Source organism: Roseateles oligotrophus, from assembly GCF_014204525.1.
In the GTDB taxonomy this organism is placed as follows: domain Bacteria; phylum Pseudomonadota; class Gammaproteobacteria; order Burkholderiales; family Burkholderiaceae_C; genus Paucibacter_A; species Paucibacter_A oligotrophus_A.
The window spans coordinates 1-450,797 of record NZ_JACHLP010000004.1 but is presented as its reverse complement, the minus strand read 5'-3'; the positions used below and the strand labels follow the sequence as shown (position 1 = coordinate 450,797).

At 66.2% G+C, this 450,797-nt stretch carries 409 protein-coding genes, 12 tRNA genes, 1 other RNA gene, 2 pseudogenes and 2 riboswitches (1 of these 426 running past the window's edge); of the genes and pseudogenes, 177 read left to right on the top strand and 247 right to left on the bottom strand.

Going from position 1 to position 450,797, the window contains the following annotated elements; genetic code table 11:
- On the bottom strand, positions 1 to 68 hold the 5' portion of the coding sequence (locus tag HNP55_RS12205) for a BMP family protein (RefSeq protein ID WP_184299599.1). The gene continues 922 nt to the left of window position 1, outside the view; only the first 68 of its 990 coding nucleotides appear in the window; its start codon is at positions 66 to 68; its stop codon lies beyond the left edge, outside the window.
- Between the two features lie 323 nt (positions 69 to 391).
- Here HNP55_RS12205 and HNP55_RS12200 point away from each other — a divergent pair, with 323 nt between their 5' ends.
- From HNP55_RS12200 to HNP55_RS12175, 6 genes are all read left to right on the top strand, one after another.
- Positions 392 to 673: a ferrous iron transport protein A gene (locus HNP55_RS12200; RefSeq protein WP_184299597.1), complete on the top strand. Its 282-nt coding sequence runs from the start codon at positions 392 to 394 to the stop codon at positions 671 to 673.
- A complete protein-coding gene (locus tag HNP55_RS12195) occupies positions 666 to 2,540 on the top strand; it encodes a ferrous iron transporter B (RefSeq protein WP_184299595.1) in 1,875 nt (624 codons plus the stop codon). Before HNP55_RS12200 ends, HNP55_RS12195 begins: the two co-directional genes overlap by 8 nt.
- 124 nt (positions 2,541 to 2,664) lie before the next feature.
- A complete protein-coding gene (locus HNP55_RS12190; protein WP_184299594.1) occupies positions 2,665 to 3,081 on the top strand; it encodes a hypothetical protein in 417 nt (138 codons plus the stop codon).
- Between the two features lie 88 nt (positions 3,082 to 3,169).
- Positions 3,170 to 4,987 carry a cyclic nucleotide-binding and patatin-like phospholipase domain-containing protein gene (locus HNP55_RS12185; protein ID WP_184299592.1) on the top strand — a complete coding sequence of 606 codons (1,818 nt, stop codon included), beginning with the start codon at positions 3,170 to 3,172 and terminating at the stop codon, positions 4,985 to 4,987.
- Positions 4,978 to 9,150, top strand: a complete 4,173-nt coding sequence (locus HNP55_RS12180; RefSeq protein WP_184299590.1) for a non-ribosomal peptide synthetase — start codon at positions 4,978 to 4,980, stop codon at positions 9,148 to 9,150. Before HNP55_RS12185 ends, HNP55_RS12180 begins: the two co-directional genes overlap by 10 nt.
- A 2-nt stretch (positions 9,151 to 9,152) precedes the next feature.
- Positions 9,153 to 9,860, top strand: coding sequence for a TVP38/TMEM64 family protein (locus HNP55_RS12175; protein ID WP_184299588.1), 708 nt, complete (start codon positions 9,153 to 9,155; stop codon positions 9,858 to 9,860).
- Here HNP55_RS12175 and HNP55_RS12170 read toward each other — a convergent pair.
- Entirely contained in the window at positions 9,839 to 10,471 is a 633-nt protein-coding gene (locus HNP55_RS12170) for a helix-turn-helix transcriptional regulator (RefSeq protein ID WP_184299587.1), read from the bottom strand. The genes HNP55_RS12175 and HNP55_RS12170 overlap by 22 nt on opposite strands.
- Positions 10,468 to 11,700, bottom strand: coding sequence for an MFS transporter (locus tag HNP55_RS12165; protein ID WP_184299585.1), 1,233 nt, complete (start codon positions 11,698 to 11,700; stop codon positions 10,468 to 10,470). The genes HNP55_RS12170 and HNP55_RS12165 overlap by 4 nt, the downstream gene beginning before the upstream one ends.
- Before the next feature lie 341 nt (positions 11,701 to 12,041).
- Here HNP55_RS12165 and HNP55_RS12160 point away from each other — a divergent pair, with 341 nt between their 5' ends.
- The 5 genes from HNP55_RS12160 (at position 12,042) to HNP55_RS12140 (ending at position 15,617) form a co-directional block, all read left to right on the top strand.
- On the top strand, positions 12,042 to 12,524 hold the full coding sequence (locus HNP55_RS12160; protein WP_184299583.1) for a tyrosine-protein phosphatase: 483 nt from the start codon (positions 12,042 to 12,044) through the stop codon (positions 12,522 to 12,524).
- The gene (locus HNP55_RS12155; protein WP_184299581.1) at positions 12,525 to 13,169 is read left to right on the top strand and encodes an RluA family pseudouridine synthase; all 645 of its coding nucleotides are present in this window, start codon (positions 12,525 to 12,527) and stop codon (positions 13,167 to 13,169) included.
- 3 nt (positions 13,170 to 13,172) lie between these two features.
- Positions 13,173 to 13,811: a DUF938 domain-containing protein gene (locus HNP55_RS12150; protein ID WP_184299579.1), complete on the top strand. Its 639-nt coding sequence runs from the start codon at positions 13,173 to 13,175 to the stop codon at positions 13,809 to 13,811.
- A complete protein-coding gene (locus HNP55_RS12145) occupies positions 13,808 to 14,578 on the top strand; it encodes an SDR family NAD(P)-dependent oxidoreductase (RefSeq protein ID WP_184299577.1) in 771 nt (256 codons plus the stop codon). The genes HNP55_RS12150 and HNP55_RS12145 overlap by 4 nt, the downstream gene beginning before the upstream one ends.
- Before the next feature lie 109 nt (positions 14,579 to 14,687).
- On the top strand, positions 14,688 to 15,617 hold the full coding sequence (locus tag HNP55_RS12140; protein ID WP_246448387.1) for a Tim44 domain-containing protein: 930 nt from the start codon (positions 14,688 to 14,690) through the stop codon (positions 15,615 to 15,617).
- Positions 15,618 to 15,702: 85 nt separating this feature from the next.
- On the opposite strand, the gene HNP55_RS12135 is transcribed toward HNP55_RS12140, so the two are convergent.
- The 7 genes from HNP55_RS12135 to rpsP all read right to left on the bottom strand — a co-directional run bounded on the left by HNP55_RS12135 (position 15,703) and on the right by rpsP (position 20,372).
- The gene (locus tag HNP55_RS12135) at positions 15,703 to 16,107 is read right to left on the bottom strand and encodes a hypothetical protein (protein WP_184299573.1); all 405 of its coding nucleotides are present in this window, start codon (positions 16,105 to 16,107) and stop codon (positions 15,703 to 15,705) included.
- A 196-nt stretch (positions 16,108 to 16,303) separates the two neighbouring features.
- Positions 16,304 to 17,293 carry a CobD/CbiB family protein gene (locus tag HNP55_RS12130; protein ID WP_184299571.1) on the bottom strand — a complete coding sequence of 330 codons (990 nt, stop codon included), beginning with the start codon at positions 17,291 to 17,293 and terminating at the stop codon, positions 16,304 to 16,306.
- A gap of 28 nt (positions 17,294 to 17,321) precedes the next feature.
- Positions 17,322 to 18,029: an NUDIX hydrolase gene (locus tag HNP55_RS12125; RefSeq protein WP_184299569.1), complete on the bottom strand. Its 708-nt coding sequence runs from the start codon at positions 18,027 to 18,029 to the stop codon at positions 17,322 to 17,324.
- A 107-nt stretch (positions 18,030 to 18,136) separates the two neighbouring features.
- Entirely contained in the window at positions 18,137 to 18,490 is a 354-nt protein-coding gene (gene rplS / locus HNP55_RS12120; RefSeq protein WP_184299567.1) for a 50S ribosomal protein L19, read from the bottom strand.
- A gap of 170 nt (positions 18,491 to 18,660) precedes the next feature.
- Complete coding sequence (gene trmD, locus HNP55_RS12115; RefSeq protein ID WP_184299564.1) at positions 18,661 to 19,458, bottom strand: tRNA (guanosine(37)-N1)-methyltransferase TrmD; 798 nt, start codon at positions 19,456 to 19,458, stop codon at positions 18,661 to 18,663.
- Between the two features lie 16 nt (positions 19,459 to 19,474).
- Positions 19,475 to 20,104: a ribosome maturation factor RimM gene (gene rimM / locus HNP55_RS12110; RefSeq protein WP_184299562.1), complete on the bottom strand. Its 630-nt coding sequence runs from the start codon at positions 20,102 to 20,104 to the stop codon at positions 19,475 to 19,477.
- A gap of 10 nt (positions 20,105 to 20,114) precedes the next feature.
- Positions 20,115 to 20,372, bottom strand: a complete 258-nt coding sequence (rpsP, locus tag HNP55_RS12105; protein WP_124447902.1) for a 30S ribosomal protein S16 — start codon at positions 20,370 to 20,372, stop codon at positions 20,115 to 20,117.
- 306 nt (positions 20,373 to 20,678) lie between these two features.
- On the opposite strand from rpsP, the gene HNP55_RS12100 reads away from it, so the two are divergent.
- Complete coding sequence (locus HNP55_RS12100; RefSeq protein ID WP_184299560.1) at positions 20,679 to 21,263, top strand: GNAT family N-acetyltransferase; 585 nt, start codon at positions 20,679 to 20,681, stop codon at positions 21,261 to 21,263.
- On the top strand, positions 21,260 to 21,724 hold the full coding sequence (locus HNP55_RS12095; protein WP_184299558.1) for a hypothetical protein: 465 nt from the start codon (positions 21,260 to 21,262) through the stop codon (positions 21,722 to 21,724). Before HNP55_RS12100 ends, HNP55_RS12095 begins: the two co-directional genes overlap by 4 nt.
- Positions 21,725 to 21,815: 91 nt before the next feature.
- Here HNP55_RS12095 and HNP55_RS12090 read toward each other — a convergent pair whose 3' ends face one another.
- The 9 genes from HNP55_RS12090 to murJ form a co-directional block, all read right to left on the bottom strand.
- Entirely contained in the window at positions 21,816 to 22,826 is a 1,011-nt protein-coding gene (locus tag HNP55_RS12090) for an inorganic phosphate transporter (protein WP_184299556.1), read from the bottom strand.
- A gap of 10 nt (positions 22,827 to 22,836) precedes the next feature.
- The gene (locus tag HNP55_RS12085; RefSeq protein WP_184299554.1) at positions 22,837 to 23,484 is read right to left on the bottom strand and encodes a DUF47 family protein; all 648 of its coding nucleotides are present in this window, start codon (positions 23,482 to 23,484) and stop codon (positions 22,837 to 22,839) included.
- 230 nt (positions 23,485 to 23,714) lie between these two features.
- Positions 23,715 to 24,071: a DMT family protein gene (locus HNP55_RS12080; RefSeq protein ID WP_184299552.1), complete on the bottom strand. Its 357-nt coding sequence runs from the start codon at positions 24,069 to 24,071 to the stop codon at positions 23,715 to 23,717.
- 33 nt (positions 24,072 to 24,104) lie between these two features.
- A complete protein-coding gene (gene folK, locus HNP55_RS12075; protein WP_184299550.1) occupies positions 24,105 to 24,623 on the bottom strand; it encodes a 2-amino-4-hydroxy-6-hydroxymethyldihydropteridine diphosphokinase in 519 nt (172 codons plus the stop codon).
- 2 nt (positions 24,624 to 24,625) lie between these two features.
- Positions 24,626 to 26,266, bottom strand: coding sequence for a polynucleotide adenylyltransferase PcnB (gene pcnB, locus HNP55_RS12070; protein WP_184299547.1), 1,641 nt, complete (start codon positions 26,264 to 26,266; stop codon positions 24,626 to 24,628).
- Complete coding sequence (locus HNP55_RS12065; RefSeq protein ID WP_184299545.1) at positions 26,263 to 26,931, bottom strand: HAD family hydrolase; 669 nt, start codon at positions 26,929 to 26,931, stop codon at positions 26,263 to 26,265. The genes pcnB and HNP55_RS12065 overlap by 4 nt, the downstream gene beginning before the upstream one ends.
- Positions 26,928 to 27,620 (bottom strand): HdaA/DnaA family protein, encoded by a 693-nt coding sequence (locus HNP55_RS12060; protein ID WP_184299543.1) that lies wholly within the window; start codon positions 27,618 to 27,620, stop codon positions 26,928 to 26,930. Before HNP55_RS12060 ends, HNP55_RS12065 begins: the two co-directional genes overlap by 4 nt.
- A 197-nt stretch (positions 27,621 to 27,817) precedes the next feature.
- Complete coding sequence (locus HNP55_RS12055; RefSeq protein WP_184299541.1) at positions 27,818 to 28,687, bottom strand: SirB1 family protein; 870 nt, start codon at positions 28,685 to 28,687, stop codon at positions 27,818 to 27,820.
- 53 nt (positions 28,688 to 28,740) lie between these two features.
- A complete protein-coding gene (murJ, locus tag HNP55_RS12050) occupies positions 28,741 to 30,303 on the bottom strand; it encodes a murein biosynthesis integral membrane protein MurJ (protein ID WP_184299539.1) in 1,563 nt (520 codons plus the stop codon).
- 254 nt (positions 30,304 to 30,557) lie between these two features.
- Between murJ and rpsT the strand changes: the two genes are divergently transcribed.
- A complete protein-coding gene (gene rpsT / locus HNP55_RS12045; protein WP_058720014.1) occupies positions 30,558 to 30,851 on the top strand; it encodes a 30S ribosomal protein S20 in 294 nt (97 codons plus the stop codon).
- 131 nt (positions 30,852 to 30,982) lie between these two features.
- Here the strand turns inward: rpsT and HNP55_RS12040 are convergent, their stop codons facing one another.
- Positions 30,983 to 31,804, bottom strand: a complete 822-nt coding sequence (locus HNP55_RS12040) for an alpha/beta hydrolase (RefSeq protein WP_348648696.1) — start codon at positions 31,802 to 31,804, stop codon at positions 30,983 to 30,985.
- A 35-nt stretch (positions 31,805 to 31,839) separates the two neighbouring features.
- Positions 31,840 to 32,874, bottom strand: coding sequence for a M14 family zinc carboxypeptidase (locus HNP55_RS12035; RefSeq protein ID WP_184299537.1), 1,035 nt, complete (start codon positions 32,872 to 32,874; stop codon positions 31,840 to 31,842).
- Positions 32,875 to 33,079: 205 nt separating this feature from the next.
- On the opposite strand from HNP55_RS12035, the gene HNP55_RS24665 reads away from it, so the two are divergent.
- The gene (locus HNP55_RS24665) at positions 33,080 to 33,211 is read left to right on the top strand and encodes a hypothetical protein (protein ID WP_281385250.1); all 132 of its coding nucleotides are present in this window, start codon (positions 33,080 to 33,082) and stop codon (positions 33,209 to 33,211) included.
- 3 nt (positions 33,212 to 33,214) lie between these two features.
- On the opposite strand, the gene HNP55_RS12030 is transcribed toward HNP55_RS24665, so the two are convergent.
- Positions 33,215 to 33,568, bottom strand: coding sequence for a DUF3579 domain-containing protein (locus HNP55_RS12030; protein WP_184299535.1), 354 nt, complete (start codon positions 33,566 to 33,568; stop codon positions 33,215 to 33,217).
- A gap of 297 nt (positions 33,569 to 33,865) precedes the next feature.
- Here HNP55_RS12030 and HNP55_RS12025 point away from each other — a divergent pair, with 297 nt between their 5' ends.
- From HNP55_RS12025 to HNP55_RS11995, 7 genes are all read left to right on the top strand, one after another.
- Complete coding sequence (locus tag HNP55_RS12025) at positions 33,866 to 35,083, top strand: aspartate aminotransferase family protein (RefSeq protein WP_246448360.1); 1,218 nt, start codon at positions 33,866 to 33,868, stop codon at positions 35,081 to 35,083.
- Positions 35,080 to 36,042: an ornithine carbamoyltransferase gene (gene argF / locus HNP55_RS12020; RefSeq protein ID WP_184299533.1), complete on the top strand. Its 963-nt coding sequence runs from the start codon at positions 35,080 to 35,082 to the stop codon at positions 36,040 to 36,042. Before HNP55_RS12025 ends, argF begins: the two co-directional genes overlap by 4 nt.
- Positions 36,043 to 36,141: 99 nt before the next feature.
- Positions 36,142 to 36,885, top strand: a complete 744-nt coding sequence (locus HNP55_RS12015; RefSeq protein ID WP_184299531.1) for a metallophosphoesterase family protein — start codon at positions 36,142 to 36,144, stop codon at positions 36,883 to 36,885.
- Positions 36,882 to 38,330 carry a serine/threonine protein kinase gene (locus tag HNP55_RS12010; protein ID WP_184299529.1) on the top strand — a complete coding sequence of 483 codons (1,449 nt, stop codon included), beginning with the start codon at positions 36,882 to 36,884 and terminating at the stop codon, positions 38,328 to 38,330. Before HNP55_RS12015 ends, HNP55_RS12010 begins: the two co-directional genes overlap by 4 nt.
- Positions 38,331 to 38,529: 199 nt before the next feature.
- Positions 38,530 to 41,100 carry a hypothetical protein gene (locus tag HNP55_RS12005; protein ID WP_184299527.1) on the top strand — a complete coding sequence of 857 codons (2,571 nt, stop codon included), beginning with the start codon at positions 38,530 to 38,532 and terminating at the stop codon, positions 41,098 to 41,100.
- Between the two features lie 29 nt (positions 41,101 to 41,129).
- On the top strand, positions 41,130 to 41,891 hold the full coding sequence (locus HNP55_RS12000) for an OmpA family protein (protein ID WP_184299525.1): 762 nt from the start codon (positions 41,130 to 41,132) through the stop codon (positions 41,889 to 41,891).
- 33 nt (positions 41,892 to 41,924) lie between these two features.
- Positions 41,925 to 42,263, top strand: a complete 339-nt coding sequence (locus HNP55_RS11995) for a YkgJ family cysteine cluster protein (RefSeq protein WP_184299524.1) — start codon at positions 41,925 to 41,927, stop codon at positions 42,261 to 42,263.
- Positions 42,264 to 42,278: 15 nt separating this feature from the next.
- Here the strand turns inward: HNP55_RS11995 and HNP55_RS11990 are convergent, their stop codons facing one another.
- From HNP55_RS11990 to HNP55_RS11980, 3 genes are all read right to left on the bottom strand, one after another.
- A complete protein-coding gene (locus HNP55_RS11990; RefSeq protein WP_184299522.1) occupies positions 42,279 to 43,478 on the bottom strand; it encodes a tetratricopeptide repeat protein in 1,200 nt (399 codons plus the stop codon).
- Positions 43,479 to 43,608: 130 nt separating this feature from the next.
- The gene (locus HNP55_RS11985; RefSeq protein WP_184299520.1) at positions 43,609 to 44,079 is read right to left on the bottom strand and encodes an ASCH domain-containing protein; all 471 of its coding nucleotides are present in this window, start codon (positions 44,077 to 44,079) and stop codon (positions 43,609 to 43,611) included.
- 135 nt (positions 44,080 to 44,214) lie between these two features.
- Positions 44,215 to 45,534, bottom strand: coding sequence for an MFS transporter (locus HNP55_RS11980; RefSeq protein WP_246448359.1), 1,320 nt, complete (start codon positions 45,532 to 45,534; stop codon positions 44,215 to 44,217).
- 299 nt (positions 45,535 to 45,833) lie between these two features.
- On the opposite strand from HNP55_RS11980, the gene cyoA reads away from it, so the two are divergent.
- From cyoA to HNP55_RS11940, 8 genes are all read left to right on the top strand, one after another.
- On the top strand, positions 45,834 to 46,811 hold the full coding sequence (cyoA, locus tag HNP55_RS11975; RefSeq protein WP_246448383.1) for a ubiquinol oxidase subunit II: 978 nt from the start codon (positions 45,834 to 45,836) through the stop codon (positions 46,809 to 46,811).
- 93 nt (positions 46,812 to 46,904) lie between these two features.
- Positions 46,905 to 48,905 carry a cytochrome o ubiquinol oxidase subunit I gene (gene cyoB, locus HNP55_RS11970; RefSeq protein ID WP_184299514.1) on the top strand — a complete coding sequence of 667 codons (2,001 nt, stop codon included), beginning with the start codon at positions 46,905 to 46,907 and terminating at the stop codon, positions 48,903 to 48,905.
- 24 nt (positions 48,906 to 48,929) lie between these two features.
- Positions 48,930 to 49,559, top strand: a complete 630-nt coding sequence (gene cyoC / locus HNP55_RS11965; protein WP_184299512.1) for a cytochrome o ubiquinol oxidase subunit III — start codon at positions 48,930 to 48,932, stop codon at positions 49,557 to 49,559.
- A complete protein-coding gene (cyoD, locus tag HNP55_RS11960) occupies positions 49,556 to 49,954 on the top strand; it encodes a cytochrome o ubiquinol oxidase subunit IV (RefSeq protein ID WP_184299510.1) in 399 nt (132 codons plus the stop codon). Before cyoC ends, cyoD begins: the two co-directional genes overlap by 4 nt.
- 465 nt (positions 49,955 to 50,419) lie before the next feature.
- On the top strand, positions 50,420 to 51,229 hold the full coding sequence (locus tag HNP55_RS11955; protein ID WP_184299508.1) for an SURF1 family protein: 810 nt from the start codon (positions 50,420 to 50,422) through the stop codon (positions 51,227 to 51,229).
- Positions 51,226 to 52,581: an ATP-binding protein gene (locus HNP55_RS11950; protein ID WP_184299507.1), complete on the top strand. Its 1,356-nt coding sequence runs from the start codon at positions 51,226 to 51,228 to the stop codon at positions 52,579 to 52,581. The genes HNP55_RS11955 and HNP55_RS11950 overlap by 4 nt, the downstream gene beginning before the upstream one ends.
- Positions 52,578 to 53,114, top strand: coding sequence for a response regulator transcription factor (locus HNP55_RS11945; RefSeq protein ID WP_184299505.1), 537 nt, complete (start codon positions 52,578 to 52,580; stop codon positions 53,112 to 53,114). Before HNP55_RS11950 ends, HNP55_RS11945 begins: the two co-directional genes overlap by 4 nt.
- A 123-nt stretch (positions 53,115 to 53,237) precedes the next feature.
- Positions 53,238 to 53,573 (top strand): hypothetical protein, encoded by a 336-nt coding sequence (locus tag HNP55_RS11940; RefSeq protein ID WP_221439552.1) that lies wholly within the window; start codon positions 53,238 to 53,240, stop codon positions 53,571 to 53,573.
- 4 nt (positions 53,574 to 53,577) lie between these two features.
- On the opposite strand, the gene HNP55_RS11935 is transcribed toward HNP55_RS11940, so the two are convergent.
- The 7 genes from HNP55_RS11935 to HNP55_RS11905 form a co-directional block, all read right to left on the bottom strand.
- The gene (locus HNP55_RS11935; RefSeq protein WP_184299501.1) at positions 53,578 to 54,108 is read right to left on the bottom strand and encodes a hypothetical protein; all 531 of its coding nucleotides are present in this window, start codon (positions 54,106 to 54,108) and stop codon (positions 53,578 to 53,580) included.
- Entirely contained in the window at positions 54,105 to 54,509 is a 405-nt protein-coding gene (locus HNP55_RS11930; protein ID WP_184299499.1) for a VOC family protein, read from the bottom strand. Before HNP55_RS11930 ends, HNP55_RS11935 begins: the two co-directional genes overlap by 4 nt.
- Before the next feature lie 114 nt (positions 54,510 to 54,623).
- Positions 54,624 to 55,433: a phosphonoacetaldehyde hydrolase gene (gene phnX, locus HNP55_RS11925; protein ID WP_184299497.1), complete on the bottom strand. Its 810-nt coding sequence runs from the start codon at positions 55,431 to 55,433 to the stop codon at positions 54,624 to 54,626.
- A gap of 20 nt (positions 55,434 to 55,453) precedes the next feature.
- Positions 55,454 to 56,572 carry a TIGR03364 family FAD-dependent oxidoreductase gene (locus tag HNP55_RS11920; RefSeq protein ID WP_409993740.1) on the bottom strand — a complete coding sequence of 373 codons (1,119 nt, stop codon included), beginning with the start codon at positions 56,570 to 56,572 and terminating at the stop codon, positions 55,454 to 55,456.
- A 30-nt stretch (positions 56,573 to 56,602) separates the two neighbouring features.
- On the bottom strand, positions 56,603 to 58,303 hold the full coding sequence (locus HNP55_RS11915; protein ID WP_246448358.1) for a putative 2-aminoethylphosphonate ABC transporter permease subunit: 1,701 nt from the start codon (positions 58,301 to 58,303) through the stop codon (positions 56,603 to 56,605).
- A gap of 8 nt (positions 58,304 to 58,311) precedes the next feature.
- Positions 58,312 to 59,454 (bottom strand): ABC transporter ATP-binding protein, encoded by a 1,143-nt coding sequence (locus HNP55_RS11910; protein ID WP_184299493.1) that lies wholly within the window; start codon positions 59,452 to 59,454, stop codon positions 58,312 to 58,314.
- Positions 59,455 to 59,462: 8 nt separating this feature from the next.
- Entirely contained in the window at positions 59,463 to 60,488 is a 1,026-nt protein-coding gene (locus tag HNP55_RS11905; RefSeq protein ID WP_409993741.1) for a putative 2-aminoethylphosphonate ABC transporter substrate-binding protein, read from the bottom strand.
- Positions 60,489 to 60,691: 203 nt separating this feature from the next.
- Between HNP55_RS11905 and HNP55_RS11900 the strand changes: the two genes are divergently transcribed.
- From HNP55_RS11900 to HNP55_RS11885, 4 genes are all read left to right on the top strand, one after another.
- Positions 60,692 to 61,552, top strand: coding sequence for a LysR substrate-binding domain-containing protein (locus tag HNP55_RS11900; RefSeq protein ID WP_184299491.1), 861 nt, complete (start codon positions 60,692 to 60,694; stop codon positions 61,550 to 61,552).
- Between the two features lie 126 nt (positions 61,553 to 61,678).
- Positions 61,679 to 62,233, top strand: a complete 555-nt coding sequence (locus HNP55_RS11895) for a GGDEF domain-containing protein (protein WP_184299489.1) — start codon at positions 61,679 to 61,681, stop codon at positions 62,231 to 62,233.
- Between the two features lie 113 nt (positions 62,234 to 62,346).
- The gene (locus tag HNP55_RS11890; RefSeq protein WP_184299487.1) at positions 62,347 to 63,012 is read left to right on the top strand and encodes a PEP-CTERM sorting domain-containing protein; all 666 of its coding nucleotides are present in this window, start codon (positions 62,347 to 62,349) and stop codon (positions 63,010 to 63,012) included.
- Between the two features lie 87 nt (positions 63,013 to 63,099).
- Positions 63,100 to 63,450, top strand: coding sequence for a DUF6172 family protein (locus HNP55_RS11885; RefSeq protein WP_184299485.1), 351 nt, complete (start codon positions 63,100 to 63,102; stop codon positions 63,448 to 63,450).
- An 82-nt stretch (positions 63,451 to 63,532) separates the two neighbouring features.
- Here HNP55_RS11885 and HNP55_RS11880 read toward each other — a convergent pair whose 3' ends face one another.
- The 3 genes from HNP55_RS11880 to HNP55_RS11870 form a co-directional block, all read right to left on the bottom strand.
- Complete coding sequence (locus tag HNP55_RS11880) at positions 63,533 to 64,171, bottom strand: phospholipase D family protein (RefSeq protein ID WP_348648695.1); 639 nt, start codon at positions 64,169 to 64,171, stop codon at positions 63,533 to 63,535.
- Positions 64,161 to 64,859: a hypothetical protein gene (locus HNP55_RS11875; protein ID WP_184299483.1), complete on the bottom strand. Its 699-nt coding sequence runs from the start codon at positions 64,857 to 64,859 to the stop codon at positions 64,161 to 64,163. Before HNP55_RS11875 ends, HNP55_RS11880 begins: the two co-directional genes overlap by 11 nt.
- Before the next feature lie 158 nt (positions 64,860 to 65,017).
- Positions 65,018 to 65,446 (bottom strand): hypothetical protein, encoded by a 429-nt coding sequence (locus HNP55_RS11870; RefSeq protein ID WP_184299480.1) that lies wholly within the window; start codon positions 65,444 to 65,446, stop codon positions 65,018 to 65,020.
- A gap of 121 nt (positions 65,447 to 65,567) precedes the next feature.
- On the opposite strand from HNP55_RS11870, the gene HNP55_RS23990 reads away from it, so the two are divergent.
- Positions 65,568 to 65,756 carry a type II toxin-antitoxin system VapC family toxin gene (locus HNP55_RS23990; protein WP_221439551.1) on the top strand — a complete coding sequence of 63 codons (189 nt, stop codon included), beginning with the start codon at positions 65,568 to 65,570 and terminating at the stop codon, positions 65,754 to 65,756.
- 9 nt (positions 65,757 to 65,765) lie between these two features.
- Here HNP55_RS23990 and HNP55_RS11865 read toward each other — a convergent pair whose 3' ends face one another.
- From HNP55_RS11865 to HNP55_RS11775, 19 genes are all read right to left on the bottom strand, one after another.
- A complete protein-coding gene (locus HNP55_RS11865) occupies positions 65,766 to 66,152 on the bottom strand; it encodes a DUF488 domain-containing protein (RefSeq protein WP_184299478.1) in 387 nt (128 codons plus the stop codon).
- 177 nt (positions 66,153 to 66,329) lie between these two features.
- The gene (locus HNP55_RS11860; RefSeq protein WP_184299475.1) at positions 66,330 to 66,962 is read right to left on the bottom strand and encodes a LysE family translocator; all 633 of its coding nucleotides are present in this window, start codon (positions 66,960 to 66,962) and stop codon (positions 66,330 to 66,332) included.
- 72 nt (positions 66,963 to 67,034) lie between these two features.
- A complete protein-coding gene (locus HNP55_RS11855; RefSeq protein WP_184299474.1) occupies positions 67,035 to 67,922 on the bottom strand; it encodes a peptidylprolyl isomerase in 888 nt (295 codons plus the stop codon).
- Between the two features lie 82 nt (positions 67,923 to 68,004).
- Positions 68,005 to 68,457, bottom strand: coding sequence for an ester cyclase (locus HNP55_RS11850; RefSeq protein ID WP_184299472.1), 453 nt, complete (start codon positions 68,455 to 68,457; stop codon positions 68,005 to 68,007).
- 278 nt (positions 68,458 to 68,735) lie between these two features.
- Positions 68,736 to 69,914, bottom strand: coding sequence for an acyl-CoA dehydrogenase (locus HNP55_RS11845; RefSeq protein ID WP_184299470.1), 1,179 nt, complete (start codon positions 69,912 to 69,914; stop codon positions 68,736 to 68,738).
- A gap of 38 nt (positions 69,915 to 69,952) precedes the next feature.
- Positions 69,953 to 70,390 carry a RidA family protein gene (locus HNP55_RS11840; protein WP_184299468.1) on the bottom strand — a complete coding sequence of 146 codons (438 nt, stop codon included), beginning with the start codon at positions 70,388 to 70,390 and terminating at the stop codon, positions 69,953 to 69,955.
- Positions 70,371 to 70,823 (bottom strand): acyl-CoA thioesterase, encoded by a 453-nt coding sequence (locus HNP55_RS11835; RefSeq protein ID WP_184299466.1) that lies wholly within the window; start codon positions 70,821 to 70,823, stop codon positions 70,371 to 70,373. The genes HNP55_RS11840 and HNP55_RS11835 overlap by 20 nt, the downstream gene beginning before the upstream one ends.
- Before the next feature lie 2 nt (positions 70,824 to 70,825).
- On the bottom strand, positions 70,826 to 71,536 hold the full coding sequence (locus tag HNP55_RS11830; protein WP_409993739.1) for an ABC transporter ATP-binding protein: 711 nt from the start codon (positions 71,534 to 71,536) through the stop codon (positions 70,826 to 70,828).
- Positions 71,533 to 72,309 carry an ABC transporter ATP-binding protein gene (locus tag HNP55_RS11825; RefSeq protein WP_184299464.1) on the bottom strand — a complete coding sequence of 259 codons (777 nt, stop codon included), beginning with the start codon at positions 72,307 to 72,309 and terminating at the stop codon, positions 71,533 to 71,535. The genes HNP55_RS11830 and HNP55_RS11825 overlap by 4 nt, the downstream gene beginning before the upstream one ends.
- A complete protein-coding gene (locus tag HNP55_RS11820) occupies positions 72,302 to 73,264 on the bottom strand; it encodes a branched-chain amino acid ABC transporter permease (RefSeq protein WP_184299462.1) in 963 nt (320 codons plus the stop codon). Before HNP55_RS11820 ends, HNP55_RS11825 begins: the two co-directional genes overlap by 8 nt.
- Before the next feature lie 5 nt (positions 73,265 to 73,269).
- Complete coding sequence (locus HNP55_RS11815; protein WP_184299460.1) at positions 73,270 to 74,190, bottom strand: branched-chain amino acid ABC transporter permease; 921 nt, start codon at positions 74,188 to 74,190, stop codon at positions 73,270 to 73,272.
- Entirely contained in the window at positions 74,187 to 75,383 is a 1,197-nt protein-coding gene (locus HNP55_RS11810; protein ID WP_184299458.1) for an ABC transporter substrate-binding protein, read from the bottom strand. The genes HNP55_RS11815 and HNP55_RS11810 overlap by 4 nt, the downstream gene beginning before the upstream one ends.
- Positions 75,384 to 75,419: 36 nt before the next feature.
- Positions 75,420 to 77,048 (bottom strand): AMP-binding protein, encoded by a 1,629-nt coding sequence (locus tag HNP55_RS11805; RefSeq protein ID WP_184299456.1) that lies wholly within the window; start codon positions 77,046 to 77,048, stop codon positions 75,420 to 75,422.
- Positions 77,049 to 77,751: 703 nt separating this feature from the next.
- Positions 77,752 to 78,906, bottom strand: coding sequence for an acyl-CoA dehydrogenase family protein (locus tag HNP55_RS11800; protein WP_184299454.1), 1,155 nt, complete (start codon positions 78,904 to 78,906; stop codon positions 77,752 to 77,754).
- Between the two features lie 3 nt (positions 78,907 to 78,909).
- Positions 78,910 to 79,773, bottom strand: coding sequence for an enoyl-CoA hydratase family protein (locus HNP55_RS11795; RefSeq protein ID WP_246448357.1), 864 nt, complete (start codon positions 79,771 to 79,773; stop codon positions 78,910 to 78,912).
- The gene (locus tag HNP55_RS11790; RefSeq protein ID WP_184299452.1) at positions 79,770 to 80,345 is read right to left on the bottom strand and encodes a MarR family winged helix-turn-helix transcriptional regulator; all 576 of its coding nucleotides are present in this window, start codon (positions 80,343 to 80,345) and stop codon (positions 79,770 to 79,772) included. The genes HNP55_RS11795 and HNP55_RS11790 overlap by 4 nt, the downstream gene beginning before the upstream one ends.
- Before the next feature lies 1 nt (position 80,346).
- Positions 80,347 to 80,517 carry a hypothetical protein gene (locus HNP55_RS11785; RefSeq protein ID WP_184299450.1) on the bottom strand — a complete coding sequence of 57 codons (171 nt, stop codon included), beginning with the start codon at positions 80,515 to 80,517 and terminating at the stop codon, positions 80,347 to 80,349.
- On the bottom strand, positions 80,517 to 81,287 hold the full coding sequence (locus tag HNP55_RS11780; RefSeq protein WP_409993738.1) for an SDR family NAD(P)-dependent oxidoreductase: 771 nt from the start codon (positions 81,285 to 81,287) through the stop codon (positions 80,517 to 80,519). The genes HNP55_RS11785 and HNP55_RS11780 overlap by 1 nt, the downstream gene beginning before the upstream one ends.
- Before the next feature lie 8 nt (positions 81,288 to 81,295).
- Entirely contained in the window at positions 81,296 to 83,650 is a 2,355-nt protein-coding gene (locus tag HNP55_RS11775; protein WP_184299446.1) for a bifunctional salicylyl-CoA 5-hydroxylase/oxidoreductase, read from the bottom strand.
- Between the two features lie 263 nt (positions 83,651 to 83,913).
- On the opposite strand from HNP55_RS11775, the gene kynB reads away from it, so the two are divergent.
- The 5 genes from kynB to HNP55_RS11750 all read left to right on the top strand — a co-directional run bounded on the left by kynB (position 83,914) and on the right by HNP55_RS11750 (position 91,270).
- Positions 83,914 to 84,564 (top strand): arylformamidase, encoded by a 651-nt coding sequence (kynB, locus tag HNP55_RS11770; RefSeq protein WP_184299444.1) that lies wholly within the window; start codon positions 83,914 to 83,916, stop codon positions 84,562 to 84,564.
- Positions 84,565 to 84,577: 13 nt separating this feature from the next.
- Positions 84,578 to 85,879, top strand: coding sequence for a kynureninase (gene kynU, locus HNP55_RS11765; RefSeq protein ID WP_184299442.1), 1,302 nt, complete (start codon positions 84,578 to 84,580; stop codon positions 85,877 to 85,879).
- The gene (gene kynA / locus HNP55_RS11760) at positions 85,876 to 86,724 is read left to right on the top strand and encodes a tryptophan 2,3-dioxygenase (RefSeq protein WP_184299440.1); all 849 of its coding nucleotides are present in this window, start codon (positions 85,876 to 85,878) and stop codon (positions 86,722 to 86,724) included. The genes kynU and kynA overlap by 4 nt, the downstream gene beginning before the upstream one ends.
- Positions 86,725 to 86,777: 53 nt before the next feature.
- Entirely contained in the window at positions 86,778 to 89,336 is a 2,559-nt protein-coding gene (locus HNP55_RS11755; protein WP_184299438.1) for an ATP-binding protein, read from the top strand.
- 125 nt (positions 89,337 to 89,461) lie between these two features.
- Positions 89,462 to 91,270, top strand: a complete 1,809-nt coding sequence (locus HNP55_RS11750; RefSeq protein ID WP_184299436.1) for an aminopeptidase P family protein — start codon at positions 89,462 to 89,464, stop codon at positions 91,268 to 91,270.
- A 9-nt stretch (positions 91,271 to 91,279) separates the two neighbouring features.
- Here HNP55_RS11750 and HNP55_RS11745 read toward each other — a convergent pair whose 3' ends face one another.
- Positions 91,280 to 92,182, bottom strand: coding sequence for a LysR substrate-binding domain-containing protein (locus HNP55_RS11745; RefSeq protein ID WP_184299434.1), 903 nt, complete (start codon positions 92,180 to 92,182; stop codon positions 91,280 to 91,282).
- A gap of 134 nt (positions 92,183 to 92,316) precedes the next feature.
- Between HNP55_RS11745 and HNP55_RS11740 the strand changes: the two genes are divergently transcribed.
- The gene (locus HNP55_RS11740; RefSeq protein WP_184299432.1) at positions 92,317 to 92,955 is read left to right on the top strand and encodes an FMN-dependent NADH-azoreductase; all 639 of its coding nucleotides are present in this window, start codon (positions 92,317 to 92,319) and stop codon (positions 92,953 to 92,955) included.
- A 16-nt stretch (positions 92,956 to 92,971) separates the two neighbouring features.
- Here HNP55_RS11740 and HNP55_RS11735 read toward each other — a convergent pair whose 3' ends face one another.
- The 19 genes and pseudogenes from HNP55_RS11735 to HNP55_RS11650 form a co-directional block, all read right to left on the bottom strand.
- A complete protein-coding gene (locus HNP55_RS11735) occupies positions 92,972 to 93,616 on the bottom strand; it encodes a hypothetical protein (RefSeq protein ID WP_184299430.1) in 645 nt (214 codons plus the stop codon).
- A gap of 179 nt (positions 93,617 to 93,795) precedes the next feature.
- Positions 93,796 to 94,623, bottom strand: coding sequence for a transporter (locus HNP55_RS11730; protein WP_184299428.1), 828 nt, complete (start codon positions 94,621 to 94,623; stop codon positions 93,796 to 93,798).
- A gap of 112 nt (positions 94,624 to 94,735) precedes the next feature.
- Positions 94,736 to 95,548, bottom strand: coding sequence for a LytR/AlgR family response regulator transcription factor (locus HNP55_RS11725; protein ID WP_184299426.1), 813 nt, complete (start codon positions 95,546 to 95,548; stop codon positions 94,736 to 94,738).
- A complete protein-coding gene (locus HNP55_RS11720; RefSeq protein WP_221439550.1) occupies positions 95,545 to 96,666 on the bottom strand; it encodes a sensor histidine kinase in 1,122 nt (373 codons plus the stop codon). Before HNP55_RS11720 ends, HNP55_RS11725 begins: the two co-directional genes overlap by 4 nt.
- 289 nt (positions 96,667 to 96,955) lie before the next feature.
- Entirely contained in the window at positions 96,956 to 97,204 is a 249-nt protein-coding gene (locus tag HNP55_RS11715) for a hypothetical protein (protein ID WP_184299424.1), read from the bottom strand.
- A 125-nt stretch (positions 97,205 to 97,329) separates the two neighbouring features.
- Positions 97,330 to 97,707, bottom strand: coding sequence for a (2Fe-2S) ferredoxin domain-containing protein (locus tag HNP55_RS11710; protein WP_184299422.1), 378 nt, complete (start codon positions 97,705 to 97,707; stop codon positions 97,330 to 97,332).
- Positions 97,700 to 99,289 (bottom strand): PepSY domain-containing protein, encoded by a 1,590-nt coding sequence (locus HNP55_RS11705; RefSeq protein ID WP_184299420.1) that lies wholly within the window; start codon positions 99,287 to 99,289, stop codon positions 97,700 to 97,702. The genes HNP55_RS11710 and HNP55_RS11705 overlap by 8 nt, the downstream gene beginning before the upstream one ends.
- 2 nt (positions 99,290 to 99,291) lie before the next feature.
- Positions 99,292 to 101,394 (bottom strand): TonB-dependent receptor, encoded by a 2,103-nt coding sequence (locus HNP55_RS11700; protein ID WP_184299418.1) that lies wholly within the window; start codon positions 101,392 to 101,394, stop codon positions 99,292 to 99,294.
- 31 nt (positions 101,395 to 101,425) lie between these two features.
- Positions 101,426 to 103,537 carry a TonB-dependent receptor gene (locus HNP55_RS11695; protein ID WP_184299416.1) on the bottom strand — a complete coding sequence of 704 codons (2,112 nt, stop codon included), beginning with the start codon at positions 103,535 to 103,537 and terminating at the stop codon, positions 101,426 to 101,428.
- A 120-nt stretch (positions 103,538 to 103,657) separates the two neighbouring features.
- Positions 103,658 to 103,866, bottom strand: a riboswitch (cobalamin riboswitch).
- Positions 103,867 to 103,870: 4 nt separating this feature from the next.
- On the bottom strand, positions 103,871 to 104,881 hold the full coding sequence (gene cobJ / locus HNP55_RS11690) for a precorrin-3B C(17)-methyltransferase (protein ID WP_246448379.1): 1,011 nt from the start codon (positions 104,879 to 104,881) through the stop codon (positions 103,871 to 103,873).
- 24 nt (positions 104,882 to 104,905) lie between these two features.
- Positions 104,906 to 105,277: pseudogene (locus HNP55_RS23985) on the bottom strand (cobalamin biosynthesis protein); the annotation flags it as partial.
- Entirely contained in the window at positions 105,274 to 106,035 is a 762-nt protein-coding gene (locus tag HNP55_RS11685; RefSeq protein WP_184299412.1) for a cobalamin biosynthesis central domain-containing protein, read from the bottom strand. The gene HNP55_RS11685 and the pseudogene HNP55_RS23985, both read right to left, overlap by 4 nt.
- The gene (gene cobI / locus HNP55_RS11680; protein ID WP_184299410.1) at positions 106,032 to 106,802 is read right to left on the bottom strand and encodes a precorrin-2 C(20)-methyltransferase; all 771 of its coding nucleotides are present in this window, start codon (positions 106,800 to 106,802) and stop codon (positions 106,032 to 106,034) included. Before cobI ends, HNP55_RS11685 begins: the two co-directional genes overlap by 4 nt.
- Positions 106,799 to 108,124 (bottom strand): precorrin-6y C5,15-methyltransferase (decarboxylating) subunit CbiE, encoded by a 1,326-nt coding sequence (cbiE, locus tag HNP55_RS11675; protein ID WP_184299408.1) that lies wholly within the window; start codon positions 108,122 to 108,124, stop codon positions 106,799 to 106,801. Before cbiE ends, cobI begins: the two co-directional genes overlap by 4 nt.
- Positions 108,121 to 109,224: a cobalt-precorrin-5B (C(1))-methyltransferase gene (locus HNP55_RS11670; RefSeq protein WP_184299406.1), complete on the bottom strand. Its 1,104-nt coding sequence runs from the start codon at positions 109,222 to 109,224 to the stop codon at positions 108,121 to 108,123. Before HNP55_RS11670 ends, cbiE begins: the two co-directional genes overlap by 4 nt.
- The gene (locus HNP55_RS11665) at positions 109,221 to 109,898 is read right to left on the bottom strand and encodes a precorrin-8X methylmutase (protein ID WP_184299404.1); all 678 of its coding nucleotides are present in this window, start codon (positions 109,896 to 109,898) and stop codon (positions 109,221 to 109,223) included. The genes HNP55_RS11670 and HNP55_RS11665 overlap by 4 nt, the downstream gene beginning before the upstream one ends.
- Positions 109,895 to 110,824 carry a sirohydrochlorin chelatase gene (locus tag HNP55_RS11660; RefSeq protein WP_184299402.1) on the bottom strand — a complete coding sequence of 310 codons (930 nt, stop codon included), beginning with the start codon at positions 110,822 to 110,824 and terminating at the stop codon, positions 109,895 to 109,897. The genes HNP55_RS11665 and HNP55_RS11660 overlap by 4 nt, the downstream gene beginning before the upstream one ends.
- 5 nt (positions 110,825 to 110,829) lie before the next feature.
- Positions 110,830 to 111,615, bottom strand: a complete 786-nt coding sequence (gene cobM, locus HNP55_RS11655; RefSeq protein WP_184299400.1) for a precorrin-4 C(11)-methyltransferase — start codon at positions 111,613 to 111,615, stop codon at positions 110,830 to 110,832.
- A complete protein-coding gene (locus HNP55_RS11650; protein WP_184299398.1) occupies positions 111,612 to 112,253 on the bottom strand; it encodes an energy-coupling factor ABC transporter permease in 642 nt (213 codons plus the stop codon). Before HNP55_RS11650 ends, cobM begins: the two co-directional genes overlap by 4 nt.
- A 253-nt stretch (positions 112,254 to 112,506) precedes the next feature.
- Positions 112,507 to 112,755, bottom strand: a riboswitch (cobalamin riboswitch).
- 240 nt (positions 112,756 to 112,995) lie between these two features.
- Between HNP55_RS11650 and HNP55_RS11645 the strand changes: the two genes are divergently transcribed.
- Positions 112,996 to 113,367, top strand: coding sequence for a CzcE family metal-binding protein (locus HNP55_RS11645; RefSeq protein WP_184299396.1), 372 nt, complete (start codon positions 112,996 to 112,998; stop codon positions 113,365 to 113,367).
- Between the two features lie 4 nt (positions 113,368 to 113,371).
- Here HNP55_RS11645 and HNP55_RS11640 read toward each other — a convergent pair whose 3' ends face one another.
- The 6 genes from HNP55_RS11640 to HNP55_RS11615 form a co-directional block, all read right to left on the bottom strand.
- Positions 113,372 to 114,721, bottom strand: a complete 1,350-nt coding sequence (locus tag HNP55_RS11640) for a heavy metal sensor histidine kinase (protein ID WP_184299394.1) — start codon at positions 114,719 to 114,721, stop codon at positions 113,372 to 113,374.
- Entirely contained in the window at positions 114,718 to 115,419 is a 702-nt protein-coding gene (locus tag HNP55_RS11635; RefSeq protein WP_184299392.1) for a heavy metal response regulator transcription factor, read from the bottom strand. Before HNP55_RS11635 ends, HNP55_RS11640 begins: the two co-directional genes overlap by 4 nt.
- 101 nt (positions 115,420 to 115,520) lie before the next feature.
- Positions 115,521 to 117,314 carry a GGDEF domain-containing protein gene (locus HNP55_RS11630; RefSeq protein WP_184299390.1) on the bottom strand — a complete coding sequence of 598 codons (1,794 nt, stop codon included), beginning with the start codon at positions 117,312 to 117,314 and terminating at the stop codon, positions 115,521 to 115,523.
- 150 nt (positions 117,315 to 117,464) lie between these two features.
- A complete protein-coding gene (locus HNP55_RS11625; protein WP_184299388.1) occupies positions 117,465 to 118,556 on the bottom strand; it encodes a chemotaxis response regulator protein-glutamate methylesterase in 1,092 nt (363 codons plus the stop codon).
- Between the two features lie 24 nt (positions 118,557 to 118,580).
- The gene (cheD, locus tag HNP55_RS11620; RefSeq protein ID WP_184299386.1) at positions 118,581 to 119,267 is read right to left on the bottom strand and encodes a chemoreceptor glutamine deamidase CheD; all 687 of its coding nucleotides are present in this window, start codon (positions 119,265 to 119,267) and stop codon (positions 118,581 to 118,583) included.
- A 54-nt stretch (positions 119,268 to 119,321) separates the two neighbouring features.
- Entirely contained in the window at positions 119,322 to 120,173 is an 852-nt protein-coding gene (locus HNP55_RS11615; RefSeq protein ID WP_184299384.1) for a CheR family methyltransferase, read from the bottom strand.
- A gap of 185 nt (positions 120,174 to 120,358) precedes the next feature.
- On the opposite strand from HNP55_RS11615, the gene HNP55_RS11610 reads away from it, so the two are divergent.
- From HNP55_RS11610 to HNP55_RS11600, 3 genes are read left to right on the top strand one after another with little or no spacing between them, the layout of a single operon-like run.
- Entirely contained in the window at positions 120,359 to 121,081 is a 723-nt protein-coding gene (locus tag HNP55_RS11610) for a GGDEF domain-containing protein (protein WP_409993737.1), read from the top strand.
- Positions 121,078 to 121,917 carry a MinD/ParA family protein gene (locus HNP55_RS11605; protein ID WP_184299382.1) on the top strand — a complete coding sequence of 280 codons (840 nt, stop codon included), beginning with the start codon at positions 121,078 to 121,080 and terminating at the stop codon, positions 121,915 to 121,917. Before HNP55_RS11610 ends, HNP55_RS11605 begins: the two co-directional genes overlap by 4 nt.
- Positions 121,914 to 122,321: a group II truncated hemoglobin gene (locus HNP55_RS11600; RefSeq protein ID WP_184299380.1), complete on the top strand. Its 408-nt coding sequence runs from the start codon at positions 121,914 to 121,916 to the stop codon at positions 122,319 to 122,321. The genes HNP55_RS11605 and HNP55_RS11600 overlap by 4 nt, the downstream gene beginning before the upstream one ends.
- Here the strand turns inward: HNP55_RS11600 and HNP55_RS11595 are convergent.
- Together HNP55_RS11595 and radC are read right to left on the bottom strand one after the other, a co-directional pair.
- On the bottom strand, positions 122,318 to 123,007 hold the full coding sequence (locus tag HNP55_RS11595; RefSeq protein WP_348648694.1) for a Smr/MutS family protein: 690 nt from the start codon (positions 123,005 to 123,007) through the stop codon (positions 122,318 to 122,320). The two genes, HNP55_RS11600 and HNP55_RS11595, sit on opposite strands and share 4 nt — an antisense overlap.
- Entirely contained in the window at positions 123,004 to 123,678 is a 675-nt protein-coding gene (gene radC, locus HNP55_RS11590) for a RadC family protein (protein ID WP_184299378.1), read from the bottom strand. Before radC ends, HNP55_RS11595 begins: the two co-directional genes overlap by 4 nt.
- An 83-nt stretch (positions 123,679 to 123,761) precedes the next feature.
- Here radC and HNP55_RS11585 point away from each other — a divergent pair, with 83 nt between their 5' ends.
- The 3 genes from HNP55_RS11585 (at position 123,762) to serS (ending at position 126,558) form a co-directional block, all read left to right on the top strand.
- Positions 123,762 to 124,205, top strand: coding sequence for a peptidylprolyl isomerase (locus HNP55_RS11585; protein WP_184299376.1), 444 nt, complete (start codon positions 123,762 to 123,764; stop codon positions 124,203 to 124,205).
- A 1-nt stretch (position 124,206) separates the two neighbouring features.
- On the top strand, positions 124,207 to 125,178 hold the full coding sequence (gene ispH / locus HNP55_RS11580; RefSeq protein ID WP_184299374.1) for a 4-hydroxy-3-methylbut-2-enyl diphosphate reductase: 972 nt from the start codon (positions 124,207 to 124,209) through the stop codon (positions 125,176 to 125,178).
- A gap of 84 nt (positions 125,179 to 125,262) precedes the next feature.
- Entirely contained in the window at positions 125,263 to 126,558 is a 1,296-nt protein-coding gene (gene serS, locus HNP55_RS11575) for a serine--tRNA ligase (RefSeq protein ID WP_184299372.1), read from the top strand.
- Between the two features lie 83 nt (positions 126,559 to 126,641).
- Here the strand turns inward: serS and HNP55_RS24660 are convergent, their stop codons facing one another.
- Positions 126,642 to 128,201 (bottom strand): methyl-accepting chemotaxis protein, encoded by a 1,560-nt coding sequence (locus HNP55_RS24660; RefSeq protein ID WP_184299370.1) that lies wholly within the window; start codon positions 128,199 to 128,201, stop codon positions 126,642 to 126,644.
- 207 nt (positions 128,202 to 128,408) lie between these two features.
- Here HNP55_RS24660 and HNP55_RS11565 point away from each other — a divergent pair.
- Positions 128,409 to 128,496, top strand: a tRNA-Ser gene (locus tag HNP55_RS11565).
- 142 nt (positions 128,497 to 128,638) lie between these two features.
- On the opposite strand, the gene hemW is transcribed toward HNP55_RS11565, so the two are convergent.
- From hemW to HNP55_RS11540, 5 genes are read right to left on the bottom strand one after another with little or no spacing between them, the layout of a single operon-like run.
- A complete protein-coding gene (hemW, locus tag HNP55_RS11560; protein ID WP_184299756.1) occupies positions 128,639 to 129,823 on the bottom strand; it encodes a radical SAM family heme chaperone HemW in 1,185 nt (394 codons plus the stop codon).
- Positions 129,824 to 129,836: 13 nt separating this feature from the next.
- Positions 129,837 to 130,454, bottom strand: coding sequence for an RdgB/HAM1 family non-canonical purine NTP pyrophosphatase (gene rdgB / locus HNP55_RS11555; protein WP_184299368.1), 618 nt, complete (start codon positions 130,452 to 130,454; stop codon positions 129,837 to 129,839).
- Positions 130,455 to 130,466: 12 nt separating this feature from the next.
- A complete protein-coding gene (gene rph, locus HNP55_RS11550; protein WP_184299366.1) occupies positions 130,467 to 131,216 on the bottom strand; it encodes a ribonuclease PH in 750 nt (249 codons plus the stop codon).
- A 13-nt stretch (positions 131,217 to 131,229) separates the two neighbouring features.
- On the bottom strand, positions 131,230 to 132,228 hold the full coding sequence (locus HNP55_RS11545; RefSeq protein ID WP_184299364.1) for a protein phosphatase 2C domain-containing protein: 999 nt from the start codon (positions 132,226 to 132,228) through the stop codon (positions 131,230 to 131,232).
- A complete protein-coding gene (locus HNP55_RS11540) occupies positions 132,225 to 133,193 on the bottom strand; it encodes a serine/threonine protein kinase (RefSeq protein WP_124452248.1) in 969 nt (322 codons plus the stop codon). The genes HNP55_RS11545 and HNP55_RS11540 overlap by 4 nt, the downstream gene beginning before the upstream one ends.
- A gap of 46 nt (positions 133,194 to 133,239) precedes the next feature.
- Here HNP55_RS11540 and HNP55_RS11535 point away from each other — a divergent pair, with 46 nt between their 5' ends.
- Together HNP55_RS11535 and HNP55_RS11530 are read left to right on the top strand one after the other, a co-directional pair.
- The gene (locus tag HNP55_RS11535; protein WP_348648693.1) at positions 133,240 to 134,139 is read left to right on the top strand and encodes a YicC/YloC family endoribonuclease; all 900 of its coding nucleotides are present in this window, start codon (positions 133,240 to 133,242) and stop codon (positions 134,137 to 134,139) included.
- A 27-nt stretch (positions 134,140 to 134,166) separates the two neighbouring features.
- The gene (locus HNP55_RS11530; protein ID WP_184299360.1) at positions 134,167 to 135,168 is read left to right on the top strand and encodes a lytic transglycosylase domain-containing protein; all 1,002 of its coding nucleotides are present in this window, start codon (positions 134,167 to 134,169) and stop codon (positions 135,166 to 135,168) included.
- Between the two features lie 33 nt (positions 135,169 to 135,201).
- On the opposite strand, the gene HNP55_RS11525 is transcribed toward HNP55_RS11530, so the two are convergent.
- Complete coding sequence (locus HNP55_RS11525) at positions 135,202 to 135,729, bottom strand: GNAT family N-acetyltransferase (protein ID WP_246448356.1); 528 nt, start codon at positions 135,727 to 135,729, stop codon at positions 135,202 to 135,204.
- A 33-nt stretch (positions 135,730 to 135,762) separates the two neighbouring features.
- Positions 135,763 to 136,701 carry a LysR family transcriptional regulator gene (locus HNP55_RS11520; protein WP_184299358.1) on the bottom strand — a complete coding sequence of 313 codons (939 nt, stop codon included), beginning with the start codon at positions 136,699 to 136,701 and terminating at the stop codon, positions 135,763 to 135,765.
- Positions 136,702 to 136,801: 100 nt separating this feature from the next.
- On the opposite strand from HNP55_RS11520, the gene HNP55_RS11515 reads away from it, so the two are divergent.
- The 9 genes from HNP55_RS11515 to HNP55_RS11475 all read left to right on the top strand — a co-directional run bounded on the left by HNP55_RS11515 (position 136,802) and on the right by HNP55_RS11475 (position 146,027).
- Positions 136,802 to 138,268, top strand: coding sequence for a form I ribulose bisphosphate carboxylase large subunit (locus tag HNP55_RS11515; RefSeq protein ID WP_184299356.1), 1,467 nt, complete (start codon positions 136,802 to 136,804; stop codon positions 138,266 to 138,268).
- Positions 138,269 to 138,290: 22 nt separating this feature from the next.
- Entirely contained in the window at positions 138,291 to 138,737 is a 447-nt protein-coding gene (locus HNP55_RS11510; RefSeq protein ID WP_184299354.1) for a ribulose bisphosphate carboxylase small subunit, read from the top strand.
- A gap of 14 nt (positions 138,738 to 138,751) precedes the next feature.
- Positions 138,752 to 139,732 carry a CbbX protein gene (gene cbbX / locus HNP55_RS11505; RefSeq protein ID WP_184299352.1) on the top strand — a complete coding sequence of 327 codons (981 nt, stop codon included), beginning with the start codon at positions 138,752 to 138,754 and terminating at the stop codon, positions 139,730 to 139,732.
- The gene (locus tag HNP55_RS11500) at positions 139,710 to 140,441 is read left to right on the top strand and encodes an HAD-IA family hydrolase (protein WP_246448355.1); all 732 of its coding nucleotides are present in this window, start codon (positions 139,710 to 139,712) and stop codon (positions 140,439 to 140,441) included. The genes cbbX and HNP55_RS11500 overlap by 23 nt, the downstream gene beginning before the upstream one ends.
- Before the next feature lie 69 nt (positions 140,442 to 140,510).
- Positions 140,511 to 141,596: a class 1 fructose-bisphosphatase gene (locus tag HNP55_RS11495; RefSeq protein WP_184299350.1), complete on the top strand. Its 1,086-nt coding sequence runs from the start codon at positions 140,511 to 140,513 to the stop codon at positions 141,594 to 141,596.
- Positions 141,597 to 141,616: 20 nt separating this feature from the next.
- On the top strand, positions 141,617 to 142,516 hold the full coding sequence (locus HNP55_RS11490; RefSeq protein ID WP_184299348.1) for a phosphoribulokinase: 900 nt from the start codon (positions 141,617 to 141,619) through the stop codon (positions 142,514 to 142,516).
- Positions 142,513 to 144,525, top strand: coding sequence for a transketolase (tkt, locus tag HNP55_RS11485; RefSeq protein WP_246448353.1), 2,013 nt, complete (start codon positions 142,513 to 142,515; stop codon positions 144,523 to 144,525). The genes HNP55_RS11490 and tkt overlap by 4 nt, the downstream gene beginning before the upstream one ends.
- A gap of 21 nt (positions 144,526 to 144,546) precedes the next feature.
- On the top strand, positions 144,547 to 145,584 hold the full coding sequence (gene fba / locus HNP55_RS11480; protein ID WP_184299346.1) for a class II fructose-bisphosphate aldolase: 1,038 nt from the start codon (positions 144,547 to 144,549) through the stop codon (positions 145,582 to 145,584).
- Between the two features lie 74 nt (positions 145,585 to 145,658).
- Positions 145,659 to 146,027: a DUF1428 domain-containing protein gene (locus HNP55_RS11475; protein ID WP_184299345.1), complete on the top strand. Its 369-nt coding sequence runs from the start codon at positions 145,659 to 145,661 to the stop codon at positions 146,025 to 146,027.
- A gap of 334 nt (positions 146,028 to 146,361) precedes the next feature.
- Here HNP55_RS11475 and HNP55_RS11470 read toward each other — a convergent pair whose 3' ends face one another.
- The 3 genes from HNP55_RS11470 to HNP55_RS11460 are packed head-to-tail and all read right to left on the bottom strand — an operon-like array spanning position 146,362 to position 148,801.
- Entirely contained in the window at positions 146,362 to 146,784 is a 423-nt protein-coding gene (locus HNP55_RS11470) for a hypothetical protein (protein WP_184299343.1), read from the bottom strand.
- Positions 146,785 to 146,811: 27 nt separating this feature from the next.
- Entirely contained in the window at positions 146,812 to 147,411 is a 600-nt protein-coding gene (locus HNP55_RS11465; RefSeq protein ID WP_184299341.1) for an ArsR family transcriptional regulator, read from the bottom strand.
- Between the two features lie 58 nt (positions 147,412 to 147,469).
- Positions 147,470 to 148,801 carry a sensor histidine kinase gene (locus HNP55_RS11460; RefSeq protein WP_184299747.1) on the bottom strand — a complete coding sequence of 444 codons (1,332 nt, stop codon included), beginning with the start codon at positions 148,799 to 148,801 and terminating at the stop codon, positions 147,470 to 147,472.
- A 314-nt stretch (positions 148,802 to 149,115) separates the two neighbouring features.
- On the opposite strand from HNP55_RS11460, the gene HNP55_RS11455 reads away from it, so the two are divergent.
- The 3 genes from HNP55_RS11455 to HNP55_RS11445 all read left to right on the top strand — a co-directional run bounded on the left by HNP55_RS11455 (position 149,116) and on the right by HNP55_RS11445 (position 154,659).
- Complete coding sequence (locus tag HNP55_RS11455) at positions 149,116 to 150,270, top strand: FIST signal transduction protein (protein WP_184299339.1); 1,155 nt, start codon at positions 149,116 to 149,118, stop codon at positions 150,268 to 150,270.
- Positions 150,271 to 150,331: 61 nt separating this feature from the next.
- A complete protein-coding gene (locus HNP55_RS11450) occupies positions 150,332 to 153,589 on the top strand; it encodes a response regulator (RefSeq protein WP_184299337.1) in 3,258 nt (1,085 codons plus the stop codon).
- Positions 153,586 to 154,659 (top strand): HD domain-containing phosphohydrolase, encoded by a 1,074-nt coding sequence (locus tag HNP55_RS11445; RefSeq protein ID WP_184299335.1) that lies wholly within the window; start codon positions 153,586 to 153,588, stop codon positions 154,657 to 154,659. The genes HNP55_RS11450 and HNP55_RS11445 overlap by 4 nt, the downstream gene beginning before the upstream one ends.
- Before the next feature lie 4 nt (positions 154,660 to 154,663).
- Here HNP55_RS11445 and HNP55_RS11440 read toward each other — a convergent pair whose 3' ends face one another.
- The 21 genes from HNP55_RS11440 to HNP55_RS11340 form a co-directional block, all read right to left on the bottom strand.
- Positions 154,664 to 156,142: a nickel-dependent hydrogenase large subunit gene (locus HNP55_RS11440; protein WP_184299333.1), complete on the bottom strand. Its 1,479-nt coding sequence runs from the start codon at positions 156,140 to 156,142 to the stop codon at positions 154,664 to 154,666.
- 13 nt (positions 156,143 to 156,155) lie between these two features.
- Positions 156,156 to 157,184: a HupU protein gene (locus HNP55_RS11435; RefSeq protein WP_184299331.1), complete on the bottom strand. Its 1,029-nt coding sequence runs from the start codon at positions 157,182 to 157,184 to the stop codon at positions 156,156 to 156,158.
- A 153-nt stretch (positions 157,185 to 157,337) separates the two neighbouring features.
- Entirely contained in the window at positions 157,338 to 158,810 is a 1,473-nt protein-coding gene (locus HNP55_RS11430; protein ID WP_184299329.1) for a sigma-54-dependent transcriptional regulator, read from the bottom strand.
- Between the two features lie 5 nt (positions 158,811 to 158,815).
- On the bottom strand, positions 158,816 to 160,600 hold the full coding sequence (locus tag HNP55_RS11425) for an enoyl-CoA hydratase-related protein (RefSeq protein WP_184299327.1): 1,785 nt from the start codon (positions 160,598 to 160,600) through the stop codon (positions 158,816 to 158,818).
- Positions 160,601 to 160,609: 9 nt separating this feature from the next.
- On the bottom strand, positions 160,610 to 161,674 hold the full coding sequence (gene hypE, locus HNP55_RS11420) for a hydrogenase expression/formation protein HypE (protein WP_184299325.1): 1,065 nt from the start codon (positions 161,672 to 161,674) through the stop codon (positions 160,610 to 160,612).
- Positions 161,671 to 162,810, bottom strand: a complete 1,140-nt coding sequence (gene hypD / locus HNP55_RS11415; protein WP_184299323.1) for a hydrogenase formation protein HypD — start codon at positions 162,808 to 162,810, stop codon at positions 161,671 to 161,673. Before hypD ends, hypE begins: the two co-directional genes overlap by 4 nt.
- Positions 162,807 to 163,037 carry a HypC/HybG/HupF family hydrogenase formation chaperone gene (locus HNP55_RS11410; protein ID WP_184299321.1) on the bottom strand — a complete coding sequence of 77 codons (231 nt, stop codon included), beginning with the start codon at positions 163,035 to 163,037 and terminating at the stop codon, positions 162,807 to 162,809. Before HNP55_RS11410 ends, hypD begins: the two co-directional genes overlap by 4 nt.
- Entirely contained in the window at positions 163,028 to 164,224 is a 1,197-nt protein-coding gene (locus tag HNP55_RS11405; RefSeq protein ID WP_184299319.1) for a carbamoyltransferase HypF, read from the bottom strand. Before HNP55_RS11405 ends, HNP55_RS11410 begins: the two co-directional genes overlap by 10 nt.
- Complete coding sequence (gene hypB, locus HNP55_RS11400) at positions 164,221 to 165,141, bottom strand: hydrogenase nickel incorporation protein HypB (protein ID WP_184299317.1); 921 nt, start codon at positions 165,139 to 165,141, stop codon at positions 164,221 to 164,223. The genes HNP55_RS11405 and hypB overlap by 4 nt, the downstream gene beginning before the upstream one ends.
- Positions 165,142 to 165,154: 13 nt before the next feature.
- Positions 165,155 to 165,499, bottom strand: a complete 345-nt coding sequence (locus HNP55_RS11395) for a hydrogenase maturation nickel metallochaperone HypA (RefSeq protein WP_184299315.1) — start codon at positions 165,497 to 165,499, stop codon at positions 165,155 to 165,157.
- Complete coding sequence (locus tag HNP55_RS11390; protein WP_184299313.1) at positions 165,492 to 166,709, bottom strand: hydrogenase formation protein; 1,218 nt, start codon at positions 166,707 to 166,709, stop codon at positions 165,492 to 165,494. Before HNP55_RS11390 ends, HNP55_RS11395 begins: the two co-directional genes overlap by 8 nt.
- The gene (gene hybE, locus HNP55_RS11385; RefSeq protein ID WP_184299311.1) at positions 166,706 to 167,263 is read right to left on the bottom strand and encodes a [NiFe]-hydrogenase assembly chaperone HybE; all 558 of its coding nucleotides are present in this window, start codon (positions 167,261 to 167,263) and stop codon (positions 166,706 to 166,708) included. Before hybE ends, HNP55_RS11390 begins: the two co-directional genes overlap by 4 nt.
- A 14-nt stretch (positions 167,264 to 167,277) precedes the next feature.
- On the bottom strand, positions 167,278 to 167,520 hold the full coding sequence (locus tag HNP55_RS11380) for a rubredoxin (RefSeq protein WP_184299309.1): 243 nt from the start codon (positions 167,518 to 167,520) through the stop codon (positions 167,278 to 167,280).
- Positions 167,520 to 168,422, bottom strand: coding sequence for a hydrogenase expression/formation protein (locus tag HNP55_RS11375; RefSeq protein WP_184299307.1), 903 nt, complete (start codon positions 168,420 to 168,422; stop codon positions 167,520 to 167,522). Before HNP55_RS11375 ends, HNP55_RS11380 begins: the two co-directional genes overlap by 1 nt.
- 7 nt (positions 168,423 to 168,429) lie before the next feature.
- Positions 168,430 to 168,936, bottom strand: coding sequence for a hydrogenase (locus HNP55_RS11370; protein WP_184299305.1), 507 nt, complete (start codon positions 168,934 to 168,936; stop codon positions 168,430 to 168,432).
- An 18-nt stretch (positions 168,937 to 168,954) separates the two neighbouring features.
- Complete coding sequence (locus HNP55_RS11365) at positions 168,955 to 169,290, bottom strand: HypC/HybG/HupF family hydrogenase formation chaperone (RefSeq protein ID WP_184299303.1); 336 nt, start codon at positions 169,288 to 169,290, stop codon at positions 168,955 to 168,957.
- A gap of 11 nt (positions 169,291 to 169,301) precedes the next feature.
- On the bottom strand, positions 169,302 to 169,919 hold the full coding sequence (locus HNP55_RS11360) for a HyaD/HybD family hydrogenase maturation endopeptidase (protein ID WP_184299301.1): 618 nt from the start codon (positions 169,917 to 169,919) through the stop codon (positions 169,302 to 169,304).
- A gap of 4 nt (positions 169,920 to 169,923) precedes the next feature.
- Positions 169,924 to 170,664 carry a Ni/Fe-hydrogenase, b-type cytochrome subunit gene (gene cybH / locus HNP55_RS11355; RefSeq protein WP_184299299.1) on the bottom strand — a complete coding sequence of 247 codons (741 nt, stop codon included), beginning with the start codon at positions 170,662 to 170,664 and terminating at the stop codon, positions 169,924 to 169,926.
- Positions 170,665 to 170,705: 41 nt separating this feature from the next.
- On the bottom strand, positions 170,706 to 171,323 hold the full coding sequence (locus HNP55_RS11350; protein WP_184299297.1) for a HupE/UreJ family protein: 618 nt from the start codon (positions 171,321 to 171,323) through the stop codon (positions 170,706 to 170,708).
- A gap of 29 nt (positions 171,324 to 171,352) precedes the next feature.
- Positions 171,353 to 173,209, bottom strand: a complete 1,857-nt coding sequence (locus tag HNP55_RS11345) for a nickel-dependent hydrogenase large subunit (protein ID WP_184299295.1) — start codon at positions 173,207 to 173,209, stop codon at positions 171,353 to 171,355.
- A 20-nt stretch (positions 173,210 to 173,229) separates the two neighbouring features.
- Positions 173,230 to 174,309 (bottom strand): hydrogenase small subunit, encoded by a 1,080-nt coding sequence (locus tag HNP55_RS11340; RefSeq protein WP_184299293.1) that lies wholly within the window; start codon positions 174,307 to 174,309, stop codon positions 173,230 to 173,232.
- 349 nt (positions 174,310 to 174,658) lie between these two features.
- Between HNP55_RS11340 and gmk the strand changes: the two genes are divergently transcribed.
- The 3 genes from gmk (at position 174,659) to HNP55_RS11325 (ending at position 177,976) form a co-directional block, all read left to right on the top strand.
- The gene (gene gmk / locus HNP55_RS11335; protein WP_184299291.1) at positions 174,659 to 175,279 is read left to right on the top strand and encodes a guanylate kinase; all 621 of its coding nucleotides are present in this window, start codon (positions 174,659 to 174,661) and stop codon (positions 175,277 to 175,279) included.
- A gap of 32 nt (positions 175,280 to 175,311) precedes the next feature.
- Complete coding sequence (gene rpoZ / locus HNP55_RS11330) at positions 175,312 to 175,515, top strand: DNA-directed RNA polymerase subunit omega (RefSeq protein WP_124452325.1); 204 nt, start codon at positions 175,312 to 175,314, stop codon at positions 175,513 to 175,515.
- 166 nt (positions 175,516 to 175,681) lie between these two features.
- Positions 175,682 to 177,976, top strand: a complete 2,295-nt coding sequence (locus HNP55_RS11325) for a RelA/SpoT family protein (protein ID WP_184299289.1) — start codon at positions 175,682 to 175,684, stop codon at positions 177,974 to 177,976.
- Here HNP55_RS11325 and greB read toward each other — a convergent pair.
- Positions 177,969 to 178,526 (bottom strand): transcription elongation factor GreB, encoded by a 558-nt coding sequence (greB, locus tag HNP55_RS11320; protein WP_184299287.1) that lies wholly within the window; start codon positions 178,524 to 178,526, stop codon positions 177,969 to 177,971. The genes HNP55_RS11325 and greB overlap by 8 nt on opposite strands.
- Before the next feature lie 42 nt (positions 178,527 to 178,568).
- Here greB and HNP55_RS11315 point away from each other — a divergent pair, with 42 nt between their 5' ends.
- Positions 178,569 to 179,717: a CaiB/BaiF CoA transferase family protein gene (locus HNP55_RS11315; protein WP_184299285.1), complete on the top strand. Its 1,149-nt coding sequence runs from the start codon at positions 178,569 to 178,571 to the stop codon at positions 179,715 to 179,717.
- 90 nt (positions 179,718 to 179,807) lie between these two features.
- Here the strand turns inward: HNP55_RS11315 and HNP55_RS11310 are convergent.
- The 6 genes from HNP55_RS11310 to hemC form a co-directional block, all read right to left on the bottom strand.
- Positions 179,808 to 179,884, bottom strand: a tRNA-Arg gene (locus HNP55_RS11310).
- 364 nt (positions 179,885 to 180,248) lie between these two features.
- Positions 180,249 to 180,325, bottom strand: a tRNA-Arg gene (locus HNP55_RS11305).
- 59 nt (positions 180,326 to 180,384) lie between these two features.
- On the bottom strand, positions 180,385 to 181,632 hold the full coding sequence (locus HNP55_RS11300; protein WP_184299283.1) for a heme biosynthesis HemY N-terminal domain-containing protein: 1,248 nt from the start codon (positions 181,630 to 181,632) through the stop codon (positions 180,385 to 180,387).
- 20 nt (positions 181,633 to 181,652) lie between these two features.
- Complete coding sequence (locus HNP55_RS11295; protein ID WP_348648692.1) at positions 181,653 to 182,828, bottom strand: uroporphyrinogen-III C-methyltransferase; 1,176 nt, start codon at positions 182,826 to 182,828, stop codon at positions 181,653 to 181,655.
- Positions 182,829 to 182,848: 20 nt separating this feature from the next.
- Positions 182,849 to 183,625: a uroporphyrinogen-III synthase gene (locus HNP55_RS11290; RefSeq protein WP_184299281.1), complete on the bottom strand. Its 777-nt coding sequence runs from the start codon at positions 183,623 to 183,625 to the stop codon at positions 182,849 to 182,851.
- Between the two features lie 11 nt (positions 183,626 to 183,636).
- Positions 183,637 to 184,581 carry a hydroxymethylbilane synthase gene (gene hemC, locus HNP55_RS11285; RefSeq protein ID WP_184299279.1) on the bottom strand — a complete coding sequence of 315 codons (945 nt, stop codon included), beginning with the start codon at positions 184,579 to 184,581 and terminating at the stop codon, positions 183,637 to 183,639.
- A gap of 164 nt (positions 184,582 to 184,745) precedes the next feature.
- Between hemC and ppc the strand changes: the two genes are divergently transcribed.
- The 4 genes from ppc (at position 184,746) to HNP55_RS11265 (ending at position 190,733) form a co-directional block, all read left to right on the top strand.
- Positions 184,746 to 187,601, top strand: coding sequence for a phosphoenolpyruvate carboxylase (gene ppc, locus HNP55_RS11280; RefSeq protein ID WP_184299277.1), 2,856 nt, complete (start codon positions 184,746 to 184,748; stop codon positions 187,599 to 187,601).
- Between the two features lie 51 nt (positions 187,602 to 187,652).
- A complete protein-coding gene (locus HNP55_RS11275) occupies positions 187,653 to 188,252 on the top strand; it encodes an ECF-type sigma factor (protein ID WP_184299275.1) in 600 nt (199 codons plus the stop codon).
- A 20-nt stretch (positions 188,253 to 188,272) separates the two neighbouring features.
- Complete coding sequence (locus tag HNP55_RS11270) at positions 188,273 to 190,459, top strand: serine/threonine-protein kinase (protein WP_184299273.1); 2,187 nt, start codon at positions 188,273 to 188,275, stop codon at positions 190,457 to 190,459.
- A 70-nt stretch (positions 190,460 to 190,529) separates the two neighbouring features.
- Complete coding sequence (locus HNP55_RS11265) at positions 190,530 to 190,733, top strand: putative motility protein (protein WP_184299271.1); 204 nt, start codon at positions 190,530 to 190,532, stop codon at positions 190,731 to 190,733.
- A gap of 9 nt (positions 190,734 to 190,742) precedes the next feature.
- On the opposite strand, the gene HNP55_RS11260 is transcribed toward HNP55_RS11265, so the two are convergent.
- From HNP55_RS11260 to HNP55_RS11240, 5 genes are all read right to left on the bottom strand, one after another.
- Complete coding sequence (locus HNP55_RS11260; RefSeq protein ID WP_184299269.1) at positions 190,743 to 192,041, bottom strand: AAA-associated domain-containing protein; 1,299 nt, start codon at positions 192,039 to 192,041, stop codon at positions 190,743 to 190,745.
- 15 nt (positions 192,042 to 192,056) lie between these two features.
- Positions 192,057 to 193,784, bottom strand: coding sequence for an ABC transporter permease (locus tag HNP55_RS11255; RefSeq protein WP_184299267.1), 1,728 nt, complete (start codon positions 193,782 to 193,784; stop codon positions 192,057 to 192,059).
- Between the two features lie 127 nt (positions 193,785 to 193,911).
- On the bottom strand, positions 193,912 to 195,159 hold the full coding sequence (locus tag HNP55_RS11250) for a hypothetical protein (RefSeq protein ID WP_184299266.1): 1,248 nt from the start codon (positions 195,157 to 195,159) through the stop codon (positions 193,912 to 193,914).
- Positions 195,160 to 195,239: 80 nt separating this feature from the next.
- On the bottom strand, positions 195,240 to 196,100 hold the full coding sequence (locus HNP55_RS11245) for a LytR/AlgR family response regulator transcription factor (protein WP_184299264.1): 861 nt from the start codon (positions 196,098 to 196,100) through the stop codon (positions 195,240 to 195,242).
- A gap of 6 nt (positions 196,101 to 196,106) precedes the next feature.
- A complete protein-coding gene (locus tag HNP55_RS11240; RefSeq protein ID WP_246448352.1) occupies positions 196,107 to 197,234 on the bottom strand; it encodes a sensor histidine kinase in 1,128 nt (375 codons plus the stop codon).
- A 120-nt stretch (positions 197,235 to 197,354) separates the two neighbouring features.
- Between HNP55_RS11240 and argH the strand changes: the two genes are divergently transcribed.
- The 3 genes from argH to HNP55_RS11225 all read left to right on the top strand — a co-directional run bounded on the left by argH (position 197,355) and on the right by HNP55_RS11225 (position 201,298).
- On the top strand, positions 197,355 to 198,782 hold the full coding sequence (gene argH / locus HNP55_RS11235) for an argininosuccinate lyase (RefSeq protein ID WP_184299262.1): 1,428 nt from the start codon (positions 197,355 to 197,357) through the stop codon (positions 198,780 to 198,782).
- Positions 198,783 to 198,938: 156 nt separating this feature from the next.
- Positions 198,939 to 200,570, top strand: a complete 1,632-nt coding sequence (locus HNP55_RS11230) for a sensor histidine kinase (RefSeq protein WP_184299260.1) — start codon at positions 198,939 to 198,941, stop codon at positions 200,568 to 200,570.
- A gap of 20 nt (positions 200,571 to 200,590) precedes the next feature.
- Positions 200,591 to 201,298: a response regulator transcription factor gene (locus tag HNP55_RS11225; RefSeq protein WP_184299258.1), complete on the top strand. Its 708-nt coding sequence runs from the start codon at positions 200,591 to 200,593 to the stop codon at positions 201,296 to 201,298.
- A gap of 341 nt (positions 201,299 to 201,639) precedes the next feature.
- Here the strand turns inward: HNP55_RS11225 and HNP55_RS11220 are convergent, their stop codons facing one another.
- The 3 genes and pseudogenes from HNP55_RS11220 to HNP55_RS11210 all read right to left on the bottom strand — a co-directional run.
- The gene (locus HNP55_RS11220) at positions 201,640 to 202,017 is read right to left on the bottom strand and encodes a hypothetical protein (RefSeq protein WP_184299255.1); all 378 of its coding nucleotides are present in this window, start codon (positions 202,015 to 202,017) and stop codon (positions 201,640 to 201,642) included.
- Positions 202,018 to 202,219: 202 nt separating this feature from the next.
- On the bottom strand, positions 202,220 to 203,074 hold the full coding sequence (locus tag HNP55_RS11215; RefSeq protein ID WP_184299253.1) for a hypothetical protein: 855 nt from the start codon (positions 203,072 to 203,074) through the stop codon (positions 202,220 to 202,222).
- A gap of 177 nt (positions 203,075 to 203,251) precedes the next feature.
- A pseudogene (locus tag HNP55_RS11210) lies at positions 203,252 to 203,449 on the bottom strand (IS256 family transposase); the annotation flags it as partial.
- Between the two features lie 281 nt (positions 203,450 to 203,730).
- Between HNP55_RS11210 and HNP55_RS11205 the strand changes: the two are divergent.
- Positions 203,731 to 205,461, top strand: coding sequence for a hypothetical protein (locus tag HNP55_RS11205; RefSeq protein WP_184299251.1), 1,731 nt, complete (start codon positions 203,731 to 203,733; stop codon positions 205,459 to 205,461).
- A 2-nt stretch (positions 205,462 to 205,463) separates the two neighbouring features.
- Positions 205,464 to 208,325 carry a type II secretion system protein GspD gene (locus tag HNP55_RS11200; protein ID WP_184299250.1) on the top strand — a complete coding sequence of 954 codons (2,862 nt, stop codon included), beginning with the start codon at positions 205,464 to 205,466 and terminating at the stop codon, positions 208,323 to 208,325.
- A gap of 45 nt (positions 208,326 to 208,370) precedes the next feature.
- On the opposite strand, the gene HNP55_RS11195 is transcribed toward HNP55_RS11200, so the two are convergent.
- Complete coding sequence (locus tag HNP55_RS11195) at positions 208,371 to 208,949, bottom strand: hypothetical protein (RefSeq protein WP_184299248.1); 579 nt, start codon at positions 208,947 to 208,949, stop codon at positions 208,371 to 208,373.
- A gap of 196 nt (positions 208,950 to 209,145) precedes the next feature.
- Positions 209,146 to 211,161 carry a methyl-accepting chemotaxis protein gene (locus HNP55_RS11190; protein WP_184299246.1) on the bottom strand — a complete coding sequence of 672 codons (2,016 nt, stop codon included), beginning with the start codon at positions 211,159 to 211,161 and terminating at the stop codon, positions 209,146 to 209,148.
- Positions 211,162 to 211,450: 289 nt separating this feature from the next.
- Between HNP55_RS11190 and HNP55_RS11185 the strand changes: the two genes are divergently transcribed.
- Positions 211,451 to 211,933 (top strand): hemerythrin domain-containing protein, encoded by a 483-nt coding sequence (locus HNP55_RS11185; protein WP_184299244.1) that lies wholly within the window; start codon positions 211,451 to 211,453, stop codon positions 211,931 to 211,933.
- Positions 211,934 to 212,057: 124 nt separating this feature from the next.
- Positions 212,058 to 213,443 carry an acyl-CoA thioesterase/bile acid-CoA:amino acid N-acyltransferase family protein gene (locus tag HNP55_RS11180; RefSeq protein ID WP_184299242.1) on the top strand — a complete coding sequence of 462 codons (1,386 nt, stop codon included), beginning with the start codon at positions 212,058 to 212,060 and terminating at the stop codon, positions 213,441 to 213,443.
- Between the two features lie 41 nt (positions 213,444 to 213,484).
- On the opposite strand, the gene HNP55_RS11175 is transcribed toward HNP55_RS11180, so the two are convergent.
- Positions 213,485 to 213,823 (bottom strand): hypothetical protein, encoded by a 339-nt coding sequence (locus HNP55_RS11175; RefSeq protein ID WP_184299240.1) that lies wholly within the window; start codon positions 213,821 to 213,823, stop codon positions 213,485 to 213,487.
- Positions 213,824 to 214,202: 379 nt separating this feature from the next.
- Here HNP55_RS11175 and HNP55_RS11170 point away from each other — a divergent pair, with 379 nt between their 5' ends.
- From HNP55_RS11170 to HNP55_RS11160, 3 genes are all read left to right on the top strand, one after another.
- Positions 214,203 to 215,465 carry a DNA polymerase IV gene (locus HNP55_RS11170; RefSeq protein ID WP_184299238.1) on the top strand — a complete coding sequence of 421 codons (1,263 nt, stop codon included), beginning with the start codon at positions 214,203 to 214,205 and terminating at the stop codon, positions 215,463 to 215,465.
- Between the two features lie 92 nt (positions 215,466 to 215,557).
- Positions 215,558 to 217,912: an ATP-binding protein gene (locus HNP55_RS11165; RefSeq protein ID WP_184299236.1), complete on the top strand. Its 2,355-nt coding sequence runs from the start codon at positions 215,558 to 215,560 to the stop codon at positions 217,910 to 217,912.
- A 30-nt stretch (positions 217,913 to 217,942) separates the two neighbouring features.
- Complete coding sequence (locus tag HNP55_RS11160; protein WP_184299234.1) at positions 217,943 to 219,094, top strand: alpha-hydroxy acid oxidase; 1,152 nt, start codon at positions 217,943 to 217,945, stop codon at positions 219,092 to 219,094.
- A 69-nt stretch (positions 219,095 to 219,163) separates the two neighbouring features.
- On the opposite strand, the gene HNP55_RS11155 is transcribed toward HNP55_RS11160, so the two are convergent.
- Entirely contained in the window at positions 219,164 to 221,332 is a 2,169-nt protein-coding gene (locus tag HNP55_RS11155; protein WP_184299232.1) for a S46 family peptidase, read from the bottom strand.
- A gap of 101 nt (positions 221,333 to 221,433) precedes the next feature.
- On the bottom strand, positions 221,434 to 222,696 hold the full coding sequence (locus HNP55_RS11150; RefSeq protein ID WP_246448351.1) for a glutamate carboxypeptidase: 1,263 nt from the start codon (positions 222,694 to 222,696) through the stop codon (positions 221,434 to 221,436).
- A 238-nt stretch (positions 222,697 to 222,934) separates the two neighbouring features.
- On the opposite strand from HNP55_RS11150, the gene HNP55_RS11145 reads away from it, so the two are divergent.
- Positions 222,935 to 223,198: a hypothetical protein gene (locus HNP55_RS11145; protein ID WP_184299741.1), complete on the top strand. Its 264-nt coding sequence runs from the start codon at positions 222,935 to 222,937 to the stop codon at positions 223,196 to 223,198.
- Here the strand turns inward: HNP55_RS11145 and HNP55_RS24655 are convergent.
- The 4 genes from HNP55_RS24655 to HNP55_RS11125 are packed head-to-tail and all read right to left on the bottom strand — an operon-like array spanning position 223,091 to position 227,301.
- Positions 223,091 to 223,942 (bottom strand): metal ABC transporter permease, encoded by an 852-nt coding sequence (locus tag HNP55_RS24655; protein WP_184299228.1) that lies wholly within the window; start codon positions 223,940 to 223,942, stop codon positions 223,091 to 223,093. The two genes, HNP55_RS11145 and HNP55_RS24655, sit on opposite strands and share 108 nt — an antisense overlap.
- Complete coding sequence (locus tag HNP55_RS11135; RefSeq protein WP_246448350.1) at positions 223,939 to 224,856, bottom strand: metal ABC transporter solute-binding protein, Zn/Mn family; 918 nt, start codon at positions 224,854 to 224,856, stop codon at positions 223,939 to 223,941. Before HNP55_RS11135 ends, HNP55_RS24655 begins: the two co-directional genes overlap by 4 nt.
- Positions 224,846 to 225,997, bottom strand: a complete 1,152-nt coding sequence (locus HNP55_RS11130) for a hypothetical protein (RefSeq protein ID WP_184299224.1) — start codon at positions 225,995 to 225,997, stop codon at positions 224,846 to 224,848. The genes HNP55_RS11135 and HNP55_RS11130 overlap by 11 nt, the downstream gene beginning before the upstream one ends.
- Entirely contained in the window at positions 225,994 to 227,301 is a 1,308-nt protein-coding gene (locus HNP55_RS11125) for a hypothetical protein (RefSeq protein ID WP_184299222.1), read from the bottom strand. Before HNP55_RS11125 ends, HNP55_RS11130 begins: the two co-directional genes overlap by 4 nt.
- Positions 227,302 to 227,472: 171 nt before the next feature.
- Between HNP55_RS11125 and HNP55_RS11120 the strand changes: the two genes are divergently transcribed.
- Positions 227,473 to 227,955 carry a Fur family transcriptional regulator gene (locus HNP55_RS11120; RefSeq protein WP_184299219.1) on the top strand — a complete coding sequence of 161 codons (483 nt, stop codon included), beginning with the start codon at positions 227,473 to 227,475 and terminating at the stop codon, positions 227,953 to 227,955.
- Positions 227,956 to 228,032: 77 nt separating this feature from the next.
- Here the strand turns inward: HNP55_RS11120 and HNP55_RS11115 are convergent, their stop codons facing one another.
- The 8 genes from HNP55_RS11115 to HNP55_RS11080 all read right to left on the bottom strand — a co-directional run bounded on the left by HNP55_RS11115 (position 228,033) and on the right by HNP55_RS11080 (position 237,663).
- The gene (locus tag HNP55_RS11115; RefSeq protein ID WP_184299217.1) at positions 228,033 to 228,413 is read right to left on the bottom strand and encodes a hypothetical protein; all 381 of its coding nucleotides are present in this window, start codon (positions 228,411 to 228,413) and stop codon (positions 228,033 to 228,035) included.
- 351 nt (positions 228,414 to 228,764) lie between these two features.
- The gene (gene dcd, locus HNP55_RS11110) at positions 228,765 to 229,334 is read right to left on the bottom strand and encodes a dCTP deaminase (protein WP_184299215.1); all 570 of its coding nucleotides are present in this window, start codon (positions 229,332 to 229,334) and stop codon (positions 228,765 to 228,767) included.
- Positions 229,335 to 229,404: 70 nt separating this feature from the next.
- Positions 229,405 to 230,271: a CPBP family intramembrane glutamic endopeptidase gene (locus HNP55_RS11105; RefSeq protein ID WP_184299213.1), complete on the bottom strand. Its 867-nt coding sequence runs from the start codon at positions 230,269 to 230,271 to the stop codon at positions 229,405 to 229,407.
- Between the two features lie 103 nt (positions 230,272 to 230,374).
- Positions 230,375 to 231,934, bottom strand: coding sequence for an ABC transporter substrate-binding protein (locus HNP55_RS11100; RefSeq protein WP_184299211.1), 1,560 nt, complete (start codon positions 231,932 to 231,934; stop codon positions 230,375 to 230,377).
- Positions 231,935 to 231,982: 48 nt separating this feature from the next.
- On the bottom strand, positions 231,983 to 235,060 hold the full coding sequence (locus HNP55_RS11095; protein ID WP_184299209.1) for an efflux RND transporter permease subunit: 3,078 nt from the start codon (positions 235,058 to 235,060) through the stop codon (positions 231,983 to 231,985).
- Positions 235,061 to 235,073: 13 nt separating this feature from the next.
- Positions 235,074 to 236,261 (bottom strand): efflux RND transporter periplasmic adaptor subunit, encoded by a 1,188-nt coding sequence (locus HNP55_RS11090; RefSeq protein WP_184299207.1) that lies wholly within the window; start codon positions 236,259 to 236,261, stop codon positions 235,074 to 235,076.
- A 118-nt stretch (positions 236,262 to 236,379) separates the two neighbouring features.
- Entirely contained in the window at positions 236,380 to 236,859 is a 480-nt protein-coding gene (gene rnhA / locus HNP55_RS11085; RefSeq protein ID WP_246448349.1) for a ribonuclease HI, read from the bottom strand.
- Between the two features lie 27 nt (positions 236,860 to 236,886).
- On the bottom strand, positions 236,887 to 237,663 hold the full coding sequence (locus tag HNP55_RS11080; RefSeq protein ID WP_184299205.1) for a class I SAM-dependent methyltransferase: 777 nt from the start codon (positions 237,661 to 237,663) through the stop codon (positions 236,887 to 236,889).
- Positions 237,664 to 237,698: 35 nt separating this feature from the next.
- Here HNP55_RS11080 and gloB point away from each other — a divergent pair, with 35 nt between their 5' ends.
- Both gloB and HNP55_RS11070 read left to right on the top strand, forming a co-directional pair.
- Complete coding sequence (gene gloB / locus HNP55_RS11075) at positions 237,699 to 238,502, top strand: hydroxyacylglutathione hydrolase (RefSeq protein ID WP_184299203.1); 804 nt, start codon at positions 237,699 to 237,701, stop codon at positions 238,500 to 238,502.
- Entirely contained in the window at positions 238,499 to 240,166 is a 1,668-nt protein-coding gene (locus HNP55_RS11070) for a transglycosylase SLT domain-containing protein (protein ID WP_184299201.1), read from the top strand. Before gloB ends, HNP55_RS11070 begins: the two co-directional genes overlap by 4 nt.
- Positions 240,167 to 240,175: 9 nt before the next feature.
- On the opposite strand, the gene HNP55_RS11065 is transcribed toward HNP55_RS11070, so the two are convergent.
- From HNP55_RS11065 to dnaX, 4 genes are all read right to left on the bottom strand, one after another.
- On the bottom strand, positions 240,176 to 240,571 hold the full coding sequence (locus HNP55_RS11065) for an MAPEG family protein (protein ID WP_184299199.1): 396 nt from the start codon (positions 240,569 to 240,571) through the stop codon (positions 240,176 to 240,178).
- 29 nt (positions 240,572 to 240,600) lie between these two features.
- Positions 240,601 to 241,191, bottom strand: a complete 591-nt coding sequence (recR, locus tag HNP55_RS11060; protein WP_409993736.1) for a recombination mediator RecR — start codon at positions 241,189 to 241,191, stop codon at positions 240,601 to 240,603.
- A 120-nt stretch (positions 241,192 to 241,311) separates the two neighbouring features.
- Positions 241,312 to 241,638 (bottom strand): YbaB/EbfC family nucleoid-associated protein, encoded by a 327-nt coding sequence (locus HNP55_RS11055; RefSeq protein WP_124452422.1) that lies wholly within the window; start codon positions 241,636 to 241,638, stop codon positions 241,312 to 241,314.
- 19 nt (positions 241,639 to 241,657) lie between these two features.
- Complete coding sequence (dnaX, locus tag HNP55_RS11050) at positions 241,658 to 243,865, bottom strand: DNA polymerase III subunit gamma/tau (RefSeq protein ID WP_184299195.1); 2,208 nt, start codon at positions 243,863 to 243,865, stop codon at positions 241,658 to 241,660.
- A gap of 104 nt (positions 243,866 to 243,969) precedes the next feature.
- Here dnaX and HNP55_RS11045 point away from each other — a divergent pair, with 104 nt between their 5' ends.
- From HNP55_RS11045 to HNP55_RS11025, 5 genes are all read left to right on the top strand, one after another.
- Positions 243,970 to 245,094 carry an AIR synthase-related protein gene (locus tag HNP55_RS11045; protein WP_184299193.1) on the top strand — a complete coding sequence of 375 codons (1,125 nt, stop codon included), beginning with the start codon at positions 243,970 to 243,972 and terminating at the stop codon, positions 245,092 to 245,094.
- A 100-nt stretch (positions 245,095 to 245,194) separates the two neighbouring features.
- An RNA gene (gene ffs, locus HNP55_RS11040) (signal recognition particle sRNA small type) lies at positions 245,195 to 245,291 on the top strand.
- A 354-nt stretch (positions 245,292 to 245,645) separates the two neighbouring features.
- On the top strand, positions 245,646 to 249,227 hold the full coding sequence (locus HNP55_RS11035) for a response regulator (protein ID WP_184299191.1): 3,582 nt from the start codon (positions 245,646 to 245,648) through the stop codon (positions 249,225 to 249,227).
- 110 nt (positions 249,228 to 249,337) lie between these two features.
- Positions 249,338 to 249,745, top strand: coding sequence for a two-component system response regulator (locus tag HNP55_RS11030; protein WP_184299189.1), 408 nt, complete (start codon positions 249,338 to 249,340; stop codon positions 249,743 to 249,745).
- A 121-nt stretch (positions 249,746 to 249,866) separates the two neighbouring features.
- A complete protein-coding gene (locus tag HNP55_RS11025) occupies positions 249,867 to 250,928 on the top strand; it encodes an alpha/beta hydrolase (RefSeq protein WP_184299187.1) in 1,062 nt (353 codons plus the stop codon).
- A 13-nt stretch (positions 250,929 to 250,941) separates the two neighbouring features.
- On the opposite strand, the gene HNP55_RS11020 is transcribed toward HNP55_RS11025, so the two are convergent.
- The 5 genes from HNP55_RS11020 to HNP55_RS11000 form a co-directional block, all read right to left on the bottom strand.
- Positions 250,942 to 252,384 carry a coniferyl aldehyde dehydrogenase gene (locus HNP55_RS11020; protein ID WP_184299185.1) on the bottom strand — a complete coding sequence of 481 codons (1,443 nt, stop codon included), beginning with the start codon at positions 252,382 to 252,384 and terminating at the stop codon, positions 250,942 to 250,944.
- 26 nt (positions 252,385 to 252,410) lie between these two features.
- Positions 252,411 to 253,874: a WS/DGAT/MGAT family O-acyltransferase gene (locus HNP55_RS11015; protein ID WP_184299183.1), complete on the bottom strand. Its 1,464-nt coding sequence runs from the start codon at positions 253,872 to 253,874 to the stop codon at positions 252,411 to 252,413.
- 24 nt (positions 253,875 to 253,898) lie between these two features.
- Positions 253,899 to 255,515, bottom strand: coding sequence for a wax ester/triacylglycerol synthase family O-acyltransferase (locus HNP55_RS11010; protein WP_184299181.1), 1,617 nt, complete (start codon positions 255,513 to 255,515; stop codon positions 253,899 to 253,901).
- Positions 255,516 to 255,543: 28 nt separating this feature from the next.
- Complete coding sequence (locus HNP55_RS11005) at positions 255,544 to 257,145, bottom strand: GMC family oxidoreductase (RefSeq protein WP_184299179.1); 1,602 nt, start codon at positions 257,143 to 257,145, stop codon at positions 255,544 to 255,546.
- A gap of 116 nt (positions 257,146 to 257,261) precedes the next feature.
- Positions 257,262 to 258,896: an AMP-binding protein gene (locus HNP55_RS11000; protein WP_184299177.1), complete on the bottom strand. Its 1,635-nt coding sequence runs from the start codon at positions 258,894 to 258,896 to the stop codon at positions 257,262 to 257,264.
- 205 nt (positions 258,897 to 259,101) lie between these two features.
- Here HNP55_RS11000 and HNP55_RS10995 point away from each other — a divergent pair, with 205 nt between their 5' ends.
- The 4 genes from HNP55_RS10995 to HNP55_RS10980 all read left to right on the top strand — a co-directional run bounded on the left by HNP55_RS10995 (position 259,102) and on the right by HNP55_RS10980 (position 266,771).
- Positions 259,102 to 260,229 (top strand): AraC family transcriptional regulator, encoded by a 1,128-nt coding sequence (locus tag HNP55_RS10995; RefSeq protein ID WP_184299175.1) that lies wholly within the window; start codon positions 259,102 to 259,104, stop codon positions 260,227 to 260,229.
- 195 nt (positions 260,230 to 260,424) lie between these two features.
- Positions 260,425 to 263,928, top strand: coding sequence for an indolepyruvate ferredoxin oxidoreductase family protein (locus HNP55_RS10990; RefSeq protein WP_184299173.1), 3,504 nt, complete (start codon positions 260,425 to 260,427; stop codon positions 263,926 to 263,928).
- Positions 263,929 to 263,965: 37 nt separating this feature from the next.
- Positions 263,966 to 265,123 (top strand): L-lactate dehydrogenase, encoded by a 1,158-nt coding sequence (locus tag HNP55_RS10985; protein ID WP_184299171.1) that lies wholly within the window; start codon positions 263,966 to 263,968, stop codon positions 265,121 to 265,123.
- Between the two features lie 37 nt (positions 265,124 to 265,160).
- On the top strand, positions 265,161 to 266,771 hold the full coding sequence (locus HNP55_RS10980; RefSeq protein ID WP_184299169.1) for an arylsulfatase: 1,611 nt from the start codon (positions 265,161 to 265,163) through the stop codon (positions 266,769 to 266,771).
- A gap of 117 nt (positions 266,772 to 266,888) precedes the next feature.
- Here HNP55_RS10980 and HNP55_RS10975 read toward each other — a convergent pair.
- The 7 genes from HNP55_RS10975 to tolB form a co-directional block, all read right to left on the bottom strand.
- Positions 266,889 to 266,964: transfer RNA gene (locus tag HNP55_RS10975), tRNA-Lys, on the bottom strand.
- Between the two features lie 50 nt (positions 266,965 to 267,014).
- A tRNA-Lys gene (locus HNP55_RS10970) sits at positions 267,015 to 267,090 on the bottom strand.
- 77 nt (positions 267,091 to 267,167) lie between these two features.
- A tRNA-Lys gene (locus tag HNP55_RS10965) sits at positions 267,168 to 267,243 on the bottom strand.
- 53 nt (positions 267,244 to 267,296) lie between these two features.
- Positions 267,297 to 268,124 (bottom strand): ThiF family adenylyltransferase, encoded by an 828-nt coding sequence (locus HNP55_RS10960; protein WP_184299167.1) that lies wholly within the window; start codon positions 268,122 to 268,124, stop codon positions 267,297 to 267,299.
- Positions 268,125 to 268,236: 112 nt separating this feature from the next.
- Complete coding sequence (gene ybgF / locus HNP55_RS10955) at positions 268,237 to 269,034, bottom strand: tol-pal system protein YbgF (RefSeq protein WP_184299165.1); 798 nt, start codon at positions 269,032 to 269,034, stop codon at positions 268,237 to 268,239.
- Between the two features lies 1 nt (position 269,035).
- Positions 269,036 to 269,569, bottom strand: coding sequence for a peptidoglycan-associated lipoprotein Pal (gene pal / locus HNP55_RS10950; RefSeq protein ID WP_184299163.1), 534 nt, complete (start codon positions 269,567 to 269,569; stop codon positions 269,036 to 269,038).
- 89 nt (positions 269,570 to 269,658) lie between these two features.
- The gene (gene tolB, locus HNP55_RS10945) at positions 269,659 to 270,957 is read right to left on the bottom strand and encodes a Tol-Pal system beta propeller repeat protein TolB (protein ID WP_184299161.1); all 1,299 of its coding nucleotides are present in this window, start codon (positions 270,955 to 270,957) and stop codon (positions 269,659 to 269,661) included.
- Positions 270,958 to 271,415: 458 nt separating this feature from the next.
- Here tolB and HNP55_RS10940 point away from each other — a divergent pair, with 458 nt between their 5' ends.
- Genes HNP55_RS10940 through HNP55_RS10930 form a run of 3 tightly spaced genes read left to right on the top strand, consistent with a single transcriptional unit; the run spans position 271,416 to position 273,787 of the window.
- Positions 271,416 to 271,787 (top strand): response regulator transcription factor, encoded by a 372-nt coding sequence (locus HNP55_RS10940; RefSeq protein WP_184299159.1) that lies wholly within the window; start codon positions 271,416 to 271,418, stop codon positions 271,785 to 271,787.
- Positions 271,784 to 272,431, top strand: coding sequence for a chemotaxis protein CheC (locus HNP55_RS10935; RefSeq protein WP_184299156.1), 648 nt, complete (start codon positions 271,784 to 271,786; stop codon positions 272,429 to 272,431). The genes HNP55_RS10940 and HNP55_RS10935 overlap by 4 nt, the downstream gene beginning before the upstream one ends.
- A 39-nt stretch (positions 272,432 to 272,470) precedes the next feature.
- Entirely contained in the window at positions 272,471 to 273,787 is a 1,317-nt protein-coding gene (locus HNP55_RS10930) for a GGDEF domain-containing protein (protein WP_184299154.1), read from the top strand.
- 1 nt (position 273,788) lies between these two features.
- Here HNP55_RS10930 and rng read toward each other — a convergent pair whose 3' ends face one another.
- The 9 genes from rng to HNP55_RS10885 all read right to left on the bottom strand — a co-directional run bounded on the left by rng (position 273,789) and on the right by HNP55_RS10885 (position 281,533).
- Positions 273,789 to 275,276 carry a ribonuclease G gene (gene rng / locus HNP55_RS10925; RefSeq protein ID WP_184299152.1) on the bottom strand — a complete coding sequence of 496 codons (1,488 nt, stop codon included), beginning with the start codon at positions 275,274 to 275,276 and terminating at the stop codon, positions 273,789 to 273,791.
- Positions 275,277 to 275,345: 69 nt separating this feature from the next.
- Positions 275,346 to 275,954, bottom strand: coding sequence for a Maf family protein (locus HNP55_RS10920; RefSeq protein WP_184299150.1), 609 nt, complete (start codon positions 275,952 to 275,954; stop codon positions 275,346 to 275,348).
- Between the two features lie 76 nt (positions 275,955 to 276,030).
- Positions 276,031 to 276,498, bottom strand: coding sequence for a 23S rRNA (pseudouridine(1915)-N(3))-methyltransferase RlmH (rlmH, locus tag HNP55_RS10915; protein ID WP_184299148.1), 468 nt, complete (start codon positions 276,496 to 276,498; stop codon positions 276,031 to 276,033).
- 31 nt (positions 276,499 to 276,529) lie between these two features.
- Entirely contained in the window at positions 276,530 to 277,309 is a 780-nt protein-coding gene (gene rsfS, locus HNP55_RS10910) for a ribosome silencing factor (RefSeq protein WP_184299146.1), read from the bottom strand.
- A 7-nt stretch (positions 277,310 to 277,316) separates the two neighbouring features.
- A complete protein-coding gene (gene nadD / locus HNP55_RS10905) occupies positions 277,317 to 277,949 on the bottom strand; it encodes a nicotinate-nucleotide adenylyltransferase (protein WP_184299144.1) in 633 nt (210 codons plus the stop codon).
- The gene (gene hemF / locus HNP55_RS10900) at positions 277,940 to 278,893 is read right to left on the bottom strand and encodes an oxygen-dependent coproporphyrinogen oxidase (protein ID WP_184299143.1); all 954 of its coding nucleotides are present in this window, start codon (positions 278,891 to 278,893) and stop codon (positions 277,940 to 277,942) included. The genes nadD and hemF overlap by 10 nt, the downstream gene beginning before the upstream one ends.
- Positions 278,890 to 279,534, bottom strand: a complete 645-nt coding sequence (locus tag HNP55_RS10895; RefSeq protein ID WP_184299141.1) for a 1-acyl-sn-glycerol-3-phosphate acyltransferase — start codon at positions 279,532 to 279,534, stop codon at positions 278,890 to 278,892. The genes hemF and HNP55_RS10895 overlap by 4 nt, the downstream gene beginning before the upstream one ends.
- Positions 279,531 to 280,811 carry a phosphoribosylamine--glycine ligase gene (gene purD / locus HNP55_RS10890; protein WP_184299139.1) on the bottom strand — a complete coding sequence of 427 codons (1,281 nt, stop codon included), beginning with the start codon at positions 280,809 to 280,811 and terminating at the stop codon, positions 279,531 to 279,533. The genes HNP55_RS10895 and purD overlap by 4 nt, the downstream gene beginning before the upstream one ends.
- Positions 280,808 to 281,533: a YebC/PmpR family DNA-binding transcriptional regulator gene (locus HNP55_RS10885; RefSeq protein WP_184299137.1), complete on the bottom strand. Its 726-nt coding sequence runs from the start codon at positions 281,531 to 281,533 to the stop codon at positions 280,808 to 280,810. The genes purD and HNP55_RS10885 overlap by 4 nt, the downstream gene beginning before the upstream one ends.
- A gap of 89 nt (positions 281,534 to 281,622) precedes the next feature.
- Between HNP55_RS10885 and HNP55_RS10880 the strand changes: the two genes are divergently transcribed.
- Genes HNP55_RS10880 through HNP55_RS10870 form a run of 3 tightly spaced genes read left to right on the top strand, consistent with a single transcriptional unit; the run spans position 281,623 to position 285,040 of the window.
- A complete protein-coding gene (locus tag HNP55_RS10880; RefSeq protein WP_184299135.1) occupies positions 281,623 to 283,140 on the top strand; it encodes a helicase HerA-like domain-containing protein in 1,518 nt (505 codons plus the stop codon).
- Entirely contained in the window at positions 283,137 to 284,234 is a 1,098-nt protein-coding gene (locus tag HNP55_RS10875; RefSeq protein WP_348648691.1) for a sensor histidine kinase, read from the top strand. The genes HNP55_RS10880 and HNP55_RS10875 overlap by 4 nt, the downstream gene beginning before the upstream one ends.
- A complete protein-coding gene (locus tag HNP55_RS10870) occupies positions 284,231 to 285,040 on the top strand; it encodes a LytR/AlgR family response regulator transcription factor (RefSeq protein ID WP_184299133.1) in 810 nt (269 codons plus the stop codon). The genes HNP55_RS10875 and HNP55_RS10870 overlap by 4 nt, the downstream gene beginning before the upstream one ends.
- Before the next feature lie 195 nt (positions 285,041 to 285,235).
- Here the strand turns inward: HNP55_RS10870 and HNP55_RS10865 are convergent, their stop codons facing one another.
- From HNP55_RS10865 to HNP55_RS10800, 14 genes are all read right to left on the bottom strand, one after another.
- Complete coding sequence (locus tag HNP55_RS10865) at positions 285,236 to 286,630, bottom strand: alpha-L-fucosidase (protein ID WP_221439549.1); 1,395 nt, start codon at positions 286,628 to 286,630, stop codon at positions 285,236 to 285,238.
- 41 nt (positions 286,631 to 286,671) lie between these two features.
- The gene (locus tag HNP55_RS10860) at positions 286,672 to 288,480 is read right to left on the bottom strand and encodes a beta-galactosidase (RefSeq protein ID WP_184299131.1); all 1,809 of its coding nucleotides are present in this window, start codon (positions 288,478 to 288,480) and stop codon (positions 286,672 to 286,674) included.
- Positions 288,481 to 288,508: 28 nt separating this feature from the next.
- Positions 288,509 to 290,593 (bottom strand): alpha-L-fucosidase, encoded by a 2,085-nt coding sequence (locus HNP55_RS10855; protein ID WP_184299128.1) that lies wholly within the window; start codon positions 290,591 to 290,593, stop codon positions 288,509 to 288,511.
- Positions 290,594 to 290,671: 78 nt separating this feature from the next.
- Positions 290,672 to 293,545, bottom strand: coding sequence for a TonB-dependent receptor (locus HNP55_RS10850; protein WP_184299126.1), 2,874 nt, complete (start codon positions 293,543 to 293,545; stop codon positions 290,672 to 290,674).
- Positions 293,546 to 293,773: 228 nt separating this feature from the next.
- Positions 293,774 to 296,719 (bottom strand): polysaccharide lyase family 8 super-sandwich domain-containing protein, encoded by a 2,946-nt coding sequence (locus tag HNP55_RS10845; protein WP_184299124.1) that lies wholly within the window; start codon positions 296,717 to 296,719, stop codon positions 293,774 to 293,776.
- 58 nt (positions 296,720 to 296,777) lie between these two features.
- Positions 296,778 to 297,956: a glycoside hydrolase family 88 protein gene (locus tag HNP55_RS10840; RefSeq protein WP_184299122.1), complete on the bottom strand. Its 1,179-nt coding sequence runs from the start codon at positions 297,954 to 297,956 to the stop codon at positions 296,778 to 296,780.
- 4 nt (positions 297,957 to 297,960) lie between these two features.
- Entirely contained in the window at positions 297,961 to 298,872 is a 912-nt protein-coding gene (locus tag HNP55_RS10835) for a sugar kinase (protein WP_184299120.1), read from the bottom strand.
- Positions 298,869 to 299,636: a 2-dehydro-3-deoxy-D-gluconate 5-dehydrogenase KduD gene (kduD, locus tag HNP55_RS10830; RefSeq protein ID WP_184299118.1), complete on the bottom strand. Its 768-nt coding sequence runs from the start codon at positions 299,634 to 299,636 to the stop codon at positions 298,869 to 298,871. The genes HNP55_RS10835 and kduD overlap by 4 nt, the downstream gene beginning before the upstream one ends.
- Positions 299,637 to 299,651: 15 nt before the next feature.
- The gene (locus HNP55_RS10825) at positions 299,652 to 300,455 is read right to left on the bottom strand and encodes a 5-deoxy-glucuronate isomerase (protein ID WP_184299116.1); all 804 of its coding nucleotides are present in this window, start codon (positions 300,453 to 300,455) and stop codon (positions 299,652 to 299,654) included.
- A 111-nt stretch (positions 300,456 to 300,566) separates the two neighbouring features.
- Positions 300,567 to 301,970, bottom strand: coding sequence for an MFS transporter (locus tag HNP55_RS10820; RefSeq protein WP_184299114.1), 1,404 nt, complete (start codon positions 301,968 to 301,970; stop codon positions 300,567 to 300,569).
- A gap of 18 nt (positions 301,971 to 301,988) precedes the next feature.
- Positions 301,989 to 303,083, bottom strand: a complete 1,095-nt coding sequence (locus HNP55_RS10815; protein ID WP_184299112.1) for a LacI family DNA-binding transcriptional regulator — start codon at positions 303,081 to 303,083, stop codon at positions 301,989 to 301,991.
- Between the two features lie 22 nt (positions 303,084 to 303,105).
- Positions 303,106 to 304,035: an SMP-30/gluconolactonase/LRE family protein gene (locus HNP55_RS10810; RefSeq protein ID WP_184299110.1), complete on the bottom strand. Its 930-nt coding sequence runs from the start codon at positions 304,033 to 304,035 to the stop codon at positions 303,106 to 303,108.
- A gap of 1 nt (position 304,036) precedes the next feature.
- Positions 304,037 to 304,807 carry an SDR family NAD(P)-dependent oxidoreductase gene (locus HNP55_RS10805; protein ID WP_184299108.1) on the bottom strand — a complete coding sequence of 257 codons (771 nt, stop codon included), beginning with the start codon at positions 304,805 to 304,807 and terminating at the stop codon, positions 304,037 to 304,039.
- Positions 304,807 to 306,546, bottom strand: a complete 1,740-nt coding sequence (locus tag HNP55_RS10800; protein ID WP_184299106.1) for an IlvD/Edd family dehydratase — start codon at positions 306,544 to 306,546, stop codon at positions 304,807 to 304,809. The genes HNP55_RS10805 and HNP55_RS10800 overlap by 1 nt, the downstream gene beginning before the upstream one ends.
- A 95-nt stretch (positions 306,547 to 306,641) precedes the next feature.
- On the opposite strand from HNP55_RS10800, the gene HNP55_RS10795 reads away from it, so the two are divergent.
- From HNP55_RS10795 to HNP55_RS10780, 4 genes are all read left to right on the top strand, one after another.
- Complete coding sequence (locus tag HNP55_RS10795) at positions 306,642 to 307,553, top strand: 2-dehydro-3-deoxygalactonokinase (RefSeq protein ID WP_184299104.1); 912 nt, start codon at positions 306,642 to 306,644, stop codon at positions 307,551 to 307,553.
- Positions 307,550 to 308,218, top strand: a complete 669-nt coding sequence (locus HNP55_RS10790; protein ID WP_184299102.1) for a 2-dehydro-3-deoxy-6-phosphogalactonate aldolase — start codon at positions 307,550 to 307,552, stop codon at positions 308,216 to 308,218. The genes HNP55_RS10795 and HNP55_RS10790 overlap by 4 nt, the downstream gene beginning before the upstream one ends.
- A 91-nt stretch (positions 308,219 to 308,309) precedes the next feature.
- Positions 308,310 to 309,107 (top strand): MipA/OmpV family protein, encoded by a 798-nt coding sequence (locus HNP55_RS10785; protein ID WP_184299100.1) that lies wholly within the window; start codon positions 308,310 to 308,312, stop codon positions 309,105 to 309,107.
- Positions 309,108 to 309,207: 100 nt separating this feature from the next.
- Positions 309,208 to 311,004 carry a glutamine--tRNA ligase/YqeY domain fusion protein gene (locus tag HNP55_RS10780; protein WP_184299098.1) on the top strand — a complete coding sequence of 599 codons (1,797 nt, stop codon included), beginning with the start codon at positions 309,208 to 309,210 and terminating at the stop codon, positions 311,002 to 311,004.
- Positions 311,005 to 311,065: 61 nt separating this feature from the next.
- Here the strand turns inward: HNP55_RS10780 and HNP55_RS10775 are convergent, their stop codons facing one another.
- From HNP55_RS10775 to HNP55_RS24650, 8 genes are all read right to left on the bottom strand, one after another.
- Positions 311,066 to 311,332 carry a hypothetical protein gene (locus HNP55_RS10775; protein ID WP_348648690.1) on the bottom strand — a complete coding sequence of 89 codons (267 nt, stop codon included), beginning with the start codon at positions 311,330 to 311,332 and terminating at the stop codon, positions 311,066 to 311,068.
- Between the two features lie 248 nt (positions 311,333 to 311,580).
- Complete coding sequence (dbpA, locus tag HNP55_RS10770; RefSeq protein ID WP_184299096.1) at positions 311,581 to 312,993, bottom strand: ATP-dependent RNA helicase DbpA; 1,413 nt, start codon at positions 312,991 to 312,993, stop codon at positions 311,581 to 311,583.
- A gap of 19 nt (positions 312,994 to 313,012) precedes the next feature.
- On the bottom strand, positions 313,013 to 313,393 hold the full coding sequence (locus HNP55_RS10765; protein WP_184299094.1) for a translation initiation factor Sui1: 381 nt from the start codon (positions 313,391 to 313,393) through the stop codon (positions 313,013 to 313,015).
- A 30-nt stretch (positions 313,394 to 313,423) separates the two neighbouring features.
- Positions 313,424 to 314,380, bottom strand: a complete 957-nt coding sequence (locus tag HNP55_RS10760; protein WP_184299731.1) for a tRNA dihydrouridine synthase — start codon at positions 314,378 to 314,380, stop codon at positions 313,424 to 313,426.
- A 14-nt stretch (positions 314,381 to 314,394) separates the two neighbouring features.
- The gene (locus tag HNP55_RS10755) at positions 314,395 to 314,904 is read right to left on the bottom strand and encodes a YgjP-like metallopeptidase domain-containing protein (protein WP_184299092.1); all 510 of its coding nucleotides are present in this window, start codon (positions 314,902 to 314,904) and stop codon (positions 314,395 to 314,397) included.
- Positions 314,901 to 316,796, bottom strand: a complete 1,896-nt coding sequence (locus HNP55_RS10750) for a M3 family metallopeptidase (RefSeq protein WP_184299090.1) — start codon at positions 316,794 to 316,796, stop codon at positions 314,901 to 314,903. The genes HNP55_RS10755 and HNP55_RS10750 overlap by 4 nt, the downstream gene beginning before the upstream one ends.
- Before the next feature lie 66 nt (positions 316,797 to 316,862).
- Positions 316,863 to 318,434 (bottom strand): methyl-accepting chemotaxis protein, encoded by a 1,572-nt coding sequence (locus HNP55_RS10745; RefSeq protein ID WP_184299089.1) that lies wholly within the window; start codon positions 318,432 to 318,434, stop codon positions 316,863 to 316,865.
- 329 nt (positions 318,435 to 318,763) lie between these two features.
- Positions 318,764 to 320,332 (bottom strand): methyl-accepting chemotaxis protein, encoded by a 1,569-nt coding sequence (locus HNP55_RS24650; protein WP_281385249.1) that lies wholly within the window; start codon positions 320,330 to 320,332, stop codon positions 318,764 to 318,766.
- Positions 320,333 to 320,497: 165 nt separating this feature from the next.
- Here HNP55_RS24650 and HNP55_RS24275 point away from each other — a divergent pair, with 165 nt between their 5' ends.
- The 4 genes from HNP55_RS24275 to HNP55_RS10720 all read left to right on the top strand — a co-directional run bounded on the left by HNP55_RS24275 (position 320,498) and on the right by HNP55_RS10720 (position 323,488).
- Complete coding sequence (locus HNP55_RS24275; RefSeq protein WP_184299087.1) at positions 320,498 to 320,836, top strand: 2Fe-2S iron-sulfur cluster-binding protein; 339 nt, start codon at positions 320,498 to 320,500, stop codon at positions 320,834 to 320,836.
- Between the two features lie 169 nt (positions 320,837 to 321,005).
- Positions 321,006 to 321,596 carry a 1-acyl-sn-glycerol-3-phosphate acyltransferase gene (locus tag HNP55_RS10730; protein ID WP_184299085.1) on the top strand — a complete coding sequence of 197 codons (591 nt, stop codon included), beginning with the start codon at positions 321,006 to 321,008 and terminating at the stop codon, positions 321,594 to 321,596.
- Positions 321,593 to 321,832, top strand: coding sequence for a VF530 family DNA-binding protein (locus tag HNP55_RS10725; RefSeq protein ID WP_184299083.1), 240 nt, complete (start codon positions 321,593 to 321,595; stop codon positions 321,830 to 321,832). The genes HNP55_RS10730 and HNP55_RS10725 overlap by 4 nt, the downstream gene beginning before the upstream one ends.
- Positions 321,833 to 321,970: 138 nt before the next feature.
- Positions 321,971 to 323,488, top strand: a complete 1,518-nt coding sequence (locus HNP55_RS10720) for a BCCT family transporter (RefSeq protein ID WP_184299081.1) — start codon at positions 321,971 to 321,973, stop codon at positions 323,486 to 323,488.
- A 15-nt stretch (positions 323,489 to 323,503) separates the two neighbouring features.
- Here HNP55_RS10720 and minE read toward each other — a convergent pair whose 3' ends face one another.
- From minE to minC, 3 genes are all read right to left on the bottom strand, one after another.
- Positions 323,504 to 323,764, bottom strand: a complete 261-nt coding sequence (minE, locus tag HNP55_RS10715; RefSeq protein WP_184299079.1) for a cell division topological specificity factor MinE — start codon at positions 323,762 to 323,764, stop codon at positions 323,504 to 323,506.
- 12 nt (positions 323,765 to 323,776) lie between these two features.
- On the bottom strand, positions 323,777 to 324,592 hold the full coding sequence (gene minD, locus HNP55_RS10710) for a septum site-determining protein MinD (protein WP_184299077.1): 816 nt from the start codon (positions 324,590 to 324,592) through the stop codon (positions 323,777 to 323,779).
- Positions 324,593 to 324,681: 89 nt separating this feature from the next.
- Positions 324,682 to 325,503 (bottom strand): septum site-determining protein MinC, encoded by an 822-nt coding sequence (minC, locus tag HNP55_RS10705; RefSeq protein WP_184299727.1) that lies wholly within the window; start codon positions 325,501 to 325,503, stop codon positions 324,682 to 324,684.
- A gap of 762 nt (positions 325,504 to 326,265) precedes the next feature.
- Here minC and HNP55_RS10700 point away from each other — a divergent pair.
- The 5 genes from HNP55_RS10700 (at position 326,266) to HNP55_RS10680 (ending at position 331,665) form a co-directional block, all read left to right on the top strand.
- The gene (locus HNP55_RS10700; protein WP_184299075.1) at positions 326,266 to 326,463 is read left to right on the top strand and encodes a hypothetical protein; all 198 of its coding nucleotides are present in this window, start codon (positions 326,266 to 326,268) and stop codon (positions 326,461 to 326,463) included.
- A 217-nt stretch (positions 326,464 to 326,680) separates the two neighbouring features.
- Positions 326,681 to 328,726 carry a methionine--tRNA ligase gene (gene metG / locus HNP55_RS10695; RefSeq protein WP_184299073.1) on the top strand — a complete coding sequence of 682 codons (2,046 nt, stop codon included), beginning with the start codon at positions 326,681 to 326,683 and terminating at the stop codon, positions 328,724 to 328,726.
- A 99-nt stretch (positions 328,727 to 328,825) separates the two neighbouring features.
- Positions 328,826 to 330,538 (top strand): SulP family inorganic anion transporter, encoded by a 1,713-nt coding sequence (locus HNP55_RS10690; RefSeq protein ID WP_184299071.1) that lies wholly within the window; start codon positions 328,826 to 328,828, stop codon positions 330,536 to 330,538.
- Between the two features lie 28 nt (positions 330,539 to 330,566).
- Positions 330,567 to 330,770, top strand: a complete 204-nt coding sequence (locus tag HNP55_RS10685) for a DUF3460 family protein (RefSeq protein ID WP_184299069.1) — start codon at positions 330,567 to 330,569, stop codon at positions 330,768 to 330,770.
- Between the two features lie 52 nt (positions 330,771 to 330,822).
- A complete protein-coding gene (locus HNP55_RS10680) occupies positions 330,823 to 331,665 on the top strand; it encodes a segregation and condensation protein A (RefSeq protein WP_221439561.1) in 843 nt (280 codons plus the stop codon).
- Between the two features lie 7 nt (positions 331,666 to 331,672).
- Here the strand turns inward: HNP55_RS10680 and HNP55_RS10675 are convergent, their stop codons facing one another.
- The 3 genes from HNP55_RS10675 to HNP55_RS10665 form a co-directional block, all read right to left on the bottom strand.
- Positions 331,673 to 332,425: a response regulator gene (locus HNP55_RS10675; protein ID WP_184299067.1), complete on the bottom strand. Its 753-nt coding sequence runs from the start codon at positions 332,423 to 332,425 to the stop codon at positions 331,673 to 331,675.
- A gap of 105 nt (positions 332,426 to 332,530) precedes the next feature.
- The gene (locus HNP55_RS10670; protein ID WP_184299065.1) at positions 332,531 to 332,983 is read right to left on the bottom strand and encodes a MaoC family dehydratase; all 453 of its coding nucleotides are present in this window, start codon (positions 332,981 to 332,983) and stop codon (positions 332,531 to 332,533) included.
- Positions 332,976 to 333,617: a ParA family protein gene (locus tag HNP55_RS10665; protein ID WP_184299063.1), complete on the bottom strand. Its 642-nt coding sequence runs from the start codon at positions 333,615 to 333,617 to the stop codon at positions 332,976 to 332,978. Before HNP55_RS10665 ends, HNP55_RS10670 begins: the two co-directional genes overlap by 8 nt.
- A 110-nt stretch (positions 333,618 to 333,727) precedes the next feature.
- Between HNP55_RS10665 and HNP55_RS10660 the strand changes: the two genes are divergently transcribed.
- Genes HNP55_RS10660 through HNP55_RS10650 form a run of 3 tightly spaced genes read left to right on the top strand, consistent with a single transcriptional unit; the run spans position 333,728 to position 336,638 of the window.
- Positions 333,728 to 334,372 (top strand): NAD(P)H-dependent oxidoreductase, encoded by a 645-nt coding sequence (locus HNP55_RS10660; protein ID WP_184299061.1) that lies wholly within the window; start codon positions 333,728 to 333,730, stop codon positions 334,370 to 334,372.
- Entirely contained in the window at positions 334,372 to 336,201 is a 1,830-nt protein-coding gene (gene kefC / locus HNP55_RS10655; protein WP_184299059.1) for a glutathione-regulated potassium-efflux system protein KefC, read from the top strand. The genes HNP55_RS10660 and kefC overlap by 1 nt, the downstream gene beginning before the upstream one ends.
- 5 nt (positions 336,202 to 336,206) lie before the next feature.
- Positions 336,207 to 336,638, top strand: coding sequence for a DUF1841 family protein (locus tag HNP55_RS10650; RefSeq protein WP_184299057.1), 432 nt, complete (start codon positions 336,207 to 336,209; stop codon positions 336,636 to 336,638).
- A gap of 52 nt (positions 336,639 to 336,690) precedes the next feature.
- On the opposite strand, the gene HNP55_RS10645 is transcribed toward HNP55_RS10650, so the two are convergent.
- From HNP55_RS10645 to flgA, 3 genes are all read right to left on the bottom strand, one after another.
- On the bottom strand, positions 336,691 to 337,092 hold the full coding sequence (locus HNP55_RS10645) for a hypothetical protein (RefSeq protein ID WP_184299055.1): 402 nt from the start codon (positions 337,090 to 337,092) through the stop codon (positions 336,691 to 336,693).
- A gap of 97 nt (positions 337,093 to 337,189) precedes the next feature.
- The gene (gene flgM, locus HNP55_RS10640) at positions 337,190 to 337,531 is read right to left on the bottom strand and encodes a flagellar biosynthesis anti-sigma factor FlgM (protein ID WP_246448348.1); all 342 of its coding nucleotides are present in this window, start codon (positions 337,529 to 337,531) and stop codon (positions 337,190 to 337,192) included.
- 165 nt (positions 337,532 to 337,696) lie between these two features.
- The gene (gene flgA, locus HNP55_RS10635) at positions 337,697 to 338,434 is read right to left on the bottom strand and encodes a flagellar basal body P-ring formation chaperone FlgA (RefSeq protein ID WP_184299053.1); all 738 of its coding nucleotides are present in this window, start codon (positions 338,432 to 338,434) and stop codon (positions 337,697 to 337,699) included.
- Positions 338,435 to 338,625: 191 nt separating this feature from the next.
- Between flgA and flgB the strand changes: the two genes are divergently transcribed.
- The 14 genes from flgB to HNP55_RS10565 all read left to right on the top strand — a co-directional run bounded on the left by flgB (position 338,626) and on the right by HNP55_RS10565 (position 354,707).
- Positions 338,626 to 339,039, top strand: a complete 414-nt coding sequence (gene flgB, locus HNP55_RS10630; protein WP_184299052.1) for a flagellar basal body rod protein FlgB — start codon at positions 338,626 to 338,628, stop codon at positions 339,037 to 339,039.
- 34 nt (positions 339,040 to 339,073) lie between these two features.
- Positions 339,074 to 339,490, top strand: coding sequence for a flagellar basal body rod protein FlgC (gene flgC, locus HNP55_RS10625; RefSeq protein WP_184299050.1), 417 nt, complete (start codon positions 339,074 to 339,076; stop codon positions 339,488 to 339,490).
- Between the two features lie 30 nt (positions 339,491 to 339,520).
- On the top strand, positions 339,521 to 340,177 hold the full coding sequence (locus HNP55_RS10620; RefSeq protein ID WP_184299048.1) for a flagellar hook assembly protein FlgD: 657 nt from the start codon (positions 339,521 to 339,523) through the stop codon (positions 340,175 to 340,177).
- 23 nt (positions 340,178 to 340,200) lie between these two features.
- Positions 340,201 to 341,511 (top strand): flagellar hook protein FlgE, encoded by a 1,311-nt coding sequence (flgE, locus tag HNP55_RS10615; protein ID WP_184299045.1) that lies wholly within the window; start codon positions 340,201 to 340,203, stop codon positions 341,509 to 341,511.
- Positions 341,512 to 341,691: 180 nt separating this feature from the next.
- A complete protein-coding gene (gene flgF / locus HNP55_RS10610) occupies positions 341,692 to 342,417 on the top strand; it encodes a flagellar basal-body rod protein FlgF (protein ID WP_184299043.1) in 726 nt (241 codons plus the stop codon).
- Between the two features lie 12 nt (positions 342,418 to 342,429).
- A complete protein-coding gene (gene flgG, locus HNP55_RS10605; RefSeq protein WP_184299041.1) occupies positions 342,430 to 343,212 on the top strand; it encodes a flagellar basal-body rod protein FlgG in 783 nt (260 codons plus the stop codon).
- Positions 343,213 to 343,220: 8 nt separating this feature from the next.
- Positions 343,221 to 343,895, top strand: coding sequence for a flagellar basal body L-ring protein FlgH (locus HNP55_RS10600; RefSeq protein WP_246448347.1), 675 nt, complete (start codon positions 343,221 to 343,223; stop codon positions 343,893 to 343,895).
- Between the two features lie 43 nt (positions 343,896 to 343,938).
- Positions 343,939 to 345,063 (top strand): flagellar basal body P-ring protein FlgI, encoded by a 1,125-nt coding sequence (locus tag HNP55_RS10595; protein WP_184299037.1) that lies wholly within the window; start codon positions 343,939 to 343,941, stop codon positions 345,061 to 345,063.
- Between the two features lies 1 nt (position 345,064).
- Complete coding sequence (flgJ, locus tag HNP55_RS10590; protein WP_184299035.1) at positions 345,065 to 345,934, top strand: flagellar assembly peptidoglycan hydrolase FlgJ; 870 nt, start codon at positions 345,065 to 345,067, stop codon at positions 345,932 to 345,934.
- A gap of 22 nt (positions 345,935 to 345,956) precedes the next feature.
- Positions 345,957 to 347,951, top strand: a complete 1,995-nt coding sequence (gene flgK, locus HNP55_RS10585) for a flagellar hook-associated protein FlgK (RefSeq protein WP_184299033.1) — start codon at positions 345,957 to 345,959, stop codon at positions 347,949 to 347,951.
- Between the two features lie 12 nt (positions 347,952 to 347,963).
- Entirely contained in the window at positions 347,964 to 349,181 is a 1,218-nt protein-coding gene (gene flgL, locus HNP55_RS10580; protein WP_184299031.1) for a flagellar hook-associated protein FlgL, read from the top strand.
- A gap of 19 nt (positions 349,182 to 349,200) precedes the next feature.
- A complete protein-coding gene (locus HNP55_RS10575; protein WP_184299029.1) occupies positions 349,201 to 350,388 on the top strand; it encodes an EAL and HDOD domain-containing protein in 1,188 nt (395 codons plus the stop codon).
- Positions 350,389 to 350,426: 38 nt separating this feature from the next.
- Positions 350,427 to 354,020, top strand: coding sequence for a PAS domain S-box protein (locus tag HNP55_RS10570; protein ID WP_184299027.1), 3,594 nt, complete (start codon positions 350,427 to 350,429; stop codon positions 354,018 to 354,020).
- Positions 354,021 to 354,131: 111 nt separating this feature from the next.
- Positions 354,132 to 354,707 (top strand): response regulator, encoded by a 576-nt coding sequence (locus tag HNP55_RS10565; RefSeq protein ID WP_409993735.1) that lies wholly within the window; start codon positions 354,132 to 354,134, stop codon positions 354,705 to 354,707.
- Here the strand turns inward: HNP55_RS10565 and HNP55_RS10560 are convergent.
- Entirely contained in the window at positions 354,686 to 356,437 is a 1,752-nt protein-coding gene (locus HNP55_RS10560) for a sensor histidine kinase (RefSeq protein WP_184299023.1), read from the bottom strand. The genes HNP55_RS10565 and HNP55_RS10560 overlap by 22 nt on opposite strands.
- Before the next feature lie 560 nt (positions 356,438 to 356,997).
- On the opposite strand from HNP55_RS10560, the gene HNP55_RS10555 reads away from it, so the two are divergent.
- The 6 genes from HNP55_RS10555 to HNP55_RS10530 all read left to right on the top strand — a co-directional run bounded on the left by HNP55_RS10555 (position 356,998) and on the right by HNP55_RS10530 (position 365,912).
- Entirely contained in the window at positions 356,998 to 357,405 is a 408-nt protein-coding gene (locus tag HNP55_RS10555) for an Hpt domain-containing protein (RefSeq protein WP_184299021.1), read from the top strand.
- Complete coding sequence (locus HNP55_RS10550; RefSeq protein WP_281385248.1) at positions 357,402 to 359,672, top strand: putative bifunctional diguanylate cyclase/phosphodiesterase; 2,271 nt, start codon at positions 357,402 to 357,404, stop codon at positions 359,670 to 359,672. Before HNP55_RS10555 ends, HNP55_RS10550 begins: the two co-directional genes overlap by 4 nt.
- A 27-nt stretch (positions 359,673 to 359,699) precedes the next feature.
- Complete coding sequence (locus tag HNP55_RS10545) at positions 359,700 to 361,583, top strand: sensor domain-containing diguanylate cyclase (RefSeq protein WP_184299019.1); 1,884 nt, start codon at positions 359,700 to 359,702, stop codon at positions 361,581 to 361,583.
- 165 nt (positions 361,584 to 361,748) lie between these two features.
- Entirely contained in the window at positions 361,749 to 362,267 is a 519-nt protein-coding gene (locus HNP55_RS10540; RefSeq protein ID WP_184299017.1) for a sigma-70 family RNA polymerase sigma factor, read from the top strand.
- Positions 362,264 to 363,283, top strand: coding sequence for a FecR family protein (locus tag HNP55_RS10535; RefSeq protein ID WP_184299015.1), 1,020 nt, complete (start codon positions 362,264 to 362,266; stop codon positions 363,281 to 363,283). Before HNP55_RS10540 ends, HNP55_RS10535 begins: the two co-directional genes overlap by 4 nt.
- Before the next feature lie 178 nt (positions 363,284 to 363,461).
- Positions 363,462 to 365,912: a TonB-dependent siderophore receptor gene (locus HNP55_RS10530; RefSeq protein ID WP_184299013.1), complete on the top strand. Its 2,451-nt coding sequence runs from the start codon at positions 363,462 to 363,464 to the stop codon at positions 365,910 to 365,912.
- Between the two features lie 58 nt (positions 365,913 to 365,970).
- Here HNP55_RS10530 and HNP55_RS10525 read toward each other — a convergent pair whose 3' ends face one another.
- From HNP55_RS10525 to flhB, 5 genes are read right to left on the bottom strand one after another with little or no spacing between them, the layout of a single operon-like run.
- Positions 365,971 to 366,684 carry an RNA polymerase sigma factor FliA gene (locus HNP55_RS10525; protein ID WP_184299010.1) on the bottom strand — a complete coding sequence of 238 codons (714 nt, stop codon included), beginning with the start codon at positions 366,682 to 366,684 and terminating at the stop codon, positions 365,971 to 365,973.
- 19 nt (positions 366,685 to 366,703) lie between these two features.
- Complete coding sequence (locus tag HNP55_RS10520; protein WP_184299008.1) at positions 366,704 to 367,537, bottom strand: MinD/ParA family protein; 834 nt, start codon at positions 367,535 to 367,537, stop codon at positions 366,704 to 366,706.
- A 33-nt stretch (positions 367,538 to 367,570) separates the two neighbouring features.
- The gene (gene flhF / locus HNP55_RS10515; protein WP_184299006.1) at positions 367,571 to 369,286 is read right to left on the bottom strand and encodes a flagellar biosynthesis protein FlhF; all 1,716 of its coding nucleotides are present in this window, start codon (positions 369,284 to 369,286) and stop codon (positions 367,571 to 367,573) included.
- On the bottom strand, positions 369,283 to 371,391 hold the full coding sequence (flhA, locus tag HNP55_RS10510; RefSeq protein ID WP_184299004.1) for a flagellar biosynthesis protein FlhA: 2,109 nt from the start codon (positions 371,389 to 371,391) through the stop codon (positions 369,283 to 369,285). The genes flhF and flhA overlap by 4 nt, the downstream gene beginning before the upstream one ends.
- The gene (gene flhB / locus HNP55_RS10505) at positions 371,388 to 372,575 is read right to left on the bottom strand and encodes a flagellar biosynthesis protein FlhB (RefSeq protein ID WP_184299002.1); all 1,188 of its coding nucleotides are present in this window, start codon (positions 372,573 to 372,575) and stop codon (positions 371,388 to 371,390) included. Before flhB ends, flhA begins: the two co-directional genes overlap by 4 nt.
- Positions 372,576 to 372,747: 172 nt before the next feature.
- On the opposite strand from flhB, the gene HNP55_RS10500 reads away from it, so the two are divergent.
- The gene (locus tag HNP55_RS10500) at positions 372,748 to 374,208 is read left to right on the top strand and encodes an alpha/beta fold hydrolase (RefSeq protein WP_184299000.1); all 1,461 of its coding nucleotides are present in this window, start codon (positions 372,748 to 372,750) and stop codon (positions 374,206 to 374,208) included.
- Positions 374,209 to 374,272: 64 nt separating this feature from the next.
- Here the strand turns inward: HNP55_RS10500 and HNP55_RS10495 are convergent, their stop codons facing one another.
- The 10 genes from HNP55_RS10495 to flhD (HNP55_RS10450) form a co-directional block, all read right to left on the bottom strand.
- Positions 374,273 to 374,908, bottom strand: a complete 636-nt coding sequence (locus HNP55_RS10495; RefSeq protein ID WP_184298998.1) for a protein phosphatase CheZ — start codon at positions 374,906 to 374,908, stop codon at positions 374,273 to 374,275.
- A 14-nt stretch (positions 374,909 to 374,922) separates the two neighbouring features.
- Positions 374,923 to 375,315: a chemotaxis response regulator CheY gene (gene cheY / locus HNP55_RS10490; RefSeq protein WP_184298996.1), complete on the bottom strand. Its 393-nt coding sequence runs from the start codon at positions 375,313 to 375,315 to the stop codon at positions 374,923 to 374,925.
- A gap of 28 nt (positions 375,316 to 375,343) precedes the next feature.
- The gene (gene motB, locus HNP55_RS10485; RefSeq protein ID WP_184298994.1) at positions 375,344 to 376,309 is read right to left on the bottom strand and encodes a flagellar motor protein MotB; all 966 of its coding nucleotides are present in this window, start codon (positions 376,307 to 376,309) and stop codon (positions 375,344 to 375,346) included.
- A gap of 52 nt (positions 376,310 to 376,361) precedes the next feature.
- On the bottom strand, positions 376,362 to 377,219 hold the full coding sequence (motA, locus tag HNP55_RS10480; RefSeq protein WP_184298992.1) for a flagellar motor stator protein MotA: 858 nt from the start codon (positions 377,217 to 377,219) through the stop codon (positions 376,362 to 376,364).
- A gap of 114 nt (positions 377,220 to 377,333) precedes the next feature.
- Entirely contained in the window at positions 377,334 to 378,077 is a 744-nt protein-coding gene (locus tag HNP55_RS10475) for a class I SAM-dependent methyltransferase (RefSeq protein ID WP_246448345.1), read from the bottom strand.
- A gap of 5 nt (positions 378,078 to 378,082) precedes the next feature.
- Positions 378,083 to 378,619: a flagellar transcriptional regulator FlhC gene (gene flhC / locus HNP55_RS10470; protein WP_184298986.1), complete on the bottom strand. Its 537-nt coding sequence runs from the start codon at positions 378,617 to 378,619 to the stop codon at positions 378,083 to 378,085.
- A gap of 118 nt (positions 378,620 to 378,737) precedes the next feature.
- Positions 378,738 to 379,061 (bottom strand): flagellar transcriptional regulator FlhD, encoded by a 324-nt coding sequence (flhD, locus tag HNP55_RS10465; RefSeq protein WP_184298984.1) that lies wholly within the window; start codon positions 379,059 to 379,061, stop codon positions 378,738 to 378,740.
- Between the two features lie 270 nt (positions 379,062 to 379,331).
- Positions 379,332 to 380,378, bottom strand: coding sequence for a glycosyltransferase (locus HNP55_RS10460; RefSeq protein ID WP_184298988.1), 1,047 nt, complete (start codon positions 380,376 to 380,378; stop codon positions 379,332 to 379,334).
- Between the two features lie 197 nt (positions 380,379 to 380,575).
- Positions 380,576 to 381,112 (bottom strand): flagellar transcriptional regulator FlhC, encoded by a 537-nt coding sequence (flhC, locus tag HNP55_RS10455; protein ID WP_184298986.1) that lies wholly within the window; start codon positions 381,110 to 381,112, stop codon positions 380,576 to 380,578.
- Positions 381,113 to 381,230: 118 nt separating this feature from the next.
- Complete coding sequence (gene flhD / locus HNP55_RS10450; RefSeq protein WP_184298984.1) at positions 381,231 to 381,554, bottom strand: flagellar transcriptional regulator FlhD; 324 nt, start codon at positions 381,552 to 381,554, stop codon at positions 381,231 to 381,233.
- Between the two features lie 373 nt (positions 381,555 to 381,927).
- Between flhD (HNP55_RS10450) and HNP55_RS24265 the strand changes: the two genes are divergently transcribed.
- Genes HNP55_RS24265 through HNP55_RS10440 form a run of 3 tightly spaced genes read left to right on the top strand, consistent with a single transcriptional unit; the run spans position 381,928 to position 384,767 of the window.
- Positions 381,928 to 382,569 carry a glycosyltransferase family 32 protein gene (locus HNP55_RS24265; RefSeq protein ID WP_348648689.1) on the top strand — a complete coding sequence of 214 codons (642 nt, stop codon included), beginning with the start codon at positions 381,928 to 381,930 and terminating at the stop codon, positions 382,567 to 382,569.
- On the top strand, positions 382,566 to 383,234 hold the full coding sequence (locus HNP55_RS24260; RefSeq protein ID WP_246448342.1) for a methyltransferase domain-containing protein: 669 nt from the start codon (positions 382,566 to 382,568) through the stop codon (positions 383,232 to 383,234). The genes HNP55_RS24265 and HNP55_RS24260 overlap by 4 nt, the downstream gene beginning before the upstream one ends.
- Before the next feature lie 6 nt (positions 383,235 to 383,240).
- Positions 383,241 to 384,767 (top strand): glycosyltransferase family 2 protein, encoded by a 1,527-nt coding sequence (locus HNP55_RS10440; protein ID WP_184298982.1) that lies wholly within the window; start codon positions 383,241 to 383,243, stop codon positions 384,765 to 384,767.
- Positions 384,768 to 384,853: 86 nt separating this feature from the next.
- Here the strand turns inward: HNP55_RS10440 and HNP55_RS10435 are convergent, their stop codons facing one another.
- Positions 384,854 to 385,360 carry a hypothetical protein gene (locus HNP55_RS10435; protein ID WP_221439548.1) on the bottom strand — a complete coding sequence of 169 codons (507 nt, stop codon included), beginning with the start codon at positions 385,358 to 385,360 and terminating at the stop codon, positions 384,854 to 384,856.
- Between the two features lie 736 nt (positions 385,361 to 386,096).
- Here HNP55_RS10435 and HNP55_RS10430 point away from each other — a divergent pair.
- The 8 genes from HNP55_RS10430 (at position 386,097) to HNP55_RS10395 (ending at position 393,289) form a co-directional block, all read left to right on the top strand.
- Positions 386,097 to 386,933, top strand: a complete 837-nt coding sequence (locus HNP55_RS10430) for a flagellin (RefSeq protein WP_184298978.1) — start codon at positions 386,097 to 386,099, stop codon at positions 386,931 to 386,933.
- 381 nt (positions 386,934 to 387,314) lie between these two features.
- Positions 387,315 to 388,154: a flagellin gene (locus HNP55_RS10425; RefSeq protein WP_184298976.1), complete on the top strand. Its 840-nt coding sequence runs from the start codon at positions 387,315 to 387,317 to the stop codon at positions 388,152 to 388,154.
- Between the two features lie 301 nt (positions 388,155 to 388,455).
- Positions 388,456 to 389,301 (top strand): flagellin, encoded by an 846-nt coding sequence (locus HNP55_RS10420; protein WP_184298974.1) that lies wholly within the window; start codon positions 388,456 to 388,458, stop codon positions 389,299 to 389,301.
- 284 nt (positions 389,302 to 389,585) lie between these two features.
- Positions 389,586 to 391,025 (top strand): flagellar filament capping protein FliD, encoded by a 1,440-nt coding sequence (gene fliD, locus HNP55_RS10415; protein ID WP_184298972.1) that lies wholly within the window; start codon positions 389,586 to 389,588, stop codon positions 391,023 to 391,025.
- 167 nt (positions 391,026 to 391,192) lie between these two features.
- Positions 391,193 to 391,624: a flagellar export chaperone FliS gene (gene fliS / locus HNP55_RS10410; RefSeq protein WP_184298970.1), complete on the top strand. Its 432-nt coding sequence runs from the start codon at positions 391,193 to 391,195 to the stop codon at positions 391,622 to 391,624.
- A gap of 49 nt (positions 391,625 to 391,673) precedes the next feature.
- Complete coding sequence (locus tag HNP55_RS10405) at positions 391,674 to 391,973, top strand: flagellar protein FliT (protein ID WP_184298968.1); 300 nt, start codon at positions 391,674 to 391,676, stop codon at positions 391,971 to 391,973.
- A 63-nt stretch (positions 391,974 to 392,036) separates the two neighbouring features.
- Entirely contained in the window at positions 392,037 to 392,813 is a 777-nt protein-coding gene (locus HNP55_RS10400; RefSeq protein WP_184298966.1) for a flagellar brake protein, read from the top strand.
- Positions 392,810 to 393,289, top strand: coding sequence for a Tfp pilus assembly protein FimT/FimU (locus HNP55_RS10395; RefSeq protein ID WP_184298964.1), 480 nt, complete (start codon positions 392,810 to 392,812; stop codon positions 393,287 to 393,289). Before HNP55_RS10400 ends, HNP55_RS10395 begins: the two co-directional genes overlap by 4 nt.
- Before the next feature lie 111 nt (positions 393,290 to 393,400).
- On the opposite strand, the gene HNP55_RS10390 is transcribed toward HNP55_RS10395, so the two are convergent.
- Both HNP55_RS10390 and HNP55_RS10385 read right to left on the bottom strand, forming a co-directional pair.
- Positions 393,401 to 393,646: a DUF2281 domain-containing protein gene (locus tag HNP55_RS10390; protein WP_184298962.1), complete on the bottom strand. Its 246-nt coding sequence runs from the start codon at positions 393,644 to 393,646 to the stop codon at positions 393,401 to 393,403.
- Positions 393,647 to 394,193: 547 nt separating this feature from the next.
- Positions 394,194 to 394,421 (bottom strand): hypothetical protein, encoded by a 228-nt coding sequence (locus HNP55_RS10385; protein WP_184298960.1) that lies wholly within the window; start codon positions 394,419 to 394,421, stop codon positions 394,194 to 394,196.
- Positions 394,422 to 394,953: 532 nt separating this feature from the next.
- Here HNP55_RS10385 and HNP55_RS10380 point away from each other — a divergent pair.
- Positions 394,954 to 395,508 carry an antitoxin Xre/MbcA/ParS toxin-binding domain-containing protein gene (locus tag HNP55_RS10380; RefSeq protein ID WP_221439547.1) on the top strand — a complete coding sequence of 185 codons (555 nt, stop codon included), beginning with the start codon at positions 394,954 to 394,956 and terminating at the stop codon, positions 395,506 to 395,508.
- Positions 395,505 to 395,981, top strand: coding sequence for an RES family NAD+ phosphorylase (locus tag HNP55_RS10375; protein ID WP_184298958.1), 477 nt, complete (start codon positions 395,505 to 395,507; stop codon positions 395,979 to 395,981). Before HNP55_RS10380 ends, HNP55_RS10375 begins: the two co-directional genes overlap by 4 nt.
- A gap of 139 nt (positions 395,982 to 396,120) precedes the next feature.
- On the opposite strand, the gene fliE is transcribed toward HNP55_RS10375, so the two are convergent.
- Positions 396,121 to 396,444 (bottom strand): flagellar hook-basal body complex protein FliE, encoded by a 324-nt coding sequence (fliE, locus tag HNP55_RS10370; protein ID WP_184298956.1) that lies wholly within the window; start codon positions 396,442 to 396,444, stop codon positions 396,121 to 396,123.
- Positions 396,445 to 396,690: 246 nt separating this feature from the next.
- Here fliE and fliF point away from each other — a divergent pair, with 246 nt between their 5' ends.
- The 13 genes from fliF to fliR all read left to right on the top strand — a co-directional run bounded on the left by fliF (position 396,691) and on the right by fliR (position 408,420).
- On the top strand, positions 396,691 to 398,391 hold the full coding sequence (gene fliF, locus HNP55_RS10365) for a flagellar basal-body MS-ring/collar protein FliF (protein WP_184298954.1): 1,701 nt from the start codon (positions 396,691 to 396,693) through the stop codon (positions 398,389 to 398,391).
- 47 nt (positions 398,392 to 398,438) lie between these two features.
- Positions 398,439 to 399,434, top strand: a complete 996-nt coding sequence (gene fliG / locus HNP55_RS10360) for a flagellar motor switch protein FliG (protein WP_184298952.1) — start codon at positions 398,439 to 398,441, stop codon at positions 399,432 to 399,434.
- A 15-nt stretch (positions 399,435 to 399,449) separates the two neighbouring features.
- Positions 399,450 to 400,247 (top strand): FliH/SctL family protein, encoded by a 798-nt coding sequence (locus HNP55_RS10355; RefSeq protein ID WP_184298950.1) that lies wholly within the window; start codon positions 399,450 to 399,452, stop codon positions 400,245 to 400,247.
- 288 nt (positions 400,248 to 400,535) lie between these two features.
- Positions 400,536 to 401,918 carry a flagellar protein export ATPase FliI gene (fliI, locus tag HNP55_RS10350; protein WP_184299717.1) on the top strand — a complete coding sequence of 461 codons (1,383 nt, stop codon included), beginning with the start codon at positions 400,536 to 400,538 and terminating at the stop codon, positions 401,916 to 401,918.
- 77 nt (positions 401,919 to 401,995) lie between these two features.
- A complete protein-coding gene (fliJ, locus tag HNP55_RS10345; protein WP_184298948.1) occupies positions 401,996 to 402,466 on the top strand; it encodes a flagellar export protein FliJ in 471 nt (156 codons plus the stop codon).
- Positions 402,467 to 402,490: 24 nt separating this feature from the next.
- Complete coding sequence (locus tag HNP55_RS10340; protein ID WP_184298946.1) at positions 402,491 to 403,954, top strand: flagellar hook-length control protein FliK; 1,464 nt, start codon at positions 402,491 to 402,493, stop codon at positions 403,952 to 403,954.
- A gap of 185 nt (positions 403,955 to 404,139) precedes the next feature.
- Complete coding sequence (locus HNP55_RS10335) at positions 404,140 to 404,730, top strand: flagellar basal body-associated FliL family protein (RefSeq protein ID WP_184298944.1); 591 nt, start codon at positions 404,140 to 404,142, stop codon at positions 404,728 to 404,730.
- 25 nt (positions 404,731 to 404,755) lie between these two features.
- Positions 404,756 to 405,760, top strand: a complete 1,005-nt coding sequence (gene fliM, locus HNP55_RS10330; protein ID WP_124452619.1) for a flagellar motor switch protein FliM — start codon at positions 404,756 to 404,758, stop codon at positions 405,758 to 405,760.
- The gene (gene fliN, locus HNP55_RS10325; RefSeq protein WP_184298942.1) at positions 405,750 to 406,187 is read left to right on the top strand and encodes a flagellar motor switch protein FliN; all 438 of its coding nucleotides are present in this window, start codon (positions 405,750 to 405,752) and stop codon (positions 406,185 to 406,187) included. The genes fliM and fliN overlap by 11 nt, the downstream gene beginning before the upstream one ends.
- 79 nt (positions 406,188 to 406,266) lie before the next feature.
- Positions 406,267 to 406,614: a flagellar biosynthetic protein FliO gene (gene fliO / locus HNP55_RS10320; RefSeq protein WP_184298940.1), complete on the top strand. Its 348-nt coding sequence runs from the start codon at positions 406,267 to 406,269 to the stop codon at positions 406,612 to 406,614.
- Complete coding sequence (gene fliP / locus HNP55_RS10315) at positions 406,604 to 407,365, top strand: flagellar type III secretion system pore protein FliP (RefSeq protein WP_184298937.1); 762 nt, start codon at positions 406,604 to 406,606, stop codon at positions 407,363 to 407,365. The genes fliO and fliP overlap by 11 nt, the downstream gene beginning before the upstream one ends.
- A 10-nt stretch (positions 407,366 to 407,375) precedes the next feature.
- Positions 407,376 to 407,645, top strand: a complete 270-nt coding sequence (fliQ, locus tag HNP55_RS10310; RefSeq protein WP_184298935.1) for a flagellar biosynthesis protein FliQ — start codon at positions 407,376 to 407,378, stop codon at positions 407,643 to 407,645.
- Positions 407,646 to 407,655: 10 nt separating this feature from the next.
- On the top strand, positions 407,656 to 408,420 hold the full coding sequence (fliR, locus tag HNP55_RS10305) for a flagellar biosynthetic protein FliR (RefSeq protein ID WP_184298933.1): 765 nt from the start codon (positions 407,656 to 407,658) through the stop codon (positions 408,418 to 408,420).
- 5 nt (positions 408,421 to 408,425) lie between these two features.
- Here the strand turns inward: fliR and HNP55_RS10300 are convergent, their stop codons facing one another.
- The 13 genes from HNP55_RS10300 to HNP55_RS10240 all read right to left on the bottom strand — a co-directional run bounded on the left by HNP55_RS10300 (position 408,426) and on the right by HNP55_RS10240 (position 420,105).
- The gene (locus HNP55_RS10300) at positions 408,426 to 408,620 is read right to left on the bottom strand and encodes a hypothetical protein (protein WP_184298932.1); all 195 of its coding nucleotides are present in this window, start codon (positions 408,618 to 408,620) and stop codon (positions 408,426 to 408,428) included.
- Positions 408,621 to 408,705: 85 nt separating this feature from the next.
- Positions 408,706 to 408,792 (bottom strand) — tRNA-Leu (locus HNP55_RS10295).
- An 86-nt stretch (positions 408,793 to 408,878) separates the two neighbouring features.
- Positions 408,879 to 408,954 (bottom strand) — tRNA-Gly (locus HNP55_RS10290).
- A gap of 52 nt (positions 408,955 to 409,006) precedes the next feature.
- Positions 409,007 to 409,082 (bottom strand) — tRNA-Gly (locus HNP55_RS10285).
- An 8-nt stretch (positions 409,083 to 409,090) separates the two neighbouring features.
- Positions 409,091 to 409,164 (bottom strand) — tRNA-Cys (locus HNP55_RS10280).
- Positions 409,165 to 409,243: 79 nt separating this feature from the next.
- Positions 409,244 to 409,319, bottom strand: a tRNA-Gly gene (locus tag HNP55_RS10275).
- 168 nt (positions 409,320 to 409,487) lie between these two features.
- Positions 409,488 to 411,896, bottom strand: a complete 2,409-nt coding sequence (lon, locus tag HNP55_RS10270) for an endopeptidase La (RefSeq protein WP_184298930.1) — start codon at positions 411,894 to 411,896, stop codon at positions 409,488 to 409,490.
- A 108-nt stretch (positions 411,897 to 412,004) separates the two neighbouring features.
- The gene (gene clpX, locus HNP55_RS10265; protein WP_184298927.1) at positions 412,005 to 413,273 is read right to left on the bottom strand and encodes an ATP-dependent Clp protease ATP-binding subunit ClpX; all 1,269 of its coding nucleotides are present in this window, start codon (positions 413,271 to 413,273) and stop codon (positions 412,005 to 412,007) included.
- Between the two features lie 128 nt (positions 413,274 to 413,401).
- The gene (clpP, locus tag HNP55_RS10260; protein ID WP_281385247.1) at positions 413,402 to 414,010 is read right to left on the bottom strand and encodes an ATP-dependent Clp endopeptidase proteolytic subunit ClpP; all 609 of its coding nucleotides are present in this window, start codon (positions 414,008 to 414,010) and stop codon (positions 413,402 to 413,404) included.
- Between the two features lie 142 nt (positions 414,011 to 414,152).
- Entirely contained in the window at positions 414,153 to 415,469 is a 1,317-nt protein-coding gene (gene tig, locus HNP55_RS10255) for a trigger factor (RefSeq protein WP_184298925.1), read from the bottom strand.
- A 23-nt stretch (positions 415,470 to 415,492) separates the two neighbouring features.
- A tRNA-Leu gene (locus HNP55_RS10250) sits at positions 415,493 to 415,579 on the bottom strand.
- A gap of 241 nt (positions 415,580 to 415,820) precedes the next feature.
- A complete protein-coding gene (locus tag HNP55_RS10245) occupies positions 415,821 to 418,964 on the bottom strand; it encodes an efflux RND transporter permease subunit (protein WP_184298923.1) in 3,144 nt (1,047 codons plus the stop codon).
- 13 nt (positions 418,965 to 418,977) lie between these two features.
- Positions 418,978 to 420,105 carry an efflux RND transporter periplasmic adaptor subunit gene (locus tag HNP55_RS10240; protein WP_184298921.1) on the bottom strand — a complete coding sequence of 376 codons (1,128 nt, stop codon included), beginning with the start codon at positions 420,103 to 420,105 and terminating at the stop codon, positions 418,978 to 418,980.
- 208 nt (positions 420,106 to 420,313) lie between these two features.
- Here HNP55_RS10240 and hpnC point away from each other — a divergent pair, with 208 nt between their 5' ends.
- Genes hpnC through hpnE form a run of 3 tightly spaced genes read left to right on the top strand, consistent with a single transcriptional unit; the run spans position 420,314 to position 423,311 of the window.
- Positions 420,314 to 421,168 carry a squalene synthase HpnC gene (gene hpnC / locus HNP55_RS10235; RefSeq protein ID WP_184298919.1) on the top strand — a complete coding sequence of 285 codons (855 nt, stop codon included), beginning with the start codon at positions 420,314 to 420,316 and terminating at the stop codon, positions 421,166 to 421,168.
- Positions 421,165 to 422,013, top strand: a complete 849-nt coding sequence (gene hpnD, locus HNP55_RS10230) for a presqualene diphosphate synthase HpnD (RefSeq protein ID WP_184298918.1) — start codon at positions 421,165 to 421,167, stop codon at positions 422,011 to 422,013. The genes hpnC and hpnD overlap by 4 nt, the downstream gene beginning before the upstream one ends.
- Positions 422,010 to 423,311, top strand: a complete 1,302-nt coding sequence (gene hpnE, locus HNP55_RS10225; RefSeq protein ID WP_246448341.1) for a hydroxysqualene dehydroxylase HpnE — start codon at positions 422,010 to 422,012, stop codon at positions 423,309 to 423,311. The genes hpnD and hpnE overlap by 4 nt, the downstream gene beginning before the upstream one ends.
- Here hpnE and HNP55_RS10220 read toward each other — a convergent pair.
- Positions 423,295 to 424,383: a TIGR03790 family protein gene (locus HNP55_RS10220; RefSeq protein WP_348648688.1), complete on the bottom strand. Its 1,089-nt coding sequence runs from the start codon at positions 424,381 to 424,383 to the stop codon at positions 423,295 to 423,297. The two genes, hpnE and HNP55_RS10220, sit on opposite strands and share 17 nt — an antisense overlap.
- 150 nt (positions 424,384 to 424,533) lie before the next feature.
- On the opposite strand from HNP55_RS10220, the gene HNP55_RS10215 reads away from it, so the two are divergent.
- Positions 424,534 to 425,304 (top strand): IclR family transcriptional regulator, encoded by a 771-nt coding sequence (locus tag HNP55_RS10215; RefSeq protein WP_184298914.1) that lies wholly within the window; start codon positions 424,534 to 424,536, stop codon positions 425,302 to 425,304.
- Between the two features lie 68 nt (positions 425,305 to 425,372).
- Here the strand turns inward: HNP55_RS10215 and pbpG are convergent, their stop codons facing one another.
- From pbpG to HNP55_RS10180, 7 genes are all read right to left on the bottom strand, one after another.
- Positions 425,373 to 426,431: a D-alanyl-D-alanine endopeptidase gene (gene pbpG, locus HNP55_RS10210; protein ID WP_246448340.1), complete on the bottom strand. Its 1,059-nt coding sequence runs from the start codon at positions 426,429 to 426,431 to the stop codon at positions 425,373 to 425,375.
- 211 nt (positions 426,432 to 426,642) lie between these two features.
- The gene (locus HNP55_RS10205) at positions 426,643 to 428,184 is read right to left on the bottom strand and encodes a 2-isopropylmalate synthase (protein WP_184298910.1); all 1,542 of its coding nucleotides are present in this window, start codon (positions 428,182 to 428,184) and stop codon (positions 426,643 to 426,645) included.
- A 50-nt stretch (positions 428,185 to 428,234) separates the two neighbouring features.
- On the bottom strand, positions 428,235 to 429,941 hold the full coding sequence (gene leuA / locus HNP55_RS10200; protein WP_184298908.1) for a 2-isopropylmalate synthase: 1,707 nt from the start codon (positions 429,939 to 429,941) through the stop codon (positions 428,235 to 428,237).
- A 203-nt stretch (positions 429,942 to 430,144) separates the two neighbouring features.
- A complete protein-coding gene (gene pssA, locus HNP55_RS10195; RefSeq protein WP_184298906.1) occupies positions 430,145 to 430,993 on the bottom strand; it encodes a CDP-diacylglycerol--serine O-phosphatidyltransferase in 849 nt (282 codons plus the stop codon).
- 85 nt (positions 430,994 to 431,078) lie between these two features.
- A complete protein-coding gene (ilvC, locus tag HNP55_RS10190; protein ID WP_184298904.1) occupies positions 431,079 to 432,095 on the bottom strand; it encodes a ketol-acid reductoisomerase in 1,017 nt (338 codons plus the stop codon).
- Between the two features lie 46 nt (positions 432,096 to 432,141).
- Entirely contained in the window at positions 432,142 to 432,633 is a 492-nt protein-coding gene (gene ilvN / locus HNP55_RS10185) for an acetolactate synthase small subunit (RefSeq protein ID WP_184298902.1), read from the bottom strand.
- Positions 432,634 to 432,799: 166 nt separating this feature from the next.
- Positions 432,800 to 434,590 carry an acetolactate synthase 3 catalytic subunit gene (locus HNP55_RS10180; protein WP_184298900.1) on the bottom strand — a complete coding sequence of 597 codons (1,791 nt, stop codon included), beginning with the start codon at positions 434,588 to 434,590 and terminating at the stop codon, positions 432,800 to 432,802.
- Positions 434,591 to 434,857: 267 nt separating this feature from the next.
- Between HNP55_RS10180 and HNP55_RS10175 the strand changes: the two genes are divergently transcribed.
- The 4 genes from HNP55_RS10175 to HNP55_RS10160 all read left to right on the top strand — a co-directional run bounded on the left by HNP55_RS10175 (position 434,858) and on the right by HNP55_RS10160 (position 437,324).
- Positions 434,858 to 435,424: an RNA polymerase sigma factor gene (locus tag HNP55_RS10175; protein ID WP_184298898.1), complete on the top strand. Its 567-nt coding sequence runs from the start codon at positions 434,858 to 434,860 to the stop codon at positions 435,422 to 435,424.
- Positions 435,421 to 435,900 carry a DUF3619 family protein gene (locus tag HNP55_RS10170; RefSeq protein WP_246448339.1) on the top strand — a complete coding sequence of 160 codons (480 nt, stop codon included), beginning with the start codon at positions 435,421 to 435,423 and terminating at the stop codon, positions 435,898 to 435,900. Before HNP55_RS10175 ends, HNP55_RS10170 begins: the two co-directional genes overlap by 4 nt.
- Positions 435,901 to 435,969: 69 nt before the next feature.
- On the top strand, positions 435,970 to 436,806 hold the full coding sequence (locus HNP55_RS10165) for a DUF3106 domain-containing protein (protein ID WP_184298896.1): 837 nt from the start codon (positions 435,970 to 435,972) through the stop codon (positions 436,804 to 436,806).
- A complete protein-coding gene (locus HNP55_RS10160) occupies positions 436,803 to 437,324 on the top strand; it encodes an RDD family protein (RefSeq protein ID WP_184298894.1) in 522 nt (173 codons plus the stop codon). Before HNP55_RS10165 ends, HNP55_RS10160 begins: the two co-directional genes overlap by 4 nt.
- 78 nt (positions 437,325 to 437,402) lie before the next feature.
- Here the strand turns inward: HNP55_RS10160 and HNP55_RS10155 are convergent, their stop codons facing one another.
- Positions 437,403 to 437,741, bottom strand: coding sequence for a P-II family nitrogen regulator (locus HNP55_RS10155; protein ID WP_124452671.1), 339 nt, complete (start codon positions 437,739 to 437,741; stop codon positions 437,403 to 437,405).
- A 39-nt stretch (positions 437,742 to 437,780) separates the two neighbouring features.
- Positions 437,781 to 439,493 (bottom strand): NAD+ synthase, encoded by a 1,713-nt coding sequence (locus tag HNP55_RS10150; protein ID WP_184298892.1) that lies wholly within the window; start codon positions 439,491 to 439,493, stop codon positions 437,781 to 437,783.
- On the opposite strand from HNP55_RS10150, the gene HNP55_RS10145 reads away from it, so the two are divergent.
- Complete coding sequence (locus HNP55_RS10145) at positions 439,492 to 440,676, top strand: GNAT family N-acetyltransferase (protein WP_184298891.1); 1,185 nt, start codon at positions 439,492 to 439,494, stop codon at positions 440,674 to 440,676. The two genes, HNP55_RS10150 and HNP55_RS10145, sit on opposite strands and share 2 nt — an antisense overlap.
- A gap of 59 nt (positions 440,677 to 440,735) precedes the next feature.
- Here HNP55_RS10145 and ppa read toward each other — a convergent pair whose 3' ends face one another.
- Positions 440,736 to 441,275, bottom strand: coding sequence for an inorganic diphosphatase (ppa, locus tag HNP55_RS10140; protein WP_184298889.1), 540 nt, complete (start codon positions 441,273 to 441,275; stop codon positions 440,736 to 440,738).
- Between the two features lie 281 nt (positions 441,276 to 441,556).
- Here ppa and HNP55_RS10135 point away from each other — a divergent pair, with 281 nt between their 5' ends.
- A complete protein-coding gene (locus HNP55_RS10135; RefSeq protein WP_184298887.1) occupies positions 441,557 to 443,701 on the top strand; it encodes a sodium-translocating pyrophosphatase in 2,145 nt (714 codons plus the stop codon).
- Between the two features lie 185 nt (positions 443,702 to 443,886).
- Positions 443,887 to 444,681 carry a J domain-containing protein gene (locus HNP55_RS10130; RefSeq protein ID WP_184298885.1) on the top strand — a complete coding sequence of 265 codons (795 nt, stop codon included), beginning with the start codon at positions 443,887 to 443,889 and terminating at the stop codon, positions 444,679 to 444,681.
- Positions 444,682 to 444,705: 24 nt separating this feature from the next.
- Here the strand turns inward: HNP55_RS10130 and HNP55_RS10125 are convergent, their stop codons facing one another.
- Positions 444,706 to 447,885: a hypothetical protein gene (locus HNP55_RS10125; protein WP_184298883.1), complete on the bottom strand. Its 3,180-nt coding sequence runs from the start codon at positions 447,883 to 447,885 to the stop codon at positions 444,706 to 444,708.
- Positions 447,886 to 448,314: 429 nt separating this feature from the next.
- On the opposite strand from HNP55_RS10125, the gene HNP55_RS10120 reads away from it, so the two are divergent.
- Genes HNP55_RS10120 through HNP55_RS10110 form a run of 3 tightly spaced genes read left to right on the top strand, consistent with a single transcriptional unit; the run spans position 448,315 to position 450,589 of the window.
- Positions 448,315 to 448,761 (top strand): YfiR family protein, encoded by a 447-nt coding sequence (locus HNP55_RS10120; RefSeq protein WP_184298881.1) that lies wholly within the window; start codon positions 448,315 to 448,317, stop codon positions 448,759 to 448,761.
- Positions 448,758 to 450,056, top strand: a complete 1,299-nt coding sequence (locus HNP55_RS10115) for a diguanylate cyclase (RefSeq protein ID WP_184298879.1) — start codon at positions 448,758 to 448,760, stop codon at positions 450,054 to 450,056. The genes HNP55_RS10120 and HNP55_RS10115 overlap by 4 nt, the downstream gene beginning before the upstream one ends.
- Positions 450,053 to 450,589 carry an OmpA family protein gene (locus HNP55_RS10110; protein WP_184298877.1) on the top strand — a complete coding sequence of 179 codons (537 nt, stop codon included), beginning with the start codon at positions 450,053 to 450,055 and terminating at the stop codon, positions 450,587 to 450,589. Before HNP55_RS10115 ends, HNP55_RS10110 begins: the two co-directional genes overlap by 4 nt.
- Positions 450,590 to 450,797 lie beyond the last annotated feature (208 nt).

Sequence of the window (450,797 nt, the reverse complement as noted above, 5' to 3'; positions counted from 1 at the left end):
GCGGAGCAGGCGGCGGCCGTCAGGGCAAGAGTCACTGCGGCACGTATCAACGAGGAGGAAGCAATCATGGCGGTGGCGGGGGCTGGCAGAGGATGAAAGACTGAGCAAAAGGCGAAATTGCGCCTCTTGCGGAAGGAATTCGTGATTCAAGCCGTATTCGGGCCGAACAGCGCGCTGCACATTGTAAGAAGCGCCAGTGTATCGACAGCGGAGTAGAAACACTAAAACGTTTGCGCGCCCGTGTTTGCCGACTTTTGCCACCGGCTTGCCCAAGCCCTTGTTCGATAGGCGTGACACAGCACCATGCAATCGCCCAGCCAAGGCATACAATGAGAATCATTCTTAATTGATTCACGGCCGCCATGCCCTGGCGGCCGCCCTGGCCCACTCCATGTCAGCTATCACTCCCGCCAGTCTTGCCCAGGCCGCCATTGGTGAGCCCTTGCTGGTGCAGGCCATTGCCGCACCTGCCCATGCCCCCGAATGGGCCGAATGGTTGGAGGAAATCGGCTTCTTGCCGGGTGAAGCGCTGCGGGTGATGGCGCGTGGCATGCCCGGCGCCGACCCGCTGGTGGTGCGCATCGGCCAGTCCACTTTTGCCCTGCGCCGGGCCGAGGCGGAATGCGTGCGCGTCTGCGCGCCCTCGGCCGGCGCGGGAGCCCGCCATGCATGAGGCCATCATCCATGTCCACAAGGCCGGCCCGCTGCTGGCCCTGGTGGGCAATCCGAACTGCGGCAAGACCGCCCTCTTCAACCGCCTGACCGGCAGCCATCAAAAAGTGGCCAACTACGCCGGCGTGACGGTGGAGCGCAAGGAAGGCCGCCTGATCAGCGCCGCCGGCAAGGTCTTGCGCCTGCTGGACCTGCCCGGCACCTACAGCCTGCATGCCCGCTCGCCCGATGAGCGCGTCACCTGCGATGTGCTGGCCGGCCAGGCCCGCGGCGAGAAGCGGCCCGACCTGGTGATCTGCGTGCTGGACGCCACCAATCTGCGCCGCAATCTGCGCCTGCTGCTGGCCGTCAAACGTCTGGGTCTGCCCTGCGTGGCGGTGCTGAATATGAATGACCTGGCCGCCAAGCGCGGCCTCAAGATTGACCCGGCCGCACTGTCTGAAGCCCTGGGCGTGCCGGTGGTGGCCACCGTGGCCACCCATGGCGAGGGCGTGGACGAGCTGAAGACCCTGCTGGACCGGACCGACATCTGGCAAGCCGCCCAGCCTGGCGCCACTCCCGAGCACAGCCCCGAGGTCGACCACGCCGTGGTGCGCGACATCCTGCAAACGCTGGGCCTGGACAGCCAACTGCCCGATCTGCCCGGCGACAAGGCCGACCGTGTGCTGCTGCATCCGGTGGCCGGGCCGCTGATCCTGACCCTGGTGCTATTCCTGCTCTTCCAGGCGGTGTTCTCCTGGGCCGAAACCCCCATGAACATGATCGAGTCCGGCATCGCCTGGCTCAGCGGCCATGTCGGCCAGTTGCTGCCGGCCGGCCATCTGCAAAGCCTGATCACCGACGGCGTGCTGGCCGGCGCGGGCGGCGTGCTGGTCTTTCTGCCGCAGATCCTGATCCTGTTCTTCTTCATCCTGATCCTGGAAGAGAGCGGCTATCTGCCGCGCGCCGCCTTCCTGCTGGACCGGCTGATGGGCGGCGTGGGCCTGTCGGGCCGCAGCTTCATCCCCCTGCTGTCCAGCTTTGCCTGCGCCATCCCCGGCATCATGGCCACCCGCTCCATCGCCAACCCGCGCGACCGCCTGGTCACCATCCTGATCGCCCCGCTGATGACTTGCTCGGCACGGCTGCCGGTCTACGCCTTGCTGATCGGCGCCTTCATCCCGCAGCGCGAGGTCTGGGGCGGGTTGGAGCTGCAGGGCCTGGTGCTGTTCGGCCTCTACCTGGCCGGCATCGTCGGCGCCATGGCCGTGGCCTGGTGTGCCAAGAAGTTCAGCACAGGCCGCCAGGTGCGCCCGCTGATGATGGAGCTACCCAGCTACCACTGGCCCAGCCCGCGCAATGTGCTGATCGGCCTGCAGCAGCGCGCCACCATCTTCATCAAGCGGGTGGGCGGCATCATCCTGAGCCTGACCATCATCCTCTGGTTCCTGTCCACCTTCCCGGCCCCGCCCCCAGGCGCCACCGGCAGCCCCATCGAGTACAGCTTTGCCGGCACGCTGGGCCGCGGCCTGGCCATGATCTTCGAGCCCATAGGTTTCAACTGGCAGATCAGCCTGGCCCTGGTGCCCGGCCTGGCCGCCCGCGAGGTGGTGATCAGCGCCCTGGGCACGGTCTACGCCCTATCGGCCAGCGGCACGGACGCGGCCCAGGCCCTGAGCCCCATCATCGCCCAGACCTGGTCCCTGCCCACGGCCCTGTCCCTGCTGGCCTGGTTTGTGTTTGCCCCCCAGTGCATGGCCACCCTGGCCGCCGCCCGGCGCGAGACCGGCGGCCTGCGCTGGCCCCTGGTGATGGCCGCCTATCTCTTCGGCCTGGCCTATCTGGCCTCCTTCATCACCTACCGCGTCGCCGGCTGGCTATTGGTCTAGGTATATACGCCGAGCAGGCGAGGCCAATTCCGCGGGTTCGCCTCCCTACAATCAATTTCAAGGCCGCTGCCCCTCGGCGGCGGCCCACGAGTTTTGTTTCAGCGATCCCAGGAAAGAGATTCCCATGCAAGCACCCCGTCTGTTCGCCGCCCTGCTCCTGAGCTGTGCCGGCCAAGCCTTCGCCGCCGCACCCGCCTATCTGGTGGTGGACCACTCGACCGAAATCCTGATGAACCAGGCCAAGGCCCAGACCCTGTGGGACGCCGATCTTTCGCCCAAGCTGGCCAAGCTCTACCCGGTGAAGAAATGGGGTTTTGTGACCGAAGTCGAAGGTGGCTTTGACAACGACAAGAACTGCGTCATCACCGCCCGCACCATGATGATGCCGCGCAATGGCAAGACCCTGAGCTTCAAGCCCGCCAAGACCGCCACCACCTATGGCGTGCAAAGCGCCTCCTCGCTGGAACAATGCCAGGCCCTGGCCAAGACCAAGCTGAGCGAGTCGATCTCGGCCGTCCGCTCGGCGCTGCTGAAGAACTGATCTGAGGGGCTTTTGAAGCCCGGATTGGCGCCGTTTTTGCACACTATTTAAGGCGGCCGCCCGCCATGCCCGAGACTAGACTCGGCGCATGGAGCATCCGCTGAGCTTTCGCGTTCGTGTGCTTGAGGTGCTGCGTTCCAGCACCGTCTTCGGCGCTTTGCGGGAAGAAATCCTGCAGGCGCTGGCCGATGTCATGGAGCCGCGCCTGGTCCACGGCGGCGAGGCCGTGCTGCATGAGGGCGAACCTTCCGACAGCATCGTCTTCGTGATCAGCGGCGGCCTGCGGGTCTCCCGCCACGACCGCGACGGCCAACTGCTGCTTTACAACCAGATCCAGCCCGGCCAGAGCATTGGCGAGCTGGGCATGATTCTGTGCCAGCCGCGCGCCCAGGACGTTAGCGCCCTGCGCGACTCGCGCCTGGCCCTGCTGAGCCGCAAGTCCTATGAAGCCTTGCTGCCGCGCTTCCCGCTGGAGCTCAGCCAAGCCTTTTTGCAGGCCGTCTACGAGCGCATGCGCTACAACAGCGAAGCCGGCACCGAGCATCAGCGCCTGGCCCAGACCTTTACCCTGCTGCCCTTGCATGCCGACGCGGCAGCCACCGGCCTGGCCCAGGACCTGAGCCTGAGCTTTGCCCATCTGGGCCGCAGCGCCCATCTCAGCCTGTCCCCCCAGGGCCAGCAACTGCTCAATGGCGAGCCCTGCAGCAATCTGGACATGACGCGGCTGGAGGAGGAACACGAGTTCATCCTGTTCGAGACCAGCCACGAAGACCTGGCCTGGACCCGCTTCGCGCTGCGCCAGGCCGATCAAGTGGTCTTCCTGGCCTCGGCCCAGGCCTCGCCCCGGCCCGGCCCGCTGGAGGCCAGCCTCGGCCAGGAGGCCGGCTTCTCCCTCAAGCGCCAGCATCTGGTGCTGATGCACGCCGCCGATGCCGCCCAACCCAGCGCCCCCGCCCCCTGGCTGGCGGGGCGCTCGCTGGAGCGCGTCTACCCCCTGCGCCAGGGCCGCCGTGCCGACGCCCATCGACTGGCCCGTTACCTGACCGGCAGCGCCGTCGGCCTGGTGCTGGGCGGAGGCGGCGCACGCGGCTTCGCCCATCTGGGCATTGTGCGGGCCTTGAACGAAGCGCATATCCCCATCGACCTGATAGGCGGCAACAGCATGGGCGCCCTGATCGGCGCGCAGCTGGCCTGCGACCGCAGCCTGGCGCAGATCCTGCACGACACCCGTGCCTTTGCCACCGGCGGCGAACGCCCCACCCTGCCGCTGATCTCCCTGGTGGGCGGGCGCCGGGTGGAGCGCGATCTGCGCCGCATGTTTGGCGAGCGCGGCATCGAGACGCTGTGGCGCCCATTTTTCGCCGCCGCCTGCAATCTCAGCCTGGGCAAGACCACGGTGCTGGACCAGGGCCTGCTGTGGCGGGCCGTGCTGGCCAGCAATTCGCCGGCCGGCCTGTTCCCGCCGGTGCTGCAGGACGGCCATCTGCTGGTGGACGGCGCCATCCTGGAGAACGTGCCGGTGCAGGCCATGCGCATGCGCCTGGGTACACCGTTAGAGCGACGGCGCGGCAATGGCAGCATCATCGCCATCGATGTGGATGTGCGGGAGAAGCTCAGCGCCGACCCTGGGCTGGAGCGCCTGACGCTCAAGAGCACCTTGCGCCGCATGCTCTCGGCCGCGGCGCCGGCCTCGCCGGGCATTGCCGACATCCTCTACACCGCCGGCCATGTCGGCGGGCAGAGCCAGCGCTTTCGCACCATCTCCCAGGCCGACCATTATCTGGAGCCGCCGGTCGGTGATTTTTCACTGATGGCCTATGCCAAAGCGGCCGATATTGCCGAGGTCGGCTACCGCTACGCCATGGAAAAAATCGCTCAATGGGAGCAGCGAAAAGAATGGCCCTGAACTCGACGCTGAATGCCCGTGAGATGCCCGCAACAGCGAGCAACGATGGGGCCGCGCATGCCAAGCCGGCTGCCCTGGCCTGGGACGAGCGCTCGCAGGTGATGCCGCTGTCGCTGAGCCAGCGCGAGGTCTGGCTGGACCAACGCGCCTGGCCGGGCAGCAGCCATCTCAATATCGGCGGCGGCGCGTTTTTGCAGGGGCGGCTGGATCTGGCCCGCTTCCAGCAAGCCCTGCGCCTGCTGGTCGCCCGGCACGAAGCCCTGCGACTGGCGCCGCTGGCCGACGGCACCCAGCGCCTGCTGCCCTATTTCGAACCGCAGCTGGAAATTGTCGAGATCGCCCCGCCCGGAGCGGGCGAAGTCGCCGCCAAGCAGGCCATGCGCGCCTGGTGGAACAGCCGCATGCGCGAACCCTTTGTGCTGAATGGCCAGCCGCCCTGGCGCTTTGCCCTGCTGCGCTTTGACGAGCAGTTGCACGGCCTGACGATCCAATTCCATCATCTGGTGATGGACGGCTGGGGCACGACCCAGGTGATGGGCGCCTGGGCCGAGCTCTACCAAGGCCTGGGCCAGAGCCCGCAGGAGCGAGGCCGGACGGCGGCCGCCGAGCAACTGGACCTGCACCACCTGCTCGGCAGCTTGGGCGCCCAAGCCGCGCAAGAGAGCAGTTACCAGGCTTTTGTGCAGGAGTCCCGCGCCTACCAGGGCTCGGCCGCCTTCGAGCGCGATGCGGCCTTCTGGGCGCAGCAGGTGGGCGACTTGCCCAAGCCCCTGATCCAGGCCCGTGGCCACGCTGCGCAAGAGCCCGCCGGCAGCAAGACCTTGCCCGCCGCCCAGCTGATCACCCAAGCCCTGGCGCGCAAGGACTACGCGGCCCTCAAAGAGGCGGCGGCGAGCCTGGGCGCCACCTCTTTCAGCTGCTTCCTGGCCGCGCTGGCGCTTTATTTCGCGCGCACGCAGGAGCGCGACTCGGTCCTGATCGGCGTGCCCAGCCTGAACCGCGGCGGCCGCCGCTACCGCCAGACGCCGGGCATGTTTGTCGGCATCCTGGCCCTGCGCATCCAGGTGGACCGCCAGGTCAGCGCCGCCGAGCTGCTGGCCCAGATCCAGCTGCAGATGCAGGGCGCCCTGCGCCACCCCCGCTACCCTTTGAGCGAGCTGAGCCACCGCCTGCAGCTGATGCGGGAAGGCCGCGACAGCCTGCTGGACGTGCTGCTGTCCTTCGAGCGCCAGGACTATCAGCTGAGCTTCGGCGAGGCCCAGTTGCGGGAATCGCGCCAGCTCTTCTCCGGCCTGGCGCGCTACCCCCTGGCCGTCAGCATCTGCGAGTTCGACAGCGAGGCCGACCCGGAGATGGTGCTGGAGTCCAGCCGCCTGTGCTTTGGCGAGGCCGAGACCGCCATGCTGGGGCGCCGGCTCTGGCATCTGGCCCAAAACCTGGTCCAGCAGCCCCGGACCCTGCTCAAGGACATCGACCTGCTGCCGGCCGCGGAGCGCTGGGCCTTGCTGGATGGCCTGCACCAAGACCTCGCCCAGCTGGAAACGCCGCAACCCTATATCGATCTGTTCGAGCACCAGGCCGCCCTGCGCCCCGAGGCCTGCGCCCTGGTCTGGGACGAGGGGCAGATGACTTACTCCGCCCTGGCCCGGCGCGTCGAGGCCCTGGCCGGCCGCCTGCGCCTGCTGGGCGCGGCGCGCAACAAGGTGGTGGCGCTGGCGGTGGAACGTTCACCCGAAATGGTGGTGGCCTTGCTGGCCATTGCCCGCGCGGGCGCTGCCTTTTTGCCGCTGGACCCGCAAATGCCCCAGGCCCGCCTGGCCGGCATCTTGTTCGACAGCGAGGCCGTGGCCCTGCTGGTGGACGCCAGCATGCCGGCCGAGCTGCCCGGCCTGCACCCCCGCTGCCTGCGCCTGCCCAGCGTGCGCGAGCCGGTCGAGACCTTCGCCGCCCTCAGCCCCAGCCCGCCCTTGCCGCCGGGCGCGGGCAGCGAGGCCGGCAGCTCCTCGCTCTGGACCTGGGCCAAGGCCAGGCCCGAGGATCTGGCCTATGTGCTCTTCACCTCCGGCTCCACCGGCCGCCCCAAGGGCGTGATGATTGAGCACGGCACCTTGTCGCGCCGCCTGGCATGGCTGTCACGCGCCTGGGCCATCCATGCCGATGACCGCTCGGCCCAGGGCACCCAGCTGGGCTTCGACCCCTCGCTGATCGAGCTGCTGCTGCCCCTGACCCAGGGCGCCAGCATCGCCCTGCCGCCGCCCGGCCGCCTCCACCCCCAGCGCCTGGCCGAATTCATGCTGCGCCACGGCGCCACCTTCAGCGCCTTTGTGCCCAGCACCTTGACCGGCCTGCTGGCCGCCTGGCGCGGCAAGCAAGGCCTGAAGCTGCGGGTGGCCTGCTGCGGCGGCGAGGTCTTGCCGCCCGAGCTGGCCCAGCGCTTCGTCAGCGAAACCGGCGTGCAGCTCTACAACGTCTACGGGCCGACCGAGACCGCCATCTTCGCCACCGCCTGGCCCTGCGCGCGCGCGGCGGAGCAGCCGGCCGAGGCCGCCCTCGCCGACGCCCGCAGCCTGGGCCTGAGCGAGGGGCAAGAGGGCTTGATCCGCGGGGAGCTGAGCCAGGACCTGCCGATAGGCCGGCCCATCGACGACACCCGCATCTATGTGCTGGGCGCCGATCTGCAGCCCCAGCCCTTTGGCGTGGTGGGCGATATCTTCATCGGCGGCGAGGCCGTGGCGCGCGGCTATCTGGGCCAGCCGGAGCTGAGCGCCCAGGTCTTTTTGCCCGATCCCTTTGTGCCCGGTGGCCGCATCTACCGCAGCGGCGACCGCGGCTGGCTGGACACCCTGGGGCATCTGCATTTCTCCGGCCGCGACGATCGCCAGATCAAGCTGCGCGGCTACCGCATCGAGCTCGGCGATGTCGAGGCCGCCTGCCTGGCCCTGCCCGGCGTGCAGCAGGCGGTAGTCAAAAAGATCGAGAGCCAGGGCCGTGCCCTGCTGCATGCCTGGCTGGCGGCGGACGCGGGCCTGAGCGTGCCCGAGGTCCAGGCCGGCCTGCGCGCCCGGCTGCCGGACTATATGCGGCCCACCAGCTTCACGCTGATGGCCCAGCTGCCGCTGAGCGCCAATGGCAAGCTGGACCACGCCGCCCTGCCCGCGCCCCAGGCCGTCAGCGTCAGGCTGGCGCAGCGCGAGGCCAGCAGCAACCTGGAGCGCGAGCTGCAAAAGCAATGGCAGCTGGCCCTGCAGACGCCCGGCGGCGCGGCCTTGCCGGCCGTCGGCATCCACGATAATTTTTTCGATCTGGGCGGCGATTCACTCGCGGCGCTGAGCATTCTGGACGCGCTGGAGCAGCAGCTGGGCCGCCGCCTGCCCCTGCAACTGCTCACCGAGCACCCCACCATCGCCCAGCTGGCCGAGGCGCTGGGCACCCCCCAGGCCAGGCCGGGCATTCTGCGCTCCATGGGCTATAGCGCGGGCGCCGCCCCGCTCTTCCTGGCCTCCTCGGGCCATGGCGATGTGATGCGCTTGCAAAACCTCGCCCGGGCGCTGAAGGGCGACGCCAATCTCTTCATGCTGCAGGCCCCGCTGGACCCGGCGCCGGCCAGCATGCCGGAGTTCGCCAAGCTCTATGCCGACTGCATAGCCGCCCAGGGGGCTGAGCCGGGCTGGCTGGCCGGCTTCTCGGTGGGTGGCGTCAGCGCCCTCGCCACTGCGCTGGAGCTGCAGGCCCGCGGCCGCCCGCCGCGCGGCCTGATCCTGCTGGACACCATCCACCCCGACGCCCTATTCGGCGGCACCGCCTCCTGGCGCACGCTGGGCTGGCTGGTGCAGAAGCTGCATGTGCAGGAGCTCAGCATGAACGGCCGCCGCCTGGGCGCCATGTTCAGCGACCCCGGCCTGGTCAGCCAGGTGCTGGCCCTGCGCGGCTTCCGCTGCCCCAGCTACGAAGGCCCGGTGCTGCTGGTCAAGTCCTCGGGCCTGGCCAGCTGGAATCGCCTGCTCTTCCAACCCTGGCAGCGCAGCATGCCCAAGACCTTGCAAACGCGTGAAATCAGCGGGTTGCATGGCTCCATCTTCGAGCCCCAGCATGTCGACGAGCTGGCCGCCTGCCTGCGCGAATTCCTGCAGCAGGGCGGTGGCCCGCCGGGCCTGCCCGCCTGAACATGCCGGCCGACGACGATCAGCGCCGCCGCCTGCGGCGCCGCTTGCTGGCCCTGGCCCTGTGCCTGGGCTTGCTGCTCGCCCTGGCCCTGGCCTGGAGCGGCACGCCGCTGCGCCAAAGCCTGAACCCCGAGCTGCTGCTGCCGCGCCTGCAGGCCCTGGGCCAGGCCACGGGCCCGGCCTGGGCCGTGCTGGCCTTGGGCCTGGCGCTCTGCCTGGCCATCCCCCTGACCCTGCTGAGCCTGCTGGTGATCGCCGCCTTTGGCCCCTTGACCGGCTTTTTCTGCGCCATGGGCGGGGCCCTGCTGGGCGCCGCCCTCAGCCATGGCCTGGGCCAGATACTGGGCCACGAGGCCTTGTGCCGCATCGGCGGCCCGCGCATCAACCAGATCAGCCAGAGCCTGGGCCAGCGCGGCCTGCTGGCCGTCATCGCCCTGCGCCTGGTCCCCATCGCACCCTTTGCCGTGGTCAATCTGGTGGCCGGCGCCACCCATATCCGCCTGTGGCAGATGTTGCTGGGCACGGCCCTGGGCATGCTGCCCTCCACCCTGGTGATGGCCTTCTTCCTGAACGATTTGCTGCAGGCCCTGCAGCAGGCCAGCCCCTGGCTGTACGCCTTGCTAGGCCTGGGGGCCGGTCTGATCGCCCTGGCCGGCTGGCTGGCGCGGCGCTGGCTGCGCCAGCTACGTCAAGACGCCCGGACCTCGTAGACACAGCGACGCGCACCGGCCAGCACATGCTCGCTGCGCCTCAGCGCCACCTGCGGGCCCAGGCAGCGCTGGAACAAGGCCAGCTCCGAGCGGCAAAAGCCCTGGCATTCGCGCGCGGCCGCGCAGATGGGGCAATGGTCCTCGATCAGCAGCAAGACCTGGTTTGCGCCGCGGCCCTGCACCTCGACCCGGGCCATATAGCCCTCCTCCGCGCGCGCGGCGGCCAGGGCCTGGAGGCGGGTGAGCAGGCTGCGCTTGCCGGCCATGCGGGCGAGGTAGGTGGCCTCGCTGGCTTGCTCGCGTGCGGCGATCAGCTGCTCCAGGGCAGCGGGGCCCAGCAGCTCGGCGGTATGCCGTATCAAGGCCAGGGCCAGATCGGCGTGGCGGTCGGGAAAGCGCGCATGGCCGGCCTCGCTCAGGCGCCAGACCCGGGTGGGCCGGCCCACGCCGCGCGCCTCGTCCTGGGCCTGCACCAGGCCTTGCAGGGCCAGCTCCTGCAGCTGCTTGTGGGCGCCCATGGGGGTGATGGCGCAAGCCGCCGCCAGGGTCGCGGCGGGCTGCGGGCCGCGGCTCTTGAGCTGGAACAGCAGCTGCTCGGCACGGCCCTTCATCGCTGGCCCTCCAGACGCGCCAGGCGCAGCAAGGCCAGGGCGGCCAGCACGCAGGTCAGGCCCCCCAGGCCCATGATCCAGCGGGTGGACAGGACCGCAATCGCGCCGCCGGCCAAGGCCACCAGCACATTGGCCATGCAGAACACGGTGGACAGCAAACCCATCACCCGGCCTTGACCGTAGGCGGCGAAACGCTCGGACACCCAGGCCGGCAGCACCGCGTTGTAGAGCGCCAGCGGCACACCCAGCGCCACGATGGCCAGCACGCCCTGGGCACCGGGCAGCCAGGCCAGCAGACTCAGGCCCAGGGCCGCGCACAGGGCCAGCAGCGCGGCCCGCCGCAGCGGCCGGGCGCTGGCCTTGAGCTTGCCGGCCACCACGCTGGCCAGGGTCATGGCCGCGCATTGCGCCGCCGTCACCCAGGCGATGCCGCGGCTGTCCAGGCCCAGGTTTTCCAGCATCCACAGCGGCGCAAACTCGTACAAGGCATTGATGCCTGCCGTGTAGGCCAGCTGCACCATGAAGAGCGCCAGCAAGGCCCGATCCTTGGCCAGCAGGCCCAGGGCCTGCTGCGACCACAAGGCTCGCCAGGACCAGGCCTGCCGCTCGCCCGGCCGCTGGCCCGGCACCCACAGCAGCAAGACCAGCAGGCAGGGCAGCATGGCCAGGCCCGCCAGCACAAAGGGCAGGGGCTCGCCCAGCGGCAGGGTCAGGCCGCCGACCAGGGGGCCTAGCAACCATCCCATGTACAAGCAGGCATTGAGCCAGGCGAAGCCACGGGTGCGGTCGATCTGCCCATGCATATCGGCCAGCAAGGCGCGGGCCACGGCCACATTGCTCTCGGTCAGGCCGGTGATGAAGCGGGCCAGCACAAAGAGCAGATAGGCCCGCTCCCCCAGGGCCAGCGCCGTGGCCAGATAGCCCAGCAAGGTGGCGCTGAGCGTCAGCGCCAGCACCGTGCGGCGGCCGTAGCGGTCCGACATCGGGCCGATGAACAGGCTGCCGATCAGAATGCCCAGGGGATTGGCCGCCAGCGCCACGCCCATCAAAAACTTGGGCTCCAGGCCGGCAAAGTGGGTGAAATCATCCACCGGCCCGCCCACAAAGATGGGCGCCAGGATGGGATAGGGCATGGCCACACCGGCCGTGCTCATCAAGGCCATGGCGCAGATGGCCAGCAAGACCCAGGTCGGGTGCTTGAGCTGCAAGGGGGTGGAACTGCCGTCCATGGGCTGCCTTCGCGTGATCGATGCGCGGCATGCTGCCACGGCCCGCCAAATAAACAAACTTTTTATTGATTAACTACGGGCGCCGCAGGTCTATTCACACCTCTTTATCCATGCCGCGTTCGCGGCACCCATGACGCATAAGAACAGGGTATTTCGGGCCGAGCGCCGGGCCGCTCCCAAGCCGGCCCGCCTGAGGCCGACAGCGGCTCAATGCCGCAGTCGGCCTCGTCCCCTCGGGGGACCGACCAGGCTCGCCCGCGTTCAGCAGGGCGAGACTGGGCGAGGGGCTCACCACCATCTCGGGGGCACAATGCGGGCCTGTCCAGCTGCCACCCCGCTCCATGCCATTCCGTCCTCTGCCCCTGCCCGCTGCCAGCAGCGCCACCGGCCGCCTGTGGCTGCAGTCCATGCCCGGCCGCCTGGAGTCCTGGGGCGCCTTTCTGGACGAGGCGCGGCTGCGCCAGCTGAGCCTGGTGGTCTGCCTCAACCCGCTGGAGGAGGTGGCCCAGCTCTCGCCCGGCTACCACAAGGCGATTGCCGAGGGCCGCCTGCCCTTTCGCTGGCAACACCTGCCCATGCGCGACTTCGGCCTGGGCGCCGACCCACAGGCCTTTCGCCAGGGCGTGGAGCAGATCTGCCACAGCCTGCAACTGGGCGACCAGGTCTTGCTGCACTGCGCCGCCGGCATAGGCCGCACCGGCACGGTGGCGGCCTGTGTGTTGAAGTCTCTGGGCCAGGACCGCGATGCCGCCCTGCAGGCCGTGCGGGCGGCCGGGGCCAGCCCGCAATCCGCCCTGCAGTCGGGCTGGGTGGACAGGTTCTGAATGCAAGGCCTGGCGCCGGTTTTCGTGGGCGACGACTTGCTGCTGGTCAACAAACCCGGCGGCCTCTTGTCGGTGCCCGGCCGCGGGCCGGACAAGCAGGATTGCGCCATCCACCGGGTGCAGCAGCACTACCCCGAGGCCTTGATCGTGCACCGCCTGGACCAGGCCACCTCGGGCCTGCTGCTGCTGGCGCGTGGCCCGGCCATGCAGCGCTGCTTGAGCCTCGCCTTTGCCGAGCGGCGGGTGCACAAAGGCTACGAAGCCCTGCTGCAAGGGCATTTGCCGATGAGCGGCGGCAGTGCCGAATGGCAGACGGTGGATCTACCCCTGCAGACCGACTGGCCCAATCGCCCGCGCCAGAAAATTGATTTTGAACATGGCAAGCCCTCGCAGACCCGCTACCGCCTGCTGGGCCACGAGGGCCCCAACAGCCGCGTGCTGCTGGAGCCGCTGACCGGCCGCACCCACCAGCTGCGCGTGCATATGCTGGCCCTGGGTCACCCCATCGTCGGCGACACGCTGTACAGCGGCCCGCAAGACCAGGCACCCGCCGCCGAGCTGCCGGGCCTGCGCATGTGCTTGCATGCCCGCAGCCTGCATTTGCCCGACTGGGGCCTGCAGATCGATTGCCCACCGGAGTTCTGAACCATGTCTGACGCAAGACCCGCCCATCCAGCGGCCCGCTTTTCACCCGCCGCCGAGCGCAACAAGCAGCCGATCGGCCAGGCCTTGCTGGGCCTGCTGCCGCCGCAAGGCCTGGCCCTGGAGATCGCCAGCGGCAGCGGCCAGCATGTGGCACATTTCGCCGCCCTGCTGCCGGGCTGGCAGTGGCTGGCCTCGGACCCGGAGGCCAGCGCCCTGGCCTCCATCCCCCACTGGTGGCCGCAAGGGCCCGCACCGCTGCAGTTGGACGTCAGCCAAGAGACCTGGCCTCTGCCGGCCAGCCATGCCCAGGTGGACGCCATCTTCTGCGCCAATATGCTGCATATCTCGGGGCCGGACAGCGCCCGCGGGCTGATGCGGGGCGCGGCCCGGCATGTGCGTGCTGGGGGCCACCTGCTCGTCTACGGCCCCTTCATCGTCGAGGGCCAGCCCACCGCGCCCAGCAATCTCGCTTTTGACGCCGATCTGCGTGCCCGCAACCCGGCCTGGGGCCTGCGCAGCCTGGGCCACATCGAATCCATTGCCGCCGAGCAAGACCTGCAGCTTGTGCAGCAGCTCGGCATGCCCGCCAACAATCTGCTGCTGGTGTTCCAGCGCCGCCCAGTTCCAGGAGCCCCCATATGAGCCCAGCCAAGCAACTCTTCATCATCACCGGCGCCTCGCGCGGCATGGGCGAGGCCATCGCCCGCCAGTTGCTGAACCCCGAGCATCTGGTGATAGGCATCTCGCGCCGGCGCAGCGCCGGCCTGGACGCCGCCGCCCAGGCCCTGGGCGCCGAGCTGCAGCAATGGGAGCTGGACCTGGCCGAGCCCCTGGCCGCCGCCCAGGCCCTGCAGCAATGGCTGGAGGCCCAGCCCCAGCCCCAGCACCGTTTCAGCCAGGCCTGCTTGATCAATAACGCCGGCGTGGTCACGGCCCCCGGCCCGGTGGAAGAAGCCTCGCTGGCCGAACTCTCCAACGCCTTGCGCGTGGGCTTGGAGGCCTGCTTGCTGCTCAGCAGCGCCTTTCTGCGCGGCACGGCCGGCCTGGGGCGGGCGCGGCGGGTGCTGAATATCTCCTCCGGCCTGGGCCGCCGCGCCATGGCCGGCGCCGCCCCCTACTGCGCGGCCAAGGCCGGCATGGACAATCTCTCCCGCGCCATGGCCCTGGACGAAGCGGCCAAGCCGGACGGTGCCGCCATCGTCTCCCTGGCGCCCGGCATCATCGACACCGAGATGCAGGTCCAGCTGCGCGGCGGCGACCCGGCCAAATTCCCCGACCAGGCCGTATTCGCCAACTTCAAGAACGCGGGCCTTCTCAGCAGCCCCGAGGACGCGGCGGCCAAGGTGCTCAAATTCCTGGCCCGGCCCGATTTCGGCAGCACCGTGCTGGCCGATGTGCGAGAGGCCTGAAGCACAGCGGCAGGGCGATGCGCGAACAAGCCCGACTTGAAATCGCTTACCCTGGCCCCACTTTTGCACCCAGGCCCTCGCGGCAATTCAGGAGATGTTTGTGAAACGTATGGTTCTGTCAGCTTTGATTGCCGTTTGCGCACTGGGCGTCGCCTCTTTCGATGCCCATGCCAAGCGCCTGGGCGGTGGCGGCTCCTCCGGCATGAAGCGGGCCACCCCGACGCAGCCGCACGAGGCCAGCAAGGGCGCGCCCGCCCAGCAGGCCGCGCCCCAGCAAGCCGCGCCCGCAGCCCCCATGGCCACCCCGCCCGCTGCCGCACCCAAGCGCAACTGGATGGGCCCGCTCGCCGGCCTGGCCGCCGGCTTGGGTATCGCCGCCCTGTTCAGCCACTTTGGCATGGGCGGCGCCCTGGCCAATATCGTGACCATGCTGTTGATCGGCTTCGCCGCCTTCATGCTGATCGGCTTCCTGATGCGCCGCTTTGCGGCCAACAAGGCCAAATCCCAAGGCATGCAGTTCGCCGGTGCCGGCGCACCCTTCCCGGCCAGCGGCCCGGCGCCCGCGCAGCCCCAGCCGGTGGCCGCCCCCAGCACGAATCTGTTCAACAGCCTGTCGCCCGCAGCAGCCGCGCCGCTGGCCGCGGGTAACGGCCCGGCCCTGCCTGTCAACGATGGCTTCGACACGGCCGGCTTTGAGCAACTGGCCAAGCGCGTTTTCATCCGCCTGCAAGCCGCCAACGATGCCGGTGACCAGAACGATCTGCGCCGCTTCACCACGCCCGAGATGTTCGGCGTCGTGCAGCAAGAACTGCTGGATCGCAAGGGTGCCGCGCAGCGCACCGATGTCTTGCAACTGGACGCACAAATCGTCGAGCGCGCGCAGGAAAACGGCCAACAGATCGTCAGCGTGCGCTTCTGGGGCCTGATCCGCGAGCAGAGCGAGGCGGCGGCCGAGAACTTCGACGAAGTCTGGCATCTGGTTCGCCCCCTGGACGAAAGCCGTGAATGGGCGATTGCCGGCATCCAAGCCCGCAGCTGAGACTAGCCGGGGATCCGCATCCCCGCGCACCAAAGCAAAGGCCCGCAATTGCGGGCCTTTTGTTTGGGGAAAAAGAAAGCCTGCGTCAGACGCTGCGGCCCGCACGGGCCACGGCCTCATAAGCCTTTACATCGGCCATGGCGCTGCGCGCCGGGGGTTGGTCGCCATCACGCTCCGGCTTGGGGATGGTGGGATGGGCGAAGTCGTAGGCCCGGGCCTCCAGCACGCTGACGCGGCCATCCTGGTTGGCATCGGCATCGGCATACTTCTTGACGCTGGTGGCAGCCGCCGGCTTGTCACTGGCCTGGCCAGACAGGCGCACGGCTTCCGAAGACAGCTGAACCACGGCGGAATCGCTGTCGCCGCTGCCCACGGGAGCCGATGCAGGGGCGGCACTGGCATCGCGCTTCTTGCTGAGATCCTCGGCCGTTGGACGCAGAGCAGCCAGGCCGGGGTCGGGAACTGATGAGGACGTCACTGATGAAATCATGGCAAACCTCCGCGAGGAAGACTTTGCAAGGCCGACTCAAGGCCAGCGCTGACGGTCGGCAGAGCTGACCCAGAGGTCGGATTGAGAGGGTTCTAAGCCCTCTATCGACCGGAACACCGCTAACTTTAGCCCTTAGCGCGCACGAATACCAAAGTCTGTGGCCTGCAAGCGCCTGCAGCAGGCCCGCAGCCGCAGCTCAACCCAGCAAATTGGCCAGGGTCAGCAAGGCCAGCAGCAACATCCACAGCACCACGGAGCGCCAAATCAGGCCCACCACGCTCTGCAAATGCCCTAGCTGAGGGGGCTGCCCCGGGGTGGAGCCATCGGCGCCGGTGGCGTCGGCATCCACGCCGGAATTGAAGGTCTTGCTGCGGTCGGGCGTCACGCCGGGCGCGGCCACCCCGCCCAGTTGCAGGCCCAGGGCACCGGCGGCCGAGGCCAGGATGATGCCCTCATTGGGATGCAGCCACAGCTTGGCGTCGCGCCGCCAGCCATTCACCGCTTCCTCGAAATTGCCCACGATGGTGAAGCCGGTGGCGGTCAGACGGGCGGGCAGATAGTCGATCCAGCCGAACAGACGGCGCGACAGCAGCATCAGGCGCTCATTGGTAGGCGCATCCAGGGTGCGGCTTTTGAAAGACCAGTAGCGGCTGGCGAACTCGGCCATGCGGTAGAGCACGGCGCCGGCCGGCCCCAGGCCCAGGGTCGACAAGACGATGAACCAGAAGAACACGCCGAACACATGGCGGTGGGCCGCCAGCAAAGAGTGCTCGATGGCATGGCGGACCAACTCGGTGCGCGGCAGCTCGCTGGCGTCCAGATGGCGCCACTCGGACAGCAGGCGGCGCGCCTCCAGATCATCGCCGCGCTCCAGCGCGTCGCGGATATCGGTGAAGTAATGGCTGAACTGGCGGAAGCCCAGGGTCAGATAGAGCACAGCCACATCCAGGATCAGGGCCAGGATGAGGCTGAAATGGCGCACGCTCAGATAGATCAGCGCCGTCAGCAGGGCCGGGCCCAGCACGGTGATGGCCCACACGACGGTGGAGTGATGTTCCCGTCCGGCGTCGAAGTTACGACCGGTCCAGCGGACCCAGCCGATCACGCTGCGATGAATGCCATTGCCATGGCGAAGAGGTTTCAGCTGCTCACACAGCAAGGCCAAAAGGACCGCGAAGAAGTTCATGGCCGGAGATGATAGCGGGCGCTGCGGCTCACGCCGAAAGGAAGCGGTAGAAGTTGCGCAATATCGCGGCCGTCGCGCCCCAAATAAAGTACTCCTGCAACGACGCTTGGCCTTGAGCAAGGCCTGCGGACGGCGCCCAGGGCATGGAAAGGAAGTGGCGCTCTCCGCCCTCGAAGACAAAGCGATGGCGCTGGTGATGCGCCGGGTCCATCAGAAAGGCCAGCGGCACTTCAAAGGCTTCGGCCACCTCGACGGCGTCCAGCCTCAGCTCAAAGCCGGGCCGCACCAGGGCCACCACCGGCGTGACCTGAAACGAGGTCACGGTGGCGTAGACCGGCAGCCGGCCTATCAGCTCGATATGCGAAGAAGCGAGGCCGATTTCCTCCACCGTTTCCCGCAGGGCCGCCGCCTCGGCCGAGCCGTCATCCGGCTCCACCCGCCCACCCGGAAAGCTGATCTGCCCCGCGTGCGAGCGCAGCTGAGCGCTGCGGCGGGTCAGCAGGACTTGCAAGCCCTGCTCGCGCATCACCAGCGGCATCAGCACGGCGGCATCGGCCGGCGAGCGATCGCTGAAACGACCACCGTCGCCTTGCAACTCTGGGGTCCAGATAGGTGGCGCGGCAAAACGCGCACGCAAGGCCTCGGGTGTCAGCGCCTGTGCGGGCACCTCGGGCAAGTGCGCGTCACGGCCCTGCACGGGCACGGCCTTGGGATCCAGAATGGGGACTCGAGACATCGGTGGAGGCTAAAAACGCGGGAGCCGCTTGAAATGAAAAAAACCGCCCGGAAGCCAAGCTTCGGGCGGTTTTTCTACAGGATGGATACGCGATCAAAAACCGCGGATCAACCCAATTTTTCCTTGATACGAGCCGACTTGCCCGAACGCTCACGCAGGTAGTACAGCTTGGCGCGGCGGACATCGCCACGGCGCTTGACTTCGATCGAAGCGATCAAAGGGCTGTACAGCTGGAAGGTACGTTCCACGCCTTCGCCGTTCGAAATCTTGCGAACGATGAAGCTGGAGTTCAGACCGCGATTGCGCTTGGCAATCACGACGCCTTCGAAAGCCTGCACGCGCTTGCGGGTGCCTTCGACGACGTTCACGCTCACGATGACGGTGTCACCAGGGGCGTAAGACGGGAATGTCTTGTTCAGACGAGCAATTTCTTCTTGCTCAAGGGTTTGGATCAAGTCCACAAAGTTCTCCTAGTGATCATGGTGGCGCCGAAACCTTGGGGCCCACATGAGAACCAAGGCGACAAAAAAATGGTTTTGAATCAAGCCCAAACCAGCAGCTTTTTCAAACCCGACTCGACCCACCAGAGGATCGGACAGCCCGCTAGTATAGCTTGACTTCCTGAATTCGCCTAGGCTTGCTTGGCTGCCGCCTGCAATTGCTGCAAAAAACGCTCATCGGCCTTGCTCAGCCGCCCTGCGGCGCGCGCCGCATGGATCAACTCGGGGCGGCGCTGCCAGGTGATTTCCAGCGAACGCTCGCGCCGCCAGCGGGCAATCTGGGCGTGATGGCCCGACATCAGCACCGCCGGCACGGGCAAGTCCTCGGTCTGGCCGGCCAAGCCACTCAGGATCTCGGGCCGGCTGTAGTGCGGGCAGTCCAGCAAGCCATCGGAGAAGCTGTCCTGCTGATGCGACTGGGCGTCGTTCAAGACGCCGTCCTGCAGGCGCGCCACCGCATCCAGCAAGGCCATGGCCGGCAATTCGCCGCCCGACAGCACAAAGTCGCCCAGGCTCAGCTCCAGCGTCACATGCCGGTCGAGAAAGCGCTGGTCCATGCCCTCGTAGCGGCCGCACAAGAGCACGGCACCCGGCCCTCGAGCCAGCTCCTGCATCAAGGCCTGGTCCATGCGGCGGCCGATGGGGCTGAAGTGGATAATGGCCGGCGGCGCATCGCCATCCGCCGCCGCAGCCAGGCGGGCCGTCTTGACGGCCGCCAGGGCGCGCTCCAGTGGCTCGACCAGCATCACCATGCCGGGGCCGCCGCCGAAGGGGCGGTCATCGACGCGGCGGTAGTTGTCGCTGGCGTAATCGCGCAGCTGCCACAGCCGCACATCGACCTGCCCGCTCTCGAAGGCACGGCGCGTAACGCCCTGGCTCAGCTGCGGGCCGAACAGTTCGGGGAATAAGGTGATGAGGTCGAAGCGCATGCGCGCTGGCCCGGGCTTAGAAGTCCAGGCCCCAGTCCACGGTGATCACGCGCTGCTCCAGATCCACATCGTCGACAAAGCGGGCAACGAAGGGAACGAGGCGCTCTTGATCGGGCTTCACCGGCGCCACCAGGCCCGGCGGGATGATGCGCAGCACGCTGTGCGGGCCCGCATCGATCAGGCCTTCGACCTGACCCAGGGTCTCGCCCTGGCGGTTGAGCACGGTCAGGCCGATCAGATCGACCCAGTAATACTCATCGGGATCCGCCGCCGGGAAGGCCGAGCGGGAGATGAAGATGCGGGCGCCGCGCAGGGCTTCGGCCGCATTGCGATCCGCGACATTCTGGGCATTGGCCACCAGGCCTTCGCCATGTTCGCGAATCGAGAGAATCTTCAGCAGGGCAGGCAGGGCCTTGCTGCCCTGAGGCAGGGCAGGCGCGGCCTGGCCGCCGATCTCGGGACGCTTGAGAAACCAGCGCCGCGAGGAAAACAGGGCCTGGGCATCGCTGGAATAGGCTTGCACCTTGAACCAGCCTTTGACGCCCCAGGCATCAAGAACACACCCCACCTCAATCGCATCTTCGGGCCAGGAGACCTCCTCGGAAGCCGAGGACGAAGGACGAGGATCAGCGGGGACTCTTGTCATTTGCGTTCAATCAAGCAGCGACAACGGCCTTCTTGGCCTGGGTCACCAGACGCTCGACGGTAGGCGACAGCTGAGCGCCGACACCCACCCAATAGTTGACGCGGTCAACAGCGACGCGCAGAGGCTCGGCAGCACCGGAAGCGACGGGGTTGTAGAAACCGACCTTCTCGATGAAGCGGCCGTCACGACGCTGCTGGCTGTTGGCCACGACGATGTTGTAGAAGGGGCGCTTCTTGGAGCCGCCGCGAGCCAGACGAATAACAACCATGATGAATCCTTAGATGAATTTTCTTGTCCACCGCACCAGGAGACACTCAGGGCGAGTAGATCGGGATGGCGACGGTTTTGATCGGTGCATCGGACCGCGCCCAAGCTCCTGCGGCGGTTTCCGCAAGACTTTTGGCATGATCCACCTGCGCCCCACTCAACCGAGCACCGTGGTTGGCCCTGTAGATACGCCGGACCGCACTGCCAAATCCAAATGGATCAAGTGAAACACTGGAATTCAGCAAGAACAATCTGACCAAGGCCAAAACCCAGCATTATAAACTCGGCTGAGCGGACCACAAAGAATATGAGCACACAAATTCCCAAGAATCTCCCCTCCCCGCCCTCCGTCCATGCTCAAGCCATCACGATCCGGCCCAGCACCGAGGCCGACTTGCCTGCCATCCAGGCCATTTACGCGGCGGCCGTGCTGCATGGCACCGGTACTTTTGAAACCGAGGCCCCCGAGCTGAGCGAAATGGCCCGCCGCCGCAAGGAGGTGCTGGACCGGCAATTGCCCTGGCTGGTAGCCGAAGTGGGCGGCCAGGTGCAGGGCTATGCCTATGCCAACTACTTCCGTCCGCGCCTGGCCTATCGCTTCTGCGTGGAAGACTCCATCTACCTGGCACCCGGCAACCAGGGCCGGGGCCTGGGCCGGCTGCTGCTGGCCGAGTTGATCGCCCGTTGCGAACAAGCCGGCGCACGCCAGATGCTGGCCGTCATCGGCGATTCGCAAAACCTGGGCTCGCTGGGCGTCCACAAGGCCCTGGGCTTCGAGCACAGCGGCGTGTTGAAGAGCGCGGGCTGGAAGTTTGGCCGCTGGCTGGACGTGGTGATGATGCAGCGCCCGCTGGGCCAGGGCGATCAGGCCACGCCGGAGCAAGGCGCATGAGCAGCAGCAGCGTCGCGAGCGCCCCGCTGAAGTCCAAGACCATCGCTACCTGGCTGGCCCTGAGCCTGGGTAGCCTGGGCCTGCACCGCCTCTACCTCTACGGTTTTTCGGACCGCCTGGCCTGGCTGCACCCCTGGCCGACCTTGCTGGGCCTGTACGGTGTGCAGCGCATGGGGGAGCTGGGGCAGGACGATAGAAGCGCCTGGCTGCTGATCCCTTTGCTAGGCCTGATGCTGGTCAACGCCATGATTTGCGGCATCGTCTACGGCCTGACTTCGGACGAGAAATGGGATGCCGTTCACAACGGCAGCCGCAGCTCCGGGCCCAGCGGCTGGGCCGCCATCATCGGCGTCGTGGCCTGCGTATTGATCGGCGGCACCTGCTTGATGAGCACCATCGCCTTCAGCGCCCAGCGCTATTTTGAAAGCCAGGTCGAGGCGGCGCAGGAGATCAGCCAGTAGCACCGCACCCGCCACCCGCGTCAGGCAAACAGCAAAAAGGGCAGCCTGCGCGGCTGCCCTTTTGTTTGCCCAAGACGCGGCGATACGCGACTCAGAACAAGACCAGGCTGAACCAGTAGAAAACACCCGCCACCAGGGCCGAGGCCGGGATGGTGAAGATCCAGGCCCAGACGATATTGCCCGCCACACCCCAGCGCACGGCCGAGGCGCGCTGCACCGAACCCACGCCGACGATGGCGCCGGTGATGGTGTGGGTGGTCGACACCGGAATGCCCAGGCCCGTGGCCAGGAACAAGGTGATGGCGCCGCCGGTTTCAGCGCAGAAGCCGCCCACCGGCTTGAGCTTGGTGATCTTCTGACCCATGGTGCGCACGATGCGCCAGCCACCGAACATGGTGCCCAGGCCGATGGCCAGGTAGCAGACCAGGATCACCCAGTCCGGCGGCGCGCTGGCCTGGGCCGAGAGATAGCCCGAGGCCACCAGCAGCATCCAGATCAGGCCTATGGTTTTTTGCGCGTCATTGCCGCCGTGACCCAGGCTGTAAAGGCCGGCCGAGACCAGTTGCAAGCGGCGGAACCAGTTGTCCACCCGGATGGGCGAGGCCCGCCGGCACAACCAAGCCACCACCACCATCATCAGCGAGCCCAGCAAAAAGCCCAGCAGCGGCGAGACGAAGATGAACAAAACCGTCTTCAGAATACCCGCCGCCTGCAGCGAACCAAAGCCGGCCTTGGCCACCACCGCGCCAACGATGCCGCCGATCAAGGCATGCGAAGAGCTGGACGGGATGCCATACCACCAGGTGATCACATTCCACACAATGGCGCCAATCAGGGCACCAAAAATCACATGGTGATCAACGATGCCCGGATCGACAATGCCCTTGCCAATGGTGGCCGCCACCTGCAGATGGAAGATGGCGATCGCCAGCACATTGAAGAAGGCGGCGAACAAAACCGCCTGCTGCGGCTTGAGCACGCCGGTGGAGACCACCGTGGCGATCGAGTTGGCCGCGTCGTGAAACCCATTCATGAAGTCGAAGCCCACGGCCAGAACGACCAGCAGGGCAACCACCCAAAACGCTATCTGCACCGATTCCATCGCGCAGAACTCAGGCGTTTTCGAGGACGATGCCCTCGATCAGATTGGCCACGTCTTCGCAACGGTCGGAGATGGACTCCAGCTGTTCGTAAATGGTCTTGAGCTTGATCAGCTCACGCACGTCTTCTTGCTCGCGGAACAGGCGCGACATGGCGGTACGCATGACGCGGTCGGCGTCGGACTCCAGGCGATCGATTTCCTCGCAGGTCTTGATCGCGGCCTCGCCCACTTCCGGGTTCTTCAGCTTGGGCAGCAGGGACACGGCATGCTGGACGCGCTCGCAGCAGCGCGCGCTCAACTCACCCAGGCTCAAGACCTCTTCGGGGATGGTGCGCACATCGTAGAGGGACAGGGTCTCGGTGGTGTCCTGCAGCAGGTCCAGGATGTCGTCCATCGCATTGATCAGGCCGTGGATCTGCTCGCGATCGATGGGCGTGATGAAGGTGCGGTGCAACATGCGATTGACCTCGGCGGTCACCCGGTCGGCCTGGTGCTCGGCCTTGTTGACCTCTTCCGCGTAACGCTCACGCAGCACCGGGTCGTTGTAGTTCTGGATCATCAGCATGAAGGCGCGCGCGCCTTCGGTGATCTGGGCACCATGCTCATTGAAGAGCTCGAAGAAATTGCCCTCACGGGGCAGCAATTTGGAAAAAAACACGCCGACTCCAATCGCGCGACTTACCGCACAAGCAGCAAGTTCGCATAAATATTCACACAAATTTCATCACTGTTTCATCAACAGCAGGCGCGCAAGTGTAGTGGGGCCGGCCATGCAAAGAAACTCAAACCCAGGGCAAAGCCCAGCCCAGCCCCTGAAATTGGCGCCTTCTTGAGGCAGGACACAACACTTGCCGGGTGGCGGCCGCCGCAGCGGCGCCGAAATCACGCTCAGCCCGAGCGGAAGATGAAGTAAACCGCCCCCATCAGGCACAGGCCGGCCCAGATGAAATCAGTCTTGAAGGGCTGGCCCATATAAAACATCGAGAAGGGCACGAACACCGCCAAGGTCAGCACCTCCTGGGTGATCTTGAGCTGAGCCAGGCTGATGCCGGCATTGAAGCCGATGCGGTTGGCCGGCACCTGCAGCAGGTACTCGAACAGGGCGATGCCCCAGCTCAGCAGCGCGGCGATCCACCAAGGCTTGGCGGCCAGATCCTTCAGATGGCTATACCAGGCCATGGTCATGAAGACATTGGACAGCAGCAAAAGCCCCACCGTCTGCCAGCCGGCCCAGCTACTGAACATGGTGTACCCCCTTCGCCATGGACGCAGCTCGCATCAGCCCGACGGCCACAAGGGCCCGAGGCGGCTGATGGCCTGGTCCTGCAAGGCGGGTAGATAGGCCGCCAAGCCGCCCAGGCCCGGCGCGCTCAGCCCGGGCTGCAATTCCAGCAAGGGCTGCAGCACAAAAGCGCGCCGATGCAGGCGTGGGTGCGGCAGGCTCAGGCGCGGCGTCTGCAGCGACAACTCGCCGAAAAGAAGCAGGTCCAGATCGAGGGTGCGGGGCGCATTGACATAGGGGCGCTCGCGCCCCTGCGCCAGCTCGATGGCTTGCAAGACATCCAGCAAGTCCAGCGGTGAGAGCTGGGTGCGCAACTGGGCCACGGCATTCAGAAAGTCCGGCCCGCCGGCATCCACCGGGGCGCTGCGGTAGGCGCTGGAGCAGGCCAGCAAATCCGTGCCCGGAAGAACCGCCAGCGCTTGCAAGGCCTGCTGCAGGCTTTGCCGCATATCGCCTAGATTGGCGCCCAGGCCGACAAAAGCGAGCGTGCCGCCCGCGGCTGACTCGGCCCGCATTCTCAGGATTCGGAAGGCGTACCCACCGGAGCTTCGGCCGCAGCAGCGCCCTTGCCTGCCGGCTTGCGGCGACGGCGGCGCTTCTTGGCGGGCGGCACGGTCTCCTCAGCCCAGGGCTGAGTCGAGCCGCCAGAGTCTTCTGAGTCCTCGGCCTCACCCTCAGCCTTGGCCGCCGGCTTGCGCGGCAGCTGATGCACCTTGCCACTGCTGCGGCGCTGCGATTTCTCGGCCTCGCGCACCTCATCGACCAGGGCGGCACGGTCCTCGTCCGAACCCAGGGCGAAGTCTTCCCACCAATCGGCCAGGGCCGGATCGATCTCGCCAGCGTCGGCACGCAGGCGCAGGAAGTCGAAGCCGGCACGGTAACGCGGCTGCTCCACCAAGGTGTAGACGCCGCTGCCCGTGCGGCGCTCGAAGCGCGGCTGCATCATCCAGATCTCGCGCATATCGGTGGCCAGCTTGCCGCGGCCGGAGATATCGCCGATGCGGGCATCGAACACAGCATCCACCGCCTGGCCCAGGGCCGGCACGGCCGGCTCGCCGGCATCGCGCAAACGGGTCCAGCGCTCCAGCACCTCGAACCACAGCATGCAGGCCAACATAAAGCTGGGCGAGACGCCGCGGCCTTCGGCGACGCGCAGATCGGTATCTTCAAAAGCCATGCGCACAAACTTGCCCCGCACGCCCTCGGCCAGCTCGCCCTTCTCGTTGAGCATGGCGTCCAGAATCGGGAACACGCCACGAGCCAGGCCTTGCTTGCGCAACTCCTCCAGGCTGGCCAGGGAATGGCCGGTCTGCAAGAGCTTGATCATCTCGTCGAACAGACGCGAGGCCGGCACATTGGCCAACAAAGGCGCGCAGGCCTTGATGGGCGCGCGCGTCTTGGGCTCCAGCTCGAAGCCCAGCTTGGCGGCAAAGCGCACGGCGCGCACGATGCGCACCGGGTCTTCGCGGTAGCGGGTATCGGGATCGCCAATCATGCGCAGCACGCGCTTCTTGGCATCGGCCAGGCCACCGTGATAGTCCACCACCAGCTGACGCTGCGGGTCGTAGTACAGGGCGTTGACGCTGAAGTCGCGGCGGGCGGCGTCTTCGATCTGGGGGCCCCAGACGTTGTCGCGCAGCACCCGGCCTTCGGCATCGACCACATGGCTCTTGCCGGCCAGTTCGGCCTTGGAGGTTTTCTCGTTACCGGCCACCTGCTCGGCACTCTCGTTCACCAGCAAGGCGCGGAAGGTGGACACCTCGATCACCTCGTGCTCGCGGCCACGGCCGTAAACCACGTGCACGATGCGGAAGCGCCGGCCGATGATGAAGGCGCGACGGAACAGGCTCTTGACCTCTTCCGGCGTGGCATTGGTGGCCACGTCAAAGTCCTTGGGCCGCATGCCCAGCAGCAGGTCACGCACCGCGCCGCCGACGATATAGGCCTCGAAGCCCGCATCGGCCAGCGTCTGCACCACGCGCACCGCGCGCTCGTCCAGCAGGCCGGGGTCGATGCCATGCTCGGCCACCTGCACCTCGACCCGCTTGCCCAGGGTGCTGGACGAGGTGGCTTTGGCCACGGCGCTGGGCTTGAAGGCCTTGACGACCTTGGCCGCCGAGGGCTTGCCCAGCAGCTTGTCTATGAATTTTTTGATCATGCGAACAATTTCAAGGTGGTCCAGCCGCGTGCCGACGCAATGTCGGCCAGGGCTGGCGTGGGATTGGTGGCCACGGGGTGGCTGACCAAGTCCAACAGAGGCAAATCATTCATGGAGTCGCTGTAGAAGTTCACGCGCTCGAATTCCTCCCATTGTCGCCCCAAGCCGGCCAGCCATTGCTGGACGCGCGTGATCTTGCCGGCCTGGTAGGACGGCACCCCCTCGATCGCCCCGGTATAGCCCCCCTGGGCATCGCGCTGCAGTTGGACGGCCAGCAAATGCTCGACCCCGAAAGCGGCGGCAATGGGCTCGGTCACGAACTCATTGGTGGCGGTCACGATGGCGACCAGATCGCCGGCCTGTTGGTGCCGCTCGACCAGGGCACGCGCCTGGGCCTGGATCTGCGGCAGCATCACCTCGGCCATGAAACGTTCGCGTGCGGCCAGCGCCTCGGCCAGGGGCCGGCTGCGCCACACCGAGGTGGCGAAGGCGATGTACTCGGCCAAGTCCAGGCGACCCGCCTGGTACTGGGCAAAGAAGTCGTCGTTGCGGGCGCGCCATTGCTCGCCGTCGGCCCAGCCTATGTCCACCATGAAGGCACCAAACGCATGATCCGAGTCATTCGGAATCAAGGTGCCGTCCAGGTCAAACAGGGTCAAATTCATGGATTCAGTCCTTCGTCGGCCAGCATCTGGCGCAGCAGGGGCACGGTGACCGCCCGCTTGGTTGACATGGCAAACTCGTCCAGCCTTGTGAGCAAAGCCATCAGGTGCTTGAGATCACGGGCGAAACGGGTCAGCAAATAATCGATCACATCATCGGCCACCAGAATGCCGCGGCGGCCGGCCTCCAGGCGCAGGGCCGAGCGCATATCCTGCTCGGACAGCGGCTGCAGCTCGAAGGTGATGCCCCAGCCCAGGCGGGTGCGCAGGTCCTCGCGTACCGGCAGGTCCACCGGCGGCGCGCTGCCGCTGGCCACAATCGTCAGGCCATCGCTGGCCGCCTCGACAAACAGGGCAAAGGCCGCATGCTGCTGGCCGGCGTCGAAACGCTCGCAGTCGTCCAGCAAGAGCAGGCTGGGTTGGGCGGGCAGATCCCAGGGCAAGGGCGTGTCGGCGCCATACCAGCCGACCTGCAGGCCCGCACCCTGCCAACTGCCGGCCAAGGCCTTGAGCACATGGGTCTTGCCGCTGCCGGACTGCCCCCACACAAAGATGGGTGGCACGGTCGCAGCAAAGGAAGCGCCCGGACGCAAGCTCCGCAACTCGGCCAGCACGGCCTCATTGGCGCCTGGCAGAAAGTTATCAAAGGTAAAGACCGGCTCGGGGCCGATGGCAAGCGGAATTTGCTTCAACTCAAAAAATCCTAAGCCGGCTAAAGGCTGCGAGGCGCTCGTTTTCGCGGGCTCGAAACTCAGCATTCCTGCTTGTTCAAATTCATCATCAAAAATATCAGAAAGCCAAGCGCGCGAAGCCTTGGCAGCGGCGGCGATTCTAGTGGGCAAAACCGGGCTGGACCGGGAAGGTCTGCAGCAAAGCACCGGTGTGAGCCTCAATGCAAGGGCGGCAGCCCTCTCTGGCGCAGCTGGGCCAGGCGCTGGCTCAAGCCCGCCTGATCGGGCGCCTGCGGCTGCTGACTCAGGTAGGCGCTGAGATCCTCGGCCGCAGCACGCCAATGCCCCAGAGCCTCCAGAACCAGGCCGCGGTCGCGCCGCTCGACCCAGGCCTCGGGCAGCAGCAACACCAATCGCTCCTGCACCGCCAGCAGACGCGGCCAATCCTCGTTGGAGCGGTAGATTTCCTTCAGATTGCGCAATATGCGCGCCAGGACTTCCCGCGCCGAGGCCGGCTGCAGGAACAAATCCACCGGCAGATCCACCTCCCCCAGCAGGCCCGAGCTCTGCCGGAAGGACTGCAAAAATTCATCCAATTTATTGCGCGAGAGCGACTCACAGGTGAAGGGATCCAGGATCACCTCGCCATTGCCCATCTGCAACTTGATCAGGAAGTGCCCGGGAAAGGCCAGGCCATGGGCGCGCAGACCCAGCTGCCCGGCAATCTCGATAAAGATCACCGCCAGGCTGACGGGGATGCCGCGACGGGTGGCCAGCACATGGTGGATGTAGCTATTGCCGCTCTCGTAGTAGTTGTTGACATTGCCCGCAAAGCCGAGTTCCTGATGGAAGTAGCGGGTCAACATCTGCAATTTGTGACGCGCCGAGGCATCGGGCGGCAGGCGCTCGCGCAGGCGCTGGGCCAGGCCATCCACCTCGGCCAGCACGGCCTGCACATCCAGCGCGGGGAATTCGTCCTGCGCGATGGAGGCCGCCGCTTCCAGCAGGTTCAGGCCGACGTCTTCGGCAACCAGATTGCCGAAATACTCCAGCGGCGTGGGCGGGTGCAGGCGCAGATGATTGGGCATGGTTTGAGTTTATTGAATCCGGCCAGGCCTGGCTTGCCGGCGCCAATTCAGTTTCAGCCGCGCCGCATGAACTGGCGCAGGCGCAGGCCAAACAGGGCCAGGACCGCAAAATAGACCAAGGCCGAAGCGCCCAGGCTGCCCGCCATGGCCAGGGCACGCCAGCCCTCATGTGCGCCCAGGGCAATCCAGTCCAGGCGCCAGGCCAGGTAGTACTGCAAACCGCCCATGGCCAAGCTGGCCACCAGCACCTTGAGCGCAAACAGCCACCACCCCGCCTCCGGCGTGTAACTGCCCAGCTTGCGCAGGCCGCGCAGCAGCCAGAAGGCGTTGACCAAGGCCCCCAGGCCGATGGACAGGGCCAGGCCCGCCACCCCGACCCAGGGTACCAGCACCAGATTGAAAAGCTGGGTCAGCAGCAGCACGCTGATGGCGATCTTCACCGGCGTGCGCGTGTCCTGCTTGGCATAAAAGCCCGGCGCGAGGACCTTGACGGCAAGCAGGCCGATCAGGCCCACACCCCAGCCCATCACGGCCTGTGCCGTGTGCGTTACATCCAGGGCCAAAAAGGCCTTGCGGTGATAGAGCACCGCCACCAGGGGCTCGGCAAACACCAGCAGGGCCACGGCGCAGGGCAGACCAAACATCATCACCATGCGCAGCCCCCAATCCAGCATGCCGGAGTACTGCTGCATATCGCCCTTGGCCTGCGCCGAAGACAGCTGTGGGGTCAGCACCGCGCCCAGGGCCACGCCCAGCAAGGCCATGGGGAATTCCATCAGGCGGTCGGCATAGTTCAGCCAGGAGGTGGCGCCCACGGCGATATGGCTGGAAATCTGCGTATTGATCACCAGGGACAGCTGGGCCACACCCACCCCCAACAAGGCCGGCCCCATCTTGCTGAGCACCGTACCCACCCCCGGATGGGCAAAAGCCACACGCAGCCGGGCAATGGACAGGCCGAACTTGGGCACCACGCCGATCCGCTTGAGAGCCGGCAACTGAATTCCCATCTGGAGCAGGCCGCCCAGCACCACGCCCAGCGCCATGGCATAAATGGCCGGATACCCCTGCTTGACCATCAGCGGCGACAACCAATACCCCGCGCCAATCACCGCCAAATTCAACAAGACCGGCGTGGCCGCGGGCACGAGAAAGCGCTGCCAGGTATTCAAGATACCGGCCGACAGCGCCACCAGGGACATGCAGCCAATATAGGGAAACAGCCAGCGCGTCATCACCACCGCAGCGTCACGCCCCTCGGCCGGCATGCCCGAACCCAGCAACCACACCAGCAAGGGCGCCCCCACCACCCCCAACACACAGGTGGCCAACAAGGCCCACAGCAGCACCGTGGCCACCGCGTCGATCAAGGCATGGGTGACCGCATCGCCCTCCTTCGCCCGGGTCGCCGCCAACAAGGGCACAAAGGCCTGCGAAAAAGCCCCCTCGGCAAACAGGCGGCGCAGCATATTGGGAATGCGGAAGGCCACCAAAAAGGCATCCGAATAGACGGAAGCGCCATACAAGGCGGCCACCATCTGCTCTCTTACCAAACCCGTGATGCGCGACGCCAGGGTCAACACGGAAATCAAGGACGCAGCGCGCAGCAGATTCATGGGCAGTATCGGATCGGCCACAAGCCGATATGAATGAATGGGGTGAATGCACAAACGCGAATTCGCTCGAATGGGAAGCCGAATTTCGCTGCCCGCCAAACCCTTGGGGAGAATATGCGCGGGGCGTCGCATTATGATGGCCGGACGAGTCACCGAAATGGGGTCGCTGGCGCTGCAATCAGCGCGTCACATTGAAACACCTCGAATTTGGTGCTACACTCGCGGTCTTTGCACCAACTGGGTAGAATCACAGCATGGCAACCTCTTCCAAAGTCAAGAAGACTGTCCGTTCGGCATCGGGCCTCAAGCGCGCTCGCCAGGACATCAAGCTCAACGCCGCCAACACGGCGCTGCGTTCTAAATTCCGCACGGTCATCAAGAACGTGCAAAAAGCCGTCGTCACCGGCGACAAGGCCAAGGCCGCTGAACTGTTCGTGATCGCTCAAAGCGTGATCGACTCGGTGGCCGACAAGGGCATCTTCCACAAGAACAAGGCAGCTCGCCACAAGAGCCGCCTGTCTGCGAAGATCAAGGCTCTGGCCGCCTAATAGCCCAGGTCTGGTGCAGAGACAAAAGGCCCGCTTCTGCGGGCCTTTTTCATGCCCCTGACCGAGTGCTTGAGCGGATCTTGCGGATTCGCTTCCTGGGCACCCTCCCCAAGCAGCAAGCCCCGAATTCTTCAGTGCAACTGGCCTGCCGACAGGCCGTGCATATCGCGCACCCGCAGCCACTCCCACACGGCCTGCGCCACCCAGGGCGGATCGTCCAGCGCCAGATCGTGCCCTGCCAGCGCATGCAGGCGCAGCGGCGCCCCCCAGGCCCGGCTGATGGCCTGCGAACAACGCCAATCCACCAGGCCATCGGCCTGGCTGCACAAAAGCAGGATAGGCACCGGCGGGCGCGCTTCGCTGGCCCGGTAACGCATGGCCGCCCACAGCTGGCGCGCCGTGTTGCGCAAGCCCACCGGATGGGCGCGCCGCAAATCCACCCAATGATCGAGCACCTCGGCCGGCCTTTGCTGCAGGCAGGTGGTCATCAGCAACACTTTTTGCTCGCGTTGGCGCGCACTCAGACGGCTCAGGCTGAGCAGGAAGAAGGTCAGGTAGTTGAGCGGCCGTAGGCGCCGGTAAAAAGGGCTGAAGGGCCTGAAGCTGGTATTGATCAAGACCCCGGCCACCACCTCGGACGGATAGCGCTGCACCCAATCGCTGGCCACCATGGCCCCCAAAGACATGGCGAGCAGATGCACCGACCCCTGCACGCCGCGCCGCCGCAACTCGTCGCGGCAAAATTCCACCATGCCGGAGACCTGCAGGGGGCTGGCCTTGCGGTGGAAGGTGCCGTTGCCCGGCAGATCCAGCAAGACCAGCTCGGCCCCCGGCTGTTGCTCGCGAATGCGCTGCAGCAGCACCTGGGGAAACACCCCCCAATGCCCGCTCTCGCGGGCCAGGCCGCGCAGCAAAACCCAAACAGCCTTGCCCCCAGCACTGGCAACCGGCACGGCTAATCCCTCGGCCTGAGCCACATCAGGCCCCGTCACGCCAAGGCCTCGGCCCGGTACCAGCGCGCCACGGCACGCCGCTCATGCTCGGCCCGCTGTGCCGGCGAGGGCAGCCAGCGAGGCATGGAAGCGGCGGCGCGCAGCACGAAGTCCAGCCAGGCCAAATGCCGGCGCAACACACGCTGCTGACGGTGGGCAATCAAGGGGTTGAACATGCCGTACCTGGAAAATATTTGCCTTGGATTCTTCTTGATCCACAACCAGGAGCCCATCTCCAAGGTCAGGGGCAGCAGCATTCTGCCCGGCTTGGCGCAGGCCTCGGCATAGAGGAAATCCCAGAGGTCGCCATGCGTTTGGTATTGCCGGCTTTGCGGCTCGAACACATAACGATGCTGGGCATGGGTCTGATCCAGGACTTCGCTAAAGGCATGCATCTCGGCCAGATGGGTGATGGGCTGCGCGGTGTGGGCAAAGGGAAACCAGATGCGGTCACGCAGGCCGAAGCCCGAGTGACAATCCACCGCCAAGGACAGCTGATGCGAGAGCAATTCCTCCCGCACGCAGTCGCACAAGGCCTGGCTTTCCTGCTCCATGGGCTCACCCGCCAGTCCGCGGAACCAGGGCAGGCGAGCGCTCAGCCTTTGCCCACCCAGCAAAAAAGGCACCGGGTGAGCCGACTCCACCGGCGCGTTGCGCATCAGATCCACGCCACGAGGATTGGCCCGGGTGCCTCGCCACAAGCCGCCCGGATTGACCAGGGGCATGAAGACGATGCGCACGGTCTCCAGCAGGCGGTGCAAGCTGCTGTCCCAGCGCAGGCGCGAAACCAGGCTGGCAAAAAATGCCTGCACCAGCTCCGCGCCGATGCGCTCAAGGCCATGAACTCCGCCGAAGAAGCCGACCGCCGGCAGCGCTGGATCCGGATTGCCCAGGGTCAGGGCCAGAACCGGAAACTCCACCTGACCGGCCCGCACATCACACAGATGGCGACGCTGCACATGGCTACCCGCCTGCTCGACCAGCAGGTCCAGGGATCGCAACTCGGGCAAAACGGCAGCATCTGATCCCACGTGCGGACCGCCTGGAGACGGATGAAGATTGAGTGGTCGCAAGCATAGCCAGCCCGCCCCCGTCTCACCAGCCCCGACATGGGTGGCATGGCCTCCGAATGAGGTGGCGAAGTCACAGCGTCACGGCATTGTCAAATCGGCGCGCTAGCCTGCAGCCTCCACGGTGCCGTGAGAACAGCGACGTCCACATTCAGCCGAGCCTGCCATGCACAAAAATCAAGCGCAAAGGGATGGGCGACCAAGCCGCCTCTGGACCGGCCTGGTCATTGCCTGGGCCTGGCTCGGCGGCCTGCGCGAGGCCTTGAATCTATGGCGGGCGGCGGCCCGGGAATCCTGAGGATCAGGCCGCGCCGCCCGGCTTGGGCCTCGCCTCGGGCAGCAAGCAAGCCTCGGCCACCTGCAGATTGTTGTCGCGCGCAAAGTTCATCACGAAGTCCCAGGCCATGGGCTCCAGCTTTTTCAGCTCTTCGTTGACGATGACGCATTTGACGCCGTTGATGACACGCGGCACGCACAGGGGCGAGTAGCCGATGTAGTCGCCGATGCCGCCGCGCACGCCACCGGGCCGGAAGCAGGACATGGCGCCAGCCAATCGTTCGGCCCAGTCGCTAGGGCGGAAGGTCCTGCCATCCGCGGTCACACCTTGGATGAAGACTTCGCGGGGTTTTTCAATCGGCTTCAGTGGCTGACTCATGGTGATGGCGGATGGGTTGCCGGTCCTGGCAAGAGACCCGGCCGCCGCAGGAAGAACTTTTGGGGACGACAGCCGTATTGTGCCTTGGATGTATCCCGCCCCCATCCACCTGGCGCCCAAAGCCCACGGACAAAAACCAAATCTTGTCACTTTGCCCCCGCAAAATCGCGCCAGCAGCGGCCAGGCCATGCCGCGCCTTAGAATCAAGTCGCATGGTCAGCCCTCCCCGGCGGCCATGCACAGGGCTTGATTCCCAAGCCCTGTTTTTTTTAGCCCTAACGCTTTGATGGAGAGTTGATGAACGCGCCTGTTGTCGCCGTGCCCGCACCGTCCGAACCGCATGTGATGCAAACCTATGGCCGCCTGCCCATTGCCCTGTCGCATGGCCAAGGCTGCTGGGTCTGGGACGTGAATGGCCGACGATACCTGGACGGCCTGGGCGGCATCGCCGTCAACACCCTGGGCCATGCCCACCCGCGCCTGGTGCCGGCCCTGCAAGAGCAGGTGGCCCAGCTGATCCACACCAGCAACTACTACCACGTGCCCCTGCAGGAAGCGCTGGCAGCCAAGCTGTGTGAGCTGTCGGGCCTGAGCGTGGCCTTCTTCTGCAATAGCGGGCTGGAGGCCAATGAGGCGGCGCTGAAGATCGCGCGCAAATTCGGCCACGACCGCGGCAACGCTAACCCCGAGTTGCTGGTGTTCGACGGGGCCTTCCACGGCCGCTCCATCGCCACCCTGTCGGCCACCGCCAATCCCAAGATCCACGCCGGTTTCGGCCCTCTGGTGCCGGGCTTTGTGCGCGTGCCGCTGAACGATATCGCTGCGGTCGAGGCGGCGCTGAAGGCGCACCCGAATATCACCGGCATCTTCCTGGAAACCATCCAGGGCGAAGGCGGCGTGAACCCGGCCCGCATCGAGTTTCTGCAAGCCCTGCGCCGCGTCTGTGATCAGCATGACATCTTGCTGATGCTGGACGAGGTGCAGTGCGGTATCGGCCGCACCGGCAAATGGTTTGCCCACCAATGGGCCGGCATCCAGCCCGATGTGATGCCGCTGGCCAAGGGCCTGGGCTCGGGCGTGCCCATAGGCGCCGTGGTCTGCGGCCCGCGCGCGGCCAAGGTCATGCAGCCGGGCAATCACGGCACCACCTTCGGCGGCAACCCGCTGGCCATGCGGGCCGGCGTGGAGACGCTGAAGATCATGCTTGAGGACGATTTGCTGAACAACGCAGCCCAGGTCGGCGCGGTGTTGAAAACGGCCTTGCAAGAAGGCCTGAACGGCGTGGCCGGCGTGGTCGAGATCCGTGGCCAGGGCCTGATGCTGGGCATTGAGCTGGACCGCCCCTGCGGCGCCCTGCTGCTGCGCGCGGCCGAGGCCGGCCTGATGATCAGCGTCACCGCCGACCGCGTCGTGCGCCTGGTGCCGCCGCTGATTCTGAGTGCCGATGAAGCCCGCCAGATCGCCGCCCTGCTGGTGCCGGTGATCAAGGCCTTTCTGTCGGAGCCCAAGCCATGAAGCCCGGACCCGCCCTGATGCGCCACTATCTGCAGTTCAAGGACTTCCGCGCCGAGGAGTATGCGCATCTGTTCGAGCGTGCCGCCATCATCAAGCGCCGCTTCAAGAACTACGAGCGCTACCAGCCCCTTGCCGACCGCAGCCTGGCCATGATCTTCGAGAAGGCCAGCACCCGCACCCGAGTCAGCTTCGAGGCCGGCATGTACCAGATGGGCGGCTCGGTCGTGCACCTGACCACCGGCGACAGCCAGCTGGGCCGCTCCGAACCCATCGAGGACAGCGCCCGCGTGATCAGCCGCATGGTGGACATCGTGATGATCCGCACCTTCGAGCAGACCAAGATCGAGCGCTTTGCCGCCCACTCGCGGGTGCCGGTGATCAACGGCCTGACCAATGAGTTCCACCCCTGCCAGATCCTGGCCGATCTGTTCACCTTCATCGAGGCCCGCGGCATGAACCGCCGCGGCATCGTCGATGTGGACTGCCTGAAAGGCCGCGTCGTGGCCTGGGTCGGCGACGGCAACAATATGGCCAACACCTGGCTGCAGGCGGCGGAGATCCTGGGCTTCACCGTCCATGTCAGCACGCCCAGCGGCTACGAGGTGGATCCGGCCGTTGCCGGCATCCAGAACCGGGACTGCTACAAGGTCTTCAAAAACCCCCTGGACGCCTGCCGCGATGCCGATCTGGTCACCACCGATGTGTGGACCAGCATGGGTTATGAGGCCGAAAACGACCAGCGCCGTGCCGCTTTTGCCGACTGGTGCGTGGATGCCGAGATGATGGGCGTGGCCAAGCCCGACGCCCTCTTCATGCACTGCCTGCCGGCGCACCGCGGCGAGGAGGTGACGGCCGAGGTCATCGACGGGCCGCAGTCGGTCGTCTGGGACGAGGCGGAGAATCGCATGCATGTGCAGAAGGCACTCATGGAGTACCTTTTGCTGGGCCGTATCGGCTGAAAGCCAAAAAGCCCGGGCGCCACAGCCCGGGCTTTTTTTCGCCCCGTCCTAGCGAAAACACTTCAGTCTGCAGTCAGCGATTCATGGCAAGCTGGCGCCATGAAGATTGCGCTGATTTCCGACCTGCACGCCAACCGCGAAGCCTTCAGCGCCGTGCTGGAGCATGCGCAAAACGCCCAGGTCGACGACTATGCCTTGCTGGGCGATTTCGTGGGCTATGGCGGCGACCCGAGCTGGGTGGTGGATCGGGTGCGCGAGCTGGTGGCCCAGGGTGCCGTGGCCGTGATGGGCAACCATGATCTGGCCACCGTCAAAGGCCAGGCGCCCAGCATGCGCGAGGAAGCCCGGGAAGCGGTGGCCTGGACCCATGGCCAGCTGCGCCCGGACCAGCTGGAATTCCTGGCCCAGCTGCCCCTGAGCGTCACCCAGCAAGACCGCTTGTTCGTGCATGCCAATGCCTTTGCCCCGGGGGGCTGGGAATACATCCAGGGGCGGCTGGAAGCCATGCGCAGCCTGCAAGCCACCGAATGCCGCTACACCTTTTGCGGCCATATGCATGAACCCATGCTCTACCACCTCTCGGGCACGGGCAAGGCCGGCGAGTTCACGCCCGCGGCGGGCACCGCCATCCCCTTGCTGCCGAATCGGCAATGGCTGGCGATCCCGGGCTCCTGCGGCCAGCCGCGCGACGGCAACCCCGCCGCCTGCTACGCCATCTTCGACAGCGAACGCAGCGAGCTGGCCTTTCAGCGCGTGCCCTACGACATCGAGAGCGCCGCCGCCCGCATCCGCGCCGCCGGCCTGCCCGAGCGCCTGGCCCAACGCCTGAGCGAGGGGCAATGAGCGCCGACAGCCAACTGCCCCCCATTCCCGCTCTGGAACCCGGCCTGGTGCTGGACGGCTTCCGCCTGATCGAGCGCCTGCACCAGGGCGGCATGGCCAATCTGTGGAGCGTGGTCCGGGTCGAGCCGCTGGCCGGCGAGGACTTCCCGCTGATGATGAAAGTGCCCCGCATCAAGGGCGGCGAGGACCCCGCCACCATCGTCGGCTTCGAGGTCGAGCAGATGCTGATGCCCGCCCTGAAAGGCCGCCATGTACCGCGCTTCGTGGCGCGCGGCGACTGGACCCGCCAGGCCTATATCGTGATGGAGCGCATCGAGGGCGAGTCCCTGCGCCCGCGCCTGGACGAGGCGCCGCTGCCATTGGACGAAGTCATCCAGATCGGCGTCCAGGTGGCCAATGCCTTGCAGGACCTGCATCGCCAGCATGTGGTGCATCTGGACATCAAGCCCAGCAACATCATGCTCAGACCTAAGGGCGAGGTGGTGCTGGTGGACTTCGGCCTGTCCCGCCACGACCACCTGCCCGATCTGCTGGAGGAAGAATTCTCCCTGCCCATGGGCACCGGCCCCTATATGTCGCCAGAGCAGGTGCAGTTTGTGCGCAAGGATCCGCGCAGCGACCTCTTCGCCCTGGGCGTGATGCTCTACCACCTGGCCACCGGCGAGCGCCCCTTCGGCCAACCCAACTCGGTGCGCGGCCTGCGCCGCCGCCTCTATATCGACCCGGTACCGCCGCGCGCCATCAAGCCAGACTTGCCACCCTGGTTCCAGGAAGTGGTGCTGCACTGCCTGGAGGTGAGCCCCGAACGCCGCTACCAAAGCGCCGCCCAACTGGCCCTGGACCTGCAACAGCCCGAGGGCGTGGTGCTGACCAAGCGGGCCGAACGCATGCACACCAGCAGCAGCATGAAGACGCTCAAGCGCTGGTTCTTCGCCCTGGGCGCCGAGCCCAGCATCCAGGCCAGCACCACCGTGCAGGTGGAGCGCAGCCCCATCATCATGGCCGCGGTGGACACCGAGAACGCCACCCCCGCCCTGCTGGAGCAACTGCGCGAGGTGGTGCGCCGCATCGTGCAGACCGAGCCCGGCGCCCGCCTGGCCTGCGTCAGCGTGATGAAGACGGCCCGCATCGGCATGGACGAGCTGACCGACAAGGAAGGCAAGAGCGTGCACGTCAAGCAGCTGATCGCCCTCAAGCACTGGGCCCGCCCCATCAGCAAGGCCTTGAATCTGGAGGACGGGCGGCTCACCTTCCATGTGCTGGAAGCCCCCGATGCGGCCAGCGCCCTCATCGACTTCGCCGCCAAGAACGGGGCCGACCACATCGTCATGGGCGCACGCGGCGCCTCGGCCCTGCGACGTTACCTGGGCAGCGTCTCGGCCCAGGTGGTGACGCAGTCGGAATGCAGCGTTACGGTGGTGCGGGAGTCGGCCGGCGCCAGCTAAAGCCCTCGCTCCGCCTTTCAAACTTCATTGCCCCCCTCAACCCGGGGGGATGGGCGATCCCAAGCCCTGACAGTCCTGCGCCCGGCCCGTCTGTAGCACTACAGACCGAGCCAACACCTCGCAGGTACAGCGTTGCCAGTGCTGCAACGAACTCCTGGTGGAAGCCGGCTTGGCCTTCCACGCTCAACAGGAGTCAACCATGAAGACTTGGATCTATTGCTGGCAACACTTGCTGCTGCCTATGCTGCTCGCACTCGTGATGAGCGGCTGCGGTGGTGGCGGCGAAGCCCCCCCTCTTGCAGCACCTCAAATCAATGCACAGCCAGCCGACCTGGAAGTATTGCCGGGCAGCCCTGCGCGCTTTGAAGTCACCGTGGCGCCGACGGAGGGCCTGCGCTACCAATGGGAACGCAGCACCGATTCCGGCGCCACATGGGTCGCCATCAACAGCGCCGAGAGCAACAGCCTCAGCCTGGCTTCTACGGACAGCGCCGACAACAGCAGCCTGTTTCGGGTCCGGGTTTCCAACGACGCCGGCCAATCGCTGAGCTCAGCCGCCAAGCTCACGGTCAAGCCACAACTGGTCTCACCCAGCATTGCCTCCCAGCCACAAGCCATGCGCGCCTTGCAGGGTCAAGCGGCCAGCTTTGCCATCACCGCCACCGGCACTGGCTTGAGCTATCGCTGGCAGTCCAGCCGCAACGGCAGCGATTGGAGCGATGTCGAGGGCGGCACAGGCCCTATCCTCGCCTTGAACTCTCTGAGTCTTGCGCAAGACCAGCTTCAGCTGCGCGTCATCGTGAGCAATGCGGCAGGTGCGGTGACCAGCGACGCCGCCTGGCTCACCGTACTGGCCCCGTCGGCACAAGCGCAGTTCATCCAGCAACCCGCCTCGACGGCGGTGGTGGCCCCCGCGCCGGCCAGCATGACGGTCAAAGTCAGCGGCAACCCGATGCCCAGCCTGCAATGGCAGCGCAGCAGCGACGGCGGCGCCAACTACAGCAATATCGACGGCGCCACGGAAGCCAGCTTCACCACCTCGGCCACCACGCTTGCCGACCACGGCACACGCTATCGCGTCATTGCCAGCAATACCGAGGGCATCAGCACCAGCGAGCCGGCCACGCTGACGGTCACGGCCGCGCTCAGTGCACCCAGCTGGACGCTGCAGCCGCAAGACCTCAACGCCACGGCGGGGCAGCAGATCACACTGCGCGCGGCCGCGGAGGGCAATCCAATACCAAGCCTGCAATGGCAGGTCAGCACCGACAACGGACTGAGCTTTGCCAACATCAATGGCGCCACCCAAAGCAGCTACAGCCTGAACGCCGGCGCCAACGATGACGGTCGACGCTTTCGCGTCACCGCCACGAATAGCTTGGGCAATAGCAACAGCCGTACCGCCCTGCTGCGAGTCAGTTCACCCACCAGCGCGCTGAGCGGCCGGGCCTGGACAGCGGGAAAAGCGCTGGACACGAGCAACTTGATGTTGACCGGTGTGGGCAGTGCGACGGCCATGGATGCGCAAGGGCGGGTGACGGTGCTCTATTCCAAGATGGTTCAGGACCGCATGGCACTGCATGCCCTTCGTTTGGAGCCAGGCAGCAAGGGCGGCGCGGCCATCTATGGCACCCCCGTGGTGCTGGACGCCGGCACACCCGGAGACTTCGCCACCAAGCTCCGGCTGGCTGTTTCGCCTGCCGGCAATGCCTTTGCAAGCTGGACGCACAAGGCCACCTGCAAGGACGCCAATGAAAAGCCGCCCTGTTTTGCAGTTAGCACCTCGCGCTTTCTGGTGAGCCGCGGGAACTGGGAAGCTGGGCAAATCGCCAACAACATCTCCGACATAGACGCACCCATGATCAATGACGCCGGCGACGTCGCGGCACGCATTGCGATCGTGGATCCCGCACAAGCCCTGGGGATGGGACTGGCCATTGGCTGGCGCGCCGCAGATCAGTCAAGCTTTAGCAGCAAGTCTTGGCCGATAGACATCAACGGCAGCTTCATCCCCATGGCCGTGACCCTGGACGCCGCGGGCCGCATCGCCGTCTTCGGCACACAGACTCAGCCGCTGAGCACAAACACAGACATCGCAGCCTTCCGGGGCAATGTTCGCAGCGGCCTTGGGGCCGTAGAGATCATCGATCAGCGCGGCGCCAAAGCCAGCTTCAACAAGGTTTGGTCCAATCCCAAAGGGCAAATTGTGCTGATGTGGAGCCAAGACAATGGCAGCCGCCCAAGCGTCTATCTCGCCAGCCTGGACAGTGCCGAGGGCAGTTGGACGGTGCATGACAGCGGGCAGACACCGCCCGCCACCGACGCCGTGATACCCGCATCTCTCAGCGACGACGGTGAGTTCAACTGGTACTTCTACGGCCGCTGTCAGGTACTGCGCCGAACCACCGCCGTCTGGGCTGAGCCCGCTGCCCTACCCGCTCAGATGTGCGGCAGCACCGGCATCCCAGGTTCCCCCGCACTCGCACCCAATGGTCACCTGCTCACACTGCATCCCACCGACGGCAGCTGGCTGAGCTACGACGCCCAACTCAGGCAGGTCATCAGCGCCAGACCCAGCGTCAGCACGGGACCCGGCTATTTGCTGGGCTTCCAAAAGCCCATGACGGTCTTGCCCGGCACCTTGCTGCTCTCCAACGCAGGCGTCGGTGCCTATGTCTCCATCAACACCTTTGACAGCCCTCCCAGCCAAAGCGCACCCAATGGCGATAGCCGAGGTGTCTTCTCCGCCTGGGCCTGGTATCTGCAATGAAGCTGCAAAGCAAGCAAAGAGGAAAGACCATGTCGAACCAAATCACGCCTTCATTTTCTAAACCATGCAATGCTCGCAGAGTCAGCCCAAGCCCACTCTTGATTGCCATAGCCATGGCTTTGAGCGCCTGCGTCAGCAACCCACCGGCGCCAAGTCAAAGCGCGACGCCCGCAACTGCGCCTTCTGCGGCACCGGGCCCGGCTGCTCGTGCCCTAGCCGTCGAACCTGCATGCGAACGGCTGCCGACGCTGTCCAACAAAGACCGTACCGAGCTCTGGGCCACGGTGGGCGCGGTGACTGGCGCGGTAATTGGCACCCAGTTTGCGGGGAATCACACCCACAACGCGGTGAAGGGTGCCTTGGGGGGCGCCCTGGTGGGTGCCCTGGCGGCCTCTGCGTTCAAGAACCAGATTGATGTCGAAGAGCAGGCCGATGGCTCGGTGCGCCTGAAAATTCCAGGCCAGCTGATGTTCAGCTCTGGCCAGGCGAATCTGAGTTCAGGCTTCCAATCCACCTTGAGTAGCGTCACCAGCACCCTCAAAAAGTATTGCGGGATCACGGTGCGGGTGGTTGGACACACCGACAGCGTAGGCACACTCAAGGCCAATCAGCTCTTGTCCGAGCAAAGGGCGCGGGCCGTCCAAACCTTCATGCAAGGTCAGGGCTACGAGTCAGGCCGCCTCAGCTTTGAGGGGCGCGGGCCGAATGAGCCCATTGCATCCAATGCCGATGAAATGGGGCGGCAGCAAAATCGGCGGGTAGAGATTTTTGCGCGCCCCCCTGCGGGTTGACCCATGAGCAGGCGGCAGCATTAGACTGCCGCCATGCCCGAACTCAAACGCAACCCCTGCATCAGCTGCGGCGCCTGCTGCGCCAGCTATACCGTGGACTTTGCCCGTCAGGAGCTGCAAAGCGAAGGCGGCTGCGTGCCCGACGGCCTGGCGGTGGAGCTGAACGACAGCCTGGCCCGCATGCGCGGCACCGACCACGCCCGCCCGCGCTGCGCCGCCCTGGTGGGGCGGGTCGGCGAACAGGCCTCCTGCGGCATTTACGAGTGGCGCCCGGCGCCCTGCCGGGAGTTCGGCCTGCGTGCCCCCATGGGCCTGGGCGACGAGGCCTGCAGCCGCGCGCGGGCCCGCCACGGCCTGCCACCCCTGAACTGACAAGCCAATACCGAGTCAACGCAGCCTGGAGCGCTGCTGGGCATTGAGCCAATCCAGCTTGGCCGAGTAAGTGGCGCGATCCTTATTGGTATTGCTATTGTCCAAAGCCAGCGCCATCTGCTTGCGGGCGCCGGCCAAGTCGCCCAGGCCGTAACTGGCCAGGGCCGCCCAGAAGTGGAACTCGGGCACATAGGCCGAGCGGGCGATCTCCTTGTCGAAGAAGTCCTTGGCCGCCTTGAAATCGGCCCCGTGCATGGCCAGGACGCCCAGGTCGAAATAGCGGTACGGCGGGTAAGGCTGCAGCTCCCTGAGCCTGGCCAGCATGGACTCGCTCTCGGCCGAGCGCCCCAGATCCTTGAGGATCAGGGCCAGATTGGAGATGGCTTGCACATTGGCCGGCTCCTGGGCCAGCACATAACGCAGCGGTGCCTCGGCCTCGGCCGCATGGCCGGCGCGGCGGTAGAGCACGGCCAGGGTGTTGTAGGCGGCCAGCAGCTTGGGCTCTTGCAGCAAGGCCTCGCGCGCCCACCAATAAGCCTCGTCCAGCTGGCCGGCCAGCAAGGTCTCGGCCGCGCGGTTGTTGAGGTACATGGCCAGGATGCTGCTCTCATCGATCACCCGGCTGCGCTGGAAGCGCCTGTCCTCGGGTGGCAGGAAGTCGACGGTCAGCAGCTCGGCCTCGCCGACCACATTGCGCTGATCCAACAGGCGCCGGCCCAGGCTCAGGTTCACATGGCCGCTGAGCACATACAAGCCCTCGCTACGGGTCCAGAACTCCTCGACATAAACGCTGTGGAAATTCAGCGGCAGCTCCAGATGCTTGGCAAATGCCGCCGTCATGATGACCAGGGACAGGCAATTGCCCTGGCGCGCCTCAAAGGCCTCGCTGGCATTGCGAGTCATGCTGGACTCGTACTCCAGGCGCAGCTCCTGCTTGTTGTAAAGCGCATCCAGCAAGCCCTGGCGCGCGCCCTTGCTGCGCAACTGGCCGAGGATGTCTTGCTCCACATACTTGAGCATCTGCGGGCTCAGGGCAAAGACCCGGCTCACATCGACCGGCTGCCTGGGCGGCTTGAACAAACCGTCATGCAGAAACGACTGCTGCACCGGCGCTTTCTGGGGCGGGGGCGCTGTGGCGCAGCCGGACAAAAGGCCCGCGCAAACACCGGCCAAGGCGAGCAAGAAAGAGGCAAGAAAAGCAGGCAAGGGTTTCATGGCCGCTCCTTGGAAATGCACTTGCAAACAAGCGCTTCGATCCTAGCCCAAACCCTTGTTTCCGACAGCATCGCGGCAGCCCTGCCGTTCAGTGCGCCACGAACATCCAGGCCCTGCGCGCAGGGCGCAATCAAGCCTCGCGATACACCAGCCGGAATCGCTCACAAGCCAGCAAAACATCTTCGCTGAAGGCCTGGCCGGTCTGCGCCGCCTCGCGTTCGAAATAGGCCGCATGCGCCGCGCGCCAATAGGCCAGGGAGCCATCGCCCTCGCCTTCCACGGCGGCAAACTCGGCATCCACATCGCCGAAGCGGCACACCTCCACCCGCAAGGTCTCGATGACGCACAACGGCTTGCCGCGCCCATCACAGACGATGCTCAAGTCCCCGGGCCGTGGCGGCCGCCCGCCGTCCATTTCATAGCCGGCGATGGAGCCCGCCGTGGCGCGCTTGATGCCGCGCAGCAGCAGATCGGCCAGCTCGTCGGCCAAGGCCTCGCTATCGCCAAAACTGAAGGCCTCGTAGAAGCGGGCCGGATCGTGTTCAGGACTCTGAGCCAGAAAACGCTGCCAGAACTCGGCAACAGGGGTTGGAAGCGCCATGCTTGTGCTCGCTGTTCAGCTTGAGGAAGATCCAAAAACAAGGGCCCGGTTTTAGCCGGGCCCTTGTTGATCCGCAAGCAATTACGAGCCATCAGCGGCTCAGGGCGGACGCTATGCGCCCGCCGCCACCGGCCCTCAGTCCTTCATCGCCAACACCCGGTTCGCCCGCAGAGCGATCAGGGTGCAGGCCGCGCCCGAAAGCAGGTAGAGGCTGACGGCACCCAGGCCGAAGCGGGCCGACAGGCCCAGGGCGACCAGGGGGGCGAAAGCCGCACCGATCAGCCAGGCCAGATCGGCCGTCAAGGCCGCCCCGGTGTAGCGCAAACGGGGCAGGAAGTTGGACGTAACGGCCCCGGCCGCCTGACCGTAGGACAGACCCAGCAGCACAAAGCCCAGCAGGATGAAGGTGTCCTGGCCCAGGGTGCCGCCATCCAGCAGCCAGGGCGCGCAGACGCTGAACAGGCCTATCAGCACGGCCAGGCTGCCCAGCAAGCGGCGGCGGCCGACACGGTCGGCCAGCAGGCCCGAGACCGGCATGGCGGCGGCGGCCAGCACGGCGCCGGCCATCTGCACGAGCAGGAACTGCCCAACCTCCTGCTGCGAATACAGCATGATCCAGGACAGGGGGAAGACCGTCACCAGATGGAAGAGCGCATAGCTGGCCAGGGCGGCAAAGGCACCGATGAAGATATTGCCCCCCTGGGTGCCGAGCAGCTCGCCGATATCGCAGGGCTCCAGCTCACGCGCCTCCAGCTCGCGCTCGTACTCATGCGTCAGCACCAGGCGCAGGCGGGCGAACAAGGCCACGACATTGATGGCGAAGGCGGCGAAGAAGGGGTAGCGCCAGGCCCAGGACAGGAAGTCGGCGCGCGAGACATCGCTCCAGAGGTAGGCAAACAGGCCGCTGGCGACCAGAAAGCCCAGCGGCGCGCCCAACTGACCCAGCATGGCGTACCAGCCGCGGCGATTCTCGGGCGCGTTCATGGCCAGCAGCGAGGGCAGGCCGTCCCAGGAGCCGCCCAGGGCCAGGCCCTGGCCGATGCGGCACAGGGCCAGCAGCGCGATGGCGCTGGCGCCGGCGCTGGCATAGCTGGGCAGCATGGCCATGCCGGCCGTCGAACTACCGAGTAAGAACAGCGCCAGGGTCAGCTTGGTGCTGCGGCCGAAACGCTTTTGCACCCACATGCCCAAGACCGTGCCCAGCGGCCGCACGACAAAGGCCAGGGCCAGCAGGGCGAAGGCGTAGAGCGTGCCCTGCAACTGGGAGGCGAAGGGGAAGAACACGGCCGGGAACACCAGCACGGAGGCAATGCCGAAGACGAAGAAGTCGAAGTACTCGGAAGCACGGCCGATGACGACGCCGACGGCGATATCGCCGGGCGCCACGGAGGGGTCTTCGTCGCGAAGGCTTGATCGGCCACCGGACGCAGAAAACGGGGCAGAAATGGAGTGCATCGCTGAGCTGTTCATGGCAATAAGTTGGTAGCTGAGATCCTGAGTTAGATCAAGGACTTAGGACAGGCCTTGGACAAAATGTCCAATCGTTGATCTGGGTCAATCAGGATACATTTCAGCCCGGCGCGCAACTGGCGTTTTCCCGCTAGTGCTGCAGCCCTGCCCTTCTGCTCCCTTCCTGGCGCGTATCGATGCATTCCATCTCCCCGCAAAAACAGCCCAACACACGCGAAAACCGCGCGCAAAGAGTCGCTCGACTCGGCTTGCTCGCCGCCACGCTCCCCCTGGCCGCCTGCAATATGGTGGTGATGAAACCCTCGGGTGATATCGCCCAGCAACAGGCTCAGCTCATCGTCACCTCCACGCTGCTGATGCTGCTGATCATCGTGCCGGTGATCTTCCTGACCTTCTTCTTCGCCTGGCGCTACCGCCAGGCCAATAAGTCGGCCACCTTCGCGCCCGAGTGGGACCACTCCACCAAGCTGGAGTTGCTGATCTGGGGCGCCCCGCTGATGATCATCATCGCCCTGGGTGCCATCACCTGGATCAGCACCCACAAGCTGGACCCCTATCGCCCGTTGGACCGCATCGCCGCCGGCAAGCCCATCCCCGAGGGCGTCAAGCCCCTGGTGGTGGAAGTGGTGGCGCTGGACTGGAAGTGGCTCTTCCTCTACCCCGAGCAAGGCATTGCGACGGTGAACGAGTTGGCCGCCCCGCTGGACCGCCCCATCCAGTTCAAGATCACGGCCTCCACGGTGATGAACTCCTTCTACATCCCCGCCCTGGCCGGCCAGATCTATGCCATGCCCGGCATGCAGACCGAGCTGAACGCGGTGATCAACAAGCCCGGCGTGTTTGACGGCTTCTCGGCCAACTACAGCGGCCATGGCTTCTCGCATATGCGCTTCAAGTTCCACGGCCTGAGCGACGCGGACTTCCAGGCCTGGGTGGCCAAGAACCAGGCCGGCGGCGCGGCCCTGAACCGCAGCGCCTATCTGCAGCTGGAGCAACCCAGCGAGCGCGTGCCGGTGCAGCGTTATGCCCAGGTAGACCCCGGCCTCTACCAGGCCATCCTGAACCGCTGCGTGGACAGCAACAAGATGTGCATGGGCCAGATGATGGCCATCGATGCGGCGGGCGGTCTGGGCAAGGGCAGCGTGGACGGCTTGTCCAAGCAGGCCTGGCGCGACGGCGAACGCAATGTGGTGGCCTCCATGTGCACCCCGCAGAACCTGGACCAGTACCTGCCCGCGGCCTCACGCACGGCACAGCGCTGAAGCCTTCAGACCCAAGCGAACACTGCACCAAAAGATTGAGCGGGCCGACAAACACTTGTCGGCCCGTCCGCATGTTTTACCGAGAGAAGCAAGATGCTTGACGCACCCGACCTCCAGAAGTTGATCTTTGGTCGCCTGAGCACGCAGGCGATCCCCCATGACCCCATCATTCTGGCGACCTTCGCCATGGTGGTGCTGGGCGGCCTCGCCCTGATGGGCGGCATGACCTATTACCGGGCCTGGGGCCCGCTGTGGCGCAACTGGCTGACCAGCATCGACCACAAAAAGATCGGCATCATGTACATCGTGCTGGCGCTGATCATGCTGCTGCGCGGCTTTGCCGACGCCATCATGATGCGCGCCCACCAGGCCATGGCCTTTGGCGACAACGCCGGCTTCCTGCCGCCGCACCACTACGACCAGATCTTCACCGCCCACGGCGTGATCATGATCTTCTTCGTGGCCATGCCTTTTGTGACCGGCTTCATGAACTATGTCGTGCCGCTGCAGATCGGCGCGCGCGATGTGGCCTTCCCCTTCCTGAACAACTTCAGCTTCTGGATGACGGCCAGCGGCGCCATCCTGATCATGGCCTCGCTCTTCATCGGTGAGTTCTCCACCACCGGCTGGCTGGCCTACCCGCCGCTGTCGGGCATTTTGCAAAGCCCGGGCGTGGGGGTGGACTACTACATCTGGGCCCTGCAGATCGCCGGGGTGGGCACGACGCTGTCGGGCATCAACCTGATCGCCACCATCGTCAAGATGCGCGCGCCCGGCATGACGCTGATGAAGATGCCCGTCTTCACCTGGACCTCGCTGTGCACCAATGTGCTGATCGTGGCCGCCTTCCCGGTGCTGACCGCCGTGCTGGTGCTGCTGTCGCTGGACCGCTATCTGGGCACCAACTTCTTCACCAATGATCTCGGCGGCAACGCCATGATGTATGTGAACCTGATCTGGATCTGGGGCCACCCCGAGGTCTACATCCTGATCCTGCCCGCCTTCGGCATCTTCTCGGAGGTGGTCTCCACCTTCAGCCGCAAGCGCCTGTTCGGCTACGCCTCCATGGTGTATGCGACGGTGGTCATCACCATCCTGTCCTACATCGTCTGGCTGCACCACTTCTTCACCATGGGCTCGGGCGCCAGCGTGAATGCCTTCTTCGGCATCACCACCATGATCATCTCCATCCCCACCGGGGCGAAGATCTTCAACTGGCTGTTCACCATGTACCGCGGCCGCATCAACTTCGATGTGCCCATGCTGTGGACCATGGGCTTTATGGTCACCTTCGTCATCGGTGGCATGACGGGCGTGCTGCTGGCCGTGCCGCCGGCCGACTTCGTGCTGCACAACAGCCTGTTCCTGATCGCCCACTTCCATAACGTCATCATCGGTGGTGTGGTGTTCGGCATGTTTGCCGGCATCACCTACTGGTTCCCCAAGGCCTTTGGCTACAAGCTGGACACCTTCTGGGGCAAGTGCTCGTTCTGGTTCTGGCTGATCGGCTTCTACCTGGCCTTCATGCCGCTGTACGCGCTGGGCCTGATGGGCGTGACCCGCCGCATGAGCCATTTCGATGACCCGTCCATCCAGATCTGGTTCCAGGTCGCGGCCCTGGGCGCCGGCCTGATCGGCATCGGCATCGCCTGCTTCCTGATCATGCTGGTGGTGAGCTTCCTGCGCCGCGAGCAGTTGCGCGACCACACGGGCGACCCCTGGGGTGGCCGCACGCTGGAGTGGTCGACCTCCTCGCCCCCGCCGGACTACAACTTCGCCTTCACCCCCGTGGTGCACGAGCTGGACGCCTGGCATGACATGAAGCAGCGCGGCGCCCAGCGCCCGACCAGCGGCTTCCTGTCCATCCACATGCCCAAGAACACCGCCGCCGGCGTGGTGCTGGCGGGCCTGAGCACGGTGGTCGGCTTCGCCCTGATCTGGCATATGTGGCTGATCGCCGGCCTGGCCTTCCTGGTGACCGTCATCGCCACCATCAAGCACAGCTTCAACTACAAGCGCGACTTCTACATCCCTGCGGACGAAGTCAAGCGCGTTGAAGACGCCCGCACCAAGGCCCTGGCGGCCCTGGCTTGAAGCGAGAGACAAAGAAGAGCAACGATGAACACTTCCTCTAGCACTCTTGGCGCCGGCAGCCCGCCGCGCTTTTTCGACACCGAGGGCAAGCACCACCCGCAGCAGGGCACGCTGCTGGGCTTCTGGCTCTATCTGATGAGCGACTGCCTCATCTTCGCCGTGCTGTTCGCCGTCTACGCGGTGCTGGGCCGCAGCTATGCGGCCGGCCCCTCGGGCGCCGATCTGTTCAGCCTGCCCCTGGTGGCGGCGGGCACGGCGGCGCTGCTGCTGTCCTCCATCACCTATGGCATGGCCATGATCGCCATGCAGCATGGCCGCCTGAAGGGCGTGCTGAGCTGGCTGGCCATCACCGGCCTGTTCGGCCTGGTCTTTCTGGGCCTGGAGCTGTATGAGTTCCATCACCTGATCCACGAGGGCGCGGGCCCGCAGCGCAGCGCCTTCCTATCGGCCTTCTTCGCTCTCGTCGGCACGCACGGTCTGCACGTTACTTTCGGCATCATCTGGCTGGTGGTGCTGATGGTGCAGGTCAAAAAGCTGGGCCTGACGCCCGAGAACAAGCGCCGCCTGATGTGCTTGTCGATGTTCTGGCACTTCCTGGACGTGGTCTGGATCGGTGTCTTCACCTTTGTTTATCTGATGGGAGTGCTGCCATGAGCGGGCACGCGCAAGACCTGGACCATGGCCACGACGGCCATGGTGAGCATGACGACAACGCCTACCACGCCACCGTGCGCGGTTATGTGATCGGCTTTCTGCTATCGCTGGTGCTGACGGCCATCCCCTTCTGGCTGGTGATGGACAAGGTGCTGCCTTCGTCGAGCAGCACGGCCCTGGTGATCCTGGGCTTTGCGGCCGTGCAGATCGTCGTGCACATGGTGTACTTCCTGCACATGAACACCAAGGTGGAAGGCGGCTGGTCCATGCTGGCCCTGATCTTCACCGTGGTCATGGTGGTGATCCTGCTGGCCGGTTCGATCTGGGTGATGTATCACCTGAACACCAATATGATGCCCAGCCACGACATGACGGAAGTGCGTACGGCGCCTTGAAGGCGAGGTGCTTATTCGCAAGTTCACCCTATGCCCAGGCCCAGCGGTGAGTTCACCCCGGCGCCTGCGGCGCTCTCGAGGCGACGCGCAGCGAGCCGAGTGGTTTTCGCATGTCCCGTTTTGCCTGGGCTGCGGCGCTTGGCTTTGGCGGGCGGCGCGAAGCGCCATCGTGAACTGACTCGCGCCCCTTGTCTGAACGGAGCGTAGCGCAGAGAGTTGGGCGCGGCCCGTCAAAGCCAAGTGCCGCAGCGGACCCCGCAGGGGCCAGGCATTCGGGTCGCCTTTTTTGCCTACTTTTTTGGCGAAGCAAAAAAGTAGGTCGCCCGCCGGGGCGAACTCCCGGCTGGGCCGTCGAACAAAGCATTAGGTAACGGTGCTAAGCGCCGGCGCGGCTGGCTGGCTCGCAAATTTGCTTGAATCTCACCGCATCAAGTTCAATCAAGTGCTTTAAAAGGTCCATGGAGCATGAAGCCCAACCCAGACACCACCGAGCCTAAGCACCAAGGGCCACGGTCCACCGCGCTGGTGGCCACCCTGCTCCTGCTGGCCGCGCTCTTGAGCGCCGGTCTGTGTGCCCTGGGCCTGTGGCAGCTGCAACGCCTGACCTGGAAAGAGGCCTTGATCGCCCACATCGCCCAAAGCCAGCAAGCCGCTCCCACCCCCCTGCCCGCCCGCAGCGCCTGGGCCGGCATCAGCAAAGAACAAGACGAATACCGCCGGGTGCAGCTGCGCGGCCAGTTCATCCACGAGAAACAAACCCTGGTGCGCGCCAGCACCGCGCTGGGCACCGGCTACTGGGTGATGACACCACTGCGCCTGGCCGATGGCGGCACGCTGCTGGTCAACCGCGGCTATGTAGGCAGCGGCCAGCTAACAGCCGAATCACGCGGCGAAGCGGCGCTGGGCCCGCCTGATCAGCTCGTCACCGGCCTCCTGCGCATCAGCGAGCCCGGCGGCAGCCTGCTGCAAAAGAACGAACCCGCCGCCCAACGCTGGTACTCGCGCGATGTGATCGCCATCGCCCAGGCCCAGGGCTTGCAGCAGCCGGTGGCGCCCTTCTTCATCGACGCCATCCAGCAGCCCGACTCGCCCCCCTGGCCGCGCGCCGGCCTGACCGTGCTGACGTTCAACAACAAGCATCTGGGCTATGCCCTGACCTGGTTCACCCTCGCCTTGATGGTGCTGGCGGCCGGCGCCTATCTGCTGTGGACCGAGCTGCGCTTGCGGCGGCAATTCCTGAGTTCCCAGCCAGGCGGCGACAATCCCGCTCCATGAGCGAATTGACCCACGGCCCCCTGCCCCTGCCGGAGGACGGCCCCCACGACAAGCCCGCCGAGCGCGGCTACACACCCGAAAACCTGGCCGGGCGGCGCAATCTGCAGCAGCTGATCCAGCTGCGCTGGCTGGCCGTGGCCGGCCAATTCGCCACCATCTTGACGACCGAGCTGGTACTGGACGTGCAGCTGCCCATGCGAGAGATGCTGGCCCTGCTGGCCGGCCTGGCCTTGTTCAATGCCGCCTGCCAGCTGCGCCTGCGCCAGACCCGCGGCGAGATCGGCAATGGCGAGCTCTTCGCCGGCCTGCTCGTCGATGTGGCCGTGCTGACGGCCCAGCTCTTCTTCAGCGGCGGCGCCGCCAACCCCTTCATCTTTCTCTACCTGCTGCAGATCGCGGTGGGCGCCGTGCTCTTGCGGCCCGGCTTCATCTGGGCCATGGTGACCCTGACCAGCTTGTGCTTCATCGCCCTGACGGTGTGGCAGCGTCCGCTCAATCTGCCTGCCATGGACGGCAGCCACCTCTCGGTCCACTACATCGGCGGGCTGCTGATCTGCTTCACCCTCAACGCGGCCTTGCTGGTGATCTTCATCCACCGCATCTCGGCCAATCTGCGCCAGCGCGACCACCGCCTGGCCGCGCTGCGCCAGCGCGCCGCCGAGGAAGAACACATCGTCCGCATGGGCCTGCTGGCCTCGGGCGCCGCCCATGAGCTGGGCACGCCGCTGGCCACGCTCTCGGTCATCCTGGGCGACTGGTCGCGCATGGCGCCCTTTGCCGCCGACCCCGAGCTGCGCGAGGAAATCGAGGAGATGCAGTTCCAGCTGCAGCGCTGCAAAACCATCGTCAGCGGCATCCTGATGTCGGCCGGCGAGTCGCGCGCCGAGGGTCTGACGCAGGTCTCCCTGCACCGCTTCCTGCACGAGCAGGTGAGGCATTGGCGGGCCAGCCGCAGCGGCCAGGTCCTCGACTACAGGCCGCAAGACGATTTGCCCGATCTGCCCATGGTCGCGGACACGGCCCTGCGCCAGATGCTGGACAATGTGCTGGACAACGCCGCCGAGGCCGCGCCCGAGAGCGCCATCACCCTGCATGCAAGCTGCGAAGACGAGCGCCTGATCCTGCGGGTGCAGGACAGCGGCCCCGGCTTCAGCCCCGAGATGCTGGCCAATTTCGGCAAGCCCTATCACTCCAGCAAGGGCCGGCCCGGCAGCGGCCTGGGCCTCTTTCTCTCGCTCAATGTGGCGCGCACCCTGGGCGGCCATATCGAGCCCGGCACGCGGCCGGAGGGCGGGGCCGAGGTCAAGATCAGCCTGCCGCTGGCGGCACTCAGCTGGAAAACCAAGCCATGAATGACGAACGCCTTTTGCTGGTCGTCGAAGACGACGACGCCTTTGCCCGCACCCTCACCCGCTCCTTCGAGCGGCGCGGCTACCGCGTGCTGCGCGCCGCCGATCTGGAACGCATGCAGGCCCTGCTGCGCGAGCACCGCCCCGGCTACGCCGTGGTGGACCTGAAGCTGGCCAGCGGCAGCTCGGGCCTGGCCTGCGTCGAGCAGCTGCATGCTTTTGACGCGCAGATGCTGATCGTCGTGCTAACCGGTTATGCCAGCATCGCCACCGCGGTGGAGGCCATCAAGCTGGGCGCCCGCCACTACCTGGCCAAGCCCGCCAATACCGACGACATCGAGGCCGCCTTCGCGCGCGCCCAGGGTGACGCCGAGGTCGAGCTGACCGAGCGCACCACCTCGATCAAGACCGTGGAGTGGGAACACATCCACGAAACCCTGGCCGCCACCGGCTTCAATATCTCCGAAGCCGCCCGCCGCCTGGGCCTGCACCGCCGCACGCTGGCGCGCAAGCTGGAGAAGCAGCGGGTCAAGTAGGCGGGCTGGCTGTCGCGCGGGTGGCAGACGCGCAAGGATGGCGGGCAATAATCGCCCACGAATCAGCGGCAACAAAGTCAGGCACTGCAAATGTTGGCGATCGCAAGCATTCTTCTCTTGCTCATGGGCATCGCGCATTCCTATCTGGGCGAGCGCTACCTCCTCATCAGGTTGTTCAAGCGGGACAATCTGCCCAAGCTGCTTGGAAGCAGGGCCTTCACCATCGGCACCTTGCGCTTTGTATGGCATTTGACGACCGTCGCCTGGGGCGCCTTGGCCTTGCTGATCCTCTCCGCCGGGCAGGGCAACATCGGCAAGGAGCAAGTCCTGACGGTCATCGGGTTTGCCGCCCTGGCGTCAGCCGCCTTCCCCCTCTACTTCACCCGCGGCAAGCATTTGTCCTGGCTCGTCTTCCTCGCTGTTGGCGCCCTCGTTCTCGCCTCCCGCAGCGGCCCATGATGAGTCACTCATATTTGCTGGCAAAGCAGCGCGTGGCAAACGGCGGCAAATGGCTCAAGGCCCGGCCGTAAAGATGCAGGTGGTAGCAGGACTCGCCCCGCACCCGCGTCGCATGGATGTCCTCGGCCTGCATCAGCAGGCAGGCCCCTGGCCCCACAGCCTCCTCTGCACCGACCTTGTGCAAGCGCCCGTCTGAATCACCTCTCAGGCGAAAGAGCTGGTTCAGCTCCACGCCACGCAGGCCCAGCAGCACGGCCCAGGTCTGATGGGTGTGTGGCGGGCTGCTGGTGCCGGCCCCGTCCGAGACCAGATAGAGCGAGGGCCCGCCGGCCGGGTCTACGGCCAGCTCGTACAGCAACTCCTGGCCGGCTTGGGCCGCAGGGTATCGAGAAGCCTCCAGCGCAAGCTGAGGCGCCGCAGTTCGCAGCAATTCAGCGACTTGCCCAAGCAGCGGCTTGCTCGGGGTCAGTTGGCCCTGCAGCAGGCCGGCAATCCCGCTCAGCAAAATCCCGGCCGCTGCTTGGCCGGAACTCAAACCAAGGGCTCCCGGCACTGCAGCACATTGCCCTCGGGGTCATGGCCATCGCAGGCGCGGAAGGCGCGCAGGCTGCCTTCGATCTGCCACTCCTTGCTGGCCGGCTTCAAGCCCCCACCCAGCGCGGCCGCAAGCCGGCGCGCGGTGGCGAGGCTGGCGACGCTGAAGAAGAGCTTGATGGCCTGCTCTTCCCGCAGGGTCGGCGGCACGCCGATGTGAATGGCCTCGGCATAAGGTTTGGGAATGGCGTGGATCACCAGCTGCAAATGCTCGGACTCCAACAGCACATGGCCAGGTGCGCGCTCCAGCTCCTGCAGGCCCAGCAGCTCTTGGTAGAAACGCGCCATGCAGGCCAGGTCTTTGGCAAAAATGACGGCGCCGGGTTTGAGGGCTGGGCTCATGGTCTGCTGAATCATTGCGATGGCTCATTCTGCCCGAGCTGGCGCCAGTACCTACCGGGCTTCAAACAACATCTGGCCTCCAGCCTGAGCGGCGTCAGCAAGCCTTGACAAGCCTTAGCCCGGCAGGCAGCCCGCCGCCATCAAGGCCTCGATCTGCGCCAGCGCGCCGGGCAACTGGGCCACGCCGTCCACAACGAAATGCGCTCCGCCGGCCAGCAGCTCGGCCCCGGCCTGCTCGCGCAGGCGCTGCTGCTCGGCCGCGGGCAGGGCCTGCCACTGGGCCTCGGACAGGCCCAGCATATTGCCCGTCACCGCCAGGCCCACCACCCAGCAGCCGATGGCGCGGCCTTCCTGCAGGCCGGGCACGGTGTCGTCCACCTTGACCACGCTGCTGGGCGGCCACACGCCCAGATCGCCCAAGGTCTTGACCATCATCAGCGGGCCAGGTCTTGCGCTGGCCATATCGCCGGCGCACACCAGGTTGTCGGGCACATAGCCCTGGGCCGCGGCCAGGGGCGCGAGCACCTCCATGATGGGCCGGTTATAGCCGGTGGTGGAGCCGATCTTGAGGCCACGCGCGCGCAAGGCCTGCACCACCTCCAGGGCGCCGGGGATCAGCGTCGCATGCTGCCGTACGCTCTCCCGGTTCATGGGGGTGAAGACCTCGTAGAGCTCGTCGCAATCGGCATCGCTGAAGACCCGGCCGTGTACCCGCGCCCATTCGGCGGCGATGCGGGCGTCCGTGCCCAGGGCATGGATGTGATCCCATTTGGCCAGGCCCATGGGCACGCGTGCCTCCTCGATGCTGATCGCCACGCCATAACGCGCAAAGAGTTGGACGAAGGCGCCCATGGGGGCCTGGCTGCCAAAGTCCAGCACGGTGCCGGCCCAGTCGAACACGACCGCTTGTAGTTGTTTGCTCATGCTTCTCTTGATCCAAAAAATTACCAGGCGGCGAACACTTCCTCGGCCAGGCCGAAGGCGGTGCTGGCGCCCGTGCCGCTGCTGACGGTCACGGCGCGGGTCTGGGCATCGGGGGCCTCCACCAGGCAGGGCTCGCTGGCCGAGGAGGGGTAGGTACCGACCCAGCGCTCTTCCACCCGCGCCTCGCGCAGCGGCAAGGCCTCGTGCAGATGGCGCAGGATCAGCTCGTCCACCGCCTCGGAAGCAAAGGGCGGCAGCACCGGGCCGTAGTGGTGCGAATCGCCCACCACCAGGGAGCCATCGGCGCTCTGCACCACGATCAGATGGATGCCATGGGCGAGGCTCTCGCCCTCCTCCGCCTGCAGGCGCTCGCGCAGGGCTTGCGCCTCGGGCAGCTCCGAGTAGCCCTCGTAGCGCACCAGGCTCAGCTCGCCCATCACCGAAGCCGGCAGCTTGAAGCCGGCCTGCGGCCGCACCCGCAGCATCTGCAGCTGGCACAGGCGCAGCTTGTGCGGCAGCCAGCGCTCGGCAAACAAGCCGTTCAGCTCGGCCCCGCCGCAGACCACCACCCGCTCGGCCTGGTAGCTGGCGCGCGAGCTCTGCACATGCGGGGCCTGCACCGCCAGCACGCTCTCGCCAAAGCGGAACTCCACCCCGTACCGCAGCGCCAGCCAGGTGGCCAGGCGCGGGATGGCGCTGCGCGACTCCACCCGCAGCTCATGCGGGCTGTAAAGCAGGGCACGCTGCGCCTCCAGGCGCAGGCTGGGGAAACGGGTCGCTGCCACCTCGGCGCTCAGCAGCTCGCAGCCCTGGCCCATCTCGCTGCGGGCAAAGGCGTCCACCACGGCCAGCGCCTCCTCGCGCCGCGCCGCCAGGCACAGGCCTTGGTGCAGGACCTCGATGCCGGCCTGCGGCGCCACGTCGGCCCAGACCTCGCGCGAGCGCCTGGCCCGCGCCCAGCTGGCGCCGGCTTTCTGGCCCGTCACCGTGACAAAGCCGAAGTTGCGGATGGAAGCGCCTATGCAGGCCGCGTCCCGCTCCAGCACCAGCACCTTCAAGCCTTGGCGGGCCGCCACCAGGGCATGGGCCAGGCCCACAATGCCCGCGCCCACCACCAATACATCGCATTTCATCGTCATCTCTTGGCTTCCACTCTCGTCCTACAAAATTCAGCGGGCCCGCCAGCGCTGGGTCTGCTTGATCAGCAAGCGCTCCAGCAGGGCCAGGACCAAACGCCCGCCGGCGGCGGTACCGAAGATCAACACCGCCATGGCGGCCGCGGGGCCGATATCGCCGGCGTCGTCCATGGCCAGCACGGCCACCGAGGCCAGGCTGGTCTCGGGTGAATACAGAAAGACCACGGCCGAAACGGTCGTCAGCGCATTGACGAAGAAATAACCCGCCACCTGCACCAACGTCGGCAGGCTGACCGGCAGATGCACCCGCAGCAAGGTCTTCCAAAAAGGCAGGCCCAGAGATTCGGCCACCAGCTCGTACTCGCGGTCCAGCTGGCGCAAGGCGCTCAGCTGGGTGATATGGGCCACCGAGAAGAAATGCGCCACCGTGCAGATCATCAACAAGCCCAGCGAGCCGTAGAGAAAGTGCAAGGGGTTCCAGGCCGCGTTGAAGAACAGGATGTAGCCCAGGCCCAGGGCCAGGCCCGGCACGGCCATGGGCAGGCTGGCCAGGGCATTGAGCACGCTGCGGGCGGCCGCCATCTGACGCGGCTTCTCGACCAGATAAGCCGTCAGAAAACTCAGGCCGGTGCCCAGCAGCGCCGTGCCCAGGGCCAGCTTGAGCGAGTTGTAATAACTGGCCCAACCCCCGCCGTCCATCAGATCGAACTGGTAGTTATTCAGGGACGGCGCCAGCTTGTAGGGCCAGAAGCTGGCCAGCGAGGCGAATACCGCCACGCCCAGCACCGCCAGCAGCAGAGTCGCGATCAGGCCGCAGTAGAGCAGCATGGCGCGGTCCAGCAGCGGGTAGGGCTGGGGCTGGTAGGGCACGGCACGCAGGCTCAGGCTGGCGCTCTGGGCGGCCCGCAGGCGCTGCTCCAGCCAGAAGGCCAGCAAGGCCGGCAGCAGCAGAAGCAGGGCCACGACGGCGCCCATCGGCAGCTTTTGTTGACCTATCACCTGCTTGTAGATATCGGTGGCCAGCACCTGCGTATTGCCGCCTATCACCTTGGGCACGCCAAAATCGGTGATCACCAGCACAAAGACCAGCACAAAGGAAATCACCAGACCGTAGCGGCTGGCCGGCAGGCTCACGCTGCGGAACACCCGCCAGCGGCTGGCGCCCAGGCTGGCGGCCGCCTCGTACAAGCGGCCATCGCTGGTGCCCAGGGCGGTCAGCAGAATCAGCAAGGCATGGGGAAAGGTCCAGAGCACCGAGCCGGTGACGATGCCGAAGGGCCCATAGACCGCCAGACCCGGCAGCCAGCTCTTCAACAAGCCCTGGTTGCCAAAGAGATAGATCAGGCTGATGGCCATCAGCAGCGAGGGCGCCAGCACCGGCACCAGGGCCACGGCGCGGAAAAAGCGCCGCCCCGGCATGCAGGTTTGGGTCAGGGCAAAGGCATAGCCATAGGCCAGGCCGACGCAGATCGCCGCGCTGAGCAGGGACAGCCACAGGCTGTTGAACAGCGAACGGCCCATATTGGGGCTGGCCAGATAAGCCCAGTGATTGGCCAGGCCGGAGAAATGCCCCTCGGCGTCCAGAAAACCCATGCCCAGCAAGGCCGCCACCGGCAGGGCGATGCCGATCAGCAAGGCCAGCAGGGCCAGGCCCAGCAGCAGGCCCAGCAAAGCCCGCTCGGCGGGCGGGCGCCTGGCGGGCAAGGCCGGGCGCGCAACAACAAGGGCAGGCATCACGGCGCTCATGCCGGGACCGCCTGGCTGAACACGGTGGCCGGTTCTGCCCGCATGGACAAGGGCTGGGCCAGCGCGTGCAAGGCCTCGCGCGGAATCTCCAGCAAGACCTGGGCCGGCCGCCCTGCCCCGCCCTGCAGCCAGGCCGGCAGCTGGGCGTCGCGCGCCGTGGGCAGTTCCGCCTCCAGCACATGCTCGGCGCCGAGGGCTTCGCAGCGCAGGCGGACCAGGGTGCAAGGCCCCAGGAACACCGTGTCCAGCACCTCGGCCGGCAAGCAATTGGGCTGCGCCTGGGCCGGGAAGGTGGAGGGCAGCGGCCGCAAGGCAATGGCCTCCGGCCGCAGGCCCAGCAGCACCGGGCTGCCGGTCTTGAAGCCATGCGTGTCGCAGGCCAGCTCCTGCGCGCCCACCCGCGCCCGCCCGCCGGCCACCACCAGGGCGGGCAGCAGATTCATCTTGCCGACAAAACCGGCCGCAAAAGGGCTGGCGGGCCGGGCGTACAGCGCTTGCGGGCTGCCCTGCTGCTCCACCTGGCCCTGGTGCATCAGCACGACCCGGTCCGACATGGACAAGGCCTCGTCCTGGTCATGCGTGACCATCAGCGTGGTGATGCCCAGCTGCTTTTGCAGGCGGCGGATCTCGCTGCGCAGGCCCGCCCGCACCTGGGCATCCAGGGCGGACAGGGGCTCGTCCAGCAGCAGCAGGCGCGGCCGCGGCGCCAGGGCCCGCGCCAGCGCCACGCGCTGCTGCTGGCCGCCGGACAGCTGGGCCGGGTATTTGTGCGCCTGCTCGGCCAGGCCGACCAGCGCCAACATCTCCAGCGCACGCGCCGCCCGCTCACGCCGGCCCAGGTCCTGCAGGCCATAGCTCACGTTCTGAGCCACCGTCAGATTGGGGAACAGGGCATAACTCTGGAACACCACGCCAAAACGGCGCTGCGAGGCCGGCTGGCGGGTGATGTCCTGGCCCTGCAGAAGGATGCTGCCGGTGTCCGGCGTCTCGATGCCGCAGAGTATGCGCAAGAGCGTGGTCTTGCCGCAGCCCGAGGGGCCCAGCAGGCTGATGAACTCGCCCGCTGCCACCGCCAGTTCGATGCCGCGCAGCACGGGCTGTGCGCCATAGCGCTTGCTGATGTGTTTGACCGACAGCATGATCTCACTCACTTCTTGGGCTCGGCCTTGCCTTCGTAACGACGCGCCCATTCGGTCAGGATGCGTTCGCGGTTGGCGGCGGCCCAGGCGAAGTCGTTCTTCACCAGCAGTTTTTCGATGTCGGCGGGCACGAATTCCAGGCGCTCCTGCACCTGCGGCAGGGCCAGCACGGCGAAGTTGCCGGCGTAGAGTTCATTGGCCTTGCGCGTCACGGCCCAGTCGGCCAGGGCGCGGGCGGCATCCTGCTTCTTGCTGGTCTTGAAGATGGCGGTCGCCTCCACATCCCAGCCCAGGCCTTCCTTGGGGAAGACGATGGCGATGGGCGCACCATCCTTCTTGGTCTTGTTGGCACGGTAGTCAAAGCTCAGGCCCACCGGGAACTCGCCCGCGCCGGCCTGGCGGCAGGGCTTGGAGCCGCTGTGGGTGTAGACGCCCATATTCTGGTGCAGGGCGTCCATAAAGGCCCAGCCCTTGGCCTCGCCCATGCCTTGCAGCCAGGCCGAAACCATCAGATAGCCGGTGCCACTGGACGCGGGGTGGGGCATGGTGATGGCGCCCTTGTAGGCCGGCAGGGTCAGGTCTTGCCAGGAGCTGGGCATGGGCAGCTTGCGCTTCTCGGCCTCCACCGTGTTGAAGCAGACGGCGGCGGACCACAGGTCCATGCCCACCCAGGTGGGCTGGGCGCGCGAGTCGCGCATATTGGCGCGCACCTGCTCCAGGCCCTTGGGTGCGTAGGGCTGCAACATGCCTTCCTTGTCCAGCAGCATCAGCGAGGTGGCGGCCAGGCCCCAGACGGCATCGGCCTGGGGATTGGCCTTCTCGGCCAGCAGGCGGGCGGTGATGATGCCGGTGCTGTCGCGCACGAACTTCAGCTCGATGGCGGGGTTGTCATGCTCGAAGGCGGCCTTGTAGGCCTTGATCTGATCGGCCTCCAGGGCCGAGTAGACCAGCAGCTCGGTCTTGCCCTGGGCCAGGGCGGCGCCGGCCAGCAGCGGCAGCAGGGTCGACAAGCCGACCAGGCGCAGGGATTGCAAGAGTTTCATCGTCATCGTCTTCACTCCGTTGGAGATGGGTTTTCGGGGCTTGGAGAATGGCGGCGAGGCCATTCGTGGGAGTACCTGGAAGTACCTGGAATAGGCGAAACTCTAGGGATGAGGGATGAAACGACCGCGTCAAATGACGCAAATTTGACAAAACAGGTATTGGGATCTTTCGGTCTCGCAGCCGGAGCCACACCATGCTGGTAACCCAGCTCAAATCCTTTTTCGTGGTGGCGCGCCTGGGCAGCGTGACCCTGGCGGCCAAACAGCTAGGCCTGAGCCAACCCACCGTCACCACCCAGATCCGCGCGCTGGAGGAGCTCTACGGGGTGGAGCTGTTCCACCGCAGCAGCGGCCGGCTCAATATCAGCGATGCGGGCGTGCGCCTGCTGCCCCTGGTGGACCAGTTGCTGCAGCAGGAGATCAATGTGGAGTTCGCCCTGCGCAATGCGGGCGAGCCGCAGCAGGGCAGCCTGCGCCTGGGGGCGACGGCGCCCTACTACATCCTGGACATCGTGCAGCGCTATCGCCAGCGCTTCCCGCTGGTGGACATCAGCATCGGCGCGGGCAACTCGCGCCAGATGATCGATGCCTTGCAGGAATACCGGGTCGACCTGGCCACCTCCTCGCATCTGGAGACCGACCCCCGCCTGCATCGCATCGAACTGGGCTCCGACCCCCTGGTGCTGGTGCTGCACCGCAACCACCCCCTGGCCCAGCAGGCGGCCGTGCCCCTGGCGGCCCTGGCCGAAGCCATGCTGCTGAGCCGCGAGCGCGGCTCCAAGACCCGCCAGCTGACCGAGGACATGCTGGCCGCCGCCGGCGTCCAGCCCCGCGCCAGCATGGAGATCGCCAGCCGCGAGGCCTTGCGCGAGGCGGTGATACGCCAGATGGGCGTCTGCGTCTTCGCCCGCAACGAGGTCAGCGAACACCCGGAGCTGCGCGCCCTGCCCTTTGTCGAGCCCACGCCGCTGGTGCCCGAGTATCTGTACTGCCTGAAGGACAGGCGGCGGGCCCGGCTGATCGAATCCTTTTTGGCCGAATGCCAGGTGAAATGAATCCGGGCCGGGCTTGCGCCACCTCAAAGGCCCGGGAAAAGCCGTAGAAAACGGCCGCCAGCGGGCCGGTTTTGAGCTGGGCTAAGCTGCATACTACGTGCACGCTAGCCCTCAAAGGAGACCTTGATGCCCAAGCTTGTTGCCGAGAAGATTGAACTGACCGGGCTGCTGGATCGCAGCGCCATGCTGAGCCTGCTGGAGCAGGCCGCGGCCGAAGCCATCCAGCGGGCCCAGCCCCTGGCCGTGCTGGCCCTGGATGTGGATCACTTCAAGGACTATCAAGACACCCAAGGCCTGCCCCAGGCCGAGGCCACCTTGCTCAAGCTGGCCACCCAATTGCAGGCCCAGCTGCCCGCTGGCGCCACCCTGGCCCATCTGGGCGCGGACGCCTTTGTGGTGCTGCTGCCGGGGCGCGATCTTGCCGCCGCGCTGGAACAAGCCGAGGCCCTGCGCCTGGCCGTGCAGGCCGACTTCGCGCCCCTGACCATCTCGCTGGGCGTTGCCGCCAGCCCCGAGGGCAGGAACTGGACGGCCCGTGCCCTGCTGGCCCTGGCCGACACCCGCATGACCTTCGCCAAAAAGCGCCTGCTGCCCCACCACAACCACAGCTGGGCCGGCACCCTGCCCTCGGACTGGTACGCCCGCCTGGACGTTCAACCAGGCTTCTGGCCCAGCATTTGAGCGGCTTGGCTGCAGGCCAGGGCCGGCCCCTGGCACTCAATTCTGGGGATGCCCTCCGGCAAAGCTTGGGGCTAGGCTGCCAAGCTCTTAGCCGCCACCCATGGAGTACCCAAATGCCACGATCCCTCCCCATCAAGCGCCTGACTCTTCTTGCTGCTGGCCTCGCGCTGGCTAGCCAGGCCGGCGCCGCCACGGTGCTGACCTTCCCCTCGGCCAATAGCTGCTCCGCGCAGATTGACGGCTATGGCGCCCTGCAAGCCTGCACCAACGGCTCGCACATCAACCAGGCGGTTGGCGACGCCGCCGGCATCGATGTGCAGTACACCGACGTCAACCAGAGCGCGCCCACCAGCCTGCTGTGGTGGGACGGCGGCTATAACCAGCTGCCCAGCGCCCTCTGGGCCAGCGGCGGCGACGCCTCATCCCATGCCCGCATCACTCTGCTGGCCCTGCCCGGCAGCAGCATCACCCTGGGCGGTTTCGACCTCGGCGCCTGGCCCAACACCAGCCGGGGCAGCAATCTGCATGTGTACGAAGTCGGCGGCCCGGACCTGTACAACGGCGCCGTCACCATAGGCCAGCAGCCCAGCAATTTGTCCACCCATTTCGGCTTTGCCGCGACCTCGAACAAGGGCTGGGTGATCGAATGGTGGAACTCCGCCTACAACGTGGGGCTGAACAATCTGAGCTACGAAGTCAGCGCCGTGCCCGAGCCGCAGAGCTGGTTGCTGCTGCTGGGCGGCCTGGGCCTGCTGGCGCGCCTGCGCCGGCGCGGCTGAGGGCCGTTCTGCCCATACACAGCAGCGAGCCGAAAAGCGGGGACAATCCCTCTTCCCCGCATTTTTCTCTCCTATTGAAGGCTCGCCTTGAAAAAGACTTATCAGCTGCGCGTCGAAGGCAAAAACCCCGACCGCCTCCTCGAAGCCATCAAGTTCGAGATCCGCAAATACATCAAGCGCGAACAAGGCAAGGCCCTGCCCAAGGGCTTTGACATCTGGGACTTTGACTGCCGCATCGGCGCCAGCGCGGCCGAGGCCCAGATCACCCACCCAGCCGAGATCAACCCCGCCATCGACGAGGTCCTCAAGACCGGCGCCACCGCCTTCTACATCGAACTGCTCGCCAAGCCCGCCCAGCGCAAGCCACGCCCTGCCCCCACCATCATCCCGCGCCATGGCAGCGCGGCCGACGATGCGGATGACGCGCTGGAAGACTGATCAATTCCTGGCTTGATTGATTGATTGATGGACCGGGGCGGCGGGAGCTGTCCGGCCGCCCCGTCCAATTCGGAGCATGAAATCAGCGCGCTGCATATGGGCTGCCCAGATCCCAGCGCGACTGCCAGTGCGCAAGGTAGCGACGCGAGACCTCCGGCATATCGCGGATCACCAGCACATTCTCTGAATTGACCGTCTCGGCCGATTCCGCGTAGTTGAACGAGCCCGTTTGGACCGTGGCGCCGTCCGCGATGATGGTCTTGTCGTGATGGATATGAAAGTGGCTATTGGTCCGAAGTTCCACCCCGTTGCGTGTGACGAAGTCCATCGCCGCTTTGCTGGCCTTGCCCTGGTTGCGCTTTTTGTCGACTACCACGCGCACAGTCACTCCGCGCTTCCGGGCCTCGACCAGGGCTTGCATGATGTCGGGCGCCTGGAAAGCATAGGCAAGCATCTGAATGCTCTGCTTCGCGCCGCCTATTGTTTCAAGCACCAACTCTTTCGCCGAGCCCTCAGGCGAGAACCCGACCTGCACCTTGGGTTCAGCAGAAAGGGCAAACGAAGCGCCGAGCAGGGCCGCCAGTACGGCCCATCGAATAAGTCTCACGTTTGAAGCCTTCTTGCGAGGATGGATGTGGGGCTCGCGCACCGTCTTCGACGGCGCGCCTAGCCAGGAACCTGCGCTGAGTTTTCTAAGCCTCTCGTTGGTCTCATTTGCCACCCCAGGTGCACTTTGTGAAACCGCTGACTTGAGTCATTCGTGCTTGCCGGGCGTAGGTACCGGCGGCCGATGTGTCTCCGATCAGAACAGAGAAGTCGGACAGTTCAGCGCTGGCATTTGCCTGCCAACAATCAGCCTTGGCAAGGCTCTGAGGTGGGGTGATCTTCACGGGCACCTGGGCTTCGTCCAACTTGATGCGACTGAAGTTCGCCTTGAAGAACTGCCCGGCTGTTTGAAGCACTTCTTTAGCTGGGCGGAACTCCAACTCGCCACCGTCGTTGGGCTCGAACCGGACGATGCCGGACGCTTGAAGCTTGCCAGTCACGCGCAAAGAGCCGTAGATGCTGGCTTGGTCCGCAGACACCGTGAAGGGAAGGCGACCAGCGGGGCGGCAGTCCAGCAGCGCCGCGTCGCCGCGGTTGGCAATCTTGGTATTGCCTCGGATCGACCGAATCTCAAAGCCCTGCGGAAGTGCCGCTGTCAGCCGAGAAGGTGTGACCTCGCAAGAGTCGCCCTGAGCACAGCTGATTCTGATGCAGTCTTGGGCGAGCGAAGCCTGCGCGGACGCCAGGAGGACGGCGGACGCGAGGAGATGCCGGTTCATGAGGCCTGACGAGGCTGGGCAATAACCCCTTTTTCGCATGGCATGCAGAACGAGTTGTTTGGCCGTGTGGCTAGTTTTTTCCATCGCAGAATTGACTTCGCCGTCTGTGTCTCGCGGTCCATTCTGACCGATTTTCGGCGTGATTTTGCGACGCCGGCCTCGGCATGAGCGTGCGCGAATTCCAGGGCTTCCTCGCCGATCAGCAGCGTCACCGACGCTGTGATGAACAAGGCCGCGGCCGACTACTCTGGCTCATACTTTGACTTCATTTCAAAGTACGCATGCTTGCAATGCTCATAGTAGGAGCGTTCATCGTTTGATCGCTCTTCGGCCTTCGTGCCGCTCTCGACAGGGTCGGCCTGATTCGTTTCCACGATCTCAAGCGTAAGTTTGTCGCCGAGCCGCAGAGAATTTTCCTCCAGCCAAACAAGGTGTTCGTCGTCGTTGCCTTTCTCTCGTGCAGTCAACCCACCTAGCCGAAACGTAAAGTCTGGTGGCTCGTCTTCGTCTCCTCTCAACGGGTGACTTGTCGGGCCGAGCTTTCCACACAGCGTGAGGATTGCAGAAAGAACGCTAAGGTCTGACGCACCGCCAGTAACTACCGGGCCGTCGTTGATTTGCACTCGCACCGCGTACATGCCGACTCTTGTCTCTGTAGTTCTATCGCTCATTGACTCAGCATAACGTTATATTTAAGCGCCCTATCGACTGCGCTCCTTTCATCGTGCGTGCTGCGTGGCACACGACGACCTGACCCCACCCCCTGCGAGCGTTTTCATGTGAGTACCCAGCTTGCTTGAAGGAGCAGAGGTCGAGGTCGAATCCTCGGTGGTCTTGGAACTCGTGCGGGACAGTGATTGCTCCGCATACGACTGCGAATTCATTGCGCTCGCGATGAAGCTCGACACCAAGCTGGTCACCACGGATAAAAAGCTCCTACGAGCATTTCCGAAGCGCGCTATTGCCCTTGCTGCGGGCTAGACAAGATGGCTAAACAATGCTGGCCCCGGCTTCGAGCAGGAGTTGCCTGAGAATTGAGCGGTGGCAACGCGCCTCAATTTCACAGTAACACCCGACTGAAAAATAAGAATTCTTTGACAGGGCGGCCAGCAACTCAATGGAGCGACTGGCATCGGGCGCCTTCATTTCGCGCCGAAAGCTTTTCTCAAATTCGCGCCACTGGGCATCTGTTTCAACCGCCTGGCCCAGCTTCATCGCTTCGACGCTTGAGGCCAGATTGGGATACCAAACGTCGTACCAATTGCCCGAGGCGAATTCGCTTTTTGCGACGCCGCGCGGGGGGCGACGAACCGTTCCAATGCGCGTGCCCTCGTCTGGCATGCGGCCGGAACCAAGTCTGACGATCCGTATAGCCATGCGTCTTCCTAATGAGCTAAGGAATGGAAAGGACTTCCCCACCCTGGGTCAGCCGCCTTGTGGCAAACGGCAACGGAGTGCCGCAACGGGCAGTAAGGCATCTCATCAACACACACGGAAGGGCTAGTCCGTGATGATTCGGATGTCGGCATCGATCTCGCCAAGAATTCTGTGCATTTATTGCTGACCGATCGATGCGGCCAGTTTGAGCCCCAAGGCCCCCATGATGCCCCCGGCAGCGCGATCAATCCATTTTTTGAACCGGAGATATGCGTTGCGTGGAGCTTCGGATGACAAGACGGTTGCAACGACGGCATACCAACCGGCCTCAACGAAAAACACCAGTGCGACAAGCAGCAGATTGAATTGAAGGCTCGGCGTGGCCGGCAGGAAGGCTGCAAATACGCTGGCATAGACGATGGCCGTTTTGGGGTTGCTGACTTGTGTTGCCAGGCCAAGCAATAAATAGCTTTTGCGTGGCTGAGCGCTTTCCGGCCCTGCCACGCTTGCTTCAAGCGAATGCGCCGCGCCACGCCAGATTCGCAAGCCCAGGTAGGCCAGGTAAAGACCGCCTGCGACCTTGAGCACGATATAGAGCGCCGGCACAGCCAGAAAGAGGGCATTTAAGCCGAGCAAGGAAGCGGCGGCAAAAAGCAATGCACCAAGCCCCATGCCCAGGGCCGCGCTCAAGCCCCTGCTCCTCCCGGACGATGCAGCGGTTCGGGCCACCATCACAAAGCTAGGCCCTGGGCTTGCTGCGCCGACACAGAGCGCGGCGCCGATGCCTATCAAGGCAGCAAATTCACTCATGGCTGACTCCCAAATTAGTGGGTGCTGGGTTGGTGATTAGGTCCATGGTGACTCCAAGCATGAGCGGTAGCGTCACCGCGCTGCGCACAGTGACGCGACGAGTTGTCCGTGAAAGCCGGCATCAGATGCAAGCTTGATTCGATCTACCGGCAGCGTGCGCGACTCTGCCAGCCTCCTTCCGACGGCGCCTCTTCCTTCGAACTCAGAACGTGAGCTTGGGGTCGCAGTCCTGGCATTGCAGTCCACAACATACTCTTGACGCGCCGAGCGGCGGCATGCCGCTGCGCTTGACGCAAGTACGGCGGCTAGGTACTCGGTGTGGACGACTGCCGTAGCCACACCTAGCTTCGCCTTCGAGGCGTATGTGCGAACGAACGCTAGGTTTCCGTTCCAATCCTTCAGCGGCTGGCTCCACTCGGAACCGATCAGAGCGAGAACGCGCGGAGCAAACTTCTCCGAGGGAATGCGCTCAGCCGCAACCGTCAGACCTGGCTTGTCCGCGGCGCTCGCGCTCTTGAGGGAGGTGGCCAAGCTGCTCGCGCAAATGTCCGCGACCTTGGACTCCTTGAAGTCGCTTGCGTAGATCAGATGCCAGCCATACTCTGATTTGACCGGTTCGGAGACTGTCTTTGGGGCAAGTGAGAACAGAGCCTGTTCGAACGACTTGACCATGGTCCCCTCTTGCACGGCTCCCAAGTCGCCGCCGGTAGTTGCCGAACCGGGATCTTTGCTCTCCGCTCTTGCGATCTTTTGGAACTGCTCGAAGAGCGCCGGACCGCTCAGTCCTGACAGACGTCGATGCACATCCTGGGCCGCCTGCTGCGAGCTGAACATGATGTGGTAAGTATGGGCCTCTCGCAGAGTGTCGTACTCATCCTTTTCACCCCAGGGCGTCATAGCCGAGACGTGACACATGGCGCTCGCGAGCAGCAGGGGAGTGAGGATGTGCTTGACGGACATGCTTGAATGGTGGCGGGCGCATCAAGTGACGCATAACGTGGAAATAACCGGCAACCGGGGTGCGGGGCACGGACGGAACCAACTAGCCATCGCTGCGCGGCCGCTTCGATTGGGGCGATTTATGAGAGAGGGACTTTCGTGCAAAGAGCAGTCGCTCAGCAAGGTCCGTAACGACCCATTCCTCAATGATGAGCGAGTTGCAGAAGCGGCTGACTACCATCTCGCGCCAGACGATCGGCAGACCTGTCGCCGGGAAGCCCTTGAACGCTCCCGTGTGTGTCGCATGCATAGTTCGCTGCCAACTCACGGTATCTGCTGACTCCATGAAGAACTGCACATCGACCGCCAAGTCAGGAAAGGCGCCGCGATACAGCTCGATGACTGATCGAATCAACTTCGATCCACCGCGCAAGTCTTGGTCCGTCGTGTGAACGACGTAGTCAGGGGCGAAGTACTTGCTGATCGCCTCGACTTGTCCGTCGCGGAAGAGCGCGGAAGTGGCGCTCAGGATCTGCTCTTTGGCAAGCTGATTCATGGCAGGTGGATGGCCTGTGATGCTTAGCGAGGCTGGACAATAACCCGTTTTCCGCATGGCACGCAGAACAAGTTGTTTGGCTTTGAACGCATGGCCGCGCTGCAAATCCTCGCGATCCCCCCGGGCATCGCTGTGGTTCGCGCCAAACCCAGGGGGTCTGGCCTTCGTCAAGCACAAAAGACCCTCAGGGTCTTTTGTATCCAGACTCAGCCGTGACAAGTCCGATTGACAGGCTTCTACGCGTCAACGGCTGAGGAAGCGCTGACCCGGCAGCGCCCTCAAAACGCCGCAATCCCCGTCATCGCCCGGCCCAGAATCAGCGCATGGATGTCGTGCGTGCCCTCGTAGGTGTTGACCACCTCCAGATTGACCAGATGGCGGGCGATGCCGAATTCGTCGCTGATGCCGTTGCCGCCCAGCATGTCGCGGGCCGTGCGGGCGATGTCCAGGCTCTTGCCGCAGCTATTGCGCTTCATGATGGAGGTGATCTCCACCGCGGCCGTGCCTTCGTCCTTCATGCGGCCCAGGCGCAGGCAGCCTTGCAGGCCCAGGGTGATTTCGGTCTGCATATCGGCCAGCTTTTTCTGCACCAATTGATTGGCGGCCAGGGGCTTGCCGAATTGCTTGCGGTCCAGCGTGTATTGGCGGGCGGTGTGCCAGCAGTCTTCGGCCGCACCCAAAGCGCCCCAGGCGATGCCGTAGCGAGCGCTGTTGAGGCAGGTGAAGGGACCCTTCAGGCCACGCACCTCGGGGAAGGCGTTTTCCTCGGGGCAGAAAACCTCGTCCATGACGATCTCGCCGGTGATGGAGGCGCGCAGGCCCACCTTGCCGTGGATGGCGGGGGCGCTCAGGCCCTTCCAGCCCTTCTCCAGCACAAAGCCGCGGATGGCGCCTTCGTCGTCCTTGGCCCAGACCACGAAGACATCGGCCACCGGGCTGTTGGTGATCCACATCTTGGCGCCGCTGAGGCTGTAACCGCCCGCCACCTTCTTGGCACGGGTGACCATGGAGCCGGGGTCGGAGCCGTGGTTGGGTTCGGTCAGGCCGAAGCAGCCTATCCACTCGCCCGTGGCCAGCTTGGGCAGATACTTTTGCTTGGTGGCTTCGTTGCCGAACTCGTTGATGGGCACCATCACCAGCGAGCTTTGCACGCTCATCATGGAGCGGTAGCCGGAGTCCACCCGCTCCACCTCACGGGCGATCAGGCCGTAGGCCACGTAGTTGAGGCCGGGGCCGCCGTACTCGGGGGCGATGGTGGGGCCCAGCAGGCCGATCTCGCCCATCTCGCGGAAGATGGCCAGGTCGGTGCGCTCGTGGCGGAAGGCCTCCAGCACACGCGGTGCCAGGCGCTCCTGGCAGTAGCTGGCGGCGGCGTCGCGCACCATGCGCTCATCGTCGCTGAGCTGCTCGTTCAAAAGCAGCGGATCGTCCCAATGGAAAGAAGCTTTATTGCTCATTTTTTGTCTCCTGATGGCTTTAGTAACTCAATGGTAATTCAGGCGGGGTCGGTCTCCGGCACGACGGCCGTGACCTCGATCTCCACCTTGGCGCGGTCCTCCATCAAGGCCAGAACCTGCACCGCCGTCATCGCGATCTGGTACTCGCTGCCCAGCACCTCGCGGTAGACGGCGCCCACCTCGCGGCCACGGGCCAGGTACTCGCGCTTGTCGGTCAGATACCAGGTCATGCGGGTCATGTGGCGGGGTTCGGCGCCGGCCTCGGCCAGCACGGCCTTGATATTGAGCAGGGTCTGGCGCACTTGGGCGATGAAGTCGTCGCTCTCGAACTGGCAGGCCGCGTTCCAGCCGATCTGGCCGGCCACAAACACATTGCGCCCGCTGGCCGCCACCCCGTTGGCATAGCCGCGCGGCGCGGCCCAGCCGGGGGGCTGCAGGATCTGTTTGGAAGAAGAGTTACTGTTGTTTGTTGTCATGGGCTTGCACTCCTGCGGCGCACTGCTCCAGCGCGGCGCGTAAATCATCGGGAAAGGCTTGGGGCTTGTGCGTCTCCAGCGAGGTGCAGACCAGCACCTGCTCAAAGGCCACGCGCTGGCCGTCCTCCCCTTCAAAGGAAATATTCAGGGCCAAAGATGTACGGCCCAGCCTGGAGATGGCGACGCGCTGGCGCAGCACATCGCCCATGCGGCTGATGCGCTTGAAGTCGGCCACCAGGCGCACGCTGGGCAGGCCCACGCGGCGCGGGCCCAGCAGCTGTGCGTAGTCCACGCCCAGGCCCTGGCTGATCCAGTCTTCCACCAGGGCATTGAGCATCTCGAAATAGCGCGGGTAGAAGACGATGCCCGCCGGGTCGCAATGCCCGAAGCGCACCAGCTCTTGCCGCTCGAATACAAAGTCAGCTGCTGTCATTTTTAAACACCGAGATAGCGGAGCCAGAGCGCGTGGTCGGCGTCCAGGGCGGCGGAATCACCGGCCCAGACCATCTGGCCCCGCTCCAGAATGTGATGGCGGTCGGCCAGGCGGATCAGGCGTTTGACGTATTTGTCCACCACCAGAATCGTCTGCCCCGACTCACGCAAGACCTTCAGGCAGCGCCAGATTTCCTCGCGGATCAACGGGGCCAGGCCCTCGCTGGCCTCGTCCAGAATCAGCAGACGCGGATTGGTCACCAGGGCCCGGCCTATGGCCAGCATCTGCTGCTCACCGCCCGAAAGTTGATTGCCCATGTTTCCAGCCCGCTCGCGCAGGCGCGGGAACAGATCAAACACCCGCTCCACACCCCAGGGCTGTGGCGCGCCGCAGCGATTGGCCGCAAAGGCCTGCAGATGTTCACGCACCGAAAGGTTAGGAAACACCTGCCGCCCCTCGGGCACGATGGCCAGCCCCAGGCGCGCGATGCGGTCGGCCGGCCAGCCATTGACCACCTCGCCGCAAAAGCGGATCTGCCCGGCCTTGGGCTTCATCCAGCCGCTCAGGCAGCGCAGCGTCGTGCTCTTGCCCATGCCATTGCGGCCCAGCAAGGTCACCACCTCGCCGGCCTGGATGCTGAAGTCCAGGCCGAACAACACCTGGCTGCTGCCGTAAGAGGCTTGGAGCCCGGTCACTTCCAACAGCGCGCTCACAGCGCTGCCTCCATCGCTTCCTCATCCCCCAGATAGGCTTTCTTCACCTCGGGGTGGGCGCGGATCTCGTCCGGCGTGCCGCTGGCGATCACCCGCCCGAACACCAGGGTGGAGATGCGGTCGGCCAGGCGGAACACCGCGTCCATATCGTGCTCCACCAGCAGCAGGGTCACATCCTGCCGCAGCGATTGCAGCAGCAGCACCATGCGCTCCGATTCGTCCGGCCCCATGCCGGCCATGGGCTCGTCCAGCAGCAGCAGGCGCGGCCTGGCGGCCAGGGCCAGGCCCAGCTCCAGCTGCCGCTGTTCGCCGTGAGCCAACGAGCCCGCCTGCCGCTGCGCATGGGCCGCCAGGCCGATGCGGGCTAGCAAGGCTTGTGCCTCGTCGCGCAGGGCCGCATCGGCGCCGGCCCGCCGCCACAAGCTGGGCCAACCGGGCCGGCGCGCCTGCACGGCCAGGCAGAGGTTGTCCAGCACGCTAAAGCTCTTGAAGATGCTGGTGATCTGGTAGGAGCGCACCAGCCCCGCCCTCACCCGCGCGGCCATGGGCTTGAGGCTCAGGTCTTGCCCGTCGAAGAGGATGCGTCCCGCGTCGGGCTTGAGGGCGCCGGAGATCTGGTGGATCAGCGTCGTCTTGCCCGCGCCATTGGGGCCGATCAGGGCGTGGACCTCGCCCGCCCTCACCTCGAAGCTGGCATGATCGGTCGCGGCCAGGGCGCCAAAGCGCTTGACCAGCGCTTCTATCTTCAACAAGGGCTGGGCCTGCTCACTCATGTTTCGCTCCCCGCTTGCGGGCCAGAAGCAGGCCCGCCAGACCCTTGGGCGCGAACAAGACCACGCACAAGAGCAAGACCCCCAGCACCATCTGCCAATGCAAGGTGTAGCCCGAGAGCACTTCCTCCAGCAGCAGCAAGACCGCCGCCCCCAAGACCCCGCCCCACAGCGCACCGGCCCCGCCGATGATCAGCATGATGAGCAACTGGCCCGACTGCGACCAATGCAGCATATGCGGCGTCACCAGGCCGTTCAGATTGGCCAGCAAGGCGCCCGCCAGCCCGGCCAGCGCAGCGGCCAGCACAAAAGCCTGCCACTGCAGCGCGAACACGGGGCTGCCGACGGCGCTCATGCGCTGCTCGTTCTCCTTGATGCCTTGCAGCAGCTGGCCAAAGGGTGAGTTGATCCAGCGCTGCAGCGCCGCCATCACCAGCGCCCCCAGGGCCAGGACCAGCCAGTAGAACTGGGCATCGTTCTGCAGGTCCAGGCCAGGCAGCAGTGAGCGCTGCGGCAGGGGCAGGCCGTCCTCACCGCCATAGGCCTTCAGCGACACCATCAGGTAATAAAACATCTGCGCGAAGGCCAGGGTGATCATGATGAAGTAGACGCCCCGGGTGCGCAGGCTGATGGCGCCTATCAAGGCCGCCGCCAGCGCGCTGACGAGCATGGCCAGGGGCCAGGCCACCCAGGCCTGCACCACGCCGGCCTCGGCCAGCATGCCCACGGTGTAGGCGCCCAGGCCCACAAAAGCGGCATGGCCGAAGCTGACCATGCCACCAAAGCCCAGGATCAGATTCAGGCTGGAGGCCGCGATGGCAAAGATCAGCACCCGGCTCATCACCCCCAGATAGAACTCCATCCCCAGGGCAGCCAGCAGGGGCGGCAAGGCGGCCAGCAGCAGCAAGAGGCCGCCGGCCCAGGCCCCCAGGCCGCGCTGCTGAAGCGATACAGGCATGGCGTTCATCCGCGTGCCGGGAACAGGCCCGCCGGTTTCCAGAACAAGACCGCCGCCATCAGCACATAGATCAGGATGGAGGCCAGGGCCGGGCCTAGATTGCTGGCCACCTCGGCGGAGGCCAGCTGGCGCAGCAGGGCCGGCAGCAAGGCGCGGCTGCAGGTGTCCACTAGGCCCACCAGCAAGGCGCCGACCAGGGCCCCGCGTATCGAACCTATGCCGCCGATGACGATGACCACAAAGGCCAGAATCAGAATGCTCTCACCCATGCCCACCTGCACCGCCAGCAAGGGCCCCAGCATGGAACCCGCCAGCGCACACAAGGCCGCGCCAAAGCCGAACACCAGGGTGAACAAGCGGCCCGTGTTGACGCCCATGGCCATGGCCATGGGTCGGTTGGAGGCCCCGGCCCGCACCCACATGCCGATGCGGGTGCGCGTTACCAGCAAATAAAGCAGGCCCGCCACGCCCAAGCCCACGGCGATGATGAGCAGGCGATAGGCCGGATAGAACAGCCCCGGCAGCAACTCCACCGGGCCGGACAGCGCGGCCGGTGTGTTCAGCATCATGGGTTGCTCGCCCCAGATCATGCGCACGCCCTCGTTGCAGATCAGGATCAGCGCAAAGGTGGCCAGCACCTGGGACAGATGATCACGCTGGTAGAGCCGCCGCAACAACGTCAGCTCCAGCAGCATGCCGAACAACGCCGTGCCGCCCAGGGCCGCCAGCACCGCAAGCGTGAAGGAGCCGGTGGCCTGGGCCGTGGCGGCGGCCAGATAGGCGCCCACCATGTAGAGCGAGCCATGGGCCAGATTGATCATGTCCATGATGCCGAAGACCAGGGTCAGGCCGGCCGCCAGCAGGAAGAGCATCAGGCCGAACTGCAGGCCGTTGAGGGCCTGCTCGGTGAGCAGGATCCAGTTCATTGCGCCGGCATCTTGCAAGCGGCCGCGTAGGCGTCCGCGTGCTGGCCGAAGATCTTGCCCAGGGTCTTGTTCGTGACCCGGCCCTGGCCGTCCTTGGTGATGACACGCAGATAGTAGTCCTGCACGGGGAACTGGTTATGGTTGAAGCGGAAGGCGCCGCGCACCGAGGCGAACTTGGCCGCCTTCAGCGCCTTGAGCAGGGCCGGCTTGTCCTCCACCCGGCCCTTGACTTCGCGCACGGCGGCGTCCATCAGCTGGGCCGCGTCATAGCCTTGCGAGGCGTAGAGCGAGGGCAGGCGGCCATACTCCTTCTGGAAGTCGGCGACGAATTTCTTGTTGGCGGCGTTGTCCAGGTCATGCGCCCATTGCGAGCTATTGAACATGCCCAGCATGGGCTCGCCCACGGCCTTGATCACGTCCTCGTCGGCCGAGAAGCCGGGGCCGAACAAGGTGATGTCCTTGGACAGGCCGGCACCCACAAACTGCTTGATGAAGTTGATGCCCATGCCGCCGGGCAAAAAGATATACATGCCGTCGGGCTTGGCGGCGCGGGCCTGGGCCAGCTCGGCCGCGTAGTCCAGCTGGCCCAGCTTGGTGAAGATCTCCTCCACCACCTGGCCCTGGTAGTAACGCTTGAAGCCAGCGGCGGCGTCCTTGCCGGCGGGGTAGTTGGGCGCCAGGATCACGACTTTCTTGAAGCCCTTGTCCGTCATGGTCTTGCCCACGGCCTCGTGCAGATTGTCGTTCTGCCAGGCCACATTGAAGAAGAAGGGGTTGCACTGCTCGCCCGCGTATTGCGAGGGGCCGGCATTGGCGCTGATGAAGGGCGTCTTGCTGGCAAACACGCCGGGGCCCACGGCCAGCATCAGATTGGAGAACACGATGCCGGTCATGAAGTCGACCTTGTCGCGCTTGAGCAGGCGGTCCGAGGTCTGCTTGGCGACCTCGGGGTTTTGCTGGTCGTCCGCCGTCAGCACCTCCACCGGCAGGCCGCCAAACTTGCCGCCGCTGTGCTTGAGCGCCAGGGCGAAGCCATCGCGTATATCCAGGCCCAGGCCGGCGCCGGGGCCCGACAAGGTGCTCAACATACCGACCTTGATCTTGTCGGCCGCCTGGGCCGGGGCGGCGCCCAGCGCGAGCGTCGTCAACACCAGGGCCAGGCCTTGCTTGTGCAAGCTAGCTGTCGTCTTCATCGCCATCTCCTTGAGGAATTTCAGGATTTCAGGATTTCAGGGTTTCGCCTTGAGCAGGTCGCTGCGCAGCCGGAAGCGCTGCAATTTACCCGTCTCGGTCCTGGGCAGCTGACTGCAGAACTCCACGGCACGCGGGTATTTATAGGGTGCCACCTGGGCCTTCACAAAATCCTGCAAAGCCTTGACCATGGCCGCATCGGCCACATGGCCGGGCCGCAGCACCACAAAGGCCTTGACGATCTGCCCGCGCGCTTCATCGGCCTGCCCCACCACGCCACATTCCGCCACGGCCGGGTGCAAGAGCAGGGCCGCTTCCACCTCCGGCCCGGCGATGTTGTAGCCGCCCGAGATGATCATGTCGTCGGTGCGCGCCTGGTAGACGAAGCAAGCCTCTTCGTCCATCAGATAAGCATCGCCCGTCAGGTTCCAGCCATTGAGCACATAGCCCTGCTGGCGCGGGTCGGCCAGGTAGCGGCAGCCGGTCGGGCCTTTGACGGCCAGGCGGCCGACCTGCCCGGGCGGCAAGACCTGACCCTCCTCGCCCAGAATGCAGGCCCGGTAGCCCGGCACCGGCCGGCCGGTGGCGCCGGGCTTGGCATGGGCTTCATCGTGCGAGATGAAGATGTGCAGCAGCTCGGTGGCACCGATGCCGTCGATCAGCTCGATGCCCGTGGCCTCCTTCCACAGGGCGCGGGTGGCCGCCGGCAAGGCCTCGCCGGCGCTGACGCATTTGCGCAGGCTGCTCAAATCAAATTGCCCCACCTGCGGCGCCATCACGCGGTAGGAGGTGGGTGCGGTGAAGCAGACGGTGGCGCGGTACTTGGCAATCGCGGGCAGCAGGGCCTCGGGCGAGGCTTTCTCCAGCAGCACGGTGGAGGCGCCCACCGTCATGGGGAAGAGCAGCAGGCCGCCTAAGCCAAAGGTGAAGGCCAGCGGCGGGCTGCCGATGAAAACGTCGTCCGCCTGCGGCTTCAGCAGATGCGGTGGCCAGCAGCGGCAGATGGCCAGCACATCGCGGTGAAAGTGCATGCAGCCCTTGGGCGCACCGGTGGTGCCGGAGGTGAAGGCGATCAGGCAGCAGTCGTCCGCGGCCGTGTCCACATTGCTGAAGTCGCCGGGCTTGGCGGCGGCACGGGCCTCCAGGCCATCGGGCGCGGCGCTGTGATAGAAGCAGAGCGACTTCAGCACCGGGCTCTGGGCTTGCGCCAGCAGCAGTTCCTCGCTCAAGCGTTCGTCGCACAGGGCGTGGCTGACCTGGGCCTTGTCGAGAATCTGGCCCAGCTCCTTGGCGCGCAGCAAGGGCATGGTGGCCACGGCGATGGCGCCGGCCTTTTGAATCGCAAACCAGCAGGCCGCCAGCTGCGGCGTGTTGGCGCCTCGCAGCAGCACCCGGTTGCCGGGCAGCAGGCCGAAGTCCTCGACCAGCACATGGGCGATGGCGTTAGCCTGGGCCTGCAGCTGCGCATAAGTCCAGCTCACATCGACACCCTGGATGCACAGGCGATCGCCCTGCCCGCTCGCCACCCAGGCGTCCAGCAGCTCGCTGGCGCAGTTCAGGCGCTCGGGGAATTGCAGCTCCGGCAGCTCGAAGATCAGCTCGGGCCACTGCTCGGGCGGTGGCAGGCTGTCGCGGGCGAAGGTGTCGAGATGGGCGGTGTAGGTCATGGCGCATGCCCCAGTCTTTGAATAGTTGGCTGACCAAAATGAGTTGGGATACCTTTGGCAGGCCCAGCCGGGAATTCGCCCCGGCGGGCGACCTCCTTTCTTGTGCGCACAAGAAAGGAGGCAAAGAAAGCGCCCCGAATGCCTGGCCCCTGCGGGGTCCGCTGCGGTACTCGAATTTGCCGGGCCGCGCCCAACTCGCTTCGTTCGCTTTGCTCACTTCGCTCAAACAAGGGGCGCGAAGTCAGTGCTGGAAGTCGCTTCGCGACGCCCGACAAATTCTGCGTTCCTCGCCCAGGCAACACGGGGAATTCGGTCACGGCTCGCTGCGCGTCGCCTCGATAGGTGTCAGCGCTTCGCGCTGAACGCCAGTTCGGCTGTTGACCGAGGCGACGCGCAGCGAGCCGTGACGGGGTTCGGTCCCATATGTCTGGGTGAGGAGCGGAAAATTCCAGGGCAGGCGCGTCAGCGCCCTCAACTTCTAGCTTCGCGCGGCTGTCTGAACGCAGCGAGCGCCAGCGAGCGAAGTGAGTTCTGCGCGAGCCCTGGAATTTGAGCACCGCAACGAACCCCGCAGGGGCCAGACATCTGGGTCGCCTTTCTTTGCTTACTTTCTTTGGCGAAGCAAAGAAAGTGAGGCGGCTGCCGGGCCGCAATCCCGGCATGGGCCTGGGCAAACGCACATCGTCAAATTCACAGACCGCACTCATCGCAACAAATCCCGCCCAATGATCAGCTGCTGCACCTCACTCGCCCCCTCATAAATCCGCAAAGCGCGGATCTCGCGGTACAGCGATTCCACGATCTCGCCGCTCTGCACGCCACGGCCGCCATGCAGTTGCAGGGCCGCATCGATGACCTGCTGCGCGCCCTCGGTGGCCATCAGCTTGGCCATGGCGGCCTCGCGGGTCACGTTCTGGCCCTGGTCGCGCTGCCAGGCGGCGCGGTAGACCAGCAGGGCCGAGGAATCCACCGTACACGCCATCTCGGCCAGCTTGGCCTGGGCCAGCGGCAGATCGGCCAGCGTGGCGCCGAACATGGCGCGGCGCTTGGCCTGACCCAAGCCCTCTTGCAGGGCGCGGCGCGCAAAGCCCAGGGCGGCGGCCGCCACCGAGGTGCGGAACACATCCAGCGTGCGCATGGCGATCTTGAAGCCCTCGCCGGCCACGCCAATCATTTGCGACTTGGGCACACGGCAGTCCCTGAACTTCAGGCGGGCCAGGGGATGGGGCGCGATCACCTGGATGCGCTCGGCGATCTCGAAGCCCGGCAGGCCCGCATCGACGATGAAGGCGCTGATGCCGCGCGAACCGGGCGCTTCCCCCGTGCGCGCGAACACGACGTAAAAGTCGGCGATGCCGCCGTTGGAGATCCAGGTCTTCTCGCCATTCAACAGATAAGCATCGCCGTCCTCGCTGGCGCTGCACTGCATGGCGGCGACATCGGAACCGGCCTGCGGCTCGGAGAGCGCAAACGCCGCCAAGGCCTCGCCGCGCGCCACCCGCGGCAGATAACGTTCACGCTGAGCGGCCGTGCCGGCCAGGGAAATCGCCCCCGAGCCCAGGCCCTGCATGGCGAAGGCGAAATCCGCCAGGCCGTGGTAGCGCGCCAGGGTCTCGCGCAGTATGCAGATGGAACGGGTGTCTATGGCCTCGGCCGCGCCGCCCAGGGCCTGGCCGGCAATGGCATGGCTGAGCCAGCCGCCTGCGCCCAGCTGCCGCACCAGCTCGACGCATTCGCCATCCACATCGGCGCCGTGGGCGGGGTGTTGCAGATGGGCTTGGCACCAGGCCTCAAGTTCTTGCGCCAGGACGCGGTGACGGTCCTCAAAAAACGGCCATTCCAGGTGTTTGAGATGCATCGCTCAATCTCCTTGGAACTCGGGCCGCTGCTTGGCCACAAAGGCGTGGTAGGCGCGGTGGAAGTCCTGGGTCATCATGCAGATGGCTTGCGCCTGGGCTTCGGACTCGATGGCCTCGTCCACCCCCATGGCCCATTCCTGATGCAGCATCTTCTTGGTCATGGCGTGGCCGAAGCTGGGGCCGGCGGCGATCTCCTGCGCCCATTGCACGCTGCTCTCCAGCACCGCCTCGGGCTCGACCAGGCGGTTCAGAAAACCCCAGGCCAGGGCCTCCTCGCCGCCCAGGCTGCGGCCGCTGTAAAGCAGATCGGAGGCGCGGCCCTGGCCGATGATGCGGGGCAAGATGGAGCAAGCCCCCATATCGCAGCCGGCCAGGCCGACGCGGGTGAACAAAAACGCCGTCTTGCTGCGGGCCGTGCCCACGCGCAGGTCCGAGGCCATGGCGATGATGGCGCCGGCACCGGCGCAGACGCCGTCGATGGAAGAAATTACCGGCTGCGGGCAGGCCCGTATCGCCTTGACCAGATCGCCCGTCATGCGGGTGAAGGCCAGCAGATCGGGCATGCTCATCTGGGTCAGGGGGCCGATGATCTCGTGCACATCGCCGCCGGAGCAGAAATTGCCGCCCGCGCCCTGCACGACGATGGCGCGCACCTCGTCCACCAGCCCAAGCGTGCGGAACAGATCGCGCAGCTCGGCATAGCTGTCGAAGGTCAGCGGGTTCTTGCGCTCGGGCCGGTTCAGCGTGATCAGGCCCACCGCGCCGCGCTGTTCCCAGGCGAAGTGCTGGGGGGCAAAGCCTTGCAGGCTGCGTTGATTGCCGCCGCTCAGATGGGCGTCCATGGGTCGGCCGCTGGGAGTATTCATGCTTGTTGCTTCCTTCTTGTCCGGGCTTTGGGCGCGGGCTTGAGTGACGGCTTGAACATCTGCTGCTCCTGCTGCGCCGCCTCCAAGGCCGCCAAATGCTGTTTCAGATCAGCCAGCAGGCCATGGACCTGCTCTTGCTGCTCGGCCGACCAGCCGCCCAGCAGCTCCAGCACCCACTGCTCATGCGTGCTGGCCATGCGTTTGAACTGGCGTCGGCCAAGAGGCGTGAGTTTGACCGAAAAACTGCGCCGGTCGCTGGGATGGAGGGCGCGCAAAACCAGGCCCTCGGCCTCCAGCTGATCGGTGATGCCGGTGATATTGCCGCCCGTCACCATCAGGCGTTTGGACAGCTCACGCATGGACAGGCCTTGCGGATGCCGCTCCAGCTGAGCCAGCAGGTCAAAGCGCGGCAAGGTGGTGGCGAAGTCCTGGGCCAGGCGCTTGCGTATCACCCCCTCCACCCGCGTCGTGCAGCTGAGCAGGCGCAGCCACAGCCTGAGCGCCTGATGCGCCTGCTGATCCTGGCCCTGCACGCGCGACTCCAGGTCGGGGCCCAACTCAAGCGTGTCCATCTCAGCAGCGATCCTTGAGGTATTGCGGGCCGAGCGCCGGGCCGTCCCAAGCCGGCCCGCACAGGCGACGCAGGCGGTTCGACGCCGCCAGCGGCGCCGTCCCCCCGGGGGACCGGCCAGGCTTGCCGGCGTTCAGCAAGGCAAGATTGGACGAGGGGCTGATGCTTTGCATCACATCAACTCCCCGCCGCAGACGGCGATGGCCTGGCCGTTCATGGCCGCGCTGCTTTTCTGCGCCAGCCACAGCACGGCGTTGGCCACCTCCTCGGGTTGCACCAGGCGGCCTTGCGGGTTGCTGGCGGCAAAACCCGCCAGGGCTTCATCGGCGCTACGGCCGGTCTTGCTCACCACCGTGTCCACGGCGCGGCTGATGATGTCGGTCTCGGTATAGCCGGGGCAGACGGCATTGACCGTCACGCCGCGCTTGGCCACCTCCAGGGCCATGGCCCGGCTCAGACCCAGCACCCCATGCTTGGCCGCGCAATAGGCGGCGACGTAGGCGTAACCCGTCAGCGCCGCGGTACTGGCCACATTGATGATGCGACCAAAACCGCGCTCCAGCATGGCGGGCAGGACCGCGCGGCTGCACAGAAAGGTGCCGCTCAGATTGACGGCCAGCATCTCGTTCCACAGCGCGAGACTGGTGCGCTGCAGCGGCGCCGTCTGCACCTGGCCGGCGTTGTTGACGAGGATGTCGACGGCGCCAAGCGCCGCGAAGGCCTGGCTCACCGAGGCCTCATCGCTCACATCCACTATTTGAATCGCCACCGGGCCCAGCTCGCGCAGCAGCTCGGCCTGGGCTTGCAGGCGCTCGGCATTGCGGCCCAGCAGGCTGACACGCGCCCCGGCCTGCAGCAGGCTGCGGGCGATGGCCGCACCGATGCCGCTGCCGCCGCCGGTGACGGCGGCATGCAGGCCGGCCAGGCTTTTGAACTCACTCACACAGTCGCTCATACACCCAGCGCCTTATTGGCTTGCTCCAGCGCGCTCGGGCCGCCGGCCTGGGCCTGGCTGGCGCGCTGGCGCTCGAACTCCCGCTCCATCTGCTGCTTGCCGGCATGGTATTGGCGCGGCCAGTCCAAACCTTGCGGCCCCGCATAGCCGATGCGCGCCGCCTCGCTGAGCGTCCAGGCCGGATTGGCCAGATGCGGGCGGGCGATGGCGCAGAGATCGGCGCGGCCGGCGGCGATGATGCTGTTGACATGGTCGGCCTCCGAGATCGCCCCCACCGCCATGGTGGCGATGCCGGCCCGATTGCGAATGCTTTCCGAGAACGGCGTCTGCCACATGCGGCCGTAGACCGGCTTTTCCAGCTTGCTGACCTGGCCGGAGGAGACATCGATCAGATCCGCCCCGGCCGCCTTGAAGGCTTGGGCGATCTGCACCGCATCCTCCGGCGTGGTGCCGCCCGCCACCCAGTCGTGGGCCGAGATGCGCACCGACATCGGCCGCTCGGCCGGCCACAGCGCACGCATGGCCACGAACACCTCCAGCGGATAACGCAGGCGGTTCGCCAGGCTGCCGCCGTACTCGTCCTCGCGCCGGTTCGTCAACGGCGAGATAAAGCTGGACAGCAGATAGCCGTGGGCGCAGTGCAGCTCCAGCCAGTCGAAACCGGCGGCCGCGGCGCGCTCGGTGGCCGCGCAGAAGTCGGCCCGCACGGCGTCCATATCGGCCCGCGTCATCGCCTTTGAGACCTGGCTGAGGCCCTCCAGATACTGCTGGCTGGAGGCCGAGATCAGCGGCCAGTTGCCGCTCTCCAGAGGCTGGTCTATGCCCTCCCAGCCCCGCCGGGTCGAGCCCTTGGCGCCGGAATGGCCCAGCTGCATGGCGATCTTGGCCGAGCTATGGCTGTGCACAAAGTCCACGATGCGGCGCCAGGCGGCGGCCTGGGCCTCGGTGTAGAGGCCGGGGCAGCCGGGGGTGATGCGGCCTTCGGGCGACGGCGCCGTCATCTCGGCAAACACCAGGCCGGCACCACCCAGGGCGCGGGCGCCCAGATGCGCCAGGTGATAGTCGCCGGCCAGGCCGTCCTCGCAGGAATACTGAGCCATGGGCGAGACCACGACGCGGTTCTTCAGGGCCAGGCCGCGCAGCTTGAAGGGGGTGAACATGGGCGGCACCGGCTTGGCCGCCGCCACCCCGCTCTGCGCCGCCAGCCATTGCTCGAAGGCCGCCACATAACTCGCATCCCGCAGGCGCAGGTTCTCGTGCGAGATGCGCTGGGAGCGGGTCAGCAGGGAGTAGGCGAATTGCTCGGGCGCCAGGCGGGCATGGCGCTCGACGTTCTCAAACCACTCGGTGGAGTTGCGCGCCGCGTTCTGGATGCGCAAGACCTCGATGGAGCGGGTAGCCTGGTAGTGATCCAGGGCCGCCTGCAGATCGCCGGGGTGGGTGGCCATGTCCTTGGCCAGGGCGATGGCATCCTCGAAGGCCAGCTTGGTGCCCGAGCCAATCGAGAAATGCGCCGTGTGGGCGGCGTCACCCATCAGCACCACCGGGGCCCGGCCGTTGTGGTGCACCCAGTTCTTGCAGACCACGCGCGGAAAGCGTATCCACTGCGCCGAACCGCGCAGATGCGCGGCATTGGACACCAGTTTGTGCCCGTCCAGCACCTTGGCAAAAAGCTTTTCGCAGAAGGCGATGCTGTCCTCCTTGCTCATGGCCTCCAGGCCCGCGGCCTGCCAGACGGCGTCGGGCGCCTCGACGATGAAGGTGGAGGTATGCGCGTCAAAGCGATAGGCATGGGCCTGAAACCAACCGAACTCGGTCCGCTGAAAATCGAAGGTAAAGGCCTCGAACAAACGAGACGTGCCCAGCCAGACAAAGCGGTTCTGGCGCAGATCGATATCGGGCTGGTAGCTGGCCGCGTACTTCTGGCGCAGACGGCTATTGAGGCCGTCGCAGGCGATGATGAGGTCGGCGTCCAGGCCTTCGTCGTCCTCCACATTGACTTCATAACGCAGATCCACACCCAGTTCCACGCAGCGGGCTTGCAGGATATTGAGCAGCTTCATGCGGCCTATGCCGCAAAAGCCATGGCCGCCGGAGCGCAGGCTGCGGCCCTGGATATGGACCTCGATATCGTCCCAATGGTTGAAGGCCGTGAGGATTTCATCCGCCGTCTTTGCATCGGCCTCGCGCATGGCGCTCAGGGTCTGGTCGGAGAAGACCACGCCCCAGCCAAAGGTGTCGCCCGGCTTGTTGCGCTCCAGCACGGTGATCTGGTGGGCCGGGTTCTGCTGCTTCATCAGCAGGGCGAAATACAGGCCGGCGGGGCCGCCGCCGATACAGGTGATGCGCATGGATCAATCTCCGTCAATCGCCGGGCGGCACAGGGGTTTTGTGTCGGCCTTGCGATGCACTTTAGGACTTGATAGTTTAGGCGTCAACTAAATTATCCAGACCTTGCGGTCGGGACTTTCCCGCACAACAATCGGTGCTAGCGGCTTTTTTGCGGCGGCCGATTCCCTGTTGGGATTAACCGACACCACGCCCCTCCAAGCCTTGCTAAGGTGCGCTCCGTTCGCGGCCCGGCCCCGGTACGCGAACGGTTTCAGGAGTATTTATGACGATTGCCGACAAGCCCCCCGGCCAGAGAATCTGGGACATCTCCCCGCTTGTTTCGCCCCAATCCCCCATCTTCCCCGGCGACGAGCCCTATGCCCTGCGCTGGACGGCCAGGCTCTCGCCCGCATGCCCCGTCAATCTGAGCGCCTTGACGATGTCGCCCCATGTGGGTGCCCATGCCGATGCGCCCCTGCATTACGCCGCCGACGGTGCCAGCGCGGCCGAGGTCGATCTGGACGCCTACCTCGGCCCCTGCCGCGTCATCCATGCCCTGGGTTGCGGGCCGCTGATCCAGATCGAGCATCTGCAACATGCGGTAGGCGCCGGCCTGCCGGCCCGTGTGCTGGTGCGCTGCAATGAGAAGGCCAAGGAGGTCTGGGATCCGGACTTCAGCGCCTACGCCCCCGCCACCGTGGCCTGGCTGGCGGCCCAGGGCGTGCGCCTGATCGGCCTGGACACGCCCTCGGTGGACCCGGCGGACAGCAAGAGCCTGGACAGCCATCAGCAGCTGCGAACGCTGGATCTGCGCGTGCTGGAAAACCTGGTGCTGGACGATGTGCCCGAGGGCGATTACGAGCTGATCGCCCTGCCCCTCAAACTGGCCGGCGCCTGCGCCTCCCCGGTGCGCGCCGTCTTGCGCAAACTTTAAGGAAAGACCCATCATGCCCATCACCCGCCAAGACTGCGAAGTGCGCGACCAGCAAGACCCGCTGCGCGAGCTGAAATCGCAATTCGATCTGCCGCCCGGCGTCATTTACCTGGACGGCAATTCCCTGGGCGTGCTGCCGCGCGCCACGCTGGGCCGCGTGCAGGAAGTGATACAGCGCGAGTGGGGGCAGGACCTGATCAAGAGCTGGAACACGGCCGGCTGGATCGACCTGCCCGGCCGCATCGGCGACAAGATCGCCCGCCTGGTCGGCGCCCGCCCGGGTGAGCTGATCGTGGCCGACTCCACCTCGCTCAATCTCTACAAGGTCCTGTCCACCGCCCTGAGCCTGCAACAGCAGGACGCGCCCCAGCGCAAGCTCATCGTCTCGGAGCGCAGCAATTTCCCCACCGACCTCTACATCGCCCAGAGCTTGGCCGAGCAGTTCGGCGCCCGCCTGCATCTGGTGGACCGTGTGGAGGACATCCCCGCCTGCCTGAACCAGGAGCTGGCGGTGCTGATGCTCACCGAGGTCAATTACCGCACGGGCTACAAGCACGAGATGGCCACCCTGACCCAGGCCGCCCATGCGGCCGGTGCCCTGGTGGTCTGGGACCTGGCCCATTCGGCCGGCGCGGTGCCGGTGGATCTGCATGCGGCCGAGGCCGACTTCGCCATCGGCTGCGGCTACAAATACCTGAACGGCGGCCCCGGCGCCCCGGCGTTTGCCTGGGTTCACCCCCGCCATGTGGCGCGGGCCAAACAGCCTTTGTCGGGCTGGCTGGGCCATGCCGCCCCCTTCCAGTTCACGACGGACTACCAGCCCGCCGCCGGCATCAAGCGCTATATCTGCGGCACGCCGGCCCTGCTGTCCCTGGCCGCGCTGGAATGCGGGGTGGACACCGTGCTGGCCGCTGAGCCCCAAGGCGGCATGGCCGCGCTGCGCACCAAGTCCATCGCGCTGACCGAACTCTTCATCGCACTGGCCGAGGCGCGCTGCGGCCATCTGGGCGTGCTCCTGGCCTCGCCCCGCGATGCGCGCCAGCGCGGCAGCCAGGTCTGCCTGAGCCTGCAGCCCGAGCTGCAGGAGGCCAGCTACGCCGTCGTCCAGGCCTTGATCGCACGCGGCGTGATCGGCGACTTCCGCGCCGGCAACCCGGCCGATCTGGCCGCCACCCCGCACATCCTGCGCTTTGGCTTCACCCCGCTCTACCTCGGCTTTGTCGATGTGTTCGATGCCGTCGAACATCTCTTCCAGGTGCTCCAGCGGGAGGAATGGAAAACCCCCCAATTCGCCCAGAAAGGCCAAGTGACATGAGCTGCCCCCATCACCCTGAAAACATCGTCCGGGAGGAAGGCGCCCAGCTCGACTTCTCCCGCGATATGAGCTACGGCGACTATCTGCACCTTGACCAGATCCTGAGCGCCCAGCACCCGCTCTCGCCCGAGCACAACGAGATGCTCTTCATCGTCCAGCACCAGACCTCGGAGCTGTGGATGAAGCTGATGCTGCACGAGCTGCAGGCCGCCGTCGCCAAGCTGGCGGCCGACCAATTGCCCGAGTCCTTCAAGATGCTGGCCCGGGTCTCCAGAATCATGGAGCAGCTGGTCCATGCCTGGGATGTGCTGGCGACGATGACGCCGCCCGAGTACAGCGCCATCCGGCCCTATCTATCGAATAGCAGCGGCTTCCAGAGCGCCCAGTACCGCCGCATCGAGTTCATGCTGGGCAATAAGAACGCGGCCATGCTCAAGCCCCATGCGCACCGGCCGGATCTGCTGGCCGAGGTGGAGGCCGCCTGGCGCGCGCCCTCGCTGTACGACGAAACCCTGAGGCTGATGGCCCGCCGCGGCATCACGGTGCCGGCCCAGGCCCTGGAGCGCGACTGGACCCAGCCGCGCCAGGCCGACGAGGGCGTCAAGCAGGCCTGGCTACAGGTCTACCGCCATCCTCAAGCGCATTGGGATCTGTACCAGATGGGCGAGGAGCTGGTGGATCTGGAGGACGCTTTCCGGCTCTGGCGCTTCCGCCATGTCACGACGGTGGAGCGGGTCATAGGCTTCAAGCGCGGCACCGGCGGCACCTCGGGCGTGGGCTATCTGCGCAAGATGCTGGACGTGGTGCTTTTCCCCGAACTGTGGGCGCTGCGCACCGAACTTTAAGCTTCTGCTATAAAGCCCATCACCAGGCCTAACTGAGCAAAGTGATGGTGCGCATGAGCAAGCCGGCCCAGCCACTGCGGAGCGAGACAGAGCCCAGCACCCGCCCGCCCCGGCACTTCTTCACGGCGGCCCGGCCCGCGACGGCGCCTGCCTACGGCCCGCCCTCGGCCCGGCGGCTGCCGTCCTGGATCAACGCAAGAGTGGCCGTCTGGGGCACGGCCTCGCTCAGCCTGCTGCTGCTGCTCTTGGTGCTGGGCATGTTGTGGCTCTCGCACCGCCAGGCTCAGGATGCGGCGCACGAGCAAACCCTGCTCTATGCCCGCACGCTGGAATGGCAGACCAACCAGACGGTGGCCACGGCCGAGCAGGCCCTGGCCGCCCTGGCCCGCCAGCTGGACCCCGAGCTGCCGGGCCGCGGTGGCCCGACCCTGTTCCCGGCCTGGCAAGACCATATGACCGAGCTGCTGCGCCAGCCCCTGGCCAGCCTGGCCTTTGTGCGTAGCTTTTCCCTGCTGGACGAGCGCGGCCTGGTCCTGGCCAGCAGCGAAAGCGCCAATCTGGGCCTGCGCCTGCCGCTGGAGCGGCTCAAGGCCTCGTCCAACACCTTGCTGGGCGGCCTGGGCCGTTTGCAAAACGGGCGCGACCTCGCCAATAGCGGGGCCGCTGAACACTACATCCCGCTGACCCAGACCCTGGGCGAAGGCGGCCGCCTGGGCTATCTGGTCGCCACGCTGGACCCCGGCTATTTCGCCCGGGTGCTGGAAGGCCAGCTGGGCGCCACCGAACTGCTTGGCGCCCTGCTCAGCCTGGACGGCCAGCTGATTGCCGGCAGCGCCGGGCTGAAGGCCGGCATGGGCCAGCACTTTGCGCAGCACCTGATCTTCAGCCAGCACCTGCCCAGCCAGGAAAGCGGCAGCTACCAGGCGCCCGGCCTGAGCGCGCAAGACAGCCTGGGCAGCTACCGCCTCACCGCCAACTACCCCTGGCTGATTGCGGTGGAGCTGCCGCAAGCCATGCTGTGGGTGCAGATGCGCGGCGTGGTGCAGGCGCTGAGCCTGGCCCTGCTCTGCGGCCTGGCCCTGATGCTGGCCCTGGGGGCTTTTGCCTGGCGCGCCCTCTCAGCCTACGACCATGCCCGCGGCGAGCTGGAGTCCGCCCACCGCGATCTGGCCACCAAGGAGCGGGAACAAAGCCTCTTGATCGAAAACGTGCAGGAGCTGATGTTCCGCACCGACACGGCCGGCGTGCTGCAATTCGTCAACCACAGCAGTTTTCTGGGCGGCAAGGACGGCCAACCGGTGCTGGGCCAGCACTTCGAATCCCTGATCGAGCCGCGCGACCATGCCAAGGCGCGCGGCCTTTTCCGCAGCGCCAGCGGCTTGCTGAACCTGCCCATCGCCCTACGCCTGGCCGGGCAGGGCAGCAGGCAAAGAGTGCTGGAGGTCAGCGTCACCGCCATCAAGGAGGCCGACGGCAGCCTGGGGGGTTATGTGGGCTTTGCCATCGACGTGACCGAACGCGAGGATGCCCGCGAACGCCTGCAGGCCCAGCTGGACTTCACCGCCCGCATGATCGACGTCTGCCCCATTCCCATCTTTGCCAAGGACACGGCGCTGCGCTTTGTGATGGTCAACCAGGCCTGGTCCGAGATGAGCGGGGTGGACAAGCACCTGGCCCTGGGCCGCAAGCTCAGCGAGGTCAAGCCGCCCGCCATCGCCGGCCCGGTGGAGGCGCTGGACCAGCGCCTGCTGGCCCATGGCGGCAGCGAGCGCCTGGAGGTGCATGAGCGCGAACGTTGCCTGCTGACGCACAAGACCGTGTTCTCCGACAGCCGCGGCCAGCCCGCCGGCGTGGTGGGCAGCGCCATCGACATCAGCCGTTTCGTCGAGGCCGAACAGCAGATCCGCGAAGCCCGCGATGCGGCCGAGCTGGCCAATAGCATCAAGACCGAGTTCGTCGCCAATATGAGCCACGAGCTGCGCACGCCGCTGCAAAGCATCATCGGCTTTGCCGAGATCGGCCTGGGCCGCAGCGAGGACACACCGCGCCTGCACGGCATGTTCAATCGCATCTTCGCCGCCGGCCACCGGATGCTGGAGCTGGTCAACAATCTGCTCGATCTGTCCCGCCTGGAGAGCCCGGTCGGCCATCTGAGCCTGATCAAGCAAAACCTCAAGCCCTTGATCGTCAATGTGGTGGGCGATCTGCAAGCCATGGCCAAGTCGCGCAAGGTGGAGCTCCGCCTGCACATCGAGGACGAGGGCTTGCAAGCCGCCGTCGACGCCGAGCGCCTGCAACAAGCCCTGCGCAATGTGCTGGACAACGCCTTGCGCTACGCCCCGCCCGAGAGCGCGATCGACATCCGCGCCCTCAAGGACGAGCAAGGTGTGGCCCTCAGCGTGCGCGACCAGGGCCCGGGCATTCCCGCCACCGAGCTGGAGAGCATCTTCACCCCCTTCGTCCAGGGCTCGCTGACCAAGGACGGCTCCGGTGGCACCGGCCTGGGCCTGGCCATCTGCCGCAAGATCATGAGCGCGCACGGCGGCAGCATCACCGCCCACAACCACAGCCAGGGTGGCGCCCTGTTCGAGCTGCGCCTGCCGCGCGGCTGAAGCGCCCCGCCACCTACAATCCGCGGGCAATCAAAACCCCGAGGCCCACCGGCCTCGGGCGCACAACCCAGGCCCCGGCCCAAGATGCCGGGCGCTGCCCAGGACCGACTTGACGGAGACACGCCATGGATTCCCGCACTTCCACCATCACCCTGCGTATCGAGAAGCTGCGCGACGCCATGAAGGCCGCGGGCGTCCACGCCGCCCTGGTGCCCTCCGCCGACCCCCATCTGTCCGAGTACCTGCCCGAGCGCTGGCAGGCCCGCCAGTGGCTGTCGGGCTTCAGCGGCTCGGTCGGCACCCTGGTCGTCACCCTGGACCGCGCCGCCGTCTTCGCCGACACCCGTTACTGGACGCAGGCCGAGGCCGAGCTGGCCGGCACCGGCATCGAGCTGCAAAAAATCCCCACCGGCGCCGCCACGCATTTCATCGAATGGATCGCCGGCCAGCTCAAGGCCGAGCAGACCCTGGCGGTGGACGGCCAGGTGCTGGGCCTGGCCCTGGCCCAGCAGCTGCGCCAGGCGATGAAGCAGGCCGGCATCGGCTTGCGCACCGACATCGATCTGGTCGAAGCCGTCTGGGACGGCCGCCCCGGCCTGCCCACGGCCCCGGTCTACGAGCATCTGCCGCCGCAGGCCACCGTCAGCCGCGCCGATAAATTGGCCCATGTGCGCGCCGCCTTTGCGGCCCAGGGCCAGACGCACCACTTCATCTCCAGCGTGGACGATGTGGCCTGGCTCTTCAATCTGCGCGGCGCCGATGTGGACTACAACCCCGTCTTCGTCGCCCACGCCTTGCTGAGCGCCACCGAAGCCACCCTCTTCCTCGCCGAGGGCAAGGTGGGCGCCGAGCTGCAGGCGCGGCTGCTGGCCGATGGCGTCAAACTGGCAGCCTACACGGCAGCCCCCGCCGCCCTGGCCGCCCTGCCCGCCGGCGCGCGCGTGCTGATGGACCCACGCCGCGTCACCCTGGGCCTGCGCGAGTCCGTCAACCCGCAGGCCAGCGTGCGCGAGGCCATCAACCCCAGCACCCTGGCCAAGAGCCGCAAGACCGCAGCCGAGGCCGAGTTCGTGCGCGAGGCCATGGCCCAGGACGGCGCGGCCATGTGCGAGTTCTATGCCTGGTTCGAGCAAGCCCTGGGCCAGGAGCGCATCACCGAGATCACCATCGACGAAAAGCTCAGCGCCGCCCGCGCCAAGCGGCCGGGCTTTGTCGGCCTGTCCTTCCCCACCATCGCCGGCTTCAATGCCAATGGCGCCATGCCGCATTACCGCGCCACGGCCGACTCGCATGCGGTGATCGAGGGCAACGGCCTCTTGCTGATCGACTCCGGCGCCCAATACCTGGGCGGCACGACCGACATCACCCGCGTCTGGCCCATAGGCCAGCCCAGCGCCGCGCAAAAGCGCGACTACACCCTGGTGCTCAAGGGCACGCTGAACCTGTCGCGCGCCGTCTTCCCGCAGGGCACGCTGGGCCCCATGCTGGACGCCCTGGCGCGCGCCCCGCTGTGGGCCTATGGCCTGGACTACGGCCATGGCACCGGCCATGGCGTGGGTTATTTCATGAATGTGCACGAGGGCCCGCAGAACATCTCCAAGGCCGTCCCCGACGCCCATATGGCCATGGAGGCCGGCATGATCACCTCCATCGAACCCGGTCTGTACCGGCCGGGTCAATGGGGGGTGCGGATCGAGAACCTGGTGCTCAATGTGGCCAAGCAGACGCCCGAGCACGGCGCCTTCGGCAGCATGCTGGCCTTCGAGACGCTGACGCTATGCCCCATCGACACACATTGCATTGAACTGAGCCTGCTGCAAGCCGATGAAATCGCCTGGCTGAACAACTACCACGCCGAGGTGCGCGCCCGCCTGACGCCCTTGCTCAGCGGTGCTGCGCTGGCCTGGTTGAACAAGCGGACCGAGGCCATCTGATATCAGCGCTCAAGCCCGCGGCAGCAGGCGCGCTTTGAGGAAGTCGACCAGCACCCGGACCCGGCCCGGCAGATGGGTCCGCGAGGCGTAGAGCAGCCAGACATGGGTGGGCGCCTCACCGCTGCTGACCTCGTGCTGGGGGAAGAGATCAACCAGCCGGCCGGCGGCCAGATCGGGCGCAAGCAGCCAATCCGATAGCAAAGCCGGCCCCAGGCCCTGCAGTGCCGCCGACTGCACGGCCTGGGCGGTGGACAGGCTCAGCCAGCCCTTCACCGCCACGGTCTCCGCCTCGCCCGCCCCCTGGCGGAAGACCCAGCGGCTGCGGAAGCCGGGCAGATCAAAACGCAGGCAGGCCTGGCGGGACAGCTCGCCCGGCCGGCCCGGTGCGCCGTGGCGCGCCAGCCAGGCCGGGCTGGCGACGACGCGGTAGCGCACCGGCGCCAGCGGCAGGCCCACCAGAGAAGCATCGACGCTGGGGCCCAGGCGCAGGGCCAGATCGACGCGCTCGGCCCGCAGGTCCAGCACCTCGTCGCACAGCAGCAAGTCCAGCTCCAGGCCCGGGTACAGGCGGTGCAGCTCGGGCAGCAGGGGCAGCAAGGCCGCCTGCCCGAAGGCGATCGAGCTGGTCAGCCTCACCTTGCCCCGCAACTCACCCGCGCTGGCGCGGGCCTCGTCATTGGCTTGCTGCAAATCCTCCAGGAGTTTTTGCACCCGCTCGTGGTAGGCCATGCCGGCCTCGGTCAGCGCCAGCCTGCGGGTGCTGCGCTGCATCAGCCGCACGCCCAGGGAGGCTTCCAGGGCCGAGATCGCCCGCGTCACCATCGAAGGCGCCATATCCAGTTCACGCGCGGCCGCAGCAAAGCTGCCGGCCCGCGCCACGGCGTCAAAAACCTTGAGCTGATGAAGATCCATGGGCAGGCACTGTAAACAGGTTCGGAGAGCCGGCTTGGTGCTGGCGCAGCACGACTGTCTTGCTGCGGCCTGGCTGTTCAGGCCGGCGCCGCCGCAGAACACTGGCGGCTCACTCCAACCCAAGCGGAAAGCCCATGAACGACAAGCACACACCCACCACGCCCACCCTGCTGCGCATAGACGCCAGCGCCCGCCACCAGGGCTCCGTCAGCCGCCAGCTGGCCGATCAGATCCAGGCGCGCTGGCATGCCCGCTGGCCCCAGGGCCGCTGCATCAGCCGCGACCTGGCCAAAGAGCCTGTTGCACAGATCGAGAACCTCACCATCGAGGCCTTTTACACGCCGACCGCGCAGCTGAGCCCCGCCCAGCGCGCGGCCACCGCCCGCTCGGACGAGTTGATCGCCGAACTCAAGGCCGCCCACACCTTGCTGATCGCCACCCCGATCTACAACTTCGCGGCCCCCGCCGCCCTGAAGGCCTGGATCGACCAGATCGTCCGCATGGGGCAGACCTTCAGCTATGAGAACGGCCAGTTCCAGGGCCTGGTGCTGCGGCCCCGCGCCGTGCTTGCGCTGAGCTATGGCGCCGCGGGCTATCAGGGCCCGCTGGCCCAGATGGATTTTCTGCGCCCCTATCTCAGCGCCTTGCTGGGCTTTCTCGGCATCACCGAGATTCAGGTCATCAGCGCGGAAGCGACCACGGCGGACGCCGCCATCGCCGCCGCGCAAAGGCGCGCCGCCGAGGCCGAGATCACCACGCTCTTCGCCGACTGAGGGCCGGCGAGCAGGCTCAAGACCGGGTACCGGATCGGCCCAGGCGGGCCAGCAAGCCCAGGCCGCCCAGCAGCAAGAGGGCGGTCTGAGGCTCGGGGGCGGGCGAAAGCGGCGCTTCCAGAGCCACCCAGTTGGAGGGCGTGGCCCCGGGCATGGAGATCACCCCGAAGGCCGGCGAGGGCTTGGCGGACGATGTGGCATAGACCATGAAATTCGCCAGGCTCACGCCCGCACCATTGAAAGACCAGGCCGTGAACGGGTCGGCGGTGTCGAATTTCTGGCTGCCGCTGCTCGGCCAGTGCATGGACACCATGGAGGTGACGCTATAGCTTGAATCGATATGGCCCGAACCCAGGGTGAAACTCGCATTGGGGCCCGCGCCGTCCACATAGCTGAGGGGGCCGCCCGAATAGGCAAACTGCAGTTGCGTCACCGAATGGGCGCTGCTGCTGCCCCAGTTCGGCGTCAGCAAGAAGTCGACACCCAGAGCTGTTTCGGTCAGCCGCAGGGTGGCCTGGGAGGTCGTCGGGGTGGCGCCGCCGGTAGAGGCGGTGTTGAAGCTGTAACTGAGGGAATCGCCCGGCGTTGCCTGGGTTACGGGGCTGACCAAGGCCACGAATATGGCGGCGAGCAGGGCCGGGAGTCGAACAAAGGGGCTCATGAGCTACTCCTGAATTCCACAATGGCTTTTGAAGACTCCGGCCTATCGGACGCGCCAGAGGCTGAGGCCAATATGCGCTCCTTGGGCTCGCCCCGCAAGGCCTCATTCCCGGCGGGCCGTCGCCTGCAAACAGGGCAAGCCGTGCGAAATTTCTCGGAAACCCCGCTTTCCCTGCCCAATCAGCTGCCCTTGGGGAAGAGAAAACTCAGCACCAGGCGAAAGCCATTGTCCAACTGCTCATTGGGTGCCTTGACGTAGTGCTTGTAGCCCAGGCTCAGGCTGATGGGCTGCTGGCCCAAGGTGCTGACCTTGGCGATAAGGAAGATCAGGGGCAGGGTCTCGCGCTGGCCCGAGGCCGCCTCCCAGTTGTAGCTGTACTCGGGCGCAAAGGTGGCCGACCAGCCCTGGCCCATGCGGTAGCTGACAAAAGGATTCAGAAACGTGGCCCGTACGCGGCTGCGCGCGCTATCCCCCCCGACCGAAACCAGATGGTTGGCCAGGCCGCCATAAGTCCAGGGCCCGCTCTGCACCAGCATCACGCCGGTCGGGCCCAGCGACCATTTGCCCGTACCCAGACGGTCCTTGCTGGCCGTGGGCAGCATGAAGACCGGGCCCAGGCCCCAGACCATGGCGCCGGAGTTGCGGGGCGAGAAAAACTGCGACGCCACCACATCGCCCAAGCCCCAGGCGTCGCCCTGGCCGGCCTGCAGCGCGGGTTGGCGCTGCAGGGGCAAGATGCTGCGGGTGATGAGATTCCAGTCCTCGCCCAGGCGCACCGGGATCACCGGCTGCACATTGAGGGTGTACTGGGTGCCGCCCTCGACGCCGATCTTGCGGTCCCAATTGCTCTGCAGCGGCAGGGAGACCAGATCGGCGATGGGATTGGCCGTGGCCTTGGCCAGATCATCGGCGCTCTGCGCCCGAGCCAGCGCCGGCAGCAACAGAAGCGGAAGCAGAGCGCGGGCGCCCCAGCGCAGGCCCATGGCCTTGGAAGAAGATGACAGCATGACAAGCCCCTTCAAACCCGGCTCAGGGTCCGAGCTTGAAGCATGGTAGGTTGGCTTGGGGCCTTGCCAACACCTAGTTTCTGGTTTCTGGTTTGCCCCGGGCCGGAGGCGCTCACATCTGCCGGAACAGATGCAGATAGCTGCGGCTCACCGGCAGCACCTCGCTGCGGCTGCGCAGATGCACATCGGCCGTCTCGTTAGGGCCGCGGGTCACATGGCTGATGGCGTGCAGATTGACGACCACCGAGCGGTGCACCTGCACGAATTTCTGCGGGTCCAGCTGCTCCATCAGCTCGCGGATGGGCGTGCGTATCAAGGCCTCGCCCTCATTCCAGACCACCAGGGTGTATTTCTCGTCGGAGCGCAGATAGATGATGTCCTCCACCGGGATCAGCTTCAGCGTGGCGCCGACCGAGGCGCGTATCCATTGCAGAAACACCTTGGGCGCCGCCGCCGGGGCGGCCGCGAGCCCCTCGCTGCCCCGCGCCAGCTGCTGCATCAAGCCCTCGATGCGGGCCTCCAGGCCGGCGGCCGGATCGGCCTTGGCCGCCAGCCGCTCCTGCAGGCGCTGCACCGTGTCGGCCAGGCGGGATTCGTCCACGGGTTTGACGAGGTAGTCCAGCGCCCCCTGCTCGAAGGCCTGCACGGCGTACTGATCGAAGGCCGTCACGAACACGATCTGCGCCCGGCGCGCCAGCTGACGCGCCGCCTCGACGCCATTCAGACCCGGCATATGCACGTCCAGAAAGACGATTTGCGGCCGCAGCTGCTCGAACAGCTCCAGCGCCTCGCGGCCATTGCGGGCCTGGGCCAGCACCTCCAGCTCCGGCCAGGCGGCCTTGAGGGCGCGTGCCAGGCTGTCGCGCAGCAGGGGTTCGTCGTCGGCGATCAGGGCCGTGGCTCGCAAGGGACTGCTTGGCTTCATGGTTGGAACTGGATCTCGGCCCGCAGGCCATGGGGCGAATTTTCACTCAGGTCCAGCCGGGCCGAAGCGCCGAAGAAGACCCGCAGGCGCTCACGCAGATTGCGCAAACCGGTGCCCGAGCCGCCGCTCTGGGTCAGGCCCACGCCGCTGTCGCTGACCCAGATGCGCAGCGGCCCCTCGGCCCCCTCCTGCACCGCGCCCAACAGCACCTCGCCGCCCTCCTCGCTGGGGTCGATGCCGTGACGGATGGCGTTCTCCACCAGAGTCAGCAAGGCCATGGGCGGGAAGCGCAGGCCGTGCAAATCTTCGGGCACCTGGATCTCGAAACGCAGACGATCCGGCATGCGCAGATGCATCAGCTCCAGATAGGCCCGCACCAGGGCCAGCTCATCGCCCAGGCTGGCGGCCTCGTTCTGCAGGCGCGGCATGGCGGCGCGCAGATAGGCGATCAGGCTGCGCAGCACCGGGCCGGCCTGGGGCGAGCCGGTCTCCACCAGGGCGCGCACATTGGCCAGGGTGTTGAAGAGGAAATGCGGCTCCACCTGGGCTTGCAAGAGGCGCAGCTGGGTGTCCAGGGTCTGGCGCTCCAGCTCGCTGCGTTCCAGATCGAAACGCAGGGCCTGGCTGCGCGCCTCGGCATCGCGCTGGCGATAGAGCGCACCCATGGCCAGCAAGGGCCCCACGACCAGGCCCGCACCCGAGATGAAGATGAAACCCATCACCTTGCCCTGGCTGTTCAGCAGGGAGCTCAGGTCGCCGCCCACCGACACCAGGTAGACGGCCAGCGTCGCCAGCGGCACGGCCAGCACCACCACCACCACCTGCAAGAGCCAACGGCCCAGCCATTTGGGCAGGCGGCGCGGCCACTGGCCGGCGGCCGAGAAGGCGATCAGGCCCAGCAGGCCCACAAACAAGGTGCGGCCCAGCAGCACCGGGAAGGGGGTGATGAAGATGGCGTCCAGGGCCATGGCGGCCAGCGTCCCCAGGCCCAGGGACAGACTGACCCGGCCCAGGGTCAGATAGGCAACAAAATTGGCCCAGGCCTGGGCATGGCTGGGCAGGGCTTCGGCGGGAGCGGAGGCAGCAGAAATGGAAGGCTTGAACGTCGGCATAGCCATAGCCTAAGGCCATGGCAGCGGCCCCGGCGCCAAATACCGGGGCAAAAGCGACGAAGCACGGTTTGACGGCCCTGGATGACCCGCGCTACAGGGAGCCTCCGTTGTCCATTCCGCATTCGCGGCAACCACGACGCATGAAGCCGGTATTCGGGCCGAGCGCCGGGCCGCCCCAAGCCGGCCCGCGCTGGCGAATGCTTGCGGCTCGATGCCGCAAGCATCGGCGTCCCCTTGGGGGACCGACCGGGCTCGCCCGCGTCCAGCAAGGCGAGACTGGGCGAGGGGCTTCACTTCAGGCCAGTGCGCCTATCCTGCACATCACCACATCGCGCCCGGCATTGATGGCGAAGCGCAGGGCCTCGGCGGGCGAGGCCCAGGCGAAACCGCCGGCCAGGTTCTCGTCCCGGAAGGCTTCCTGGCGCAGCGGCTCGCCGCGCACACGCACCACCACCACGGCCGCTATATAGCCGTAGCTGTTCTTGCGCTCCACGGCACCTGCATAAATCCGGAAATCACCGGCATCCACTTCATCGAACTGCATGATTCATCGCTCCCGCGCCAGGGGAACCCGGCGCATGGAGGGACTATCCGGCCACAGCCCGGCCGGAACCACACAATAAATGGGGGCCCCCGAAAGGGGGGTATTGGGGGGGTATGCCCCCCGGCTCACGCTTTTTCTGCGTCCGGCTGGGCCTCGTCCTCCAGCCCCGGCCCCTGGTGGAAGACCAGCTCCGCCACCGGCCGGCCATCGCGCAGATGCTCGGTGATGATGCGGTCCAGGTTCTCGCCGCGGGCGTTGTAATACCAGGTGCCGTCGGGCTGCACACACATCACCGGCCCGCCCTTGCAGGCGGCAAAGCAGCTGACCCGGCTGCGTTTGACGCGCATTTCGCCCTCGTGCAGGCCGGCGGCCTTGAACTTCTCGCCCAGGCTGTCGAAGATGGCTTGCGACTCGCCCTCCTGGGTGCAGCGCGGGCCGGTGCAGACCAGCAAGTGACGCTTGTAGCTGCCGATCTTGGGCTTGATGACTTCGGTTTCATTCATGCTGATGGTCTCCTTGATTTCGGGCCGAGCGCCGGGCCGCCCCAAGCCGGCCCGCGCTGGCGATGTGCCTGGCGGTCGAACCGCCAGGCATCGCCGCCCCCTCGGGGGGCGGACCAGCGTATGCGCTGGGCCGGGGGCTTGATTTCAGTCGCCGCCAGCCCAGCACGACGCCTGCTGATGCTACGCCGCTGCATAACAGCGTCAGCACGATGACCAGGGCGTCGCGCGGCAAGCCCAGGGCCGACAGCGGTGGGAAGTCCCAACGGTGCGCGGCGTTGAAAAGCCAGCGGTAATTGCGCGAGCTCTCGTCCACCCGCTGGGCCAGGCGGGCGCGCTGCGGATCGATGTAGAAAGCCGTGTGCTGCGCGTCATCAAAGATAACGCGGTAGACCGGCAGCGCGCGGCTGCTATGCCGGTGCGGGTAGTAGTGCAGATCGGGCTCGTGCAACCAGCCGGCCGAGGCGATGCGATGGGCCGGCTTGAGCTTGGACGCCAGGCTCAGCAACTCGGCCTCGCCCAGGCCCAGAGGCAAGACCTGGCCCCCGGCGTCCAGCAGCAAGACCCGCTGCGGGCTCCTGGCCAGCCAGTAGTCGCGCCCATCGAAGCGCAGAGCCTCCAGCTCCTTCCAGCCCGCCTCGGACGGCAAGCTGGGCAGGTTCAGCCGCGCGGGCTCCAGCGGCCCGCCGCTGAAGGCCTGCTGCTCGGCCTTCAAGCCGGCCGGGTCGGATTTGCCATCCAGCAGGCCGAAGGGCCGCATGGACAGCCAGCCGCTCAGCAGCCAGACCAGCAGCACGATGCCGGCGGCCAGGCCGCCCAGATGGTGCCAGCGCTGCCAGGCGTGGGTCTGGGCGCGGTAGGGCGTGATGCGGCCGCCGGCATAGCGGCGCCGCAGGCGCAGGCGCTGCACACCCAGCACCATGCCAAGCAAGACCATGGCCGCCGCCACGCCGCTGCTCCACACCACCACCTGGCCCCACAGCGCGCCCTGCTGGCGCAGCGGAGTGAAGTAAAGCCAGTGCAGCACGCTGCCTACCCAGTTCAGCGCACGCTCGGCGCCATCGGTGTCCAGCACCACCTCACCGCTGGCCTGGGCCACATAAATCTCCAAACCGGCGGCATCATCAAACTCGACGCGATAAAACGGGCGCTGGGCGTTGAAGCTGCCGTACACCGTCCACTGATCCAGGCTCAGGGCCTGCGCCCTGCCCTGGCGCAAGCCGGCATGTTCGCGCGCCTGGGCCAGGGCGAACTCGGCGCCGACGGGGCCGCGCGGCAGGCCGCTGCGCGCGTCCACGGCCCGCCATTGCTGGCCGAGCTGGAAGAGGTAGACCGGGCCCAGGGCCTGGTTCTGCAAGCGCAAGGCCTTGGGTGGCTCGCTCAGCCCCAGGCCGGCCCAGGCCTGGCCGGGACTCAGCAAGCCCTGGGTGGCGGGCAGCTCGTGCAAACCCTGCAGGCGCTCGTCCTCCTGCAGCTTGGGCCGGGCGACAAACAGCATCACCAGGCCCGAGACCAGCCAGGCCAGCACCAGCAAGCCCAGGGCGATGCCCAGCCAGCGGTGGATCAGGTGCAGCCAACGCAGCATGCTCAGAAACGCAGGTCCAACACCAAGTCGGCACGGCGCTCACGGCCCAGCATGGCTTGGGTGCTGCCATAGCTGCTGGTGGCGTAGAGCTCGTCCCTCAGATTGCGCAGCTGCAGGCGCAAGGTGGTGGCGCTGTTGAAATGCCAGCCCAGGCTGGCGTCCATCACTTGGTAACCCGGCAGGCTCTGACTATTGGCCTGGTTGATGAAGCGCTCGCCCACATGGCGCAGGCCCGCACCCAGCTCGAGCGGCCCTTGTACGTAGCCGAGCCACAGATTGCCGCTCAAGCGGGCCACATTGGGCGGGCGATTGCCGGCCAGGCTCAGGCCCTTGCTGTCAAAGAGTTGCAGGTACTCGGCCTGCACCCAGGCCGCGTTGGCATCCAAACGCCAGCCCGGCGCCGGCATCCAGGCCGCCGTCAGCTCCAGGCCGCGCGACTGCAGGCTGCCGCCCTGGATCTGGATACTCGGGGTCACGGGGTCGGGCGTGAGGATGTGGTCCTTGCGGATTTGGTACAGGGCCAGGCTCCACTCCAGCAGCTTGCCCGCCTGCTTGTAACCCAGCTCGACCTGCCGGCCCTCGGTCAGGCGCAGGTCCTTGCTGGCCTTTTGCAGCGTGGCGACGGTGCCCACCGGGTCGGTGCCGGAGCTGGTCTGGGCATAGAGGCTGGTCTGCGCGTCGAGCTGGTAGACCGCACCCAGACGCCAGCTCAGGGGCGAGAACTCGGCATCCCAGGCATCGGGCTTGGGCGACAAGGTTTGGCGGTCCATCTCGGTGCGCTCCTTGCGCAGGCCGGCGCTGAGCGACCATGCGGGGCTGAGCTGCCACAGGCCTTCGGCAAACAAGGCTTGCTGGCGGGTCTGGGTCTCCAGCCTGGGCAGCAGGCGCTCGGTCGGCAGCAGGTAGCGGCCGGGCGCGAAATCATGCAGACCCACCTTGCTGACGGTCGTGAAGTCGTAGAGGTCGTTGCTGTGGCGGAAGTCCATCTTCATCAACTCCACGCCGCTGGAGAGCTTGAGCTGGGCCAGCGGCGTGGCGATCAACTCGGCCCGCAAGCCTTGCTGGCGCAGCCGGTGCTGGATGGCCAGGTACTCGCTGCGATTCACCGTCAGCGCGTCGGCGCTGAGGGCGTATTTCTCCAGATTGCGCCACTGGCGATCGGCCTGGAAGCGGTAGGCCAGGACGCGGGCGCTGACGTTTTCATTCAGCGTCCAGTCCAGGCGCAGGCGGGCGCGCTCCTGGTCCATCTGCCACAGGCTGTCCTCGATGTTGTAGTTCTCGCCCTGCAGCTCGCGCCACAGCTTGCCGGCCTTCAGCGGCGTGCCGAAATAGGCGCCGGGCTGGTCGCGATGGATGTCCAGGCTGAAGTCCAAACGCAAATTCTCAGCGGCTTGCCAGCGCAGCGTGCTCATCAGCTTGCGGTTCTTGTACGCACTGCGCTCCACCAGGCCGGGGCCGCCCTTGGCCAGCGCGTCCAGGCGCAGACTGAAGCGCTCGGCCAGAGGCTGGGCCAGGCCCAGGCCCAGGCGATAGGCGCCGTCGGAACCCAGGCCGGCCGTGAGCTCCTGGCTGGCCTGGCGGCCGGGCTGCTTGCGCACCAGATTGATCAGGCCGCCGATGGCGCCATCGCCATACAGCACCGAGGCCGGGCCGCGCAGGATCTCGATGCTCTCAAAGCCGAAGCTGTCCGAGGGGCTGGACTGGGTGCCCGAGGCGGTGGGCATGCGCAGGCCGTCCTCGGCCTGGGCCACCGAGTCATTGCCGGTGAAGCCGCGGCTGCTGTAGGTGGAGCCCGAACCGGGCGAGCCCATGGCCTGCAGGCCGGTGGCGCGGCCCACCAGCTCGGCCACGCCCGTGTCGCCGCGGGCGCGCAGGGTCTCGACGTCCAGCACCTCGACGCTGGCAGGAGTTTCCAGCGCCGTCAGGCCCAGGCGCGAGGCCGTGCTTTGTGAGGCCTTGAGGCCCAGCTTGCCGCTGGCCTTGCCGTCGATCTGCACGGGCTGCAGGCGGGTGCTGGGCGTGGCATCGCCGACCTGGGCCTGGCTGCCCAAGGACAGGGTCAGCGAAAAGGTGGCGGAAGCAATCGCTTTGAATTGGAGTTTCATGGGAAACAGAAAAAATCGGAGGAGGCAAGGTTCAGAAGCTGGCGCGCAGGCCCAGGCGCAGGCTGCGCGGCTCCAGCGGGTGGATCAGGCGGCCGTCCAGGCCGCTGCCGGCCTCGCCGCCGCAGGCTGGGCCTTCGCGGCGGCTGCAGCTGGCGCCCCAGTACTCGATGTCATTGGCCTGGCGGTCAAACAGATTGAGCACATCCAGCCGCACTTGCAGCCAGTGCAGCGGCCGCCAGCCCAGCTGCAGATTGGCGGTCCAGAAGGCGCGGCTGCGCTGGGCGCCGCTTTCCTCCAGCGCGTACGCGCCCAGATAGCGCAGGCGCAGGCCGCCGCTCCAGGGGCCTTGCTCGTCCATCAACAGGGCGGCCGAGGCCGTCAGCGGGATGGCATTGGGCACGTGCTGGCCCGCCTCGCTGGCGGCGCGGAAGCGGGCCCGGCTCCAGGCAATGTCGGCGTCCAAGCGCCAGGGGCCGCCCAGGGCCAGGTCATTGGCCCATTCCAGGCCCAGGCGTCGGCTCGCACCGCGCGGCTCGGTGACGCCGGAATCGCCCACATAGATCAGCTCCGAGCCCAGGTCCATCTGCCACAGCGTCAGGCTGCTGTGCCAATTGCTCAGCGGCGTGGCACGCCAGCCCAGCTCGGCGCTGTCGGCGCGGGCCAGCACGGCCACGGGCTGCAGCGGGCTGCCGTCGGCCGGATTGTGGCGGCCGGTGGCGCCGCGCAAATCATTGCTGTGGAAGCCACGGCCCCAGTTCAGATAGAACTCGCTGCGCCCGGCCCAGGCCAGGGGCCCCAGCACCAGACCCAGCTTGGGGCTGAGCTGCTGGTCGGCCGCCGTGCCGCCGTTGGCACCGTTGTGTTCACCGGCCAGGGGCGTGACGCGGCCCTGCACCCGGTCCCAGCGCAGGGCCAGGCTGCTGCGCAGGCCGGGCAGCCACTGGCTTTGCAGCTCGGCGAACAGGCCCAGCTGGCGCTCGTCCACGCGGTCCTGCTTGACGACGCCATCGCGCTCGCGCAACACCGTGCTGTAAAGCCCCACATTGCTGATGCGCTCCTCGCGCCACTGCGCGCCCGCGCCCAGGCGGTGCGCACCCAGGGTCCAATCCTGCCGCCACTGGCCGCCCCAGCTCAGGCGCCGGTCTTCCTGCTCCTGCTGGTCGCCCTCGGGGCGGCCCACAAAGCCGCTGGGGTTGGCGTAGAGATTGAGGCCATAACTTGTCAGGTAGGCGGTGGCGCGACGGCTCTCGCCCGCCTCGCCACGCTGCGCCCATTCCAGCGAGAGGCTGTCGCGCCGGGTGCGCCCGCCATCGCTGGGCGAGAGGGCGCCAAAGCGGCCGAGCTCACCGCTCAGCACCGCCCGCTCGGGCACTTGGTCGGTGGCCGTCCAGTCGGCGCGATAGCTCAGCAGGCTGATCGCCAGACCTTGCCCGGCCGTGCCGCTGGACCAGCGCAGCACGGCATTGCGCTTGCGCAGGCGCTCGGCCTGTTCCCAGGGCCCGTCGTTGCGGCTCAGCTCCAGCGCAGCCAGCAGTTGGCCGCCCTGGCCCAGGGCCGTGCTGCCGGCCAGCAGCAGGCGCCGGTAGTCGTGGGGGCCCAGCTCGGCCGTCGCCAGCGAGCCCTCGTCCAGGCGGCGCAGATAGTCGATGCGGGCCGAGCCGGCGGTGGCGAAGTCGCCGTCCTCGGCGGCATACGGCCCTTTGCGGTAGGCAATGCTGGCGACCAACTCGGGGATCAAAAAGTTCAGGTCGGTATAGCCCTGGCCATGGGCGTGGCTCAGCTGATTGACGGGCATGCCCAGCAGCTGGGTGGAGAAGTCGCTGCCGTGGTCCAGATTGAAGCCGCGCAGAAAGTACTGGTTGGCCTTGCCGTCGCCCGAGTGCTGGGTGACGATCAGGCCGGGCACGGCCTCCAGCACCTCGGCCGGACGCAAGAGCGGGCGCAGGGCCAGTTGTGCGGCGTTGATGCGGCCCTCGCTGGCGCTCTGGGCCTCGCCCAGCAGGCCGCGGCTGAAGCTGAGCTGCACGGGCGGCAGCTGTTGAGGGGTGAGGGTCTCGGCGGCCTCTTGGGCCAGGGCCTGGCCGGCGGCCAGAGCGGCCCAGGCCAGCAAGGCCGGCCGCAAATTCTGCTTGTGATGGAACATGAGATGAGCTCAATACCCGCCCACATGGCCCGAATCCAGCCCTGCGCGCGTGTGCGCACAAGCCCGATTCCGTCCAACACCCCGTAGGCGGTTTTGCAAAATGCCACACGCACAAAGGCGGTGGCGGCTGGGCTGGCAGGCCGGTATCCGGACTCGCGAGTCTTGTGTCGTTCGCCTTCCCGAATCCGCGGATTCAGTGGCCGGTGCCAAACACCCTGAACTCACCACACTCGCCCACCGTTGCGGGGGCAGTCGGGGCTTTTCATCCCCGTTCCCGTTTAACCAAGCGCCCCAGAGGGCGCGCTGGCACCTGGCAGCTTGTAAAAAATTGATTTACTCGGTCGCCATCTCCTCTTCGCTGCTATCGGGCGCGGCCGCTTCCAGCGGCTCGCTCAGGGTGGCGCGGATGTAGTCCAGCGGCAGGCGGTATTCGGCCGCCAGATCCTCATAACTCGCACCTTCGGCGTGCGCGGCCTGCAGAGTCTCCAGCCAGCCCAGCAGGCCGGTGCTGAGCGAGCGCCCGGGCTTCTCGCCGCTGCGGGTGGCACCGCCCTCGTCCAGATGGTATTTATTGGCATAGCCGCGCGGCGTCACCATCAGGCCATGCTGAACGACGGTATTGCTATTACCGATCAGCACGGTGCTGAGCATGCCGATATCGGCCTCGCTCATGCGGTCCAGCGTGGTGAACTCGATGCGCTCGCGCCGGCGATAGGCGCTCTTGACAATGGCCACCGGCGTGTCGGGCCGGCGGTGGCGCAGGAACAGGCGCTGGGCCTCGACGATTTGCCGCGTGCGGCGGCCGCTCTTGGGGTTGTAGAGCGCCACCACAAAGTCGGCATAGGCGGCGGCATCCAGGCGGCGCGCGATCACCGGCCAGGGCGTCAGCAGGTCGGACAGCGAGATGGAGCAGAAATCATGCGTCAGCGGCGCACCGACGCGGGCCGCGCAGCTATTGATGGCCGAGGCGCCGGGAATGATCTCCAGCTGCACCGGGTGCTCGGGCGTCCAGCCGGCCTGGAACAAGACCTCGTAGGTCGGCCCCGCCATGCCGTAGACGCCGGCGTCGCCGCTGGAGATCAGCGCCACCTTTTTGCCGGCCTCGGCCGCCTCGAGCGCGCTGACGGCGCGATCCAGCTCCTCGGTCATGCTTTTGCGGATGATCTCCTTGCCTTCCAGCAGATCGGCCACCAGCTTGATATAGGTGACGTAACCAATCACCACATCGGCTTCGGCAATCGCCTGCCGGGCGCGCAGCGTCATATGGTCCACGCTGCCCGGGCCTATGCCCACCAGCATGATCTTGCCGGCCTGGGGCGCTGTGCTGTCTTGCTGCTCAGTCATTTCTTTCATCCTTGCTATCGATACGGTGGCGTTGCGGCCGTCCTCGGGGCCGCGCAGCTTGTGTTTTTCCAGCAGCAGCTGGCTCATGTCCACGCCCGCCGCCAGCAGGGCCGCGGCCTCGCTGACCGAGGGGCTGCCGGTGTATTTGCGCACCGTCTCCGAGGGGTTGGGCACGGGCACGGCGGCCAATTCGGCGGCGCTGTAAAAGCGGATCTGCCAGCCCTGCTGGGCGGCCAGGGCCAGCAGGCCGGTCTCGTCGGCCTTCAGGTCTATGCTGGCCACGGCCACCACATCCGCCCAGGCCAGGCCCAGGCTGTCCAGCGCCTGCGCCACGGCCCGCTCCAGCGTGGCCAGGGGCGTGCCGCGGTCGCAGCCCAGGCCCAGGGCAATCTTCATGCGCGCGGCGGGCGGTAGACCACCAGGCGCTCATGCAGAGCCTGCCATTGCGCCTCGGGCACCTCGGCATGGGTGATCCATAACACCGCCTTGAAGCGGGCCAGGTCCACCTCGGCCAGGCTGTCGAATAAATGGATATTGGCCGGCAGCGGCGTGGGCCGGGTCCACCACTGGCGGCTGCCGGCCTCCTGCACCACGGCCACCGGTTCTTCGTTGACCACGGCGGCCGAGACGCGGGTGATATTGATCTTGGGGCATTCCACCACCCAGCCCAGCTCGCGGCCCAGGATGTCGACGGGGATGGTCTTGCCCACATCGGAGGCCGTGGTCAGCACCGGCGTCGCCTGCAGCAAGAGCGCGATCTTCTCCGCCCAGGCATTGGCGCCGCCCACATGGCCGCTGAGCACGGGGATGACGAACTGGCCGGCATCGTCCACCACCAGCACGCCGGGATCCTCGTCCTTGCTCTTCAAAAACGGCGCAATCAGGCGCACGACGGCGCCCAGCGAGACGAAGAAGACGATCTGGTCATGGCGCTGGAACAGGCCGGCGATCTCGTCCTTGAAGGCGCCCGAGTAACTGTGTACCGGGTTGGGCAGGCCTTGCATCAAGTCGGCAAACTTGGCCGAGACGCAAATCTGCGCCTGCGGCAGTTGCGCAGCCAGCGCCGCCACCTGGGCCGCGCCATGCTTGGTGATGGCCACCAGCACCACGCGCACGGTCTGCGCAATCGCGGGGTCGGGTCTTGCTTCGCTCATGGGGACACTTTCTTTTTGCAGCCTTTGACGCGCTCACCGCGCAGGCGTTGATCGTTCTTGACCAGCAGCAGGGACAGGTAGTTGACCTTGGTCCCGCGCAGGCTCAGCAGCTCGGGGCCGCGCAGCACGCGCTCCTCGGGGGCGCCGGCTTTTTCGACAAAGCAGCTTTTATCCAGCAAGTCGCGGCGCTCCAGCAGATCGATCAGCTCATCGATCAGGGGCTTGACCTTCATCAGCACCAGGGTGTCGAAGTCATCCAGCATGCGTTCCACCATCTCCACGCCGTAGGCGGCGGGCACGATGGCGACGGTGTCATCCTGCTCCGAGAAGGGGATCTGCAATCGGGCGCAGGAGGCATGGAAGCTGGTGATGCCGGGGATGATCTCCACCTGCACGGCGGCGTCCAGGCCGCGCACGGTGCGCTCCAGATGGCCGAAGGTGGCGTAGGTGGAGGCATCGCCCTCGACCAGGAAGAGCACATCGCGCCCGCTCTGCAGCACCGGCAGCACCTGGGTGGCGGCGCGCAACCAGGCGCGCGAGAGCTTCTCGACGTCGTGCGTCATCGGGAACAGCAGGTGCTGGGCGTCCTCGGGCACGGCGACGCCGCTGCGCTGGGCTATGGCCAGGGCATAACTCTCCGTCTTCAGGGAGCGTACCGGGTAGGTCCACAAGGCTTCGCTGCGCTGTAGCTGGGCCCAGGCGCGGCGGGTGATCAGGTCGGCGTCGCCGGGGCCTAAGCTGACGCCAATCAATTTGCCCAAGCTCATACGCCCTGCCCCGCTTGTGCGCAGACGATCCAGACCGGGTTCTCGGCCGCCATGCGGTGCATATGCAGAATGGGCTTGCTGCGCGAGGCCTGCATCTGCAGCACGTCCCACTGCACGCCGGCGGCGTTCAAGACCTCGACGGCGGCGGCCAGGTTCTCTATCGTGACGAAGTTCATCACCAGCATGCCCTGGGGCTTGAGCCGGGCCAGGATCAGCGTGATCAGCTCGCCCAGCTCGCCACCCGAGCCGCCGATGAAGACGGCGTCCGGTGCCGGCCAGTCGGCCAGGCCCTGTGGCGCCTTGGCGTGGATCAGGCTGTAGTTGGACAGGCCGGCCGCACGGCGGTTGCGCAGGGCGATGGCGTGATCGTCGACATTCTTCTCGACCGCATAAACATGGCCCTCGGCGCACAGCTGCGCCGCCTCCAGGCCGACCGAGCCGCTGCCGGCGCCGATGTCCCAGACGATGCTGTCGGCGCGCAGCTGCATGCGCGCCAGCGAGACCGCGCGCACCTCCTGCTTGGTGATCAAGCCCTTCTCGGGTTGGCGCTGCTCGAAGCTGGCGTCAGGGCGCCCGAACAGGACCGGCCGCGCGCGCCGCTGGCCGCGCCACAGCAGCAGGACATTGAGCTCGGCAAACTCGCGCTGCGCCAGCTCGGCCAGGCTCAGCTCGGCGTGGATTTTTTCCTCCGCCTGGCAGAGGTTCTCGGCCACGGCCACCTGAAAGTCCTCGCCCAGACCCTCGGCCAGCAGCATGCGGGCGATGCGGCCCGGCGTGTTGAGCGGGCTGGTCAGCACGGCCAGGCGGTCATGCTGGCGGGCCGTTTGCAAGAGGGCATAGAGGCCGTGGCGGGCGTCGGCGCCCTCCTGCCATTCACCGGCATCGGCGCTGTGAACGGAGCAGAGCTTCATGTCCTGCCAGGGCATGCCCAAACGGGCGCAGGCGAGCTGGAGGGTGCTCAGATTGGGCATCACCTCCAGCGCGTCTATGCACAGGCGTGCGGCCAGATAACTCGCGATGCCAAAGCACAGCGGGTCGCCGGTGGCCAGCACCACGCAGGCCTGGCCGGCGGCCTGGCTCTCGCGCACCCATTCGGGCACCTTGGAGAGGGCGCCGGTCAAATCCAGCTGGCGCGCCGTGGCTGCGATCTCGCTGGCAAACAGGGCCAGGGTGCGGCTGCCGCCGATCACGCAATCGGCATGGCGCAGGGCATGCAGGGCGCGCGCGCTCAGGGAGGCCACGCCATCGTCCAGCACGCCGATCACCTGGCAGCGCTTGCCGCCGCTGAAGTAGCGGCCTTCGTAGGTCAAGTCTTCGCTCATAGGGAATTTGCCTCGGCCAGCTTGCGACCGTCAAAGTCGCAGACCAGCACGGTCAATTTGAATTTTTCGGGGTAGCGGCCCATCACGGTGCTCACCACCTTCTCGGCCAGGGCCTGGTGGAATGCCAGCACCAGGCCCAGGGCCTCGACGCGCTCGCTGGCATAACGCGCGGTCTCGGCCTTACGGATGTCGTCGCAGACCTCGGGCGGCACGCCGATGCCGGCGCACAAATCGGCCAGCAGGCCGGTGTCCACCTCGGCGCGGCCGGCGTGGGTGATGGTCTCGCCCTGGGCGATCTTGGTCAGCTTGCCCACCATGCCGCCGATGACCACATGGGCCAGCTTGGCCTTGACGGCCGCGTCCAGCGCATAGCGCAAGAAATCGCCCATCTGCACAAAGCAGGCTTGCGGCAGATCGGGCATCTCCTCCATCACAAACTTCTCGGTGCGCCCGCCGGTCGTCAGCGCCACCATGCCGGCACCCGTGGTACCGGCCACCTGCACGCCCTGCACCACGCTGGCCCGGTAGGCCGCGGTGGAGTAAGGCTTGACGATGCCGGTGGTGCCCAGGATGCTGATGCCGCCCAGGATGCCGAGGCGGGCATTGAGCGTCTTCTTGGCCATCTCCAGGCCTTGGGGCACCGAGATGCAGACCTCCAGCCCCACCTCGTCCAGCAGGGCCGCGCCGACCTCGCGCACGTTGTCCTCGATGTTTTGCCGCGGCACCGGGTTGATGGCCGGCCCGCCCACGGCCAGGCCCAGGCCCGGCATGGTGACCGTGCCCACGCCCTCGCCGCCGCTCAGCAAGACCTGACCCTGCAGATCGGCGCGCACGCGCACATCGGCGGTCAGATGGGCTTTGTCGGTGCAGTCGGGGTCGTCGCCGGCGTCCTTGATGACCATGGCGTGGGCCGTGCTGCCGTCGCAGCGGCCGTCGTTGACCGCGAACTTGACGCGCTGGCCATTGGGCAGCAAACACTCCACCTCGGCGGGCACCGCACCGTCCAGCAGGCCCAGCACGGCGGCACGCGCGGCGGCCGCCGAGCAAGCCCCCGTGGTGAAGCCGGTGCGCGTGCCGCGCTTGACGGTTTTTTCCATCATGGCCGGTTCAGCTCCTGCGCCTCGGCCAGGCCCAGCAAGGCATGGATGGCGGCCACGACCAGGGTGGAGCCGCCCTTGCGGCCGCGGATGACGATCCAGGGCGTGGCCGTTTCCTCGGCCATCAAATCCTTGCTCTCCAGTGCCGAGACAAAGCCCACCGGCATGCCCACCACCAGAGCGGGTCGCAGGCCTTCTTCGCGTATCAGCCTCACCACTTCGATCAAGGCCGTCGGCGCATTGCCGATGGCTATGATGGCGCCCTCCAGCAGGCCCTGGGCATGGGCCTTGCGCATGGCTTGCACGGCGCGCGTCGTGCCCTCCTGCTTGGCCCTGGCGATCACGTCCTCGTCGCTGATGAACTGGTGGGTGCTGATGCCGAAATGCGCCAGCCGGGGCTTGGACAGGCCCACGCAAATCATCTCCACATCGGCCACCACACGGGTGCTGCGGCCCAGCACGGCCTGCAGGCCCCGGGTCACGGCCTCGGGGTGGAAGTCGGTCAGGCCGTTGAAGTCGAAGTCGGCATTGGCGTGGATCATGCGCCGCACGATGGGCCATTGCTGGGCCGTGTAGGCATGGGACTCGACCTCGCGGTCGATCACCGCAAAAGAGTCATGCTCGATGGCCTGGCCGGCGGCGGTCAGCTGTTCGGTGACGGTATTGGGCGTGCTCATAGGCATTTGCTGCGCGCTGTGTGCTCGTGGCCGCAGCCATGGGCGTGATCGTGGGCATGCGCATGGTCGTGGTCATGCTCATGCGAATGATGGTGCGCATGACCGTGATCATGGCCATGGTGGTGCGACTCCCAGGCCGCCGCCTCCGCGGGGATGTGGACGGGGCTCTGGCCCCCATCCAGCAAGCCCTGCACGCGCTCGCTCAGCAGGCGGCCGATCTCGGGCTCGAAGCCGAAGTAGCGGCCGTGGGCAAAGCGGATCTGCGGGTACTGCTGGGCCAGATGTTGCATCTGGCGCTGGATGCGCTGCATCAGGGTGCCGGTGAACAGGTAGTAAGGCAGGACGATGATTTGCTTCATGCCCAAGGCCACCTGGCGCTGCACGGCCAGCTCCAGGCGCGGGTGGGTGATGCCGGTGAAGGCAATGTCCACCAGCTCATGCTCGCCCTCCTCCCAGATCCAGCGCGCCAGCTTGGCCACCTCGCCATTGGCCTGCCGGTCCGAAGAGCCCCGGCCCAGCAAGATAACGCCGGTGTTACGCGGGTCCGGCATGTCCAGGCTTTGCATGCAGGCGCGCAGCTGGCGCAGCAGGATTTGCAGCACCGGCTCGCAAGCGCCCAGATGCGGGGCGTAGTCGAACTGCACCTGCGGCCAGCGCAGACGGGCGCGGGCGATATGGCCGGGGATCTCGGTCCTGACATGGCCGGCGGCGTTCAGGATCAGCGGCGCCACGATGACGCGGCCAGCACCCTGGGCGGCCCGCTCCAGCCCCTCTTCCAGCTCGACCTCGGCGAATTCGATGAAGCAGAGCTCGATGCGCCAGGCCGGGTGCTGCTCGCGCCAATGGGCGGTGAAATGTTCGATCTCGTCATTGCCGGCGCGCTCGCGCGAGCCATGGCCGACCAGCAGGATGGTGGTGTCTGACATTTGATTTAAGCGGATGTAGTCGCGCGCCGGAAGCGGTGCGTGAACGTCGCGTCGTAGAGCTTGGACTTGGTCAACTCGGCCCAGCCGCGCGAGCCCAGGGTGGGGCTGGCGATGATCATGCTCTGGCTGACCAGGCCGGCCTCGCGGCACAGCTGCTTGATCGTCGCCAGCGTGCCGCGCACGATTTTCTGCTCGCCCGGCCAGCTGGCCTTGTGCACCACCAGCATGGGCGCGTCCTCGGCCCAGCCGGCCTCGCGCAGGCCCGCCTCCACCTTGTGCAGCAAGGTGATGGACAGATAGATGCACAGCGTGCAGTGGTGGGCCGCCAGCTCGGCCAGGCTCTCGCCGGCCGGCATGGGAGTGCGGCCCTCGACGCGGGTGAAGATCACCGTCTGCGTCACCTCGGGCAGGGTGAAGCTCTCCACCGCCGCCGCCGCCGAGGCCATGGCCGAGCTGACGCCCGGCACCACGGCCACCGGCACGCCGGCCGCGTCCAGGGGCTGCACCACCTCGATCAAGGTGCCGTACAGGGCCGGGTCGCCGGTCTGCAGCCGTATCACCACCTCGTGCTGGGCCGCTTGCGCGATCAACCAGGCGGCCATCTGCTCCAGCGTCATGTCCTTGCTGTCGGCGATCAGGCAGCCGGGCGGCGCCCAGCGCGTGGCGGCCTCGTTGACCAGGGAGCCGGCGAACAGGATGGCGCCGGCACGCTCAATCAAACCCCGTCCCTTGACGGTGATCAGGTCCGGATCACCCGGACCCGCGCCGACAAACCAGACCGTGCCCCTCATTGCGCCTGGGCAGGAGCCTGGAAGCAGAGCGCGCCCCAGCTCGTTTTGCGGGCCTTGTCGATCAGCCACAGCATGGCCAGCGTCACCAGGGGCTCGACCAGCAGCCAGGGCGCATAAGCCAGGGCGAAGGTGGCCCACTCGCCCAGGGCGGTGGCGGTTTCACCCAGGGTCAGCCAGAAGCCCACCATGGCGACCACGCCGGCGTAGTAGACGGCGTCCAGCTTGACGATTTGCTGCACCCGGCTCACGCCCTGGGCCACCAGCTTGCGACCCAGCGTGTAGTGCAGGGCCATCAAAGGAAGGATCAGGGTCAGGGAGTTGACGGCCAGGTTCTGCAGATCCTGAGGCTCGAAAACCAGGCCTTGCAGCAGCAGGCCCAGGGCGAAGCCGATCAGCGTGGGCACGAAGCCAAAGGCCAGATAGATGGGCATGGCGCCCAGGAAGTGCAGCTCCGAGGGGCCGGCCTTCATATGGAAGATCTGCATAAAGACCGAGAAGAACAGCGCCGCCAGCACGCTGTGCAGGAGCAGCAAGGGCTGCTTGACCAGGCGCGGCACATAACAGGCCAGCACGGCGGTAGCGGCGACGGCCGCGAAGGCGAGCTTGGGGGCGGCGATCAGGCCGGGTTCGATATGCATATTGAAAACTCCTTGCGCCGCTGGGGGCGATTGAGGCGGATGGGGCCGAACAAGACCCGCGCGGCCAGGCCATGCAGCGGCCCGACCCGCCAAAACGGATCCATCGAAGAAAAATGAGGAACAGCAGTGCACCAGCTCGGCCAAGGCCGACAAGCCGGGGTCAGAACAGCGGGGATGTGGACATGAGGGAGCTTGGGCCAAACGCGCCGACCCGCTTCCCCGCGGGTCATGCACCGGATGAGACCGCGCTTGCGCACGAACTCGCTGTGTTGGCCGGTATCCGGGCTCGTGGAAATCGGCCTGTGCCCTTCCCAGATGGCTGAACCATCCAGTGGGACTTCGACAGGCTTGAGGCGCCGCTTGCGCACGCTCTCTTCCACTTACCGTTGCGGGGGCAGCTTGACTTTGGATGGGCGCTCCCTGCGGAGACTCACCCTGCCAATTCCCGTTTAACTGCGCGCCTTGAGCGGGCGACGCGAGCACCAAACGGGGCAGATGGTAATGCATATCGCCGCCCGCACCAAGCACGGCGGCCGCCGCCAGCCCGATCTAGCCCCTCGCGGCGCGAAACATAACTCAATATTCGCAGACCAAAAAAACGCCGAGGCAGCGGCTTTCATGACGCATTTGTCATCCGCCGGACGGCTTGCGGTCGGGCGCGGATTCCTACATTGAAGGCCAGACGCAAAGCACCAAGGGCCGGATGTCCCGGCCCGGTGCCACGTCCTCAGGAGAAGCCATCATGAAACGCCCCAACCCCTTCCTCAAAACCTCCACCCTCACCCTCGCCCTGGCCTTGTCGGCCCTGGGCCTGGCCGGCGCCAGCCAGGCCGCCACCGGTGCGAATGGCGAACGGCTGATGAATGGCAAGTCCGTCTACGGCGTGCCGGCCGCGGCCAGCAGCGCGGTGAAGGAGATCAATGTCGATCAACTCAGCACCTTGAACGTCAATTGCGGCGACACCCTCAGCTTCCGCCGGGGCGAGCAGAGCTTCACCTGGAAGTTCGATGTGGTCGGCCATCGCATCGTGGACCTGCAAAAGATCGCGCCGGCGGGCTTTATCGACAAGCCACTGCTGGTCTATGTGGACCGCAATGAGTCCGAACGCAACTGAAAACTCAGGCCTGAACGGCCGGGTCCGTGCGCAGGCTGAAGCCCACCTCGGTCCGCCCCTGGGCCGTCTGGGCAAAGCCCTCGCCGCCGTGCAGGCGCGCGACGGCGGCCACGATGGACAGGCCCAGGCCGTGGTTGCGTTCGCCTTGGCCCCGGGCGCTGTCGGCCCGGTAGAAGCGGTCAAACCAGCGCGGCAGATCGGCCGGGTCCAGGCTCGCGCCTTGGTTGACCACGCTCAGCCTCAGCAGCCCTTGTGCATCGAGCTGGATGCACACTTGCACGGTGCTGCCCGGGCGGGCAAAGCGGCGCGCGTTGCCCAGCAGATTGGACAGCGCACGGCGCAGCAGGCCGCCGTCAAACAGGCCGCCGGCCTCGCCCAGCACCTCGGCGCTCAGACCGGCCTCCTCCAGCGCTGCCTCGTGGAACTCGATCACCTCGCGCGCCAGCCGGGCCAGGCTGGGCAGCGCTTGCCGGCGCGCCCCATGGCCGCGGTCGGCATGGGCGAGAAACAACATATCGCCCACCATGCCGGCCATGCGCCGCAGCTCCTCCAGATTGCTGCCCAGGACTTCGCGCAGCTCCTCCGCATCGCGGCGGCGGCGCAGGGCCAGCTCGCAGCTGCTGATCAAATTGGCCAGCGGCGTGTTGAGCTCATGCGCCACATCGGCGTTGAAGCCCTCCATCTGCCGGTAGCTGCACGCCAGGCGGTCGAGCAGATCATTGAACTGGGCGATCAGGGGCTGCAGCTCGGCCGGCTGGGCCGAACCGTCCAGGCGCGCCGCCATCTGCCTGGCATCCAGGGCACGGGTCTGTTCCACCAGCAGATGCAGCGGCCGCAGGCCCAGGCGAACCAAACGAAAGCCGCCCAGAGCGATCAACAATGTTCCGGCCAGGGCCGCTGCCACCAAGGTCTTGGCCAGGCGGTTCAAGAGCACATCGTCGGCCCGCACATCCAGGCTCAGCTCGGCCCTGGCCCAGTCGGCGCCGCCCGGCAAGCCCAGCTCGGGCGAGCCGATCTCGAACACACGCGACTTCCAGCGCGGCAGCGATGACGCCTCGCGGGAGCCGAGGTAGAGAACACGGCCGTCCGGCGCAAGCAACCGCAGCCGCAGATCGCTGTGCCCGGCATGGAAGTCATCCAGCTGATGCCGAATGCCGGCGGCCGCATGGCTGGCCCGCCCTTCGGCCAGCAGGTGCTGCAGGACGGCCTGCTTCTGGTCCAGCATTTCCTCCTGGCGCTGGGCCAGGGTCAGAGCGGTGACGAGGTAAACGCTGGCGCACACCAGGCTCAGGCCCAGCAAGGCCTGCCAGGCCAGCCACCAGGACAGGCGCTGGCCCAGACCCGCAGCGCTCATGACCCGACCTCACGGAACTCCAGCACATAACCCATGCCGCGAACGGTATGCAGCAGCGGCCGCTCGAAGGGCTGGTCCAGCTTGCTGCGCAGCCGCCGTATGGCCACCTCCACCACATTGGTCTCGCTGTCGAAATTCATGTCCCAGACCTGTTCGGCCAACTCGGTGCGCGACAAGACCTCGCCCTGCCGGCGCAGCAGAAGGCTCAGCAGATTGAACTCCTTGGCCGTCAGGTCCAGGCGCTGCTCGGCCCGCCTGGCCTTGCGCCGGATCAGGTCCAGCTCCAGATCCGCCAGGCGATAGACCGTGGGTTCCAGGGCGCCGGCCGTCGCCGCGCTGCGCCGCAGCAGGACCTGGATGCGGGCCAGCAACTCCGAGAAGGCAAAGGGTTTGACCAGATAGTCGTCCGCCCCACTCTGCAGGCCCCGCACCCGGTCCTCCACCTGGGCCCTTGCCGTCAGCATCAGCACCGGGGTCTGCGCCGTGCCGGCCGTCTTGCGCAGGGCGGCCAGCACGGCCAGGCCGTCGATGCCGGGCAGCATGCTGTCCAGCAAGATCAGATCAAAGCGGCCCTCGCTGGCTTGATGCAAGCCCTCGATGCCGTCATGCGCCAACTCGACGCCATAACCCTCTTCGCTCAAGCCCCGCCGCAGATATGCCGCCAGCTTGCGCTCGTCCTCGATCAGCAGAATCTTCATGGCCCGATTTTGCAGGCCGGCGGCCGGGCGGCAGATGACGTTTTTGTCATCTTCCCGATGCGCGGCAAGCCGCCGCACCCGCCGATGCACACCCGCGGCGCTCAGCTGGACATCACGTAGACGCTGAGCTGCTCGTGCTTGGCGTGGCGCTTGGCGGTGGCGGCGGCGGTGGCCACGTCCTCGGCCCGCTGCAAGCTGCCCGGGCGTATGCGCACCGCGCCTATGCTCAAGGTGGTGCAGGGGTGGAAGCGCAGATCGCCATGCCTGTCCTCGGCCATGATGCCGCCGGCCTCGAGCGCGGCGGCGTCGAATAGATTGCGGGCCAGGTCGTTGAAACGCTCGACGATCTGCTCGCAGCGGTGCTCCCAGTCGTCGCTCTGGAACAGCATGACGAAATCGTCCCCGCCCACATGACCCAGAAAGTCGCGCTGGCTGTCGCAATGGGCGCTGGCGACGCGGGCCACCAGGCGGATCATCTCGTCCCCGCGCCAATAACCATACTCATCGTTGAAGGGCTTGAAGTGGTTCAGGTCGGCATAGGCGGCGACGAACTCGCGCCCGCTGGAGATCAGCCGGCCGATGTGCTGGCTGATGGGGATGTTGCCGGGCAGAAAGGTCAGCGGATTGGCGTGGCGCGCCGCCTCGATGCGGGCCTCGGTGACCGAACGCACCAGCTGCTCGCCCGTGCCCAGGCCCAGGTAGCGGCCCGCGCGGGTGATGATGAAGCCCTCGCGCAGATAGCGCTGGTCGGCCGAGGTCAGGACCGTGGTCAGGGCCTCGATGCCGGTGTCGGCATCCACGATCAGGGGCGTGGGGTTGGCGAACAGGGTGCAGGCCCGGCGCCCGTAGAGATCGTTGAAGAAAGGCTTGGCCCAGCGGTTGATGAACTGGCTGCGGTCCACCAGGGCGACCGGCTGCTGCTGGGCATTGAGCACGGCCACCGCATGCAATTGCTCGTGTTCGTTGAAGAGGCGCAGCAGCTGCTCGTGCGTGGTCTCCTCGTCGACGCTGACGGCCTCCATCATCAATCGCTCGGCCGTCACCCCGTTGCTGGAGGCGCGCCTGAGCTCGGGCAGCACGGCGATGTCATTGCTGGCCAGCACATCGCGGGCGGCGGTCAGGATCTCGCGCTGGCCCTGGCGGCTGGGCCGGCCGAGGAACCAGCCCTGGCCATAGGCCACGCCCAGATCGCGCAGCACGCGCAGCTCCTCGGCGTTCTCTATGCCCTCGGCCACCAGCTGGGCGCCAAAGGTCTCGGCCAGCTGCAAGAGGGCGCGAAAGGTCTGCAGCTTCTCCGCATGGGCGGGCAGGTCGTGGGTGAAGTATTTGTCGATCTTGACCAGATCGGGCTGCAGCTCCGACCACAGGCGCAGCGAGGAGCGGCCGTCGCCGAAATCGTCCAGCGCGATGCTCACGCCCTGGCGGCGCAGATAGGAGATGGCGCAGCGCAGGCTGTCGATGTCGGCGACGCGCTCATGCTCGGTCAGCTCGATGACGATGTCGGTGGCGCGCAGGCCCAGGGTCTCGCACAGGCTCAGGCCGCCCTGCCCCTGGTCCTGGGCCACGACGCTGGCCAGGGCCGCGGCACTCATATTGATCAGCAGCTTGCCGGCCAGTTTTTGCCCGCGCCAGTCCTTCAGCGCCTGCAGGGCGCAGCGCATCTCCAGCTCCACCGTCAGGCCCTCGCGGCGGCCGGCTGCGAACAAGGCGTCGGGGTATTCCAGGGCACTGCCCACCGGGCCGCGCACCAGGGCCTCATAACCAAAGATCAGGCCGGAATCCAGCTGGACAACGGGCTGGAACATGGTGCTCAGCAGGTCTTCATTGATCAGGGTCTGCACCCGCAGCGGAGCGGGGCGGTCCAGCGTGCGACTGGGCGCGGTCAAAGTACTCATGGGCACATGCTCGTGCCCGAGGATGACAGGCTCACGAAAGCTGAAATGGTGGATGCAAAAAATGAAAACCGTGTGAGTAATAAGTCACTCACACGGCTACAAACAGCGCACCGGCCAAGCTCGGGCCGCAAGGCCCGGGCCGGCCGCGCCTCAGACGCGGTTGGAAACGCCGGCGCTGCGCAGGCGGTCGATCAAGCGGCCGGCGATCTGCTGCAGCGGCAGCACCTCGTCTGCCGCGCCGGCCGCGATGGCCTCGCGCGGCATGCCGAAGACCACGCAGCTGGCCTCGTCCTGCACCAGGTTGTAGGAGCCGGCGTCCTTCATCACCTTCATGGCCTTGGCGCCGTCGGCGCCCATGCCGGTCAGCATGATGCCCAGGGCATTGGGGCCCACCACGCGGGCGGCGGAGTGGAACAAGACCTCGACCGAGGGCTTGTGGCGGTTGACGGGCTCGCCGTCCTGCACCCGGGCGATGTAGTTGGCGCCGGAGCGCTCCACGCTCAGATGGAAGCCGCCGGGCGCGATATAGCCATGGCCGGGCAGGATGCGCTCGCCGTCCTGGGCCTCCTTGACGCGGATGCGGCACAGACCGTCCAGCCGGGCCGCATAGCTCCTGGTGAAGCCGGGCGGCATATGCTGGGTGATGACGACGGCCGGGCAGTCGGCCGGCAGATTGACCAGCACGTCCTTGGTCGCCTCGGTGCCACCGGTGGAGGCGCCGATGAAGATGATTTTCTCGGTCGAGAGGCGGCCCAGGCTGGCCATGGAGACCGGCTTGGGCGCGGCCACCGGCGGCGCGCCCGGTGCGGCTGCGGCGGGCGGGGCCGGCGCACGGCGGATATGCGCTTTGGCGGCGATACGGATCTTGTCGGTGATGTCGTCGGCCAGCTGGCGGATGCCGTCGGCCACACCGATCTTGGGCTTGGCGACGAAGTCCACCGCGCCCAGCTCCAACGCCTTCAGCGTCACCTCGGCGCCGCGTTCGGTCAGCGTGGACACCATCACCACCGGCATGGGCCGCAAGCGCATCAGGCGGGAGAGGAAGTCCAGCCCGTCCATACGGGGCATCTCGATGTCCAGCGTGATGACGTCGGGGTTGAGGGAGCGGATCATCTCCCGGGCCAGCAACGGATCGGCGGCGGCGCCTATGCACTCCATATCGCTTTGGCGATTGATGATCTCGCTCAGAATACTGCGCACCAGCGCGGAATCGTCGACCACCACTACTTTGATTTTTGGCATCTTTTTCTCCTGGCCGTGCAGGACTTAGAACAAATCGACGGAACCGCCCGTGCTGACCACCGGCTGCGCCTTCTGGGCGGCGGCCCGATCCTGCTGGATCAGGGCTTCGGTATTGGCCGGAGCCAGGCGTTTGACCATGGCCTTGCCGCTGTGCGGCAAGAAGCAAACCTTGCGGGGGTAAATGTCCAGCACATCCTTGGAGACAATAGGGATGCGCTCCGTCTTCAGATAGTCGATGACGAAGTTGGTATTGCGCTCACCCACATTGATGGTGTTCATGCCCGCGATGACGGCGCCGCCACCAAAGATCTTGGCTTCCATACGGCTTTTGGAAGCCCCTCGCTTCATCATCTCGTTGATCAGCAATTCCATCGCGAAGGAACCATAACGGCCGGAGTCGCCGGCGCCATCGGGCAGCATGAAGTGGTTCATGCCGCCGATCTGGGCGTGGCGGTCCCACAGGCAGGCGGCGATGCAGGAACCCAGGGTGGTCATCACCAGCAGGTCTTCGTTGTCGACGAAATACTCGCCGGGCAGGATCTTGACGGCGGCATTCTTGAAATGGGCGTCATAGAAGAAGAAGGAGGCTTCCCCGTTCTTGCGCTGCACGGACTTCAGCTGCGCCACGCGCGCTGCCCCGGCCCCGCTCAATGACATCGCGCCCGCGGCTGCGGCGGCACCGACTCCAGAATAGGCGGAGGGATTGCTCATGGGTTTGTATCGGCCTTGAGGCTGCTGTCTTTAGGGTGAGTCTGCGCGCTGGCGTCAGACGCGCTCGTAAATCGTTTTGCCGCGCAGGCGAAATAGATCACGCGACTCGGTGAAATTTTCCGAATGCCCAACGAATAACAGCCCATGCGGACGCATGACCCGGTGGATGCGCTCCAGCACCTTGCGCTGCGTGGGCGCATCGAAATAAATCATCACATTGCGGCAGAACACCATGTGGAAGGGATCGCCCAGCGACCACTGGTTGTCCATCAGATTGAGGGTGCGGAACTCGATCCAGCGCTGCAGCTCGGGCTTGACGCGAATGCGGCCGGCGTTGGCGCCGGTGCCGCGCATGAAGAAGTTGCGCAGCCGCCCCTGGTCGAGGCCACGCGCATCGGCGTTGTAGACGCCGCGCCGGCAGGCGTTCAGCACATTGGTATCGATATCGCTGGCCGTGATCGAGACCTGGGCATTGCTGCCCAGGGCCTCGCTGCAGGTGATGGCGATGGAATAAGGCTCCTCACCGGTGGAAGCGGCGCAGCACCAGATGCGCACCGGCTTGCCGGCCCAGGGCTTGAGGTCGTCGGCCAGGGCGTGGAAGTGATGCTCCTCGCGGAAAAAGGAGGTCAGATTGGTGGTCAGGCAGTTGACGAATTCCTGCCATTCCTGCGTCGCCTGGGCGCCGGTGGTGGACTCCAGCCACTGCAGATAGGCGGCAAAGGACTTGTGGCCGGTGTCGCGCAGACGCCTGGACAGGCGGCTGTAGACCATGGCGTGCTTGCCCTCATGCAGGCTGATGCCCGCGTGTTTATAGATGAGTTCGCGGACGCGATCAAAGTCCTGTTTGCTGAAACTGAATTCGTGGTCGATGACTTCGGCGCCGGAGGCGCTAGGGGCAGCAGACATGTGATGAGCTCGGTTGGTCTGTCAGGGCTTATGCGCAGGTCACGATTTGATTTTGCATCTTCATCCAGTGTGATGGGCGATTAGCGTTCTGCATAGTCCGAACAACATGGGCAACAGCCCTTTGTTTCAAAAGTGTCAAATTCCCACCCCCTGCTAGACTGCCGACGCAAACGCCTTGGACTATCTTGGACAAAAGCCCCATAACCGCACAAATTGACGCCAGCCGGCTGCGGCTGGACTTGGCCATGCAGCTCTTGCAGCAGGCCGGTGCCCTGCTGCCGGAGTCCGAACCTTACGGGGAAGAATGGCTGCAGGCGGTGATAGACGCCTTGTGCGATTTGTCCAGCAAGGATGCCTTGACCGGCCTGGTCAACCGCCGCAGCTTTGAGATGGCCCTGTCCCGTGAGGTTGACCGGGTGGCCCGCTCCGGCGAGCCGGCCCTGCTGCTGATGCTGGACATCGACCATTTCAAGGCGGTCAACGACAGCTACGGCCATGCGGCCGGCGATCTGGTCCTGAAGGCCGTGGCGGGAGCCTTGAATCAGGTGGTGCGCCCCATGGATACGGTGGCCCGCGTCGGTGGCGAGGAATTCGCCATCGTCCTGCCCAGCTGCGCGGCCAGTTATGGCCTGATGGTGGCCGAACGGATGCGCGAACGCGTGTCGGAGCTGCGCGTGGAAGTAGCACCCGGACAAATATTGGCAGTGACGGTCAGCCTGGGCGGAGCGTTTGCGCCGCAGTGGGTGCGCTCCTCGTCGCTGCTGTGGATGGAAAGAGCCGACCGCCAGCTTTATCGCGCCAAGGCTGAGGGTCGCAACCGTGCCTGCCTGGAGACGCAAGTCGAATCCCTGGTGAGCGCCGAGGAAAAGGGCATGTTGTTTGCAGTAACGCAACAGGAAATCGAATGAGTACCAGCACAGATCCTGCTGCACAGAATCCCGCCCACACGGCAATGGCCGAGACACGCGCTGCGACATCGGCCAAAGGGGGGGCGCGCACCCTGGCCGTGACCAGCGGCAAGGGGGGCGTGGGCAAGACTTTTGTGACCGCCAATCTGGCCGCCGCCCTGGCCGCCCGCGGCCAGCGCGTGCTGGTGCTGGACGCCGATCTGGGCCTGGCCAATCTGGACGTGGTGCTGAATCTGCACCCCAAGCTGACCCTGCACGATGTATTCACCGAGAAGGCCACGCTGGAGCAGGCCATCCTGCCCGCGCCCGGCGGCTTTCATGTCTTGCTGGCCGGCTCGGGCATGGTGGAGTATTCGCGCCTGACGCCGGAGGTGCGGGACAAGCTGCTGGCCATCGTCGACCTGGTCAGGCCCCGCTTTGACTGGGTGTTACTGGATACCGGTGCCGGCATTTCGGATGTGGTCTTGTTCGCCGTCTCGCTGGCCAGCCAGGTGCTGGTGGTGGCCACGCCCGAGCCGACTTCGCTGACCGACGCTTACGCCACCATCAAGGTGCTGGCCACCCAGCAGGACCGCCGCGAGGTCAGCCTGCTGGTCAATCAGGCCAACCGGGTGGGCGAAGGCAAGCTGATCTGCGGCCAGTTGCAGCAGGTCTTGCAGCGCTTTGTCGGCACCAAGCCGGGCCAGAGCTTCAAGCTGGACCTGTTGGGCGAGGTCAGGCAGGACACGACCGTGCGCCAGGCCGTGCTCAAGCGCCAGCTGGTGATGGAGCATTTCCCCGGCTCGGATGCGGCCCAGGGCATCAAAGCCCTGGCCTTGAAGTTGATGGAACGATGAGCGAGACCGAAGACAAAGCCGCCCAACAGCCGGCCACAGCGTTTGAATGGGTGGGCGGCGAGGCCGCGGTGCGCGGCCTGGTCGACCATTTTTACGACTTGATGGACCTGGAGCCCGGCTTTGCCGAGCTGCGCAGCCTGCATCCCAGCAATCTGGACGGCTCGCGCGACAAGCTGCACTGGTTTCTGTGCGGCTGGCTGGGGGGGCCGGACCACTACATCGAACGCTTCGGCCACCCGCGCCTGCGGGCCCGCCACCTGCCCTTCCGCATCGGCATCAAGGAGCGTGACCAGTGGATGGCCTGCATGATGCAGGCCATGAACGAGCGCCAGCTGGACCCGCTGCTGCAAACGCGCCTGAGCGAGTCCTTGATGGGCACGGCGGACTGGATGCGTAACGTCTAATCGCCACGGACGGCGGATGCAGGGCTTTTCTGCACCTGCTGCAGCAAGACCATCAGCGCGCCGCTGCCACCATCGCTGGCGCGGGCCTGCACAAAGGCCAGCACCTGCTGCTTTTGCACCAGCCAGCGCCTGACCTTGGCCTTGAGCACCGGCTCGCGGCCGGGTGAGCCATTGCCCTTGCCGTGCACCACCCGCACACAGCGCAGGCCGCGGCGGGCGCTTTCCTGCACAAAATCCCCCAGGGCTTCGCGGGCCTGATCGCGGCGCATGCCGTGCAGGTCCAGCTGCGCCTGCAAGGCCCAGTGGCCGCGGCGCAGCTTGCTGAGCGCCTCTTGCGGGATCTCCGGGCGGCGGAAGGACAGGCTCTCGTCGGTCTCCAGCAGGGAGTCCACATCAAAGTCGTCCGACAAAGCTTGCAGCAAGGCCTGGCGCTCGTCCGCCTCGCGCTGCAAGGGCAAGGGTTGCGGGCGGGGCAAGGCGTGCTGGGCCCTTTGGGCCTGCGGCAGCGCCGTCACCGGCCCCACGCTCAGCTCGAACAGGCGCCGCTCCTGCTCGGCCAGGCGTGCCGCCGCGGCGGCACGTTCGCGCGCCTCTTCCGCCAGGCGGCGCTGCAAGGCCAGTTCGCGCTGCAGCAGCTTCAAATCCTGCAGGCTGTGCAGGGCGGGCAGTTTGGGGGCACGGCTCACAGCAGGCCTCGCTCGGCGAATGAGATCACCTCACCGCTGCCCACCACCAGGTGATCCAGCACCCGCATGTCCACCAGGGCCAGAGCGGTCTTCAGGGCCTGGGTCAGCAGCTCGTCCGAGCGCGAAGGTTCGGCCACACCGGAAGGGTGGTTATGGGCCAGGATGACGGCGGCACAGCCCAGGTCCAGGCCGCGCTTGATGATTTCCCGCGGGTAGACCGAGGTTTGGGTGAGCGTGCCGCGAAACATTTCTTCCATGGCAATCAGGCGGTGCTGGGCGTCGAGAAAGAGCACCGCAAAGACTTCGTGGGACAGGCCGGCCAGCTTCAGGCGCAGGAATTGTTTGACCGCCTCGGGCGCATCAAACACCGGCCGCTGGGCCAGCTCCTGCAAGAGCGAGCGGCGGGCAATCTCCAGCACGGCGGCAATCTCCGCCCGCTTGGCCGGGCCCAGGCCCTTGACTTTGGCCAGATCGGCCAGCTTGGCATGCAGAAGGCCATGCCAGCCACCGAATTGCTCCAGCAAGGCCTGCGCCAGTTGCAGGACCGGCAGGCCCTGCACGCCGGTGCGCAGCAAGAGCGCCAGCAGCTCGGCATCGGCCAGGGCTTGCGGGCCACGCGCCAGCAGCTTTTCGCGCGGGCGGGCGTCGGGTGGAAGGTCGGCTAGCGGCATGGCGGGTGGGAATTCAGGGGTGCAGGCAGAGTGCAACAGCGGCCAGGCTCTAAAATCCGCTCAGTCTAGCCAATATTGACGCCATGAATCTCATCCAAGCCGGCTCCTTTCTGACCCTGCATTACCGTCTTGCAGGCCCCGATGGGGGCGACGTGATCAACACCTTCGCCGACAAACCCGCCACCCTGACGCTGGGCACGGGCGAATTGTCGCCGGCCATCGAGGCACGCCTGATCGGCCTGGCCGAGGGCACGCGCAGCCAGTTCGAGCTGGCCGCCGGCGAGGCGTTTGGCGATCGCAACCCCGAGCTGCTGCAACGCGTGCGCCTGAGCCTGCTGCGCGAGCTGGGAGATCCGGACGAGCAGTACAGCGTCGGCGATGTGGTGCAGTTCCCCACACCCGACGGCCAGGGTTCCTACGCCGGCGTGGTGCGCGAGGTCGCCGACGACGCCTTGCTGTTCGACTTCAACCACCCGCTGGCCGGCCAGCCGGTGAGCTTTGAAGTGCAAGTGATCGGGGTGTTGTGAGATGAGCGAGCAAGAACAGGAAGTCCTGCTGGCCGAGCCGCGTGGCTTTTGCGCCGGTGTGGACCGTGCCATCGAGATCGTCGAGCGGGCCTTGCTCAAATTCGGCCAGCCCATCTATGTGCGCCACGAGATCGTGCATAACACCTATGTGGTGAATGATTTGAAGGCGCGCGGCGCCATCTTCATCGAAGAGCTGTCCGAGGTGCCGGCCGGCGCCACCCTGGTGTTCAGCGCCCATGGCGTGAGCCAGGAGGTGAGGCGCGAGGCGGCGCGGCGCGGCTTCAATGTCTTTGACGCCACTTGCCCGCTGGTCACCAAGGTCCATGTGGAAGTGGCCAAGCTGCACCGCGAGGGCTATGAGTTCATCATGATCGGCCACAAAGGCCACCCCGAGGTGGAAGGCACGATGGGCCAGCTCAGCGAGGGCATCTATCTCGTCGAAGAGGCGTCGGATGTGCCCCATGTGCGGGTCAAAGATCCCGCCAAGCTGGCCGTGGTGACGCAGACCACGCTGAGCGTGGACGATGCGGCCGAGATCCTGGCCGCCGTCAAAAAACACTTCCCGCAGGTGCGCGAGCCCAAGAAGCAGGACATCTGCTACGCCACCCAGAACCGCCAGGACGCCGTCAAGGTGATGGCCCCGCAGGTGGACGTGGTGATCGTGGTGGGCAGCCCCACCAGCTCCAATAGCAACCGCCTGCGCGAGCTGGCCCAGCGCCTGGGCACGCCCGGCTATATGGTGGACAGCGCCGAGGAGGTGCAGGCCGAGTGGCTGGAAGGCCGCAGCAAGGTGGGTCTGACGGCCGGCGCCTCGGCCCCCGATGTGCTGGTGCAGGCCGTCATCAACCGCCTGCGCGCTCTGGGCGCCACGGCCGTGCGCAGCCTGCCCGGCGTGGAGGAGCATGTGCGCTTCCCCCTGCCCATGGGCCTGGGCGACAAGTCCATGGCCGAAGTGAGTTCCTCCCGATCTTGAGCCTGCGCCCAGCTCATGCCGCGGCGCCACCATCGGGCGCCGCTTTGCTTTCATAGAATCAAGACCGTTTCAAGGAACTCCCAAATGCTAGACATCACCCTGCTGCGCAAAGACCTGGACGCCGTCATCGCGCGCCTGAACACCCGCAAGAATCCGCAAGCCTTTCTGGACGTCGAGCGCTACAGCGCCCTGGAGCATGAGCGCAAGGGCCTGCAGGTACGCACCGAAGAGCTGCAGGGCCGGCGTAACAGCCTGTCCAAGCAGATCGGCATGCTCAAGGGCAAGGGCGAAGACGCGTCCGGCCTGATGGCCGAGGTGGGCGGCATCGCCGATGAATTGAAGGCCAGCGCCGAGCGTCTGGACGCCATCCAGCAAGAGCTGGCCACGCTCTTGATGAGCGTGCCGAATCTGCCACACGAGAGCGTGCCGGTCGGTTCGGATGAAACAGGCAATGTGGAAGTGCGCCGCTGGGGCACACCACGCGCCTTCGACTTCGAGCTGCGCGACCATGTGGACCTGGGCGCCCCCCTGGGCCTGGACTTCGAGACCGGCGCCAAACTGAGCGGCTCGCGCTTCACCTTTATGCGCGGCCCCGCGGCCAAGCTGCACCGCGCCCTGGCCCAGTTCATGCTGGATGTGCAGACCGAGGAGCATGGCTATACCGAGTGCTACACGCCCTATATCGTCAACCGCGAGGTGCTGGAAGGCACGGGCCAGCTGCCCAAGTTCAAGGAAGATATGTTCTGGGTGCTGCGCGGCGGCGACGACGAGGCGGCCGAGCAATACCTGATCTCCACCTCGGAAATCTCGCTGACCAATAGCGTGCGCGAGCAGGTGCTGGACGCTGCCAAGCTGCCCATCAAGCTAACCGCCCACAGCCCCTGCTTCCGCTCGGAAGCCGGCAGCGCCGGCCGCGACACCCGCGGCCTGATCCGCCAGCACCAGTTCGACAAGGTCGAGATGGTGCAGATCGTCCACCCCGAGAAGAGCTATGAGGCGCTGGAAGAAATGGTCGGCCATGCCGAGGCCATTCTGCAAAAACTCGAGCTGCCCTACCGCGTGCTGACCCTGTGCAGCGGCGATATGGGTTTTGGCTCGACCAAGACCTATGACCTGGAAGTCTGGGTGCCGGCGCAAGGCGTCTACCGCGAGATCAGCAGCTGCTCCAACTGCGAGGCCTTCCAGGCGCGCCGCATGCAGGCCCGCTTCAAGAACGCGCAGGGCAAGAACGAGCTGGTCCACACCCTCAACGGCTCCGGCCTGGCCGTGGGCCGCACCCTGGTCGCCGTGCTGGAGAACTACCAGAACGCCGACGGCAGCATCACCGTGCCGGCCGTGCTGCGCCCCTATCTGAAGGGCCTGGACGTGCTGCGCGCCTGAAGCCGCTGCGCCCGAACCGAAAGAGCCCGCCGATGCATCGGCGGGCTCTTTTGCATTGCGGCCTGCCAGGCCTGGTGCCGACCTCAGCTCAGCTTGAACTGCGCCACCGTCTGCGCCAGATGGGCGGCCTGGTGTTTCAGGCTTTCGGCGGCAGCGGCGGATTCCTCCACCAGGGCCGCGTTCTGCTGCGTGACCTGGTCGAGCTGGGTGACGGCGTCGCCAATCTGGCCTATGCCCGTGCTTTGCTCCATGCTGGAGCTGCTGATCTCGCCGATCAGATCCGTCACCCGCTTCACCTGGTTGACGATATCGCCCATGGTTTTGCCCGCGTCATCGCAAAGCTTGGCGCCGGCCTCCACATTCTCGACGCTGGCACTGATCAAGCTCTTGATCTCCTTGGCGGCCTCGGCCGAGCGCTGCGCCAGCGAGCGCACCTCGCCCGCCACCACCGCAAAGCCCCGCCCCTGCTCACCGGCCCGGGCGGCTTCCACGGCCGCATTCAGCGCCAGGATATTGGTCTGAAAAGCGATGCCGTCGATGACGCCGATGATGTCGTTGATGCGCTTGCTGGAAGCGGTGATCTGCTCCATCGTCGCCACCACCCGGCCCACCACCTCACCACCCTGAGTGGCCACGGCCGAGGCGCTGGTCGCCATCTGGCTGGCCTGGCGAGCGGTGTCGGCGTTTTGCTTGACGGTGGCCGTCAGCTCCTCCATCGAGGCCGCGGTCTGTTGCAGATTGCTGGCCTGCTCCTCGGTGCGCTGCGAGAGATCGGCATTGCCGTTGGCAATCTCGGCGGAGCCGGTGGCGATCGAGTCCGAGCTATTGCGCACCCGGCTGACGATGTCCACCAGGCCGGCATTCATCTGCTTGAGCGAACTCAGCAAATGAGCGGTCTCATCCCGCCCCGTCACCTCGATGCGGGAACTGAGGTCGCCCGCACCGATGCGCTCTGCCGCGGCCACCGCTTGATTCATCGGCTGGGTGATGGAACGGGTGATCCAAACGGCGGCAACGGCGCCCATGCCCACGGCGGCCAGGCTCAGACTGGACACCAGCCAGACCGCGCTGCGATAGCCCTCGGCGGCCTCCTTGCTGCCGCGTTCCAGCAATACATCGTTGTAGTCCCACAAAGCGTCCAGCGATTTGTTCAGCACTTCGAACGCACTGCGCGACTCGCCGAATAGGAGTTTCTTGGCCAGCTCCAACTTGCTGGGATCCGCAGGTATCTGGTGGGAGAGCGCACGCAAGCGGCTCCACAGCGCCTGATAGGCCGACACGGCGCTGCGGACGGCATCCAGATTGCGTTTGTCCGTCTCGTCGGCAACCAGCGGATCATAGGCCTTGAGGCCGTTCTCGATGTTTTTATGGATGCCGGCGATACGCTGCTCCATTTCGTCCATCTCTTTTTCGGTCGAGAGCAGCAAATGCTGGCTTTCGAGCCGGCGCAGGCTCTGAGTCGAGCTGCGCAAGGTGTCCACGATTTTCAGCGACGGTACGACGTTGACGGAGAAGAACTCGACATGCTCATTGATCGAGCCGATCTTCAGGATGCCGATCAGGGCAATGCTGATCAGCAAGCCCAGCAACACACAGAAACCTGCGCCCAAGCGCAGCCCAATGTTCACGTTTCTGATGTTCATCAGTGATTCCTTCCAGATGCGACCTCGGACCGGTTGCTTCAATGGCAACCTTGGTGGCCCGCGGGAATCCCTGCATCAGAACCTTATCGACAGGAAGGCGACAAACATGAAGATATTTGATTTCTTGCAATCACTGCAAAAACTACGCTACAATCTAAGGCTTCACTCGGTAACAAGTTAAATATTGCTATCGACGCGCCAAATACCGGAGAGGTGGCAGAGTGGTTGAATGTACCTGACTCGAAATCAGGCGGACGGAAACGTCTCGGGGGTTCGAATCCCCCCCTCTCCTCCAGTAAAGAAACCCCTAAGCAATTGATTTGCTTAGGGGTTTTTCTTTTCTTGCTGTCGGAAGTTCGCCCTCGGACGCTGCGCGGCCGCCTCATTTGCTTGCGCAGGCTGAGGCGGCTTTATTGGCCAGGCTTTCTTGGCTCGCTTCAGTCCGCCAGGAATAGCGACTGCAGATCGCTGAGAAAGTCGAAGCCTCGCTCGCTGGCGGCGATGCGGGCCGGATCGGCCAGCAACAAACCCTTGCTGCGGCCGGCCGCCATGGCCTTGGCAATGCTGGAGGGCGGCAGGCCGGTGCGCTCCAGGAACTGGCTCACAGGCACGCCTTCGCGCAGGCGCAAGGCATTGAGCATGAACTCAAAAGGCAGCTCGGCGCGGCTCACCTCGTGCTCGTTCGACACCGCCGCCCCCTCTAAGGCCTTGGCGCTATAGGCCGCCGGCTCCCGCCAGCGCACCTGGCGCAAAACCCGGTGCGGAAAGGACAGCTTGCTGTGCGCCCCGGCGCCAATGCCCAGATAGTCGCCAAACTGCCAGTAGTTCTGGTTGTGGGCGCAGCGGTGGCCGGCGCGCGCATAGGCCGAGACCTCGTAGCGCTCCATGCCTTGCTCACCGGTGCGGGCGGTGATCAGGTCCAGCATCTCGCTGGCCAGGTCGCCGTCCGGCAAATTGCTGGGCGGCGCCACGGCGAAGCGGGTATTGGGCTCTATCGTCAGGTGGTAGACCGAGAGATGCGGTGGCTGATAGGCCAGGGCCGTGCGCAGCTCTTCATCCAATTGCGCCAGACTTTGCTGGGGCAAGGCATACATCAGGTCGATATTGAAGGTCTCGAAGGCCTGGGCCGCCTCGGCAATCGCCGCGCGTGCCTGCTCGCCGCTGTGCACCCGGCCCAGGGCTCCCAGCTTGCCGTCGTCAAAGCTCTGCACACCGATGGACAAACGCGTCACGCCGGCGGCACGGAAGCCTTTGAAGCGGTCGCGCTCGAAGGTGCCGGGGTTGGCCTCCAGCGTGATCTCGCAGCCGGCCTCCAGGGGCAGGCGGGCGCGCAGATCGGAGATCAATTCGGCGATCTGTTCCGGCGCGAACAGGCTGGGCGTGCCGCCACCGATGAAGATGCTGACCACCGGCCGGCCCCAGATCAGCGGCAGGGCCGCCTCCAGATCGGCCCGCAGCGCGGCCAGATAGGCACGCGCCGTGTCGACGGGCAAGGACTTTTCGCCGCCGCGGATTTCATGCGAGTTGAAGTCGCAGTAAGGGCATTTGCGCAGGCACCAGGGCAGATGCACATAAAGCGACAGCGGCGGCAGGGCTGCCAGCGTGAGCGTGCCCGGGCGCATCAGATGCAGCAGCTCAGCCAAGATGCCAGACCTCGCGCAACTGCCGCAGCAAGTCGGCGGCGGCCAGGGCCCGATGGCTCAGCGCATTCTTTTGCGCTGCGCTCAGCTGGGCCACGCTTTGGCCCAGACTGGGGATGAACATCAGCGGGTCATAACCAAAACCGCCCTCGCCCGCCAGCGCCGGCAAGATCTGCCCCTGCCAGCGGCCCATGGCGATCAGGGGCTCGGGATCGGTGGCGCTGCGCACGGCCACCAGCGAGCAGACAAAGCGCGCCGCGCGCTGCGCCGGCTCGCGCAGATGCGCCATCTGCGCGAGCAGCACGCGGTTGTTGTCGGCGTCCGTCTTGGGCTGGCCGAACAGCGTGGCATAACGCGCCGACAGCACGCCCGGCGCGCCGCCCAAGGCCTCCACCGCCAGGCCGGAGTCATCGGCCAGGGCCGGCAGGCCGCTCAAGCGCGCGGCGTGGCGCGCCTTGGCCAGCCCGTTCTCGACAAAGCTGTCAAAAGGTTCCTCGGCCTCGGGAATACCCAGCGAGCCCTGCGTCACCAGCTCCACGCCCAGGGGCGCGAACAGCGCCTGCAACTCCGCCAGCTTCTTGGCATTGTTGGAGGCCAAAACCAAACGCGTCATCAACATCTCGACTCAAAGTCCCAGGGCCTGGCGCTGAGCGGCCAGCAATTCGCCAATGCCTTTTTCGGCCAGGTCCAGCAGCGCATTCATCTCGACTCGGCTGAAGGCCGCGCCCTCGGCCGTGCCCTGCAGCTCCACCATGCCGCCGGCAGCGGTCATCACCACATTCATATCGGTGTCGCAGCCGGCGTCCTCGGTGTACTCCAGGTCCAGCAAGGGCTGGCCGTTGACGATGCCGACCGAGATGGCGGCGACCGCATCCTTGATGGGCGTTTGTGCGATCTTGCCCTGCGCCAGCAGCCAGCTGACCGCGTCAGAAGCGGCCACAAAGGCGCCGGTGATGGCGGCCGTGCGGGTGCCGCCGTCGGCCTGCAGCACATCGCAGTCCAGGGCGATGGTGCGTTCGCCCAGCAGGCTCAGATCGAACACACAGCGCAGCGAGCGGCCGATCAGACGCTGGATCTCCTGCGTGCGGCCGCTTTGCTTGCCGCGGGCGGCCTCACGGTCGCTACGGGTGTGGGTGGCGCGGGGCAGCATGCCGTACTCGGCCGTCACCCAGCCCTCGCCCGAACCGCGCTTGTGCGGCGGCACTTTTTCCTCCACCGAGGCGGTGCACAACACCTTGGTGCCGCCGAATTCGATCAGCACCGAGCCCTCGGCATGGCAGGTGTAGTTGCGGGTGATGGTCACCGGGCGCAGGGCGTTAGCAGCGCGTCCAGCCGAGCGCTCAAAAGTGCCCGGCAGTATGTTCTCAGCAGTCATGAATGAAGAATCCTCAGGTTTTCTTTGTGCCAACGCGGCTGGACATGATTTCCCGCAGCCGCGTTGAATCCGGCATTGCAGCCGGCATCAAGGCCTCGGCCGGCTCGCTGCTGGCCCTTTGCTTGGCCAGGCGTATGGTTTCGTTGATTTCGCGCACCGAGCGCTCGATCTCGGCCTCGTCCATCTCGAAGCGGCGCTCATTGCCCAGGCCCAGGCCTTGAATCGTCGAGGCGAAGCCCAGATCCTTCAAATCCTGGCTGGAATCGGGGTCGGGCTCGCCCGCGCCCTCCCACTCCACCGCCAGGGCGGTGACATTGTCGCAGCGTGGGCCGCCGTTGCGCAGGGCCTGCTCGACCAGCTCGGGCACGCCATCGGTGATGGTATGCGCCGCCAGCAGGCTGACGATCTCGTCGTCGGCCACGTTGTCCCACAGGCCGTCGGAGCACAGCAGCAGGCGATCTCTCATCTCCAGCTGCATGGGGCCGAAGCTGTCTATCATGGGCTTGCCCGGGCTGCCCAGGCAGGTGAACAAGACATTGCGGTTGAAATGCTCACCCGGCTGCGGCAGACGGCCCAGGGCGGTCTGCAGCTCGCTATAGGAATGGTCGCGGGTGCGGGCCACCAGGCGGCCGGCGCGCAGCATATAGAGGCGGGAATCGCCGCAATGCGCCCAGTAGGCGGTGCGCCCCTGCAACACGCAGGCCACGACGGTGGTGCGCGGCGTGTCGCTCATGCCTTTCTCCGCGCCATAGCGCAGCAATTGCTGATGCGCAATCTGGACGGCGTCCTGCAAAAATTGGCCGGGATCGACCAGCGCCGGGGCCGCCTCCCGCTGAAACATGGCGGCCAGGGTTTGCAAGGCCAGTTGCGCGGCGACCTCGCCCTCGGGGTGGCCGCCCATGCCATCGGCCAGAGCAAACAGACCCGCCTCGCGGGTGTAGCAATAACCCATGCGGTCTTCGTTTTTCTCGCGCCCGCCCTTGCGGCTGACCTGGTAGGTGCTGAATCTCACGCCTTGGCCCCGGTCTTCAGATTCTCCAACTGCAGTTTCAGGCGCTCGCTGAAGGACAGCTTGGTGTAGCGCCTCTCGGTCTCGCGCGACAATTCTTTTTGCAGCGCAAACACGCTTTGCGGGCGCGACAGCGGGTCCAGCGCCATGCACCACTCGGTCACCTCGATGAGGTTGTCGGAATAGACATTGCGCAGGCGCGACAGGCTCAGCGCCAGCCGGTCTTTTTCCAGGCGCTGCGGCGCGTCGTTAGGCGGATAGCCCTGCATGCAGGCATAGATGCAGGCGCCGATGGCGTAGATATCGGTCCAGGGGCCTAGCGCGCCATCGCGCCGGTACATCTCGGGCGCGGCAAAGCCGGGCGTGTACATGGGGCGGATGAAATTGCCTTCCTTGCTCAGCACCTCACGCGCGGCGCCGAAGTCCAGCAGCACGGCCTTGTTCTCGTTGGTGATGAAGATATTGGCGGGCTTGATGTCCAGATGCAACATCTTGTGCTGATGCACGATGCGCAGGCCGCGCAGGATCTCGTCGAACAGGCTGCGTATGGTGGACTCGCGGAACACCTTGTCGCGCTTGAGATCGCGGGCGGTGACGATGAAGTCCTGCAGGGTATCGCCCTGCAGATAATTCATCACCATATAGACCGTTTCGTTCTCGCGCAGAAAGTTCAGCACCGAGACCACGCTGGGGTGCGAGATCTGGGCCAGCGAGCGGCCTTCCTCGAAAAAGCTCTTCAGGCCCAGGCGGTAGAGCGGCTGCTTCTCGGGTTTGACACGCGGCGTCAACTCGCCGGGCGAACGCTCGGCCAGGCTGGAAGGCAGGTATTCCTTGAGGGCGACGAGATGGCGCTCGGGGTCTTCGGCCAGATAAACCACCCCGAAGCCACCGGCGGCCAATCGCTTGATGATCTGGTAACCCCCGACCACCGTTCCTGCGGGCAGTGGGGCCGGTTTCGGCTTTGACATAATTGACTTTTATTTCCACACCGGACGCTAGATGCCAGTCTACAGCATGACCGGATATGCCAGCGCCAGCTCGCAATCCACCTCCCCCAGTGAAAACTCCCCGGCCGGCAGCGCCAAGCTCTCGGTCGAGATCCGCTCGGTCAACGGGCGCTTTCTGGACCTGGGTTTTCGCATGCCCGAAGACCTGCGCGGCCTGGAGCCCGCCCTGCGCGAGCTGCTGACGGCCAAGCTCAAGCGCGGCAAGATCGAACTGCGCATCAACACCCAGCGCGAAAACGACAGCAACTGGCCGCAACCCCAAGCCGAGCAGTTGGGCAAGCTGGCCCGTCTGGAAGGCTCGGTGCAGAACTGGCTGCCCAAGGCCCAGCCCCTGTCCGTGCACGAGGCCTTGCAATGGTGCAAGAGCGGCGGCAATGCCAGCGAGAAGCTGGACGAAGCCGCCATGGAGGCCACCAAGGCCTGCTTGCAAGGCCTGCTGGAAGCGCGTGAACGCGAGGGCGAGAAACTGGTCGCCATTCTGATGGAGCGCATCAAGCATCTGCGCAAGCTGGCCGATGCCGCCGAACCCCTGCTGCCCGCCATCGTGCAGCGCCAGCAGCAGCGCTTTCTGGAGCGCTGGCAAGAAGCCCTGGCCAACACCGGTGCGGCCCAGACCATCCCCGAGGAGAATCTGCGCGAGCGTGCCCTCAACGAGGCGGCGGCCTATGCCATCCGCATCGACGTGGCCGAAGAGCTGGCCCGCCTGCGCGCCCATCTGGAAGAAATCGCCCGCCTGCTCAAAAAAGGTGGCGAGATCGGCAAGCGCCTGGACTTCCTGATCCAGGAACTGCACCGCGAGGCCAACACCCTGGGCTCCAAGGCCGCCGCCCTGGAGCTGACCAATATCTCGGTGGAGATGAAGGTGGCGGTCGAGCAGTTGCGTGAGCAGGTGCAAAACATTGAATGACGCTGGGCGCCAGCCGGCCTCAACACCATGCCCCGCTACCACCCGACCCTGTTGCTGAGCGCCCTGCTGCTCGGGCTCTGCGCCCTCCCCGCCGCGGCCCAGCCAGCCGGCGCCGCGGGCCTGGACGCCCTGCCCCGCCCCAGCACCCCACCGGCCGAGACCGGGCCGGTGGTACCGGCCCAGGTAGAGCGCTGGCGGCGCGAGGCCGAGGCCCTGGAGCATGGTGATGGCGTGCCCCGCGATGCCGTGGCCGCCGCCCAACTCTATTGCCGCGCCGCCCGCTTCGGCGACCCGGTGGCTCAGTTCAATCTGGCCTGGATGCTGGTCAACCCGCGCGGCATCGCCCGCGACGATGCCCAGGCCGCCCACCTCTTTGCCGCCGCGGCCGAGCAAGGCATGGTGCAGGCGCAGAATATGCTGGCCGCCATGGGCACGCCCCAGGGCCCACCCCCGGCCTGCCTGCGCCCGCCCGACAGCGACCCGGCACCACTGGCCGCAGCCCCGAAAAAATCCGCGCAGCTGGCCGCCATCAAGCCACCGCCGCCGCCGGCCAATGCACCCGCTGCCATTGTTCGTTATGTCGATCTGCATGCGCCCGACTACCAACTCGCCCCGCATCTGGTGCTGGCCGTGATGGCGCGCGAGTCCAACTTCGATCCGCAGGCGCTGTCACCCAAGAATGCGCAAGGCCTGATGCAACTGATCCCCGAGACGGCCGCCCGCTTCAAGGTCGCCAAGCCCAGCGATCCGGCGCAGAACATCCGGGGCGGCATGGCTTATCTGCGCTGGTTGCTGGCTTATTTCGAGGGCGATCTGCTGCTCACGCTGGCGGCCTACAACGCCGGCGAGCGCGCGGTGGAGCGCTATCAAGGCGTGCCGCCCTATGCCGAAACCCGCAACTATGTGTTGCGCATCATCGCCTCGATGAACGGGCAGTTGGTCCACCCCTTCGACCCCAGCGTCACCAGCCCCTCGCCCATGCTGCCGCTGCGGCGCGCCGGGCTGGCCAGCAGCGGCCGCGGCAAATAGGCTGGGCAAGCCGGCCAGTGCAAAGGCTGGCTTTCATCCGGCAAGCCGCTTGCTGAGAACGACGCTGCGATAGAGCTTGCCGGGCCATTGCACCCAGCCGACTTGGCTGTAGCCGAGGCCGGCATAGAGCGCGATCAAATGGCTGGCTTGCTCAGCCGTGTCCATGGCGAGTTCGGTGTGGCCGGACTCCCGGGCCCATTGTTCGGCCTGCTGCAGCAGCATGCGGCCGATGCCCGCGCCTTGACGCGCCGGGTCCACCGCAAACTGATGGACGGCCGCCACGCCGGAGCGGGTGAAGTACTCGCATTCGTTGGCCGCATAAGTGGGCTGGACGACGAGGGTGCCGAGCAGCTTGTCGCTTGCATCAACAACCACGAAACAGCGGCCACCGCGCATGCGCTGGGCCGTGACTTCCGCAGACTGATCGACGGCGGTGTAGTTCAAACCCATCTGGCCCAGGCGCGCATAGGCGCGGTGCAGCAAGGCCGTCAGTTCGGTGAGGGAGTCGGAAGCCTGGAAAAGACGGATGTGCAGCATGGTGAAGCGCTTGTATCTCAGCAAGCCGCATTCTGCATGCATGCCGTCGCTGGCCCCTCAGCCCGCACCCAGTGCCACATGCCTGGCAAACTGGCTGGCCAGGAACCCCTCGCCCCGCTCCAGCACGAAGTAACGAAAAGCCTCGGCGGCGGGTGAGAGCAGCTTGGCGGAGGTGTTGACCACATGCCAGGCGCGCAACACCGGCGCGCCCTGCACGTCCAGCATGGCGATCAGGCCCTGGTCCAGCTCCAGGCCCAGGGTGTGCAGAGACAGAAAACTCAGGCCCATGCCGGCCATCACGGCCTGCTTGATGGTCTCGTTGCTGGACATCTCCATGCTCACGCGGGGAGTGATATGGGCCTCGGCAAAAAACTGCTCCACGGCATTGCGGGTGCCCGAGCCGGGCTCGCGCATGATGAAGCCGGGCTCGCGCAACTCCTCGGCCGAGATGGCCTCGGCCCGCGCCAGCGGGTGATCGACGGCGGCCACAAACACATGGGGGTGGGCGGCAAAGGGCTCGGCCCGCGTGGCTAACTCTTTAGGCGGACGGCCCATGATGGCGATGTCCACCTCGTTGGCATGCAGCATCTGCACCAGCTGCTCGCGATTGCCCACGGCCAGGCGTATGTCCACGCCCTCATGCTCGCGGCGGAACTCGGCCAGCAGGCGGGGCAAAAAATACTTGGCCGTGCTGACCATGCCTATGCTGAGCTGGCCGGCCTCCAGCTTTTGCAGCCGGGCGGCGGCGTCCTCGGCGTCCTTCAGCGTGGCGAGGATTTTGCGGGCGTAGACCAGCATGTATTCCCCCACCGTGGTCAACGCCACCTGGCGGCCGCGGCGGTCGAACAAAGGCATGCCCACATGGCCTTCCAGCTCGCGGATCTGCATGGTCACGGCCGGCGGCGTCAGGTGCAGGTTTTGCGCGGCCTTGGCAAAGCTGAGCTGGCGCGCCACCTCGCTGAACACGCGCAGCTGGCGGAAGGTGGCGTTTTTCATTCAGCAATTCCTTAACTGAAACTCGAATATCAATGAATTTACTTTATCTGTGCTGATTTTTACATTGGGCTCATCGCCACCCCCCGCCCAGGAGCCTCCGATGAGCGCAGACAGCAGCAGCAGCCAGATCACCGACGCCAAGAAGCGCTACAGCGCCGGCGTCCTGAAGTACCGCCAGATGGGCTATTGGATGCCCGACTACGTACCCAAGGACACCGACACCCTGTGCCTGTTCCGCATCACCCCGCAAGAGGGCGTGGACCCCGAGGAAGCCGCCGCGGCGGTAGCCGGCGAGTCCAGCACCGCCACCTGGACTGTCGTCTGGACCGACCGCCTGACCGCCTGCGACAGCTACCGCGCCAAGGCCTACAAGGTCGAGCCGGTGCCGAACAACCCGGGCCAGTATTTCGCCTGGGTGGCCTATGACCTGATCCTGTTCGAGGAAGGATCGATTGCAAACATGACGGCCAGCCTGATCGGCAATGTGTTCAGCTTCAAGCCGCTGAAGGCCGCGCGCCTGGAGGACATCCGCATCCCGGTGGCCTATGTCAAAACCTTCAAAGGCCCGCCCACCGGCCTGATCGTGGAGCGCGAGCGCCTGGACAAATTCGGCCGCCCCCTCTTGGGCGCGACCACCAAGCCCAAGCTGGGCCTGTCGGGCCGCAACTACGGCCGCGTGGTCTATGAAGGCCTGAAGGGCGGCCTGGACTTCATGAAGGACGACGAGAACATCAACAGCCAGCCCTTTATGCACTGGCGCGATCGTTTTCTGTTCGTGATGGACGCCGTCAACAAGGCTTCCGCCGAGACCGGCGAGGTCAAGGGCAGCTACCTCAACATCACCGCCGCCACCATGGAGGATATGTATGAGCGCGCCGAGTTCGCCAAGGAGCTGGGCTCGGTGATCGTGATGGTGGACCTGGTGATCGGCTGGACGGCCATCCAGAGCATGGCCAACTGGTGCCGCAAGCACGACATGATCATGCATATGCACCGCGCCGGCCATGGCACTTACACGCGGCAGAAAAACCATGGCGTGAGCTTCCGCGTCATCACCAAATGGCTGCGCCTGGCCGGCTGCGACCATCTGCACACCGGCACCGCCGTGGGCAAGCTGGAAGGCGACCCGCTGACCGTGCAGGGTTACTACAACCTTTGCCGCGACAGCTACACCAAGACCGATTTGCCGCGCGGCCTCTACTTCGACCAGGACTGGGCCGATCTGAAGAAGATCATGCCCGTGGCCTCGGGCGGCATCCACGCCGGCCAGATGCACCAGCTGATCGAGCTGTTCGGCGACGACGTGGTCTTGCAGTTCGGCGGCGGCACCATCGGCCACCCAATGGGCATCCAAGCCGGCGCCGTGGCCAACCGGGTGGCGCTGGAGTCCATGGTCAAGGCCCGCAACGAAGGCCGCAATCTGCTGGCCGAAGGCCCCAGCATCCTGCGCGAGGCCGCCCGCCACTGCAGCCCGCTGAAGGCCGCGCTGGATACCTGGGGCGAGATCAGCTTCAACTACGCCTCCACCGATTCCAGCGACTACGCGCCCACGCCCTCGATGGCCTAACGAACAAACGGAGCAGCACACCATGATGAGCAACCCCACCGGCCACATCACCCAGGGCCAGTTCAGCTTTCTGCCGCCGCTGAACGACGAAGAGATAGCCCTGCAGATCAGCTACGGCCTGGCCAAGGGCTATGCCTGGAGCATCGAATACACCGACGACCCCCACCCCCGCAACACCTACTGGAGCATGTATGGCAACCCCATGTTCGACCTGCACGACGCCGCCGCCGTGATGCTGGAGCTGCAGGCCTGCCGCAAGGCCGTGCCGGGCCGCTACATCCGCCTGATGGCATTCGACTCCACTCGCGGCGTCGAAACCATTGCCATGAGCTTCATCGTCAACCGCCCGGAGCGCGAGCCCGGCTTCATGCTGGAGCGCCAGGAGGTGAACGGCCGCAGCCTGCACTACACCACGCGCAGCTATGCCGCCGACCGCCCCGAGGGCGAGCGCTACGGCAGCAAGGGCTGAGGAGCTAAGCCGCCATGTCCACGCCGCTCTACGCCATCCCCGGCAGCACGCCGGCCGCGCCCGAAGTCACCGTGGCGGCCGAGCCCAGTCCGCTGGCCCAGGCCCGCTCGGTCGCCGAGGTGCTGGCCGACACGCAGATCGAAAGCGTGCTGCGCGAGCTGGACCAAGAGCTGGTGGGCCTGGCGAGCGTGAAGGCGCGCATCCGCGACATCGCCGCCCTCTTGGTGATCGACAAGCTGCGCCTGAACTTCGGCCTGGCCGCCCAGGCGCCGGGCCTGCATATGTGCTTCACCGGCAACCCTGGCACCGGCAAGACCACGGTGGCCCTGCGCTGCGCCACCATCCTGCACCGCCTGGGCTATGTGCGCAAAGGCCATGTGGTCTCGGTCACGCGCGACGACCTGGTGGGCCAGTACATCGGCCACACGGCGCCCAAGACCCGCGAGGTCATCAAGCGCGCCATGGGCGGCGTGCTCTTCATCGACGAGGCCTACTACCTCTACCGCCCCGAGAACGAGCGCGACTACGGCCAGGAGGCGATCGAGATCCTGCTGCAGATGATGGAGAACCACCGCGATGACCTGGTCGTCATCCTGGCCGGCTACCGGGACCGCATGGACACCTTCTTCCAGTCCAACCCCGGCATGCGCTCGCGCGTCGCCCATCACCTGCAGTTCCCCGACTACAGCGCGCCCGAGCTGATGCAGATCGCCCAGCAAATGCTGGCCGCCCAGAACTACCGCTTTGGCGAAGGTGGGGCCGCTGCGTTCGAGCGTTACCTGACCCTGCGCCTGGCCCAGCCCCAGTTTGCCAACGCCCGCAGCGTGCGCAATGCCCTGGACCGCGCCCGCCTGCGCCAGGCCAGCCGCCTGTTTGCCGACCCCGGCCGCCAGCTCAGCGCCGAAGAACTCTGCACCGTGGCGCCGGCCGACATCCTGGCCAGCAGCCTCTTCAACAGCGAGGGAACGCGCCATGCTGCAAGCCTTGATCTTTGATGTGGACGGCACGCTGGCCGACACCGAATCCGCCCATCTGGCCGCCTTCAACCAGGCCTTTGCCACGCTCAAGCTGGGCTGGCACTGGGATCAGCAGCTTTACACCCGGCTGCTCAAAGTGGCAGGTGGACACGAGCGCATCGCCCATTTCTGGCAGATGCACGAACCCGCCACGGCCAAGCATCAGGACACGCCCGCCTGCATCGCCGCCATCCACGCCCTCAAAACCCGGTTCTATACCGAGGCCTTGCAGCAAAGCCACCTGCCCCTGCGCCCCGGCGTGCTGGACTTGCTGGAAGCCGCCGCCCAGCTTGGCCTGCCCCTGGCCCTGGCCACCACCACCACGCCGGCCAATATCGAGGCCTTGCTGCGGCCCCAGCTGGGTTCCTTGTGGCGGCGCTGGTTTGCCGCCGTCGGCGACGGCAGCACGGCCCCGCGCAAAAAGCCCGACCCCCAGGTCTACCAGCAGGTGCTGGCCCAGCTGAAGCTGCCGGCCTCGGCCTGCCTGGCCATCGAGGACTCTGAAATCGGCCTGCGCGCCGCCCGCGCGGCCGGCCTGTCCACCCTGGTCGCCCCCAGCGCCTACACCCGGGGCCAGGACTTCAGCCAGGCCTGGTGGCTGCACGAGGCCGACGAGGGCAGGCCCCTGCCCCGTTTGAGCGAACTCAGGCAGCGCTTCGCCCAGGGCGGGCTGGCCCTCAGCGTCTGAAAAGGCTTGCAGCCCGGCACCTGGCCCAAGCCTTGCTCACCCCCATTCAAAACCATCTCGGAGACTGCCATGCCCCTGACCGGACGCCAAACCCTGACCCAGTACCTGATCGAGCAACGCCGCCGCTACCCCGCCGCCAGCGGCAACTTCAACGCCCTGATCCTGGACGTGGCCATGGCCTGCAAGGCCATCGCCCGCGCCGTGGGCCAGGGCGCCCTGGCCGGTGTGCATGGGGCGCAAACCGGCGAGCTGGGCGGCAACAGCATCAATGTGCAAGGCGAGACCCAGCAGAAGCTGGACGTGCTGGCCAACGATTACTTTTTGCGCATCAATGAGTGGGGCGGTCATCTGGCCGGCATGGCCTCCGAGGAGCTGGAAGCGCCCTACCCCATCCCCGCAGCCTACCCGCGCGGCAGCTATCTGCTGGTGTTCGACCCGCTGGACGGCTCCAGCAATATCGACGTCAACCTCACCGTGGGCAGCATTTTTTCCATCCTGCGCGCGCCGTCGGGCGACGAGGAATTGAGCGAGGCCGATTTCCTGCAAGCCGGCCGCGAGCAAGTGGCCGCCGGCTACGCCCTCTACGGCCCCAGCACCATGCTGGTGCTGAGCGTGGGCGATGGCGTGGACGGCTTCACGCTGGACAAGGACCTGGGCGAATTCATGCTCACCCACCCCCGCATGCAGGTCCCGCCCAGCACCCAGGAGTTCGCCATCAACGCCTCCAACAGCCGCTTCTGGGAGGCCCCGGTCAAGCGCTTTGTGGACGAATGCCTGGCCGGCAAATCCGGCCCGCGCGAAAAGGACTTCAATATGCGCTGGATCGCCTCCATGGTGGCAGAGGCCCACCGCATCCTGACCCGCGGCGGCGTCTTCCTCTACCCGCGCGACAGCAAGGACGCCAGCAAGCCCGGCCGCCTGCGCCTGCTCTACGAGGCCAACCCCATAGGCTTTCTGATCGAACAAGCCGGCGGCCGCGCCAGCACCGGCTACGGCCCGGTGCTGCAGGAGCAGCCGACCCAGCTGCACCAACGCATAGGCCTGGTGTTCGGCTCCCGCCACGAGGTGGAGCGCATCGAGCGCTACCACGCCGAGCCGCAAGCCCCCAGCGAACCGAACCCCTTGTTCTGCGAGCGCAGCCTGTTTCGCGTCTGATCAAAAAAGAGGAAACCAAAATGTCAGTCCGCCATCCCATCATCGCCATCACCGGCTCCTCCGGCGCGGGCACCACCTCGGTCACGCGCACCTTCCAGAACATCTTCCGGCGCGAAAGCGTGGAAGCCGCCATCATCGAGGGCGACAGCTTCCACCGCTACGACCGCGCCGAGATGAAGCTGCGCCTGGCCGAGGCCGAGGCCGCCGGCAACCCGCACTTCAGCCATTTCGGCCCCGAGAACAATCTCTTCACCGAGCTGGAGGCCCTGTTCTCCGACTACGCCCGCACGGGCCGCGGCCAAAGCCGCAAATACCTGCACGACGAGCAGGAGGCCGCGCCCTTCAATCAAAAGCCCGGCACCTTCACGCCCTGGCAAGACCTGAGCCCCAACACCGACCTGCTGTTCTACGAAGGCCTGCACGGCGCCGTCGTCACACCCGAGCTGAACATCGCGCAATACCCCGATCTGTTGATCGGCGTCGTGCCCGTCATCAATCTGGAGTGGATACAAAAGCTCTGGCGCGACAAGTCCAGCCGCGGCTACAGCACCGAGGCCGTCACCGACACCATCCTGCGCCGCATGCCCGACTATGTGCACTACATCTGCCCGCAGTTCGCCCACACCCATGTGAACTTCCAGCGCGTGCCCATGGTGGACACCTCCAACCCCTTCATCGCCCGCGAGATCCCGGCGGCCGACGAGAGCATGGTGGTGATCCGCTTCGCCCAGCCCAAGGGCATCGACTTCCAATACCTGCTGAACATGATCCACAACAGCTTTATGTCGCGCGCCAACACCATCGTCGTGCCCGGCGGCAAGATGGAGTTGGCCATGCAGCTGATCTTCACCCCCTTTGTCTGGCGCATGATGGAGCGGCGCAAAAAGGCCAGCAGCAGCGAAGCCGGGAGCCTGGCATGAGCAGCGGCACACCCTCCCTGACCCGCATGGCGCACGCCCTGCGCTTTCTGGCGGTGGACGCGGTCGAGCAAGCGCAGAGCGGCCACCCCGGCGCGCCGCTGGGCATGGCCGAGATGGCCACCGTGCTGTGGACCCGCCACCTCAAGCACAACCCCAGCAACCCCGCCTGGCCGGACCGCGACCGCTTCGTGCTCTCCAACGGCCATGCCTCCATGCTGCTCTACGCCTTGCTGCATCTAACGGCTTATGCACTGCCGCTGGAAGAGCTGAAGAAGTTCCGCCAGCTGCTGAGCCTCACCCCCGGCCACCCCGAGCAAGGCCTGACCCCCGGCGTCGAGACCACCACCGGCCCGCTGGGCCAGGGCCTGGCCAATGCAGTGGGCATGGCCCTGGCCGAGAAGCTGCTGGCGGCCGAGTTCAACCGCCCCGGCCATGCCGTCATCAATCACATGAGCTATGTCTTCATGGGCGATGGCTGCTTGATGGAAGGCATCAGCCACGAGGCCTGCAGCCTGGCCGGCACGCTGCGCCTGTCCAAGCTGATCGCGCTCTACGACGACAACGGCATCTCCATCGACGGCCATGTGCAGGCCTGGTTCAGCGACGACACGCCGGCCCGTTTCAGGGCCTATGGCTGGAACGTCATCGCCAAAGTCGACGGCCACGACCCAGCGGCCGTGGACGCCGCCCTCCAACAAGCCCGCGAGCAGGCGCAGCAGCCCGACGGCCGCCCCACGCTGATCTGCTGCCAGACCCGCATCGGCCAGGGCGCGCCCAACAAGGCCGGCGGCCACGATGTGCACGGCGCCCCCCTGGGCAAGGCCGAGACCCAGGCCATGCGCGAGGCCCTGGACTGGCCGGCCCCGCCCTTCGAAGTGCCGGCCGAACTGGTCAGCGCCTGGTCGGCCACCGAGCGGGGCCGCACGGCCGAACAGGTCTGGCGCCTGCGCTTCGAGGCCTATCGCAGCGACTACCCCGAACTGGCCGAGGAACTGGAGCGGCGCTGGCGCGGCGACCTGCCCCAGGCCTTCGAGACCGAGCTGGCGGACAAGCTGCGCCAGCTCGCCGCCGCCACCCAGCCCCTCGCCACCCGCAAATCCAGCCAGTTAGCCCTGGATGCGCTGGCCCCCCTGCTGCCCGAGATCTTCGGCGGCAGCGCCGACCTGAGCAGCTCCAACCTCACGAATTTCAAGGGCTGCGTCAGCGCCGGCCGCGACCAGGCCGGCAACCACCTCAGCTACGGCGTGCGCGAATTCGGCATGGCCGCCCTGATGAATGGCATGGCCTTGCACGGCGGCTTCATCCCCTACGGCGGCACCTTTTTGACCTTCAGCGACTACAGCCGCAACGCCATCCGCATGGCCGCGCTGATGAAGTTGCAAGTCATCCACGTCTTCACCCACGACAGCATAGGCCTGGGCGAGGACGGCCCCACCCACCAGGCGGTGGAGCATGTGCCCAGCCTGCGCATCATCCCCGGCCTGGAGGTCTGGCGCCCCTGCGACGCGCAGGAAACCGCCCTGGCCTGGAGTGCGGCCCTGCAGCGCCGCGACGGGCCCAGCGCCCTGGTGCTGTCGCGCCAGAACCTGCCCGCCCTGAGCCGGCCCGAACAGGCCGAGGGCATAGAACGCGGCGCCTATGTGCTGCGCGAGGCCGCCCAGCCGTGCGCCGTCCTCCTCGCCACCGGCTCCGAAGTGCAGCTGGCCGTGCAGGCGCAGGAGCAATTGGCCGCGCTGGGTGTGGCGGTGCGCGTGGTCTCCATGCCCTGCAGCAACCGTTTTGATGCGCAAAGCAGCGCCTACCAGGACGAAGTGCTGCCGCCGGACCTGCCCACCGTCGCCATCGAGGCCGCCCAACCCGACTTCTGGCGCAAATACGTGGGCCGGCGCGGCGCCGTCATCGGCATGCGCACATTTGGCGAATCCGCCCCGGCGCCCGCGCTCTACCGCCACTTCGGCATCACGACCGAGGCCTTGGTGCTGGCCGTGCGTGGCCTGTTGAAAATTTGAGTTAGCAAAGAGGAATACCCCATGGCACTCGTCTCCCTCCGCCAGGTGCTGGACCACGCCGCCGAACACGGCTATGGCGTGCCCGCCTTCAACGTCAACAATCTGGAGCAGATCCAGGCCATTCTGCAAGCGGCCCAGCATTGCCAGAGCCCGGTCATCCTGCAGGCCTCCGCCGGCGCACGCAGTTATGCGGGCGAGCCCTTTCTGCGCAAGATGATAGAAGCCGCCGTCGAGATGTATCCCGATCTGCCCATCGTCATGCACCAGGACCATGGCGCCTCACCGGCCGTATGCATGCAGTCCATACGTTCGGGCTTTTCCAGCGTGATGATGGACGGCTCCCTGCTGGCCGACGCCAAGACCCCCGCCAGCTACGAGTACAACGTCGAGGTCACCCGCCGCGTTGCCGAGATGGCCCATGCGGTGGGTGTCTCGGTAGAAGGCGAGTTAGGCTGCCTGGGCTCGCTGGAGTCCGGCCTGGCGGGTGAGGAAGACGGCGTCGGCGCCGCGGGCCAACTCAGCCACGAGCAAATGCTCACCGACCCGGTGCAGGCCGTGGACTTCGTCGCCAAGACCGGCGTGGACGCCCTGGCCATCGCCATCGGCACCAGCCATGGCGCCTACAAATTCAGCCGCAAACCCACCGGCGACATCCTGGCCATAGACCGCATCGCCGAGATCCACCGCGCCATCCCCAACACCCATCTGGTCATGCACGGCGCCAGCAGCGTGCCGCAAGAGTGGCTGGCCGTGGTACGCGAATTCGGTGGCGATATTCCCGAGACCTATGGCGTGCCGGTGGAAGAAATCCGCCGCGGCATCCAGTACGGCGTGCGCAAGATCAATATCGACACCGACATCCGCCTGGCCATGAGTGGCGCCCTGCGCCGCAGCATGGCGCAAGACAAACGCGAGTTCGACCCGCGCAAATTCCTCAAGGCCGCCACCCAGGCCGCCCGCGAGATCTGCGAGGCCCGCTATGTCGCCTTTGGCTGCCTGGGCATGGCGGGCAAGATCAAGCCGGTGGGGCTGGGGGAGATGGTCAAGCGCTACAACTGAGGTGCGTCGCCTTCGCAGGGAAAGTCGGGTTACGCTACGCGCAACCCGACCTACGACTGACCAGGAGAGACGGCATGCCCTATATCGACGGTTTCGTGATCGCAGTCCCCAGCGCCAACAAGCAAAAATTCATCGAGCATGCGCGTCATTTCGACTCGCTCTTTATCGAGCTTGGCGCCATCCGCGTCGTCGAAGCCTGGGGCGACGATGTCCCCGACGGCAAAGTCACCGACTTCCGCCGTGCCGTCCAGGCCAAGGACGATGAGACGGTGGCCTTTTCCTGGGTCGAATGGCCAGACAAGGCCACGCGCGATGCAGCCATGAAGAAGATGATGGAGGATCCGCGCATGGATCCATCCACCCCAGGCAATCCGCCCATGCCCTTCGATGGCAAGCGCATGATCTTTGGCGGCTTCGAACAGGTGGTCGAAGTGAAATCTTGACGCCGGGGAAATTGACTCTGACCCCAATTTCCACACGCCGGGGCCGTTGTCGCGCAAGCGCAGTAGTTGTAGCTCGGGTTCGCGTAGCGTAACCCGACGCCTCAACAGCACGATAAGAAGCCATCGGATGTCGCTTTCGCCAACCCAATCTGCGAACTGTCGTGGAGAGCGGCGCAGAACTTGAAATTTGAGACCTGGCCCTGGCTTCGTTGGGCTGGCGTTGGCATCGTCTACGGCTTGGTCAAAGGGCTGCATCTATGCCATGGGAGTAACGGATTTCTTCATGCGATTGCCCTGACTCTGCCCCCCAATTTCCAGGCCTGTATCTTCCAAGTTATGGGTCCACCATCAAGCGCTGCACGTCGACCAACAAGCTCTGCACCAGCTCGCAGAGTTCGGTCACGGTAGAGAGTTCAATTTCCAGATAGCCCTCGTACTCGGCCAAATTGCGTTTTTGGTGCGCTATATCCAAGACCCGCCAACGGCTGGGCGGCCAAGCCAGCGTGTGCGATAGGCTCTGAAAGACGGTGTAGCGGTTCTCGCTGCGATAGCCGTGCCAGCGCAGGGCTGCCAAGGCGGCGGCGTGGGCCGCGTTGTAAGCGCTGGTAAAACGGCCCTCCAAGGACAGGTTGCTCAAGCCAGCATCACCCAGACGGGTGCGGGCCATGCTCAGCATGCGTGTCACTTCGAGCACATTGCGCGGCTCGGCCTTCAGTTGACCTATCTTCGCCAGGTTCTCAAGTTCCGCAAGCCCCATGGCTCATCTCCCCCGCCTTGCCCAACCTTATCCGCCCTGGGCCGGCCCGGCAAGTGCTTGGGGGTCGCCGATCAAGGCCAGCGTCGCCTGGGAAAGCACACGATTGACAAAGGAGTCGGGCTCGGCGCGGCGGCGCTCAAACTCCGGCGGGCTGTAGCAGCTCGGGTTGATCTTGCGGCCCAGCTGCAGCTCGGCCGGTTCCAGGCTGGCCAGAACCCGGCCAAGCGATAAGTCATCCCCCACCAGCATCACATCGATATCGCTGCTCGCGCCATCGCTCTCCTTGGCCACCGAACCATAAACCCAGGCGGCCTGCAGGCTGGGCTGCAAAGCCGCCAGGGCCTCACGCAAGACCGGTACCGTGCCCAGGGTCTTGCGAGTCAGGGCCAGCAGTTCTCCGTAGATGGGCGATTGCGGATTGGCTTGAAAGCAGCGCAGATTGCCGACCGCCTGAGCCGTCACCAGACCAGCCTCAGCCAAGCGATTCAGCTCGCGCTGCAAAGAGGCACTGCCCAAGCCCGTCAAACGACGCAGTTCATTGAGATGGAAAGCGCGCTCGGGATGAACAAATAGCCAGCGGAACACCCGGGACTGGCTATCGGTAAAGAGTGCAGAAGCTATATTCATGCCAAATACTAGCATGATCAAGCCAATTTTTAGCACGAATCAGGACCGTGCCCACCGCTCATTTTTGGACCAAGGGCAGCTCCAGCAAAAACTCCGCCCCGCCCTGCTCCGCGTTGTGCACGCTCAAGCGCCCCCCATGCTGCTCCACCAGGCCGTAGCTGATGGACAGGCCCAGGCCCGTGCCCTTGCCCACCGGCTTGGTGGTGAAGAAGGGCTCGAAAATGCAGGACAGATGGGGCTCGGGCACGCCCGGGCCGTTGTCGCGCAGGCGCAGCAACATGCGCTCCTGACCATCCATCTGCAGCTTCTCGGTCGTGATCCAGACCTGCACCGGCGAGCGGCCGGCCGCCATCGCGGCGTCCAGCGCGTTCTGCAACAGATTCATCAAGACCTGCTGCAACTGCCCGGCATTGCCCATCACCACATAGCCGGGGTCGGGCTGCCAATGCAGTTCGAAATCGGGCGCCGCGCCCTTGCTGATCCAGTGCACCGAGCGCTCGATCACCTCGTGCAGCGGCACGGCCTCGCGCGCATCGCGGTCCATGGCCGAGAAGCGCTTCAGGCTGCCGACGATGTCGGTGGTGCGCTGCGCCCCCTCCAGCGTGCCTTCGATCAGCGAAGGCAGATCGGCCAGCAGATGGTCGATGCGCAGCTTGACCCGCAGGGCCGCCTGGGCCTCGGGCGAGCTGCCGCCATGCACGGCGTCCAGATAGCTGCGCAGTCGCTGCAGATAACGCGCCAGCGCATGGACATTGCCCAGCACAAAGCTGATCGGGTTGTTCAGCTCGTGCGCCACCCCGGCGACCAGCCGGCCCAGCGAAGCCATCTTCTCGGAATGCAGCAGCTGTTGCTGGGCCCGCTTCAAGGCCTCGTGGGCGACGCGCAATTCCTGATAAGCACGCTTGAGTTCGGCCGTGGGCCTGGCCACGAAGACCGTGCCCACCCGCCGGCCATTGGCCGCCACCCGCGGCGTGCAGTTGGCGTCCACCGAAATGCTCAGCTGGGCGGCGTCGCGCAGATTCAGCTCCAGGCCCTCGCCGCGGCGCGAGGGATCGGGCTTGGCCAGCACCAGGCGGGCGCGCTGCACGCTGGCCTCGTCGGCCAGCAGATCGAAGATGGAGGTGCCGCGCAGCTGGGCGTCGCTGCGGCCCACCAGCTCGCACAGGGCGGCATTGGTTTCCTCGATCAGGCCGTGCTCGTTGCAGACCAGCAGCACGTCGGACATGGCCGTCAGCACGCTGAAGATGAATTGCTGCGACTGCTCCAGCTCGCTGTTCTTCTTCTCCAGCTCCACCTCGTCATGGATCAGCTGGCTGTAGACCTCGTCCATCTTGTGGATCACGTCCATCCAGGTGGACTCGTCCACGCCCTCCAGCGGCCCATGCGGCATCAAGCCCTCCAGGCCGGCGGGGCGCGGCGAGGAAGCCAGGTCAGGGTCTGAGGCGGCAGGTTTCAACAAGGACTCCGAAGGCAAAGAGGCGGCGGGCCGTGGCCAAACAGCACCCCGTCCCTCAGCTATTTCACCATAGGCATGGCCTGCCGAAATACCGCAATCCTGCACGGCATGAAGGGGAAACCCCGCCCGGAACCGGACCGGCGGGGCACTGCGCCTGATGCACAATGAATCCGTTAGCCAGGGCGTCCACAGCCTTGGCTTTTGTCCGAGCGTCCGCCCACCCAGATTCAGCAAACAGGGAAGCTGCCATGAAAGTTGCCCAAGTGGTTTTGCGCGAGACCCAGGACCTTCGCAGCGGGCTGCGGCCTCTGCAGGCGCTCGCACCCGATCTGCTGCTGGTGTTCGCCCCGGCCGAACTCCTGCAGGCCATCAGCGCCCCGCTGGCCGAGCTCTTCCCCGCGGCCGCGCGGGCCGGTTGCACCACGGCGGGCGAGATTTCCAATGAAGGCGTCAGCGACCAAAGCTGTGTGGTCACCGCCCTGCAGTTCGAGCATGGCACGCGGGTGATGGAGTCCAGCGCCCGCCTGCTGGACATGGCCGACTCGCAGGACGCCGGCCAGCTGATGGGCAGCCAGCTGCCCAAGGCCGATTTGCGCGCCGTGCTGGTGCTGGGCCAGGGCGTGGAGATCAATGGCAGCGCCATGATTCAAGGCCTGGCCCAAGCCTTGGGCGAGCACATCCCCATCGTCGGCGGCCTGGCCGGCGACGCCGCGGCCTTCAAGGAAACCTGGGTGCTGGGCAGCGCCGGCGTGCGCAAAGATCAGTTGGTCTGCCTGGGCTTTTATGGCCAGCGCCTGAACTTCTCGCATGGTTCCTTCGGCGGCTGGTCGCCCTTCGGGCCGGCGCGCAAGGTGACCCGGGCCGAGAACAATGTGCTGTTCGAGCTGGACGGTGAACCCGCCCTGGAAATCTACAAGCGCTATCTCGGCGACTATGCCAAGGACCTGCCCGCCTCCGGCCTGCTCTTCCCCTTCGCCATGCTGGGCAGCGACCACCACGAGGTCGGCCTGATCCGCACCATTCTGGGCGTCGACGAGGCGGCCGGCAGCATGACGCTGGCGGGCGATATCGATCCCGAGGGCTATCTGCGCCTGATGCATGCCAGTACCGATGCTCTGGTCGAGGGCGCCGAGTCGGCGGCCATGGCCGCACAGCGTATGCAGCCAGGAACCGCCAGCGCCGCCCAAGGCAGCGGCCTGGTCTTGCTGGTCAGCTGCGTGGGCCGCAAGCTGGTGATGGGCGGGCGGGTCGACGAGGAGGTCGAAGCAGTGGGCGATGTATTCAGGCAGGGCGCGACGCTGGCGGGCTTTTACTCCTACGGCGAGATCAGCCCTTTTGTGGGCAATACCGATTGCAAGCTGCACAACCAGACCATGACCATCACCCATCTGGCCGAGGCCTGAGAGGCCAGGCTTTTACTACACCGCCGCCACGCCGGATTTTTTCTGAGCCCTGACCTTCTCCATGCATAAACTTCTGGTCCGCCAGTGCAAGCGCCTGCTGGGCTGCGACGAAGCGCAGCTGCCCGGGCTGCTGGCGGAGCTGCAAGAGCTGGCCGGCCAACCGGGCTTGCCGCCCCAGACCGCCAAGGCCTTGGCCGGCCTTGGGCTCTTTCTGCAAAGAGTCGGCGAAGCCTATGAACAGAGTGATCGCGATCTGGAGCTGAAGACCCGCAGCCTGGAGCTCAGCTCGGTGGAATTGAGCGCCAGCAACAGCCGCCTGCGTGCCGAGCTGAGCAGCCGCACCCATGCCATCGACTCCCTGCGCGCGAGCGCCCAAGGCCTGCTGCAGTCCATCGACAGCGAGCCCCCGCCGCTGCACGAGGACAGCCTGGAGTCCCTGTCCCAGCTGATGTCCGATCTGGTGCGCCAGCGGCTGGAGAGCCAGCGCCATCTGCAGGCCGCCGAGGCCCAGCTGCTGAGCATCACCCATGCGGTGCCGGGCGTGATCTACCGCTGCGAGGTCAATGTGGCGGCCGGCAGCACCCGCTACACCTTTGTCAGCGATCGCCTGCGCGAGATCCGCGGCCTGGAACCCGCGGCCCTGCTGGCCGACGGCAGGATCTCGGCCCGCCAGATCGTCGCGGAAGACCGCGAGCGCTGCATCCAGGGCGTGCTCAATGCGGCGGCCCAGCGCGGCATCTGGCGCGACGACTACCGCATCCAGCTCAGCGACGGCAGCCGCCGCTGGCTGCGCGCCGAAATCCGCCCCGAGCCCGAGGCGGCGGCGGACGGCTCGGTGGTCTTCACCGGCATCTGGCAAGACGTGACCCTGCTGAAGGAGAGCGGAGCCCTCCTGGCCGACATCACCGAGAGCATTCCGGTCGCCGTGTTCCAGGCCCACCTCTCGGCCTCGGGCCAGCGCAGCATTCCCTTCGCCAGCCGCGCCCTGCAACGCATCTGTGGCGTCAGCGGCGAGGAGGTGATGCGCGACGCCCGCCAGATGATGCGCCGGGTCCATCCCGAGGACGCGCAGGCCCTGGCCCTGGGTTTTATGCAGTCGGCCCAAAGCCTGCAGCCCTGGTCCATGGACTTCCGCCTGCTTCACCGCGGCAAGTCCGAGCTGATCTGGGTGCATGGCGAGGGCCAGCCCAAACGCGCCAATGACGGCGGCATCCTCTGGAACGGTTATCTGGCCGATATCAGCGAGGCCAAGCAGGTGTCGGAAGAATTGCGCCGCGCCAAGGAGGGCGCCGAGGCCGCCAACCGCGCCAAGTCCGACTTCCTGGCCAATATGAGCCACGAGATCCGCACGCCCTTGAACGGCATCATCGGCATGACCGAGCTGGCCCTGGACAGCGCGCTCAGCGCCGAGCAGCGCGAGTACCTGGACCTGGTCAAGTCCAGCTCCGACTCCCTGCTGCGGGTCATCAACGACATCCTGGACTTCTCCAAGATCGAGGCCGGCAAGCTGGAGATCGAGAAAATCCCCTTCGACCTGGGCAGCACCGTCATCGACACCCTCAAGGCCCTGTCCGTGCGCGCCGCCGACAAGGGCCTGGAGCTGATCTGCGATATGGACCCGGACCTGCCCCTGCAGGTGCTGGGCGACCCCGGCCGCCTGCGCCAGATCCTGATCAATCTGGTCGGCAATGCCATCAAGTTCACCGAGCAGGGCGAGGTGCTGGTCCACCTGCAGCTCAACGATGCGGTGGAGCCGCGCACCAACTACGTCTTCACCATCAGCGACTCCGGCATCGGCATCCCGGCCGACAAGCTGGACAAGGTCTTCGACGCCTTCGCCCAGGAGGACGGTTCCATCACCCGGCGCTACGGCGGCACCGGCCTGGGCCTGACCATCTCCTCCCGCCTGGTCGAGGCCATGGGCGGCGCCATCTGGGTGGACAGCGAGCCCGGCCGCGGCAGCAACTTCCATTTCGCGCTGGACTACGAGCCCGACCCCGCCCACGCGCCCAGCGCGCCGCTGCAGATCCTGGCCGGCCTGCGCGTGCTGGTGGTAGACGATCACCGCCTGAGCCGCCAGTTGCTGGGCCGCCAGCTGCACAGCCTGGGCGCCGATGTGGCCCACGAAGCCTCGGGCGCGGCGGCCCTGCTGCAGCTGCAACAGGCCCAGGCCCAGCACCGGCCCTTCGACCTGACCCTGGTCGATGCCCATCTGCCCGACACCGTGGCCTTGCTGGGCCAGTTGCTGACGGCGGCGGCCGAGGCTCTCCCAAGCAGCCCCAGGCCGCCGGCCGAGATGCCGCTGATCCTGCTGGTCTCGGCCGGTCTCAAATCCGGCGCCATGAGCAAGCGGGGCGAGCCGGAAGAACTGGCCTTGCTGAGCCGTCTGCAAAGCCTGAGCTGGACGGCCCAGCTGTCCAAGCCTTTTTTGCGCGGCGAGCTGGCCCAGCTCTGCAGCCGCCTGCTGCAGCACAGCCAGCCGCTACCCGAACCAGCCCTGCAGCAGCCGGCAGCCGCCCCGGCCAGCGCGGGCCTGGAGGTACTGCTGGTGGAGGACCACCCGGTCAACCAGAAATTCGCCCTCATGCTGCTCAAGCGCTGGGGCCACCGCGTCACCCTGGCGGAAAACGGCCAGCAAGCCCTGGACCAGCTGGCCCTGCGGCGCTTCGACCTGGTCTTGATGGACATGATGATGCCGGTGATGGACGGTCTGGTCGCCACCCGGCGCTTCCGCGCCGGCGAGCAGGGCCCGCGCACCCCCATCGTCGCGATGACGGCCAATGCCATGCAAAGCGACCGCGAGCGCTGTGCCGCCGCCGGCATGGACGGCTTCATCTCCAAACCCATCAAGCTGCAGGAGTTTCAAGACCTGCTGGCACAGCATCTGCAAGCGCGGCAGGAGCTCTCGCCGACCCCGGCCAAACCCAGCCCTGCCGCCCCCGCCGCCCAGGTGGAGGCCAAGCCGGTATTGCAGGCCAAGCCCTTTGACTACCGCCAGGCGCTTGCCCAGGTCGACCAGGAGGTGGTGGACATCATCCGCGCGGCCTTTGTGCAGCAATGGCCCTTGGACCTGGCCGCCCTGCAGGCCAGCCTGGCCTCGGACGATCTGAGCCCGGCCCTGCACCTCAGCCATGCGGCCAAATCAACCCTGCGCATATTTGGCGCCGAGCCCGCCGCCCAATTGGCCGAACGCATCGAGGCCCGGGCCAGCCTCGGCCAAGCCCAGGGCCTGCTCGAACTGAGCCAGGCCTTGTCCGCGCAGGTCGATCTGCTGCTGCAAGCCCTGCTGAGCCCGTCTTCGCCAGCCTCGCCACCATGACCCATCAAGTCCTCATCGTCGACGACAACCAGATCAATCTGGTCTTGTTCGAAGCCCTGGTCAAAAAGCTCTACGGCAGCACGGCCATCGCCTTCAGCTCGCCCCAGCAAGGCCTGGCCTGGGCCCGGCTCAACCAGCCCGACCTGATCGTGCTCGACTACATGATGCCCGGGCTCAACGGCATCGACTTCATCACCCAGCTGCGCGCCACGCCGGGCAAGCAGAACCTGCCCATCCTGATGGTGACGGCCAATGACCAGAAAGACGTGCGCTACCGCGCCCTCAATGCCGGTGCCAGCGACTTCCTGACCAAGCCGGTGGATCGCATCGAGTTCCTGGCCCGCGCCACCAATCTGCTGGCCTTGAACGATGCCCAGCAGCAACTGGCGCTGCGCGCCGACATCCTGGCCGCCGAGGTCAAGCGGGCCACGGCCGACATCCTGCAGCGCGAGCGCGAAACCGTGATCCGCCTGTCCAAGGCGGCCGAGTTCCGCGACCCCGAAACCGGCGCCCACATCCTGCGCATGGCGCATTACTCGCAGCTGATCGCCCGCGGCCTGGGCCTGTCGGCGGACGAGCAAGAGCTCTTGCTGCATGCCGCGCCCCTGCACGATATCGGCAAGGTGGGCATTGCCGACGCCATCCTGCTCAAGCCCGGCCGCCTGACGCCGGCCGAATTCGAGGTGATGAAGAAACACGCCAGCTTTGGCTACGAGATCCTCAAGGAAAGCTCCTCCAGCATTCTGCAGGCCGGCGCCGCCATCGCCCTGGGCCACCACGAGAAGTTCGACGGCAGCGGCTATCCGCAAGGGCTCAAGGGCGACGCGATCCCCTTGTTCAGCCGCATCGTGGCCGTGGCCGATGTGTTCGACGCCCTCACCTCGGCCCGGCCCTACAAGCCGGCCTGGACCCTGGAAGCCGCCAAACGCCATATCCAGAGCAATGCCGGCCTGCACTTCGACCCCGGCTGCGTGGCCGTCTTCTTCGAGCTCTGGGAACAGGTGATGGGGATACGCGCCCGCTTCAAGGACGAGGAAGACGACTGGTCCACCCTGCTGGCGACGTTTTGAACGTTCAGTGCACGGTGCAGACCATGCAGGGGTCGAAGGAACGCACGATGTGCTGCACCGCCACCGGCGAGCCCTCGCCCGGCAGGACCGGCGCACCGACCAGGGCCTGCTCCAGCGCACCCGGCGTGCCGGCGGCGTCGCGGGGCGAGAAGTTCCAGCTGGTGGGCGCCACGATCTGGTAGTTCTGGATGCGGCCCTGGGCCGCCACCACCCAGTGGCCCAGCGCGCCGCGCGCGGCCTCGGTCAGGCCCACGCCCTGCCCTTCCAGCTCATCGGACAGGGGCGGCGCGCAATAGGGCTCGCCGGCCCGCAAAGCCCCCAGCCATTGCTCCATCAAGGGCAGCACCCGCGCCAGCTCCAGCACCCGGGCCAGCACCCGGGTGAAGACCGTGCCGCCGTGGCGCCTCACCGCGTCCACGATCAGGCCATGGCCGGCCGCCAGCTGGCGGGCGATGGCGCCGGTCTCCAGCACCTCGCCACCCAGGCGCGGGGCCTTGTTCCAGGTGTAGGCGCCGGGCTTGTCGGCATCGGGCTGGGTCAGGCCTTGCAAAGGGTGGCGCGGCGCGGCGCTGTCAGCCATCCAGGCATGGCTCACGTCCTCACGTACGGCGTCCAGGTCCAGGCGCTCCAGGCGGCCGCTATCGGCCCGCCACAGGCCGCGCGCGAACGCAAAGCCGCCCCCGGCCTGCGGGTAGGCGCCATAGCTGAGATAGCGGCCCGGCCCCGGCCCCAGGCTGCGCAGATCGGCCGCACCCAGGCGCGCACCGCCCTGCACCATGCTCAGCCACAGGCGCAGATCGCCGCGCTCGGGCCGCAGCGCATGCCAGTCCCAGAGCTGGGCTTCGCTCTGCAAGCCGGCAAATGCCTCCAGCTCACCGGCAAACAGATGGCGCTCCAGAAAGCTGCGGAACTCGCGCAGCTTGGCCAGCAGGCGCACCCGCTCGACCGGCTCGATGGCGCGGCTGCTGCCGCCCGGCGCGATGCTCTGGGTATGCGGCCATTTGCCGCCCAAGGTGCCGGCCAGCGTGAACCAGCGCTGGCGGGCCGCGATGGCCGCGCAGGTCTGCTCGCCGGTCTGCGGGTGAAAGCGCTTGTGCGCCTCGGCATGCCAGGGCTGGGCGGCATAGACCGGCCGGCCGAAGTCCGGCATGAAGAAGAGGTAGAAATGCGTCAGGTGATCGGCCAGATTCTCCATCGCCAACAGCAGATTGGTGGCCAGCAAGCCATTGGGCGGCGGCACTTGCCCGCCCATCTCGGCCAGGGCCCGGGCCGCCGCCACCGACTGCGAGATCGAGCAGATGCCGCAGATGCGCGGCACAAACACCAGGGCGTCGTGCACATTCTTGCCCTGCAGAATCTGCTCGAAGCCGCGGTACATGGGCGAGTTGACCCGGGCCGAGGTCACCTGGCCGCCCGCCAGCTCCAGACTGACTTCCAGATCCCCTTCCACCCGGTTGAAGGGCCCCACCAGCAAACGTGTCATGGCCTTGTCGCTCTCACTTCAATCTCGTTTTCTTGGCCACCGGTGGCACGACGAGATGATCGGCCGTGGCATTGAGCTTGACCCGCCGCGGCGTCGCATGTTTGGACAGCGAGGCCAGGGCCACGAACCAGGCCTTGGGCATATCGGTGGGCAGGCCGATCGGAATGCCGGCCAGTTTGGGCGTTTGGTGGAAGGGGTGGCCGGGCTCCTGGAAGCCGGGCTCGGTGCAGGCGATGCAGGCATAGCCGCCACGGGTGCAGGAGCCCTCGCCGTTCCAGGGCCGGATATTGCAATCGGCATGCACTTGCGTGCCCTTGCAACCCATGTTCTCCATCATGCAGCCCAGGTCCGAGGGTTTCTCGGCGCTGGCCTTGAATTCGTAATACTCGTTGCGGCTGCAGCCGTGGTGCACCAGCTGGTCGGCATAAAAACGCGGCCGGCCCAGGCCGTCCAGATCGGCGGCCGTGAAGCTGCCCGCGGCCAGGGCCATCAAGCTGTCCAGCACCCAGCCCGGGTGGGTGGGGCAGCCCGCCACATTGATCACCGGCAGGCCGCTGGTGCTGCGGAACTCCTGGCCCAGCAGGCCGCCGCGGTGCTCGTCCTCGAACTGCAGGCCGCAGGCCTCGCTGGGATTGCTGCCGCCGGCCGTCACCCCGCCCCAGGCGGCGCAGCTGCCCACGGCCATCACATGCCTGGCCTTGGGGGCCAGGTCCTGCAGCCAGTGCAGCATGGGCCGGCCGGTGCCGGCCAGCACATGGAAGCGCCCGCTGCCCGCCGGGCCGCGCAGCACCGAGCCCTCCAGGCACAGCACATCCAGGCGCAAATCACCGGCCAGAATGCGCTCCAGCAGGCCTACCAACTCCTCGCCCGTCTCCAGCGAGAGCGAGGGATGCCAGAGCAGGCGGATGCCGGCATCGCGCAGCTGACCGTGGAAGTCCGCCGTGTCCGCGCACAGCAAGGACATGCTGCAGCCCCCGCAGCCACCGGACTGCAGCCACAGCACATTCAGCGGCTCGGCGGGCGGGCGTGGCAGCGCTGACATCTCAGTTATCCATGGTGCGGATGCACCGCCCGCGAGGCATGAACCCAAGTACAAAAAGTCAACCACAGAGACACAGAGACACAGAGAAAGCAAGCTCTGAATTCCTCTGTGTCTCTGTGTCTCTGTGGTCGTATTTGAATTTGGAGTTTCATTTCATCCCTCCAGCCCGAAGCGGGCCATCTTGGCGCGCAGGCCGACGCGCGACAGGCCTAACTCCTTGGCCGCGCGGGTCTTGTTCCAGCGCTGGCGCAGCAGGGTCTCGCGCAGAATCACCGCCTCGATGGCATCCAGGCGCTCGACCAAAGTGCCGCTGGCGGCCTGGCCCAGGCCGGGCGCCAGCGCCGCCAAGCCGGCCCCCGTCTGGCCCTGCAGCACCCGGGGCGAGAAGCTTTGCGCCGCCAGGCCCTCGCCCTCGCTGAGCGCCAGGGCACGGGCGATCTCGTTGCGCAGCTCGCGCACATTGCCGGGCCAGGGGTAGGCCATCAGCACGCCCAGGGCCTCGTCGCTGAGCCGCAGGGCCGCCGCGCGGGCGGGGCTCAGGCCCAGCTCCTGGCCCACCTCCTGCAAGAGGCGGCGGGCGATGGGGGCGATATCACCGACCCGCTCGCGCAGCGGCGGCACGGTCAGCGTGACGCCGGCGATGCGGTAGAACAAGTCCTCGCGGAACAGGCCCTCGCGCACCCGCTGCTCCAGGTCGCGGTGGGTGGCGGCGATCACCCGCACATCGACCGGCACGGCCCGCGCCGCGCCCACCGGCCGCACCTCGCGCTCCTGCAGCACGCGTAGCAGGCGCACCTGGAAGGCGGGCGAGGTCTCGCCGATCTCGTCCAGAAACACCGTGCCTCCATTGGCGCGCTGGAACAGACCGGCATGGTCTTCAAACGCACCGGTGAAGGCGCCGCGCTTGTGGCCGAACAGCTCGGACTCCAGCAGCGTGTCCGGCATGGCCGCGCAGTTCTCCGACACAAAGGCCTTGTTGGCGCGCGGGCTGGCGTAATGCATGGCGCGGGCCAGCAACTCCTTGCCCGAGCCGCTCTCGCCCAGCACCAGGGTGCTGAGGTCGTAACGCGCCACCCGGGCGGCCAGCTCGCAGACGGCGTCCAGCGGGCTGCCGGGCGCGCGCTCGATGCGCTCAAAGTCAAAAGCCTGGCGGGCCTGGGCCAGATTGCTGGCCGCGCGCTCGCGCAGCACCGGCGTGCTGCTGCGCAGCTCCAGATGCAGACGATTGGTGTCGCGCTGCAAACCCTGGGCCTCGACGGCATTGCGCACCGTGGCCAGCAGATGGTCAGGGATCCAGGGCTTGAGGATGTATTGGTAGATGCCGGCCTCGTTGATGCCGGAGATCAGGTCCTCGGTATCGGTATAGCCGGAGATGACGATGCGCACCGTGTCGGGCCAGCGCTCGCGCACCTCTTTCAGAAACACCACGCCGCTCAGGCCGGGCATGCGCTGGTCGCACAGGATGACGCTGACCTCCTGCTGCTCCAGCAGGCTCCGCGCCTCGGCGGCGCTGCCGGCCGTCAGCACGATGAAATCCTCGTCCAGGGTGCGGCGCATCGCGTCCTGCGAGCGCACCTCGTCATCGACGACGAGGACGGTGGTCAGGCTGGTGTTGACGGTGTCCATGGCCGTCAGCGATGCAGGGCCAGATGGCGCGGCGTCCAGGCATGGGCCAGCTTGTGCACAAAGTGGTAGCGCGCCACGTGGTAGCTGGGGTCGAAGCCGTAGAAATTGCGGTGCATGCGGGACAACTCTTCCTTGCGGTAATCGGCCAGCGGCCGCTGGGCTTCGTCGGCGGCGCGGCGGGCCTGTTTGAGGGCGATGCGCTGCGCCAGATTGTAGGTTTGCGCCAGGGCCAGGGCATGCTCGCGCAAGCGGGGCAGAAACTCGGCCGCAGCGCCCGGCAGCACGCGCTCGATCAAGCCCAGCTGCAGGGCGGCGGCGGCCCGCAGCGGCAGGCGCTGCTGCATCAGCCGGCGCGCGCCCTGCTCGCCCAGGCGTTGAGGCAGCAGATAGCTCCAGTACTCGGAGCCGTAGAGATTGCCCATATTCTTGTAGTGCGGGTTGAGCAGCACCCCCTCATGGGCCCAGACCTCGTCGGCCGCCAGGGCCAGAAAGGCACCACCCGCGCCGGCATTGCCGCGCAGGGCCGCGACGGTGAGGCGCTCCGTCATCGTGATCAGGGCCAGGGCCACATCGTTCATCGCGTTGATATTGGCCCAGGAGGCATCGGCCGCGCTGCCCGCCCCCGCCTCACCCAGGCCTAGCGAGGCCGCCTCGATGCAATTGAGATGGATGCCGTTGCTGAAAAAATCCTGCCCGCCCAGCAGCACCAGCAGCTGGGTGGGGCGCTGGCGCACCTGTTGCAGCGCTGCAGCCAAGGCCCGGCATTGGCGCACAGACATGGCGCCGTTGTAGAACTCGAAGGACAGCAAACCCACCCGCGCCCCCGGCTCGCCCAGCTCCTCGTAGCGCAGCTCGCCCCATTCGCCCGGCTCGCGCAGCAGGGCCACGGGCAATTCGGGCAAGGTCTGGCATTCGGCGGCGAAGAGCTGGGTGCAGGGCAATTTGAAGTCAGGTGCGCCCTCGGCCATGCGCTGGGCCTGGCCTAGCCAGAGGCCGCCGTCCAGCGTGCGCCGCAGCAAGGCGCCGTCGCGCCAGCCCTGCAGCGTGCCGGGCGGTTTGGGCGGCAGGGTCTGCAGCAGGGCGGCGTCCGCCGCATGCGCATCCCACAGCCGGCAGGGCTGGCCGAACAACTCGTCCAGCACACCGGGCTGGCCGTCGGCGCTGTTCAGCCGCGCCAGCAACTCGGCCGTGCTGTGCTTGTGCCAGTCCAGCGCCCGCTCGGCCTGGGGCAGCGAGGGGCGAAACTGCCCCGGCACGCGGTCGGCCCCGGCCTTGGCGGCCATTTGCTCGGCCGCCACACCGGCCTGCTTGAGTTCGGCAAAGCCTTGCACAGCGGCCAGCACCAGGCCTTCGGCGGCCTCGGCCACCTCGCGGCGATACAAGCTGCTCTTGCTGGCGCCGGGGCGCAGCGCAAACAGGGCCGAGCCCCAGACCGGCCCGGCGTCGAACTCGCCCTCGGCCTGCAACAGGGTCACACCCCATTGCGAGGCCTGCGCCAGCACGGCCCGGTCCAGCGCGCTGGGGCCTTGGTCGCCGGGCGGGCCGGGGTGGATGATCCAGCAAGGCAGGCGCCGCCAGATCGTCTCGGGGATGCGGCGCTTCAGAAAGGGCGCCAGCAGCAGATCGGGCTGGAACAAGTCCACCGCCTCCTGCGTCACCGCGTCCGCGATGTCCAGCTCCACCGACACCTCGTGCCCCGCCGCCCGCAGCGCCGCGAACAGACGCTGGCTCAGGCTGTTGAAGCTGTGACAGAGCAGCAGGATGCGCAGCGGCGGCGGCGTGGTCCTCATGGCCGGGCTTCAGCAGATGCGCGGCAATTGCTCGCCGCTGAGCCAGTCCACCACGCGGCGGCCGCCGAAGCGGGTGTTCATCTGCACAAAATGATGCGGGTCGGCGCAAACCTCGCCGATGCGGGCAGCGGCCCGGCCCAGCGGATGGGCCTGCATGGCGGCCAGCACGCTGTCAGCCGCCTCGGGGGCGCAGACGGCGATCAGCTTGCCCTCGTTGGCGATGTAGAGCGGGTCCAGGCCCAGCAGCTCGCAAGCGCCGTCCACCTCGGGCAGCACCGGAATGGCCGCCTCCTCCAACACCATGCCCACGCCGGACTGGCGCGTCAGCTCGTTCAAGGTGGTGGCCAGGCCGCCGCGAGTGGGGTCGCGCAGCACGCGCACGCCGCCGGGCGCGGCCGCCAGCATGGCCGCCACCAGGCCGTGCAGGGCGGCGGTGTCGGAGACGATGGCGGTCTCGAAGGCCAGGGACTCGCGCTGCGAGAGCACAGCCACGCCATGCTCGCCGATGCTGCCGGACAGCAGCACCACATCGCCCGGCCGCGCGTTGCGGCCCGCAATCGCCACGCCCGGCGCCACCACACCCAGGCCGGTGGTGCTGATGAAGACGCCGTCGCCCTTGCCGCGCTCCACCACCTTGGTGTCGCCGGTGATGATGGGCACACCGGCCGCGCGGGCGGCGGCAGCCATGGAGTCGACGATGCGCTTGAGGTCCATCAGGGCAAAGCCCTCCTCCAGCACAAAGCTGGCCGTCAGATAGAGCGGCGTCGCCCCCGACATGGCCACATCGTTGAGCGTGCCGTGCACGCTCAGGCAACCCACATCGCCGCCGGGGAAGAACAGCGGCGAAACCACATGGCCGTCGGTGGCCATCACCAGGCGGGCGCCCGGCGGCAGCGGCGGCGGCGTGAACACGGCGCCATCGTCGCCCTGGCGCAGGAACTCGTTATCGAAGGCGGCCAGAAAGACCTCCTCGATCAGCTGAGCCGCCGCCCGCCCACCGGCGCCATGGCCCATGTCCACCCGGCCATGGCGGATGTCCAGCGGGCGGGAATAATCTTTTTTAATGACGCTCATGCCGCCACCACCGGAATATCACGGAAACGCCCGTAGGAGTAATGCGCGGCGCAAGCCCCCTCGCTGGAAACCATGCAGGAGCCGACCGGGTTTTCCGGCGTGCAGACGGTGCCGAAGATCTTGCAGTCCGTGGGCTTTTTGACCCCGCGCAGAATGGCCCCGCACTCACAGGCCTTGTTGTCGGCCACCGGCCGGTAGTCCAGCGCAAAGCGCTGCTCGGCGTCGAAGCGGGCATAGGCCGGCCGTATCTGCAGGGCGCTGTAAGGCACCTCACCCAGGCCGCGCCACTCGAAGCTGCGGCGCAGCTCGAAGACCTCGGACACCAGGGCCTGCGCCTTCAGATTACCCTCAGGGCTGACGGCACGGGTGAACTCGTTCTCCACCTCGGCCCGGCCCTCGTTGACCTGGCTCACCAACATCAGCACGGCCTGCATCACGTCCAGCGGCTCGAAGCCGGCGATCACCACCGGCTTTTGATACTCCTGGGCGAAATGCTCGTAGGGCTCGGAGCCGATCACGATGCTGACATGGGCGGGCCCTATGAAGCCGTCGATGGGCACCGTGCCGTAACGGCGTACCTCGGGGGATTCCAGGATGTGGGTGATGGCCGAGGGCGTCAGCACATGGCAGCACAACACGCTGAAGTTCTGCAGGCCCTCGCGCTCGGCATCGCGTATCACCAGGGCGGTGGGCGGGGTCGTGGTCTCGAAGCCGATGGCGAAGAACACCACCTCGCGCTGCGGGTTCTGCCGCGCCACACCCAGGGCATCGGCGGCGGAATAGACCATGCGGATATCGGCGCCGCGCGCCTTGGCCTTGATCATGGACAGGCCGCCCGAGGCCGGCACGCGCAAGGTGTCGCCATAGCTGCAGACGATGGCGCCGCGCTCCAGCGCCAGCTGGATGGCCAGGTCGATGCGGCCTATGGGCAGCACGCAGACCGGGCAGCCCGGGCCATGCACCATGGTCACGCTGGCGGGCAGCAGTTCGGCAATGCCGTAACGCGAGATCGCATGGGTGTGGCCGCCGCAGAACTCCATGAAGCTGTAGCGCCGGCCGGGCCGAACCTCTTGCGCCAGCCGGGCGGCGATGCGGCGGGCCAGCGCGCCGTCGCGGAATTCCTCGATGTACTTCATGCTTGCGGCTCCAACCGGGCCATCTCGGCAAACAAGGCCAGGGTGCGCTGGGCCTCCTCGGCATCGATGCGGCCGATGGCATGGCCGACATGGACGATGACGTAATCGCCTACCTGGGCGTCGGGCAGCAGGGCGACGGAGATGGGCTTGCGTATGCCGCCCAGATCGACCAGGGCTTGGTCGCCGGCGCGCAGCTCCAGCAGCAAGGCGGGGATGGCTAGACACATGATGAGGATCTTTCTTCGCCGCGCTGGGCCGGGCGGGTGGAGGCCGGGGCCGAGTCCTCGGCATTGGCCATGGAATGGGCGGCGACCCAGGCCTGGCCCAGGGCCAGGCCGGCATCGCCGCAGGAATTTGCCTGCGGCATCAAGACCCGCAGGCCGCGCAGCTGCAGCTGATCGCGCAGGCGCTGGCTCAGCAAGCGGTTCATGAAGCAGCCGCCGGACAGGCAGACCGTTTGCGTGCCCTCGTGCTCGGCCGCCTGGGCCAGCCAGCGCGCCAGGCCGTCGGCCAGGCTCAGATGGAAGCAGGCCGCGGCCTCGCCCTGCAGGGCCGGCACTTGGACGGTGTCCAGCAGCCGGGCCAGCAAGGGGCGCAGATCCAGCTGGCTGCAGCCGGCGGGCTCGCTGGGCGGCAGGATGTCCAGCACCAGCAGCTCGGGCAGACGCCCCCCCGCCTGGGCCAGCCAGGCGCTGGCGGCATGCTCCAAAGCGATGGCGGCCTCGGCCTCATGGCTTTGGCGCAGGCTCAGGCCCAGGGCGCCGGCGGCCGCGTCGAACCAGCGGCCGGTGCTGCTGCTGGGCGGGCAGTTGAGGCCGCGCGCCAGCATCTGCTGCAATTGCCCGGCCAGCAGCGGGCCGACCGCGGGGCCAAAGCGGGCCGGGATTTCCTCCGCCCGGCCCAGAGCCTGCAGGGCCGCGGCGGCCATGCGCCAGGGCTCGCGGGCCGCCACATCGCCGCCGGCCAAGGCCAGCGGCAGCAGATGACCCAGGCGCCGCCAGCCCTGGCTGGAGACGGCCAGCAGCTCGCCACCCCAGGCCTGGCCATCCGTGCCCAGGCCGACCCCGTCCAGGGCCAGGCCGACGACGGGGCCGGGCTCGCCATGCTCGGCCAGCACGGCGGCGATATGGGCATGGTGGTGCTGCACGGCCAGGGCCGGCACGCCCAGCTCGGCCGCCAGCTGCTGGGCCAGGCGGCTGCTGAAAAAGTCGGGATGCAGATCGTGGGCGACGGCCTGTACGCCGCCCGGGGCCTGGGCGATCAGGGCGCGCGCCGAGGCCTCCAGCGCCCGGCAGGCGCAGGGGTCGCTCAAATCGCCATGCAGGGCCGAGGCCTGCCAGGCCCCAGCCTGCAACAGGCCGGCACTGTTCTTCAGCCAGGCCCCGCAGGCCAGCACGGCGGGCGCGGGTTTCATGGGGTTTGCCCAAGCTTGGCGCGGGCCTCGGCCAGCTGGGCCTCCAGCTCGGCCACGCGCCGGCTCAGGCCGGCCTCGTGGGATGCTGCCGGCTCGGCCAGCAGCTGATCCAGCCAGTTCAGCCAGGCTTCCATGCCCGCGCCGCTGGTGGCCGAGACCTGCAGGATCTCGATAGCCGGGTTGACCCGTCGCGCCGCCGCAATGCAGCGCTGCAGATCAAAGTCCAGATGCGGCAGCAGATCGATCTTGTTGATCAGCATCAGCGTAGAGGCCGCAAACATATCCGGGTATTTGAGCGGCTTGTCCTCGCCCTCGGTGACCGAGAGAATCACCACCTTGGCCGCCTCGCCAAGGTCCCAGACGGCCGGGCAGACCAGATTGCCCACGTTCTCGATGAAGAGCAGGCTGGCCTCATCGCCATCGTGATCGTGATCGTAATGCTCATGGCTGTGCAGGCGGGCAAAGGCCTGGGCCACCATGGGGGCGTCGAGGTGGCAGCCCTTGCCGGTATTGACCTGCACGGCGGCCGCGCCGGTGGCGCGGATGCGGTCGGCGTCCAGCGTGGTTTGCTGGTCGCCCTCGATCACGCTGACATTCAGCCCGGGGCGGCGGCGCTTGAGCGCCTCTATGGTGGCGCAGAGCAAGCTGGTCTTGCCCGAGCCGGGGCTGGAGACCAGGTTCAGCGCCCTCACCCCGTGGGCCTCGAAATGGGCGCGGTTCTGGCGCGCATGGCGATTGTTCTCACCGAGGATATCGGTCTCCAGCTTGATGGCCCGGGCCTGGCTCATGCCCGGCACCGAGACCCGCGCCGCGCCCTTGCCAAAGTGCAGATCGCCGTGCCCGGCGTCCACCTGCACGGGGCTGGCCTGCTGCTCAGCGCCCTCGCCGCTGCCGGCGCAACCACAAACAACACACATGATATTTCTCCTCTCAATCTTCCACCAGCATGTCCAGCACCTTCAGCTCGGTGCCGCCGGTGGGCTGCAATTGGTAATGGCCACAGTGCGGGCAGGCCTCGCCGCGCTGGGCGATGCTCACGCTCTGGCCGCAGGGCAGACACCAGGCCTGGCCGGGCGGCTCTTCGATCTCGAACAAGGCGTCTTGCAAGCAGGTGCCGGGCGCCAAGGCCTCCAGCGCGAAGCGCAGGGCCCGCGCCTCCACGCCGGCCAGCTGACCGGCCTGCAGGCGCAAGCGGGTGACGCGGCGAAAACCCTCGCGGCGGGCGGCGTCTTCCACCAGCTGCAAGATGCCGCCGGCCAGGCTGGCCTCATGCATGGCAGTCTCCGGCAAGATGGGGGTGCAAGACGGGGCGCATAGGCGGGGGATCAACAAACTCATAGCTCACACAGGGATCGTAAGCATTCATCAGCAAATGGCTTGCTTGGCAAACCCTAGGTGTCAGCTCCGACGGCAAGGCCGCCAGGCCCCGGGCCACCGCGCCCTCGGGGTGGAAGTTCCACTCGGTCGGCGCCAGCACCTGGCAGCCGCGCACCCGCGACTCGCCGCCATAAGCGCCCCGCGCCCCGGCTTCCAGATCGACTTGATGGACCAGCAGGCCGCGCGCCATCTCCACCCAGGCCAGGCCCCGGCCCGGCGCCAGGCTCAGGGCGCCGGCGTCCAGATAGGCGGCGCCGTTGGCGCCGTCATCGGGCAGGGCCAGGCGCAGGCATTCGAGCAGGCGCACGCCCAGGCGCAGCCACAAGCTGCCCAGGCCTTGTTCGGCCACGCCCAGCCGCCAGCGGGTCCAGGGCCCGGTCTCGGCGCAAGCGCCCTGCCACTGCGGTGCCATGCAAAAGCCGGCCTGCTCCCGCATGGCCTGCGCCAGCTCGCGCAAACCGGCTTCGCTGGCCTGCGGCTGTAGCGGGCGCGTGCCGGCCCAGCTGCTATCGGCCAGTTCGCGCAGCTGCATGAAGAGCTGGGGCAAAAAGCCTTCGCCTTCTGCCGACCACAGCGCCAGGCAGGCCTGCGGCCCCTGCTGCCACCGGGCCAGCAAACGCGTCGCCGGCAGGCCCAGCAAGGCCCGCTCCATCCAGGCCAGGGTGGGTGCCCGCCATGCCTCGGGCGGCTCATCAACCGCGTCTTGCCGCAGCAAAGGGCAGGACTGCAGGGCCTGGCGGGCCTGCAATTGCAAGGACCGGCCGCCCATGCCGGGCTTGAGCAGCAGGCGCGGCCAGTCCAGCAAGATGCGGCGCAGATGCTCGCGCAAGGTCTCGCGCTGCAGGACTTGCGCCTGCGCCCGCGCCAGGCCGTGCCGTTCACCGGGCTGGGCGCAGGCGGCCGCGATGGCCAGGCCGGCGCACAGGCGATGCGCGTGGGCGCACAGACCGAAGGCCAGGCCCAGACGCTCCGGCAGCAGCTCGGCCGGCAGGCCGGCTGCGAGCAGGGCGGCCCAGTCGCGCCGGCTGCTGCGCAGATTGCCGGGCATGGCCAGCCCCGGCCGCAGCTGCAGGCCGCCGCCCAGGCGTGCCAGCGGCAGGCCGTTCATAAACGCCCCGCGGCCGAGATGGCCGCCGGGCGGCCGAACAGCAGGGCACGGCGGGAGGCGTGGACCGCCTCCGCCTGGGGCGCCGCTGCCGGTTTGGCCCGCAAGGCCTGCAGCACGGCCAAGGCCGTCTCCCGCGCCTGCGCCTGCGCCGCAAACTCGTTCATGGGCGAGAACAGCGAGCAGCACCAGAACGCGCCCAGCGCCGGCTCGACATGGGGCAGGAACTCGAAGCGCTGGCCGCCCAGGTGCAGGGTTCGCTTGGGCTCGGCGGCTGGCGCCAAACAGGGCCGCAGCGGCAGGCAGAGCAGATTCATGAACCAGGGCGTGATCAAGATGCCCAGCAGCTCGGGCCGCGGCTGAGGCGGGGCCTGCGCAGCCGGGTCCGCGGGCAAGGCCTCCGCCGGCAAGGGCTCAAAACCCAGGGCCTCCACCCGCAAGGCCGGATTCAGGATGGGCAGGCCGGCCATGCGGCTGCGGGCAATCTGCTCGAACAGATGCTGCAGCTGCTGCAGACGCTGGGCCGGCAGGGGCGAGAATGCAAGCGGCGTGTCCATACGGGCAAGCGGGCTCAAGCCCCCTCCCCCAAGACCATGAACTGATCGGCGTCGCCATCGCATTGCGGGCAGCGCCAGTGCGCAGGCAGGTCGGCAAAGGCGGTGCCCGGCGCCACCTGCCAGACCTCGCAGCCCAGGGCCGGGTCGTAGACCCACCAGCAGATCTTGCACTCCAGCCTTGCCGTCGAGGCTAGGCGTTGGGCATCGCCCAGATAGCTGCCCTCGAAACGGCCGGCCTGATCAGCGGCTGCATTCATCAGCCCTGCTCCACCCACTGCAGCACATCGGTCAGGCGGGCCAGCGAGTCCTGCAAATCTTCCTGCGCGGCCAGGGCCACCTCGGGCAGCTCGCAGATCTCCACCGTGTTCAGAATCACCAGGTCCTGCGAGTTGTAGTACACCACCCGCCAGCAATGCGGGGTGCAGGTATTGCTGATGCGGCAATTGCCATAGCCACGCGAGAGGATCAGCACCCGGCCGGTGCCCAGATGGTGGTCCAGAAAGGCGATGTCCTCCGCCGACACCGGCAGCAAAGTCAGATTGATCACATGCGCGGGCTGCTGGGGCGTCCAGCTGCGCCATTGCTCGGCAATCTCCACCAGCAGGGCCGGCGCGTTCTGCACCTGGGGCGGCAGCGGGCCTTGCCAGGCCTGCGCCTGGCGCTGCGCCTCGCTCCAGCGGTCCAGCAGCGCCGTCTGCTTGAGGGCTTGCGGCACAAAGCCCAGTTCCAGCCGGTCCGACAGCACGACGCCGGCGCGCGCCTGGATGACGCGCCAGATGCCGGCGAAGACCGACTCCTGCACCCGCAGCTCCAGCCCGTCCGCGGCCGGCTGGCCGCCGGCATCCGTCTCGCTCAGCAGGCGGGCGCTGACCTCGCCCTCGCCCATCACCTGATTGATCAGCGCCAGATCCAGCGGGGCCAGATGGCCCAGATCGATGCTGCGGTTGACGCCGTCCGCGATCACCGCTTGCAAGGCCTGCACGCAGGCGCGCAAGGCCTGGTGGGCTTGTTCGCGGCCGAGGATTTCTTCCGGCTCGGGCAGCCGGGGCGCATGGAAGGTCTCCATGCCCTGGGGCATGGGCATGTATTCCAGCGACTCGTCTTCGAGCTGGCTGCCGGGGCCGAGGGCGACCAGGGGGATGGGGAATTCTTTTTGCATGATGAACTCAATGACAGGCCGAGCCCGCGTTGGCGCTAACCAGGGGGATGCCAATGGTGGGCGCGCGCGAGACCGGCAGGCTGAGCACCCGGCCCACCTCGTTCAGGAACACATCCCAGTCATGCATGCCGCTGAGCGTGGCCACATACTGGCCGTCGCGCAGAAACAGCAGGCTGGGCCAGCGCTGCGAACCGTAGCGGCGTGCCAGGTCTTGCTCCAGCTCGCGCGGCACGACGGCCATCTCGAAACGGCCACCCAGGGCACGGCGCAGCTCGGGCAGCACGACGGCCACGTCCTGGCCTTCGGGGAACTGCACCGGGTCGCCGGCGAACAGCACGACGCGGTCGCCACCCTGCTCGGCCCAGGCCTGGATGCTGTCGCCATCCACCCAGCTGGCGCCATGCTGGCTGACCAGGCGGGCGATCAGGCTCTCGGGCACACGGGCTTGCGGGGCTTGCACCGGCAGATTGAGGCGGGCCTCGCTGCCTTCGCTGTCCAGCGGATTGGGCTTCATCTCTGTCTCCATCATGGTTCAGGACTGGCCGGAAAGGGCCAGCAAATCCTCGCGGCTCAGGCGCGAGGGCAAATCAAAACTGGCCATCTGAGCGGTATCAAGCCCGCCAACACCGCCCTGGCCCGGCTCGGCCGTCAGCAGGCCCAGCATCTGTTCCAGCGTGCTATTGATCTCGGCGGCGCGATCCGGGCTCAGGCGCTCGTGGGCCGAGTCCAGAAAGGCCAGCACCCAGTCGCCGAGCCGCAACTCGCCCACCAAGGCGGTATTGAGCTGCTTGAACTCACCGCCGCGCGCCTCGCACAAGGCATGGCCGGGCGTGATGGCCCGCACCTGCATGGGGATACCGATACACATGTCTTGCTCCATCAAACCGGGGCGGGAAAGAAGCGCTCGTCGCCGATGCGGCAGGCCAGGCTTTCGGAGGGCCGGGCACTCTCGTAGCGCTCCAGGCCCAGCTCCAGAAAGGTGACGGCCTCGCGCTCGTCCAGCGGCCGGCTGCGCGGGCGTGGCTGGGCGCCCCAGTCCTGCAGGCGCTGCAGGCCCAGACGCAAGGCCTCTTCCAGCGCCGCCTTGACGACGGGCCGCAGGCTGCCGCCGTAATCCTCCAAATACTCGGGCTGGCAGCCGAGCAGCAGGATGCGGCGCGGGAATCTCTCGGTCAGCTGCGCCAGCATCAAGACCTCCTGGAAGCCGGTCTGGTGCAAGCTCATCTTCTTGGCGCCCATGAAGCGCGGCACCTCATCGCCCTCCACCAGCTTGAGCGTGCCGGGGGCCAGGCCGTAGTCGATGGCGTCGAAGATCAGGAGGCTGTCGGCCTCCTGCACATGCTGGATCAGGTAGAGGCCCTGAGTGCCACCGTCGATCAGCTGCACATGAGGGGCGAACTCGTAACGGGCCTGCAAGGCCTCGATGCAGCGCACGCCAAAGCCCTCGTCGGCCCACAGCACATTGCCTATGCCCAGCACGCAGATGGTTTCGGACATCACATCAGTCCTTGAAAGTGCGATGGCCCGAGATCATGGTGCTGACCACGCTGGAGCGGCCCATGATGTCCTCGCGGATGGCGGCGTAGACGTGCAGGATCACGAACACGATCAGCGCCCAAAGCCCCAAGTGATGCCAGGTATGCACGTCCTGCGACTGGCCCAGCAGCGGGATCACCCAGCCGAACAGCTTGTCGGCCCAGGAGCCGGCCTGCGTGCCCTCGCCATACATGGCAAAGCCGGTGAAGACCATGAAGATCGAGGTCAGTAGAAAGAGGAAGAACATGGCAAAACGCGCCAGCGGGTTGTGGCCCACATACTGGCCCGGCCGCGGCGAGAGGAAGGCATACCACTTCAGCATGCCCACGACCTCGTGCCAATAGGCCTTCTGGAAGATGGGCACCCAGAACAGCTCGCGCGCATGGTGGTTGCCCACCAGGGCCCAGTAGAGGCGCCCGATCAGGCCTATGGCCAGCAGATAGCCGGCGGCGAAATGGGCGAAGCGGATATAGCCCATCACATAGTGGGCGCTGGCCTCGCCCACCACGGTGGGCAGGGGCGAGCCGATCAGATAACCCGTCAGCGCCAGCACCGTGATGGCCAGGGCATTGACCCAGTGCCACAGGCGCACCGGCGCTTCGAACACATAGGCCGATTTGATGGACGAGGTACGCGCGGCGTCGACGGTATCAAAGGTCTGGCTGGGATCGCCGTTCGCGGCGGCGGATGTGGAAGTGGCAGACATGGGCAACTCCTGGTCTTGTTCCGGGTTGGGAGTTGAGCCGCTCAGAGCCGGCTCAGCAGCATCAGCAAACCACTGGCCGCCAAGGCCATGGCCAGGCCCTGGCCCAGGCGCGCCGGCAGACGCGCCAAGGCGCTGCCCATCAAAAGCCCCAGACCATGCAGCAGGGCCGAACCCAGCATGAAGCCGCCAATGAAGAGGCCGGCCGAAGTACCCGTCACCCACTCCAGGCCGTGGGCCTGGCCATGCACCCAGGCCGCCGCCGCCAGCACCAGCAAACCCAGACCGGCGGGCGCACGGCCGCCCACCAGCAAGAGCGCGCCGAAGGCCGCCACACTGGCCGCCACCCAGACCTCCAGCTGCGGCAGCACCCAGCCGCCCAGGGCCGCCAGCGCGCCAGCCAAGAGCATGGCGAGGAAGAGAGCCGGTGCGCCCAGGCGCGCCCGCCCCTGCCAGAGCTGACTGGCCCACACGCCCACGGCCAGCATGGCCAGCAGATGGTCCAGGCCGGTGAAGGGGTGGGCAAGGCCGGCCAGCAGGCCGCCATCATGCGCGGCATGAGCGTGGTCGAGATGGCCGCCATGGGCTTGGGCGCTGGCCGCCAGGGCCAGGGCGGCCAGGCCCAGGCCGCAGTGCAGAACCTTGTTGTGCTTGATCGTCATGATTGCAAATCTCCTGTTGCGGGGCGGCTTCAGCGCACCTTGACCGAGGTGAGTTCCTGGCCGTCCGGGCTCATCACATGGGTGGAGCAGGCCAGGCAGGGATCGAAGGAATGCAGGGTGCGCAGGATCTCGACCGGCTGCTCGGGATTGACCATGGGCGTGTTCATCAGACTGGCCTCGAAGGCGCCGATCTGGCCCTTGGTGTCGCGCGGGCTGCCGTTCCAGGTGGTGGGCACCACGCATTGGTAGTTCTCGATGCGGCCGTCCTTGATCTTGATCCAGTGGCCCAGGGCGCCGCGCGGCGCGGCCACCGTGCCCACGCCCTTGGCCTCCTTGGGCCAGGTGCTGGGGTCCCATTTGTCCGCATTGACGGTCGTGCTGTCACCGGCCTTGATATTGGCGACCAGCTCCTTGAAGTCGTCCATCATCATCTCGGCGCAGTACTGCGACTCCAGCGCGCGCGCCAGGGTCCGGCCTATGGTGGTGGGCAGCAGCTGCTTGGCGGTGTACTGGGTCTCGGGCAGGCCCAGGGCCTTGGGGATGGCGCTGTTGATGGTCAGGGCCGAGGACTCGACCTGCTCCTTGACCCGCTGCGAATACTTGTGGCCCTTGAGCGCATGGGCATAGCCGAGGATGTAGCGCGACAGCGGCCCCACCTCCATCGCATGGCCGCGCCAGCGCGGCGACTTGATCCAGGAGTATTTGGCGCTTTCGTCGATCTCCTGGATATGGGTGCGCGTGCCCTTGGTCTTGGCGCCCAGCTCGTAATTGGGTTCGGTGACGCCGTCCCAGGGGTGCAGGCCCTTGCTCTCGTCGGCGTATTTGTACCAGCTGTGCGGAACGAACTCCTGCACCTGCTCGGGGTCGCGCGGGTCCACCGGCAGGATCTCGTCCCAGTTGCCCTTGATGATGGCGCCGCCCGGCAGTTGCTGGGTGTCCTTTTTGTGCATCACCTTCTCATAGGTGCCGTAGTCCATCACACTGGTGGCCGAGAGGCCGCCGCCGTAGAGCCAGCCATGCTGTTTGTAGATGGTGCCTATGGCTAGCACATCGGGGACGTAGACATTGTTGTTGAATTCGATCATCTCCTTGATGCGGGCCTCGATGAAGTTGAGCCGCTCCATATTGATGGGGGCGCCGGCCGCACCGTCCTTGTCGATATTGATGGCGCAGGGCACGCCGCCCACCAGGTAGTTGGGGTGCGGGTTCTTGCCGCCCAGGATGGTGTGGACCTTGACCCATTCCTTCTGCAGGTCCAGGGCCTCCAGATAGTGGGTGACGGCCATCAGATTGGCCTCGGGGGGCAGGACATAGGCCTTGGAGCCCCAGTAGCCATTCATGAAAGGTCCGAGCTGCCCGCTTTCCACGAATTTCTTCAGCCGGTTCTGAATATCGCGGAAATAGCCTGCCGAGGACAAGGGATGGGCAGGCGACACCAGCTGCTGCAGCTCGGAGGTCTTCCTGGGGTCGGCCTTCAGCGCCGACACCACGTCCACCCAGTCCAGCGCGTGCAGATGGTAGAAATGCACGGCATGGTCGTGGACCTGCAAGGTCTTGGCCATGATCTCGCGGATCAGATAGGCGTTCTTGGGGATGATGATGCCCAAGGCGTCCTCCACCGCGCGCACCGAGGTCAGCGCGTGGCAGCCGGTGCAGACGCCGCAGATGCGCTCCACAAAAGCCCAGGCGTCGCGCGGGTCGCGGCCTTTGAGAATCACCTCCAGGCCCCGCCACATGGTGCCGGTGGAGACGGCGTTACGGATGACGTTATTGCTGTCGAGATTGACCTCGCAGCGCATATGGCCCTCGATGCGGGTGACCGGGTCGACCACCACGCGGCGGCCACCGTTGTCCAGCCTGAAACCCTGAGTTTCATAAGCACCCATGTCTTGCTCCTTTTTTGGATTTATTGCTTGGCCGCCGTGTCGGCGCTGCCACTGGCGGCCCGCTTGATGGCGGAGATGGCCGCATGCGCCGCCACCGCCGCGCCCACCGTGCCAGCCGCCGCCATGCCGACCTTGTCGGCATTGGCCTCGATGCCGAATTGCGGGATATTGGTCAGGCGGTCGTAGAAGGAGCCCTTGTCCCAGAAGCCGTCTTCCGAGCAGCCTATGCAGCCATGGCCGGCCTTGATGGGGAAGCTGGTGCCCTCGTTCCACATCACCGTCGAGCAGGCGTTGTAGGTGGTCGGGCCCTTGCAGCCCATTTTGTAGAGGCAGTAACCGCGCCGCGCCGATTCATCGTCGAAGGACTCGACAAACTGGCCGGCGTCGAAATGCGGCCGGCGATAGCATTTGTCGTGGATGCGCTGGCTGTAGAACATCTTGGGCCGGCCCTGGCGGTCCAGCTCGGGGATGCGGTCGAAGGTCAACATATAGGTGATGACGCCCGTCATCACCTCGGCAATGGGCGGGCAGCCCGGCACCTTGATGATGGGTTTGTCGAAGATCACCTTGTGCACCGGCGTGGCCTGGGTCGGGTTGGGCTTGGCCGCCTGCACACAGCCCCAGGAGGCGCAGGAGCCCCAGGAGATGATGGCCTTGGCGTCCTTGGCCACATGCTTCAACTGCTCGATAAAGGGCTTGCCGCCGATGATGCAGCTCATGCCGTCCTGGTTCAGCGGGGGGTTGCCCTCCACGGCCAGGATGTAGTTGCCCTTGTACTTGGCCATGATCTCTTCCAGGATGGCCTCGGCCTGGTGGCCGGCGGCGGCCATCAAGGTGTCGTCATAGTCCAGCGAGATCATCGAGAGCACCACATCCTTGGCCAGCGGGTGGGCCGAGCGTATGAAGGACTCCGAGCAGCAGGTGCACTCCAGGCCGTGCAGCCACAGCACCGGCGTGCGCGGCTTGGTCTCCATGGCGTGCGCGATCTGCGGCACAAAGCTGGGGGCCAGGCCCAGCGAGGTGGCGGTCAGCGAGCAGTATTTGAGGAAGCTGCGGCGCGATATGCCCTGACGGCGCATGACCTCGTAAAAGGTTTCCATCGTTGCTTGTCTCCGTGTTGTTTGACTTGGGCTTGGCCTCGCTCAGGCCCGCACAAGCCTTGATGCAAGTCACGCGCCAGCTTGGCCCGGTGCGCGGGAATACCCCGAACAAGCACCGCAAGTGCTTGTTTTTGAATGTGAATATCAACCCGACCCGGCCGGAGTGGGCGGGGCCGTGAAGGCCGCTGCAAGCTCGCCTTGCCAATCGAAGCACGTACTGCAAACTGGCTTTCCACTGCTGCCATTTCAGTGCGCAAACGCCCAGCCTGCACGGCAGTCGCGGCACGGGGCAGGCCTTAAAATGGGCGCTTCACGCGGCTCGCGCGTCCCATTCTTTTCAAGATCCCCCATGGAATACCCAGGCAATCTTTTCGTCGTCGCAGCGCCCAGCGGGGCTGGCAAATCCAGCCTGGTGAAGGCCTTGCTGGAGCTGGACTCCAAGCTGGATGTGTCCATCTCCCACACCTCGCGCGCACCGCGTGGTCAGGAGCAGCATGGCCGCGAATACTGGTTCACCAGCGTCGCAGAGTTCCGCGCCATGGCCGAACGGGGCGAGTTCTTCGAATGGGCCGAGGTCCACAGCAATCTCTACGGCACCTCGCGCGCCGCCATCGAGGCCCGCATGGCCCATGGTGACGATGTGGTGCTGGAGATCGACTTCCAGGGCGCACTGCAGATCAAGCAGCTGTTTCCCTATGCCGTGCTGATCTTCATCCTGCCGCCCAGCTGGGAGGAGTTGGAGCAGCGCCTGAACCGCCGCGGCGACACCGACCCGGCCGTCATCCATCAGCGCATGAGCAATGCCCGCATCGAGGTGGCACAGGCGCAGAAGTTCGATTTCGTCGTCGTCAACGCGGTATTTGACACGGCTGTTTTTGACCTCAAGTCGATTGTTCACGCGCAGCGGTTAAAATACGCCGCTCAGCGCCGAAACCGCTCCGCCGTTTTCCGCGCGCTCGAACTCCCCTGAATTCATTTGCACACCTGGACTGGAACCTACACATGGCCCGCATCACTGTTGAAGACTGCCTGACCAAGATCCCCAACCGCTTCCAGTTGGTGCTCGCAGCGACCTACCGTGCTCGCATGCTGAGCCAAGGCCACACACCCAAGATCGAAAGCAAGAACAAGCCCGGCGTGACCGCGCTGCGCGAGATCGCCGCCGGTGAAGTCGGCATCGAAATGCTGCGCAAGGTGCCGGTCTGAGTTTCGGCCGCGGCGCCTGGCGCCGGATCCAAGAGGCACCTGCGGGTGCCTTTTTTGCGCCCGTTTTGTGCCCAAATGCTCTGGACAAGGCCGAAAAAACCCATGCCATCGCTCGCCCGGCCAGCACATGCCTGCCGAGCCTGCCGTGATGCGGTAAATTCGCCCCATGGGTTTCCGATCTTTTGCCGTCTCACGTCTTCCTGCCGCGCTGTCCAGTCTGCCGGGTCTTAGGCCTGCGCCCGCAGCCCCCGAGCCCACCGCGGCCGAGGCCGCGTCTTTTGATGCCTTGGTCCATCGCCTGAGTTATCTGCCCAAGGCCGATATCAAGCGCATACGCGAGGCCTATAAATTCGCCGACGAGGCCCATCTGGGCCAGTTCCGCGCCAGCGGCGAACCCTATATCACCCACCCCATCGCCGTGGCCGGCCTGTGCGCCGACTGGCGCCTGGATGCGCAAGCCATCATGGCCGCCCTGATGCACGACGCGATGGAGGACTGCGGCGTCACCAAGACCGAGCTGATCGAGCGCTTCGGCGCCCCCACCGCCGAGCTGGTGGATGGGCTGACCAAGCTGGACAAGCTGCAGTTCTCCACCAAGGAAGAATCCCAGGCCGAGAGCTTTCGCAAGATGCTGCTGGCCATGGCCCGTGATGTGCGGGTCATCCTGATCAAGCTGGCCGACCGCCTGCACAATATGCGCACCATGGAGGCGATGGCACCGGCCAAGCGCCGCCGCATCGCGCGCGAGACCCTGGACATCTACGCCCCGATCGCCCACCGCCTGGGCCTGAACCAGATCTACCGCGAGCTGCAGGAGCTGTCCTTCTCCCACATCTACCCCTGGCGCCATGCGGCCCTGAGCAAGGCCATCGCCAAGGCCCGCGGCAACCGGCGCGATCTGGTCTCGCGTATCGAGCGCGATGTGGAAAAAGCCTTTGCCGCCTCGGATCTGCGGGTCGAGGTGCAGGGCCGCGAGAAAACCGTTTACTCCATCTACCAGAAGATGCGCGACAAGCACCTGAGCTTTGCCCAGGTCAGCGATATCTTCGGCTTCCGCATCGTGGTCCACGACCTGCCCAGCTGCTATCTGTCCCTGGGCGTGCTGCACCAGCTCTACAAGCCCCAGCCGGGCCGCTTCAAGGACTACATCGCCATCCCCAAGCCGAATGGCTACCAGTCCCTGCACACCACCCTGGTCAGCCCGCTGGGCACGCCGGTGGAGTTCCAGCTGCGCACCGAGTCCATGCATCTGGTGGCGGAAAAAGGCGTGGCCGCCCATTGGCTGTACAAAAACGAGGGCAGCGGCGGCGGCGGCCCCGAATCGGCCCAGCAAATGGGCTCGCGCTGGCTGCAGTCCCTGATCGATATCCAGGACGAGACCCGCGACGCCAACGAGTTCCTGGAACACGTCAAGATCGACCTCTTCCCCGACGCCGTCTACGTCTTCACGCCCAAGTCCAAGATCATGGCCTTGCCGCGCGGCGCCACGCCGGTGGACTATGCCTACGCCATCCACTCCGATGTGGGCGACCATTGCGTGGCGGCCCAGATCAATGGCGAGCCCGTGCCGCTGCGCACCGAGTTGCGCAGCGGCGATGTGGTGGAGATCGTCACCGCCGCCGGCGCCCGCCCCAACCCGGCCTGGCTGAGCTTTGTGCGCACCGGCCGGGCGCGCTCCAAGATCCGCCACTTCCTGAAGAATCTGGAGCAGGACGAGTCGCGCGACCTGGGCGAGAAAATGCTCTCGCAAGCCCTGCGCGCCGAGGGCCTGGCCCTGCCCAGCCTGGACGACGAGGACAATGCCGCCGCCCAGCTCTGGCAGCAGCTGGCCCGCTGGGCCGGCAACCGCCATATCGACGAGCTGCTGGTGGAAATCGGCCTGGGCCGCAAGATCGCCACCATCGTGGCCAAGAAGCTGGCCCGCATGCTGGCCGAACAAGGCCAGCGCCCCGACGCCGTCATGCTGACCATGGGCCGCTTCAGCACCGAAGAGGCGCCCGCCCAGGGCCAGGTCACGCTGGACGGCAGCGAGGGCGCCTCGGTGCGCCTGGCCAGCTGCTGCCGGCCGATTCCTGGCGATGAGATCAAGGGTTATCTGGGCCGCGGCGAGGGCCTGCTGGTGCACACGGCCGAATGCCAGGTGGGCCGCAAGCTGTTCCAGCGCGACAGCGAGCACTGGATCGCCGTGCACTGGGCCGAGGAGCTGAGCCGCCCCTTCGAGGCCGCCGTCGCCCTGCTGCTCAACAATGGCAAGGGCGTGCTGGCCCAGGTGGCCCAGGCCGTCAGCGCGGCCGAGGCCGACATCACCCATATCCAGATGAGCGACGAGTCGCAGCAGCGCGAGACGGCCGAGATGAATCTGCTGCTCTCGGTGCGCGACCGCCTGCACCTGGCCGAGGTCTTGCGCACCCTCAAGCGCTCGCCTGCGGTGTTGCGGGTCTGGCGAGTCAAACCTACTTGATGGGCTCCGGGTAACGCACCGCCACCACCTCGATCTGCTCCAGGCCGCCCGGCGTCATCAGCTGCAACTCATCGCCCTCGCGGGCCTTCAGCAGCACCCGTGCTATCGGCGAAACCCAGCTGACCTCGCCGGCCAGGCTGTCGGCCTCGTCGATGCCCTTGATGGTGATGGTGCGCTCCTCCCCCTTGGCATTGGCATAAGTCACGGTGGCGCCGAAAAAGATCTGGTCGCTGCCGTGGTGCAGGCTGGGGTCGGCCACCTCGGCGATGTCCAGGCGTTTGGTCAGAAAGCGCAGGCGGCGGTCGATCTCGCGCAAGCGCTTCTTGCCGTAGAGGTAGTCGCCGTTCTCGCTGCGATCACCGTTCTTGGCCGCCCAGGAGACGATCTCGACGATCTTGGGCCGCTCCTCGTCCAGCAGGCTCATGAACTCGCCGCGCAGGCGCGCATAACCCGCGGGCGTCATGTAGTTGCGTGTGCCCTGCGGCAGGGCGGGCAGGGCCAACTCATCGTCGTCCTCAGAGTCGCTCTCTTTGGTGAATGCCTTGTTCATGCGTGTATTGTCTCGCCAAGAACATCGCCTGGAGACACAAGCATGACGGTCGCGCTTCCACAGCCTTCGGACGGTCCCCTGAGCGGTTTGCGGGTGATAGAAATGGCCGGCATAGGCCCGGGCCCTTTTTGCGGCATGTTGCTGGCCGATATGGGGGCCGAGGTGATTGTGGTGGAGCGGCCGGCCGCCCTGCGCAGCCTGGGGGCGGGCGAGGCCATGAACCGGGGCAAACGCTCCATCTGCCTGGACCTGAAGACGCCGGCCGGCCAGCGCGCCGTGCAAGCCTTGATCAACAGCGCCGACGCCTTGATCGAAGGCTATCGCCCCGGCGTGATGGAGCGCCTGGGCCTGGGCCCCGAGCGTTTCACCGCCAGCAACCCCCGCCTGGTGTTTGGCCGTGTCACCGGCTGGGGCCAGAGCGGCCCGCTGGCCCAGGCCGCCGGCCACGACATCAACTACGTCGCCCTCACCGGCGCCCTGTCTTTCGCCAGCCGGGCCGGCCAGGCGCCCACCCTGCCCGCCACCTTGCTGGGCGATATGGCGGGCGGCGCCATGTTTCTGGCCTTTGGCCTGGTCTGCGCGCTGCTGGAGGCCAGGCGCAGCGGCCAGGGCCAGGTGGTGGACGCGGCGATGATCGACGGCGTGGGCACGCTCAGCGCCCTGGTGCATTCGCTGCGCGCCAGCGGCATGTGGCCCGAACAGGCGGCGCAGAACTTCTTTCTGCACAGCTCCCCCTTCTACGACAGCTTTGAATGCGCGGACGGCGGCTTTGTGACCCTGGGCGCCATCGAGCCCCAGTTCTACGCCGAGCTGCTGCAGCGCCTGGAACTAGGCGATGTCGACCCCGCCGCCCAGTACGACACGCGGCTGTGGCCGGCCCTTCGCGAACGGGTCGCAGCCCGCATCAAGAGCAAGAGCCGGGCGGCCTGGAGCGCCTTGCTGGAAGGCACGGACGCCTGCTTCGCGCCGGTGCTGAGCCTGGACGAGGCCGCCCAGCACCCGCATCAACAAGCCCGCGGCAATTTCGCCCGGGTGAACGGCCACTGGCAGCCCGCCGCCTCACCACGCTTCTCGCGCAGCCGGCTGCGGCCACCGCAGGCCGGGCCGCAGCCGGGCGCCGACACGCGGGCGCTATTGAATGAGCTGGGATTCGAGGCCGCCGAGATTATGCAAATGCTGGCGAGCCGCTGAACGAATCAAAATCAAAACAGGCAAAATCGAAATGCAAATTGAAAAAGCCCCAGCGATTACTCGCCGAGGCTTTCCGATTTCTTCTTATTTTGGTGCGGCTGGCAGGATTCGAACCCACGACCCCTTGGTTCGTAGCCAAGTACTCTATCCAACTGAGCTACAGCCGCTTCAAGCCCTCTACTATAACACGAATATTTCTTGTTTTTGCAAGAATTTGCTGAAATTTGCAAACTCTGCTTGGCAAGTCATTCGCCATAGCGACCGTCTTGCAACGGCCGGGCTGTGATTTGTTTTTCAACAGTGTTGCTAGTATAAACCAGAAATTCGCTGCAATTGAATGTTTTCAGTATCTTTCGAAACTTTCTTCATTCACGCATTTGCGAAACAACCTTGCTGCAAATCTCGTGCAGCTGTTTTCCAAATCTCCTGCGCGGTATTGCTGCCACGCCGGCCATTCAAAAAACATCTGCCTACATAAATAGAAAAAGCCCCAGCAATTGCTTGCTGGGGCTTTCCAATTTCTTCTTATTTTGGTGCGGCTGGCAGGATTCGAACCCACGACCCCTTGGTTCGTAGCCAAGTACTCTATCCAACTGAGCTACAGCCGCGAAGCCTTGCACTATAGCACGCCTTTTGCGGGCCAGGCAAGAATATTCAAAAAATCTTCTTATTGCAGCAGCGCGGCGGCCTCGAAACAGCGCGCCCGGCGATCCTGATCGCCGTCCTGTTCGGCCAGCTGGGCCAGGGTCAGCCAGCTGCGGCGGCGCGCCGCCACACCCACCTCATGGTCGTCGCAGACCTGCTCCAGCATCAAGCGGGCCTTGCCCCAGAGCTGGCGCTCGGCCAGCGCATGGCCCAGGGCGTAGGCCAGGTATTTATCGCGCGGGAAGCGCTGCACGGCCGACTCCAGGCGCTGCAGCCATTCGGGTGCCAGGCCCGGCAGCACCGGCACCAGGCTTTCGGCCAAGGCGGCTCGCTCATCGTTTTGCAGCTCGGCGATATCGTCCCAGAAGGGGCGCAGCCAACCGCGCCCATCGTCCGGCGAACCCAGGGCGGCCGCACGGCTGGCGGCGCGGCAGGCCACCAACACATCGCGGCGGTCGGCGCTGTCCAGTTGCTGCCAGACCTGGCGCAGCTGATCGACATCCCGCGCGCCGTCCAGCGCTTCAAAAGCCAGCGAGCGCAGCAAGCCTTGCGCCGCCACCTTGGAAAAACCCTGGTGCTTGGCCAGCAGGCGGGCGGTGCGCAAGGCCTCCAGCGATTGCTTGGCCAGGCGGCTGGCCTGCAGCTTCAGGCGCAAGGCCTGGGTGCGGCGCGCCACGCCCGGGTTCAGATCGGCCAGCAGACCCAGGGCACGCGGCGCATCGCGATCATCCAGCGCCCATTCGGCGGCCAGCAGCAAGGCGCCCTCTTCCTGGGCACGCCCGGCCGAGCTGCGCCGCGCCAGTTCCAGCGCCTGGCTCAGCTGCTCGTCACGGCGACGGCGGTCTTGCAAGCGGTGCGCGCTATGGGCCGCCAGCAGATGGCCCAGGGCGAGAAAACCTTCGTCCTGCGCCAACTCTGGCGTCTGGGCATGGATGCTCAGCGCCCGCTGGGCGGCCTTCTGAGCGCGGCCGTAGCGGGCCCCGAAGAACTCGCCCAAGGACTCGCGCAACGCCAGCTGAGCACTGCGCTCGCGCTGAGCCAGGCGCCACTCCTTGGCACGCCGTGGCAGGCTGATCATGGAGCCCACGGTCTGAATGGCCGTCACCAGGGCAAAGCAGCTGCCCACCAGCACCAGCAGGAAGAGGTTGAGCGACACATCAAGGCGCCAGCCATTCCAGTAGAAACTCGCCAGTCCGTCGTTACGACCCAGCACCAGGGCGGCCACCACGGCCACCGAAAAAAGCAAAACCAACCAGATGATGGTGCGCATGAAATTCGGGCCCCTGTTCTTCAGCGGCCGGCGGCCGCGGCGGAGAGCGCGGCCAGCGTGTCGTCGGGGCGGGGCACGATGACCTGGCGGGCTTGGCCGGCCACCTGGCGCAGCAGATCGCCGGCCACCTGCACCTTGCGGGAGCGGCCGTCGAAATAGCGGTTCAGCATTTCCTGGCTGTCACGCAGATCGGCCTGCGCCGTCTCGAACTGGCGGCTCAGCAGGGCCAGGCGTGCATTGAGCAGGCGCAGCTTGATGTTCTCGCGCAGGAAGAAGGCCTGCTCGGGCGCCAGCAAGGCCGCCTCCGGGTGCTCGATGCGGGTGACGCGGATCAGGCTGCGGGTCTCGGTCCAGGCCAGGGCGGCGGTCTCGCGCAAGCCTTTTTTGGCGGTCCACCACCATTGGGCCAACTCGCCGTCGGCGGCGGTCGGCGGCTTTTCCTCGGCCGCCGCCGAGGCCTTGAGCGGCCGGCCGCTGCCGGGCCGGAGGCGTGGCTCCTCGGCCGCCGCCTTGGGCTCGGCCGCTTTTTCGGCATTGACCGTCAGCGGCAGCTCGTCGAGCAGGCGCACCACCTCGTCCAGCTTGATGGTCAGGGTCGATACATCGACCACGCTGACCGATTTGACCCGGTCCAGATCGCGGGCCACGGCGCGGCGCACACCTTCCATGCGTGGCTGCTTGTAGCGCAGCAAGCGCTCATCGGCCAGCTTGAGCGTCACCACCAGGGGCTCGGCACTGCCGGTGATGGCCGACTGTTGCAGGGCCACGCGGATGGAGGCCTCGATATCGCCGATCACGTTCTCGTCCCGCGAGCGCGACATGGACTGGATCAACTCCTCCAGCTGGCCGCGCTGCAAGGCCACCTCGGCCAGGCGGGCGTCCAGCAAGGCCACCTTGGCGGCGGTGTCGCGGGTCAACTCCTGCGAGGCCTTGGCGGCCGCCTTGGCCTCACCGGAATTGGTCTGGATCAGCTCCTGGCGGCGCACCAACTCCTGCTCCAACGCCTGCTGGCGGCTCATGCTCTGCCAGCCCAGGCCCAGACCGGCCAGGCCGAGCAAGCCGGCGGCGATGGGCAGCCATTGCGAGCCTGGGGAGGTTTTATCGGACGCCTGAACACGGGATTCAGGGGCAGCGGCCAGCGTCGGCGCCTGGGGCGCGGACGCGGTTTCTGGGGAGTTTTGTTGGGTATCGCTCACGGTGCAAATGATTGTAGGGGTCAGCCCTGCATGGCCTGAAAGGCCTGCACCAGGGCGGGCGCATCGGGTCGCGCCAAAACCACATGCCCAAAACCCAGGGCTCGCGCGGCCTCGGCAATGCGGGCGTGGGTGGCGATGCAGGCACGCTGGCCCCAGGCCGCATCGCCCGCGGCCAGGGCCGCCAGATTGGCCACCCCCTCGGCACTGCTGAGCAGCCAGACCGAGGCTTGGGGCGCGGCCAGCAAGGCCCGCAAACGCGCCTGCCCGGCGGCGTCCAGCTCGGGGCAGCGGCGGCTGTAGACGCTGAAAGCGGTGACATCAGCACCGCGCTCGCGCAGGCGCTCGGCCAACCACTCGCGGCCACCGTCGCCGCGCAGCAGCAAGACCTGCCGCCCCTGCCAATCGCGTGGCTGCAGCAGGGGCCAGAGGTGTTCGGAGTCCAGGCTGGCTGCATCGGCCGGCGGCTGCAGGATCAGCTCGGCCGGCACGCCCGCCGCCTGCAGGGCCCGGGCGCTGCCGGGACCCACACAGGCCGCCAGGCAGGCCGCCGGCCAGGCCTGAGCGGCCGGGCGCTGGGCAAAGAAATGCTGGACCGCATTGGGGCTGACGAAGAAGGCTAGGGCCGCCGTGGGCAAACGCAGCCAGGCCGCGGCCGCTTCGGCGGCCGCCCCGTCCCGGGACGCAATCTCGATCAGCGGAAAGCTCTGCGCCGCCACCCCCAGGCCGGCCAGCCTTTGCAGCCAGTCTTGGGTCTGGGCCAGCGGCCGGGTCAGGATCAGGCTGCGAGCAGGCCCCATGCGAGGCCCTCCTAGGCCTGGGGAAGATAAGCGGCCGCGCCCAGGGCCATCAAGGCCTGGGCCGCCTGCAGGCCCAGGGCTTCAGCGGCCGCCGCCGTCTGTGGCTGCCCTTGCAAGCGCGTCTTCAGCAGGGGATGGGTCGGATGCTGGGCATTGCCGAGCGCGGCGCTGAGCTGCAAGACCCCGTCCACCCAATGCGCATGCGCGGCCAGGGGCACGCTGCAGCTGCCGCCCAGGGCGCGCGAAACGGCGCGCTCGGCCAGCGTGGCCAGCCAGGTCGGCCGATCGATCAGGCCGGCGATCCGCGCCTTCAACTCGGCCGCATCGGCACGCAGTTCCAGACCCAGGGCACCCTGGCCGGCGCAGGGAATCATCGCCTCGATATCGAAATAGCTGCGGATGCGATCGCCCGCGCCCAGGCGCTTCAGGCCGGCCGCGGCCAGCACGATGGCGTCGTAGCCGCCCTCGTCCAGCTTGCGCATACGGGTGTCCAGATTGCCGCGCAAGGGCTCGATGCGCAGGTCCGGCCGCAAGGCCAGCAGCTGCACCACCCGGCGCAGGCTGGAGGTGCCGACGACGGCGCCCTGCGGCAGCTCGTCCAGCGTGGCATAACGGTTAGACACCAGGGCGTCGCGCGGATCCTCACGCTGCAGGATGGCGGCCAGCTCGAAGCCCTCGGGCAGCTCCATCGGCACATCCTTCAGCGAATGCACGGCCAGCTGGGCGCGGCCTTCTTCCAACGCCGTCTCCAGCTCCTTGACGAACAAGCCCTTGCCGCCCACCTTGGAGAGGGCACGGTCCAGGATCTGGTCGCCCCGGGTGGTCATGCCCAGGAGCTCGACCCGCAGGCCTAATTCGGCTTCCAGGCGGGCCTTGACATGCTCGGCCTGCCACAGGGCCAGGCGGCTTTCACGGGTGGCGATAACGACGGTTTGGGTGGGCTGCGTTTGACTCATGCGGTAATTATCGACCAGCCCTTACTCCCCCTCCATCGGGCCGCAGCATCGCCGACCGAAGAGTCGAAAAAAGAAACTGCTAAAGTCAGAATCCAGTAACTTCGTTACATCGCGGCGGCAGCCGCCGCGCAGCCCGGTCCCTTCCATCCTCCACGAGCCCCGCCATGTCATCCAAGCCTGCTGCATCCGTGAACGCCGCCAAGAAGAAGAAAGCCCGCCCTTCGGCCAGCCCAAGCCGGGCCAGCAGTGCCGCCGACAAAAATCTGCCCCTGACCCATGACATCCGCTTGCTGGGCCGTATCCTGGGCGAGGTGATCCGCGAGCAGGAAGGCCGCGAGGCCTATGAACTGGTGGAAAAAGTGCGCCAGCTCTCGGTCGCCTATCGACTGAAGCGCGACGCCCAGGCCGGCAAGAGCTTCGACAAGCTGCTCAAAAGCCTCAGCGGCGAGCAGGCGGTCAGCGTGATTCGCGCCTTCAGCTATTTCTCCCACCTGGCCAATATCGCCGAGGATCGCCACCATGTGCGCCGCCGCGAGGTGCACGAGCGCGCCGGCAGCCTGCAAGCCGGCTCGCTGGCCTTCGCCCTGGAGCGCCTGCACGAGGCCGGCGTGCGCCCCAGCGAGATTGCCAAGACCTTGCAGCAAGGCTTTATCTCGCCGGTGCTGACCGCCCACCCCACCGAGGTGCAGCGCAAAAGCATTCTGGACGCCGAGCGCGCCGTGGCCCAGCTGGTGGAGCAGCGCGACGGCCTGCACACCGAGCGCGAACTGGCCGCCAACGAGGCCTTGATCCGCGCCCGCGTCACCCAGCTCTGGCAGACCCGCATGCTGCGCTACAGCAAGCTGACGGTGGCCGACGAGATCGAGAACGCCCTGTCCTACTACCCCAGCACCTTTCTGCGTCAGATCCCCAAGCTCTATGCCGAGCTGGAAGAAGCCCTGCCCGGCCACGATCTGAACAACTTTCTGCGCATGGGCCACTGGATTGGCGGCGACCGCGACGGCAACCCCAATGTCACCGCCGCCACCCTGCGCCATGCGCTGGCGCGCCAGAGCGAGATGGCGCTGCGCCACTACCTGACCGAGCTGCATGAGCTGGGCGCCGAGCTGTCCATCTCCTACCGTCTGGCCAGCATCAGCCCCGCCATGCAAGCCCTGGCCGAGCGCAGCCCGGATCGCAACGAGCATCGCATGGACGAGCCCTACCGCCGCGCCTTGACGGGCATGTACGCACGCCTGGCCGCCAGCCTGCACCAGCTGACCGGCACCGAGGCCTTGCGCCACGCCGTCGCCCCGCAAGCGCCCTATGCCGGCCCGGACGAGCTGCTGGCCGATCTGCGCATCATCGAGGACTCGCTGCGCAGCCACCATGCCGGCGCCCTGATCGCGCCACGCCTGACGCCGCTGATCCGCGCCGTTCGGGTGTTCGGCTTCCATCTGGCCACCCTGGACCTGCGCCAAAGCTCGGACCAGCACGAGGCGGTGGTGGCCGAGCTGCTGCGGGTGGCCCGCGTACAGGCCGATTACAGCGCGCTGGACGAAGCCCAGCGCCGCGAGCTGCTGATCCAACAACTGCAGGACGCCCGCCCGCTGCGCGTGCATGGCGGCGAATACAGCGAGAAGGCGCTGGGCGAGCTGGCGATCTTCGAAGCCGCGCGTGAATCCCTGCAGCGCTTTGGCCGCGAGTCCCTGCGCCACTACATCATCAGCCACACCGAATCGGTCAGCGATCTGCTGGAAGTGCTCTTGCTGATGAAGGAGGTGGGCCTGTTGCGCGGCACGCTGGACGGCGAGGCCACCAGCGATCTGATCGTCTCGCCCCTGTTCGAAACCATTGGCGACCTGCGCCTGGCGCCGACCATCATGGCCGAGTTCTACGCCCTGCCCGGCATCGCCGGCCTGCTGGTGCGCAGCGGCGCCGAGCAAGACATCATGCTGGGCTACTCCGACTCCAACAAGGACGGCGGCGTCTTCACCAGCAGCTGGGAGCTCTACCGCGCCGAGATCGCCCTGGTCGACCTGTTCGCCCAGCTGCGCGCCCGGCACGGCATCACCCTGCGCCTCTTCCACGGCCGCGGCGGCACCGTCGGCCGGGGCGGCGGCCCCAGCTACCAGGCCATCCTGGCCCAGCCCCCCGGCACCGTGAACGGCCAGATCCGCCTGACCGAGCAGGGCGAGGTGATCGCCTCCAAATACGCCAACCCCGAGATCGGCCGCCGCAATCTGGAAACCCTGGTCGCCGCCACGCTCGAGGCCACGCTGCTGCACCCGACCAAGAGCGCGCCCAAAAGCTTTCTGGAGGCGGCGCAGACCCTCTCCGACCTCAGCTTCCAGGCCTACCGCGGCCTGGTCTACGAGACCGCCGGCTTTGCCGAGTACTTCTTCGCCGCCACGCCCATCCGCGAGATCGCCGAGCTCAATATCGGCTCGCGCCCGGCCTCGCGCAAGCCCAGCCGAGCGATCGAGGACCTGCGCGCCATCCCCTGGGGCTTCAGCTGGGGCCAGAGCCGCGTCGCCCTGCCCGGCTGGTGCGGCTTCGGCTCGGCCGTGCTGAGCTTCCTGGGCGCCGAGGGCAGCGAGAGTTATGCCGGCCGCCTGGCCCTGCTCAAGCGCATGGACAAGCAATGGCCCTTCTTCCGCACCCTCTTGTCCAATCTGGACATGGTGCTGGCCAAGACCGATCTGGGCATTGCCCAGCGCTATGTGGACCTGGTGGAAGACAAGCGCCTGGGCAAGCGCATCTGCGCGGCCATCCAGGCCGAGTTCGAGCGCACTGCCCAGGCCCTGACCCTGATCACCGGCGAGACCGAGCGCCTGGCCGCCAACCCGGCCCTGGCCCGCTCCATCGAGCACCGCTTCCCCTATATCGATCCGCTGAACCATTTGCAGGTCGAGCTGCTGCGCCGCTACCGCGCCATTCCGGCGGACAAACGCGCCCAGGACGCCAGCCTGGAGCGGGTGCAACGCGGCATCCACCTGTCCATCAACGGGATTGCGGCGGGGCTGCGCAATACCGGTTGAAGAGGGCTCTAAACTAGCGGCACCGTTCAACTACATGGCCTTGCATCGATCATGTCCGCCGCCCCGCTAACGCCACCCGCCCGGGGCGACACCCTGGACGCCATGACCGTGCTGCTGCAAGCCTGGAAACAGGGCGATGGCCAGGCGTTCGCCCGCGTGGCCGAGGCCTTGCAGAACGACTTCATGCGCATGGCCGCCGCCCGGCTGAAGGGCAACGAGGCCATCACCCTCAGCCAGGGCGAGGTGGTCAACGAGGCCTGGCTGCGCCTGATGAACTCGCCCCAGCACTGGGAGAACCGGGCGCATTTCTTCGCCACCGCCTCGCTGACCATGCGCAGCGTGCTGCGCGAATATGCGCGCGCCAAGCTGGCCGACAAACGTGGCGGCCGGCCGCAGCAAGTGCCGCTGAGCGAGGCCGAGCTGGGTGAGGAGTCGCAGGCCGCCGAGCTGCTCAATCTGGACGCCTTGCTGAGCCAGTTCAGCCGCCAGGACCCGCGCGCCGCCCGGGTGCTGGAGCTGAGCTATTTCACCGGCCTGCAGCGGGCGGATATTGCCGAGATCCTGGACATCTCCATCCCCACGGTGGACCGCGAGCTGCGCTTTGCCCGCGCCTGGCTGAGCGAACGCCTGGAACACACGATCGGTCCCTGAAGCCCGCCCCCCACAACAGCATGAGCGTGCAAGAAGACGCCAGCCCGGCCGAGTTCACGGAACTCAAGGCCTTGTTCAACGAGCTCTGCGAGCTGCCCGATGCGGCGGCGCAGAATGCGCGCCTGGACGAACTCAAGACCCCGGCCCCGCTCAAGCTGCGGGTGCTGAGCTTGCTGGCCCAGCAAACCGGTGAACAGTCCCGTTTTGCCCGCCCCCTGCTGGAGACCCTGGCCGGCGGCCCCGAGTTGCGCGTCGGCGACACCGTGGGCGCCTGGCGTTTGGTCTCGGTGCTGGGCCATGGCGGCATGGGCCAGGTCTACCTGGCCGAGCGCAGCGACGGCCACTACCAGCAGCTCGCCGCGCTCAAGCTCTTGCGCAGCTGCAACGACGAGGCGGCCCTGGCCCAGCTGGCGCATGAACGGCAGATCCTGGCCGGCCTCAATCATCCCCATATCGCCCGCCTGATCGACGGCGGCACCACGCCGCGCGGCCGCCCCTATCTGGTGATGGACTATGTGCAGGGCGAGTCCCTGCTGCGCTACGCCCTGCGCCAGCGCCTGAACCTGCGCGAGCTGCTGAACCTGTTCGGCATGGTCTGCGACGCGCTGGCCTATGCCCACCGCCAGCTGATCCTGCACTGCGATATCAAGCCCAGCAATGTGCTGGTCGACCTGGACGGCCGCGCCATGCTGCTGGACTTTGGCGTGGCCCAGCTGCAGGGTGGGGACGGCCGCGCCGGCAGCGACACCCTGGCCGCCACGCCCCGCTATGCCAGCCCCGAGCAATTGGCCGGGCGGCCGGCCAGCGCCGCCAGCGATGTCTTCGGCCTGGGCCGCCTGCTGCAAGAGTTGCTGCGCTGCTCCCCCGCCCTGCTGACGAGCTTGGGCGAGGGCCGCCAGCGGGAGTTGCAAGCCATCGCCGCCAAAGCCACCCACGAAGACCCCGAGCAGCGCTACCTCAGCGTGCCCGAGCTGCAGGCCGATCTGCAGCGCTTCAGGCAACACCGGCCCCTGCAGGCCTTGGCGCCCACCCGGCGCTACCGCAGCCAGAAATTCCTGCGCCGGCATTGGCCGGCGGTAAGCGTGGCCAGTGCCACCCTGCTGCTCAGCAGCGCTTTCACCTGGCAGGTGATGGAGGAGCGCGACCGGGCCGAGAGCGCACGCAGCGCCGCCGCCCAGGTCAGCGACTTCATGCTCAATCTCTTCATCACCAACGACCCCTCCTTCGACGTGCCGGCGGCCAAGCTGCTGAGCGAGGCCCAGACCCAGCTGGAGCAAGGCCTGGGCGAGCAGCCCGAGGTGCAGGCCCAGCTCTACCTCTCGCTGGGCATCGTGCAGAAGAACCGGGGCGAGCTCAAGACCGCCCGCCAGCTGCTGGCGCGCGGCGCCGAGATCGAGCGCAGCCTGGGCGGCCAGAACATCCTGGCCGCCCTGCACTTCCAGCTGGGCGACACCGCCAATCAGAGCGGCGACTATCCGCAAGCCATGGCAGCCGCGCTGGAAGGCCTGCGCCTGCGCCAGGCCATGAACCCGCCGAATAGCAATAACGTCAACGCCTCCAAAGCCCAGGCCGGCTTTCTGTCCGCCATGGCCGGCCACGCCGAGCAAGGCCTGCCCCTGCTGGAGGAGGCTTTGCGCCAGGCCGAGGCCGAGCGCCCCGGCAGCCACGCCCATGCCCTGGCCCTGTCCTACCTCTCCACCCTGCGGCGCGAGGCGGCCGACTACCCGGCCGCGGCCGAACTGGCCCGCCGGGCGCTGGACATCCGCCTCAAGATCGACGGACCCCAGCACCCGCGCAGCATCAAGATGCGCGAGGACCTGGCCCTGATCCGCGCGCTGATGGGCGCCGGCGCCCAGGGCATTGCCGAGCTGCAGGCCTGCATCCAGCAGCGCGAGGAGCAGAGCGGCAAGCAGCATCTGAGCCTGGCCCGCAGCTGGGACTTGCTGGGCCGGGCCCACAGCGCCGCCGGGCAGTTCGAGGCCGCCATACAAGCCCATGAGCGGGCCCGCGCAATGCGCGAGAGACTCGGCCAGCAAGACAGCGGCGTCTACCACCTGGGCCTGCTGAAGCTGGCCCAGGCCCAGCTGCAACTGGGCCGCAAGGAAGCCGCCCGCCTGCATTTGCAAGCGGTGCTGGACTACGGCTTTGCGCCCACCCAGCCCAGCTATCAAAAAGCCCGGCAAGCCATGGCCCTTGCCGAGTCCTGAAGGGTTAGCGCCTCAAGAAAACCCGGCGCCGGCCGACAAACCGGGAGAACAACGCCCGGGAGACCCCAGCATGGACCTCAGCAACACCGCCCTCGTCAACAATGCGGGCAGCTCGGCCGCCGGCTCGGTGCAGGCCAGCGCCCAGATCTTTGTGCTGCGCAAGGCCATGGATCTGCAAGCCCAGGGCGCGCTGGAGTTGCTCAACTCCGTGCCGCCCCCACCGGCCCTGGCCAGCAGCGGCACGCTGGGCACCCGGCTCAATGTCTACGCCTGAGCCTCAGCGTCAATCCTCGCCCGACTCGGGCAGGTGAATCATGCCGGTGTGGTAGTTGTACTCAAACACCTCACCGTAGCGGGCCCACTCGATCGCCACCTTGAGCACGCGCTCGGCCTCCTGCGCGTCCATGCTCTCCTGCAACAACCTGAGGAAGGGCTCCTCGCGCAGCTCGCCGTCCTCCTCCTGCTCCAGGCTGTGGCGGATGAAGGCGGCCAGCGGCACATGGGCCAGCAGCTGCTGGCCAAAGATCTCACGGCGGAACTCGTGTTCGCCCGCCACATAGCGCTCGCCCAGCGGCGTGATCCAGATATCACCCGAGGCCAGCTGGGCCAGGCCCAGGCGATGCAAGGCATCGGCCAGGGGCAGCAGCTCGTCGTCGGTCAGCTCGCTTTCCTCGGCCAGCTGGGGCAGGTCGGCACGGCCCTTGAAGCTGTCTTCGGCCAGCAGCTCCAGCAGGCTTTCCATCAAGCCCACCTCGGCCTCGGGCAGGCGGTCGGACAGATGCGGATGCAAGGCATGCGCCTGGCCCTGCGCGCTGAGGGCGGCGCCGGCCGTCATCAGGCCGTAGACCTCGTCGATCAGCAGGCGGACCTCGGGGCTATCGGGGTTGCGGGGGCGCGGCAGGCGGATCGGCAGCTCGGCCCGCACCCGGCCCGGATTGCTGGAGAAGATCAGCACCCGGTCGGCCATCATCACCGCCTCCTCGATATTGTGAGAGACCACCAACATCGCTTGCGTGGGCATCTCGCCGCCGGCCCACAGCGCCAGGATCTCGTTGCGCAGGCGTTCGCCGGTCAGCACGTCCAGGGCCGAGAAGGCCTCGTCCATCAAGAGCACGGCCGGCTCCATCACCAGGGCACGGGCCAGGCCCACGCGCTGGCGCATGCCGCCGGAGAGCTCGCGCGGCAGCGCGCCCTCGAAGCCGGCCAGGCCAATCATCTCGATGGCGGCCTCGGCCCGCTTGGCCCGCTCGGCCGGCGCAATGCCACGCGCCTCCAGGCCTAACTCCACGTTTTGCTGCACCGTCAGCCAGGGGAAGAGCGCAAAGGACTGGAACACCATGGCAATGCCTTGGGCCGGGCCAAAAATCGGTTGGCCCCGGTAGCGCACATCGCCGCCATCGGCCGCGATCAGGCCGGCCATGATGCGCAGCAAGGTGGACTTGCCCGAACCCGACTGGCCCAGCAGCGCCACGATCTCGCCCTGCTCCAGGCGGAAGTCCACGCCCTCCAGCACGGCGCGCGAGCTGCCGTCCGCGGACTTGAAGCTCTTGGCCACATTCTTCAATTCAATCAAGGCGCTCATCGCTCAACTCTCGGCTCAGAAATGCATACGGGCTTCGGCCAGGCGGTAGAGGCGCCGCCAGACCCAGTGGTTCAGGGCCATCACGAACACGCACATCACGCCTATGCCCAGCGCGATGCGAGGGAAGTCGCCGATGGCCGTCATCTGCTGGATATAACTGCCCAGGCCCTGGGCCTGCAAGGTGGTGTCGCCCCAGGAGACGTACTCGGCCACGATGCTGGCGTTCCAGGAGCCGCCGCTGGCGGTGATGGCCCCGGTGACGAAGCTGGGGAAGATGGCCGGCAGCAGATAGCGCCGCCACAGCAGCCAGCCCCTGAGCCCCAGATTCTGCGCGGCATAACGCAGCTCGGCCGGGATGGTGGAAGCCCCCGCCACCACATTGAAGAGCAGATACCACTGCGTGCCCAGGATGATCAGGGGCGAGAGCCAGATGTCCGGGTCGAGCCGCCAGTGCACGATGGCCAGCACCGCCACCGGAAAGACCAGATTGGACGGAAAGGCCGCCAGAAACTGCGCCAGCGCCTGCACCCGGCCGGCGATGCGCGGGTTCAGGCCTATCCACACGCCGATGGGCACCCAGATCAGCGAGGCGATGGCGATCAGCAGCAGCACCCGGGCCAGGGTGTAGAGCCCCAGCTTGAACACATGGGCGGCCTCGCGCCAGCCCACCTCGCTGTGGATGAAGACGGCCAGGCGCCAGACGGCGAACAGCAGGAGCGCGGCCAGCATGGCGTCCCAGGCGCGCGACCACAAAGGGTTCGCTTCGCGCGGCTTGGCGCGGATGGAGGTGCCGTCAAAGCGCAGCCGCGTCAGCCTGAAGGTGGCGCCCAGCCAGCGCGTCGGCAACGCGCCCACGCGCCGGATCAGCTCGGTGCGGCGCAGCCAGGTCAGCAGCCAGGAGCTGGGCGCGTTCTCGCTGCCCGCTTCCTCGAAACGGAATTTGTCGACCCAGGCCAGCAGGGGGCGGAAGAAGAGCTGGTCGTAAAGCACGATGCCGATCAGCATGGCCAGGATGGCCCAGCCGATTGCCTGCAGATCGCGGGCCGCGATGGCCATGGCGATGTAGGAGCCGACGCCGGGCAGCTTGATGTCCTGGTTGGCGACCGAGATGGCCTCCGAGGCCACGACAAAAAACCAGCCGCCGGACATGCTCATCATCATGTTCCACAGCAGGCCCGGCATGGCGAAGGGCAGCTCCAGCCGCCAGAAGCGCTGCCAGCCCGAGAGCTGGAAGATGCGCGCCGCCTCCTTCAGCTCGGCCGGCACCGTGCGCAGGCTCTGGTAGAGGCTGAAGGCCATATTCCAGGCCTGCGAGGTGAAGATGGCGAAGATGGCCGCGCATTCCACGCCCAGCAAGCTGCCCGGGAACAGGGCGATGAAGCCGGTCACCGTGATGGACAAAAAACCCAGGATGGGGATGGACTGCAGGATGTCCAGCAAGGGCAGCAGCACCTTTTCGGCCGGCCGGTACTTGGCCGCCAACGCCGCAAAAGCGCAGGCAAAGAGCAGCGAGGCGGCCAGGGCCAGAAACATGCGCAGCGTGGTCCGCAGCAGGTAATAAGGCAGGTAGACGGGGTCCAGGCTGATGGGCAGCACCTCGCCCACCTGAAACGGCGTGGCCATCTGCGCGCCGGCCAGGGCCAGCAGGCTCAAGAGCGCCAGCACCAGGGGCAGCAAGGCCCAGTCCCAGCGGTTGCCGCTAGCCTCGACCACCTGGCGGGGGAAAAAACGTTTATCGAACATGATCACAATCGGCGGTGCATCGGCGCCAGGTCGCCGGCAAGCCAGCAAGACGGCCAAGGGTGGCGGATGATACGCAGGCTGTGTGAAGAACTGTTGCCGGCCTCCACCCCGCAGCATGCCGTTTGAATCAGGGGGTAGGCGTGGGCACGGGCGCCGAGGCCGCACCGCGCTGGCGCGCCAGCTCCGCACGCCAGAAGCCCCACTCCCCCTGCCGCAAGATCTCCGCCAGGCGGCTGCGAACCAGGCGGAAGGCCGCGCAGCTTTCACCCAACTCGGCCTGCGCCTCGCTGTCCGCGCCCACCTGGGCTTGCACGGCCAGATAGTCGCTTCGCTGCAGCGGCCACTCGGCGGCCGGCAGGCCGCTTCGCTCGGCCAGCGACAGGGCTTGCGCCATATCCATCAGGCTGCGGCCCCTGAGCAGCAGATTGCGCGCCACCGCCTGGCACTGCTGCTGGCGATTGCTGTCCGCCAGGGCCGGGCCCGAGCAGCTGCGATTCAGCGCCTGCAGCCAGTTGCCCGTCATCGCGAAATCCACGCCGATGATCTGGGTCTGCAGCATGGCGTCCGCCACCAGGGCCAGTTCCTCGCTGGCCAGGGCGGCCGTGTCCAGCGCCTGGGCACGGGCCTGCGCCATCCTGGCTTGGGCGCGGGCCAACAAAGGCATGCCCGGGTCCATGCCCAGCTGAGGCAGGCTCAGGCGATACAAGGCCTCGGCCAGCACGGCGGCGTCGGCCGCCCGGTAGGCCTCCCCAAGCAGGAACAGCCAGGCGCTCGGGTTCTGCTCATCCAGCTCGGTCCATCGTCTGGCGCTGAGCCCGCTGCAGGCGGCACCGGGCCAGGTTGCGCAGGCCCGGTATGCCAGGCCGTAGGCCGCCGCGCTGTGGCTGTGCTGGGCCAGCAGGGCGGCCGCATGGCTGCTGCTGTCCGCGCCCAGGCCCACGTCCCACAGAGGCCGCGCCAGCAGCGCGGCGGCCACCTGGTCGGCCGGATCGGCGCTGTGGCGCAGCAGCGGCAGCAAATGATCGCGCAGCCGCTTGACCTCGTCCTGCCGGCTTTGATCCCAGGGCTTGGGCACATCGGCCGCCAGCCACTGGCTGTCCGCATAACCCAGGCCGCAGACGGACTGGCGGCCGGGGCCGGCCTGGCTGTGCAAGCCCTCATCGCGACGCGCCGGCAGCTCGGGCTGCGGCCTAGACCAAGGCTTGGGCTGGGCCGCTTCAGATCGCGCCGGCGCCGAGGCCGGCTGCGGCGGGGCGGCGCCCGGCGCTTCCAGCCCCAGCACCGGCGACCAGGACCTGGCGACGTCCGGCCCGCTCGGCGGCGGCAACTTGGGCGCGTCGGGCCTGGAAAACAAATGCTGCAGGACCAGCGCCAAGCCTAGCAACGCCAGCAAGGAGCCGGCCCAGATCCGGCGCCGCCGCCACCCAAACGCCTTGGGAAAGCGGCGAGCCCCCTTCATTCCTTGCGACTGCCCTTGGCCAGGGCCTCACGCACGGCGGCGACCTGGCGGCGCGAGACCGCCAGCCATTCATCGACGCTGGTGATGCGCACCGCCCAACCCTCGCCGGCGTCGCCCTCCTCGTCCTCGTTGCCAATGGGCGCGCCGCGCAGCAGCTCGCGCACGGCGGACTTGGCCACCAAGGCATTGCGATGCACACGCAGAAAACTGCCCTGGGCGGCGGGCCTGGCGGCGAACCGGGTCTCCAGCTCCGCCAGGCTGCCATCCATCACATAGCTCTGGGTGGCGGTGCGCAGGGTCAGGTATTTGAGGTCGGCCTTGAAGTAAAGCACCTCGTCCAGCGGCACCCGCAGCAGGCGGCCGCGCACGCTGATATTGATGAATTCCTGGGCTTCCACCGGCAGCACCTCGTCCAGCTCGGCGCGCTGGGAATGGACGGCCTCGCGCTCGGCCAGGCGTTGCGCCACCCGGGCGAGCGCGGCCTGCAGGCGCTCGCGCCGCACCGGCTTGGTCAGGTAGTCCATCGCGTCCAGCTCAAAGCCGCGCAGCGCATGCTCGGCATGCGCCGTCACGAACACCACGGCCGGCTGGGCCGGATGAGCGGCCAGGCTTTCGGCCAGTTGCAAGCCATCGAGCCCGGGCATCTGGATGTCCAGCAGGATCAGGTCGCAAGCATGCTCACGCAACCAGGCCTGGGCCTGGGAGGCGGTGCCGGCCTCGGCCAGCACCTCGGCGGCCGGCTCCTGGCAGCCCTCTAACAGGCTGCGCAAGCGCATGCGGGCCAGCGGCTCATCGTCGACCAGCAGGACGGCGAGTTTGGCGGGCGGCTTGTGCTTGGGGTCGTGGTGCAGAGACATGGTCAATCAAAACGGCAGGACGATGCGGACGGTGAAGCGGCCCGGCTCGGCATTGAGCTCAAAACGCGCGGACACATCATGCATCAAACGCAGGCGCTGGCGCACATTGCGCAGCGCCAGGCCATGGCCCGAGCTGCGCGCCGGCAGGTCCACGCTATTGCTGACGCGGATCTCCACCTCGCTGCCGCGGCGCCGGGTCCGCACCTCGATATCGCCGCCCGCATCATTCGGCTCGACGCCATGGCGCACCGCGTTCTCCACCAGGGGCTGCAGGACCAGCGGCGGCACCCTTGCGTCAGCCGCCAGCGGGTCCAGCTGCCAGCGTATGCGCAGGCGCTCGCCAAAACGGGTCTGCTCGATATGCAGGTAACGGCGGGCCAGCTCGATCTCCTCGGCCAGGCTGACCGAGGTGCTGGCGTCGGCCAGGGCGACACGGAAGAGCTCGCTCAAGTCCTCCAGCAGATGCTCGGCCTTGGCCGGCTCATAACGCACCAGGGCGATGGCGCTGTTGAGGGTGTTGAACAAAAAGTGCGGCCGTATGCGCGACTGCAGCTCCACCAGCTGGGCCAGGGCGGCGGCCGGGCGCTGGGCGCGCTCGCGCAGCTTCAGCCAGGCCAGCAGCAAGGCCGCCAGGGCCGCGCCGGCCAGGCCCACGCTGAGCAGGCGAAACCAGCCGCTGGGGTCGAGGGAGGCGATATTCAGCAACTGCCAGCCCGCCAAGGCGCAGACCGCGCCCAGGCCGCTCAGCAAGGCCCACTGCAAGGGCTCGGCCAGGCGTGCCAACACGCGGCGCGCAAGGCACACCAGCAGCAGCCAGAGCAGGACGCCCGACAGGCTGACCACGGTGGCGCTGGCCATCCAGGCCGCCCATTGCGCCGGGCCGCGCGCGGCCAAGGCCAGGCCCAGGGCCAGCAGGCCTTGCACGCCCAGCACGGCGCGCAGCACCAGGCCCACATGGCAGACGTCGAACACCCGCTCCGGGTCAAACAAGGGCAGGACGGCCGCCTCCGACGCAGGCTTAGGGCTTTGGGTGGCGGCAAAGCCCAGAATGCTGGTGAGGTGGGTGCTGTCGGGCCAGACGCTCGGGCCATCGTCCCGCTGCTTCGTTGCTGATTTGGAATTTTTTTCGCTCATCGAGAAGAGGCTGCCGCAGTTTTGACAGAGAAGCCCATAGCTAGAATCGCCCAGGCTCCACACAGATTGATTGTGCTTCAGCCCGTCCCCCTAACCGCCCCGCCCCCTGCCCAAGCCACCATGTCCTCATCCAGCTCTGACAACAAGCCTAGCGACAATCAACTCGCCAACAAGTCCCAAGCCTGGTCGGCCCTGTTCTCCGAGCCCATGAGCGATCTGGTCAAGCGCTACACGGCCAGCGTCTTTTTCGACAAGCGCCTGTGGGCGGCCGACATTCAGGGCAGCCTGGCCCATGCCGAGATGCTGACGGCCCAGGGCATTCTGGGTCAGGACGACCACGCCGCCATCCAGCGCGGCATGGCCCAGATCAAGAGCGAGATCGAGGCCGGCAGCTTTGACTGGAAGCTGGACCTGGAAGACGTGCACCTGAATATCGAGGCTAGGTTGACCGAGCTGGTCGGCATTGCCGGCAAGCGCCTGCACACCGGCCGCAGCCGCAACGACCAGGTCGCCACCGATGTGCGCCTGTGGCTGCGCGGCGAGATCGACGAGTTGCTGCTGCTGCTGAACGCACTGCAACTGGCTCTGGTCGAGGTGGCCGAGAAAAATGCCGAGGTCATCCTGCCCGGCTTCACCCATCTGCAAGTGGCCCAGCCGGTCGCCTTTGGCCACCACCTGCTGGCCTACGTCGAAATGTTTGCCCGCGATGCCGAGCGCCTGGTGGACGCGCGCCGCCGCGTCAACCGCCTGCCCCTGGGCGCGGCCGCCCTGGCCGGCACCAGCTACCCGCTGGACCGCGAGCGCGTGGCCCGCACGCTGGGCATGGAGGGCGTATGCCAGAACAGCCTGGACGCCGTCAGCGACCGCGACTTCGCCATCGAGTTCAGCGCCGCCGCCGCCCTGGTGATGGTGCATATCTCGCGCCTCAGCGAAGAGCTGATTCTGTGGATGAGCCAGAGCTTTGGCTTCATCGACCTGGCCGACCGCTTCTGCACCGGCTCCAGCATCATGCCGCAGAAGAAAAACCCCGATGTGCCCGAACTGGCGCGCGGCAAGACCGGCCGCGTGGTCGGCCATCTGATGGGCTTGATCACGCTGATGAAGGGCCAGCCCCTGGCCTATAACAAGGACAACCAGGAAGACAAGGAGCCGCTGTTCGACACCGTCGACACGCTCAAGGACACCTTGCGCATCTTTGCCGAGATGGCCGCCGGCATCACGGTCAAGCCCGAGGCCATGGAGCGCGCTGCCTTGAAGGGTTATGCCACCGCCACCGATCTGGCCGACTATCTGGTCAAGAAGGGCCTGGCCTTCCGCGACGCGCACGAGATCGTCGCCCACGCGGTCAAGACCGCGATTGGCAGCGGCGTCGACCTCTCCCAGTTGCCCCTGGCCGAGCTGCAGAAGTTTGACGCCCGCATCGGCGAGGATGTGTTCGAGCTGCTGAGCCTGCGCGGCTCGCTGAACGCCCGCAACATCCTCGGCGGCACCGCGCCGGCCCAGGTGCGTGCCCAGGTGGCCCGCCACCGCGCCCGGCTGAGAGGATGAGAACTTTTTACTGCGCAGCCGCCATGCGTCGTTGGTCGGTGCTCGGAATCCTCGCGTACAAGGAGTACGTTCCGGTTCCTCTGCGCCGCCCGCCTAGCCTGACAGCCGCTCGCTACAAAAGTTCTCACCCTCTGCGCTGAAGCAGAAGGAAGGCCCATGTTCAAAGCACGCTTGGGCGTCTGGTTAGGTGTCCTGGTGGCCCTGGTGGCCACCCAGTTCGCGGTGGTGGTCTGGCTGGTCAACCAGTCGGAGCTAGAGCGTTCGCGCAGCCTGCGCGCCAAGGACGCCCTGGTGCAATACATAGACCTGGCCGCCAACAAGCAGCGGCTCAAGGTCTGGTTTGCCCAATACCTGCTGACCGACGAGGCCCCCGTGCCCCTGCGGGACGGCTATCTGCAGCGCATGCAGGGCAGCTTGAGCGAGCTGGAACGCCTGCACGCGGAGGAAGCCGCCGACCCCAGCGCCAGCGCGATCGAGAAGGTCTCGCGCGAAACCCTGGACGCCCTGCACACCAACTTCCAGGCCTTGCAGGCGCAGATCCTGCAAGCCCAGCCCCACATCCCCCACCCCAACCCCAGCACCGAGCGGGCGGCGGTCTGGGACGAGATGCTGGGCGTGTTCGACATCTCCCAGGGCCAGGACATGCGCACCCTGATCAAGGAGGCGATCCGCCTGCAAGAGGCGCACAGCCGCGCCACCGAGGCCGCCGCCAAGATCGCGCTGGAGCGCTCGCGCAGCCTGGCCATCTTCAGCATCCTGTCCACCATCCTGCTGTCCATCGGCTTTGTCGCTTACTTCGCCTGGGACATACGCCGCCGCATGGCGCCCTTGCTGGACGGCACCCTGGCCCTGCAGGCCGGCCGCATGGATCACCGCATCGCCACGGCCGCCCACGGCCGCGACGAGTTCGACCGCCTGAGCCTGAGCTTCAACCGCATGGCCGAGGAGATCCAGTTGCACCGCGCCAACGAGGCCAGCCAGCGCCAGCGCCTGGAAGACGCCGTGGCCCAGCGCACCCAAGCCCTGCACGAGGCCAATGAGCAGCTGCTGGAGATCGACCGCTCGCGCCGCCAGTTCTTCGCCAATATCAGCCACGAGCTGCGCACGCCCACGACGGCGATTCTGGGCGAGTCCGAAATCACCCTGCGCCGCAGCGGCCACCCCGAGGCCTTCTACCGCGAGACCCTGGAGCGGGTCGCGGCCATCGCCCGCCAGCTGGGCGCCCGCATCGCCGAGCTGATGGCCGTGGCACGCCAGAGCGAAGACAAGGCGATCAAGGCCAAGCCTGAATCCTTGGAGCTGATAGCCCTGCCCGCCCTGCTCCAGCAAGCCCTGGCCCAGCAAAGCGCTGCCGCCACCCAACAAGGCCACCAGCTCAGCCTGGCCCTGCCCGGCGATGGCCTGCGCCTGCGCGGCAGCGCCGCCAAGCTGGGCCAGGCGCTGACGATTCTGATCGACAACGCCATCCGCTACACGCCGGCGCAAGGGCAGATCCGCATCGGCGCCCAGCGCTCGGACGAAGACGCTCAGCAGCTGCACATCTGGGTGGAAGACAGCGGCATCGGCATGGCGCCGCAAGACCTGCCGCGCGCCACCGAGCGCTACTGGCGCTCCGACGCAGCCCGCAAGCTGCGCCCCGATGGAATGGGCCTGGGCCTGCCGATTGCCGAGGGCATTGCCGAGTCGCACGGCGGCCACTTGCAGATCAGCTGCCGCCCCGAGGGCGGATGCCGGGTGCTGCTGAGCCTGCCACTGGCAGCCAATGAGCCCGATGAAAAAAAGAGTTAACGCCGGAGTCCTGCGCCGCCATGCCCCATCTGCTTGTTGTTGAAGACGACCGCCGCGTCTCGGACTTTCTGAACCGCGGCCTGCGCGCCGAGGGCTACCAGGTCACGGTGGTGGAGCGCGGCGACCTGGTGCAAAAGTCGGTCGAGCAGACCGAGCCCGATCTGATCCTGCTGGACGTGATGCTGCCCGGCATCAGCGGCGTCGAAGCCTGCCAGCGCCTGCGAGCCGCCCGCTGCCGCAAGCCGGTACTGATGCTGACGGCCATGGACGCGGTGGAAGACAAGGTCGCCGGCCTGCGCTGCGGCGCCGACGACTATCTGACCAAGCCCTTTGCTTTTGAGGAACTGCTGGCCCGCATCGAAGCCCTGCTGCGCCGCGCCGAGCAGCACGCCGACGATGAGGTCGCAACGTCGGCCAAGCAGCGCCAGCTCAGCCTGGCCGACCTGGTACTGGACCTGGAACGCATGCAGGTGCGCCGTGGCGATCAGTTGGTAGCGATGACGGCGCGCGAACTGGCCCTGCTGGAGTTGCTGATGCGCCACCCCGGCCGCGTCTTCAGCCGCGAGCGCATCCTCAACACCATCTGGGGTTATAGCGAAGACCCGCTGACCAATGTCGTCGACGTCTACATCCGCCGCCTGCGGGCGAAGCTGGATGAGGGGCGGGAGCTGGCGTTGATTCAGACGGTTAGGGGTTTGGGGTACAAGATGGAAGGTGGGGATGGGTGAGTGACAGGGTCGCACCACGATGGGGCCACAGATCAGACCGGCAGCAAGTGAACCCGATAACCCGTCCGTTGTACGCTCGGTGCGCCGAGCCAACAACGACGAACGAATGGGGTCTTGCTGAGCGGTTCGTATCTGGGGTAGCGGCAGGGTCCGCAGCAAGCCCGTTTGTAGATGTTCAGTCTGTTCCTCGTTGCGTTTGCCGCTGTTCAGAACACAGGTCTAGAAATGGAAAAGACCCCGAAGGGTCAGGTCTTGCTATTGGAGCTTGAAGCGGTGGGAAGTCCTTGTAGACTGGTTAGACCTGTGCGGCGATTGAGCGGCGGGGCTTGGCATTGGAAGAACTACAGCGTGCTCGAGACAAACACCTTGTGCGCACATCCACGATCATCCGTGGACTCAACGACAACCTCCGGACCTAGACGCGTAAGCCTATACCGAAGCACGATTGGACCAAGAGAACCGGGATTGACGTTCTGACTTTCCAGCAGCTTCGGAAGCCACGCTTGCCAGTACTCGACCGACTTAATCAACGGCGCCGGGCTGCCATGCGGCAGGCTGCTGACTCCTGCAGAGAAATCGATTTTGACTTCATTCTGCGGCCTGCCCAGTGCCATGCTGCTAATGAGGTCGCAGACATACACATCGTCGACGTAGTTCATCAGACTCACAAACGAGTGGCCGAAGTTGTGCAGCGCGGAATCGATGTGCTTGTATTTCACAGGTCTAACGCCATGGTTAACCGGTGCCGGAAGCCGAAGGCTGGAGGGCACCAACAAAAGCCATGAGAATGCCGAAGGCATGGCTTATGTTGGCGTCCGCGTTGAACCCCCAGTTAGGCTGGGGAGCGAAGGCACCGTTTTGCTTAAGTAAGAAAACAGGGAGGCTCATGCGACCATTTCGGGTGCAAGACGTCATTGACGTTTAGCTTCCTCGACTAACGAAGACTCTGTTCGCCAAGCCTTGGAGGCTTGAATTTCTCTTTTCCAGCTTCAGGCGCACATCGTCCCATTCCAAAAGTAACGGAACAGTTTCTTTGTACTCTTGCCGATGCTCCTCGATCGCCACCGCAGCTAAGCCAATGGTGACGCCATCGTTGATATCTGCATAAGCTTTGATGTGCGCTTCGATCCTTCCGCGGGCACTTATGGTTGAGACTGATACTGCACTACGAACTACTTGGTGTGCATTGCCAATCGCTTCCATGTAAGTTCGAAGATGGGCTAAGAGTGGAATATCTTCTGGGGTTTCATCGAGGACGCTTTTCTTGAACCTTGAGTCTGTTGAGAGAAATTTCCGATTCGCGAAAGGCTCCACCGAAACTTCCAGATGTCTATTGTTGTTGGCTTCGACCCAACGACTGTTGGTGCTGACTCGATGGACTGCTAAGCCGCAGTGTTGAACATGGTTGCGAAGTGCCTCAAGAAAACGATACGAAAACGAAGCGTCGTAGTGTCCACTCAGGCAAGTTTTGAATTGTTCACGTGCAAATATAGGATCCTCCGTGCAATTCTTGAGTCGCTGTGGCGTCTGATCGATGTAAGACCGGCAAGCCGAAAGAAGATTGACGAAGCGTCGATTAATCGTTGAGCGCAGACCAAAAAAATCGTTGTAAGCCTGTGCTTGACGGCATACCTCAGATACGGAGGCCGTTAGAACATCTTGTTCTAGTTCGATGTAGTTGCCAACTACCAGATCGTAAGCTTCCTCTAGCGCAAAGGCACTTGTGAGTACATTGCGCGCAATCTTTATTGCCTGAAATTCGTCGTTAGTGATCAAGATTTCAGGGGTTCTAGCCAGTACGAGTTGTCGGAGAAAGTAATGCATAAAGCCTAACAGTTAGGGAAAGTCTGCAAAACCCCATTCCCTGGGGCTAATGGGTTGGCGGGCCTGTCCGAATTTATGTGTATGAGGCTCATTGAAGCTTCACTGATCTCGTGAAGCTGGGTGGGTAGTTTACGTGCTGGGTTTCGTGAACCGATCTTCATAGAGGATCGCAAACTGGTTCATCGCAGATTTCCAGTTATGCCCTGGGCGTCCCCAGTCTTGGGTGATGTTTCTCAAGGCCAACCAGATCAGCTTGGTCGCCGCATCGTCACTGGGGAAGTGTCCGCGCGTCTTGATGATCTTGCGCAGCCGCGCATTCACGCTCTGACGGCCGCGCACGGCGGGCTGTCGGCGGCCCTCGGCCTTGGGCTCTTGCTGGTCTGGGCGCAATTCATGCTGCTATACGCCTTGCGCTCCCTGCACTTGCGCCTGCTTGGCCAAGCTAGCAAGCCCCGAGCAGCTAACAGTCAAGCCTAGTGCTTGAAGTGGACCCTAGTCGCCGAAACCAACGCCAGGGTTAGTCTCTACATGAGATGACACAGAGTCCCTGTACCCTCCTCGGCGCCCGTAAAGACCGTCAAAGGTCCAGCAACAAAGGAAACCTTGGTATGTACAGCACAAGTTATTTTCGCTTTGTTCGCACTCTGCTCCTCTGCACGGCCTGGCTGCCCAGTTATTCGATGGCCCAGCAGCCTATCGCGGGTGTCAGCCTGAACCAAACACAGATCATGAACGCGCGCTACGTCGTGCTGGAGGGCGGTCGCCATCTGGTCGAGTACGGCCCTTTGCGCTGGTTTCTTGATAACCCCTCGAATTCATTCAATGAAGTCAAGCGTACCGAGACCGAGCTTTTCTTGATGCCGGTCGGCGGCACGGCCGGCGCCGTGCCCTTGGTCGTGGATTTCGCGGCTGGCAAGACCTATATGGATTTCGCCAAGACGAATGCTTGGGCTGCCCCTGCCGCTGTCTATCCAGTATCGGCTTATTCGGTCGGCCGCATCGCCTTGGATCTCGGGCAAGGCGCGCGCATAACGCTGGACGTCAACGGGGCAAGCAACGAAGGCTGGGTTTTGACGAGCTACAAACGCGACGGTAGCGTGATGGACTCCGGCAAGCTGGCGGCCAACACCGTTTCGCGCAGCATCGACAATATTTCCTTCACAGCGGCTGGCGACACCATTTCCGTCAACCCAGTTGCCAGGACCTGCTCCGTGAGCGGCAGCACTTGTTTCGTGCGAGGGGTTGCGCCGATCGGCGGCCAGGAAGTCGGGCACCTGAAGTTCGGAACATTGACGAAGGACAATGTCTGGCTCGATATGCGGACCCTCACCCAGGTGACCAAGACCAAGTGGCGTGAAGAGAGTGGCACGAACTCGAGCGACTGGTACGAGGTGTCGCGCACTCCCGAATACATCGAATTGGCGCCGGGGGGCAAAAACAATATCGGCAACCGTTTCTACCTGAATCCCGGTAGTCAGGTTGTGGGTATGAACAGGAAACCTTTGGAATTGCGCGTGGCCCATGTGCAAAGGCAATGGCCCGGGCAGCTCGGCACGGTGTTCCAGCCGGTATCCCCCGGCGTGTCTCCGGGCTTCCAGATCCAGAACAAAACGGATTACCCCGTGCTGGTCACGCTGGAGCAAATCGGCTGCCTCTACTACGGCATCGTGAAACCTGGCGAAGTGTTTCAACGCAACACGGGTGCGGTGTGGTTCACCATCAAGGCTTCGATGGCGCCTGACCTCAAGGAACCAACGGTCGCATCCTGTATTCGCAAGCCTGCCTTGTACGCCGCAACAATCGTGGTCGCCGGCATTTCGACAGCTGGAACGGCTGGCATGGGCACGGCGCTGGTCGTACCCGCGATGCTTGCCACCGCAGCCGGACAGGGCGCGGCGATCGCGACGCAGCAGTATGTGCTGGCGAACAACGGCACCGTGAACGGCGCCAGGGGGGCGCGCGTGGGTGTAGCAACGCTGACAAGCGGCGCGACGTCGATTGGCCTCTTGCTTGCCTCGGGCGGTTCGCTGCCGACGACCTTGTGGCCAGCGATCACCGCAATGGTGCAGACCTCGGCCTTAGGCGGCGCCACCATCGGCGCTAACGAGCTGCGCACTCGTGTCACCGCCCAGTCTGATATCGACGGCATCATGGGCCAGCTCACGCAGGAGGCTTCTGTCACCGGTGCCTATGCAGGCTACCCCTGGCCCTGGCCCATGGCCGACCGGGTGATGCCGCGTTACGACATCACCGGCGGCCCTCGCATCAAGACCCTGGCCGACGGCTCCACGGTGCTGCTGACCCAGGAGCGGCCACTCAGCATCAACAGGGTCAACTAAGCTTGGTTGCGCGCCTGAGAAAGTGCCGCCATCGGCGGCCCCCGATCAAGGTCGTTGTGGGCGGCGGCTGCCTGTTTGCTGTGCTAACGCTGGCCCTGGCCGGGCCTACACAGCCAACAACTGCGGCCCAGCAAGCGCAGGGCGCAGCCGCCCCGTCAGCTCCGGCCAAGGGGCAGCCGGCCCCACTGAATTTGCCGGCCTGGGCCCAGCCTCCGAGCGTGCAGCCGGAGCCTCCGTCCGGCCTGCTTCAGGGCCTGCCCGGCCCGACGGCCCAGGCAGCCAAGGGGCCGACGCAACTCATCGACCTGCCACGGATGGACAACCGGGCCATCGTCGAGTTGATCAGCTCGCTCATCACACAGCTGGAGATCACCCACGACTACGGCTCGGCCACCGAGGCGCAACAAGCGCAGATCGCCGTGCCAGCGTCCGTGGTCGCAGTCGGGCCGGTTCTGGTGCGCACGGACGCGCACAAACGGAAATTGCTCATGCGCTTCGGCTACCTGCGCAGACCGGGGCAGCTGCCGCAACTCTGGCTGCGCGGCATGGTCAGCCCCGAGCCGGGCAGCAGCAATCCCGACAACGCGCTGATCGAGCCCGCGGTATCGGCCATCATCGCCTCGCGCAATAAAAGCGAAACCGATATTCCGCTGGCCGATCTGCAAACGCAGACCATCAATCTAGCCTATATCGACGCCGACAGCGCCATCGGCATGCTCAAGGCCATGGGCTTCAACGTCGTTGCCGCAGAACGGCCATCGGGCGGCTTGGCGCAAACGTCTATTTACCCCGGTTCTGGTACCTATGGCAGCGGCGGCGCCTTCGGCAACAACACATTGCCGAACCCCTTGTTTGGCCCTGGCCAATTGCAGGGCGGCATGATGAGTCCGTCCAGCCCAGGCGCCGTGCCGACCCTTCCGCGCCTGGTACGGAACCAGGAATTGCCCATCGTGATTCGCATGCCCGGGCCCAATCCGCAGGATGTTGGCTTGGTGGGTGCGGCCGCTGACGGAACGGTGGCGCCGACCGGCTCGGGGCAAGGTGGCTTGACCGCCATCCTGGGCACGAGCAGCCGCCTGTCAACCGAGACCTTGTCGTCGCCAACCTCGCAGCTGATGGTGTTGTACAACCCAGACCGCCCCGAACAGTTCAGCCAGCTCCGCAAGGCCATCAGCGAGTCCATCGATACGCCAGCGCGCCAGATCGTGATCGAGGCCATGGTGCTTGAAGTCACCTCCACCGGTTTGCGCGATCTGGGTGTGCAATGGAACTACCAGCAGGGTTTGAACACGCTCGCAATCGGCTCGCTCACCGCCGGCTCCGGCACAAACACCCTGGCCTTCACTCGCAACAGCGCCATCGAAGCGGCGGCGCGGACCTTTTTCATCAAGGTCGAAGCGCTGGTGCAGACGGGCAAGGCCGAAGTGCTGGCCCGCCCCAGCGTGCTGACCTTGGACAACCGCCAGGCCAGCATCCGGGTCGGCACCGACATCCCAATCGCGACCAGCCGCGACACATCGTCCGGCGGTGACGCCCGCGTTTCATACAGCTTTTTCTATCTCCCCACCGGCATCCAACTGAATGTGCGTCCGCGCATCGACAACGAGGGTCACGAGGTCAGCCTGCAGGTCGATGCCGCCGTGTCGACCACGGTGGCCAATTTGGGGACCCAAATCCGCAGCCCTGGCGATGTGGTGCTTGCCGCGGCGCCAGCCGTGTCGACCCGCCGCGTACAAACCTATGCGCGCATCCCGAACAGCACCCCACTCATCATCGGCGGGCTGATCAGCCGCACCCGGGACGAGGTGAGGGATGCAACGCCTGTGCTGGGTGAACTGCCCTATATCGGCGCGCTGTTCCGCTCGAAAAAAGAAGCCTCCAACCGCGACGAGGTCATCATCATCCTCACGCCTTATGTGCTGGAGCAAGGCCGCACCGGCCTGATGGCGGCCCTACCCAAAGACGCGCCGGCCTTCGACTACAGCCGCGAGAACGCGCTGTTCCGCAAAAACGTCAGGCTGCGCGCAGAGGACACGATCAACCTGGCCTATATCCGAGAAAACGCGCGGCTGCGCCACTTCCGCAGCATCGTCAACCAGGTGGCGGCGGTCGATCCGGCACGCGTGCAGCAGTCGGCGCTGGCCTTGGTCGCGAACCAACGCACGCCCGGCGAGAACACGCTGATGACGGGGGTTCTGTACGGCGTCATCGCCAATCACTATGTGGGCAAGCCGATACAGGCCAAGCACATCCAACTCATCATGGAACGTGATAAGGGCGAGGTCAAAGTACGCAGCCTGGCCGATGTGCTCGCCGGGCTGGGCGATGGCCGCAATGCCACAAGCTTTTTCTCTGCCCACTCGGACAAATGCCTGGCCATCACTTTCAACACCAGCCGGGATGAGTTGCAAGCCGGAAATATCCTGGCCGAACCCGAACCACAGACGCGGATGATCGGCTGCAAGTCGGACCGCTCGGACTGGAACAGCCTCATCTACGAATTGAATCGCGATGCCGACTCCCACACTATCTTGCTCAAGGACGAGTCCGACCTTCTCAGGCTCTCACATGCCATCGCGGTGCGACGGCTGATCCAAATCAATGGCGGCAAGCGAATGCTCAACTTTGACAATCTGAGCATTGGCCGAGTGCTGTCCTTGCCCGAGTTTGGCGAAGACCAGAACCACTTGCTCGATGCCGATGTCGCGGACTATTTTTACCTGTCACTGCATTCACTCCGGCAGTTCGAGCACGAGTTCGAGGCCGGCATGTCGGCCATTGACGGCACCCTGCGCAGCGGCAAATTCAACGACATCGTTCCCGCCTCGAAACTACGGCCAATGGCTGGGGCAACGGAACACTAGCCGTGACCGGTATGCCGGTCACGGCAAAGCGATTGAGCTCTCGACTCAGTTCGCTGCGTAAGGCAGCGAGGAGTGGTGCAGCACGATGCGCACGGCACCGGTGTCGTCCTTCTTGAAGGTCCAGGTCTTGTCGACGGTGGTGACCTTGCCGTTCTTGTCGGTCATGCTGACCTTGCCCATGGTGTTGGCCACATCGCCGTTGATGTGCACGGCGGCATTGGCCACTTCGACCTTCTTCCAGCCCTTCAGCGCGAAGCCCTTGTCATTGGGGTAGTTGCTGTCGCCACCGACGAAGTAGGACAGGGCACCGTCCTTGGTGGTGCGGAAGGTTTGCGGTGCCACGGTCAGGGTGGGCTTGAACAGCACGGGGCCGAGGTTGTAGCCGTAGGCGCCGTCCAGCACGGCGCTGGCCGTGGCCTTGGCCTTGGCGTGGCCGCCGGCGGCATAGTCATCGCTGATCTGGATCAGCGCCTTGCCCCAGGCAGCTTGGGCGGCCTCGACTTCGGCCAGGCTGATATTGCTGTTGTAAACGCGGGCTTCGCCGGCCTGGGCCAGGGCGCTGCCGGAGGCGAGCACGGCCAGGGAAGCAGCCAGGGTCAGGAAGCCGGAGGAGAACTTAGACATGGAATTGGCCTTTGCGCACAGGGCGATGGGTGTTTGACGGAGATGCGGGAGACGCTGCTGTTGTCAGGGCTTGGCGGTTTTATTGGCCCGCCTCGCCCTGCACAGCCTCTATTCCACCCGGCCGGCCTGATTCCTCCATGAACGGCAAATGAACGGCGGCGCTCAAACAGATGAACGCCAGATGAATATGCGGGACCTAGGAGCCTGCGGCCGGCAGCTTGAAGCGCGCCACGCCTTGCACCAAGGCGCCGGCCTGGGCCTGCAAGGCCTGGGTGGCGGCCACGCTTTGCTCCACCAGGCCAACGTTTTGCTGGGTCAGCCGATCGAGCTGCTGGACCGAGCGGTCCACCTGCATCACGCCGTCGCGCTGCTGGCGCGCGCCCTGCGAAATTTCGGCCAGCAACTGGTTCATGCTGCGCGCCTGGCGCTCCAGATCTTCCATGGTCGTGCCGGCCACACCGACGCCGCTGCTGCCCTCGCCCACCCGGGCCAGGTTCAGTTCGATCAGGGTGCGGATCTCCTGCGCCGCCTCGGCCGAGCGCTGGGCCAGCGCCCGCACCTCGCCCGCCACCACGGCAAAGCCGCGCCCCTGCTCGCCCGCTCTTGCCGCTTCCACCGCCGCATTGAGGGCCAGGATATTGCTGCGGAAGGCCAGGCTGTCGATCAGATTGGTGGCCTCCTGCATGCGGCCCGAGGCCAGGGAGATGTCGTTCATGCTGCCCATCATGCCCTGCACCTGGGCGCTGCCACGCTGGGCCACGTCGGCGTTGTCACGCGCCATCTGGGCCGCCTCGACGGCATGCTCGGCCGTCTGTTTGACGGTGGCCGACATCTGCAACATGGTGGCCGCCTGTTGCTGCAGGCTGGCCGCGCTCTGCTCGGCCCGCGCCGACAGCTCGGCCGCGCCCTGGGCCATCTGCTCGCTGGTGCCGAGAATGGTTTGCGAGCCATCGCGCACGCTGGCGACGATCTGGCACAGCGCCGCCTGCATCTCGCGCAGCGTCAGCATCAGGCGCGCCGCCTCGTCGCGGCCCCAGGGCTCGGGCCGGGTGGTCAGGTCCCCCGCGCTCATGGCCAGCAGATGGCGCCGCACTTCCTTCAAGCCGCCATCCATGACCAGGAAAAATGAATGGAATAAATAGGCCGCCAGCAGCAAAAAGGCGATGCTGACACCGGCCAGCAAGGCGCATGTGCGCAGCAGCTGGGCTTCGCGCTGCTGCAAAAGCCCGTCCAGCGCGGCCAAGCCCACGCGCGAGATCGACATGCAGTCGCGCAAGGCCTGCTGGCCCAGGGTGTAGACCTCGGCACTGTCCATGGCGGCGGCGATCAGCTGCGAGGGGTCGGCCACCTTGACCCGGTAGGCCTGCACGGCCTGCAACTGAGGCAAGGCCAGGCGCTCGCCCAGCTCAGGTCTAACCTTCACCGCGCGACGGATATGCGCTTGCAATTCCTTCAGGCCATGGGCGACGCCGCTGTCCCAGACGGCGTAGCGGCGGAACTCCTCCAGCGTCAAACCGCCCTTGCCCACGCCGTAGCTGGACCAGCCCCAGAGCTGGCCCAGGTCTTCCGCCGTCTTGGGCAGGGTCAGCACCACGGCGTTGACGAGGTAGAAGCTTTCCAGCTCGGGGTCCAGCACCAGGCGGGCGTTGTCGCCCACGCCCTGCAGCAGGTCGACCACGGCTTGCGAGACCGGGCCGAACACGGTGCGGCCCTGGCCATCGACGCCGCGCGCTGCCTGGCCGGTGGCGGCCCAGGCCTTTTGCATGCGCTCGATCGGCTCCTGCAGCTCCAGCTCGCGGCCCTCGCCGGCAGCCAGCGCTTGCAGCTTGGGCAAGGCCTCGTCCACCTGAGCCCGCGCGCGCTGCAGATCGGTCGAGGCGTCGTAGCCACCCAGCATGGCGCGGGTGGCGTTGCGCGCCTCCAGCAAGCCCAACAGCAGGGGCTGCATCTCCGTCATCAGGCGCACACCCACCCGCTCCTTGCGCACCGCGTCGAGCTGGGCCTGCTGCTTGTGCAGAAAGCTCAGGCTCAAGAGCACGATGGGCACGCCAAAAGCCAGGCTGATGCAGACGGCCTTGGCCCTGAAGCTCAGATGCCGGAAGAGGCGCACGCCGATGGCCCACACGCCATGATGGCGAAAGAAGCCCTGGCCGCCCGGGCGGGCCCATGCCGTAGCGGCACGAGCGCCGCCATGCTTGTTTGACTGTTCCATGATTCCCTCGATGCTGATGCGGCCATGACTTCGACGGCCGCTGAGCCGGCAGGGCCACACGCTTGCGGTGCCACCCTGCATTTCCCGAGTTGCATCTTGGGCGAGACCCGCACAGCGCCAAAGTGGGAGAAGGACGGCAGGCCACGGCCATCTTCACAAATCCGTCACAAAGCTCGCCCCTGCCCCAGCCCCCGTTTTGATCCAACGCAAGGCCAGGCCAATGCGGGCCGGCCCGGGCGCCGACTCAGGCGAAAATGCCGCCCTATCGTCCGCTCAAGCCCAATCGCCCATGTCAAGCCTTCAATGGACCGACACCCTGGCCCTGCAACACGCGCAGCTGGACCAGACCCATCAGGAATTCGTCGCCCTGCTCAACACCTGGGGCGAGGCCTTGCAAGCGGGCAGCGACACGGTGATCCCGCTCTACCTCGATCTGCTGGGCCATACCGAGGCGCATTTCGCCATGGAAGAAGGCTGGATGGCCGCCACCGGCTTTGCGCCCGAGAACTGCCACAGCAAACAGCACGCCATGGTGCTGGACGTGATGCGCCAGGTGCTGGTCCATGCCCAGGCCCACCACGACCTGGAGCCCATGCGCAATCTGCTGCCCGAGCTGATCAACTGGTTCCCGGCCCATGCCGAGATGATGGACGCGGCCCTGGTCTACCACATGGGCCAGGTCGGCTTCGACCCCGCCACCGGCCAATGCGCCAAGCCCTTGGCCACCGAGACGAGCAGCATCAGCTCCTGCGGCAGCAATAGCTGCGGCTAAAAGCCGCGCGCGCCTGGCGCTTCATCGCCCGGGCTGTCGATTCGTCGCAGGGCGGGAGCGCCCGGCGGGCCGTGTTCTTAAGCTGAGGCCTCATCATCCATCCATAGAGGAACGAGGTCTCGCCATGTCTCTGCTGCTGCCCCACCCACCCCTGTTCGCTATTGCCTGCGCCCTGGCCTGGGCCGGCCTGCCCGCGCAAGCCCAGCAAATCCACGTCAGCCCCGCCGCCGAGGTGCTGGAAGGCACGCCCTTGCAGCTGCGCCTGAGCGAGCTGCCCGCCAACGCGGCCATCCGCATCGTCAGCAGCCGCCTGGCACGCGGCACGGGCGAGAACGGGCCACGGCAGGCCGAGGCGGTCTTCCGCAGCGACGCCCAGGGCCGCATCGACCTGGCCAGCCAGGCGCCCGAGTCCGGCAGCTATAGCGGCGCCGATGTGCGCGGGCTGTTCTGGTCCATGCACAGCGTCAAGCCCTCAAGCGCCCTGCCGCCGCTGGACCCGGAGCAGGCGGGCGAGATCTGGCTGCAAGCCTACGCCGGCGAGCAATTGCTGACGCAGAAAAAGCTGCAGCTGCGGCCGGTGGCGGCCGAGGTGCAGGTCCGCCTGGTGGAGGAGTTTGCCGGCGCCCGCTATGCCGTGGGCCCGGGCAAGCACAAGCGCGGGGCGCTGATCGTGCTGGGCGGCTCCGAAGGCGGCTCCATCGCCGCGCGCAGCAGCGCCCCCCTGCTGGCCTCGCAAGGCTATGCGGTGCTGGGCCTGCCCTACTACTCGCCGCCCAGCTGGGGCCCCGAGGGCATGAAGCCGGCCGAGCTGCCCAGCCTGCCCAAGGCCTTCGCCAATATCGAGCTGAGCCGCTTGCAGCAGGCGCGCGACTGGCTGACCCGCCAGCCCGAGGTGGATGCCTCGCGCATCGGCGTCTACGGCGTGTCCAAGGGCGCAGAGTTCGCCCTGGCCGCCGCCGCCCGCATGGATTGGATCAAGGCCGTCGTCGCCATCGTGCCCAGCGATGTGATCTGGGAGGGCTGGGGCATGGGCGCGGCCGGTCCGGACCAGACCTCCTCCTTCGCCTGGCAGGGCAAGCCCCTGCCCTGGCAGCCCTACAAAGGCATGGACGAAGAATCGGCCGGCTTCACCACCGGCCAGCCGGTACATATACGCCGCCCCCTGGAGCAAGGCCGCGCCGCCTACCCGGAACGCCTGGCGGCGGCCCGCATCCCGGTCGAGAACTTCCGCGGGGCCCTGCTGCTGGTATCGGGCAGCGATGACCAGATGTGGGACTCGGCCGGCATGGCGCGCAATATCGAGGCCAGCCGCAAGGCCAAGGGCCTGAGCACCATCAATCTGATCTACGAAGGGGCCGGCCACGGCCTGTCCGGCCGCGGCTGGTCGCCCACCACGGGCTATAACAATGGGCCGATGAAAATGGGCGGCAGCCCGGCCGTGGACGCCGCGGCACAGGCCGATGCCTGGCCACGCACCCTGCAGTTCCTGCAGGAGCAGCTGGGCCGCTGAAACGGTCGGGAGGGCCGGGGCCGGGGCCGGTACAGCCCGGCTCAGCCCAGATGGAAGGCCTGCCGATTGGCGGCACGGTCTTCGCGCCGGACGGGGAAGCGCTCCAGCGTCACCTTCAGGTCCTCGCGCAAGGACATCAGGTGGTAGAACATATGCTCCACAAAACGGCTGTCCAGCTCGGCCACCAGCTGTTCCAGCTCGGCCGGGCTGAGCCGGCGGTTCTCGTGCTGGGCCAGGGTCTTGAGCAGCCAGGCACTGGCCGCCAGCACCTCGTGCAAATCGCCGGAAATCCTCCCGAAGCTGTCTTCATCGGCCACAAAAGGCCGCAGCTGTTCCACAAAACTCAGGCGAGGCGTGCGCACTTCTTGATCGCTAGGCATTGAAAAGGTCTCACTCTATCCACGGGATACCCGGTTCAAGAACCGGCTATGGTTTCCCGAAGGCACGCAACGCGACACAAAGCTCCGGCCAGGCCCGCCGAACCCCATTTCCCCACTCCTCACAATCCTGGCGCTCGCCGAAGGGATCAAGTCACTTCGGTACGGCAGCCGCTCGAATGCGCATCGCATGGAGGCGTCGCGCACAGCCCTCGTTGGCTCGGCTCAGATTAACGAGGGCCCCGTGACGACGTCACCTGTAAGGCCTGACAGTAGACGCCCTCAAGTAACTTGAAACTTGCGTAAACAGGCCTCATCCAGGCGCGCAGCCTGCTGACAAAACAAGACCGCCCGGCGCCGGCACGCGGGCCACAATGTGGGCATGTCCAGCCTGTCTCCGTCCTCCCCAAGCCGCCTGCCGGAGCGCTTGATCGCGCATCTGGACATGGATGCTTTCTATGCCTCGGTGGAGCTGCTGCGCTACCCCGAGCTGAAGGGCCAGGCCGTGGTGATAGGCGGGCGGCGGGCCCATGCGCCGCTGGACCTGCCCGATGGCAGCCGCCGCTACGCCAGGCTGCGCGACTACACCGGCCGTGGCGTGGTCACCACGTCCACCTACGCGGCGCGCGATCTGGGCGTGTTCTCCGGCATGGGTTTGATGAAGGCCGCCCTGCGCGCGCCCGACGCCATCCTGCTGCCCACCGATTTCGAGGCCTACCGCCATTACTCGCGCCTGTTCAAGGCCGCCGTGGCCGAAGTGGCGCCGGTGATCGAGGACCGCGGCATCGACGAGATCTATATCGATCTGAGCGAGGTGGCCGGCATCCGCGAGGCGGTGGGCCACGACCCCCTGGGTGGCCTGCGCGCGGTGGCGCGCGAGATCAAGAACTCGGTACAGCGCGCCACCGGCCTGAGCTGCTCCATAGGCATCACGCCCAACAAGCTGCTGTCCAAGATCGCCTCCGAGATGGACAAGCCCGATGGCATCACCCTCTTGATGGCGGACGAGATCGAGGCCCGCATCTGGCCGCTGGGCGTGCGCAAGATCAATGGCATCGGCCCCAAGGCCGGGGCCAAGCTGCTGGCCCTGGGCCTGACGACCGTGGGCGAGGTGGCGGCGGCCGAGCCGGGCTTCTTGATCCAGCACTTCGGCAAGAGCTTTGGCGCCTGGCTGCACGAGGCCTCGCATGGCCGCGACAAGCGGCCGGTGGTGACGCATAGCGAGCCGGTCAGCATCAGCCGCGAAACGACGTTTGAGCGCGATCTGCATGCGGTGCATGACAAGGCCTTGCTGGGCGAAATCTTCACCCGCCTGTGCCAGCAACTGGCCAGCGACCTGGCGCGCAAGAACTACTGCGGCCGCACCATAGGCATCAAGCTGCGCTTCGAGGGCTTTCACACCGTCACCCGCGACCTGACCCTGGACGAGGCCACCCAGGACGCCCAGACCATACGCCGCGCCGCCGGCGCCTGCCTCAAGCGCGTGCCCCTGGACAAGCGCATACGCCTGCTGGGCGTGCGGGTGGGCGGTCTGAGCCGGCCGGGCCAGCTCAGCGGGCCCAAGCCGGGCAAAAAACGCGCCAAGGCCGCGGCAGAGGGCGCCAACCCGGCGCCGGTCATCCTGGAAAACCTGTCCCTGTTTTGACTGACAATCCCTCGCCGGGAGCTGTCGCATACGGGACAAAAATGTGAGCCGGCCCCCACAGGTTTTGCTGACGATTGAAGGAGTCCAGGACTTTGAAAACTCCTCAGCCACCCGCGGATACGAGCGCGGACCGCTTACCGCCGCCGCGCGCCAAAGCGCCCCCGCTGGCGCGCCTGGCTAGGCTGGCCAAGCGCCACCCGGGCTGCGCCCTGCGGCGCTATGAAAAGCTGGCTCGCCGGGCCCGGGAGGCCGGTCAGGAGGCCTTGTCGCTGGACGTCTTGTGCGCCCAGTTCCAGTTGATGGAGCGCATGGGCCGCGCCCTCGATCTGCGCGAGGCCCTGGGCCTGGCCCGCCAGCGCGCCGCCGCCACCCACCTGCCCTTGCAGGCGGCGGGCGTGTTTGAAGCCTCCGGCCGCCTGGCCTACCAGACCGGGGACTACTTCGAGGCCACGGCGCATTGGTCACGCACCGTCGATCTGGCCCAGCTGGTGGGCGATATCCCGCTGGGCGTGGCCGCCCGCATCGGCCTGGGCCAGATCCACTACGCCCTGGGCGCCTGGGAAAGCGGCCGCCGCTACCACCGCGAAGGCCAACAGTTGCTGGCCCAGGCCGACGACAGCTATCTGAGCGCCAAGCTAGCCCTGAATATGGGCGTGGGCTTTTTTGAGTGCAAGCAGCTGGCGGAGGCCGAGCAGCAGTTTCGCCTGGGCCTGGCCGAGGCGCAGCGCGGCGAGCATCGCGAATACATTGCCGAAGCGCATTGGCAGCTGGCCCGCACGGCCCTGGTGCAGGGCCGCAACGACGAGTCCACGCGGCAATGCGGCACCGCCCTGCAGATGGCCCAGCAACTGGGCCATGCCTGGTTGCAAAGCGTGGCCCTGCAGACCTGGACCGAGCTGGCCATCAACCGCCAGGACCTGCCCGAAGCCGTGCAAGCCTGCCAGCGCAGCCTGGCACAGGCACAGCGCATCCAGTCCCGCCACCAGGAAAGCCAGGCCCATGTGCAGATGGCTCGCCTGATGCAGCAGCAAGGCCAGACCGGCCAGGCCTTGCAGCATCTGTGGCAACACCTGCGCCTGCAGACCGAGATCGAACGCCAGAGCCTGCCCGAGCGCCTGGGCCTGCTGGCCCATTACGACCTGCTGCGCAAGCCGCCGGAGGAGCTGCTGCTGGACCTGTCCAACAAGCATTGGCAGATCAACCGCAGCGAAGACGTGCTGACGGCCGCCAGCGCCTCGGGCCAGATGGTGCAGCAAATCATGCGCCTGGACGCCCTGCACTTCTGGTGGCTGGGCGAGGACGGCGAGGCCCTGCAACTGCAGGCCTGGCCGGCCACGGCCGGGCCGGTGCCCCAGCTCAGGCCCGGCCCGCAAGGCCGCTATCTGCAATGGCTGAGCCAGCGCCACGAACCGCAAGTCATGCAAGACCTGCGCCTGCATCCCTGGTTCGAGGAGCTGCAGCCCCTGATCGCCCGCCGCTGGCCGGGCGAACGCCCGGGCGAGGACGGCTTTCTGCACGCCCACTCGCGCATCGAGATCCCGCTCTTTGTGCAGGAGCGCATGTGCGGCCTGCTGTGGCTGGACCAAAAGCAGGCACGCAGCTGGACCCGCCAGGACGTGCTGCAGGCCAGCCATGCGGCCAAGCTCTACGAGCGCCTGCTGGTGGCCCTGGACCTGGCCCTGGCCCAGCGCGCCCAGGCCGAGATGGCGCAGGAAAAGGCCCAGCTGATGAGCCGTATCATGGCCAGCGTGGCGCATGAGGTGAACACACCCATCGGCGTGGCCGTCACCGCGGCCTCCAGCCTCAGCGACTCGGCGGCGGCGCTGATCCAGGCCTTGAGCGGCGATCGCGTCAGCCGGCGCGAGCTGCAGGAACTGGCCCAAGCCATGGGCGGCAACGCCGATCTGGTGGCACGCAATCTGGAGCGGGCCGCCGCCCTGATCGGCAACTTCAAGCAGGTGGCGGTGGACCAGGGCTCGGAGCAGGTACAGGCCATCCATCTGCAAGCTTATGTGCAGGGCGTGCTGGACATCTTGCGGCCGGTGCTGCAACGCGCCCGAGTCCAGACCCGGGTCGATATCGCGCCCGACATCCAGGCCCGCCTGGCCGCCGGCCCGCTGACCCAAATCCTCTCCAATCTGGTGATGAACAGCCTCTGCCATGCTTTTGAGGCGGAGGGTGGGCTGATCCAGATCGGCGCCTGGGTCCAGGGCGACAGCCTGCTGCTCGAAGTGGCCGACAACGGCCGCGGCATCGCCGAAGCCATGCGCAGCCGCATCTTCGACCCCTTCTTCACCACCAAGCGCGGCCAGGGCGGCTCGGGCCTGGGGCTGTACATCGTGCAGTCGCTGACGCAGCGCCTGGGCGGCAGCGTCAGCCTGCCCGCCAGCGAGCAAGGTTTGTGCGTACGGCTATGCCTGCCGCTTCAGGCTAGCATGGAGGAGTAACAAACAGCCCGCCCTGGAACGCTCAGCACCATGCCCGTCATCACCTGCATCGAAGATCTGCGCCGCCTGGCCCAGCAACGCGTGCCCCGCATGTTCTACGACTACGCCGACTCGGGCAGTTGGACGGAGAGCACCTACCGCGCCAACTCGGCGGACTTCCAAAGCATCAAGCTGCGCCAGCGCGTGGCGGTGAATCTGGAGAACCGCAGCACCGCCACCCGCATGATCGGCGTCGATGTGGCGATGCCGGTGGCCATCGCCCCCACCGGCCTGACCGGCATGCAGCATGCCGACGGCGAGATCCTGGCGGCCCGCGCGGCCGAGCGCTTCGGCATCCCCTTCACCCTCTCGACCATGAGCATCTGCTCCATCGAGGACATCGCCGCCCACACAAAAGCGCCCTTCTGGTTCCAGCTTTATGTGATGCGGGACCGCGGCTTCATCGAGCGCCTGATCGAGCGCGCCCGCGCCGCCCGCTGTGGCGCCCTGGTGCTGACCCTGGACCTGCAAATCCTCGGCCAGCGCCACAAGGACATCAAGAACGGCCTCTCCGCCCCGCCCAAGCCCACGCTGGCCAATCTGCTCAATCTCTGCAGCAAGCCGCGCTGGTGTCTGGGCATGCTGGGCACCTCGCGGCGGCAGTTCGGCAATATCGTCGGTCACGTCGAGGGCGTGGAGAATATGGGCTCGCTGTCCGAATGGACGGCCAAGCAGTTCGACCCCCAGCTGAACTGGGGCGATGTCGAGTGGATCAAGCGGCGCTGGGGTGGCAAGCTCATCATCAAGGGCATCCAGGATGTGGAAGACGCCCGCCTGGCCGTGGCCGCGGGCGCCGATGCCTTGATCGTCAGCAACCACGGCGGCCGCCAGCTGGACGGCGCCGAGTCCAGCATCCACGCTCTGCCCGCCATCGTGCAGGCGGTGGGCTCACAGATCGAGGTGCATATGGACGGCGGCATACGCTCCGGCCAGGACGTGCTCAAGGCCTGGGCCCTGGGCGCGCGCGGCACTTACATCGGCCGCGCCTTTCTCTACGGCCTGGGCGCCATGGGCGAAGCCGGCGTCACCAAGGCGCTGGAGATCATCCACAAGGAGCTGGACCTGACGATGGCCTTCTGCGGCCACACCCGCATCGAGACGGTGACGCGGGACATCTTGCTGCCGGGGAGCTTCAAGGCCTGAGGCCGGCGGCAGCGCAGCAAAAAAAGAGCGACCCAAGGGTCGCTCTTTTCATGCTTGTCGGGCTGCGGCTTACTGCGCGCCCATTTCCTTCAGCAGACGCTCGGCCTTGTCCACAACCTTCATCTGCCACAGCATATAGCGGGCATCCAGGCAGATGCTGCGCGACTTCTTGGCATCGAAGTCCCAGCTGTCGATGACGCTGTCCAGCGTGCCGTCAAACAGCAGGCCGACCAGCTCGGCGCGCTCGTTCAGCACCGGCGAACCGGAGTTGCCGCCGGTGGTGTCCAGCGTGGCCAGGAAGTTGACCGGCACCGAGTCCAGGCTGGCCACGCCGTAGCGATCAAACTTGCGCGCCTTGATGGCGGCCAGTTGCTCGGCCGGCGCATCGAATTCGCCCTCGCCCTTGTGCTTGGCTTGGATGCCGCGCAAGGTGGTAAAGGCATGCCAGTCGCTGCCGTCCACGGCACCCTTGCGGCCCAGGACCTGGCCGAAGGCCACGCGCAGCGTGCTGTTGGCGTCGGGGTAGACGGCCTCGCCCTTGCTGGCCCGGTAGTCGATCATGGCCTGCATGGTCTTGGCGTAAGCGCGGGCGATCTGACCGCCGAGTTCCTTGTCGCGGTTCTCGCGCGCTTGCTCGTCCTCAAAGGTCGCCACGGCGGCCTGGATGAAGCTGTCATCGCTGGCCTTGAAGGCGGCCACATCGCGCTGGAGCCAGGCCATGCGGGCGTCCTTCTGGGCCAGTTGGCTGCCGGCGTAGAGCGCGTCCAGGCGGGTCTTGATCGCCGCCTCGTCCATGCCCGCTTGCAGGCCGAGGGCGGCCAGCAAGGCCTTGTTCAGCTGCTCGGCCGGCTGGGCCAGATACTTGGCCAGGAAGTGGACGGCCAGGCGCTTGTCGACCTGCTCGTCATAGCGCTTGTCCAGCACCTCCATGCTTTGCAGCAGGCGGCGCGCGTCGCGGGCCTGGAAGCCGGGCTTGCGCTGCGCATCGGGCAGGGCTTGCTGGTGGGCGTTCTCCAGCAAGGTGTCGGCCGTGCTCAGCAGGCGCGGCGTGACAAAGCTCAGCAAGAGCTCGGCACGGGTGATGGCCTGGCGCTGGGCCAGCAGGCTTTCGACCTGGGCGATGTCGGCGCCATAACGGGCACGGCGTGCGGCGTCGGCCTGCACCCAGGCCTTCAGCTCGGCAAAGGCTTGCGTCTTGCGGGCCAGGATGTCGCTGCCCTCGTAGCTGGCCTGTTGGCCCTGCATATTCTTGTAGTAGTTGGCGATGCCGGCGACGCGGTCGGCCAGGGCGATTTCGGCATCGCGGCGGCCGGCCGTCTCGGCCTTGATCAGGGCCAGTTGTTCACCCATCAGCTGGATGCGGCTGGGCTGCTCCCAGGCAAAGGCAAAGTCCAGCTCGGCCGGCAGGCGGTGGCGGTTGGTGCGGCCGGGGTAGCCGGTGACCATGACGAAATCACCCTCGTTCAAGGGCTTGGAGGCCAGCTTGAGGAAATGCTTGGGCTCGAAGGGCTTGTTGGCGGCATGGAAGTCGGCCGGCTTGCCGTCCGGGCCCACATAGGCGCGGTAGAAGCTGTAGTCGCCGGTGTGGCGGGGCCACATCCAGTTGTCGGTGTCGCCGCCGAACAGGCCCACGCCCAGGGCGGGCGCATGCACCAGGCGCACGTCGCGGATCTCGATCTGCTTGATCAGCTGGTACTGCAGGCCACCGTAAAAGCTGGCCACCTGGCAGCGGTGACCGGCGTCTTTTTCGCAGGCGGCGGTCAAGGCTTTTTGCTTGGCCTCGATGGCATCGACGCGGGCCTTGCCGTTCAGGGCCAGGGTCTTGCCGTCCAGCACCTGCGGGCTGACGTCCTTGACGTCCACGGTCACGTAGATGCGGCTGCCGGGCGCGGCGGGCAACTCATCGGCGAGCGAGGCGGCCAGAAAGCCCTTCTTCAGCAGATCGCGCTGGGCGCTGGAGTTGTACTGGATGCTGCCATAGGCGCAGTGATGATTGGTCACCACCAGGCCCTGGGGCGAAACAAAGGAGGCGGTGCAGCCGCCCAGGCTGATGACGGCGCCCATGGGGAACTCGGTCAGCTGAGTCAGCTTGGCCGGGTCCAGCTGCAGGCCGGCGTTCTTCAGGTCCTTGGCAATCAGGGGCAGTTGCTGGGGCATCCACATGCCCTCGCCGGCGTGGGCCGCGCCGGCCAGGCCCAGGGCCAGGGCGGCGCCGCCCCACAGGCCCGGATGATTCATTGGCTTCATATCCTTGGTTTCTACTCGGAGAGGTTTGAAAAAGTCGCCAAGGGTACAGCCTGGCAAGACGCTTGCCGAAAGACATGGCCGGGAAAGCAGGTTCAGGGCCGCGGCAGCGCCGCCACCTCGCCACGCGAAAACGCCATCACCATGCCCGCCGCCAGGTAGAGCCGGGGCACGATGGAGCTGATCAGCACGTACTCGGCGTCGCTGGTATGGGCGCCCGCGCCGCGCAGGCCGAAGCGTTCCACCACCGGGCCGCGGGCACGCAAGGCGGCGAAAGCCGCATCGGTGCCGCCGCCGCCGGCCACCGCGTCCACCCGCAGCGGCAGACCCAGCTCGGCATAGAGGCGCTGGGCATGCTCGGCAAAGGCTTGGGCCGCCGGCGTGGCTTCCAGCGGGGGGCGGCGGCGCTCGAAGCGCAGCTCCACCCGGGCCTCGGGCAGCAGGCGGTTCTGGATGCGCTGCTGCAACTTTTGCTCCAGGGCCTCGTAGTCCTGCACCCGCAAGACCCGCACATCGGCCTCGGCACTGGCCAGCGGCGGGATCATGTTTCGCACGATGCCGGCGCGGGCCATGGTCCAGTTGAGCTTGACGCCGGCCACGGGGTCGGACAGATCGCGCATCTGCAGGATCTGGTGCGCCAGCTCGTACAAGGCATTGACGCCAAACTGCGGCGCCCCGCCCGCATGGGTGGCGCGGCCATGCACCCTCAGATTGACCGAGGCGATGCCGGCCGTGGCCAGCGAGAGATGGTCGGCACTGGCGCCCGAGCCCTCGAAAGACATCACCGCATCATGCTCGGCGCCCAGCTGGGCGAGGATGGCGCGCGAGCCGGGCGAGGAGATTTCCTCGTCGGCATTGAAGAGCACGGTGAGCTGGCCGTAGTCCTCGAAATTCAGCGACTTGAGCATGGCCAGCAGGTGCAGGATCACGGCCAGGCCCTGCTTGTCATCGGCAATGCCCAGGCCGTAGGCGCGGTCCTCGCGGATGCCGAAGGGCTGGCGGGCCAGCATGCCGGCGGGGTAGACCGTGTCCATATGCGCGATCAGCAGGATCTTCTTGCTGCCCTTGCCGCGGAACACCGCCTTGACATGGGCGCCCAGCTGCTCGGGCGTGTCCTCCATGCGGTAGAGCTCGGTCGAGGGCAGCAGCGCCACCTCCCCGCCCAGCTCGCGCAGGCGCTGCGCCAGCAAGGCGGCCAGCTGCTGCAGGCCGGCCAGCTCGCGGCTGCCGGACTCGATGCCGACGAATTGCTCCAGGCTCTTCAGCAAGGGCCCTTGCTCGTGCTGGGCGGCGGCCAGCAGCGCGGCCTGCGGCCCGGCGGTGGCCAGCCCCGGCACGCCGAGCAGAAACACGCTCATCAGCAAACACAGTGCAGTTCGGAGCAGGCGCATGGCAGGGCTTTCGCGGGCGGGCCTAAGAAGCCGGTGATTCTAGGAGTTCGCCGGCCTCGGCAAGCGCCGAGAAATACTCCAAAAATACCCAGATTTCTCCCCAAAAACCGCTGGTGCCCCGGCCCGCTTTGAGCGATAAATGAGCTGACGCCAAACTGACAAGCCCGTCGGCCTGGCCCTCCACATCCGACTCATCGAGGTGGCTATGACGCTGCTGCAACTCGCCCAAGTCAAACGCTGGCTGCTGCTGCACCAGGGTCGGCATCCGGTCGAGCTTTATGCCTGGGACCTGGTATTGACGGCCTGGCTGCTGGGCTGGATGGCCTTGCCGGTCTTTCTGCTGCTGGACGACTGGCCGCTGCTACCCCTGTGCCTGATGGGTTTCATGCTGCCCAACCTCTACGCCAGCTGGCGGCGCGGCCTGCACCGCCGCGGCCGCCTGCGCTGCGACTGGCTGACGGCGCTGTAAACCCCCCAAGGCGCTCAAGCCGCCCCACAAGGCCAGGGCCAGGGCCACGCAGGCGCCGCTGGGGCCATCAAACTGCCACGAAGCCCACAGGCCAAGGACGGCCACCGCGGCGGCGGCCGACGCGGCCCGCCACAAAGACCAAGCGGCCTGCATCCACAGGGCCGGCGCGATCAGGGTGACGAAGACCAGGAACAGGCCCAGCACCGGCACGACCCAGCTGGTCACCACGGCGAACAGCGGGTAGAAGAAGGCATCACGGCCCAGCAGCGCCGGCCAGCGCCAGCGCAGCAGCAGCACCAGCGAGGCGCAAAGCGCCAGCAGCCCCACCTGCGGCCAGCCGGCCCACAGAACATCGGCGGCCAGCAGCTGCAACCACTGCTCACGGCCATGGGGGTCAAGTCTTGCCCCCAGCATGGCCAGGCTGGCACCGGCCACATAGACCAGGCCGATCAAGGCCTCGCGCTGCTGCGGCCAGCGCCGCGCCAGCTGCGCCACCAGGGCGGCGCAGAGCAAGGCGCCGAGTGCCGCCGCCAGCATCTGTCCGCCCTGGCCATGGTCATGCGCCAGCCCCAGGCCCGAGGCCCACAGCGCCGCGGCGGCAGCCGCCTGCGCCACCGCCAGGTCGATGAAGACCACGCCGCGCCGCAGCACCTGGGCACCCAGCGGGGCCAGGGCCAGGATGCCCGCCAGCAGGGCCAGGGCCGGAGCCAGGAACCACAGCTCCTGCAAGCCAGGCCCGCTCATCGCTGCACCTGGCCCTGGGCGAGCAGCAAGGCTTGCAGCAATTGCTCAAACCATTGCTCCAGCGCCTCGCTGCCGCCCGCGTCAAGCACGGTGGCGGGCAGGCTCAGCAGGGGCAGTTGGCCGTCCAGCTGCTTGTCCAGCCAGCGGGCGGCGCGCGGGTCCTGGTAGCTGCTCACCACCAGGGCCAGGGGCGGTTCGCTGCGCAGGCTTTGCAGCACGCGTTGCAGATGGGCGGGCGTCGGTGCCATGCCGGGTTTGGGCTCCAGATCCAAGGTCTGGCGCAGGCCCAGCCAATGCCAGAGATAGGCGAAGCTGCCGTGCTGGGCGGCCACGGCGCGGCCCCGCAGCGGCGCGGCCCGCCGCTCCCAGTCCTGCAGCTTGAGCGCCCAGCGCCGCTCGAACTGGGCCTGCCGCTGCGCGATCTGCGCCGCCTGCGCCGGCCACAGCTGCTGCATGCGCTGCGACAGCGCCAGCGCCACCGCCTGCAGCCGGCGTGGGTCGGCATGCAGATGCGGATTGCCCTCGGGGTGGACATCGCCGTCAAAAGGTGTGATGAAGCCGGCCTGCGGGTTCAGCAAGGGCACCTGCTGGGCGGCGTAGAACATGCCGGGCCGGCCGTCCTGCACACGCGGGTTGCCGGCCCGCTCCTGCAGGGTGGGCAGCCAGCCGGCTTCCAAGGAGGCACCGGTGCAAACGGCCAAATCGGCCGCGCGCAGCTGGGCGATCAGGGCCGGCCGCGCCTCGATGTGGTGCGGGTCCTGGCGCCCGTGGGTGGCGGTGTGGATGCGCGCCTCGGGCAGCAGGACGCGGGTCAGCGCCGCCCACTCGGGTTCGCAGGCCAGCACGGTCTGGGCCACTGCCGTTGTGCTCAGCCCCAGCAGCAAGCAGCAGGCACCGAGCAATTTAGAAGGCATGCGCACCATGGGCTCCAAAGCTCAGCACGTATTGCAGCAGGACGGAGCGCTTGGAGGCCCCCTCCACATCCAGCACACCGTTCTGGGTAGACACTTGCAGGCGCAAGGCCTGCGCATGGCTGGGCTTCCAGGCCAGCATCAGCGACTGCTCGGCTATTTCAGCGGCATGGAAGTGATCGCCATGCGGCTGGCGGGCCTGCAACCAGTCGCCTCGCAAGCCCAGCTCCCATTGGGGCGAGAAGCGCCAGACCGCGCTCAAGGCCAGGGCGCGATGTTTGTCGCCCGGGCCGGCATGGCGGTTGATGCCGCTGACCTGGGCAAACTCGGCCAGCAGGCGCAGCTGCTGCTGGCGGTTATTGCCATCGGGCGCCCATTTCCAGGCCAGATCGCTCATCCAGACATGGCGGCCGCTGAGCAGGGCGCCGTGGGAATGGCCGGCGTGGGAATCGTGGCCTTCCTCATGCGCTTCTTCGTGCTCGTGGCCCTCTTCCGCCATCGGCTCGCGGCGGTTGTTCAGATAGGAGAGCCCCCACTGCCAGCTGTGCGAAGTGCCCCAATCATCGCCCAGCTTGAGGCGCAGCGTGGCCGCGCCCACGGCGGGCGAGGTCAGCGCCTGCTGCACCAGTTGCCGGCCGCGGAAAAGCTCCGCCCCCAGGCTCAGGTAGTAGGCCGTGGGCGCGGTCCAGTTCAGGCGCAGGCCATCATCAAACCAATGGCCGCCCAGCAGGCCGCGGTAGAGCAGCGGCCGTTCGACGAAATCATCGGCATGCGGGTGCTGCTCGTTCAAGGCGCCGATCTGCGAGGCAAAGCGCCCGGCCCGCGCCTGCCAGCCGGCGGGCAGGCTGCGGGTCTGCAGCCAGGCATCCTCCAGCTCGGCTTCATAGCTGCTGCCATGGCTGTGGGCGGCCACGCCGGCCTGGGCGCTGAAATGCGCGCCCAGCGGGCCGCGCGCGAGCAGATCGCTATGGCCCAGGGCCAGGCCTTGCTGGCGTTGCCCCAGGGCCAGGGGCCGCGAGTTTGTGGCCAGGTCCAGCACGGCGCCCAGCTCCCAGCCCTTGGCGGGCGGCTGGGCTTGCTGGGCCTGGGCCTGGGTCGTTAGGGCCGCCAGGCCCCAGGCCAGATAGGTCAATACCGTTTTCATCGGGAGATCCCCGTCCAGGTCAGCGCCGCCGGCACATAGCCCAGCGAGCGGCGTGCCGTCACCGACACCTTGCTGGTGTCCAGCACCAGCAACTGGCTGGCCTGGGGGTCGCTGAGGTAGAGCTCGTCCTTGGCGCCGTTGGCGGCCATGGCCGGCCAGGGTGCGGCCGTGGGCATGGCGGCGATGGCAGCGGGCAGGCGTGCGGCATGCACCCAGGCATTGCCCTGGCGCTGCAGCACCGTCAGCGTGCCGGTGTCATCGAGCAGGAAGAGACGAGTGCCGCTGCGATCAAAAGCATGGGCACGACGCAGGCGGCCCTCGGCCCAATCCTTGGGCAGGAGCGGCGCGACGGTGCCGGCCTCGGCGTCGATGGCGTAGAAGCGCGTCGTCACCGGGCCGGGTGCCGCGCCCTCGCTGCCAATGCCGATGAACTGGCCCGGTAGCTTGGGATGGCCGGCCAGGCTGCTGATGCGCAAGGGGGCGCTGAGCTTGCTGTCGAGCACGGTCGTGGCATCGATATGCTTGACCAGCAAGACCCCGTCCTTGCAGCCCACCGCCGTGTATTTGCCGGAACTGGCGCTGCCGTGCATGCCGTCGCAGCGCGTGCCCAGCAGGCGCTCGCTGCGGTAGGCGCTACCCTCGCGCTGGTAGAGCTGCAGATGGGTGGGCAGGCTGTCGCCCGCATCGGCGGCGCGGTGCACGACCAGCAGCTTGTTGTCCACCGGCTCGGCCAGGCCGTGGATGGGCGCGGTCAGGTCCAGGCCGGCCAGGGTGTTGCCGGCCGCGATGGAGGCGTCGCTGAGCAGGCGCACGGCGGCGTTCTGCACCGGCTGGCTTGTTGCATTGCCGTCCATAAAGATCGCCACCTGCTTGCCGGGCTGCACATCGACATGGGTCGGGCGCGCGCCCGTCAGCTTCCAGCTCAGGGCCTTGGCGGCCTGTTTGTAGTCGTGCAGATGGTCGCCATGGTTCTCTTGCCAGACGCCGCCGTCGATGAACTGCAGTTGGTCCTTGTTGCGCTGAGCGGCCAGCACATAACGGCCACCGGGGCTGGTGTACAGGGCGGACGGCGCATCGTCCAGCGTGAAGCTGCTGGCCTCCAGCGTGGCGCTGTCCAGATCGTGGATGCGCAGCAGGGCCGCCCCCTTCTCGGCCACGGCCAGGCGCCCGGCCGTGTTGATGCTGTGGCCCTCAGCCCCATGCTCGTCTTGCTTATTGCTGCCGCCGCCGCAGGCTGACAGCAAGGCCAGCAAGGCCAGGCCAAGCAGATGGGGGCGGCATCGGGTGGGTTTGAAAGCGCGCATGGAATCTCCGGATCACAAATGGGAAAAACAGGCTGGCACCGTCCAGGTGCTGCGCTAGGGGCAAGCACCGGCAGGCGGCAAGGTTCGCGATAATACGATACTGATAACTCATTATCATTAATGCAAGTGCGACAATTGCGCCAATCGCCCTGACTGAAGCCGCCGCCGCCCATGGAACGCTCGACCCGCCAACGCACCGCCATCTACGACGCCATCGCCGCCGCCGGGCGCCCGCTCTCCGCGCTGGAGGTGCTGGAGGCCGCCCGTGTCGACGTCGAGGGCCTGGGCATCGCCACCGTCTACCGCAATTTGAAGCTGCTGCTGGAGGACGGCTCCGTCACCCTGGTCCAGCTACCCAGCGACGGCCCTCGCTATGAATTGACCGGCCACGCCCACCACCACCACTTCCAGTGCACCTGCTGCCAAAGAGTGTTCGATGTACACCAATGCCCGGGCGATCTGGCCAAGCTGGCGCCTCCCGGCTTCAGCGTGGAACGGCATGAGATCACCCTCTACGGCCATTGCGAGGACTGCCAGGCCCCGGTCCGCAAGAGCAGGAGCGCGCCCAAGCAAGCCGCCAAGCCCGGCACGGCCGGCAAGCCCACCGGCTGCGGCCACCAACACAGCCCGCCCAGGGTGGGCAAGGCCGCATAAGCCTGGGCCCAGAAACGCACAAGCCCTCGCATCACGAGGGCTTGGGACTGGGTGGAAACGAGGGCGTGGGGACGGCTTCAGTGCACCAGCCCTATCCATTCACCGGCCTGCTGGTAGCTGTTGAACAGCTGCATCGCCAGCTCGCGCAGGGCCGGGTTGGCGCTGGCATGGCCTTGGGCTAGGCGCTCGCAAGCGTACAGCCTGTCATACATCATGCGGGTGGGCTGCAGGCTCAGTCCCTCGGCGGCCATCAAGACCTGCAGGCGCTGCAGATCGGCCGGATTGGCCGGCGCCACCACGGTCAGGCCCAGATCAAAACCGGCCTGCGGACGCAGGGCCGGATCGACCTCGTAGCCGCCCACCGACACGCGCGCATCCAGCGCCACGCTCTCACGCAGATCGAAAAAGGCCGCTGCGCTGTCTTGCGGCTGAGCGATGAGGTGCAGGGGGATGATCATGGCGGACCTCGGCTGAGAAGCTTGGGAGTGGCTTCATGATGCCGGGCCGGCCGAGAACTTAAATCAGAAAAAGCGGGGGAAACAGCTGCTGATTCGATTCAACCTAGATTCGGCAGTTGGACGCGCCCGAAGGGCTCGCCAAACGGTGTGCTGGCACGACGCGCCGACGCAGTGGGCTCCTGCCCACAAGGAGAAGCAACACAGCCAGCGCGCCGTTTGGCGAGACAGGCGGGCGCGTAGCGCTGTCACCCAAAGGGTGATCGCTATTAACGGGAGAGAACACAGCAGGCATCGATGGCTCCAGGTCAGAGCAAGCGGTCAACTGCTGAATCTAGGTTTAAGTTTGCGGCCTCAGGTTTTGGGCAGCGTCACGCCTGTTTGACCTTGGTACTTGCCGCCGCGGTCCTTGTAGCTGGTCTCGCAGACCTCGTCGCTCTCGAAGAACAACACCTGGGCGCAGCCCTCGCCGGCATAGATCTTGGCCGGCAGCGGCGTGGTGTTGGAAAACTCCAGCGTCACATAGCCTTCCCACTCGGGTTCGAAGGGCGTGACGTTGACGATGATGCCGCAGCGGGCATACGTGCTCTTGCCCAGGCAGATGGTCAGCACATTGCGCGGGATGCGGAAGTACTCCATCGTGCGTGCCAGCGCAAAGCTATTGGGCGGGATGATGCAGAAATCACCCTCCATATCGACAAAGCTCTTGTCGTCGAAATTCTTGGGGTCCACCACCGAACCGTAGACATTGGTGAAGACCTTGAACTCGGGGGCGCAGCGGATGTCGTAGCCGTAGCTGGAAGTGCCGTAGCTGACGATCTTCTCGCCCGCCGCATTGGCACGGATCTGGCCGGGCTCGAAGGGCTCAATCATGCCGTGCTGCTCCGCCATGCGGCGTATCCATTTGTCGCTCTTGATGCTCATGCGGGTCTTTCAGGGATCGAGTTATTCAGCCGGATTTTAAGTGCGGCCGCGGCAGGGCCTGCGCAGCCCCTCAAGACTTCAGCAGCGAGGGGTAGCTGAACAGGCCGAAATGCAGGGTGTTCACCCCGAAGTGCAGCAAGGTGGGGGCCAGGATATTGCGGCTTGCGGCGTAGGCCAGGGCATAGCCCAGGCCCGCCACCGAAGCCAGCACCGCCATGGCCGGGCCATGGGCCAGACCGAAGAAGATGGCCGAGAAGGCGATGGGCAAGAGCACACGCCAGACACTGCCCCGCCCCAGCAGACGCGCCAACTGCTCCTGCAAGAGGCCGCGAAAAAAGGCTTCCTCGGCCAAGGCCACGAAGAAGAGATTGGCGAACAAAAAGGTCCAGGCAAAGGGCGGCCACTTGGGCTCGAAGCGGATGGCGCCCGTCCCCCAGGCCAGGCCAAACACGGCGGCCAAGGTCAGCACACCGATCAAGCCCAGCGAGGCCCAGGTCCGCGCGGAAGAAAACGCCGCCACGCCGCGCTGGGCGAACACGGCCAGCAACATCACGCCGACAAAGCCCTTGTCGAAGTTGAGATAAAACTTCATCGGCCGCGCGCCCTCGTGCAGCGTGCCGGCAAAGACCAGGGGGTTGGCAATACCTGGCACCAGATGCACGCTCAGGGCCAGGGCGGCCAGGGCGATCAGGCAGATCAGACCTTGCGACAGAGCCGGCACCTCAACGCCGCGGGCGTAGAGGACGCCCGCGGCAAACGAGATCAGGATCAGCAAGGCACTCAGGCTCAGCACGCCGCCGACCCAGGCCGCCAGCAGGGCCGCGGCCAGCAGGGGTTGCCAAGGCGCAAAGCGCCAGTTACCCAAGCGCAGGGACGGCGACCACACGCTGCAGGCGGCAAGGGCAAGAAGGCCAAAAGGCAGGGAATGGCTATTCATCCAGGGAGCGTGTCGGGCCTAGCAAACTGGCCGGAATTGTAGCCAGCGCCGGCACTTTGCTAACGCTACAAACCCTGTGACTCGCCCCCCCCGGGCCACACGATCAGCGCAGGCTCACGCCGTCGAAGCGTATCGTGCCGTCCACCCCCAGCTTGAAACCCACGACGTTCTTGCGCAGAGCCACGCTCATGGCGCCGTTGGCGATGGGGCTCCAGGGCAGTTGGGTCATCGCGATCTGCTGGGCTTTGGCATAGAGTTTTTTGCGCTGGGCCGCGTCCAGGGTCTGCTTGGCGGCAGCGATGGCGGCATCAAAGTCCTTGTCGCAGAAAAAGCTGGCACTGGCCGCGCCGCAGGCCAGCTGGCCGGCCGTGCTGGCGGGTTCGATCTCGCCATTCCAGCCCAGCAAGGCAGTGTCGTGTTCACCGGCGTCCACCCGCTTGAGGTACTCGCCCCACTCGAAGGTCATGATGCGCGCCCTCACCCCCACCTTGGCCCAGTCGGCCTGGATCATCTGCGCCATCAGCTGGGCATTCGGGTTGTAGAAGCGCTGCACCGGCATGGCCCAGAGGCTGATCTCCAGATTCTTGACGCCGGCCTGCTGCAGCAGGGTCCGCGCTTTCTCAGGGTTATACGTGGGAGCCTTGAGCGTGCCGTCATGGGCCCAGTTGACCCTGGGAAGGATGGAGTCGGCCACCACGCCGCCGGCGCCGAACACGGTCTTGATGATGGCGGCCTTGTCGATGGCCATGTCCAGGGCCTGGCGCACGGCCAACTGCTTGAGCGGCGGCTTTTTCAGATTGAAGGCCAGGAAACCGATATTCATGCCCGGCGCGCTCTGCACCGTGATGGCGGGGTCGCCCTGCAGCTCGGCCAGCTCCACCGAGCCGGTGATGGGCGCGATATCGCATTCGTTGCGCTTGAGCCGCTGGGTACGCACATTGCGATCCACCGTGATGGCATAGACCAGCTTGTCCACCCGGGGTTCGCCCTTGACGAAATAGGTCGGATTGCGCTCGTAGCGAATCACGCTGTCCTGCTGCAGACTTTTGAACACAAAGGGGCCGGTGCCCACCGGCAAGGTCGCCAGCTGCTGGGCCTTGCCCTGGCGCAGGAGTTGAGCGCCGTATTCGGCCGATTGCATGCTGGCAAAGGCCGAGGCCAGATCGTTCAGAAAGGCGGCGTCCACCCGGGCAAGCTGGACCTCCACCTGATCCTCGGCGATTTTTTTGACGCCCTGGATCAGCTTGTCCCAGCCCAGCGAGGCCACATAGGGCGAGAGCGTGGGGTAGCTTTTCTGCAGCGGATGCTTGGGGTCCAGCAGGCGCGCGAAAGTGAACAGCACATCGTCGGCATTGAAGTCCCGCGTGGGCGTGAACCAGGGCGTGCTGTGGAACTTGATGCCATGGCGCAGCTTGAAGAGATAACGCCGCCCGTCGGCGGAGACCGTCCAGCTCTCGGCCATCGAGGGCAGGATGCGCTCATCCTCCAGCGTGCCTTCCACCAAGCGCCCATAGACCGGCCGGATCGAGCTCTCGTCCACCCCCGAATCGGTATTGGCCGGGTCCAGGGTCTTGGGGCTGCCAGCGGCGCAAAAGCGCAGGGTGCTGGGGGCCGCCCAGCTGATCGAAGAACAGAGCAGCAGGAGTGCGAGAAGCTTTTTCACGGCAGATCGTCCATTGAATTGGCACTGCCGCATCCTCGCATGCCTCGCTCAATGCCCTTCCACGCCCTCCACCGCCGGCGTCATGATCGCCCCCGGCGTGCTCTTGCGGGCCAGCAAGGTGTACATGGTGGGCACAACAAAGAGGGTCAGCAAGGTGCCCAAGCTCATGCCGCCGACGATGACCCAGCCGATCTGCTGGCGGCTTTCGGCGCCGGCACCGCTGGCCAGGGCCAGGGGGATGGCGCCCAGCACCATGGCGCCGGTGGTCATCAGAATCGGCCGCAGACGCAGGCTTGATGCCTCCACCACCGCGTCCAGCACCGAGCGGCCTTGCTGGCGCAGCTGGTTGCTGAACTCGACGATCAGGATGCCGTGCTTGGTGATCAGGCCCACCAGGGTGATCAGGCCGATCTGCGAATACACATTGAGCGTGCCGCCCGACCACTTCAGCGCCAGCAGCGCGCCCACCATCGACAGCGGCACCGACAGCAGGATCACAAAGGGGTCGATAAAGCTCTCGAACTGGGCCGCCAGCACCAGGAAGATGAAGAGCAGGGCCAGGATGAAGACCAGGCCCAGGGCGCCGCTGCTGCTCTTGAACTCGCGCGAGACGCCGTTCAGCTCGGTGGCATAGCCCAGGGGCAGCAGCTTGGCCGCCGTGGCGTCCATAAAGGCCAGGGCCTCGCCCAGCGAATAGCCCGGCGCCAGATTGGCGCTGAAAGCCACCGAGCGGCGCTGGTTGAAGTGGTTCAACTCGCGCGGGCTGACGGCCTCGCGCACCTTGACCAGGCTGCTCAGCGGCACCATCACATCGCCACGGCCACGCACAAACAGGCGCTCGATCTGCTCCGGCGTGGCGCGGCCCGCAGCCTCGGTCTGCACCAAGACATCGTATTGATCGGCGCCGCGCTTGTAACGGGTTACCGCCCGGCTGCCCAGCATGGTCTCCACCGTGCGGGCGATCTGGTCCACCGAGACGCCCAGATCGGCGGCGCGCTCACGGTCCACATCCATGAAGAGCTCGGGCTTGTTCAGGCGCAGATCGTTGTCGGGCTGGACCAGGCCGGGGTTCTTGCCCATCTCCGCCATCATGCTCTGCGTCAGCGTGGCCAGATTGGCATAGCTGTCGCTGGTGACGACGATGAAGTTCAGCGGCCGCTCGCGGAAGCCCTGGCCCAGGCTGGCCGGCGTGATGGGAAAGGCCTGCACGCCCGGCAGCATGCCCACCTGCGGCAGCATGGCGCGGGCGATTTCCTGCGTGCTGCGTTGGCGCTCGGCCCAGTCCACGGTGCGCAGAATCGCGATGCCGGAGTTGACGGTGGCGCCGCCGGCGAACAAAAAGGCCCGGTCGAACTCGGGGTGAGAGGCCGCGATGCGGTCCACCGCCTCCAGATAGCGGGCGGTGAATTCCATGGTCGCGCCGTCCGGGCCGGTGATGGGCATGAAGATCACGCCCCGGTCCTCCACCGGCGCCAGCTCGGACTTGGCCGTGCTGAACAAAACCCAGCTGCCGACGCCGCTGGCCAGCATCAGGAGCACCACCGCCCAGCGCTGGCGCAGGGCCAGGCGCAGGGCACGGGCATAGCCCTCGCTGACGGCCACCAGCATGCGCTCCATGCCCTGGTCGAAGCGTGTGGGTTGGGGGTTATGACGCAAGAGCTTGCTGCACATCATGGGCGTCAGCGTCAGGGCCACAAAACCCGACACCACGACGGCACCGGCCAGCGTCAGCGCGAACTCGACAAACAGCCGCCCGGTGCGCCCCGGGGTAAAGGCCAGCGGGGCGAACACCGCTGCCAAGGTCATGGTCATGGCCAGCACGGCGAAGGCGATCTCGCGGGCGCCCTTGAGCGCCGCCTGGAAGGGCTCCAGGCCCTCCTCGATATGGCGGAAGATGTTCTCCAGCACCACGATGGCGTCGTCCACCACCAGGCCGATGGCCAGCACCAGGGCCAGCAGGGTCAGGGTGTTGACGGTGAAGCCGGCGGCGGCCATCAGGGCGAAGCTGCCGATCAGGCTGATCGGTATGGTGACCAGGGGGATGATGGAGGCGCGCAGCGTGCGCAGAAAGACGAACACCACCAAGGCCACCAGCACCACGGCCTCGGCGATGGTGCTGTAGACGGACTTGATGGAACGGTCGATGAAGATGGAGTTGTCATTGGCCGGCACCACCTTGATGGAGTCCGGCAGATCGGCCTGCAGCTTGGGCATCATCTCGCGCACCCCGGCCGAGACCTCCAGCGGATTGGCCGTGGCCTGGCGCACCACGCCCAGGCTGACCGCCGGCACGCCGTTCAGGCGCACGCGCGAGCGTTCGCTGGCCGCCGCCTCCTCGATGCGGGCCACGTCCTTCAGGCGCACGCTATTGCCCACGCCCGCGCCCGGCTTGACGACCACCTCGGCGAACTCGTCCACCTTGTTGATGTCGGTGCGCGCCGTCACGCTGAACTCGCGCTGCCGGCTCTCAATGCGGCCGGCCGGCACCTCCAGGTTCTGGCGGCGCAGGGCGTCTTCCACATCCTGCACGGTCAGCTTGTAGGCGGCCAGGCGCTCGGCGTCCAGCCAGACGCGCATGGCGTATTTGCGGTCGCCGCCGGTCTGCACATCGGCCACGCCGGGAATGGTCTGCAGGCGCGGCTTGACGACGCGCTCCACCAGATCGGTGATCTGCAGCGGGCTCAGGCTGTCGCTGATGAAGGCGATCCAGATGGTGGGCTGGGCATCGGCCTCCACCTTGGCCACCACCGGCTCGTCGGCCGCGGCGGGCAGACGGCCGCGCACGCGGGCGACACGGTCGCGCACATCGGCGGCGGCGTCATCGGGGTTCTTGCTGAGCTTGAAGCGGGCGGTGATCTGGCTGGACTCGGTGCGCGAGCTGGAGGTCAGCACCTCCACCCCGTCGATGCCGGCGATGGAGTCTTCCAGCGGCTTGGTGATCTGGCCCTCGATCACCTCGCTGGAGGCGCCCACCAGGCGGGTGCTGACCGTCACCACCGGCTCGTCGATGCGCGGGTACTCGCGCAGCGACAAGCGGCTGAAGGACACGATGCCCACCAGCAGCAGGATCAGAGACATCACCGTCGCGAAGACGGGGCGGCGGATGGAGATTTCGGAAAGTCGCATGGCGGCCCCCGCTTCAGCGCGTGTTTGGCGCCGCGGACGCCGCCGGGGCGCGGGCCGCCCCCTGCTTGTCCACATCGACCACGGTCAAGACCTGAGCCTCGCCCTTCAGAAGCTTGGACTGGCCGGCCGTCACCACCCGGTCACCGGCCTGCACGCCTTCCAGCAGCTCGACCTTGCCGGGCAGGCGCAGGCCGATCTTGGCCTCCAGGCGCTGGGCGGTGGGCGCCCCACCCTTCTCACCCGGCAGCAGCTTGATGATGTATTGCTTGCCGCCCTGGGGCACCAAGGCCTCCTCGGGCACCAGCAAGGCGTTTTGATGGGTGGCGAACAAGACCCGCACACGGGCGAACAGGCCCGAGCGCAGCTCGGAGTGCAGGCCCTCCAGCTTGGCCCGCACCAGCAGGGAACGGCCATTGGCCTCCAGCTGGGTGTCCAGGGCCTCGACCCTGGCCTTGAAGCTGCGGCCGGGCAAGGCGTCCAGCGCCAGCTCCACCGCCTGGCCCAGCTTGAGCTGGGGCACAAAGCGTTCGGACAGGCGGAAGTCCACCCACAGCGAGGAGGCATCCTCCAGCGCGACCAGATCGCTGCCGTCCTTGACGTAATCGCCCAGATTGACGGCACGGATGCCGGCCACGCCATCGAAAGGCGCGCGCACCTGCATGCGGCCCAGCTGGGCGCGGGCCAGCGCCACTTGGGCCTCGGCCACCTGCAGATTCGACACCGCCTGGTCCACCACACTGGCGCTGACAAAACTCTGGGCCAGCAACTCGCGGTTGCGCTTCAGATTGGCGCCGGCGATGCTGGCCTGGGCCTCGGCCTGCTGCAGCTGGGCGGCCTGCAGGCTGTCGTCCAGCTGCACCAGCACCTGACCCTTGCGCACCGGCTGGCCGTCGACAAAGCCCAGCTTGACGATGCGGCCGCTGACCTCGGGCCTCAGCAACACTGCCTGGCGCGCCCGCAAGGTGCCCACGGCTTGGGCGTCCACCGCCAGGTCCAGCGCCTCCACCCGGCCGGCCTCCACCGCGATGGCGGCCGCCGGGCCCTTGCCCGCCCCCCCAGCACCGGCCGCCGGCGTGGCCGCGGAAGGCTGGATTTTGGCCTGCACACCCTGGTTCTGCCACCAATAGGCGGAGCCGCTCAGGATGAGCAGGGCGAAGACGGCGGCCGGGGCCACCCAAGAGGTTTTTTTGTGCTGGGTCATTCGATTCTCCGAGCGCGGAACTCTATCCGCTCACGATGAATCGGCAAGGGCCAAGGGCTTGAAATACGGGCTGGGGGGGCTCAACGGCGCCTGGCCTGCGCACAGGCCGGGCAAATACTCAGCGAGCAGCCGCGCTGACGCCCTTGTTGGCCAGGGCATCGGCCCGCTCATTGCCGGGGTCGCCGGCATGGCCCTTGACCCAGCGCCACTCGACCTGATGCAGCTTTTCCAGGGCCTGCAGGCGCTGCCAGAGCTCGGCGTTCTTGACCGGCTTGTTGTCGGCCGTCTTCCAGCCCCGCCGCTGCCAGCCGCCTATCCACTCGGTGATGCCTTTGCGCACGTATTCGCTATCGGTGTAGATGATGATCTGGCAGCTGCGCTTGAGCGAGGCCAGGGCCTCGATGGGGGCGGTCAGCTCCATGCGGTTATTGGTGGTGTTGGCCTCGCCGCCGAACAGCTCTTTCTCATGCTCGCCCGCCTTCAGCCAGGCGCCCCAGCCGCCCCGGCCAGGGTTGCCCTTGCAGGCGCCGTCGGTATAGATCACGACCTGGGGTTTGGGCATGGCGGGGCGCGCGGCGGCGGGGCTGGCTTGATTCATGGAGACTGAGCTTTCTTTCTTGCTTGCTTATTTGGTTTTGTGTTGATGCGTGGCCACCACCGGGGCGGCAGCCGTCCGTTTGGGCTTGGAGCGCCGCTCCAGCCCGACCAGGCGCATGCCGCGCACGCGCTTGACCGCGACCAGGAAGTACACCGCCCCCAGCACCGGCCACCAGCGCGCCCCCAAAGGCTCGATCCAGGCCCAGCGCTCCAGCCAGCGCGCCGTGCGCAAAGGTGGGCTGTAGGCGCCGAAATGGGCCGCCCCAACCTCCAAGCTGAGCAGGCGCAGCCAGTCGCGCAAGCGCCAGTAGCCGATGAACTCGCCTTGCTGGGGCAAAAACAGTGGCGACTGGCCCGGAGAATAGCGGCCCAGATTCTGCCTCAAGCCCCACAGGCTGGCCGGGTTCAGGCCCGAGATCACCAGCCGCCCCTCCGGCCTCAGCACCCGCTCCACCTCGCGCAAGGCCTGGTGGGGGTCGTGTGCCAGTTCCAGGGCGTGGGGCAGCAGGATCAGGTCCAGGCTATTGCTGTCAAAAGGCAGGGCGTCGAAATCGCACAAGAGGTCCAGCTGGACGGCCGCCGGCGCAGCAGCGCTGCCGGCCGCCTGCTCGGCACCCAGCCAGCGATGCGGCATGCGGTTGGCGCGCAGGCCCGGCAATTCGGGCAGGCCCAGCTGCAGGGCATGGAAGCCGAACAGATCGGCCACGGCGGCATCGAACTGCGCCTGCTCCCAGTCCAGCAGATAGCGGCCCGGCGGTGTTTGCAGCCAGGCGCCCAACTCTATAATTGAGGCTTCGCGTGTCATGAATCTCGCTGCAAAAAGGCTACTTAAAAGGCTGCATGGAACGAGTCGATCCCCTCAGCATTGCCGCAGTCCCCGCCTTCGCGGACAACTACATCTGGATGCTCCACGACGGCCACCAAGCCCTCGTGGTCGATCCGGGTGATGCGAGCCCGGTGTTTGCAGCCCTGGCGGCGCAATCCCTCCGCCTGGCTGGCATTCTAGTAAGCCATCACCACCCCGATCATGTCGGTGGCGTCGCCGCCTTGCGCGAGGCCTTCTCGGTGCCGGTCTACGGCCCCGCCCGCGAGACCCTGCCCGAACCCTGCGTCCGGGTCTCCGAGGGCGATCGCATCCCCCTGCTGGGCCGGCAGTTCGAGGTGCTGGAGGTGCCCGGCCACACCCTGGGCCATATCGCCTTCCTCTTGGCCGAGCCGGGAGCCGTAGCGGCGCCGGCCCTGTTCTGCGGCGACACCTTGTTCTCCGGTGGCTGCGGTCGCTTGTTCGAGGGCACGCCGGCGCAGATGTACCACTCCTTGCAAAAGCTGGCCGCCCTGCCCGCCGCCACCCGGGTGTTCTGCACCCATGAATACACCTTGTCGAATCTGCGCTTCGCCCGCCATATCGAGCCCGATAACCAGGCCTTGCGCGACTACCAGGCCTGGTGCCTGCAGCAGCGCGAGCAAGGCCTGCCCACCCTGCCCTCGACGCTGGCGCTTGAGTTGCAGATCAACCCCTTTTTGCGCTGCGGCGAAACCACGGTGAGGGCGGCCGTGGCCGCGCAAGACCCCGCGGCGGCCGACAGCGCCCCCTCCATCGACACATTCGGCCGCTTGCGGCAATGGAAGAACGACTTCAGATGAGCGCATCCCCGCAACGGCATTTCTCCCTCCTCGCCCTGATCGGCCTGCTGCTGAGCGGCTGTGCCAGCACCCAACCCGGCCCGACCGACGAGGGCAGCACGGCCACCCGGGCCAATGACCGCCATGCGCAGACACGCAGCTTCGCCAGCAGCTCGGGCACCCAGGCCGTGGCCAAGGCCGCCACGCCCGACAGCGCCAGGACCGAGGCCGCCAGTGGCCTGCTGGAAGACAGCCTGAACCCCGGCTTCGCCATCGACCTGGATGCCTTGCAGGCCCGCGAGGACCTGTGGGTGCGGGTGCGCGGCGGCTTTGCGATGGCGGACCTGGACAACGACTTGGTGCGCAAGGCCGAGAACTGGTACAGCAGCCGCCCCGACTATGTGGACCGCATGACCGAGCGAGGCAGCCGTTATCTTTTCCACATCATCGAAGAGGTGAACAAGCGCGACATGCCGGCCGAGCTGGCCCTCCTGCCCTTCATCGAGAGCGCCTTCAACCCGCAAGCCCTGTCCAGCGCCAAGGCCTCGGGCATGTGGCAGTTCATGCCGGTGACGGGCAAGGATTTCGCGCTCAAGCAAAACATCTTCCGTGATGACAGACGCGATGTGCTGGCCTCCACCCGCGCCGCGCTGGACTATCTGGGCCGCCTGCACAAGCGCTTCGGCGACTGGCATCTGGCGCTGGCCGCCTACAACTGGGGCCAGGGCAATGTGCAGCGCGCCATCGACCGCAATCTCAAGGCCGGCTTGGCCACCGACTACGAGAGCCTGCGCATGCCCGATGAGACGCGCTACTACGTCCCCAAGCTGCAGGCCGTCAAGAACATCGTGCTGGCGCCCGAGAAGTTCAATCTCCGCCTGCCGCCGGTGGCCAACCACCCCTATTTCCTCAGCGTCAATATCGACCGCGATATGGATGTGGCCGTGGCCGCCCGTCTGGCCGGCCTGAGCGTGGATGAGTTCAAGCAGTTCAACCCGCAGATGAACAAGCCGGTGATGCTGGCGGCCAAGACCACCCAGGTGCTGCTGCCTTACGACAACGCCAGCGCCTTCGCCCTCAATCTGGCCGCCCACCGCGGCCCGCTGGCCAGTTGGACGGCCTGGGTGGTGCCGCGCACCATGAAGTCCGCTGAAGCGGCCCGTCAGGTCGGCATGCCCGAGGCGCAGTTGCTGGACATCAACAAGATCCCGCCGCGCATGCTGGTCAAGCAGGGCTCGACCCTGCTGGTCTCACGCACATCGCACCGGGATGACGATGTCTCCGAACACCTGGCCGACAACGCCAGCCTCGCCTTCGCCCCCGATGTGCCGCCGCTGCGCCGGCAAAGCGTCAAGGCCGGCAAGGGCGACACGGTGGCCGCCATCGCCGCCCGCTACCGCGTCAGCGCGGCCCAAGTGGCGCAGTGGAACAAGGTGGGCGCCTCGGCCCGCTTCAAGCCCGGCCAGATGGTGGTGGTCTACACGCCGGTCTCGGCAAAAGCCAGCACGCGCAGCGCGCAAGCTCCGCAGCGAAGCAAGGCCCAGGCCAAGGGCCGGACGGTGCAAACGGCGCAGAGCGGCCGCACGGCCAGACCGGCCAAGAACAGCCGTCCGGCCAAGGCCCATTCGAATGGCCGTCAGGTCACCGCATCGGCCCAAGGCAACGGGGAATCCCGTCAGCGTTGATTGGGCAGTTCAGTGGGCGCTGAAGAACAGCGCCACGCTGCAGCCCAAGCCGATGAACCAGACCAGGGAACGCAGGCTGGGTTTGTCGGCCACATAGAGCCAGATATAGACGGCACGCGCCGCCAGAAAACCCAGGGCCAGTGCGTCTACCGTGGCCTGCGGCGCCTTGAGCTGATGCGCCACCAGCACGCCCGCGATGAAGAGCGGCAAGGCCTCGAAGCTATTCGCCTGAGCCGCATTCGCCCGTGCCTGCCAGCCGCTTTGCCGAGCCAGCCAGGCGCGAGGGTCGTGATTGTCGTAGCCGCCCTCGCGGCGCGAGCGACCGAAGCCACCTGACTTGGCCAGGCCCGCACACACAATGGGCAGCAGGCAGGCGACGATGATGCTGGAGTAGGCGATGTTCATCGGAAAAGTCCTCGCGGGTTTGAAGAAATTCAGCGCCTGTCCACCAGGGCATGGGCAATGGTGCCCAGATCCACATACTCCAGCTCGCTGCCCACCGGCACGCCGCGCGCCAAACGGGTGACGCGGATGCCGCGCGAGCGCAAGGCCTCGGCCAGCACATGGGCCGTGGCCTCGCCCTCGGCGGTGAAGCTGGTGGCCAGAATGACCTCCTCCACCGCGGTTTCTGCGGCCCGCTGCAAAAGCTCGGTCGCGCCGATCTGGCGCACGCCCACGCCGTCCAGCGGGCTGATGCGACCCAGCAGTACGAAGTAATAGCCTTTGTAGGAGTTGCTGCGCTCCAGCGCCGCCTGGTCGGCCGGCGACTCCACCACGCAGAGCAGGCGGGCATCCCGCGCCGGGTCGGCACAGATGCCGCACAACGGGGTTTCACTGAAGGTGTGGCAGCGCTGGCAGTGGCCGATTTGCTCGGCCGCCGCCTGCAAGGCCAGGGCCAGACTGCGCGCGCCCTCGCGGTCGTGCTGCAGCAGGTGGTAGGCCATGCGCTGGGCCGACTTCTGGCCCACGCCGGGCAGGCGCTTGAGCGCCTCGATCAATTGCTCAAGAACGCTCATAACTCCCAATACCCGCCAAATCGTGGCGCCAGCCAAACGCAGCCCAGCAGAGGCCGTGGATCCGGCTCCGCCGGGCCACCGGGCTCGCCCCCTTGAGGGGGTGGCGCGCAGCGCCGCGGGGGTGGGCCATCAGAACGGGAACTTCATGCCGGGAGGCATGGGCATGCCGGCGGTCAGCTTGCCCATCTTCTGCGCGCTGACCTCTTCGGCCCGGCGCACCGCGTCGTTGAAGGCGGCGGCCACCAGGTCTTCCAGCATGTCCTTGTCGTCCGCCAGCAGGCTGGGGTCGATGGTGACGCGCTTGACGTCGTTCTTGCAGGTCATCAAGACCTTGACCAGGCCGGCGCCGGACTGGCCCTCCACCTCCACATGCGCCAGTTCTTCCTGCGCCTTCTTCAGATTGTCTTGCATGGCCTGGGCTTGTTTCATCAAGCCGGCGAGTTGACCCTTCATCATTTTCACTACTCCTTTGAATTCAATGGGATTTGATTGAGCCCGGCACGATGCGGGCCGTCTTGAACTGCGCCATCAAGGCCTGGGCCAGCGGGTCGCGGATGACGATCTGCTCCACCTCGCGCTGGCGAGCCTGCGTCAGCGCAGCATCGCGCAGCGCCGGCGAATCATGGGCCACGCCGGCCTCCAGCTCGATCCGCACCTTGCGCTGCATGGCCGCTTCCAGCGCGGCCTGCAGCTTGTCCTGCAAAACCGGCTGGCGCAGCGATTCTCGCTCCACCCGCAGGCGCCAGATCACCGTGTCGCCGTCATCCTCACGGCCCACGCATTGCGAGCGCACGGCCAGTTCACGCGTTAGCGCGGCCAGACCCATGGGGCGGATCTGCTCGGCCCAGAGTTCGCCCAGGGGCGTGGGCTGCAGGGGCACATCCTCGCCTGCGGTGGACTGGTAGGCCCGACGCACGGCCGCGTCGCGCGGGGCGCGCACGGCCGCGGCATTGCTGCCTTGGCCTTCATCAAAATCTTCTTCTGCAGCTTGCGGGCCCGCAAACGCCCCAGCCTCTTCCTCCCCCATCGGCGCATCCAACCAGGGCGGCGGCTCATCTTGGCCAGCGCCGTCCTCGGGTTCGGGCTCGGCCTTGTGTACGACGGCGCGCGGACGCAGGCGGGCGCTATGCCCACCGCCGTTTTCCGCCAAGGGCCGGCGCAGGCCAGCCGCTGGCGAGGCACTGGCGTCCACACTGGGCGCAGCAGGCGCCAGCGGCTGAGCGGGCTCCGCCACCACGGGAGGCCCGGCAGGCGATGGTGCCGTGCATACGGCAGCCGGCACTGGTGACTCGGCCGGGGCCGGGGCCAGCTCAGCTGCCGGCTCGGGCGAGGCCTGAGGCGCAGCCGGAGGTTCTTCGGGCGGCGCCTCTTCGACGGCCGCCGCGGGGGCCGCGGCCTGCACGGTCACGGCCGGCCGGGCCGCTTGCGAGGAGGCATGATTCTGTTGCAATACGGCAGACCCATGCTGCGAAGTGGCGATCGGGCTGCGCTGCGGCATGGCGACCGGCGCCGCAGCCGCCGCCTGCGGGCCGCGCGAAACACGGGCCGGCGCGGCCATGGCCGCCCCCTCGGCGCGCCCCGCGCCTTGCGGTCTGAAGCTGAGCATGCGCAGCAAGACCATCAGCAGGCCGGCGTATTCGTCCGGCGCCAGGGCCAGCTCCTGCCGGCCATGCAAGGCCATGCTGTACATCAGCTGAATCTCGTCGGCAGGCAGCAAGGCAGACAGGCGCTGGGCTTCGGCCGTGTCGGGATCGGTTTCATCCAGGGCAGCGGGCGCCACCTGGGCCACGGCCATCTGCTGCAGCAGGCCGGCCAGGTCCTCCAGCGTGCCGGCGGCCGACAGGCCCAGGCCGCGCAAGGTATCGGCCTGCGCCACAACGGCCACGCCGCTGGCCGCGATCAAGGCGTCCAGGATGGCGACCACATGGCCGCGATCCACCGTACCCAGCATCTGGCGCACGCCGTCCTCCACCAAAGAACCCGCACCGAAAGCGATGGCCTGGTCGGTGAGCGACAAGGCGTCCCGCATGGAGCCGCGCGCCGCGCGCGAGAGCAGGCGCAAAGCACCCGCATCGGCGGCCACGTTCTCGGCCTGCAGGACCTGGCTCAGATGGCTCAGCACGGTTTGCGGCGCCATCGGCCGCAGATTGAACTGCAGGCAGCGCGACAGCACGGTGACCGGCACCTTCTGCGGGTCGGTGGTGGCCAGCACGAATTTGAGGTAGTCCGGCGGCTCCTCCAACGTCTTCAACATGGCGTTGAAGGCGGTGTTGGAGAGCATATGGACTTCGTCGATCATATAGACCTTGAAGCGGCCCATCACCGGCTTGTAGACCGCCTGGTCCAGCAGCTGGGAGATCTCCTCCACGCCGCGGTTGGAGGCGGCATCCAGCTCCACATAATCGACGAAACGGCCCGCATCGATGTCGCGGCAGGCCTCGCAGACACCGCAGGGCTTGGCAGTAATGCCGCCCTGGCCATCGGGGCCGGTGCAGTTGAGGCTTTTGGCCAGGATGCGCGAGACCGTGGTCTTGCCCACGCCGCGGGTGCCGGTGAACAGATAGGCATGGTGCAGGCGCTGCTGCGTCAGTGCATTGGCCAAGGCCTGCACCACATGCTCCTGGCCCACCAGCTCTTCAAAGCTGTGGGGGCGGTACTTTCGCGCGAGAACCTGGTAACTCATGGGGGAGGATTCTAAGGCGGCGCACCGCCACTCCCGGGGGGCGGCGCAGCGGGTTCCGACAAGCTGCGCCGCGCAAGCCCAGACCTGACCGATAATCGCGCCCCATGAGCACGCATGCCCCCTCCTCTCCCGACACCCTCAGCTACGAACAAGCCGGGGTCAACTACGACCTGATCGACCCCCTGAAGATCAGCGCCCAGCGCGCGGCCGCCGCCACCGGCGCCCATCTGGCCGGCCATGGCTTCAGCGAGGTGCTGGCCTCGCGCGGCGAATCGGCCTATGTGGTCGACGTCGGACCCTTCTACATCGCCTCCATCGTCGAGTGCCTGGGCACCAAGACCCTGGTGGCCGACGAAATGCGCCAGCTGACCGGCAAGAGCTATTACGACGGCATCGCGCAAGACACCATCGCCATGGCCATCAATGACCTGATCACCGTGGGCGCCACGCCCCTGGTCGTGCAGGCTTACTGGGCGGCCGGCGGCTCCGACTGGTTCGGCGACAAGCAGCGCGCGCAAAGCCTGGTCGAAGGCTGGAAGCGTGCCTGCGACACCTGCCAGGTCGCCTGGGGCGGCGGCGAAACCCCCGCCCTGGCCGGCATCGTCGAGAGCGGCCGCATCGACCTGGCCGCCTCCTGCACCGGCCTGATCAATCCGAAAGAGCGCCTCTCGGTCGGCGACAAGCTGGCTGCCGGCGACGCCATCGTGCTGCTGGCCTCCAGCGGCATCCATGCCAACGGCCTGTCGCTGGCGCGCAAGCTGGTCGAGCGCCTGCCCCAGGGCTATCTGACCGAGATCGAAGCAGGCCTGACCTACGGCGAGGCCTTGCTGGCCCCGACCGTGCTGTACTCGCCGGTCACCGAAGCCCTGTTCAAGGCCGGCATCCAGCCGCATTACTGCGCCAATATCACCGGCCACGGCTGGCGCAAGCTGCTGCGCCACCCGGGCAAATTTACCTATCGCATCCACACCGTGCCGCCCGTGACAAAGGTGCTCAAGTTCATGCAAGAGCATGCCAAGCAGGACGACCGCGAGGCCTACTCCACGCTGAATATGGGCGCGGGCTTTGCGATCTTCGTGCCGGCGGCGGACGCTGCCCGCTGCGTCGAGGTGGCCAAGGCCTGCGGCATCGAGGCCTGGGTCGCGGGCCAGTTGGAAGAAGGCGAGAAGCAATTGCTGATCGAGCCGCTGAACATCCGCTTCAGCGACGATGATCTGCAACTGCGCTGACCCTCCTCCGCACATTTTTCGCAGCACAAAGGCCTCTTTCGAGGCCTTTTTTCATGGGCGAAGCCCAGAGCCCTCCCGGGCATCGCTTACAATGCGCCTCGACGGGCCTCCTCGCATGGAAGCGCGGCCAACCGGGTCAGATGGGGAACCAAGCAGCCCTAACCGTTGTGACCAGTGCCGGGGCAAGGCTCGTCAACCCCCCATCTCGCCTGAGGCCGTCTACGGCCGTTTCATTGCAGCGCAGCGCGCCGAACTCGTCGTTCCACCGCGCTGCCGCTCCAGGCAAAAATCCCCCAAGAAGTTCCAAGCAGTGCCCTGAGCATCGGCGCCGCGCGCACGCGTCTCGAGGAAGCTAACGTCCAATTGCCTGAACCCGTACCACGGCCGCGCCGCGCCGCCGGACAATTCGCCGCAGCGCCCCTCAGGTGTCGGTATTCCCGGACAAATGCCGCCGGAGTAACGCCCTAGTGGGCGCAATTGCGGCACACTCGCTGCTAGTCAAGGTTGGATGGCCTTGTTGAACTCATTCACGCGGGAAACCCAACACCGGCATGAGGCTCACGAGATCCAAGTTCTCTTACAACGTCTGGATTACGGCGGCGCTGATTTTGCTGCTGGGCCTGGCGTTCGCGATCTACGGCATGCTGGAAAAGCAGGTGGACAGCACCTTCGAAGCCCGCCACCGCTCGATCCTGCTGGCCAACGAGCTGCGCCAGTCCTCGGACGACCTGACCCGCATGGTCAGGACCTATGTGCTGACGCGGGACAAGCGCTACAAAGAGCATTACCAGGCCTTGCTGGACATACGCGACGGCAGACGGGGCCGGCCGGTCGAATACCCAGGCATCTACTGGGATCTGGTGGACACGAATCCGGAACGACTTTCGAGCACGCCCGGCCCCGCCACCCCGCTGCTGGACCTGATGCGCGATGCCGGCTTCACCGAGGCCGAGCTCAAGAAGCTGGCCGAGGCCAAGGCCAACTCCGACGGCCTGACCCGGGCCGAGTTCAACGCCATGCAGTGGATAGAGGCGCAAGGGCCCGATGCCGCCCGGCTGCACGAACAGGCCCAGCAAGTCCTGTTTGACGAGGACTACCACCGGGCCAAGGCCGCCATCATGGCGCCTATCGCCGAGTTTGACCGGATGGTGAGCGAGCGCACCCTGGCCGCCGTCCGCGAGGCCCAGCGCAAGGCGCTGCTGGTGCGCATCCTCTGCGCCCTGCTGGGCCTGGGCCTGATGGCCATGCTGATGCGCACGCACAAGACCTTGAAGACCACTCTTGGCGACTCGGTCGATGTGGTCTCCGAGCACATCCATCGCCTGGGCCGGCTGGATTTTTCCAGGACCATCATGGTCGGAGCCCAGCAGCAGGAGAGCGTGCTCGGCTGGCTGGCCCAGACCCAGGCCAAGCTGCGCGAGAACGAGCGGGAGCGCCAGCAATACGCCAGCGCCCAGCAAGACCGCGAGGACTTGATCAACCACATCATCGAATCCAGCCCGCTGAGCTTCATGCTGTCGGACCGCAGCGGCCGCGTCTTGATGGTCAACCAGGCTTACTACCAGTATTTCGGCGTGAACAAGGCCGAGCTGGGCAGCCTGATGGCGCAGGAGTTCTATGTCGACAAGCAGCAGCGCCAGATCCTGCTCGACACCCTCAGGCGGGACGGCGTCGTCGTCAATGCCGAGGTGCATTTCAGGCGCCGCGACGGCGGCGATTTCTGGGTCTACCTGAGCTTGTCGGCCCTGCAGCAGGCGGGCAAGGACTTGATGTGCGGCTGGTGCGTGGACATCACCGACCACAAGCTGGCGCAAGAGAATCTGCAACGCGCCAAGGAACTGGCCGACGAGGCCGCGCAGTCCAAGAGTTTGTTCCTGGCCAATATGAGCCATGAAATCCGCACGCCGATGAATGCCGTCATCGGCCTGTCCGAGCTGATGAGCCGCACCGAGTTGAACCCGCGGCAGCGCGACTACCTCGACAAGATCAAGCATTCCGGCCAGCACCTGCTGGGCATACTGAACGACATCCTGGACTTTTCCAAGGTCGAATCCGGCATGCTGGTGGCCGAGCAGCTCAGCTTCGAGCTTGAGACCGTGATGCAGAACCTGGCCAATCTGATCTCGCAAAAAGCGCAGGACAAGGGCCTGGAGCTGATCTTCCACATCGCCACCGACGTGCCGCCCCGCCTGCGCGGCGACCCCCTGCGCCTGGGCCAGATCCTGATCAACTACGCCAATAACGCGATCAAGTTCACCGAACACGGGGAGATCAATATCTCGGTCACGGTGCAGCAGCCCGCCAGCGGCCCGGCAGATCCCATCACCCTGCGCTTCGAGGTGCGCGACACCGGCGTGGGCCTCAGCCCCGAGCAGATGAGCCGCCTGTTCCAGAGCTTTTCCCAGGCCGACAGCTCCACCACCCGCAAATACGGCGGCACCGGCCTGGGCCTGGCCATCAGCAAGCGCCTGGCCGAGCTGATGGGCGGCCAGGCCGGTGTGCACAGCGCGCCCGATATGGGTGCCACCTTCTGGTTCAGCGCCCAACTCGGGGTGGAGGCGGCCGTGGACAGCCCCGCCCAGGCGCCCGCCCGCCTGGAGGCTTGCCGCGCCCTGGTGGTGGACGACAACAGCAATGCCGCCGAGGTGTTGCAGCAAATGCTGGAGGACCTCGGCCTGCGGGTCGCAAGCTGCCCCTCCGGCAAGGCCGCCCTGCTGGCCCTGGATCAGGCCGCGCAGGAGCAGATACCGTTCGAGCTGGTGCTGCTGGACTGGCAGATGCCCGAGATGGACGGCATCCAGACTGCCACCCGGATTCGCGAGCGCAACTACGCCAGACCGCCGCTGCAAATCATGGTCACCGCCCATGGCCGGGAAGATGTCTACGAGCAGGCGCGCGCCGCGGGCATTGGCGAGGTGCTGCACAAGCCGGTCACACCGACCATGCTGCTGGCCACCTTGAATCGCCTGCTCAGCCCCAGCAGCCGGCTGCCGGCCGGCCCACCGGGCGCCAACGAGGCCGAGGCGGCCTTGCAGCGTCTGCTCGCCCCCTTGCGAGGCGCCCGGCTCTTGCTGGTGGAAGACAATGAACTCAATCAGCAAGTCGCCTCCGAATTGCTGGAGGATGCCGGCTTCGTCGTCGAGATTGCCGGGGACGGATGCCAAGCCCTGGAGAGCTTGGGCAAGCAGCGCTACGACCTGGTCTTGATGGATATGCAGATGCCGGTGATGGACGGCGTTACGGCGACGCGCGAAATCCGCCGCCTGGGCCAGCACCCGCATCTCCCCATCCTGGCCATGACGGCCAATGCCATGCAGGCCGACCGGGACCGCTGCCTGGATGCCGGCATGAATGACTTCCTCAGCAAACCGATTGAACCCAGCGAGCTATGGAGCGCGCTGGCACGCTGGATCCAACCCCGCGGCGAGCTCGGCCAGCCACGCGCGAGCCTGCCGCGCAATGTCTTCGACGCCGGCGGCCTGGTGCGCGCCGAGCCTAGGGGCCAAGCCGAGCTGCCCTCGCACATCGACGGCATCGACCTGAGCCTGGGCCTGCGCCGGCTGAATGGCAAGACCAGCCTCTACCTGGAGCTGCTGCAAAAATTCATGCAGTCGCGCCGGCAGGCCCTGCTGGAGCTGCGCCAGCTGCTGCGGCAAGGCAATCGCGAGGACGCCGAGAGGCTCAGCCACACCTTGAAGGGGCTGGCCGGCAATATCGGCGCCACCGATCTGCAAACAGCCATGGCCGCGGTCGAGGCCGCCCTGCGCCAGGACAGCCCAGGCAGTGAGTTAGGCCCGCTCCTGGAGCTGGCCGAATTGCAGCATGAACGCGTGATTGCCGGCATCAGCCAGGCCCTGCCGCCGAACGCCCCGCCTGCGCAGCGGCAGGCCGCAAGCCCTGGGGCCGACCCGCCAGCCTCGGCCCAATTGATGCAGGCAGCCGCGCACCAGATGGCGGAGGCGCTGGCGCAGGACAGCACCGAGGCCTTGGACATCTTCAGCCAGCATCAAGCCAGCCTGCAGGCCTTGCTGGGAGGCCGGCTGCAGGCCTTCCAGGCCGCCTTGGGCGAATTCAATTTCGGCCAGGCCCTGGCCCTGCTCAACCAAGCCCGCGCCGATTCCGGCAAGATGTGAAACACGCGCCTGCTGTGCGCCGCCCCTGGTCCGCGCTTAGCGTCGGAGCAAGGCCTGGAAAGAACGGTGCCCAGCAAAGAATGACAAGAATCGCCCTGAGAGAATTGCCCATGACCCCTGCCAGTGAAGCCCCAGCGAAGCCCGTCATCCTGTTGGTGGACGACGCCCCGGAGAATCTCTTTTTGATCAGCTCCCTGCTGAAAGACAGCTACCGGGTCAAGGCCGCCACCAGCGGCAGCCGCGCGCTGGAGATCCTGGGCAATAGCCCGGAGGTGGGCCTGATCCTGCTGGACGTGATGATGCCGGTCATGGACGGCTACCAGGTCCTGCAGGCGATCAAGAGCAACCCGCTGACCCGCGACATCCCGGTGATCTTTCTCACCGCCCTGGGCGAGGGCTCGGACACCGCCCACGGCCTGGGCCTGGGCGCGAGCGACTACCTGTCCAAACCCGTGGACGCCCCGCTGCTGCTGCAAAGAGTCGGCCAGCATCTGCCGGCCCAGCCTGGCGGCCGCTGAGCAAGGGCAGTTTGTCCGCTGCGGCCATCGATTCGTCCACCCCGATCATTTCCAGGCCGCGGCGGCCCCGCGATAGTGGGCTTTGTCAGGCTCCCCCCGGGAGTGCCAAGCACACCACGCCATGAAACTGCCCCCCGCCCTGCTCCGCCACACATTCGCCCCCACGCTGCGCATATTGCGCGGCGTGCTCGAACATGCCGAGCCGGAGCAGCTGCGCGCCTGGGCCGCACGCACGGATGAGGCCTTGGGCATGGACCTGAGCGGCCTGCGCCAGCGCGAGCTGGCCCTGCCGCACTGCAGGGCGCGCTGGTTCGAGATCGAGGCTGCGCGCGCGGAGCGCGTCCTGCTCTATCTGCATGGCGGCGCCTTCATCACCGAAACGCCAGGTCTGCACGGCGGCCTGCTGGCCTGGCTGTGCCAGGCCACGCAATGCCAGGGCTTGATGCCCAGCTACCGGCTGGCGCCCGAGCACCGCTTCCCGGCCGCGCCCGACGATTGCCTGGACGCCTACCGCTGGCTGCTGGCCCAGGGCTACCAGGGCCGCAACATCGTGCTGGCCGGCGACTCGGCCGGCGGCAATCTGGCCCTCGGCCTGCTGCCACGGCTGCGCGATGCCGGCCTGTCCCTGCCGCTGTGCGTGATCGCTCTCTCGCCGCTGACCGACTGCACGCTCAGCGGCGGCTCCATCACCCGCAACAACGGCCTGGACCCCATGTTCAACACCCAGGCCATGCACCGCCTGGCCCCCGTCTACCTGCCCGACGAAGCAGCCCGCCGCGACCCGCTGGCCTCGCCCCTGCTGGCCGAGCTGCAGGGCTTGCCGCCCCTGCTGCTGCAGGTGGGCAGCTCGGAGCTGCTGCTCGATGATTCGCTGCGCTTCGCCGTGAAATACCCCGGCGCCCAGCTGCAGGTCTGGCACGACATGCCGCATGTGTTTCCGCTCTACCACTTCCTGCCCGAGGCGCTGCAAGCGCGGCAGCAGATGGCCGATTTCGTCAACGCCCAGTTCGCCAGCGCCGGGCGCGACGCCGCCCGGGAATCGACCCCGGGAACAGCCCCGGAGCCGGCCCCGCTGCCGCCACCGCCCGCCCAGCGCCCGGCGCCCTTGCCGGGCTGGGCGGGGCTGCTGCTGGCCGCGGCCGCCGCGCTAGCAGCGATCAGCTGCTTGCACTGGGCGGCCTGAGCGCCCCACCCGCTCAGGACTTGCGCTTGAGCATGAAGTTAAGCATCTTGCCGGCCGAGCCGCTATAGGGCGGCATCAGCATATCGAGCGAGCGCCAGGGGCTTTGCTTGAACACCGGGCGCAGCTTGGAGAAGGTCAGAAAACCCTCCAGGCCGTGGTAATGCCCCATGCCGCTGTGGCCGGTGCCGCCGAAGGGCAGCGAGTGCAGGCCGCCCTGCAGCACCGACTCATTGATGCCCACGCCGCCCGAGATGGTGTTGTTCAGGTAGTAGTCCTGCAAGGCCTTGTCATCGCTGTAGACGTAGAGGGCCAGCGGGCGGTGGCGGTCGCCGATGTACTCGACCACCTCCTCCTTGCTTGAGTAAGTCATGATAGGCAGCAGCGGGCCGAAGATCTCGCGCTGCATGATCTCCATGGACTCGGTGACGCCCAGCACGGCATGGGGCGGGAAGATGCGGCGTGCCGGGTCACCGCTCTGGCCCACGCAGAGATTGATGGCCGTCGCGCCGCGCGCCAGGGCATCGGCCAGCGTGGCCTGGATGCGATCGTACTGGCGCTGGTCGATGATGGCGGTGTAGTCGCCATTGAGGATGTCGGGATAGCGCTTGCCGGCGATGAGCTGGGCCTCGTGGATGAATTCGTCGATCCGGCCCTCGGGCAGCATCAGGTAATCGACATTGGTGCAGATCTGGCCGGCATTGAACATCTTGGCCCACATGATGCGCTCGGCCGCCTTCTTCATCGAGTAGTCGGGCCCGACGATGCAGGGTGACTTGCCGCCCAGCTCCAGCGTCACCGGCGTGAGGTTGCGGGCCGCATTGGCCATCACCGCCTTGCCGGTGGCCGGCGAGCCGGTGAAGAACAGGTGGTCGAAGGGCAGTTGGGTGAAGGCCGGCCCACGGCCGCCGCCGTCCTCGAAAAAGGCCAGCTTGTCCTCCGGGAAGTAGCGCGCCGCCAACTGCTTGAGCAGGCGGGCCAGGGTGCCGGAGTTCTCGCTCATCTTGACCATCACGCGGTTGCCGGCGGCAAAGGCACAGATCATGGGCTGGAAGGCCATGGCGATGGGGAAGTTCCAGGGCACGACGATGCCGACCACGCCGACCGGCTGCGGGAAGGTCCAGGCCTTGGCCAGCGGGTACTGGGTTAGGTCCACGCTGCGCTTGCTGGGCTTCATCCAGCCGCGCAGATGCTTGATCGCGTCCAGCGCCGCGTCCTGCGCGCCCAGCAGCTCGGCCAGCTTGGTCTCGAAGCTGGCGCGGCCGCCGTAGTCTTGGCTGACGGCCGAAATCAGCGCATCGTGGTTCTCGGCAATCAGCCGGTGCAGCTGGCGCAAGTCCTGGCGCCGCTCCTCATAGCTGGGGTTGCGCTTGCTGCGGTAGGCACGCTGTTGCCGCTCGTAGGTGGATTTGAATTCCGCGGGCATGTCCGGCACATCGGGGGTCACAAGCATATTCATGAGGTCTACCTCTCTGTTTCAAAAATTCAGGCATCCGGCCACGCGGCAGGCGCGGGTGCACGGCGGGCCCGTTTGGCCGGCGCCGGAGCCCGGGGTTTGGCGGCTGGCTTGCGCGGAACCGGCAGGCTCAGCGGCATCTGCTCCAGCTCGAGAAAGGCCTCGTCCAGATAGTCCAGCATGCGCTGCAGATGGGGCACGGCCTTGCGGCAGGCCACAAAGCCGAAAGACAGCTCGTCCCGATAGCTGGTGACGGTGATATTCATGGCCTGGTAGTCCACCGGGATGGACAGGGGGTAGCACTCGTCCAGGCGGGCGCCGTCGAGGTACTGCTGCTCGCGCGGGCCTGGCACATTGGAGATCACCAGATTGAAGCTCGGGCGCTGGGCGGCACGACCGCTGAGCACATCGATCCCCAAGGGCATCAGCAGGGTCGCGGCATAGGCCAGCTTGGCGCTGCGGCCCAGCGAGCGCAAACGTTCCTTGCCGGCCGTGGTGGAGGCCTTGATGCGGCGCAGCCGTTCGGCCACATCGGCCTCCTCGGTGGCCAGGTCGGCCAGAATCATGCCCACCTGGTTGCCGCCCGCGCTGCCCTCGGCGTGCAGGGACACCGGCACCATGGCCACCAGCGGCTTGTCCGGCAAGGCGTTCTGCGCGGTCAGATAACGCCGCAACACAGCGGCACTAAGAGCCAGGGTCACATCGTTGATGGTGAGCCCACCCGCCTGGCCGATGGCGCGAAAGCGCGCCATCGCGTAGCGCTGCGCGACGACGCGGCGTGCCCCCGTGACCTTGACGTTGAACAGCGTGGGCGGCGCCTGCAAGGGATGGACCCTGGCCTCGCCCCGCGCCGGCTTGCGCAGCAGGTCCACCAGGCCGCTGCGCAGGCCGGGCAGCAGCTCGCTGCCGATCTGCCAGACCTGGCGCAGGCGCGCGGACCAGTCCACGGCGGCATCGGCAGCACCCGCCACCACCGCCCCCATTCCATGCGCCTGGGCCCAGGGCGGCGGCTTGCGCTGCGCGGGATCGGTGGCGAAGGACTCGCTGATCAGCCGGATCGCGCTGACGCCGTCCACCAGCGCATGGTGGAGCTTGAAGTAGAGCGCGAAGCGGCCATCGGCCAGGCCCTCGATCAGGTAGACCTCCCACAGCGGCCGGCTGCGGTCCAGCAGGGTGCCGTGCAGGCGCGACACCAGGGCCAGCAGCTCCCGGATGCGGCCCGGCTCGGGCAGCGCCAGATGGCGCAGGTGGTAATCGACATCGAAGGCCTCATCGGTCTGCCAGGCCCAGCCGCTCATATGACCCTCCGGGTGCAGATTGAAGGGCGGCTCGGCCTGCAGATGACCGCGCCAGCGCTCGTAGAGCCGCTTCACATGGTCCGCAGCACTGCCGGGTGGCGGGCTGAAGATGTAAAGCCCGGCCACATGCATGGGCAGGCGGCGCCGCTCCAGCAGCAGGAAGGCGGCGTCCATCGGGGTCAGTTTCTTCGCCATGGCGATGCGCTCGGATCAAGTCTCTCAAACTGCCGCTGCACGCTTGCTGCGTGGGCTGGCGGGCGACGGGCGGCGCGTCTTGCCGGGGAAGGCGGCCGGCGTCTCAACGGCGGCCGGCTTGGCCGCGCGCTTGGGGGCACGCTTGGGAGCACGCACGGCGGGGGCGGCCGCGGCGCTCTTGCGCGCAGGCTTGGGCGCAGGCCGCGCGCAGGCCGCGGCTTCCGCTGTGGCGGCCGCCAGCAGGCCCTGGAAACTGCTTTCGATGGCTTGGCGGAAGGCTTCCGGGTCGGGCAGCATCTTGCGGTCGGCCACCAGGCAGACCCACAGCACGCCGTTGTAGCTGAAGCCGGTGACGCTCAAGCCCATGCCGTTGAGCAGCATATTGATGGGCATGAAGGCCAGCAGCTGGGCGCCGGCCATGTACAGCGGCACGCTGGGGCCGCGCACATTGCTGACGGTGAGGTTGAGCTTGGGGATGATGAGGTTCTTCAGCGCCAGCTGGGCCGCCGCGCCGGGCAGCACGTCGAACAAGCGGCCGGCCAGGTCCTTGCCCAGCAACTCCATCTGCTGCTTGGCCACCCCGGCTGCGGCGTGGATCTTGCGCAGCCGCTGGCCATCGTCGTCCAGACCGGTGAACAGGGGCAGGACGGCCGTGCCGATCTGCACGCCGGCGTCGGCGTTCTTGACCTCGCCGCGCGTGGACACCGGCATCTGCGCATTCAGCGTCTCCTCGGGCAGCTCGCCCTTGCCCTTCAGGTAACGATGCAGGGCCCCGCCACACACGGCCATGAAGACATCGTTGACCGTGCTGCCGGGGCAGAGCTTGCGGATGGCCTGGATCTCGTCCAGCGGCAGCTTGAGCATCTCCACCACGCGGTGCGGCGACAGCGCCTCGTTGAAGCGGGTCTTGGGGGCTTTCCTGGGGTTCAGCTCCGCCTGCTCGGGCTCGACGCCGCTGCGCCAGGCCTCCAGCTGCTTCTTGCCCAAGCCCAGGGCCACGGGGGCCAGCTCGCGCACCAGCTTGGAGGCCAGCACCATGCGATTGAAGTTGTTGCCGACGGCGCGCGACAGCAGCTCCACCGCCGTCGGGTCCCGGTCGACCACGGTCACCGAGGCCTCGTCGCCGGACGCGGCCTTCAGCGTGGGGGCCGGCGAATGCAGGGCGCCGATCAGCGCGGCGCCGGCCTCGCCGTCGATAGCGGCGTGGTGGAACTTGGTATACATGGCGAAGGCACCCGGCGGCACGCCGGCAATATTGTCCAGGCCCTCGATGACATAGGCCTCCCAGGCCGGGCGCGACAGGTCCAGCGGGCGGGCGTGGATGCGCGCGATCTGTATGCACAGCTGGCGCCAGTCGCCCGGGTAGGGCAAGGCGATGTGGCGGATGTGGTATTCGATGTCGATGCCCGCATCGTCCACCCAGTGCGGCCGGTCCACATCCATGGGCACGCGCACCAGGCGGCGCTTGAAGATCTTGCTGACGTTCAGGCGCGCTTCGTAGAACTTCAGAATGTCCTTGAAACGCACCGCGCCGCCCGGCGCCGTGGCCGGGTCGTAGATGGCCAGGCCGGCCACATGGGCGGTCTGATTGCCCTTCTCCATCGCCAGGAACAGATTGTCGGTACCGTTGAGTTGCTTCATGGTCTCCTCCAGTTCAGGATGGGCCGGCTCAGGTGCCGGCAAGAATGAGCGCTGCGCACTTCTCGGAGATCATCACCGTCGGCGCCGTGGTATTGCCGCCGACGATGGTGGGCATCACCGAAGCGTCGGACACCCGCAGGCCCTGCAGACCCCGAACCCTGAGGCTGCGCGCATCGACCACGGCCTTGTCGTCGGTGCCCATGCGGCAGGTGCCCACCGGGTGGTAATTGGTGTCGGCGCGATCGCGGATCACGGCCTCCCAGTCGGCGTCGCTGCGGCAGTGGGCGGTGAACAAGTCCTGCTTGATGCGCGGCGCCAATTGGCGCGAGGCCTTGACGATGCGGTTCATGCGCTTGGCGCCTTCCACCATTTCGCGCACGTCCTCGGGGTGGTCGAAGAAGTTGGGATCGATGAGGGGGGCGTCCTGCCAGCGTGCGCTCCTGAGCTTGACGCTGCCGCGGCTCTTGGGGCGCAGGCACAGGATGTGGCAGGACAGGCCGTGGCGCGGCTCCAGCTTGCGCGCATGGTCCACCGCCAGGCCCACCACGAATTCGTACTGCACCTCGGGCCGCGGGCTTTGCGGGCCCAGCCGCATAAAGCCGTTGACCTCGGCGAAGTTGGAGGTGAACATGCCGCGCCGCTCGCGCTGGTAGCGCCGCCACTGGCCCAGCATGCCGAACAAGCCCTTGGGCGACATGCCCAGCAGCTGGGTGTCGGGGATGTGGTAGCCGAGAATGAAGTCCGGGTGGTCGGACAGCTGGTAGCCCAGCTCCGGCAGGTCATGCACGATGGGGATGCCCAGCGGCTGCAGATCGGCCGCCCGGCCCACACCCGAGAGCTGCAGCAGCTGCGGCGTCTGCAGCGCCCCGGCCGCCAGGATGACCTCCTTGCCAGCGCGGATGATGCGGGTCTTGCCCTCCTGCACCACCTCGACACCGACGGCCCGCTTGCCCTCGAACACGATGCGCGTGGCCTGGGTCTTGACCTGCACCGTGAGGTTTTTGCGTGCGTGCCGAACCGGCTCGATGAAGGCATTGGCGCTGGAATGGCGCTCGCCGTTCTTCTGCATCACCTGGGCGACGCTGAAGCCTTCCTGCTCGGCGCCGTTGGGGTCGACCTCGCGCATACCGGCCTCGCGCAGCATGTCGCCGATGAGCTGGTGGTAGCGGTTGTCGCTGCGCAGATTGGCCACATTGAGCTCGCCGCCCTGGCCGTGGAACTGGTCGCGTATGGCCTCGTTGTGCTCCGACTTGCGGAACAGCGGCAGCACATCCTGATAGCCCCAGCCCGGGCAGCCCATGGCCTCCCACTCGTCGTAATCGCCCGGATGGCCGCGCATATAAACCAGCGCATTGATGGCCGAGGAGCCCCCCAGGCCCCGGCCGCGCGGCTGGTAGCCGATGCGTCCATTCAGCCCCTTCTGGGGCACGGTGTCGAAAGCCCAGTTATAGGCATTCTTCTTGGGCACATTGGCGATCAACAGCAGGGGCACACGCACGGTGGCGGAGCGGTTGTCGCCGCCGGCCTCGATCAGGCAGACGCTGCTGCGCGGGTCGGCGGACAGGCGGTTGGCCACCGGGCAACCGCCCGGACCGCCGCCCACCACGATGTAGTCGTGTTGTTCATCCATGGCCTTGTCTCCTTTGTTGTATGTATGAAATCGGGGCGCAGGAAGGAGGTGTTGCTCAGCACACCTTTCCGGGATTGGGCCGGTGCCGCGGGGCTAGGGCCGGTCTGGCACGGCCCTCAATCCACATTGCGCAGCTCGCGCCGCAGGATCTTGCCGACCGTGGACTTGGGCAGGCCCGGCAGCAGGCGCACGATCTTGGGCACCTTGTAGGCCGCCATGCTGGCCTTGCAATGCGCGATCACCTCGGCCTCGCTGAGGCTGGCGCCGGCGGCGGCCACGACGAAGAGCTTGACGGCCTCGCCGCTCTTCTCGTCCGGCACGCCCACACAGGCACACTCGGCCACGCCGGGGCAGGCGGCCGCCACCGCCTCCACCTCGTTGGGGTAGACGTTGAAGCCCGAGACGATGACCATGTCCTTCTTGCGGTCCACGATGCGCAGAAAACCCTGGGCATCGAACTGGCCCACATCGCCGGTGCGGAAATAGCCGTCCGCCGTGAAGGCCTGGGCATTGGCCTCGGGCTTCTCCCAGTAGCCGCGCATCACCTGCGGGCCCTTGACGCAGACCTCGCCCGCCTCGCCGATGGCGACCTCGCGGTTCTCATCGTCCAGCAGCTTCACATCGGTGGAGGGCATGGGCAGGCCGGTGCTGCCGCTGAAGCTTTCGATAAAGGCCGGGTTGAAGGAGACCACGGGCGAGGTCTCCGATAGGCCATAGCCCTCGCGGATAAAGCTGCCCGTGATGGCCTGCCAGCGCTGCGAGGTCGCGCCTATCACCGCCGCCCCGCCGCCCACCGACAGGGCCAGGCGCGACCAGTCCACCTCGGCCAGCCGGGGATGGGCGGCCAGGCCGGCGAACAAGGTGTTGACGCCGGTGAAGACGGTGGGCCGGGCGGCCTTGAGCGTGTCGATGAAGCCGTCCAGATCGCGCGGGTTGGCCACCAGCCAGTTCTCCGCACCGACCGAGAAGTAGGAGAGGAAGTTCACCATCAGGGCGAAGATGTGGTACAGCGGGATGGCGGTGACGATGACCTCCTCACCCGGCCGCACCGCGCTGGGCATGAAGGCCTTGTACTGCTCGATATTGGCGACCAGATTGCGATGCGACAGCGCCGCCCCCTTGGACAGGCCGGTGGTGCCGCCGGTGTACTGCAGGAACAGCAAGTCATCACCGCCCACCGCCACCGGCGTGAGGCTCAGCGGCGCGCCTTGCGCCAGAGCCTGCGGCAGCGGCACGGTGGCCGGCAAGCGCGCATCGACGGCCGGGCCGGGCAGCTCGGCGCCACTGCCATCTGCCAGCCCGCAGCCGATGATGGTCTTGATGCCGGTCCTGGCCAGCACCTCGGCCAGCGTGGGGGTGGCGCCGTTGTAGATCACGATGACCTGCGCGCCGGCATCGTTGAGCTGGTGCTCCAGCTCGCGCGGCGTGTAGAGCGGGTTGACGTTGACCTGCACCGCGCCGATGCGAGCAATCGCCATGCACACGATGGGAAAGGCCAGGATATTGGGCAGCATCACCGCCACCCGATCGCCCTTGCCGACCCCGATCCGGCGCTGCAGATAGGCGGCGAAAGCCCTGGCCAGGCGGTCCACCTCGGCATAACTCAGTGTTTGCCCCAGGGCGTGCAAGGCCGGCTTGTCGGCGTAACACTGGACCGCGTCGTCGATCAGCACATTGATCGACGCGTAACGGTCTGGATCGATGTCGGCGGGGATGCTGCCGTAGGAATGCAGCCAATGTCTTGCGCTCATGTTTGCCTCCGATCTGATGGCTCGGACTGTGACGATGGCGCCCCGCTTTGGAAATGATCGCGGTGGACCAATTGATGATTTGATCGGACACCCCCCTGTTCAGGGCCCATGGGGAGGGCCCGGCCTGCGGGACAGTCCTAGGTGTTGGCAGTGCCGGAGCCGGGAACAATGGCGCATCGAACTGGACACCTTGATTTGCCGCACGATGCCTGTACCTCTTGAATTCGCTCTCGCACCGCCGCTCTCGGAGCGGGATTCGGTGCGTCCGCCGCAGGCCAGCATGGCCGTCGATCTGCGCGAAAACCGGCATGCACCCACCAAGATCGCGGTGCTGCTGGAGGTACTGGCCGAGGCCGGCGTGCCCACCGCACCGGTGCTGGCGGCCGCCGGGCTGGACACGGCGGCAATCAGCGACGCGCAGACGCTGACCTCCTCCCTGCAATTCCTCGCGGCCGCACGCGCGGCCGTGCAGCTCTGCCCAAGCACCGACCTGGGCCTGCAGGTGGGATGCCGCATCCGGGCCTCCTGCTACGGCATGTATGGCTATGCCCTGCTGTGCGCCGAATCGCTGGAGCAGGCCTTCAACACCGCCGTGCGCTACCACCGCCTGTCCAACGGCATGATGGATGTGCACTGGATCGCTGCGGACGGCGTCGCCTCCTGGGTGTTCCCGAACCGGGAGGAGCTGTCCCTGCCCGGGCTGGATGGGCCGCTGTATCGCTTCCTGATCGACCTGCAGTTCGCCATCCACGCCACCGTGGTCAAGGATGTGATGGGGGCTTGGTGCGTGCCGGCGCGCATCCAAATGTCCGGGGCTGCGCCACCGCATGCCGCCGCCATTGCGGCCATGCTGGAGTGCCCGGTGGAATTCGGGCAGGCGCGCAATATGCTCAGCTACCCGGCCGCCTGGCTGGCCCGCGCACCCCAGCTGGCCAACCCCATCACGGCGGCCCAGGTGTCCAGCCAATGCGCCCGCCTGCTGGAGCAGTTCCGCTGGCAGGCCGGGCTGACGCGGCGCGTCTACCAGGAGCTGACGCGCACGCCCGGGCGCTTCCCCGAGGTCGAGCTGATCGCCGAGAACCTGTGCATGACCTCGCGCACCCTGCGCCGCCGGCTCGAAGCCGAGGGCACCTCCTACAGCGAGCTGCTCGCCAGCGTGCGCCAGGCCCTGGCCATCGACTACCTCAGCACCACCCAGCTCAGTGTGGAAGACGTGGCCACCACCGTGGGCTTCAGCGATGCGGTGGGCTTCCGCCACGCCTTCAAGCGCTGGACCGGCAAGACCCCCAACGAATACCGGCGCGAGCGCAGCGCCACGCGCGCCGCCGCCTGAACCCAGGCCTCCCGCGCGTGCTGGCGCGCCCGCTCACAACCACTGAATTGAACGTTACGAGTCGGCCCGGCTTCCGGCGTCCGCACGAATACCAAATTCGTCCGTCAACGACCTTGGCCGGCCCGCAGCCTGCGGCAACACTGACGCACCGATGCATCCGTATGCATCAGCACTGCGCCAGAGGAGACCGAAGCCATGACCGACTCAAGCACCCGCGCTGCGGACTCTTTACAAGACCGCTACAGCACCCCCGAAGGCTGGGTCTATCTCACGGGCATGCAAGCCCTGGTCCGCCTGCCGCTGCAACAACACGCGCGTGACGCCGCCGCCGGCCTCAACACCGGCGGCTATATCTCCGGCTACCGCGGCTCGCCCATGGGCCGCTACGACATGGAGCTATGGGGCGCCAAGAAGGAGCTGGGGGCCGCCAATGTGGTGTTCCGCCCGGGTTTGAACGAGGAACTGGCCGCCACCGCCATCTGGGGCTCGCAATATGTGGGCAGCTTCCCCGGCGCCAAGGTGGACGGCGTGTTCGGCATCTGGTACGGCAAGGGTCCGGGCGTGGACCGCTCGGCCGATGCGCTGCGCCACGCCAATCTGGCCGGCACCTCGCCCCATGGCGGCGTGGTCTGCCTGGCCGGTGACGACCATGGCGCCAAGAGCTCGACGGTGGCCAATTTCTCCGACCCGGTGTTCATCGCCGTCGGCATGCCGGTGCTCTACCCCTCCAACACCCAGGAGGTGCTGGACTACGGCCTGCACGGCATCGCCATGAGCCGCTACTCGGGCTGCTGGGTCGGCCTGAAGCTGGTCACCGACGTCGTCGAGGGCGGCGGCTCGGTCTATGTGGCGGCCGACTCGCCGCGCGTCACCCTGCCCGAGCGGCCCTCCTCGCCCAAGGACATGTTCGGCGAGGGCGTCAGCATCCGCGGCTTCGACATGCCGCTGGCCCAGGAAGACCGCCTCTACCACCACAAACTGGCCGCCGCCATGGCCTATGCGCGCGCCAACGCGCTGAACGAAATCACTGCCCCCGCGCCCGAGGCCAGGCTGGGCATCGTCTCGGCGGGAAAAAGCTGGCAGGACGTGTTGCAGGCGCTGGCCAATATGGGCATCCACGACGCGGCGGCGGCGGGCATACGCCTGCTCAAGCTGGGCATGATCTGGCCGCTGGACCCGGCCATCGTGCATGAGTTCGCCCAGGGCCTGAGCAGCATCGTCGTGGTCGAGGAAAAGCGCCCCCTGATCGAGGAGCAATTGCGCGCCGCCCTCTACGGTAGCGCCGGGGCGCCGCACATCATCGGCAAGCATGTCGGCGGCACCTTGTTCGACCCGGCGCGTGGCGCCATGGCATTCCCCAACGCGGCCGAAATCTCGCCGGGCCTGGTCGCCCAGGTGCTGGCCGGCGCCTTGCAGGCGGCGCTGCCCGGCTGCGCCCTCCACCCGGTGGCCGCCACCACGGCCAAGGGCCCGACCCCCGGCCTGCCCGGGCGCAACCCGGGCTTCTGCTCGGGCTGCCCGCACAGCCGCTCGACCCGCGTGCCCGAGGGCAGCCGCGCCCTGGCCGGCATCGGCTGCCACACCATGGCCATGCTGGTGAACCCCAGGACCACCAGCGCGCCCTCGCAGATGGGCGGCGAAGGCATGCACTGGCTGGGCCAGCAGCCCTTCACCACCGAGAAACATGTGTTCGCCAATCTCGGCGACGGCACCTTCTCGCACTCGGGCCACCTGGCCGTGCGCCAGGCCGTGGCGGCCGGCGTGCCCATCACCTACAAGCTGCTCTACAACGGCTTCAACTCCATGACCGGCGGCCAGCCCACCGAGAGCGGCCAGAGCCCCGCGATGATTCTGGCCAGCCTGGCCGGCGAGGGCATCAAGAAGATGGCCGTCGTCACCGATGAGCCGGAAAAGTACCAGGACGTGGGCCTGCCTTTCGGCGTGGCCGTACACCACCGCAGCCAGATGGACACAGTGATGCGCGAGATGCGCGAGTATCCCGGCGTCTCCCTCATCCTGTACGACCAACCCTGCGCCACCGAGAGGCGACGCCTGCGCAAGCGCGGCAAATGGGCCGACCCGGCCAAGCGCAGCTTCATCAACCCCGCCGTCTGCGAGGGCTGCGGCGACTGCGGCCAGGTCTCGGGCTGCATGTCCATCGAACCGCTGGAGACCGAACTGGGCCGCAAGCGGCGCATCAACCAGGCCAGCTGCAACAAGGACTACACCTGCACCGAGGGCTTCTGCCCCAGCTTCGTCACCGTGCACGGCGGCTCGCTGCGCAAGGCGGCCAAGGCCGGCGGCCAGGACGCACCGCAGTGGACCGCGCCCCTGCCCGAGCCCCAGGTGCCGGCCCTGAGCGGGCTGCACAGCGTGCTGGTGGGCGGCATCGGCGGCACCGGCGTGGTCACCATCGGCCAGACGCTGGCCGTGGCCGCCCATCTGGAGGGTGCTTACAGCTCCAATCTGGACATCACGGGCCTGTCGCAGAAATACGGGGCGGTGCTCTCGCATGTGCGCTTCGCCCCCGCGCCCGAGCTGCTGCACGCCACCCGCATCGCCACCGGCGAGGGCCACACCATGATTGGCTGCGACCTGATCGTGGCGGCCGGCGACGAGCCGCTGCGCATGATGAATCCGACCCAGGGCCAGGCCGTGGTATGTACGGACATGGTGCCCACCGCCGACTTCACCCGCAACCCCGACTGGCAGGTGGACGCCACCCAGCTAACCGATCGCATCAACGGCCTGCTCGGCGAGCGCGCCCTGCTGCTGGAGGGCCAGCGCCTGGCCACGGCCCTGCTGGGCGACCCCATCGCCGCCAATATGTTCATGCTGGGCGCGGCCTGGCAGCGCGGCCAGATTCCGCTCAAGCTGGCTTCCATCGACCGCGCCATCGAACTCAATGGCGTTGCCATCCCCATGAACAAGAGCGCCTTCCTGTGGGGGCGCCGCGCCGCCCATGACCTGGCCGCCGTGGAGCAATGGGTCAAGGCGCGCACGCCGGCCGTGGTGGTCTCCATCGTGCCGCGCATCCAGCACAGCCTGGAGGATTTGATGCGCCAGCGCACCGAGCATCTAAGCGCCCATACCGGCAGTGCCCTGGCCGAGCGCTACCGGGCCTTTGTCAGCAAGGTGCGCGCCGCCGAGGGCCGGCTGAAGGCGGGCGATCTGCTGTCCCGCACCGTCGCCCACAACTACCACCGGCTGCTGGCCGTCAAGGACGAGTGGGAGGTGGCGCGCCTGTACAGCCACCCCGATTTCAAGGCCGCGCTGGAGCGCGAGTTCGAGGGCGACTACACCTTGCACTTCCACCTGGGTGCCTGGCCCTTTGCCAAGACGGACCCGGCCACCGGCAAGATCCAGAAGGCCGAGTTAGGCCCCTGGATGCTCAAGGCCATGGGGCTGATGGCCAGGTTCAAGGGCTTGCGCGGCAGTTGGCTGGACCCCTTCCGCAACAACGAGGAGCGGCGCCTGGACCAGCAGCTGTTGGCGCAGTACGAGGCCGATATTGAAGCCCTGCTGCCCAGGCTGGATGCGACCAACCGCGCCATGGCGGTGAAGCTGGCGGCGCTGCCGGAAAGCATACGCGGCTACGGCCATGTGAAGGCGGCCCAGGCCGAGGCCGCTGCCACCCGCCGCCGTGCCCTGCTGTCCGAGCAGGCAAGCGCGCCCGCAGCAGTTTCGCAAGCCGCCTGAACCCGCACCGTCATCCCTCCAACCCAAGCAAGCCGCCATGAGCAAACCCCTGGTTCCAGCATCCTTTGAAGACTGGCGCACCATCGCCAAGGCTCGCGTACCCTCTTTTTTGTTCGGCTTTGTCGATGGCGGCAGCTTCGACGAGGACACCTTGCGCGAAAACGTGGCAGCCTGGCGCCGTGTGCGCCTGCGCCAGTACGTCTTGCGCGACGTGTCGGCCACCGACATCGGCACCCGCTTCTTCGGCCGGCCGGCCACCATGCCCTTGGCACTGGCGCCGGTGGGTCTGGGCGGCTCGCTGGGCCGGCGCGGCGAGGTGCAGGCGGCCCGCGCCGCCGCCGCCTTCGGTGTGCCCTTCACGCTGTGCACGCCGGCCATCTGTTCGATCGAAGAGGTGCGCGCGGCCACCAGCACGCCCTTCTGGTTCCAGCTTTACATGCTGCGCGACCGCGGCATCGTGCGGGAATTGCTGCAGCGGGCGCGGGCCGCGCAATGCTCGGCCCTGGTCTTCACCGTGGACCTGGCACGGGTGAGCATACGCCGCAGCGATATCCGCCACGGCATGACCAGCGCCCCCAGCACACGCACCGCCCTGGCGCGCGTGAAAGCGGTGCTGGCGCGGCCGAACTGGCTCTGGAACGTGGCCCTCAAGGGCGGGCCGCTGGTGTTCGGCAACCTCAAGGAATATGTGCCCAAGGCCACCCGGCTGGAGGACTTCAAGGCCTGGGTGGACGCCCAGTTCGACCCCAGCGTGAACTGGCAGGACATCGAGTGGCTGCGCACCCAGTGGGACGGCCCCATCATCCTCAAAGGCCTGCTGGAGGCCGAGGACGCGCGGCTGGCCGCCGACATCGGCGTGCAGGGCTTTGTGGTCTCCAACCACGGCGGGCGCCAGTTGGACGGCACCGCCCCCACCGCCGAGGCCCTGCCCCGCCTGGCCGGGGCGGTGGCCGGGCGCGGCCTGACCGTGCTGGTGGACGGCGGCATCCGCTGCGGCCACGACCTCATCAAGGCGCGCGCCCTGGGCGCCGACGGCGTGCTGGCGGGCCGACCCTGGGCCTATGCCATGGCCGCAGGCGGCGAGGCCGGCGTGCACCAATGGCTCACGCATATGGAAGCCGAATTGCGCAACACGCTGGGCCTGATGGGCCAGACCCGGCTGGCCGATGTCGGCCCCGACCAGTTGCTGCCCTGAAGAGACCCCCTCCCCCACCACAACAAGGAGACAGACCATGCCCGACCTTTACCGCCAGCCCCGCCTGTGGCGGCTGTTCCTCGCGCTCTGCGCCTTTGTGCTGACGCTGGCCAGCGGCAGCTCAAGGGCACAGACGCCGCCCAACATCCTCGTCATCATGAGCGACGATGTCGGTATCTGGAACCTCTCCGCCTACAGCCGCGGCGCCATGGGCTACCGCACGCCCAGCATCGATTCCATCGCACGCGAAGGCGCCATCTTCACCGACCACTATGCCCAGCCCTCCTGCACGGCCGGGCGGGCCGCCTTCATCACCGGCCAGATGCCCATACGTACGGGCCTGACCTCGGTGGGCATGGTCGGTGCCCGCCAGGGCCTGCAGAAGCAGGACGCCACCCTGGCCGAGGTGCTCAAGACGCGCGGCTACGCCACCGGCCAGTTCGGCAAAAACCATCTGGGCGACCGCAACGAGTTCCTGCCCACCCTGCATGGTTTCGACCAATTCATGGGCAACCTCTACCACCTCAACACCGAGGAAGAGCCCGAGGACGAGGACTACCCCAGCGACCCCGGCTTCAAGCAGCGCCACGGGCCGCGCGGCGTGCTCAAGTGCACGGCACGCGCCGATGACAACCCGGCCACGCCCGCCGACCCGCGCTTCGGCCCCTGGGGTGCGCAGGACTGCGTGGACACCGGCCCGCTGACGCGCAAGCGCATGGAAAACGTGGACCGCGAGTTCATCGACGCCAGCACCACCTTCATGGCCAAGGCCAAGGCCGCCGGCAAGCCCTTCTTCGCCTGGGTCAACACCACGCGCATGCATGTATTCACCCATGTGCCTAACGGTTATCTTCAGCGTTGCAAGAGCCTGACCAGCGCCACCGACATGCATTGCGCCGGCATGCTGCAACACGACGAAGACGTGGGCCATCTGCTCGCCAAGCTCAAGGAAATGGGGCTGGCCGACAACACCATCGTCATCTACACCGCCGACAACGGGCCGGAGCACAGCACCTTCCCGCATGGCGCCACCACGCCCTACCGCAGCGAGAAGATGAGCACCTGGGAAGGCGGCGTGCGTGTGCCCATGATGGCGCGCTGGCCCGGCCGCATCAAGCCCGGCACCGAGCTGAACGGCATCCAGTCGCATGAAGACCTGTTCACCAGCCTGTCCGCAGCCGCTGGCGTGCCCGACATCAAGGCCCGCCTGGCCCAGGGTGACAGCCTGGGTACGGCGGTCGAGAAGAAGAGCTATATCGACGGCGTCAACAATCTGCGTTACTGGGCCGGCGAAACACCCGACTCGGCACGCACGCGCTTCTTCTACTACGAGGAGTCCCAGCTGCGCGGCATCCGCATGAACCAGTGGAAGGTCTCCTTCGGTACGCGCGATGGCTACTACGGCAACACCAGCACGCACCCGATACCATTCGTGATGAATGTGCGCCAGGACCCGTTCGAGAGCTATACCCAGGCCCCCGGCCCGCGCGCCGAGACCACCCAGCACAAGACCTATCTGTTCAATATGATTCTGGAGAATCTGGGCGAGTTGGTCGGCACACTGCGCGCCTACCCGCCCCGCCAGAAGGCCGGCTCGCTAGACGTGAATCTGCTGATGCAGAACATGCTCAACAACCCGCCACGCTGACTTGGTTTGCGGTGAGCCGGCGTTGCAGGCCGGCTTGCCATCCGCACTTGGCCCGATACGGGCAAGAAAAAAGCACCTGACGCGCTAGCGAAAGGTGCTTTTTTCATTTCTTAATTTTGGTGGGCCCTGAGTGACTCGAACACTCGACCTACGGATTAAGAGTCCGCTGCTCTACCAACTGAGCTAAGAGCCCTGCATTCAAAAATACAGCCACCGCAGCAGCTGTATTTGTTTTCTTAATTTTGGTGGGCCCTGAGTGACTCGAACACTCGACCTACGGATTAAGAGTCCGCTGCTCTACCAACTGAGCTAAGAGCCCTACGCTTTAAAACCGCGCTGCAATCATTTGCAACGCAATTTGAAGTCTCGCATTATAGCAGATTTTCACGCTAATTCTGGTGGGTCGTGCGGGACTCGAACCTGCGACCTACGGATTAAAAGTCCGCTGCTCTACCAACTGAGCTAACGACCCGAACCGTGCGAAGCCTATGATTGTAATACAGCTTTTACTGACTCAGCAAGATATCAACGCAAATTTCCTAGAAGAATCTTTTTCACCAACTCCGCCGCGGCCGCCATGCCAAAGCTGGCGGTGACCATCACGCTGGAGCCATAGCCGTGGCAGTTCAGCGTGCCGTCCACATCGCAGGCCTCGCCCCCCTCGCCGGCGGCGGCCGGCAGATGCACCGCCTCGCGCGAGAAGACGCAGGACAAACCCAGCTTGCCCGAACGCGGTGCCCCATACTGCTTGCGCAGGCGCTGGCGCAGCGAGGCCGACAAGGGGTCATGCGTCACATCGGCCAGATCGGCCACGCTCAGCAGATGCGGCTCACGCTTGCCACCGGCGGCACCGACGGTGACAAAAGGCAGTTGCTGCGCACGCGCCCAGGCGGCCAGCACGGCCTTGGCACGCACTTGATCGCAGGCGTCGATCAGCCCATCCAGCGCCAGACCCGATTCGCCCAGCAAGCCGGGCCAGTTGTCCTCGGTCACAAACTCCTCGATCACACGCACCCGGCAATCCGGGTGGATGTCGCGGATGCGGGCGCGCAAGGCCTCGACCTTGGCCAGGCCCACGGTCGAGCCCAGGGCCTGCACCTGGCGGTTGATATTCGACTCGGCCACCTGATCCAGATCGATCAGGGTCAAGGCTGCCACGCCGGAGCGGGCCAGGGCCTCGACGGCCCAGGAGCCCACGCCGCCCAAGCCCACCACCGCCACATGCGCGCCGCGCAAGCGGGCATAGCTGGACTGGCCGTAGAGGCGGCGCAGGCCGCCGAATCGGCGCTCGGCATCGGCCTCGTCATCGGCCTTCAGCTCGGCAACGCGCGGGGATTCCTGTTGTTCTTGCATGGCTGGATTTTAGGGTGAGGGGCATGCCAATGAAAAAGGCCCTGCAAGCAGGGCCCGGTGCAACTCAAAAAGCAGAGGGTCAGGTCTTGCCTCCCCCCTGCTGCAGCGCGGCTCAGCGCAGCGAAGCCAGACGCTCCTTGCCGGCTTGCGCGGCATCGCTGCCGGGGTAGGCCTTGATCAGGTCTTCCAGGCTGCGGCGCGCGGCCTTGTTGTCCTTCAGCTCGAGCTGGCAGTTCGCCAGCGCCAGCAAGGCCTCGCCCGCCCGCGGGTGCGAGGGGTTGGCCGAGATAAAGGACTTGAAGGTAGCGATCGCATCCTTGTAGTCGCGCTTGCCGTACTGGGCATTGCCCAGCCAGAAGCGCACCGAATCCCCGTAGCCGCTGGCCGGGAAGCGCTTGTTGAAGCTGGCAAAGGCGGCGGCGGCCTCGGCGAAATCGCCGCGGCGCACCAAGCCCATGGCCGCATCGTACTGACGGCGCTCTTCCGGATCGACCTGGAACTCACGGCCATCCAGGCTGATCTTTTGCGGCTCCAGTGGCTTCAGGCGCGAATCCAGGGCCTGCGTCTGGTCACCCACCTTGCGCTGCGTCTCCGACAGCTCGCGGGCGAGCTGCTCGTTCTGACCACGCAGCTTGGCGATCTCGCTGCGCAAGACATCCAGCTGCGAGTTCAGGTCCAGCAGGCTGCGCCGCAAAGGGCCCAGCTGCTCCTGCACCTGTGTGTTCAGCTGCTCGGCGCGTTGGCGCTGCGCCTCTTCGCTTTGCTGGATGCGGCCACGCAGGTCGAGAATGGCTTTGCGCGCCTCCTCATCCTCGAACAGGCCGGCACGGGCCGGCAGGCTCAGCAGCGAGGCGCTGGCCAGCAGAGTCAGCAAGGAGACCCGGCCAAGTCCAGAACGCAAGCCGCTCATCTCACTTGTCCTTCAGCTCGACGCGGCGGTTCTTGGCCCACGCAGCTTCGTCGCTGCCGGCGGCGGCGGGACGCTCTTTGCCGAAGCTCACGGCCTCGACCTGCGCCGCGTTCACACCCAGCAGGGTCAGCGACTTGGCCACGGCCTCGGCGCGCTTCTGGCCCAGGGCCAGGTTGTACTCGCGGCCACCGCGCTCGTCGGTATGGCCTTCCAGGCTCAGCGCCAGCTTGCGGTCGTTGTTCAGGCGCTTGGCATGGGCGTCGATCAGGCCACGGTAGTCGTCCTTGACGGTGTAGCTGTCGAAGTCGAACAGCACCACGCGCTGATTGGCCACGGCGGCGGTCAGCTGGGCGCCCAGGTCCACGGTCGCGACCTTGGACTCGGCCACCGGCTGGACATTGGCGTTGTTATTGGTCGTGGCCGGTGCGACCGGGCGGGTTTCGACCGGTGCGGGCTCGTCCAGCTTGACGGCGGAGCCGCAGCCCGCCAGGGCAGCCGCAGCCAACAGGGTCAGTGCATAGCGTGTGATTTTCATTCTCGGTTCACTCCTCTAGGTTTCGCAATGGATTGCGCGGAAATCCGCCGCCCGCATTGTCGGAGCAACGGCAAAAGATAAAACTCGGATCAACGGTTGAAAGGCCCCCAGGTGGGCTCTCTGACATCGGCCAGACTGGAGATCAGCTTGGCCTTGATCTTGCCGTCCAGGGTACTGGTCATCAGCACATCACGACCGCCGACGCGGGTGGCGTAGACCAGCAGGCGGCCATTGGGCGAGAAGCTGGGGCTCTCGTCGTCGCTGGTATCGCTGATCTGCTGGACCGCGCCGCTGGCCAGGTCCATCACGCAGAGGCGGAAGGTGCCGCCATTCAAACGCGTGATGAAGGCCATGGTTCGGCCATCGGGGCTGATGGCCGGGCTGATGTTGTAGCCACCGTTGAACGTGACCCGCTCGGCCGCGCCGCCGGCCAGGGACATGCGGTAGATCTGCGGGCCGCCGCCACGGTCGCTGACGAAATAGATGGAGCGGCCGTCCGGCGAGAACACCGATTCGGTATCGATGGCCGAGCTCTGCGTCAGGCGGCGCAGCCCCCCGCCATCGCGGTTCATGATGAAGAGTTGCGAGCCGCCCTCGCGCGACAGCGTCAAGGCCACCTGCTGCCCATCGGGCGAGAAGCTGGGCGCGCTATTCGTGCCGCGGAAGTCGGCCAGCACGCGGCGGCGGCCGGTGGACAGGTCTTGAATCCAGACCACGGCCTTGCGCGTTTCGAAGGACACATAGGCCAGCTCGCGGCCATTGGGCGACCAGGCGGGCGAGATGATGGGGTCAGGACTTGCCAGGGCGACCTGGCCGCCCTCGCCATCCGCATCGGCAATGCGCAAGGTGTAGCGGCCGCCGGCCTTGGTCACATAAGCCATGCGAGTGGCGAACACGCCGCGCTCGCCGGTCAGCTTTTGGTAGATGGCATCGGCAATGCGGTGGGCCGCCAGGCGCACATCGTCGCTGGCCACGGCATGGGCCTCGCCGCCCAGGTCCTGGCCCTTGACCACGTCCCAGAGCTTGTAGCGCAGGTCGATGCGGCCATCGGCCAGACGGGTGGCCGAGCCGGCCGCCAAGGCGTCGGCATTGCGGGCACGCCAGTCGTTCCAGGCCGGTGAGCTGCCCTCGAACATGGGGACGGGTGCGTCGACGATGCGGAACTGGCCGCTGCGCTCCAGGTCGGCGCGGATGATGGCCGCCACGGCCTGGCCGCTGCGCGCCTCGTCGCGGAAGTCGGGCAGGGCAATCGGGATCTGGCTGCCACCCACGCCCGAAATCTCAACCCGGAACTGGGCCCAGCTGGGCATGGCCAGCGCGCCCAGCGCCAGGGCCGTCGACTGCGCCAGGCCGCCCAAGGCGGCTCGACGCGAGAGGGAAACATTCATGGTACTTACGGACCCTTGGCGGGCGACGGGGTTCTGCTCAGGCATGCGGCTCGCAATCATTGCATTCGGTTTGCACTGGGTTCGCACAGATTTGCTACGCGGGCTTGCAGCGCAGCGGCTTCCGACTGGCCGGTATTTTGCCCCAGGCCGGCATCAGGCTGGTCTGGCAGGGGCTAGGCAATCAAAGCCCGCGCTCGGACAGCGCACATTGCTGCGCATTATCGACCCTGAACACCCAACAGGCCGCCCCGACAGGGAGCACAGGCGTTGGAGATTTGTCGCCGCTTTGTGACCAGGCGTAAACCAAGGCCGCGAGTCGGCAAGGCCTACAACTCCTTTTTCCTGCTCATTATTGTGCAGACAAGGCCCAAGTCTTACCGCAGAATTGATCAGAGTCCAAAAAGCTACCTGCCCTTTTTGACGGTGTCGTCCGGGGCTATTTTTTGAGGCGGAATGAAATGTCCAATCCCTTGAAGATTCTGGTGGTCGACGACAGCAAAGTGTCGCGTGCGCTCATCATCGCCCTGATCATGACGCGCCAGCCCCATGCCGTCGTGATCGAAGCCGGCGACGGCCAGGCCGCCGTCGAAACCGCCAGGCAGGAGCCGCCCGACCTCGCCATTCTGGACATCAATATGCCGGTGATGAGCGGGCTGGAAGCGGCCGAGCAGATCCGCCGGCTCGCCCCGCAGACCCGCCTGGCCCTGCTCACCGCCAACGCCCAGGACGCGATGCGCCAGAAGGCCCAGGCCTTGAACGTGCCCTTGTTCAAAAAGCCGGCCAAGGGCGAAGTGATCGATCAAATCCTGGCTCTGCTGGAGGCGCCGTGAGGACGCAGCTCAGCGAGCTGGAGCGCGACGCGCTGGCCGAGGCTTTCAACCTCGCCCTCGGTGAAGCGGCGGCCTCCTTTGCCGACATCGTCAATGAAGAGATTCATGTCACGGTGCCCGAGGTCGAGATCCTGACCCGCAAGGAGCTGGTGCAACGCCTGGTCGACCTGCCCTCGGCGCAGGACAACCCGACGCTGTGCAGCATCTCGCAGACCTTTCACAGCGCCGACGCCCATCTGGCCACCGAGACCCTGCTGCTCTTCCCCGAGCGTGGCGGCCTGGACATCGTGCGCCGCATGCTGGGCGACACCGACACGCCGCTGGAGCATGTCAGCGAGCTGGAGCAGGACGCGCTGGGCGAGATCGGCAACATCATCATGAACAGCTGCATGAGCAGCCTGGCCCATATCTTCAGCACCGAGATGGTGGGCACCTTGCCCGGCGTCGAACGGGTGACGCCGCAAGACCTGTTCCGCCACCACGGGCAAAGCGATGTGGTGCTGGTCGCGCGCATCGGCATGTCGCTGAGCAGCCAGAACGTGGCGGGCTATGTGCTCTTCCTGATGGACCTGCCCTCGCTGGCCCATGTGATCAAGCTGATCCAACGCTTCTTTGACCTCCCTGAAGACGAGGAAAGCCCCTGAACCCAGGGCCCGCGCCCTGAGTCAGCGGCAAGGACAACGATGCACCATGCTTTAGAAGCCCTTGAACTCGGCATCATCGTGCTCGATGCCACGGGGCGCATCGAACTCTGCAATCGCTGGGTCTGCGAGAGAGCACGGCTGAGCGCGGCCGTCGTCGGCCTGGATCTGGCCGAGGCTTTTGGCACGGCCATCGATCCGCGCCTGCTGCAGGCCAGCGTCGAAGCGCTGGCGCGGGGCCGCTCCAGCCGGCTCTCGCACGCCTTCCACCCCATGCCCCTGCCCTTGTTCCCGCTGCGCGGCCCGGACTCGGAGCGGATTCACCAGGCGGTGGACGTGCTGGCCATCAGCCGTGGCGAGAACCGGCAATGCCTGCTGCAGATCCGCGATATGTCGGAGACGCTGCGGCGCGAAAGCATGCTCAAACAGCAGTCGCTGCAACTGGCCGAGGAGCTGGCCCGCCTGCGCCAGACCCAGGACGAATTGGCCCGCCAAAGCCTGCGCTTCAAGGAGATGGCCCGCCTGGCCCCGGTAGGCCTGTTTGAAACCGATATGCAAGGCCGGCTGACCTATTGCAATGACCGTGGACTTGAGATGTTAGGCCTGAACGGCCCGCAGGACCTGGGCCACTGCTGGACCCGTGCACTCTCGGCCGCCGCGGCCGAGACCTTGCAGCAGCGCTGGATTGCAGCCACCAAAGCCGTCACCCGCCTGGCGGAGGAGTTCCCTATCGCTCATTCAGGCCAGGCGGAACGCTGGTTGCGACTGGAGGCCGGCCCCATCCGCGACTCGTCCCAGACGGCCGTCGGTTTTATCTGTACGCTGATGGATGTGACCGATCTGCAGCAACGCGCCCAGCACCATGAATACCGCGCCAATCACGATCCGCTGACCGGCCTGCCCAACCGCGCCCGCTTTGAGCAGCGCCTGTATGCAGCCCTGGCCGGCGCCCGGCGCCTGGACGCGCATCTGGCCGTGGTTTACCTCGATCTGGACGGCTTCAAGCTGATCAACGACCAGCACGGCCATGCCGCCGGAGACGTGATCCTGCAGACCGTCGCCAGCCGCTTGCGCAAGCATTTACGCGGCGAAGATATGGTGGCCCGCCTGGGCGGCGACGAATTCGCCCTGCTCTTGCTGGAAGCACCGGAGGAGCAGGGCCTCACCCAGTTGCTGGACAAGCTGTCCAAGGCCATCCACATGCCCATCAGTCTGCCAACGGCGGAGGCCAATGTGCGGGTGCATGTGGGCTGCTCCCTGGGCCGGGCCCTGTTCCCCGCACATGGCCGGACGCTGGAAGAGCTGCTGGCGCACGCCGACCGGGCCATGTACGAGCAGAAAAGCGCCCGCAAGCGCTAAGTCAGAGCAGCACGATGTCGTAATGCTCCGTCTGGTTGGAGGGTTCGGCCGTCAGCGAAATCGGCTTGCCGATGAAGTCCGACAGGCCCGCCAGATGCTGGCTTTCCTCGTCCAGCAGCATCTCCACCACATTGGCGGCGGCCACGACGCGGAACTCCTTGGGCGAGAACTGGCGCGCCTCGCGCAGGATCTCGCGCATGATGTCGTAGCAGATGGTGCGCGCCGTCTTGACCTGGCCACGGCCCTCGCAAGTCGGGCAGGGCTCGCACAGCATGCGCGAGAGCGACTCGCGCGTGCGCTTGCGCGTCATCTCCACCAGGCCCAGCTGGGTAAAGCCGCCCAGCGTGACCTTGGTGCGGTCCTTGGCCAGCTGCTTGCGGAACTCGCTCAAGACCGCGCTCTTGTGCTCCTCGCGCGTCATATCGATGAAGTCCACGATGATGATGCCGCCCAGATTGCGCAGGCGCAGCTGGCGGCTGATGGTGCCGGCCGCTTCCAGATTGGTCTTGAAAATCGTGTCGTCGAAATTGCGGGCGCCCACAAAGCCGCCGGTATTGACGTCGATGGTGGTCATGGCCTCGGTCTGGTCGAAGATCAGATAGCCGCCCGACTTCAGATCGACCCGGCGCGCCATCGCGCGGCCGATCTCGGCATCGATATTGTTCAGATCAAAAATGGGCCGCTCGCCGCGGTAATGCTCCAGCTTGGCGGTGGCTGCCGGCATAAAGGTCTCGCCAAAAGCATGCAGCACATCGAATTGCATCTTGGAGTCGATGCGGATGGAGCCGGTGCGCTCGTTGGCCAGATCGCGCAAGACCCGCTCCACCAGACTCAGGTCCTGATGCAGCAAGGTGGTCGGGGGCGAGTTGAGGGCCTTCTCGCGGATGCGGCCCCAGGCCTTGCGCAGATAGGCAATGTCGGAGGCCAGCTCTTCATCGCTCGCGTCCTCGGCATTGGTGCGCAGGATGAAGCCGCCGCCACCGCCCTCCTCCGCCTTGCCGACCAAGGCCTGCATGCGGGCACGCAAGGCTTCGCGCGCCTCGGGCGAGCCTATCTTCTGCGAAATGCCGATGTGCTCGTCCTGCGGCAAAAACACCAGCATGCGCCCGGCAATGCTGATCTGCGAAGACAGGCGCGCACCCTTGCTGCCTATCGGGTCCTTGATCACCTGCACGGTCAGGGACTGGCCCTCGAACAGCAGACGCTCGATGGGCGTGGCCACGCCGGCCTCGGCATGGTGGCTGCGGGCCTGCGGCGCGGCGCCATTGAGATGCAGATCGGCCACATGCAGAAAAGCCGCCCGCTCCAGGCCGATGTCGATGAAGGCCGACTGCATGCCGGGCAGCACCCGGGCGACCTTGCCCGAATACACATTGCCCACCAGACCGCGCTCCAGCGTGCGCTCCACATGCAGCTCCTGCACCGCGCCGTTTTCGACCACGGCCACGCGCGTTTCCTGGGGCGTCCAGTTGATCAGAATATCTTCCATGGGGATCTCAAACCTCGAATGCTGTCGCCTGGCCGGCCAGCCGGACAGGCGACAAGACTCGCCCTTGCCTCAGAAACGCAGACCGATCTTGCGCAGCAATTGGGCGGTCTCGAACAAGGGCAGGCCCATGATGCCTGAATAGCTGCCCTCGATGCGAGAAATCCAGGCCGCGGCCTGACTTTGTATCGCATAAGAGCCCGCCTTGCCGAAGGGCTCGCCGCTGGCCACATAGCGGCGCAACTGCTCGGCATCCACGGCCGCGAAGTCCACACTCGAGACATTCAGCGCCGCTTCGCTTTGCCCGTCCGGCGTGGCGACGACCACGGCGGTGATGACGCGGTGGCTTCGGCCGGCCAGGCGGCTGAGGGTCTGGAAGGCGTCCTCGGCATCCAGCGGTTTGCCCAGGATCAGTCGCCCCAAGGCCACCGTGGTGTCCGAACACAGCACCGGCGCCGGACTCAGGCCGCGCGCCTTCAAGCGGCTCAGCGCCGCGCCCAGCTTGGCCTGGGTGACGCGGGCCACATAGTGCTCGGGCAGCTCATCGGCCCACACGGCTTCCAGGCCTTCCGCGTCTTCTTCGGGGCCGGGCAGCAGCAGCTCATGGCGCACGCCCAGTTGCTCCAGCAGTTGGCGGCGGCGCGGGCTTTGCGAAGCGAGATAGAGAAAGTCAAAGCTCATGATGGCCCTGAGAAATCAGCTGAGGAGGCGAATGAAAAAGGCCGGGCTGGTGCAGCCGCGGCCTGGTTTTTCGAGATCACTCGCGGTGATAAGGGTGGCCCGTCATCACCGTCCAGGCCCGGTAAAGGCCTTCGGCCAGCAGCACCCGGGCAAAAGCATGGGGCAGGGTCAGGTCGGAGAGCCGCAAGGTCTCATCGGCCGTGGCCTTGAGCGCGGGGCTCAAACCATCGGGGCCGCCGATGATCAGGGCCACATCGCGGCCATCGCCCATCCACAGCTTCATGCGCTCGGCTAACTGCATGCTGGTACGGCGCTCGCCGCGCTCGTCCAGGATGACGCGGCGCACGCCCTTAGGGCATGCCGCCTCGATGCGCTGGGCTTCGGCCGCCATCAATTGCTCGGCCGTCTTGCTGCCGCGGGTCTCGGCCTTGACGGCCTTCAGCTCCAGCCGCATCTCGGGCGGAAAGCGCTTGGCGAAATCCTCGTAAGCACTGTCTGCCCAAGCCGGCTGCCGCTGGCCCACGGCGACTAAAAACAAACGCATGCGAAGCGCTTCCGGTCTTCAGCCGCGGGCTTCAAGCGCGCGTGCTGCTCTTCTTGGCGGCCGGCTTCTTGGCCGCCACGGTCTTGCTGGCGACCTTCTTGGCGGCTGGCTTTGCGGCCGGCTTGGCAGCGGCCTTCACCGCGGGCTTGGCCGCCACCTTCTTGGCCGCGACCTTTTTGGCGGCCGGCTTGGGCGCGCCGACCTTGATGGTCTTGCTGGCCGGGGTCTTCACGCCGACGGTGCGGGTGACGCCCTTCTTGGCCACGACCTTCTTGGCGGCGGTTTTAGCGGCCGGCTTGGCTTCGGTCTTGGCAGCCGCCTTCTTGGCCGCGGGCTTCTTGGCCAGGGTGACGGGGCCCAGCAGCGCTTCTTCCTTGGCGCTGGTCTTGGCGGCGGTCTTCTTGGCCGCGGCCTTCTTCTTGGCCGGCGCTTCCTCGTCCGAGGCCTTGACCAGCTTGGCCTCGGCGTCGGCCATCTTCATATTGACCGGCTTGCCGCCCCAGATTTCTTCCAGGTGGTAATAGTCGCGGATGGCCGGCTGCATCACATGCACGACGGCGGCGCCGCAGTCCACGATGATCCATTCACCATTCTCTTCACCCTCGCAGCGCAGCACCTCCATATCGCGCTCCTTGACCGTCACGCGGACGCTGGAAGCCAGCGCCTTGGTCTGACGGTTGCTGGTGCCCGAGGCGATGATCACGCGCTCAAACAGAGGCGAGAGATGCTCGGTATTGAAGACCACGATGTTCTGGGCCTTCACATCTTCCAGACCATCGACGATGGCGCGTTGCAACTTACGAATGTCCATTCAGGTTCTACTCACTGTAAAGACGGTGCTGGGCAATATACCCCGCGACCGCATCGCCCACCAAGGGGCGGATATCTTGGGCGCGAGCTACCATCTCGCGCACCTGGGTTGATGAAATGTGCAGCGCAGGCATGGCCAGACGCTGCGTGCCAAGAGCTTGTTGCTGCAAAAAATCCTGTACTTCGGCCGAGGCCTGGATCTCTTGATCGGCCCGCGCCGCCACCGCCACCGTCACCAGGCGCAGCAGCTCGCGCCAGTCGCGCCAGGTGTGCAGGCGCTCGTACTGGTCCTGGCCTATGAGCAGGAATAACTGCTCACCCGGATGGGCGGCCAGGCGGGCCCGCACGGTGTCTATGGTGTAGCTGGCGCCGTCACGCTCCAGCTCGCTATCGTCCACCGCGAAACGCGGCTCGCCCTGCACCATCAACTCCACCATGGCACGTCGATGCTCGGGCGAGGCCAAGCCTCGGCCGCCTTTCTGAGCCAGCTTCTGCCAGGGCCGCCCGGCGGGCAGCCACAGCAAACGGTCCAGCTGCAGCTGCTGCAAAGCGCATTGCGCCAGGCTCAGATGGGCCAGATGAACCGGATCAAAACTGCCGCCGAACAAGCCTGTTCTTGTCGGCTTGGGGCTCACAGCCATAGATGGGTGGCCGGCTCGTGGGCCCAGTCGCGCGGGCGCAGAAAGTCGCTGTACAGCTTGGCTTCCTGCGTGCCGGCCTCGGGCTCCCATTGATAGCGCCATTTGACGATGGGCGGCATGGACATCAGGATGGACTCGGTGCGCCCACCCGACTGCAGGCCGAACAAGGTGCCACGGTCGAAGACCAGATTGAACTCGACGTAACGGCCGCGGCGATAGGCCTGGAAGTCACGCTCGCGCTCGGTATAGGCCAGGCCCTGGCGGCGCTCCACGATGGGCAGATAGGCCGGCACGAAGGCGTCGCCCACATCGCGCAGCATGGCAAAGGCGGCGTCGAAGCCGCCGGCCTCCTCGGGCAGCGAGAAGTCGTCGAAAAAGATGCCGCCGATGCCGCGCGGCTCGTTGCGATGCTTGAGGAAGAAGTACTCGTCGCACCAGGTCTTGAAGCGGGGGTAGAGCGCCTCGCCATGCGGCTTCAAGGCGGACTCGCAGACGCGGTGGAAATGCTGGGCATCCCGCTCAAATCCGTAAAAAGGCGTCAAATCCATGCCGCCGCCAAACCAGACCACCGGCTCGGCACCGGCCGGCAGGGCCGCAAACATGCGCACATTCATATGCACGGTGGGCACAAAGGGATTGTGCGGATGGATCACCAGGGACACGCCCATGGCCTCGAAGGGCGCCCCCGCCAGCTCGGGCCGGTGCTGGGTGGCCGAGGGGGGCAAGACCCGACCCCGCACATGCGAGAAATTGACCCCGCCGCGCTCGAACACCGAGCCGCCTTCGATCAAGCGGCTCAGGCCATCGCCCTCCAGGCGGCCGCCGGGTTCACGCGTCCAGCCGTCGCTGAGGAATTCATTGCCGTCGGCCTGCTGCAAGGCGGCCACGATGCGGGACTGCAGATCCAGCAGGTACTCGCGCACCCGCAAGGTGTTGATCGTCATGATTTCATCCTTATCGGACTGGCCAGTGCCGGCTTGTAGCCATGCGCAGCGCTGAAGGTTTCGGCCATCACGGCCAGATCGGCCTGCGGGTCGCCGCCCAACAGCAGGAACTGGCGCAGACACACCGTCTTGCTGCGGTAATCCAGATAGGCAAGGCCGGCCGGCACCCGCGCCTGCAAGGCCACCTGGTAGGCGCCGGAGCGCCAGCCCGAAGCCAGGGCGCGCGTCCCTTCCGGCGCCATGGCCAGCCAGAACATCTCGCCGCGCGCTTGCGCGGCCTGCATATCGCGCACGGTATCGCGCACCAGGCCTTGCGGGCTGTCGCGCTTGACCGCGACACCGCCAAGCCAGCGCACCCAGGCGCCAAACAAGGGCAGGCGAAACAAGCTGTCCTTGGCCCAGAAGCGCAGCTGCAACCCCAGCGCCCATTTGGCCAGGATGCCGACGACAAAATCCCAGTTCGAGGTATGAGGGTAGACCAGGATCACCCCTTGCCTGCCCGGCAGACCGTCAAAGTCCAGCCGCCATCCGGCCCAGCGCAGCAGGCGCTGCGCCCAGACACTGCCCTGCGGATGCAGGCATTGCTGGCTTTCGCGGGCCGCGAACAAGCGCGGCATCGGCGGGCAAGGGCTTAGGCTCAACGCTTCACCGCGCGGTGGCCGATGTCCTGGCGGTACTGCTTGCCATCGAACTGGATCTTGACCACGGTGTCGTAGGCCAGTTGCTGGGCCGTGCGCACCGACTCACCCAGGGCGGTGACGCAGAGCACGCGGCCGCCCGAGGTCTGCAGAGCGGCCTCGGTCTTGCTCGTGCCGGCGTGGAAGACCATCACGTCTTCCGCGTCGACCGGCAGACCGCTGATGGCATCACCCTTGCGGGGCTGAAGCGGGTAGCCTTCGGCCGCCAGCACCACGCCCAGGGCGACGCGGCGGTCCCATTGCAGTTCGACCTGGTCCAGCGTGCCATCGGTGGCATGCAGCAAGACATCCAGCAGATCGCTCTTCAGGCGCATCATGATGGGCTGGGTCTCGGGGTCGCCCATGCGGGTGTTGAACTCCACCGTGCGCGGCTGGCCCTGGGCATCGATCATCAGGCCGGCGTACAGAAAGCCGGTGAAGGGGATGCCGTCGCGCGCCATGCCCTGGATGGTGGGCATGATGATCTCGTGCATTGCTTTGGCATGCACATTGGGCGTCACCACCGGGGCGGGCGAATAAGCCCCCATGCCGCCGGTGTTCGGGCCTTCGTCGCCATCCTTCAGGCGCTTGTGATCCTGGCTGGTGGCCAGCGAGACGACATTCTTGCCGTCGCACAGCACGATGAAGCTGGCTTCCTCGCCCTGCAGGAATTGCTCGATGACGACGCGCGCGCCACCGGCGTTGTGCACCACACCTAATTTGTTATCCGCCAGGATCCAGTCGATGGCCTCATGCGCCTCGGCCAACGTCATGGCCACGACCACGCCCTTGCCTGCCGCCAGGCCGTCGGCCTTGATGACGATGGGCGCGCCCTGCTTGTCCACATAGGCATGGGCCGCGGCGGCGTCATCAAAAGTCTCGTAGTCCGCCGTCGGAATGCCGTGGCGCTTCATGAAGTCCTTGGCGAAGGCCTTGCTGGACTCCAGCTGCGCGGCGGCCTTGCTCGGCCCGAAGATGCGCAGGCCGCGGGCGCGGAACTCGTCCACCACGCCGGCCGCCAGATAGGCCTCGGGGCCAACGACGGTCAGGGCGATCTTGTTCTCGACCGCGTAGTCGGCCAGCTCTTTGACGTCGGTGATGGGGACGTTCTTCAGACGCGGATCACGCGCCGTGCCGCCATTGCCCGGCGCCACCAGCACCTGACTCACCCGCGCGGCTTGCGCCAGCTTCCATGCCAGCGCGTGTTCGCGCCCGCCATTGCCCAGAACCAGAACCTTCATTCGTTAATGCTCGCATTGTGGAAAACGTCTTGCACGTCGTCCAGATCTTCCAGCACGTCGAGCAGCTTTTGCATGCGCGCCGCGTCCTCACCCGTCAGCTCGATGGTGTTCTCGGCCCGCATGGTCACCTCGGCCACATCTGCCTTGAAACCGGCGGCCTCCAGCGCTTCCTTGACCGCCTCGAACCCGGTCGGCGGCGTCAGCACCTCGATGGCGCCATCGTCATCGCTGATCACATCGTCGGCGCCTGCTTCCAGGGCTATTTCCATGATCTTGTCTTCATCGCTGCCGGGGGCAAACACCAGCTGGCCGCAATGCTTGAACTGGAAGGACACCGAACCATCGGTGCCCATATTGCCGCCGTACTTGCTGAAGGCGTGGCGCACCTCGGCCACCGTGCGGACCTTGTTGTCCGTCATGGTGTCGATCATGATGGCCGCGCCACCAATGCCATAGCCCTCGTAGCGAATCTCTTCGTAGCTGATGCCGTCCAGATTGCCGCTGGCCTTGTCGATGTTGTACTTGATGCGGTCGGCCGGCATATTGGCGGCCTTGGCTTTTTCGACCGCCAGGCGCAGGCGGGGGTTGTCCTTGACGTCGGGGCCGCCCTGGCGGGCTGCGACCGTGATTTCACGGATGATGCGGGTCCAGATCTTGCCGCGCTTCTCGTCCTGCCGGCCCTTGCGATGCTGAATATTGGCCCATTTGGAATGACCCGCCATATGGCTGCTGCTCCTGCTATTGCCGGCCACCCGGGGCCCGCACTTGTTTGGTTAGACTGCGATTTTAGCTTTGCGCCAACGCCCCCACCATGTCCGACCCGATTCTGCTGGCTAGACACGACAACATCGAGTGCTTTTTGCTGCCCGCCCTGGCCAATCGCCACGGCCTGATCACGGGCGCCACCGGCACCGGCAAGACCATCAGCCTGCAGACCCTGGCCGAGAGCTTCAGCCGCATCGGCGTACCGGTCTTCATGGCCGATGTGAAGGGCGACCTGACGGGCATCTCCCAGATCGGCAAGCCCTCGGACAAGCTGCTGGCCACGCTGAAAGAGCGTGGCATCGAAGCCCCCACGCCCCAAGCCTGCCCCACGACCTTGTGGGATGTGTTCGGCGAGCAAGGCCACCCGGTGCGCGCCACCGTCTCCGATATGGGCCCCCTGCTGCTGGCCCGCATGCTGGCCCTGAACGAGACCCAGCAAGGCGTGCTGCAACTGGTGTTCAAGATCGCCGACGACAAAGGCCTGCTGCTGCTGGACCTGAAGGACCTGCGCACCATGCTGCAGTATGTGGGCGACAACGCCAGCCAGTTCACCACCGAGTACGGCAATGTCTCGGCCGCCAGCATAGGCGCCATCCAGCGCGGCCTCTTGCAGATCGAGGCCCAGGGCGGCGAGCAATTCTTCGGCGAGCCCATGCTGAACATCGCCGACTTCATGCAGACCGAGGGCGAAAAAGGCGTCATCAACATCCTGGCCGCCGACAAGCTGATGAACGCGCCGCGGCTCTACGCCACCTTTTTGCTGTGGATGCTGAGCGAGCTGTTCGAGCAACTGCCCGAGGTGGGTGATCTGGAAAAACCCAAGCTGGTGTTCTTCTTCGACGAGGCCCATCTGCTGTTCAAGGACGCGCCCGCCGCCCTGGTCGAGCGCATCGAGCTGGTCGTGCGCCTGGTGCGCTCCAAGGGCGTGGGCGTCTATTTCGTGACGCAAAACCCGCTGGACATCCCCGACACCGTGCTGGGCCAGCTTGGCAACCGCGTGCAGCACGCCCTGCGCGCCTTCACCCCGCGCGACCAGAAGGCCGTCAAGGCGGCGGCCGACACCATGCGGGCCAAGCCAGGACTGGACATCGCCACGGCCATCACCGAGCTGGGCGTGGGCGAGGCTCTGGTCAGCCTGCTGGACGAGAAAGGCCGGCCCAGCGTCACCGAGCGCGTCTACGTGCTGCCCCCGGGCAGCCAGATCGGCCCCATCACGGCCGAGCAGCGCCAGGCCTTGATCAAGAACTCGCTGGTGGCGGGCGTCTACGAGCAGGCGGTGGACCGCGAATCGGCTTACGAGAAACTCAAGGGACGAACCGAGGGCAAGGCCGGCGCGCCCGCTGCCGAGGGATCGGCCCCGGCCCCCGCCGAGGGCGGCAGCGACTGGCTGGGTGGGCTGAAAGACGTGCTCTTCGGCACGACCGGCCCGCGCGGCGGCCGCCACGAGGGCCTGGCCGAGGCGGCCGCCAAGTCGGCCATCCGCAGCATGAGCTCCACGGCCGGCCGCGAGATCATCCGCGGCGTGCTGGGCAGCATTCTGGGCGGCGGCGGCAAGCGCCGGTGAGAGCCATCCCCAAGGACTTGGGCCTGCGGGCCTGGCGCCAGTTGCGCGTGGTAGGGGTCTGCGCCCTGCTCATCGCCGGCCTGATGAGCGTGCTGGGCGGCCAGCGCTTCTGGCCCTCCTTGCTGTTCTGCCTGTGCATCTCGGTGTGCTGCTCGGCCCTGATCCAGGGCTTTGCCGCCGGCTTCACCGCCCTGCTCAACCAGCGCCGGGCACCGGGCACGGCCCCGCTGCAATGGCCGGGCTGGCCGCTGATGCTGCTGGCCCTGCTGCTGGGCACGCCGCTGGGCTATGGCCTGGGCAATGAGGTCGGGCGCTGGCTCAGCGGCATCCCGTCCGGCAGCATTTTGCAAGCCAGCCCGCGCCAGCTCATCAGCGTGCTGCTGCTATCCCTGCTGCCCGGCCTGGGCGCCAGCTATTTCTTCGTCAGCCGCAGCCGCTTGCAAGCCGCCCAGCTGCAGGCCCAGACGGCCCAGCGCCAGGCGGCCGAGCATCAGCTGCGCCTGCTGGAGTCGCAGCTGGAGCCGCATATGCTGTTCAACACCCTGGCCAATCTGCGCGTGCTGATCGCGCTGGACCCGCAGCGCGCCCAGGCCATGCTGGACCAGCTGATCGCCTTTCTGCGCGCCACGCTGCGGGCCTCGCGCACCAGCAGCCACAGCCTGGGCCAGGAATTCGCCCGCCTGCAGGACTATTTGGCCCTGATGCAGATCCGCATGGGCGCGCGCCTGCGGCCCTCGCTCGATCTGCCCGCCGAGCTGGCCGAGCTGCAGATCCCGCCCCTGCTGCTGCAGGCCCTGGTCGAAAACGCCATCCAGCACGGCCTGGAACCCAGCGTCGAGGGCGGCGAGCTGTATATCGGCGCCCGTCTGCAGGGCAAGCAGTTGCTGCTGGAAGTGCGCGACGGTGGCGTGGGCCTGGCCTCGCCCACCCTGGCCACCGAGGGCACGCGCTTCGGCCTGCACCAGGTGCGCGAGCGCCTGCACACCCAGTTCGGCGGTGCCGCCAGCTTTCAACTCGGCCCGCGCGGCGACGGCCACAGCGGCGCGCTGGCCCGCATCCTGCTGCCCGTCCAAACTCCCCATCCGCCCGCATGAATCTGCCCTCACGCCCCACCGCCCTGATCGCCGAAGACGAGGGCCTGCTGGCCGAGAACCTGCGCCAGGAACTGGCCCGGCTCTGGCCCGAGCTGGAGCTTGTGGCCATGGCCCCGCACGGCCAGGCCGCCGTGGACCTGGCCCTGCAGCACCGGCCCGACCTCTGCTTTCTGGACATACGCATGCCCGGCCTCAGCGGCCTGGAAGCCGCCGCCGCCCTGGCCGAGGATTGGCCGGAGGGCCCCGGACGGCCCTTCCCCCTGCTGGTCTTCGTCACCGCCTACGAGCAATACGCTTTGCAAGCCTTCCAATTGGCGGCGCTGGACTATGTGCTCAAGCCGGTGCAGCCCGAGCGCCTGGCCCAGACCTGCCAGCGCCTGCGCCAGGCCCTGAGCCAGCGGCAAAGCCCGCCGGCCACGCTAGAGGCCACGGTGGAGCAATTGCGCCAGTTGCTCGGCAATCCGCAGGCTTCGGCCACGCCGCCGCTGCGGCTGCTGCAGGTCGGCGTGGGCAACCAGATCCTGATGGTGCCGGTGGAGGAGGTCATCTACTTCGAGGCCGCGGACAAATATGTGCGGGTGCTGACCGCGGCCAAAGAGCATCTGATCCGCATCTCCCTGCGCGAACTGCTGCCCCAGCTGGACGGCCAACGCTTCTGGCAAATCCACCGCAGCCTGGTGGTGCGCAGCGACGCCATCCAGCGCGCCCTGCGCGACGAGGCCGGCAAGCTCAGCCTGCATCTGCACGGCCGGCCCGAACGCCTGGCCGTCAGCCGCATGCATGCGCATTTGTTCAAAGGCATGTGAGGGAGCATTCCAGTCCTCTCGGTTGCTAGGGGGCGTTCGCGAAGAAGTTTCTAAATCAGCCTCTCTTGAATTTCGAGTGGGTAGATTTGGCCGCATGAAACCAAGTACAAAACGTCAACCACAGAGTCACAGAGACGCAGAGAAAGCAAGCTTTGATTTCTCCGTGTCTCTGTGGTTGCACTGGAATTTGGCGTTTCACTTCAAAAAGAGCTCCACCACCGGCAGCAGCAGCTCGGGCCGGTTCATGGGCAGGCTCAGGCGGATGGCGTTTTCACTGACGCTCACATGCGCGTTGTTCTGCAGATTCCTGGGCTGCGGCTCCTTGAACTGGATCTCGGAACCGTCGTGCAGGAACTGCGCGTAGCTGACCTTGCCGGCCAGGCCAGGCAGTTCCACGCCACCCATGGGGTAGTTCTGCAGATGCAGATAGAGCCGCTTGCCGCGCTGGGTGTAGCGCGTGCCATCGGGGGCGGTGAAGGCGCTGGCGCCCGCGCCCTGGATGGCGCGGCCGTGCAGTCGGGTCCACTCGCCCAGGGCGGCCAGGCGGCTCTGCACACCGGGCTCGAATTCACCCCGGCCGTTGGGGCCGACATTGAGCAAGAGGTTGTTGCCCTTGGAGACCGCATCGACCAGCAGGCGCACCGCCGCTTCGCTGGACTTCCAGGCCACCGTGTCGCGCCTATAGCCCCAGGAGTCGTAGAGCGTGTGGCATTCCTCGGTCAGCTTGAACTCGCTCGCCAGGCCATCGAACCTGGGCTGGTGATCCTCGGGCGTCTGCACGCCGCCGGGCAGGTCCAGCCGGTTGTTCAGCAGGATGCGCGGCTGCAACTGATGCACCAGCTTGACCAGTTCCTCGCTGTGCCAGTCCTCGCGGCCCTTGCCCTGGCCCCAGCTCCAGTCCTTGGGCCGGTTCGGGTAGGAGAAGTCGAACCAGAGGTAGTCGATCTTGCCGTAATTGCTCAGCAGCTCGCGCACCTGGCCGTGCATGAAGCTGCGGTACTTGGCCATATCGCGCGGGACTTTCTTCGCCGTCTCGTCCTCGCGCAGCGGGTGGTAGCCGTCGATAGGAAACTCGGGGTGGTGCCAGTCGATCAGCGAGTAGTAGAAGCCCACCTTCAGGCCCTCGGCCCGGGCCGCGTCCACAAACTCGCGCACCAGGTCGCGCTTGAAGGCGGTATTGCTGATCTTGTAGTCACTCAGCTGGGTGTCCCACAGCGCAAAGCCCTCGTGGTGCTTGGCCGTCAGCACCATGTACTTCATGCCGGCGGCCTTGGCCGATCTGGCCCAGGCGCGGGCATCGAAGAGGTCGGGGTTGAAGCTGTCGAAGTATTTGCGGTAGGCCTCTACCGACAGCTTCTCTTTGTTCATGATCCATTCATGGCGCGCCGCATTGGCATAGAGGCCGAAGTGGATGAACATGCCGAAGCGCTCGTTGACGAACCAGCCGTAGTCGGCCTTGCGGTTGAGCGGATCGGCCAGTTGCGGGGCGGCCGGCGCGGCCTGCGCCGCCAGCCCTGGCGCTGCGCCGCCCAGCGCCAGGGCCAGGCAGGCCAGCGCCAGATGTCGTCTTAATTCAGAGTTATTGTTCATGCAAGCCTCCTGTGTTGTTCTGAATGAATCTGCCGCTTGTTTCACCACAGCTCGGCCAGCGTTGGCGCCATGTCCACCACCTGCGTCGCCTGCGGCCGCTGGGCATGGATGCTTGCCGTCAGGGCCGTGCCGGCCTCGGCCTCCAGCTCCAGCAAGACCAGCTGGTTGCTGCCCGGCCGCAGCAGCGGCCAGGGCAGATAAAGCTCGGTCTGCGGCCCGCGCTCCCAGTAGCGGCCGAGGTTGAAGCCATTGATCCAGACCTGGCCCTTGTGGCCGCCCGCGATGGCGAGGAAGCCGTCACCAGGAACGCCCACCTCGAAATCGGCGCTGAAGAAGCGCGGCCCGGCGACGCCCCTGTCCACCGGCAGGCCGGCCAGCGCCGGCGGCGTGGCCAGCGGCAGGCTGTGGTGCTCCCAATGCTGGATCAGGTTGATCCCCAGGCGTACCCAGCCGAGCAAGCCCTTGCGGTCGTGCAGAAAGGGGCCGTAGTTCACCCGGCCCTGGTTTTCCACCAGCAGGTCCAGGCAGGCCTCGCCGCCGGGCCAGTCGAGCTGCAGGCTGAGGGCGCCATCGCGCGCCAGCACGCCTTGCGGCCGGCCGTTCAAAAAGACCAGGGCGCGGTCCGCCAGCGCCTGCACCGAGAGCTGGACCGGCCCGGCCGGATGGCGCATGCGGCTGCGGTAAAGCACATGGCCATAGGCCTGGCCCAGGCGCTCCATGCTGCGCGGCGTCGCTGCCGTCAGCACGGGGTGGTCGAGATCCAGGCTCTGCCACAGCAGCGGCCCGGCCTGTAGCGGCAGCGGTGCATGGCTGAAACGCGGCACTTCGGGCGGCAGATCGAGCGGCGGCAGCGCCGACAGCCCCATATGGCGGCCCACGGCCTCGCGCATGGCCAGGTATTTGGGCGTGATGCTGCCGTCCTCGGCCAGCGGCGCGTCGTAGTCGTAGCTGTTGACGGTGGGCTGGTAGACGCCGCTGTCACGGTCCGTGTTGGCGCCGTTCATCCAGCCAAAGCTGGTGCCGCCATGGAACATAAAGATATTCACCGAGGCGCCGTGGGCCAGGATCTGGCCCAGGCAGTCGGCCGCGTCGGCCGCGTCGCGCGTGTGGTGGGGCTCGCCCCAGTGGTCGAACCAGCCGTTCCAGAACTCCATGCAGATCAGCGGGCCCTCGGGCTGGTATTCGCGCAGCTTGGCCAGCTCGGAGGGCACGCGCGAACCGAAGTTGCCGGTCTTGAGCACGCCGGCCAGCGTGCCGTGGGTCAGCATGTGATCGGTCGGGCCGTCGGAGGTGAACAGCAGGCCCGTAACGCCGTGACGGCGCAGACTGCCCTCCAGCCAGCGCAGATAGTCCTGGTCGCTGCCGTAGCTGCCGTACTCGTTCTCGACCTGCATGGCCAGGATGGGCCCGCCGGCTTCGGCCTGCAGCGGCAGCAGGCGCGGCAGCAGCTCGGCGAAGAAGCGCTCCACCGCCGCCAGATAGGGCCCATAGCTGCTGCGCAGCACCATGTCGGGGTCGGCCAGCAGCCAGGCCGGCAGGCCACCAAACTCCCATTCGGCGCAGATATAGGGCCCGGGCCGGACGATCACCTTCAGGCCCAGGCGCTCGGCCAGGCGCACAAAGGCCACCAGGTCGAGCGCGCCGTCGAAGTCGAAGCGGCCGGGCTCGGGCTCGTGCAGATTCCAGGCCACATAGGTCTCGACCGTGTTCAGCCCCATGGCGCGCAGCTTGAGCAGGCGGTCCTCCCATTGCTCGGGCAAGACGCGGAAGTAGTGGATGGCGCCGGCCAGCAGGCGCCAGGGCTGGCCGTTGAGCGCAAGCTCAGATCCGGAGATAGTCAAACAGCTCACAGTCACATCCTGCTTAGGAAATGGGGGCTCATCGCGTCAGCACGCCCAGCTCGGCAAAGGCGATGCGGCCCTGCTCCGCCGTGGCCTGCGGAAACTGCAGGCGCACAAAGCCCGCCCGCCAGGGCTTGGCAAAGCGCAGGGTCTGCAGGCCGGAATTGGCGGCGATATTGGAGAACTCGCCCTGCCCCGCCAGCGACCAGGTCTCGCCGTCCAGGCTGAGCTGGCAGACATAACGGACCGGCGCACCGGCACCGGCCGGCAGCTGGGCTGCCGGCATCAGGCTAAAGCCGCGCAGCTCATGGGTGCGGCCCAGCGACAGCGTCAGCTCGGCCGCCAAGGGGCTCTCCCAGAGCGTGGCCGGGGCTTCGTCGAACAAGGCCTCGGCCCCTGGGGCGCTGGCCTGCACGATGCGCCAACCGACCTTGGCGATGTCATAACTGCGGGTGGTGACGGGGCTGGGGCGGGACTGTCCGGGTCGGAAACAGACCGCCTTGACGACGCCGCCCTCGGCCAGCGCAAAGGCCTTGCGGTAGCGCGGCGACCGGCGCGTGGGGGTCGTGCCATCCACGCTGAAATGAATCGCATCGCCAGCCACAGCGGACAGCGTGACCCTGCCCTCGCGGTCGCGGCCGATCTGGGGCGCCTCGAACACCTCGGCCAGGCGGAACAGCTCGAACTCGCTCAGGGCCGGGCTGGCGGCGGCAGCGAGTATGCGCAGGCGCACACGCGTGGTCGTCAGCGGGCTGGCCAGGCGGACCAGGCGCTGGGGGCCTATGGATTCGTGGTGAGCAAATTGCTGCCAGCGCCCGTCTATCCAAGCATCGAGCGCAAACGCGTGGACGCGCTGTCCCAGCGGCAGATGTTCGCGCAGGCGCACCACATCAAAGCGCGTCGGCCGGGCCAGCTGCAGCGTCAGCTCGGGCCGCAGCTCGGTCTCGTCGCAGGTCCAGAAGCTGTCACTGCGGCCGTCCAGCAGCTTGTCGGGCCCATGGGCCGGGTCGGCATGGCTGGCGCTGGCCAAGGCCCGCGCCCCCTGGGTCAGCGGCTTGCCGAAGGTGGCGGCCAGCGCCACGCCCCAGTCCCGCGCCACCCGGCGGTCGGCGTCGGGGATGCGGCCGCGCCGATCCGGCGCGAAGCTCAGCAAGAGATTGGCTCCCCGCCCCACCGACTCGAAATAGATGCGCAGCAGATGGCTGAGCGTCTTGACCTGCTCGTCCTCGTGCGCATGCCAGAACCAGCCGGGGCGAATCGACACATCGACCTCGGCCGGGCGCCAGACCGTGCCATCGCGCACGCCATGCTCGTTCTTGCTGGGGCTGAACGGCCCCTGCTCGTCCATGGTGGCCCAGCAGGGGTCGCCGGCATAGCCCTCCTCGTTGCCGACCCAGCGCACGTCGGAGCCGCGCTGGCCCCAGATGACGGTGTCGGGCTGCAGCTCGCGCACCAGGGCCCAGGTCCTGGGCCAGTCGTAATAGCTCGGCGGGTCGATCTTGCGGGCCTCGCGCGCGCCACCGTAGTAACCGTCGCCACCGTTGGCGCCATCGAACCAGACCTGGAAGATGGGCCCGTACTGCGTCAGCAGCTCGCGCAGCTGATTGCGGAAATACTCGATATAGGCCGGCCGGCCATACTCGGCATGGTGGCGGTCCCAGGGTGAGAGATAGATGCCGAAGGCCAGGCCCTGGCGCCGGCAGGCCTCGGACACCTCGCGCACCAGATCGCCCCGCCCCTCGCGCCAGGGGCTGTGGCGCACGCTGTGCTCGGTGTAGCGGCTGGGCCAGAGGCAGAAACCGTCATGGTGCTTGGCCGTCAGGATCAGGCCGCGCAGACCGGCCTCCTTGACCGTCTGCACAATCTGGTCGGCGCTGAAGTCGCTGGGCTGGAACAGGGCCGGCGACTCGTCGCCATAACCCCATTCACGGTCGGTGAAGGTATTGAGGCTGAAGTGCACAAAGGCATAGCGCTCGATGGCATGCCAGGCCAGGTGGCGAGCGCTGGGCAGGGGGCCGTGCGGTCGGGGTTGCGGCGGCTGCGCCTGGGCTGCACCGAAACTCGCTGAGCCCAAGGCGGCGAGATTCAGACCGAGCCAGTGCCGGCGGGAAAGCGTAGTCATCAGATCAGGTGTTGACGGAATGTATTGAAAAATCAGGCGGGCCGGCCCGCCATGCAGGCCTGCCCGAAAGTCGACAGATCAGAACTTCATCCGCGCGCCCATATAGAACTGGCGGCCACTGCTGTGCAAGGCGGTCGTGGTTTCCATCGGAACAGTAGCACTCGGCGCGTTGTAGTAGCGCAGCTTGGGGTTGTTCAGATTCAGGCCCTCGAAGGTCAGCGTCAGCCTGTCGTTCACGCTGTAGTTCAGCGAGGCCGCCAGGGTTCCCGTCGGCGCCGCATAGTTCTGCGACAGGCCGTACAGGCCGACGCGCGCCTTGCCGCGCTGCGAATAAGTCAGGCGTGTGCTGAAGGCCCCCTCCTCGTAGTAGCCGCCCAGGGTGTAGGAGTTCTTCGAAGCACCCAGCAGCGGCATGCCGTTCTCCTCCTTGGCATCCACATAGGTGTAGTTCGCCTGCACCCCAAAGCCACGGAACAGCGGCTGCTCATAGCCCAGCTCGATGCCCTGCGAACGGCCGGTGGTGTTCTTGGGCGAACTCACCAAGGTGGGCACGATCTGGGGGCCGCCCAGGCCGGTGGGGATGGCGGTGTTGAGCAGGTTCTGCATGGACGTGCCGGCACCGATCAGCGAGTCGAACTCAAGCCTGAACAGCTGCACCGACAGCAGGGCGCGCGGCTGGAAGTACCACTCGATGCCCAGGTTATAGCTCTTGGCCACGACCGGCTTGAGCGTGGCACTGCCACCCGAGGCCGTGGAGGGCGGGATGTTGGCGAGGTTGTAGCCAAAGCCGCTGAGCGTGGCGCCCAGGGCGCTGTAGTCGGGCCGCGCCATCACCTTGGCAGCGCTGGCACGCAGCACCAGATCCTTGGTGGCGTCGAAGCTGAGGTTGGCGCTGGGCAGCACATTGCTGTAGTCGCTGTCCGTGGTCTGCACGATGAAGTTGCCGAAGCGCGAACCGGTCACCAGCGTCGCCCCCTCGGGCACGAAGCCGCCGCCGACGCAGGCATCGGTCTGGGCCTGGCTGCCGAAGGTGATGGTGTTGGTGGGGCGCGGCACGCCGCAGGGCACGCCCTGATTGGTCGTCACCTGTACCTTGGTCTTCACATGGCGCAGCCCCAGGTCACCACGCCAGCTGTCGCCGCCGAACTTGACCATGCCGTAGAACGCCCGGGTGTCCTCCTTGACGGTGAACACGCCCGATACCGGCAGGTTGTAGTTGCCGCTGCCGACCGGCAGATTGGCCTTGGACCAGCTGACGATCTCGTCCGTGGAGATCAGCGGCATGCTGGCCGTGGGGAAGCCGGCGCCCAGTGCGCTGCCGAAGTCGGACGGGTAGAAGCTGTTGCCGCTCCAGGTGGGAATGGAGGTGACGAGGCTGGCGCCGTTGTTCGTCGCGTTGACCGGCGGGCCGCCCTTGAGCGGGCGCGAGCCCTCGCGCCGATGCGAGGTGTCGCGCCAGCCGAACTTGAGGCTGTGCAACCAACCCTCGTTGAAGCCGTACTCGGCGTCCAGCCGCCGGTAGTCTTCCTTGTCGACGCTGCGCTGCAGGCTATAGCTGTTGTCGGCCCCGCTATTGCCGGGCAGATAGGTGAGGTTGGCAGCGCTCAAGCCCCCGGGCAGCCCCACCGTCAAGGCCTTGTCGGCCCCGTTGTAGGCATAGGAGGTGGCCGTATTGGGCAGAAAGATGTAGTTCCAGTAGAGATAGGTATTGCCCTCAGCCTTGGTCGTGCCCAGTTGGCCCGACAACTTCAGCGCGTCGCTGACCTGGTATTTGAAGTCGGCGTTCAGGTAGTTGGTGGAGGACGATGCATTGGGGTTGGAGAAGGTCTCCAGCTGCGCGCCGGTGGCGTTGCCGGTGTTGTTGAACTGGGCGGCGCTCAGCAGATCGCCACTCAGCTGGGCGTGGGTCGGCACGATGCCGCCACCGACCGAATTGCCCGGCCTGACGACGAACTGATTCTGGACATAACGTGCATCCAGCTTGGACTGGAAGGCCTCGACACCCAGCTTGAGCCCCTCCAGCGGCGCCAGCTCGATGCCCAGCAGCCCGCCCCTGCGCTGGCGCTCCTGCTGGAACACCGTCTGGGTGATGGCGTTGGCATAGACCTTGCCGCTCAATTGCCCGCCATTGGCCTGGCCCGCCGCCGAGGTCGGCGACACCAGACCCCAGCTGATGTTCTGGCTGTCGCGGCGCACATGGCGCTTCTGATCGAAGGCCTGCAGCATCACGCCCACGCTGCCGGTCGGGCTCTTCCAGTTGAGCAGGGCGCTCAATTGCGGATCGGTCTTGCCGGCCAGGTCGGAATACACGGCCTGCACCGAGGCTTCCACGGTCAGCGGCTTCTTGAACTCCAGCGGACGGCGCGTGACGATGTTGACGGCGCCGGACACACCGCCCTCGACCTGATCGGCCTGCGAACTCTTGTGAACCATCACCTGGCTGACGATCTCCGACGGAAAGAGCAGGTAGCTGACGCTGCGCGCCGCGCCGGAGCCGGCGCTGCCGGCGCCGCCGGCCAGTTGGTCCGAGGCATCCCAGTCGGCCGTGGCGACCGAATGGCCGTTGATGGTCGTCAGCGCCAGGCTGGGGCCGGTGCCGCGCAGGCTCACCCGGTCGTTCTCGTCATAACCCCCCTGCCCGCCGGTGCCGGCCGTGGTCGTCACGCCGGGCAGCTTCTGCAGCGCATCGGCCACGTTCTTGTCGGGCATCTTGCCGATGTCCTCGGCGCTGACCACATCGGTCACGCCATCGGCATAGCGCTTGGTCGTCAAGGACTTTTCCTTGGACGCGCGGATGCCGGTCACCACCACCGCCTCCAGCTTGGTGCTGGCCGAAGCCGGCGCCGCAGCGGTCTGCGCTCGCGCGGCCGGCTGGGCCAGGCAAAGGGTGAAAACGGCCAGGGCCAGGGCGGTCGGCCGCAGCGCGGGGTGGCTGTAAGGGTTTGCTTGCATGCTTGTCTCCGTCTGTTTATTGGCTGGATCAGTGGTGTCGCGGCTGTACCGAACGACGCTCGGCGGGGCGAAGCGCGAGCCTCGTCGCAAAGAGTTTGAAGCGCTGATTTATCATGGCTATGTTTTGATAAGTTAACGTTAACATATTGATCTCAAAAGCCCCTCCATGCAAACCCGGAGAAGCCCGCCTAATGCGTTCGCTCCTCGGAGCGGACGATCACAAATGCCTTAGTTGATGTTCAGCTGGGGCGCAGTGCTGCTGCCACCCTCGCGGGCGCGGTATTGCACCCAGGCGTTGGAGCCCTGGTAGCTGGGTGCGCTCAGCAGCAGGCACAGGCTGGCCTGCCCGGCGGCCTGGGCCGCCTGCACCGCCGCAGTGATGTCCACGACCTGGCTGCTGCCCGCGGGGCCGACATTCCAGCGCGCCAGTTCCTGGGTCGCGGCCGGTTGCTTGTTCCAGTTGACCGTGCTTTCACTCCATGACGAGGCCGAACAGCTGGACACGGCGTTGACGATCTCGCCGCTGCTGGCCGCGCCGCGTGCCGACACGCTGAGCCGCAGCTGGGCCCGCAGCGCGGCGGGCAGGCCGGCCATCGGCAGGTTGAGCAGGCTGCGGCGCGCATAGCCGGTGGCATCGTTCTTGGTTTCCAGCGTGTTGGCGGCGCCGAAGTTGCTGGCGGCATAACTGCCGTCGCGCAGCGTCGCGTCCGCGTTCGCCGGCTGGCTGGCGCTGGCCGGGATTTGGGCCTGCAGCTGCAGCGTGCGGCCCTGCAAGCCGTTCAAATCGACCGACAGGCGCAGCGTGGGCGCGGTGCTGAGCACCGTGATCGCCGCGTCCTTGCTGATGACGGACTGGACCGGTCGGAAGCGCTCCAGCATCAGGCTGCCGGTGGCCACCTGCGTGGGCTCGGACAAGGCCAGCTGCAACTGGCCGTCGGCCTCGCGCAGCAGCACGGCCGACTTCCGGTCGGCGCACAGCCAGGGTTGGCCCATGCGGTTGACCGTGGTGACGCCGTCGTTCCAGACGGTGGCCGCGCCCATGCTGCTGCGGCCATCCCAGGCCGCGTGGGCATTGGCATCCAGCGTCAGCAACTCAAGCCCCGGCGCGGCCACATAACTTGCAAATTGATTCGCATCAAGGCCCGGCTGCACCACATAGGCATAGCGGGCGCCGTTGGGCTGCACGCCGTGCTGCAGGGCCAGGCTCAGGTAGTTGCGGCTGAGCGGCTCGGCCGGATTGCTGGCATTGATATCCTGCCAGCTGCCGCTGCGCGACTCGCGCCTGACGCGCAGCGAGGGGGCCGGGCCGCCCGGCAGCTCTGGCAGGTAGTAGCCGATGCCGGTGTTCAAACCGGGCTGACTCAGGTAGGCGGCACGGGCGCCAACGACCGCGTCGCTGCCCAGACCGACAGGCTGCGCCACGCCATCGAGCGTCAGCGCATCGCTGCCGTCCGGGTTGATCAGCTTGCGGTTGTCGAGGATGGTTTCCACGGCGGCGCTGCCGGTGGAGCTGATGGCCGAGCCCAGGGCGATCAAGGTATCGCCGAAGGCGAACCAGCTCTTGCTGCCCGAGACCGGGCTGAAGGTCTTCTCCGTCCCCACCAGCCGGCTGTAGTCGAACTGCATGCCCTGGACCTGGCCCCAGACCGGCAGCGCCGCGCCGCCGACCCAGTTCCTGGCATTCGGATAGCTGGCGAAATTGCCCGCCGTGCCCAGCCAACCATCGCTGGTGACACCGGGCAGGCGCCTCATATCGACCGTCGCCCAGTAGCCGTCGATGTACTGGCTGGCGTCCGCCGTCAGCAGCGTGGTGGCGCCGGTGCCGGTGTACCAGCCACGCGGGTTCTCGCCATTGCCGGCCTCGAAGCTGCCGATGCGGGGCGAGAACATGGCGACCGACCAAAGGAACTGGTCACGCCTGTGCACGCCGCGGGCCATGGAGGCGTAGGAACGGCTTTGCAATACTGGCGGCGTGGCGAGCACGGTCGGGTCCGCCAGCAGGGCCTTGATTTCGGTGATGGCGGCCGGCGTCAGGCCGGTGAAGTAGTTGGCGCGCCGCTGATCGCTCTGCACATGGTGCTTGAGCAGGCCCAGCACGGCGGGCGCATCGGCCGCCGTGGAGCGCCGGGTCAGCGCCAGCAGGTCGCGCACGATGCCGCGGCCGTTGCCGAGTTCCTCCGCCTTGCGCGAGATGGCGCGGCCGCGCAGATTGTCCAGCACCGCGCCCTGGTGCAGCACGGGCAAAAAGGCCTGGCGCACCCACTGATCGACATTGGCGATGGCGGGATCGGTCACCGCCCAGGCACTGCCCTCCAGCACGCTCAGCAGCTTGCTCAGCGAGCCGATGGCGACCGCGCCATAGCTGCCGGTGTAGGCGATATTGCCGTGCTGGACGAAGGAGCCATCGGCATAGACGCCGTCGCCGGCGGTGACGTAGGGCAAGGCCTGGCTGATCGCGTCGCGGCCGGCCGCCACCTTGGCCGCATCCTGGCCGATGACCCCGCGGTAGACCACGACCAAGGCCTTGTCCAGGCGGTTCGCGCCGGTCTCTATCGCAGTGGGGCGCAGCAGGCTCCGCGTCGGGTCCGGCACGAAGCGGTCGATGGCCGCCAGATAGCTGGCCCGGCGCGTCGCGCCCAGTTCGTTGTAGAGCGCCAGCATGCAGTCGTTGAGTGCCTGCGGCGCGCCGATCTCGTACTCCCACCAATTGGTGGTGTAGGTGGTGCTCGGGTTGTAGTGCTTGGCGACCAGCCAGTCCAGCCCGGCGATGGTGTCGGCCAGCAACTGCGCACCATTGGGCAGGGAGGCGCCCGATTGCGCGTAGGCCACGGCCATGGCGCGCAGCCGGCTCATGCTGGCGGCCACGCGGGAGCCGCGGCTCAGCGCCCCCATATCGTTCCACAGCTCGGTGCGCGCCGGGCCGGTGTTCATGCCCTGCCACCAGGCCAGGGCGCTGGTGTTGGCGGCGTTGATGGCGGCCTGCACGTCCGCGTCGGCGGCGGCGCCGGCACTGAGCACCAGCATGGCCGTCGCGCGGCTGCGCAGCAGCTGATAGGGGTCCGACTGTGCGCTGACCAGAGAGGCGCCCAGCAGCGCCAGCACGACGCTCAGCTTGCCCAGCTTTGGCAAGCGGCGGCGGGTGCGGGCTTTCTCGACAGAAGTTCTTGCACTCATCATGTCTCCAAGAATTACCGCGGCCCCCAGCGCTGCAAAGGCCTGGTGGCGTGCGGGTTCAGCGCGCTCTTGCGGGATGCCAGTAGGGTGACCAGGCGCGCGCATGCCTGGCCAAGGCTTCGAGGAAGAAGAAGTCGCCCCACAGATTGGCTTCGTCCACGCCCAGCCCTTCCGGGCGGCTGTAGACGCCATGCCTGAGCAAGACATTGCCGGGTGCCAGCCAGCCGGCGCATTCGCGCAGCAAGCCGGCCAGGATGCGCTCGGCCGCCTTGCGGTAATGCGCGGCCTGCTCGGGCCTGGCGGTCAACAAATCGGACAGCTCCAGCAGACCGCAGGCGGCGATGGCGCTGGCCGAGCTGTCCCAGGGCTCGCCGGCCTGGTCGGCCAGACTCAGATCCCAGCAGGCAATGCCATGCTCGGGCAGGCCAGCCAGGAAGCGATCCGCCAGCAGGCAGGCGGTGTCCAGCAGTTCCAGCTCGGGCGCCCAGCGGTGATTGAGCGCGAATCCGTACAGCCCCCAGGCCTGGCCGCGCGCCCAGCAGGAGTCGTCGGCCGCCCCTTGCTGGGTCGTGCCATGCAGGGGCGCGCCGCTGTGGGGGTCGAAGTGGAAGGTGTGAAAGGTGGTCGCATCCGGCCGCACCAGCACTTGCTTGGAGCGCAGCGCATGCGAGCGCGCGGCGTCGGCGTAGCGGGCCTCACCGGTCTGCGCCGAAGCCCAGTACAGCAGGGGCAGATTGAGCAGGCAGTCGATGATGATGCGGCCGCGCTGCGAGGCATCGTCCAGCCGGCCCCAGGCCTGGATCACGCCGGCACCGGGCAGGTAACGCGTCATCAACAGCTCAGCTGCCTGCAGGGCGCAGGCCTGCGCGACTCGGTCCGGGCCCTGACGCAGGGCCGCGACGCAGGAGGGCATGAAGAGAAAGCCAAGATCATGGTGGTCCAGCACGAAGCGGCGTTCGAGCCGCTTGGCATAAGTTTTGATCTGCTCGTTTGCCGCCTGGGCGAATTTCGCCTCGCCGCTCAGCTCATGGGCCAGCCACAGCAGGCCGGTCCAGAAGCCGGCGGTCCAGCTGCTGTTCACGCCCTCGGGCTCACCCTCCCAGCGCGCCGGCTCAAAATGGTTCTGGCGGCTGGTGTCGCCGGGAAAGCAGGGCCCGAGGTCTCGCAGGGCCAGACCGAGCTGGGCCGTGGCAGCTTGCAGCGCTGCGTCGGTATTGAGGGTCATAAAGGTTGGCATGGGTTCAGTGACTGGTGAGGCTTGGGTGCGGCGCCGGCCCGGGAATGGCACCGCGAAAGCCCAGGCTGCGAGCCGCCACCTGATTGGCCAGCAGGGCCGCCTCCTCGGGCCCGGCCTGGCGCAGCAAGCCATGTAAAAAAGCGCCGTTCCAGGCGTCGCCCGCACCGGTGCTGTCAACGATGTGCGTGACCGGCACGGCGGGCAGGACCTGCATGCCCCCGCCCGGCAGCTGCAGGCGGACGCCCTCCGCGCCACATTTCAGCGCCAGCGCCGGACCAGGCAGGGACAGGCCTTGCAGCAGCGGCAGATCGGCCGGAGCGCTGGGCAGCAGCCAGTTCACATGGGGCAGCACTTCGTGCAAGGCCTCGCGCGCGGCCGCCTCGCCGCCTTGGCCGGCCCAGAGCGCAGGGCGGTAATTGGGGTCGTAAGCCACCCACAGGCCCAGAGCCCGGGCACGCTGCGCGGCCTTGAGCGTGGCCGCGCGGGCGCTGGCTGACAACGCCTGGGTGATGCCCGACAGCAGCAGCGCCCGTGCACCGGCCAAGGCCTCGTCCGGCACATCGTCGGGTTGCAGACCAGCCGCCGCGCTGCCCTGGCGGCGGTAGCTGAAATCGCGCTCGCCGCCGGGCAGCTGGCTGATGAAATAGACGCCGTTGACGCCGGGGAGCAGTTGCGCGTGACGCAGGTCCACGCCCTCCTGGCGCCAGGCCTGGAGCAGGCCCGGCGCGAAGGGGTCGGCGCCGACCCGGGTGATGAAGCCGGTGCGCGTGCCCAGCCGCGCGGCGCTAACCAGGGCATTCAGCACATCGCCGCCATAGCCCAGGCGCAGCGGACTGCCCTGCGCACCCAGCGCCGTCTCGCCGCAGAGCTCCACCATGCACTCGCCCAGGGCCAGCAATTCGGGCCGGGGGCTCATCGTGCCATCCATCCGCCGTCCACGGCCAGCAATTGCCCGTGTACATAGGCGGCGGCCGGCGAGGCCAGAAACACGGCCGCACCCACCAGGTCGGCCGGCTGGCCCCAGCGCCCGGCCGGGATGCGCTCCAGCACCTGGCGCTCGCGCTGCGGGTCGGCCCGCAAGGGCGCGGTGTTGGCGGTCGTTATATAACCCGGCGCGATGGCATTGACGCCCACGCCACGGCCGGCCCACTCATTCGCCAGCGCCCGCGTCAGGCCCAGCAGCCCATGCTTGCTGGCCGCATAAGCGGGCACGCGGATACCGCCCTGCATCGAAAGCAGGGAGGCGATATTGATGATGCGGCCCTGGCCCTGGTCCAGCATCTGGCGCCCGGCGCTTTGCGCCAGCTGCCAGGCGGCATGCAGATTGAGCTGCAACACCGCATGCCAGTCCTCACTGCTGACATCCTCGGCGGCGGCGCGGCGGATGGCGCCGGCATTGTTGACCAGCACATCCAGGCGCCCATGCCTGGCCACCACGGCCTCGATCAGGCGTTCCGGCACGGCCGCATCGGACAGGTCGGCGTCCATCACCTGGCAGCGCCGGCCTAGCGCCTCGATGGCGGCCACCGTCGCCTCGCAGCCCTGATGGTGGCGGGTGACGATCAGGTCCGCGCCGGCCTGGGCCAGGCCGATGGCCAGGGCCTGGCCGATGCCGCTGGCGCCGGCCGTCACCAGGGCCAGCCGCCCGTCCAGACGAAAGAGGTCTGCGCTCGTTTGCATCTGACTCACCCTCGCTCAGGCCATGCCCACCAGCTTCTGCGTCCAGGCCAGCTCGGGCAGCAAGGCCACGCCCTGGCGCCGGCCATTGCCGGCCAGGGCCCACAGGTAGTAGCTCTGCGCGCCAGGTGCGGCGGCATAGGTGTGGTAGCCGTAGGGGATGGACAGCAGCGAGTCGTCGCGCACCGTGTGGGTGGTGTCAAAGCCGCGCTCGGGGCTGAAATGCCGGGCCAGGCCGAAGCCCTCGGGCGAGGCGACGCGGAAGTAATAGATTTCTTCGTGGAACACTTCGCCGCCTTCCTCACGCTCGTGCTTGTGCGGCGGGTAGGTGCTCCAGTTGCCCGAGGGCGTGAGGGTCTCGCCGACGATCAGGCTGGCGGCCGGCTGGCCGTCGGGCAGGGTCAGGATCTCGCGGAAATGGCGGGTGTAGTTCAGCGCGCCCCAGCTGCCGGTGCGCACCGCGTCGGGACGGATCTCGTAGGCCGGAACGTCCAGGTTCGACGGGGTGCTGACCAGGGCGGCCTCGAAGCGCGTGCCGGCTTCAAGCTGGTAGCGGGCACCGCGCGGCAGGTAGACGCTGTGCGGCTTGCCGGCAAAGACATTGGCGCGGCCGCCGACGCGCTCGAAGCGCTGCTCGCCCACCTGCACGGTGGCCGTGCCCGAGAGCACCACCAGCAGGGTTTCACGCTCGGCCACGCAGCGGCCCTCATGGACATGGCCGGGCAGCAATACCAACTTCTCGAAACCCAGCAACTGGCAGCTGAGGCCCTGCAGCGGGTGATGACCGGGGGTGCTCGGGATGGTGTGGAAATGTTCGGACATGGTGATGATGCGTGTTTGTGTTTTGTATATGTTAACGATACCAGATCAATGCGCCAAGCATTCACAGGGGAAACCCCTTGGTGCTCAGGATCAGGGGATTGGGCGCGCCTTTCAGGGCGCGCGATAGCCGCCGGGGCCACCCAGCGCCTGGAAGGGCCGCAGCAACCACAGATAGAGCAGGCCCGACACGGCGGCCAGCACGCCGCTGACGATGAAGGTGTGGTGGTAGTGGTGACCGGTGGCATCCAGCCAGGCGCCCATGGCCGGTGGCACCAGCATATAGCCCAGTGCCGCCAGCAGATTCATGGCCGAGTGGAACTGGGCAAAGCGTTCGCGCGGAAACAGATACTGGCCCAGCGCCGCCGTGCCGGTCAGGTAGATGCCCGAGAGCACCCCATGCACGATGAAGGCTTGTGAAAACTGCTGCGCGTCACGCACCCAGCAGCCGGCCGCCAACATGGCCAGCGCATACAGGGCGATGGAAACCAGGCCCACGCGCAGCGGGTGCCAGCGGTCGGCCAACCAGCCCACCGGCAGGGCCAGCAGCAGCGAGCAGGTATAGGTCAGGGCCAGGGCCTTGCCGTAGCCGTCCAGCCCCAGGCCCACTTGCTGGGCATAGAACACGCCGAAACCGTTGATCGGATTGCCGGCCACCAGGCCCAGCATCATGGCGAAGAACAGCAGCAGATAGAAGCGCTGGCTGAAGCATTCGCGCAGATAACGCCGCACCTCCCCTGCCCCCTGCGCCCCAGGCGCCGCCGGCTCGGGCGGGGGGTAGCTGCCCTCGCGCACGCGCCAGCACATCAGCGCAAAGCCCAGGCCGTAGATCAGGGCGATGCCGCTGAAGATCCAGGCGAAATACTGCTGCGCATGGCCCAGCACATGGTAGGTGAAGCCAATGCCGGCAAGCAGGCCGGTGGCGCGGAACAGGCCGTAGAAACGGCCGGTCAGCCGGGCCGGCACGACGTCGGCAATCAGGCCGCCGAACACCGCGTTGGCGGTCACCGAGGCCACCTCGAACAGGGTCCACATCAGCGCGAACCAGGCCAGATTGCACAAGCGCAGGCCGGGCGACAGCCCACCGAGCAAATCGTGCAGCAAGGCCCCGGCCTGCGGGGTGACGGCCATGCCCAGCAGGCCGCCGACGACCAGGGGCATGGGCAGCAGCAAATAGGGGATGCGCCGGCCCATGCGGCCGCGATGGCGGTCCGAACGCACGGCGACGACGGGGCCCAGCAGCAGGCCCAGGGCGGCGGGGAAGGAGCCCACCACCAGGGCGATGAAGAAGTCGCTGGCCTGCAACTGGCGCAGCAACACCTGGGCCATGGGCGTGACGGCGCGCTCTTTCAGGCTCCAGGCAAAGTCGCCGATCAGCAAGAAGGCGAACAAAACCACCAGGCCGCCCAAGCCATAGACCAGGCTGCCTTGCCGCCACAGCGGACGCCCCCGGCCGTCGCGTTCCTGATCATCGGCGGCGGTCTGGCTGGGCAAGGCGGGTTCGGCGATAGCGGTCATTTTGAATTGTTAGTTATGTCAGCGCTTGCGGCTGGATTTCTTGGCGCGCGGCGACGGCGGTGCAGCGGTGGAGTCGCGCACCACCAGACGGCTTTGCAGCTCGACCCGGATGCCGCGGCGCGCGCCCTCCTCGATGTGCTGCAAGAGCAGGCGCACGGCGCTATCGCCCAGCTGCTCGTAGTCCTGCCGCACCGTGGTCAGCGCCGGGTAGCTCTGGGCCGCGGCCGGTATATCGTCGAAACCGGCAACCGAGAGCTGCTGTGGCACTTGCAGGCCGGCGGCGCGGACGGCGTCCAGCGCGCCCAGCGCCATCAAGTCGTTGGCACAGAAGATGGCGGTCGGCGGGTCGGCCAGCTGGAGCAAGGCCTGACCCTGCTCGAAGCCGGAGCGTTGGCCGAAATCACCCTGTCTCAAGAGTTGCGGGTCGGGCGTGATGCCGGACTGGGCCAGCGCGGCCAGATAGCCGCGCTCACGCTCCTGACTCTGGCCCGAATGCGAGGTGCCGCGCACAAAGGCGATGCGCCGGTGGCCTAACTCGGCAAGATGGCGGCACAGCGCATGGGCACCTTCGTAGTTGTCGGCGCGCACCACGGGCAGCGTGGTCGGCGCGCGCCAGTAGTTCACCAGCACCACCGGCTGGGTCATGCCCTGGAACTGCTCCAGCTGCTCGGCATAGGCGCCCGGCAGGATCAGCAACAGGCCGTCGCACAGGCTGGACAGCAGGGGCACAACTTCGGGCCGGGCGGCATCGGCGGCGGCCAGGTCGTAGAGGATCAGGTCCATGCCCACTTGCTTCACCACGCGGCTGATCGCGTTGATGATGGCGGCAATCACCGGCGACTGGAAATCGCTGACCAAGAGGCCCAGCACCCGGGTGCGGCCGCCCTTGAGCGCCTTGGCGCCCAGATTGGCCACATAACCCATGGCCTGCGCCACCTCCAGCACCTTCTGCCGCGTCGCCTCGGCCACATAGCCCTTGCCACTGAGCGCGCGCGACACCGTCATCACCGACACGCCCGCTCGCTCGGCGACATCGCTGACGGTCACACGACCAAGCGCCTGTGGTGCGGCTTCGGTGGCGGGCATGGTCTTGGGTTTGGCGAGACGGTTCATGGATTTGGATCTTCCCTGGCTGTTAGCGTTCACATGCAGCCCCCATTGTCGCGTGGCCGCTCTGCGCCCACACGGATGTAGTGGAAGATCCCAGGGTGGCATCCGGCCCCAGCCCGGGCACCGGCGGTTCGGCCACGAATAGCGCGCCGGCCAGCGGCTCATGCGCCAGGGCGGCCTCGGAAAGGCCGGTGCGGGCCGTGGTGATGTAGAGCTGGCGCCCGCCCTCCCCGCCGAAACAGCAGCTGCTGACCTGGGACACCGGCAGGTCGATGCGCGCCAGCAAACGCCCGTCCGGTGCGTAGCGGCCCAGGCCGTGGCCGCCCCACTGGGCGATCCACAGCGCGCCTTCGCTATCGGTACACATGCCGTCGGGCACGCCCTCGCCCGCGCCAAAGCTGCGCCACAGGCGCGGCGGGCCGAGCCGTCCCGCCGCGTCCATCGCGTAGGCATGGACCTCGGCACGCGCGCTGTCGGCGTGGTACAGGGTCGTGCCGTCCGGACTGAAGGTGGGGCCGTTGGCGATGCCGTAGGCTGGCTGGGCCACGCGCCAGCGGCCGTCGGGCTCCAGGCAGGCCAGCACCCCCTGGGCGCTGGCAGGCTCGCGCTCGTGCATGGAGCCGGCCCAGATGCGACCCCAGCGGTCACGCTTGGCATCGTTCAGGCGCACGCCGGCCGGCAGCGGTGGCTTCACCCAGGGCCTGATGAGCAGGGTTGGCTCCAGCTGCAGCCTCACCACCTCGTCATCCAGCCCGGCGATGAAGCCATCGCCCTGTTGATCCGGCATCAACCAGGCGATGCGCCTTGGCAGCGACCAGCGCTGCTGCCGCCCGCTGGCCGGCTCATGGGCATGGACGGCGGCGCCATGGATATCGACGAAGTACAGCCGGCCCTGGTGCCAGACCGGGCCTTCGCCGAGCTGGCAGCGAGCATCCCAGATGCAGCGGGCCTGCATATCAGGTCCATCCCGCATCAATGACGAATTCCTGGGCGGTGATCATGGCGCTGTCGTCGGCCGCCAGGAACAGCGCCAGCTGGGCCACATCAACACCCTGGATGCGGCCGGGCAGGCATTGGCAGGCGTCCATCTCGCGCTCGCCGGCCTCGTCCACCCACTTCTCCAGCTGTTTGGCCGTCATCACCCAGCCCGGCGTCAGCGTGTTGACGCGCACGCGCTGGGCGCCGAACTCGCGCGCCAGGCTGCGCGTCAGCCCCGTCATCGCCGATTTGCAAGTGGCATAGGCGGCATAGCCGGCCACCTTGTTCTTCCAGCTGGTCGAGCCGACATTGATCAGGCTGCCGCCACCGCCGCGCACCAGGGCCGGCATGGCCGCCTGGGCGGCGAAGAAGTGCGCGCGCAGATTGATGGCCATGGCGTCGTCAAAGCCCTCGCTCGACAGGCCGAGAAACTCGTGCCGGGTGTCATCGGCCGCGTTATTGAGCAGCACATGCAGGCCCTGCAGCCTGGCCTCCACCGCCGCCACGGCGGCCTGCACGGCGGCCACATCGCGCATATCGCAGGGCAGGAAGACCGGCTCATGGGCCGCGCCCGCGCAGGCTCGCAGCACCTGGGCGGCCGAGGCCGCGCTGCGCCCGGTGAAAGCCACGCGGCAACCCTGCTCGGCAAAAGCCTGCACCAGGTCGGCACCTATGCCCGAGCTGCCGCCGGTGACCAGCACGGCGCGCCCGGCCAGGCTCGGGTAGCGTGCGAATTTAGAGTTAGCCATCAGTGCGACTCGCGAGCCACGGCGTCGCCGCGACAGCCAACCAAAAAGTCCATGTCCGCGCCGCTGTCGGCCTGCATCACATGGTCCACATAGAGCCGCGCCCAGCCCGAGACCGGCTTGGGCGGCGCCTGCCAGTCGGCGTGGCGCCGCGCCAGCTCGGCCGCATCGACCTCCAGCTCCAGGCTGCGCGTGGCCACATCCAGCCTGATCCAGTCGCCATCGCGCACCAGGGCCAGGGGCCCGCCGGCCGCGGCTTCGGGCGCCGCATGCAGCAGCACCGTGCCATAGGCCGTACCGCTCATGCGGGCGTCCGACAAGCGCACCATATCCGTCACGCCCTGGGCCAGCAGCTTGGCCGGCAGGCCCATATTGCCGACCTCGGCCATGCCCGGATAGCCCTTGGGCCCGCAGTTCTTCAGCACCAGCACGCTGTCGGCGCTGACCGGCAGTTCGGGGTCGTCGATGCGGGCCTTGTAGTCCTCGACGTTCTCGAACACCACGGCCTGGCCGCGGTGGCTGAGCAGGGCCGGCGAGGCCGCCGAGACCTTGATGAGCGCCCCGCCAGGCGCCAGATTGCCGCGCAGCACGGCAATGCCGCCCTGGGCCACCAGGGGATTCGACAGCGGCCGTATCACCTCGTCATCGAAGCACTCGGCCTGGGTGACGTGGGGGCCGATGGCGCCGCCGGCCACGCTAGGCGCCTGCTCGTGCAAGAGGCCGGCCTCGGCCAGCCGACGCATCACCACCGGCAGGCCGCCGGCATAGCAGAACTCCTCCATCAGGAAGCGGCCCGCGGGCAGCAGGTCCACCAGGGTCGGCACATCGCGGCCCAGGCGGTCCCAGTCCGCCAGCGTCAGCGGCACGCCCAGGCGACCGGCGATGGCCAGCAGATGGATCACCGCATTGGTGGAGCCGCCGATGGCCGCGTTGACGCGGATGGCGTTCTCGAAGGCCTCGCGGGTCAGGATGTTGCGCGGGCGCACATCCTCGCGCACCAGCTCGACGATGCGGCGCCCGGCCTCGCGGGCCAGGGTGTGGCGGCGTGCGTCCACGGCCGGCAGCGCCGCATTGCCCGGCAGCGCGATGCCCAGGGCCTCGGCCATGCAGGCCATGGTCGAGGCCGTGCCCATGGTCATGCAGTGCCCTGCGCTGCGCGACATGCAGGACTCGGCGGCGCTGAACTCCGCACTGCTCATCTGGCCGCCCCGCACCGCTTCGGAGAACTTCCACACATGGGTGCCCGAGCCCAGGGTCTGGCCCCGGTAGCGGCCGTTGAGCATGGGCCCGCCGGACAGCAGCAGGGCCGGCATATCGACGCTGGCCGCGCCCATCAGCAGGGCCGGCGTGGTCTTGTCGCAACCGGCCATCAGCACCACGCCGTCCAGCGGGTTGGCGCGCAGGGTTTCTTCCACCTCCATCGCGGCCAGGTTGCGGAACAGCATGGCCGTGGGGCGCAGATTGGTCTCGCCCAGCGGCATCATCGAGAACTCCAGCGGCACGCCGCCGGCCTGCAGAATGCCCTCGCGCACCTTGTCGGCCAGGCCCTTGAAATGCGCATTGCAGGGCACCAGGTCGGAGCCGCTATTGCAGATGCCGATGATGGGGCGGCCGTCGAAGGCCCGGTCGTCCAGTCCCTGATTGCGCATCCAGGAGCGGTGGATGAAGGCGTCCTTGCCGGTGCCGCCGAACCAATGGGTCGAGCGGGGTGGCTTGCGGGGTTTGGATGCAGAGTCGCTCATGGAGTCGGTGACAATCGCCATGTCATGTGTTAACGTTAACTCATTGTGTATCACAAAGCCGGTTCGTGACAAGCCGGCGCTTCCTAGGGAAAACGATGAATACCATTGGAGTGGATTGGGGCAGCAGCAACCGCCGCGCCTACTGGCTGGACGCGCAAGGCTGTTTGCTGGCGCAGCGCCAGGACGCGGCCGGCGTGCTGGCCACGCCGCCGGGCGGCCAGCGCGACTTTGCCGCCGAGCTGCAGTCGCTGATCGGCGACTGGCGCGCGCAGGCGCCGGCGCAGGTCTGGCTCAGCGGCATGGTCGGCAGCCGCAGCGGCTGGCAGGAGGCGCCCTACCTGCCCCTGCCCTGCCATCTACACGGGCTGGGCGAGGCCGCCACGCCCCTGGCCGCCGATCCGCAGATACGCCTGCTGCCCGGCCTGTGCCAGCGCCCGCCGCTGGGCCCGCATGACGTGATGCGCGGCGAGGAAACCCAGTTGCTGGGCGCCTGGCGGCTGCGGCCACAAAACGGCTGGGTGCTGCTGCCCGGCACGCACAGCAAATGGGCGCAGGTGGAGAACGGCCGGGTGTTGACCATGCACAGTGCCATGACGGGCGAGCTGTTTGCCCTGCTGCGCCGCCACAGCTGCCTGTCGGCCGTGGCCGGGGGCGACGAGCCCCCCGCCCCCATCCCGGCCCACGAGTCCGCCTTCGACGAGGGCTTGCAATGGGCGCGCGAAGGCGGCGGGCTGGCGCAGCTGTTTCGCCTGCGCGCCCAGGCCTTGCTGACCGACGAGCCGCAGCCACCGGCCGAGGTTGCAGCCCGCTTGTCCGGCCTGCTGATCGGGCTGGAGTTGCAGGCCAGGCAGATACACAGTGCGAGCCTGGTGGCCGCGCCAGGGCTGGCGCATTGGTACACCCGCGCCGCCGCCCGCCAGGGCCTGACCCTGCACGCACTGGACCCCGATCAATGCCTGGTGGCGGCGCTGCAAGCGCTGCAAACCCCGACGGAGACAAGCCCATGAGCTCCCCTTTTCCACCGCCGCCCCTGCCACCCCTGGTGGCCATTCTGCGCGGCCTGCCGCCCGAGCAAGCGGCGGCGGTCGGCAGCCTGTTATACGCGGCCGGTTTTCGCTGCCTGGAGGTACCACTGAACCGCCCCGGCGCCCTGCAAAGCCTGCGCCGGCTGCGCGACAGCCTGCCCGCCGATGCGCTGCTGGGCGCGGGCACGGTGCTGGAGCCCGCCGATGTGGCCCGCGTCGCCGAGGCGGGCGGGCAGTTGGTGATCGCCCCCAATCTGAACCTGGCGGTCGTGGCCGCCGCGCGCGCGGCCGGCCTGCTCGCCATGCCAGGCGTGGCCACGCCCAGTGAGGCCTTCACGGCGCTGGCGGCCGGGGCCACGGTGCTGAAGGCCTTCCCCGGCGAGCAGGTCACGCCGGCGGCACTGAAGGCCTGGCGCACGGTGCTGCCGCAGGCACCTATCTACCCCGTGGGCGGCGTGACGCTGGACAATCTGGCCGCCTACCACGCGGCCGGCGCCAGCGGGGTGGGCATCGGCTCGGCCTTGTACAACCCCGAGCTGCCGGTGGCGCAGTTGGCCTCCCGCGCTGCGGGCTGGGTGACGGCCTGGACCGAGATCCGTCGTGGCCTTGATTGCAGCCCGGGCCATGCAGAGGGGGTATTGCAGTGAGGGCTGCAACGCGGCGCTCGTATTTCGAAGTTTTGTTTCTCACGCGAGCCACAATGCGGACCACCTTCCACTTTTGCGATATCGCCCAAATATGCTTGCCAAATTCAAGGCCCTGGCCTTTGTCGGTCTCCTGCTCGGCATCAGCACGGCCGCCCAGGCCCAAGCCTTCGACACCTTCCGCAACTACGGCGCCAAAATCAGCGAGGACGGCGGCACCGTAGGTGTGGGCGCGCTCTACAGCAGCAAGTACCGTGGTTCCAAAGCCCAGGAATGGCGCGTGCTGCCCCTGCTGGACTACCGCTGGAGTAATGGATTTTTCGCCGGCACCCGCAACGGCCTGGGCTATGACTTCTCGCGCAGCGAGGGCGAGCAATACGGCCTGCGCATCACCGCCGACCTGGGCCGCGACGAGACCGACAACCCCCGCCTGACGGGCCTGGGCGACATCCAGATCCGCCCCGAGATCGGCGGCTTCTTCAACTACAGCCTGGGCCAGGGCCTGCAGTTCACCAGTTCCCTGCGCTACGGCTCCGGCAACGATCGCAAAGGCCTGGTGGCCGATCTGGGCCTCAGCTATGTGCGCCCGCTCACCCAGCAGCTCTATCTGGGCCTGGGCGGCGGCCTGAGTCTGGTCAATGGCAGCTATATGCAGGAGTATTTCGGCGTCTCCGGCACCCAGGCCGCCAGCAGCGGCTTGGCCGCAACCCAGGCCAAGGCCGGTCTGCGCGATGTGCGAGCCAATCTGCTGCTGAGCTATTACCTGAGCCAGCGCATGGGTGTCTCGTTCGGCATTTCGGCCAGCCAGTTGCAAGGCGATGCCAAGAACAGCCCCGTCACCGAGAAGAGCACAAGCGTCAGCGGCCTGGCCGGTTTCAGCTACACCTTCTAATTTCGAGTCTGCGCTGGCTTGGCACCCCGGCGCACCGATAAAATCGGCGGCTTCAATTCATTCCAAACCAGCGGCCCACCCCGGCCGCTCCGACAAGCCGATGTCCCATCCCACCGAAGACGCTCTCAAGCCCAGCAATTTCCTGCGCGCCATCATCGAACGCGACCTGGAGCAAGGCAGTCTGCAGGGACGTCATTTCGCCGGCACGCCGGGCGATGCCGCCCACCACGAGGCCGGCCCGCTGGACCCGGCCAAGATCCGCACCCGCTTCCCGCCCGAGCCCAATGGCTATCTGCACATCGGCCACGCCAAGAGCATCTGCCTGAACTTCGGCCTGGCGCGCGACTACGGCGGCATCTGCCATCTGCGCTTCGACGATACCAATCCCGAGAAGGAAGAGCAGGAGTACGTCGACGCCATCAAGGAGATGGTGAGTTGGCTGGGCTGGAAGTGGGAGCGCGCCGACGCGAGCGGCCACAACACTTCGCACCTGTTCTACGCCAGCAATTACTTCGACTTCATGTACCGCGCGGCCGAGTATCTGGTGACGGCCGGCCTGGCCTATGTGGACGAGCAGACGCCCGAAGCCATGCGGGCCAACCGCGGCGATTTCTCCACCCCCGGCACCGACAGCCCCTTCCGCAGCCGCTCGCCCGAAGAAAACCTGGCCCGCCTGCGCGAGATGAAGAACGGCGTCCACCCGGACGGCGCCATGGTGCTGCGCGCCAAGATCGATATGGCCTCGCCCAATATCAATCTGCGCGACCCGGCGCTCTACCGCATCCGCCGCGCCACCCACCACAACACCGGTGACGCCTGGTGCATCTACCCGATGTACACCTTTGCCCACCCCATCGAGGACGCACTGGAGCGCATCACCCACAGCATCTGCACGCTGGAGTTCGAGGACCAGCGCCCCTTCTACGACTGGCTGCTGGGCAAGCTGGCCGAGGGCGGCCTGCTGGCCCATCCCCTGCCGCATCAATACGAATTCGGCCGCCTCAACCTGAGCTATGTCGTCACCTCCAAGCGCAAGCTGCGCCAACTGGTGGACGAAGGCCATGTAAGCGGCTGGGACGACCCCCGCATGCCCACGCTGGCGGGCATGCGCCGACGCGGCTACACGCCCGAGAGTGTGCGCGCCATGGTGGAGGCCACCGGCGTGACCAAGAGCAATGCCTGGCTGGACTACGCCGTGCTGGACGGCTGCCTGCGTACGGACCTGGAAGGCAAGGCGGCCCGCGCCTGCGCCGTGCTGGACCCGCTCAAGCTCAAGCTGACGAACTGGGCCGAGCTATTCGGCAGCGAGGCCCACCGCGAGGCCTGCAGCGCCCCGGCCCACCCCCACCACCCCGAGATGGGCTTGCGCCAGTTCACGCTGGGCCCCGAGGTCTGGGTGGAGCAGGAAGACTTTATGGAAGTGCCGGTCAAGGGCTATCACCGCCTGTATCCGGGCAATAAGGCACGCCTGAAGTACGGCTATGTGATCGAGTGCAGCGGCTGCGAGAAGGACGCGGAGGGCAAGGTCACGGCCGTGCTGGCCCGCGTCGTGCCCGATACCAAGAGCGGCACGCCGGGCGCGGACAGCGTCAAGGTCAAGGGTGTGATCACCTGGGTGGGTGCGCACGAGGCGGTGGCGGCCGAGCTGCGGCTTTACGACCGCCTGTTCACCGTAGCCCAGCCGGGCACGGGCGAGGCCGACTTCTTGACGGAGCTGAACCCGGCCAGCTGCAAAATCGTGACGGGCTATCTAGAGCCCTCGCTGGCCCAGTGGCCGGCGGCGCTGCAAGTGCAGTTCGAGCGCCACGGTTATTTCGTCAGCGACCGGGTGGATCACCAGGCCGACAAGCCGGTCTTCAACAAGATTACCGGCCTGCGCGACGGCTGGGGCAAATAAGCCCGGGAAACGATTCGGGCCGGACGCCGGCCCGTCTTAGAACTTGTCCGCAAATAGCCGATCAAGCCTCGCAAACCTGCACCAGGGGGGCCGCGTACTCGCGGCCCACGACGGCACGGGCGAAGAGATAGTTCTCCAGGGCCTTGGCACTCAGCGCGTCCAGCTGCACATCGCCACGGGCGTTGCAGGGGAAGGCCAGGGCCTTGCCGGTGTGAAACAAGGATTGGAAGCGCAACTCAAACTGGCTCGTTTCACGCGGGTCACGCGCCTCACGCGGCTTGGGGTTGTTCAATTGCAGGTCCATGCTGTTCTCCAACGATGCCGCCATATTCGGCGGCTCCATGCTTCAAGACTAGGCCCCGTATGAGGGGGAAACCATGTGCAAAGGTCTCGAAATGAGGTCAGACAAAAGCCCCACATGCACTAAGACTTGCACTGACATCAATAAATCACGAATGACGCGCTGCACGGCTACAACGCGAGCGCTGCATCTTCGGTTGAACCCGGCGCCGCAAGAGGCCGTTCGGGAAGAGGCCCGACTCTAAATCCCGAGTCCAGGGCCTCTTGGCCGGCGGCTCAGCCGAGCTCGGCCAGATCGGCCATGCGGCGCACCTTGACCTTGCGCCCCTTGAGCTTGCCGTTAGACAAGCGCTTCACCGCTTCGCGCGCGATCTCGCGCGACACCGCCACATAGCTGTGGAACTCGGTGATATTGATCTTGCCGATCTGCTCGGCCTTGAAGCCGGCCTCGCCCGTCAGGGCACCCAGGATGTCGCCGGGGCGGATCTTCTCCTTGCGCCCACCGAGGATCTGCAAGGTGTCCATGGGGGGCAGCAGCGCGCCGCCCGCAGCCGGCTGCAAGTCCGCCAGCTTCTGCCAAGTGAACTCGCGGCCCAGCATCTGCTCGATGCGGCCGACCCGGCCCATCTCATCGAGGCTGGCCAGGCTCAGAGCCAGGCCCTCGGCGCCGGCACGGCCGGTGCGGCCGATGCGGTGCACATGCACCTCCATATCGGGCGTCATCTCCACATTGATGACGCATTCCAGCTGGGCGATGTCCAGGCCACGGGCCGCCACATCGGTGGCCACCAGCACCGAACAGCTGCGGTTGGCGAACTGGATCAGCACCTGGTCGCGCTCGCGCTGCTCCAGGTCGCCATGCAGGGCAAAAGCGATCAAGCCCTGGGCCTGCAGCACATCGACCAGATCACGGCATTGCTGCTTGGTATTACAAAAGGCGATCGTGCTGGCCGGACGGAAATGCGCCAGCAGCTGGGAGACGGCATGCAAGCGCTCGTCCTCGCGCACCTCGAAAGCCAGTTGGCGGATCTGCGTCGGCGCCTGCGTTGTGGCGGCCGCCGAGAGCTTGACCTCCTTGGGCTCGCGCATGAACTGGGCGCTCAAGCGGGCAATGCCTTCCGGGTAGGTGGCCGAGAACAGCAGGGTCTGGCGCTTCTTCGGGGCTTGTTTGGCGACGGTGACGATGTCGTCGAAGAAGCCCATGTCCAGCATGCGGTCGGCCTCGTCCAGCACCAGGGTGTTGAGGGCCTTCAGCGTCAGGCTGCCACGTTCCAGATGGTCCATCACCCGGCCGGGCGTGCCGACGGCGATATGGCAGCCAAAGCCCAGGCTGTCCATCTGGGGCTTCATGGGCGTGCCACCGCACAGGGTCAGGATCTTGATATTGTCGGCCGCGCGAGCCAGGCGGCGCAGCTCCTGCGTGACCTGATCGGCCAGCTCGCGGGTGGGGCACAGCACCAGGGCCTGCACATTGAAACAATCGGCATCCAGGCGATGCAGCAAGGACAGGGCAAAGGCGGCCGTCTTGCCGCTGCCGGTCTGGGCCTGGGCGATCAGATCATGGCCTTGCAGGGCCAGGGGCAGGCTGGCGGCCTGGATGGGCGTCATCTGCGCATAACCCAGCTGGGCCAGATTGGCCTGCATGGCGGGGCTCAAGGGCAAATGAGCGAAGGAGAGTTTGTCATTCATCGCGGGATTATCCCAGGGCCTAGCCACCCGCCTGCTTCACCGTCCAAGTACCTTTCTTCTTCAGCAGCTCGATGACGCGCTCGCGGTGGTCGCCCTGCACCTCGATCACCCCGTCTTTCACCGTGCCGCCCGAGCCGCAGGCGGCCTTCAATTCCTTGCCCAGGGCGATCAGCTCGGGCTCGGCCAGCGGCACGCCCTTGACCAGGGTCACGCCCTTGCCGGCCCGGCCCTTGGTTTCGCGCGAGACGCGCACGATGCCATCGCCCTTGGGCAGCACCGGCCGGCCGCAGCGGCAATCGGCCTTGGCCTGGCGGCAGTCCGGGCAGGTGCGGCCGCTGTCGGTGGAATAGACTAGGCCGCTGAGCTGACCCAGGCCGGACAGAGTTTGTTTGGATTTCATGAGGACTCAATCACTTGCAAAACGGTGGATTCAAGCGGCCAGGGCACAAAGCTCGGCCTCGAGCTGCGGCGAGCCGCGGCGGCCGAACATCTGCGCGTGCAGATCCGCCGCCTCGTTGACGGTGCGCAGGCGCAGATAGGCCTCCTCGGCCTCCGGGTAGTGGCGGCGCAGATAGTGCAGCCACTGCTTGAGCCGGCCGGCCTGGTGGCGGGCCGCCACGTTCTGGCGGACCTGCAGGAAAAAGACTTCCATCAAGGGCAGCAATTCGCCCCAAGTCAGCGCAGGCGCAGCCGGTGAGCGAATGGCCAGGGCCAGGCCCGGATGGGCCACCATGCCACGACCCAGCATCAAGTCCTCGCAGCCACTCTGGGCACGGGCGGCCTGGGCGTCCGCCGGCGTCCAGATCTCGCCATTGGCCACCACGCCTACCCGCACATTCGCACGCACCTCGGCAATGCGGTCCCAGTAGGCCGGAGGCTTGTAGCCATCGGCCTTGGTGCGGGCATGGATGACCAGTTCCTCCGCCCCGCCCGCCACCATGGCCTGGGCGCAGTCCAGGGTGCGGTGGCTGTCCATATAGCCCAGGCGCATCTTGGCGGACAAGGGCATGCCCGGCGGCATGGCGCGGCGCACGGCGGCGACGATCTCGTAAATCAGCTCGGGCTCGTCCAGCAGCACCGCGCCGCCGCGATGGCGATTGACGCATTTGGCCGGGCAGCCGAAATTGAGGTCGATGCCGGCCGGGCCCAGGGCCGCCAGCTTGGCCGCGTTCTCGGCCATGCAGACGGGGTCGGAGCCCAGCAGCTGCGCCCGCACCGGCACGCCCGCGGCGGTGCGCCCGCCGTTCAAAAGCTCGGGCACGATGCGGGTGAAGACACGGTTAGGCATCAACATATCGGTGATGCGTATGAACTCGGACACGCAGCGGTCAACGCCGCCGACACGAGTCAGTGCGTCGCGCAGCATGTGGTCGAGCAGCCCCTCCATCGGTGCCAGGAGAATCACAAGGAACTCCCGGCTGCCTGCAAATCCAGATGCGTCATGTACAGGCGCAGATCGAACTCCAGCTGGGCGTAATTGGGCGCCATGTGGTGGCAGAGCTGGTAGAAGGCCTTGTTGTGCTCCTGCTCCTTCAGATGGGCCAGCTCGTGCACGACGATCATCTTCAGGAACTCGGCCGGTGCCTCGCGGAACAGGCTGGCGACGCGGATCTCGCGCTTGGCCTTGAGCTTTGAGCCCTGCACCCGCGAGGCCCGGGTATGCGTACCCAGGGCATGCTGGATGACCTTGAGCTTGGCATCGAAACAGACCTTGCTCAAAGGCTCGGAGCTGCGCAGATAACGCGTTTTCAGCGCCTGCGTGTAGTCGAACAAGGCGGCGTCGCTGCGCACCTGGTTGGCCTCGGGGTAGCGGCGCGCCAGCGTCTCGCCCAGGCGGCCAGCATCGATGATTTGCTGGACTTGGGCTTGCAGCTCGGGCGGGTAGCCATTCAGGTACTTCAGGGGACTCACGGGGCAGGAACAGTCTCGGGCAGGCTGGGGAAGCGCCGGGCCACCCAGGCCTCAAAAGCCTGGCACATGGCCTCGTCACCGCCCGAATTGTCCGCGATCAGCTCCGCCCCATGGACCAGGCGGATATGGGCGGCCAGATCATCGGCCGGCGTCAGCGCTGTTTGGCCGCGCTGCGCCGCCGCCGCCATGCAGGCCTGCGCCTGGGCCCAGGCCTCGTCCACCGAGGCATTGCAGGCCTCGGCCAGATAGCGGGCCGAGAAGCCCTCGCCCGTCAGGCTGCGCAGCGTGGCGTCGTGGTCGATGCTGTTTCCCGGCAGCCAGTAGTGCTGGCGCAGGGCCGGGCCGATCAAAGGGTTGTCACACAGATAACCCTGCTCGCGCAGGAAGAAGGCGCGGGTCTGGTAGACCGCCATATGGGCCAGCAGATAGCCCTGGTAGGAGGCGGCCGACTCCTGGTTCAGCAGGTGCGGGATGGCCAGCATGGGGCGCGGGCTGAGCACGCCCAGCACCCGCAGCTCGGTGGCGCGGGCCAGATTGAGCACGGCCTCGGCCGTCAGCTCCGCATCGCTCAGGGCGTACAGAGCCGCTTCGAAATAGGGGACGACGGCGATGGAGCGCTCCTCAAACGCCCGCAGCGGCTGGCTGCTGGCGATGCGGGCCTGGATCAAGTCCTCGGGCATGGCCTCACCGGCGGCATTGCGGGCATAACGCTTGAGCCAGTCGGCATCGTTCAAGAGACTGTCGCAGAACATGGACTGCGTCTCGGCATAGGCCATGGAGGTCGGCGCGAACTCTTGGGCAAAGCAGGGCGCGTTCTGCGCCACATTGGACATATGGGCGGCATGCCCGCCCTCGTGGAACAAGGTGTTGATGCCGCGCAGGCCGCTGCCCAGCTGATCGGGCTTGGCGGTGGCGGTGAAGTTGACCGCCGCCGCCACCCACTCGCCGCGCTCGTTCACATAGCAGGGCACGGGGCTGTGGCAAAAGCCGTTCTGATACTTGCCCGGCCGCTCCAGCAGGTCCAGTTGCAGGCTGGCGCCGCGGTACTGGATGCCCAGGCGCTTGAAGCTTTCCACCCAGCGGCGCAGGGCCGCGGAGAAAGGCATGTACTCGTCCATGCGCCGCACCACATCGCCGGCGCTGTAGAAACGCAGATTCCAGGGCTGCAAGGCCTGCAGCCCATGTTTGGAGGCCAGGTCCGCATGGGCGCGCTGCTGCGCGGCCTGGGTGCGGGCCACAAAATCGTCCAGGATGGCCATCAGCTGCTGCGGCGCCATGCGCTCGTTCTTGCGCAGCTTGAGCTCGAAGTAATTGCCAAAACCCAGGGCACGGGCCAGACGGTTGCGCAGCTTGACCAGGTCCAGGAAGCCGTTGGCCAGCACCCAGTGCTCGATCGCCTGCATGCCCTCGAAGGAGCTGCGCCGCTGCGCCTCCACCGGATTGCTGGCCGCATTGGTGGCCAGCATGGACAGCGAGGCCACTTCCGATTCGCCGCGCTCATTGATGTGGCGGATCTCCAGCCCACGCTTCTTGGCGAACAGCGCCGCCTCGGCCGCGATCAAGTCCTGCATCAGGGCGCGGCCTTCATCGTTGTCGATGATATTGGCCTCGAACAGCGCCAGCCAACCGCGCAGACCGTGCAGCAGGGCCGCGTGTTCGCCGGCCTCGGCGCTCGTCGGACTATGGCCGCTCAGGCGGGCGAGATGCGCCCGCGTTTGCTGCAAGGCCTGCGGGTCGGAGATGAAATTCTTATAAGCCGTCTCGGCCCGGGCAAAGCCCTCGGCGTCCTCGCTGGTGGCCATATAGGTGGACCAGAACAGCTCTTCCTTGGCCCGGTGGACGGCGTTGTAAGCGTGGTTGAGCTGGTCGAAATAGGCGCGGGCGGCTTGCATGGCGGGGCTGTGGTGGCGGCGTCAAAGAGGGCCACAAGCATAGCGCCGGTCTGCAGAGGTTTTTTCTCAGGCCGGGGCCCGCAGCTTGAACACCCCCACCGCCCGCACCAGGTTCTGTGCCTGCTGGCTGAGGCTATCCGCTGCAGCGGCCGACTCCTCCACCAGGGCGGCATTTTGCTGGGTCACCTGGTCCAACTGGCCGACGGCAAGGCTGATCTCCCCCAAACCCTCGGTCTGCTGCCGGCTGGCCTGGCGGATGCTGCCCATCAAGCCGGCAACCTGCTTCACCTGGCCGACGATTTCGCCCATGGTCTTGCCCGCTTCACCCACCAGGCGATGACCCAACTCCACCTTGTCCACATTGCTGCCTATCAGCGTCTTGATCTCCTTGGCCGCAGCCGCACTGCGCTGTGCCAGATTGCGCACCTCGGTGGCCACCACCGAGAAACCGCGTCCATGCTCACCCGCACGGGCCGCCTCGATCGCCGCATTCAGGGCCAGGATATTGGTCTGGAAGGCGATGTCGTCGATCAGGCAGGTGATCTCCGCAATCTGCTGCGAGGCCTGATTGATCTCAGCCATGGTCGCCACCACCTGTGCGACCGCCTGTCCGCCCTGGTCAGCCACCTCGCAAGCCGTCCCCACCATGACGTGGGCCCGTCCGGCCGCATCGGCATTGCCGCTCACCGTGCTGGAAAGCTGCTCCATCGAAGCCGCCGTCTGCTGCAGATTGCTGGCCTGCTCTTCTGTGCGTTGCGACAGGTCGAGATTGCCGCGCGCGATCTGCTCGGCGCTGTTGGCGATGCTGTCGCTATTGCCACGCACCGAGTTGACCAGGCCGGCCAGGGACTCCTGCATGCTGTGCATGGCCGCCATCACGCTGCCCGGTCTGGCCCGCGACACATCGATGACGGTGCTCAGATCGCCCGCCGCCACGGCGCCCGCGACCCTCGCCACCTCGGCCGGCTCACCGCCCAGTTGGCGCGTCAGGCGCCGTGTCAGCAGCACACCGACCAAGGCTCCCAGGGCCAGCCCCCCCAAGGTCAGTCCGATCATGACTTCACGAATGCTGGCATAGATGCGCTCGGTCTCCGCATTGAGATGCGCGGCCGCGCTGTTCTTTCGCTCGACCAGCTGGGCCATCAAGTTGTCCGCCACATCGCCGGTCATGCTGATCCCATGCAGGGCGGCGACCGCGGCACTGGGCTCGCCCAGCGACTCCTTGCGCAGCAACTGAACGACTTGCAGCGCGTCCTCCTCGTAGGCATGGGCAGCACGCATGGCCTCCTGCATCAGGGCCTGACCGGCCGGTGTACTGAAGGTCGTCGCGGCCGTGTCCAGCTCTTTGTGCATGGCACGAACGTTTTTTTCCACGGCGGCGAGTTGCAAGTCCCTGTCCTGCTCGGTCGTTGCCACGATGGCACCCCGCAGATGCCGGCCTGCGGCCAGCAGATGCATATTGGCCTCGGCCGTATGGCGCAGGCCCACGGTCTCGCGGTCATACATCTGCGAGGCCAAATCATTGAGCTGGCGGCTCTTCATCACACCATGAGTACCGATCAGGCCGCCGAGGGCGGCCACGATCAAGAAGCCGCCAGTCAACTGTGTGGCGACACTGAGTTTTTTAAAAAATTCCATTGGATCTTGTTTCGAGGAATCAGTTGGCGGCAACAAGGGATGCAAGCCCATCACGGGCCAGAATCCGAGCGGCGACTGGCGTTGCCGCAATGCAGTCACGCACGCCTGCCGGGGCTGCGACCTTTTCATCGCGCATGAACGGCCTCAGCAAAGCCCCGTAATCTCCTGTTCACCGGGCACCCGCGCATCTCACGATGTTCAGCGTGCCGTCAGTCTATGCAAATCGGTTTCGGCTGCAAAGCAACCGAAGCACGCGCTCGGCATCGCCGAGAAATTCGTCACGGCCGAGTGACTCGTTATTCCATTGTCATATGCGCCAATACTGAGACTCAACCCAGCTGCAGCTTGAACACCCCCACCGCCCGCACCAGCGTCTGCGCCTGCTGACTCAGGCTTTCGGCCGCGGCGGCGGACTCCTCCACCAGGGCGGCGTTTTGCTGGGTGACCTGATCGAGCTGGCTCACCGCCTCGCTGACCTGGCCTATGCCCGTGGTCTGCTCCAGCGTCGCCGTGCTGATGGCGTTGATGAGCTGGGTTACCTGCTGCACCTGGGCCACGATATCGCCCATGGTGGCGCCGGCCTCGCCCACCAGGCGGCTGCCGGCATCGACCTTGTCCACGCTATTGACGATCAAGACCTTGATCTCCTTGGCCGCCTCGGCGCTGCGCTGGGCCAGGCCGCGCACCTCGCTGGCCACGACCGCGAAGCCACGCCCCTGCTCACCGGCGCGGGCGGCTTCGACGGCCGCGTTCAAGGCCAGGATATTGGTCTGGAAGGCGATGCCATCGATGACGCCGATGATGTCCGAAATCTTGCGCGAGGCATTGTTGATCTCTTCCATGGTGGCGACCACATCGCCCACCACCTGGCCACCGCGGCTGGCCACCTCGCTGGCCGCGCTGGCCAGGCCGCTGGCCTGGCGGGCCACATCGGCATTGCTGCGCACGGTGCCCGAGATCTGCTCCATCGACGCCGCCGTCTGCTGCAGATTGCTGGCCTGCTCCTCGGTGCGCTGCGAGAGGTCGGAGTTGCCGGTGGCGATCTGGCCCGCACCCATGGCGATGCTGTCGCTGCTGCTGCGCACCGTGCTGACCACCCGGCGCAGCGAGGCCTGCATCTCGTGCATGGCCTCGATCACGCTGCCGGGCCGAGCCCGGGAGGTGTCGATCTGGGTGCTCAGATCGCCGGCCGCCACGGCCACCGCCACCTTGGCCACATCGGCGGGTTCACCGCCCAGCTGCCGGGTCAGATTGCGGGTCAGGACCACGCCAATCGTCACGCCCACCGCCAGGCCACCCAAGGTCAGCAAAATCATCACGCTGCGGATATTGGCGTAGATCTTGTCGGTTTCGTCATTCAGCGCGCTGGCGGTGGCGTATTTGCGCTCGACCAGCTTGTCCATCAAGGCGTCGGCGCGGTCCCCCACACCCCGCACGGCACTCAGCGCGCTCACCGAGGCCAGGGCCTGACCCTGGGGCTCATGCTGCAATTGCACGATCACCTTGCGTATGCCTTGCTCGTAATCCCGCGAGGCCGCCACCGCGTCCTTCATCATGGCCTGGCCGACTTCGGTGGCAAAGGTCTTGCGGGCGATTTCCAGCTCCTGGTGCATATCCTTCAGATGCTCTTCCACCACCACCAGCTGGCTGCTGCGCTCCTCCAGCGTGGTGGCGAGAATGGCGCTGCGCACATGGCGGCCAACCGCCAGCAGATGCATATTCGCCTCGGCCGTGTGGCGCAGGCCCACGGTCTCGCGTTCATACATCTGCGTGGCGAGATCGTTCAGCTCGCTGCTCTTCAAGACACCGTGGGTGCCGATCAGGGCGGCAATGGCCGCGACGATCAGAAAACCGCCGATCAGCTTGCTGCCGACCTTGATACTGTTGAGCCAATTCATGACAAAAACCCCCTGCTACTTCGGTATAAACCTTGCTAGACGCCGGCCCGCTACCCCAGCGGGCCGTTCGAGACATGACAAAGCACCTCATTCCCTGAGGTTTTATGCTGCCAAAGTCTGCCTGTGTTCGCCGTTAGCCGATCGCTTCATTTACATGAAAAATGCATGGCAAATCAGGACAAACCCCTAAGCCAGGGCAGCACCGGTGCAGCAGACCCCGACCTGCCCGGCCCACACCAAATCAGGGCGCAAGGTCGGCTCAGCGCCGTCTTTGAAGCCCAGGGTTCGCAAAGCCTGTTGCAAGCGGCACTGGCCCAGGGTGTGGCCCTGCCCAGCTCCTGCCGCAACGGCACATGCCGAGCCTGCATCTGCCGGCTGACGGCCGGCCGGATCGCCTACCGCATTGAATGGCCGGGCCTGTCGCGGGAGGAAAAAGCCGAGGGCTGGATCCTGCCCTGCGTGGCCGAGGCGCGCAGCGATCTGAGCCTGGTTTGGCCCGACTGAGGCTCGGCAAAACCGGGCCTGGCGGCCGCCACGAGGCAAGCACGGGATAATCAAGCCCCGACAAAGGCCCAAGAGCACGCCGTTTGCTTTGGCCACTAGCCCCCGTTAGCCCCCTCCTTGCCCCGCATCCGGCCCGCATGCCGGTACCGGGGCTGCCTCCAGATCCTTTATGCACAGAACCATTTTCACCACGCCCGTCGTCAACACGGTGCTGCGGGCCTTCTCAATCGCCTTCCTCAAGCTCAAGGGCTGGAAGCTGGATGGCAGCCTGCCGGCCGAACACGGCAAATGCGTGCTGATCGCCGCCCCCCACACCAGCAACTGGGACCTGCCCTATACCTTGATGGTGGCTTTTGCGTTGCGCCTGAATATTTACTGGATGGGCAAGCGGCAGATCTTCCGCTTCCCCTTCGGCGGCCTGATGCGCTGGCTGGGCGGCATCGAGGTGAACCGCGAGCAGTCCAACAATCTGGTGGCGGCCTCGGCCGCGGCCTTGCGCGCCGCCGATGGCCCGGTGCAATTGATCGTGCCGCCCGAGGGCACGCGCAGCAAGACGCGCTACTGGAAGACCGGCTTCTACTGGATCGCCCACACCGCCCAGGTGCCCATCGTGATGGCCTATATGGACTATGAACGCCGCCTCAGCGGCTTGGGCCCGGTGTTCCAGCCCACTGGCGATATCGAGGCCGATATGCAGGCCATCAAGGCTTACTACGCTCAATTCAAGGGTAAGAACTGGCAGCAATTCGACCACGCATGAACACGTCCAAAGATCCTTTGCACGGCCTCACCCTGGAGGCCATCGTCACCGCCCTGGCGGACTATTTCGGCTGGCAGGAGCTGGGTGAGCGCATCGCCATCCGCTGCTTCCAGAGCGAGCCCAGCGTCGCCTCCAGCCTCAAATTCCTGCGCAAGACGCCTTGGGCCCGCGCCAAGGTGGAGAGTCTCTATCTCTTCATGCTGCGCGAACAGGCGCGGCAGAACAAGGGCCGCTAATGCCTGTCTGACCTGGATTTGGACGGCAACAAGGGCCGGGCATTTGTTGCACACCAGGGTGGCGCTTATGCTGGGCTTGTCGACGGGGGTCAGGTCTTGCCCTGACCTCGCAACACCAGAAGAAAGAAAGGGCTTGAAATGCAGAAATGGATCTCGGCCGGCATCATCGCCGCCGTCGTGCTGTGGGGCTTGATCGCTCCGCAATCCATGTCGCTTTTTTTCAATGGCGCGCTGGCGCAGGTCACCCGCAACTTCGGCTGGCTGTATCTGTGGATCGTGCTGGGCCTGGTGCTGCTGTGCGTGGTGCTGGCCTTCAGCCCCTACGGCCAGCTCAAGCTGGGCAGTGAGGACGAGGAGCCCGAGTTCTCCGGCAGCGCCTGGTTTGCCATGCTCTTCTCGGCCGGCATGGGCATAGGCCTGGTGTTCTGGGGCGTGGCCGAGCCCATCTCCCACTACGTCAACCCGCCGCCCGGCGTGCTGCCGCGCTCGGTCGATGCGGCCAACACGGCCATGCGCTACAGCTTCTTCCACTGGGGCATGCACCCCTGGGCGGTGTACAGCGTCGTGGGCCTGGCGATTGCCTTCTTCCAGTTCCGCCGCAGCAAGCCGGCCCTGATCAGCTCGGCCACCGACGCCCTGCCCTGGCGCTTCGCCCGCCGCATCGGCCCGCTGGCCAATGTGCTGGCCATCGTGGCCACGGCTTTTGGCGTGGCGGCCTCGCTGGGCGTCGGCGCCTTGCAGATCAATGCGGGCCTGAACCGCCTGTTCGGCATGCCGCTGGATTTCGGCTCGCAGCTGATCATCATCGTCGCGACCACCTCGCTCTTCCTGCTCTCCGCCGTCAGCGGCGTGGGCCGGGGCGTGAAGTGGTTGTCCAGCGCCAATCTGATCCTGGGCGCCCTGCTGGCCCTGACGATTCTGCTGCTGGGCCCGACGGTTGCCATCATCGACACCCTGACCAATACCCTGGGCGCCTATCTGGGCGACTTTGTGCGCATGAGCTTGCGCATGACGCCCTTCCGCGACAGCGAATGGGTGGGCAGCTGGACGGTGTTTTACTGGGCCTGGTGGATCTCCTGGTCGCCCTTTGTGGGCGTCTTCATCGCCCGCGTCTCACGCGGGCGCACGATTCGGGAATTCATCCTGGGCACGGTGCTGGCGCCCACGCTGGCGGCGGCCCTGTGGTTCTCCATCTTTGGCGGCACGGCGCTGAATCTGGAGATCTTCAAGCAGATCCCGATCGCCGATGCCGTCAAGCTCGATGTGGCCACCGCCATATTCGCCATGTTCGACGCCCTGCCCCTGGGTGGCTTGATGAGCGTGGCGGCCACCGTGCTGGTGGCGGTCTTCTTCATCACCTCGGGCGACTCCGCCACCCTGGTGCTGAGCATGATGAGCAGCGAAGGCCGGGCCGAACCCAGCAATCGGCTCAAGATCATGTGGGGCCTGCTGGTGGCGGCCATCGCGGCCAGCCTGCTGTCGGTGGGCGGGGTGAACGCGGTGCAGACGGCCACCATCGTCTTTGCCCTGCCCTTCTCCATCGTGCTGATCCTGATCGCCGTCTCGCTATGGCGCGGCGTGCGGGAGGACCATCAGGAAGTGCAGAAGCAGGAGCGCCGGCTGCGCCAGCGCATGCGGCGCCTGATCGACGAGTGATCGCCCGCCCCTCGCTTAACGCGAGGAATCCGGCAGCTCGATCTTGACCTCCAGCACCTCCAGATCGCCGGAGTGCTCGACATTGATCTTGAGGTCCTCGGCCTTGATATTGACGTATTTGGAGATGACGGCGATCAGCTCCTGCTGCAACTGCGGCAGATAGTCCGGCTTGGCCGAGCGGCCATTGCGCTCATGCGCCAGGATCAGCTGCAAACGCTCCTTGGCCACGCTGGCCGTGCTCTTTTTCTCGCCCAGAAAGAAACTCAGAAATCCCATGACCCGGCCTCCTTATTTGCCGCCGAACAGGCGCTTGAAGAGGCTGGGCTTGACGGCCTCGATGAAGCGCATGGGCTTGTCCTCGCCCAGAAAGCGCGCCACCACGTCCTTATAAGCCTCGGACACATCCGTGCCCTGCATATGGATGGCGGGCGAGCCCTGGTTGGAAGCTTGCAGCACCACCTCGGACTCGGGGATCACGCCGATCAGGGGCGTGCGCAGAATCTCGTGGATGTCTTCCAGCGAGAGCATATGGCCGCCCTCGACCCGGTTGGGGTTGTAGCGGGTGATCAGCAGATGCTCCTTGATCGGCTCCTTGCCCTCGATGGCGCGGCGGGTCTTGCTGTTCAGCATGCCCAGGATGCGGTCCGAATCGCGCACCGAAGAGACCTCGGGATTGGTCACCACCAGGGCCTCGTCGGCGAAATGCATGGCCATCAGCGCGCCGGTCTCGATGCCGGCCGGCGAGTCGCAGACGATGTACTCGAAGTCCATGCTCTTGAGCTCTTCCAGCACCCGCTCCACGCCCTCGACCGACAGCGCGTCCTTGTCGCGGGTCTGCGAGGCGGCCAGGATGTAGAGCTTGTCCAGCTGCTTGTCCTTGATCAGGGCCTGGCTGAGCTTGATCTCGTCGTTGATGACATTGATCAGGTCATAGACCACACGGCGTTCGCAGCCCATGATCAGGTCCAGATTGCGCAGGCCCACGTCGAAGTCGATCACGCAGGTCTTGTGGCCGTGCAGGGCCAGGCCGCTTGCAAAACTGGCGCTGGTGGTGGTCTTGCCCACCCCACCCTTGCCGGAGGTCACCACGACTATCTTGGTCATCGAAATCAATCCTTTCAAAAATTCGGTTCAAAAGCGCCGGCCGCTCCCGGCCGGCGCCTGTTCTGTGCATTCGTTTTGCTGGCCCGCACTCACAGCTTGAGCGGCTCCATCAGCAGCTTTTCGCCCTCCAGGCGAATCTGCGCGGCACGGCCCAGCACCGCTTCGGGCAGGGGATTCTCGGTGGTTCGGTAGGTGCCGGCGATGGCAATCAGCTCGGCCTCCAGGCTCAGCGCAAAAATGCGCGCGCCGGTATCGCCCTTCGCACCCGCGATCGCCTTGCCGCGCAAGGGGGCGTAGACATGGATGCTGCCGTCCGCAATCACCTCGGCACCAGGATTGACGAGCGCCAGCACCACCAGGTCGCCGCCCTTGGCATAGACCTGCTGGCCCGAGCGCAGGGGTTTGTCTATCACCAGGGTCTTGGCCACGCCGGCATCAAGGGCCAGAGGTGTCGGCACCTCCACAATCACCTCGCGGACCACTTCGCGAATCACCTCTTGCACAACAGCCGGCGGCAAGGCCGCGGCCTCGGCCTCGGCCCGGGGCTCTTTGCGCGGCGGCGCCTCGTCGGCGGGCGCCTCGGCCAGGCCCAGGGCCAGGGCCTGGTCCAGCTCTTCTGGCAACGCGCCGCGCAAGGCCACGGGCTGCAAGCGATATTGGCGCAACAGGCCGACCAGGGCGGCCACATCGAGCACGGCATCGCCGCCCTCACGCTTGAGCAGGCCAAGGTCCAGCAACAGCGCTTCCTGGCTGAACACATCGGGGGTATCGCCCAGCTTGGCCGCCAGTTCCGCCGCCAACTCGGCCAGCGAGGAGGACTTCAGGACCAGCGCCAGCAGGCTGAGGCTGGCGCTCTTCAACTCGAAAACGTCAGCCGCTCTGGAGCCAGTCCGAGCCGCCGCCCTTCCCATCTGTGCCTGAGCCATCGAATGCTTTGCGGTTATGCGAATCGGAAGATTCTAGTGGCTCAAAAATGAGGCGGGCTCAGGCATTGCCCGCAAGCCGGGGCCAGGGCCCGGAACATCCAACCCGTTCCGCAGGCATGGCCGTGGAAAACAGAAACTTCAGCTATTCGCACAAGCGCTGTGGATTTGAGAGAGCCCTGCCCCCAATTTGAGCAGGCTAGCAAAGTCACAGGCCCCACAAGCACTTAGCGAAGCTATGGTCAGCTCACCCACAAAGATATCCACAAGCGCTGGGGATAGGCGGCCGGCAAAACGGCCGCCAGATGCCAGAAAAGTCCAGAAAACTATGCTAGCCCCGGCGACTTATCCCCATTTCGAAGCGCCGTCAAGAGTCTGTAACCCACATTCGGGCAAGCCCCGATATCCTGAGCAAGCCAGCGCTAAGTTGTTGATTCATATAGATGACCCACAAGTGCCACGAAATGAGGCAAGCTAAGCCCAGGCGCGCTGGGACAAGGGTTTGGAGGCTATGCAAGGCCCTTGTCCACAAAGTTATCCACAGATGCGGTGGATAGCCTTTTCAGGCCATAAGAATCAGCGACTTAGCCGCGTTGTTTGATCCGGTTTTGAAGTTCCAACGCTAACTGAAGTTCAAATTCAAACCCGCCAGGCCCAAGCCTGGCGAGACGAGGGCGAGCCGCAAGTCCCGGCTAGCGGTTACATTGAAGGCAAACCCGCACATTGCGGGCCTCAAGCAGGAGCACGGCTTTGGCCACACCCAACTACTCATACGAAAAACGCCAACGTGAGCTGGCCAAGAAGCGCAAGACCGAAGAAAAACGCCTGCGCAAGGCCAACAAGTCCGAGGGCGGCGACGCGTCGGGCCAGGACGAAAACCAAGACCCGGCCGACGCTGGCGCCGAGCCCGGCGCTGCCGACACCACGCCCCCCAGCGCGGCGGCCTGAGTTCTACTCCCCGCCACAAGACGGCGCAGCGCCTGGAACAAGGCGGCAAACACCCCGCAGGCGCAAGCCCGGTCGCTGTCCAGCCGGCCCCGGCAGAGGCCTAGCGGCCCTCACCGGGGCCGGAGCAAATTCGAGGGCTTGCGAAGGCCTAAAATGCCGCTCTTGCTCTCCCTCCCGGCGCAGCCGCTGAGCCCACCTCACCGTCGCCCCAGACACCATGACCCGCAAGCTTTTCGTCACCACCGCCCTGCCCTACGCCAACGCCAACTTCCATATTGGTCACATCATGGAATACACCCAGGCAGACGTCTGGGTCCGCTTCCAGCGCATGATGGGGCAGGAGGTGTGTTTCGTCTGTGCCGACGATGCCCATGGCGCGCCCATCATGATTGCCGCCGAGAAGGCCGGCATCACCCCGCAGCAATTCGTGGCCAATATCGCCGCCGGCCGCAAAGCCTATCTGGACGGCTTCCACATCAGCTTTGACAACTGGCACTCCACCGACGGCGAGGAAAACCACGAACTGTCCAAGGACGTCTACCGCGCTCTGCGCCGCCAGGAGCTGATCGATGTGAAGTCCATCGAACAGTTCTACGACCCCGAAAAAGGCATGTTCCTGCCCGACCGCTTCATCAAGGGCGAATGCCCCAAATGCGGCGCCAAGGATCAGTACGGCGATTCCTGCGAAAACTGCGGCGCCGTCTACACCCCCACCGAGCTGAAGAACCCCTTCTCCGTGCTGACCGGCGCCACGCCGGTGCTGAAGAGCTCGGAGCATTACTTCTTCAAACTCAGCGACCCGCGCTGCATCGCCTTCCTGGAGGAGTGGACGCAGAGCAGCGGCCGCCTGCAACCCGAGGTCTTCAACAAGATCAAGGAATGGTTTGCCAAGGACGAGGAAGGCAAGGGCGGCCTGGGCGACTGGGACATCAGCCGCGACGCCCCCTACTTCGGCATCGAAATCCCCGACGCGCCGGGCAAGTATTTCTACGTCTGGCTGGACGCCCCCATCGGCTATCTGGCCTCGCTGAAAAATTACTTCGGCAAGACCGGCCGCGACTTCGAGGCCTATATGGCCGACGAGACGGTGGAGCAGATCCACTTCATCGGCAAGGACATCACCTACTTCCACACCTTGTTCTGGCCGGCCATGCTGCACTTCAGCGGCCGCAAAACACCTAACCATGTGTTCGTGCATGGCTTCATGACCGTCAACGGCGGTGAGAAGATGAGCAAGAGCCGCGGCACCGGCCTGGACCCGATGAAGTATCTGGGCCTGGGCCTGAACGCCGAATGGCTGCGCTACTACATCGCCGCCAAGCTGAACAACCGGGTCGAGGACATCGACTTCAACCCCGAGGACTTCGTCGCCCGCATCAATAGCGATCTGGTCGGCAAATACATCAATATCGCCTCGCGCGCGGCCGGTTTCCTAACGAAGCGTTTCGGCGGCCATCTGTCCGGCGACCTGGGCGTGGAAGGCCGCGCCCTGCTGGACGGCCTGCGCGCCCACAGCACCACCATCGCCCAGCTCTTTGAAGAGCGCGAATTCGGCAAGGCCTTGCGCGAGACCATGCTGCTGGCCGACCGCGTCAACGAGTATGTGGACCAGAACAAGCCCTGGGAGCTGGCCAAGCAGGAAGGCAAGGACGCCGTGCTGCAAGACGTCTGCAGCGTCTGCATCGAGGCCTTCCGCCTGCTCACCATCTACCTCAAGCCGGTGCTGCCGGCCCTGGCCGCCAAGGTCGAGACCTTTCTGCGCGTGCCGCCCCTGCAGTTCGCCGACGCCGCCCGCGCCCTTGGCGCCCACCAGATCGGTGCCTACGAACATCTGATGCAGCGGGTCGACGCCAAGCTGGTGGAGGCCTTGTTCGAGGCGCCGCCCGCGCCCAAGCTCACGCCCGGCGGTGAAGACATCGCGCCCGAGATCAAGATCGATGATTTCAGCAAGGTCGATCTGCGCATCGCCAAGATCGTCAAGGCCGAGCATGTGGAAGGTTCGGACAAGCTCTTGCGCCTGACGCTCGACGCCGGCGAAGGCCGACTGCGCAATGTGTTCAGCGGCATCAAGAGCGCCTATCAGCCCGAGCAACTGGAAGGCAAGCTGACCGTGATGGTGGCCAATCTGGCGCCGCGCAAGATGAAGTTCGGCATCAGCGAAGGCATGGTGCTGGCCGCCAGCCACGCCGACCCCAAGGTCAACCCCGGCATCTTTGTGCTGGAACCCTTCCCCGGTGCCCAGCCGGGCATGCGCGTCGGCTGAGCGCTGTTAAAAATCGCCAACAGATGACGGGCCGCTCCTGCAAATTGCAGGGGCGGCCCGTTCCCTTTTGCGCAAGCGCGAGCGCACAATGAAGCGCACATGCTGCCCACTCTCCACCGCTTCCGCCCGCGCTCCCTGGACCTGTTGAAGGACTACTCCCGCGAACGATTCGTGGGGGATTTGGGCGCCGGTTTCACCGTCGGCGTCGTCGCCCTGCCCCTGGCCCTGGCCTTTGCCATCGCCTCCGGGGTCAAGCCCGAGCAAGGCCTGTTCACCGCCATCATCGCGGGCTTTCTGATCTCGGCCCTGGGCGGCTCGAATGTGCAGATCGGCGGCCCGGCCGGCGCCTTCATCGTCATCATCTACGGCATCCTGCAGCGCTACGGCCTGGCCAATCTGCTGATCTCCACCATGCTGGCCGGCGGCCTGCTGTTTGCGATGGGCGCCTTGAAGCTGGGCGCCCTGGTGCGCTATCTGCCGGTCAGCATCGTGATCGGCTTCACCAACGGCATTGCCATCCTGATCGGCCTGTCCCAGCTGAAAGATTTCATGGGCCTCAAGATCGAGCAGATGCCGGCCGACTTCTTCGGCCAGATCGGCGTGCTGAGCAGCCATTGGCGGGATTTCAACCCTTGGTCCATGGCGGTCGGCGCGGGCTGCGTGCTGATCGTGCTGCTCTGGCCCAAGACCTATGCCATGGAGCGCCATGCCCCCAGCCTGGGCGGCAAGGCCAAGCGCTGGATGGCCCAGCTGCCCGGCACCGTCATCGCGCTGGCGGCGGCCACCGCCGCCAGCTATTGGCTGAAGCTGCCGCTGGACACGATAGGCAGCCGCTTCGGCGGCATCCCCCAAAGCCTGCCCAGCTTTGCCTTGCCGGAGCTGAGCTGGGCCTCGGCCCGTCTGCTCTTCATGCCCACGCTGACCATCGCCCTGCTGGGCGCCATCGAGTCCCTGCTCTGCGCCCGCGTGGCCGACAAGCTCACCGACTTCAAGCGCCACGACCCCAACCAGGAGTTGATGGCCCAGGGGCTGGCCAATATCGTGACGCCCTTCTTCGGCGGCATCCCGGCCACCGGCACCATCGCCCGCACCGTCACCAATGTGAAGGCCGGCGGCAGCAGCCCGGTGGCCGGCATGGTGCACGCCGTCTGCCTGCTCATCATCGTGCTGGTGGCCGCACCCCTGGCCTCCAACATCCCGCTGGCCGCGCTGGCCGGGCTCTTGCTGGTGGTGGCCTGGAATATGGGCGAGTGGCATGAGTTCGCCCGGCTGCGCCACTTCAGCCTGCCCTACCGCACCATCTTGCTGGGCACCTTTGTGCTGACCGTGGTGTTCGACCTGACGGTGGCGGTCGAGGTGGGCCTGGTGCTGGCCTGCATCTTCTTCATCTACCGCATGAGCACGCTGTTCAAGGTCCTGCCGCTGGAGCTGCCCTATCTGGCCAACGATGTGGCGCGCCAGACCCGTGTCTACGAGCTGTATGGCTCGCTCTTCTTCGGCGCCGTGGGCAAGGTCGAGGGTCTGGCGGAAAACCTGGACGCCGGCGTGCGCACCGTGGTGCTGGACGCCCAGCGCCTGATCTCCATCGACACCTCCGGCCTGGACGCCTTGCTGCAGCTGCAGCGCAGCCTGGAACGCCAGGGCCAGCAGCTGGTGCTGTGCGGGCTCAACGAGCAACCGGCCAGCCTGGTGCAGCGCGGCGGCCTGGCCCAGGCCCTGGGGCCCAAAGGCATCTACCCTGAGCTGTCGGACTGGTTGCTGAGCCAAATGCAGATCGACCGGCTCAGGGCCGACAAGGCCCCTGTAAAATAGCCGCTTCCCACTCTTGAGCCATACCGCCATGCCATTGTTCTGGAAAGCCTACAAGTCCGAAGCCAGCACCTTCATCGACACGCTGAAGGCCCAGCGCCCGACGCTGGAGCAAGAGCAACTGGCCGGCCGCGCCCTGCTGTGGGACAAGACCGTGGACCGCAGCGCCCAGGCGGACTACCGCAGCGCCCGTGTGGCCCAGCAGCCCTACGTCTACCAGACCCAGTCCAAGTAAGCCGCCGGCTTCACTCGCTGACCCCGCCATCGCCTTGAGCCAGAAGGCCGAACTGAGCCTGCCGCCTCTGGCCGAGGCGGAGCAAGACCTGCCCGGCTTGCCCGCCACGGTGGACTCCGTGGCCGTGGCCCGCCTCTACGGCGAGCCGCTGTTCCAGCTGCCGCTGGACCTCTACATCCCGCCGGATGCGCTGGAGGTGTTTCTGGAGGCCTTCCAGGGGCCGCTGGACCTGCTGCTCTACCTGATCCGGCGCCAGAACTTCAATATCCTGGACATCCCGCTGGCGGACGTCACCCGCCAATACCTCAGCTATGTCGACCAGCTGCGCAAGCACAATCTGGAGCTGGCCAGCGAGTACCTGCTGATGGCGGCCATGCTGATCGAGATCAAGTCCCGCATGCTGCTGCCGCCCAAAAAGACCGAGGACGGCAGCGAGCCCGAAGACCCGCGGGCCGAGCTGGTGCGCCGCCTGCTGGAGTATGAGCAGATCAAGCTGGCCGCGGCCAAGCTGGACGCCTTGCCGGTGATGGGCCGGGACTTTCTGCGTGCCGCCGTCCACATCGAGCAGTCGCTGCAGCCGCGCTTCCCCGATGTGGAGGCGGTCGATCTGCGCGACGCTTGGTTGGACATCCTGCGCCGTGCCAAGCTCACCCAGCATCACCGCATCAGCCGTGAGCAGCTCTCGGTGCGCGAGCATATGAGCATCGTGCTGCGCCGCCTGCAGGGCAAGCGCTTCATCGAGTTCGAGCATTTATTCGATGTCAGCCGCGGCCAGGCCGTCCTGGTGGTGACCTTTATCGCCATGCTGGAGCTGGCCCGCGAACGCCTGCTGGAAATCACCCAGGCCGAGGCCTTTGCGCCCATTTATGTGCGCCTGGCTTATCAACCAAGCTAGAACCGACTCAAGGTTGCCCGTTTCGCCAGGTGGAGAAATGCGCCTCGGGCTGCTTCTGTACCAACTGGCCCACCGCCAACACGGCCTGGGTGCGTGAACCCACGCCCAGGGCCTTGAGCACGGCGGCCACATGGTCCTTGATGGTTTCCACCGACACCCCCAGCTCGCGCGCGATGATTTTGTTGGGCTTGCCTTGCAAGAGCAGGGCCAGCACATCGGTCTGGCGCGGCGTCAGGGACAGACCCTCCAGGCCAGTCGTCGTCTGGTAGTTGGAGGCCAGGGCCTCTTGCTGAATCTGCTGCAGCTTGTTCTGCTGGACGGCGACCGGGCCCTTGGCCGGCGCCGGGCTGGCCGGCGGGGCCTCCTGGCCCAAAGTCATGGGCGGCACATAGATGCCGCCGGCCATCACCAGCTTGAGGGCCTGGGCCAGCAGCTCGGTGCTATTGCGCTTGGGCACAAAACCCATGGCCCCCTGGTCGATGGAGCGGATCACGTCGCTGGCCCGGTCCGAGGCCGAGATCACCACCACGGGCAGGGCCGGATAACTCTCGCGGAACTCGTCCAGCACATCGAAGCCGCTGGCGTCACCCAGCTGCAGATCGAGCAGCACCAGATCGAAATCCTCGCTCTGCTGCAGGGCCAGGCGGGCGGCCGCGGCGCTGTCCACGCCCACCACCGTCACATCCTTGTTGAGGCCCTCGATCACCGTCTTCAAAGCGGACAGGATCAGCGGATGATCATCAATCAACAAGACCTTCATGCCCACCCACCCTCGCTTTGCTTCAAGTTCTTCCTCATAAGGCTGCGGATGATAGGCCAGGGCCAGCGGAAATGGCACACCCACAAAGGGTGATAGCGCCAGTCCCTACTCGTACTGCCGGGTCAGCGATTCGGCGATGCAGACCGGCTTGTCCGAACCCTCACGTTCCACAGACACCTCGATGCCGATCTGGGCACCACCGGCGATGGGCGCCAGGCTCTTGAGCTTGAAGCGGCCGCGCAGCCGGCTGCCCACCGGCACCGGCGCCGGGAAGCGCACCCGGCCGAGGCCGTAGTTGAGGCCCATGCGCACGGTCTTGATGCGAAAGCCGGTCTCGAAAAAAACAGGCAACAGGCTCAGCGTCAGAAAGCCGTGGGCGATGGTGCAGCCGAAGGGCCCGGCCGCGGCACGCGCCGGGTCGGTGTGTATCCACTGCTGATCCTCGGTGGCGTCGGCAAACTTCTGGATGCGGGCTTGGTCCACCAGCACCCACTCGCTGACGCCGATGTCCTGCCCCAGCAGGGTGGCGAGTTCCGCCAGGCTTTCAAACTCACGCATGCCGGCGCTCCAGCCAGGCCACCAGGGGCTGCCACTGCTGCAGATCCCGCTCCACCCGGCCGGGCGCCACATCCCACAGCGTCAGCCCGCGCGCGGCCAGTTGCACATAGTTTTGCGTGTCGCGCAAAAACCCGAGGAAGGGGGCATTCAGCTGCGGCAAAAAGTGCTGCAGCTGATCGACCGAGAGCGTGCCCTCCTTGGCCCGCATGCCCACCAGGGCCAGCTCGGGCCGGTGCTTGGTCTGCTCGGGCTGGCGGAACTGCTCGTGCAGCCGGCCGAGGAAGTCGAAGCTGGCCTGGATGTCGAACAGGCTCGGCTGCAAGGGGATGATGATTTTGTCGGCCAGCTTGTAAAGCGTCTTCAGCTTCTTGCCATCCAGGCCGGCCGGCGTGTCCATCACCACATGGCTGACGCCCTTGGGCGGCTTGACCGTGTCGTGGCCGTCGAAGTCCCAGCCCTGGATCTGCGGCAGATGCGGCGGGCGCAGGGCCAGCCAGCGGCGCGAGGACTGCTGCTTGTCCACATCGCCCAGCATGACCTTGTGGCCCGCCCAAGCCAGCATGCCGGCGATATTGGTGGCCAAGGTACTCTTCCCCACCCCACCCTTGGGGTTCGCAACCAGGATCACGGGCATGTCGACTCCTTGCGTCTGATTCTTGCGCGCAATGGTAGCGTCCCCGCAAGCCGGCATCCCCGGGCAAAGCCGGGGGGCGCGAGCCGGTCTTCCCGGGTTAGGCTTGAAGCATGAGCGAAATTCTGATTCTGCAAGCCCACCCCGATCTGGCCCGCTCACGGGTCACCCGTGCCCTGGCCGAGGCGGTGCGTGCCGCCACCTCCCCGCGCATAGACTTGCGCGACCTCTACCAGCGCTACCCCGACTACGCCCTCGATCTGGAGGCCGAGCAAAGCGCCCTGGCCCAGGCCAGGCTGATCGTGCTGCTACACCCCCTGCACTGGTATGGCATGCCGGCCCTGCTCAAGCTCTGGGTGGATGAGGTGCTGAGCTTTGGCTGGGCCTACGGCCCCGGCGGCCTGGCCTTGGCGGGCAAGGACCTCTGGCTGGCCAGCTCCACCGGCGGCAGCGAGGAGGACTACAGCGCCGCGGGCCGGCACGGCCATGCCGTCGAGACCTTTTTGCTGCCCTATGCCCAGATCGCACGGCTCTGCGGCATGCGCCATCTGCCGCCCCTGCTGCTGCATGCGGCCCACCGGGTATCGGACGCGGCCCTGCACCAGCACGCACTGAGCTTTGTGCAGCGCCTGCTGGCCTACCCCCAGTGGTGCGATTCAACCCAGGCCGAGGCCAGCCAGCCACCCATCGAGCTGCCCGTGGACGCCCGCCCCGCGCCGTCCGCCCCGCCCACCCCCGTCAAGACCCGGAGCAATTGATGGCCCATCAGACCTGGCTGCACCTGCCCCTGGTGTTTCTGGCCGCGGCCGTGCTGGCCGTGCCGCTGGCGCGCTGGCTGCGCCTGGGCTCCATCCTCGGCTATCTGGTGGCCGGGGTCTTGATCGGCCCCGCCGTGCTGGGTCTGGTCAGCTCGCCCGCCACCATTCTGGAGGTGGCCGAGTTCGGCGTGGTGCTGATGATGTTTCTGGTCGGCCTGGAGCTGGAGCCCAAGCGGCTCTGGGCCATGCGGCGGCCGATTTTCGGCTGGGGCTCGCTGCAGCTGCTGGGCTCCACCGCCCTGCTATTCGGCCTGGCCCTGCTGCTGGGCGTGCGCTGGAATCTGGCCCTGGTGGCCAGCCTGGGCCTGGCCATGTCGTCCACGGCCGTGGCCCTGGCGGTGCTGGCCGAACGCAATCTGGGCCGCACCACGGCGGGCGAGAGCATTCTCAGCGTGGCCTTGCTGCAGGACATTGCCGCCATCCCGGTGCTGGCCCTGGTGCCCATCGTGGCGGCCAGCGGGGCCGCGGCCGCGGCCGAAGGTTCGGGCGGCTGGCAGGCGCTGAAGGCCGTCGGCGTGATCCTGGTCATCGTCTTCGGCGGACGCTTGGCTCTGCGCCCGGCCCTGCGCTGGATCGCCCGCAGCCGCACGCCCGAGATCTTCACCGCCGCCGCCCTGCTGCTGGTGCTGGGCACGGCGGCGCTGATGCATGCGGTCGGCCTGTCCATGGCCCTGGGCGCCTTCCTGGCCGGCGTGCTGCTGGCCGAGAGCGAGTACCGGCGCGAGCTGGAGACCGATCTGGAGCCCTTCAAAGGCCTGTTGCTGGGCCTGTTCTTCATCGCCACCGGCATGGGCCTGGACCTCAGCGTGCTGCTGACGCAAGCGCCCCTGGTGTTCGGCCTGCTGGCGGCCTTGCTGCTGTTCAAGAGCCTGCTGCTGAGCCTGATGGCCCGCTGGATGAAGATCCCCCTGCTGGAGCGGCCGGTGTTCGTGATCCTGCTGGCCCAGGGCGGCGAGTTCGGCTTTGTGGTGTTCCAGCTGGCGCAAAGCTCGGGCCTGATCGACGCCGGCCAGAACTCGGCCCTGGTGGCGGCCGTGGCCTTGTCGCTGGCCTGCACGCCGTTGCTGCTGCTCCTGGCCGACCGTGTGCTGCTGCCGCGCCTGAGCCGCCGCGTCCTGCCCGACCCGGCCAGCCAGGAGGCGCCCACGCCGGCCCCCATCATCATTGCGGGCTTTGGCCGCTACGGCCAGATCGTCGGCCGCCTGCTCTATGCCAACGGCTTTGAAGCGACGGTGCTGGACCACGATGCCGAGGTGATCGAGCTGATGCGCCAGTTCGGCTGGCGGGTGTTCTACGGCGACGCCACCCGGCTGGACCTGCTGCGCAGCGCAGGTGCCGAGACCGCCAAGATCCTGGTGCTGGCGGTCGACGATGTGGGCCAGAGCCTGGAAATCGCCGAGCTGGCGCGCAGCCACTTCCCGCAGCTGCAGATCGTGGCGCGGGCGCGCAATGTGCAGCACTTCTACCGTCTGCGCGAACTGGGCGTCACGCTGATCGAACGCGAGACCCTGGACGCCGCCCTGATGAGCGGGCGCAGCGTGCTGGAGCTGCTGGGCCTGCAGGCGCACGCCGCGCGCAAGCTGGCCTGGCGCTTCCGCCAGCTCAACCAGCAGCTGATGGAATCCACCCTGCCCATCGCCCGCGACCGCGCCGCCCTGATCGCCGTGGCCAAACAGGGCCGCGAGCAGCTGGAGGCCTTGTTCGCCAAGGAACGCGCCGAGGCCCGCAGCCAGACGCAGGACTGGCATGGCGAGCAAGGGCGACAATAGCGCCCATGTTTGCCCCCTCTCAACTCGAAGTCCGGCGCTTTTTCTGCGCCACCTACCGCAAATGGCGCGATGGCGCGCCGCTGATCCCCATGGAGCTGATCGCCGCCGACTGGATCCGCGAGCACCCCGAATACCATGCCGAACTGGCCGATGAAGCAGCGGCCCTGGCCGCCGTCTACAGCGTGGAGGAAGGGCGCAGCAACCCCTTTCTGCACCTATCCATGCATCTGACCATCAGCGAGCAGCATTCCATCGACCAGCCCCACGGCATCCGCCAGGCGGTGGACCTGCTGGCCGCCCGCCGCAACTCCCTGCACGAGGCCCACCACGCCGCCATGGACTGCCTGGGCGAGATGATCTGGGCCTCCCAGCGCAGCGGCCTGCCGCCCGACGGCCACGCCTATCTGGACTGCGTGCGCCGCAAAGCCACAAGCTGAATAGCAAAAGGCCGCACACCGGCGGCCTTTTTTCGCTGGGGCTTGCAGCCGTTCAGGCCTGGATGGATCCGCCCAGATTCTTGCGCTCGGTCTTGCCCATGGCGGAGTAGACGGCATTGGCCTCGGCGGGCATCAACACATCGATGGCGCGGTCCAGCGCAGCGGTGGCACGGGCCAGCGACTCGCGCTGGGCGGCGACACGGCCGCCGGCCTGCACCAGGCGGTGGCGCAGATGGGCCGGCACGGCGCCGCTACGGGCGGCTTCGCTGAAGGAATTGATGGCCAGGGCCAGGGCTTGGTGCAGCTTGGCGGCGTTTTGCTCGATCGCCTGGCTGTCGCGGCGCAGCAAGGCCTCGCCCAGCAGGTTCAGGCAGCTTTCCACCTCCAGCAGAGGCTGTTCAAGCTGCTGACTCGCCGCAGCAACGTTCGGTTCGGAGGGAGGCAAAACTTGCATGACTATCCCCGCCATCAGGCGTTGAGAATGCGTGGATCCTGTCCGGCGGGCCCGTCAGGCGGCCCGCCGATTGATCTTTCGGTCAGGACCGCGGGCCTCAGTGAGGCGCCATCCGGCCCATCAATTCCTGTGCGTTGGTGATCAGCTTGTCGGCAATCGCTTCGGCATTGACGGTGAACTTGCCGTCGGTGATGGCCTGAGAAATCCGACTGACCTTGGCCGCATCAAAGCTGCCGTCTTCAGAAACGCCCGACAAAAGCTTGGTCGCCGTGCTGGACAGCTGGATGGTGGCGCTGGCCTGCGGAGCATTTTTGGCTCCACTGGCCGCACCAGCACCCGGGGCCGGGGCACGACCGGCCTGGCCGGCCGCGGATTTCTCCGTGCCAACCGCGGTCGCGGCTATGTCTGGGCTATTACCGATTTTCATGATGTTCTCCATAGGCTTGGGCGGACCCAAACCTCTCTACGTTGTCCGGTGTATCGACGCGGGGCATGAAACCTTGAGGACTTTCGACACAAAACCCGCCAGCACCGGGCATTTCATCACTGGCGGCTCGCTTGTGCAGAGCCGGGCTCCCACAAGACTGAATTTCCCTGTTCATCTTCACAGCAGCACCTCGACCCGCCGTTCGCCAATCGCACGACCGGTCACGACGCGACCATTCTCGAAACGCACCTTGACGTTCTGCCCTTCCAGGCCGGCCGCCAAGGCCTGTCCCTCGCCGGCCACCGAATAACCCGGGCCGGACGCCAGCACGGTGACGCTATCACCGGCCGCAAAAACCTGGCGCAGCTTCAGGCTCGGGCTGCGCACCGCCTCACCCGCCGCCAAGGGCCGGGCCAGGGTTCGGCCCTGCAAGGCCGTGGCATCGCTGAACACCGCACCGGCTTCCGCCGCTATATCTATTTCGGCCATGGACAGCTGTTCCTGAACCAGCACGGCCCCCGCAGGCAGGGGGTCGCTGGCCACGACGGCGCGGGCGAACACCCGGACCCTGACGGGCAAGCTGACATTCCAGCGCGCCCGCCCGTCCATGCAACGCAGGCCGATGCGGGTCTGCCCCCACATCTGCAAGCCGGCCGGCAGATAGGGTTGCACCTGCAGGCAAGGGGCGAGGCGCAGGCGCGGATCGAGCTTGCCGACCTCCACCACCACCCGGGCCTCGGCCGGCATGCCGGCGCGCGCGCCGTTCTGTGCCAGCTGCTGCACCCGCGCGATCAAGTCGGGCGCCAGCCCAGCCACCTCCTGCGCCTGCACCACAGGCAGGGCCAGCAGCAGGCCAAGCCAGGGGGCGGCAAGGCGGGCGCGGCGCAGCAGGGAGGAGGGGCGAATTTGGAACATGGCTGGACTTTAGACCGCCAAACCCTGGGCCTAGCCCCGAAATGCACGCCAAAGCACTTGTTATTCCCGCTAATGTTTTTGAGGCCGGCCAACACAATCCGCTCACATCGTCTATTCACCCGCAGACCGCGAGCACCCCAGCAGGTGCAAGGGATGCGCCGAAAGACGCAGGCATAGAAGAGGTGTGCATCATGCTGAACCGATTGACCGACTCGCTGAACTTCCAGACCCAGGCCCTGGCCTTGCGGTCGGAGCGCCAGCGCATGCTCGCCAGCAATATTGCCAATGCCGACACCCCGGGCTACCAGGCCCGCGATATGGACTTTGCCCGCGCGCTGCGCGAGGCCACCGGCAGCAGCCAGGCAGGCGGCGGCTTGAACACCACCCAGAGCGGTCATATCGCCCCGGCCGCCGGCGCACGCAGCGAAGCCCAGCTGCTGTACTCCACCTCGGCCCAGACCAATCTGGACAGCAACTCGGTGGACATGGATCGCGAACGGGCCAATTTTGCGGACAACTCGGTCAAGTACGAGGCCACGCTGCGCTTCATCAACGGCTCGGTGCGCACCGCGCTGGACGCGATGAAGTCGCACAACGCCGGCTAAGCCCTGAGCCGCCAAACACGCAGGAGCAAGCCTCATGTCCATGTTTCAAATCTTCGGTGTGGCCGGCAGCGCCGTCAGCGCACAAAGCCAGCGCCTCAATGTGGTGGCCAGCAATCTGGCCAATGCCGACACCGTGGCCGGCCCCGATGGCCAGCCTTACAAGGCACGCCAGGTGGTGTTCCAGACCGCCTTGATGGGCGCGGGCAACAACATCGCCTCGGCCGGCGTGCGCGTCAGCACCATCAGCGAGGACCAGACCCCCGGCCGCCGCGTGCTCGACCCCAAGCACCCGCAGGCCGATGCCGAGGGCTATGTCACCTACAGCAATGTCAACACCGTGGAGGAGATGGTCAACATGATCTCCGCCTCGCGGTCCTATCAAAACAATATCGAGGTGATGAGCACGACCAAGAGTCTGCTGCTCAAGACCTTGCAACTGGGTCAATCCTGATCCGGCTGAACCTGCACAGGAGCACGCACCATGGCCGTCAGCACCGTCGCCCCCACCACCGCCGCCAATGGCACGGTCAGCAACCTCACCGGCGGCGCGACCAAGAACGCGGCCGACACACAGGACCGCTTCCTCAAGCTGCTGGTGGCGCAGATGCAGAACCAGGACCCCATGAACCCCATGGACAACGCCCAGGTGACCAGCCAGATGGCGCAGATCCAGACGGTCAGCGGCATCAGCACCCTGGACAGCAGCATCAAATCGCTGAGCAGCCAGTTCAACCAGATGCAGGGCTTGCAAAGCATCTCCCTGGTCGGCCACACCGTCACCACGCCGGGCAATCAGCTGAGCATCAACAACGGCGTCGGCGCCGGCAGCTACAGCCTGGATGCGCCCGCCAGTGCCGTCAAGCTCGAGGTGCTCAATGCCGCCGGCGTCGTGATGGACACGGTGCAGCTGGGCGCACAGGGCGCGGGCCAGCAGAGCTTCAGCTGGCCGGCTGGCAGCGTGTCGGCGAACGAGAAGATGAGCTTCCGCGTCAGCGCCAGCAATGGCAGCAAGGCGGTCACGGCCACCACCTTTGCCCAGGACAAGGTGCTCGCCGTCAACACCAGCGGCACGGGCCTGAAGTTGCAGCTGCAGAACCTGGGCTTGATCGACTACAGCAAGATCACCAGCCTGAACTAAGAACCCACCAGGACTCAAGCATCATGAGCTTTCAACAAGGTCTCTCCGGTCTCAATGCCTCCAGCAAGAACCTGGACGTCATTGGCAACAACATCGCCAACTCCAGCACCTACGGTGCCAAGTCCTCGCGGGCGGAGTTCCAGGACGTGTATGCCGGCGCCTTGAACGGCGCGGGTGCCAACCCCGTGGGCATAGGCACCAGCCTGGCCTCGGTGTCCCAGCAGTTCACCCAGGGCAATATCACCACCACCGAAAGCCCCATGGACCTGGCCATCAACGGCGGCGGCTTCTTCCAGCTCAGCGACGGCGCCAACCCGGTGATGTACAGCCGTAACGGCCAGTTCAAGGTGAACCGGGACGGCTATGTGGTCAATAACAGCCAGCTCAAGCTGATGGGCTACCCGGCCGACGGCTCGGGCATCATCCAGCCCGGTCTGGCCCAGCCGCTCAAGCTGCCCACCTCGGGCATCGCCCCCAAGACCACCACCAAGATCACCACCGAGTTCAATCTGGACTCGCGGGTCAAGGTCACCGCCCCCGCCTCCGGCACCGGCATCGACCTGAAGAGCCCGCTGACCTATAACAACGCCACCTCGCTGACCGCCTACGACGCCAAGGGTCAGGACGTGGCCGTGACGATGTACTTCCAGAAAGGCGCCACCGCCGCCGACGGCAGCACCACCTGGAATATCTACGCCACCGCCAACGGCTCGCCCTTCGCCACCGACTCCAATGGCGCCGCGATCGCGCTGGACGCCGCCGGCAACCCCACCACGCCCTACACCACGGTGACCTTCCCGGCCACCGGCGGCTCGCCCAGCGCCCCCACCACCGTGGTCAATATGGACATCCCTGCCGGCAAGAATGCCAAGGGCGCCGACACCCTGGCCATCACCGGCATCAAGTTCGACATGCTGGGCGCTACCGAGAACGGCTCCGGCTTTGCCGTCACCAACCTGACCCAGGACGGCTACGCGCCGGGCCAGCTCTCCGGCATCCTGATCGACAACAGCGGCATCGTGATGGCGCGTTACTCCAACGGCCAGTCCAAGCCCGCCGGCCAGGTCGAGCTGGCCACCTTCCGCAACCCGCAAGGCCTGCAGCCCCTGGGCGGCAATGTCTGGGCCCGCACCTTCCCCTCGGGCGAACCGGTGGTGGGCGTGGCCGGCGAGGGCAATATGGGCAAGCTGCAGTCCGGCGCGCTGGAGGAATCCAATGTCGACCTGACCGCCGAGCTGGTCAATATGGTGACGGCCCAGCGCGCCTACCAGGCCAGCGCCCAGACCATCAAGACGCAGGACCAGGTCTTGCAGACCATCGTCAATCTCCGTTGATCATGAAGCCCCTCGTCCAAGGAGTACCTTGGCCGGTCCCCCGAGGGGACGGCGATGCCTGCCGGCGCGACCGGCAAGCACATCGCCAACGCGGGCCGGCTTGGGAGCGGCCCGGCGCTCGGCCCGAATACACCACGCGTCGCCACAGAACGCTGAAATCTTGAACAAGCAGGAGCCGCCATGGACCGCATGATCTACCTCTCGATGGCCGGGGCCAAGGCCTCGATGCAGCGGCAGGACGTGCTGGCCAACAATCTGGCCAATGTCTCGACCAATGGCTTCCGCGCCGAGTTGCAGGCCTTCCGCGCCGTGCCCGTGCAGGGCAGCGGCGCCAGCACCCGCGCCTACGCGCTCGAGACGACCACCGGCTACAACCCCGATGGCGGCGCCATCCAGGCCACCGGCCGCAATCTCGACGTGGCCATGAAGGGCAATGCCTGGCTGGCCGTGCAAGGCCTGGACGGCACCGAGGCCTATACCCGCGCCGGCGCCTTGGACGTCAGCTCCGAAGGCCTGCTGGTGCTGCGCAACGGCCTGCAGGTGCTGGGCGATGGCGGCCCCATCAATGTGCCGCCGAATGCCGAGCTGAGCATCGCCGGCGACGGCACCGTCACGGCCACACCGGCCAATGGCAAGCCCACGGCCGTGGGCCGGCTTAAGCTGGTCACGCCCGAGGTGCCGCTAACGCGCGGCACCGACGGCCTCTTCCGCGCCGCCGACGGCGACCTGCCCGCCGAGGCCAGCGCCCGCCTGCAGGACGGCGCGCTGGAAGGCTCCAACGTCAGCCCGGTCGAGACCATGGTCAGCATGATTGCCGCGGCCCGCCAATTCGAACAGCAGATGAAGCTCTTGCAGATCGCCCAGACCCAGGGCCAGCAATCGGCCAAGCTGCTCGGCACTACCTAAAGGACAACAGCCATGATCCGCTCACTCTGGATTGCCAAGACCGGCATGGAGGCCCAGCAGACCCAGCTGGACACCATCTCCAACAACCTCGCCAACGTCGGCACCAATGGCTTCAAGCGCTCGCATGCGGTGTTCGAGGATCTGATCTACCAGAACCTGCGGCAGAGCGGCGCCAACAGCACCGAGCAGACCCAGCTGCCCACCGGCCTGCAGCTGGGCCTGGGCGTGCGGCCCGTGGCCACCTCGCGCATCTACAGCCAGGGCAATCTGCAGCAGACCACCAACAACCTCGACCTCGCCATCAAGGGCAATGGCTTCTTCCAGGTGCAGATGCCCGATGGCACGACGGCCTATACCCGCGACGGCTCCTTCCAGCTCGATGCCAACGGCCAGATGGTCACCAGCAATGGCTACACCTTGCTGCCCGGCATCACCGTGCCCGCCAATGCGCTGAGCGTCACGGTGGGCAATGACGGCACGGTCAGCATCACCGTGCCCGGCCAAACGGCGCCCCAGACCCTGGGTCAGATCCAGCTGGCCAACTTCGTCAATCCGGCCGGCCTGGACCCCAAGGGCCAGAACCTGTTTGCCGAGACGGCCTCCTCCGGCACCCCCAATGCCGGCGCCCCCAATGCCAACGGCCTGGGCGCCCTGCAGCAAGGCTATGTGGAAACCTCCAACGTCAATGTGGTGGAGGAGCTGGTCGCCATGATCCAGACCCAGCGCGCCTACGAGCTCAACTCCAAGGCCGTGCAGACCTCCGACCAGATGCTGCAAAAGCTCGCCCAGATATGAGTCCCACCATGCAACAACTCAAGCCACTGCTGCTGGGCCTGCTGCTGCCCCTGGCGGGCTGCGGCACGCTCTACCCCGAACAGCATGTGGAGCTGCAGCACACGCCGGTGGTCAATCTGCCGCCCCTGCCGACCCAGGCGCCGACCAACGGCGCCATCTACCAGGCGGCCAGCTACCGGCCGCTGTTCGAAGACCACCGCGCCCGCCTGGTGGGCGACACCCTGACGATTCAAATCGTCGAGAAGGTCTCGGCCAGCCAATCCTCCACCAGCAGCATCAACAAGAGCGGCTCGATGACGGGCAGCGTCAGCGCCATCCCCTTCGTCAGCCCCGGCGCCTTCGGGCGGGCCGGTGCCGACGCCAGCTCGGCCACCAAATCGGCCGGCAAGGGTGCCAACGAAAACACCAACGACTTCTCCGGCAGCATCACCGCCGTGGTCACGGCCGTGCTGCCCAACGGCCATCTGATGATCTCGGGCGAGAAGCAGATCGGCGTCAACCACAACGTCGATGTCCTGCGCTTCTCGGGCCAGGTGGACCCGCGCGCCATCGCACAAGGCAATACCGTGCCCTCGGCCCTGGTGGCCAATGTGCGCATCGAGCAGCGCGGCCGCGGCCCGACCGCCGATGCCCACGGAATAGGCTGGTTGTCGCGCTTCTTTTTGAACCTTTCGCCGACTTAAGTTTGCCCAGAATCGGTCGTGAGAACCTCTCTTCACGACCATCATGCAAAGCCGCTCGAAAACCCAAGCCCTCCGCAGCCTCCTGCTGCTGTGCAGCCTGTTCCTGGGCCTCGGCGGCCAAGCCCTTGCCGCCCGTATCAAGGAAGTGGCCGCCGTGCAAGGCGTGCGCAGCAACTCCTTGAGCGGCTACGGCCTGGTCGTGGGCCTGGACGGCACCGGCGACCAGACCACCCAAGCCCCCTACACCGGTCAGAGCCTGACCGCCATGCTGCAGCAGTTCGGCGTCATCCTGCCGCCCGGCGTGACCATGCAGCCGCGCAATATCGCCGCCGTGATGGTGACGGCCTCCCTGCCCCCCTTCGCCCAGCCCGGCCAGCCGCTGGACATCAATGTCTCCTCGGTCGGCAATGCCAAAAGCCTGCGCGGCGGCACCCTGATCGCCACGCCGCTGCGCGGCGCCGATGGCCAGGTCTACGCCATGGCCCAGGGCAATCTGATCGTCGGCGGTGCCGGCGCCGCCGCCGGTGGCGCCAAGGTGCAGATCAACCATCTCTCGGCCGGCCGCATCCCCGGCGGCGCCACGGTGGAGCGCTCGGTGCCCACACCGCTGCAGAACAGCGAGTTCGTGCAGCTGGACCTGAATGCCAGCGACTACAACACCGCCCGCGCCGTCGCCAATGCCATCAACAAGGCCAAGGGCGCCGGCCTGGCCCAGGCGGTGGACGGCCGGGTCGTGCGCGTGCGCGCCCCCAGCAACCCGGACGAGCGCGTCGGCTTCCTGGCCGACCTGGAAAACCTCACGCTGGAGCTGGGCACACCGGCCGCCCGCATCGTCATCAACGCCCGCACCGGCTCGGTGGTGATGAACCAGTCGGTTACTTTGGCGGCTTGCGCGGTCGCGCATGGCAATCTGTCCGTCACCATCAGCTCCACGCCCCAGGTCAGCCAGCCCAATGCCTTGTCCGGCGGCCAGACCACGGTGACCGAAAAAACCGATATCACCATCAAGCAAGACCCCGGCTCGCTGATCCAGCTGGCCGCCGGTGCCCGCCTGGCCGATGTGGTGAAGGCGCTCAACTCCCTGGGTGCCACGCCGCAAGACCTGCTGGCGATTCTGCAAGCGATGAAGAGCGCCGGCGCCCTCAACGCCGAGCTGGAGGTGATTTGACATGAGCTTCTCTCCCCTCACCCTGGGCAAGCCCGGCGCCGCGAATACCGGCAACGACAGCCGATCCATCGAGGCCTTGCGCGCCGCCGCCGCACGCGACCCCAAGGCCAGCATCCGCGAGACGGCCAAGCAGTTCGAGTCCCTCTTCATGCAGGAGGTGATGAAGAGCATGCGCGCCTCCACCATGGCCTCAGGCATGCTGGACAACCCCGGCTCGCAACTGGGCACCGAGATGCTGGACAGCCAATTCGCCGGCAAGATGACCGGCCTGCCCGGCGGCCTGTCGGACGCCATCCAGCGCCAGCTGCAGCGCCAGATGGGGATGACGGACAAGGCCGAGGCCGCCAAGACCTTGCAGCCCCTGCCGGCCCTGGCCAAAAAAGGCATCGCGCCGCATGTGCAGAGTTTTATCCAGACCCACGATGGCGCGGCCAAGGCCGCCGAGGCCGCCACCGGCATCCCCGCCAGCTTCATGCTGGCCCAGGCCGCGCATGAATCGGGCTGGGGCCGGCGCGAGATCACGGCCAAGGACGGCACGCCCTCGCACAATGTCTTCGGCATCAAGGCCACGCCGGGCTGGACCGGCAAGGTCGCCGAGGTGCAGACCACCGAATACATCGACGGCAAGGCGACCAAGGTCATGGCCAAGTTCCGCGCCTACGACAACTATCAGGACGCTTTCAAGGACTATGCCAAGCTGATCGGCAGCAACGAGCGCTACCGCAATGTGGTGGCCCAGGCCCAGGGCGGCAGCGCCGAAGGCTTTGCCCGCGGCCTGCAAAAAGCCGGCTATGCCACCGACCCCGGCTATGCCGACAAGCTGGCCCGGGTCATCAACACCACGGTGCGCGTGCAGCGCGCTCTGGCTTGACTGAACACTGCAAGGAGCTCGCATGGGCGCATTGCTATCCATAGGCATCAGGGCGATGTTTGCCAACCAGGCGGCCTTGCAGACCGTGGGCCAGAACATCGCCAATGCCAACACCCCCGGCTACTCGCGCCAGTCCGTGGTGCTGACCACGCCCGACGGGCAGTACACCGGCGCGGGCTATTTCGGCAAGGGCGTGGCGGTGCAGACCGTGGAGCGTTCCTACAACGCCTTCCTGAGCAAGAACGCCGCCACCACCCAGGCCACGGCCTATATGGATTCGACCCGCGCCAGCTCTCTGCACCAGCTGGAAAAACTCTTCCCGCCCGGCGAGCAAGGCATAGGCAATGCCGCGGGTCAATTCCTCAACGCCATGGTCGATGTGGCCAGCCGGCCCGGCGACCCCTCGGCCCGCCAGGTGGTGCTGGGGCGCGCGGGTGAATTGGCCGCGCGCTTTGCCAGCGCGGGCCAGCAGCTGGTGGATATGCAGGCCGGCGTGGTCAGCGATCTGCGCGCCAATGTCGATGTGGTCAATCAGCTGACCCAGCAGATCGCCGCGGCTAACGACCAGGTCGCGCGGGCCAACGGCTCCGGTCACACGCCCAATGATTTGCTGGACAAGCGCGACGAGCTGATCGCCCGCCTGAGCCAGTACATCCAGGTCACCACCTTGCCCGCCAGCGACGGCACGGTGGGCGTCTTCATCGGCGGCGGCCAGCGCCTGGTGCTGGGCAGCAATGCCCAGGCCCTGTCGGTCACGCCCGACCCCTATGACAGCAACCGCGCCCAGGTCAGCATCAGCGAGTCCAACGGCAACCGCCCGCTGGACACCAGCATCCTGACCGGCGGCTCCATCACCGCCCTGCTGCAATACCAGAACATCGACCTGCAGGATGCCAAGAACCTGCTGGGCCAGATGGCCGCGGCCTTCTCGGCCCGCGTCAATGACCAGCAAGCCCTGGGCCTGGACCTCTCCAACCCGCCCGGCAAGGGCCCGCCCATCTTCGCCGTCGGCACGCCGCGCAGCCTGCCGGCGGCCACCAATCTGCGCAATCCCGACGGCAGCTTTGCCGTCAATGTGGGCGTCACCATCAACAACCCCAAGCAGTTGCAGGCCAGCTCCTACAAGCTGCAGGCCGACCCCGCCAACCCCGGCTCCTACCAGATCACCCGCCTCAGCGACGGCCTGGTGCGCACCGTGGCCGAGGGCGACAGCGTCGACGGCTTCAAATTCAGCCTGGGCGGCGCCACGCCGGCGCCGGGCGACTCCTTCCTGCTGGAGCCGGTCAGCCAGGCCGCCACCAATATGAAGCGTTCGCTGGACCAGGCCACCGGCATCGCCGCGGCCTCGCCGCTGACGGCTAAAACCGAGGCCAGCAACAAGGGCACGATGACGGTGGACTCCATGTATGCCGTGAACAGCAATGTGGACCCCAGCCGGGCCCCCATCAAGATCGCCTTTGGCGACGCCGACCCGGCCGACGCCAGCAAAGTGCTCTACACCCTGACCCTGGCCGACGGCACCATCTACAACGGCTCCTGGAAGGCCGGCCAGCCCATAGGCAATACACCCAATGCCAGCCCGCCCATAGACCTGGGCTTCGAGCTCAAGCTCAACGGCCTGCCGCGCAAGGACGACCAGATCACCGTCGAGGCCACCAAGTTCACCAGCGCCAACAACGGCAATGCCAAGGCTTTTCTGAACATCCAGACCGAGACCTTTGTGGGCCAGCGCCTGCAGGCCGACGGCAGCCTGACACAGGGCGCCACCATCAACGACGCCTATGCCTCGGCCATGAGCGATATCGGCTCGCGGGTGCAGGGGGCGACCTATCTGTCCAGCGTCTCCACCAGCGTGGCGGCCAATGCCGAGGCCGCGCGCAGCGGCCAGGCCGGCGTCAATCTGGACGAGGAAGCCTCGCGCCTGATGCAGTACCAGCAGGGCTACCAAGCGGCCGCCAAGGTCTTGCAAGCCGCCCAATCCATCTTCGACGAGCTGCTCAAGCTCGCCGCGCGATAAGGAGTCGCCACCATGCGCCTGTCCACCGCCAACACCTTCAATGCCTCCATCGCCAATCTGCAGCAGCGCCAGCAAAAGCTGCAGGAGACCCAGCAGCAGCTCACCTCGGGCAAGAAGATCGCGGCCGCCAGCGACGACCCCACGGGCGCGGCGCGGGCGGAACGCGCCCTGGTCTCCATCGGCCGGGTAGACGCCAACCAGCGTGCCCTGGAAGCCAGCCGCAACAGCATGACGCTGAGCGAATCGGCCCTGGGCGATGCCAACGAGCTGCTGCAGCAGATGCGCGAGGCCATGGTCGCGGCCGGTAACGCCAGCTATAGCGATGCCGAGCGCGCCGGCATCGCCAACAAGATCGCCGGCCTGCGCGACCAGCTGCTGTCCATCGCCAACCGACCCGATGGCTCGGGCGGTTATCTATTCGCCGGCCAGGGCTCGGCCAACCCGCCTTTTCTCGATCAGAACGGCGGCGTGGCCTTCACCGGCGTGGCCGGCAATATCCAGACCGGCAATATGGACAACTTCCCGCTCTCCATCAACGGCGAGCAGGCCTGGATGCAAGCCCCCACCGGCAACGGCACCTTCGAGACGATCGCACTGAAGAATGCACTCAACCCCCTGGCCTCGGCCAAGGGCTGGATCGACGCCGGCCGCGTCTCCGACCCCAGCGCCCTGACCGGCCACAACTACTACATCGGCGTCAACGGCACGGCACCCACACAGACCTATAGCGTCTACGACAGCGATCTGGGCGGTGCCGTGGTCAAGACCGACACCTTCACGCCCGGCAAGGCCATCAGCTTCGACGGCATCAGCACCACCATCTCCGGCGCCCCGGTGGACGGCGATCAGTTCCAGATCAAGCCCTCCACCAATAGCTTGAAGGTGTTCGACGTGATCGACCGCACCGTCGCCGAGCTGCGCACGCCCTTGCGCGGGCAGGCGGAAATCTCGCAGAGCAATTCGGGTCGCATCCGCGACCTCGATGCGGTGATGACTAACTTGCAAAATGTGCGCAGCCAGGTGGGCGAACGCATGAATAATCTGGACGGCACCGAGTCCCGCATGGCGGCGCTGAAGCTGTACAGCAAGTCCGAGCAATCGGCCGCCGAGGACCTGGACATGACCCAGGGCATCTCCGAATTCCAGAACCAGCAGACAGGCTATGACACGGCGCTGAAAACCTATGCCATGGTGCAGCGCATGACCTTGTTCCAATACATCAACGTTTGATTTTTCCCCAAACCGGCCCATGAATTACTCTGTTTTGGGCGCAGTCGCGCTCGGCTTCGCCCCCTTGATCGACCGCCAGCGCATGGTGGTGGCGACCCAGCTGACCCTGATGCCGCTGCGCCCCGACGCCCGCCTGGACAGCGCCGAGGTGCTGGCCGCCGTGGCCGAAGTCTGGCCCGCCGGCGGCGGCCAACTCATCCTCAATGTGCTCAACGAAGCCCTGCTGCAAGAGCTGCTGCAGGCACCGCTGCCGGCCCATATCTGGCTGGAAGTGCCCAGCTTCATGAGCAGCGATCCGGCCCTGGCCGAGCCGCTGGCGGCGCTGAAGAAGGCGGGCAGCCACCTGCTGCTCAAGGGCCTGCCCTCGCAAGCCCTGACGCCAGAGCTGAACGCCTGCTTCAAGAACGCCTTGCTGGACCTGGACGAGCAGGGCCGCGGCGCCGCCACCCACAGCCTGCCCAAGCTGCCCCTGCTGCTCAGCGGTGTGCGCAGCGCCGCGGACATAGACGCCGCCTTCCAGCGCAATGCCGAGGGCGTCATCGGCTGGCCCATGCAGGGGGCCTTCGAGCCCCTGCCCGGCGCGGCCAAGAACGAGATCCAGGCCGATCTGCAAGTCATCGTCGAGCTGATGTCGCGCGTCGACCAGAACGAGGACATCGAGCGCCTGGAGCAAACCCTCAAGCGCGACCCCAGCCTGGCCTTCAAGCTGCTGCGCTACCTGAACTCCGCCGCCTTTGGCCTGGCCGTGGAGGTGTCCTCCTTCCGCCACGCCATCATGCTCTTGGGCTACCCGCGCCTGAAGCGCTGGCTGGCCCTCTTGCTGACGACGGCCAGCAAGGACCACAGCATGCGGCCCATCATGTTCGCCGCCCTGCGCCGCGGCCTCTTGATGGAGGAGCTGGCCAAGAGCATGAGCGACAGCGAGCTGCGCGACGAGATGTTCATCTGCGGCCTGTTCTCCCTGCTCGACCATATGCTCAAGCAGCCCTTCACCAAGCTGCTGCAGTCCATCCCCATGCCGGAGCGGGTGCGCCAGGCCCTGGTGGACGAGAGCGGCCCCTACCAGCCCTATCTGGAGCTGGTGCGGGCCATCGAGCAGGCCTCGGTCTATGACTACCGTGCCGCCGCCGAAGGCCTGATGCTGGACGCCGGAGAAATCAACCAATGCGTCTTGCGGGCCCTGTCCAAGGCCGCCCAGCTCGAGTGAAGCCAAGCATGCTGCCGGGCGCCGTAAACTCGGGCGCAATGCCCAATACATTGTCCCCGCTCTCGCAGCTCTCACTCTTGCCCCAGGACCTGGCCGCCTTGCGCGGCCTTTTGCTCTTGATCAGCGACCCGGTCCTGCTGCTGGGCGAAAACCTGGAGCTGCTGGAGGCCAATCCGGCCGCCCAACAGCTGCTGGACCCAGGCCCGGGCCAGCAGGCCAGGCCGCTGCACGCCCTGCAAACCAGCCATGGCGGCCGCCTGGGCGATTGGCTGCGCCTGGCCAGCCGGGCCTTGCTGGACGGCCGCCGCGGCCCGCCCGCCCCCGGCCTCAAGCTGGACAACGGCCAGCGCGCCAGCCTCTCCCTGGTGGCCCTGGACCCACAGGAAGACAACCCCGCCCGCTGGCTGCTGCACGCACGCAGCGAAGAAAAAGCCAAGCCCCGAAGCAGCCTGCCCAAGACACCGCTGAGCGCCAAAGCGGCCGCGGCGGCCGGCCCGGCAGCGGACGGCCCGGACAGCCTGGCCGCCCAGGCCGAACCCCTGCCCGCGCCCAGCGAGGCCGCGGCCAAGCCGGCCGCGGACGGCGGCCCGCTGCCGCCGCAAGACCCTGACCTGGCCGAGCAACTGGCCCAACAGCGGGCACGCGAACAAATCCTGCGCGAGCAGGCCGAGCGCACCCAGAGCGAGCTGGCCAGTTGGTTGACCCTGAGCCCGCTGCCCATGGTCTTGTTCGACGAAAACGGCCTGCTGCTCAAGAGCAATGCCGCCTTCGCCGCCCTCTGCCTGCAAATGCCGGTCACCCTGCAGCAAGCCGACGAGGCCTTGCAGCAGTTGCTGGCCTGGGAGCAGAAAAAACCCTCGGCCGCCTTGACCAGCGCCAGCGACTGCCTGCTCACCCAGGCCAGCCTGATCGACCCCGGTGGCCGCACCCGCTGGCTGGCCGGCCGGGTGCAGGCGCTGGACGGCACGACCGCCAAGCGCAGCCTGCCGCGCCGTTTCATGGCCATTCTGGAAGACCGCAGCGCCGACCAGGAGCGCGACCTCGCCTACCAGCAGCTGGACGCCTTGATGGACACGGCCGGTGTCGGCCTGGCCACCTTCGCCCAGGACGCCGGCTGGCTGCGCCCGCGCAGCTCGCGCAAAAGCAGTGGCGAGGCCAGGCGCAACAGCCTGGCCGGCCTGCAGGGCGTGGGCCGCGACATCGTCGAACCCGCCTCCCTGCCCGAATTCGAACGCCTGCAAAAGGCGCTGAAAAAGGGCGACCGGGTCGAGGTCCGCTACGCCGTGCGCCACCCCGAGCTGGGCCGGCGCTGGCTCTTGACCCGGGTCGAGCCCGGCCAGCTGGCCTCGGGCCAGCGCACCACCTCGGTCGTCACGCTGGACGTGACCGCCCAGGCCCAGGCCGAGAACCGCAGCGAACAGCTCTTGCACGAGCTGCGCACCATCATGGACGGCGCCGGCCTGGGCCTGGCCTATTTCCGCGGCGACAAGCTGCAGCGCTGCAACAAGGGTTTTGAGCAGATGCTGGGCCTGGACGAAGCCATGCCCGCGGGCGCCACCGTGGCCCAGCTGTTTGCCGCCCTGCCCGAGCTGTCGGACAAGATCCAGGCCGTGCTCGGCGAGCTGGACGAGCTGGACGGCAAGCAGGGCTTCGAGGCCGAATTCCTGCAGGTGGGCAGCGAGGCCGCGCAGGCGCGCTGGCTGTCGCTGAGCCTGCGCCGGGTGTCCCCGTCGGACAAGGACTTCGAGGTGGGCCCACGCCCGCAGCTGTACGAAACCATTGCCGTCATCAGCGATATCAGCCGGCTCAAGGCCCAGCAGGCCGAGCTGGAGGCCCTGGTGCAGGACCGCGAACTGATGTTCAGCCTCTCCGACGTGGGCATCGCCATCCTGCGCAATGGCCGCATCGCGCGCGCCAATGACGCCCTGGCTGCACTGACCGGCTACCGCATCCACGAGCTCAGCGGCCTCAACCATCGCGAGCTGTTCGAGGACCCGCTGGACTTCGAGCACCACAGCGCCCTGGTGCAGGAAGACCTGCAGCGCCAAGGCCTGTGGCGCGGCGAGCGCCGGGTGCGCTTGCGCGACGGTTCGGCCCTGTGGATGCAGGTCAGCAAGCGGGTGATGCGGCCCGGCGCACCCGACGAGGGCTTGATCGCCACCTATGTCAATGTGGACGACCGCTGGCGCGCCCAGCAGTCGCTGATGCTGCAGACCGAGCGCGAGCGCGCCGTGCTGGACTCGGTGCTGGTGGGCATCGTCACCGTCGGCCGCGGCGGCATCGAGTGGATGAACCGCTCGGCCCGCCGCATGTTCGGCGGCGACCTGAGCGAGTTCGCCGGCCTGTCCATGAGCATGGTGGCAACCCCTGACCCCGAGCACCCCTTCCGCCACACCCACTATCTGGACGAGCTGACCGAGGGCGAGACCGAGGCCTTCGAGTGCCGGCTCAAGGCCCGCGATGGCCGCGAGTTCTGGGTGGTCGGCAATGCGGTGGTGACCGGCTCACGCCATAGCGGCCGCCAGCTGACCTATGCCTTGCTGGACATCGACCGCCGCCGCCAGGCCGAGGCGCAGACCCAGCAGGCCCAGGCCTCGCTGTCGCGCATCATCGAGGCCGCGCCCCTGGCCATCAGCTTGCATGACGCCAAGACTCTGCGGGTAGAACAGATCAACCAGGCCGCCGCCGAGATTGCCGGCCGCAGCGAGCATTCCCTGCTGGGCGCCAGCCCCGAGGACTTGTTCGGCCGCGAGCAAGGCGAAGTGATTCGGCGCGATATGCTGGAGGCCCTGGCCGCCGGCGCCGTCACCCAGCGCGAGTACCGCCTGGGCGAGGGCGAGCAGATGCGGGTCTGGGATGCGCGCTTCCTGCATCTGGCCGGCACCGGTGACGGGGCCGACGCCAGCACCGACGGCTCACCCGAACAACTGCTGCTGGTGGCCAGCGATGTGACCGAGCACCGTGCCGCTGAAGAAGCGCGTTTGCACGCCGCCATCTCGCAGCGCGAGCTGCTGGTGCGCGAGGTGCACCACCGCATCAAGAACAATCTGCAGGGCGTGGCCGGCCTGCTGCAGCAGATCGCCGCGCGCCGCCCCGAGGTGGCCAGCGTGATCAGCGAGGCCATCGGCCAGGTGCATGCCATCGCCCAGGTCTACGGCCTGCAGGTGGGCAGCTCGGGGCCGCTGATGGTGCGCCGGGTGATGGAGGCCATCATCGGCTCGGTGCAGCGCATGTCGGGCCGCAATATCTCCACCCAGGTGCTGGGCGAGACGGCCGAGCAGTCCTATGCCTGGGCCCTGCCCGAGGCGGAGTCCATCCCCATCGCGCTGACGCTCAACGAGTTGCTGACCAATGCCATCAAGCACAGCCCGAACAGCGATGTGCACTGCTCGCTGATCTGCGGCGTGGACCGGGTGGCGGTGGAGATCGTCAACCCCGGCCGCCTGCCGCCCGAGTTCAATCTGGCCCAGGTGCCGGGCGGCGTCTCGGGCCTGGGCCTGGTGCGCGCCCTGCTGCCGCGGCGCAGCGCCATCCTCAGCCTGAGCCAGCGCTTGGATGACGTGGTCTGCCGAGTCGAGCTGCTGCCGCCCAGCGTCAGCCTCGGTGAAGCCCCCCAGGCGGGGGGACCCTGACATCCCCCCGGTGAGGATTGGGCGACAATGCCGCGGACCAAAGCGCTACAGGGGAGATTGGCTACAGTGAGCAGCAAGGGCAAGATTCTGGTTGTTGATGATGACCGACTGGTGTTGGCAACGCTGACCTATGGCCTGGCGCAGGCCGGCTTCGAGGTCCTTGATGCCGACAACGGCGATGACGCCATCCTGCTGGCCCGCGAGCACCGGCCCGAACTGGCCTTGCTGGACATCCGCATGGAGGGCATGAGCGGCTTCGACGTCGCCGCCTATCTGCGCGAGTCCCTGCAGATCCCCTTCATGTTCCTGTCCGCCTTCGCCGACGAAGAAACCGTGACCAAGGTCAAGGAGCTGGGCGCCGTGGCCTACCTGGTCAAGCCCCTGGACATCCACCAGATCGTGCCCGCCGTCGAGGCCGCTTTTGCCCACCGCAGCCTGCCGGCTGCCGCTGCGGCCAGGCCGGCCGCCTCGGCCGCAGCCACCCGGCCGGCCGTGCTGGACCAGCCCGCGGCCCTGGCCGTAGGCATTCTGATGCACCGTTATTCGCTCTCACGCCAGGAAGCGCTGGAGCGCCTGCTGGCCCTGTGCCAGGCCGATGGCCGGGATTTGCAGGAACAGGCCCTGCGCCTGGTGGAGGCGGTGGAGCTGCTGGCCCTGCCCGCCAATCAAGCGGCCAGGGTGAAGTAAAAGCGCGCCCCGGCGCCCACCTCGGCCTCGGCCCAGATATCGCCGCCATGGCGGCGCACGATGCGCCGCACCGAGGCCAGGCCGACGCCCGTGCCCTGGAAATCGCTGGCGCTGTGCAGGCGCTGGAAGACGCCGAACAGGCGGTCGGCAAAACGCATATCGAAGCCGGCCCCGTTGTCGCTGATGCAGAACACCGGCTGCGCGCCGCCGGCCTTGTCTGGCTGCAGCTCGAAGCGGATCTCCGCCTGCGCGCATTTACCGCTGTACTTCCAGGCATTGCCCAGCAGATTCTCCAGCACCATGCGCAACAGGGTCGGGTCGCCCTGCACCACCATCTGCGGCTGCACAAACACCGCGACCCGGCGCTCGGGCGCCGCCCGGCCCAGCTCCTCGATCACGAACTCGGCCATCTGCGAGAGATTGACCGGCTGGCGCGCCAGCGGCTGGGAGGAAAGCTGGGTCAGCGAGAGCAGCGAGTCGATCATGCTGTTCATGCGCGAAGCCGCGCCCATCACCCGGTCCAGATGGTCGTTGCCGATGCGGTCCAGCAGGCGGCCGTAGTCTTCTTTCAGAATGCGGGCAAAGCCCTCCACCACCCGCAGCGGCGCGCGCAAATCATGCGAGACGGTGTAGCTGAAGGAGGCTTGTTCATGCGCCTCATTGGCCTGCAGCTCCATCTGCGCCTTCAGCTGGGCCGCCATCAAGGCCTGGGCCGCGGCCTGCTCGGTGGCCAGGCCCACCACCTGGGCCGTCGCGGCCATGGAGCTTTGCAGGGCGCGGGCCTCCAGGCGCGCATTGGGCGAGAGGCTGACCAGAGCCAGCCGGCGCGCCCCGTCCTCGAAATGCTGCGGCGGCTGTTCCGCCAGGGCCTGGTGCAGGGCGCTGGGCATGACGGTGGCCAACTGGTTCAGGCATTGTGACCAGGGCGTGCCCAGCAAGGTGCCGGCCTCGCACAGCTCGGCCGCCTTGCGGTTGAGCGCCAGCAGGGGCGACTGGGCCTGCGCATCGAGCAGCCAGGCCGGGCCGGGCAAGGCCTCCAGCCAGGCCGGCGCCGCCGGCTCGACCGGCCGCTGCACAGGCTCCAGGGGCCGCGCCAGGCCCTGATAGCCCTGGAAGCGCCCCTGCCCGTCCAGGCAGGCCAGGCCTTGCAACAGCCATCGCTGCTCCGGCGCCTCATGCGGGCAGACCTGACATGCCAGCTCCGGCAATTGCTGCTGCAAGAGTTGCTGCAGATCCAGCCGGGCCGCCGCGCCAGCACCGTCACCACCCTGGGGCTCGGCCAGTTTGAAGCGTTCCCACAGGCTGGCGCCGGCCGCTGCCGGGCCGATGGTCAGGTGTGCTGGGGTATGTGTCGAGGCTTGCGCCGGGCCGCGCCACTGCAGCAGGCGATGCTGGGCATTGCTGCGCCATTGCCAGTCGGGCTGCAGTTCCAGCAGGTGCTGGACTCTTTGATTCTGCTGCTGCAGGTTTTGCAGCGACTCTCCGAAGCGCTGTCGCGTTAGGCCTTGGCCCAATCGCCAACCCAGGCCCCCCACCACGCCCAGCAGCAGCAGCACCGACCACAGGCCCAGCAGCAGCGCGGCCAAGCCGCTACTGCCGTCTTTCAGCAGCAGTAGCAGCAGGCCGGAGAGTCCCGGCAGCAACAGCAGCAGCGCCAGCCAGAAAACGGGGCCAGCAAGCCTCCTACTCTTGGGGTGTAGCGTGTTGCGGGCATCACTGACACTGTTCATGGCTGGCATTGTAAAGACGCTCCCGGCACTGGCGCAGGGCTGTATTTTGCGCACCGGCAGCCAGCGAGGGCGCCGGATTCTGCCCAAGCCTGCGCGCCCTGCATTTGCTTTGTCGCAATAACAGGCTTGTTTCTGCCCCCTTGACCAGGCATTGAGCCCTTCTCGATCGGGCTACATTCCAGCGTGAGCTTGCCGTCTGGAAATTTTCATCCCGAGTCTCAAAACGCCACAATGCCCTGCCCATCGCCTGGTCGGCCCCACCTTCTGCCTTCGCCATCGCCATCGCCTTTTGCACCGCTCATCGCACAGGCCGCGATATGGCTTCTGGCTGGGCGCTCTGCGCATGGCAGTATGCCGCTCGGATTGGCACTTGCCGGCGCGCTGCACGCGAAGTGCGGCGGCCTGCTCCGACACTGCAGGCAAAGCCCCAATAATTTAACGCTCACCCCCTTGTTTACATCATGCTGTCGCGCCCCATGCAAGACACTCCATCGCTTGACAGTCCAAACGATGCGAACCGCTTCAGCCTTTCCCCGCGCACATCGCTTGATGGAGGCGTCATGACCAATCAGAACCGAGCAGTGCCCCCCGTTTCCGAAACCGCCTTGCCCGCCTGCCTGGACCCCCAGTCGCTGGCGCGCCTGCACGAGCTCGACCCGGACGGCCATAACAAGCTGGTGGAGCGCGTCATCGACGCCTATCTGAAGTCCCTGGACAAGCTGGTGCCCGAGCTGCAGAAAGCCCGTCAGACTCCGCCTGATTTCAACGTCATGCGGCATGTTTGCCACACGCTCAAATCCTCCTCGGCCGCGCTCGGTGCCCTGCAGCTATCGGAACGTTGCGCGGAAGTCGAGCAGATGGTGAGGAATGGTCAAACTGGCGGCATCGAGACCCGTTTAGACCTTATGCTTGAAGGACTTGCTGAGGTGCAGCAAGCCTTGACGACGCTTTTGAAGAGTCAGCAATGAATCCAGCCGGCCCCCCGCTCGATCTCGATCTGCCTATGCAGCCCAAGGTGCTGCTGGTCGACGACGACGAGGTCAATCTGCTGCTGACCGCCAGCGCCTTGCGGCAGCGCAATTTCGAGGTCACCGTGGCCCATAGCGGCAGCGCCGCCCTGGGCATGCTGGCGGCCGATGCGCCCGACATCATCGTGCTCGACGCCCTGATGCCCGAACTGGACGGCTTCGAAACCTGCAAACGCCTGCGCGATATGCCGGGCTTCGAGTCCACTCCGGTGCTGATGCTGACCGGCCTGGACGACGAGGCCTCCATCAACCATGCCTACCAAGTCGGCGCCACCGACTTCTTCGTCAAAACCCCGCAGTGGAGCTTGCTGGCGGGGCGGCTGCGCTATCTGCTGCGCAGCTCGCGCACCCGCATCGAGCTGGAGCGCAGCAAGGCCAAACTGGCACGCGCCCAGGACCTGGCCCGCATGGGCAGCTTCGAGTGGCAGGCACAGCGCGGCTTCCAGCTGGCGGCCGAGGCCTTGCGCGTGTTCGGCCGCGGCCCGCAGGAGCGCCTGGACTTCATCGGCGTGATGCGCATGGTGCCGCACGAAGAGCGGGTTATCTTCCTGCGCCTGCTGCGCGATGTGATCGCGCACAACTCGGTGCTGGTGACCGATCTGTCGGTGACCCTGGTGGACGGGCGGCACCGCGTCGTCCACATCGAGGCCGAGCCCGAATTCAACGAACACGGCAATGCCAACGGCTATACCGGCGTGCTGCAGGACGTGACCGACCGCCGCCAGGCCGAGGACCGCATCCGCCAGCTGGCCCATTTCGACGCCCTCACCGGCCTGCCCAACCGCCGCCAGCTGATCTGGCGGGTGGAGCGCGCCATCGAGCAGGCCCGCCGCGGCAACCACGAGGTCGGCCTGCTGCTGATCGACCTGGACCGCTTCAAGATCATCAACGACACCCTGGGCCACACGGCCGGCGACGAATTGCTGATCGAGGTGGGCCGGCGCCTGCGCAGCTGCGTGCGCCATTCCGACCAGGTGATGGAGGGCATGCTGGAAACGATTGGCGGCCACTCGCACCGCAGCCTGGAGGCCGTGGGGCGCCTGGGCGGCGACGAGTTCGTCGCCCTGCTGCCCGAGATCGCCGACGAGCGCGATGCCGAGCGCGTGGCCGACCGGGTGCTGGAGGCCTTGCGCGAGCCCATCTTCATCTCCGGCCAGGAGTGTTTCGTCACCGCCAGCGTGGGCATTGCCATCTACCCGCGCGACGGCCTGACCATGGCCGATCTGCTGCGCAACTCCGACGTCGCCATGTATGCGGTGAAGTCGCAAGGCCGCAATGCCGCCGCCCTCTACACCCCCATGCTGGCCGGCCAGGGCCGCGAGAAGCTGGAGCTGGAAAGCGCCCTGCACAAGGCCCTGGAGCGCGGCGAGATCGTGCTGCACTACCAGCCCAAGATCGATGTGCGCGCCGCCCGCATGGTGGGCGCCGAGGCCTTGATGCGCTGGAAGCGCGGCGGCAAGCTGGTGCCGCCGGGCGACTTCATCCCGCTGGCCGAGGAAACCGGCCTGATCGTGCCCCTGTCCGAATGGGCGCTGAAGGAGGCGGCCCGCCAGGCCAAGCTCTGGCAGCTGAATTTCGGCTTCGCCGACTCCATCGCCGTCAACCTGCCCAGCCGCATGTTCGAGCGCTCGGACCTGGTCGAGCACATCCATCAATGCGTCAGCGCCTACGGCGTGCCGCACCGGGCGATCCAGCTGGAGATCACCGAGAACAATCTGATGAAGGACTTGCAGAACGTCATCCCGGCCCTGCACCGCCTCAACGAGGTCGGGGTGGAGATCTCCATCGACGACTTCGGCACCGGCTATTCCTCGCTGGCCTATCTGACCACCCTGCCCATCTCCGAGGTCAAGATCGACCGCACCTTTGTGCGCGATCTGGGCATCACGCCGCAGAGCTCGGCCGTCGTCACCGCCATCATCGCCCTGGCCCGGGCCATGGGCTTGCGCGTCATCGCCGAGGGCGTCGAGACCCTGCGCCAGATGGATGTGCTGCACCGCCTGGGCTGCAGCCAGATGCAGGGCTTTTTGTTCAGCAAGCCGCTGCCGCCCGAGGAGGTGGAGCTGTGGCTGGCCCAGACCGTGCTGCCCCGCAAGGCCCCCTGGATCGCCCGTGCCGATGCCGAGACCGCAATCGACCTCCCCGGCGGCCTCGTGCTCGACGATTTGTCCAAGGGCTCGCCCCGGCCGCTTGGCAGCCTGCGTTGAATCACCCGAACCCAGAAAGCTGTACGCATGGATGAGCGCCGCTCCCCCAGCAGCCGCGTGTCCCCCGGGGCCACGGCCGCGCAGATTGCCAAGGCCGCCTTCCTCCGCCTGGCCCAGGCGCAGCTGGAGCCCACCCCCGAAAACTATGCCCGCGCCTACGCGGTGGAGTCCGGCACCGAGGCCGCGCCCGCGGCCCTGCCCGAGCGCGCCCAGACCCTGCTGACCAAGCTGCTGGCCCTGGGCGTGCCCGGCAGCCAGGCGCGGCTGGACCTGCAGGTCTGCGTGCGCGAATCGCGCTGGGATGAGGCCCTGCGCCAGGTCGAGCGCCTGCAGCAGACCACCAGCCCCGGCGCCCAGGCCGAGGCCCTGGCCCAGGTGATGGAGCGCCTGGTACGCGGCCTGGAACGCGGCGGCCGGCAATGGACGGTGGCGCGCAAGAAAGACGGCCTGCAGCGCGTGCTGGAAAGCAATCGCACGGACAGCCAACGCCTGGTCAAACGCCTGCAGCAACTGGTCGCCAGCTGGGACTCCGATGTGGCCGACGCCAGCATCGCCACCCAGGACAACGGCGAAGAAGCCGGCGGCACGCCCAGCCAATTCTTCATCGACGAGGACGCGGGCGCGGCCAGCAATTTCGCCGCGCTGGATGAGCTGAGCTTCAACGCCGCCGACCCGGCACCGGCGCCCACGGCCCATCTCTGGCCCGGCATCGAGACCAGCTTGCACGACACCGTGCAACACGCCCTGCAAAGCCCCGAGCGCTATGCCGACGAGCTGATGGCCGAGCTGCTGATGGCGCAGAACCAGCTGCTGATCCAGGGCCCCAGCCCCGAACGCGCCGCGCAGATGGATGAGCTCTGCCAGCGCGCCCGCCATCTGCTGGACCACCGCCAACACCTGTTTGGCGAGCTGGGCCAGCTCTGCCGCGAACTCAGCGCCAGCCTGGTCGATCTGGCCGAGGACGATTCCTGGGCACGCGGCCAATGCGAGGCCATGAACAACACGCTGGAGCTGGGCCTCAGCGGCCGCGGCGTGCGCTCGGTCACCGAGATGCTCAGCGGCACCCGCGAGCGCCAGCGCACCCTGCGCGAAGAGCGCCGGCATGCGCGCGACTCCCTCAAATCCCTGATCCACCAGATGCTGGCCGAGCTGGGCGAACTGGGCCAGCACACCGACCGCTTCCAGAACAGCGTAGTCCGCTACGCCGACGTGATCGAAAAGGCCGACAGCCTGGAAAGCCTGGCCGGCGTGGTGCGCGAGATGGTGGAAGAAAGCCGCAGCGTCCACACCCTGGTGCAGCAGACCCAGGCCAGGCTCAGCCACGAGCACGACAAGGCCAGCCAGCTGAGCAGCCGCGTCGAAGAACTCGAGGGCGAGTTGCTGCGCCTGTCCAGCGAGGTGCAGACCGACCAGCTGACCCAGATCGCCAACCGCCGCGGCCTGCTGGCCGCCTTCGCCACCGAACAGGCCAAGCTGGAGCGCGACAGCGCCGCCAGCGCTAACGCCCAGGCCCCGCGCATCGCGCTGGCCCTGCTGGACATCGACAACTTCAAGAAACTCAACGACACCCTCGGCCATGGCGCCGGCGATGTCGCGCTGAAGTCCCTGGCCGAGCGGGTGCAGGCCGGCCTGCGGCCGGGCGATCTGGTGGCCCGCTACGGCGGCGAGGAATTCGTGCTGATGCTGCCCGCCACCCCCATCGACGAAGCCCAGGCCGTGCTGGCCCGGCTGCAGCGCTCGCTCTCGGCCAGCCTGTTCATGCACGAAGGCCAGGACGTATTCGTCACCTTCTCGGCCGGCGTCACCCTCTACCGCGCCGGCGAAACCCTGGAGACCGCGCTGGACCGGGCCGATGTGGCGCTCTACGAAGCCAAGCACACGGGCAAGAACAGGGCTTGCGTGGCGCCCTGAGGCGAGCCGGCCTTGGCAATATTGATGCCGCTCATATAAATGCCTAGTTAGCCGCACTTGAAGCGCCGACGCCAGCGATCGGCGCGACCGCTGCATGGATAATCACGATTCCGGGCCAGCCAGTACTTTCTCCCCCTCGCCACGCCCCCGTCTGCCGGATTCCCCGTGGTCGAGCGCTATTACCTAGAACTACTGAACTTCCTGTCCCGCCAAACCCGTGATCGCGACAGCGCGGCCGACCTGGTGCAAGAAACCTACGCGCGAGCGGCGGCCGTACAGCGCAGCGGAGATCCAATCGTCGAGCCGCGCGCCTTCCTCTATCGCACGGCGCGCAACCTGCTCGTGGACCGGTACCGGCGCCACGCGAGCCGCGGCAACAGCCACACCGACGACGCGGAGCCGCTGGCGCCCGTCGAGGCAATGGCAGCCCCCGCGGCCTTCGAGCCCGACCATGCGCTGGCGGCAAGCCGGAACGCCGAGGCGATGCTGGGCACCATCGAGGCCCTGCCCTTGCGCTGCAAACAAGCCTTCATCCTGCACAAATTCGATGGGATGTCCCAGGCCGAGGTGGCCGTGCACATGGACATCTCGATCAAGATGGTTGAACGCCATATCAAACTCGCGCTCAAGGCCTGCCAGAACTGCCGCCAGCGCTGCGAGGGCGACGCGAGGAGCAAGCCATGAAACCGTCAGCCGCCCTTGCCGACTTTGACGACCTGGACGACCAGGCATTGCACTGGTTTGTGCGCCAGCTTGCGGGTTTGAACCCCGCCGAGGCCGCGCAGCTGCAGGCCTGGCTGGCCGCCGCGCCGGCCCACGGCGAGTCACTGAACCGATGGACGCAGCAATGGAACGAGCTGGATGCCTTGCCCGCAGCCGGCGTCCACCGGCTGCGCCGCCAGTTGAAGGCCGAGCTGGCTCAGGTGAGGCCATCGAGGCCCTGGAACAGGAACTGGCGCTTAGGCATGGCCTGCCTCGTCGCCCTGCTGCTGGGGATGGGCGGCATCATGGACAGCAGCTGGGACGATCAGCAGCAAGCCCTGCACAGCCAGAGCTTCGCCACGGCGCGGGGTCAGCAACTGAGCCTGACCCTGCCGGACGGAAGCCGCCTGCTGCTGGACAGCGCCACGCGAGGCGAGGCCATTCTTTATCGCAAGCGCCGGGAGGTGCACCTGCCCGAAGGGCAAGCCATGTTCGAGGTGCAGAAAGATCCCGAGCGCCCCTTCGATGTCATGGCAGGCCCGCTGCGCGTCACCGTCCTCGGTACGCGTTTTGCGGTGCGCTACACGCCGGCCTCATTGCAGGACGGACGGGTGCATATCGCCGTCGAGGAGGGCCGTGTCCGCGTCGCGGACGCCAAGCATGCAGAGACGGCCGTCGAGCTCCTTGCCGGGCAACAGGTGGACAGCGATCGGCAGGGTCGGCTGGGGGCGGTGAGCGCCATCCCGCCTGCTGGGGTGGCCAGTTGGCGCGAGGGACGAGTCAGCTTCGAAGACGCAACGCTGGCCCAGGTGCTGGCTGAGTTCGAACGCTATGGCGAGACCGGACTGGTTTTGAACGACGGCCGGATCGCCGCTTTGCGGCTGACCGGCACCTTCGACCCGCGCCGTCTGGAGAACTTCAGGCGCGTGCTCCCCCAGATATTGCCGGTGCGGCTCCAGGCACGCGGCGAGCGGACCGAGATCCTGGCCGCGCCCTGACTCGCCGTGGGCGGGACTCGCTAGAACTGCGGACCGCCCGCCGCCGCCGGCCGGAAATGCCGGCTGCAAGTTTTTTGCATTTTTTGTCTTCAGGAGGTTGGGTTAGGGACAATTCACACGTCTACATGAGAAGTATTCGTATTTACATACTTACTCTCAGGTCAGAAAGCCCCTATCCATGTCCCCTCTTCCTCCGCTTGCCCTCGTCTCGTCCAAACGGCTGCTGACGCTTGCCATCGTCTGCGCATTTGCCCAAGCCGGCACCGCGGTGGCGCAGAGCCCCTCGGTGCAAACCATCAACTTGCCGGCCCAGCCGCTGGCGCAATCGCTCAACGCCTTGGCGCGCCTGAGCCATCTGGAGCTGGCGGCGCCCCAGTCTCTTGCTGCCGGCAAGACGGCCCCCGCCATCTCCGGCCAGCTCAGCGTCGAACAGGCTTTGAAGCACTTGCTCGCCGGCAGCGACCTGGTCGCACGGGTGGACGGTTCGCTGATCATTGTGCAGCGCGCGGCGCCGCCACCGAGCGCCACGCCTGCTGTGCACGAGGCCCGGGGCGCTACGGCGCCCGTGAACGCCTTGCCCGCCGTTCTGGTGACCGGCAGCAAGGTCCGCAGGCTTGAGGCCTCGCCCAGCAAGTTCGACCAGTCGCTGCGTGAAATGCCGCAGTCGGTCAGCATCATTTCGCAGGAGCGCATTGAACAGCAGGCCCTGAAGACGCTGGACGATCTGATGCTGCAGGCCACCGGCATCACCCGCGAGCAACTCTGGCTGAACAACAACTACTACTCGCGCGGGCTGCAGGTCAAAGACATCCGCTACGACGACGGCGCCACCTCGGTGATCAGCGACCGCGACAACAACGCGGACGCAGCGCAGTTCGAGCAAGTGTCGATTCTGCGCGGCGCGGACGGTCTGTTCGGCGCGGGCGACGCCGGCGGTGTGATCAATCTGCGCTCCAAGCGCCCCCAGGACAAGCTCGACATCAAGGCCACACTCAGCCTGGCCAGTTGGAACAACTACCGCACGGAACTCGATGTGACGGGGCCACTCAACGACGACCGCCGACTGAAGGGCCGCGCGGTCGCCGTATTGCAGGACCAGGATCACTTCTTCAAACCGAGCCACAGCCGTCGCACCATGCTCTACGGCGCGCTGCAGCTTGATCCCTCGCCGGACACCTCGGTGGTGCTGGGCAGCAGTCTCCAGCGAGACCGCCAAACGGCCTTCAACGCCAGCCTGATGCGTTATGTAGACGGAGCCGATGCGCAATTCCCCCGCAGCACGACGATGGGCGCCCCCTGGGGCTGGCTGGAGCGGCAGAACATCACGGTCTACGCCAGCCTGGTCCAGCAACTAGCCCCGGGCTGGAAGCTCAACGCCAATGCCCGCCATATGAGCGGCGACGACAAGATCAATGGCGCCGAAATGGAGGGCTCAATCAACTACACCACCCGACAGTCCGAATGGTGGCGCTATGCGGACAAGACCGAGGGCAGCACGACCCTGCTCGACGTCAATGTGCAGGGCAGCTTTGATGCTTTGGGGCAAAGCCATGACCTGATCGTGGGCCTGGACCGCAACAGCACCATCAAGCACTACAAGCGGAACTGGGTGGTCTACGGTTCGGGCAATGCTTTTGATCGCACACCCCCGCCGGCCTGGGACTACCCACCCAAGGGCTGGGACAGCTCGACCCGCAATGCCGGCACGGCCAGCGCCGTGTACGGCTCGCTGCGGCTGCGCCCGGTCGAACGCCTGGCCCTCACGCTAGGCGGCCGCAAGGTGTTCGACGAGTCGCAAAGCATTCTGAACCAGCTGAACAACAGCCGCAACGACTTCAGCCAGAAGAACAACTTCGTGCCCTATGTGGGCGCGGTCTATGAGCTGAGCAGCGAATGGTCGGCCTATATGAGCCGCAGCGAGATTTATCAATCGCAGCTGAACTACTTCGCCTCGGTCAACGGCCCTTCGCTGGAGCCGGCGACCGGCAAGAACACCGAGATCGGCATCAAGGGCGAGCTGCTCAAGGGGCGGCTGAACGCCAGCCTGGCCTTCTTCGACATCGAGAAGGAGAAGGAAGCCGTCTACCAGAGCTGGAACCCCACCGGCAACAACGCCTGGTGCTGCTACGTTGCCACGGGCAGCAAACAAAGCCGCGGGGTGGACCTGGAGCTCAATGGCCGGCTAGGGCCGAGCTGGGATCTGTCCCTGGGCTACACCTTCAACAACAACAAGAACCGCCGCGCCGACGATGGCCGTTTCAACACGCTCACACCCAAGCACCTGCTGAAGGTTTGGTCCAACCACGAGCTGTCCGAATGGTGGCGAGGCTTCAGCCTGGGATGGGGCCTCACGGCGCAAAGCAAGAGCTATCAGGCCGGTTCAGTGCAGGCCTACAACCCCGCCACTGGCGAGTTCGATGGCGCCTGGCAGAACTTCGCCTTCACCCAGAAAGCCTATGCCATCTGGTCCCTGCGCGCCGCCTATGAGCTGAGCCAGCAATGGAAGCTCGCGCTGAACATGAACAATGTTCTCGACCATAGCTACTACAGCACCATCGGCAGCAGTGCTTACGGGAACTTCTACGGCGAGCCCCGCAGTCTCATGCTGACCCTGCGCGGCCACTTCTAGCCGCCCGCAGCCTTCGAGCTGGTCAAGCCTCGGGCAGGAGCCGCCGATGCGCGGCTCCTCACCAATCCCGCAACTTGACCCGCAGCCGCGCAATCGCCTGGCTGTGCAGCTGGCAGACCCGCGATTCGGTGACCTTGAGCACGACCGCGATCTCTTTCAGATTCATATCGTGCTCGTAATACATGCTCATCATGAACTGCTCGCGCTCGGGCAGGTTCTTGATGGCGGCCACCAAGGCCTCGCGCATGCGATGGTCCTGCAGCTTGAGCATGGGGTTATTGCTGTGATCGGCCACATGGCGATCCAGATAGTCCTCATCGCCCTCGTCGCCCGACATATCTTCCAGATACACCAGCTGGGTGCCCCGCACCTTGCCCAGCAAGTCCTGGTACTCGGCCAGGGCGATGCCCATCTCGGCGGCGATCTCGCTTTCCTGCGGCGCACGGCCCAGCTTTTGCTCCAGCTTGCGCACGGCGCTTTCGATATCGCGCTGCTGGCGGCGGGTGCCGCGGCTCATCCAGTCGCCGCCGCGCAGCTCGTCCAACATGGCGCCGCGGATGCGCTGGGTGGCAAAGGTTTCAAACTGCACGCCCTGCCCCACGTCGAAGCGCGAGAGCGCATCGGTGAGGCCGATCAGGCCGACCTGGATCAGGTCGTCGATCTCGATATTGGCGGGCAGCTTGGCGATCATCTGATGCGCCAAGCGGCGCACCAGGGGGCTGTATTGCTTGATCAGCGAGGAGTTATCGAGGCGGCCTTTGGCGGTATACATCATCAGCTCCTGCGGCTTTTCAAAGAGTGGCGGCGAGGGAGGCACGGGCAGCGGCCAGGCGCGTGTTTTCGGTCCGCACAGGCGGACGCAGCGGGCTGGCATTGACCGAGGCTTCCAGCGCCGCTCCGGGGGGCGCGGCCATCAGCAACTCGCGCGCCAGATGGCGGATTTCGGCGGACACCGGCGCGGTGGGCGGGGTCTTGGGGTCCAGGCAGGCCCAGTCGCGCAGCACGGCGCCCAAAAAACCATCGGCGCAGTTGCTCATCTGTTCGGCAATGCGGTCCGACAGGCGCAGCTGCGGCGAGCAGGCCATCAGCAAGCTGTAGACCATCAGGCCGGCGCGGTTGGCCAGCCACTTCATGCCGGCATAGGCGTGGGTGACGCTCTGCGAATCGGTGTCGGCCAGCAGCACGGGGCGCACCTCGCGCAAGGCCACGACCCGGGCCAGCTCGGCGGCGCTGGCATGCAGCAGCACCACATCGGCTTGCGGGGCGGCATCGCTCACCACCTCCAGGAATTGGGCGGCCGAGCCATTGGCATTGATATAGCGCATGGGCAGGCCGCGGGCGGCCAGATAGGAGACGTCCTTGGACAGGCGCTCGATGCAGGAGCCCAGGTCGACCGAGGCCAGCTCGGAGGGCTGGGGCGCCGTTTCGCCGGCGTCCACCACCAGGGTGTGCAGGCCCAGCTCGGCAAAGGCCGCGCACAGGCCTTCCAGCAGCACGCCACCGCCCAGCACATGGGGGTTGCTGACCACGGGGATGAAGCGCACCCGCGAACTGGCGAAGAGCCGGCGCAGCCCATGGGCCTGGTCTTGCGGTGCGAGGGTGTGGGGAGTGACGTCGCGCATCATGATGGGGTCCGTGTCGGTTTCTTTTTCTGGGGCTCAGTGCGTGCCCATGGCCGCAGGGTGTGCGGAAGCCAGCGCGGGGCTTCCGGCAAAGATCAGGTTCACATCGGCGCTGTCCATGCGCCAGGCGCCACCGGCCGTGCTGCGCAGGGCGCGCTGCACCAGGGCCTGGCTTGATAGGCGGTGCCAGTCTTCCGGCACGCGCTGGCCATTGGCCACGCCCAGCACCTTGAGCTTGTGGCGGATCAAGGTGTCCAGGGCCGGGGCCAGCTTGACGGCCTCGTCGATCTTGGACAGCACCAGGCCATGGCATTCATGGGCGCGCCAGGCGTTGACCACGTCTTCGATGGTCTCGCCCTGCTGGGCCGCATTGACGACCAGGATTTTGCGCACGCTGGCATGGGCCAGCATGTCCAGCAACTCGGTGGTGCGGGTGTCGCGCTGGGCCATGCCGGCGGTGTCGATCAAGACCATCTTCTTGCCCGACAGCAGTTCCAGCAGGTCCTCCAGCGAAGCGCGGTCATGCGCGGTGTGCACCGGCACGCCGAGGATGCGGCCGTAGGCACGCAGCTGCTCGTGGGCGCCGACCCGGTAGGCGTCCAGCGTGATCAGGCCCAGATTGGCGGCGCCATAACGGGTTGCGAAAGCGGCAGCCAGCTTGGCGGTGGTGGTGGTCTTGCCCACGCCGGTGGAGCCGATCAGGGCGAACACACCGCCTTGGTCTTCCAGCGCCGGCGAACGCTCATCGGTCAGCAGATTGCGCGACAGCACCTGGGCGGCCCAGACCGTCTCGTCCTGCGCCTCGCCCTTGGGGGCGCCCGCGCCCTTGAACTCGTTCGGGCAGCCTTCCACCAGCTTGCGCACCAGGGCGGGCGAGAAGCCGACCTCCAGCATCTTCTGCGTCAGCCGGGCCTGGGTGGGCTGGCGCTGCAGCTTTTCCATAAAGGCCAGGGCGCCGAAGCGTTCCTCGATCAAACCCTTCATGGAGCGCAGCTCGTTCATCATGTCTTGCTGGTCGCGGCGGCCGCGGCCGGGCAGATCGGGCAAGTCGCCAAACTCGCCAAACTGACTCAAGCCGGGCAGCTCGCGGCCGGCAGCAGCGGCGGGCATGCGGATCTCGTCGCGCAGCACCGGCGGGCTGCGGCGGGCCGGGGCCACCGCTGCCGGGGCCGGCGCTTCGGCACGGCGTGGCTGCATGGCGGCCATGGCGGCCTGGGCACGCTGCTGGCGGGCGGCGGCCAGCGAGCTGGTGCCGGCGGGCAGTTCGGCCTGGGGCTCGGCGGCCAGGCTGGCGACCGGGTCGGGCAGACCGTCCAGCTCGGCCTGGCGGCGCTTGAGCACGCGCTCGCGCACATAGTCCTGGAAGGACAAGGTGCTCATGGCCAGGGTTTCGACGTCGGCACCCACCTCGGCCGCGGGGTCTGTATAGCCAAAGCTGGGCTCGGCGCGCGGGCTTGCCTGCTGGCCGGTGCGGGCGGCAAAGCTGCGCGCGGCGGCGCTGGGCTGTGCCGCGGCCTGGGCCGTGTTCGGTGCGCCGACGGGGCGGGCCTGCACGCGGCCGGGCGAACTGACGCGCGGGGCCGTGGCCGCCACGCGTTCGATCTGCGACATGCCTTCCGGCGCCATGGCCAAGACCTCCACGCCTTCGGCACAGGGCTTGTTGGACAGCACGACGGCGTCGTCACCAAAGGCCCGGCGCACGAGTGCCATGGCTTCGCGGGAGTTCCTCGCGGTAAAGCGTTTGACGTTCATGCTGTACCCCCAATGATGGAACCGATGCGGATGGAATGGGTTTCAGGAATTTCGCTATGGCCCAGCACCTTCAGACGCGGTGCGGCGCGGCGCAGCAGGCGGGCCATGGGGGCGCGGATCAGGTCGGGCACCAGCAGGCAGGCGGGCACGCCGCGGTCTTCCTGGGCCTGGGCGGTCTCGGCGGCGCTGCGGGCCAGGGTGTCGGCGACACCGGGGTCCAGGGCGGCGCCATGGGGGGAATTGAGGGCCTGGGTGACCAGACGCTCCAGCTCGGGCTCCAGCGCGATCACGTCCAGCTCTTTCACGGGCCCGTAGATCTGCTGCACGATGGCCGGGGCGATGTGGACGCGGATGCGGCGGGCCAGCTCGGCTGGATCGTTAGCAACGGCGGTGATACCGGCGTTCTCGGCCACGCTCTCGACGATGGAGCGCATATCGCGGATGTGCACACCCTCTTCCAGCAGCAGCTGCAGGACTTTTTGCAATGAGGCGATGCCGAGCATTTTGGGAATCACGTCTTCGATCAGTTGAGGCGCTTGCTTGGTCAGGTGTTCGACCAGCGCCTGGGTCTCCTGACGGCCCAGCAACTTGGCTGCGTGGACCTGCATCAAGTGTGAAAGATGGGTGGCAATCACGGTCGAGCAATCAACCACGGTAAATCCGGCCATTTGCGCCATTTCCTTCTGGCGGTCGTCAATCCAGACCGCGGGCAGGCCGAAAGCGGGGTCGGTGGTGGTCGTGCCCAGCAATTTCTGGGTGGCACCGCCGGGGTTGATGGCCAGCCACATGCCGGGGAAGGCCTCGGCCTCACCGATCACCGCGCCGCGCAGCGACAGCCGGTACTGGCTGGGCCGCAGCTCCAGGTTGTCGCGGATATGGACCGAGGGCGGCAGAAAGCCCACCTCCTGCGCGAACTTGCGCCGCACGCCCTTGATGCGGCTGAGCAGATCGCCCTCGCGCGTCTTGTCCACCAGGGCGATCAGGCGGTAGCCCACCTCCAGGCCCAGGGTGTCGACCGGCACCAAATCGTCCCAGCTGGCCTCGGCGTTAGGCTCGGGCGCGGCGCTGGCCGGGCTGGCTTGAGCGCTGCGTTCTTCGAGCGCCTGTCTTTGCTGCTTGGTCCGCAGCCACCAGGCCAGATAGCCCAGGCCGCCGGCGATCAGCAAAAAAACCAGGTGCGGCATGCCGGGGATCAGGCCCAGCAGGCCGATCACGCCGGCCGTGATGGCCAGGGACTTGGCCGAGCCAAACACCTGCTTGCCGATCTGGCTGCCGATGTCCTTGTCCGTGCCCACGCGCGACACCACCATGGCCGCCGCCACCGAGATCAGCAGGGCCGGCACCTGGGCCACCAAGGCGTCGCCCACGGCCAGGAGGATGTAGGAGTCCGCCGCCTGGCCGGCCGACAGGCCGTGCTGCACCATGCCGATGATGAAGCCGCCGACGATATTGATGAACAGGATCAGGATGCCGGCCACCGCGTCGCCGCGCACAAACTTGCTGGCACCGTCCATGGAGCCGAAGAAGTCGGCCTCGTCGCCCAGTTCGGCGCGGCGACGCTTGGCCTCTTTCTCGTCGATCAGGCCGGCGTTCAGGTCGGCGTCCACCGCCATCTGCTTGCCGGGCATGGCGTCCAGGGTGAAGCGTGCGCCGACCTCGGCGATGCGCTCCGCGCCCTTGGTCACGACGATGAAGTTGATCACCACCAGGATGGCGAAGACGATCAGGCCGACGGCGAAGTTGCCGCCGATCAGGAAGTGGCCAAAGGACTCGATCACCTTGCCCGCCGCGCCCGTACCGGTATGGCCCTCCAGCAGCACGACGCGGGTGGAAGCCACATTGAGCGAGAGCCGCAGCAAGGTGGTCAGCAGCAGCACGGCCGGGAAGGCCGCGAAGTCCAGCGGCTTGACCATATTGGCCGCCACCATCATCACCATCACCGCCATGGCGATATTGAAGGTGAACATCAGGTCCAGCGCAAAAGGCGGCAGCGGCAGCACCATCATGGCCAGGATCAGGATCACGGCCAGCGGCGCGCCCAGCGCGCTCAGCACCGCGGCGCGCGGGCCCAGCAGGGCTTGCAGGCGAGCGCTCAACTCATTCATGCCTTGGCTCCAAACTCATCTTCTGCGTCCAGGTCGGCGGGGCGCCAACCGGGCTTGTTGTGCGGGTCCAGCTCAGGCGGCACGAGCGGATCGGGTTGCTCGGGCGCGGCACTGCGCATGACCATGGCCTGCTTGAGCTGGTAGACATAGGCCAGCACCTGGGCCACGGCGCCAAACAGCACGGCGGGGATCTCGCGATCCACCTCGGCATGGGCATAAAGGGCACGGGCCAGCACCGGCGACTGCAGCACCGGCACCTTGGCGTCCTTGGCCAGATCGCGGATCTTCATCGCCAACAGATCGGCGCCCTTGGCCACCACCTTGGGGGCGGCCATGCTTTTGTCGTCGTACTTGAGGGCGACGGCGTAGTGGGTCGGGTTCATCACCACCAGATCGGCCGTGGGCACGGCGGCCAGCATGCGGCGCTTGGCCATCTCGCGCATCTTGGCGCGCATGCGGCCCTTCATCTCCATATTGCCCTCGTTCTCCTTCATCTCCTGCTTGACCTCTTCACGCGTCATGCGCATGCGGCGCATATACAGCTGCTGCTGCAGCGGCAGGTCGATCACGGCGAACAAGGCCAGGGCGATGGCCAGCAGGCCCAAGCCCCCCATCAGTTGCTGGCCGGCATAGCTGAGCGCCGCCGGCAAGGGCACGGACATGATGCCCACATAGGCCGCCAAACGGTCCTTCAAGACCATGGCACCGACGATGCCCAGCACCAGGGCCAGGGCCACGGCCTTGAGCGCCTGGCCCAGGCCCTGGCCGCTGAACATGCGGCCCAGGCCGCTCAGCGGGTAGAGGTGGGAGAACTTGGGTGCCAGCGGCTTCATCGTCCAGTTCCAGCCGCCGGAGGCGATATTGCTGGCGACCGCGACCGCGCTCAGCACCAACACAATCGGCAGCACGACCAGCAGGAAACTCAGGGTCAGCTCGCCGAGGCGCTCGCCCATGAAGCCGGAGCGCGCCAGCATCTGGGCGTCGAAATGCAGGGCATGGATCAGCATCTGCTTGAGCGTGTCCACGATGCGCGGCCCGCCGATGCTGAGGATCAGGCCGCCCGCCACCATCATGGCGAAATGCGCCAGATCACGCGAACGCGGCAGCTGGCCCTCGGCCCGAGACCGTTCGATCTTCTTGGGCGAGGCCGGTAAATTTCTGTCCTGTGCGTCTTGGTCGGCCATGGCGAAAGTGTTGAGACGAGCCTGGAAAGCTCGTAGCGCCATTGTTCGCGGCCGCCGGGAAAACTTAAGCCGGATAAGGGCCCGAAAACGCGCGGTGATCCCGGCCTGGCATCAATAATCCGAGCCCAGGGAAATGAGAAGAGTGGGGACGGAGATGCAAGCGGGAACAAGAATGCTGACGCGCTGCCTGGGCGGCATGCTGGCCATGGCCATGGCCATGGCGACGGCACAGGCCGATATCGGCTGGCCAGGCGGCGCAACAGCCGCCGCGCCCAGCAAGCAAGCCCTCAGCGCCAGCGAGCACGGGCTGCCCGCCCACTGGCGGGTCTACCAGATCAAGGAGCCCCAGTTCCGCAGCCCCATCCTGGTCGCCGAGGCCGGCCCGCCCGATGCCAGCCCGCTGCTGCTGATCCACGGCCTCGGACAAAAAGGCTTGCGCGACTGGCTGCCCCTCATCCCCGTCCTGGAGCCGCATTACCGGCTCATCCTGCTGGACCTGCCCGGCTTTGGCGCCTCGGCGGCGGGCGTGACGGGCAAGCTCACACCCAGTCGCTACGCCCAGCTGCTGCACGGCATCAAGCCAATGCTCAGCGACCGGCCCCTGACCCTGGTCGGCCACTCCATGGGTGGCGCCGTGGCACTGCGTTATGCGGCCAGTTTTCCAGACGATGTCAGCCGGCTGCTCCTGCTCGATGTGGCCGGCATCCTGCAACGCACCGCCTTTGTCAAACACAGCGCCCTGGACCGGCTGAGCCTGAGCGAGCCCCTGCCCGACGCCCTGGTGAAGCCTGCGCTGGGCTTGCAGAATCTGGGCAGCTCGCTGCTCGAAAAGGTGGCCGGCCTGCCCGACCCCAGCAGATGGCTGGCCCGCAACGAGCAGGCCTGGGGCCTGGCCTTCGCCAAGACTCCCAATCTGAATGCCGCCCTGGGCCTGATCGGCGAGGACTTCGGCGCCGCCCTCCATGAGCTGCGCCTGCCCGTGGCCCTGCTCTGGGGCGGCCAGGACAGGGTGGCCCCGCTGCGCAGCGCCCAGGTCCTGCAAGCCGCCCTGCCCCAGGCCAGCCTGACCCTGATCGAGGAGGCCGGCCATGTCCCCATGGCCAGCCACCCCGAGCGCGTCACCGACTGGCTGCTGCTGCAACTGGCGAACCCCGCTGCGCCGCCCGAAGCCGCCGCACCCGCCACCGCAATCACCGCCGCACCTGCCGCCGACACCGGCAGCCGCCCCTCGCAAACCCTGGATTGCGCGGGCCAACCGGGCGGCCTGCTCAGCGGCGACTTCGAGCGCCTGCAGATACGCGGCTGCCGCGGCCTGAAGCTGGAGCGCCTGCGCGCCCGCCAGATCGAGCTGCAGGACTCCCATCTGAGCATGCAGGAGGTGCAGCTGGAGGGGCCCGAAGCCAGGCTCACGATCAGCCGCAGCAGCCTGTTAGCAACCGCCTGCCGCTTCGCCGGCCCCATCGCCGTCAGCGCCTCGCGCCTGGACTTTGCCGGCGTCACCCTGCAGGGCGAGCTGCCCTTTGTGGTGGGCGAGCGCTCGCGCCTGCTGCTCTCGGTCAGCCGTAGCCAGCGCGCCGATGGTTCATGGCTTTATCTGCACAGCGACCGGCTTGTGCGAGATGGCAGCTTCTGAGCACCCGGAACCCGAAAAAAACAAAGCCCGGCCGATACGGCCGGGCTTGGCTGAGCGTGGCGGCTTAAAAGCCCAGGCTGGCCAGCAAATCGTCGACCTCGCCCTGATTGGCCACCACATCGGTGCGCCCCTCGGGGTTGACGACGGGGCCTTGCAGGATGTTGGGGTCCACCTTCTCGCGCTGCTCGGGCGGCACCACCGACACCAACAGCTTGACCAGGCTGTCCTCCAGATCATTGGCCAGGGTCACGACCTTGGCGACCACCTGGCCGGTCAGGTCATGGAAGTCCTGCGACATCATGATGTCGGTCAGGTGCGAGTCGATGCGGGCCGTGCTGGTCTCCACATCCTTGACGAAGTTCAGCAAGGCGCCACTGGCCACGGCCTTGACCGGATCGGACATGATGGCCTCGGCCATGGCGCGGGTGGCGGCGGTGATGTGGGCGTGATCGGCCTTGGCCTGGTCAACCGAATTCAAGACCTTGTTGGCCGCCTCGGCCGTCTTGGTCGCGATATAGCTCAGGCGGCTGCGCGCGTCGGGCAGGCCATCGGTGGCGACCTGCAGCTTGGGCATCACACCCAGTTGCTGCATGGTGTCGTGCAAGACCCGGGTGATGGTGCCGATTTGCTGAAACACCTCCGGCGACACCGTCAGCGGGTCGGTGCCGTGATTCAATTTGGTGAGATCTTCCAATTGCATGGCCAACTCCAGGTTCAGGCCGCAGCGGCCAGTTTTTGCATGATCTTCTGAACCTTTTCCTCCAAGGTGGCCTTGGTGAAGGGCTTGACAATATAGCCAGCCGCACCCGACTGGGCCGCCAGCACAATGTCTTCCTTGCGGGCCTCAGCGGTGACCATCAACACCGGCAGATGCTTGAGATTGGGGTCTTCCTTGATCGCCTTGAGCAGCTCAAAGCCCGTCATATTGGGCATATTGATGTCGCTCACGACGAAGTCGAACTTGGCCTGTTTAAGCATATTGAGGGCTTCCACGCCATCTTCAGCCTCTTCACAATTGTTGTAGCCGATCTCCTTGAGCAAACCACGCACGATGCGGCGCATGGTGGAAAAGTCATCGACAACCAAAAATTTCATGTCTGCGCTCATGGCAATCCTCGCTTGGGGCTAAATGGTTTTATCGGGGCTTTGTGGGCAAACTTGAGGGGCTTTTCGCCACCTCGGCTGGTTGGGCTGCTGGGACCTCGGGCGGCGGCGTTTCTTCATCGTCCTGAACATTCTTCAACACGGCATCCTCGGCGTCACGGTTCATCACGATGATGCTAATGCGTCGGTTGATCGGGCTGTCGGGTTGCTTGCTGTCCAGCAGCTTGCTGGAGGCCAGGCCTTGCACACGCAGGGTCCGCGCTTCCGGCAGTCCGCCAGCGATCAATTCTCGCCGGGAAGCGTTGGCGCGATCGGCAGATAACTCCCAATTGCTATAGCCCCGGTCTCCGGCCGAGAATGGCTGGGCGTCCGTATGGCCTTCCAGCGTCAAGCGGTTTGGAACTTCCGACAGGACCGCGCCCAGTTCATGCAGCAATTCATGCATATAGGGCTTCACCACGGCGCTGCCGCTGTCGAACATGGGCCGATTGCCCTCATCAACAATCTGGATGCGCAGGCCTTCCTTGGTCATGTCCAAGCGGATCTGCCCGCCCAGGGCCGCCAGCTTGGCATTGCTGGCCAGCACGTCCTCGACCTTGGTCTTGAGCTGCTCCAGGCGGGCGCGCTCGGCCTTGCGCTGCTCTTCCTTGAGTGCGCGCAGATTGAAGGTTCGCTTCTGCGACTCCGTCTCACCGGACTTGACCTGACCCGTCTCGCGGCTCAGATCCCTGCCCCCACCCTTGACCAGGCTGGACGAATCGCCGGAGCCGGAGCCGCCCTGCATGGCGATCTTCAGCGGTGAGCTGAAGTAGTCGGCAATGCCTTTTTTATCGCCCTCGGTGGTCGAACCCAGCAACCACATCAGCAGGAAGAAGGCCATCATGGCCGTCACGAAGTCGGCATAGGCGATCTTCCAGGCGCCGCCATGGGCTGCATGGCCGCCCTTCTTGATCTTCTTGATGATGATGGGCTGAAGCTTTTTGGCGTCACCGGCCATGACCAGACTCCTGCCCTGTGCTTGAAATACTCATCCTTGCCTACGCCTTGGCTTACTTCTTCTTCACATGAGCTTCCAGCTCAGAGAAGGTGGGGCGGTCGCCCGAATAAAGCACCTTGCGGCCGAACTCGATGGCGACCTGGGGCGCATAACCCTGCATGCTGGCCAGCAGCGTGGTCTTGATGCACTGCAGCTCCTTGCCAGCGTCTTCCACCTTTTGCTCCAGCAGGCCGCCCAGGGGCTCGACAAAACCATAGGCCAGCAAAATGCCCAGAAAAGTACCCACCAGGGCCGAGCCGATCATGCCGCCCAGCACGGCCGGGGGCTGGCCCACCGAGCCCATGGTGTTCACCACGCCCAGCACGGCCGCCACAATGCCGAAGGCCGGCAGGCCGCCGGCCAGACGGGCGATGGCGGCCACGGCCGCATGCTCCTCGGCGTGGTGGGTGTCGATCTCGGCGTCCATCAGGGACTCGATCTCGTGCGCGTTCAGATTGCCCGACACCATCATGCGCAGGTAATCGGTAATGAAGTCGGTCACATGGTGGTCATTGCCCACCGTGGGGTATTTCTGGAACAGCGGCGAGGAGTGTGGATCCTCGACGTCTTTTTCGATGGACATCAGGCCCTCTTTGCGGGCTTTTTGCAAGATGTCATACATCAGGGCCAGCAGCTCCATATAGCGGGCCTTGCTGAACTTGCTGCCTTTGAAGCACTGGCCCAGGCCCTTCATCGAAGCCTTGACCACCTTCATCTGGTTATTGGCCAGGAAAGCGCCCGCAGCGGCGCCGAAGATGGTGATCATCTCGAAGGGCAAGGCGTGCAGGATCACGCTGATATTGCCGCCGTGGGCGATATAGACACCGAAGATACAACCGAGCGCGATGAGCCAACCAATGATGACGAACATGGTGTTTTCTATAGAGACTTAAGCAGCCATATCGGCCTTTGACCGGTGCGCTTGAGTTTGCCTGTGCGCACTGGCAGCCAATCAAAGCAAGTGGCCTGCTTTGCCCCGGCTTTCTTAGCCGCTGAGGCCAGGGGCCCTAGGCGCTAGGCGATAGACCCACAGGCAATGCCCACGCGGCAGCGGCAGGCTGGCCAGCGCGCCCTGGCCCTGGACGGGGAAGTCCAGGCTCACCAGCCAGGCACCCGGCGCCAATTCCTTGCGCGCCTTGGCCCAGACCCGCTCCATGGACTCGGGGCGCTGGAAGACATAGACCATCTGGAAGGGCTGCCAGTCCTGCGCCCACATATCGCCGCGCCGGATGCCGGCCCAGGGGCAAAGCAGGCGCACGGCCCAGGCCAGCAAGAGGCTCCACTCGATGCCCTCGACGCGAGCTTGCGGGTAGGCGCGGCGCAGCTCGCGCAGGCCGTGGCCCAGGCCGCAGCCGGCATCAAGAATGCGTGCCTGCGGCGGCAAGGGCGCCAACTCGGCCAGGCCTTGCAAGGCGTTCTTCGGGGTGGGAAACAAGGGCGCATCCCCCCAGCTGCGGCGCGGATAGGCCAGCGCCAGCAAGAGCAGGGGCAGCAGCCAGGCCCAGGCCGGCAGCTCCAGCGAGCGGGCCGTGATCAGCAAGGACAGCGGGAAGCCCAGGGCCACCATCAGCCGGCGCCAGCGCGGCACCTGCAAAAAAGCCAGGCCCAGGCCCAGGCTGGCCGCCAGGACGACGGCCGGGGCAGGCGCCAGCCCCGCGGCACGCAGGGCCAGGAACACGCCCCAGGCCAGGCCCCAGCTCAGCAAGGCGGGCAGCGGCCAGGCAAGCATGGTCATCAGTGCATCTGGATGGAACCGCTGGCGCGGCCCTTGCCGGCGCGTGCCGGCGGATTGCACATGCCGCAGACATAGTGGCGGGCGATCTCGTGCGGATGGGTCACGAAGTGGCCGCCGCAGCTGGAGCACTTGGTCATCGTCAGCATGCCGTTATCGATGAACTTCACCAGGCGCCAGGCACGGGTGACCGACAACATGGCCTCCAGGCCTTGCGCCTGGGTCTGCTCCTGATAGAGCTGGTAGGCCTTGATGACGGCGTCGATCTCGTCCAGCTCCGAGACCTTGTTCAGATACTCGTGCACATTCAGGAAGAGCGAGGCATGGATATTCGGCTGCCAGGTCATGAACCAGTCCGTCGAGAAGGGCAGTTGGCCCTTGGACGGGCTCTTGCCCGAGACCTCCTTGTACAGGCGCAACAGGCGCTCGTAGGACAGATCGGTCTCAGACTCCAGCACTTGCAAGCGCGCACCCAGATGGATCAGGGTCACCGCACGTTCGATCTGGCGGGCTTCGGTCAGGATGCTTTTGTTGCGCATGGCGGGCTTTCAGGTTCAATTCAATTCAAAGTCAACCACAGAGACACAGAGAAAAAACAAGAAATTGGTATTCCTCTGTGTCTCTGTGTCTCTGTGGTTGAAATTACTTGTCTTGCATTCAGGCGGCTTCTTGGTGGCGGCCGGCCATCAGGATCGAGGCATGCAGGCGCGACACGCCATCGTTGGCGGCCGACTTGCCGTGGCTGGTCAGCAGGCCCCAGACCAAGTCGTCGTCCATGCGGAAGCGGCACAGCAAGGTATTGCCCGAGGCGATCTTCATCAGCTGGGCCGGGCTCAGCGAGCCGATCAGGGTGGCCGTGTCTTCCGAAATGCCCAGGCGGTAGAGCGCCTGTTCGCGGTCGGCGCGAATCAGGCTTTGCGCCAGCATCAGATAGGACAGATTGGCTTCGCGGATCTCGGCGAGGATTTGCTCTGCGTTCATGTTGCGGCTCCGGTGAAAAACTTGTGTGGGGTCTTGAAAGCGTTTGCTATCAACTTGAAACGAATTGTGAAGACCCGAACTAATCCTCAACATCGGCGCATTTCCGTCCCTGAAGTCCGCTTTCCTCCCTGCCCTCTGTCAGGTTTTTTCCTACACGGGACTTGAAGCGCAGGCATCACAAGGCGCTACGCCGCCCCCTCGTTCATGGGAGAACAGGCTTGAACACGGGGGTTTTGAGCACCGCTGGCCCTACGCGAATCTTGTAAGGCTTCAGCCCAGGCCGTGGGCCTGGCGCAAGACCTGGGCCTCGGGCGCGCGGCCCGTGCCCTCCAGCAGCAGAGCCAGATTGTGGGCGGCCGAAAAGCTGCCGCGACCGGCCACCGCGCCGCTCTGCTCGGGCCGCTCGCCCAGGGCCAGGCAGCGGCGCCAGGCGTCCTCGATGGTGGGCAGCAGCAGCTCGGCCTGGGCCGGCTGATCGGCCGCATAGTCCAGCAGCAGATCGCCGAGGGCGAAGAAGAAATCGGGCGACTCGGTGCAAATCTGCAGCTGGCCCTCGGCAAAGTGGATGCCGGCCTCGTGCTGCTTCAGCCGCTTGAGGCCGAACAGACGGCGCGCGACCAGATCGGTCCACCAGGCAGGGATTTGTTCGCTCAGGCCGGCGGCGCGGGCGAAGCAGGCCTCGGCCTCGGCATAGTCCTCGTAGACCGAGGCGTCCTTGCCGGTCTGGTACCAGAGATAGGCATCATCCGGCCGACGCGCCAGCTCCAGCCGCAAGAGCGCCTGGTTACGGCCCCGCTTGCGCTGCAATTGCGCGGGCAGATAGCCATCGTGGCCGATGCGCAGTTCCAGTGGGCGCAGCGGCAGGCGGTGCTGAGGCTGCTCATGCACGCGCCCGGCGTAGCGCACAGGGCCGGGCAGGATGCGGGACAGACGGGAGAGCGCCTGCTGCTCGCCGCCCCCGGAGGTGGTGTCGGTGAACTGGTCCAGCAGCGCTATCGTGCCGACGAAATCGGGCCGCTGCTGGCGCAAGGCCGCCAAGGCCTCGCCGCCGGAGATCAGCCATTCGTCCGCATCCAGCACCACATGCCAGTCGGCGGCGGCCAGGGCCAGCGCCGCATTGCGGGCGGCGGCAAAGTCATCACACCAGGCAAAGTGCTCGACCCGCGCGCCTGCGGCCGCGGCCAGGGCCGGCGTGTCGTCCAGCGAACCAGTGTCCAGCACCAGCATCTCGTCCACCCAGGGCCGCAGGCTCAGCAGCAGGCGCTGGATGTGGGCGGCCTCATCGCGGGCGATGACGACCAGGGCCAGTCGGTACATCTCAGTTGTCCATAGTGCTAACGCGCCACCCACGAGGCATGAAACGGCAGTGTTCGGGCCGAGCGCCGGGCCGCTCCCAAGCCGGCCCGTCGGAGGCCGCTTGCGGCTCAATGCCGCATGTGGCCTCGTCCCCACGGGGGACCGACCAGGCTCGCCTGCGTTCAGCGGGGCGAGATTGGGCGAGGGGCAGTTTCACTTCAATGCATTTGGATGGAACCCGAGGCGCGGCCCTTGCCCGCGCGTGCCGGCGGATTGCACATGCCGCAGACATAGTGGCGGGCGATCTCGTGCGGGTGGGTCACGAAGTGGCCGCCGCAGCTGGAGCACTTGGTCATCGTCAGCATGCCGTTATCGATGAACTTCACCAGGCGCCAGGCGCGGGTGACCGACAGCATGGCCTCCAGGCCCTGCGCCTGGGTCTGCTCCTGGTACAGCTGGTAGGCCTTGATGACGGCGTCGATCTCGTCCAGCTCCGAGACCTTGTTCAGATACTCGTGCACATTCAGGAAGAGCGAGGCGTGGATATTCGGCTGCCAGGTCATGAACCAGTCCGTCGAGAAGGGCAGTTGGCCCTTGGACGGGCTCTTGCCCGAGACCTCCTTGTACAGGCGCAGCAGGCGCTCGTAGGACAGATCGGTCTCAGACTCCAGCACTTGCAGACGCGCACCCAGATGGATCAGGGTCACCGCACGTTCGATCTGGCGGGCTTCGGTCAGGATGCTTTTGTTGCGCATGGCGGGCTTTCAGGTTCAATTCAATTCAAAGTCAACCACAGAGACACAGAGAAAAAACAAGAAATTGGTATTCCTCTGTGTCTCTGTGTCTCTGTGGTTGAAATTACTTGTCTTGCATTCAGGCGGCTTCTTGGTGGCGGCCGGCCATCAGGATCGAGGCATGCAGGCGCGACACGCCATCGTTGGCGGCCGACTTGCCGTGGCTGGTCAGCAGGCCCCAGACCAGGTCGTCGTCCATGCGGAAGCGGCACAGCAAGGTATTGCCCGAGGCGATCTTCATCAGCTGGGCCGGGCTCAGCGAGCCGATCAGGGTGGCCGTGTCCTCCGAGATGCCCAGGCGGTAGAGCGCCTGCTCGCGGTCGGCGCGGATCAGGCTTTGCGCCAGCATCAGATAGGACAGATTGGCTTCGCGGATCTCGGCGAGGATTTGCTCTGCGTTCATGTTGCGGCTCCGGTGAAAAACTTGTGTGGGGTCTTGAAAGCGTTTGCTATCAACTTGAAACGAATTGTGAAGACCCGAACTAATCCTCAACATCGGCGCATTTCCGTCCCTGAAGTCCGCTTTCCTCCCTACCCTCTGTCAGCTTTCTTCCTACAAGCCGGCTGCGAGCCGGCCGCAACAAGCCAGCAAAGCCCCGGCTTTTCCTCCCATGAGAAAGCAGGCCCAAGGCCTACAGTGGCCCACTAGATACCAGGACTTACGCAAAACCGCCGCAGCTGCGTTCGAGCGCCTCGCCGTACCAGGTGTACTGTCTTCGGCGCTCTGCCTTGCTGCACCGGCTTTGCGTAAGTCCAATTTACAAGGGGGAACGCCCGTGATTCCACGCTGCATTCACATCATCTGGGTCGGCGACGAAAGCAAGCGGCCGGACAACTGCATCGCCACCTGGCGCCAGCTCAACCCGGATTGGCAAGTGCGCGTCTGGGGCAATGAGGAACTGGCCAGTTATGGCTGGGTCAATGCCCCGCATATGCGCGCCATGGCCCAGCGTGAGCTGAACGGCGTGGCCGACCTGATGCGCTGGGAGATCCTCTACAACGAGGGCGGCTTTGTGGTGGACGCCGACAGCGTCTGCAAGCGGCCGCTGGAGCCCTGGTTGTTCGAAGGCGAGGCCTTTGCCTGCTGGGAGAACGAGCTGGTGCGCCCGGGCCTGATCGCCGCGGGCTATGTGGCCTCGGTGCCCGAGAACCCCTTCTTCGGCCAGATGATTCTGGACCTGCAGAACACGCCGCGGGTGGACGAGCGCATGGCCTGGCAAAGCGTGGGCCCGCTGTTCCTGACCGAATGCCACCGCGTCTATCAATACGGCGGCCTCAGCCTGTGGCCCAGCCACTTCTTCATTCCGCGCCACTTCACCGGCGTCGAATACCAGGGCGGCGGCCCCGTCTTTGCCGGCCAGGAATGGGGCAGCACCTTGAACAACTACGACGAGCTCTACAAAAGGAAGGTGGCATGAGCCCAACACAAACCGCCACCAGCCAGCCACGCCCCACCCCGCCGGTCTCGCCGCTGGAGCTGGCCCACTCGCCCTATTTCGTGCAGAAGGTGGCCGTCAGCGAGGCCTTCAAAGGCATGTCGCGGCTGCAGGTGTTCGGCCCCTTGTGCGAGGGCAAGCGGGTGCTGCATGTGGGCTGTGTGGACTGGCCCATCACCGATCTGCACAACTCCCTGCATCTGCAGCTGGACGCCATCTGCCAGCTGGACGGCTTTGACATCAACACCGAGGCCTTCGCCCAGATGCAGCCGCATCTGCAGGGTCGGCTGTTCTCGCGCTGGGAAGACATCCAGGACCGCTACGACCTGGTGCTGGTGCCCGAGGTGCTGGAGCATGTGCCCGATGTGCAGGGCTTTCTGCAGCAGCTGCAGGCCTTGCAGGCCGGGCAGTATGTGATCACCGTGCCCGACGCCTTCAGCTGCTTTCGCGCGCATTTCGACTACAGCAGCGGCGCGCAAACCTTTGTCGAGGTGGTGCACCCCGACCACAACTGCTGGTACACACCCTACACCCTGGCCAATGTGCTGGCCAAGTACACCGACTGGGCTTTGCAAGGCATGTACTTCTTCAACCGCATGTCCCTGCTGGCCATCACCGGTCCGGCGGCAGACCCTGGCAAGACCTGACCCCCGATGAGTGCCAGCCTGCCGCTGAGCGTCTGCCTGATCGTCCGCGACGAGGCCCACAACCTGCCCCTGGCCCTGGCCTCGGTGCAGGGCCTGGCCCACGAAATCATCGTGGTGGACACCGGCAGCGTGGACAACAGCCCCGCCATCGCCGCGGCCTGGGGCGCCCGGGTGCTGCACTGGGCCTGGCAAGACGATTTCGCCCTGGCCCGCAACCAGGCCCTGGCGGCCGCCAGCTGCGACTGGATACTCAGCCTGGACGCCGACCAGCAGCTGGCCCCCGCCAGCCTGCCCGCCCTGCGCCAGGCCCTGGGCCGGCAAGACTGCCTGGCCCAGCTGGTGCAGGTGCAGCTGCTGAGCGCCGCGGCCGATGCCAGGGCCAATCCGCTGGGCGATGGCCGCGCCATCGCCCCCTTGCAGAGCTTGCAGGCCCTGCGCCTGTTCCGGCGCGACCCGCGCATACGCTTCGAGGGCCGGGTGCACGAGGACGTGGCCGAGAGCCTGCTGCGCATGGGCAGCAGCCACTGGCCGGACTCCGGCCTGACCCTGTTTGACCACGGCTATGTGCAGGCCAGCGAGCGAGCGCGCAAGCGCGAGCGCAATCTGGCCTTGCTGCGCCTGAGCCAGGCCGAGAACCCCGAGGGGCTCTACCTCGGCTACAAGCTCGCCATCAGCCTGCCGCCCGAGCAGCAAGCCCAGAGCCAGGCCTTGCTGGAACGGGCGATGGAACAAGTCATGCGCCTGCCCGCGCAGGAATTCGCCAAGCTGCCCTTTCTGCCGCGACTGGTCGCCAGCGCCGTGCAGGCCTGGACCGAGCAGGGGCAGCTGATGCGCGCGGCCCGCTGCTGCCTGGCGCTGCAGCCGCAGCTGCCGGGCCTGCTGGACTTCTGCACCGGCCGCGCCCTGGCCCGGGCCGGCCTGGCCGAGCAGGCCAGGCCGCATCTGCTCGCCGCGCTGCAGGGATTCGCCCTGCCGCCAAAAGACGCCGATCTGTGGCTGCGGGACCTGGACGCCAGCCCCGCCGCCTGCTGCCTCTGGCTGGCCTGGAACGCGCGCCAGCAAGGCCTGCTTGCCGAGGCCGCCGAATGGATTGAACAGGGCTGCGCGCAGGCGACGCCCAGGCAGCAAATCGACCTGGCCTGCGAGGGCCTGGAGATCCAGCTGGCGGCCGGCGAGCTGACAGCGGCCGCCGGCACCCTCGATCTGCTGGGCGGCTGGGTGCGGGAACAGGGCTATGGCATGGACTCGCTGCTGCGGGTCAGCGCCAAGCTGGCACAGGCCAGCGGCGATCTGGCGACGGCCCTGCTGCTGGCCCGGGACGGCGCCGGCAGCGACGCCGCTGCCGCCCTGCTGGCCAGCCTGGAGATCGCCAATAGCCCGCTGGACGAGGAGCGCCTGCGGCAACACTACCAGGCCATCAGCGGCCAGTGCTACGACAGCCTGGCCGTCAAGCTCTTGATCGGTGAGGCGCTGGGGCAGGCCTGGCCGCATGAGGCACCTACCGCCAGCCTCGCTTTGATGCGAGGCGCATAAAAACAAGCAAGCTCCGAGTCAGCGGGCTGTGCCGCGGCGACTCGGAGCTTGCGATTGAATGGGCGCTTAAGCCCTGGACTGAGAAATCAGGCCGCGCCGATCAGCGCATCCAGGCGCGCCAATTCCACGCGGGCGATATCGGCCAGCTCCGGCGCTTCGTCCATCAGATTGCCCAGGGCGGGGCCTTGCAGCAGCAATTCCAGCGCCTCCTTTCCGCGCAGGATCTGGCCCTGACCGGACAGCGCAAAAGCCAGGGTGTAGAGGCTGGCGCCATGAATGGGTTGCAAGAGCAGGGCGCGCTCGGCGGCGGCCTGCGCCTCGACCAGCTTGCCCGCACTCAGCAGCAAGGCGGCCATATCGCTGAGCAGATCATGGGCCAGGGGCTCCTGGCTCAGCGCTTCATGCAGCACGCTCAGGCCCATGTCCAGATGGCCGCGTGCCACCTCGGCAAAAGCCCGGTTGCGCGCCTCGGCCAAGAGCAGAGCGCCTTCGGCGCTCAGGCTCTCGATCGGGCCGCGCTCATTTGTCATCTCACCCAAGTGCTGCTGAGCATGCAGCGTGGTAGGCGTCGTTGCTTGCGTCATGGCATGCATAAGGATCTCCAAGAGCTTGAACAAAATGTTCGGTATGCGCCGATGGCGCCAGCCTGAAGGACGATCCCGCCCTGCCCGCACAAGACAGGCACAAGGCCGGCCAGGGGCGCAGTTTCGACTTCAGTGAAGGAAACTTTAGAGCCTGCCGCCAGCTGTATTCGTGAGAAAAGCCCGCGATTGCGCCCGCTTCTCCAAGCCTTGCGCCCGAGCCCGCAACCGAAAACAAGAACAGAGCCGCAAGGCAGGCAAGCCCGCCCAGCCGCTCAGCATCCCGACTCCTGCTGTCCATCAGCGAATCTTCAGCCAGCACCAAGAAAGCCCTGCCCAAGAAACAGCTCAGCCCAGCACCCTCCAGCGACGCCCCGGCCCCCTCGCCTCGCGCCTGCCCGCTCCACGCGGACCATGCAAAAAGTCGATCCAAGGAATAAGCCGAAAGCCGGCTCGCTTTTCAACAGATCAAGCCTATTGACAAACAGTACTCAAGTTCTCTTGAGTGCTGTCCGATACCTGTTTCAACGGGTCTGGAAACGGACACGTGGTCCGGTAAGTAGGCCGCATCTGAAGATTCCCCAGCCGGGGAGACCAGGGTTGCAAAGCTTGACTGAGCCGGGCGGGGCGGGGGAACTTGCTCCAAGGGAATCAAGTCCCCGCGTAACGGATGTCTCTCGTTAGGGGGGTGTTCGCAACACGTCGGCGCTCAGCCGGAAAAACTTTGTAGCTGAAACAGGAGTCAATCATGCCCGCAATCATCAATACCAATCAGCTGTCGCTGAACGCACAGCGCAATACCTCGACCTCGCAAGGCTCGCTGGCCGTGTCAATGCAACGCCTGTCTTCCGGCCTGCGCATCAACTCCGCCAAGGACGACGCCGCCGGCCTGGCCATCTCCGACCGTATGAGCAGCCAGGTGCGTGGCATGAATGTGGCCGTGCGCAATGCCAACGACGGCATCTCGATGGCGCAAACCGCCGACGGCGCACTCAGCAAGGTCACCGACGCACTGCAGCGCATGCGTGAACTCGGCGTGCAAGCCCGTAACGCCACGAACACGACCACCGACCTGGATTCCATCGGCAAGGAATTCGCCCAACTGGGCTCGGAAATCACCCGCGTGCTGGGCGGCACCACCTTCAATGGCAAGGCCATCCTGGCCACCGCCGGCACCAACACCTTCCAGATCGGCGCCAACACCACGGCCAACGACTCGGTGGATGTGACCACCACCGACTTGACCGCCGATGCCACCATCACCACCGTCACCGGTGCCAGCATCAGCAATGCCGACACGGCCGCCACGCTGAAGACCGTGATCGACAATATCGACACCGCCATCACCACCGTCAGCGGCCAGCGCGCCACCTTCGGTGCGGTGCAAAACCGCTTCGATGCGATCACCTCCAATCTGCAGATCTCGGTGGAAAACCAGAGCGCCGCCCGCAGCCGCATCACCGATGCCGACTACGCGACGGAGACCGCCAATCTGAGCCGCGCGCAAATCCTGCAGCAGGCCGGTAACGCGATGATTGCGCAGGCCAACCAGATGCCGCAGCAAGTCCTCTCCCTGCTTCGATGACCCCGGGCCGCTCCAGCCGGCCCTGAGTAATCAAACAAGTACAGGACGACTCATGCCTCCGGCACAAGCCCCCTGACCGCCCTCCCCCCCGCCGCTCGTCAACGCACGAGCGGCACTTTTGATGAAAAGAACTCAAGTCAAGCCAAGGTGTCGTCGATAAGCAAAACAACGGGTCCGAGGAATACAAGGGACTCCGTGGTCCGGTCAGCCGGCTCAAGCGCAGCACCGTGCGAGTGCGCGAATTGAGCAGGACGCGGATGGTGCAAATACCCGGGCGCAAGCCCCGTGTGTTTGCTGGCAAAGCTGCCTCCTCAAGCAGCCTAGTTATCGACCGTGAAGACCGGATTTCCGGCAAGTCTTTCAACACCGAAAAGGATTGATATGAGCTCCATCATCAACACCAATCTGATGTCGCTGAACGCTCAGCGCAACACCTCCACCTCGCAGGGCTCGCTGGCCGTGTCCATGCAGCGCCTGTCTTCCGGCCTGCGCATCAACTCGGCCAAGGACGATGCCGCTGGCCTGGCCATCTCCGACCGCATGAGCAGCCAGGTGCGTGGCATGAATGTGGCCGTGCGCAATGCCAACGACGGCATCTCGATGGCGCAGACCGCCGACGGCGCCCTGGCCAAGGTCACCGACGCCCTGCAACGCATGCGTGAACTGAGCGTGCAGGCCCGTAACGCCACCAACACCACCACCGACCTGGACTCCATCGGCAAGGAATTCTCCCAGCTGGGCTCGGAAATCACCCGCGTGCTGGGCGGCACCACCTTCAACGGCAAGGCCATCCTGGCCACCGCCGGCACCAACACCTTCCAGATCGGCGCCAACACCACGGCCAACGATTCGGTGGACGTGCTCACCACCGACTTGACCGCCGACGCCACCATCACCACCGTCACCGGTGCCAGCATCAGCAATGCCGACACGGCCGCCACGCTGAAGACCGTGATCGACAATATCGACACCGCCATCACCACCGTCAGCGGCCAGCGCGCCACCTTCGGTGCGGTGCAAAACCGCTTCGACGCCATCATCTCCAATCTGCAGATCTCGGTGGAGAACCAGACCGCCTCACGCAGCCGCATCACCGATGCCGACTACGCCTCGGAAACCGCCAATCTGAGCCGTGCGCAAATCCTGCAACAAGCAGGCAATGCGATGATCTCGCAGGCCAACCAACTGCCCCAGCAAGTGCTGTCGCTGCTGCGCGGCTAAGGCAGCCCTGCATCGACCACGGGGCCAGGCAAGACCTGACCCCCGAAGCAGAAAACCCGGCTCCGGCCCTGACCTCTGGTCAGGGCCGGAGCTTTTTTATGGCCGTGGTTTGCCCTCTTTTTTGGGCTTTTGGAATGCTCAAGCACACTGAGAATTTGCTCATCGGGTTCCAAAGTGATTGACGACCCGACGTCCGCGCCAAGCAAGTTGCCGCCGGGCCGCAGGACAGCGTCGAACCGATCGGACGCCGTCAAATCACGCCGGCCCGGCCGGGACTACCGGATTTTGCAGGAGTGCTCAAATGCCCCAGACCATCAACACCAATATCGGCTCGCTGAATGCCCAGCGCAATCTGAACATGTCGCAGGGCTCCTTGTCAGTCTCCATGCAAAGGCTGTCATCCGGCCTGCGGGTCAACTCGGCCAAGGACGACGCGGCCGGCCTGGCCATTGCGGAACGCATGAACTCCCAGGTGCGCGGCATGAATGTCGCAATCCGCAATGCCAACGACGGCATCTCGCTGGCGCAGACGGCTGAAGGCGCACTGTCCAAGGTCGGCGACAGCCTGCAGCGCATGCGAGAACTGGCGGTACAGGCCCGAAACGCCACCAACACCACGGCCGACCTCGATTCCATCGGCAAGGAATACACCCAGCTGGCCTCGGAAATCAACCGTGTGCTGGGCGGCACGACCTTCAACGGCAAAAAGATCCTGGGCGCCGATGCCGCCACGCCGCAAGACTTTCAGGTCGGCCCGAATACCGGTCCCGAAGACGTCATCACCGTCTCGACCACCGACATGACGGCCGATCCCACCATACTGACGGTTACCGGCACCACCATCTCCAATGCCGACACCAGCACCTCGCTGAAGACCTCGATCGACGCCATCGACGCGGCCATCAATACCGTCTCCAGCCAGCGCGCCACACTGGGTGCCTCGCAAAACCGCTTCGACGCCGTGATCGCGAATCTGCAGGTCTCGGTGGAAAACCAGAGCGCCGCCCGCAGCCGCATCATGGATGCAGACTATGCGGCGGAGACCTCCAACCTCAGCCGCACGCAAATCCTGCAGCAGGCCGGCAACGCCATGGTGGCCCAGGCCAACCAGATGCCGCAGCAGGTGCTGGCCTTGCTGAAGGGCTAAGAGCGGCTCACAAAACTCTCCTGGCGTCGTTGCACCGTCTCGCCGTACCTGGCGTACTGTCTTCGACGGCGCGCCTAGCCAGGACCGCTGCGCTGAGTTTTGTTAGCCACTCTGAGACGCAGCTCGCCCGCCCCGGGGCAAAAGCGCTACTCCTGCTCAAGGCGGCTCGGCTCAGGCTCGGCCGCCTTTAGTTTTTCTAGCTTCGACCGACAACAGCGATACCCCCCGCTTGCCCCGGGCCTGTTGCGGGCCCAAGCAATGCACGGTTTACTGGAGATCAGACCATGGCCACCATTTCATCGATAGGCGCAGGTAGCGGCTTACCTGTTGAGGAGATCATCGCCAAGCTGATGAGCATCGAACGTCAGCCCGTCGTCGATCTGCAGACCAAGGCGACAAGCTTGCAGGCCAAGCTCTCGTCCTACGGCAAGCTGCAAAGCAATATCAGCGCCCTGAAGGATGCGGCCACAAAGCTCAACGACCCCAATACCTGGGGCGCCAATCTGTCCTCCTCCTCGGACGCGAGCTCGGTCAGCGCCGCCACCAACCAGGCCTCGGTGGCGGGCACTTATGCCGTCAGCGTGTCCAAGCTCGCGGCGGCACAGACCATCACGGGCGGCTACATTCCCAGCACCGCCACCACCATAGGCCAGGGCTCGCTGACCATCGAGCTGGGTGCCTGGAATGCCGACAACACCGCCTTCACACCCACCGCGGGCAAATCGGCCGTCACCATCAATATCGGCGCCGGCGAAGACAGCCTGACGGCCGCGCGCGACAAGATCAATGCCGCCGGCGCCGGCGTCGTCGCCTCGGTGGTGAGCGACGCGCAAGGCTCGCGCCTGGTGCTGCGCTCGGCCAATACCGGCGCCAGCAATGCCTTCCGCGTCAGCGCCAATGAGACGGCGCCCGGCCCGGGCGGCGGCCCGGGCTTGTCATCGCTGGCCTACGACCCCAGCAATGGCATTACCACGGCCAAGGTAGCGCAGTACGCGCAAAGCGCCGTGGGCAAGATCAACGGCATCGACGTGGTGTCGGAGAGCAATACCGTCAGCAATGTGATCGACGGCCTGACCGTTAATTTCAACAAGACCACCAGCAGCGACGTCAGCATCTCCGTCGGCCCCGACAAGGACGCGATCAAGAAGGCCATCAACGACTTCGCCACGGCCTACAACTCGCTGGCGAGCTTCATGAAAGACCAGACCAAGTACACGCCCAAGTCTGGCACCACCGCCGCGTCCTCGGGGCCGCTGCAAGGGGATAGCACGGCCATCGCCCTGCAAGGCCAGCTGCGCACCCTGGCCAGCAGCTCCAGCACCCTGGGCGGCAGCCTCGCGCGTTTTGCCGATATCGGCCTGGACCCGCAGGCCGACGGCACGCTCAAGGTCAACGCGGCCAAGCTGGACGGCGCCATCGGCAATCTGCCCGCACTCAAGAAAATGCTCTCGGGCCTGGACAGTGCCGACCCCACGAATAACGGCATCACCCAGCGCATGGCCGCCCTCACCTCCGCCGCCCTGAGCTTTGACGGCACGCTCAATTCCAAGCAAACCAGCTTGCGGGAGACCATCAACCGCAATGGCAACGACCAGGACAAGATCAACCTGCGCCTGACCCTGGTGGAGGCCCGCATGCGGGCGAGCTACACCGCCCTGGACAAGAGCATGGCCAAGCTGACCGGCCTGCAGAGCTATGTCAACCAGCAGTTTGGCGTGAAGTAATCCACGCCCGCCCCAAGGCCGAGATCCCCCGCCAACGCCCAGCGCGCCGCCCCGGCCCGCTGGGCGTTTTGCATGCAGCAGGCGCGGCAAATTCCCGCCTCCGCCGCCTCAAGTTTGTCGCCCCCAGGCCGAAAACAATTCAAGACGGACAAACTGGGAAACAACACATGTACGGCAACACCTCATCCCCTTTCGCGGCACGCGGCCAGAAGGCTTCGATGTATAGCAAGGTGGGCCTGGAAACCGACGTACACGGCGCCAGCCCGCATCGCCTGATCGCCATGCTGTTCGACGGCCTCTTCGATGCCATGAACCAGGCCCGGATCGCCATCCAGACCCAGAATCTGGAGCTGAAGAATCGCAGCCTGATGCGCGCCGTGCGCATCCTGGACGAGGGCCTGAAGGCCGGCCTGAATCTGGAAGCCGGCCCACTGGCCACCGACCTCAACGATTTGTACGCCTATATCTGCATGCGTTTGACTCGCGCCAATCTGCACAGCGATGCCGAGGCCGTGGCCGAATGCCAGCGCATCCTGACCCCTGTTCGCGAGGCTTGGACGGCCATCGGCAGCAAGCCCGAGTTGCAGCGCGCCGCCTGATCAAGGCCACCAGCCCAAACACTCAACACAGTCTCCTGCGGAACTAGCGATGAACACCCAACTCCTGAGCTATTACGAAGCCATCGAACAAGCCAGCGCCGACATGCTGTGCGCCGCCCGTTCCGGCAACTGGGATGAAGTTGTCAAACTCGAAGGCGCTTGCGTGCTGCTGATCTCGCAGCTCAAGCATGCGGCCACGAGCGAAAAGCTCGCCCCCGACGAGGCCAAGCTGAAGACCCGCATCATGCAGCGCATCCTGGTCAACGATGCCGAGATCCGCCATCTGGCCGAGCCCTGGCTGGACGATCTGGACCGCGTCATGACCGGCAAGAGCAAGACCCTGCACTGAGCCTGCCTTGAGCTATCCTCACCCAGCCCAGGGGCCTATATCAGCGCCCCGGCCCAACCCCCGATGAGCCGCTTCAACAGCCCCTTCCAGCCCGCATCGCCCGAGGCCTCCGATCCGGAAGCCTCGGGCGATTTCCGTATCCAGGGCAGCGCCGAGGTGCTGGTCCTGCTGCAGGCCTTGCAGGAGCAGCAGATCCCCATCACGCTGAGCACGCCGGCAGGCCTGTCGATGCAGAGCTGCCTGAGCGCCGTGGACGGCCAGTTCGGCGCCCTGGGCTTTGATGTGCATCCCGACGACCCGCTGCTGCCCGACTTGCTCAGCGCCGAGGAGGTCACGGCGGTGGCCTATCTGGACCAGATCAAGCTGCAGTTCGAGCTCGAAGGCCTGCTGCTGCTCAGCAGCCAGGCCCTGGCCCGCGGCGCGGTGCTGCGCAGCCCCATGCCGCAGCGGCTTTACCGCTTCCAGCGCCGCCAGTCCTTCCGCGTGCGCCCCAGCAGCCGCACGCCGCAGCTGCGCCTGCCCCACCCGCATGAAAGCGGGCAAGAGCTGCAGCTGCGCATCCTGGACCTGAGCCTGGGCGGCCTGGCCCTGCTCTGGCCGGCCGGGCTGGAGGCCCCCGAGGCCGGCAGCGACATCGCCAGCGCCCGCATCGAACTGGACCGCGAAACCCGGTTTGAGGCCGGGCTGCGGGTCCAGAATCTGCGCCCCGACGCCGAAGGCGGCCTGCTGCTGGGACTCAACTTCGCCCGCATCGACAACGAGGCCGAGCGCCTGCTGCAGCGCTATATCGACCAAGTACAGAAACTGGGCCGCCTGCTGCGCAAAAAGCTCTCGCCATGAGCCAGCAAGGCTTCACCCTGCTGGAGGCGGCGGTGGTGATTGCCATCACCGCCATCCTGCTGGCCGTGGCCGTACCCAGTTATCACAACTTGCTGCAGCGCCAGCAACTGCGCCTGGCCGGCGAAGCCCTGGCGCAAGACATGCGCATGGCGCGTGAGCTGAGCATTCGCGAGAACACCACCGTCTACATCAGCTACAAGCCCGGCAAGCAATGGTGCTGGGGCCTGAGCCGCGGCCAGGCCTGCGACTGCGCAGCGCAGGTCTGCTCGATCAGCCGCATGGACCAAGAGCACTTCCCCCATGTGCTGCTGGACATCGCCCAGGACGCGGCCTTCTCGGCCGGCCGCGGCCAGGTGGAACAGTTCGGCGACGCGGCCTTCAGGACCGAGCGAGGCCAGCATCTGCGGGTCTCGCTCAATGCCATGGGGCGAGCCAGGCTGTGCGGGCGAGATGCGCCGGAGCGGCAGTCTTGCTGAGGGTATCCCTCAACCCTTGAACCTAATTCAGCAGTTGGCGCGGCAGCGCAGCAGCCCGGCCGAGATCACCTCAGACACGAGCAAATTCGTGTCGAGAACCAAGCGCATCGCTCAAGCCTCTTGCTGAGATGCCCGCCGTTCGCGCCTTGCGGCCTGAATCTCGTCCTCGACTTCGTCCTCGGTGATGGCCGGCAAGGCCAATGCAACCAACCGTGCCAGCCCGTCGCTGAGCCGCTGCGGCGCTGCCGCGCGTTCCTCGCGCGCGGCCAGGAACGCCACAAAGTCCAGCACCTCGGCGACGCGCTTGGGCGGCAACTGTTTCAGCCGCTCGATCCATTGAGATTCGATGGGCGTCATGGCATCACCTTGTTGTGACTATGCCCGCTTGATCGCGACCGGCCCTGCTATGCGAGCACAGTCTGCAACGGCTGGATGACAAATAGTTGCTGCGCCCTGGGCTGCGCACTGATGCCCGCCATGTTGCCGGCCAGCAGCGGGGTCCGGCCGCGCTGGGTCCGTGCCGCCCTGCACCGCGCCGCCACCAGTGCGACCCGACAAAGCCGATCCGAGCACGGCCACGAACCAGCAGTAACGCGACAAAACAACTCACATCACGCAGTCTGCGCAACACTTGCGCAGACCGCAGGCAAAAAACGCTGCCCGGCAGGAGGCCAAGCCCGCATCATTGACGCCAACTTGACAATTGACCCTTCGCTGCAGTCGGGCCATGGTCCATCCAGTTCGCCCTCGGCCACTCGATCCCTCGGATCAATCTACAGTGGACATAACTCATCATCTGAATGCCACCAGCGGTCCTGTCCTTACTCGTTAGATATCGCTAGACAAAGGCCACGAGAACTCTATCGGTTGACGAGTTTGCACCAAGACTTACCTTGATCGAGGCTCAGAGATCGGTTACATCAAAGTTGTCGGACACCCATTGCGAGAAGTGCTGTCCTTGAAGAACATTCAGCACTGATGCGCTATCGGAAACCAGGATTTCCACGCGATAGCCCGATGGCAGGCGCTGAATATCACTGACTCGCATGTCAGATGTGTAAAAGCTCTCTGACGGCAGCTTTTGCTCGCAGATGACGATGAGTTCGTTTTTTGTGACTTGGGTTTTAGGCATTGAAGGCTCTGATGAGGGTACTGAGGATCTGGTGATGTCTGACTTGTCGAGCGGCAAACGCCTATTGCCCTAAAAACCCTGTCGGCAAAAACAGGCGGCCGGTATTGGCGCCAGGGTCTTGTCGAGCTTTATTTTTTTCATCAACTGTATTTTTACACAGCATCAAAAGATTGGCATTTGCAGCATCGATAGCCGGCACTATAGCCCGCCGACAAGGCTCATGAGTTCCGAACCAAGGGGACCACGATGGCAGTGAACGCTGATGTCTTGTGTACCCTGAGCCTGCCGCCATTGAAGGAGGGCATGGGGTGGCTGTCTAGTCACCGCAGAGCGTTTGGTCGGCTTGCGGTGAAGCAGCGTTGATAAGCTCATTCTGCAGAAATACAGCGCAGCGCAGTGACCCCGTTCGATCTCCCTGGCTGGGTGACGCCTGCGGTGTAGAGGGCGTTAACTTCCCTACCAGTCGAGGCAATCGGGCTGACTGGATCGATGTACCATTTGCCCTGTTGAAATCAGCCATTTGGAGCCAGCCATGCCGGCGCTACAAAGTCATCCCGCAACCCGCGGCAAGGCTCGGTCAGCCAGTGACTTTTGGGTCGTCTCTGTGAAGGGGCGGCAATCGGACCCCCGTTTTCGACGCAGCGCATTCAACGATCTGGTCGGCCGCGTGATGAGTTCACCCGGCGTGGCGCTGTTTGATGCCGTGGAGGTGGGGGTCCCCACCTACCTTGTCGATGTGATCGCTGGCGCGACCGGCCTGGCCGCCTCCAGCGTCATGGACATGATCGGGGTCTCAGCGACGACATTCCGGCGCAAGGACGGCGCCGGTGATCCGCTGCCAGATGTGGCAGGCCACCGGGTCATGGGCTTTTTGCGCATCGCCGCCACGCTGCGCCGCTTACTCGAAGAGAGTGGCGATCCTGCGCAGTTGCGAGACTTTGATCTGGACGCCTGGCTCGCGCAATGGATGCGGGAAGAATTGCCCGAACTCGGCGGCAAAACCCCGGCCGAGATGCTCAGAAACCATGAAGGCCTGCGCGCTGTCGAGCAGGTGCTTGGGCGCATGCGTGGAGGACTGCCGGCATGACGGTCCACTTGTGGCGCATCGCTTCGGATACGCCCCAATGGACCGCAGACGATCTCGCCGGCAAGGGCGCCGCCAGCAAGGGCTCGCGCTGGAACCACCCGGGTGAACACCTGACGTATGCCGCGACCTCCGTGGCGTTGGCGGCATGGGAGACGCGGGCGCACTTCGGCAAGGGCGCCGGCAAGCTGCCCTGGAATCGATTCCTGGTGCGGATCGACGTGCCGGACGCCGTCTGGGCGGCGCGCCAAGTGCTTACCCGGCCGCCGACGGTGGGCTGGGACGCCATCCCCGAAGGTCTCGTCTCTCGCAATCTCGGTTCGGCATGGCTGCGTCTGGCGGCCACTGCCTTGCTGGCAGTGCCGTCCGTGATCATTGCCGAAGAGGACAACATCCTCATCAACCCCGCGCATGCCGATTCGGCAGGCATCACCGCCACGAAAATCCGCCGCTTTGTGTACGACTACCGCGTGTAGTCAGGGCGTGCCGGCGAGTGTAAGCCAAAGCCTCAGCCACAGACGCCTGTCGGCCTCTGCGCGCGAGCTCAGCCAATTGGCTTGTATCGCCAATTGGCCTTCGGCAGGCACAAGCCCCTTCCGGGCCTTGTGTCCGGCCTCAGACCTGCATATTCATGATCTCGGAATAAGCCGAAACCAGCCGGTTGCGCACCTGCAAGGTGGCTTGAAAACCGAGCTGCGACTTCTGCATCGCGATCATGGTTTCTTCCAGGCTGACGGTGGGGTTGTCCAGCTGCACCTCGCGCTGCAGGCGGCTGGATTCCTGCTGGGCCTGGCTCACCCCCTTCATGGCCTGGGCCATGGCGTCCCCAAAGCTGGCGCCGCCCACCGCCTTGGACTTGGCCAAGGGCTGGCCGTTCAGGCCCAGGCCGGCGCGCGCGGCGGCTTGGGCGAAATCAAACGGTTTGAGCTTCAGATCCATGGTGAACCATCCTTGCCTGGGCAGGCCAGATGCGGGACGCAGGAGTGGCGATGGAGAGAAGTCTAGGGCCAAGCCCCCGCCGCGAAGGAGGGAGATAGGGCCGCTTCCTCGGCTTGTTCGCCGCTTTCTTGAGGGTGCAAATCCGAATAATTCAGTCATCGCGCCACCTTGCCCGTGGCGCCGTGAACAAGCACACGAATTCGCCCGCCTGCCCTCGCATTTCACCGGACACCTCACGGTCAGCTCATGGACAACGCTCTCAGCCCCACCGTCACAGCAGCAATGCCCGTGGCCGCCCCGAACGGCAGCGAGAGCTTTGGCACGCGCCTGGCGGCCCTGCCTCTGCGCAACAAGCTGATGATGGGCAGCGGCCTGGCCCTGCTGGCCGCCGCCGTGCTGGCCATCACGCTGTGGTCCAACCAAGGCGACTTCCGCCCCGTCTTCACCGGCCTGTCGGACAAGGACGGCGGCGCCGTCATTGCCCAGCTGACCACGCTGGGCGTGCCCTATCGCCACGAGCCCGGCGGCACCATCCTCGTGCCCGCCACCCAGGTCTACGATGTGCGCATGAAGCTGGCCTCGGCCGGCCTGCCCAAGGGCAGCACCGTGGGCTTCGAGCTGATGGACAAGACCTCCATCGGCCAGACCCAGTTCAACGAGCGCCTGAACTTCCAGCGCGGCCTGGAGGGCGAGCTGACCCGCACCATCACCGCTCTGGCCGATGTGGCCGATGCCCGCGTGCACCTGGCCATGCCGCAGCAGAACGGTTTCTTTCGCGAGCAGCAAAAGCCCAGCGCCTCGGTCATGCTGACGCTGCGCGGTGGCCGCACGCTGGACCGCGCCCAGATCGCCGGCATCGTGCACCTGGTGTCGGCCTCGGTGCCCGAGCTGGCACCCAAGGCCGTCAGCGTGCTGGACCAGACCGGTGCCCTGCTGTCCAACACGACGGACAACGGCAACGGCCTGGACAGCCAGCAGCTGCAGTACAAGCAGCAGATCGAGGCGAATATCAACAAGCGCATCTACGAGCTGCTGGAGCCGGTGGTGGGCCGCGAGAACCTGCGCGCCACGGTGACGGCCGATGTGGACTTCTCGCAGATCGAATCGACCGCCGAGGAATACAAGCCCAACCAGGGCCAGAACCTGACGGCCGCGGTGCGCAGCTCGCAGACCAACGAGAGCCAGAACGGCACACCGGCCCTGCCCACCGGCGTGCCGGGTGCTGCCACCAACCAGCCGCCGGTGCCGGCCACGGCCCCCATCACCGGCGCCTCGGCCCCGCTGCAGACCGCCGGCGGCACGCCCGGCAACAACAGCAGCCGCCGCGAGGCCGTCACCAATTACGAGCTGGACAAGACCGTGCGAGTGGTGCGTAACGCCACCGGCACCGTCAAGCGCCTGAATGCCGCCGTGGTGCTGAACCACCGCTCCAGCACCGACCCCAAGGGCAAGGTGAACAGCGTGCCGGTGCCGCAGGAAGAGCTGGACAAGCTGACGGCCCTGGTCAAGGAAACCATGGGCTTCAGCCAGGAGCGCGGCGACTCGCTGAAGATCGTCAGCGCCCCCTTCATGGTGGACAAGCAGGACAGCGCGGATGTGCCGCTGTGGAAGCAGCCCGTCGTGCTCGATATGCTGCGCGCCTCCATCGTGCCCCTGGCCCTGGTGGCGGTTGCCTTGATCGCCGTCTTCGGCATGGTGCGGCCGGCCATACGCGCCGCCAACCCGCCGCCGCCGGCCCCCGCCGAAGACAAGGACGCCGAGGGCAATGAGCTCCATGCCGTTGTCGACGACGAGAACCAGTTGCCCGCGCTGGGCCACGGCGGCCTGCCCGCCCTGGAAGCCCCGCTGACCAATGACAAGCTGGAGCGCGCCCGCCTGCTGGCCCGCGAGAACCCGATCGCCGTGGCCAACATCATGCGCTCCTGGATGACGGGCGAAGCCGCTTGAGCGGCGCAGGCCCCAGCCAACCACACTGACCGACGCTGAGAAACTTCATGGACGAATCCGGAGTAGAAGACGCCGCCATTCTGCTGATGTCACTCGGCGAGGAGGAGGCGTCGGAGGTGTTCAAGCATCTGCAGCCCAAGGAGGTGCAGGCCCTGGGCGAGACGATTGCCAAGCTCAAGGTGGTCTCGCGCGAGAAGGTCGAGCAGGTGCTGGTGCGCTTCGACGAGGTGGCCGGCACCCAGAGCACCCTGGTCAGCGATACCGATGAGTATGTACGTTCGGTGCTGCGCAAGGCCCTGGGCGACGACAAGGCCAATCTGCTGCTGGACCGCATCCTGCAAGGCAGCGATGTCTCCAGCATCGAGAGCCTGAAGTGGATGGACGCCACCTCGGTGGCCGAGCTGCTGCGCAACGAGCACCCGCAAATCATCGCCGCCGTGCTGGCCCACCTGGACTTCGACCAGACCAGCTCCGTCCTGCGCGTCTTCACAGAGCGTCAGCGTAACGAGGTACTCGTGCGCATCGCCACGCTGGACGGCATCCAGCCGACCGCGCTGAAGGACTTGAACGAGGTGATGAGCCAGCTGCTGGCCGGCGGCGAGCGCATGAAGAAATCCAATCTGGGCGGCGTCAAGTCGGCCGCCGAGATCATCAATATGCTGGGCTCCAGCGTCGAGGCCTCGGTGCTGGACTACATCCGCGAGGCCGACGCCGACCTGGCGCAGAAAATCATGGACAACATGTTCACCTTCGACGATCTGGAGAAGATCGACGACAAGGGCATACAGGCCGTGCTCAAAGAGGTGCAGAGCGAATCGCTCATCGTCGCCCTCAAGGGTGCCAGCGCCGAGCTGCGCGAGAAGATCCTGCGCAATATGTCCTCGCGCGCCGCCGAGACGCTCAAGGAAGACCTCGAATCGCGCGGCCCGGTGCGCCTCTCCGAGGTGGAGGCCGAGCAGAAGGAAATGCTCAAGATCGTGCGCCGCCTGGTCGACGAAGGCACCATCGTGCTGGCCGGTGGCGGCGACGACCAGTTCGTCTGAGCGCGCTGAAGAATCATGTCCGCCAGCCGTACCCCCCCCCGCCAGGTGCCGCCGCCGCAGCGCGACGCCAACGCGCCACGCGCCAGCAGCTATAGCCGCTTCATCCCGCGCGAAGAGCTGCAGGACTTTGCCGCCTGGAACCCCGACGCCTTGCACGGCGCCATGAACGAGAAGCGCCCTGCGGTCAGCGCGCCCGCCCCGCCACCCACGACCCCGCCGCCTACACCCGAGCCCGAGCCCGATCTGCCAGAGCTCTTGCACGAGGCCCGCCAGGCCGGCTATCAGGACGGCTACCGCGACGGCATGGCCGCGCTCGACGCCTTCAAGCAGAGCTTTGCCAAACAGATGGCCGCCCAGTTGGGCGTGCTGGTGCAGAACTTTGATGCCGACTTCCTCGCCATGGAAGAAGAAATGGCCCGGACCCTGGCGCGCTGTGCCGTGGAGTTGGCCCGTCAGGTGGTGCGCAGCGAGATCAGCCAGCGCCCCGAGCACATCGCCAAGGTGGCCCACGATGCGGTCGAGGCCTTGCAGCTCTCGGCCCGGCATGTGCGGGTGCGCGTCAACCCGGCCGACTACCCCCTGGTGATGGAGGGCGCCGGCGAAGAGATGCGGGCCCGCGAGGCGCAAGTCCTGCCCGACCCCGAGGTGGCACGCGGTGGCTGCAAGGTCGAGTCCGATATCAGCAGCGTGGACGCCAGCCTGGCCGCCCGCTGGCAACAGGCGGCCGCGGCCATGGGCCAGACCTCGCTGTGGGAAGACCGCCGCGGTCAGGCCCAGCCAAGCACCGATGAAGATGCCGAGGGTCAGCCATGAACATCCAAAATCCCTGGCAGCACCCGGCGTTCGCGGAGAAACATGGAATTCAATTTCAACCACAGAGACACAGAGACACAGAGACACAGAGGCCATTCAATTGAATTCCTGGCATTTCTCTGTGTCTCTGTGTCTCTGTGGTCGTCTTTCGGAGTTTTGCTTCTCATGAGCGGCTTTGCGGATCTCGATCTGAACCCCCATGGCCCCGCCACGCCCGAGCCGGGCCTGGACGGCACCGCCCCTCGCTACAACACCCGCGCGGGCCGTTGGCAGCAGTATCTGAACGATATGCAGGCTTTTGCCGGCAACCCGGTGCCGCTGGAATCGCAGGGCAAGCTGGTGCGCGTGGCCGGCCTGGTGCTGGAGGCCACCGGCGTCAAGGTGCCGGTGGGTTCGGTCTGCGAGATCCAGATGCCCAGCTCGGGCGCCAATCCGCAGCGCGGCCTGCGCCCGGTCAAGGCCGAGGTGGTGGGCTTCTCGGGCGACCGTGCCTATCTGATGCCTACCGATGATATTCAGGGTTTGTCCAGCGGTGCCATGGTGCTGCCGCGTGCCCTGCCCCTGATCAGCCCGCAGCTGGGCAAACCCATGCACCCCTGGCGCCGCGGTGAAGACCGCGGCCTGCACCTGCCCATGGGCGATGGCTTGCTGGGCCGGGTGGTCGATTCCCACGGCCACCCGCTGGACCGCGCCGGCCCGCTGCAGATGGCGCATGCCGAGCCCATGGTGCGCCGCCCCATCAATGCCATGGACCGCGACCCGGTGCGCAGCCCGCTGGACACCGGCGTGCGCGCCATCAACACCATGCTGACCGTGGGCCGTGGCCAGCGCCTGGGCCTGTTTGCCGGCACCGGCGTGGGTAAATCGGTGCTGCTGGGCATGATGGCCCGCTACACCCAGGCCGATGTGATCGTCGTCGGCCTGATCGGCGAGCGCGGCCGCGAGGTGAAGGAATTCATCGAAGACATCCTGGGCGAGCAAGGCCTGCGCCGCTCCGTCGTCGTGGCCGCCCCGGCCGATGCGCCGCCGCTGGTGCGCATGCAGGGCGCGCATTACGCCACCGCCATCGCCGAGAACTTCCGCGACCGCGGCCAGCATGTGCTCTTGCTGATGGACTCGCTGACCCGTTACGCCATGGCTCAGCGGGAGATTGCCCTGGCCATCGGCGAGCCGCCGGCCACCAAGGGCTATCCACCCAGCTGCTTTGCCAAGCTGCCCCAGTTGGTGGAGCGCAGCGGCAACGGCCTGGCGGGCGAGGGATCGATCACCGCCTTCTACACCGTGCTGAGCGAGGGCGATGACCAGCAAGACCCCATCGCCGATGCGGCGCGCGGCATTCTGGACGGCCATATCGTGCTCTCGCGCGAGCTGGCCGAGGCCGGCCATTACCCGGCCATCGACATCGAGCGTTCGATCTCGCGGGTGATGACGAATGTGGCGGCCCGCCCGCATATCGAGGCCGCCCGCCGCTGCCGCCAGTTGCTCGCCAAATACAACAAGGCGCGCGACCTGATCCAGCTGGGCGCCTATGTGCCCGGCAATGACTTCGAGCTGGACCTGGCCGTGCGCCTGCACCCGGACATCAACCGCCTGCTGCAGCAAGACATGCACAGCCCGGCCCACTTGAATGAAAGTATTAACCAGTTATCTGCCCTTATTAAGGAAGCTTGAGAACGGCCGATATGCGCGATAACAGGAGGTCGGATGCACAAGCCCCTGCTCCGGCGCTCCCCCCTGGAGTGAGTTTCATGAATTCAGCCAATCTGCAAGTCCTGAGCATCCTGCTGGAGCGCGCCGAAAGCGAGCGCGACGAGGCCCTGCGCCTGTTCCAGGACGCCGAAAAACGCGCCCACCAAGCCCGCCAGCAACATGGCGAGCTGGCCCAATACCGCAGCGACTACCAGCAGCGCTGGGCCCAGCAATTCGCCGCCCGCGGCACCATGGACATCGTCGGCTGCTACCAGAGCTTTGGCGGCCGCTTGGACGAGGCCATCAGCAGCCAGAGCAATATCACCCAGTACGCCGACCAGCGCCTGCTCGCCAGCCGTGACAAATTGCGCCAGGCCGAGATGCGCGTGGCCTCGATCGGCAAGCTGATCGAGCGCCGTCGCCTGGAGATCAACCGCGCCGTCCAGCGCCAGGAACAAAAAGCCTGCGACGAGCAAGCCGCCCGCAGCACGCAGGCCGCCTACAACCCCTTTGTGCGCCTGAGTGCCTGAGCAGGCGCATAGCGAAAGTCAAGCATGAGTACGGTTTCCAGCTCCATCTACGGCAACACCGGCCCACTGAGTCCGCCCGGCTCGTCCACGGCGGACCGAGCCGGCTCGGGCGCGCAGCAGGGCGGCGCGCAGTTCTCCGCCTTGTTGAGCACCTTCAGCCCGCCCAAGCCCAGCCTGCCTCCCAGCGCCCAACTGCCCCCGCCCCTGCCCACACCGGTGCCGCCGCCCTCGCAGACCGCGCAGCAAGAGCGGGCCCATGCCGAGAGCAAGGACAGCGCCAGCAAGGAACTGGAACGCAGCAACAATGCCCGCCGCGAAGCACAGCAGCAAGAAGCCCGCCTGACGGCGCGCCGCAGCCTGAATGGCAGCGGCAATGGCAGCACCGACCGGGTCGGCCGCTCCTCCCAGCCCACCCCGGCCTACACGGGCAAGACGGCCCTGCCCGGTGAAGACGGCGTTAGGGCCGGCGGCGAAGCCGCGGCCGAAGACGCGCAAGCCCTGGCCAGCAGCAAAAAAACCGGTGCCAAGGATGGCAGCGACGTCGCCGCGACCGCGGAAGCCGCTGAGCCCGGCAGCCCTCAGCCCCGCAAACCCGAACTCGATGCCCAAGCGCTACCGCCGCTGAGCGATCAAGCCGGCGGCCGGCCCTCCGGTGGCGCCAGTGGCGAGTCAACGGAGGACGAGGCCAAGAGCGGACTGGCATCGAGCGAAGAAGGCGGCCCGCTGCAGGGCGCCCATCCGGCCCGCCGCGATGGCGCCAAGGCCCTCGATGGCGCGGCCAACACGGCCAGGCCGGCCGCAGGCCAGGGCGGCAGCAGCGCCGCCAGCAGCCTCGACAAAAACGCCGCCGAAGGCATGCAGAAGGCCACGGCGACCGCCTTCGGTCAGTCCCTGCAAGCCGCCGACGCTTCGACGAACGCCGCCCCGGCTTCTGCCGAGGCTGGGGCCAGCTTCAGCGCGGCACTGAGCGCGGCCACGGCAGGCGCGGCGGCCGGCGCCGCCAGGCCCGAGGCAGCGGCAACACCGGCCAGCCATCCGGTCATGCTGGCCCAGCCCCTGCACAGCCCGGCCTTTGTGCCCGAGATGGCGGCCCGCCTGAGCGTGCTGGCGGCCGAGGGCGTGCAAGAAGCCCGTTTGCATCTGAACCCCGCGGAGATGGGCCCGGTGGCGGTGCAGATCGTCGTGGACGGCCAGCAGGCCCAGGTGTCCTTCCATGCCGAGAATGCCGAGACCCGCGCCGTGCTGGAGCGCGGCCTGCCCGATCTGGCGGCCGCCTTGCGCGACAACGGCCTCACCCTCAGCGGTGGCGGTGTGTTTCAGCAGCAGATGAATCAGCCAGGCCAGGCCTCGGCCCAGGCCGGTGAAGAAGGCCGCCGCGGCAGCCGCTCACCAGAGCGCAGCGCGCTGCCGGTCGAAAACCAAGTCAACGGCCTCGGCAGCCCGGTCAGCGCCCGCAAGAGCCAGGGCGTGGTCGATCTCTACGCCTGAACCCCTGCACCAAACGGCAGGCCGGGCCCGGAATTTCAGACGAATGGCGATTTGGCGAGCCCCCGTCCTTCTTTTCACGGCTTGCCCCCTTGGCCGCGCCTCAATAATGGGCCTCAACAAGCGCTCCTGGCCACTCTTGCATCCGCAAGCGGCCCGGGGCCGGATCGAATCTCACAGGAGTTTTCATGGCCACTGCGCCCGCAGCCGCTGAAGCCCCCAAAGGCGGGGGAAACAAAAAGCTGATCATCATTGTTGCTGCCGTTCTGCTGCTGGTCTTGCTCGGCGGCGGCGCCGCGCTGATGCTGATGAAGAAGAAGGCCCCGGCCGAGGGCGAGGAAGGGGCCGAGGAAGCGCATGCCGCCCCGGCGCCCGCGGCCCATGCCCCCAAACCCGGCACGCCACCGACCTTTGTGCCGCTGGACCCCTTCACCGTCAATCTATCGGACAAGGAAGTCGACCGCTTCGCCCAGATCGGCGTCACGCTGGAGGTGGGCGACGCCCACACGGCCGACCAGATCAAGGCCTATCTGCCCGCCATCCGCAGCAATATCCTGATGCTGCTCTCGCACAAGTCCTCGGCCGAACTGCTGACCCTGGAGGGCAAGGAGAAGCTGGCGCGCGAGATCAAGCGCGAGTCGGTGCGCCCCATGGGCATCGAGCTGGAGGACGAAGACGAGGAGCCTCCACCGGAAGGCACGAAGAAAAAGAAGAAGAAAAAGCGCCCCGTCGAGAGCCCGGTGAGCAATGTCTTGTTCTCGACCTTCATCGTCCAGTGAGCCTGCCGTGCAAGGGTGATTCGCCATGAATCAACAAATCCTCTCCCAAGACGAAGTCGATGCCCTGCTGCAAGGCATCACCGGCGAGAGCCAGAAGCTGGACGCCGAGGAAGAGCAGGTCGGCGGCATACGCGACTACAACCTGGCCAGCCAGGAACGCATCGTGCGTGGGCGCATGCCCACGATGGAAATCATCAACGAGCGCTTCGCCCGCAATATCCGCGTCGGCCTGTTCAACTTCATCCGCAAAAGCCCCGAGGTCGCCATCGGCGGCATCAAGGTGCAGAAGTACTCGGCCTTTCTGCGCGAGATCGTGGTGCCGACCAATTTCAATATCGTCTCGGTCAAGCCCCTGCGTGGCTCGGGGCTGATCGTCTGCGACCCCACGCTGGTGTTCGCGGTGATCGACTCGCTGTTCGGCGGCATCGGCAAATTCCATGCGCGCATCGAGGGCCGCGATTTCTCGGCCACCGAGCAGCGCGTGATCCTGCGCCTGGTCGAGGTGATCACGGCCGAGTATCACAAGGCCTGGAAGGGCATCTACCCACTGGAGCTGGAGTTCCAGCGCTCGGAGATGCAGCCCCAGTTCGCCAATATCGCGACACCCAGCGAAATCGTGGTCTCGACCTCGTTCACGCTGGAGATCGGCGAGACCAGCGGCACGGTCTACTTCTGCATCCCCTACGCCACGCTGGAGCCCATCCGCGACGTGCTGTACTCGACCACGGTGGGCGACAGCACCGAGCCGGACCGCCGCTGGGTCAATCTGCTCAAACACCAGATCCAGGACGCCAAGGTGGAGTTGGTGGCCGAGCTGGGCACGGCCCCGGCCACGGTGGAACAACTGCTGGCCTTCAAGCCCGGCGACTTCATCGAGCTGGATCTGGAAACCATGATCAAGGCCAAGATCGACGGCGTGCCCGTCTACGACTGCCATTACGGCACCTCCAACGGCAAGTACGCGATCAAAGTTGAAAAAATGCTGACCAGCCCCGACCAAGGCTGGCTGGGAGCCCGCAATGTCACCTGATACCCCCTCCTCCGAAGAACAAGACGCAATGGCGGCCGAGTGGGCCGCCGCCCTGGCCGAGGCCAAGCCCAATGATGTGGCGGAGGAGGTGCAGCAGGCCTCCGAGCAGGTGGCGCCGGCCAGCTTTGCCAATTTCTCGCCCACACCCAACAATCTGCCCAGCGGCGACATCAATATGATTCTGGACATCCCCGTCCAGCTGACCGTTGAGTTAGGCCGCACCCGCATCCCGATCAAGAACATCCTGCAACTGGCCCAGGGCTCGGTGGTGGAACTGGACGCCCTGGCCGGCGAACCCATGGACGTGCTGGTCAACGGCTATCTGATCGCCCAGGGCGAGGTGGTGGTGGTGAACGACAAATTCGGCATCCGCCTGACCGATATCGTGACGCCCTCGGAGCGCATGCGACGACTGTCCAAAGGTTAGGAGCCAAGCCCGAGTCAGGCCTCGATTCAGACCTTTTTTGCGCGCTTTACCCGACAGGCCGCTGGAGACAATCTCCAGCATGAATTCCTCCCTGCTTCCCTTTGTGTGGTTTCTGGCCATTCTGTGCCTGATCCCCCTGGCCCTGTGGCTGCTCAAGCGCACGCCGCTGGGCGGCGGCGCCCAGGCCCATGGCCTGATGCGCGTGGTGGCCCAGCTGCCCATCTCGCCCAGCCAGCGCCTGCTGACCGTCGAGGTCGGCCAGGGCGAAGAGCGCCGCTGGCTGGTGCTGGGCGTAACGGGCCAGCAGATCAGCACCTTGCACGAGATGGCGCCACAAACAGAGGCGGCTGCTCCATCCACGACCGCACCCTTCGCCCAGTTGCTGGGCGCGCGTTTGCGTGGCAGCGGAGACCGGGATGCGCAGTAAGACCCTTCTGCTCCTGCCCCTGCTGGGCCTGCTCGCCAGCACCGCCTGGGCCCAGACCGCCGGCCCCACCCCGCCACCGGCCACCCTGCCCCTGCTGATCGGCCAGGGCGGCGGCGGCAGCAGCTACTCGGTGCCCATACAGACCCTGCTGTTCTTCACGGCCCTGGGCTTTTTGCCGGCCGTGCTGCTGATGATGACGGGCTTCACCCGCATCGTCATCGTGCTGTCGCTGATGCGCCAGGCCCTGGGCACCCAGGCCGCACCGCCCAATCAGGTGATCGTCGGCCTGTCGCTGTTCCTGACCTTCTTCGTCATGAGCCCGACGCTGGACAAGGTCTATACCGAGGCCTGGCAACCGTATAGCGCGGGCCAGATCCCGTTTGAGCAGGCCATCCAGAAGGCCGAGCCGCCGATGCGTAACTTCATGCTCAAGCAGACGCGGCAGGCCGATGTGGCCTTGTTCACCCGCCTGGCCAAGCTGGACAGCAGCGTCAAGCCCGAGGACGTGCCCTTCAAGGTGCTGGTGCCGGCCTTTGTGACCAGCGAGCTGAAGAGCGCCTTCCAGATCGCCTTCCTGATCTTCATCCCCTTTCTGGTCATCGACATGATCGTCTCCAGCGTGCTGATGAGCCTCGGCATGATGATGCTCTCGCCCGTGCTGGTGGCCCTGCCCTTCAAGCTGATGCTGTTTGTGCTGGCCGATGGCTGGAACCTGCTGCTGGGCTCGCTGGCGGCCTCCTTTGTGACCTGAGGGCAAGATCATGGACGCACAACAAGTCTTCACCGTCGGCCAGCAAGGCCTCTACATCCTGATGCTGGTGGCCGCCCCGGTGCTGCTGACCGTGCTGCTGGTGGGCGTGCTGGTCAGCGTGTTCCAGGCCGCCACCCAGATCAATGAATCCACCCTCAGCTTTGTGCCCAAGGTCATCGCCGCCGTGCTGGTGCTGGCCGTCACCGGGCCCTGGATGGTGAGCACCCTGGTGGAATACATCCAACGCACTTTGCAAGCCATCCCGCAGGCCGTGGGTTGAGCGATCCAGGATGATCTCCTTCACCGAAGCCCAGCTGCTGGGCTGGCTCAACCCACTGCTCTGGCCCTTCATCCGCACGCTGGCCCTGTTCGCCGGCATGCCCATCTTCAGCCAGCGCAATGTGCCCATGCGGGTGCGGGTGGGCCTGGCCTTGTTCATCTCCATCGCCGCCCAGCCCTCGCTGCCGGCCATGCCGCTGACGCCGCTGGACTCCCTGCCCACGCTGATGCTGTTGCTGGTGCAGCAATTGCTGATCGGCCTGTCCATGGGTTTCGCCGTCAGGCTGGTGTTTGCCTCGCTGGAGTTTGCGGGCGAGTTGATCGGCCTGCAGATGGGCCTGAACTACGCCGGCTTCTTCGACCCCGCCACCGGCAGCCAGGGCACGGCCAGTGCGCGCTTCTTCGGCAGCATGGTGGCGTTTCTGTTCATCGCCATCAACGGCCATCTGCTCTTGATCAATGCCCTGGTGCAGAGCTTTCACGCCTTTCCGGTCGGCGACGAGCCTTTTCACTTCCTGCGCGTGGCCCAGCCGCAGACCTGGGGCGCGGACATCTTCCGCATGGGGCTGTGGATCGCCCTGCCCCTGATCACGATGCTGATGTTCGTCAATCTGGTGCTGGGCGTGATCTCGCGCGTGGCGCCACAGATCGGCGTGTTCTCGGTCGGCTTCCCGCTGACCGTCAGCATAGGCTTGATCGGCATGGTTGCCACCCTGCCCCTGATGCAAACGCCTTTTATGGTGGCGCTGGAACGCATGCTGGCGATATTTGGCTGAAGCGCCTATCTGGCGAGCTGCTGTCCCTGCGGATCGGCATGGTCCTCGGCCCCATATGCCCTGGCCTGTGGGTCGGGCAAGGCCAGGGAGTTCGCCGTCGCACGCTGCCTGAACAACAGCGCCGCGGTCTTCAACACAAAGTCCAATGTGGCGCGAACCTCGGGGCTCAAGTCGGGATTCTGCTGATTCACGGATTTCATGGACTTCTCCTGCTACCCCGATGTTTTCGGCCGCTGCGGGCGGAAATTCAGTCCTTCACAGAACTGCATCACAGCAGGAAAGCCTTGGTGCCCAGGACGGGACTTGAACCCGTACGGCCTTGCGGCCGGCGGATTTTAAGTCCGCTGCGTCTACCAATTTCACCACCCGGGCAGGGTATCCAAGCCTGGCGGGCATTATCTCTGCGCGGCCATGCCTATAAACAGGAAAGGGAAGCACATGGCTTCCCTTTTTGAATCTGGAGCGGGAAACGAGACTCGAACTCGCGACCTCAACCTTGGCAAGGTTGCGCTCTACCAACTGAGCTATTCCCGCATTTCGCCCGAGACCTGCTGGCCTCGAACCCGGTGCGTACCGGTTTGTTTGTTGGAGCGGGTAACGAGGCTCGAACTCGTGACCTCGACCTTGGCAAGGTCGCGCTCTACCAACTGAGCTACACCCGCATGGTGTTTGGAGGCGCGATCCAGAGTCGAACTGGACTAACCGGATTTGCAATCCGGGGCATAACCGCTTTGCTATCGCGCCTTGGAACTTTGCAGTCAGAGCCTTTTGGTGAGCCTCTGACTAAAAAAGGAAGCCGAAGGCTTCCTTTGACATCAAATTTTGGAGCGGGAAACGAGACTCGAACTCGCGACCTCAACCTTGGCAAGGTTGCGCTCTACCAACTGAGCTATTCCCGCAGGGAATGAATCTCACAAAGCAGTATTTTGACTGGGCATTTCATTTGAAATGATTGCCTGCAAAACTTACTCTGCTCGAATCAAGACAAAGATTGTATGCTGAATTTGACCGGCTTTGCAAGCAAAGTGAAAATTTTTCACCCGGTCAAATTCGCATGGCCCATGCGCTCAGTGGGTGGCCGCAGGCGTCACCACCACCTCGGCCGGCTTGGCCGCGACGGCGGGCTCTTCCTCAGGCAGAGCAAGAGGTGCGGACTCCAGCGCCACTTCCAGCACCCGGTCTATCCAGCGCACCGGCACGATCTCGAGTTGATCCTTGACGTTGGCCGGGATGTCCTGCAGGTCCTTGACATTGTCCTCGGGGATCATCACGGTCTTGATGCCGCCCCGATGCGCTGCCAAGAGCTTTTCCTTCAGGCCGCCGATGGCCGTAACCTCGCCGCGCAAAGTGATCTCGCCGGTCATGGCCACATCGGCACGCACGGGGATGCCCGTCAGCGCCGAGACAAAGGCCGTGGTCATGGCCGCACCCGCGCTGGGGCCGTCCTTGGGCGTGGCGCCATCGGGCACATGGACGTGCACATCGCGCTTCTCGAACAACTCGTCCTTGATGCCCAGGCGGCGAGCGCGTGAACGCACCACGGTGCGGGCGGCCTCGACGCTCTCCTTCATCACATCGCCCAGCGAGCCGGTGCGGATGATATTGCCCTTGCCCGGCATGGCCGTGGCTTCGATGGTCAGCAGATCGCCGCCCACCTCGGTCCAGGCCAGGCCAACCACCTGGCCAACCTGATTCTTCTTCTCGGCGCGGCCGAAGTCGTACTTGCGCACGCCCAGATAGTCGTTGAGGTTGTCCTCGGTCACGACGGCCTTGCCCACAAAAGTCTTCAGCGCCAGGCTCTTCACCACCTTGCGGCAGATCTTGGAGACTTCGCGTTCCAGCGAGCGCACACCGGCTTCACGCGTGTAGTAGCGGATGATGCCGCGGATAGCGGATTCGGTGACTTCCATCTCCGAGTCCTGCACACCGTTGTTCTTGCTCTGCTTGGGCAGCAGATAGCGCTGGGCGATATTGACCTTCTCGTCCTCGGTATAGCCCGACAGGCGTATCACTTCCATCCGGTCCAGCAGGGCCGGGGGGATGTTCATCGAGTTCGAGGTGGCGATGAACATCACATCGGACAGGTCGAAATCGACCTCGACGTAATGGTCGCCAAAGGTGTGATTCTGCTCAGGGTCCAGCACCTCCAGCAGGGCCGAGGACGGGTCACCGCGGAAGTCCATGCCCAGCTTGTCGATCTCGTCGAGCAGGAAGAGCGGGTTGCGGGTGCCAACCTTGGACAGGCTTTGCAGCACCTTGCCCGGCATGGAGCCGATATAGGTGCGGCGGTGGCCACGGATCTCGGCCTCGTCACGCACGCCACCCAGGGCCATGCGAACGAATTTGCGGCCTGTGGCGCGTGCCACCGACTGGCCCAGCGAAGTCTTGCCAACCCCCGGAGGACCCACCAAGCACAGAATGGGTGCCTTGACCTTGTCGACCCGCGTTTGCACCGCGAGATATTCGAGGATGCGGTCCTTGACCTTTTCCAGACCGTAATGGTCTTCGTTCAGCACGCTTTCGGCGTTAGACAGGTCGTGCTTGATCTTGGTCTTCTTGCTCCAGGGCAGATTGACCAGGGTCTCGATATAGTTGCGCACCACCGTGGCTTCGGCCGACATGGGTGACATCAGCTTGAGCTTCTTCAGCTCGCCATCGGCCTTTTTGCGGGCCTCCTTGGGCATCTTGGCGGCCTGGATTTTCTTGTCCAGTTCCTCCATATCGGCGCCGTCCTCGCCGTCGCCCAACTCCTTCTGGATGGCCTTGACCTGCTCGTTGAGGTAGTACTCGCGCTGGCTCTTCTCCATCTGGCGCTTGACACGGCCACGGATACGCTTTTCCACCTGCAGGATGTCGACCTCGTGCTCCAGCAGGTCGAGCAAGGTCTCCAGGCGCTTGCCCACTTCGGACAGATTCAGCACCGATTGCTTGGCATCCAGCTTGAGCGGCAGATGGGCGGCGATGGTGTCGGCCAGGCGGCCCGCATCGTCGATGCCGGCAATGCTGGTGAGGATCTCGGGCGGGATCTTTTTGTTCAGCTTGACGTACTGATCAAACTGCTGGGTCACCGCGCGGCGCAAGGCCTCGATCTCGGGCTTGGTGTCGGCCTCGGGCGGGATGGGCATCACCTCAGCGACGAAATGCTCCTCGCCGTCGGTAATGGTCTGCGTGGTAGCGCGCTGCAGGCCTTCGACCAGCACCTTGACGGTGCCATCGGGCAGCTTGAGCATTTGCAGAATGCTGGAGACGCAACCCACCTCGAACATATCGTCCGACTTGGGTTCGTCCTTGCCGGCGGCCTTTTGTGCCACCAGCATGATTTGACGACCAGCTTCCATCGCGGCTTCCAGGGCCTTGATGGACTTGGGGCGACCCACAAACAGCGGGATCACCATATGCGGGAACACGACCACATCGCGCAGCGGCAGCAGCGGGAGCGTGATGAGTTCCGCAGGCAAAACGGGATGACCGGACATGAAAACCTCTCTTTCTCAGACCTCAAATGCGGTCTGAGCGGGCAATTGCAAGACGCCGAATTTGCTTTAGCAGCGGCCGATTCAGCCGCTGCTTTTCGGTCAGGGTGATTAAGCGCTGGCCTTCGCCTGTTCGCGGTAAACCAGCAGCGGCTTGGCGTTCTCTTCGATGGTGTGCTCGTCCAGTACGACCTTGTCCACGCCGTCCAGGGCGGGCAGTTCAAACATGGTGTCGATCAGCGAGAGCTCCATGATGGAGCGCAGGCCGCGCGCACCGATCTTGCGGGCCAAAGCCTTCTTGGCGATGGCGGTCAGGGCCGAGGGGCGGATCTCCAACTCCACACCGTCCATGGCAAACAGCTGCTGGTACTGCTTGACCAGAGCGTTCTTGGGTTCGGTGAGGATCTGGATCAGCGCGTCTTCGGTCAATTCACCCAGAGTGGCGACGACGGGCAGGCGGCCCACCAGCTCCGGAATAATGCCGAATTTAATCAGGTCGGCCGGCTCCACCTCGCGGAAGATTTCCGAGATGCGGCGCTCGTCCTTGCTCTTGACCGAGGCACCGAAGCCGATGCCGGTCTTCTCGGAGCGGTTCTGGATCACCTTCTCCAGGCCGTCGAAGGCACCGCCGCAGATGAACAGGATATTGGTCGTATCGATCTGCAGAAAATCCTGGTTAGGGTGCTTGCGGCCGCCTTGTGGGGGCACGGAAGCCATCGTGCCTTCCACCAGCTTCAACAAGGCCTGCTGCACGCCTTCGCCCGACACATCACGGGTGATCGAGGGGTTGTCGGCCTTGCGCGAGATCTTGTCGATCTCGTCGATGTAGACGATGCCGCGCTGGGCCCGCTCGACGTCGTAATTGCAATTCTGCAGCAGCTTCTGGATGATGTTCTCGACGTCCTCACCCACATAACCGGCTTCGGTCAAGGTGGTGGCATCGGCGATCACAAAAGGCACGTTGAGCAGGCGGGCCAGGGTCTGGGCCAGCAAGGTCTTGCCCGAGCCGGTCGGGCCGATCAGCAAGATATTGCTCTTGGCCAGCTCCACCGTGTCCTTGGTGCTGGCCATATGGCGCAGACGCTTGTAGTGGTTGTAGACCGCCACCGACAGGGTGCGCTTGGCCACATCCTGCCCGATCACGTATTGATCAAGGCTGGCCTTGATCTCGCTGGGCACGGGCAGGTCCGACTTGCTGGCGCGGGCGGCCGGGGTCTCGGCCGGCACTTCGTCGCGCACGATGTCGTTGCACAGCTCGATGCATTCATCGCAGATGAACACCGACGGGCCAGCAATCAACTTCTTCACCTCATGCTGGCTCTTGCCACAGAAGGAGCAGTAGAGGACTTTTTCGCTGGAGTTGCCTTTTTTCTCGGCCATGGATCTGCTTGTCTTTCAGGCGTTAGTGCCTGCTGGAATGATAGTTCAAACGCGGACAGGGCCTTTGTCCGGAAAAGGCCCTGCTTACGCTGGCTGTTGGATGTGGGAAAGCCGTTGACGCTGAGCTATCAAGGCCGCTTCTCGAGCACACCATCGATCAGACCATAGCTCTGCGCCTCCGCCGCGGACATGTAGTAGTCGCGCTCGGTGTCGTTCTGGATCTTCTCCAGGCTCTGGCCCGAACGCTCGGCCAGGATACGGTTGAGCTGCTCGCGAGTCTTCAGGATCTCGCGGGCATGGATCTCGATGTCGGTGGCCTGGCCCTGGGTGCCGCCCAGGGGCTGGTGAATCATCACCTTGGCATTGGGCAGGGCGAAGCGCTTGCCCTTCTCGCCCGCAGCCAGCAAGAAGGCGCCCATGCTGGCGGCCATGCCCATGCACAGGGTCGAGACCTGGGGCTTGATGAACTGCATGGTGTCGTAGATGGACATGCCGGCCGAGACGCTGCCGCCGGGCGAGTTGATGTAGAGGGAGATGTCCTTGTCGGGGTTCTCGCTCTCCAGGAACAGCAGCTGGGCCACGACCAGATTGGCCACGGCGTCATTGACCGGGCCGACCAAGAAGATGATGCGCTCACGCAGCAGGCGGCTGTAGATGTCGTAGGCGCGCTCGCCGCGGCCCGATTGTTCGATGACGATGGGCACCATGCCCAGATTGTTGATTTCCAGCGCGCTCATGAAGATCCTTTGCAAGACAGCTTGGTGATACAGAGTTTGGGGCTGATTATGTCGCCACAAGAGCGGCGGCCAAGACAGGCCAAAAATGCAAAAAGCGCCGCCCTTGCGGAACGGCGCTCTCCGGCTGAAACGCGGGTGCGAATCAGTTGGCTTGCTGAGCCATCAGTTCGTCGAAAGGCAGGGCCTTGTCGCTGATCTTGGCCTTGGCCAGCACGAAGTCGGTCACATTGTTTTCAACCACAACGGCTTCCACTTCGGCCAGGCGATTGCGGTCGCTCAGGTACCAGCGCACCACTTCGGCGGGCTTCTCGTAGCTCTGTGCCAGCTCTTCGATATGGGCTTGCAGCTGCTCGGGCTTGGCCTGCAGATTGTTCGAACGCACCAGCTCGCCCACCACCAGGCCCAGGCGCACGCGGCGCTCGGCTTGGGGGCGGAAGATTTCCTCGGGGATGGGCGCCTTGTCGGCATCTTTCACGCCGCGCTTCTTCAGGTCTTCGCGGGCGGCGGCCACCATGCGCTCGGTCTCGCCGGCGATCAGGGCATTGGGCACGTCGAGTTCGGCGGCGGCCACCAGAGCGTCCATCACGGCGCCCTTGTTGCGAGCCAGCACGCGGAACTTGACTTCGCGCTCCAGGTTCTTCTTGATGTCGGCGCGCAGGCCTTCGACGCTGGCGTCGGCGATGCCCAGGGACTTGGCAAACGCCTCGTTCACTTCGGGCAGGTGCTGGGTTTCGATCTTCTTGACCGTCACCAGGAAGTCGGCTTCCTTGCCGGCCACGTCCTTGCCATGGTAGTCCTCGGGGAAGGCCAGGGGGAAGGTCTTGGAGTCGCCCGCCTTCATGCCGCGCACGGCCTTCTCAAAGGCTTCCAGCATCTGGCCTTCGCCGATGATGAATTGGAAACCCTCGGCCTTGCCGCCGGCGAAGGGCTCGCCGTCCAGCTTGCCTTCGAAGTCGATGCTGACGCGATCACCCTCGCCCGCCACATCGGCGGCAGCGCGCTGAGCGAAGCTGCGGCGCTGCTTGCGTAGGATGTCGACGGTCTTGTCGATCGCTTCCTCGGTCACCTCGCTGACGACGCGCTCGACGTCCGCAGCGGCCAGGTCACCGATCTTGACTTCGGGATAGACCTCGAAGGTGGCGTCGAAAGCCATCTGGCCTTCGGGCGACTCGTCCTTCTGGGCGATCTTGGGAGCACCGGCGACGCGCAGCTGCGCTTCGTTGGCGGCGGCCGAGAAGGCCTCGCCCAGCTTGTCGTTCATGACTTCGTACTGGACGGAGTAGCCGTAACGCTGGGTGACCACGCTCATCGGCACCTTGCCGGGGCGGAAGCCATCGGCCTTGACGGTGCGGGCGAGCTTCTTCAGACGAAGTTCCACTTCGCTGTTGATGTCAGCAGCCGCCAGCGTGAGCGTGATGCGGCGTTCGAGCTTTTCGAGGGTTTCGACGGTGACAGCCATAGTTGACTCAATACAAAGTTATCTGGTGCGCGGGGCCGGACTCGAACCGGCACGCCGGTGAAGGCGTCAGGACCTAAACCTGGTGCGTCTACCAATTTCGCCACCCGCGCTAGAGGATTTCAGACTCGCTTGACGTTGGGCACCATGAGTTTGCGAGGCAAAAGCTCAAGCAAACCCGGTGACCGACCGCTCAGCAAGACTGCGGCAATTCGGCAAACCGTGGATTGTAGCCATTTGCGAGAGCGATTTTCGCGACCCAGGAAAACCCGGAGCAGGAAATGCACTCGACAGGCCTGAATCCAGGCCCGGCGTGCCGAGAAAAAACAGGGGAAGTGCTGCTGGGCGCGGCCCTCAATCCGGCCTCTTGATGCGGAACCAGGCGGCATACATGGCCGGCAGCGCCAGCAGCGTCAGCGCGGTGGCCACGATCAGGCCGCCCATGATGGCCACGGCCATCGGCCCCCAGAACACGCTGCGCGACAAGGGCACCATGGCCAGCACCGCGGCAGCGGCCGTCAGCACGATGGGGCGGAAGCGCCGCACGGCCGACTCCACCACCGCCTGCCAGTCCGGCACGCCCTTGGCCCTGTCCTGCTCGATCTGGTCGATCAGGATCACCGAATTACGCATGATCATGCCCATCAAGGCGATCACGCCCAGCAGGGCCACAAAGCCAAAAGGCTTGCCCGAGATCAGCAAAGCACCCGCCACGCCGGCGATGCCCAGCGGCCCGGTCAGGAAGACCAGCATGGAGCGCGAGAAGCTCTGCAACTGCAGCATCAGCAGGGTGAAGGTGATGAAGAGCATGATGGGCACGCCGGCGGCGATCGAGCCCTGGCCCTTGCTGCTCTCCTCCACCGCGCCAGCCACCGAGATGGTGTAGCCCGGCGGCATCTTGGCCTGCAAGGCCTGCATCTGCGGCCAGACCTCGGCGGTCACCGTGGCCCCTTGCAGGCCCTCGCTCACATCGCCCTGCACCGTCACCGCGTAATTGCGCCCCTCGCGCCACAGCACGCCGGGCTCCCAGGCAAAGCCCACTTTGGCGATCTGGGTCAGCGGAATGGCACGACCGCTGGCCGTGGCCACATAGGAGTTGCCGATATCGGTGATGGCATTGCGCTCGTCCAGGGGCTGGCGCAAGACGATGTCGATCAGCTTGTCGCCCTCGCGGTACTGACCGATGGTATTGCCCGACAGCAGGGTGCGCGAGGTCTGCGCCAGGGCCTGGCTGCTGACACCCAGGGCGCGCGCCTTGTCCTGGTCGATCTCCAGCTTCAAGACCTTGATGGACTCGTTCCAGTTGTCATTGACCCCGCGCATATGGGGGTTGGCCGCCAGGATGGCCTTGGCCTGGTCGCCCCAGCGCCGCACCTCCTCCACATTCTCACCCGCCACCCGGAACTGCACCGGGTACTGCACCGGCGGGCCATTGGGCAGCAGCTTGATGCGGGTGCGCACCTCGGGGAACTCCGCCGCCATCAGGGCCGGCAGGCGCTTGCGCAAGGCCTCGCGCTCATGCAGATCCTTGGGCAGCACGATGGCCTGGCTGACGCTGGGCTGGGGGAAGACCACGTCCAGCGGCAGATAGAAGCGCGGCACGCCCGAACCTATCCAGGTGCTGACCGTGGCCACGCCCTGCTCCTGCATCATGCGGGCCTCGAAACGCTTGGCCACGGCCTGGCTTTGCTGGATGGTGGAGCCCTCGGGCAGCCACAGATCGACCAGGATCTCCGGCCGGCTGGAGTCGGGGAAGAACTGCTGCTGCACCCGGCCCATGCCGCCCAAACCGAGCGCAAACACCAGCAGCGTCATGCCTATCGTCTTCCAGCGATTGAGCACGCACCAACGCACCAGGTCGCGGAAGCGGTTGTAGAAGGGAGTGTCAAACAGCTCATGCGCTTCGCCGCCCTCGTTGGAGCGATGGGTCTTGAGCAGCAAGGCGCCCAGATAGGGCACGAAGTAGACCGACACCAGCCAACTGATCACCAGCGCCGCGGCCGTCACCGCGAAGATGGCGAAGGTGTATTCACCGGTGCTGGACTTGGCCATGCCTATGGGCAGAAAGCCCACGGCGGTGATCAAGGTGCCGGTCAGCATGGGCATGGCCGTGGCGTCGTAGGCGAAGGTGGCGGCGGTCATCTTGTCGTAGCCCTCCTCCAGCTTGCGCACCATCATCTCCACCGCAATGATGGCGTCGTCCACCAACAGACCCAGGGCGATGATGAGCGAGCCCAGCGAGATCTTGTGCAGGCCCACGCCCCAGTAAAACATGGTCACAAACGTAATCGCCAGCACCAGCGGGATGGTGATGGCCACGACCAGGCCAGGCCAGATGTCGACCCGCAAGGGCTTGGTGTGCAGGCCCAGGGAGATGAAACTGACGGCCAGCACGATCACCACCGCCTCGATCAAGACCTTGACGAACTCATTCACCGAGCGGGTCACCGCCTGGGGCTGGTCCTGGATCTGCTCCAGCTCGATGCCGGCGGGCAGGTTTTTACGGATATCGACGACCGCCCCCTGCAAGGCCTTGCCCATGGCGACGATGTCGCCGCCCTTGGCCATGGAGATGCCCAGGGCGATCACATCCTTGCCCTGGTGGCGCACCATCACAGCGGGCGGGTCCACATAGTCGCGCTTGATCTCGGCAATATCCCCCAGGCGCAGCGAGCTGGCCTGGCCGCTGGCCGGGTTGAGCGCGCGGATCGGAAAGTCCTTGAGCGCCTGCACCGAATTGAACTGGCCCTGCACCCGCACCTGCAGATTGCCGCCGCCCGCATTCAAAACCCCGGCGCTCTCCACCGCGTTCTGTGCACCCAACTGGGCGATCACCTGGTTGACGTCCAGACCCAGATTGGCCAGGCGCTTTTGCGAGATCTCGACAAAGACCTTCTCGGGCTGCACGCCAAAGGACTCCACCTTGGCGACGTCGCGCACCTTCAGCAGGGCCGAACGCACCCGCTCCGACTGCTCGCGCAGTTCCTCGCGCGAGAAGCCGTCGGCCGAGAGCGCGAAGATGGAGCCATAGACATCGCCGAACTGATCGTTGAAGACCGGCCCGATCACGCCTTGCGGCAAGGTGCGCGCCATATCGCCCACCCGTTTGCGCACCTGGTACCAGACCTCGCTGACCTCCTTGGCCGGCGTGTTTTCCTTCAGCATGAAAATGGTCAGGGACTCACCCGGCTTGGTGTAGCTGCGCACGCGGTCGGAGTAAGGCACCTCCTGCAAGGTCTTCTCGATCTTGTCCGTCACCTGCTCGGCCACCTGCTGGGCCGTGGCGCCGGGCCAGAAGGCCTGCACCACCATCAGGCGGAAGGTGAAGGGTGGGTCCTCGTCCTGGCCGAGCTGGAAGTAGGCCGCAAAGCCCATCAGCATCAGCACCACCATCAGGTAACGCGTCAGCGCCGGGTGCTCCAGCGCCCAGCGTGAGATATTGAAATTGCGAGGGCCGCCGCTGCCCGAACTCACCGAGGCTTGATCTTGATGACTCATCAAAACTCCCGCCTCAACGCGCGGCCGAGGCCGGCTGCGTCGCCAAAGCCGGCGACTGGTAGCGCTGCACCTTCTGGCCCGCCTTGAGCACATGCACGCCGGCCACCACCACCTCCTGGCCCGCTTGCAGGCCCGCGGCAATCACCACCTCATTGCCCTCCGCCCCGGCGATCTTCACCGGCTGCGCCTTCAGGCTCATGCTGGCCGGGTCCAGCAGCCAGACCGAGCTCTTGCCCTGCTCCTGCAACAAGGCCGTCAGCGGCAGCTTGATGACTTGCTCGGTGCGCGGTGGCTGCAGGCTGACGACGGCCGTCTGGCCCAGGCGGGTCTCAACCCGTCCCACATCGGCCTTGATCAAAAAGGTGCGGGTCACCGGGTCGGCCGCGGCTGAGACCTCGCGCAAGACCGCATCGCTGGTCGACTGGCCAGGCCCCCAGAGCTTGAACTTCAGGGCGCCGGGCCGGCTGGCCACCTGGCGGAACATGGCAACCTGATCTTCGGGCACCGAGAACAGCACATCGCGTGGCCCGTCCTGGGCAATGCGCAGCACTGGCGTGCCGGCCGCCACCACCATGCCGGGCTCGGCATCCACGCCGGTCACCACGCCCGCCACATCGGCAATCAGCTGGGCGTAGCCGGTCTGATTGTCCTGGGCGCTGCCCTGGGCCTTGGCCTGGTCGAGCTGCGATTGCGCGGCCTTGAAGACCGAGCTGCGCCGCTCCAACTCGGCCGCGCTGATGAAGCCCTGCTTCTCCAGATCGATATAACGCTTGTAATCAGCGGCAGCCTGATCGCGATTGGTACGCGCGGCCGACACCGCCGCATCGGCCGCCGTGCGCGCCAGCAGCAGGTCTTGCGGATCCAGCTGAGCCAGCAGCTGGCCGGGCTTGACCACATCGCCCAAATTCACCTTGCGCGCCAAGATCTTGCCCCCCACCCGGAAGGACAGGCGCGATTCGCTGCGGGCGCGGATCTCGGCAGCGTACTCATAGCTCATGCCCGCGGAGTCCGCCTGCAAGACCAGGGTGCGCACGGCGCGTTCGGGTTCAGGGAGGCTGTCCGGCTTGCCGCAAGCGCTCAATAGCGCCAGCAATAAAAGCATAGGAGTCAGCAGCAAGGCCTTTGGAGACTGAAGGGGCATGGACAACCTCAAGTTTTGCGTTCCCAACCCCCGCGCAAGCCGCCATCCAGGGCCTCGCAGCGGGGCAAAAACGTTATTGACTAATGGGTCAGTAATGTATGCAAGGGCCCAAGCGCTGTCAAACAGCACGGCCCCCAGCTTGCGCAAAAAGCTGCAAGCGCGCCGGCGCGTAGAAAGGCGCGTGAAATTGCCCCGCACAATCTCGCTTGTGAGCATAGAACACTACGAAAACTTCCCCGTCGCCTCCTGGCTGTGCCCCAAGCCCCTGCGCCCGGCCATTGCGGCCCTCTACCATTTCGCCCGCACGGCCGATGACCTGGCCGATGAGGGCGAGGCCAGCCCCGCCCAACGCAAGCAAGACCTGCAGGCTTACCGCGCCGACCTGCACGCCACGGCCCGGGGCCAAACACCCTCGCCGCGCTGGGCCGCCCAGGTCTTCACGCCGCTAGGCCCCGTGCTGCAGCAGCATCGGCTGCCCCTGCCCCTGCTTGAACAGCTGCTGGACGCCTTCGAGCAAGACCTGCACCAACACAGCTATCGCGATCGCGCCGAACTGCTGGCCTATTGCAGCCGCTCGGCCAATCCGGTGGGGCGGCTGCTGCTGCATCTCTACGGCGTGAGCGAGGCCAGCGCCCTGCGCCGCTCCGATGCCATCTGCAGCAGCCTGCAGCTGATCAATTTTTGGCAGGACTTCACACGCGATGGCCCGAACGGCCGGGTCTACGCGCCGCAGAGCGATCTGCAGCACCATGGCCTCGACACACAAGCCCTGTTGAACTGCCAGGACAGCCCGGCGGCACGCGCCCTGATCCGCGATTTATGCGACTGGGCCGAACAGCTGATGCTTGAGGGCGCGCCCCTGGTGCATCAAATCCCGGGCCGGGCCGGCTGGGAACTGCGGCTGGTGATCCAAGGCGGCCTGCGAATTCTTGAGAGAATCCGGCTGATGCAATATGCCAGCCTCGTCCAACGCCCCAAGATCGGTGTGCTGGACGGCCCCACCTTGCTGCTGCGCGCTGCGCTCATGCGCCCAAGCCAAGTCCCAACAAAGGAAACCCCGTGAGTCCCGAGCAGTATGTGCAGGACAAGGCCGCCAAGAGCGGCTCCAGCTTCTACTACGCCTTCTCCTTTCTGCCACCGCCACGGCGGGCGGCCATCACGGCTTTTTATGCCTTCTGCCGCGAGGTCGATGATGTGGTGGACGAGACCCTGGACGCCAGCGTGGCCGCTACCAAGCTGGCCTGGTGGCGCAAGGAGGCCGCCCAGGCCTTCGCCGGCCAGCCCCAGCACCCGGTGATGCGAGCCTTGCTGCCGCATTGCGCGGCCTTTGATATCCGCCTGGATCATCTCAACGCCGTCATCGACGGCTGCCAGATGGATCTGGAACAAACCCGTTACCTCGACTACCCCGGCCTGCAACGCTACTGCCATCTGGTGGCCGGTGTGGTGGGCGAGGTGGCCTCGGGCATCTTCGGCCGCAGCCAGGCCCAGACCATTGCCTACGCCCACAAGCTGGGCCAGGCCATGCAGCTGACCAATATCATCCGCGACGTGGGCGACGACGCCCGCCGCGGCCGCATCTATCTGCCCATCTCCGAGCTGCAGCAGTTCGACGTCAAGGCGCACGAGATCTTGCTGCGCAGCAAGCCCTGGGGCTATAGCGAACGTTTCAGCGCCTTGATGAAGTTCCAGACGCAGCGCGCCCACCAACTCTATGACGAGGCCTTCGCCCTCTTGCCCGAGGCCGACCGCAAGGCGCAAAAGCCCGGCCTGATGATGGCCAATATCTACCGCGCCCTGCTGCGCGAGATCGAGCTGGAGGGCTTCCGCGTGCTGGAACAGCGCATCTCGCTGACCCCGCTGCGCAAGGTCTGGATCGCCATGCGCACCAACTGGACGGGGCGTTGATCCCGCCGACTCGGCTGGCCGTCATCGGCGGTGGCTGGGCCGGCATCGCGGCGGCCGTCAGCGCCTGCCAGCAAGGCGCCCAGGTCACGCTGATCGAAATGGCCGGGCAACTGGGTGGCCGCGCCCGCAGCCTGGCCACCGGTGAGACCCCGCCCTTTGCCCAGCTGGACAACGGCCAGCACATCCTGATCGGCGCCTACAGCCAGAGCCTGGCCCTGATGCAAGCCCTGGGCGTGGATCTGGGCCAGGCTTTTTTGCGCACGCCGCTGCGCCTGCGCTACCCCCGCCACGAGGGCCTGCAGCTGCCCGCCGGCGCGCCGCTAACGAGCTTTGCGCGCGGCGTGCTGGCCTATCGCAATTGGCCCCTGCTGGCCCGCCTGCGCCTGCTGGCGGCCGCCGGCGGCTGGCTGCTGCGCGGCTTCCATTGCCCGCCCACCTGGACCGTGCAAGGCCTGACGGCCGGCCTGCCGGAATGCGTCCGGCAAGACCTGATCGAACCCCTGTGCGTGGCCGCCCTCAACACCCCGGCGGCCCAGGCCAGCGCCCAGACTTTTCTGCGCGTGCTGCACGACGCCTTGTTCAGCGGCCCCGGCAGCGCCGATCTGCTGCTGCCCCGGCTACCGCTCAGCGAGCTTTTGGCCACACCGGCGCAAAACTGGCTGCAAGCGCGCAAGACCGATGTGCGCCTGAGCCAGCGGGTGCAGCAGCTGAGCCGCAGCGGCAGCGGCTGGCTTGTTGATAAGGAATACTTCGATCAGCTGATCCTGGCCTGCAGCGCGGTCGAGGCGGCCCGGCTGTGCGCCGACATCCAGCCCGCCTGGGCGGCCCAGGCGGCGCAATTGCGCTACGAGCCCATCATCACCGTCTATCTGCACAGCCCCGGCAGCACATTGCCCGCGCCCATGCTGGCCTTGCAGGAGGGGCCGCTTGCCCCCGCGCAGTTCGCCTTCGATCTGGGCCAGCTCGGCCAGCAGGGCGAGCGCAGCGGCGCCTTTGCCTTCGTCATCAGCGGCGCGGCCGCCTGGGTGGACAAAGGCCTGGCCGCCACCGGCGAACAGGTCTTGGCCCAGGCCCTGCGGGAGTTGGACTGGGCCAGCCCGCCCCGCATCCAGCGCGTGCTGGCCGAAAAGCGCGCCACCTTTGCCTGCACACCCGGCCTGCAGCGCCCGCCACGCGAGATCGCCCCCGGCCTGCAGGCCGCCGGCGACTATGTGCAAGGCCCCTACCCCGCCACGCTGGAAGGCGCGGTGCGGGCCGGCATGGCCGCCGCCCGCCAAGCCCTCAAAAAGCCCGGCTGAAGGGCGCGGCCAGGGGTTCGCCGATGAACACGCCCTGGCCCGGCCACAAGACGCTATGCCAATATGCCTCCAGGGCCGACACGCCCTGCAGATAGGCCAGCAGCAGGAACTGCGGATGCGGGAACTTCTGCCGGTGGTTGCAGGGCTCGCTGACCGTGCCATAACTGGCCGTGGCACCGGCCTCCAGCCAGTCCAGCGCGCTCATCTGCACATTGCCCTTGTCCAGACGCCGCTCCAACTGCCCGCCGAAAGAAGTCAGGTGGTCGGCCAGGGCGCCGGGCAGCCACTCCACCTGCTCCAGGCCGGGCACGTTGAGCTGGCCGGTTTGATAGATCAAGGTGCGCGTCAAACCGGGCAGGGCCTGCTGCGCCAGGGGCTGCACATTGACGCCGGGCAAGCGGCCGGCCGGCGGGAACAGGCTGGCGCGCACATTGCGGGCCGTGTCGCTGGTGCTGACGAAATAGGCATTGGCCGGGCTGAAGCCCGGCAGGCTGTGATCGGCGGCAATGCCACGCTCGATCAAGGCCTTGCCGCTGTCCACGCTGCGCGCGGCCAGCAACATGGCCGGCCGCAGGCCCAGATCGCTGAAAGGCTGGGCGCCAAAATAATTGAAGTAGGGCGAGGGCTGCGAGGGCGCGCAGCTGTTTTTGCAGATGTCTGGCTGGAAGCCCAGGGCCAGCGCGCTGGTGATGGAATTGCAAGCCACGGCATAGGGCTGGGTCCAGGCCAGGGCCAGGGCCTGCACCTCGGGGCCCAGCTCGGCCTTGATCTGCGCCTGCAAGGCCTCGAACTCGGCCACATCCAGGGTCGCGCGCAGCGGCAAGCTCACCCGCAGGATATGGGCCTCGGGGATGTTGCGGCGCGCGGCGTAGTACTCACCCACCGCCACCGAATAAGGGTCGGCACTGTTGATCACCAGGCCCAGTTGTGCCGCAGTGATACGGCCTTGCAAGCGGGCGAAGCGCTGCCAGGCCGGCGCCGGCACAGGCGGGGCGCTGGCGCTTGGCGCCACGGGCGCGCTGGCAGCCTGAGCCCATGCGGCCGACCCCGCGGCCAGAGACAAAACAAGCACCAGCCAGAGAGCAAACAGGCGGCCCAGAATCAAGCCCGAAGCCCGGTATTGATGGCCGAGAACGGCCGGTGTTGCTCCGAGGAAACCATATCGAGGCGCGGATGCGGTTTTCGCAATACAAAACAAATCAAACTCCCGCACAATGTCTGCATGAAAAGCAAAGAGGATAAGGCGCCAGCCATCCAGGTGCTGGAACGCATGTTTTCGCTCTTGGATGTGTTGGCCAGTCATCAAGATCCGGTGTCCCTGAAGGAGATCAGCGCCAGCACGGGCCTGCACCCTTCCACCGCGCACCGCATTCTCAACGACCTGGCCATAGGCCGCTTTGTCGACCGGCCCGAAGCCGGCAGCTACCGCCTGGGCATGCGCATGCTGGAGCTGGGCAATCTGGTCAAGGCGCGCCTGGACGTGCGTGATGCCGCCATAGGCCCGATGCGCGAGCTGCACAAATTCACCCACCAGCCGGTCAATCTCTCGGTGCGCCAGGGCGATGAGATCGTCTACATCGAGCGCACTTACAGCGAACGCTCGGGCATGCAGGTGGTGCGCGCCGTGGGTGGCCGCGCCCCCCTGCACCTGACCTCGGTGGGCAAGCTCTTTCTGGCCAGCGACGACCCCTTGCGCGTGCGCAGCTATGCCACCCGCACCGGCCTGGCCGGCCACACCCGCAACAGCCTGACCGATATCGTTGCCCTGGAGCGCGAGATGGCCCTGGTGCGCCAGCGCGGCGTGGCGCGCGATGACGAGGAGCTGGAACTGGGCGTGCGCTGCATGGCCGCCGGCATCTACGACGATCAGGCCAAGCTGATCGCCGGCCTGTCCATCTCGGCCCCGGCCGATCGCCTGGAAGAGTCCTGGCTGGCGCGCCTGAAGGAAACAGCGGCGCAGATCTCGGCCGAGCTGGGTTACCGCGGCGGCTGAGTTCGAGCGCTGCAAGCGGCATAAAAAAACGCGCTTGATGAGCGCGTTTTTTTATTGAGTCAACGTGATCAGCCATTGGTCTTGAGCTTGGGATGATTCAGCTCGGCCGGATTGCTGATGATCCACTTGCGCACCCGCTCGGCGTCACCGAGACGCGAGTATTTGCCAGTGGAGTCCAGGAACACCATGATCAGCTTGCGGCCCGCCATGCGCGCCTGCATCACCAGGCAACGACCCGCCTCGTTGATGAAGCCGGTTTTTTGCAGGCCGATATCCCAGCCCGGGTTGTTCAGCAAGCCATTGGTGCTGTGGAAGGCGACCTGGCGGCGACCCAGGGCGACCTGGTACTCACGCGAAGTGGACAGCTCACGCAGCAGGGGCACTTCATGCGCCACCTTGACCAGGGCGGCCAAATCCTTGGCGCTGGACTGGTTGCGGCTGGACAGGCCGGTGGGCTCGACGTAGAAGGTATCCGTCATGCCCAGGGACTGGGCTTTCTGGTTCATCGCGGCCACAAAGGCCGGCAAGCCGCCGGGATAGTTGCGACCCATGGCGTTGGCGGCGCGGTTCTCGGACGACATCAGGGCCAGATGCATCATCTCGCCACGGGTCAGCGTCGTGCCAACGACCAGGCGCGAACGGGTGCCCTTCTCGGAATCGATGTCCTCGTCCGTGATGCTCAGCTTCTCGTCCATGGACTGGCCGGCGTCCACCACCACCAGGGCCGTCATCAGCTTGGTGATGGAGGCAATGGGCAGGACGGCCGAGGGATTCTTGGAGAACAAGACCTCATTGGTTTCCTGGTCCATGACCAGGGCCACGCTGGACTTCAGATCCAGCGGATCTTCGACCGCGTGCAAGCCGTAGAGCTGGCCATAAGTGGGCTTGGCCGCCACCACCGTCGCCGCTGCGGCAACCGCGGCCACCTTGCGAACGCTGCGCGAAGACTTGGTGGCCGCCACATTCTGCTTGCCCGCACGGGCTTTTTTGACCGGTGCTTTCTGGGCGCTTTTCTGGACGCTTTGTTTGGCAGAGCTTGCCTTGGCCCGTGTGTTTGACGCGGCCTGCGCAGGCAGGGCCAAGCCTGTCGCCACCAAAGCGGCGCACAGCAAGGTGCGTGACAACATTGATTTAATCATCTTCAATCCGGTCCCAAGGTCTGGCGCTTAGTTTAGGGGATAGGAAAAACACAGGCAAGATCAAAAGCTTAGGCCCCGCTTTTAAAGCGGAGCTTCGTATCAAGCAGGACGTAGAAACCCTAGCCCGGCAAACTTCAACGCGCATTTTTGCCATTTCGCCTACACAGGCTCCGCAAGCCTGGACCGGGACAAGGCCTGCTCAACCCTGGGCCGCGACTCGCTCGGTCTTGCTATGCAGCTTGTTGAGCGCGCTCAGATAAGCCTTGGCCGAGGCCACGACGATGTCGGGATCGGCCCCCACGCCATTGACCACACGCCCCGCATGCTGCAGGCGAACCGTCACTTCGCCCTGCGATTCTGTGCTGCCGCTGGTGATGGCATTGACCGAATAGAGCAGCATCTCGGCGCCACTTTGGGCGGCCGACTCGATCGCCCGCAGCACCGCGTCCACCGGGCCATTGCCCTCGCTATGCGTGCTGTGCTCCACCTCACCGGCGGCAAACACCACATGGGCCTGCGGACGCTCGCCCATTTCGGAGCGCTGGGCCAGGGCCACCAGGCGGAAATGCTCATGCTCGGCGGTGACGGACTCGTCCATCACCAGGGCGATGATGTCTTCGTCAAAGATCTCGTTCTTGCGGTCAGCCAGATCCTTGAAGCGGACGAAGGCGGCGTTGACCTCGGCCTCGGATTCCAGCGTGATGCCCAGCTCTTGCAGGCGCTGCTTGAAGGCATTGCGGCCGCTCAGCTTGCCCAGCACGATCTTGTTGGCGCTCCAGCCCACGTCTTCGGCGCGCATGATCTCGTAGGTGTCGCGCGCCTTCAGCACGCCGTCCTGATGGATGCCGGAGGCATGGGCGAAGGCGTTAGCCCCCACCACGGCCTTATTGGGCTGGATCACGAAGCCGGTGGTCTGTGACACCAGCTTGGAGGCGGCGACGATCTGCTTGGCGTCGATATTGATGTCCAGGCCGAAGTAGTCGCGGCGCGTCTTGATCGCCATCACCACCTCTTCCAGCGAGCAGTTGCCGGCCCGCTCGCCCAGGCCGTTGATGGTGCACTCGACCTGGCGCGCACCGCCGATCTGCACCCCGGCCAGGGAGTTGGCCACGGCCATGCCCAGATCGTTGTGGCAGTGCACCGACCAGATGGCCTGGTCGGAATTGGGCACGCGCTCGCGCAAGCTCTTGATGAAGTTGCCGTAAAGCTCGGGAATGGCATAGCCCACGGTGTCGGGGATGTTGATGGTGCGCGCACCTTCCTTGATCACCGCCTCCACCACCCGAGCCAGGAACTCGGGGTCGGAGCGATAGCCATCCTCGGGCGAGAACTCGATGTCATCGCTCAGATTGCGGGCGAAGCGCACGGCCTGGATGGCCTGCTCCAGCACCTGCTCGCGCGTCATGCGCAGCTTCTTCTCCATATGCAGCTCGCTGGTGGCGATGAAGGTGTGGATGCGCGAACGGGCCGCGCCCTTCAAGGCCTCGGCGGCGCGGGCGATATCGCGGTCGTTGGCGCGCGCCAGCGAGCAGACGGTGCTGTCGCGGATCGCATCGGCAATCGCTTTGACCGCCTCGAAGTCGCCATTGCTGGAGGCCGCAAAGCCGGCCTCGATCACATCGACCTTGAGCCGCTCCAGCTGGCGCGCGATGCGCAGCTTCTCGTCCTTGGTCATGGAGGCGCCGGGGCTTTGTTCGCCGTCGCGCAAGGTGGTGTCGAAAATAATCAGTTGCTGGCTCATGGGGAGGGGCTTTCCTTGAAATCTTGACGAGGGCTGGCTTGGCTAATGCTTCAGATCGACGCCACCGGCTCGGAGCGCTGGGGCAGACGGCCCTGCCGGGCGGCACGGTTCAGGCCGGAGACGATGGCCTTGAGCGAGGCATTGACGATGTTCGCATCGATGCCGACGCCGAACAGGGTCTGGCTCTCGGCGATGCGCAGCTCCAGATAGGCCACGGCCCGCGCATTGGCCCCGCTGCCGATGGCATGCTCGTGATAGTCCAGCACCCGCAGGCCGACGGGCAGCTGGCGGTTCAGGCCGTCGACAAAAGCGTCGATGGGGCCACTGCCCTGGCCTTGCAGGTCCAGGCGGCTCTGGCCGATCAGGGCCTGGGCCCGCAGAGCCACCTGGCCTGCGGCGGCGTCCGTCAGCACGGTCTGCTGCAGGCTGGCGGCGGCCTCAGCCTCGGCCAGACCGTACTCGCCTTCGAAAATGCGCCACAGGTCGGCGGCCGACAATTCCTTGCCCGCATCGTCCATCACCGCCTGCACGACCTGGCTGAACTCGATCTGCAGGCGACGCGGCAGCTCCACCCCGTACTCGGCCTCCAGCAGATAGGCAATGCCGCCCTTGCCCGACTGACTGTTGACGCGTATCACCGCGTCATAGCTGCGGCCCAGGTCCTTGGGGTCGATGGGCAGATAGGGCATGTCCCAGATCTCGCCCTCCTTGCGGGCGGCAAAAGCCTTTTTGATCGCATCCTGGTGCGAGCCCGAGAAGGAGGTGTAGACCAAATCGCCCACATAGGGGTGGCGCGGATGCACGGTCAGCTGATTGCAATGCTCGACGCAGCGGCGCACCTCGTCGATGTCGGAGAAATCCAGCTCCGGGTCCACGCCCTGGGTGTAGAGATTGAGGGCGATATTGACCAGGTCCACATTGCCGGTGCGCTCGCCATTGCCGAACAAGCAGCCCTCGATGCGATCGGCCCCAGCCATCAGGGCGAACTCCCCCGCCGCCGTGCCGGTGCCGCGATCGTTGTGCGGATGGACCGACAGCACGATGGCCTCGCGCCGCGCCAGATGCCGGTCCATCCACTCGACCATATCGGCAAAGATATTCGGGGTGGAATGCTCGACCGTGGCGGGCAGGTTGATGATGCACTTGCGCTGCGCGTTAGCTCCCCAGGCCTCGGTGACGGCATCGACCACGCGCTTGGAGAAAGCCAGCTCGGTGCCCGAGAACATCTCCGGCGAATACTGGAACAGGAACTCGGTGGCCGGCTGCTGGGCCGCCAACTCGCGCACCATGCGGGTGTGGGTGACGGCCAGATCGACGATCTGGTCCTCGTCCAGGCCCAGCACCACCCGGCGCATCACCGGCGCGACGGCGTTGTAGAGATGGACGATGACGCGCCGTGCGCCCCGCAGCGACTCAAAGGTGCGGGCGATCAGGGGCTGGCGGGCCTGGGTCAGCACCTGGATGCTGACATCGGCGGGGATGTGGTCTTGCTCGATCAGCAGGCGCACAAAGTCAAAGTCCGCCTGCGAGGCCGAGGGGAAGCCCACCTCGATTTCCTTGAAGCCAATCTTCACCAGCATCTGGAACATGCGCAGCTTGCGCTGCGGGTCCATGGGTTCGATCAAGGCCTGGTTGCCGTCGCGCAGATCGGTGCTGAGCCATTGCGGCGCGCGAGTCAGCTGGACATCGGGCCAGGTCCGATTGGCCAGGGCGACGGGGGGGAAGGCGCGGTACTTGGTCTGTGCTTGCTTCAACATGGTCAGTTTCCAGGTGAGGTGAATTCGCAAGCAACAGGTCAAAGGTAGAAACAAAAACGGCCCGCTGCTGCTTGCATACGGGCCGACGAGATCTCAACGTTTGGATGGACGTGCGCGATCAAGGAACCCGTTGGGATCCTAGTAGTAGAGCGGGCACGCGCAGGAAATTCATGGCACGCAATATAGCACGTGAGGCCCAGGCCTCAATGGTGCAAACCCTTTTCATCGGGCTCATCCGTTGAAGTGGCAATCATGCTGACCGGCCGGCCCTTGGCCTTGCGCCAGGCATAGATGACATAACCCGACAGCCCATAGGCACAGAAGATGGCGAACAGGCCCAGCGGCGGGTTCTGGCTGATCAGCACAATGGCCAGAGCAATCGCGACCAGCACGACAAAGGGCACGGTGCGGCGCGCACCCACGACCTTGAAGCTGTAGAACGGAGCATTGGTCACCATGGACAGGCCGGCGAACAGGGTCAGGCCGAAGGCCGTCCACACCACCCAGGGCAGCTGGGTCACCTGCTTGAAGCCGGCATCATCAAAAGCCCAGATCATGCCGATGACCACGGCCGCCGCCGCCGGGCTGGGCAGGCCCTGGAAGAAGCGCTTGTCGACCACGCCGATATTGACGTTGAAGCGGGCCAGGCGCAGCGCCGCGCCCGCGATATAGACGAAGGACGGGATCCAGCCCAGCTTGCCCATGTCCTTGAAGGCCCAGATATAGACGATCAGGGCCGGCGCGGCACCAAAGCTGACCATATCGGAGAGGCTGTCCATCTGCTCGCCAAACGCGCTTTGCGCATTGGTCATGCGGGCCACGCGGCCATCCAGGCTGTCCAGCACGGCGGCGCAGAAGATGGCGATGCAAGCCACCTCGAAACGGCCATTCATGGCCATCACGATGGCGTAAAAGCCCGAGAACAGTGCCGCCAGCGTGATGGCATTGGGCAGCACATAAATGCCTTTGCGGCGCGGACGGGGCTGGCCCTGCACGCCCTCATCATCTTCTTCCGGCCCGTCGGCCCGGAGCTTGTTTTTGGGATCAATCATGGGGCGCAAGGATACAACAGGGGCAGGCACAAAAAAGCCGCGTGGGCTCGTGAGCGCACGCGGCTTTAGAGGCTTTGCTCGGTAATCAGTTCTTCGAACGATCGACCAGCTTGTTGGCCTTGATCCAGGGCATCATGGCGCGCAGCTTCTCACCGACTTGCTCGATCGGGTGCTCGGCGGTCAGGCGGCGGCGGCTCAGCAGGGTCGGGGCGCCGGCCTTGTTTTCCAGGATGAAGCTCTTGGCGTACTCGCCGGTCTGGATGTCCTTCAGGCACTGGCGCATGGCGTCCTTGGTGGCCTCGGTGACGACGCGCGGGCCGGTCACATACTCACCGTACTCGGCGTTATTGGAGATCGAGTAATTCATATTGGCGATACCGCCCTCATAAATCAGATCGACGATCAGCTTCAGCTCGTGCAAGCACTCGAAGTAAGCCATTTCGGGCGCGTAACCGGCTTCGGTCAGGGTCTCGAAACCGGCCTTGATCAGCTCGACGGCACCGCCGCACAGCACGGCCTGCTCGCCGAACAGATCGGTCTCGGTCTCTTCACGGAAATTGGTCTCGATGATGCCGGCCTTGCCACCGCCATTGGCCGAGGCATAGCTCAGGGCCAGATCACGGGCCTTACCGGTCTTGTCGGCGTAGACGGCGATCAGGTGGGGCACGCCGCCACCTTGCGTATAGGTGCCGCGCACGGTATGGCCGGGGGCCTTGGGGGCGACCATCCAGACGTCCAGATCGGCGCGCGGCGTGACCTGGCCGTAATGCACATTGAAGCCGTGGGCGAAGGCCAGCGAAGCACCTTGCTTGATATTGGGCTCGACCTCGTTCTTGTAGACCTCGGCGATCTGCTCGTCGGGCAGCAGGATCATGACCACGTCGGCGGCCTTGACCGCGTCGGCGATCTCGGCGACCTTGAGACCGGCGTTCTCGGCCTTGGCCCAGGAGGCACCGTTACGGCGCAGGCCGACGGTGACCTTGACGCCGCTATCGTTCAGGTTTTGTGCGTGGGCATGGCCTTGTGAGCCGTAGCCGATGATGGTGACGTTCTTGCCCTTGATCAGGCTCAGGTCAGCGTCCTTGTCGTAAAAAACGTTCATGTCGATCTCCAGGGAAAATGCTTGGGTGTTGGGTAAAAAAATATGCTCAGACGCGCAGGATGCGCTCGCCACGACCGATGCCGCTGGAGCCGGTACGCACCGTTTCCAGAATCGAGGCGCGGTCGATGGAGTCGATGAAGGCATCCAGCTTGGATGAATCACCGGTCAACTCGATGGTGTAGGTCTTCTCGGTCACGTCGATGATGCGGCCGCGGAAGATGTCGGCGGTGCGCTTCATCTCCTCGCGCTCCTTGCCGACGGCGCGGACCTTGATCAGCATCAGCTCGCGCTCGGTGAAATTGCCTTCGGTCAGGTCCACCACCTTGACCACCTCGATCAGGCGGTTCAGGTGCTTGGTGATCTGCTCGATCACCTCGTCGGAACCGGTGGTGACGATGGTCATGCGGGACAGCGAAGCGTCTTCGGTGGGCGCCACCGTCAGGCTCTCGATGTTGTAGCCGCGGGCAGAGAACAAGGCCACCACACGCGACAGCGCGCCCGGCTCGTTCTCGATCAGCAATGCAATGATGTGTTTCATGAGGGGTGTCGTCCTTCGCGCTCTTCAAGCCGGCAGCGGTAACCACCGGCTCTTGGCCACGCTCTTCGATGGATGAATGACAGGGCTTGTCCGAACTCGTCACCTGGCTGGTGGAGCCACCGACGCCGCGCGGTAACGCGAACGCCCCGGCCCCACTGACCCAGACTCAGAGGTCTTCGGACCCCAATCGCATTTCCGAAATGCCCTTGCCCGCCTGGACCATGGGCCAGACGTTCTCGGTCGGATCGGTGCGGATGTCCAGAAAGACCGTGCGGTCCTTCAGGCGGATGGCCTCTTTCAAAGCGCCCTCCACATCCTCGGGCCGCGTCACCAGCAGGCCCACATGGCCGTAGGCCTCGGCCAGCTTGACGAAGTCGGGCAGCGCTTCCATATAGCTATGGGAATAGCGGCCGCCGTAGTCCAGCTCCTGCCACTGCCGCACCATGCCCAGATAGCGGTTGTTCAAGGCGACGATCTTGACCGGCGTCTTGTACTGCTGGCAGGTGGACAGCTCCTGGATACACATCTGGATGGAGCCTTCGCCCGTCACGCAGAACACATCGGACTGCGGCTTGGCCAGCTTGATGCCCATGGCATAGGGCAGGCCCACACCCATGGTGCCCAGGCCGCCGGAGTTGATCCAGCGGCGCGGCTGCTCGAAGCGGTAGTACTGCGCCGCCCACATCTGGTGTTGACCCACATCGGAGGTGATATAGGTGTCGCGATCCTGGGTCAGGCGGCACAGGGTCTCGACCACCATCTGCGGCTTGATGACGTCGGTGGAGGGCTTGTAGACCAGGCAGTCCTTGCGGCGCCATTCATTGATCTGACTCCACCAGGTGTTGATGGCCTGAGCATCGGGCTTGGCCTGCGCTTCCTTGACCTGGAAGATCAATTCCTGCAGCACGTCCTTGACGTCACCGACGATGGGGATGTCCACCCGCACCCGCTTGGAGATCGACGAAGGGTCGATGTCCACATGGATGATCTTGCGATCCACCGAGGCGAAGTGCGCCGGGTTGCCTATCACCCGGTCATCGAAGCGCGCACCCACGGCCAGCAGAACATCGCAGTTCTGCATGGTCATATTGGCTTCAAAAGTGCCGTGCATGCCCAGCATGCCCAGGAACTTTGGATCGCTGGCGGGCGTAGCGCCCAGGCCCATCAAGGTGTTGGTGATGGGATAGCCCAGCAATGCGCTCAGCTCGCGCAGTTCGGCACAGGCCTCGCCCAGGATGACGCCGCCACCCGAATAGATGTACGGGCGTTTGGCCTGCAACAGCAGTTGCACGGCCTTGCGGATCTGGCCCGAATGGCCTTTGCGCACCGGGTTGTAACTGCGCATCTCCACATGCTGCGGATAGCTGAAACCGGGCAGCTTGGCCATGGAGACATCCTTGGGGATGTCCACCACCACCGGGCCGGGGCGGCCGGTACGAGCGATGTGAAAGGCCTTCTTCATCGTCATGGCCAGATCGCGCACGTCCTTGACCAGGAAGTTGTGCTTGACGATGGGACGGGTGATGCCGACGGTGTCGCACTCCTGGAAAGCATCCAGGCCGATGGCGGGCGTGGGCACTTGGCCGGTCACGATCACCATGGGGATGGAATCCATATAGGCGGTGGCGATGCCGGTGATGGCATTGGTCACCCCAGGGCCCGAGGTCACAAGGGCCACGCCCACATCGCCGGTGGCGCGGGCATAGCCATCGGCCGCATGAACAGCGGCCTGCTCATGGCGCACGAGCACGTGCTGGATGGTTTCTTGTTTAAACAGTGCGTCATAGATGTAGAGCACTGCGCCGCCTGGATAGCCCCAGAGGTATTTGACACCCTCGGCTTGCAGGCAGCGAACCAGCGCCTCGGAGCCGTTCAGCTCGGAAGACGTTGACGTAGATTGGGAGGAATGCGAATGTGCCGCAGGGGCACGCTTGACTTCCGCGCTATGCAAATCCATATAAAACCTTTGTGAATTTCTCTAACGAAAAACCATCGGTGTCCCTTCTCGCACCCTTGTGAGGTGGACTCGGAACCTGCGCAATCAAAAAACATGGCACCCGGGTCGGGCAGCCAGCTTGAGACCAGTAACTTCATTGTGCGAAGCAACATTATGCACGGAGTTTGCACAAGCCAGCCCCCGCGAGCATGGGTCGTGCAGCGCACAGGCCACGCAATGCGATACTCCGCGCACCAATTTCCAGCCCCGGGCTCCCCCGCTTCATCCTTGGCCACCGACAAAGAACTCAACGACTTTCTGAAGAGCGTCGACCGGCGTGCATTCAAGCGCACCGCCTATCTCGTGCGCGATGACGACGGTGCGCTGGACATCGTCCAGGACGCCATGATCAAGCTGGCCGAAAAATATTTCGACCGCCCGGCGGCCGAGTTGCCGCTGTTGTTTCAACGCATCTTGTCCAACGCAACCATGGACTGGTTCCGCCGCAAAAAGGTCAGAACGGCGGTGATGCAGAACATGTCGGACTTCGAGTCCAACGACCCCGACAGCGATTTCGACCTGCTGCAAATGCTGGAAGGCCAGGAAGGCGCGCTCGGCGCCCTCAGCGCCGCCGACGAGGTTTCGCGGGTGCAGATCTTGCAAGCCATCGAGGCGGAAGTGGCCGAATTGCCGGAGCGTCAACGCGAAGCCTTTCTGCTGCGTTACTGGGAGGAGCTGGATGTCGCGGAGACAGCCACCGTCATGGGATGTTCGGAAGGCAGCGTCAAAACGCATTGCTCCCGTGCCACCCATTCATTGGCAAAATCGCTGAAGGCCAAGGGGATCACACTATGAGCACAACAAGCCACTCTTCTCATTTTTCGCAGGAACTCGAAACCCGCATGACGCGCTTTGGCCTGCGCGTGGCGGCGGACTTAAGCGAGCGCAATGAAACCCTGCCGCACGACATCTCGGAGCGCCTGCGCTTCGCCCGCGAACAAGCCCTGCTGAGGGCCAAGACGGCGCGCGCCGCCCAAGTTCAGTTGGCCCCCAGCACCCCGGTGCTGCAGACGGGCGCCACCTTGGCGCTGGGCGGAGGCCAGGGCGGTAGCGAGGGCTCGCCGCGCTGGCTCAAATTCGCCTCCCTGCTGCCCTTGCTGATGCTGGTGCTGGGCCTGTTCCTGATTCAGCACACCCAGTGGTACCAGCAGATCAATGCCTCCGCCGAGATCGACACCGCCCTGCTGTCCGACCATCTGCCGCCGTCCGCCTACAGCGACCCCGGCTTCTCGGAATTCCTCAGCGAAGAGCAACACAGCGACGGGTCTTGAATGCGCGAACGTTTCCCGGCTCCTGACTCGGCAGCTCTTGTTCCGAGCCCATACTCCAAGAAAACAAGCTTGCAGCTCGGCGCCCTGGCGCTGAGCTGTTTGCTTTGCCACGGCCTGGTTCTGGCCCAAGCCGCACAGGAGCCTGCCTCGGTCGCGGCTTCCGCCACGGCCCAGCCCCTGGCCCTCGAAGCGCCAGCCAGCAGCCCCTTGCCTCGCCCTGCCCCAGCCGCCGTTAAACCCCTGGCGCCCACGGCAGGCCTGCCGCATGCGGCTACCCCGCTGCTGCCGCCACCCAATTGGCAGGGGCTGAACGCCGCGCAGAAAACCGCCCTGGCCCCGCTTGAAAAAGACTGGGACAAGCTGGACGAGTTCCGCAAGGGCAAATGGCTGGAAGTGGCGGCTCGCTACGCCAGCCTGCCCGCGGCGGAGCAGGCCCGCCTGCAAGAACGCATGCGGGAATGGGCCAACCTGAGCCCGGCGGAACGGCAGCGTGCCCGCGTGGGCTTTCAGGTGGCCCAGCAGGTCAAGCCGGACGAGCGTCAGGCCAAGTGGGAGGCCTACCAGGCCCTCAGCCCGGAAGAACGCCAGGCCCTGGCCGAGAAGGCCCAGAAAAAACAAGCCCGCAAGGCCGTCGAGTTGCCTGCACCGGGCTTGGATGTCAACGGCGTGCAAGCCAAGTCCAACCGTGTGCCGACCGCGCCCAAGGCGGCCCTGGGCAAATCGGTTGCGCCCTCGGTGGTGCAGGCCAAATCCGGCGCCAGCACCGTGCTGATCAATCAGACGCGCAATCTGCCCCCCGCCCACCAGCAAGCCGGTCAGACCAAGGTCTTTGCCGACCCCAGCCTGGTGGACAGCAAGACCTTGCTGCCCAAGAAGCCGCAGACGCCCCCCAAGCCACAGCCATGAGTGCAAGCGAGAACCAGGTGGCCGCAAGCTTTGAGCGGCCAGGGCTGTCGCGCCGCATGGCCGCCTTTGTGTATGAGGGGGTGGTCTTGTTCGGTGTGGTGTTTGTGGCTGGCTACTTCTTCTCGGCCCTGACCCAGCAGCGCCATGCCCTGCAAGGGCAGCATGCCTTGCAGGCCTTTTTATTCGCCGTGCTGGGCATTTACTTCGCCTGGTTCTGGTCGCGTAGCGGCCAAACGGTGGCGATGAAGGCCTGGCATATCCGGGTGCTGGACCGCCAGGGGCGGCCGCTGACGCAAGCCCGCGCGCTGGCCCGTTATGCCCTCAGCTGGCTGTGGTTCATGCCCGCCCTGCTGAGTGCCTGGCTGCTGGACCTGCACAGCCCCGCCGCCATCTTTGGCTGCCTCACCGTGGGCGTGCTTGCCTACGTCTTGCTGACCCTGATCCAGCCGCAGAAACAATTCCTGCACGATGTGATCTGCGGCACTCAGTTGGTGACCCAATTGCCGACGAAGAAATAACTCCCTGTTCGCCCGAATGAACAAAGCCCGCGCCGTTGCCGTCGCGGGCTTTTTTACTGAGCCGAGCAAGCCGGCGGCTTAGACGGCCTCTTCATCGGTCTCGCCGGTGCGTATGCGCACCACCTGCTCCACCGGGGTGACGAAGATCTTGCCGTCGCCGATCTTGCCGGTCTTGGCGGCCTTGAGGATGGCATCGATGCAGCGCTCCACATCCTCGTCCTTGACCACCACCTCGACCTTGACCTTGGGCAGGAAGTCCACCACATACTCGGCGCCGCGATACAGCTCGGTATGGCCCTTCTGACGGCCAAAGCCCTTCACCTCGGTGACGGTCAGGCCCGATGCACCCACCTCGGCCAGGGACTCGCGCACCTCGTCCAGCTTGAAGGGTTTGATGATGGCGGTGATTTGCTTCATGCGGAGGGCTCCAAATTGTTGGACAGGGGTTTGTTCGATTTAAGCACGGAACTTTGAGGTGATCGGATAGCGCCAATCCCGGCCAAAGGCCCGGTGGGTGATGCGTATGCCGACCGGCGCCTGGCGGCGCTTGTACTCGTTGATCTTGATCAGGCGGGTGACCCGCTCCACATCGGCCGACGCGAAACCGGCCGCGATGATCTCGGCGATGGATTGGTCCTCTTCCATATAGCAGGCCAAGATGGCGTCCAGCACCTCGTAGGGTGGCAGGCTGTCCTGGTCCTTCTGGTCGGGCCGCAGCTCGGCCGAGGGCGGGCGGGTGATGATGCGCTCGGGGATCACCGGGCCTAGCGTGCCATCTGCACGCAAGCTGGGCTGCTGATTTTTCCAGCGTGCCAGGCGGAACACCAGGGTCTTGGCCACGTCCTTGATGACGGCAAAACCACCCGCCATATCGCCATACAGCGTGCAATAGCCGGTCGCCATCTCGCTCTTATTGCCGGTGGTCAGCACGATGGCGCCGAACTTATTGGACAAGGCCATCAAGAGCGTGCCACGGATGCGGGCCTGGATATTCTCTTCGGTAGCATCGAGCGGCAGGCCCTTGAATTCGTCCGCCAGACTGGTGTTGAAGGCCTCGAACATGGGGACGATGGATTTTTCGTCATAGCGCACGCCCAGACGCTCGGCCATGTCACGGGCATCGATCCAGGAGATATCGGCCGTGTAGGGCGAGGGCATCATCACCGTGCGCACCTTGTCGGCGCCCAGCGCATCCACCGCCACCGCCAGCACCAAGGCCGAATCGATGCCGCCCGACAGGCCGATCAGGGCACCGGGAAAGCCGTTCTTGCCCACGTAGTCGCGCACGCCGGTGACCAGGGCGGCCCAGGCCTGTGCCTCCAGCTCGGGCAGGGGCAAGACCTGACCCTGTACAGAACCGTCCGCGTCGATCTCGATCAGGGTCAAATCTTCTTCAAACATGGGCGCACGCGCGGCCACCCGGCCCTGCGCATCCAGCGCAAAGGAAGCGCCGTCAAACACCACCTCGTCCTGCCCGCCCACCAGATGGGAGTACAGCAGGGGCAGGCCGAGCTCGGCCACCCGCTGGGCCATGCGCTGCTCGCGCTCCTCCACCTTGCCCAGATGGAAGGGCGAGGCATTCAGCACGCACAGGACTTGCGCGCCGGCCGCCTTGGCGGCCTGGGCCGGCTCCTCGAACCAGGCGTCCTCGCAGATATTCAGGCCAAAGCGCAGGCCATCGACCTCGAACACCACCGGCGCCTCGCCGGCGTCGCGGCCCGAGACGAAATAGCGGCGCTCGTCGAAGACCTGGTAATTGGGCAGCTCGCGCTTGCAGTAGGTCTGCAAGACCTGACCCCCGGCCAGCACCGAGGCGGCGTTGAAACGGTCCGGCACGGCCCAGCTCTTGCTGCGAGCCTGCTCCGACTCGGCGGCTTCGGCCGCTTTCTGCTCGGGCTTTTGATAGGGGTGGCCCAGCACCACATGCAAGCCCGCACAATCGCGCAGCTCCGCAGCGATCCAGGCGACGGCCTCGTCGCAGGCCTGGATGAAAGCCGGGCGCAGCAAAAGGTCTTCCGGGGGGTAGCCACAGAGGCTCAACTCGGGTGTCAGCAACAATCGGGCGCCGGCGGCATGGGCACGACGGCCCCAGTCCACGACTTTTTGGGCATTGCCCTGGATGTCACCCACGGTGACATTGATTTGCGCCAGCGCGACTTTGACGGACATGAGGATTGGATTGAAAACAGCTCAGCTCGATTATGTCATTCGGGTCCACGAGAACCCTGCCGATCCGGCCTTGGCCCCGTGGAATCGGTTGCTGGCACAGCAAAGCCAGCCCACGCCCTTTATGCGCCTGGAGTACTTTCGTGCCCTGCATGAATCGGGCAGCGCCGCGGCCCGCAGCGGCTGGCGGCCACAGTTCCTCAGCGTCTGGCATGGCGACGAGATGGTGGCCGCCTGCCCGGCCTATCTGAAGAGTCATTCCTATGGCGAGTATGTGTTTGACTGGGCCTGGGCCGATGCCTATCAACGCCACGGCCTGGCCTACTACCCCAAGCTGCTGGTGGCCGTGCCCTTCACGCCGGTGCCGGGCAGCCGCCTGCTGGCTACCGATGAGGCTGCGCGTCAGGTCTTGATGCAAGGCCTGGAGGCGCTGGCTCGCCAACAAACGCTGTCCTCCGCCCACCTGCTCTTCGGCACGGCGGCCGACCATCAGGCGGCCCAAGCCCAGGGCTGGATGGAACGCCAGGGTGTGCAGTTCCATTGGCAGAACCGGTGCCCAGAGCCCTATGCCGGCTTCGAGGACTTTCTGGCCTCGCTGCAGCGTGAGAAGCGCAAAAAAATCCAGCAGGAGCGGCGCCGCGTGCGCGAGGCCGGCATTTGGTTTGAGGCGCGGCAAGGCGCACAAATCGTCGAACAGGACTGGGATTTCTTCTACCGCTGCTACCAGCTCACCTACCGCGCCCACCACAGCACGCCCTATCTGAGCCGGGACTTCTTTGCCCGCGTGGCCGACACCATGGCGGAACATTGGCTGCTCTTCATCGCCTGCCGGGCCGACGGCAGCCGCGTCGCGGCCTCCTTGATTGCGCTGGACCCGGCACAGGGCGCGGCTTACGGCCGCTACTGGGGCGCGGTAGAGCCTATTTCCTGCCTGCACTTCGAAGCCTGCTACTACCAGCCCCTGCAATGGTGTATCGAACAGGGCTATCGGCGCTTTGAAGGCGGGGCCCAGGGCGAGCACAAAATGGCGCGCGGCCTGCTGCCCGTGCCCACCCGGTCCAGCCACTGGCTGGCCCACCCGGGCTTCAAAGAAGCGGTGGCCGATTTTCTGGCCCAGGAGGGCCAGGCCATGCGCGGCTACGTCGATGAGCTGGAGTCTCACCAGCCCTTCAAGGCCCCGGGCTGAGGCGTAAAAAAAGCGCCCGGCTTTCGCGAGGCGCTTGGTCTTCCTTGACCGCGGCGGTCTCAGGCCTGGTTGGCCTTTTGATAGGCTTCGATGCCGGAGACGATCTCGGCGCGGGCGGCCTCGGGGCCTTCCCAGCCCTGCACCTTGACCCATTTATTCGGCTCCAGATCCTTGTAGTGCTCGAAGAAGTGCTGGATGGCGTTCAAGCGCATCTTGTTCACGTCCTCAGGCTTTTGCCAGTGGGTGTACATGGGCAGGATCTTGTCGATGGGCACGGCCAGCAGTTTGGCGTCGCCACCGGCTTCATCGTCCATCTTCAGCACGCCGATGGCACGGCAGGTCACGACGACGCCAGGCGTCAGGGCAAAAGGCGTGATCACCAGCACATCGACCGGATCGCCATCGTCCGACAGGGTCTGCGGAATATAGCCATAGTTGCACGGATAGTGCATGGCCGTGGTCATGAAACGGTCGACGAAGAGGGCGCCGCTTTCCTTGTCCACCTCGTACTTGATCGGATCGGCATTCATCGGGATCTCGATGATGACGTTGAATTGCTCAGGCGCCTTGGCGCCAGGGGTCACATTGTGCAAGCTCATGAGTTTCTGCTTTGATTGCCCGGGGGAAACCCGGATTCTAAGGGCTGGCCTTGCCATGAACTGACAGCGGCCTGATGCGCCTCAAAACAAGCCCATTCCAAGGCCCCTAACCCCCTTGTTTACCCGCACACATTGGGTAAACACCGGGGTGCTCAATTGCTTTGTCGCGAAGCCATCACTTAAGCTCGGCCCCGTGACCTGGGCCCGTTCTGGCTGTACCGGGGCTGAGCTTGCAGGCGCGTTGTTCGATCACGGCAATCACTAGAACAGGAGACAGTTACATGTCGACGAGTTTGGCGCTGTACTTCGCACTGGCCTGCGGCTTTGCCGCGGTGCTTTACGGCTTCATCCAGAGAAGCTGGATCTTGAGTCAGGACGCGGGCAACGCCCGCATGCAGGAGATCGCCGCCGCCATCCAGCAAGGCGCGGCGGCCTATCTGGCCCGGCAATACAAGACCATCGCGGTGGTGGGCATCGTGCTCACCTTGCTGATCGCGGTCTTTCTGGACCGCACCACGGCGATCGGCTTTGTGCTGGGCGCCGTGCTCTCCGGGGCCTGTGGCTTCATCGGCATGAATGTCTCGGTGCGCGCCAATGTGCGCACCGCCCAAGCCGCCACCCAGGGCATTGGCCCGGCGCTGGACGTCGCATTCAAGGGCGGCGCCATCACCGGCATGCTGGTCGTGGGTCTGGGGCTTTTGGGCGTTAGCCTGTTCTTCTGGTTCCTCAGCGGCGGCGAAAAAGTGGACACGGCCACGCTCAAGCCCCTGCTGGGTTTTGCCTTCGGCTCCTCGCTGATCTCCATCTTCGCCCGCCTGGGCGGCGGCATCTTCACCAAGGGCGCCGATGTGGGCGCCGACCTGGTGGGCAAGGTGGAGGCCGGCATCCCCGAGGATGACCCGCGCAACCCCGCCGTGATCGCCGACAACGTCGGCGACAACGTCGGCGACTGCGCCGGCATGGCGGCCGATCTGTTCGAGACCTATGCCGTCACCCTGATCGCCACCATGACCCTGGGCGCGCTGATGGTCACGGCAGCACCGCTGGCCGCCGTGCTCTACCCGCTGCTGCTAGGTGCCGTGTCCATCATCGCCTCCATCATTGGCTGCAGCTTCGTCAAGGCCTCGCCGGGCATGAAGAATGTGATGCCGGCGCTCTACCGCGGCCTGGCCGTGGCGGGTGTCTTGTCGCTGATCGCCTTTTACTTCGTCACCAAGGCGGCCATCCCCGATGAGGCCTTGGGTGCGGGCACCCAGCTGCGCCTGTTCGGCGCCTGCGCTGTCGGCCTGGTGCTGACGGCGGTGCTGGTCTGGATCACCGAGTTCTACACCGGCACCCAGTACTCGCCGGTGCGTCACATCGCCCAGGCCTCCACCACCGGCCACGGCACCAATATCATCGCCGGCCTGGGCGTGTCCATGCGCTCCACGGCCTGGCCGGTGCTGTTCGTCTCGGCCGCCATCCTGATCACCTACCAACTGGCCGGCCTCTACGGCATCGCCATCGCCGCCACCTCCATGCTGAGCATGGCCGGCATCGTCGTGGCCCTGGACGCCTACGGCCCCATTACCGACAACGCTGGCGGCATTGCCGAGATGTCCGAGCTGCCGGCCAGCGTGCGCGATGTGACCGACCCGCTGGACGCCGTGGGCAATACCACCAAGGCCGTCACCAAGGGCTATGCCATTGGTTCCGCCGGCCTGGCCGCCCTGGTGCTGTTCGCCGACTACACCCATTCGCTGGAGAGCCGAGGCATCAGCGTGGCCTTCGATCTGAGCGACCCCAAGGTCATCGTCGGCCTCTTCATCGGCGGCCTGATCCCCTACCTCTTCGGCGCCATGGCCATGGAGGCCGTGGGCCGCGCGGCCGGTGCCGTGGTGGTCGAGGTGCGGCGCCAGTTTCGCGACATCAAGGGCATCATGGAAGGCCGGGCCAAGCCCGAGTACGGCACGGCGGTGGACATGCTGACCAGCGCCGCGATCAAGGAAATGATCGTGCCCTCCCTGCTGCCGGTGGTCGTGCCGGTGCTGGTAGGTTTGCTCTTAGGCCCGGCCGCGCTGGGCGGGCTCTTGATGGGCACCATCGTCACCGGCCTCTTCGTCGCCATCTCCATGTGCACCGGCGGCGGCGCCTGGGATAACGCCAAAAAATACATCGAGGACGGCCACCACGGCGGCAAGGGCTCGGAAGCCCACAAGGCCGCGGTGACGGGCGACACCGTGGGCGACCCCTACAAGGACACGGCCGGCCCGGCCGTCAACCCCTTGATCAAGATCATCAATATCGTCGCCCTGCTGATCGTGCCCCTGCTACCCCTGCCCACGGTCTCGGCCCCTGCCCACAAGACGCCAGAGGCAATCACGGCGCCGGCGCCGGCCCCGGCGGCTTCAGCCCAGCTGAGCGAAGGCGCCGCTTCCACCCCTTGATCACAGGGTAAATCGCCGGATAAACAGCCCGCCAGCGGGCTGTTTTCGCTTTGAGCCAGGGCCAGGGCCGTCCACAATATGAGCTCAAATCCACTCGCATCCAAACCCTAGACTCGCTCATGACAATGTCGAATACAGCGCTATCCCGACATGGACTGGAACGCCGCCGTAGTCAGTTGAGCGAGATGCAGAAGTTTCTGAGCGAGCAGGAAAAAACCTTCGACAAGCTGCGCAGCGAGATCCAGCGCTTTGTGGACCGCTACACCGAGGCCCTGGGCGAGCACTATCTGGAGCTCGACGCCCTGGAATCCCAGCTGCATAGCGCCACCCATTGCCTGGCCGAAGCCTTGCGGCGCAACGGTGTCGAGGTGCAGGCCCCCCGCGCCCCGCAAGCCACCGCCCTGCCCCTGCTGCCTCAGCTACCGGCCGGCGCCCCCTTGCCGGCCGAGCCTGCAGGCGGCCTGGTGGACCTGGCGCCGCCCAGCCTCAAAACGCTTTACCGCCGTGCGGCCATGCGCCTGCACCCCGACTTCGCCAGCAACAATGCCCAGCGCCTACAGCGCGAGCAGGCCATGATGCAGGTCAACCAGGCCTATGCCCGCGAGGACCGCAGCGGCATCGCCGCCCTTCTGCTGGCCGCCGGCGAAGACCCGGTCAAGGTCCACGGCGGCAATGCCGACGCCATCAATACCTGGCTGGGTCGCAGCGAACAGGCCGTGCAAGGCCGCCTGCGGGTGGTGCAAGCGCATTTGAGCGCCCTGCAAAACCACCCCATGCACAAGCTCTGCAACGCCATCAGCCAGGCCGAGGAGGTGGGCCTGGACCCGCTGGGCGTGATGGCCTGCCGCCTGCGCAGCCAGATCCAGGAGCGCCGCCGCGAGCTCTATATCGGCCAGCGACTGCAGGCCGAGTCCAGCCTGGCCCGCGCCTTTTTACACCGCCGGGTCGAGCGCATGGGCGCGGCCCAGGCCCTGGCTTGATCTATTCCCTCGGCTGCACCGTCCTCAGTCGGCCGACAAACGCACGGTGGCCGGTGCCACCGGCAAGAGCAATTCCCTACCCTGCCATTTGAGCGGACGGCCCTCGGTGGCCGCGCGCGGCAAAGCCATGCCGTCCGGCCACAGCAAACGGGTGGGCGCACCGGCCTGCTCCAGCTCCAGGCGCCAGCCCCAGCTCTCCTTGTGCAAGGCATAGCTCAGCGGGCCATAGGGCGTGGATAAACCGCGCATCGCGATCTCCCCCTGCCCCAACCACTCGGCCCGCAGGCCCGCGCCTATCAACAGCTCGCCGCTGGCCTCGCGCTCGTAGGCAAACATGTCCAGCGCGGAGCGTATGTAGTCGGACGACACCCAGGCATGAGGCATCTCGCCCAGAAAGCGCGGCTCGCGAGGCTCGGGCAAAACCACCTCGGCCCATTGGTTCCAGCCCGCCGGGCGCTGGTCCTTGAAGAAGAAGTTCAGCATGGCATGGGCCCGCTGAGACTGACCCAAACGCAGCAGCGCCCCCACATTGCGCAGCTCATACGGCGTGTAGTCCGTCCAGGTGCGCTGGCCCTCGCTGCGGGCATTCATCTCGGTCCAGTAGCGCTCAAACGTGCCGTTCAGCAGGGCTTGCGGCAGCACGTCCTGGGCCTGCGCCGGGTTGAGTGCGATGGTGGACGAGGTGGCATCGAAGTCCCCCCGGTCGGCGGCCCCGGCAATGGTGTCGATATGGAAGCGCTTGGACGTGGCGGCGATGGAGGCCACCAGCTCCCGCTGGAACTCGTCCCGCTGGGCCGCCCATTGCTGGGCGATCTGGAACTGCCCCAGCGCGCGGGCGATGTGTACGCCGTCCTTATAGCCTCGCAGGGCCCAGAAATCGTCCCAGTAGGAATAGGCCGGCTTGTCGGAATAGCCCTCGTGGCTGATCGAGGGCGGCAGCAGGCCGAAGAGATGCGCCCGGTCCAGGCTCTTATTGGCCTCGCCCCGCTCGCTCTGACGCAGGCCTTCCATCCAGGTCATCACGCTTTGCACCCGCGCCCAGTGGCGCTGCAAGAACTCATGGTCATGGCTGTGGCGCCAGACTTCGGCCACGGCGTAGAGGTATTGGCCCTGGCTGTCGTTCTCAACCACCGGGTCTGAGCCGCGTTGATCCACGCAGCAGGGCACTTTGCCGCTGACGAACAGGCGCTCGCCATACCAGTCGACAAACTCGCGCGCGGCATCGATCTCGCCCAACCTCACCAGGCCCGCCACCATCATGGCGCCATCACGGATCCAGCTGCGGGCATAGGCCCGGGTCCCCGGCCGCAGAGCCGCACCCTCGCGCGACATCAAGATATGCGCCAGCGAGGTCCGCAAGGTGTTGGCAATCGGCTGGCCCGTGCCGGGCAGCACGATGGCCACCCGGTTGAGGCGCTCACGCCAATGCGCGGCGGCCAGGTCGAAACGGTTGTCGAGTTCGGCCAGACTGAGATTGCTGCTTTTGCTGCTCTTGAGATCCAGTCCGCCCAGCGCCGCGCTCCAGCCCACCGTCTTGCTCTCGCCCGGGGCCAGCAAGACCCGGAACTGCATGAGGGCCGAGGCATGCTCTTGCGGATCGCTCAGGCTGCCGATGCCAGGCGCAGCCAGCAAGGCCTTGAGGCTGAGGCCGGAATCAAAAGCCAGGCCGGACACTTGCTGCGGCGCCTCCGTGGGGTGCAAGCCGGGCTGACCATTGACCTGCAAATCCCCGCCTTGCCAGCGCAGGCTGCGCACAGCCGTCACCCCGCCCGGGGTGGCCAGGAATTGCTGGGGCGGATTGACCTGCCAAGGCCGCAGCACCAGCATCAAGGTGTAGAGCTGACGGCGATCGCCGGTATTGCGCAGCACATAACGGCTTAGCAAGCTGGGCGCCGCGCGCGGGCCATCGGCCACGGCCTCGATGTCCAGGCTCAGCGCCGGATGTTGCCAATGCACGCTGGGCAGGGGCAGATAGCCGTCGCGCAAGCTGTGGCTGATCTTGGCCGAGGCCCAGTTGACGATGCTGCCGTCGTCCAGCTTGACCGCGGGCTCCACGCTATAGCCGCCGCGGCCAATCTCCAGCGCGCCATCCTCACTCAGCAAGGCCGAGCGCGGACCGCCACCATCCACCCCCACCAGGGTCCAGTAGTTCTGCTCGCCCAGCCAGGCGCGCGGAATATCCCCTCGCTGCACCTCGGCCTTGGGCTTGTCCTGTGCCAAGCTGGCCAGCAGCGAATTCAAGCCCGGCCAGGCGGCCGCGCTGCGCAAATTCACCGAGGGCTGCGCCATCACACTGGACTTGACGCGCAGATAGCGCGCCTCGCTGTCCGGCAGAAAAAGGGCGTCCAAGCCGCCGTCGCTGCCCTTGACGCTGCGCAGCAGGCTCCAGGCCTTGCCATCATTCGAGGCCAGAACCTCGTAATTGAGGCCGCGCGCAAACGCAGGCCAGCGCAGGGCCAGTCCGTTGAATTCGCGCGGCAGCTGGTAGTCAAAATCCACAAAGCCCGAGTCCACCGTGACGATGGGCTCGGGCCAATAGGGCGGCTCCGGCAGCTTCTCGTTCATGGCCAGTCCGGCCAGGCAGAAACTGCCCTTGCCACCACCCCGCTCGGTCTGGCCAGCGGCCACCACGAACTCGATGCTCTCGGTCTGCTTGAGCCGGCGGTCCTTGCTGGGCCCCCAGGCAAAGTCGATCTGGCGGCTGCGCAGCTTGAGCTCGGTGAGCTTGCTCGGCATCTGCAAATTGACCTTGTTGGCCCACCAGACGTTCTCGCCGCCGGCATCGATCAGCTTGATCTGCAAATCATTGACACCGGCCCCGCTGCCCTTGATTTGTGCTAGCAGCTCAAAGCGCTCGGGCCAGTGGGTGGGCAAGGCCCGGCGCAGGACGGCATAGCCGGAAACGCCGGCAAAGTCATAGTCCATGCACTGACCGGACTTCGGGTCCTGCCGCAAGCTGGCGCGCACCTGCTCGGAACTGCTGACCGTCCAGGCCGAGGCCGGTGGCTTGGCTGCGACATTGGCCGTAGCCTTCGCGCGCCCCTTGGCCGGGGTCGGCAAAGGCCTGAAGTCATCCAGCACCTCCTGGCGCAGGCCCGTCGGCGCGAGCGCGCTGGCCGCGGCGGCTGGAGCCGCGATAGCCGATCCGGCGGACAGCTGCCACAGGCCCAGCACGACCAGGCCCAGGCCGAATTTCTGCCGCATATCAAACTCCCTCACTTGACGCATCCCCCTCAACAAGCCCCGCCGACGCTTGGGCACGCACAGTTTTCAATATGGTCGCACGAGTTCAAGAGCGCAGGCCCGGGAAGTGTACGCAGCCCACGCGAGGCCTCTCCAGAACGCCAAGCATCGAAGCCCGATCACACAAACAGCTTTTTCGTGCGGTGCTTCTCTGAGTCTGCACCCAACTCCCAATCAAGACGGGCACTGAGCGGCATCGGCGGGCAAAATGCGCCCAGGCCTTACGTTTTTTTGTATCAGCACATGCGCTCAGGCTTTGCCCCAACCCGTTTCAGACAGCTGCTCCCCCAGGCCTTGCTGAGCGCGATCTTTTGCATTGCCCCGGCACTGGCCGCGGCGCAAAACAGCGCAGCAGATCTCGCCCACAATCTGGCCGGGGCCGAAACGCCGTTGAGCACGGCAGCCATCGTCGCCGGCATCCTGAACTACACGGTCTGGCCCGGCCCCAGCCGCAGCCTGAGCGCCTGCATCACCGGCAGCCAACGCGAAGCCCTTGATCTGCTCCAACAGCTAGAGCAAAGCAAGATCCGACACCAACTCCTGCTGATACGCGTCGAGGCCAACTCGCCCTTGCCCGGGGCCTGCGATCTGGTCTATTTCGAGGGCTGGAACGGCCCGGCTGCGCGCTCCGCCCTGCGCAAGCTGGATCGCAAGCCCGTGCTGACCATAGGCTATGAACCCGAATTCTGCAGCGATGGCGGGCTCTTCTGCCTGTCCAAGGCCGGCAGCTCGACCCGTTTCGAGGTCAATCTGGACGCCGTCACCCGCAGCGGCTTGCGGGTCAATGCCCAGGTCTTGCGCCTGGCCAAGCCGCGTGGCCCAGTGAGCAAATCGTGAGCACACCACGCTCCAGCTCCCTGGCCAGCGTGCTGCACCGGGCGCAGCTTCGCGTCGCCTTGGTGGCCTTGCTGACGGTCGGCCTGCTGTTGTCCTGCTCTTCCTTCTTCGCGCTGAGAGCTTCGCTAAGCCACAATCTGGAGCTGGTCGGCCGCTCCATCAGCTACTCGGTCGAAGCCGCCGTGATGTTCCAGGATGCGGAGGCCACCCGGCTTGTACTGAAAAACATCGTCGACCGTGAGGGCCTGAACGAGGCACGGGTGCTGCTGTCCAACGGCACGGAGTTGGCCGCCTACCACCGCGCCAGCCAACACAGCCGGCTTTCGCGCCTGGCCCGCTGGCTCTTCCCCATGCAGGCCAGCAGCAGCGTCCAACTGGACGGCATGGAGGTGGCCAGAGTCGAGTTGCAAAGCGACAGCGTCGCCCTGCTACTGACCCTGGCCTGGTCTTTGGGTGCAATTCTGCTGGGCATCTTGCTCACCGCCTTGACGGTTTTATGGGCCTCTCGCCGCATCGAGCACATCATCCTCGATCCCTTGCTAGCCCTGGCCCGACACACCCGCGCGGTACGCGAAGAACGGGCCTACAGCCGCAGAGCCCCCACGGCTCAGGTGAAGGAAATCGACCAACTGGGGGCCGACTTCAACGCCTTGCTGGCCGAAGTCCAGGCCAATGAGGCCGAATTGCAGCGCCGACACGAAGCCCTGCGCAGCGACCACGATTTGCTGAGCTTCACCGCCAAGCACGACGCGCTCACCGGCGCCGCCAATCGCGCCTACTTCGAGCAAGAGCTGCAAGACTCCATCACCGAAGCCCAACTCAAGAACACCGAATTGGCCCTGCTCTTCCTGGACGCTGACAAATTCAAGGAAGTGAACGACCGCTACGGGCACGACGCTGGCGACAAGGTTCTGGTCGAACTGGTCCAGCGCATGCGCGCCAATGTGAGGGACAGCGATTTGGTCGGCCGCCTGGGCGGCGATGAGTTCGTCATTCTGTTACGCCCGCTGCGCCACAGCAGCGATGCGGCACGGATCCAGCAGCAACTGCTGACTTCGCTGCGAGAAACGCCGATCGCCATTGGCGCCGGTATCAGCCTCACATTGAGCGCGAGCATAGGCATCGCCGCCTTCCCCAAAGATGGCGACAGCGCCGAAAACCTGTTGCGAACCGCAGACCTGGCCATGTACCGGGAGAAGTCCATGGCCGCCTCGCCAAACAAAAGCCCAAGCCCTATGCCCAGCAGCAGCCATGCGGGACTGGGTAACTTGAGCGAAAAAGGAGCTCCCTTATGATCAACAAAGACCAGTCTTGTCGTCAAAAGCAGCGCCGCACAAGCCTGCATCTATTGATGCTGAGCAGCATCCTGCTGTTCTCCGCCTGCGCTCAGACGCCCCCCATCCCCAAGGCCAAGCCCGAAAAGTACACGGCCGTTCAAGTGAATCAATTCAGGGCGCTTGGCTTCGTTGAAACCGATGAGGGCTGGGAATTGAATCTGAACACCAATCTCTTGTTCGAATTCGACTCGGATCGGCTTCAACCCCACCATATCGCCTCCATCCAGCGCGTGGCCCAAGCCATGCAGGCCAGCGGCATCGAAGCCATACGCATCGAAGGCCATACCGACAATGTAGGCAGCCCTGACTACAACCAGCGCCTGTCACAACGGCGCGCCCATGCCGTTGCCCAAACACTGGTCGAGGCCGGTATGAAGGCGGCTCAAATGCAGGTCAAAGGTTTCGGTGCCCAAAAACCGATAACCGATAGCAAGTCAGAGGCTGGTCGAGCCCAGAATCGCCGGGTGATTCTGATCATTCCTGCCGTCTGAATCCAAAACCGAGTTAAAGCCGCCAGGAAAAGGCGATGCCATTGCCGCGGAGAAACAGGTGTACTACGGAATCGACCCCCAAAGCAAAAACCCCCAACTCTCGCGAGCTGGGGGTTTTGACTTTGATATTAGCCTGACGATGACCTACTTTCACACGGGAATCCGCACTATCATCGGCGCTGAGTCATTTCACTGTCCTGTTCGGGAT

Coding starts and splice junctions, on each gene's coding strand:
- HNP55_RS10930 (WP_184299154.1), top strand. CDS start 272,471: ATGCACCATGCTTTAGAAGCCCTTGAACTCGGCATCATCGTGCTCGAT.
- flgG (WP_184299041.1), top strand. CDS start 342,430: ATGATCCGCTCACTCTGGATTGCCAAGACCGGCATGGAGGCCCAGCAG.
- fliS (WP_184298970.1), top strand. CDS start 391,193: ATGTACGGCAACACCTCATCCCCTTTCGCGGCACGCGGCCAGAAGGCT.
- HNP55_RS10730 (WP_184299085.1), top strand. CDS start 321,006: ATGCACAGAACCATTTTCACCACGCCCGTCGTCAACACGGTGCTGCGG.
- hybE (WP_184299311.1), bottom strand. CDS start 167,263: ATGGACACGCCGCTTGCATTCTCGCCCCTGCCGGCCCAGCGTCTGCAG.
- HNP55_RS11010 (WP_184299181.1), bottom strand. CDS start 255,515: ATGAAGCAACTCAACGGTACCGACAATCTGTTCCTGGCGATGGAGAAG.
- folK (WP_184299550.1), bottom strand. CDS start 24,623: ATGCGGGCCGAGTCAGCCGCGGGCGGCACGCTCGCTTTTGTCGGCCTG.
- HNP55_RS10780 (WP_184299098.1), top strand. CDS start 309,208: ATGTCCCATCCCACCGAAGACGCTCTCAAGCCCAGCAATTTCCTGCGC.
- HNP55_RS12190 (WP_184299594.1), top strand. CDS start 2,665: ATGCAAGCACCCCGTCTGTTCGCCGCCCTGCTCCTGAGCTGTGCCGGC.
- HNP55_RS10720 (WP_184299081.1), top strand. CDS start 321,971: ATGCAGAAATGGATCTCGGCCGGCATCATCGCCGCCGTCGTGCTGTGG.
- HNP55_RS11995 (WP_184299524.1), top strand. CDS start 41,925: ATGCCCGAACTCAAACGCAACCCCTGCATCAGCTGCGGCGCCTGCTGC.
- HNP55_RS11810 (WP_184299458.1), bottom strand. CDS start 75,383: ATGAAGACGACAGCTAGCTTGCACAAGCAAGGCCTGGCCCTGGTGTTG.
- HNP55_RS10340 (WP_184298946.1), top strand. CDS start 402,491: ATGAGTACGGTTTCCAGCTCCATCTACGGCAACACCGGCCCACTGAGT.
- HNP55_RS12025 (WP_246448360.1), top strand. CDS start 33,866: ATGAACGCGCCTGTTGTCGCCGTGCCCGCACCGTCCGAACCGCATGTG.
- flgE (WP_184299045.1), top strand. CDS start 340,201: ATGAGCTTTCAACAAGGTCTCTCCGGTCTCAATGCCTCCAGCAAGAAC.
- HNP55_RS11640 (WP_184299394.1), bottom strand. CDS start 114,721: ATGAGCGCTGCGGGTCTGGGCCAGCGCCTGTCCTGGTGGCTGGCCTGG.
- HNP55_RS11135 (WP_246448350.1), bottom strand. CDS start 224,856: ATGCCTTCTAAATTGCTCGGTGCCTGCTGCTTGCTGCTGGGGCTGAGC.
- flgC (WP_184299050.1), top strand. CDS start 339,074: ATGTCCATGTTTCAAATCTTCGGTGTGGCCGGCAGCGCCGTCAGCGCA.
- pbpG (WP_246448340.1), bottom strand. CDS start 426,431: ATGTTGTCACGCACCTTGCTGTGCGCCGCTTTGGTGGCGACAGGCTTG.
- HNP55_RS11890 (WP_184299487.1), top strand. CDS start 62,347: ATGCCACGATCCCTCCCCATCAAGCGCCTGACTCTTCTTGCTGCTGGC.
- HNP55_RS10435 (WP_221439548.1), bottom strand. CDS start 385,360: ATGCATGCCATGACGCAAGCAACGACGCCTACCACGCTGCATGCTCAG.
- HNP55_RS11245 (WP_184299264.1), bottom strand. CDS start 196,100: ATGTCTCTGCACCACGACCCCAAGCACAAGCCGCCCGCCAAACTCGCC.
- HNP55_RS10960 (WP_184299167.1), bottom strand. CDS start 268,124: ATGCAAGAACAACAGGAATCCCCGCGCGTTGCCGAGCTGAAGGCCGAT.
- lon (WP_184298930.1), bottom strand. CDS start 411,896: ATGTCCGGTCATCCCGTTTTGCCTGCGGAACTCATCACGCTCCCGCTG.
- HNP55_RS11425 (WP_184299327.1), bottom strand. CDS start 160,600: ATGAGGACCACGCCGCCGCCGCTGCGCATCCTGCTGCTCTGTCACAGC.
- hypE (WP_184299325.1), bottom strand. CDS start 161,674: ATGAGCGTCATTAAAAAAGATTATTCCCGCCCGCTGGACATCCGCCAT.
- fliP (WP_184298937.1), top strand. CDS start 406,604: ATGCGCAGTAAGACCCTTCTGCTCCTGCCCCTGCTGGGCCTGCTCGCC.
- HNP55_RS10155 (WP_124452671.1), bottom strand. CDS start 437,741: ATGAAGCAAATCACCGCCATCATCAAACCCTTCAAGCTGGACGAGGTG.
- HNP55_RS12125 (WP_184299569.1), bottom strand. CDS start 18,029: ATGTCTCGAGTCCCCATTCTGGATCCCAAGGCCGTGCCCGTGCAGGGC.
- HNP55_RS10430 (WP_184298978.1), top strand. CDS start 386,097: ATGCCCGCAATCATCAATACCAATCAGCTGTCGCTGAACGCACAGCGC.
- rlmH (WP_184299148.1), bottom strand. CDS start 276,498: ATGCGTTTGTTTTTAGTCGCCGTGGGCCAGCGGCAGCCGGCTTGGGCA.
- kynU (WP_184299442.1), top strand. CDS start 84,578: ATGCCCATCACCCGCCAAGACTGCGAAGTGCGCGACCAGCAAGACCCG.
- HNP55_RS12055 (WP_184299541.1), bottom strand. CDS start 28,687: ATGCCCAATCATCTGCGCCTGCACCCGCCCACGCCGCTGGAGTATTTC.
- HNP55_RS11345 (WP_184299295.1), bottom strand. CDS start 173,209: ATGGGTGCTTATGAAACTCAGGGTTTCAGGCTGGACAACGGTGGCCGC.
- HNP55_RS10530 (WP_184299013.1), top strand. CDS start 363,462: ATGTCCCCTCTTCCTCCGCTTGCCCTCGTCTCGTCCAAACGGCTGCTG.
- HNP55_RS10380 (WP_221439547.1), top strand. CDS start 394,954: ATGCCGGCGCTACAAAGTCATCCCGCAACCCGCGGCAAGGCTCGGTCA.
- ilvC (WP_184298904.1), bottom strand. CDS start 432,095: ATGAACGTTTTTTACGACAAGGACGCTGACCTGAGCCTGATCAAGGGC.
- rdgB (WP_184299368.1), bottom strand. CDS start 130,454: ATGACGCGTTTGGTTTTGGCCTCCAACAATGCCAAGAAGCTGGCGGAG.
- HNP55_RS12000 (WP_184299525.1), top strand. CDS start 41,130: ATGTCGAACCAAATCACGCCTTCATTTTCTAAACCATGCAATGCTCGC.
- HNP55_RS11930 (WP_184299499.1), bottom strand. CDS start 54,509: ATGAGCCCAGCCCTCAAACCCGGCGCCGTCATTTTTGCCAAAGACCTG.
- HNP55_RS11920 (WP_409993740.1), bottom strand. CDS start 56,572: ATGACGATGAAATGCGATGTATTGGTGGTGGGCGCGGGCATTGTGGGC.
- HNP55_RS11990 (WP_184299522.1), bottom strand. CDS start 43,478: ATGAAACCCTTGCCTGCTTTTCTTGCCTCTTTCTTGCTCGCCTTGGCC.
- HNP55_RS11180 (WP_184299242.1), top strand. CDS start 212,058: ATGTCTCTGCTGCTGCCCCACCCACCCCTGTTCGCTATTGCCTGCGCC.
- HNP55_RS10685 (WP_184299069.1), top strand. CDS start 330,567: ATGCCATTGTTCTGGAAAGCCTACAAGTCCGAAGCCAGCACCTTCATC.
- HNP55_RS11130 (WP_184299224.1), bottom strand. CDS start 225,997: ATGAAAACGGTATTGACCTATCTGGCCTGGGGCCTGGCGGCCCTAACG.
- HNP55_RS12155 (WP_184299581.1), top strand. CDS start 12,525: ATGCAAGGCCTGGCGCCGGTTTTCGTGGGCGACGACTTGCTGCTGGTC.
- rnhA (WP_246448349.1), bottom strand. CDS start 236,859: ATGAATCAAGCCAGCCCCGCCGCCGCGCGCCCCGCCATGCCCAAACCC.
- HNP55_RS10940 (WP_184299159.1), top strand. CDS start 271,416: ATGTCCAATCCCTTGAAGATTCTGGTGGTCGACGACAGCAAAGTGTCG.
- HNP55_RS11530 (WP_184299360.1), top strand. CDS start 134,167: ATGCCCCGCTACCACCCGACCCTGTTGCTGAGCGCCCTGCTGCTCGGG.
- HNP55_RS10995 (WP_184299175.1), top strand. CDS start 259,102: ATGCCTGTACCTCTTGAATTCGCTCTCGCACCGCCGCTCTCGGAGCGG.
- argF (WP_184299533.1), top strand. CDS start 35,080: ATGAAGCCCGGACCCGCCCTGATGCGCCACTATCTGCAGTTCAAGGAC.
- HNP55_RS11260 (WP_184299269.1), bottom strand. CDS start 192,041: ATGAGCGCCTTGATTGAATTGAAGAATGTGGCCAAGAGCTTCAAGTCC.
- HNP55_RS10375 (WP_184298958.1), top strand. CDS start 395,505: ATGACGGTCCACTTGTGGCGCATCGCTTCGGATACGCCCCAATGGACC.
- HNP55_RS10690 (WP_184299071.1), top strand. CDS start 328,826: ATGCTGCCCACTCTCCACCGCTTCCGCCCGCGCTCCCTGGACCTGTTG.
- HNP55_RS11515 (WP_184299356.1), top strand. CDS start 136,802: ATGAGCGCAGACAGCAGCAGCAGCCAGATCACCGACGCCAAGAAGCGC.
- HNP55_RS24655 (WP_184299228.1), bottom strand. CDS start 223,942: ATGAGCGGGCCTGGCTTGCAGGAGCTGTGGTTCCTGGCTCCGGCCCTG.
- flgA (WP_184299053.1), bottom strand. CDS start 338,434: ATGTTCCAAATTCGCCCCTCCTCCCTGCTGCGCCGCGCCCGCCTTGCC.
- HNP55_RS11645 (WP_184299396.1), top strand. CDS start 112,996: ATGAAACGCCCCAACCCCTTCCTCAAAACCTCCACCCTCACCCTCGCC.
- HNP55_RS12150 (WP_184299579.1), top strand. CDS start 13,173: ATGTCTGACGCAAGACCCGCCCATCCAGCGGCCCGCTTTTCACCCGCC.
- fliD (WP_184298972.1), top strand. CDS start 389,586: ATGGCCACCATTTCATCGATAGGCGCAGGTAGCGGCTTACCTGTTGAG.
- HNP55_RS11255 (WP_184299267.1), bottom strand. CDS start 193,784: ATGTTCGATAAACGTTTTTTCCCCCGCCAGGTGGTCGAGGCTAGCGGC.
- HNP55_RS12030 (WP_184299535.1), bottom strand. CDS start 33,568: ATGAGTCAGCCACTGAAGCCGATTGAAAAACCCCGCGAAGTCTTCATC.
- HNP55_RS10985 (WP_184299171.1), top strand. CDS start 263,966: ATGAGCAAACCCCTGGTTCCAGCATCCTTTGAAGACTGGCGCACCATC.
- rph (WP_184299366.1), bottom strand. CDS start 131,216: ATGACTGCTGAGAACATACTGCCGGGCACTTTTGAGCGCTCGGCTGGA.
- cobM (WP_184299400.1), bottom strand. CDS start 111,615: ATGAGGGGCACGGTCTGGTTTGTCGGCGCGGGTCCGGGTGATCCGGAC.
- HNP55_RS11735 (WP_184299430.1), bottom strand. CDS start 93,616: ATGAGCCCCTTTGTTCGACTCCCGGCCCTGCTCGCCGCCATATTCGTG.
- HNP55_RS12160 (WP_184299583.1), top strand. CDS start 12,042: ATGCCATTCCGTCCTCTGCCCCTGCCCGCTGCCAGCAGCGCCACCGGC.
- HNP55_RS10160 (WP_184298894.1), top strand. CDS start 436,803: ATGAGTGCAAGCGAGAACCAGGTGGCCGCAAGCTTTGAGCGGCCAGGG.
- HNP55_RS11605 (WP_184299382.1), top strand. CDS start 121,078: ATGAGTACCAGCACAGATCCTGCTGCACAGAATCCCGCCCACACGGCA.
- clpX (WP_184298927.1), bottom strand. CDS start 413,273: ATGGCCGAGAAAAAAGGCAACTCCAGCGAAAAAGTCCTCTACTGCTCC.
- HNP55_RS11750 (WP_184299436.1), top strand. CDS start 89,462: ATGGATTCCCGCACTTCCACCATCACCCTGCGTATCGAGAAGCTGCGC.
- HNP55_RS11030 (WP_184299189.1), top strand. CDS start 249,338: ATGACCCCTGCCAGTGAAGCCCCAGCGAAGCCCGTCATCCTGTTGGTG.
- HNP55_RS11660 (WP_184299402.1), bottom strand. CDS start 110,824: ATGTCAGACACCACCATCCTGCTGGTCGGCCATGGCTCGCGCGAGCGC.
- minC (WP_184299727.1), bottom strand. CDS start 325,503: ATGGGAAGGGCGGCGGCTCGGACTGGCTCCAGAGCGGCTGACGTTTTC.
- HNP55_RS10675 (WP_184299067.1), bottom strand. CDS start 332,425: ATGAAGGTCTTGTTGATTGATGATCATCCGCTGATCCTGTCCGCTTTG.
- HNP55_RS11740 (WP_184299432.1), top strand. CDS start 92,317: ATGAACGACAAGCACACACCCACCACGCCCACCCTGCTGCGCATAGAC.
- HNP55_RS11265 (WP_184299271.1), top strand. CDS start 190,530: ATGGACCTCAGCAACACCGCCCTCGTCAACAATGCGGGCAGCTCGGCC.
- HNP55_RS11055 (WP_124452422.1), bottom strand. CDS start 241,638: ATGATGAAGGGTCAACTCGCCGGCTTGATGAAACAAGCCCAGGCCATG.
- HNP55_RS11845 (WP_184299470.1), bottom strand. CDS start 69,914: ATGAGCAATAAAGCTTCTTTCCATTGGGACGATCCGCTGCTTTTGAAC.
- metG (WP_184299073.1), top strand. CDS start 326,681: ATGACCCGCAAGCTTTTCGTCACCACCGCCCTGCCCTACGCCAACGCC.
- HNP55_RS11405 (WP_184299319.1), bottom strand. CDS start 164,224: ATGAAACCCGCGCCCGCCGTGCTGGCCTGCGGGGCCTGGCTGAAGAAC.
- HNP55_RS10600 (WP_246448347.1), top strand. CDS start 343,221: ATGCAACAACTCAAGCCACTGCTGCTGGGCCTGCTGCTGCCCCTGGCG.
- HNP55_RS11670 (WP_184299406.1), bottom strand. CDS start 109,224: ATGATGGAAAAAACCGTCAAGCGCGGCACGCGCACCGGCTTCACCACG.
- HNP55_RS11390 (WP_184299313.1), bottom strand. CDS start 166,709: ATGAACGGCCTGCCGCTGGCACGCCTGGGCGGCGGCCTGCAGCTGCGG.
- HNP55_RS11625 (WP_184299388.1), bottom strand. CDS start 118,556: ATGCCAAAAATCAAAGTAGTGGTGGTCGACGATTCCGCGCTGGTGCGC.
- HNP55_RS11150 (WP_246448351.1), bottom strand. CDS start 222,696: ATGAGCGTGTTTCTGCTCGGCGTGCCGGGGCTGGCCACCGCCGGGCCG.
- minE (WP_184299079.1), bottom strand. CDS start 323,764: ATGGGATTTCTGAGTTTCTTTCTGGGCGAGAAAAAGAGCACGGCCAGC.
- hemF (WP_184299143.1), bottom strand. CDS start 278,893: ATGACGATCAACACCTTGCGGGTGCGCGAGTACCTGCTGGATCTGCAG.
- HNP55_RS11375 (WP_184299307.1), bottom strand. CDS start 168,422: ATGCAAAAAGAATTCCCCATCCCCCTGGTCGCCCTCGGCCCCGGCAGC.
- ppa (WP_184298889.1), bottom strand. CDS start 441,275: ATGAGCTTGCACAATGTGACCCCTGGCGCCAAGGCGCCTGAGCAATTC.
- HNP55_RS10805 (WP_184299108.1), bottom strand. CDS start 304,807: ATGGCTAACTCTAAATTCGCACGCTACCCGAGCCTGGCCGGGCGCGCC.
- HNP55_RS11720 (WP_221439550.1), bottom strand. CDS start 96,666: ATGGCTATGCCGACGTTCAAGCCTTCCATTTCTGCTGCCTCCGCTCCC.
- HNP55_RS11230 (WP_184299260.1), top strand. CDS start 198,939: ATGTTCAAAGCACGCTTGGGCGTCTGGTTAGGTGTCCTGGTGGCCCTG.
- HNP55_RS11870 (WP_184299480.1), bottom strand. CDS start 65,446: ATGAGCGATAGAACTACAGAGACAAGAGTCGGCATGTACGCGGTGCGA.
- HNP55_RS10745 (WP_184299089.1), bottom strand. CDS start 318,434: ATGGAATTTTTTAAAAAACTCAGTGTCGCCACACAGTTGACTGGCGGC.
- HNP55_RS11790 (WP_184299452.1), bottom strand. CDS start 80,345: ATGGACACGCTTGAGTTGGGCCCCGACCTGGAGTCGCGCGTGCAGGGC.
- HNP55_RS11370 (WP_184299305.1), bottom strand. CDS start 168,936: ATGAAGCCCAATCCGCTGGACAGCGAAGGCAGCGAGGCCCGCCTCAAT.
- HNP55_RS10385 (WP_184298960.1), bottom strand. CDS start 394,421: ATGCCTAAAACCCAAGTCACAAAAAACGAACTCATCGTCATCTGCGAG.
- HNP55_RS10240 (WP_184298921.1), bottom strand. CDS start 420,105: ATGCCCCTTCAGTCTCCAAAGGCCTTGCTGCTGACTCCTATGCTTTTA.
- HNP55_RS11160 (WP_184299234.1), top strand. CDS start 217,943: ATGCCCGTCATCACCTGCATCGAAGATCTGCGCCGCCTGGCCCAGCAA.
- HNP55_RS11360 (WP_184299301.1), bottom strand. CDS start 169,919: ATGTCCGAAACCATCTGCGTGCTGGGCATAGGCAATGTGCTGTGGGCC.
- dbpA (WP_184299096.1), bottom strand. CDS start 312,993: ATGAATGACAAACTCTCCTTCGCTCATTTGCCCTTGAGCCCCGCCATG.
- HNP55_RS11795 (WP_246448357.1), bottom strand. CDS start 79,773: ATGAATACTCCCAGCGGCCGACCCATGGACGCCCATCTGAGCGGCGGC.
- HNP55_RS10135 (WP_184298887.1), top strand. CDS start 441,557: ATGTCGACGAGTTTGGCGCTGTACTTCGCACTGGCCTGCGGCTTTGCC.
- HNP55_RS10500 (WP_184299000.1), top strand. CDS start 372,748: ATGCTGACGCGCTGCCTGGGCGGCATGCTGGCCATGGCCATGGCCATG.
- HNP55_RS11170 (WP_184299238.1), top strand. CDS start 214,203: ATGTCCAGCCTGTCTCCGTCCTCCCCAAGCCGCCTGCCGGAGCGCTTG.
- flgL (WP_184299031.1), top strand. CDS start 347,964: ATGCGCCTGTCCACCGCCAACACCTTCAATGCCTCCATCGCCAATCTG.
- HNP55_RS10990 (WP_184299173.1), top strand. CDS start 260,425: ATGACCGACTCAAGCACCCGCGCTGCGGACTCTTTACAAGACCGCTAC.
- HNP55_RS11915 (WP_246448358.1), bottom strand. CDS start 58,303: ATGCCTGCCCTTGTTGTTGCGCGCCCGGCCTTGCCCGCCAGGCGCCCG.
- cheD (WP_184299386.1), bottom strand. CDS start 119,267: ATGAGCAATCCCTCCGCCTATTCTGGAGTCGGTGCCGCCGCAGCCGCG.
- HNP55_RS11850 (WP_184299472.1), bottom strand. CDS start 68,457: ATGAATCAGCTTGCCAAAGAGCAGATCCTGAGCGCCACTTCCGCGCTC.
- pcnB (WP_184299547.1), bottom strand. CDS start 26,266: ATGATCAAAAAATTCATAGACAAGCTGCTGGGCAAGCCCTCGGCGGCC.
- fliE (WP_184298956.1), bottom strand. CDS start 396,444: ATGGATCTGAAGCTCAAACCGTTTGATTTCGCCCAAGCCGCCGCGCGC.
- HNP55_RS11985 (WP_184299520.1), bottom strand. CDS start 44,079: ATGGCGCTTCCAACCCCTGTTGCCGAGTTCTGGCAGCGTTTTCTGGCT.
- HNP55_RS11835 (WP_184299466.1), bottom strand. CDS start 70,823: ATGACAGCAGCTGACTTTGTATTCGAGCGGCAAGAGCTGGTGCGCTTC.
- ybgF (WP_184299165.1), bottom strand. CDS start 269,034: ATGAGCGGCTTGCGTTCTGGACTTGGCCGGGTCTCCTTGCTGACTCTG.
- fliO (WP_184298940.1), top strand. CDS start 406,267: ATGAATTCCTCCCTGCTTCCCTTTGTGTGGTTTCTGGCCATTCTGTGC.
- HNP55_RS10775 (WP_348648690.1), bottom strand. CDS start 311,332: ATGGCGGCATCGTTGGAGAACAGCATGGACCTGCAATTGAACAACCCC.
- HNP55_RS11340 (WP_184299293.1), bottom strand. CDS start 174,309: ATGGAAACCTTTTACGAGGTCATGCGCCGTCAGGGCATATCGCGCCGC.
- HNP55_RS11475 (WP_184299345.1), top strand. CDS start 145,659: ATGCCCTATATCGACGGTTTCGTGATCGCAGTCCCCAGCGCCAACAAG.
- cyoA (WP_246448383.1), top strand. CDS start 45,834: ATGGTGGTGATGAAACCCTCGGGTGATATCGCCCAGCAACAGGCTCAG.
- cyoD (WP_184299510.1), top strand. CDS start 49,556: ATGAGCGGGCACGCGCAAGACCTGGACCATGGCCACGACGGCCATGGT.
- HNP55_RS11190 (WP_184299246.1), bottom strand. CDS start 211,161: ATGGAACAGTCAAACAAGCATGGCGGCGCTCGTGCCGCTACGGCATGG.
- HNP55_RS11290 (WP_184299281.1), bottom strand. CDS start 183,625: ATGGGGCCTGCTCGCAGCCTGATCCTGACCCGGCCGCTGGCCCAGACC.
- pal (WP_184299163.1), bottom strand. CDS start 269,569: ATGAAAATCACACGCTATGCACTGACCCTGTTGGCTGCGGCTGCCCTG.
- HNP55_RS11730 (WP_184299428.1), bottom strand. CDS start 94,623: ATGCTGTCATCTTCTTCCAAGGCCATGGGCCTGCGCTGGGGCGCCCGC.
- HNP55_RS11715 (WP_184299424.1), bottom strand. CDS start 97,204: ATGCAGTTCGATGAAGTGGATGCCGGTGATTTCCGGATTTATGCAGGT.
- HNP55_RS11470 (WP_184299343.1), bottom strand. CDS start 146,784: ATGGGGCTTGCGGAACTTGAGAACCTGGCGAAGATAGGTCAACTGAAG.
- greB (WP_184299287.1), bottom strand. CDS start 178,526: ATGAACAAGGCATTCACCAAAGAGAGCGACTCTGAGGACGACGATGAG.
- HNP55_RS11025 (WP_184299187.1), top strand. CDS start 249,867: ATGAAACTGCCCCCCGCCCTGCTCCGCCACACATTCGCCCCCACGCTG.
- HNP55_RS11065 (WP_184299199.1), bottom strand. CDS start 240,571: ATGAACATCGCCTACTCCAGCATCATCGTCGCCTGCCTGCTGCCCATT.
- HNP55_RS12200 (WP_184299597.1), top strand. CDS start 392: ATGTCAGCTATCACTCCCGCCAGTCTTGCCCAGGCCGCCATTGGTGAG.
- HNP55_RS11755 (WP_184299438.1), top strand. CDS start 86,778: ATGAGCAAGCCGGCCCAGCCACTGCGGAGCGAGACAGAGCCCAGCACC.
- HNP55_RS10650 (WP_184299057.1), top strand. CDS start 336,207: ATGTTTGCCCCCTCTCAACTCGAAGTCCGGCGCTTTTTCTGCGCCACC.
- HNP55_RS10475 (WP_246448345.1), bottom strand. CDS start 378,077: ATGCTTGCCTGGCCGCTGCCCGCCTTGCTGAGCTGGGGCCTGGCCTGG.
- HNP55_RS10575 (WP_184299029.1), top strand. CDS start 349,201: ATGAATTACTCTGTTTTGGGCGCAGTCGCGCTCGGCTTCGCCCCCTTG.
- HNP55_RS12090 (WP_184299556.1), bottom strand. CDS start 22,826: ATGGAATCGGTGCAGATAGCGTTTTGGGTGGTTGCCCTGCTGGTCGTT.
- HNP55_RS11860 (WP_184299475.1), bottom strand. CDS start 66,962: ATGAGTGAATTTGCTGCCTTGATAGGCATCGGCGCCGCGCTCTGTGTC.
- rng (WP_184299152.1), bottom strand. CDS start 275,276: ATGGAAGATATTCTGATCAACTGGACGCCCCAGGAAACGCGCGTGGCC.
- flhD (WP_184298984.1), bottom strand. CDS start 381,554: ATGAACGCAGAGCAAATCCTCGCCGAGATCCGCGAAGCCAATCTGTCC.
- HNP55_RS11315 (WP_184299285.1), top strand. CDS start 178,569: ATGACGGTCGCGCTTCCACAGCCTTCGGACGGTCCCCTGAGCGGTTTG.
- HNP55_RS11300 (WP_184299283.1), bottom strand. CDS start 181,632: ATGCGCACCATCATCTGGTTGGTTTTGCTTTTTTCGGTGGCCGTGGTG.
- HNP55_RS11685 (WP_184299412.1), bottom strand. CDS start 106,035: ATGAGCGAAGCAAGACCCGACCCCGCGATTGCGCAGACCGTGCGCGTG.
- HNP55_RS11325 (WP_184299289.1), top strand. CDS start 175,682: ATGGGTTTCCGATCTTTTGCCGTCTCACGTCTTCCTGCCGCGCTGTCC.
- HNP55_RS12175 (WP_184299588.1), top strand. CDS start 9,153: ATGCCGGCCGACGACGATCAGCGCCGCCGCCTGCGGCGCCGCTTGCTG.
- fliF (WP_184298954.1), top strand. CDS start 396,691: ATGGACAACGCTCTCAGCCCCACCGTCACAGCAGCAATGCCCGTGGCC.
- HNP55_RS12130 (WP_184299571.1), bottom strand. CDS start 17,293: ATGAACTTCTTCGCGGTCCTTTTGGCCTTGCTGTGTGAGCAGCTGAAA.
- HNP55_RS11520 (WP_184299358.1), bottom strand. CDS start 136,701: ATGAAAAACGCCACCTTCCGCCAGCTGCGCGTGTTCAGCGAGGTGGCG.
- HNP55_RS10425 (WP_184298976.1), top strand. CDS start 387,315: ATGAGCTCCATCATCAACACCAATCTGATGTCGCTGAACGCTCAGCGC.
- HNP55_RS10880 (WP_184299135.1), top strand. CDS start 281,623: ATGTCCGACCCGATTCTGCTGGCTAGACACGACAACATCGAGTGCTTT.
- HNP55_RS10835 (WP_184299120.1), bottom strand. CDS start 298,872: ATGAGCCCCCGGCCCGAATTGCTGGCCCTGGGCGAGTGCATGGTGGAG.
- HNP55_RS11705 (WP_184299420.1), bottom strand. CDS start 99,289: ATGCTGCGTTGGCTGCACCTGATCCACCGCTGGCTGGGCATCGCCCTG.
- fba (WP_184299346.1), top strand. CDS start 144,547: ATGGCACTCGTCTCCCTCCGCCAGGTGCTGGACCACGCCGCCGAACAC.
- dnaX (WP_184299195.1), bottom strand. CDS start 243,865: ATGAGTTACCAGGTTCTCGCGCGAAAGTACCGCCCCCACAGCTTTGAA.
- HNP55_RS10535 (WP_184299015.1), top strand. CDS start 362,264: ATGAAACCGTCAGCCGCCCTTGCCGACTTTGACGACCTGGACGACCAG.
- HNP55_RS10400 (WP_184298966.1), top strand. CDS start 392,037: ATGAGCCGCTTCAACAGCCCCTTCCAGCCCGCATCGCCCGAGGCCTCC.
- HNP55_RS11240 (WP_246448352.1), bottom strand. CDS start 197,234: ATGAGCGAAAAAAATTCCAAATCAGCAACGAAGCAGCGGGACGATGGC.
- cheY (WP_184298996.1), bottom strand. CDS start 375,315: ATGAGCGCAGACATGAAATTTTTGGTTGTCGATGACTTTTCCACCATG.
- HNP55_RS11540 (WP_124452248.1), bottom strand. CDS start 133,193: ATGTCAAAGCCGAAACCGGCCCCACTGCCCGCAGGAACGGTGGTCGGG.
- HNP55_RS10845 (WP_184299124.1), bottom strand. CDS start 296,719: ATGAGTGCAAGAACTTCTGTCGAGAAAGCCCGCACCCGCCGCCGCTTG.
- HNP55_RS10405 (WP_184298968.1), top strand. CDS start 391,674: ATGAACACCCAACTCCTGAGCTATTACGAAGCCATCGAACAAGCCAGC.
- HNP55_RS10855 (WP_184299128.1), bottom strand. CDS start 290,593: ATGACTACGCTTTCCCGCCGGCACTGGCTCGGTCTGAATCTCGCCGCC.
- flgK (WP_184299033.1), top strand. CDS start 345,957: ATGGGCGCATTGCTATCCATAGGCATCAGGGCGATGTTTGCCAACCAG.
- HNP55_RS11095 (WP_184299209.1), bottom strand. CDS start 235,060: ATGCGACTTTCCGAAATCTCCATCCGCCGCCCCGTCTTCGCGACGGTG.
- gloB (WP_184299203.1), top strand. CDS start 237,699: ATGGAACGAGTCGATCCCCTCAGCATTGCCGCAGTCCCCGCCTTCGCG.
- motB (WP_184298994.1), bottom strand. CDS start 376,309: ATGGCCGGTGACGCCAAAAAGCTTCAGCCCATCATCATCAAGAAGATC.
- tolB (WP_184299161.1), bottom strand. CDS start 270,957: ATGAATGTTTCCCTCTCGCGTCGAGCCGCCTTGGGCGGCCTGGCGCAG.
- tkt (WP_246448353.1), top strand. CDS start 142,513: ATGAGCAGCGGCACACCCTCCCTGACCCGCATGGCGCACGCCCTGCGC.
- flgF (WP_184299043.1), top strand. CDS start 341,692: ATGGACCGCATGATCTACCTCTCGATGGCCGGGGCCAAGGCCTCGATG.
- HNP55_RS11410 (WP_184299321.1), bottom strand. CDS start 163,037: ATGTGTCTAGCCATCCCCGCCTTGCTGCTGGAGCTGCGCGCCGGCGAC.
- HNP55_RS10885 (WP_184299137.1), bottom strand. CDS start 281,533: ATGGCGGGTCATTCCAAATGGGCCAATATTCAGCATCGCAAGGGCCGG.
- HNP55_RS10595 (WP_184299037.1), top strand. CDS start 343,939: ATGCAAAGCCGCTCGAAAACCCAAGCCCTCCGCAGCCTCCTGCTGCTG.
- cobJ (WP_246448379.1), bottom strand. CDS start 104,881: ATGACTGAGCAGCAAGACAGCACAGCGCCCCAGGCCGGCAAGATCATG.
- HNP55_RS10760 (WP_184299731.1), bottom strand. CDS start 314,380: ATGGAGGGGCTGCTCGACCACATGCTGCGCGACGCACTGACTCGTGTC.
- HNP55_RS11940 (WP_221439552.1), top strand. CDS start 53,238: ATGGGCATCGCGCATTCCTATCTGGGCGAGCGCTACCTCCTCATCAGG.
- HNP55_RS11145 (WP_184299741.1), top strand. CDS start 222,935: ATGACGCTGCTGCAACTCGCCCAAGTCAAACGCTGGCTGCTGCTGCAC.
- HNP55_RS10725 (WP_184299083.1), top strand. CDS start 321,593: ATGAACACGTCCAAAGATCCTTTGCACGGCCTCACCCTGGAGGCCATC.
- HNP55_RS10800 (WP_184299106.1), bottom strand. CDS start 306,546: ATGAGCGACTCTGCATCCAAACCCCGCAAGCCACCCCGCTCGACCCAT.
- HNP55_RS11005 (WP_184299179.1), bottom strand. CDS start 257,145: ATGGATGAACAACACGACTACATCGTGGTGGGCGGCGGTCCGGGCGGT.
- HNP55_RS11035 (WP_184299191.1), top strand. CDS start 245,646: ATGAGGCTCACGAGATCCAAGTTCTCTTACAACGTCTGGATTACGGCG.
- HNP55_RS11615 (WP_184299384.1), bottom strand. CDS start 120,173: ATGTCTGCTGCCCCTAGCGCCTCCGGCGCCGAAGTCATCGACCACGAA.
- rimM (WP_184299562.1), bottom strand. CDS start 20,104: ATGACAAGAGTCCCCGCTGATCCTCGTCCTTCGTCCTCGGCTTCCGAG.
- cobI (WP_184299410.1), bottom strand. CDS start 106,802: ATGAGCTTGGGCAAATTGATTGGCGTCAGCTTAGGCCCCGGCGACGCC.
- HNP55_RS11380 (WP_184299309.1), bottom strand. CDS start 167,520: ATGAATGCAGCCGCTGATCAGGCCGGCCGTTTCGAGGGCAGCTATCTG.
- HNP55_RS10560 (WP_184299023.1), bottom strand. CDS start 356,437: ATGAACAGTGTCAGTGATGCCCGCAACACGCTACACCCCAAGAGTAGG.
- rsfS (WP_184299146.1), bottom strand. CDS start 277,309: ATGGACATTCGTAAGTTGCAACGCGCCATCGTCGATGGTCTGGAAGAT.
- clpP (WP_281385247.1), bottom strand. CDS start 414,010: ATGAGCGCGCTGGAAATCAACAATCTGGGCATGGTGCCCATCGTCATC.
- HNP55_RS11445 (WP_184299335.1), top strand. CDS start 153,586: ATGACCCATCAAGTCCTCATCGTCGACGACAACCAGATCAATCTGGTC.
- HNP55_RS10865 (WP_221439549.1), bottom strand. CDS start 286,630: ATGAACAATAACTCTGAATTAAGACGACATCTGGCGCTGGCCTGCCTG.
- HNP55_RS11775 (WP_184299446.1), bottom strand. CDS start 83,650: ATGCGCATCACCTGTATCGGCGGCGGCCCCGCCGGCCTGTATTTCGCC.
- HNP55_RS11450 (WP_184299337.1), top strand. CDS start 150,332: ATGCATAAACTTCTGGTCCGCCAGTGCAAGCGCCTGCTGGGCTGCGAC.
- HNP55_RS10495 (WP_184298998.1), bottom strand. CDS start 374,908: ATGCAATTGGAAGATCTCACCAAATTGAATCACGGCACCGACCCGCTG.
- HNP55_RS10785 (WP_184299100.1), top strand. CDS start 308,310: ATGCTTGCCAAATTCAAGGCCCTGGCCTTTGTCGGTCTCCTGCTCGGC.
- HNP55_RS10840 (WP_184299122.1), bottom strand. CDS start 297,956: ATGCCAACCTTTATGACCCTCAATACCGACGCAGCGCTGCAAGCTGCC.
- HNP55_RS10795 (WP_184299104.1), top strand. CDS start 306,642: ATGAATACCATTGGAGTGGATTGGGGCAGCAGCAACCGCCGCGCCTAC.
- HNP55_RS11045 (WP_184299193.1), top strand. CDS start 243,970: ATGAGCACGCATGCCCCCTCCTCTCCCGACACCCTCAGCTACGAACAA.
- HNP55_RS10335 (WP_184298944.1), top strand. CDS start 404,140: ATGGCCACTGCGCCCGCAGCCGCTGAAGCCCCCAAAGGCGGGGGAAAC.
- cbiE (WP_184299408.1), bottom strand. CDS start 108,124: ATGAGCGAAGACTTGACCTACGAAGGCCGCTACTTCAGCGGCGGCAAG.
- ispH (WP_184299374.1), top strand. CDS start 124,207: ATGAGCGAGCAAGAACAGGAAGTCCTGCTGGCCGAGCCGCGTGGCTTT.
- HNP55_RS11015 (WP_184299183.1), bottom strand. CDS start 253,874: ATGGCGAAGAAACTGACCCCGATGGACGCCGCCTTCCTGCTGCTGGAG.
- HNP55_RS11275 (WP_184299275.1), top strand. CDS start 187,653: ATGTCCGCCGCCCCGCTAACGCCACCCGCCCGGGGCGACACCCTGGAC.
- HNP55_RS10520 (WP_184299008.1), bottom strand. CDS start 367,537: ATGATGCGCGACGTCACTCCCCACACCCTCGCACCGCAAGACCAGGCC.
- HNP55_RS11225 (WP_184299258.1), top strand. CDS start 200,591: ATGCCCCATCTGCTTGTTGTTGAAGACGACCGCCGCGTCTCGGACTTT.
- HNP55_RS11600 (WP_184299380.1), top strand. CDS start 121,914: ATGAGCGAGACCGAAGACAAAGCCGCCCAACAGCCGGCCACAGCGTTT.
- HNP55_RS11435 (WP_184299331.1), bottom strand. CDS start 157,184: ATGTCAGCGCTGCCACGCCCGCCCGCCGAGCCGCTGAATGTGCTGTGG.
- HNP55_RS10110 (WP_184298877.1), top strand. CDS start 450,053: ATGATCAACAAAGACCAGTCTTGTCGTCAAAAGCAGCGCCGCACAAGC.
- HNP55_RS10645 (WP_184299055.1), bottom strand. CDS start 337,092: ATGCAAGTTTTGCCTCCCTCCGAACCGAACGTTGCTGCGGCGAGTCAG.
- kynB (WP_184299444.1), top strand. CDS start 83,914: ATGACGATTGCCGACAAGCCCCCCGGCCAGAGAATCTGGGACATCTCC.
- rpsT (WP_058720014.1), top strand. CDS start 30,558: ATGGCAACCTCTTCCAAAGTCAAGAAGACTGTCCGTTCGGCATCGGGC.
- fliQ (WP_184298935.1), top strand. CDS start 407,376: ATGGACGCACAACAAGTCTTCACCGTCGGCCAGCAAGGCCTCTACATC.
- HNP55_RS11440 (WP_184299333.1), bottom strand. CDS start 156,142: ATGACACGTTTGCTGGTGGGGCCCTTCAACCGGGTGGAAGGGGATCTG.
- HNP55_RS11395 (WP_184299315.1), bottom strand. CDS start 165,499: ATGCATGAGGCCAGCCTGGCCGGCGGCATCTTGCAGCTGGTGGAAGAC.
- HNP55_RS24650 (WP_281385249.1), bottom strand. CDS start 320,332: ATGAATTGGCTCAACAGTATCAAGGTCGGCAGCAAGCTGATCGGCGGT.
- HNP55_RS11865 (WP_184299478.1), bottom strand. CDS start 66,152: ATGGCTATACGGATCGTCAGACTTGGTTCCGGCCGCATGCCAGACGAG.
- HNP55_RS11465 (WP_184299341.1), bottom strand. CDS start 147,411: ATGAATATAGCTTCTGCACTCTTTACCGATAGCCAGTCCCGGGTGTTC.
- HNP55_RS10170 (WP_246448339.1), top strand. CDS start 435,421: ATGAGCACAACAAGCCACTCTTCTCATTTTTCGCAGGAACTCGAAACC.
- gmk (WP_184299291.1), top strand. CDS start 174,659: ATGGAATACCCAGGCAATCTTTTCGTCGTCGCAGCGCCCAGCGGGGCT.
- fliG (WP_184298952.1), top strand. CDS start 398,439: ATGGACGAATCCGGAGTAGAAGACGCCGCCATTCTGCTGATGTCACTC.
- flhF (WP_184299006.1), bottom strand. CDS start 369,286: ATGAACGTCAAACGCTTTACCGCGAGGAACTCCCGCGAAGCCATGGCA.
- HNP55_RS11805 (WP_184299456.1), bottom strand. CDS start 77,048: ATGACCTACACCGCCCATCTCGACACCTTCGCCCGCGACAGCCTGCCA.
- HNP55_RS11945 (WP_184299505.1), top strand. CDS start 52,578: ATGAATGACGAACGCCTTTTGCTGGTCGTCGAAGACGACGACGCCTTT.
- HNP55_RS10355 (WP_184298950.1), top strand. CDS start 399,450: ATGTCCGCCAGCCGTACCCCCCCCCGCCAGGTGCCGCCGCCGCAGCGC.
- HNP55_RS11020 (WP_184299185.1), bottom strand. CDS start 252,384: ATGAATATGCTTGTGACCCCCGATGTGCCGGACATGCCCGCGGAATTC.
- motA (WP_184298992.1), bottom strand. CDS start 377,219: ATGTTCGTCATCATTGGTTGGCTCATCGCGCTCGGTTGTATCTTCGGT.
- HNP55_RS11365 (WP_184299303.1), bottom strand. CDS start 169,290: ATGTGTATCGGTATCCCCATGCAGGTGCGGGCCATCACGCCCGGCCAT.
- HNP55_RS11205 (WP_184299251.1), top strand. CDS start 203,731: ATGTACAGCACAAGTTATTTTCGCTTTGTTCGCACTCTGCTCCTCTGC.
- HNP55_RS11460 (WP_184299747.1), bottom strand. CDS start 148,801: ATGCCGCATGGGCCGCTGGAGGGCGTGGACGAGTCCACCTGGATGGAC.
- HNP55_RS10215 (WP_184298914.1), top strand. CDS start 424,534: ATGAAAAGCAAAGAGGATAAGGCGCCAGCCATCCAGGTGCTGGAACGC.
- fliN (WP_184298942.1), top strand. CDS start 405,750: ATGTCACCTGATACCCCCTCCTCCGAAGAACAAGACGCAATGGCGGCC.
- hemC (WP_184299279.1), bottom strand. CDS start 184,581: ATGAGTCAAACGCAGCCCACCCAAACCGTCGTTATCGCCACCCGTGAA.
- HNP55_RS11115 (WP_184299217.1), bottom strand. CDS start 228,413: ATGATCATCCCCCTGCACCTCATCGCTCAGCCGCAAGACAGCGCAGCG.
- trmD (WP_184299564.1), bottom strand. CDS start 19,458: ATGCGCTTCGACCTCATCACCTTATTCCCCGAACTGTTCGGCCCGCAG.
- HNP55_RS12170 (WP_184299587.1), bottom strand. CDS start 10,471: ATGAAGGGCCGTGCCGAGCAGCTGCTGTTCCAGCTCAAGAGCCGCGGC.
- hypB (WP_184299317.1), bottom strand. CDS start 165,141: ATGTGTGTTGTTTGTGGTTGCGCCGGCAGCGGCGAGGGCGCTGAGCAG.
- HNP55_RS11105 (WP_184299213.1), bottom strand. CDS start 230,271: ATGAATAGCCATTCCCTGCCTTTTGGCCTTCTTGCCCTTGCCGCCTGC.
- flgM (WP_246448348.1), bottom strand. CDS start 337,531: ATGGAGAACATCATGAAAATCGGTAATAGCCCAGACATAGCCGCGACC.
- HNP55_RS10125 (WP_184298883.1), bottom strand. CDS start 447,885: ATGCGGCAGAAATTCGGCCTGGGCCTGGTCGTGCTGGGCCTGTGGCAG.
- HNP55_RS10180 (WP_184298900.1), bottom strand. CDS start 434,590: ATGGATTTGCATAGCGCGGAAGTCAAGCGTGCCCCTGCGGCACATTCG.
- HNP55_RS11980 (WP_246448359.1), bottom strand. CDS start 45,534: ATGCACTCCATTTCTGCCCCGTTTTCTGCGTCCGGTGGCCGATCAAGC.
- HNP55_RS10300 (WP_184298932.1), bottom strand. CDS start 408,620: ATGAAATCCGTGAATCAGCAGAATCCCGACTTGAGCCCCGAGGTTCGC.
- pssA (WP_184298906.1), bottom strand. CDS start 430,993: ATGATTGATCCCAAAAACAAGCTCCGGGCCGACGGGCCGGAAGAAGAT.
- HNP55_RS12165 (WP_184299585.1), bottom strand. CDS start 11,700: ATGGACGGCAGTTCCACCCCCTTGCAGCTCAAGCACCCGACCTGGGTC.
- HNP55_RS10790 (WP_184299102.1), top strand. CDS start 307,550: ATGAGCTCCCCTTTTCCACCGCCGCCCCTGCCACCCCTGGTGGCCATT.
- purD (WP_184299139.1), bottom strand. CDS start 280,811: ATGAAGGTTCTGGTTCTGGGCAATGGCGGGCGCGAACACGCGCTGGCA.
- HNP55_RS11350 (WP_184299297.1), bottom strand. CDS start 171,323: ATGACGATCAAGCACAACAAGGTTCTGCACTGCGGCCTGGGCCTGGCC.
- kynA (WP_184299440.1), top strand. CDS start 85,876: ATGAGCTGCCCCCATCACCCTGAAAACATCGTCCGGGAGGAAGGCGCC.
- HNP55_RS11490 (WP_184299348.1), top strand. CDS start 141,617: ATGTCAGTCCGCCATCCCATCATCGCCATCACCGGCTCCTCCGGCGCG.
- HNP55_RS11080 (WP_184299205.1), bottom strand. CDS start 237,663: ATGACACGCGAAGCCTCAATTATAGAGTTGGGCGCCTGGCTGCAAACA.
- HNP55_RS24260 (WP_246448342.1), top strand. CDS start 382,566: ATGAGCCCAACACAAACCGCCACCAGCCAGCCACGCCCCACCCCGCCG.
- HNP55_RS12180 (WP_184299590.1), top strand. CDS start 4,978: ATGGCCCTGAACTCGACGCTGAATGCCCGTGAGATGCCCGCAACAGCG.
- HNP55_RS11635 (WP_184299392.1), bottom strand. CDS start 115,419: ATGAAGATTCTGCTGATCGAGGACGAGCGCAAGCTGGCGGCATATCTG.
- fliJ (WP_184298948.1), top strand. CDS start 401,996: ATGAATTCAGCCAATCTGCAAGTCCTGAGCATCCTGCTGGAGCGCGCC.
- HNP55_RS12145 (WP_184299577.1), top strand. CDS start 13,808: ATGAGCCCAGCCAAGCAACTCTTCATCATCACCGGCGCCTCGCGCGGC.
- HNP55_RS12100 (WP_184299560.1), top strand. CDS start 20,679: ATGAGCACACAAATTCCCAAGAATCTCCCCTCCCCGCCCTCCGTCCAT.
- HNP55_RS11695 (WP_184299416.1), bottom strand. CDS start 103,537: ATGTTCCATCACAAGCAGAATTTGCGGCCGGCCTTGCTGGCCTGGGCC.
- HNP55_RS11270 (WP_184299273.1), top strand. CDS start 188,273: ATGAGCGTGCAAGAAGACGCCAGCCCGGCCGAGTTCACGGAACTCAAG.
- HNP55_RS11155 (WP_184299232.1), bottom strand. CDS start 221,332: ATGAATCATCCGGGCCTGTGGGGCGGCGCCGCCCTGGCCCTGGGCCTG.
- HNP55_RS11090 (WP_184299207.1), bottom strand. CDS start 236,261: ATGACCCAGCACAAAAAAACCTCTTGGGTGGCCCCGGCCGCCGTCTTC.
- HNP55_RS11455 (WP_184299339.1), top strand. CDS start 149,116: ATGAAAGTTGCCCAAGTGGTTTTGCGCGAGACCCAGGACCTTCGCAGC.
- kduD (WP_184299118.1), bottom strand. CDS start 299,636: ATGCAAACGAGCGCAGACCTCTTTCGTCTGGACGGGCGGCTGGCCCTG.
- fliI (WP_184299717.1), top strand. CDS start 400,536: ATGCAGGCTTTTGCCGGCAACCCGGTGCCGCTGGAATCGCAGGGCAAG.
- HNP55_RS11950 (WP_184299507.1), top strand. CDS start 51,226: ATGAGCGAATTGACCCACGGCCCCCTGCCCCTGCCGGAGGACGGCCCC.
- HNP55_RS12065 (WP_184299545.1), bottom strand. CDS start 26,931: ATGAATTTGACCCTGTTTGACCTGGACGGCACCTTGATTCCGAATGAC.
- HNP55_RS10460 (WP_184298988.1), bottom strand. CDS start 380,378: ATGTACCGACTGGCCCTGGTCGTCATCGCCCGCGATGAGGCCGCCCAC.
- flhB (WP_184299002.1), bottom strand. CDS start 372,575: ATGGCCGACCAAGACGCACAGGACAGAAATTTACCGGCCTCGCCCAAG.
- flgJ (WP_184299035.1), top strand. CDS start 345,065: ATGAGCTTCTCTCCCCTCACCCTGGGCAAGCCCGGCGCCGCGAATACC.
- HNP55_RS11665 (WP_184299404.1), bottom strand. CDS start 109,898: ATGAGCACGCCCAATACCGTCACCGAACAGCTGACCGCCGCCGGCCAG.
- HNP55_RS10150 (WP_184298892.1), bottom strand. CDS start 439,493: ATGTCCGTCAAAGTCGCGCTGGCGCAAATCAATGTCACCGTGGGTGAC.
- HNP55_RS12015 (WP_184299531.1), top strand. CDS start 36,142: ATGAAGATTGCGCTGATTTCCGACCTGCACGCCAACCGCGAAGCCTTC.
- HNP55_RS10980 (WP_184299169.1), top strand. CDS start 265,161: ATGCCCGACCTTTACCGCCAGCCCCGCCTGTGGCGGCTGTTCCTCGCG.
- tig (WP_184298925.1), bottom strand. CDS start 415,469: ATGGCTGTCACCGTCGAAACCCTCGAAAAGCTCGAACGCCGCATCACG.
- HNP55_RS11725 (WP_184299426.1), bottom strand. CDS start 95,548: ATGAAGCCAAGCAGTCCCTTGCGAGCCACGGCCCTGATCGCCGACGAC.
- HNP55_RS11840 (WP_184299468.1), bottom strand. CDS start 70,390: ATGACAACAAACAACAGTAACTCTTCTTCCAAACAGATCCTGCAGCCC.
- flhA (WP_184299004.1), bottom strand. CDS start 371,391: ATGAATGAGTTGAGCGCTCGCCTGCAAGCCCTGCTGGGCCCGCGCGCC.
- HNP55_RS12140 (WP_246448387.1), top strand. CDS start 14,688: ATGGTTCTGTCAGCTTTGATTGCCGTTTGCGCACTGGGCGTCGCCTCT.
- HNP55_RS10145 (WP_184298891.1), top strand. CDS start 439,492: ATGAGGATTGGATTGAAAACAGCTCAGCTCGATTATGTCATTCGGGTC.
- HNP55_RS10570 (WP_184299027.1), top strand. CDS start 350,427: ATGCCCAATACATTGTCCCCGCTCTCGCAGCTCTCACTCTTGCCCCAG.
- cyoB (WP_184299514.1), top strand. CDS start 46,905: ATGCTTGACGCACCCGACCTCCAGAAGTTGATCTTTGGTCGCCTGAGC.
- HNP55_RS11955 (WP_184299508.1), top strand. CDS start 50,420: ATGAAGCCCAACCCAGACACCACCGAGCCTAAGCACCAAGGGCCACGG.
- HNP55_RS10395 (WP_184298964.1), top strand. CDS start 392,810: ATGAGCCAGCAAGGCTTCACCCTGCTGGAGGCGGCGGTGGTGATTGCC.
- HNP55_RS11800 (WP_184299454.1), bottom strand. CDS start 78,906: ATGCATCTCAAACACCTGGAATGGCCGTTTTTTGAGGACCGTCACCGC.
- HNP55_RS11510 (WP_184299354.1), top strand. CDS start 138,291: ATGATGAGCAACCCCACCGGCCACATCACCCAGGGCCAGTTCAGCTTT.
- HNP55_RS10555 (WP_184299021.1), top strand. CDS start 356,998: ATGACCAATCAGAACCGAGCAGTGCCCCCCGTTTCCGAAACCGCCTTG.
- HNP55_RS10815 (WP_184299112.1), bottom strand. CDS start 303,083: ATGAACCGTCTCGCCAAACCCAAGACCATGCCCGCCACCGAAGCCGCA.
- leuA (WP_184298908.1), bottom strand. CDS start 429,941: ATGTTGAAGCAAGCACAGACCAAGTACCGCGCCTTCCCCCCCGTCGCC.
- ppc (WP_184299277.1), top strand. CDS start 184,746: ATGTCATCCAAGCCTGCTGCATCCGTGAACGCCGCCAAGAAGAAGAAA.
- HNP55_RS11500 (WP_246448355.1), top strand. CDS start 139,710: ATGCTGCAAGCCTTGATCTTTGATGTGGACGGCACGCTGGCCGACACC.
- HNP55_RS24660 (WP_184299370.1), bottom strand. CDS start 128,201: ATGAACATCAGAAACGTGAACATTGGGCTGCGCTTGGGCGCAGGTTTC.
- radC (WP_184299378.1), bottom strand. CDS start 123,678: ATGCCGCTAGCCGACCTTCCACCCGACGCCCGCCCGCGCGAAAAGCTG.
- HNP55_RS10245 (WP_184298923.1), bottom strand. CDS start 418,964: ATGAGTCATCAAGATCAAGCCTCGGTGAGTTCGGGCAGCGGCGGCCCT.
- hypD (WP_184299323.1), bottom strand. CDS start 162,810: ATGAAGTACATCGAGGAATTCCGCGACGGCGCGCTGGCCCGCCGCATC.
- serS (WP_184299372.1), top strand. CDS start 125,263: ATGCTAGACATCACCCTGCTGCGCAAAGACCTGGACGCCGTCATCGCG.
- HNP55_RS10825 (WP_184299116.1), bottom strand. CDS start 300,455: ATGTCCGAACATTTCCACACCATCCCGAGCACCCCCGGTCATCACCCG.
- flhC (WP_184298986.1), bottom strand. CDS start 378,619: ATGCGCAACAAAAGCATCCTGACCGAAGCCCGCCAGATCGAACGTGCG.
- HNP55_RS12010 (WP_184299529.1), top strand. CDS start 36,882: ATGAGCGCCGACAGCCAACTGCCCCCCATTCCCGCTCTGGAACCCGGC.
- HNP55_RS12080 (WP_184299552.1), bottom strand. CDS start 24,071: ATGTTCAGTAGCTGGGCCGGCTGGCAGACGGTGGGGCTTTTGCTGCTG.
- cybH (WP_184299299.1), bottom strand. CDS start 170,664: ATGTCTGCCACTTCCACATCCGCCGCCGCGAACGGCGATCCCAGCCAG.
- HNP55_RS12095 (WP_184299558.1), top strand. CDS start 21,260: ATGAGCAGCAGCAGCGTCGCGAGCGCCCCGCTGAAGTCCAAGACCATC.
- HNP55_RS11785 (WP_184299450.1), bottom strand. CDS start 80,517: ATGCAAAGCATCAGCCCCTCGTCCAATCTTGCCTTGCTGAACGCCGGC.
- HNP55_RS11195 (WP_184299248.1), bottom strand. CDS start 208,949: ATGTCTAAGTTCTCCTCCGGCTTCCTGACCCTGGCTGCTTCCCTGGCC.
- HNP55_RS11175 (WP_184299240.1), bottom strand. CDS start 213,823: ATGCCTAGCGATCAAGAAGTGCGCACGCCTCGCCTGAGTTTTGTGGAA.
- hemW (WP_184299756.1), bottom strand. CDS start 129,823: ATGCGCCCGGGCACGCTCACGCTGGCAGCCCTGCCGCCGCTGTCGCTT.
- ilvN (WP_184298902.1), bottom strand. CDS start 432,633: ATGAAACACATCATTGCATTGCTGATCGAGAACGAGCCGGGCGCGCTG.
- fliR (WP_184298933.1), top strand. CDS start 407,656: ATGATCTCCTTCACCGAAGCCCAGCTGCTGGGCTGGCTCAACCCACTG.
- dcd (WP_184299215.1), bottom strand. CDS start 229,334: ATGAGCATCAAGAGCGACAAATGGATACGCCGCATGGCGGAGCAGCAC.
- HNP55_RS10390 (WP_184298962.1), bottom strand. CDS start 393,646: ATGACGCCCATCGAATCTCAATGGATCGAGCGGCTGAAACAGTTGCCG.
- minD (WP_184299077.1), bottom strand. CDS start 324,592: ATGACCAAGATAGTCGTGGTGACCTCCGGCAAGGGTGGGGTGGGCAAG.
- HNP55_RS10665 (WP_184299063.1), bottom strand. CDS start 333,617: ATGCCCGTGATCCTGGTTGCGAACCCCAAGGGTGGGGTGGGGAAGAGT.
- HNP55_RS11820 (WP_184299462.1), bottom strand. CDS start 73,264: ATGCCTGTATCGCTTCAGCAGCGCGGCCTGGGGGCCTGGGCCGGCGGC.
- HNP55_RS11910 (WP_184299493.1), bottom strand. CDS start 59,454: ATGCTGTCGGTCAAACACATCAGCAAGCGCTATGGCGCACAGCCCGTG.
- HNP55_RS11745 (WP_184299434.1), bottom strand. CDS start 92,182: ATGGATCTTCATCAGCTCAAGGTTTTTGACGCCGTGGCGCGGGCCGGC.
- HNP55_RS10525 (WP_184299010.1), bottom strand. CDS start 366,684: ATGTATACCGCCAAAGGCCGCCTCGATAACTCCTCGCTGATCAAGCAA.
- phnX (WP_184299497.1), bottom strand. CDS start 55,433: ATGAGCAAACAACTACAAGCGGTCGTGTTCGACTGGGCCGGCACCGTG.
- cbbX (WP_184299352.1), top strand. CDS start 138,752: ATGTCCACGCCGCTCTACGCCATCCCCGGCAGCACGCCGGCCGCGCCC.
- murJ (WP_184299539.1), bottom strand. CDS start 30,303: ATGAATCTGCTGCGCGCTGCGTCCTTGATTTCCGTGTTGACCCTGGCG.
- HNP55_RS11070 (WP_184299201.1), top strand. CDS start 238,499: ATGAGCGCATCCCCGCAACGGCATTTCTCCCTCCTCGCCCTGATCGGC.
- flgB (WP_184299052.1), top strand. CDS start 338,626: ATGCTGAACCGATTGACCGACTCGCTGAACTTCCAGACCCAGGCCCTG.
- HNP55_RS11120 (WP_184299219.1), top strand. CDS start 227,473: ATGGAACGCTCGACCCGCCAACGCACCGCCATCTACGACGCCATCGCC.
- HNP55_RS10620 (WP_184299048.1), top strand. CDS start 339,521: ATGGCCGTCAGCACCGTCGCCCCCACCACCGCCGCCAATGGCACGGTC.
- HNP55_RS10550 (WP_281385248.1), top strand. CDS start 357,402: ATGAATCCAGCCGGCCCCCCGCTCGATCTCGATCTGCCTATGCAGCCC.
- rpsP (WP_124447902.1), bottom strand. CDS start 20,372: ATGGTTGTTATTCGTCTGGCTCGCGGCGGCTCCAAGAAGCGCCCCTTC.
- HNP55_RS11125 (WP_184299222.1), bottom strand. CDS start 227,301: ATGCGCGCTTTCAAACCCACCCGATGCCGCCCCCATCTGCTTGGCCTG.
- HNP55_RS11875 (WP_184299483.1), bottom strand. CDS start 64,859: ATGGAAAAAACTAGCCACACGGCCAAACAACTCGTTCTGCATGCCATG.
- HNP55_RS11185 (WP_184299244.1), top strand. CDS start 211,451: ATGTCAAGCCTTCAATGGACCGACACCCTGGCCCTGCAACACGCGCAG.
- HNP55_RS10850 (WP_184299126.1), bottom strand. CDS start 293,545: ATGCAAGCAAACCCTTACAGCCACCCCGCGCTGCGGCCGACCGCCCTG.
- flhC (WP_184298986.1), bottom strand. CDS start 381,112: ATGCGCAACAAAAGCATCCTGACCGAAGCCCGCCAGATCGAACGTGCG.
- HNP55_RS11430 (WP_184299329.1), bottom strand. CDS start 158,810: ATGGACACCGTCAACACCAGCCTGACCACCGTCCTCGTCGTCGATGAC.
- HNP55_RS11700 (WP_184299418.1), bottom strand. CDS start 101,394: ATGAAACTCCAATTCAAAGCGATTGCTTCCGCCACCTTTTCGCTGACC.
- HNP55_RS10440 (WP_184298982.1), top strand. CDS start 383,241: ATGAGTGCCAGCCTGCCGCTGAGCGTCTGCCTGATCGTCCGCGACGAG.
- HNP55_RS11855 (WP_184299474.1), bottom strand. CDS start 67,922: ATGTCCGTCAAGCACATCCTCACTCCCCTGCTGCTCGCGAGCGCCATG.
- argH (WP_184299262.1), top strand. CDS start 197,355: ATGTCCTCATCCAGCTCTGACAACAAGCCTAGCGACAATCAACTCGCC.
- HNP55_RS11900 (WP_184299491.1), top strand. CDS start 60,692: ATGCTGGTAACCCAGCTCAAATCCTTTTTCGTGGTGGCGCGCCTGGGC.
- HNP55_RS10670 (WP_184299065.1), bottom strand. CDS start 332,983: ATGCGTGAGTTTGAAAGCCTGGCGGAACTCGCCACCCTGCTGGGGCAG.
- HNP55_RS10420 (WP_184298974.1), top strand. CDS start 388,456: ATGCCCCAGACCATCAACACCAATATCGGCTCGCTGAATGCCCAGCGC.
- HNP55_RS12185 (WP_184299592.1), top strand. CDS start 3,170: ATGGAGCATCCGCTGAGCTTTCGCGTTCGTGTGCTTGAGGTGCTGCGT.
- HNP55_RS11710 (WP_184299422.1), bottom strand. CDS start 97,707: ATGAATGAAACCGAAGTCATCAAGCCCAAGATCGGCAGCTACAAGCGT.
- HNP55_RS10130 (WP_184298885.1), top strand. CDS start 443,887: ATGCAGAAGTTTCTGAGCGAGCAGGAAAAAACCTTCGACAAGCTGCGC.
- HNP55_RS11895 (WP_184299489.1), top strand. CDS start 61,679: ATGCCCAAGCTTGTTGCCGAGAAGATTGAACTGACCGGGCTGCTGGAT.
- HNP55_RS11825 (WP_184299464.1), bottom strand. CDS start 72,309: ATGAGTGAGCAGGCCCAGCCCTTGTTGAAGATAGAAGCGCTGGTCAAG.
- HNP55_RS11630 (WP_184299390.1), bottom strand. CDS start 117,314: ATGAGTACTTTGACCGCGCCCAGTCGCACGCTGGACCGCCCCGCTCCG.
- HNP55_RS12005 (WP_184299527.1), top strand. CDS start 38,530: ATGAAGACTTGGATCTATTGCTGGCAACACTTGCTGCTGCCTATGCTG.
- HNP55_RS10660 (WP_184299061.1), top strand. CDS start 333,728: ATGAGCGAAATTCTGATTCTGCAAGCCCACCCCGATCTGGCCCGCTCA.
- rpoZ (WP_124452325.1), top strand. CDS start 175,312: ATGGCCCGCATCACTGTTGAAGACTGCCTGACCAAGATCCCCAACCGC.
- HNP55_RS10750 (WP_184299090.1), bottom strand. CDS start 316,796: ATGCAAGCCGCCCGCGCCTATTTCGACCAGCTCAACCACGCTTACAAC.
- HNP55_RS10765 (WP_184299094.1), bottom strand. CDS start 313,393: ATGAAATCCAAACAAACTCTGTCCGGCCTGGGTCAGCTCAGCGGCCTA.
- HNP55_RS11495 (WP_184299350.1), top strand. CDS start 140,511: ATGCCCCTGACCGGACGCCAAACCCTGACCCAGTACCTGATCGAGCAA.
- kefC (WP_184299059.1), top strand. CDS start 334,372: ATGGCCCATCAGACCTGGCTGCACCTGCCCCTGGTGTTTCTGGCCGCG.
- HNP55_RS24665 (WP_281385250.1), top strand. CDS start 33,080: ATGCACAAAAATCAAGCGCAAAGGGATGGGCGACCAAGCCGCCTCTGG.
- HNP55_RS12135 (WP_184299573.1), bottom strand. CDS start 16,107: ATGATTTCATCAGTGACGTCCTCATCAGTTCCCGACCCCGGCCTGGCT.
- HNP55_RS11000 (WP_184299177.1), bottom strand. CDS start 258,896: ATGAGCGCAAGACATTGGCTGCATTCCTACGGCAGCATCCCCGCCGAC.
- nadD (WP_184299144.1), bottom strand. CDS start 277,949: ATGGCTGTGAGCCCCAAGCCGACAAGAACAGGCTTGTTCGGCGGCAGT.
- HNP55_RS10870 (WP_184299133.1), top strand. CDS start 284,231: ATGAATCTGCCCTCACGCCCCACCGCCCTGATCGCCGAAGACGAGGGC.
- HNP55_RS10205 (WP_184298910.1), bottom strand. CDS start 428,184: ATGAGCCAGCAACTGATTATTTTCGACACCACCTTGCGCGACGGCGAA.
- HNP55_RS11815 (WP_184299460.1), bottom strand. CDS start 74,190: ATGAACTGGATCCTGCTCACCGAGCAGGCCCTCAACGGCCTGCAGTTC.
- HNP55_RS10810 (WP_184299110.1), bottom strand. CDS start 304,035: ATGCAGGCCCGCTGCATCTGGGATGCTCGCTGCCAGCTCGGCGAAGGC.
- HNP55_RS10545 (WP_184299019.1), top strand. CDS start 359,700: ATGGATGAGCGCCGCTCCCCCAGCAGCCGCGTGTCCCCCGGGGCCACG.
- cyoC (WP_184299512.1), top strand. CDS start 48,930: ATGAACACTTCCTCTAGCACTCTTGGCGCCGGCAGCCCGCCGCGCTTT.
- HNP55_RS12195 (WP_184299595.1), top strand. CDS start 666: ATGCATGAGGCCATCATCCATGTCCACAAGGCCGGCCCGCTGCTGGCC.
- flhD (WP_184298984.1), bottom strand. CDS start 379,061: ATGAACGCAGAGCAAATCCTCGCCGAGATCCGCGAAGCCAATCTGTCC.
- HNP55_RS10920 (WP_184299150.1), bottom strand. CDS start 275,954: ATGAGCTTTGACTTTCTCTATCTCGCTTCGCAAAGCCCGCGCCGCCGC.
- HNP55_RS10820 (WP_184299114.1), bottom strand. CDS start 301,970: ATGACCGCTATCGCCGAACCCGCCTTGCCCAGCCAGACCGCCGCCGAT.
- HNP55_RS11535 (WP_348648693.1), top strand. CDS start 133,240: ATGACCGGATATGCCAGCGCCAGCTCGCAATCCACCTCCCCCAGTGAA.
- HNP55_RS11650 (WP_184299398.1), bottom strand. CDS start 112,253: ATGCATATCGAACCCGGCCTGATCGCCGCCCCCAAGCTCGCCTTCGCG.
- HNP55_RS11585 (WP_184299376.1), top strand. CDS start 123,762: ATGAATCTCATCCAAGCCGGCTCCTTTCTGACCCTGCATTACCGTCTT.
- HNP55_RS24275 (WP_184299087.1), top strand. CDS start 320,498: ATGGCAAATCAGGACAAACCCCTAAGCCAGGGCAGCACCGGTGCAGCA.
- fliM (WP_124452619.1), top strand. CDS start 404,756: ATGAATCAACAAATCCTCTCCCAAGACGAAGTCGATGCCCTGCTGCAA.